At 71.4% G+C, this 344,102-nt stretch carries 266 protein-coding genes, 5 tRNA genes, 47 pseudogenes and 2 riboswitches (2 of these 320 only partly in view); of the genes and pseudogenes, 114 read left to right on the top strand and 204 right to left on the bottom strand.

The genetic code is table 11. The features are described from left to right. From ACEXOX_RS34550 to thyX, 3 genes and pseudogenes are all read right to left on the bottom strand, one after another. A pseudogene (locus tag ACEXOX_RS34550) lies at nucleotides 1-352 on the bottom strand (ribonuclease J) (it extends 1,332 nt beyond the left edge of the window). 113 nt (nucleotides 353-465) lie between these two features. Continuing rightward, on the bottom strand, nucleotides 466-1,365 hold the full coding sequence (gene dapA / locus ACEXOX_RS34545) for a 4-hydroxy-tetrahydrodipicolinate synthase (protein ID WP_406524833.1): 900 nt from the start codon (nucleotides 1,363-1,365) through the stop codon (nucleotides 466-468). 236 nt (nucleotides 1,366-1,601) lie between these two features. Beyond that, a complete protein-coding gene (gene thyX / locus ACEXOX_RS34540; protein WP_406524832.1) occupies nucleotides 1,602-2,360 on the bottom strand; it encodes an FAD-dependent thymidylate synthase in 759 nt (252 codons plus the stop codon). 234 nt (nucleotides 2,361-2,594) lie between these two features. On the opposite strand from thyX, the gene ACEXOX_RS34535 reads away from it, so the two are divergent. Together ACEXOX_RS34535 and ACEXOX_RS34530 are read left to right on the top strand one after the other, a co-directional pair. Continuing rightward, complete coding sequence (locus ACEXOX_RS34535) at nucleotides 2,595-2,834, top strand: hypothetical protein (protein ID WP_030023054.1); 240 nt, start codon at nucleotides 2,595-2,597, stop codon at nucleotides 2,832-2,834. 125 nt (nucleotides 2,835-2,959) lie between these two features. Then, complete coding sequence (locus ACEXOX_RS34530) at nucleotides 2,960-3,517, top strand: hypothetical protein (protein WP_406524831.1); 558 nt, start codon at nucleotides 2,960-2,962, stop codon at nucleotides 3,515-3,517. Nucleotides 3,518-3,658: 141 nt separating this feature from the next. Here ACEXOX_RS34530 and ACEXOX_RS34525 read toward each other — a convergent pair whose 3' ends face one another. The 6 genes and pseudogenes from ACEXOX_RS34525 to eccD all read right to left on the bottom strand — a co-directional run bounded on the left by ACEXOX_RS34525 (nucleotide 3,659) and on the right by eccD (nucleotide 10,822). Further along, entirely contained in the window at nucleotides 3,659-4,111 is a 453-nt protein-coding gene (locus ACEXOX_RS34525; protein ID WP_030023052.1) for a tetratricopeptide repeat protein, read from the bottom strand. A gap of 12 nt (nucleotides 4,112-4,123) precedes the next feature. Then, complete coding sequence (dapB, locus tag ACEXOX_RS34520; RefSeq protein ID WP_406524830.1) at nucleotides 4,124-4,876, bottom strand: 4-hydroxy-tetrahydrodipicolinate reductase; 753 nt, start codon at nucleotides 4,874-4,876, stop codon at nucleotides 4,124-4,126. Between the two features lie 69 nt (nucleotides 4,877-4,945). After that, nucleotides 4,946-6,324: pseudogene (locus tag ACEXOX_RS34515) on the bottom strand (M16 family metallopeptidase). Then, nucleotides 6,321-8,537, bottom strand: coding sequence for a polyribonucleotide nucleotidyltransferase (locus tag ACEXOX_RS34510; protein WP_406526562.1), 2,217 nt, complete (start codon nucleotides 8,535-8,537; stop codon nucleotides 6,321-6,323). Before ACEXOX_RS34510 ends, ACEXOX_RS34515 begins: the two are co-directional and overlap by 4 nt. Nucleotides 8,538-8,837: 300 nt before the next feature. Further along, nucleotides 8,838-9,124: pseudogene (rpsO, locus tag ACEXOX_RS34505) on the bottom strand (30S ribosomal protein S15). A gap of 223 nt (nucleotides 9,125-9,347) precedes the next feature. Continuing rightward, nucleotides 9,348-10,822: pseudogene (gene eccD / locus ACEXOX_RS34500) on the bottom strand (type VII secretion integral membrane protein EccD). Between the two features lie 281 nt (nucleotides 10,823-11,103). Here eccD and eccCa point away from each other — a divergent pair. Beyond that, nucleotides 11,104-15,059, top strand: a pseudogene (gene eccCa, locus ACEXOX_RS34495) (type VII secretion protein EccCa). Between the two features lie 202 nt (nucleotides 15,060-15,261). On the opposite strand, the gene ACEXOX_RS34490 reads toward eccCa, so the two are convergent. Next, the gene (locus ACEXOX_RS34490) at nucleotides 15,262-16,095 is read right to left on the bottom strand and encodes a WXG100 family type VII secretion target (RefSeq protein WP_406524829.1); all 834 of its coding nucleotides are present in this window, start codon (nucleotides 16,093-16,095) and stop codon (nucleotides 15,262-15,264) included. After that, nucleotides 16,092-16,400 (bottom strand): hypothetical protein, encoded by a 309-nt coding sequence (locus ACEXOX_RS34485; protein WP_406524828.1) that lies wholly within the window; start codon nucleotides 16,398-16,400, stop codon nucleotides 16,092-16,094. Before ACEXOX_RS34485 ends, ACEXOX_RS34490 begins: the two co-directional genes overlap by 4 nt. Nucleotides 16,401-16,671: 271 nt before the next feature. Between ACEXOX_RS34485 and ACEXOX_RS34480 the strand changes: the two genes are divergently transcribed. The 3 genes from ACEXOX_RS34480 to ACEXOX_RS34470 all read left to right on the top strand — a co-directional run bounded on the left by ACEXOX_RS34480 (nucleotide 16,672) and on the right by ACEXOX_RS34470 (nucleotide 22,574). Next, nucleotides 16,672-17,100 carry a hypothetical protein gene (locus ACEXOX_RS34480; RefSeq protein ID WP_030023044.1) on the top strand — a complete coding sequence of 143 codons (429 nt, stop codon included), beginning with the start codon at nucleotides 16,672-16,674 and terminating at the stop codon, nucleotides 17,098-17,100. Between the two features lie 2,073 nt (nucleotides 17,101-19,173). Then, nucleotides 19,174-21,192: an ATP-binding protein gene (locus ACEXOX_RS34475; protein WP_406524827.1), complete on the top strand. Its 2,019-nt coding sequence runs from the start codon at nucleotides 19,174-19,176 to the stop codon at nucleotides 21,190-21,192. Further along, the gene (locus ACEXOX_RS34470) at nucleotides 21,189-22,574 is read left to right on the top strand and encodes an SUKH-4 family immunity protein (protein ID WP_406524826.1); all 1,386 of its coding nucleotides are present in this window, start codon (nucleotides 21,189-21,191) and stop codon (nucleotides 22,572-22,574) included. Before ACEXOX_RS34475 ends, ACEXOX_RS34470 begins: the two co-directional genes overlap by 4 nt. Before the next feature lie 82 nt (nucleotides 22,575-22,656). On the opposite strand, the gene ACEXOX_RS34465 is transcribed toward ACEXOX_RS34470, so the two are convergent. The 4 genes from ACEXOX_RS34465 to ACEXOX_RS34450 all read right to left on the bottom strand — a co-directional run bounded on the left by ACEXOX_RS34465 (nucleotide 22,657) and on the right by ACEXOX_RS34450 (nucleotide 25,193). Continuing rightward, on the bottom strand, nucleotides 22,657-22,971 hold the full coding sequence (locus ACEXOX_RS34465; protein WP_030023036.1) for a hypothetical protein: 315 nt from the start codon (nucleotides 22,969-22,971) through the stop codon (nucleotides 22,657-22,659). A 122-nt stretch (nucleotides 22,972-23,093) separates the two neighbouring features. Continuing rightward, a complete protein-coding gene (locus ACEXOX_RS34460) occupies nucleotides 23,094-23,732 on the bottom strand; it encodes a hypothetical protein (protein ID WP_406524825.1) in 639 nt (212 codons plus the stop codon). A gap of 185 nt (nucleotides 23,733-23,917) precedes the next feature. Next, nucleotides 23,918-24,505, bottom strand: coding sequence for a hypothetical protein (locus ACEXOX_RS34455; protein ID WP_406524824.1), 588 nt, complete (start codon nucleotides 24,503-24,505; stop codon nucleotides 23,918-23,920). Between the two features lie 67 nt (nucleotides 24,506-24,572). Then, the gene (locus ACEXOX_RS34450) at nucleotides 24,573-25,193 is read right to left on the bottom strand and encodes a hypothetical protein (protein ID WP_406524823.1); all 621 of its coding nucleotides are present in this window, start codon (nucleotides 25,191-25,193) and stop codon (nucleotides 24,573-24,575) included. A gap of 425 nt (nucleotides 25,194-25,618) precedes the next feature. Between ACEXOX_RS34450 and ACEXOX_RS34445 the strand changes: the two genes are divergently transcribed. After that, nucleotides 25,619-25,963, top strand: a complete 345-nt coding sequence (locus ACEXOX_RS34445) for a WXG100 family type VII secretion target (RefSeq protein ID WP_406524822.1) — start codon at nucleotides 25,619-25,621, stop codon at nucleotides 25,961-25,963. A 129-nt stretch (nucleotides 25,964-26,092) separates the two neighbouring features. On the opposite strand, the gene ACEXOX_RS34440 is transcribed toward ACEXOX_RS34445, so the two are convergent. Beyond that, the gene (locus ACEXOX_RS34440) at nucleotides 26,093-26,611 is read right to left on the bottom strand and encodes a hypothetical protein (protein ID WP_406524821.1); all 519 of its coding nucleotides are present in this window, start codon (nucleotides 26,609-26,611) and stop codon (nucleotides 26,093-26,095) included. Between the two features lie 167 nt (nucleotides 26,612-26,778). Between ACEXOX_RS34440 and ACEXOX_RS34435 the strand changes: the two genes are divergently transcribed. Then, nucleotides 26,779-27,081, top strand: coding sequence for a hypothetical protein (locus ACEXOX_RS34435; protein ID WP_406524820.1), 303 nt, complete (start codon nucleotides 26,779-26,781; stop codon nucleotides 27,079-27,081). A 192-nt stretch (nucleotides 27,082-27,273) separates the two neighbouring features. Here the strand turns inward: ACEXOX_RS34435 and ACEXOX_RS34430 are convergent, their stop codons facing one another. The 5 genes from ACEXOX_RS34430 to ACEXOX_RS34410 form a co-directional block, all read right to left on the bottom strand. Then, a complete protein-coding gene (locus ACEXOX_RS34430; protein WP_406524819.1) occupies nucleotides 27,274-28,341 on the bottom strand; it encodes a PE-PGRS family protein in 1,068 nt (355 codons plus the stop codon). A gap of 30 nt (nucleotides 28,342-28,371) precedes the next feature. Further along, the gene (locus tag ACEXOX_RS34425) at nucleotides 28,372-28,713 is read right to left on the bottom strand and encodes a WXG100 family type VII secretion target (protein ID WP_406524818.1); all 342 of its coding nucleotides are present in this window, start codon (nucleotides 28,711-28,713) and stop codon (nucleotides 28,372-28,374) included. A gap of 473 nt (nucleotides 28,714-29,186) precedes the next feature. Next, entirely contained in the window at nucleotides 29,187-30,572 is a 1,386-nt protein-coding gene (locus ACEXOX_RS34420; protein ID WP_406524817.1) for a S8 family serine peptidase, read from the bottom strand. A gap of 107 nt (nucleotides 30,573-30,679) precedes the next feature. Further along, nucleotides 30,680-32,047: a type VII secretion-associated serine protease mycosin gene (mycP, locus tag ACEXOX_RS34415; protein ID WP_406524816.1), complete on the bottom strand. Its 1,368-nt coding sequence runs from the start codon at nucleotides 32,045-32,047 to the stop codon at nucleotides 30,680-30,682. Between the two features lie 90 nt (nucleotides 32,048-32,137). Next, the gene (locus ACEXOX_RS34410; RefSeq protein ID WP_406524815.1) at nucleotides 32,138-33,241 is read right to left on the bottom strand and encodes a hypothetical protein; all 1,104 of its coding nucleotides are present in this window, start codon (nucleotides 33,239-33,241) and stop codon (nucleotides 32,138-32,140) included. On the opposite strand from ACEXOX_RS34410, the gene ACEXOX_RS34405 reads away from it, so the two are divergent. Beyond that, a complete protein-coding gene (locus tag ACEXOX_RS34405) occupies nucleotides 33,240-33,662 on the top strand; it encodes a hypothetical protein (RefSeq protein ID WP_406524814.1) in 423 nt (140 codons plus the stop codon). The two genes, ACEXOX_RS34410 and ACEXOX_RS34405, sit on opposite strands and share 2 nt — an antisense overlap. Here the strand turns inward: ACEXOX_RS34405 and ACEXOX_RS34400 are convergent. From ACEXOX_RS34400 to ACEXOX_RS34375, 6 genes are all read right to left on the bottom strand, one after another. Next, a complete protein-coding gene (locus tag ACEXOX_RS34400; RefSeq protein ID WP_406524813.1) occupies nucleotides 33,632-33,961 on the bottom strand; it encodes a hypothetical protein in 330 nt (109 codons plus the stop codon). The two genes, ACEXOX_RS34405 and ACEXOX_RS34400, sit on opposite strands and share 31 nt — an antisense overlap. Then, nucleotides 33,961-35,100 carry a type VII secretion-associated serine protease mycosin gene (mycP, locus tag ACEXOX_RS34395; protein ID WP_406524812.1) on the bottom strand — a complete coding sequence of 380 codons (1,140 nt, stop codon included), beginning with the start codon at nucleotides 35,098-35,100 and terminating at the stop codon, nucleotides 33,961-33,963. Before mycP (ACEXOX_RS34395) ends, ACEXOX_RS34400 begins: the two co-directional genes overlap by 1 nt. A gap of 327 nt (nucleotides 35,101-35,427) precedes the next feature. Beyond that, nucleotides 35,428-35,721, bottom strand: a complete 294-nt coding sequence (locus tag ACEXOX_RS34390; protein ID WP_030024340.1) for a WXG100 family type VII secretion target — start codon at nucleotides 35,719-35,721, stop codon at nucleotides 35,428-35,430. Between the two features lie 130 nt (nucleotides 35,722-35,851). Further along, complete coding sequence (locus tag ACEXOX_RS34385; protein WP_406524811.1) at nucleotides 35,852-36,175, bottom strand: WXG100 family type VII secretion target; 324 nt, start codon at nucleotides 36,173-36,175, stop codon at nucleotides 35,852-35,854. 274 nt (nucleotides 36,176-36,449) lie between these two features. Beyond that, a complete protein-coding gene (locus tag ACEXOX_RS34380) occupies nucleotides 36,450-37,298 on the bottom strand; it encodes a type VII secretion protein EccB (RefSeq protein ID WP_406524810.1) in 849 nt (282 codons plus the stop codon). 11 nt (nucleotides 37,299-37,309) lie between these two features. Then, nucleotides 37,310-38,077: a type VII secretion protein EccB gene (locus tag ACEXOX_RS34375; RefSeq protein WP_406524809.1), complete on the bottom strand. Its 768-nt coding sequence runs from the start codon at nucleotides 38,075-38,077 to the stop codon at nucleotides 37,310-37,312. 374 nt (nucleotides 38,078-38,451) lie between these two features. Between ACEXOX_RS34375 and eccE the strand changes: the two genes are divergently transcribed. The 4 genes from eccE (at nucleotide 38,452) to ACEXOX_RS34355 (ending at nucleotide 43,972) form a co-directional block, all read left to right on the top strand. Beyond that, on the top strand, nucleotides 38,452-39,672 hold the full coding sequence (gene eccE, locus ACEXOX_RS34370; RefSeq protein ID WP_406524808.1) for a type VII secretion protein EccE: 1,221 nt from the start codon (nucleotides 38,452-38,454) through the stop codon (nucleotides 39,670-39,672). After that, complete coding sequence (locus tag ACEXOX_RS34365; protein WP_406524807.1) at nucleotides 39,620-40,519, top strand: hypothetical protein; 900 nt, start codon at nucleotides 39,620-39,622, stop codon at nucleotides 40,517-40,519. The genes eccE and ACEXOX_RS34365 overlap by 53 nt, the downstream gene beginning before the upstream one ends. 349 nt (nucleotides 40,520-40,868) lie before the next feature. Further along, the gene (locus tag ACEXOX_RS34360) at nucleotides 40,869-42,785 is read left to right on the top strand and encodes an SCO5717 family growth-regulating ATPase (protein ID WP_406524806.1); all 1,917 of its coding nucleotides are present in this window, start codon (nucleotides 40,869-40,871) and stop codon (nucleotides 42,783-42,785) included. Nucleotides 42,786-42,922: 137 nt separating this feature from the next. After that, nucleotides 42,923-43,972 carry a MinD/ParA family protein gene (locus tag ACEXOX_RS34355; RefSeq protein ID WP_406524805.1) on the top strand — a complete coding sequence of 350 codons (1,050 nt, stop codon included), beginning with the start codon at nucleotides 42,923-42,925 and terminating at the stop codon, nucleotides 43,970-43,972. Between the two features lie 112 nt (nucleotides 43,973-44,084). On the opposite strand, the gene ACEXOX_RS34350 is transcribed toward ACEXOX_RS34355, so the two are convergent. The 8 genes and pseudogenes from ACEXOX_RS34350 to rimP form a co-directional block, all read right to left on the bottom strand. Beyond that, nucleotides 44,085-45,047, bottom strand: a complete 963-nt coding sequence (locus ACEXOX_RS34350; RefSeq protein WP_406524804.1) for a bifunctional riboflavin kinase/FAD synthetase — start codon at nucleotides 45,045-45,047, stop codon at nucleotides 44,085-44,087. Between the two features lie 360 nt (nucleotides 45,048-45,407). Continuing rightward, nucleotides 45,408-46,321 (bottom strand): annotated as a pseudogene (gene truB / locus ACEXOX_RS34345) (tRNA pseudouridine(55) synthase TruB). Nucleotides 46,322-46,388: 67 nt separating this feature from the next. Next, nucleotides 46,389-46,835 (bottom strand): 30S ribosome-binding factor RbfA, encoded by a 447-nt coding sequence (gene rbfA / locus ACEXOX_RS34340; protein WP_406524803.1) that lies wholly within the window; start codon nucleotides 46,833-46,835, stop codon nucleotides 46,389-46,391. 55 nt (nucleotides 46,836-46,890) lie between these two features. Further along, entirely contained in the window at nucleotides 46,891-47,187 is a 297-nt protein-coding gene (locus ACEXOX_RS34335) for a DUF503 domain-containing protein (protein ID WP_406524802.1), read from the bottom strand. A gap of 130 nt (nucleotides 47,188-47,317) precedes the next feature. Beyond that, a complete protein-coding gene (gene infB / locus ACEXOX_RS34330) occupies nucleotides 47,318-50,422 on the bottom strand; it encodes a translation initiation factor IF-2 (RefSeq protein ID WP_406524801.1) in 3,105 nt (1,034 codons plus the stop codon). A 149-nt stretch (nucleotides 50,423-50,571) separates the two neighbouring features. After that, nucleotides 50,572-50,883, bottom strand: a complete 312-nt coding sequence (locus ACEXOX_RS34325) for a YlxR family protein (protein ID WP_406524800.1) — start codon at nucleotides 50,881-50,883, stop codon at nucleotides 50,572-50,574. Between the two features lie 168 nt (nucleotides 50,884-51,051). Beyond that, nucleotides 51,052-52,043 (bottom strand): annotated as a pseudogene (gene nusA, locus ACEXOX_RS34320) (transcription termination factor NusA). A gap of 2 nt (nucleotides 52,044-52,045) precedes the next feature. After that, a pseudogene (rimP, locus tag ACEXOX_RS34315) lies at nucleotides 52,046-52,578 on the bottom strand (ribosome maturation factor RimP). A gap of 118 nt (nucleotides 52,579-52,696) precedes the next feature. Between rimP and ACEXOX_RS34310 the strand changes: the two are divergent. From ACEXOX_RS34310 to ACEXOX_RS34300, 3 genes are all read left to right on the top strand, one after another. Next, nucleotides 52,697-53,203: a hypothetical protein gene (locus ACEXOX_RS34310; RefSeq protein ID WP_406524799.1), complete on the top strand. Its 507-nt coding sequence runs from the start codon at nucleotides 52,697-52,699 to the stop codon at nucleotides 53,201-53,203. A gap of 165 nt (nucleotides 53,204-53,368) precedes the next feature. Next, entirely contained in the window at nucleotides 53,369-53,926 is a 558-nt protein-coding gene (locus tag ACEXOX_RS34305; RefSeq protein ID WP_406524798.1) for a ferritin-like domain-containing protein, read from the top strand. Between the two features lie 54 nt (nucleotides 53,927-53,980). Next, nucleotides 53,981-54,898, top strand: a complete 918-nt coding sequence (locus tag ACEXOX_RS34300; RefSeq protein ID WP_406524797.1) for an aminoglycoside phosphotransferase family protein — start codon at nucleotides 53,981-53,983, stop codon at nucleotides 54,896-54,898. 78 nt (nucleotides 54,899-54,976) lie between these two features. On the opposite strand, the gene ACEXOX_RS34295 is transcribed toward ACEXOX_RS34300, so the two are convergent. From ACEXOX_RS34295 to dxr, 7 genes and pseudogenes are all read right to left on the bottom strand, one after another. Beyond that, nucleotides 54,977-56,677 carry a proline--tRNA ligase gene (locus tag ACEXOX_RS34295; RefSeq protein ID WP_406524796.1) on the bottom strand — a complete coding sequence of 567 codons (1,701 nt, stop codon included), beginning with the start codon at nucleotides 56,675-56,677 and terminating at the stop codon, nucleotides 54,977-54,979. A 97-nt stretch (nucleotides 56,678-56,774) separates the two neighbouring features. After that, nucleotides 56,775-57,308: a GNAT family N-acetyltransferase gene (locus tag ACEXOX_RS34290; protein ID WP_406524795.1), complete on the bottom strand. Its 534-nt coding sequence runs from the start codon at nucleotides 57,306-57,308 to the stop codon at nucleotides 56,775-56,777. A 121-nt stretch (nucleotides 57,309-57,429) separates the two neighbouring features. Continuing rightward, nucleotides 57,430-58,275 carry a GNAT family N-acetyltransferase gene (locus ACEXOX_RS34285; RefSeq protein ID WP_406524794.1) on the bottom strand — a complete coding sequence of 282 codons (846 nt, stop codon included), beginning with the start codon at nucleotides 58,273-58,275 and terminating at the stop codon, nucleotides 57,430-57,432. A 196-nt stretch (nucleotides 58,276-58,471) separates the two neighbouring features. Continuing rightward, nucleotides 58,472-59,629: a flavodoxin-dependent (E)-4-hydroxy-3-methylbut-2-enyl-diphosphate synthase gene (ispG, locus tag ACEXOX_RS34280; RefSeq protein WP_073760739.1), complete on the bottom strand. Its 1,158-nt coding sequence runs from the start codon at nucleotides 59,627-59,629 to the stop codon at nucleotides 58,472-58,474. Between the two features lie 178 nt (nucleotides 59,630-59,807). Beyond that, nucleotides 59,808-60,581: a site-2 protease family protein gene (locus ACEXOX_RS34275; RefSeq protein ID WP_406524793.1), complete on the bottom strand. Its 774-nt coding sequence runs from the start codon at nucleotides 60,579-60,581 to the stop codon at nucleotides 59,808-59,810. Between the two features lie 95 nt (nucleotides 60,582-60,676). Further along, nucleotides 60,677-61,096: pseudogene (locus ACEXOX_RS34270) on the bottom strand (site-2 protease family protein); the annotation flags it as partial. A gap of 8 nt (nucleotides 61,097-61,104) precedes the next feature. Beyond that, nucleotides 61,105-62,376, bottom strand: a complete 1,272-nt coding sequence (dxr, locus tag ACEXOX_RS34265) for a 1-deoxy-D-xylulose-5-phosphate reductoisomerase (protein ID WP_406524792.1) — start codon at nucleotides 62,374-62,376, stop codon at nucleotides 61,105-61,107. A gap of 75 nt (nucleotides 62,377-62,451) precedes the next feature. Here dxr and ACEXOX_RS34260 point away from each other — a divergent pair, with 75 nt between their 5' ends. Continuing rightward, nucleotides 62,452-63,285, top strand: coding sequence for a YwqG family protein (locus ACEXOX_RS34260; RefSeq protein WP_406524791.1), 834 nt, complete (start codon nucleotides 62,452-62,454; stop codon nucleotides 63,283-63,285). Nucleotides 63,286-63,319: 34 nt separating this feature from the next. Here the strand turns inward: ACEXOX_RS34260 and ACEXOX_RS34255 are convergent, their stop codons facing one another. The 5 genes from ACEXOX_RS34255 to ACEXOX_RS34235 all read right to left on the bottom strand — a co-directional run bounded on the left by ACEXOX_RS34255 (nucleotide 63,320) and on the right by ACEXOX_RS34235 (nucleotide 71,441). Next, nucleotides 63,320-65,239, bottom strand: coding sequence for an acyl-CoA dehydrogenase family protein (locus ACEXOX_RS34255; RefSeq protein WP_406524790.1), 1,920 nt, complete (start codon nucleotides 65,237-65,239; stop codon nucleotides 63,320-63,322). Between the two features lie 358 nt (nucleotides 65,240-65,597). Next, the gene (locus ACEXOX_RS34250) at nucleotides 65,598-66,284 is read right to left on the bottom strand and encodes a response regulator (protein ID WP_406524789.1); all 687 of its coding nucleotides are present in this window, start codon (nucleotides 66,282-66,284) and stop codon (nucleotides 65,598-65,600) included. Beyond that, nucleotides 66,259-67,698, bottom strand: a complete 1,440-nt coding sequence (locus ACEXOX_RS34245) for a sensor histidine kinase (RefSeq protein ID WP_406526561.1) — start codon at nucleotides 67,696-67,698, stop codon at nucleotides 66,259-66,261. The genes ACEXOX_RS34250 and ACEXOX_RS34245 overlap by 26 nt, the downstream gene beginning before the upstream one ends. 411 nt (nucleotides 67,699-68,109) lie before the next feature. After that, nucleotides 68,110-69,555 (bottom strand): aldehyde dehydrogenase family protein, encoded by a 1,446-nt coding sequence (locus ACEXOX_RS34240; RefSeq protein WP_406524788.1) that lies wholly within the window; start codon nucleotides 69,553-69,555, stop codon nucleotides 68,110-68,112. After that, complete coding sequence (locus ACEXOX_RS34235) at nucleotides 69,552-71,441, bottom strand: PucR family transcriptional regulator (protein ID WP_406524787.1); 1,890 nt, start codon at nucleotides 71,439-71,441, stop codon at nucleotides 69,552-69,554. The genes ACEXOX_RS34240 and ACEXOX_RS34235 overlap by 4 nt, the downstream gene beginning before the upstream one ends. Before the next feature lie 271 nt (nucleotides 71,442-71,712). Here ACEXOX_RS34235 and ACEXOX_RS34230 point away from each other — a divergent pair, with 271 nt between their 5' ends. Next, nucleotides 71,713-72,285, top strand: coding sequence for a RidA family protein (locus tag ACEXOX_RS34230; protein WP_406524786.1), 573 nt, complete (start codon nucleotides 71,713-71,715; stop codon nucleotides 72,283-72,285). Nucleotides 72,286-72,340: 55 nt separating this feature from the next. On the opposite strand, the pseudogene ACEXOX_RS34225 reads toward ACEXOX_RS34230, so the two are convergent. Beyond that, nucleotides 72,341-74,484 (bottom strand): annotated as a pseudogene (locus tag ACEXOX_RS34225) (ATP-binding protein). Nucleotides 74,485-74,738: 254 nt separating this feature from the next. Here ACEXOX_RS34225 and gabT point away from each other — a divergent pair. Together gabT and ACEXOX_RS34215 are read left to right on the top strand one after the other, a co-directional pair. Then, a complete protein-coding gene (gabT, locus tag ACEXOX_RS34220; protein WP_406524785.1) occupies nucleotides 74,739-76,088 on the top strand; it encodes a 4-aminobutyrate--2-oxoglutarate transaminase in 1,350 nt (449 codons plus the stop codon). A gap of 176 nt (nucleotides 76,089-76,264) precedes the next feature. Continuing rightward, nucleotides 76,265-77,104, top strand: a complete 840-nt coding sequence (locus tag ACEXOX_RS34215) for a phosphatase PAP2 family protein (protein WP_406524784.1) — start codon at nucleotides 76,265-76,267, stop codon at nucleotides 77,102-77,104. On the opposite strand, the gene ACEXOX_RS34210 is transcribed toward ACEXOX_RS34215, so the two are convergent. The 3 genes and pseudogenes from ACEXOX_RS34210 to ACEXOX_RS34200 form a co-directional block, all read right to left on the bottom strand. Next, nucleotides 77,068-77,856 (bottom strand): L-tyrosine/L-tryptophan isonitrile synthase family protein, encoded by a 789-nt coding sequence (locus tag ACEXOX_RS34210; RefSeq protein ID WP_406524783.1) that lies wholly within the window; start codon nucleotides 77,854-77,856, stop codon nucleotides 77,068-77,070. The genes ACEXOX_RS34215 and ACEXOX_RS34210 overlap by 37 nt on opposite strands. After that, nucleotides 77,847-78,860, bottom strand: a pseudogene (locus ACEXOX_RS34205) (TauD/TfdA family dioxygenase); the annotation flags it as partial. The pseudogene ACEXOX_RS34205 and the gene ACEXOX_RS34210, both read right to left, overlap by 10 nt. Nucleotides 78,861-78,878: 18 nt before the next feature. Next, a complete protein-coding gene (locus tag ACEXOX_RS34200) occupies nucleotides 78,879-79,061 on the bottom strand; it encodes a hypothetical protein (protein ID WP_406524782.1) in 183 nt (60 codons plus the stop codon). Here ACEXOX_RS34200 and ACEXOX_RS34195 point away from each other — a divergent pair. The 3 genes from ACEXOX_RS34195 (at nucleotide 79,041) to ACEXOX_RS34185 (ending at nucleotide 80,967) form a co-directional block, all read left to right on the top strand. Further along, on the top strand, nucleotides 79,041-79,577 hold the full coding sequence (locus ACEXOX_RS34195) for a hypothetical protein (RefSeq protein WP_406524781.1): 537 nt from the start codon (nucleotides 79,041-79,043) through the stop codon (nucleotides 79,575-79,577). The genes ACEXOX_RS34200 and ACEXOX_RS34195 overlap by 21 nt on opposite strands. A gap of 6 nt (nucleotides 79,578-79,583) precedes the next feature. Beyond that, nucleotides 79,584-80,000, top strand: coding sequence for a nucleotide disphospho-sugar-binding domain-containing protein (locus tag ACEXOX_RS34190; RefSeq protein WP_406526560.1), 417 nt, complete (start codon nucleotides 79,584-79,586; stop codon nucleotides 79,998-80,000). A gap of 217 nt (nucleotides 80,001-80,217) precedes the next feature. After that, a complete protein-coding gene (locus ACEXOX_RS34185; protein ID WP_406518867.1) occupies nucleotides 80,218-80,967 on the top strand; it encodes a transposase family protein in 750 nt (249 codons plus the stop codon). A 165-nt stretch (nucleotides 80,968-81,132) separates the two neighbouring features. Here ACEXOX_RS34185 and ACEXOX_RS34180 read toward each other — a convergent pair whose 3' ends face one another. The 11 genes and pseudogenes from ACEXOX_RS34180 to ACEXOX_RS34130 all read right to left on the bottom strand — a co-directional run bounded on the left by ACEXOX_RS34180 (nucleotide 81,133) and on the right by ACEXOX_RS34130 (nucleotide 91,636). Further along, entirely contained in the window at nucleotides 81,133-81,339 is a 207-nt protein-coding gene (locus ACEXOX_RS34180; RefSeq protein WP_406524780.1) for a hypothetical protein, read from the bottom strand. A gap of 182 nt (nucleotides 81,340-81,521) precedes the next feature. Further along, the gene (locus ACEXOX_RS34175) at nucleotides 81,522-81,680 is read right to left on the bottom strand and encodes a hypothetical protein (RefSeq protein ID WP_406526559.1); all 159 of its coding nucleotides are present in this window, start codon (nucleotides 81,678-81,680) and stop codon (nucleotides 81,522-81,524) included. 34 nt (nucleotides 81,681-81,714) lie between these two features. Next, nucleotides 81,715-82,334 (bottom strand): annotated as a pseudogene (locus ACEXOX_RS34170) (sugar phosphate nucleotidyltransferase); the annotation flags it as partial. 147 nt (nucleotides 82,335-82,481) lie between these two features. Beyond that, nucleotides 82,482-83,513: a helix-turn-helix domain-containing protein gene (locus tag ACEXOX_RS34165; protein ID WP_406524779.1), complete on the bottom strand. Its 1,032-nt coding sequence runs from the start codon at nucleotides 83,511-83,513 to the stop codon at nucleotides 82,482-82,484. A 179-nt stretch (nucleotides 83,514-83,692) separates the two neighbouring features. Then, on the bottom strand, nucleotides 83,693-84,145 hold the full coding sequence (locus tag ACEXOX_RS34160) for a hypothetical protein (protein ID WP_030017349.1): 453 nt from the start codon (nucleotides 84,143-84,145) through the stop codon (nucleotides 83,693-83,695). A gap of 244 nt (nucleotides 84,146-84,389) precedes the next feature. Continuing rightward, nucleotides 84,390-85,805, bottom strand: a complete 1,416-nt coding sequence (locus ACEXOX_RS34155) for an NAD(P)/FAD-dependent oxidoreductase (RefSeq protein ID WP_406524778.1) — start codon at nucleotides 85,803-85,805, stop codon at nucleotides 84,390-84,392. 5 nt (nucleotides 85,806-85,810) lie between these two features. Beyond that, nucleotides 85,811-86,605, bottom strand: coding sequence for an ABC transporter permease (locus tag ACEXOX_RS34150; RefSeq protein WP_406524777.1), 795 nt, complete (start codon nucleotides 86,603-86,605; stop codon nucleotides 85,811-85,813). Then, entirely contained in the window at nucleotides 86,605-87,534 is a 930-nt protein-coding gene (locus tag ACEXOX_RS34145) for an ABC transporter permease (RefSeq protein ID WP_406524776.1), read from the bottom strand. The genes ACEXOX_RS34150 and ACEXOX_RS34145 overlap by 1 nt, the downstream gene beginning before the upstream one ends. Then, on the bottom strand, nucleotides 87,531-88,679 hold the full coding sequence (locus ACEXOX_RS34140; RefSeq protein WP_406524775.1) for an ABC transporter ATP-binding protein: 1,149 nt from the start codon (nucleotides 88,677-88,679) through the stop codon (nucleotides 87,531-87,533). The genes ACEXOX_RS34145 and ACEXOX_RS34140 overlap by 4 nt, the downstream gene beginning before the upstream one ends. A 133-nt stretch (nucleotides 88,680-88,812) precedes the next feature. Further along, nucleotides 88,813-90,060, bottom strand: coding sequence for a spermidine/putrescine ABC transporter substrate-binding protein (locus ACEXOX_RS34135; protein WP_406524774.1), 1,248 nt, complete (start codon nucleotides 90,058-90,060; stop codon nucleotides 88,813-88,815). A gap of 58 nt (nucleotides 90,061-90,118) precedes the next feature. Then, nucleotides 90,119-91,636: a gamma-aminobutyraldehyde dehydrogenase gene (locus ACEXOX_RS34130; protein ID WP_406524773.1), complete on the bottom strand. Its 1,518-nt coding sequence runs from the start codon at nucleotides 91,634-91,636 to the stop codon at nucleotides 90,119-90,121. A gap of 231 nt (nucleotides 91,637-91,867) precedes the next feature. Here ACEXOX_RS34130 and ACEXOX_RS34125 point away from each other — a divergent pair, with 231 nt between their 5' ends. Next, nucleotides 91,868-92,596, top strand: coding sequence for an NADAR family protein (locus ACEXOX_RS34125; protein ID WP_406524772.1), 729 nt, complete (start codon nucleotides 91,868-91,870; stop codon nucleotides 92,594-92,596). On the opposite strand, the gene ACEXOX_RS34120 is transcribed toward ACEXOX_RS34125, so the two are convergent. Further along, complete coding sequence (locus tag ACEXOX_RS34120) at nucleotides 92,593-93,270, bottom strand: DUF4190 domain-containing protein (protein WP_406524771.1); 678 nt, start codon at nucleotides 93,268-93,270, stop codon at nucleotides 92,593-92,595. The genes ACEXOX_RS34125 and ACEXOX_RS34120 overlap by 4 nt on opposite strands. A 443-nt stretch (nucleotides 93,271-93,713) precedes the next feature. On the opposite strand from ACEXOX_RS34120, the gene ACEXOX_RS34115 reads away from it, so the two are divergent. Together ACEXOX_RS34115 and ACEXOX_RS34110 are read left to right on the top strand one after the other, a co-directional pair. Further along, complete coding sequence (locus ACEXOX_RS34115) at nucleotides 93,714-94,736, top strand: adenosine deaminase (protein WP_406524770.1); 1,023 nt, start codon at nucleotides 93,714-93,716, stop codon at nucleotides 94,734-94,736. Nucleotides 94,737-94,771: 35 nt separating this feature from the next. Further along, complete coding sequence (locus tag ACEXOX_RS34110) at nucleotides 94,772-95,485, top strand: glycerophosphodiester phosphodiesterase (protein WP_406526558.1); 714 nt, start codon at nucleotides 94,772-94,774, stop codon at nucleotides 95,483-95,485. A gap of 31 nt (nucleotides 95,486-95,516) precedes the next feature. Here the strand turns inward: ACEXOX_RS34110 and ACEXOX_RS34105 are convergent, their stop codons facing one another. After that, on the bottom strand, nucleotides 95,517-96,050 hold the full coding sequence (locus ACEXOX_RS34105) for an HXXEE domain-containing protein (protein WP_406524769.1): 534 nt from the start codon (nucleotides 96,048-96,050) through the stop codon (nucleotides 95,517-95,519). Nucleotides 96,051-96,177: 127 nt separating this feature from the next. Between ACEXOX_RS34105 and ACEXOX_RS34100 the strand changes: the two genes are divergently transcribed. Beyond that, a complete protein-coding gene (locus ACEXOX_RS34100) occupies nucleotides 96,178-97,128 on the top strand; it encodes a hypothetical protein (protein WP_406524768.1) in 951 nt (316 codons plus the stop codon). 64 nt (nucleotides 97,129-97,192) lie between these two features. On the opposite strand, the gene ACEXOX_RS34095 is transcribed toward ACEXOX_RS34100, so the two are convergent. The 4 genes from ACEXOX_RS34095 to ACEXOX_RS34080 all read right to left on the bottom strand — a co-directional run bounded on the left by ACEXOX_RS34095 (nucleotide 97,193) and on the right by ACEXOX_RS34080 (nucleotide 101,927). Then, nucleotides 97,193-98,287, bottom strand: a complete 1,095-nt coding sequence (locus ACEXOX_RS34095) for an ImmA/IrrE family metallo-endopeptidase (RefSeq protein WP_406524767.1) — start codon at nucleotides 98,285-98,287, stop codon at nucleotides 97,193-97,195. Between the two features lie 72 nt (nucleotides 98,288-98,359). Then, the gene (locus tag ACEXOX_RS34090; RefSeq protein ID WP_406524766.1) at nucleotides 98,360-99,019 is read right to left on the bottom strand and encodes a hypothetical protein; all 660 of its coding nucleotides are present in this window, start codon (nucleotides 99,017-99,019) and stop codon (nucleotides 98,360-98,362) included. A 149-nt stretch (nucleotides 99,020-99,168) separates the two neighbouring features. Continuing rightward, nucleotides 99,169-100,353: a spermidine/putrescine ABC transporter substrate-binding protein gene (locus tag ACEXOX_RS34085; RefSeq protein WP_406524765.1), complete on the bottom strand. Its 1,185-nt coding sequence runs from the start codon at nucleotides 100,351-100,353 to the stop codon at nucleotides 99,169-99,171. Nucleotides 100,354-100,472: 119 nt separating this feature from the next. Beyond that, the gene (locus ACEXOX_RS34080; protein WP_406524764.1) at nucleotides 100,473-101,927 is read right to left on the bottom strand and encodes a gamma-aminobutyraldehyde dehydrogenase; all 1,455 of its coding nucleotides are present in this window, start codon (nucleotides 101,925-101,927) and stop codon (nucleotides 100,473-100,475) included. 179 nt (nucleotides 101,928-102,106) lie between these two features. Between ACEXOX_RS34080 and ACEXOX_RS34075 the strand changes: the two genes are divergently transcribed. The 6 genes and pseudogenes from ACEXOX_RS34075 (at nucleotide 102,107) to ACEXOX_RS34050 (ending at nucleotide 108,751) form a co-directional block, all read left to right on the top strand. After that, nucleotides 102,107-102,580, top strand: a complete 474-nt coding sequence (locus ACEXOX_RS34075) for an Lrp/AsnC family transcriptional regulator (RefSeq protein ID WP_003980199.1) — start codon at nucleotides 102,107-102,109, stop codon at nucleotides 102,578-102,580. 2 nt (nucleotides 102,581-102,582) lie between these two features. After that, nucleotides 102,583-103,944: an aspartate aminotransferase family protein gene (locus tag ACEXOX_RS34070; protein WP_406524763.1), complete on the top strand. Its 1,362-nt coding sequence runs from the start codon at nucleotides 102,583-102,585 to the stop codon at nucleotides 103,942-103,944. A 476-nt stretch (nucleotides 103,945-104,420) separates the two neighbouring features. Then, nucleotides 104,421-105,151 (top strand): annotated as a pseudogene (locus ACEXOX_RS34065) (ABC transporter ATP-binding protein). Then, the gene (locus tag ACEXOX_RS34060) at nucleotides 105,133-106,344 is read left to right on the top strand and encodes a hypothetical protein (RefSeq protein WP_406524762.1); all 1,212 of its coding nucleotides are present in this window, start codon (nucleotides 105,133-105,135) and stop codon (nucleotides 106,342-106,344) included. The pseudogene ACEXOX_RS34065 and the gene ACEXOX_RS34060 overlap by 19 nt, the downstream one beginning before the upstream one ends. Nucleotides 106,345-106,464: 120 nt before the next feature. Next, nucleotides 106,465-107,700, top strand: coding sequence for an LOG family protein (locus ACEXOX_RS34055; RefSeq protein WP_406524761.1), 1,236 nt, complete (start codon nucleotides 106,465-106,467; stop codon nucleotides 107,698-107,700). A gap of 49 nt (nucleotides 107,701-107,749) precedes the next feature. Then, nucleotides 107,750-108,751, top strand: a complete 1,002-nt coding sequence (locus ACEXOX_RS34050) for a hypothetical protein (RefSeq protein ID WP_406524760.1) — start codon at nucleotides 107,750-107,752, stop codon at nucleotides 108,749-108,751. A gap of 57 nt (nucleotides 108,752-108,808) precedes the next feature. Here the strand turns inward: ACEXOX_RS34050 and ACEXOX_RS34045 are convergent, their stop codons facing one another. The 4 genes and pseudogenes from ACEXOX_RS34045 to rlmN all read right to left on the bottom strand — a co-directional run bounded on the left by ACEXOX_RS34045 (nucleotide 108,809) and on the right by rlmN (nucleotide 113,966). Next, nucleotides 108,809-109,867 carry an ABC transporter ATP-binding protein gene (locus ACEXOX_RS34045; RefSeq protein ID WP_406524759.1) on the bottom strand — a complete coding sequence of 353 codons (1,059 nt, stop codon included), beginning with the start codon at nucleotides 109,865-109,867 and terminating at the stop codon, nucleotides 108,809-108,811. Continuing rightward, a complete protein-coding gene (locus ACEXOX_RS34040; RefSeq protein ID WP_406524758.1) occupies nucleotides 109,868-111,481 on the bottom strand; it encodes an ABC transporter permease in 1,614 nt (537 codons plus the stop codon). Nucleotides 111,482-111,537: 56 nt separating this feature from the next. Beyond that, nucleotides 111,538-112,614: a thiamine ABC transporter substrate binding subunit gene (locus ACEXOX_RS34035; protein WP_406524757.1), complete on the bottom strand. Its 1,077-nt coding sequence runs from the start codon at nucleotides 112,612-112,614 to the stop codon at nucleotides 111,538-111,540. Between the two features lie 78 nt (nucleotides 112,615-112,692). Beyond that, nucleotides 112,693-112,827: riboswitch (TPP riboswitch) on the bottom strand. A 33-nt stretch (nucleotides 112,828-112,860) separates the two neighbouring features. Next, nucleotides 112,861-113,966 (bottom strand): annotated as a pseudogene (gene rlmN, locus ACEXOX_RS34030) (23S rRNA (adenine(2503)-C(2))-methyltransferase RlmN). Between the two features lie 29 nt (nucleotides 113,967-113,995). On the opposite strand from rlmN, the gene ACEXOX_RS34025 reads away from it, so the two are divergent. Together ACEXOX_RS34025 and ACEXOX_RS34020 are read left to right on the top strand one after the other, a co-directional pair. Next, entirely contained in the window at nucleotides 113,996-114,676 is a 681-nt protein-coding gene (locus ACEXOX_RS34025) for a GntR family transcriptional regulator (RefSeq protein WP_406524756.1), read from the top strand. A gap of 10 nt (nucleotides 114,677-114,686) precedes the next feature. Continuing rightward, complete coding sequence (locus ACEXOX_RS34020; protein WP_406524755.1) at nucleotides 114,687-115,256, top strand: HD domain-containing protein; 570 nt, start codon at nucleotides 114,687-114,689, stop codon at nucleotides 115,254-115,256. On the opposite strand, the gene ACEXOX_RS34015 is transcribed toward ACEXOX_RS34020, so the two are convergent. Both ACEXOX_RS34015 and ACEXOX_RS34010 read right to left on the bottom strand, forming a co-directional pair. Continuing rightward, nucleotides 115,244-115,717, bottom strand: coding sequence for an NUDIX hydrolase (locus tag ACEXOX_RS34015; RefSeq protein WP_406524754.1), 474 nt, complete (start codon nucleotides 115,715-115,717; stop codon nucleotides 115,244-115,246). The two genes, ACEXOX_RS34020 and ACEXOX_RS34015, sit on opposite strands and share 13 nt — an antisense overlap. After that, complete coding sequence (locus ACEXOX_RS34010) at nucleotides 115,717-116,481, bottom strand: helix-turn-helix domain-containing protein (RefSeq protein WP_406524753.1); 765 nt, start codon at nucleotides 116,479-116,481, stop codon at nucleotides 115,717-115,719. Before ACEXOX_RS34010 ends, ACEXOX_RS34015 begins: the two co-directional genes overlap by 1 nt. Before the next feature lie 903 nt (nucleotides 116,482-117,384). On the opposite strand from ACEXOX_RS34010, the gene ACEXOX_RS34005 reads away from it, so the two are divergent. From ACEXOX_RS34005 to ACEXOX_RS33895, 23 genes and pseudogenes are all read left to right on the top strand, one after another. Next, a complete protein-coding gene (locus ACEXOX_RS34005) occupies nucleotides 117,385-117,645 on the top strand; it encodes a DUF6284 family protein (protein ID WP_406524752.1) in 261 nt (86 codons plus the stop codon). Then, nucleotides 117,645-118,088, top strand: coding sequence for a DUF3307 domain-containing protein (locus ACEXOX_RS34000; protein ID WP_406524751.1), 444 nt, complete (start codon nucleotides 117,645-117,647; stop codon nucleotides 118,086-118,088). Before ACEXOX_RS34005 ends, ACEXOX_RS34000 begins: the two co-directional genes overlap by 1 nt. After that, entirely contained in the window at nucleotides 118,088-118,240 is a 153-nt protein-coding gene (locus ACEXOX_RS33995; protein WP_406524750.1) for a hypothetical protein, read from the top strand. Before ACEXOX_RS34000 ends, ACEXOX_RS33995 begins: the two co-directional genes overlap by 1 nt. Beyond that, on the top strand, nucleotides 118,237-118,944 hold the full coding sequence (locus ACEXOX_RS33990; RefSeq protein WP_406524749.1) for a GGDEF domain-containing protein: 708 nt from the start codon (nucleotides 118,237-118,239) through the stop codon (nucleotides 118,942-118,944). The genes ACEXOX_RS33995 and ACEXOX_RS33990 overlap by 4 nt, the downstream gene beginning before the upstream one ends. Further along, complete coding sequence (locus tag ACEXOX_RS33985; protein WP_406524748.1) at nucleotides 118,941-119,459, top strand: hypothetical protein; 519 nt, start codon at nucleotides 118,941-118,943, stop codon at nucleotides 119,457-119,459. Before ACEXOX_RS33990 ends, ACEXOX_RS33985 begins: the two co-directional genes overlap by 4 nt. Before the next feature lie 272 nt (nucleotides 119,460-119,731). Then, on the top strand, nucleotides 119,732-120,724 hold the full coding sequence (locus ACEXOX_RS33980; RefSeq protein ID WP_406524747.1) for a hypothetical protein: 993 nt from the start codon (nucleotides 119,732-119,734) through the stop codon (nucleotides 120,722-120,724). Beyond that, nucleotides 120,724-121,107 (top strand): RRQRL motif-containing zinc-binding protein, encoded by a 384-nt coding sequence (locus ACEXOX_RS33975; protein WP_406524746.1) that lies wholly within the window; start codon nucleotides 120,724-120,726, stop codon nucleotides 121,105-121,107. Before ACEXOX_RS33980 ends, ACEXOX_RS33975 begins: the two co-directional genes overlap by 1 nt. A gap of 33 nt (nucleotides 121,108-121,140) precedes the next feature. After that, nucleotides 121,141-121,473, top strand: coding sequence for a hypothetical protein (locus tag ACEXOX_RS33970; RefSeq protein WP_406524745.1), 333 nt, complete (start codon nucleotides 121,141-121,143; stop codon nucleotides 121,471-121,473). Nucleotides 121,474-121,556: 83 nt separating this feature from the next. Continuing rightward, nucleotides 121,557-121,790, top strand: coding sequence for a hypothetical protein (locus ACEXOX_RS33965; RefSeq protein ID WP_406524744.1), 234 nt, complete (start codon nucleotides 121,557-121,559; stop codon nucleotides 121,788-121,790). Continuing rightward, entirely contained in the window at nucleotides 121,787-122,083 is a 297-nt protein-coding gene (locus ACEXOX_RS33960) for a hypothetical protein (RefSeq protein WP_406524743.1), read from the top strand. Before ACEXOX_RS33965 ends, ACEXOX_RS33960 begins: the two co-directional genes overlap by 4 nt. Nucleotides 122,084-122,097: 14 nt before the next feature. Continuing rightward, entirely contained in the window at nucleotides 122,098-122,310 is a 213-nt protein-coding gene (locus tag ACEXOX_RS33955) for a hypothetical protein (RefSeq protein ID WP_406524742.1), read from the top strand. A gap of 74 nt (nucleotides 122,311-122,384) precedes the next feature. Continuing rightward, nucleotides 122,385-123,170 (top strand): hypothetical protein, encoded by a 786-nt coding sequence (locus ACEXOX_RS33950; protein WP_406524741.1) that lies wholly within the window; start codon nucleotides 122,385-122,387, stop codon nucleotides 123,168-123,170. A gap of 323 nt (nucleotides 123,171-123,493) precedes the next feature. Next, complete coding sequence (locus ACEXOX_RS33945) at nucleotides 123,494-127,045, top strand: hypothetical protein (protein ID WP_406524740.1); 3,552 nt, start codon at nucleotides 123,494-123,496, stop codon at nucleotides 127,043-127,045. A gap of 210 nt (nucleotides 127,046-127,255) precedes the next feature. Next, the gene (locus ACEXOX_RS33940; RefSeq protein WP_406524739.1) at nucleotides 127,256-127,450 is read left to right on the top strand and encodes a hypothetical protein; all 195 of its coding nucleotides are present in this window, start codon (nucleotides 127,256-127,258) and stop codon (nucleotides 127,448-127,450) included. A 33-nt stretch (nucleotides 127,451-127,483) separates the two neighbouring features. After that, nucleotides 127,484-127,951, top strand: a complete 468-nt coding sequence (locus ACEXOX_RS33935; RefSeq protein WP_406524738.1) for a hypothetical protein — start codon at nucleotides 127,484-127,486, stop codon at nucleotides 127,949-127,951. Nucleotides 127,952-127,959: 8 nt separating this feature from the next. Then, nucleotides 127,960-128,457, top strand: a complete 498-nt coding sequence (locus tag ACEXOX_RS33930; RefSeq protein WP_406524737.1) for a MazG-like family protein — start codon at nucleotides 127,960-127,962, stop codon at nucleotides 128,455-128,457. A gap of 19 nt (nucleotides 128,458-128,476) precedes the next feature. After that, the gene (gene ssb / locus ACEXOX_RS33925) at nucleotides 128,477-128,923 is read left to right on the top strand and encodes a single-stranded DNA-binding protein (protein WP_406524736.1); all 447 of its coding nucleotides are present in this window, start codon (nucleotides 128,477-128,479) and stop codon (nucleotides 128,921-128,923) included. An 88-nt stretch (nucleotides 128,924-129,011) separates the two neighbouring features. Beyond that, nucleotides 129,012-129,743: a DNA methylase gene (locus ACEXOX_RS33920; RefSeq protein ID WP_406524735.1), complete on the top strand. Its 732-nt coding sequence runs from the start codon at nucleotides 129,012-129,014 to the stop codon at nucleotides 129,741-129,743. Continuing rightward, a complete protein-coding gene (locus ACEXOX_RS33915; protein WP_406524734.1) occupies nucleotides 129,740-129,979 on the top strand; it encodes a hypothetical protein in 240 nt (79 codons plus the stop codon). The genes ACEXOX_RS33920 and ACEXOX_RS33915 overlap by 4 nt, the downstream gene beginning before the upstream one ends. After that, nucleotides 129,976-130,890, top strand: coding sequence for a bifunctional DNA primase/polymerase (locus ACEXOX_RS33910; protein ID WP_406524733.1), 915 nt, complete (start codon nucleotides 129,976-129,978; stop codon nucleotides 130,888-130,890). The genes ACEXOX_RS33915 and ACEXOX_RS33910 overlap by 4 nt, the downstream gene beginning before the upstream one ends. Before the next feature lie 172 nt (nucleotides 130,891-131,062). After that, nucleotides 131,063-132,309, top strand: a pseudogene (locus tag ACEXOX_RS33905) (DUF3631 domain-containing protein). A gap of 143 nt (nucleotides 132,310-132,452) precedes the next feature. Then, entirely contained in the window at nucleotides 132,453-132,677 is a 225-nt protein-coding gene (locus ACEXOX_RS33900; protein ID WP_406524732.1) for a helix-turn-helix domain-containing protein, read from the top strand. An 84-nt stretch (nucleotides 132,678-132,761) separates the two neighbouring features. Beyond that, nucleotides 132,762-134,024 carry a tyrosine-type recombinase/integrase gene (locus ACEXOX_RS33895; RefSeq protein WP_406524731.1) on the top strand — a complete coding sequence of 421 codons (1,263 nt, stop codon included), beginning with the start codon at nucleotides 132,762-132,764 and terminating at the stop codon, nucleotides 134,022-134,024. 217 nt (nucleotides 134,025-134,241) lie between these two features. Here ACEXOX_RS33895 and ACEXOX_RS33890 read toward each other — a convergent pair whose 3' ends face one another. From ACEXOX_RS33890 to rpsB, 6 genes and pseudogenes are all read right to left on the bottom strand, one after another. Beyond that, complete coding sequence (locus ACEXOX_RS33890) at nucleotides 134,242-134,568, bottom strand: hypothetical protein (protein WP_406524730.1); 327 nt, start codon at nucleotides 134,566-134,568, stop codon at nucleotides 134,242-134,244. A gap of 576 nt (nucleotides 134,569-135,144) precedes the next feature. Next, nucleotides 135,145-136,283: pseudogene (locus ACEXOX_RS33885) on the bottom strand (phosphatidate cytidylyltransferase). Continuing rightward, complete coding sequence (gene frr / locus ACEXOX_RS33880) at nucleotides 136,283-136,840, bottom strand: ribosome recycling factor (protein ID WP_398169469.1); 558 nt, start codon at nucleotides 136,838-136,840, stop codon at nucleotides 136,283-136,285. Before frr ends, ACEXOX_RS33885 begins: the two are co-directional and overlap by 1 nt. A 174-nt stretch (nucleotides 136,841-137,014) precedes the next feature. Continuing rightward, nucleotides 137,015-137,788, bottom strand: a complete 774-nt coding sequence (gene pyrH / locus ACEXOX_RS33875; RefSeq protein WP_030017377.1) for a UMP kinase — start codon at nucleotides 137,786-137,788, stop codon at nucleotides 137,015-137,017. A 176-nt stretch (nucleotides 137,789-137,964) separates the two neighbouring features. Continuing rightward, nucleotides 137,965-138,801: a translation elongation factor Ts gene (tsf, locus tag ACEXOX_RS33870; RefSeq protein WP_030017378.1), complete on the bottom strand. Its 837-nt coding sequence runs from the start codon at nucleotides 138,799-138,801 to the stop codon at nucleotides 137,965-137,967. A 109-nt stretch (nucleotides 138,802-138,910) separates the two neighbouring features. Continuing rightward, nucleotides 138,911-139,831 (bottom strand): 30S ribosomal protein S2, encoded by a 921-nt coding sequence (gene rpsB, locus ACEXOX_RS33865; protein WP_406524729.1) that lies wholly within the window; start codon nucleotides 139,829-139,831, stop codon nucleotides 138,911-138,913. A gap of 1,214 nt (nucleotides 139,832-141,045) precedes the next feature. Here rpsB and ACEXOX_RS33860 point away from each other — a divergent pair. Then, nucleotides 141,046-141,354, top strand: coding sequence for a M23 family metallopeptidase (locus tag ACEXOX_RS33860; RefSeq protein ID WP_406524728.1), 309 nt, complete (start codon nucleotides 141,046-141,048; stop codon nucleotides 141,352-141,354). A 261-nt stretch (nucleotides 141,355-141,615) separates the two neighbouring features. Here the strand turns inward: ACEXOX_RS33860 and ACEXOX_RS33855 are convergent, their stop codons facing one another. From ACEXOX_RS33855 to ACEXOX_RS33840, 4 genes and pseudogenes are all read right to left on the bottom strand, one after another. Beyond that, the gene (locus ACEXOX_RS33855) at nucleotides 141,616-142,155 is read right to left on the bottom strand and encodes a helix-turn-helix domain-containing protein (protein WP_361147302.1); all 540 of its coding nucleotides are present in this window, start codon (nucleotides 142,153-142,155) and stop codon (nucleotides 141,616-141,618) included. Nucleotides 142,156-143,316: 1,161 nt separating this feature from the next. Beyond that, nucleotides 143,317-144,152 (bottom strand): annotated as a pseudogene (whiG, locus tag ACEXOX_RS33850) (RNA polymerase sigma factor WhiG). Nucleotides 144,153-144,518: 366 nt separating this feature from the next. Next, the gene (gene dprA / locus ACEXOX_RS33845; protein ID WP_406524727.1) at nucleotides 144,519-145,682 is read right to left on the bottom strand and encodes a DNA-processing protein DprA; all 1,164 of its coding nucleotides are present in this window, start codon (nucleotides 145,680-145,682) and stop codon (nucleotides 144,519-144,521) included. Nucleotides 145,683-146,700: 1,018 nt separating this feature from the next. Beyond that, nucleotides 146,701-147,618: pseudogene (locus tag ACEXOX_RS33840) on the bottom strand (ATP-binding protein); the annotation flags it as partial. 167 nt (nucleotides 147,619-147,785) lie between these two features. Here ACEXOX_RS33840 and ACEXOX_RS33835 point away from each other — a divergent pair. The 5 genes from ACEXOX_RS33835 to ACEXOX_RS33815 are packed head-to-tail and all read left to right on the top strand — an operon-like array spanning nucleotide 147,786 to nucleotide 152,660. Further along, nucleotides 147,786-148,913 carry a tyrosine-type recombinase/integrase gene (locus ACEXOX_RS33835; RefSeq protein WP_406524726.1) on the top strand — a complete coding sequence of 376 codons (1,128 nt, stop codon included), beginning with the start codon at nucleotides 147,786-147,788 and terminating at the stop codon, nucleotides 148,911-148,913. Continuing rightward, complete coding sequence (locus tag ACEXOX_RS33830) at nucleotides 148,910-149,242, top strand: helix-turn-helix domain-containing protein (RefSeq protein WP_406524725.1); 333 nt, start codon at nucleotides 148,910-148,912, stop codon at nucleotides 149,240-149,242. The genes ACEXOX_RS33835 and ACEXOX_RS33830 overlap by 4 nt, the downstream gene beginning before the upstream one ends. Then, nucleotides 149,239-150,582 carry a hypothetical protein gene (locus ACEXOX_RS33825; RefSeq protein ID WP_406524724.1) on the top strand — a complete coding sequence of 448 codons (1,344 nt, stop codon included), beginning with the start codon at nucleotides 149,239-149,241 and terminating at the stop codon, nucleotides 150,580-150,582. The genes ACEXOX_RS33830 and ACEXOX_RS33825 overlap by 4 nt, the downstream gene beginning before the upstream one ends. Then, on the top strand, nucleotides 150,474-151,661 hold the full coding sequence (locus ACEXOX_RS33820; RefSeq protein WP_406524723.1) for a hypothetical protein: 1,188 nt from the start codon (nucleotides 150,474-150,476) through the stop codon (nucleotides 151,659-151,661). The genes ACEXOX_RS33825 and ACEXOX_RS33820 overlap by 109 nt, the downstream gene beginning before the upstream one ends. A gap of 48 nt (nucleotides 151,662-151,709) precedes the next feature. After that, nucleotides 151,710-152,660 (top strand): hypothetical protein, encoded by a 951-nt coding sequence (locus ACEXOX_RS33815; protein ID WP_406524722.1) that lies wholly within the window; start codon nucleotides 151,710-151,712, stop codon nucleotides 152,658-152,660. Nucleotides 152,661-152,702: 42 nt separating this feature from the next. Here ACEXOX_RS33815 and ACEXOX_RS33810 read toward each other — a convergent pair. The 15 genes and pseudogenes from ACEXOX_RS33810 to proS all read right to left on the bottom strand — a co-directional run. Further along, a pseudogene (locus tag ACEXOX_RS33810) lies at nucleotides 152,703-153,401 on the bottom strand (magnesium chelatase domain-containing protein); the annotation flags it as partial. A 1-nt stretch (nucleotide 153,402) separates the two neighbouring features. Further along, on the bottom strand, nucleotides 153,403-153,771 hold the full coding sequence (locus tag ACEXOX_RS33805; RefSeq protein WP_406526557.1) for a YraN family protein: 369 nt from the start codon (nucleotides 153,769-153,771) through the stop codon (nucleotides 153,403-153,405). 541 nt (nucleotides 153,772-154,312) lie between these two features. After that, nucleotides 154,313-154,621: a DUF2469 domain-containing protein gene (locus ACEXOX_RS33800; protein ID WP_003980220.1), complete on the bottom strand. Its 309-nt coding sequence runs from the start codon at nucleotides 154,619-154,621 to the stop codon at nucleotides 154,313-154,315. A gap of 38 nt (nucleotides 154,622-154,659) precedes the next feature. Continuing rightward, a pseudogene (locus ACEXOX_RS33795) lies at nucleotides 154,660-155,243 on the bottom strand (NUDIX hydrolase). Beyond that, nucleotides 155,236-155,964: a signal peptidase I gene (lepB, locus tag ACEXOX_RS33790; RefSeq protein WP_406524721.1), complete on the bottom strand. Its 729-nt coding sequence runs from the start codon at nucleotides 155,962-155,964 to the stop codon at nucleotides 155,236-155,238. Before lepB (ACEXOX_RS33790) ends, ACEXOX_RS33795 begins: the two are co-directional and overlap by 8 nt. Nucleotides 155,965-156,190: 226 nt before the next feature. After that, complete coding sequence (gene lepB, locus ACEXOX_RS33785) at nucleotides 156,191-157,195, bottom strand: signal peptidase I (RefSeq protein WP_406526556.1); 1,005 nt, start codon at nucleotides 157,193-157,195, stop codon at nucleotides 156,191-156,193. Beyond that, nucleotides 157,137-158,132 (bottom strand): annotated as a pseudogene (lepB, locus tag ACEXOX_RS33780) (signal peptidase I). Before lepB (ACEXOX_RS33780) ends, lepB (ACEXOX_RS33785) begins: the two are co-directional and overlap by 59 nt. Before the next feature lie 254 nt (nucleotides 158,133-158,386). Further along, nucleotides 158,387-159,172, bottom strand: coding sequence for a signal peptidase I (gene lepB / locus ACEXOX_RS33775; protein ID WP_406526555.1), 786 nt, complete (start codon nucleotides 159,170-159,172; stop codon nucleotides 158,387-158,389). 347 nt (nucleotides 159,173-159,519) lie between these two features. Further along, complete coding sequence (gene rplS / locus ACEXOX_RS33770) at nucleotides 159,520-159,867, bottom strand: 50S ribosomal protein L19 (protein ID WP_030018413.1); 348 nt, start codon at nucleotides 159,865-159,867, stop codon at nucleotides 159,520-159,522. A gap of 132 nt (nucleotides 159,868-159,999) precedes the next feature. Continuing rightward, nucleotides 160,000-160,809 carry a tRNA (guanosine(37)-N1)-methyltransferase TrmD gene (trmD, locus tag ACEXOX_RS33765; RefSeq protein ID WP_406524720.1) on the bottom strand — a complete coding sequence of 270 codons (810 nt, stop codon included), beginning with the start codon at nucleotides 160,807-160,809 and terminating at the stop codon, nucleotides 160,000-160,002. Continuing rightward, the gene (gene rimM, locus ACEXOX_RS33760) at nucleotides 160,809-161,417 is read right to left on the bottom strand and encodes a ribosome maturation factor RimM (RefSeq protein ID WP_406524719.1); all 609 of its coding nucleotides are present in this window, start codon (nucleotides 161,415-161,417) and stop codon (nucleotides 160,809-160,811) included. Before rimM ends, trmD begins: the two co-directional genes overlap by 1 nt. A gap of 197 nt (nucleotides 161,418-161,614) precedes the next feature. After that, nucleotides 161,615-161,854, bottom strand: coding sequence for an RNA-binding protein (locus ACEXOX_RS33755; RefSeq protein ID WP_003980229.1), 240 nt, complete (start codon nucleotides 161,852-161,854; stop codon nucleotides 161,615-161,617). A 2-nt stretch (nucleotides 161,855-161,856) separates the two neighbouring features. Beyond that, on the bottom strand, nucleotides 161,857-162,294 hold the full coding sequence (gene rpsP, locus ACEXOX_RS33750; RefSeq protein ID WP_030018410.1) for a 30S ribosomal protein S16: 438 nt from the start codon (nucleotides 162,292-162,294) through the stop codon (nucleotides 161,857-161,859). Nucleotides 162,295-162,450: 156 nt separating this feature from the next. Next, the gene (locus tag ACEXOX_RS33745; protein WP_030018409.1) at nucleotides 162,451-163,041 is read right to left on the bottom strand and encodes a hypothetical protein; all 591 of its coding nucleotides are present in this window, start codon (nucleotides 163,039-163,041) and stop codon (nucleotides 162,451-162,453) included. Nucleotides 163,042-163,289: 248 nt separating this feature from the next. Beyond that, entirely contained in the window at nucleotides 163,290-164,705 is a 1,416-nt protein-coding gene (proS, locus tag ACEXOX_RS33740; protein WP_406524718.1) for a proline--tRNA ligase, read from the bottom strand. A gap of 218 nt (nucleotides 164,706-164,923) precedes the next feature. Between proS and ACEXOX_RS33735 the strand changes: the two genes are divergently transcribed. The 9 genes and pseudogenes from ACEXOX_RS33735 to ACEXOX_RS33695 all read left to right on the top strand — a co-directional run bounded on the left by ACEXOX_RS33735 (nucleotide 164,924) and on the right by ACEXOX_RS33695 (nucleotide 174,289). Continuing rightward, entirely contained in the window at nucleotides 164,924-165,799 is an 876-nt protein-coding gene (locus tag ACEXOX_RS33735; protein WP_406524717.1) for a methyltransferase domain-containing protein, read from the top strand. Nucleotides 165,800-166,237: 438 nt separating this feature from the next. Then, on the top strand, nucleotides 166,238-167,185 hold the full coding sequence (yhfZ, locus tag ACEXOX_RS33730) for a GntR family transcriptional regulator YhfZ (protein ID WP_406524716.1): 948 nt from the start codon (nucleotides 166,238-166,240) through the stop codon (nucleotides 167,183-167,185). A 146-nt stretch (nucleotides 167,186-167,331) separates the two neighbouring features. Then, nucleotides 167,332-167,703: a PRD domain-containing protein gene (locus ACEXOX_RS33725; protein ID WP_406526554.1), complete on the top strand. Its 372-nt coding sequence runs from the start codon at nucleotides 167,332-167,334 to the stop codon at nucleotides 167,701-167,703. Further along, nucleotides 167,700-168,055 (top strand): annotated as a pseudogene (locus ACEXOX_RS33720) (DUF2620 family protein). Before ACEXOX_RS33725 ends, ACEXOX_RS33720 begins: the two are co-directional and overlap by 4 nt. A gap of 91 nt (nucleotides 168,056-168,146) precedes the next feature. After that, complete coding sequence (locus ACEXOX_RS33715) at nucleotides 168,147-169,529, top strand: YhfT family protein (protein WP_406524715.1); 1,383 nt, start codon at nucleotides 168,147-168,149, stop codon at nucleotides 169,527-169,529. A gap of 36 nt (nucleotides 169,530-169,565) precedes the next feature. Continuing rightward, a pseudogene (locus ACEXOX_RS33710) lies at nucleotides 169,566-170,486 on the top strand (phosphotriesterase); the annotation flags it as partial. A 220-nt stretch (nucleotides 170,487-170,706) separates the two neighbouring features. Further along, nucleotides 170,707-171,851, top strand: a pseudogene (locus ACEXOX_RS33705) (aminotransferase class V-fold PLP-dependent enzyme). A gap of 4 nt (nucleotides 171,852-171,855) precedes the next feature. Further along, a complete protein-coding gene (locus ACEXOX_RS33700; protein WP_406524714.1) occupies nucleotides 171,856-173,043 on the top strand; it encodes an alanine racemase in 1,188 nt (395 codons plus the stop codon). Then, nucleotides 173,040-174,289 (top strand): annotated as a pseudogene (locus ACEXOX_RS33695) (phosphopentomutase). The gene ACEXOX_RS33700 and the pseudogene ACEXOX_RS33695 overlap by 4 nt, the downstream one beginning before the upstream one ends. 110 nt (nucleotides 174,290-174,399) lie before the next feature. On the opposite strand, the gene ffh reads toward ACEXOX_RS33695, so the two are convergent. From ffh to ACEXOX_RS33670, 5 genes and pseudogenes are all read right to left on the bottom strand, one after another. Next, a complete protein-coding gene (ffh, locus tag ACEXOX_RS33690) occupies nucleotides 174,400-175,956 on the bottom strand; it encodes a signal recognition particle protein (protein ID WP_406524713.1) in 1,557 nt (518 codons plus the stop codon). Between the two features lie 327 nt (nucleotides 175,957-176,283). After that, nucleotides 176,284-178,957: pseudogene (locus ACEXOX_RS33685) on the bottom strand ([protein-PII] uridylyltransferase). Between the two features lie 338 nt (nucleotides 178,958-179,295). Beyond that, nucleotides 179,296-179,634, bottom strand: a complete 339-nt coding sequence (locus tag ACEXOX_RS33680; protein WP_030018395.1) for a P-II family nitrogen regulator — start codon at nucleotides 179,632-179,634, stop codon at nucleotides 179,296-179,298. A gap of 287 nt (nucleotides 179,635-179,921) precedes the next feature. Further along, nucleotides 179,922-181,223 (bottom strand): annotated as a pseudogene (locus ACEXOX_RS33675) (ammonium transporter); the annotation flags it as partial. A gap of 534 nt (nucleotides 181,224-181,757) precedes the next feature. Further along, a complete protein-coding gene (locus ACEXOX_RS33670) occupies nucleotides 181,758-183,233 on the bottom strand; it encodes a hypothetical protein (protein WP_406524712.1) in 1,476 nt (491 codons plus the stop codon). Nucleotides 183,234-184,411: 1,178 nt separating this feature from the next. Here ACEXOX_RS33670 and ACEXOX_RS33665 point away from each other — a divergent pair. Continuing rightward, the gene (locus ACEXOX_RS33665) at nucleotides 184,412-185,080 is read left to right on the top strand and encodes a bifunctional DNA primase/polymerase (protein ID WP_406524711.1); all 669 of its coding nucleotides are present in this window, start codon (nucleotides 184,412-184,414) and stop codon (nucleotides 185,078-185,080) included. Nucleotides 185,081-185,320: 240 nt separating this feature from the next. Here the strand turns inward: ACEXOX_RS33665 and ftsY are convergent. Further along, nucleotides 185,321-186,552: pseudogene (gene ftsY, locus ACEXOX_RS33660) on the bottom strand (signal recognition particle-docking protein FtsY). A 491-nt stretch (nucleotides 186,553-187,043) separates the two neighbouring features. On the opposite strand from ftsY, the gene ACEXOX_RS33655 reads away from it, so the two are divergent. Together ACEXOX_RS33655 and ACEXOX_RS33650 are read left to right on the top strand one after the other, a co-directional pair. Continuing rightward, nucleotides 187,044-188,525, top strand: a complete 1,482-nt coding sequence (locus tag ACEXOX_RS33655) for a purine-cytosine permease family protein (RefSeq protein WP_406524710.1) — start codon at nucleotides 187,044-187,046, stop codon at nucleotides 188,523-188,525. Nucleotides 188,526-188,617: 92 nt separating this feature from the next. Further along, a complete protein-coding gene (locus tag ACEXOX_RS33650; protein WP_406524709.1) occupies nucleotides 188,618-189,598 on the top strand; it encodes an LLM class flavin-dependent oxidoreductase in 981 nt (326 codons plus the stop codon). A 151-nt stretch (nucleotides 189,599-189,749) separates the two neighbouring features. Here ACEXOX_RS33650 and ACEXOX_RS33645 read toward each other — a convergent pair whose 3' ends face one another. The 4 genes from ACEXOX_RS33645 to ACEXOX_RS33630 form a co-directional block, all read right to left on the bottom strand. After that, a complete protein-coding gene (locus ACEXOX_RS33645; RefSeq protein ID WP_406524708.1) occupies nucleotides 189,750-191,168 on the bottom strand; it encodes a sugar porter family MFS transporter in 1,419 nt (472 codons plus the stop codon). A 245-nt stretch (nucleotides 191,169-191,413) separates the two neighbouring features. After that, the gene (gene smc, locus ACEXOX_RS33640; protein WP_406524707.1) at nucleotides 191,414-194,965 is read right to left on the bottom strand and encodes a chromosome segregation protein SMC; all 3,552 of its coding nucleotides are present in this window, start codon (nucleotides 194,963-194,965) and stop codon (nucleotides 191,414-191,416) included. A 295-nt stretch (nucleotides 194,966-195,260) separates the two neighbouring features. Then, nucleotides 195,261-195,467, bottom strand: a complete 207-nt coding sequence (locus tag ACEXOX_RS33635) for a hypothetical protein (protein WP_406524706.1) — start codon at nucleotides 195,465-195,467, stop codon at nucleotides 195,261-195,263. A gap of 381 nt (nucleotides 195,468-195,848) precedes the next feature. Then, on the bottom strand, nucleotides 195,849-196,130 hold the full coding sequence (locus ACEXOX_RS33630) for an acylphosphatase (RefSeq protein WP_031007255.1): 282 nt from the start codon (nucleotides 196,128-196,130) through the stop codon (nucleotides 195,849-195,851). Nucleotides 196,131-196,266: 136 nt separating this feature from the next. On the opposite strand from ACEXOX_RS33630, the gene ACEXOX_RS33625 reads away from it, so the two are divergent. Next, nucleotides 196,267-197,217, top strand: a complete 951-nt coding sequence (locus ACEXOX_RS33625) for a CAP domain-containing protein (protein ID WP_406524705.1) — start codon at nucleotides 196,267-196,269, stop codon at nucleotides 197,215-197,217. 22 nt (nucleotides 197,218-197,239) lie between these two features. On the opposite strand, the gene ACEXOX_RS33620 is transcribed toward ACEXOX_RS33625, so the two are convergent. The 10 genes and pseudogenes from ACEXOX_RS33620 to ACEXOX_RS33575 all read right to left on the bottom strand — a co-directional run bounded on the left by ACEXOX_RS33620 (nucleotide 197,240) and on the right by ACEXOX_RS33575 (nucleotide 207,102). Further along, nucleotides 197,240-197,476: a hypothetical protein gene (locus ACEXOX_RS33620; protein WP_406524704.1), complete on the bottom strand. Its 237-nt coding sequence runs from the start codon at nucleotides 197,474-197,476 to the stop codon at nucleotides 197,240-197,242. A 260-nt stretch (nucleotides 197,477-197,736) separates the two neighbouring features. Beyond that, nucleotides 197,737-198,597 carry a bifunctional DNA-formamidopyrimidine glycosylase/DNA-(apurinic or apyrimidinic site) lyase gene (mutM, locus tag ACEXOX_RS33615; RefSeq protein ID WP_406524703.1) on the bottom strand — a complete coding sequence of 287 codons (861 nt, stop codon included), beginning with the start codon at nucleotides 198,595-198,597 and terminating at the stop codon, nucleotides 197,737-197,739. A 165-nt stretch (nucleotides 198,598-198,762) separates the two neighbouring features. After that, entirely contained in the window at nucleotides 198,763-199,638 is an 876-nt protein-coding gene (rnc, locus tag ACEXOX_RS33610) for a ribonuclease III (protein ID WP_406524702.1), read from the bottom strand. Nucleotides 199,639-199,657: 19 nt separating this feature from the next. Beyond that, nucleotides 199,658-199,831: a 50S ribosomal protein L32 gene (gene rpmF / locus ACEXOX_RS33605; RefSeq protein WP_003951102.1), complete on the bottom strand. Its 174-nt coding sequence runs from the start codon at nucleotides 199,829-199,831 to the stop codon at nucleotides 199,658-199,660. Between the two features lie 2 nt (nucleotides 199,832-199,833). Beyond that, nucleotides 199,834-200,429, bottom strand: a pseudogene (locus ACEXOX_RS33600) (YceD family protein). Between the two features lie 161 nt (nucleotides 200,430-200,590). Next, nucleotides 200,591-201,709, bottom strand: coding sequence for a cell division initiation protein (locus tag ACEXOX_RS33595; RefSeq protein ID WP_406526553.1), 1,119 nt, complete (start codon nucleotides 201,707-201,709; stop codon nucleotides 200,591-200,593). 97 nt (nucleotides 201,710-201,806) lie between these two features. Next, on the bottom strand, nucleotides 201,807-202,286 hold the full coding sequence (gene coaD, locus ACEXOX_RS33590) for a pantetheine-phosphate adenylyltransferase (RefSeq protein ID WP_033037174.1): 480 nt from the start codon (nucleotides 202,284-202,286) through the stop codon (nucleotides 201,807-201,809). 26 nt (nucleotides 202,287-202,312) lie between these two features. Beyond that, nucleotides 202,313-202,896: pseudogene (gene rsmD, locus ACEXOX_RS33585) on the bottom strand (16S rRNA (guanine(966)-N(2))-methyltransferase RsmD). A gap of 108 nt (nucleotides 202,897-203,004) precedes the next feature. Further along, nucleotides 203,005-205,218: pseudogene (recG, locus tag ACEXOX_RS33580) on the bottom strand (ATP-dependent DNA helicase RecG). Nucleotides 205,219-205,323: 105 nt separating this feature from the next. Continuing rightward, nucleotides 205,324-207,102: a DAK2 domain-containing protein gene (locus ACEXOX_RS33575; RefSeq protein WP_406524701.1), complete on the bottom strand. Its 1,779-nt coding sequence runs from the start codon at nucleotides 207,100-207,102 to the stop codon at nucleotides 205,324-205,326. 262 nt (nucleotides 207,103-207,364) lie between these two features. Here ACEXOX_RS33575 and rpmB point away from each other — a divergent pair, with 262 nt between their 5' ends. Continuing rightward, on the top strand, nucleotides 207,365-207,550 hold the full coding sequence (gene rpmB, locus ACEXOX_RS33570) for a 50S ribosomal protein L28 (protein WP_003984695.1): 186 nt from the start codon (nucleotides 207,365-207,367) through the stop codon (nucleotides 207,548-207,550). 144 nt (nucleotides 207,551-207,694) lie between these two features. Here the strand turns inward: rpmB and thiD are convergent, their stop codons facing one another. Further along, on the bottom strand, nucleotides 207,695-208,486 hold the full coding sequence (thiD, locus tag ACEXOX_RS33565) for a bifunctional hydroxymethylpyrimidine kinase/phosphomethylpyrimidine kinase (RefSeq protein ID WP_406524700.1): 792 nt from the start codon (nucleotides 208,484-208,486) through the stop codon (nucleotides 207,695-207,697). Nucleotides 208,487-208,637: 151 nt separating this feature from the next. After that, on the bottom strand, nucleotides 208,638-209,618 hold the full coding sequence (locus ACEXOX_RS33560; protein WP_406524699.1) for a thiamine-phosphate kinase: 981 nt from the start codon (nucleotides 209,616-209,618) through the stop codon (nucleotides 208,638-208,640). Between the two features lie 209 nt (nucleotides 209,619-209,827). On the opposite strand from ACEXOX_RS33560, the gene ACEXOX_RS33555 reads away from it, so the two are divergent. Together ACEXOX_RS33555 and ACEXOX_RS33550 are read left to right on the top strand one after the other, a co-directional pair. Beyond that, entirely contained in the window at nucleotides 209,828-210,061 is a 234-nt protein-coding gene (locus ACEXOX_RS33555) for an Lrp/AsnC family transcriptional regulator (RefSeq protein WP_406524698.1), read from the top strand. A 9-nt stretch (nucleotides 210,062-210,070) separates the two neighbouring features. Next, on the top strand, nucleotides 210,071-210,562 hold the full coding sequence (locus tag ACEXOX_RS33550; protein ID WP_406524697.1) for a DUF3515 domain-containing protein: 492 nt from the start codon (nucleotides 210,071-210,073) through the stop codon (nucleotides 210,560-210,562). Nucleotides 210,563-210,589: 27 nt separating this feature from the next. On the opposite strand, the pseudogene ACEXOX_RS33545 reads toward ACEXOX_RS33550, so the two are convergent. The 3 genes and pseudogenes from ACEXOX_RS33545 to ACEXOX_RS33535 all read right to left on the bottom strand — a co-directional run bounded on the left by ACEXOX_RS33545 (nucleotide 210,590) and on the right by ACEXOX_RS33535 (nucleotide 213,677). Beyond that, nucleotides 210,590-211,725: pseudogene (locus ACEXOX_RS33545) on the bottom strand (D-alanine--D-alanine ligase family protein). A 123-nt stretch (nucleotides 211,726-211,848) separates the two neighbouring features. Then, nucleotides 211,849-212,850 carry an NAD(P)H-dependent glycerol-3-phosphate dehydrogenase gene (locus ACEXOX_RS33540; protein ID WP_406524696.1) on the bottom strand — a complete coding sequence of 334 codons (1,002 nt, stop codon included), beginning with the start codon at nucleotides 212,848-212,850 and terminating at the stop codon, nucleotides 211,849-211,851. Then, the gene (locus tag ACEXOX_RS33535; protein WP_406524695.1) at nucleotides 212,847-213,677 is read right to left on the bottom strand and encodes a lysophospholipid acyltransferase family protein; all 831 of its coding nucleotides are present in this window, start codon (nucleotides 213,675-213,677) and stop codon (nucleotides 212,847-212,849) included. Before ACEXOX_RS33535 ends, ACEXOX_RS33540 begins: the two co-directional genes overlap by 4 nt. A 131-nt stretch (nucleotides 213,678-213,808) precedes the next feature. Here ACEXOX_RS33535 and cofC point away from each other — a divergent pair. Continuing rightward, a pseudogene (gene cofC / locus ACEXOX_RS33530) lies at nucleotides 213,809-214,503 on the top strand (2-phospho-L-lactate guanylyltransferase). Here the strand turns inward: cofC and ACEXOX_RS33525 are convergent. The 5 genes from ACEXOX_RS33525 to leuC all read right to left on the bottom strand — a co-directional run bounded on the left by ACEXOX_RS33525 (nucleotide 214,484) and on the right by leuC (nucleotide 218,150). After that, entirely contained in the window at nucleotides 214,484-214,705 is a 222-nt protein-coding gene (locus ACEXOX_RS33525; RefSeq protein WP_406524694.1) for a hypothetical protein, read from the bottom strand. The pseudogene cofC and the gene ACEXOX_RS33525 sit on opposite strands and share 20 nt — an antisense overlap. A gap of 172 nt (nucleotides 214,706-214,877) precedes the next feature. Next, the gene (locus ACEXOX_RS33520) at nucleotides 214,878-215,606 is read right to left on the bottom strand and encodes an HU family DNA-binding protein (protein ID WP_406524693.1); all 729 of its coding nucleotides are present in this window, start codon (nucleotides 215,604-215,606) and stop codon (nucleotides 214,878-214,880) included. 125 nt (nucleotides 215,607-215,731) lie between these two features. After that, nucleotides 215,732-215,977 (bottom strand): hypothetical protein, encoded by a 246-nt coding sequence (locus ACEXOX_RS33515; protein ID WP_030018364.1) that lies wholly within the window; start codon nucleotides 215,975-215,977, stop codon nucleotides 215,732-215,734. A 135-nt stretch (nucleotides 215,978-216,112) separates the two neighbouring features. Next, the gene (gene leuD / locus ACEXOX_RS33510; RefSeq protein WP_406524692.1) at nucleotides 216,113-216,706 is read right to left on the bottom strand and encodes a 3-isopropylmalate dehydratase small subunit; all 594 of its coding nucleotides are present in this window, start codon (nucleotides 216,704-216,706) and stop codon (nucleotides 216,113-216,115) included. 7 nt (nucleotides 216,707-216,713) lie between these two features. After that, nucleotides 216,714-218,150: a 3-isopropylmalate dehydratase large subunit gene (gene leuC, locus ACEXOX_RS33505; RefSeq protein WP_406524691.1), complete on the bottom strand. Its 1,437-nt coding sequence runs from the start codon at nucleotides 218,148-218,150 to the stop codon at nucleotides 216,714-216,716. 172 nt (nucleotides 218,151-218,322) lie between these two features. Here leuC and ndgR point away from each other — a divergent pair, with 172 nt between their 5' ends. Then, complete coding sequence (gene ndgR / locus ACEXOX_RS33500) at nucleotides 218,323-219,039, top strand: IclR family transcriptional regulator NdgR (RefSeq protein WP_003984709.1); 717 nt, start codon at nucleotides 218,323-218,325, stop codon at nucleotides 219,037-219,039. 101 nt (nucleotides 219,040-219,140) lie between these two features. On the opposite strand, the gene ACEXOX_RS33495 is transcribed toward ndgR, so the two are convergent. Further along, nucleotides 219,141-219,623, bottom strand: coding sequence for a DUF4188 domain-containing protein (locus tag ACEXOX_RS33495; RefSeq protein WP_406524690.1), 483 nt, complete (start codon nucleotides 219,621-219,623; stop codon nucleotides 219,141-219,143). Between the two features lie 84 nt (nucleotides 219,624-219,707). On the opposite strand from ACEXOX_RS33495, the gene ACEXOX_RS33490 reads away from it, so the two are divergent. Next, on the top strand, nucleotides 219,708-220,358 hold the full coding sequence (locus ACEXOX_RS33490; protein ID WP_406524689.1) for a MerR family transcriptional regulator: 651 nt from the start codon (nucleotides 219,708-219,710) through the stop codon (nucleotides 220,356-220,358). A 69-nt stretch (nucleotides 220,359-220,427) separates the two neighbouring features. Here ACEXOX_RS33490 and ACEXOX_RS33485 read toward each other — a convergent pair. From ACEXOX_RS33485 to ACEXOX_RS33435, 11 genes are all read right to left on the bottom strand, one after another. Further along, a tRNA-Glu gene (locus ACEXOX_RS33485) sits at nucleotides 220,428-220,500 on the bottom strand. Nucleotides 220,501-220,537: 37 nt separating this feature from the next. Beyond that, nucleotides 220,538-220,609, bottom strand: a tRNA-Gln gene (locus ACEXOX_RS33480). Between the two features lie 16 nt (nucleotides 220,610-220,625). Next, a tRNA-Glu gene (locus ACEXOX_RS33475) sits at nucleotides 220,626-220,698 on the bottom strand. 63 nt (nucleotides 220,699-220,761) lie between these two features. Then, a tRNA-Glu gene (locus ACEXOX_RS33470) sits at nucleotides 220,762-220,834 on the bottom strand. Between the two features lie 39 nt (nucleotides 220,835-220,873). Continuing rightward, nucleotides 220,874-220,945: transfer RNA gene (locus ACEXOX_RS33465), tRNA-Gln, on the bottom strand. Nucleotides 220,946-221,033: 88 nt separating this feature from the next. After that, entirely contained in the window at nucleotides 221,034-221,774 is a 741-nt protein-coding gene (locus tag ACEXOX_RS33460; protein WP_406524688.1) for an HAD family hydrolase, read from the bottom strand. A gap of 700 nt (nucleotides 221,775-222,474) precedes the next feature. Continuing rightward, complete coding sequence (locus tag ACEXOX_RS33455; RefSeq protein WP_406524687.1) at nucleotides 222,475-223,287, bottom strand: hypothetical protein; 813 nt, start codon at nucleotides 223,285-223,287, stop codon at nucleotides 222,475-222,477. A 333-nt stretch (nucleotides 223,288-223,620) separates the two neighbouring features. Further along, nucleotides 223,621-224,022, bottom strand: coding sequence for a DUF397 domain-containing protein (locus tag ACEXOX_RS33450; protein ID WP_406524686.1), 402 nt, complete (start codon nucleotides 224,020-224,022; stop codon nucleotides 223,621-223,623). Further along, nucleotides 224,019-224,219, bottom strand: a complete 201-nt coding sequence (locus ACEXOX_RS33445; protein ID WP_406524685.1) for a DUF397 domain-containing protein — start codon at nucleotides 224,217-224,219, stop codon at nucleotides 224,019-224,021. Before ACEXOX_RS33445 ends, ACEXOX_RS33450 begins: the two co-directional genes overlap by 4 nt. Nucleotides 224,220-224,223: 4 nt before the next feature. Then, nucleotides 224,224-224,409, bottom strand: a complete 186-nt coding sequence (locus ACEXOX_RS33440; RefSeq protein ID WP_406524684.1) for a DUF397 domain-containing protein — start codon at nucleotides 224,407-224,409, stop codon at nucleotides 224,224-224,226. Between the two features lie 13 nt (nucleotides 224,410-224,422). Continuing rightward, entirely contained in the window at nucleotides 224,423-225,274 is an 852-nt protein-coding gene (locus ACEXOX_RS33435; RefSeq protein WP_406524683.1) for a helix-turn-helix domain-containing protein, read from the bottom strand. Nucleotides 225,275-225,401: 127 nt separating this feature from the next. Here ACEXOX_RS33435 and ACEXOX_RS33430 point away from each other — a divergent pair, with 127 nt between their 5' ends. Then, nucleotides 225,402-225,701, top strand: coding sequence for a hypothetical protein (locus ACEXOX_RS33430; protein WP_406524682.1), 300 nt, complete (start codon nucleotides 225,402-225,404; stop codon nucleotides 225,699-225,701). Nucleotides 225,702-226,110: 409 nt separating this feature from the next. Here the strand turns inward: ACEXOX_RS33430 and gltX are convergent. From gltX to ACEXOX_RS33415, 3 genes and pseudogenes are all read right to left on the bottom strand, one after another. After that, nucleotides 226,111-227,588 (bottom strand): annotated as a pseudogene (gltX, locus tag ACEXOX_RS33425) (glutamate--tRNA ligase). Beyond that, nucleotides 227,581-228,342, bottom strand: coding sequence for a fumarylacetoacetate hydrolase family protein (locus tag ACEXOX_RS33420; RefSeq protein ID WP_406524681.1), 762 nt, complete (start codon nucleotides 228,340-228,342; stop codon nucleotides 227,581-227,583). The pseudogene gltX and the gene ACEXOX_RS33420 overlap by 8 nt, the downstream one beginning before the upstream one ends. Nucleotides 228,343-228,428: 86 nt before the next feature. Continuing rightward, complete coding sequence (locus tag ACEXOX_RS33415) at nucleotides 228,429-228,668, bottom strand: hypothetical protein (protein ID WP_406524680.1); 240 nt, start codon at nucleotides 228,666-228,668, stop codon at nucleotides 228,429-228,431. A gap of 611 nt (nucleotides 228,669-229,279) precedes the next feature. On the opposite strand from ACEXOX_RS33415, the pseudogene ACEXOX_RS33410 reads away from it, so the two are divergent. The 8 genes and pseudogenes from ACEXOX_RS33410 to ACEXOX_RS33375 all read left to right on the top strand — a co-directional run bounded on the left by ACEXOX_RS33410 (nucleotide 229,280) and on the right by ACEXOX_RS33375 (nucleotide 240,055). Next, nucleotides 229,280-233,085: pseudogene (locus ACEXOX_RS33410) on the top strand (nitrate- and nitrite sensing domain-containing protein). Between the two features lie 9 nt (nucleotides 233,086-233,094). Then, nucleotides 233,095-233,508, top strand: coding sequence for a roadblock/LC7 domain-containing protein (locus tag ACEXOX_RS33405; protein ID WP_030018344.1), 414 nt, complete (start codon nucleotides 233,095-233,097; stop codon nucleotides 233,506-233,508). 96 nt (nucleotides 233,509-233,604) lie between these two features. After that, nucleotides 233,605-234,015, top strand: a complete 411-nt coding sequence (locus ACEXOX_RS33400; protein ID WP_030018343.1) for a DUF742 domain-containing protein — start codon at nucleotides 233,605-233,607, stop codon at nucleotides 234,013-234,015. Further along, nucleotides 233,996-234,592 carry a GTP-binding protein gene (locus tag ACEXOX_RS33395; RefSeq protein ID WP_406524679.1) on the top strand — a complete coding sequence of 199 codons (597 nt, stop codon included), beginning with the start codon at nucleotides 233,996-233,998 and terminating at the stop codon, nucleotides 234,590-234,592. Before ACEXOX_RS33400 ends, ACEXOX_RS33395 begins: the two co-directional genes overlap by 20 nt. Before the next feature lie 420 nt (nucleotides 234,593-235,012). Further along, nucleotides 235,013-238,352 (top strand): annotated as a pseudogene (locus ACEXOX_RS33390) (nitrate- and nitrite sensing domain-containing protein). A 10-nt stretch (nucleotides 238,353-238,362) separates the two neighbouring features. Continuing rightward, nucleotides 238,363-238,776 (top strand): roadblock/LC7 domain-containing protein, encoded by a 414-nt coding sequence (locus tag ACEXOX_RS33385; RefSeq protein WP_018087204.1) that lies wholly within the window; start codon nucleotides 238,363-238,365, stop codon nucleotides 238,774-238,776. 84 nt (nucleotides 238,777-238,860) lie between these two features. After that, a complete protein-coding gene (locus ACEXOX_RS33380) occupies nucleotides 238,861-239,496 on the top strand; it encodes a DUF742 domain-containing protein (RefSeq protein WP_406524678.1) in 636 nt (211 codons plus the stop codon). Continuing rightward, the gene (locus ACEXOX_RS33375) at nucleotides 239,477-240,055 is read left to right on the top strand and encodes an ATP/GTP-binding protein (RefSeq protein WP_361794393.1); all 579 of its coding nucleotides are present in this window, start codon (nucleotides 239,477-239,479) and stop codon (nucleotides 240,053-240,055) included. Before ACEXOX_RS33380 ends, ACEXOX_RS33375 begins: the two co-directional genes overlap by 20 nt. A 76-nt stretch (nucleotides 240,056-240,131) precedes the next feature. Here ACEXOX_RS33375 and ACEXOX_RS33370 read toward each other — a convergent pair whose 3' ends face one another. Both ACEXOX_RS33370 and ACEXOX_RS33365 read right to left on the bottom strand, forming a co-directional pair. Beyond that, complete coding sequence (locus ACEXOX_RS33370; protein ID WP_406526552.1) at nucleotides 240,132-240,545, bottom strand: DAK2 domain-containing protein; 414 nt, start codon at nucleotides 240,543-240,545, stop codon at nucleotides 240,132-240,134. A gap of 119 nt (nucleotides 240,546-240,664) precedes the next feature. Next, nucleotides 240,665-241,903: pseudogene (locus ACEXOX_RS33365) on the bottom strand (dihydroxyacetone kinase family protein); the annotation flags it as partial. 250 nt (nucleotides 241,904-242,153) lie between these two features. On the opposite strand from ACEXOX_RS33365, the gene ACEXOX_RS33360 reads away from it, so the two are divergent. Continuing rightward, on the top strand, nucleotides 242,154-243,515 hold the full coding sequence (locus ACEXOX_RS33360) for an MFS transporter (protein WP_406524677.1): 1,362 nt from the start codon (nucleotides 242,154-242,156) through the stop codon (nucleotides 243,513-243,515). Here the strand turns inward: ACEXOX_RS33360 and ACEXOX_RS33355 are convergent. The 4 genes from ACEXOX_RS33355 to ACEXOX_RS33340 all read right to left on the bottom strand — a co-directional run bounded on the left by ACEXOX_RS33355 (nucleotide 243,472) and on the right by ACEXOX_RS33340 (nucleotide 248,970). Beyond that, nucleotides 243,472-244,137, bottom strand: coding sequence for a DUF4360 domain-containing protein (locus tag ACEXOX_RS33355; protein WP_406524676.1), 666 nt, complete (start codon nucleotides 244,135-244,137; stop codon nucleotides 243,472-243,474). The two genes, ACEXOX_RS33360 and ACEXOX_RS33355, sit on opposite strands and share 44 nt — an antisense overlap. 232 nt (nucleotides 244,138-244,369) lie before the next feature. Further along, nucleotides 244,370-244,579 carry an acyl-CoA carboxylase epsilon subunit gene (locus ACEXOX_RS33350; RefSeq protein WP_365839548.1) on the bottom strand — a complete coding sequence of 70 codons (210 nt, stop codon included), beginning with the start codon at nucleotides 244,577-244,579 and terminating at the stop codon, nucleotides 244,370-244,372. 102 nt (nucleotides 244,580-244,681) lie between these two features. Beyond that, nucleotides 244,682-246,265 carry an acyl-CoA carboxylase subunit beta gene (locus tag ACEXOX_RS33345; RefSeq protein ID WP_406524675.1) on the bottom strand — a complete coding sequence of 528 codons (1,584 nt, stop codon included), beginning with the start codon at nucleotides 246,263-246,265 and terminating at the stop codon, nucleotides 244,682-244,684. Nucleotides 246,266-246,525: 260 nt separating this feature from the next. Then, nucleotides 246,526-248,970, bottom strand: a complete 2,445-nt coding sequence (locus ACEXOX_RS33340; RefSeq protein ID WP_406524674.1) for a polysaccharide lyase 8 family protein — start codon at nucleotides 248,968-248,970, stop codon at nucleotides 246,526-246,528. A 237-nt stretch (nucleotides 248,971-249,207) separates the two neighbouring features. On the opposite strand from ACEXOX_RS33340, the gene ACEXOX_RS33335 reads away from it, so the two are divergent. Beyond that, a complete protein-coding gene (locus tag ACEXOX_RS33335; RefSeq protein ID WP_406524673.1) occupies nucleotides 249,208-249,849 on the top strand; it encodes a YceI family protein in 642 nt (213 codons plus the stop codon). 86 nt (nucleotides 249,850-249,935) lie between these two features. Here the strand turns inward: ACEXOX_RS33335 and cimA are convergent, their stop codons facing one another. The 7 genes and pseudogenes from cimA to ACEXOX_RS33300 form a co-directional block, all read right to left on the bottom strand. Then, nucleotides 249,936-251,552, bottom strand: a complete 1,617-nt coding sequence (gene cimA, locus ACEXOX_RS33330; protein ID WP_406524672.1) for a citramalate synthase — start codon at nucleotides 251,550-251,552, stop codon at nucleotides 249,936-249,938. Between the two features lie 382 nt (nucleotides 251,553-251,934). Continuing rightward, nucleotides 251,935-253,272 (bottom strand): MFS transporter, encoded by a 1,338-nt coding sequence (locus ACEXOX_RS33325; RefSeq protein WP_406524671.1) that lies wholly within the window; start codon nucleotides 253,270-253,272, stop codon nucleotides 251,935-251,937. A gap of 141 nt (nucleotides 253,273-253,413) precedes the next feature. Further along, a complete protein-coding gene (locus ACEXOX_RS33320) occupies nucleotides 253,414-254,634 on the bottom strand; it encodes a hypothetical protein (protein WP_406524670.1) in 1,221 nt (406 codons plus the stop codon). A 170-nt stretch (nucleotides 254,635-254,804) separates the two neighbouring features. Beyond that, nucleotides 254,805-255,425, bottom strand: a complete 621-nt coding sequence (locus tag ACEXOX_RS33315; RefSeq protein ID WP_406524669.1) for a TetR/AcrR family transcriptional regulator — start codon at nucleotides 255,423-255,425, stop codon at nucleotides 254,805-254,807. A gap of 17 nt (nucleotides 255,426-255,442) precedes the next feature. Further along, nucleotides 255,443-256,492 (bottom strand): agmatine/peptidylarginine deiminase, encoded by a 1,050-nt coding sequence (locus ACEXOX_RS33310; RefSeq protein WP_406524668.1) that lies wholly within the window; start codon nucleotides 256,490-256,492, stop codon nucleotides 255,443-255,445. A 318-nt stretch (nucleotides 256,493-256,810) separates the two neighbouring features. Continuing rightward, nucleotides 256,811-257,896 carry a branched-chain amino acid aminotransferase gene (locus ACEXOX_RS33305; RefSeq protein WP_030018326.1) on the bottom strand — a complete coding sequence of 362 codons (1,086 nt, stop codon included), beginning with the start codon at nucleotides 257,894-257,896 and terminating at the stop codon, nucleotides 256,811-256,813. A 314-nt stretch (nucleotides 257,897-258,210) separates the two neighbouring features. Beyond that, nucleotides 258,211-259,249 (bottom strand): annotated as a pseudogene (locus ACEXOX_RS33300) (3-isopropylmalate dehydrogenase). A 129-nt stretch (nucleotides 259,250-259,378) separates the two neighbouring features. On the opposite strand from ACEXOX_RS33300, the pseudogene ACEXOX_RS33295 reads away from it, so the two are divergent. Further along, nucleotides 259,379-260,948: pseudogene (locus ACEXOX_RS33295) on the top strand (purple acid phosphatase family protein). A gap of 69 nt (nucleotides 260,949-261,017) precedes the next feature. Here ACEXOX_RS33295 and ACEXOX_RS33290 read toward each other — a convergent pair. Next, on the bottom strand, nucleotides 261,018-261,149 hold the full coding sequence (locus ACEXOX_RS33290) for a hypothetical protein (protein WP_274535863.1): 132 nt from the start codon (nucleotides 261,147-261,149) through the stop codon (nucleotides 261,018-261,020). 360 nt (nucleotides 261,150-261,509) lie between these two features. Between ACEXOX_RS33290 and ACEXOX_RS33285 the strand changes: the two genes are divergently transcribed. Next, the gene (locus tag ACEXOX_RS33285) at nucleotides 261,510-262,154 is read left to right on the top strand and encodes a Uma2 family endonuclease (RefSeq protein WP_406524667.1); all 645 of its coding nucleotides are present in this window, start codon (nucleotides 261,510-261,512) and stop codon (nucleotides 262,152-262,154) included. 67 nt (nucleotides 262,155-262,221) lie between these two features. On the opposite strand, the gene pruA is transcribed toward ACEXOX_RS33285, so the two are convergent. Both pruA and ACEXOX_RS33275 read right to left on the bottom strand, forming a co-directional pair. Further along, nucleotides 262,222-263,853, bottom strand: a complete 1,632-nt coding sequence (pruA, locus tag ACEXOX_RS33280) for an L-glutamate gamma-semialdehyde dehydrogenase (RefSeq protein WP_406524666.1) — start codon at nucleotides 263,851-263,853, stop codon at nucleotides 262,222-262,224. Nucleotides 263,854-263,963: 110 nt separating this feature from the next. Then, nucleotides 263,964-264,890: a proline dehydrogenase family protein gene (locus ACEXOX_RS33275; RefSeq protein ID WP_406524665.1), complete on the bottom strand. Its 927-nt coding sequence runs from the start codon at nucleotides 264,888-264,890 to the stop codon at nucleotides 263,964-263,966. Between the two features lie 264 nt (nucleotides 264,891-265,154). Here ACEXOX_RS33275 and ACEXOX_RS33270 point away from each other — a divergent pair. Then, a pseudogene (locus tag ACEXOX_RS33270) lies at nucleotides 265,155-266,467 on the top strand (PucR family transcriptional regulator). A 662-nt stretch (nucleotides 266,468-267,129) separates the two neighbouring features. Here the strand turns inward: ACEXOX_RS33270 and ACEXOX_RS33265 are convergent. From ACEXOX_RS33265 to ACEXOX_RS33230, 8 genes and pseudogenes are all read right to left on the bottom strand, one after another. Then, complete coding sequence (locus tag ACEXOX_RS33265) at nucleotides 267,130-267,771, bottom strand: TetR/AcrR family transcriptional regulator (protein ID WP_406524664.1); 642 nt, start codon at nucleotides 267,769-267,771, stop codon at nucleotides 267,130-267,132. 228 nt (nucleotides 267,772-267,999) lie between these two features. Further along, entirely contained in the window at nucleotides 268,000-268,965 is a 966-nt protein-coding gene (locus ACEXOX_RS33260) for a PRC and DUF2382 domain-containing protein (protein ID WP_406524663.1), read from the bottom strand. 250 nt (nucleotides 268,966-269,215) lie between these two features. Beyond that, nucleotides 269,216-270,808 carry a phosphoglycerate dehydrogenase gene (gene serA / locus ACEXOX_RS33255; protein WP_406524662.1) on the bottom strand — a complete coding sequence of 531 codons (1,593 nt, stop codon included), beginning with the start codon at nucleotides 270,806-270,808 and terminating at the stop codon, nucleotides 269,216-269,218. Nucleotides 270,809-271,107: 299 nt separating this feature from the next. Continuing rightward, nucleotides 271,108-272,106, bottom strand: coding sequence for a ketol-acid reductoisomerase (gene ilvC / locus ACEXOX_RS33250; protein ID WP_406524661.1), 999 nt, complete (start codon nucleotides 272,104-272,106; stop codon nucleotides 271,108-271,110). Nucleotides 272,107-272,221: 115 nt separating this feature from the next. After that, a complete protein-coding gene (gene ilvN / locus ACEXOX_RS33245) occupies nucleotides 272,222-272,746 on the bottom strand; it encodes an acetolactate synthase small subunit (RefSeq protein WP_030018315.1) in 525 nt (174 codons plus the stop codon). Between the two features lie 45 nt (nucleotides 272,747-272,791). Then, a pseudogene (locus tag ACEXOX_RS33240) lies at nucleotides 272,792-274,656 on the bottom strand (acetolactate synthase large subunit). 208 nt (nucleotides 274,657-274,864) lie between these two features. Then, nucleotides 274,865-277,887, bottom strand: a pseudogene (locus tag ACEXOX_RS33235) (putative bifunctional diguanylate cyclase/phosphodiesterase). 332 nt (nucleotides 277,888-278,219) lie between these two features. Next, complete coding sequence (locus tag ACEXOX_RS33230) at nucleotides 278,220-279,182, bottom strand: 2-hydroxyacid dehydrogenase (protein ID WP_406524660.1); 963 nt, start codon at nucleotides 279,180-279,182, stop codon at nucleotides 278,220-278,222. Nucleotides 279,183-279,269: 87 nt separating this feature from the next. On the opposite strand from ACEXOX_RS33230, the gene ACEXOX_RS33225 reads away from it, so the two are divergent. From ACEXOX_RS33225 to ACEXOX_RS33215, 3 genes are all read left to right on the top strand, one after another. Then, complete coding sequence (locus tag ACEXOX_RS33225) at nucleotides 279,270-280,262, top strand: aldo/keto reductase (protein WP_033037168.1); 993 nt, start codon at nucleotides 279,270-279,272, stop codon at nucleotides 280,260-280,262. A 291-nt stretch (nucleotides 280,263-280,553) separates the two neighbouring features. Beyond that, entirely contained in the window at nucleotides 280,554-281,729 is a 1,176-nt protein-coding gene (locus tag ACEXOX_RS33220; RefSeq protein WP_406524659.1) for a PQQ-dependent sugar dehydrogenase, read from the top strand. A gap of 147 nt (nucleotides 281,730-281,876) precedes the next feature. Continuing rightward, a complete protein-coding gene (locus ACEXOX_RS33215; RefSeq protein ID WP_406524658.1) occupies nucleotides 281,877-282,110 on the top strand; it encodes a DUF6191 domain-containing protein in 234 nt (77 codons plus the stop codon). A 60-nt stretch (nucleotides 282,111-282,170) separates the two neighbouring features. On the opposite strand, the gene ACEXOX_RS33210 is transcribed toward ACEXOX_RS33215, so the two are convergent. The 4 genes from ACEXOX_RS33210 to ACEXOX_RS33195 all read right to left on the bottom strand — a co-directional run bounded on the left by ACEXOX_RS33210 (nucleotide 282,171) and on the right by ACEXOX_RS33195 (nucleotide 288,982). Then, complete coding sequence (locus tag ACEXOX_RS33210) at nucleotides 282,171-282,788, bottom strand: hypothetical protein (protein WP_406524657.1); 618 nt, start codon at nucleotides 282,786-282,788, stop codon at nucleotides 282,171-282,173. A gap of 143 nt (nucleotides 282,789-282,931) precedes the next feature. Continuing rightward, the gene (locus ACEXOX_RS33205; protein WP_406524656.1) at nucleotides 282,932-285,205 is read right to left on the bottom strand and encodes an MMPL family transporter; all 2,274 of its coding nucleotides are present in this window, start codon (nucleotides 285,203-285,205) and stop codon (nucleotides 282,932-282,934) included. A gap of 254 nt (nucleotides 285,206-285,459) precedes the next feature. After that, complete coding sequence (locus ACEXOX_RS33200) at nucleotides 285,460-287,589, bottom strand: phosphocholine-specific phospholipase C (protein WP_406524655.1); 2,130 nt, start codon at nucleotides 287,587-287,589, stop codon at nucleotides 285,460-285,462. Nucleotides 287,590-287,779: 190 nt separating this feature from the next. Further along, entirely contained in the window at nucleotides 287,780-288,982 is a 1,203-nt protein-coding gene (locus ACEXOX_RS33195) for a helix-turn-helix transcriptional regulator (protein WP_406524654.1), read from the bottom strand. A gap of 241 nt (nucleotides 288,983-289,223) precedes the next feature. On the opposite strand from ACEXOX_RS33195, the gene ACEXOX_RS33190 reads away from it, so the two are divergent. Both ACEXOX_RS33190 and ACEXOX_RS33185 read left to right on the top strand, forming a co-directional pair. Then, the gene (locus tag ACEXOX_RS33190; RefSeq protein WP_406524653.1) at nucleotides 289,224-289,499 is read left to right on the top strand and encodes a hypothetical protein; all 276 of its coding nucleotides are present in this window, start codon (nucleotides 289,224-289,226) and stop codon (nucleotides 289,497-289,499) included. Nucleotides 289,500-289,522: 23 nt separating this feature from the next. Beyond that, nucleotides 289,523-289,771, top strand: coding sequence for a hypothetical protein (locus ACEXOX_RS33185; protein WP_406524652.1), 249 nt, complete (start codon nucleotides 289,523-289,525; stop codon nucleotides 289,769-289,771). Between the two features lie 95 nt (nucleotides 289,772-289,866). On the opposite strand, the gene ACEXOX_RS33180 is transcribed toward ACEXOX_RS33185, so the two are convergent. Beyond that, nucleotides 289,867-291,540, bottom strand: coding sequence for an FAD-binding protein (locus tag ACEXOX_RS33180; RefSeq protein ID WP_406524651.1), 1,674 nt, complete (start codon nucleotides 291,538-291,540; stop codon nucleotides 289,867-289,869). A gap of 413 nt (nucleotides 291,541-291,953) precedes the next feature. Between ACEXOX_RS33180 and ACEXOX_RS33175 the strand changes: the two genes are divergently transcribed. Continuing rightward, nucleotides 291,954-293,675, top strand: a complete 1,722-nt coding sequence (locus tag ACEXOX_RS33175; RefSeq protein WP_406526551.1) for a chitinase — start codon at nucleotides 291,954-291,956, stop codon at nucleotides 293,673-293,675. A gap of 100 nt (nucleotides 293,676-293,775) precedes the next feature. Here the strand turns inward: ACEXOX_RS33175 and gatB are convergent, their stop codons facing one another. The 10 genes and pseudogenes from gatB to gdhA form a co-directional block, all read right to left on the bottom strand. Further along, on the bottom strand, nucleotides 293,776-295,284 hold the full coding sequence (gatB, locus tag ACEXOX_RS33170) for an Asp-tRNA(Asn)/Glu-tRNA(Gln) amidotransferase subunit GatB (protein ID WP_406524650.1): 1,509 nt from the start codon (nucleotides 295,282-295,284) through the stop codon (nucleotides 293,776-293,778). A gap of 24 nt (nucleotides 295,285-295,308) precedes the next feature. Continuing rightward, nucleotides 295,309-295,551, bottom strand: coding sequence for a hypothetical protein (locus ACEXOX_RS33165; RefSeq protein WP_406524649.1), 243 nt, complete (start codon nucleotides 295,549-295,551; stop codon nucleotides 295,309-295,311). After that, on the bottom strand, nucleotides 295,548-297,041 hold the full coding sequence (gene gatA / locus ACEXOX_RS33160) for an Asp-tRNA(Asn)/Glu-tRNA(Gln) amidotransferase subunit GatA (RefSeq protein WP_406524648.1): 1,494 nt from the start codon (nucleotides 297,039-297,041) through the stop codon (nucleotides 295,548-295,550). Before gatA ends, ACEXOX_RS33165 begins: the two co-directional genes overlap by 4 nt. A gap of 5 nt (nucleotides 297,042-297,046) precedes the next feature. Continuing rightward, nucleotides 297,047-297,343, bottom strand: a complete 297-nt coding sequence (gene gatC / locus ACEXOX_RS33155) for an Asp-tRNA(Asn)/Glu-tRNA(Gln) amidotransferase subunit GatC (RefSeq protein ID WP_003984986.1) — start codon at nucleotides 297,341-297,343, stop codon at nucleotides 297,047-297,049. Nucleotides 297,344-297,632: 289 nt separating this feature from the next. Next, a pseudogene (locus tag ACEXOX_RS33150) lies at nucleotides 297,633-299,749 on the bottom strand (putative bifunctional diguanylate cyclase/phosphodiesterase). Between the two features lie 156 nt (nucleotides 299,750-299,905). Then, nucleotides 299,906-302,122 carry an NAD-dependent DNA ligase LigA gene (ligA, locus tag ACEXOX_RS33145; protein ID WP_406524647.1) on the bottom strand — a complete coding sequence of 739 codons (2,217 nt, stop codon included), beginning with the start codon at nucleotides 302,120-302,122 and terminating at the stop codon, nucleotides 299,906-299,908. A 31-nt stretch (nucleotides 302,123-302,153) separates the two neighbouring features. Then, nucleotides 302,154-303,116, bottom strand: a complete 963-nt coding sequence (locus tag ACEXOX_RS33140) for a methionine synthase (protein ID WP_406526550.1) — start codon at nucleotides 303,114-303,116, stop codon at nucleotides 302,154-302,156. 227 nt (nucleotides 303,117-303,343) lie between these two features. Further along, nucleotides 303,344-304,033, bottom strand: coding sequence for an SDR family oxidoreductase (locus ACEXOX_RS33135; protein ID WP_406524646.1), 690 nt, complete (start codon nucleotides 304,031-304,033; stop codon nucleotides 303,344-303,346). A gap of 102 nt (nucleotides 304,034-304,135) precedes the next feature. Then, nucleotides 304,136-304,678 (bottom strand): TIGR00730 family Rossman fold protein, encoded by a 543-nt coding sequence (locus ACEXOX_RS33130; protein ID WP_406524645.1) that lies wholly within the window; start codon nucleotides 304,676-304,678, stop codon nucleotides 304,136-304,138. A 127-nt stretch (nucleotides 304,679-304,805) separates the two neighbouring features. Further along, nucleotides 304,806-306,188 (bottom strand): NADP-specific glutamate dehydrogenase, encoded by a 1,383-nt coding sequence (gene gdhA, locus ACEXOX_RS33125; RefSeq protein WP_406524644.1) that lies wholly within the window; start codon nucleotides 306,186-306,188, stop codon nucleotides 304,806-304,808. 339 nt (nucleotides 306,189-306,527) lie between these two features. On the opposite strand from gdhA, the gene murJ reads away from it, so the two are divergent. Next, nucleotides 306,528-308,096, top strand: coding sequence for a murein biosynthesis integral membrane protein MurJ (gene murJ, locus ACEXOX_RS33120; RefSeq protein ID WP_406526549.1), 1,569 nt, complete (start codon nucleotides 306,528-306,530; stop codon nucleotides 308,094-308,096). Here the strand turns inward: murJ and ACEXOX_RS33115 are convergent. Together ACEXOX_RS33115 and ACEXOX_RS33110 are read right to left on the bottom strand one after the other, a co-directional pair. Next, nucleotides 308,062-308,403 (bottom strand): hypothetical protein, encoded by a 342-nt coding sequence (locus ACEXOX_RS33115; protein ID WP_406524643.1) that lies wholly within the window; start codon nucleotides 308,401-308,403, stop codon nucleotides 308,062-308,064. The genes murJ and ACEXOX_RS33115 overlap by 35 nt on opposite strands. Further along, nucleotides 308,355-308,843: a VC0807 family protein gene (locus tag ACEXOX_RS33110; RefSeq protein WP_406524642.1), complete on the bottom strand. Its 489-nt coding sequence runs from the start codon at nucleotides 308,841-308,843 to the stop codon at nucleotides 308,355-308,357. The genes ACEXOX_RS33115 and ACEXOX_RS33110 overlap by 49 nt, the downstream gene beginning before the upstream one ends. A gap of 204 nt (nucleotides 308,844-309,047) precedes the next feature. Here ACEXOX_RS33110 and ACEXOX_RS33105 point away from each other — a divergent pair, with 204 nt between their 5' ends. After that, on the top strand, nucleotides 309,048-310,106 hold the full coding sequence (locus ACEXOX_RS33105; protein ID WP_406524641.1) for an aldo/keto reductase: 1,059 nt from the start codon (nucleotides 309,048-309,050) through the stop codon (nucleotides 310,104-310,106). An 80-nt stretch (nucleotides 310,107-310,186) separates the two neighbouring features. On the opposite strand, the gene mnmA is transcribed toward ACEXOX_RS33105, so the two are convergent. Next, nucleotides 310,187-311,308: a tRNA 2-thiouridine(34) synthase MnmA gene (gene mnmA, locus ACEXOX_RS33100; protein WP_406524640.1), complete on the bottom strand. Its 1,122-nt coding sequence runs from the start codon at nucleotides 311,306-311,308 to the stop codon at nucleotides 310,187-310,189. Between the two features lie 54 nt (nucleotides 311,309-311,362). On the opposite strand from mnmA, the pseudogene ACEXOX_RS33095 reads away from it, so the two are divergent. Both ACEXOX_RS33095 and ACEXOX_RS33090 read left to right on the top strand, forming a co-directional pair. Then, nucleotides 311,363-312,037: pseudogene (locus tag ACEXOX_RS33095) on the top strand (N-acetylmuramoyl-L-alanine amidase); the annotation flags it as partial. A 335-nt stretch (nucleotides 312,038-312,372) separates the two neighbouring features. Next, entirely contained in the window at nucleotides 312,373-312,735 is a 363-nt protein-coding gene (locus ACEXOX_RS33090) for a hypothetical protein (protein ID WP_406524639.1), read from the top strand. Between the two features lie 81 nt (nucleotides 312,736-312,816). Here ACEXOX_RS33090 and ACEXOX_RS33085 read toward each other — a convergent pair whose 3' ends face one another. Then, nucleotides 312,817-313,986, bottom strand: coding sequence for a cysteine desulfurase family protein (locus tag ACEXOX_RS33085; RefSeq protein WP_406524638.1), 1,170 nt, complete (start codon nucleotides 313,984-313,986; stop codon nucleotides 312,817-312,819). Nucleotides 313,987-314,144: 158 nt separating this feature from the next. On the opposite strand from ACEXOX_RS33085, the gene ACEXOX_RS33080 reads away from it, so the two are divergent. Next, nucleotides 314,145-314,978: an alpha/beta fold hydrolase gene (locus tag ACEXOX_RS33080; RefSeq protein WP_406524637.1), complete on the top strand. Its 834-nt coding sequence runs from the start codon at nucleotides 314,145-314,147 to the stop codon at nucleotides 314,976-314,978. A gap of 35 nt (nucleotides 314,979-315,013) precedes the next feature. On the opposite strand, the gene ACEXOX_RS33075 is transcribed toward ACEXOX_RS33080, so the two are convergent. From ACEXOX_RS33075 to ACEXOX_RS33055, 5 genes are all read right to left on the bottom strand, one after another. Further along, entirely contained in the window at nucleotides 315,014-320,479 is a 5,466-nt protein-coding gene (locus ACEXOX_RS33075) for an SAV_2336 N-terminal domain-related protein (RefSeq protein WP_406524636.1), read from the bottom strand. Continuing rightward, on the bottom strand, nucleotides 320,476-321,495 hold the full coding sequence (locus ACEXOX_RS33070; protein ID WP_406524635.1) for an AAA family ATPase: 1,020 nt from the start codon (nucleotides 321,493-321,495) through the stop codon (nucleotides 320,476-320,478). The genes ACEXOX_RS33075 and ACEXOX_RS33070 overlap by 4 nt, the downstream gene beginning before the upstream one ends. A gap of 68 nt (nucleotides 321,496-321,563) precedes the next feature. Further along, complete coding sequence (locus tag ACEXOX_RS33065; RefSeq protein ID WP_406524634.1) at nucleotides 321,564-323,693, bottom strand: serine protease; 2,130 nt, start codon at nucleotides 323,691-323,693, stop codon at nucleotides 321,564-321,566. Nucleotides 323,694-323,948: 255 nt separating this feature from the next. Then, entirely contained in the window at nucleotides 323,949-324,389 is a 441-nt protein-coding gene (locus ACEXOX_RS33060; RefSeq protein ID WP_406524633.1) for a CU044_2847 family protein, read from the bottom strand. Nucleotides 324,390-324,452: 63 nt separating this feature from the next. Then, a complete protein-coding gene (locus tag ACEXOX_RS33055) occupies nucleotides 324,453-325,313 on the bottom strand; it encodes a thioesterase family protein (RefSeq protein WP_406524632.1) in 861 nt (286 codons plus the stop codon). A 138-nt stretch (nucleotides 325,314-325,451) separates the two neighbouring features. Between ACEXOX_RS33055 and ACEXOX_RS33050 the strand changes: the two genes are divergently transcribed. After that, entirely contained in the window at nucleotides 325,452-326,069 is a 618-nt protein-coding gene (locus ACEXOX_RS33050) for a trimeric intracellular cation channel family protein (RefSeq protein ID WP_398747555.1), read from the top strand. Here the strand turns inward: ACEXOX_RS33050 and ACEXOX_RS33045 are convergent. After that, the gene (locus tag ACEXOX_RS33045; protein ID WP_406524631.1) at nucleotides 326,066-326,440 is read right to left on the bottom strand and encodes a DUF6191 domain-containing protein; all 375 of its coding nucleotides are present in this window, start codon (nucleotides 326,438-326,440) and stop codon (nucleotides 326,066-326,068) included. The genes ACEXOX_RS33050 and ACEXOX_RS33045 overlap by 4 nt on opposite strands. A 165-nt stretch (nucleotides 326,441-326,605) precedes the next feature. Here ACEXOX_RS33045 and ACEXOX_RS33040 point away from each other — a divergent pair, with 165 nt between their 5' ends. Then, nucleotides 326,606-326,899, top strand: a complete 294-nt coding sequence (locus tag ACEXOX_RS33040; protein WP_406524630.1) for a hypothetical protein — start codon at nucleotides 326,606-326,608, stop codon at nucleotides 326,897-326,899. Nucleotides 326,900-326,906: 7 nt separating this feature from the next. Here the strand turns inward: ACEXOX_RS33040 and ACEXOX_RS33035 are convergent, their stop codons facing one another. The 10 genes and pseudogenes from ACEXOX_RS33035 to ACEXOX_RS32990 all read right to left on the bottom strand — a co-directional run bounded on the left by ACEXOX_RS33035 (nucleotide 326,907) and on the right by ACEXOX_RS32990 (nucleotide 339,685). Then, complete coding sequence (locus ACEXOX_RS33035; protein WP_406524629.1) at nucleotides 326,907-327,968, bottom strand: alpha/beta hydrolase; 1,062 nt, start codon at nucleotides 327,966-327,968, stop codon at nucleotides 326,907-326,909. A 114-nt stretch (nucleotides 327,969-328,082) separates the two neighbouring features. Next, complete coding sequence (locus ACEXOX_RS33030) at nucleotides 328,083-329,486, bottom strand: M1 family metallopeptidase (RefSeq protein WP_406524628.1); 1,404 nt, start codon at nucleotides 329,484-329,486, stop codon at nucleotides 328,083-328,085. Between the two features lie 121 nt (nucleotides 329,487-329,607). Continuing rightward, a complete protein-coding gene (locus ACEXOX_RS33025; RefSeq protein ID WP_406524627.1) occupies nucleotides 329,608-330,438 on the bottom strand; it encodes a class I SAM-dependent methyltransferase in 831 nt (276 codons plus the stop codon). A 165-nt stretch (nucleotides 330,439-330,603) separates the two neighbouring features. Beyond that, nucleotides 330,604-331,695, bottom strand: coding sequence for an ABC transporter ATP-binding protein (locus ACEXOX_RS33020; protein ID WP_406524626.1), 1,092 nt, complete (start codon nucleotides 331,693-331,695; stop codon nucleotides 330,604-330,606). After that, nucleotides 331,692-332,929, bottom strand: a pseudogene (locus ACEXOX_RS33015) (ABC transporter ATP-binding protein). The gene ACEXOX_RS33020 and the pseudogene ACEXOX_RS33015 overlap by 4 nt, the downstream one beginning before the upstream one ends. Next, nucleotides 332,926-333,935, bottom strand: a pseudogene (locus ACEXOX_RS33010) (ABC transporter permease). The pseudogenes ACEXOX_RS33015 and ACEXOX_RS33010 overlap by 4 nt, the downstream one beginning before the upstream one ends. 77 nt (nucleotides 333,936-334,012) lie before the next feature. Next, nucleotides 334,013-335,761 carry an ABC transporter substrate-binding protein gene (locus ACEXOX_RS33005; RefSeq protein ID WP_406524625.1) on the bottom strand — a complete coding sequence of 583 codons (1,749 nt, stop codon included), beginning with the start codon at nucleotides 335,759-335,761 and terminating at the stop codon, nucleotides 334,013-334,015. Nucleotides 335,762-335,831: 70 nt separating this feature from the next. Continuing rightward, complete coding sequence (locus tag ACEXOX_RS33000) at nucleotides 335,832-336,830, bottom strand: ABC transporter permease (protein WP_406524624.1); 999 nt, start codon at nucleotides 336,828-336,830, stop codon at nucleotides 335,832-335,834. A gap of 1,092 nt (nucleotides 336,831-337,922) precedes the next feature. Continuing rightward, complete coding sequence (locus ACEXOX_RS32995) at nucleotides 337,923-338,729, bottom strand: enhanced serine sensitivity protein SseB C-terminal domain-containing protein (RefSeq protein WP_406524623.1); 807 nt, start codon at nucleotides 338,727-338,729, stop codon at nucleotides 337,923-337,925. 158 nt (nucleotides 338,730-338,887) lie between these two features. Then, nucleotides 338,888-339,685 carry an enhanced serine sensitivity protein SseB gene (locus ACEXOX_RS32990; RefSeq protein WP_406524622.1) on the bottom strand — a complete coding sequence of 266 codons (798 nt, stop codon included), beginning with the start codon at nucleotides 339,683-339,685 and terminating at the stop codon, nucleotides 338,888-338,890. Nucleotides 339,686-339,881: 196 nt separating this feature from the next. Here ACEXOX_RS32990 and ACEXOX_RS32985 point away from each other — a divergent pair, with 196 nt between their 5' ends. Beyond that, entirely contained in the window at nucleotides 339,882-340,673 is a 792-nt protein-coding gene (locus tag ACEXOX_RS32985) for a hypothetical protein (RefSeq protein ID WP_406524621.1), read from the top strand. Nucleotides 340,674-340,950: 277 nt separating this feature from the next. Here ACEXOX_RS32985 and ACEXOX_RS32980 read toward each other — a convergent pair whose 3' ends face one another. Next, complete coding sequence (locus tag ACEXOX_RS32980) at nucleotides 340,951-341,664, bottom strand: AAA family ATPase (protein WP_406524620.1); 714 nt, start codon at nucleotides 341,662-341,664, stop codon at nucleotides 340,951-340,953. 293 nt (nucleotides 341,665-341,957) lie between these two features. Beyond that, nucleotides 341,958-342,053: riboswitch (glycine riboswitch) on the top strand. Nucleotides 342,054-342,193: 140 nt separating this feature from the next. Between ACEXOX_RS32980 and gcvT the strand changes: the two genes are divergently transcribed. The 3 genes and pseudogenes from gcvT to glyA all read left to right on the top strand — a co-directional run. Further along, nucleotides 342,194-343,321, top strand: coding sequence for a glycine cleavage system aminomethyltransferase GcvT (gene gcvT, locus ACEXOX_RS32975; protein ID WP_406524619.1), 1,128 nt, complete (start codon nucleotides 342,194-342,196; stop codon nucleotides 343,319-343,321). An 88-nt stretch (nucleotides 343,322-343,409) separates the two neighbouring features. Further along, nucleotides 343,410-343,783 (top strand): annotated as a pseudogene (gene gcvH, locus ACEXOX_RS32970) (glycine cleavage system protein GcvH). Between the two features lie 55 nt (nucleotides 343,784-343,838). Beyond that, nucleotides 343,839-344,102: the 5' portion of a serine hydroxymethyltransferase gene (gene glyA, locus ACEXOX_RS32965; protein ID WP_406524618.1), read on the top strand. 996 nt of this gene lie beyond the right edge of the window; 264 of the gene's 1,260 nt are visible here — the first part of the coding sequence; its start codon is at nucleotides 343,839-343,841; its stop codon lies off the right edge, out of view.

Raw genomic sequence — 344,102 nt, 5'->3', positions numbered from 1 at the left:
TTCGCCTCGATCAGGGCGAGGGTCAGCTTGGAGCCGATCAGCGGAATGTCCGGCTTCTCGCGCAGGAGGTAGGGGACACCGCCGATGTGGTCCTCGTGGCCGTGCGTGAGCACGATGCCGTCGATGTCGTCGAGGCGATCCCTGATGGACGAGAAGTCCGGCAGGATCAGGTCGATTCCGGGCTGCTCCTCCTCCGGGAAAAGCACTCCGCAGTCGACGATCAGGAGCCGGCCGCCGTATTCGAAGACCGTCATGTTGCGGCCGATCTCACCCAGGCCGCCGAGGGGGTGACGCGCAGGCCGCCCTTGGGGAGCTTCGGCGGCGCGCCGAGCTCGGGATGCGGATGACTCAAAAGACTCTCCTCACCACACACGCCACGTCGCCGTGAGGCACACGTGGCGCGCATGACATTCGTGCACTTGCGGTTTGGCGGTTGTTTTCCGTGTTCAGTTGTGAAGTCTGTGGTTACAGCTGTACCCCGCCGGCGGCGAGATCGCGCTTGAGCTGTTCGGTCTCGTCCGCGGACAGTTCCACCAGCGGCAGGCGCAGCGGCCCGGCGGGCAGGCCCTGGAGCCCGAGCGCGGCCTTGGTCGTGATGACGCCCTGGGTGCGGAACATGCCGGTGAAGACGGGCAGCAGCTTCTGGTGGATCTCGGTGGCCTTGGTGACGTCACCGTGCAGGTGGGCGTCGAGCAGGGCGCGCAGCTCGGGCGTGACGACATGGCCGACGACCGAGACGAAGCCGACGGCGCCGACGGACAGCAGCGGAAGGTTGAGCATGTCGTCGCCGCTGTACCACGCGAGGTTCGAGCGGGCGATGGCCCAGCTGGCGCGGCCGAGGTCGCCCTTGGCGTCCTTGTTGGCGACGATCCGCGGGTGCTCGGCGAGCCGCACCATGGTCTCGGTGTTGATCGGCACGCCGCTGCGGCCGGGAATGTCGTAGAGCATCACCGGCAGGTCGGTGGCGTCCGCGATGGCGGTGAAATGCCGGAAGAGACCTTCCTGCGGGGGCTTGCTGTAGTACGGCGTGACAGCGAGCAGGCCGTGGGCTCCGGCGTCGCGCGCGGCGCGGGCCAGCTGCAGGCTGTGGTCCGTGTCGTTGGTGCCGGCTCCGGCGACGACGAAGGCCCGGTCTCCGACCGCGCCCACCACGGCCCGGACCAGCTGGGCTTTCTCCGCATCGCTGGTGGTCGGTGACTCACCGGTGGTGCCGTTGACGATGAGACCGTCGTTGCCGGAGTCCACCAGGTGCGCGGCGAGCTGCTGCGCACCGTCGAGGTCGAGAGCGCCATCCGCCGTGAACGGCGTGACCATGGCGGTCAGCACCCGCCCGAAGGGGGTCTGCGGTGTGGAAGTCGGAGCCATGGGCACCACGCTACTCGTAGCTCACCTCGGGTCGCGCCCCTGGGGAGCCGGGATGTGGACTCCGGCACTGCTTGCTCGGGGGTTCAAGCAGTGCCGGGTCCGTTTCTTCAGCGTAGATGAACTTCTCAAAATGCCGCAATACGGACACCGGGCACGTCTGTGCGGTCCGGTACGGCCCCGGCGGGCGACGGCCGGTCCGCACAGCGGTCCGGCGGGTCGCCCGCGGGACGGGAGCCTTACGGGGCGATACGGCCGTTGGCGTTGAAGGCGGCGTGGGTGAGGGGCATCAGGCGGGCCCAGTGGGCCTCCATCTGCTCGCCGACCATCTCGATCTCGCGCTGCGGGAAGGACGGCACGGCCGCGAGCTCGTGCTGCGTGCGCAGGCCGAGGAAGTGCATCAGCGAACGGGCGTTGCAGGTCGCGTACATCGAGGAGAACAGGCCGACCGGCAGGACCGCGCGGGCCACCTCGCGGGCGACACCGGCGGCCAGCATCTCCTGGTACGCCTCGTACGCCTGCCGGTAGGAGTCCTCCATGACCTTGCCGGCGAGCGCGTGCTGCTCGGGGGTGCCCTCGACGAACTCGTACTTGCCGGGGCGGCCCTGCTGGACCAGCTTGCGGGACGCGCCGGGCACGTAGAAGACCGGTTCGAGCTGACGGTAGCGGCCGGACTCCTCGTTGTAGGACCAGCCGACGCGGTGCCGCATGAACTCGCGGAAGACGAAGATCGGCGCGCTGATGAAGAAGGTCATCGAGTTGTGCTCGAAGGGGCTGCCGTGGCGGTCCCGCATCAGGTAGTTGATCAGGCCCTTGGAGCGCTCCGGGTCCTTCTGCAGCTCCTCCAGCGACTGCTCGCCGGCGGTGGAGACACGGGCCGCCCACAGCACGTCACTGTCCGCGGCGCTGTGCTTGACCAGCTCGACCGTCACTTCGTTGCGGAAGCTGGGGGCTGTGCCTTCGGAGCTTTCGATGCTCTCGGCGGGGGTAGGGGACACCGACGGTTCCTTCCGTTCATTCCACGTGGCGCGCCCCAGCCTACGGCCCGCCACCGACAGTCCCGGAAATACGGCAGGAAGCCGCGTACCGTACAAAATCGGACTCTGTCCCGCCCGGCTCGTCCTGTGGTTGATATTTTTCACAGAACTTGCAGAAAACGGGCACCAAACGGGCGCGACAGACGTCTAACCCTGTGACAGTGCCCACTTCGAGGTTCCAAGGAGAGCCCGCTCATGTTCCGCCGGCGAGAGCCAGTGCCGTTCGCCTTCGTCGCCGAGGCCGACCGGTTCCGCAGCAATGTCGCGCCCCCGCCCCGAGAACGCGTCAGTCGTGCCCAGCTCGCGGGCCGGTCCCTGATCGGCCTGACGGTCGTCGGCGGTCTCGCCGGCGCCCTGCTGCTCGGCGTTCCGGCGCTCCAGCAGGAGACCGGCGGTGTCGGCACGCACCAGTCCGAGGCGGCGCACGGCCGCTGATCCGGCCGGGCGGTCCGCGCACAGTCGTCGCGCGTGCCGCCCGGCACGGAGTGGTTCCGGCACGTAAGTCTCGATAACCTCACCGGTCACAGCCTTCATCTGCGTGCCTGGAGTGAGGATCCGCCGTGCCCCTGACCTTCCTGACGGCCGACCGCGCTCTCGACGACCAGGCCGGTCAGGCGGTCGAAGCACCGCTGCCCCATGCGGGGCCGGACCGCTGGCGCCGTCCCTACCGTCCGGGTCCCGGGCGCGTGGGGGCGGCCGCCGTGCTTCTGCTCCTGGCCTCTTTCGTCCTGCTGTCCGCGGTGATCATCGTGGCCACGGGGACGCTGCCCGCCGCTGCCGTCTGCGCCGGTGTCGCGGTGCTGATCATCGCGCTCGCGTTGCGCTTCCTGCGGGTGGGGGTCTGGGTGAGCGCCCACGGCCTGCGGCAGGTGGAGCTGTTGCGGACGACGACGCTGCGCTGGAGCGAGGTCGCCGCCGTCCGCACGACCCAGCGGCCGGTGCGCTGGCTGGGTCTGCCGCGGACGGTCCAGGGCCAGGCGCTGGTCGTCGAACGGCAGGGCGGCGCCACGCTGCGGACGCTCGTCACGGACCACAACGGGGACTTCCTGGCGCGCCCCGAGGCGTTCGAGCTGGCCGCGGACGTGCTGGAGGCGTGGGCGGCGGAATACTGCCGGTAGCCACGGGCCGGGAAGTACCGCCGGTAGCAGCGGGCCGGGACCGGCTCCTGGTCGGAACCGGCCCCGGTGAACAACGGTGCCCGTACGGCTCAGGCCGTACGGGCACCGCGTCGTTCAGGCCCGTACGGGCACCCGCGTCGTTCAAACCCGTACGGGCTTGCCCTCGTGCAGGGCGATGGCCCGCTGCATCGCCTTACGGGCCCGCGGGGTGTCCCGGGCGTCGTGGTAGGCGACCGCCAGCCGGAACCAGGCCCGCCAGTCGTCCGGCGCCTGTTCGGTCTCGGCACGCCGCCGGTCGAAGACCTCGTCGGCGGAGTCCCGGTCGATACGGCCGCCCGGGGTGCGCTTCAGCTCGTCGACCGGCAGCCCGCCCTCGGCCTCCAGCTCGCGTGCGAGGCGGCCGGCCTTGCGGGCGAACTGGGTGGTGTGCCAGAGGAACCACAGTCCGATGAACGGCAGGATCAGGACGGCGACGCCGAACGCGACGGTCAGCACGGTGCCCTGCTCGATGAGCAGGAGGCCGCGGCTGCCGACGAGGACGAAGTAGACGACCAGGATCGCCGCGAGGACGCAGTAGGTGATCTTTGCACGCACGCGCGAACCCCGTCAGTCCAGGTCGAGGAAGTTCTCCAGGCCCATGGTCAGGCCGGGAGTGGCCACCACGCGGCGCGCGCCGAGCAGGATGCCCGGCATGAAGCTGCTGTGGTGGAGCGAGTCGTGGCGGATGGTGAGGGTCTCCCCCACTCCGCCGAGCAGCACCTCCTGGTGGGCCAGGAGGCCGCGCAGCCGTACGGAGTGGACGGGGATGCCGTCCACGTCCGCGCCGCGGGCGCCGTCCAGCGCGCTGCTCGTGGCGTCCGGCTGCGGCGGGCAGTCTGCCGCGGCGCGGGCCTCGGCGATCAGCTTGGCCGTGCGGGCCGCGGTGCCCGAGGGCGCGTCCGCCTTGTTCGGGTGGTGCAGCTCGATGACCTCGGCCGACTCGAAGAACCGGGCCGCCTGCTGCGCGAACCGCATGGTCAGCACCGCGCCGATGGAGAAGTTCGGGGCGATGAGCACGCCCGTACGGGGCGACGCGTCCAGCCAGGTGCGCAGCTGCGCGAGGCGCTCGTCGGTCCAGCCGGTGGTGCCGACGACGCCGTGGATGCCGTTGCGGACGCAGAACTCCAGGTTCGCCATGACGGCGTCGGGGTGCGTCAGCTCGACCGCGACCTGGGCGCCGGCCTCGGTCAGCGTCTCCAGCCCGTCGCCCCGGCCCAGGGCCGCGACCAGTTCCATGTCCTCGGCGGCCTCGACGGCCCGTACGGCCTCGGAGCCGATGCGGCCCTTGGCGCCGATGACCGCCACGCGCAGCTTGCTCATCGTTTCCCGCTCTCTCTTTCCCAGTACCCCTGGTACGCCTGGTACCTCTGGTACGCCTGATGTGGAAGGTCAGGCGACCGCGTCGTGCAGCCGGTCCACCTGCCGGTCCTTCAGCGGGCCGATGACGGACAGCGACGGGCTCTGTCCCAGTACATCGCGGGCCAGTTCCCGTACCTCGTCCGGGGTGACCGCCGCTATCCGGGCCAGCATGTCGTCGACCGACATCTGGGCGCCCCAGCACAGCTCGCTCTTACCGATGCGGTTCATCAGCGCGCCGGTGTCCTCCAGGCCGAGCACGGTCGAACCGCGCAGCTGCCCGATCGCGCGGCGGATCTCGTCGTCCGTCAGGCCCTCGGCGGCGACCTGGTCGAGCTGGTCGCGGCAGATCTTCAGGACGTCGTCGACCTGGTTGGGGCGGCAGCCCGCGTACACGCCGAACAGACCGCAGTCCGCGTAGCCGGAGGTGTACGAGTACACGCTGTAGGCCAGGCCGCGCTTCTCCCGTACCTCCTGGAAGAGGCGGGAGCTCATGCCACCGCCGAGGGCCGTGTTCAGGACCCCCATGGCCCAGCGGCGGTCGTCGGTCCGGGCCAGGCCCGGGACGCCGAGGATCACGTGGGCCTGCTCGGACCTGCGGTTGAGCAGTTCCACCTGGCCCGCCGTACGGATGGTGCGGGAGCCGTCGCGCGGGGCCATCGGCACGGCGTCCGTACGGTCGAGGGCTCCGGCCTTCTCGAAGGCGGCGCGGACCATCCGGACGACCTTGGCGTGGTCGACGTTGCCGGCGGCGGCGACGACCAGGCGGGTCGGGTCGTAGTGCTTCTTGTAGAAGCGGCGGATGCGCTCGGGGGTGAGGGCGTTGACCGTGTCGACGGAGCCCAGGACCGGGCGGCCGAGGGGGTGTCACCGAGCATGGTGTGCGCGAACAGGTCGTGCACGCAGTCGCCCGGGTCGTCCTCGGTCATCGCGATCTCTTCGAGGATCACGCCGCGCTCGGCGTCGACGTCGGCGGGCTCGATGAGCGAGCCGGTCAGCATGTCGCAGACCACGTCGATGGCGAGCGGCAGGTCGGTGTCCAGCACCCGCGCGTAGTAGCAGGTGTACTCCTTCGCCGTGAAGGCGTTCATCTCGCCGCCGACCTCGTCGATCGCGGCGGAGATGTCGAGCGCGCTGCGCTTCCTGGTGCCCTTGAAGAGCAGGTGCTCCAGGTAGTGGGTGGCGCCGTTCAGCGACGGGGTCTCGTCACGGGAGCCGACGTTGGCCCAGATCCCGAAGGTGACGGACCGGACGGAGGGCAGGGTCTCGGTGACCACGCGCAGGCCGCCGGGCAGGACCGTCTTGCGGACCGTGCCGGCGCCGTTGGTGCCCTTGAGAAGCGTTTGGGTACGGGCGACGGCCCGCCCCTCCGAAGAGGTGCGGGCCGTCGTCCGTGAGCTACGGGACGTCACTTGGCGGCGTCGTCCTTCGCCTCGTCGTTGTCTTCGCCCTCGATGACCGGGGCCAGCGACAGCTTGCCGCGCTGGTCGATCTCGGCGATCTCCACCTGGACCTTGCTGCCCACGGCGAGCACGTCCTCGACGTTCTCGACGCGCTTGCCGCCGGCCAGCTTGCGGATCTGCGAGATGTGCAGCAGACCGTCCTTGCCCGGGAGCAGGGAGACGAACGCGCCGAAGGTGGTGGTCTTGACGACCGTACCCAGGTAGCGCTCGCCGACCTCCGGCATGGTCGGGTTGGCGATGCCGTTGATCGTGGCGCGGGCGGCCTCGGCGGCCGGGCCGTCGGCGGCACCGATGTAGATGGTGCCGTCGTCCTCGATCGTGATGTCGGCGCCGGTGTCCTCCTGGATCTGGTTGATCATCTTGCCCTTGGGGCCGATGACCTCACCGATCTTGTCCACCGGGATCTTGACGGTGATGATGCGCGGCGCGTTCGGGGACATCTCGTCCGGAACGTCGATCGCCTCGTTCATCACGTCCAGGATGTGCAGACGGGCGTCGCGGGCCTGCTTGAGGGCCGCGGCCAGCACGGACGCCGGGATGCCGTCCAGCTTGGTGTCCAGCTGCAGGGCGGTGACGAACTGCTTCGTACCGGCGACCTTGAAGTCCATGTCGCCGAACGCGTCCTCCGCACCGAGGATGTCGGTGAGGGCGACGTAGTGCGTCTTGCCGTCGATCTCCTGGGAGATCAGGCCCATGGCGATGCCGGCGACCGGGGCCTTCAGGGGCACACCGGCGTTCAGCAGCGACATCGTGGAGGCGCAGACCGAGCCCATCGAGGTCGAGCCGTTGGAGCCCAGCGCCTCGGAGACCTGGCGGATCGCGTAGGGGAACTCCTCGCGCGTCGGCAGCACCGGCACGATGGCGCGCTCGGCGAGCGCGCCGTGGCCGATCTCGCGGCGCTTGGGCGAGCCCACGCGGCCGGTCTCGCCGACCGAGTACGGCGGGAAGTTGTAGTTGTGCATGTAGCGCTTGCGGGTCACCGGGGAGAGGGTGTCCAGCTGCTGCTCCATGCGGAGCATGTTCAGGGTGGTGACGCCCAGGATCTGGGTCTCGCCACGCTCGAACAGCGCCGAGCCGTGCACCCGCGGGATCGCCTCGACCTCGGCGGCGAGCGTACGGATGTCCGTGACGCCACGGCCGTCGATGCGGACCTTGTCCTTGATCACGCGCTCGCGCACGAGGGACTTGGTCAGCGCGCGGTAGGCGGCGGAGATCTCCTTCTCGCGGCCCTCGAACTGCGGCAGCAGCTTCTCGGCGGCCACGGCCTTGACGCGGTCCAGCTCGGCCTCGCGGTCCTGCTTGCCCGCGATGGTCAGCGCCTGGGACAGCTCGCTCTTGACGGCGGCGGTCAGCGCCTCCAGGACGTCGTCCTGGAAGTCGAGGAAGACCGGGAACTCGCCGACCGGCTTCGCGGCCTTGGCGGCCAGGTCCGACTGGGCCTTGCACAGCGCCTTGATGAAGGGCTTGGCGGCCTCCAGACCGGCGGCGACGACCTCCTCGGTGGGGGCCTCGGCGCCGTCCTTGACCAGCTGGATGGTCTTCTCGGTGGCCTCGGCCTCGACCATCATGATCGCGACGTCGCCGTCCGGGAGGACGCGGCCGGCCACGACCATGTCGAAGACCGCGTTCTCCAGCTCGGTGTGGGTCGGGAAGGCGACCCACTGGCCGTCGATCAGGGCGACACGGGTGCCGCCGATCGGGCCGGAGAAGGGCAGGCCGGCCAGCTGCGTGGAGCAGGAGGCGGCGTTGATCGCGACCACGTCGTAGAGGTGGTCGGGGTTGAGCGCCATGATCGTCTCGACGATCTGGATCTCGTTGCGCAGGCCCTTCTTGAAGGAGGGGCGCAGCGGCCGGTCGATCAGGCGGCAGGTGAGGACCGCGTCCTCGGAGGGCCGGCCCTCACGGCGGAAGAAGGAGCCGGGGATCTTGCCGGCGGCGTACATGCGCTCTTCGACGTCCACCGTCAGGGGGAAGAAGTCGAGCTGGTCCTTGGGCGTCTTGGACGCGCTGGTGGCCGACAGCACCATGGTGTCGTCGTCCAGGTACGCGACGGCGGAGCCGGCGGCCTGCTTGGCCAGGCGGCCCGTCTCGAAGCGGATGGTGCGGGTGCCGAAGGAGCCGTTGTCGATGACGGCTTCGGCGTAGTGGGTCTCGTTCTCCACCAGGGATATCTCCTCGTCTGCGTCCACCGCCCGTGTGGCGGTGGACCTTCGTCGGTGGAGCGCCGGAGTTGCGGGCCGGTCTTCGATCGAAGCACCCGGACACGGGGTCGCGCGGATCGTCCGCGCGCCGTCCGGGGGCCACTACCGAGGACCGGCGGCTGAAAGGCGCTCCACCTCTTCGCTATGGCGTTATGGGACCAGACTACAAAGCTCCGGTCCACCAGGCAGTGGACCGAACGTCCGGTACGTACGGCAAAGGGAGCGGCCCCCGGGTGTGGGAACCGCTCCCTTCACGTCGTCCTACTTGGCGCCCGCCGCACCGCGGCGGATGCCCAGGCGCTCGACCAGCGCACGGAAGCGCGTGATGTCCTTCTTCGCCAGGTACTGCAGCAGGCGGCGACGCTGGCCGACCAGGAGCAGCAGACCACGGCGCGAGTGGTGGTCGTGCTTGTGGACCTTGAGGTGCTCGGTCAGGTCCGAGATGCGGCGGGACAGCATCGCGACCTGGACCTCGGGGAGCCGGTGTCGCCCTCCTTGGTGGCGAACTCGGCCATGATCTGCTTCTTCGTGGCGGCGTCGAGCGACACGCGTACTCCTCTAGGAATCCATCGGGCCCGCGAGCGCCCCTGGATTTGCTTCACAGGGGATCTTGGATGACTCAGCGAAGGCCGTCACCCAGAGTACCAGCTGAAAGACGGCCCCCGACCGGGTGGTCGGGGGCCGTGCGGACGGGTGACCCATGTCGCGGGCGGGTCACCCGTACGAGGAGCTTTTCGTGGCCCCTGCTTCGTGGCCCCTGCCTCGTGGCCCCTACGAGGAACCGGTCAGGCCGCGTACGGTGCCGTACACGTCCAGTACCGCCAGGCACAGCGGCACCAGGGACAGCAGGACGACGCCGTCGAAGATGTCGAAGACGCGGCCCCAGAAGGGGTGACGCCCTTGCGCGGGACGACCAGGCCCACACCGACCAGGATGGCGGCGCCGGCCGCGATGCTGCTGGAGAACCAGACCGTACGGATGTTGAGCGGGCCGGAGTCGCCGAAGCGCACCAGGTCGGCGATGACGTCGACCGGCGGGTGCAGCGCGATGCCCAGGATGAGCAGGACGACCGTCAGGATGCCGGCGATCGTCAGGCAGGCGACCTGCGCGGTGTAGTCGAAGAGCCGGGCCCGCAGCATGATCGTGATGCCGGCGGCCAGCGCCAGCAGCTGCGCCCAGCTGTTGTCGGAGAAGCCGAGGACGACGCCGGCGGCGCCGACGACCAGCGCGGAGCAGCCGGCGACCAGGCCGAGCAGGAGCTCGTGGCCGCGCTTGGCCTGGTTGCCGATCTTGACGAAGTCGACGGACTCGGTCGCCGCGCCCGGCTCGCCGTCGTTGTGCGGACCGGCGGCGATCTGGTCGGGCGACTTGTAGCCGATGGGCAGCCGGGCGAAGCGCGAGGACAGGCCGGGCAGCCAGGCGACCACCGCGATGGCGACGACGGCGGTGACCGCGGCGACCTCGCGCGGCTCGGCCTCGGTGAGGATGGCGGCGAAGACCGCGAGGGTACCGATGGTGGCCAGGAAGGCGGCGGCCACGAAGGGCGCGTCGCCGCGCGGCAGCAGGACCACCAGCAGTACGGACGCGATCAGTACGGTCACGCAGCCGACCAGGAACTGCAGCCGGCCGGGGCCCTCGCCGTCGGCCACCGGCATGATCCCGGAACCGGCGATCAACAGGTGCGGCAGCGACGCCAGGCCCAGGGCGATGGACGAGGCGTGGTCGTCGTAGACCCGGGCCCGTACGCCGGACAGGGCGACCAGGACGACGCCGGTGACGCCGGCGATGATGCCGGGCAGGCGGTGCATGTCGCGGTCGGCCGGGTTCGAGAACCACAGGGCGAACGCCATCATGACGAGCAGGAGCACGCCGGCGGTGAGGCCGACGATGTTCATCAGGTCGTCGCTCCACCGGTTGCGGTTGCGCTTGACCGCGGAGGCGACGGCGTCCGAGACGTCGTCGAAGACCGGCAGCGGCAGCGATTCGGCGAACGGGCGCAGCAGGAGCAGGTCACCGTCGAGGATGCGCTGCTGGGCGAGGGACTGGCCGGCGTCCAGGACGGTGCCGTCCCGGCGCACCAGGTGGTATCCGGTGGGGGCGCCCTCCGCCTGGGACTGGCCGGAGAGTCGCAGGATCTCCGGATAAATATCGACGAGTGCGACATCCTCCGGCAGTGCCACGTCGATCCGTGCGTCCGGCGCGGCGACTGTGACCCGGCAGAAGCCGGTGCCTGTAGTCGTGCTCACCTGGCGGTTCCCCCTATCCGTTGGGCAGTTTGTCGCGTGCGTGCCTTATATATAGGGGCGCCGCCACCGTGCCTTATATATAGGGACGTCGTTACGGGGCCTTGGGCGCGCTCGCGAGGCGTCAGCGTACCCCCCAATTAGGCCGCCGCCCCACCCGCCCCGGCACTTGACCGTTAACAGTAGGATCAACGCCTGCGTCGGGCCATGGACTTGGTCCGGGGGACCGTCGAACCAACGGGGGCGGTCCGAGACTGCGAGATGCATGAAGGACTGATGCCTCGGTGAGCGTTGTCATCGTCAAGCGCCCGCCCCGCGCGCTTCCACCTGATATCACCGGTGAGGAGTTGACGCTCGAAGCTCCGCCGGAGCTGCCTCGCGAAGGCGAGGACAACATGCTGATGAACCTCATGCCGATGATGGGCATGGCGGGTTCGGCGGGTTTCCTGTTCATGGGCACCCAGCCGTTCATGAAGATCATGGGCGGCGTGATGGTGGTTTCCACCCTCGCGATGGCTATTGTCCAGATCGTCAAGGCCCGCCAAGGGCCTTCCGGGCAAATGCTCCAGGAGCGTCAGGATTACCTCAAATACCTGGCGCAGAAGCGAAAGGAAGTACGGCGCACCGCGCGCAAACAGCGTGACGCGCAGCTTTTCCTCCACCCCGATCCGGGGCAATTGTGGGCGGTCGTCGCCGAAGGCAAACGGGTGTGGGAACGCCGCCCGTCCGACCCCGACTTCGCGCAAGTACGGATGGGTCTGGGCCCGCAGCAGCTGGCCACTCCCTGAAGGCGCCGGAGACCGCGCCGGTCGACGAACTGGAACCGCTCACCGCGCACGCGATGAAGGAGTTCCTCGACAAGCACGGTCACCTGGACCAGCTGCCGCTCGCGGTCTCGCTGCGCGCCTTCTACCACCTGACGGTCTCGGGCGACCCCGACACCGTGTACGGGTCGGCGCGCGCCATCCTCGCGCAGCTGTGCACCCTGCACTCGCCGGAGGACCTGGTCGTCGCCGTGGTGGCGGCGCCGGGCGCGCAGGCCGAGTGGGAGTGGACCAAGTGGCTGCCGCACGTCCAGGACAAGACCACCGACGGCGCCGGCACCCGCCGGCTGGTCGTCGGTGACCTGGGCGAGATCGAGGAGCTGCTCGCCGAGGAGCTGGAGGGCCGCGGCCGCTTCAACCCGCAGGGCACGCCGGTCACCGACACCCCGCACGTGGTGGTCGTGCTGGACGCCGGCGAGGTGCCGATGGACTCGGTGATCGCCGGGGCCGAGGGCCTCCAGGGCGTGACGATCCTGGAGGTCGTCCCGGGCGACCTGGACGAGATCCGGGGCGGACTGGCCGTGCAGGTGTGGCCGGGCAAGCTGGTGCTGGAGTCGGCGGGCGGCGCGGTCTACAACGGCACTGTGGACACCCTGTCGGTCTCCGAGGCGGAGTCGCTGGCCCGTCTGCTGGCGCCGCTGCGGGCCGGTTCGGGCGCCGACGGCGAGGAGCCGCTGCTGTCCAACCTGGACTTCACGGACCTGATGAACATCGGCGACGCCGGTTCGGTGGACGTCTCGCGCACCTGGCGTCCGCGCACGCTGCACGAGCGGCTGCGCGTACCGATCGGTGTCGACAAAGACGGCCAGCCCGTCATGCTCGACATCAAGGAGGCCTCCCAGGAGGGCATGGGCCCGCACGGCCTGTGCGTCGGCGCGACCGGTTCCGGCAAGTCCGAGGTGCTGCGCACCCTGGTGCTCGCCCTCGCAGTCACCCACTCCTCGGAAACGCTCAACTTCATCCTCGCGGACTTCAAGGGCGGCGCCACCTTCACCGGCATGTCCGACATGCCGCACGTCGCCGCGGTCATCACCAACCTGGCCGACGACGTCAGCCTGATCGACCGCATGCGCGACTCGATCACCGGTGAGCTGCAGCGCCGTCAGGAGCTGCTGCGTTCGGCGGGCAACTACGCCAACATCACCGACTACGAGAAGGCACGGGCCGCCGGCGCCCCGCTGGACCCGCTGCCCTCGCTGGTGATGGTGCTCGACGAGTTCTCCGAGCTGCTGACCGCCAAGCCGGACTTCATCGACATGTTCATCCAGATCGGCCGGATCGGCCGTTCGATGGGTGTGCACATGCTGCTCGCCTCGCAGCGCCTCGAAGAGGGCAAGCTGCGCGGTCTGGACACCTTCCTGTCCTACCGGCTGGGTCTGCGGACGTTCTCCGCCGCCGAGTCCCGTACGGCGATCGGTGTGCCGGACGCGTACCACCTGCCCAACGTGCCGGGTTCCGGCATCCTGAAGTACGACACCGAGACGATGGTGCAGTTCAAGGCCGCGTACGTGTCGGGCCCGTACCGCGGTCCCGGCGCCGGCGCCGGCGGTGGTGGCAGCCGTACGAACAGGATGCCGGTGCCGTTCACGGCGTCGCCGGTGCTGGCGCCGATCGTCGAGGAGATCATCGCCGAGGAGCCGGCGCTCACCCAGCAGCAGGACGACGCACTGGCCGACACCGTCCTGGACGTGATCGTCCAGCGGATGCAGGGCCAGGGCCCGCCGGCGCACCAGGTGTGGCTGCCGCCGCTGGACGAGTCGCCCACCGTCAACCAGCTGCTCCCGGCGCTCGCGGTCACGCCCGAGCGGGGCGTGCACGCCCCGGAGTACACGGCGCTCGGCAAGCTGGTCGTGCCGGTCGCGCTCGTGGACAAGCCGTTCGAGCAGCGGCGCGACGTGATGTACCTGGACTTCTCCGCGGGCGCCGGCCACGGCCTGGTCGTCGGCGGTCCGCAGTCCGGCAAGTCGACGCTGATCCGCTCCGCCATGGCGGGCTTCGCGCTCACCCACACCCCGTCCGAGGTGCAGTTCTACTGCCTCGACTTCGGTGGCGGCGGCATGCTGGCCCTGGAGCAGCTGCCGCACGTCGGCGGCGTCGCCTCCCGGCTGGACGCGGAGAAGGTCCGCCGTACGGTCGCCGAGGTCGTCGGCATCCTCAACGAGCGCGAGGAGTTCTTCCGCTCCAACTCCATCGACTCCATGGGCACCTACCGCCAGCGGCGCGCCGCCGGCGCGTTCCCGGACCAGAAGTGGGGCGATGTCTTCCTCGTCATCGACGGCTGGGGCACGTTCAAGACCGACTACGAGCAGCTCGACCCGGTCATACTGGACATCGCCAGCCGCGGTCTCGGCTTCGGCGTCCACCTGATCCTCGGCGCCTCCCGCTACACCGAGGTGCGGCCCGCCCTGCGCGACCAGCTCCTGAACCGTGTCGAGCTGCGGCTCGGCGACCCGATGGAGTCGGAGTTCGACCGCAAACGCGCGGAGAACGTGCCGATGGGCCGCCCGGGCCGGGGCCTGTCCCCCGAGAAGCTGGACTACCTGGCGGCGCTGCCGCGGATCGACGGTGTCCAGGAGGCGGAGAGCCTCAGCGACGGCATGGCGCACCTGGTGGCCACCGTCAAGGAGCACTGGCAGGGCGAGCCCGCCCCGAAGGTGCGGATGCTGCCGACGCTGCTCCCGGCGAGCGACCTGCCCAAGGGCAGCGACTACCCGGAGCACGGCATCGCGATCGGTGTCGACGAGACCACGCTGTCGCCGGCGTTCATCGACTTCGAGACCGACCCGCTGCTGGTCATCTACGGCGAGAGCGAGTCCGGCAAGTCCTCGCTGCTGCGTCTGATCGCCAAGCAGATCGCGGAGCGCTACCCGTCGGACAAGGCCCTCATGGTCGTCTCCGACTACCGGCGCGCGCTGCTCGGCGAGATCCCCGAGAGCCACATGTACAAGTACTGTGCCGCGGGGCCGCAGTTGCAGGAGGTCATCACCGGGCTGGCGGGTTCGCTGGGCCGCCGGATGCCGGGCCCGGACGTCACGCCGGAGCAGCTGCGCAACCGCAGCTGGTACGACCTGCCGGACGCATTCGTGATCGTGGACGACTACGACCTGGTGGCGACCAGCAGCGGCAACCCGCTCCAGCCGCTGCTGGAGTACCTGCCGTTCGCCCGTGACCTGGGCCTGCGCCTGATCCTGGCGCGCAGCTCCTCGGGTGCCGGACGGTCCTCCTTCGAGCCCGTGATGCAGCGGACGAAGGAACTCGGCGCCCAGGGTCTGATCCTGTCGGGCGACCCGGGCGAGGGTCCGCTGATGGGCAACATCAAGGCGACCAGCCTGACGCCGGGACGTGCGCACTTCATCACGCGCAAGCGCGGTGCGCAGCTGGTGCAGACCGGGTGGCTGCCGGCGCACAGCGGCTGACGGGCGGTCCGGCGCCGCGGTGGCGCCGGACGGGCCGGATGAAAGCGGTGGGGCGCCTCTCCCTTGGGAGGGGCGCCTTGGCGCTTTTCTGGGGGGGGGTAACTGGGTGGGTGATCCGGGTGGGTGAGGGGGGTGAGGGGGGCCGGTCGGTCGGCCGATCGGCTGGTGGGCTGGTCGGCCGGTCGGTCGGCTGGGCTCGGGCTCAGCCGAAGGCGCCGTGGCGGCGGACGTCGGGGGGCGGGGGCTTGGGGTCTCCGGCCTCGGTGTCCTTGGGGTGACGGTCCTTCTTGGCCTTGGTGCCCTCGGGGGTTCTGACGGTCTCGGCGGTTTTGTTCTTGTTGCTCTTGTTGTCCTTATTATCCTTGTTTTCGGTGGCGTTGCTGGGCCGGTCCTGGGCGCCGGACGGCTTCTTGGCGTCCGGTGTCCCGGGGGTCGCCTCGGAGGCGTCTCCGGCGGCCCCTCCCGTACGTGCGCCCTTGGCCACGCCCGCGCCGCCCCCTGCGCCCTTCGGTCCGGCCTGCGGCGGCCCGAAGGGGTCGGGCCCCTGAGGCGCGCCGGACGTCTCCCACCGCGCGGTCAGCGGAGGCCGCTGCCTCCGGCCGCCGCCCTTGCCGCCCTTGCCGCGGAAGGCGCCGCCCAGCGACGTGGCGAGCTGGCCCAGGGCCATGAAGCCGTACGCGGTCTGCGTACCGGACGACTGGGAGCCGGACGACTGCGAACCGTCGTCCTGGGAGGCGTCCGGTGCGGTGTCGTGCGCGCCGGAGCCCGCGCCCGCGTGCGCCCCATTGTCCTGGGAGGCGGCGTTCTCCAGGTCGGCGGCGGCGAGTTCGAAGGCCGGCAGGGTCTCGTCGACGGACCGCTTGAGCTGGTGCCACTCCGCCGCGAACGCCTCACCCGCGGGGCCGTGCCAGTTGGCGGCAGCGGCCTTGCCCACCTGCCGGTCCAGGTCGCGCACCAGGCCGTCCAGGTGCCTTCCCATGTCCCGCCAGCCGGCCGCCGCCTCGTGCAGGGCGTGGGGGTTGCGCTGCTCGGTCACTGGACACCCCGGATCGCCTTGACGAGTTCTTCCTCGGCCGTGTCCGTCAACACCGCGGTCTCCCGGAGGCCGCCGGCGACCTCCGTCAGCCGCTCCCGCAGCTGCTCCAGGGCGCGCTCGGCCTGTTCGTACAGCTCCAGGTACGGTCCGGCCGCCTCGCGTGAGCCGAACCCGTCGCACAGCGCCGCGGCGTCACTGCGCCGTCTGAAAGCGGTCAGCTGACGGCCCAGGTCGTCCGCGGATATCTCGAACTTGGTACCGAGCTTGTGCAGCTCCTCGGTACTGATCCGGACCTCGTCCGACATCTTTTCTCCCCGAATTGATTGGCGCGGCGCGAATGACGCGGCCCGAAAGCGGCGACGGCCCGCTGGACAAGTCCCCAGGTCTAGCACACCCGTATAGGGCCCGACCCGCGCGTCCGAAGCGGCGGGACGGCAGAACGGGGAGGGAAAAGGGACCAATATCCCGCAATGCCAACAAGCCTCCTTGAGCACGCTTCCGATCCGTCATTAGACTCATGACGCCGGTGCAGCACACGCGGTTGCTGTACCACCGAGTTCACCGGGGGCAGAAGACATGAGCGGTACGTACGGCGCGGGCCATGAGCGACAGATCCAGGACGCGGACCTGATGGACGTCGCCCAGGATCCGGAACAGGCGCACCGGCTGCGCAAGGCCCTGCAGACACTGGCCACCAATCCCAAGGTGGGCGGAAAGCTCCAGGAGATGGCCCAGGAGGTGCTTTCCGGGCGGATCGGCATGAAGGACGCCATCCAGTCCGAGGAGTACATGGGTGCCATCGGCGACCGGATGAACGAGATGCGGCGGGCCGCGGAGAACCAGACGCAGGCCGAGCGGGAGGCGTCCCGCGAGCAGTTCGCGAAGTGGCAGGCGCAGCAGGAGGCGAAGGAGGACCAGGAGCGCGCCGAGCGGGACGGGCCTTCGGGGTCCATCGTCACCGGGCCGCGGCGGGGCGGCCGGGGCGGGTCGAGCCACCGGGACTGAGGACCGAGGCTGCGGATCGGGCCTGCGGGTCGGGGTGCTGACGGCCGGGCCCTGGGCACTGTTCGCCCTATGGGATTGGCCTTGGGCGTCTTCGGTGCCGTGCCTATCGGGGTCTGGCCCGGCCCCCTGTTATCTCGCTGGCCCGCTCTCCCGTCCGGCGTTTGATCGTATTCGCCGGTACGTGACCACCCTTTGACGGCGCATGCCCGTTCTTGTCTGTACTTGGCTGCGCTTGTCTGCGCTCGCCTGTACTTGCCTGCGCTTGATGGGAACTTGACCGGCATTACTATCGTGCGCGATCGCGTGCCGGAGAAGCGCACGCGGGAGAGAGCGGAGCAAAATGCCACATATTCGGGTGCTCAGTAAGGGCGCGCGGATCGCGGCAGGCGCCTTGTGCCTGCTTTTCCTCCTGCACACCCTGTACTGGCTCGGCCATGATCTCGTGTCCCTCGGGCCCGGCACGGTGTGGGATGTGTGGACGGGAGGCGCATCCGCCGTTTTCGGCGGCGCCCCGATGGCCGCCTTTCCGGTCACGACTCCGTACGAGCTGGGCCTGGCCCTGCTGCAAGGCGCCGCCGTGGGCACCGCGTTCGCCGGGAGGCGGCCGGCCGGCGGCCTGCTCGCGGTGGCGACGGCGCTGACGCTCTCCCTACGGGTGCAGGCCGTCGTCAGCACCGGCAGCCACACCTCGACCAACCGCTGGTTCCTCGGCGCGGGCGACATCGACGACTCCACCCTCACGGCGGTCCTCGTCTCCGCGGGCGCACTGGTGCCGCTGGCCCTCGTCGCCGCCGTCGTCCTGCCCGCCGGCATCCGGGCCTGGCCGCGCCCCGGCTCGGCGCCCGGCCTGCCTCCGGTACGCCCCGGCGGCCCCGCGGGCGCCGTGTCCGCGATCGTGCTGGGCGCGCTCACACTCCTTTGGGTGAGCTGGATCTGCTACGCGCTGGGGCAGTCCCTCGACAGCGGGCCCGGCGCGTCGCTGGAGATCCTGTTCACCGGCCGCGGCGTGCTGCGGGCCATGCTCGGCATGGCACCCGGCTGGGCCTGGCTCACTTTCCTGCCGCTGTACGCGGTCGGCGCGATCCTGGCCGCCACCCGCCGGGTCTCCGCCCGCGGCTTCGCCCTCGGGACGGCGCTGGTCCTGCTGCCGGTCGCCTTCCTGGCCCTGGTCGGCTCCCTCCGTACCGGAACGCTCTTCGAGCTGGGCGACGTCGCGCCGGGCGGCGCGCTGCTGGGCCGGGTGCAGATGCTGGTGGAGCTGGTCGGTTCGGTGTTGGTGCTGGTGCTGATGGGGCGGCCCGGGTTGCCGGTTCAGCCGGGGGTGCCGGGGATGCCGGGGATGCCGGTACCGGGATTTCCGGGGTGCCCGGGCCGGGGGTGCCGGGGTTCGCGGTTCCTGGGCCCGGGGCGCCGGGGTTCTACACGCCCGGGCCTGTGGGGGCACCTGCTTACGGGCCGGTTCCCGGTGCTCCGGGGTACCAGGCGCCTCCTGGGTATCAGGCGCCGGGCGGCTTCCCGGCACCCGGCGGATATCCGCCGCCGCAGGGCGGCTTCGGGCCGCCGCCCGCGGGCTGACCTTGCTGACCTGGGCTTCTTCGGGCAGCGGTACCGGTGTCAGTGCCGGATCGTAGGATCAGCCAGAAGTCGAGGAAGCCGGAAGGCAGAAGGCGGAGAGCGGAAGGCGCGGGGCGGCGAACGGAAGGCGGTAGGCGCGGGGCGGAGGACGAAGGGCGAAGGGCGGCAGGCGAGGAACGGAGTACGGGCAGCGCGGGAGTGCGGGCGGGCGGCGCTCACGGCGCGCGGGCATCGGGAACAGCACGGTCAGCAACGCGGTCCGGCCGGCACGCACACACGGCGATCCGCGACGGTGAAGGGCGAAGGGTCCATGGGGGACGAGGAATTCACGCGCACCTCGGGCGAGGAGCGCAGCGGTACGGGGGTTATACGCCGCATCCGTACATCGGCGGCCGCACCGCCGTCCTGCGCGCGCTCGCCGCATGGCGGATGCAGTGGCCCGGCGCACCCCGGGTCGTCGTACTCACCGGGAGCCCCGGCAGCGGGCGTTCGCACCTGGTGGCCGGCTTCCTCATGCTGTGCGACCCGGAGCACCGCAAGCGCCTGCCGCTGGACGACCTCGATCCGACGACCGTACCGCCCGACCTGCCCGCCCCCGCCGTACCCGCTCCCGAGGGCCGTACCGCCGGGCAGCTCCTGTGGACCCTCGCCGACCACTTCGGCCTGGCCGCCACCCGCAGCGCGGACATCGTCCCCGGACTCGCCGCGGCTGCCGGTCCGGTGACGGTCGTCGTGCCGGACGTCGACCGGGCGGGACCGGTGCGCGCCGCCGACGAGCCCGCGCGTCTCGTCCGGGACGTGCTGAAGCCGCTCGCGGAGACCGGCACGGTCCAGTTGCTCGCCGACGTGCCGCGGGCGCTGGCCGCCGAGGTGATCGCGGCGCTGCCGTCCGGCCATGGGCAGATCATCGACCTCGACGAGCCGCGCTGGGCCGACCCCGAGGGGCTGGTCCACCAGGTGGAGGCGGCGCTCTCCCCGGAGGCCGGCGCCCCGGTCCTGCCGTACACCGAAGACCCCGGGGCGCGCCGGGCGCTCGCCGAGGCCGTCGCGGAGCGCGCCGACGGCAGCCGGCTGACCGCGCAGCTCGCCGTGCGGTGTGTCCTGATGCGCCCGGAGGGCTTCGACCCGGCCGACGGGTCGCAGCTGCCGGCCAGCGTGGGTGAGGCGCTGGACCTGCACGCGCGGCGGCTGGGCGCCGACCCGCGGACGCTGCGGCTGATGCTGGCGCCGCTGGCGCTCGCCGAAGGGGACGGACTGCCGCTCGGGCTGTGGGGGCCGCTGGCGTCCGCCGTCGCCGGGCGCGACCTGACCCGGGAGATCGCGGACGGGATGCTGCTGGCGGGGCCGTTCGTCGAAGCGGCCGGGGATGCCGACGGCGGTGGCCGTAAGCTGCTGCGTCTCGTGCATCCCGGCGTCGCGGACGCGGTGCGCGCCGGACTGGCCGACCTTCGCGACGCGCAGACACGTATCGCCATGGCACTCCTGGACGCGGTGCCGCAGCAGGACTGGTCCCGCGCCGACCCGTATGTCCGCGACCATCTCGCAGCGCACACACTGGCCGCCGGCCTGCTCCCGCAACTGCTCACGGACCCGGGTCTGTTCGCCCATGCCGACCCGGTCGCGCTGCGTACGGCGATCGAGGCCGTGCCGTACGAGACCCTGGGCGCCCCCGCCCGTACGTACCTGCGGACGGCGCCGCTGCTCACCCGGTCCCAGGCGTCCGTCGTCATGCGTGCGGCGCTCCTGGAGACGGCCTTCGTCGAGGACGGCCTCGGCCCGTACGCGGACGCGGTGCACGCACTCGGCCTCGGCCTGCCGTGGCGCACGCTGTGGAGTGTGCCGCTGCCCGGGGTCACGGGCGTGACGGTCGGCAGTCTGCCGCGGTCTCCCGCCGCCGAGGGCGCGGCCGATACGGCACCGACCGGCACGGGCCCGTCACCGACCGGCACGGACCCGTCCCTCGCCCCGCTGCCGGTCGCCGCGATCGTAGTCCCCGAAGGCACCCCTGGCTCGCGTACCGCCCTCGCCGGGGCCGCGGCCGGGCCCCAATCCGGCCCCGCCCCCGGGACCGGTGCCTTGTCCGGGGCCGCCGAATCCGGGGCCGCATCAGGCCCCGAGGAAGCCGGCGGGCACGCCGTGCTCGTCCATCAGCTGCTGAGCCCTGGGCTCGTCGATGCCGATCCGGCGCAGGTCCTGCGCCCTTCGGAGGATGTACGGGCAGCGGCGCCGCTCACGCTCAGCCGGGGCGCGGACTACGTCCGGGTCTGGGACCGGCAGCGTACGGAGGTGGTGGCCGCCCTCGTCAGCGACGTCCCCTTCACGGGCGCCGACCTCTCGCCCGAGGGCGTCCTGGTCGTCGCCACGGAGCGCGGCGTCAAGGCGTTGCGGATACCGCTGCCCGCGCCCCGGCCCGCCTCCGTACCGGTCTCGGCGCCCCGCTCCGCCCCCGTACCCGCCCCTGCTCCCCCTGCCGACACCCCTGCCGGTCCGCACGGCCGCGAAGGAGACCGCACGTGATCACCCAGGCGCAGGCCCAGGCCACCGCCGACCGCTGGCTTAACCCCGAGGGGCACCAGGGCCCGCCGCGCCAGATCGGTATGGAGGAGTTCGACCTCGGCTGGGTGGTGTGGGCGGTTCCGCCGCCGCCCGAGGTGGATCCGGCCACCGGCCGCCGACGCCCGCCGGCGGAGGTGGGCAACGCCTGTGGCGTCGTCGACCGGGCCGACGGCGAGCTGACGGTCTGGCCTTCCGTGCCGGTCGAGGAGGTCGTCCGGATGTACCGGCGGAAGCACGGCGCGGACAGCGGTACGGGCGAGGGCGCGCACGCCGATGCGGGCAGCGGCACGGACAGCGGTACGTCCGCGGCGGCGTCCGGCGAGCCGCCGGTCACCGGCCCCGGCAACACCGCCGTCGCCACGTACGACGACCCGTCCAGCGGCACGGAGACGAACCTGGTGCGCGTGTCGCGCCCCGGTCTGCCGCCCGCCGAGTACCAGCTCTTCGACGAGCTGCGGCGCATCGGCGTCCGCGGCGAGGACGTACGCGCGGTCCACACCGACCTCCGCCCCGCGCTGTTCCCGGGCGGCTACACCGGCGACTTCGTCTTCCGCGCCTTCCCCAACGCCCGCTTCTCCTGCACCGAGGGGTACGGCGCGACGCCCGAGGAGCGCGCCGCGGGCGTCGCCGGTCTGCTGCGGCACGTCGAGATGATGCACCAGCTCTCGGGACAGCAGCCGCCGCCGCGACCCCACCGGCTGCCGGTCCCGTCGCCCGACAGCGTGCCGCCGGCCGAGCCGGTGCGGGACGTGGCGCTCGGCAAGCAGCTCGCCGAGGTGTTCGGTCCGCAAGGAGTGTTCCGCCCGGACGCGGACGACATCGCGGGCACCCAGCTGCCCGAGGCCGCCAAGAAGACGCTGACCTGGGCCGGACTGCCCGCGGAGGTCCCGTACTTCTTCACCGCCGACCAGGCGGGCCGGGCGCCGGCCGGCGGCCTGTTCACGGACGCGGCCACGCATCTGCGCGCGATCGGCACGGCGGCCTCCGAAGCGACGCTCGGCAACCTGGCGGGCCATGTCCGCATCGGGACGGACGGCGCCTACCTGGTCACCGTCCAGTGCACGGCGCCGGAGGAGAGCCGGGCGCTGATCGGCGCGGTGTGGGCGGTCCAGCCCTCCTCGGGCGGCGGCCGGTTCGTCAACGCCTCCCTCGCGGCGTTCCTGCGGTCCCTGGCCCTGCTGACGACCACCCGGCAGCGGATGCGGGGCATGGACCCGCGGGCGGCGGGGGCTGCGGTCGCCGCCTTCCAGGAGCAGCTGGTCGCGATCGACGCGTGGTCCCTGGACAGCGACAAGAACTGGTGGTCCCTGGTCGTCGAGCAGATGTGGCACGGGCTGTTCTGACGGGCTGAGCTCTACCGGGCGCGTGGGGGTGTTGGGGGGCGTGTGGAGGTGTTCGGGGGCGCGTGGGGCGTGGCGGGCCCCCTCAGGGGAGCAGCAGCCAGTCGGCGGCGAGGGCCGCCGCCAGGCCCAGCCCGAGCAGCCAGGTGCCCAGCCGCGTACGTCCGTTGCGGCTCAGCTCGATCACGACCCCGCACAGGATCAGCGCCGCCCCGTACACCCCTACGACCAGGACCGACGTACGACTCGCGAGGCGGATCACGAGTACGGCCGCCATCGCGGCCATCAGCACGGAGGCCAGAACGATCCGTACCTGCCGGGCCTGACGCGGCGTCAGGTTGACGCGGCGGGCGGGCAGGGGCTGTTCGTCGGCATCGGCGGCATCGGCGGGTGCGTCCATGAGCGGGAATGGTACGGGACGGCTGTTCGGGCCCGTACGGCTGCGTTCGCCTCCCCGGCCCTCGATTCCGGCTCGCCCGGCTCCCGGCTCCCGGCTCCCGGCTCCCGGCTCCCGGCTCCCGGCTAAGTGAAGAAGAGCACCGCGCCGGACAGCACCGCGCCGATCAGCCCCGCGGCCATCAGCCCGACCATCAGCGTCCGCAGCACGCCGGGACCGACCGAACGCCATGCGTCGTCGAAGGTCGGGGCGTTCCGGAAGCGGTAACCGGTCACCGTGCAGAGCACGCCCAGGACGAGGACGACCAGTCCGCCGCAGAGGCACAGCACGCCGTTGGCCAGCCGGTTCCAGCTGTGCTGGACGTAGCTGGAGCGGCCGACCTGGCGTACCTCGATCAGGTCGCCCTCCTTGAACCGGTGCCAGGAGTCGACGCTGGCGTTCAGGTCCTTGGTCCGGCCGTCGTCCGACCGGAACGTGCCGTAGCACTGGATGTCCCGCGTACGGTTCCCCGAGTGCTGCTTGTTCGCGTAGTGGTAGTCCGTGGCGCACGCCTCCACGGTGATCTTGCCGGGGCTGCCGTCCACCCACACCGAGTACGGGCCCACGTAGACGCCGATCGCGATCAGCAGCAGCGCGGCCAGGAGAACGCCCACCCCGATCAGCCGCCCCAGGCCGCGCTTCACCCCGTCCCCCACACCCGGCGCGTCGTCCGCACTGGAGGCATGGGACGCGCCTGACCTGGTGTGTTCCGACTGTGCTGCCATGGTCAGCGATCCTTTCCAGGGGCGTGCGAAGGTGCAGGACGAACGATGCACGCGTCGGTATGCCGGTCATGCCGCGCGTACGGGGTGTACGAGCTTCCACGACGTGCCGAGGTGTACGTGCTTCCGCGATGTGCCGAGCCTACGGCCCGCACGCACCCGCCCGGCCGGCCAGGCGGTCCGCAGCGTCACCCGTAATGCTGCAAAAAGAGAAAGACGGCTGCACCAAGGATGCCCACCCCGGTGGCGGACAGCAGCAGCGGGCGCAGCACCACCCCGCCGGGCAGTCCGTCCCAGCTGTCGCCGAACGGCCGTCCCCGGCGGGCGCCGAAGCCGGTGAGCAGGCAGAAAGTGCCCGCCGCGAGCATCGGCAGGGACACGGACACCCCGGTGGCCCGGCCCCACACCTGCTCCCGGCCGGCGGCCACGTACGTGCCGCCGTCACCGCTCTGTACGGGGACCCGGCTGCCCGGCGGATACACCGTGTCGGGGTGGAACGCCCCGAAGGGATTGACCGCGCGGGCACCGTCGACGTCCCCATCGGCCCGGAACGTGCCCGTACAGCTGATCGTCCGGCTGCCGTGCCGGCCGCTGCCGCCGGCCGTGTAGCGCTCCCGGCACTCCTCGACGGTGTACGTCCCGTGGGCGCCGGTGTATCCGGCGGCGAGGGCCGCCTCCCGGACCGAGATCACGCAGACCGTCACCCCCAGCGCCACCAGGACGAGGCCGACGGCCCGCCCGACCACGTAACGGGCGGCGTGACGGCGGCTGGTCACCGTCACCAGGGCCCGGCTGAGCGAGCGATAGACGCGAGGGGCGCACTGCGCGCTGTCGTCGGCGGCATCAGACGATGCCGCCGACGAGCAGTGCCGCACCCGCGCCGAGGGCGGCCAGACCGCCGGCCCCGGCCAGTACGGCGCGGACCACCGTCCCGCCGGGCACCCGGCGCCAGGCGTCCCGGAACCCCGGGCCACGCCGTACGCCGAAGCCGGTGAGCAGGCAGAACGCTCCGGCCACGAGCGCGCACGCCGAGACGCAGACGATGGCCGGGCTCTGCCAGATCCACTGCTCGTCGATCATGACGAACTTGTGGTCCGTCTTCTGGACCGCCAGCTGCTTGCCCGGCTCGAACTTGGCACCGGTCTCCACCGTCGCGACCGCGACCGTGGCACCGCCCCGGTCGTCGCGGAAGGTGCCGGTACAGGTGACGACGGGCCGCGCGTGCCGGTGGCGGGACGAGCCGACGCGGTCGAACTGCGTACGGCAGTCCTGGACGGTGAGCGTGCCCGCGTTCCCCTTGTGGCCGTTCGGGTAGCCCATGTCCTTGGCGGTCATCCCGCCGAAGAAGAGCCCGGCGAGGACCAGACCGGCGCCTACGACCCTGCCCGCCATGGACGGCAACCGGGTCGACGAGCGCGTGCGCGGGGACGACGAGCGCCTGCGGAAGAAGGGCTGCGTTGGCATGGAAGGACCGCGTTGCTGTGGAGGACAGTGCCGGCCTGCTCGGCAGCCGTACGGCACACGCACGCACGCCACCCGGGGCGCGCGGCCACTTGACCGGGCAGGTACCAAGACTTAACCATCTCTTTCCCCGTCCGCACCACTCCCCTCCCGTCTCACATTCCGGTCGTCGCCAACACCGCAGCACGGTCAATCCCCCCGAATTCGAGCCGCATTCGAGTGGATTCCACGCTCACATACGCTTCAACGAGCGCCCTACGGCGCCCTGTTGAAACCCTTTTCGCAGTCGCTGTCCCCTGTGGCGCGCAGGTCGCCTGCCAGGCACCCGCCCGCGCGGGACCGCCTTGACATGCCCGCGTTAAGAACACATAAAGTGGTCACGCCGGGCTTGTCGGTAGACAAACACGCCGGGCGCGAATGACAGGGCAATGACGGGGGTCGTGATGGCGGACCAGGCATTCGACGTGGATCCTGAGGTGCTGCGCACACAGGGTCATGCGTTCGTGAACATCGGCACGGAGTTCAGCAAGGCCGCCAAGAAACTCAAGGACGACCTGGAGGGCCTCGGAAAGCCCTGGGAGGACGCCGACTTCGGCGCGGCCTTCGATGTCGTCTACACCCCGATCCGCGACGGCATGTTCACCTCCATGGATTCGCTGGGCGAACGCATCGAGGACATCGGCGACAAACTCCAGGGCATGGCGCGTACCTACACGGCCTCCGACGAAGAGGGCGTCCACGTCGTCAGTTCGGTTCCCCGCCCCGCCGTCTGAAGAACACCGCGGACCGTGCGGCCATGAGCACGGCCGCACGCATGGCCGTACGCATGGCAGTGCCCACGGCCGTAAGCACGATCACTCCAGCCGCACACGGCTGTAACCGCACGGGGGACGATCACTGTGTCACTGACACTGCCGAGCGAGGTCGCCTGGGTCCTCGGACTCCTCGGGTACGACTGGCCGCAGGCCGACGAGGACGCGCTCTTCAAGTGCGCCGAGACCTGGCGCACCTTCGCCGCGCAAGTCGAACAGGCGGCCTCGAAGGGCTCGTCGGCGGCGAACGAGGTGTTCGGGGCGAACACGGGTGAAGCCGTCGACGGATTCACCGAGGAATGGGGCGCCTTCTCCGGCAGCGCCGGCTCCGACCACTATCTGCGGGACGCGCAGATCGCCGCCGAGACCATCGCCCTGGCTTTCGACGCGGCCGCCGTCGCCGTACTCACCGGCAAGATCGCCATCATCGCGCAGCTCGTCGTCCTCGCGGTCGAACTGATCGCCGCGCAGGCGACCGCTCCCTTCACCTTCGGATTGTCCGAAGCGGGTGCGGCGGGCGCCACACAAATCACCCGCGTCGCCGTCCGCGAGATTCTGAACAAGATCAAACAAGAAGTCGTCCAGGCCGTCACCAAGGCCATGGAACACGCGACGATGGACGCCATCAAGAAGCTGGCCAAGAAGGCGGTGTCCAAGGAATCCCGGCAGCTGGCCCTGGACTACGCCAAGAAGACGGTCAAGGACACGGTCAAGGAGACCGTCCAGGACAAGGTCGTCGAAGAAGGCAAGGGAAGGCCACCGAGGCCGCCACGGAAATGGGGCAGAACATCGCCCAGCAGGGAATCGAGAACCATTTCGGTGCCCGCAACGGCATGGACTGGGGCGAGACCGCCGACATCGGCAAGGAAAAGGCCGGCGCATACGTCGACGGGCTCAAGGAAGGCGCCCAGAGCCTGGCCGATCCCCAGACGTACGTGGACCACGCCCGGGCAGACCTCACCAACCGCGGCCTCGACGCGGCCCAGAAACACGTGGACAACCGCACGGGCGGCGCCGCGACCCGCCACCAGGGCGTCACCGACGGGGCGAGGGATTCGGTGCAGTCTGTGTTCGGGTGAGGGGGCAGGGCAGGCGGGGAGTGGGTGCGAGGGTTGGGGGTGGCGGGAGGGCGTGCGCGGCGTGGGCGCCGCATCGCCCATGAGCGCCGCTCGTCCTTTGCCTCCGCTCGCCCTTGCTCCCGTTCGCCCTTTGCGCCACTCGCCCTCTGGCACCACTCGCCCTTGTATTGAGCCCTCAGCCTTCAGGAAGCCTCAGCCGAAAACAGCGCGAATATCCTCCGCGGCAGCGGACCGCCCCTCACCACCATTCCCACCACCGCCCCCTCCTTCTGCTCCCTCATCTCCCCCAGCTCCCCTCCCCCGCTGAACAGCCTCCCTCGTCCTCGCCGCCACGGCGTTGGTCCCCGCTTCCGTAGCGCCGTCGAGCAGCCGGTCACGATGGGTCGCGGGGTCGAGGAGACCGGCCAAGCCGCCCTCCCTCTCCCCCGGGCCACTCGGCGTGCCGGCGACGTACTCACCGGCTTCGAACTCACCGTCCCGCACCGTGCCGAACTGCTTCGCGAACTCCTCCTTGGCACCATCCACCGTGTCGCCCAAATCGACGCCGGCGCGGGCGCCGAAATGGCTTTCGATCCCCTGCTGGGCGATGTTCTGCCCCGCCCCCGTCACGATGCCGACGGCCTTCTCCTTCGCGGGATCGACCACGATGTCCCGTACGGCCTTCCTCGCATAATCCGTCGCGAAGTCCTTGACCTGATGCTTCACGAAGTCGGATGCGATCTCCCTGACGCCCTTTTCCGCGGCGTCCGCCATCGCCTTGGTCACCGCTTCGACGACCTCCCGTTTCAGCGCGTCCAGGAGCCGGCGCACCACGAGACGGGTGGCCTGCGTCACCCCCAGCGCCCCGATCTCCGAAAGCCCGAAGGTGAAAGGCGCGGCGGCCTGCGCCGCGATGAGTTCGACGGCCAGCACCACGAGCTGCGCGACGACTTCGGCCTTCGCTGCGAATACCGCGGCCGCCGCCACCTCGAACGCGACACCGATCACCTGCGCCGCGATCCGCGCGTCGGTCAGGTACGAGCCCGGGCCGCCCGAGAAGTCCTCCCACTCGCCCATGAAGCGACGCACCGCCTCGCCCGAATTGCCGCCGGCGACCTCCCGTACGGCGCATCCGCCCTCCCCGTCGGCCCGCCCGACCTGCGCCGCGAACTCCAGCCAGGTCCGCCCGCACTCCATGAGCTTGTCCTCGTCCGCCTCGGGCCACTGGTACCCGAGCAGATCGAGCACCCATACGACCTCACCGGGCAGCGTCAGCGCCACGGCCGCCTCCTTCCCCGACGCCCGCCAACGTCACAGTCCCCGAGACGTCGGGTACGAGCACGACACCTGCCCGACGAGCTGCACGCCCTCCCTCTCAGCCGCCTCATACCTCCTCGCCATTTCCTGAAGGTTCTCCCCCATTCCCTCCATCCGCTTTCCGAGCGCATCCATGGACGCGAACATGCCGTCCCGGACCGGCTCGTACACCATGGCGAACGCCTCCGCGAACTCAGCGCCCCGCCACGGCGCCCCCAGCCCCTGCAACGTGTCCCGCAGCCGCTTCGAAGCGCTCCCGAACTCCGTCCCGATACGGACGAACTCTCGGCCCTGACACCTGATCCCGTCCGCAACGACATCGAATGCCCTGTCCATCACACAGCCCCCACTCGAACAATCAACCAGCGAAAGAGGCGGCGAAATCATTGCCCGCCCGATGAAGTGCCGTGAGCCTTCCACTCCACCGCAAGACCGGCAAACGACCGCCGGCGAACGCCTCTCCGCCCCGCCCCCTTCGCACGCCCGAGCCAATACCCCCCGCTCCCCCGCCACCCCACCGCCATGACAATCCGAAGAAACCTTTACCGCGCCACGGCCAAGCCCCTCCGGAGCGATGCCACGCCCCCACCCCTCAGCGCCACCCAGCCATCCCCGCACAGCCACCCGCAAAAATCGGCCAGGCCCAGCCCAACAACCGGCACAAACAGCGCACATCCACGTCAATATCAATCACCACTCATCCGGGCGAACAACGTGCACGCCGCTGACGGCCCGGCCACCGAGCCCTCCCCTACGCAAAGAGGAGCCCGCAACGAGCAGCGGGCCCCTCCTCCTCATACCCGACGCGGCTACTGCCCCGGCGGCTGGGCAGGCGGAACCGGCGGGTAGGAACCGTAAGGGCCGGGCTGCTGCCCGTACGGATTCGGCTGCTGTCCATACGAGCTGGGCTGCTGTCCATACGAACTTGGCTGCTGCTGATACGGCCCGGCCTGGTGCGGCGGAAAGCCGACATGACCGCCGGGCCCTCCGAAACCACCGGGACCACCAGGCGGCGGGCCGCCGTTGTTCTTCTTGCGCCGCACCACGACGATGACGACCACCAGAGCCGCCACGAACAGAACCAGCACCAGGCCGAGGATGACGATCGGAGGAATACCGATCCCACTGCTGCCGGACGCCTCCTGCACACCGGCGTCCCCGGCTGTGGCACCGCCCGTCTCCTCGGACCTCGATTCCTCGACTTCCGGAGCCTTGAGCGGTCCGTACTTGGATCCGGCCGGAATGTCCTGGGTCAGCGCACGGAACGGGCGGACGGTGCCGTAGCCGTACTTCGGGCTCGGCGTGCCGATGTCCGACTTGCCGTCGGGGGTGATCGCGGTCCTCGTCAGCCGATTGGCGACCTGACCGGCGGTGAGATCCGGAAACTTGGAACGGACGAGCGCGGCCGCGGCGGACACGTAGGCCGTGGCGTCGGAGGTTCCGTCCGCTTGACGGTACTTGGAACCGAGGCCAGCCGAATAGATGCCCTCGCCGGGGGCGAGGAGGCGGACGTGCGAGCCGTAACTCGAGTTCTTCCAGACATTCCCGTCTTTCGCCACAGCTCCGACCGCCAGAACTCCTGGAGCGGCAGCGGGGTATTGGGGCGTCGCGTCACCGTCGTTGCCCATACCGGCGACCAGCAGTACGTCCTTTCCCAGGGCGTAAGCGATCGCGGCCTTTTCCTCGCCATCGACACGCGCCTGCACGAAGGACATGTTCACGACCTTTGCCCCGTGATCGACCGCATACCGTAGCGGCGCCGCGAAGCCGTTGCCGTGGAAACTGTCGTCGTAATCCTTCGTACGGATCGGCAGAATCTTGGCGTCCGGGGCCAGCCCCATGATGCCGTCCGCGCGGCCGGGCCCGTGCCCATGGCCGGCAATCAGCGCGGCCATGGCGGTCCCGTGGTCCTCCACCGCCTCTTGGTTGGCAGGGCCGCCGTTGACCGCGAAGCTCTTTCCTGAGAGAACGTTTCCCTTGAGGTCGGGGTGGTTGCCGTTGACCCCTGAGTCGAGCACCGCAACAATTACATTCTTACCCGTGGAATGCTGGCGAATATCATCCGCGCCGAACGCACCCAGCGCCCACTGCCCGTCCCTGATGTAATCCGCCGAAGCGGCCGGCGCGGTGCCGAGTACCAGCGCCCCTGCCAAGACCGCGCCGCTCACCGCACGCAACGTCCGCGTGAAGCTCATGCCGTACACCTCTCCTGAAACAAGACGGGTCCCACAGCCCGAGGACTGTGGGACCCGTAGGGAAAGGCTCCCGCGAAGAAGTATCCGGCGACGGAGCCTGCCCAAGCTCACATGTCTTCTACTGGCCCGGAGGCTGGTTGGGCGGCGCCGGCGGCGGATAGCCGCCGGGAGCGCCGGACTGCTGATAGGGACCGGACTGCTGGTACGGGCCCTGCTGCTGATAGGGGCCGGGCTGCTGGTAGGGGCCAGGCTGCGGGGGTAGTAACCCGGACCGCCAGGGCCACCGTAACCGCCGCCGGGGGAGGGCCGTTACGCTTCTTCTTCCTCTTCTTCACCAGGACGACGATCGTGGTGATGATCGCCAAGACAATGAGCGAGAAGGCCGCAATACCGAAGGCTGCCTTGGTGTTGCTGTTGTCTTTTTCTTCTTCCCAGCGGCGGTCCTCTTCCGCATTGCTGTTGGAAGGCTGCTCCTGACCCTGGGCTGTGGGCGCCTTGAGGGGGCCGTTCTTCGGCCCGGCGGGGATGTCCTTGGTGAGAGCGTCATAGGGACGGATGATTCCGTACCCGTAGTACGCATCCGGAGCCGTTCCCGAAGCCGCAGACGGGAACTGCGCAGTCTTGGTGAGGCGATTCGCCACCTGTCCTGCGGTCAGGTCCGGGAACTTCGCCCGGATGAGCGCTGCGGCGCCGGACACGTAAGCAGTTGCGTCAGACGTTCCACGGGTGTACTGATACGGCTGACTGGCAGCTGCCGAACGAATTCCTTTACCTGGAGCACTCAGAAGAAGGTGCGGCCCGTAATTCGAGTTCTCCCATACCTTCCCTTCCTGATTCACCGCTCCGACAGCCAGCACGCCCGGCTCTGCAGCCGGGTAGTAGCTGTAGCTCGACCCGCTGTTACCCGAACCCGCAATCAGCAGAACATCCTTGGAGGCCGCGTAAGCGACTGCCTGCTTCTCGTCGTCCCGGAGCGACCCCACGCCGGCGAACGACATGTTCACCACTTTGGCGCCCTGGTCTACCGCATACCGCAACGGCTCAGCCATGCTGTTGGAAAGGGTATTGCCGTCCGAGTCCCAAGTCTTGATGGGCAGGATCTTCGCGTCGGGGGCCAGGCCCTTGACTCCTTGGCTGCCGCCACTCCCGTGCCCGTGGCCGGCGATGACTGAGGCCATACCCGTGCCGTGGTTGTTCCGGGTTTCGCGATCAGCCGGGTCCCCACTGGAAAAGTTCTTTCCAGGGAGCACGTTGCCTGTCAGATCCGGATGGCTCCCGTTCACGCCGTTGTCGATGACAGCGACGGTGACGCCTTTTCCTGTGGACTGTGACCACGCCTTGCTCGCACTCAGGTAGCCGAGTGCCCACTGATCGTCTCTGACCTGGTCTGCCGCAGCAACCGGCGCGGTACCGAAGAGCAGCGCTCCCACCACCGCCGCGCCGCTCACCGCACGCAGCGTTCGCGTGAAGCTCATGCCGTACACCTCTCCTATGCAGGACGGGGCCCACAGCCCAAGGACTGCGGGCCCCGTCTTGGTTCCGCCGGCTACTGGGCCAGATCGGCCCTACTCGATGACCTTGGGCGCCACATTACGCTCGGGCGTCCAGGTCTCCTCATCTTCCACGAGGTAATCGGGACGCTCGCCGTTCGGACCGTTCTCCTTGCCCTTGCCGCCGTGTGCGCCGGGCATACCACCGGCCATGCCCATCGGACGACGGCCGCCGCCGGTGCCGGACTGCGTACCGCCACGGCTGCGGTGCAGGCCCGAACCACCCTGTCCGCCGGCGCCGGTCTTGCCACCGGTACCGCCGACGACGCCGCCCTTCTGCCGGGCCAGCGCCCCTCCGCGTCCGGCTGCGGCGCCCTTGGCTCCGCCACCGGCGCCGCCAGCCGCGCCTCCCATGCCGGGTGCACCGGCACGTCCGCTGCGGGATCCGGCACCAGCGGCGCCACCGCCGCCCGTACCCGACCGGCCGGCCATCGTGCCACCGGGCATGCCGCCGCCCGGGATGCCCGTCGCTCCGGAGCCGCCACCGCTGATGTGACCGCCGCCTCCACCGACGCCGCTCAGGCCGCCACCACCGGTGAGGCCACCGCCACCCCCGCCGGTGAGTCCTCCACCGCCGGAGCCGCCGCCGGGGAGACTGTTGAGGCCGGTCCCCACATGCGGAAGAGTCGACGTCTTGGGCGGAGTCGTGGTGCCGACACCACCGGAGATTCCTCGCTGACGCGGAGCTTCCAGATCACCGGGTGAGGTGTATCCCGGCCCCTTCGGAGAGGGAACGGATCCCTTCGGGGCGGACGGCTTCGGGCGGTTGACGACTCCGTCGGGCAGCGGGACGAAGGGAGGCGGCGGAGGCGTGTCGTTCTGCCTCGGCACATCGTTCTCCCCGACACCACCGCGCTGGGGCTTCCCGATGGCCGCAGCGTTGGACCGGTACGCCGACCCCAGGTACTCCATCATGATGGCTGTCTGAAGCTGGCGTTCCTTGCCCTCCGACAGCTCTCCCGAGTTGCCGTTGAGGACGTCCGTGGTGTCCTTGCCCTGCTGGAGGTCGTGGATAGCCTTCGAGTCGTCGCGTCCGCCCCTCGAACCGAAGGTCACCACTTTGAGTGCGTAGTTGCCCGCGGCGTCGAGATTGCTGTCCGTACCGGAGGGCTTCTCCATGGCGTCGATCTTTTTTGTACTCGTCCAGCGTGTGTCCGACGCCATCCATGACGTTGTGCATGTTGGACGCGTACGGGGCCGAGTTGCCGATGTTCTGGCTGATCGTGTTCGCGCGCTGTCGGAATCCCTCGGCGGCCTGGCCGCCCCAGTGTTCGAGGACTTCCTTGACGGCGTCGTCGAACTCCTTCCTCAGACCGCCCCGCCCGTCTTCACCCACGAGAGTGTCGTGGATCCACTTCCAGTTGACGGCGATCTCTTTGACCTTGCCGGGATTGGCGTGCGCCACCATGGCCTTGAGCTCGTCCATGTTGCGCTCATAGAACTTGGTCTCGTGCTTGGCGTAGAAGCATCCCTTGTCGGTGGTGACGCCACCATTGCTTTCCGACATGGTCACTTACCCCCGGGGTTCAGCGCGTTGTGAACGTCGTACTCACGGTCGTGGTAGGCGTCCTTCGTCTTGGCTGTCTTCTGACTCAGGTCGTCGACGAGGTCGGCGAGCTTCTTCAAAATTTGGTCGTCCATGTACGACTTCATCTCGTCGTGCGCCCGCCGAAGCTCCTCCTCCTCCCGGAATCCGGTGCCCAGCGTCCCGGCCGGCAGGAAAGTGCTGTGTCCTGCCTTGCTCTTGGCCTCCGTCATGGCCCTGAGCACTCCGTTGAGCTTGCGCCCCACGGTGTCCAGCGCTTCGAGATCGACGTAGTACTCGTCGCTGCTGCCCATTAATGTCCTCCCCGTGTGTTCAAGGTGTTCTTGCGGCGCCAGTCGCGCAAGGCGATCGAGGTGCCGACGACCGTGGCGACGGCCAGAGCGCCGCCGCCGATGATGTAGATGGCGATGCGGGCCTGGCGTTCCTCGGCGGATTCGCCGATGGTCAGGGCGGCCGGCTGGATGTTGGCACCGTTGTCGGCGCCGCCGGAGTCGGTGTCCGGCTGGGGTTCGCCGGTCGGCTTGGTCTTGTCGTTGAGGGCCGCTACGGGGTCGACGACGCCCCAGCCGATGTTGTGGTCCCGGTCCTTGCGGACGCGTTCGGCGGTCTTCTCCAGATGCCAGATGACCTCGCGCGGCTTCCACTGCTGGTGCTCGGCCTTGTTGCGGCCGATCAGGAGGGCCGCGGCGCCGGCGGCGTAGGGGGCGGCGAAGCTGGTGCCCTGGTCGACGCAGTTGCCGCCGTTGGGGACGGTGGAGACCATGTCCACGCCGGGGGCGGCGATGTCGACGAAGGCGCCGGCCTGGGAGAAGGGGGCGCGCTCGTTGTTGCGGTCGGAGGCGGCGACGGCCAGCACGTTGGAGTTCTCGAAGGCGGCCGGGTACATGCTCTGCTCGGCGCCGCTCGCGCCGCCGTTGCCCGCCGAGGCGACGATCAGGACGTCCTTGGCCTCGGCCCGGGTGACCGCGGCCTGCAGGCCGCCGAGGAGGGCGCGGTTCGCGTTGGTGCCCTGGGAGATGTTGATGATGTCGGCGCCCGCGGCGACCGCGTCGTCTATCGCCTTGGCGAGACTGGCGGCCGTACCGCCCTTTTCCTTGTCCGTCTGCTGGAAAGGAATGATGGTCGCCTTGGGGGCGAGGCCGTAGAAGCCGGAGCCGGCCTTCGTGCGGGCCGCGATGATGCCCGCGACCTTGGTGCCGTGGCCGACCTGGTCCTCGGTGGGCTTGCCCTTCTCGACATAGCTCTTGCCGCCGCTGATCGCGCCGCGCAGCTGCTCGTTGCCGGAGTCGACGCCGGTGTCGATGACGGCGACCTTGACGCCCGTTCCTCCTCCGTAGGCCCACATCTGCCGGGTGAGCAGGCGCTGCAGCGACCACGGGGTCTCTTTGATGTCGTCGGTGCCGAACGTGCACTGGCCACTGTTCAGGGGCACGTTCGGGTCCGCGATCGCCGGCGCTGCCGTCGCGCAGGACAGGGCGACGGCCGAGGCCGCACCGGCCAGTGCTACCGCCGCGCGTCGGCGGTGGCCGGCTCGGTGACCATTGGCGCGAGATCCCACGAGGTGTCTGCTCTCCGTGTGTGGCGGATTCGGGAAGGTGAAGGTGAAGGGGAGGAACCGGGGAGGGCGGTGGGGGAGGGTGTGGACTGCGTGAGGGCGGGCGCACTGGTGCAGCGCGCCCGCCCTCATTCACCACTGTGCGAGCCTTCGTGGCTGCTCAGCCGTTGTGCCGTGTCCGTTCCGTCGGTGGACGGTGACGGGTCAGCCGCCCCAGATGCTGGCGTTCTTGGACTCGGTGCTCTGGTAGTTCTGAGCGGCCTGGTCCAGGGCCTTGGCGATGGCTTCCAGGGTCGAGTGCAGGGAAGCGGCGCGCTGGTCCCACTCGCGCTGGCGGGCCTGGTAGCCCTCCTGCGCGGCACCTTCCCAGCTGGCGGCGATCTTCTTGACACCCGACTCGAGGTCGTCAAGCTGGGTACGGATGTTGTTGGCCGTTCCGCGCACGTCGGAGGCGGCCTGGGAGATCGTCGCGAAATTGACGAGGATCTGGCCGGACATGAAGTCTCCTCGGGGAGTTGAGCTGAGATCGATTCACATGCCGCAGCAGGCCGGCCCACGGTCCGCCGGGGCGGTGGGCCGGTGCGTGCTGCGGCGAAGTGGGCGCGCCGCGGTGTGCGGCGCGGTCCCGTCATCCGAAGGGCGAAGCCTGCGCGGAGACGTGGGACATCTGCTGCTGCTGCTCTTCTTCCGAGGCCACGTAGTTCTTCGTGGTCGAGTCGATCGCTTCCTTGATCTCGTTCAGCAGCTGGTTCAGGCGCTTGGCGTCATCATTCACCTGGGTCTGCAGCTGGTGGTACGAGGTGGCGGCAGCGCCCTTCCACCCGGACGTGATGCCCTCGACGACCCCGTTCAGGCGAGTGATCTCACCCTGGATCGACTGGTTGACGGAGGAGATACGGCCGCTGAATGCGACCATCTCCTCCTCAGTGGTTGTGAACTGCTGACCAGCCATAAGTCAACGTCCCCCATGAGACTCGTACGTCGTGCCGGGGGACTGACGTGAAGTGAGCCCCCGGTCGGCATCGTCTGTTGACGCCTTCCGTCACTTTAACCACTCCATACCCCTGTTCCCAACAGCGGGTGGGCGGTTGTGACGGGATCACAACAATGGCAACTGGCCGATCGAGAATGCCAATTCGATGGAAACGGACAGATGCCTTTGTTTCGGTCAACCGGGCAGGTGAAGCGGCTCCTTCGGTTGTGAAGGAGTCGTGCGGGCGCGGCGGTCAGGAGCTCTGCGGCTTCTTGGCGCTATCGACATCCAGCTGCGGCCCTTCCGACAGCAGCTGCGACCACGCCTTGTCGACTGTCGGCGGGCGCACGCTCTCGTATCCGAGGTGGATCTGCGCCTGATCGCGCGCCTTCTCCGCATTGCCCGCCTTGGTGGCGCTGTCGTTGCTGCGCGGCACCGAATAGCGCAGACCGGTGTCGGTCACCAGGAAGAGCGTGCCCTCCTTGGCATTCGCCGTCACCTGCTGGTACAGCAGGCCGCTGCCGGGCGTCACGTAGGAGGCCGAGCCGGAGGCGATGGCGGCCGGGTAGTCCTTGCCGACCCAGGTGGTCATTTTTGGCACGGCGCCGTTGAAGCCGAGCGCCTTGCCCGCGCCGTTCGCGTACTCCGTGCTGGTGCCGTGGTAGACGCTGCAGGCCACGTCGGCGCCCTTGCCCGAGTCGCCGATGCCGGAGCTGCGCCGCGTCGCGGCGGCGTTCGCCATGGTGACGGCCTCGGAGGGCCACAGGGCCGTGCCGGGGAAGTTGCCCATGAACTGGACGACCTGGTCCTTGTCGTCACGCTTGGGGGTGATGCTGTCGGTGGACACCTTGATGACGTCCATCTTCTCGCCGCCCTTCTTGACGGCGGTGGCGTTCGGCCCCTCCAGCAGCAGCTTGGCCTGGAAGTTCGAGACCTTCTCCAGACCGTCGGCGGTCACCACGTACTTCTGGCTGTCACCGGCCTGGAGGACGTTGCCGATGACGCTGTAGTTGCTCGGTACACCTTCGATGTCCGCCCGGGTGCCCGCCTTCTCCACCCGGGGCATGGTGAGCGGCATCTGGCTCTTGATGAGGGTGTTCATCCATTCGGAGGTCACCTGCTGCGGCTGCGCGTCGCCGAAGATGACCTGGCGCAGCTTGTCGTCCTGTTGCTCCTTGACGGCCGGCGAGGGGCCTTGCCGCCGAGGGCGTCGAACGTGAAGGCCACGCCGTTCTCGTCGACCAGGTACTTCACGCCGTCCGGATCCTGGACGTACAGCGCCTGGTGCAGGTCCAGTTTGCCGTGGTCGAGCACCTTGGCCTTGTCCTTGCCGCCGAGGACGAACACGGCCTGCTGGGACTTGCTGTTCTCGCCGCTGCCGGGACGGTCGCACACCGCCCAGACCTTGGGGGTGCCGGCCTCCTTCTCGGTGGGCAGCCGGTCGGGGGCGTACGGGATTCCGATGGCCGGGCCGTGCGGAATCTTTCCGTCGAGTTCCTCTTCCTTCACCTTTACGACCTGAAACTTCTTCGGGTCGAGAAGGAGTTTGGCGGAGGCCAGGTTGAGGATCGGGTGGAGAAGTTTCTGATTGCTGCCGTTTTCGCCCTTGCTGTTCAGTACGACATACCGGGTGGTGGACTTGTCGCCGACGATGACGTTTTGCGCCGGCGTGTCCCAGCCCTTCGGGGCGACCGGCTTGAGGATGCCGCAGGCGCCGAAGCCCACGGTCACCACCAGGCCGAGCAGGATGCTCGGGAGCACCGCCTTGAGCGGCCGCGGCGCGCTCTCGATCGAGCCGTTCGGCAGCGGCTTCAGAAATGCCGCAGTCGTCCGCTTTCGAGCGAACGAATACGCATTCAGCTCGTCCCGACGTGATGCCATTGTTGCTTTCTCTCCCCGCCTGTCGGATCCACCGTGGACCGCCCCCGGCACTCGGGCCGCAGCGCCCTCTACTATGCCGTGTGTCGATCGACCCGTACGGTACGGGTGCCACCTTCCGGCGCACCAGTCTCGACGACGGTACTGAGGCCGGGAAGACATACCGCTCAGAGGCACAATGCTCGGAGCCACACCACCAGTAGAGGAGCAGGCCGGGGATGTCCAGCGCCACCAGGGCTCGACGCCGCAATGGGCGGCAGCAACAGCAACAGCCTTCCGTTGCGCCGCATTACGCGGGAAATGCGGGCCAAAACGGTATAGCTCCGGGCAATGGAGGAAATCAGGGTCGCGGAACCGCGGACCGGCCGGCCGGACCGGTGGCACCCTGGCTGCGCGCGCAGGCCGGCAGCATCGGCGGCGTCCGCGTCCAACAGCTCGCGATCATCGAAATCGCCGCGGCGCTGGTGCTGGTCGGGTGGGCGATCCACCCCGTGGCCCTGACCGTCGCGGCGGTCCTGGCGGCCGTACTCGTCGTCTTCGCCCTCGGCCGCCGCCGGCGCATCCCGCTGCCGGAGTGGATCACGACGGTGCGGGCGATGAAGCGCCGGGCCAAGCGGAGCGGTTCGGCCGCGGGCTCCGGCGGCGTCGACCCGGCCTTCGCGCCGCTGGTGGAGTGCGACCCGGCGCTGCGGACGTACGAGTACACCGACTCCGACCAGCGGGCGGTCGGCTTCGTCGGGGACGGCACGTTCCTGACCGCCGTCGTCCAGCTGGAGGGCCGCGACGAGCCGCTGCGCCCGGCGAGCGGCGGCCGTCCGCTGCCGATGGACGTGCTGCACACCGCGCTGGACGTGGAGGACATCCACCTCGAATCGGTGCAGTTCGTGCAGTACACCCAGCCGGCCCCGGCCCCGCACCTGCCCGAGCAGGCCGTCGCCGCCCGCTCCTACGCGCCGCTCCAGGCGCAGACCAAGACGCCCGCGCTCCAGCTCACCTGGATCGCGCTGAAGCTGGACCCGGAGCTGTGCGCGGAGGCCATCGAGGCACGCGGCGGCGGCCTCGACGGCGCCAAGCGGTCCCTGCTGCGCGCCGCCGACCAGCTCGTCAGCCGCCTCTCCGCGCACGGCGTACGGGCCAAGGTGCTCGCCGAGCGCGAGGTGGTGGCCGCGGTGGGCACCGCGGTGTGCGTCAGCCCGCGGGCCGCGAACGGCGCCATGGGCCGCGACGGCCGCGCCGCGCGCCGCACCCAGGAGACGGTCCGCGCGATGCGCTGCGACGACCGCTGGCACACCACGTACTGGATCGGCCGCTGGCCCCAGCTGGGCCAGGGCGGCACGCCGCTGGCGGGCATCGTCCAGCTGCTGAGCAGCACCCCGGCCATGGCCAGCACCTTCGCGCTGACCGCCTCGCACGGCGGCGGCCGGGCCCCCGCCATCTCCGGCTACGTCCGCCTCTCGACCCGCAGCGAGAACGAACTGAGCGCCGCGCAGGGCGAGTTGGAGCGCCGCTCCGGCTCGGTGAAGGTCGGCCTCGTACGGCTGGACCGTGAGCAGCTCCCCGGTCTCCTGGCCACGCTTCCCCTCGGAGGTACCCGCTGATGGCGACGCCCACCTACCAGCCCCGCGCCACCCCGAGCAGCGACGGCTGGCGCAATCCCCCATCGGCGGCGCCCCGACGGGCGGCGGGCGGCGGCTCTCGCACGAGCCCCGTCCCGACGAGCGGCAGGCGGCGGCCGGCGGACCGCGCCCGCAGCCGGGCTTCGGGCTGCGCGGCCCGCGGCGCAGCCCGCACGTCCTGCCGCCGGAGTCGCTCGGCTCGCTGACCCTGCCGGTCGCCGAGGACGGCGTCGTCATCGGCATCGACCCGCAGAACCAGCCCGCGGTACTGAGCCTGCTGCGGCCCAGCCCGCTCGAAGTGGTGCTGGTGGGCAGCATGTGGCTGGCGCAGGTGCTGTCGCTGCGTACGGTCGCCACCGGCGCGCGCGTCGCGGTCGAGACCGCCCGGCCGCCGGCCTGGGCACAGATGGCGCAGGCCGCGGGCGGCGGGCAGCAGTGCGTCTCGGTCCACGACGTACGGCAGATCGCCCCGCAGGGCGCTTCGGTCTCCAGCCCGGTCCTGGTCGTACGGGACATGGGCGCGCGGCCGCCGCGCAACCAGCTGGCGCCCGGGCCCTGGCAGTCCGTACTGACCGTGCTGCCCTTCCTGGGCCCGCGGTCGCCGCAGCTGCTGGCCCGCGCCGACCTGGTCTGCCTGCAGCGGCTGTCGCCCGAGGAGGCCGAGGTCGTGACGCGCATCATGCGGCTCCCGGCGCAGATCGGCGGCGTGCTGCCGACGCTCAGCGACAACGCGATGCTCTGGTGCACGCGGGACAGCCACCAGTTCGTGATGACGCAGCCGACCGACGCGGAGACGAATCTGCTCGGCGGCGCGCGGCGCATGGACTGACGGAGCGGTTCGTACGGCGCGTCACATGCGGCGCGTTCCGTACGGCGCGGGTCTTCGCGGGTACCTCTTGAGGGTGCCCGCGGGCCCGCGCGAGTGCGGCCGCGGGTACGCCCGTGGGTGCGCCCCCGGGTTGCCAAGACGAGATGCCGTCGACTGCCGTTCGTGGCCGACTGTTGATTAGGCTGTATTGGAGAGCCGCAGGAGCACACCGACGGCTGCCGATACGGGGATGGAGACAGTTAGTGTTGGCGCTGCCCGGGGTGGTGTGGTCCGACGTCCGCTACATCCGATCGATCCGCCTGTATCCGGTCCTGCCGTTCAGGTGCGTTTCAGTACACCAGGAGGCACAGTGAGGGAGCAGGAGGCTTTCCGTCCGGACGGGAACGATCCTGACGACGACCAGTCCGAGTTCGATCTGACGGGTGAATTCAAGATCGATTTCGCGGCTCCGGCCTGGTACGCCAGCAACGACACCAGCGGCGGCGGTACGGCCGCGGCCGCACCGGCCGCACCTCCCGCCGCCACGCCCTCCACGCCGCCCACCGGCGCGCCGCTGAGCGGGTCCGCGCAGCCGGGCCCCGGCCAGGCCGGTCCGCAGACCGCCCAGCAGCCCGGTCCGCAGGGCGGCCCGGCCCAAGATGCCCCGCAGGGCGCGCCGCAGGGCGATGCGACACCGCCCGCCGCCCCTCCCGGGTTTCCGACGCTGCGCCCCGACGCGGGCGCTCCCGACATCGCACCGGCACCCGCGTCCACCGCGCCGCCGGCCGCACCGGCTCCCGTCACTCCTGCGCCGACCGCCGTCACTCCCGCCCCGGCTCCCGTCACGCCCGCACCGGAGCCGACGGCTCCCGTGACGCCGCCCGCGCCCGTCGCCGAGGCCGTGCCGGAACCGCCCGCCGAGGCCGCGGAGTCCGACGCCGCGCCAGCGGCGGCCGCGTCCGGGACCGTACGGGCCGGCAGCGGTGTCGACCCGTCGGCGTCCCTGTGGGCCGACGATCCGGAGCCCGAACCGGCCCCCGTGCCCGCCCCGGTGGAGGCCGCGCCGGCCGCCGACGAGCAGCGGGCCGAAGAGGTGGACCGGTCCGGCGCTCCCGCCGCGGCCGAGGCACCGGCCCCGCCTCCCCTGGCGCAGCCCGCGCCGGAGGCCGAAGCACCCGTCGCCGCGCCGCAGGCGCCCGTACAGCAGCAGCCCGCTCCGGAGGCGCAGCAGCAGCCGGAGGCCGCCCAGCAGGAAGCTCCGCAGCAGGACGTGCCGCAGGAAGCTCCGCAGCAGGGCCTGCCCCAGGAACTGCCGCCTCAGGAACTGCCGCCCCAGCAGCAGGCAGTTCCGCAGCAGATGCAGCAGCAGGTGCCGCAGCAGCAGGGCACTCCCCCGCAGGGCGCGCCTTGGGGTGCCGCCGCCGGGCAGCAGGCAGGTGCGCCTGCGCACCTCCCGCCACTGCCTCCTGAGTACCAGCCTGCGGACCCGCGGGAAGCCCAGGCTCAAGCCCAAGCACAGGCCCAGCAGCCGTACCAGCAGCAGGCTCAGCCCCAACCGCAGCCCGAGCAGCAGCAGTACGCGCAACAGCCGCCGCAGCAGCAGCCGTACCAGCAGCCCGGCTACCCGCAGCAGTACCCCCAGCAGGCCCAGCAGCCCCACCCCCAGCAGCAGGCTCCCCAACAGGGCCAGCCGCAGGCCGCTTACGGCTACCCGCAGCCCGCCTACGGGTACCCGCACCAGCAGCCCCAGCAGGGCGTCCCCGCACCGCAGCAGCAGCCGGCCGACCCCAACGCCGCCGCGGCGCAGAGCGGTTACGGGTATCCGCAGCAGGCCCAGCCTCAGCAGCAGATGCCCCAGCAGGCGCAACAGGCGCAGCCTCAGCAGCAGGCACAGCAGCAGGCCGCGTACGGCTATCCGCAGCAGCAGGGCGCCTACGGCTACCCGCAGGCCGCCCAGGGCTACCCGCAGGCCGCGCCCGCGCAGCAGCAACAGCAGTACCCCGGGTACGGCCAGCACCAGGTCCCGCCGCAGGCCCAGCAGCCCCACGCCCAGCAGCCTCAGAGCCAGCACCCGCAGCACCCGCAGGCTCAACAGCCCCCGCAGGCGCAGCCGCAGGCCCCGCAGCAGCCGCAGGCCCCGCAGCAGCCGCAGGCCCCACCCCGGTCCAGGGCGCCGACCCGAACGCCGCCGCCAACTACGCGCAGTACTCGCAGCCGGGTCAGCAGCAGCAACAGCAGCGGGCCGCCCCCGGCGCGCCCCTGGGCTACAGCGCCGCCGTCGAGCTGACCTCCGACCGGCTGCTCCGCAACCAGCCCAAGAAGAAGAAGCCGGGCGCCAACGCGCAGCCCTCACGCTTCAAGCTGGGCGCGAAGAAGGAGGAGCAGGAGCGTCAGCGCAAGCTGGAGCTGATCCGTACGCCGGTGATGTCCTGCTACCGGATCGCGGTCATCAGCCTCAAGGGCGGTGTCGGCAAGACCACGACGACGACCGCGCTGGGTGCCACGCTCGCCTCCGAGCGGCAGGACAAGATCCTGGCGATCGACGCGAACCCGGACGCCGGCACGCTCGGCCGCCGGGTGCGCCGCGAGACCGGCGCGACCATCCGTGACCTGGTGCAGGCGATTCCGCAGCTGCACAGCTACATGGACATCCGCCGGTTCACCTCGCAGGCGCCGTCCGGTCTGGAGATCCTCGCCAACGACGTGGACCCGGCCGTCTCGACGACGTTCAACGACGACGACTACCGGCGCGCGATCGACGTGCTCGGCAAGCAGTATCCGATCATCCTCACCGACTCGGGTACGGGCCTGCTCTACAGCGCGATGCGCGGTGTGCTCGACCTCGCCGACCAGCTGATCATCATCTCCACGCCGTCGGTGGACGGTGCGTCCAGCGCCAGCACCACGCTGGACTGGCTGTCCGCGCACGGCTACGCCGACCTCGTGCAGCGGGGTATCACGGTGATCTCCGGGGTCCGCGAGACCGGCAAGATGATCAAGATCGACGACATCGTGTCGCACTTCGAGACGCGGTGCCGCGGTGTGGTCGTGGTCCCGTTCGACGAGCATCTGGCCGCCGGCGCCGAGGTCGACCTGGACATGATGCGGCCCAAGACCCGCGAGGCGTACTTCCACCTGTCCGCGCTGGTGGCCGAGGACTTCTCCCGGACCCAGCAGGCGCAGGGCGCTTGGCAGGACCCCGCCGCCCCGCAGCAGATGCAGCCGGGCGACCCGAACGCCCAGCAGCAGTACGGGCAGCAGCATTACGGCCAGCAGGCGTACCCGCAGCAGCCGGGCCAGGAGGCACCGGGTCAGCAGCCCGTCGGATACCCGCCGCAGCAGGGCGGCTGGACCCAGCAGCCCCAGCAGCAGGGGCAGCCGCCCCAGGGCTGGCAGCAGCCTCCGGACGCGCCGCAGGCGCCCGGACAGCCCGGCCTCCAGCCGGGGTGGACCCAGCAGCCCCCGCCGCAGTAGCACCACGGCGCGTGCAGTAGCACCACGGCACACGACTGGGCCCGGCACTCCTCCGAGTGCCGGGCCCAGTCACGTTGTCGCGGGGCCCGCAGTGCGGGCCCGTGAGCGGCCGTCAGCTACCGGCTTCGGCCTCGGCCGCCCCGATCAGCTCGCGGGTCTCCTTCACGTCGACCGCCATCCGCTCCAGCAGCCCGTCGAGCGTCTCGAACTTCTCCATGCCGCGCAGGTACGCGTAGAAGTCCACCGCGGCGTGCAGGCCGTACAGTTCCAGGCCGACGCGGTCGATGGCGTGTGCCTCGACGGTCCGCGCGGTGCCGTCGAACTGCGGGTTGGTGCCGACCGAGATGGCGGCCGGCATCTTCTCGCCGTCCGCGTGCAGCCAGCCCGCGTACACCCCGTCCGCCGGGATGGCGGTGTGCGGCAGCGTCTCCACGTTCGCCGTCGGGAAGCCCAGCTCCCGGCCGCGCTGGGCGCCGCGCACCACGACGCCCTCGACCCGGTGCGGCCGCCCCAGGACCTCCCGCGCGCCCGCGACGTCGCCCTCGGCGACCAGCCGCCGGGTCAGCGTGGAGGAGAACGGCTCGCCGCCGCCCGCCGTCCCGCGCTCGAAGAGGTCGACGACCTCGACCGCGTAGTCGTAGGTGCCGCCCAGCTCGGTGAGCGTCTCGACGGTGCCCGCCGCCTTGTGCCCGAAGCGGAAGTTCGGCCCCTCGACGACCAGCCGCGCGTGCAGCTTGTCGACCAGGACCTTGACCACGAAGTCGGCCGGGGCCAGCTTCGAGAAGTCGGTGGTGAACGGCAGGATCAGCACGGCGTCCACGCCGAGGCCCGCCATCAGTTCCGCGCGCCGCTCGTGCGGCGCCAGCAGCGGCGGGTGGGTGCCGGGCCGTACGACCTCGCTGGGGTGCGGGTCGAAGGTGACCACCACGGCCGGTACGCCCAGCTCCCGTGCGCGCGCCACCGTCTTCCCGATGATCAGCTGGTGCCCGCGGTGCACGCCGTCGTAGGAGCCGATGGTGACGACGCTGCGTCCCCAGCCCTCGGGGATGTCCTCCAAGCCACGCCAGCGCTGCACTGTGCCCGCTCCTCGCCAGAACTCTCGTCCGTCACTGCGCCGGGAAGAACCCGGTCGGATCCGGGCACCCTCGGCCTTACGCAGGTCTAAGACTGCCATGCCTCGCGCATCGCTTCGCGGGAAGGGTCACCTCGCTTCTGTGGAGTGCGGCACCCCCGGGCGCGCGTTCCGCCGTCCCGGCCCGCGCATGTCACCCGTACGCCGGAGCGCACCGCCACCGTCCGCGCCCCGACGGGCCGCCGGAGCCATGGAGGGTCACCGGGCGCGGCGGGTACGACGACGGGCGGCCCCGTCAGAAACGGCACCGCCCGTCGTCCTGCCCCGCGACCCCGAGCCGCAGCCCGGAGCAGCGGTCCTGCGTCACTCCGCGAAGACCGCCAGGCTCTTCGCCCGGCCGCCCTGGTTCTCCAGCAGCGCCAGGAACGTCCCGTCCGGCGCGAACGCCGCGGCGGGCCGCGCCGGGCCGTCGCCCTCCTCGTCGAACCGCGGCATCGGGATGCGCACACCGTTGGTGAGCAGCCGGGCCTGGTCGAGCGTGACATCCCAGCGCGGGAAGGCCGCGGCCGCCGCCTCGCCGATCGGCATGACCGGCAGGCCGCCGCCCGCCTCGTCGTCCACGGCCGTCTGGAGCTGTTCCAGCGTGCGGGCCCGGTCGAGCTTGTACGGGCCCACCCGGGTACGCCGCAGGGCGGTCAGGTGGCCGCCGACGCCGAGGGCCTCCCCAGGTCGCGGGCGAGCGCCCGGATGTACGTACCGGAGGAGCACTCCACCGAGACCAGCAGGTCGGTGACGGGCGTGCCGTCCTCCGCTTCGGCCTCCTCGACGGAGTGGACGACGAAGGAGGAGACGGTCACCGGGCGGGCCGGTATCTCCACGTCCTCGCCCTTGCGCACCCGTGCGTAGGACCGCTTGCCGTCGATCTTGATGGCGCTGACCTTGGACGGCACCTGCATGATCGCGCCGGACAGCTCCGCCACGCCCGCGTCGACGGCCGCCCGGTCCAGGCCGTGCGCGGCCTTGGACGCGGTGATCTCGCCCTCGGCGTCGTCGGTGACCGACGTCTGGCCCAGCCGGATCGTGCCGACGTACTCCTTCTCGGTCAGCGCGAGGTGGCCGAGCAGCTTGGTGGCGCGCTCGATGCCCAGCACGAGCACGCCCGTCGCCATCGGGTCGAGCGTGCCGGCGTGCCCGACGCGGCGGGTGCGGGCCATGCCGCGCATCTTGGCCACCACGTCGTGCGAGGTGAAGCCGGCCGGCTTGTCGACGATGACCAGGCCGTCCGGCGCCCCTGCTTGGCGCGGGTGCGCTCGACACGCTTCGCGCCGGTGTTCTCGCGCTTCATTACTGCGGGGTGTCCTCGTCCTCGTCGCCCGGCTTGCGGTACGGGTCGGCCTCGCCCGCGTACGCGGCGCCCGAGGACACCTCGCGCACCTTGGCGTCCGAGGCCCGTGCCTTGTCGAGCAGGTCCTCGATCGTCTTGGCGTTCTCCGGCAGCGCGTCCGCGACGAAGGTCAGGGTCGGCGTGAACTTCACGCCCGCCGCCTTGCCGACCTCGGAGCGCAGGATGCCCTTGGCACTCTCCAGCCCGGCGGCCGCGCCGGCCCGCTCCTCGTCGTCGCCGTAGACCGTGTAGAAGACCGTCGCCTCCCGCAGGTCGCCGGTGACCCGGGTGTCCGTGATGGTCACGTGGCTGCCGAGCCGCGGGTCCTTGATGCCGCGCTGCAGCTTCTGGGCGACCACCTCCCGGATGAGGTCCGCCAGCTTCTTCGCCCGCGCATTGTCGGCCACTGGTCCGTCTCCTTCTGTGTCTTTCACCATGGTGCGTGTGGCGCCGACGACCCGCTCAGTCGTCATGATCGCCGTGGATCCGCCGTCGTACCGACAGCAGCTCCACTTCGGGCCGTGCGGCGACCAGGCGCTCGCAGCGGTCCAGTACGTCTGTGAGGTGCCCCGTGTCCCCGGACACCACCGCGAGTCCGATGGTGGCTCTGCGGTGGAGATCCTGCTCGCCGACCTCCGCCACGCTGACCGCGTACGTGCGGTGCAGTTCGGCGACGATCGGGCGGACGACGGAGCGCTTCTCCTTCAGCGACCGTACGTCGCCGAGGAGGAGGTCGAAGGACAGCGTCCCTACGTACATGTGGTGCGGGTAAGGCCACCCGTGGGGCACTAGATGCAGATGTACGAACTGTTCGAACCGTACATGCAACGGCCGGAGCCGATCGACGGAATTTTTCTTCCGCCGACCGGCCCCGGAGGTGAGAGCGTGATCAGCCGCGCGGCTTCTCCCGCATCTCGTACGTCGCGATGACGTCGTCGACCTTGATGTCGTTGAAGTTGCCGAGGTTGATACCGCCCTCGAAGCCTTCGCGGATCTCGGTGACGTCGTCCTTGAAGCGGCGCAGACCCTCGATGTTGAGGTTCTCCGCGATGACCTTGCCGTCGCGGACCAGGCGGGCCTTGGTGTTGCGCTTGACCTCGCCGGAACGGATGAGAACACCCGCGATGTTGCCCAGCTTGGACGACTTGAAGACCTCGCGGATCTCCGCCGTGCCGAGCTCGACCTCTTCGTACTCCGGCTTGAGCATGCCCTTGAGGGCCGCCTCGATCTCCTCGATCGCCTGGTAGATGACCGAGTAGTAGCGCACGTCCACGCCCTCGCGCTCGGCCATCTGCGTCGCGCGGCCTTCGGCGCGGACGTTGAAGCCGATCACGATCGCGTCGGAGCCGGACGCCAGGTTGATGTCGGACTCCGTGACCGCACCGACGCCGCGGTGCAGGACCCGGATGTCGACCTCTTCGCCGACGTCGAGCTGGAGCAGCGAGGACTCCAGGGCCTCGACCGAACCGGACGCGTCGCCCTTGATGATGAGGTTGAGCTGCTGGACCTCGCCGGCCTTGAGCACCTTGTCCAAGTCCTCCAGCGACACCCGGCGGGTGCGCTTGGCGAACGCGGCGTTGCGCTCACGGGCGGCGCGCTTCTCGGCGATCTGGCGGGCCGTGCGGTCCTCGTCGACGACCAGGAAGTTGTCGCCGGCACCCGGGACGTTGGTCAGACCCAGCACCAGGACGGGGGTCGAGGGACCCGCTTCCTGCACGTTCTGGCCCTTGTCGTCGAGCATCGCCCGGACGCGGCCGTACGCGTCGCCGGCCACCATCGTGTCACCGACGCGCAGCGTGCCGCGCTGGACCAGGACGGTCGCCACGGCGCCGCGGCCGCGGTCGAGGTGGGCCTCGATCGCGATGCCCTGCGCGTCCTGCTCGGCGTTGGCCCGCAGGTCGAGCGAGGCGTCCGCGGTCAGGACCACGGCCTCCAGCAGCTCCTCGATGTTCAGGCCCTGGCGCGCGGAGATGTCGACGAACATCGTGTCGCCGCCGTACTCCTCTGCCACCAGGCCGTACTCGGTGAGCTGGCCGCGCACCTTGGTCGGGTCCGCGCCCTCGACGTCGATCTTGTTGACCGCGACCACGATCGGCACGTCGGCCGCCTTGGCGTGGTTAAGGGCCTCGATCGTCTGCGGCATCACACCGTCGTTGGCCGCCACCACGAGGATCGCGATGTCGGTCGACTTGGCACCACGGGCACGCATGGCGGTGAACGCCTCGTGACCCGGGGTGTCGATGAAGGTGATGCGACGCTCTTCGTCGTTGACCTCGGTCGCGACCTGGTAGGCACCGATGTGCTGGGTGATGCCGCCGGCCTCGCCCGCGATGACGTTCGTCTTGCGGATCGCGTCCAGCAGGCGCGTCTTGCCGTGGTCGACGTGACCCATGACGGTCACCACCGGCGGACGCGCGACGAGCATCTCCTCGCCGCCCTCGTTCTCGCCGAAGTCGATGTCGAACGACTCCAGGAGCTCGCGGTCCTCCTCCTCCGGGGAGACGATCTCTACGACGTAGTTCATCTCCTCACCGAGGAGGTTCAGCGTCTCGTCGGAGACGGACTGCGTCGCGGTGACCATCTCACCCAGGTTCAGCATGACCTGGACGAGCGACGCCGGGTTGGCGTTGATCTTCTCGGCGAAGTCCGTCAGCGAGGCACCGCGCGACAGGCGAACCGTCGCACCGTTGCCACGGGGCAGCATGACGCCGCCCACCGACGGGGCCTGCATGGCCTCGTACTCCTGACGCCTCTGCCGCTTCGACTTGCGGCCACGGCGCGCGGGACCGCCGGGACGGCCGAAGGCGCCCTGCGTGCCGCCACGGCCACCGGGACCACCCGGACGACCGGCGAAACCGGGACGACCGCCGAAGCCGCCGCCACCACCGGGACCGCCGCCACCGGGACGGCCGGCGAAACCGCCGCCGCCACCCGGACGACCGCCACCGCCGCCACCGGGACGGCCGGCGAAACCGCCGCCGCCACCGGGACGACCGCCGCCACCGGGGCGACCTGCGCCACCGGGACCGCGACCGCCGCCGCCACCGGGACCCGGACGCGGGCCGGCGGCCGGGCTCTTCGGCATCATGCCGGGGTTGGGACGGTTACCGCCGCCGGGACGCGGGCCACCCGGGCCGGCACCCTGCGGACGGGGCATGCCGCCCGGGGACGGACGGTTGCCGCCGGGAGCCTGCGGACGGGGACCGCCCTGGCCACCCTGGCCGCCGCCCTGCGGGCGCGGGCCGCCGGGGGCACCCTGACCGCCGGGGCGCGGCGCGCCACCGGGACGGGGGGCCTGCGGACGGGCCATGCCGGTGGAGCCACCGGACGTGAAGGGGTTGTTGCCCGGACGCGGGCCGGACGGACGGTTGCCGCCGGGACGCGGGGCGCCGCCCTGGCGGTCGCCGCCGGGACGGGGTGCGTTGCCGCGGCCCTGACCACCCTGGCCGCCCTGCTGCGGGCGGGCCGGACGCGGGCCGGGGGTGGCGGCCGGCTTGGGAGCCGGGGCCGACGGCGGAGCCTGGAACTCGGGCTGCGCGGGCGCGGCCGGAGCGGGCTTGGGCGCCGGGGCCTTGGGGCCCGGCGTGGGACGCGGACCCGGGGCCGGGGCCGACTTCGGGGCCTCGGCGGGAGCCGCCGGGGCCTGGGACTGGGGCGCCTCGGGGGCGGCCGGTGCCTCGGGGGCGGCCGGCGCCGGAGCCGCGGGGCCCGGCTTGGGGGCACCCGGCTTGGGGGCACCCGGACGTGCGCCCTGCGCCGGGGACGGCGCGGACGGCTTCGCAGGCGCGCTCTTGCGCGGCGCTGCGGGCTTGCCGGCGGCACGGCCGTTGCCGCTGCCAGCCTGGAAAGCGTCGGTCAGCTTTCGAACAACCGGCGCCTCGATGGTCGAGGACGCCGAACGGACGAATTCACCAAGTTCTTGGAGCTTGGCCATCACGGCCTTGCTCTCCACTCCGAACTCCTTGGCGAGTTCGTATACCCGGACCTTAGCCACTTCGCTCCTTCTAGGTCCGGGGTGTCCACCGGACCGTCGCTACTTCATGGGCGTACTCATCGCGTACTCATCGAGTGCTCATCGCAATCTCGACCTACTTCCGACTCGCGAGGTACCTGACCGCACGGTTTTCCGTGCGCTGTGCTTTCTTACGGTGTTGCCTGACCAACCGGTGCGGCTTGATCAACGTGCGTCCGTTCGACGAACCGGCGCAAGGCCGTCGCGTCGAACGGTCCCTGGCCCCGGAAGGCCCGGGGGAAGACCCGGCGGCGGACCGCCAGATCGAGACAGTCCCGGGTCGGGTGCAGGTAAGCACCCCGGCCGGGCAGCGTACCGCGAGGATCGGGGACACACTCACCCTCGATCGCCACGATCCGCAACAGATCGTCCTTGGCCGCTCGCTCCCGGCACCCCACACAGGTGCGCTCAGGGCATACGCGGGCATGCGTCCGGCCAGACACTGCTTAAGTCTACCTCCCCGCGCCGACCTCACCCCTACGGGGTAATGCCCGAACGGTCTCGCAAAATTCCGATGGGCCGCCACCGATTTTCCGGCTGCGGCCGCACCCCTGTCCAGACCGGACCGCCGCCGGGCGCGGGTCTGCCCCGCGCCCGGCGGCGGCTCGGGATCACTCCTGGTCCGCGCCCTGCTCGGTGTCCGGGCGGATGTCGATCCGCCAGCCGGTGAGCCGGGCGGCGAGCCGGGCGTTCTGCCCTTCCTTGCCGATGGCCAGCGACAGCTGGTAGTCGGGCACGGTCACCCGGGCGGAGCGGGCCGCGAGGTCGACGACCTCGACCTTGCTGACCCGGGCGGGCGACAGCGCGTGCGCCACCAGCTCGGCCGGGTCGTCCGACCAGTCGACGATGTCGATCTTCTCGCCGTGCAGCTCGGCCATGACCGCGCGCACCCGGCCGCCCATCGGGCCGATGCAGGCGCCCTTGGCGTTCAGTCCGGAGCGGGTGGACCGTACGGCGATCTTGGTGCGGTGACCCGCCTCACGGGCGATGGCGGAGATCTCCACCGAACCGTCGGCGATCTCCGGCACCTCCATGGCGAACAGCTTCTTCACCAGATTGGGGTGGGTGCGCGAGAGCGTCACGGACGGGCCGCGCACGCCCTTGACCACCCGGACGACGTACGAACGCAGCCGGGTGCCGTGCGCGTACTCCTCGCCGGGGACCTGCTCCTGCGCGGGCAGGATGGCCTCCAGCTTGCCGATGTCGACCAGGACGTTCTTCGGGTCCCGGCCCTGCTGGACGACGCCCATCACGACGTCGCCCTCCCGGCCGGCGTACTCGCCGAAGGTGATCTCCTCCTCGGCGTCCCGCAGCCGCTGGAGGATGACCTGCTTGGCGGTGGTCGCCGCGATCCGGCCGAAGCCCGACGGGGTGTCGTCGAACTCACGCGGCTCGGCGCCCTCTTCGAGGTCGGCCGGGTCCTCCTTGGCCCACACCGTCACATGGCCGGTGTTGCGGTCCAGCTCCACCCGCGCGTGGCGGCGGCTTCCTCGGTGCGGTGGTACGCGATGAGGAGGGCCGACTCGATGGCCGCGACCAGCAGGTCGAACGAAATCTCCTTCTCCCGCACCAAACCCCGCAGGGCACTCATGTCGATGTCCACGGCTACGCCTCCTCCTGGCTCTCGTCGTTCTGCTCGGCGCGGTCGTCGCGCCCCTTGTCCTGCTTACGGTTGAACTCGATCTCCACGCGCGCCTTGGCGATCTCGGCGAAGGCGACCCGGCGGGCGGTGGGCTTGCGCCCCTTCACACCCGGCACTTCGAGGTCCAGGCCCTCGTCGTCCATGGCGGTGATGCGCGCCACCAGTTCGCCGCCCTCGTGGAGTTGGGCCCGGACGAGGCGGCCGACGGCGCGGCGGTAGTGCCGCGGCTCGGTCAGCGGGCGGTCGGCTCCGGGGAGGTGACCTCCAGCGTGTACGGGGCGCCGCCCATCACGTCGGAGTCGTCGAGCGCCTGCGACGCCTCGCGGCTCAGCTCGGCGCACTCGTCCAGCTGCACGCCGTCGTCGGAGTCGACCACGATCCTCAGCACACGCCGCTTTCCGGCCGGTGTCACCTCGATCTCTTCCAGATCCAGGTCTCGCGCGGCGACGAGCGGTTCAAGCAGTCCGCGCAGCCTCTCGCTCTGGGTGGTGCTCATCCGGGTGACTCCTCGGCCGCGTGTGCTGTTGTGGGAAGGTCGCGTGTCGGGTCAAAGCCTAGCTGTTCCGGCGGGGTACTGACGATTCGGTGGCCGGTCACGGATACGCTCGCCTGCGGTGATCACCACGGCCGCCCCCACCGAAGACCCCGGGAAGTCATACGTGCACAACGTCGCGCTCACGCGCAGGAGGACCTTGCTGGCCGGCTCCGTGCTCGGCGGGACGGCACTGCTGCTCGCCGGCTGCTCGGAGGATTCCGGGCCGGGCGGCGGCCGCGAGGACGCGGACGCGGCGGCCGACGCGCGGCTGCGCTCGCAGGCCGCGCGGGACAGTTCCGCGCTGCTCGCCCGGTACGACGCGACGCTCGCCGCCCACCCCGGGCTCGGCGAACGGCTGCGGCCGCTGCGGGCCGAAGTGGCCCGGCACGCGGCGGCCTTCGGGGCCTCCCCGCGCCCGGCGGCCCGACCACCCACCCCGGTACGGGCGCCTCGGCCGCCACGCCCCCTCACCCCGGCTCCCCCGCCCCGTCCGCCCCCGCCGTCCCGCCCGACGAGAAGCAGGCGCGTACGGACCTCGCGGCGGCGGAACGCCGTACCGCGGACGCCCGCGCCACGGCCCTGGTGAGCGCGGCACCGGAGCTGGCCAGGCTGCTGGCGTCGGTCGCGGCCGCGGGCGCGGCGCACGCGTACCTGCTCACGGAGGACGGCGCGTGAGGCCCGCCGCGGCGGCGGCCGCACGTACGACGGGACAGCGGTTGGGCCGGGGCCCGGTCACGGAAGGGGCACAGGGATGCTGACATCCAGGGCGGCGCGTACGGACGCGGCGGAGGACGACGCGCGCGGCGCCGAGCTGCGGGCGCTCCAGGCCGCGCTGGCGGCCGAGCACGCGGCCGTCTACGGCTACGGCGTGGTCGGCGGCCGGATCGGCGACGACCGGCGCAAGGAAGCGCGCGAGGGGTACGACGCGCACCGCGCGCGCCGGGACGAGCTGCGGCGCGGCGTACGGGACCTGGGCGGCACCCCGCGGGCCGCCGCGGCCGCCTACGGGCTGCCGTTCCCGGTGCCGGACGCGGCCGCCGCCGCCCGGCTGGCCGCGGAGCTGGAGGACCGCGTGGCGGCCGTGTACGCGGATCTCGTGCGCGACGGCGCCGGGACGCGGCGCCGAGACGCGGCCGGGGCGCTGCGGGAGGCCGCGGTGCGTGCGGTGCGCTGGCGCGGCAGCGGCGTAGCCTTCCCTGGGCTCGCGGAACGGGCCGGGGACGCCGGCACCCCGACCGGCACCCCGACCGACAGCCCGTCGGGCCCCTCGTCCGGGACGGCGTCCGGCGCCGCCGCGGACCGGCACTGACGACCGCCCGCACCGGGAGGTCACCGAACGTCCACCGAAAGGGACAGCACAGGCATGGCTACGGCACCCATCGAACCGCCGCAACGGCTGGTGAGCGCGCTCGGCGGCGATCCGGACGGTCCGGCCGGTGCCTGGCTGGCGGCGCTGCCCGCCATGGTGCGACAGCGCCTGGACGCCTGGGAGTTGACGCCGGAGCGGGTGCACGAGCCGGGTGGCCGCAGCAGCCTGCTGGTGTACGTGCGGCAGGCCGACGGCACACCGGCCGCGCTGAAGTTCCCGGCCCCCGGCCGTGCGCCGGCGCACGAGGGCGCGGCGCTGGCGCAGTGGGAGGGCTGGGGCGCGGCACAGTTGCTGCGCGCCGACGCGGAGAGCGGTGCGCTGCTCCTGGAGCGTTTGCAGGGCGCGGTGTCCCTGCGCTCGCTGCCGGAGGCGAAGGCGCTGCTGGAGGCGGCGGGCACGGTACGGCGGCTGTGGGTGACGCCGGCCGACGGCCATCCCTTCGCGTCCCTGGCGGGCCGTGCGGAGGAGGCCGTCGACGAGCTGCGGACGCTCGGGGCGGCGACCCCGGCCGCGGGGCCGCTGCTGGAGGAGAGCCTGGAGCTGCGCCGCGCACTGCCCGCCGACGCCCCCGAGAGCGTCCTGCTGCACGGCGCGTTCCGGCAGGGCAAGGTGCTGGCCGGGGAACGGACGCCGTGGCTGGCGGTCGGCCCGTCGCCGGTGGTCGGCGAGCGGGCGTACGACCTGGCCTGGCTGGTGCTGGACCGCTTCGAGGACCTGGCGGCCGGCTCCGGGGCGGCCTCGGCGGCGCGACGCCGGGTGGCCAAGCTGGCGGAGTCCCTGGACGTGGACCGCGACCGGCTGCGCAGCTGGACGCTGTACCGGGCGGTGGACTCGGGAATCCGTGAGATGACGACGCCGGGCGGCGACGTGCAGCGCGGTGAGCTGCTGCTGGAGTTCGCCACCTGGCTGTAGGGACGCCCCTGCCGTGCAGACGGACAGGGGCTGGGCGGAACCGGTTCCCCGGTCCCGCCCAGCCCCTGGAAGCCGGTGTCAGGCGCTCAGCCGGGCCACGGCCTCCTCGACCGTCAGCTCCTCGCGCTCGCCCGTACGGCGGTCCTTCAGCTCGACGACGCCCTCGCCGGCGCGGCGGCCCGCGACCAGGATCTTCGGGATGCCCAGCAGCTCCGCGTCGGTGAACTTCACGCCCGGCGAGACGCCCGCCCGGTCGTCCACCAGGACGCGCAGGCCCGCGGCGCCCAGCTTGTCGCCGACCTCCAGGGCCAGCTCGGTCTGCTTGGCCTTGCCCGCGGCGACCACGTGCACGTCGGCCGGGGCGATCTCGCGCGGCCAGCACAGGCCGGACTCGTCGTGGGTCTGCTCGGCGAGGGCCGCGACGGCGCGCGAGACGCCGATGCCGTACGAGCCCATCGTGACGCGCGCGGGCTTGCCGTTCTGGCCGAGCACGTCCAGCTGGAAGGCGTCCGCGTACTTGCGGCCCAGCTGGAAGATGTGGCCGATCTCGATCGCGCGGTCGATGCGCAGGCCCGCGCCGCACTGGGGGCAGGGGTCGCCCGGCTCGACCACGACGACGTCCAGGTACTCGTCGACCTCGAAGTCACGGCCCGCGACGACGTTGCGCGCGTGCTTGCCGTCCTTGTTGGCGCCGGTGATCCAGGCGGTGCCGGGGGCGACCCGCGGGTCGGCGAGGTACTTGAAGGACTTGCCGGCCAGACCCTGCGGGCCGACGTAGCCGCGCACCAGGTCCTCGCGGCCGGTGAAGTCCTCGGCGGCGACCAGTTCGACCGTGGCCGGGGCCAGGTGCTCGCCGAGCTTGCCGAGGTCCACCTCGCGGTCGCCGGGCACGCCCACCGCGACGATCTCGCCGTCGACCTTGACCAGCAGGTTCTTCAGCGTGGCGGAGGCCGGCACGCCGAGGTGGTCGGCCAGCGTCTCGATGGTCGGGGTGTCGGGGGTGTCCAGCTCCTCGACGGGGCCGTGCCCGGTGCCGTCCACCGCCGGGACGGTGACCGTGACGGCCTCGGTGTTGGCCGCGTAGTCGCAGGCCGGGCAGTCCACGAAGGTGTCCTCACCGGCCGCCGCGGGGGCCAGGAACTCCTCGGAGGCGGAGCCGCCCATGGCGCCGGAGACGGCGGAGACGATGCGGTAGTCCAGGCCCAGCCGCTGGAAGATCTTCTGGTAGGCCTCGCGGTGCAAGCGGTACGACTCGGCCAGACCCTCGTCGGTGGTGTCGAAGCTGTACGAGTCCTTCATCTGGAACTCACGGCCGCGCAGCACGCCGGAGCGCGGGCGCGCCTCGTCGCGGTACTTGGTCTGGATCTGGTACAGCATCACCGGCAGGTCCTTGTAGGACGTGCACTGGTCCTTGACCATGAGGGTGAAGATCTCCTCATGGGTCGGCCCGAGGAGGTAGTCGGCGCCCTTGCGGTCCTTGAGCCGGAACAGCTGGTCGCCGTACTCCTCCCAGCGGCCGGTGGCCTCGTAGGGCTCCTTGGGCAGCAGGGCCGGCAGCAGCACCTCCTGCGCGCCGATCGCGTCCATCTCCTCGCGGATGACGCGCGACACGTTCTCCAGCACCTTCTTGCCCAGCGGCAGCCAGGTCCAGATGCCGGCGGAGGTGCGGCGGACGTAGCCGGCGCGCACGAGCAGCTTGTGGCTGGCGGTCTCGGCGTCGGCCGGGTCGTCGCGCAGCGTCTTGATCATCAACCGGGACATGCGCTGGACCTGGGCCATGGTGATTCTCCTGCGTAAGAAAGGTGACTTCCGCGAGGTTATCCGTAGGGACACGCCCCACGGAAATGGGATCCGCCCCTCGCCCGGTCGCCGCCGGTCAGCGTTTGAGGGGCAGGGAGGCGCCCATCACCGCGTACGGCAGCGGGGCGCTCGGGAACAGTACGCGGCGGGCCAGGTCCTGGTAGCCCAGGGAGCGGTACAGGCCGCGGGCGGGGCTGTCGGTGTCGATGGCGGACAGGATGCTGCGGGGTTCGGCCGCGGCGTCGGTGATGCGGGTGATCAGTTCGCGGCCGATGCGCCGGTTCTGGAAGGCGGGCAGCACGTGCAGCTCGGTGATCACGAAGGAGTCGTCGAGCCAGTGGTCCCGTTCCTGGTGGCGCAGGTACGGCTCGACGACCGTGGACCACCAGTGCGTACGACTGTTGGGCATCCCGTAGACGAAGCCGACCAGGCGCCCGGCGGGCGTGGTGGCGCCGAGGGCGCGGGCTCCGGGGCTGGTCAGGTGCCGCAGGACGATGTGGCGGCGGACGCCGATCTCGTCGTCGGTCAGTCCGAACGCCAGTGCCTGCACGGCGAGCGCGTCGTCCACACGGACGGCGAGATCCAGGGGGCCGACCGCGACGTCATCCATGGTCGGGAGCGTACAAGGCACCGGGCCGTAAGACGATCGGCCGGCGGACCTGTACGGGCGGCGGGCCGCCGGTGGCTCGGACCAGCACGCCCGGACCGGTGGCTCGGAACAGACCGGTGGCTCAGAACAGCACGCTCATGAAGGCGCCGGTCTCCTCGAAGCCCACCCGCCGGTACGCGGCCCGCGCCGCCGTGTTGAAGTCGTTCACGTACAGCGAGGCGATGGGCGCGACCTCGGTGAGCGCGTGGCGCAGCACGGCCGCCATGCCGGTCTCCGAGAGGCCCTTGCCGCGGAACTCGGGGGCGACCCAGACGCCCTGGATCTGGCAGGCCCGCTGGGTGGCGGCGCCGATCTCGGCCTTGAAGACCACCTTGCCGTCGTCGACGCGGGCGAAGGACCGCCCGGCGCCGACCAGCTCGGCGACGCGCGCCTGGTAGAGCAGTCCGCCGTCGCCGGCCAGCGGCGAGATGCCGACCTCCTCGGTGAACATCGCCACGCACGCGGGCATGATCAGGTCCATCTCGTGCTTGCCGACGCGCCGTACGTACGGGTCGGGCTCGACCTCGGTGGCGAAGGAGGACGTGGCCATCAGCGGCTGGTTGGCGCGGATCTCGCGGGCGGGGCCCCAGGCGGGCTCCAGGAGGGACCACAGCTCGGCGGTGGGCCCGGCCGGGCCGACGATGGAGGAGCAGCGGCGTCCCTGGCGGCGGGCCCGCTCGGCGAAGCCGCGTACCGCTTCGGGGGTGGCGCAGACGGGGACGAGGTTGGCGCCCGCGTAGCACAGCGACTCCAGGCGGCCGTCCGCGTACCAGCCCCACATCTCGCCGCCGAGCCGCCAGGGGTCGAGCCCGGCGACCTGGACGCGGGCGGCGACGAAGGCGTTGGCGACGGGGTCGCGGTCCAGGACGGCCAGTGCGGCGTCGAGCTCCCCGGGCTCCAGAACCTTGGTGGTCGTGGTCGTCAGCACGTGTCGGAAAGCCTCACCTTTACGGGCCTGGGAGGCCAGGCAACTGCAAGTCCTGGAACTTTACCTCCCCGGCGGCCGGGCAGCGGATCCGCTGCGGGTACCGCACCTGGCACGGTTCACGCACGAGCCCCGCCACCGGTGTGGTCCGGGGGCGGGGCTCGTGGGGCGCGCGGGGCGCCGGGGCTCTACGGGGGTGTCAGCCGGCGACGGCGATGGTGGGCTCGCCGGAGGCCACGCCGTCCTTCTCCATCTGCTCGGCGATCTTCATCGCCTCCTCGATGAGGGTTTCGACGATCTTCGACTCGGGCACCGTCTTGATGACCTCGCCCTTGACGAAGATCTGGCCCTTGCCGTTGCCGGAGGCGACCCCCAGGTCGGCCTCGCGGGCCTCGCCCGGGCCGTTGACGACGCAGCCCATGACCGCGACGCGCAGCGGCACCTCCATGCCCTCCAGGCCCGCGGTCACCTCGTCGGCGAGCTTGTAGACGTCCACCTGGGCACGGCCGCAGGACGGGCAGGAGACGATCTCCAGGCGGCGCGGGCGCAGGTTCAGCGACTCCAGGATCTGGAGGCCGACCTTGACCTCCTCGGCGGGCGGCGCGGACAGGGAGACGCGGATCGTGTCGCCGATGCCCTCGCTCAGCAGCGCCCCGAAGGCCACCGCCGACTTGATCGTGCCCTGGAACGCCGGACCGGCCTCGGTCACGCCCAGGTGCAGCGGGTAGTCGCTCTGGGCGGCGAGCTGGCGGTACGCGTTGACCATGACGACCGGGTCGTTGTGCTTGACCGAGATCTTGATGTCCCGGAAGCCGTGCTCCTCGAAGAGGGACGCCTCCCACAGGGCGGACTCGACCAGCGCCTCGGGCGTGGCCTTGCCGTACTTCTGGAGCAGACGGCGGTCGAGCGAACCGGCGTTCACGCCGATCCGGATCGGGGTGCCGGCGTCGTTCGCCGCCTTGGCGATCTCCTTGACCTTGTCGTCGAACTGCTTGATGTTGCCCGGGTTCACCCGCACCGCGGCGCAGCCGGCGTCGATCGCGGCGAACACGTACTTCGGCTGGAAGTGGATGTCGGCGATGACCGGGATCTGCGACTTGCGGGCGATGACCGGCAGCGCGTCGGCGTCGTCCTGGGTCGGGCAGGCGACCCGGACGATCTGGCAGCCGGAGGCGGTCAGCTCGGCGATCTGCTGGAGCGTGGCGCCGATGTCGGAGGTGCGCGTGGTCGTCATCGACTGCACCGAGACCGGTGCGTCCCCGCCCACGGCGACCGGTCCGACCTGGATCTTGCGGCTGACCCGGCGGTCGGCCAGCTTGGTCGGTACGTCCGGCATTCCCAGTGAAATGGCAGTCATCTGGCGAGCAACCCCAAGGTGTGGATCTAGGTCCCGAGATCGGCGGGCTCCGGTCTTCGAGATTACGGCACGACGGTTGCCGTGGGCACATCGATCCCCTCCTGCCCCCCGTCGGGGGGCGGAGGAGCACCCATGTGCGCGGTTTGCCCCGCGGGCATGCGGGGCAGCGCTCCGGTACCTACGTCAGCTTCACCGGATTCACCACGTCCGCCACCAGCACCAGCAGCGTGAAGCAGATGAAGATCCCGGCGACCACGTAGGCGACCGGCATGAGCTTGGCCACGTCGAAGGGGCCGGGGTCGGGGCGGCGGAAGACCCGCGCGAAGGCCCGGCGGACCGACTCCCACAGCGCGCCCGCGATGTGCCCGCCGTCCAGGGGAAGCAGCGGGAGCATGTTGAACAGGAAGAGCGACAGGTTGAAGCCGGCGACCAGGAAGAGCATGGTCGCCACCCGCTGCTCCGGCGGGATGTCCAGCGAGAACACCTCGCCGCCGACCCGGGCCGCGCCGACCACGCCCATCGGGGAGTCCTGCTTGCGCTCGCCGCCGTTGAAGGCGGCGTCCCACAGATCGGGGACCTTGGCGGGCAGGTGGACCAGCGACTGGATGCCCTGTTCGACCATGCTGCCCATGCGGTCCACGGACTGGCCGAAGGACTGCGGGACGATGCCGGTGGCCGGGGTGAAGCCGAGGAAGCCCGCGGTGACGTACTCGCCCGGCACGTACGCGCCGTTGCCGTCGGTCTTGGCGACCTTGTTCTCGATCAGGTTCGCGTGCAGCTGCTGCCGCCTGCCGTCCCGCTCGACAGTGATCGTCGCCGGGCCGGTGGTGTCCCGGATGCTCTGCTGGAGGGTGGCCCAGTCCGGTACGGGCTTGCCGTCGAAGTCCACGATCTTGTCACCGGCGCGCAGGCCCGCGGCCTTGGCCGGGGAGTCCTTGCGCCCTTCGTGCACTTGTCGGTCTGGGCGGAGGCCGCTATCACGCAGTCCGAGACCGAGCCGACCTGGGTGGTCTGGGTGTTGATGCCGAAGCCCATCAGCACGCTCATGAAGATCACGACCGCGAGGATCAGGTTCATGAACGGGCCGGCGAACATCACGATGACGCGCTTCCAGGGCTTGCGCGTGTAGAAGAGCCGCTTCTCGTCGCCCGGCTGGAGCTCCTCGAAGGCGGCCGACCGGGCGTCCTCGATCATGCCGCGCCAGGGCGAGGTGGACCGGGCGCTTATGGCACCGTCCTCCCCCGGCGGGAACATGCCGATCATGCGGATGTAGCCGCCGAGCGGTATGGCCTTGATGCCGTACTCGGTGTCGCCCTTGCGGCGCGAGAAGAGCGTCGGCCCGAAGCCCACCATGTACTGCGGCACCCGGATGCCGAACATCTTGGCCGTGGACAGGTGTCCGAGCTCGTGCCAGGCGATCGAGAAGAGCAGGCCGACGACGAAGACGACTATGCCCAGAACGGTCATCCATGTCGTCATGCGCGAGCCTCCGATGTCGTACGGGCCGCTCGGGCGGCCAGCTCACGGGCGCGGGCGCGCGCCCAGGTTTCCGCCTGCAAGACGTCCGCGACCGTCAGGGAGGTTCCCCGGGCCGGCGTACCGTGCTCCGCGACCACCTCGGCGACCGTATCGACAATTCCTGTGAACGGCAGCCCGCCCTTCAAGAAAGCGTCGACGCATTCCTCGTTGGCGGCATTGAAGACGGCCGGCGCGGTGCCGCCCAGGTCGCCGACGTGGCAGGCCAGCGGCACGGACGGGAACGCCTCGGTGTCCAGCGGCAGGAAGTCCCACCGGTGGGCCCTGGTCCAGTCGATGCCGGGGGCCGCGTCCGGGACGCGCTCCGGCCAGCCGATGCCCAGCGCGATGGCCATCCGCATGTCGGGCGGGCTGGCCTGGGCCAGGGTGGAGCCGTCCGTGAACTCCACCATCGAGTGGATGTAGGACTGCGGATGGACGACGACCTCGATGCGCTCGAACGGCACGTCGAACAGCAGATGCGCCTCGATGACCTCCAGGCCCTTGTTGACCAGGGTCGCCGAGTTGATCGTGACGACCGGGCCCATCGCCCAGGTGGGGTGGGCGAGCGCCTGCTCCGGCGTGACGGACACCAGTTCCCGCTTCGTACGGCCCCGGAACGGCCCGCCGGAGGCGGTGACGACGAGCTTGCGCACCTCCGTGCGGGGGCCGCCCAGCAGACCCTGGAAGAGGGCGGAGTGCTCGGAGTCGACGGGCACGATCTGGCCGGGGCGGGCCGCGGCCTTGACCAGCGGGCCGCCGACGATCAGCGACTCCTTGTTGGCGAGCGCCAGCACGCGGCCCGCCTTCAGGGCGGCGAGGGTGGGCGCGAGGCCGATGGAGCCCGTGATGCCGTTGAGGACGGTGTGGCAGTCGGACGCGGCCAGCTCGGTGGCCGCGTCGGGCCCGGCGAGGATCTCCGGCAGCGGCTCCCCCGCCCCGTAGCGGGCGGACAGCGCCTCGCGCAGCGCCGGCACCACGTCCTCGCGGGCCACCGCCACCGTACGGACCCGCAGCAGGTGCGCCTGCTCGGCCAGCAGCTCCACCCGGCCGCCGGCCGCGGACAGCGCGGTCACCCGGAAGCGGTCGGGGTTGCGCACCACCAGGTCGACGGCCTGGGTGCCGATGGAGCCGGTCGAGCCGAGGATCACGATGTCGCGCGGCCCGTCGCCGCCGCCGGTGAGCGGGGCGGGGGTGAAGCGCAGATGCGGGTCAGCGAGGGTGTCCGTCATGGGGACCATTGTTGCCGGTCCGGGCGGGGCGGTGAGCCGCAGGGGATTGTCAGTGGCGCGTGCGACCGTACGGACATGGAACGAACGATGTCCCCGCCGGAGCGTCTGGCCGCCGAGCACCTTCCGCCGGACGTGGCGGAGCGCTGGAGGGCGCTGCTCCGTCCGGCGGTGCGCCTGACGCGGCCGGACGACCGCCGCGCCCCGCTCGCCGGCCCGCCCGTCGGGTATCTGGGCGGCCGTCCGGAGCTGCCGGACGACGTGCCGTGGCCGGTGTGGGAGGGGAACGGGCCGTTGACGTTCGTCGCCTCGCTGTCACTGTCGGCGCTGGCCGGGCTGCCCGGCGCGGAGCTGGACATACCGCTGCCGAAGGACGGCACCCTGCTGTTCTTCGTGTCCTACGGCCCGGGGCAGGGCGACGGCGTGCCCGGCCTCGGCCCGGACGGGCAGCGGGGTGCCCGCGTCGTGTACGTGCCCGAGGGCACGCCCGTCGCCGAGCGCCGGGTTCCCGGCGGCCTCGAAGAGCCGTACCGCCGGGCCCGGCTGTCGGCGGAGCCGGAGACGACGTGGCCGGATCACGAGGACTTCTGGCGGGAGGATCTGGTGGGTGCGTCACCCGGCGACGACCTTCCGGAGTGGCTGGACGCCTTCGACGACGCCCTGGGCGACCTCGTGCCCAAGGTGTGGCACCGCATAGGCGGCCACCCCATATCCATCCAGGGCGGGGTGGACCTCGACGGCCTCGGCGAGGACGAGGACCTGGACGACTGGGTGCTGCTCGCCCAGATCGACACCGACCATCGGGCCGGGATGGACTGGGTCCATCAGGGCACCCTGTACTGGCTCGTCACCCGGGCGGACCTGGCCGCCCGGAACTTCGCGGCGGCGCGCTTCACCTGGCAGTTTCTCTAGAAGCCCTGGCGAAGCGCGCCGCGTGCGGGTCAGCTCAGCGGATCGGGCGGTGCACGTTTTCCTTCGTGGCCGGGCCGGGGGTCGCGTCGGCGATCCACGGGCCGTCGCCGCTCGGGTCCACGACGCCTTCCTCCAGCCAGGCGTAGGTGCCGGTCAGTACGCCGGAGACGACCTTGCGGTCCAGGTCGTCGGTGTTGGTCCACAGCCGGCCGAAGAGTTCGTCGACGCGGATGCGGGCCTGCCGGCAGAACGCGTCGGCGAGCTGGTGCGCCTCGCGGCCGTGGTCGTCGGTGACGCGCAGGTGCTCGGCCCGTACGACGGCCGCGCTCATGGCGAAGAGTTCGGCGCCGATGTCGACGATCCGGCCGAGGAAGCCCTGCTTGGTCTCCATCCGGCCCTGCCAGCGCGACATGGCGTAGAAGGTGGACCGGGCCAGCTTGCGGGCGGCGCGCTCCACGTACCGCAGGTGCCCGGCGAGGTCGCCGAACTCCGCGTACGTACGCGGCAGCTGGCCGGGGCCCGCGACCAGCTTGGGCAGCCACCGGGCGTAGAACGTGCCGGCCTTGGCGGCGGCCCGGCCCTTGTCGCCCAGGGACTTCTCGGGGTCGATGAGGTCACCGGCCACGGACAGGTGCGCGTCCACCGCCTCACGGGCGATCAGCAGGTGCATGATCTCGGTGGAGCCCTCGAAGATCCGGTTGATGCGCAGGTCGCGCAGGATCTGCTCGGCGGGCACGGCGCGCTCCCCGCGGGCGGCGAGCGAGGCGGCGGTCTCGAAGCCGCGGCCGCCGCGGATCTGAACGAGTTCGTCGGCCATCAGACAGCCCATCTCGGAGCCGTACAGCTTGGCCAGCGCGGCTTCGATGCGGATGTCGTTGCGGTCCTCGTCGGCCATCTGGGAGGCGAGGTCGACGACGGCCTCCAGGGCGAAGGTGGTGGCCGCGATGAAGGAGATCTTGGCGCCGACCGCCTCGTGCTTCGCGATCGGCTTGCCCCACTGCTCGCGGGCGGCCGACCACTCACGGGCGATCTTCAGACACCACTTGCCGGCGCCGACGCACATGGCGGGCAGCGAGAGGCGGCCGGTGTTGAGCGTGGTCAGCGCGATCTTCAGGCCGGCGCCCTCGGGCCCGATGCGGTTCGCGGCGGGCACCCGTACGCGGTGGAAGCGGGTGACGCCGTTCTCGATGCCGCGCAGGCCCATGAAGGCGTTGCGGTGCTCGACGGTGACGCCCTCGGCGGCGGCCTCGACGACGAAGGCGGTGATGCCGCCCTTGTGGCCCTCGCTCTTCGGGACGCGCGCCATGACGACCAGGAGGTCGGCGACGACGCCGTTGGTGGTCCACAGCTTCACGCCGTCGAGGACGTAGTCCTCGCCCTCCGGTACCGCGGTGGTCGCCAGCCGGGCCGGGTCGGAGCCCACGTCCGGCTCGGTGAGCAGGAACGCGGAGATGTCCGTACGGGCGCAGCGCGGCAGGAAGACGTCCTTCTGCTCCTGCGTGCCGAACTGTTTCAGCGGCTGCGGTACGCCGATCGACTGATGCGCGGAGAGCAGCGCGCCGATGGCCGGGTTGGCGGAGCCGGCGAGGGCGAGCGCCTTGTTGTAGTAGACCTGGGTGAGGCCCAGGCCGCCGTACTTCGTGTCGATCTTCATGCCGAGCGCGCCGATCTCCTTGAGACCGTCGATGGTCTCGTCCGGGATCTGCGCCTCGCGCTCGATCCGGGCGCCGTCGACCTTCGTCTCGCAGAAGTCGCGGAGCTTGGCGAGGAACTCCTCACCGCGTTGGGCGTCCTCGTCGGCGGGGGTGGGGTGCGGATGGATGAGGTCGAGCCGGAAGCGGCCCAGGAACAGTTCCTTGGCGAAGCTGGGCTTGCGCCAGTCCTGCTCCCGGGCGGCCTCGGCGACCTGCCGGGCCTCGCGCTCGGACACATTGCGGGTGGATGGAGCGGTCATGAGGGGCTCACCTCGCCGCGGAGTCGGGTCTCGGAGTGGGTCGGCGGTCCACCGGGGGCCGTGCGGCCGGCAGGCACGGAATCCGGTGTTCCGTACGGTGCCGTGCCACGCGGGCAGGCGTACGGCGTCCCGTCGCCGTCCGGCTACCGGTCAGTGCTACTTGTGAGTCTCTACCCGTTCCGTTCGACTTGCACCAGACTTCGCGGCACGGACGCGGGCGGACGGGTGAGCACCGCCGTCCGGATTCCGCCCGTCCGGAGGCGGGCGGGACGGTGGACGCCGGGTCCGGCCCGGCCGCCCGGAAGCGGGCGGAGCGGGTGACGGCCGGTGCCCGGTGCCGGGCGGGCCGTCCCGGCCCTCAGCGGGCGCCCGGCGTGACCAGTCCCGTCTCGTACGCCAGCACCACCGCCTGGGCCCGGCTGCACAGCCCCAGCTTGGCCATCGTCCGGTTCAGATGGGTCTTCACGGTGGCCTCGCTGATCACCAGGCGGGCCGCGATCTCCGGGTTGGACAGCCCCTTGGCGGTGTGCCGCAGCACCTCCCGTTCGCGGGCGGTGAGCGCCTGAAGGGTCTCCGGCCCGTCGGCGGCCTCCTGGGCGGGCTCGTCCAGCCGCTGGGCGTACGCCTCGACCAGCCGGCGGGTCACGCTCGGCGCGAAGAGCATGTCGCCGCCCGCGACGGTGGCGATGGCCGTGAGCAGCCGCTGCGGCGGCGTGTCCTTGAGGAGGAAGCCGCTGGCTCCGGCGCGCAGCGCGGCGTACACGTATTCGTCCAGGTCGAAGGTGGTGAGCACCACGACGTGCGGGGCGGGCTCGCCGGACCCGGCCGCGGCCCGCAGGATGCGTTCGGTGGCCGTGATGCCGCTGACCCCGGGCATCCGGATGTCCATGAGGATCACGTCGGGGCGGTGCTCGGCGGCCAGCCGGACCGCCTCCTCGCCGTCCGACGCCTCGCCGACCACCTCGACGTCGGGCGCGGCCCGCAGCAGGGCGGCCACACCGGCCCGGATGAGGACCTGGTCATCGGCCACCAGCACCCTGATCATGCTCTGTCGTCCCTTTCCGCGGCGGTGCCGGGCCCGCCGCGGGATGGACGGGCAGGGTGAGCAGCACCTGGAAGCCGCCGCCCGGAACCGGACCGGCGCGCAGGCTGCCGCCGTAAATCCTGGCCCGCTCGCGCATCCCTATCAACCCGTGTCCGGTGGAGAGTTGGCCGGATGTCGACGGTGCAGGCGGCGGGGCCGGGGCTCCGCGCGGCGGGATGCGCGGGGCGGGTGCGCCGGAAGCGCCGGGGGTTCCGGGTGCGCCGGAAGTATCAGGAGTTCCGGACGCGCCAGGAGTACTAGGAGTGCCGGAAGTGCCGGGGGCTTCGTGTGCGCCGCCGTCGTCGCGCACCTCGACCGTGAGGCGGTCGGCCCCGTGATCGATCCGCACCTCGACGCGGGCGGCCCCGGCGTGCTTGAGGGCGTTGGTCAGAGCCTCCTGGACGACACGGTAGGCACACTGTTCCAGCCCCGGCGGGTACGGCCGCGGCTCCCCCGTCGTCCGCAGGACGGCCGGCAGCCCGGCGGCCCGTACCCGTGCCACGACCGCGCCGATCCGGTCGAGGCCGGGCGCCGGTTCGTAGGCGTCGGCCGTCTCGCCCTCGCCCGTCCCCCGGCGGTCCGCGGCGGCCGGTCCGCCCGCCATCTCCCGCGGGTCCACCCGCAGTACGGCGAGCAGCCGCCGCATCTCCTCCAGGGCCTCGCCGCTCGTCCCGGCGATGGTGCCCAGGGCGCGGCGGGCGGTCTCCGGGTCGGAGGTGAAGACGTACCCGGCCAGCCCGGCCTGTACGGAGATCACGGACATGTGGTGGGCGACCACGTCGTGCAGTTCGCGGGCGATGCGCACCCGTTCCTCGGCGACGGCGCGCCGGGCGTTCTCCTCCTGCTCGCGGCGGAGCTGCCCGGCCATCTCGGCGAGCCGGACGTTGCGTTCGGCGGAGGTACGGGCGACGTTGCCGAACCAGCACAGGATCACCGGGTACAGCACGCTCTGGCCGAGCGTGGTGGCCCACGAGCTCTCCTCGCCCGTCAGGCCGGCGGAGTTCCAGATCACGGCCAGCAGTACGGAGCAGCCCGCGGCGACGCGCGGCGGGCGGTGGGCGGCGACGGTGTAGAGGGCCATCAGGCCGGCGAGGCTGTTGACGACGGGCCAGTAGTCCAGCGCGATGTAGCCGGACCACAGCAGGAAGACGGTCAGGCACACCGTGACGGGGGCCTGCCTGCGGGCCACGACCAGCAGGTTGATCAGGCAGGTCAGCGCGGAGCCGAGGCCGTCCAGGCGCTCCCAGCCGGCGGGCACGTTGTCGTGGCCGAGCAGCAGCGAGACGGTCGCGAAGCCGGCCGCGATGCCCGCGTCGAGGGTCAGCGGCGGGACCCTCCGCACCCGCCGTCGCACCTCCCCGGCCACCCCGCCCATGCGCACGCCCGCAGCGTAACGCGGCGCGTACGGCGGGTCGTCGGCCCGGAGGAGGCCGTGCGGGTACTGCGGAAGTCGTACGTCCGGGCCGCCGGTACCGCGGAAGTCACACCCGGTTTTCCACCTCTGACGGGACGCCCCGGCGCGCGGCGGGCGCGTACGGTCGCCGTACCACCACAAGAGTGCGGGGGCACGGGGGAAGAACAGCACCGCCGCACGGGGGAACGGGGAGGCAACGCGCTCCGGGACAGGGTGCCGGAGCGCGTTGCTCGTCGGTCCGGCCGGCACGTCCGTACCGGCGGCGGTCCGGTCCTACAGCTCCAGGCCGGTCACAGGTCCAGACCGGCCACGGGCCCGGACCGACTACAGGTCAGACCGGTTACAGGTCAGACCGGTTACAGGTCAGACCGGTTACAGGTCCAGACCGGTCAGCACGAGCACCCGCTCGTAGGTGTAGTCCTCCATCGCGAAGCGCACACCCTCGCGGCCCACACCGGACTGCTTGGCGCCGCCGTACGGCATCTGGTCAGCGCGGTAGGACGGCACGTCGCCGACGATCACGCCGCCGACCTCCAGCGCCCGGTGCGCCCGGAACGCGGTCTGCACATCGTGCGTGAACACGCCCGCCTGGAGGCCGTACTTGGAGTTGTTGACAGCGGCGAACGCCGCTTCCTCGCCGTCCACCTTCGTCAAGCTCAGGACCGGGCCGAAGACCTCCTCGCAGGCCAGGGTCGCGCCGGCGGGCACGTCCTCCAGCACGGTCGGCGCGTACGAGGCGCCGTCCCGCTTGCCGCCCGCGAGCAGCTTCGCGCCGGCGCCGACGGCCTCGTCCACCCACGCCTCGACACGCTGGGCGGCGTCCTCGCTGACCAGCGGACCGACCTCGGTCGCGTCGTCCGACGGGTCACCGGTGACCTGCGCGTTGACGGCCGCGACGATCTTCGGGACCAGCCGGTCGTAGACCGACGCGTCGGCGATCACCCGCTGCACGGAGATGCAGGACTGGCCGCCCTGGTAGTTGGAGAAGGTGGCGATGCGCTGCGCCGCCCAGTCCAGGTCGGACTCGGAGGCGTAGTCCGCCAGGACCACCGCCGCGCCGTTGCCGCCCAGTTCGAGGGTGCAGTGCTTGCGCGGCACCGAGTCCATGATCGCGTAACCGACCTTCTCGGACCCGGTGAAGGAGATCACCGGCAGCCGCTCGTCCTGCACCAGCGCCGGCATCCGGTCGTTGGTCACCGGCAGGATCGACCAGGAGCCGGCCGGCAGGTCGGTCTCGGCCAGCAGCTCGCCCAGGATCAGACCGGACAGCGGGGTGGCCGGGGCCGGCTTGAGGATGATCGGCACGCCCGCCGCGATCGCCGGGGCGATCTTGTGGGCGCAGAGGTTGAGCGGGAAGTTGAAGGGCGCGATGCCCAGCACCGTGCCGCGCGGGAAGCGGCGGGTCAGGGCGAGCCGGCCGGCGCCGCCCGCGTCGGTGTCCAGGCGCTGCGCCTCGCCGCCGTTGAAGCGGCGGGCCTCCTCGGCCGCGAACCGGAAGACGGAGACGGCACGGCCCAGTTCGCCACGGGCCCACTTCATGGGCTTGCCGTTCTCGGCGGAGATGAGCCGGGCGATCTCCTCGGTGCGCTCCACCAGACGCCGCTGCACATGGTCCAGCGCCGCGGCCCGCACATGGGCGGGGGTGGCGGCGAACGCTTCCTGCACGGCGACGGAGGCCGCGACGGCCTCCTCGGTCTGGGCCTCGGTGGGAACGCTCACCGTGCCGACGAGACGGCCGTCCCAGGGGGAGGTGACGTCGAAGGTGTCCTCGCCGGTGGCCTGGCGACCGGCGAGCCAAAAGGCGGTGGGAGAAGTCACAGGGGTCCCGGCCCTTCCGAAGTGGGGGTGGTACGGACGGCCCTCGCGGGCCTGGGACCACCGTAGGGGCGAGGTGCGTCCGCGGCGTTTGTCCGGCGCGGAGTAGTCGTACGGTGCGGCCCGCCGCATTGGCGTACGGGGGAGGCGCGGGACGCCCGCATCGGCGTACGGGACGTGGCACGGGCCACCACGACCGGCCCGTCTCCCCGTCCGGTCCGGGCCCTACGCCTGCGGCTCCCCGGGCCGCCCCCGTACGGCTCCGCGACCGCCGCCGTCGCCTTCAGCGCCAGCCACAGCTCCATCCGTACGTCCGGGTCGTCCAGCGAGCGGCCGAGGATCTCCTCCACCCGCCGCATCCGGTAGCGCAGGGTGTGCCGGTGCACGCCCAGGTCGGCGGCGGCCGCGTCCCACTGGCCGTGCCGGGACAGCCAGGCGCGCAGCGAGGCGACGAGGTCCCCGCGACCGGTGGCGTCGTGCTCGCGCAGGGCGCGCAGCAGGCCGTCGGCGAAGGCCCGTACGGCGTCGTCGGCCAGCAGCGGCAGCACCGAACCGGCCGCCACGTCCTCGTGCTCGACGAGCACCCGGCCGCGGCGGCGGGCGACCGACAGGGCCTGTTCGGCCTGGCGGTGGGCGTGCGCGGCGTCCCGCGGCCCGGACGGCGCGGACAGGCCGACGGCCAGCTGTGCGCCGGACCGCCCCGCCTCGGCCCGCGCCGCCCGTCCGCGCGGCAGCGGCTGCCCGCCGTACCGGGCCTCGGCCACGGCGGCGTGCTCGGCGCACGCCTCCACGGCGGCCCCGCCGTCGGCGGCCAGCACGACCAGCCGGGCGCCCTCCGGTACGGCCAGCACCGCCTCGCCGGTACGGGCCGCCGCCGACTCCATGGCGTCGGCGAGCGCGTCCAGGGAGGGCGGCGCCTCGCCGGGCTCCGCGCCGCCGGCGGCGACCGGCTCGGCGACCACGACCCGGAAGGGCGCGTCCAGGAGCCCGCCGTACAGCCGGCCGGCGACCGCCCGCGCGTGGTCCGGCTCACCGGCCAGCAGCATCCGCAGCACCGCGGCGCCGAGCCGCTGCTCGGCCTCCTGGAGGGCGCGGGAGCGCTCGGTGGTCAGGGTCAGGAGGGCGACGGCGGAGTGCACGGCGAAGCGTTCGGCGGTGCCCAGTGGCGCGCCCGTGCCGACCGCGAGGACGCCGCGGGCCCGGCGGCCGGTGCCGAGGGACTGGAGCTCGACCCGGTCGTCGCCCTCTGCGTCGCTGACGACGGAGCTGGCGGGGGCCGGGCGCTCGCGCAGCCGCCCGACGTCACCGCCGAGCCGGGCGGCGCGGCGGGCGGCCCAGTCGGGGGCCGCGGCGACCACCGTGCCGGACGCGTCGTACAGCGCGGCCCAGCCCTTGAGGTGTGCGGCGAGCCGGGCCAGCAGCTCGGCCGGGCCCTCGGTGCCGAGGGCGGCCCGGGTCAGCTCGCGCTGCGCCTCGAAGCCCTCGGTCACGGCGCGGTACTGGTCGGCGGCGACCGCGGCGGAGACGGCCTTGCTGATGGCGATGAACGGGGTGCTGCGGGGCACGCCCAGCAGCGGCAGCTCCGCCTCGGCGGCGGCGGTGACCAGCGCCTGCGGCACGTCCTCGTAGTTGACGCCGACCGCGAAGCCGAGTCCGACGACACCGGCGCCCGCGACGCGCCGCACGTACCGGCGGGCCGTCTCCGGGTCCTCGGCGTCCAGCTTGAGGGCGGTGATGAGCAGCAGCTCGCCGCCTTCCATGTACGGCACCGGGTCGATCAGCTCGCTGGCGTGCGCCCAGCGCACCGGGGTGTCCAGCCGGTCCCCGCCCGCGAGCACCGTCAGCTTGAGCGCGGAGTGGTGGGCCAGGGAGGCGAGGGTGTGCGGCATGGGACCTTCGGGGGCGTCGGCGGGCGGGCGTACGGTCGGCGGGCCGGCGCTGTGCCGTCCCGTATGAACGGTCGGTGCCGATTCTGCCTCAGTGGAGGGGTGCGGGGGTGGGATCGTCCGGGGATGCAGCCGTACGGGTGGGTGCCGTCCCTGCAGCGCGACGCCCGCGGCAGCCGGGAAATCGGGTGGACGCGCCGGGCCCGGCCGTGAGCTGATCGGCACCGACCGGTTCGGCAGCACGCCGGCATCCGCTCGCTTCGGAGGAGTTCTCATGGCCCGCTTCACGACCGTGCCCGGCCTGTTCCCGCCCCCGCGCTACTCGCACGCCGCCGTCGTCGAGGCGGGCGAACGCCTGGTCTTCTCCGCGGGCGCCGTCCCTCTGGACGCGGACGGCACCCTCGTCGGCCCGGACGACCGCCCGGCCCAGACCCGTCAGGTCCTCGCCAACCTCGCCGCCCAGCTGGAGGCGGCCGGCAGCGGCCTGGACCAGGTGATCGCCAGCACCGTGTACGTGGTCGGCAGTGCTCCGGAGGACCTCTCCGCGGTCTGGGACGAGATCCGCGCCTCGGCCCTGTCCACCGGCCCGCACACGTCCACGCTCGTGGGTGTGACCGTACTCGGCTACCCGGGGCAGCTGGTGGAGGTCACGGCGACGGGGGTGGTGCGGGACTTCCCGGCCGAAGTCGCTCCGGGCGAGGCCGATCGGCGAGCAGCCGCCCTGGCGCGGCTCGGCGAGACGGCCGACCGCGGCGACTTCGACGGGTCCACCGGCAACAAAGCCGCATATCACCCGCAAGCGGAACCCTCGGCGGGCCACAGCTCACCCGGCCCGGCCGTCGGCTGACCGCTGTCGGCCGGCCCGGCCGTCCCCGCCGGAAACCGGGCCTTCGGGGCCCTCCTCACCCCCGAAGATCCACCAAAACCGGCGGCGCATGCTCCCCCGCACCGACGTCACCGACAGCACCCCGTGCCCCGGGGGGACGGAGTTGGCCAGGTCGGAGGCGGACCAGCGTTCGCGTTCGACGGTGCGGACGGTGACGGCCTTGGCGGTGGCGGCCTTGCCGGTGACCAGGTGACGGAAGAGGTGGAACGCCTTCATCGCGGCGCCCTCGGCGATGATCTGGCGGTCGGTCACGTCCCGCGTCTCGACCCACTCCTTGCCCCAGACCTCCGCGAACCGCGCCCCGTCCCAGGTCGTCACACCCGCGAACGCCATCCGGCAGCCCACCGCGCCCAGCAGCGCGCTGCGCAGCGCCTCGGGGACGTCGTCGAGGGAGCGCAGGGTCATCAGGACGCCCGCGTTGGCGGCGCGCAGCCGTTGCAGGCCGCGCAGGGATTCGGCGGTGACGGTGTGCGCCGCGTCGTCCAGGACCAGGCAGGCGAAGAGCGAGCGGTCGCCGCGGGCGGCCGCGCACTCGGTGAACTGGGCGAGCACCAGCCGGGCCAGGATGCGCGACGCCTCCGCGTGGCCGCGTTCGGGCAGGTCGACGCGGACGCGCAGCGGGCGGTCGAGGGCACGCAGGGACAGCTGGTGGTCGCCGCCCTCGGGGCGGAAGTACGGTGCGAAGGCCGGGCGGTCGAGGAGGGCGACGCGGTCGGCGAGGAGGTCGCCGATGTCGCCGGGGCGGCCGGACTGTCGTGCGCGGGCGTCGAGTTCGCGCAGTTGCGGGTGCGACTCGGTGGTCTTCAGGGCGGTCCGCAACGCGGCGAGCGCCGTGTCCGAGCCGTCGAGGAGTTCGCGGAGTTCGGGTACGGACGGGAAGCGGCCGTGTGCGGCGCGGTACGGGCCGAGCAGCTGGCCGAGCGCGGTCGCGGCGCGCCGGCTGTCGCCCCCGGGCAGGGTGGCGGCGAGGTCGCCGACGAGCGCTTCGGCGAGGATGCCGGCCGCTTCGTCGGGGTCGGTGGTGCCGCCGTACAGGTCGAGGTCGCAGTCGGGTTCGGGGGCGCCGATCCGGACGATCACGTCGAAGGCCTCGTCCGGGCCGAGGGCGGAGCCGGCCGCGCCGACGGCGACCACCGCGCTCCGTCCGGCCAGCGCCTGGAGGCACATGGCCTCCACGACGGGCCGCACCACGCGGGTGGTCTTGCCGCAGCCGGGCGGGCCGACGGCCAGCAGGGAGGTGCCGAGCAGCGCCGGGTCGAGGGCGAAGCCCGTGCCGCGGTGCTGGTGGGGGTTGCGCGGGTGGTCGGTGGCGGTGCCGATGCGCACCTGGTGGGCGAGCAGGTCGTGGTGGGCCGTGCGGGCGGGCAGGTCGCGCCGGCCGGAGGGGTGGGGGCAGGCGGCGGCGCCGTGGCGCAGGACGGTGTCGGTGAAGGAGGCGAGGGAGTTCTTGCCGGAGCGCACCGAGTGCCAGGCGCGTTCGATGCGTGCCACGTCGACGTCGTTCATGCGTCCGGCGAGGCCCTCGGCGGCGAGCTTGTCGGCGGCGTCGGGCGCGCCGCCCGCGCGCAGGTCGGGCCACTGGGCGCGGTCCTCCCGCGGCTCCGGTACGGCGTCGGGGCGGCGTGCCCGGGCGCGGCGCAGTACGGGGCCGAGGCAGCGCCGTCCCAGTTCGGGCCAGCGGCCGAGGCGTCCGAAGACGACGGCGAGGAGGGCGAGGAAGAGCGCGTAGTAGAAGTACGTGAGCCAGACGAAGATCATCTTGTCGCCGCCGGCCGAGCGCCAGGAGTCGGGCGTCAGGAGCAGCAGCGGGTAGATCCAGTACGGGCCGAGGTAGCCGTTCCAGAGCAGTGACCACAGCAGCCAGCCGCACAGGAACGAGATCAGCGCGCCGGTGACGAGCTGCCGGATGGGCACCCGGTCGGGGCTCTCCGCGGGCCGGGGGACGTGTCCGTACGTCCAGATGCCGGGCGCGCCGGCCCGTCGGGGGGCACGCAGCCAGCGCAGGAACGTGCCGTCCTCGGGGGCGCCGGGCGGGGCCGGCGGCACCGGCGGGACTCTCGGGGCCGGTGGTGCGGACGGGACCGGCGGCGCCGTGGGGCGGGGTACGGGGTGGTCGGTGCGGGTGTGCGGTGCGTCGTGCTGCGTGCCCTCGGTGTCCATCCGGTGCCCCTCGTCCCCCTTGAGACGTCCGGGCGCGGGACGGAAACGGTTCCGCCCGCGCGCCCTGCTGTTCCCGCGCGTTGCCGCCGCTCAATCTACTGGCCGCGGCGCGCCGCTATGTCCGGTGCGGACAACGCAACACGCGCACTTCTCCCGAACGGAACATGCCGACGCCCCGTTCCTCCCCTAGCCTGCGAGCACAACCCCTTCAGTACGTCTTTCAGTACGTCCCGTTCCACCCCCAGGAGACTGCCATGACCGAACTGTCCGGAGGCCCCGCCCTCCCCCAGGAGCGTCGCGTCGTCACCGCGATCCCCGGCCCCAAGTCCCAGGAGCTGTGGGCCCGCAAGCAGGCCACGGTGGCCGGCGGTGTAGGGGCGGTGCTGCCCGTCTTCGCCAAGCGCGCGGGCGGCGGCATCCTGGAGGACGTCGACGGCAACTCCTTCATCGACTTCGGCTCCGGCATCGCCGTGACCTCGGTCGGCAACAGCGCGGAGGCCGTGGTGCGCCGCGCCACCGCGCAGCTCGCGGACTTCACCCACACCTGTGTGATGGTCACGCCGTACGAGCCGTACGTGGAGGTCTGCGAGCAGCTCGCCGAGCTGACGCCGGGCGACCACGCGAAGAAGTCCGCGCTGTTCAACTCCGGCGCCGAGGCCGTGGAGAACGCCGTCAAGATCGCCCGCGCCCACACCAAGCGCCAGGCGGTCGTCGTCTTCGACCACGGCTACCACGGCCGGACGAACCTGACGATGGCGCTGACCGCGAAGAACATGCCGTACAAGCACGGCTTCGGCCCGTTCGCGCCCGAGGTCTACCGGGTGCCGCTGGCCTACCCCTACCGCTGGCTGACCGGCCCGGAGAACTGCGCGAAGGAGGCCGCCGACCAGGCGATCTCGCAGATCACCAAGCAGATCGGCGCGGAGAACGTGGCCGCGATCATCATCGAGCCGGTGCTCGGCGAGGGCGGCTTCATCGAGCCGGCCAAGGGCTTCCTGCCCGCCATCGCCCAGTTCGCGAAGGAGAACGGCATCGTCTTCGTCGCGGACGAGATCCAGTCCGGCTTCTGCCGTACCGGCCAGTGGTTCGCGTGCGAGGACGAGAACATCGTCCCGGACCTGATCACGACCGCCAAGGGCATCGCGGGCGGCCTGCCGCTGGCCGCCGTCACCGGCCGCGCCGAGATGATGGACGCGGCGCACGCGGGCGGCCTTGGCGGCACCTACGGCGGCAACCCGGTGGCCTGCGCGGCGGCGCTCGGTTCCATCGAGACCATGCGTGAGCTGGACCTGAACGCCAAGGCCCGGCGGATCGGCGAGATCATGAAGCCGCGCCTGGCGGCGATGGCGGAGAAGCACGACATCATCGGCGAGGTCCGCGGCCGGGGCGCGATGATCGCCATCGAGCTGGTGGAGTCCGGTTCCAAGGAGCCGGACCCGAAGGCGACCGCGGCGCTGGCGGCCGCCTGCCACCAGCAGGGCCTGCTGGTGCTGACCACCGGCACGTACGGCAACGTGCTGCGCTTCCTGCCGCCGCTGGTCATCGGCGAGGACCTGCTGAACGAGGGCCTGGACATCATCGAGAGTGCGCTCGCGACGGTGTGACCTGAGGTAACCGGCGGCGGGTCGTGAAGAATGTGTGCGGGGCCCATGGCGGGCAGGTGATCTGGCTGTCCGGCCCCGGCTCCCTGCCGTACGGTTTCTGCAGATGAGAGAAACACCCCGCCCACTGGGGACTGTGGGCGACGCCCGGCCGACGCTTCCCCAGCTGCGGCCAGGCCGTGCCCTCGCGCACGGGTCCGGGGCCCAGCGCCCCGGGGATCCTCACCGATCGGACGGCCGCCCGCCCCAGACCCCCCGGGGCGCGCGGCGCTCCGGTCAGCGCGGCCGCCTCGGAACCACCCCCTGTTCCGAGGCGGCCGACCTTCTTCTTCCGGCCCCTCCTGTGGGTCGGCGTCCTGTGCGCCGCGCTCTTCGCGTTCCTCACCTGGCAGGTGGCCTTCGACGGTCCGCTGCGCGCGCTGGACGAACGATTCGGCCGCGCCGTCGCGCACAGCCCGGTACCCGACGCCCTGGCGGAGTTCTTCGCCGACCTCGGCAACACGGTCGTCGCGCTGCCGGTGCTGGCACTCGCGGCGCTGTACGCGGCCTGGCGCGGACGGCGGGCGGCCGCCGCGCGCTGGTGGCTCCCGCCGCTGGCCTCGCTGGTGACGATGGCCGTGGTGCCCGCGCTGGTGGTGCCGGTGAAGACGTGGCTGGCCCGGCCGGGTCCGCCGGAGATGGCGGGCGGCGCGCACGCCGGATTCTTCCCGTCCGGGCACGGGGCGACGGCGGCCGTCGCGTACGGGGCGGTGGCCCTGCTGCTCGCCGCCCCATGGGCCGCACGCCCCGGACGGACGCACGGCCCGGCACTCGCGGCCGCCGTCGGACTGCTCGACCTGGCGGTCGGCATCGGCCTGGTGCGCCGCGCCTATCACTGGCCGCTGGACGTGCTGGCCAGTTGGTGCCTGGCCGGGGTGCTGCTCGCGGTCTGCGCGGCGGTGTGCGGACGGTGGGCGGACCGCCCGCACTCCGGGCGCGACGGTCAGCCCGCCGCGCCGAGCAGTTCCGACGCGATGTAGTGGCTCGGGCGCCAGCTCGGGCCCGCCGGGATGCCCACCCGCTCCGCCTCGCGCCGCTTCATCAGCCGGAAGCGGTCGGTGCCGGTCCGCACGACGACGGCGTGCCAGGGCGTGAGCCAGTTGTCGGCCGCCTCCAGCAGCGCGATCCCGAACTTCGCCGAGCCGCAGGCCTGCGGGTGGGTGGAGAGCCGTACGGTCTGCCGGTAGGGGTGGGCCATCAGCTCGCCCCACGCCCGGATGCGCCGCAGGAGGCCGTACGCGCGGCCGCGGCATTCGCGCTGCAACTGGGCCTTGGATCCGGTCCACTCCGCGGTGTCCTCGACCAGGAAACGGATGGTGCCGCGGTAGTGGCTGAGCGCCGGTCCGCCCGCCCGCACCTCGGCCCGCAGCTCCTCCACGCTCTGCGCGTAGTCCTTCTCCAGCAGCACGCGCTTCTCGTCGTAGGTGTGGCCGTCGTAGACCTGGTCGAGGCCGAAGGTGTCGATGTGCCGCAGGCCGTTGGCGTCGATCATGTCGCGCAGCGCCTTGCCGTACGCGTCGATGTGCGCGTCCGGCACCCGTATGAGGTCGCCGAAGACATGGCCGTCCGAGCAGATCAGCAGCCGGGCGCCGGGCGGGTAGACCGCGTCGATCGCGGCGCACAGGTCGTCCAGGAAGCGCAGCGAGAGCAGTTCGCCGAGGTCGGGGAGGTGGCCGGCGACCTTGGCGGGGTCGGGCGACTTGCAGGGGAACGCCGGCAGGGTCAGCAGCACCGGTTCGCGGCGGGCGACGAAGCCGCGGATCTGGGCGAGCTGTTCGGCGAAGCACTGCCCGGGCCGGTGACTGTCGTGGCTGCGTCCCTCGGCTCCGTCGGCGCCATCGCCCCCGTCGTCCCGCGTGTCCGCCGGCGGGCCGGTGGTGTGGCAGCAGCAGGTCCAGGATCCGGGCGCAGTACTGCTCCGTGCGGGCCGCGTACGCGGCATCGCCCTTGTCCTCCGCCTGCTCCTCGGGCTCGGACTGCTGCTCGCAGGTCACGGTCATGCGGTCCCTCGCTGGGTGTCGGCCCCGGTCTCGGCCCCGGTGGCGCCTCGGCGGTCGTGGATGTGGCTGGGCAGCGGGGGTCGCCCAGGACGTGGACGCGGCGCAGGTGGCGCGGCAGTCCACGGCGGTAGGGCACGCGGGTGTGCAGCAGGGTGTAGTTGTCGGCGATGACGATGTCGTCCTGCTGCCAGGCGTGCACGTACACGTGCCGGGGGTCGTACGCGGCATCGCGGACGGCGGCCAGTTCGGCGGCGGCCGCCTCGCCCTCCAGCCCCTCGACGCTCACGTCCGGCTGGTTGATGATGTGCTCGCCGTCCGGCACCGGTTCGAGGAACCGCATGACCGGGAATCCGGCGTCGGGGTGCGGTTCGATCAGGGGCGAGACGACGAGGCCGCCGTAGTGGGAGACCTTGGCGTTGCGGTAGCGCAGGGTCAGTCCGCGCCAGCGCTCCAGGGTCTCGGGGTCCGCGTCGGCGAGGACGCGGGTGGTGTCGCGGAAGAGCGTGCCGCCGCCTTCGGCCGCACCGGGCGCCGCGACGCAGTGGAAGACCTGGAACTCGGGCACGAAGTCGACGTACATCCCGTCCCAGTGCAGCGGCATGAATCCGGTGTCGAAGACGTGGTCCTCGGGGTCCTGGTGGGCGCGTACGTCGAAGACCGCGCCGAACGGCCACTCCATCACCTCGCCCCAGGTGCACGCGTAGGCGTCGAGTGCCGTGGCGTCGGCCGGAGCGGTGAATCCCCGGAGCCCGACTTAGTGGTGACGCCGGGTCAGCTCGCGTAGCCACGGCACGGGGACGGCGGTGACCGGGGTGTCCGGCCCGGTCGCGGTGATCAGCACGCCGAAGGGGCCGGCTGCGGCCGTCGTCCAGGGCCGGGTGTCGTCAGGGGCGTCGTCGGTGGTCGGACCGGACGCGTGGACGGCTTGGGACGTCATGGTTCCTCTCCGGATGGCGGCGCGCCGGACCGGTCGGCCCGGGCGCGGCGACAGCGACCTTTCGCCCGGACCTCCGAGGCCACCGTGGACCGGACGGTCGAGGTAGCCCGGTCCTGGCGGCCCGGCCTCGTCCTGCACACCGAACTCCAGGGCGCCGGACCGCTGGTGGCCGCCGCGCTCGGGGTACCGGCGGTCGAGCACACCGTCAGCTGCCACCGCTTCCGGCAGATCAGCGACCGGTTCGGTCCGTGGCGGGCCGCCGCGTACCGGCGCCACGGCCTGGCGGGACGGCCCCCGATCGCCGCGACGGTCGACACCCGCCCGCCCAGCATCGCCACGTACGACCTGGGCGGCTGGCCCATGCGGACGCTCCCCTGCACCACCGGCGCGGTGCTGCCGCCCTGGCTGCTGGAACGCCCGCCCGCCCGCCCGCCCGTCGCGGTCACCCTCGGCACCCTGCGCCCGCAGCTGAACGGCGTCGGCGAGCTGCGGGCGGCGGGAGCGGTGGACGCCTAGTTCGTCCTGGCGCTCGGCGACGCCGACCCCGCCGCGCTGGGCGAACTGCCCGCCAACGTACGGGCCGAAGGCCGACTGCCGCTGACCGCGCTGCGGGAGGTCTGCACCGCGATGATCCACCACGGCGGCAACGGCACCACCCTGGCCGGGCTCGGCGCGGGCGTCCGCCACCTGGTGCTGCCGGGCGGCGCGGACGACTTCGAGGTGACGCGGATCCTGCGGGCGCGGGGCGCCGCCCTGGTCAGCACCCCGGACCCGGTGGACGCCGCGCTGCTGCGCCGCCTGCTCGCGGACGACAAGATGCTGGCCGTGGCAGCCGAGATCCGCGCCGAGACGGCGGCCCTGCCCTCCCCCGCCGCCCTCGTGCCGCGGCTTGAGAAGCTGGCAGAGCCGGGACGCGCCCCCACCCCGACCGCAAGATGACACTCGGACACTCGGCGAGTCCACTCCGAGTCTTGACGGTCGCCATTGTTCACGAAACAGCGATCAAAAATGCGTGAGCAAGGGGGACTTGCCACCATGACTGAGCCTTTTCAGTTTGCCCACTGATCGGGTGAGGGCGAGGAGGTGCGCAACGCACGAGGCACCTGTGCCGTGAGGGAGGTGTTCGACGTCTCGACTCAACAGCGCAGGTGCCTCGTTGGTTCCTTATCCTGCCGCACTCGACTTGCCGCACGCCGTGGTCGAGTGGGTCACGATGCTCATCGTCACCCGCGAAGGTGACCGCCGGTGCAAGCTCCCGCCGCACCAGCGTGCCCTGATCGGTCTGGTGTACCTGCGCCGCCACGACACGCTTGCCCAGCTCTCGGCCGGTTTCGGCATCTCCGTCGGGACCGCTCACGCCTACGTCGGCGCCGTCATCACTCTGCTCGCCGTCCGTGCGCCGGGCCTGCTCAAGGTCCTGCGGGAGAGCGATCCCGGCTTCGCCCTGCTCGACGGGACTCTTGTCGAGTGCGACCGCGTCGGCGACGGCCAGGCGGACTACTCGGCCAGGCACCGGCGTCACGGAGTGAACGTGCAGGTGGTCACGGATCCGGCGGGACGGCTGCTGTGGCTCTCGCCCGCTCTGCCGGGCCGAACCCATGACCTCACCGCCGCCCGCACCCACCGGATCATCAGGATCTGCGGACGCCAGGGCGTCCCACTCGTGGCCGACCTCGCCTACCAAGGAGCCGGCCCCTGGCTGACCACGGCGGTCAAACGACGACCCCGCCAAGAGCTCACCCTGACCCAGAAGACCGTCAATCACGCGCTCGCCCGCACAAGAGTCCCGGTCGAGCGTGGTGTCGCCCGGCTGAAGACCTGGAGGATCTTCCGTCACGCCCGCTGCAGCCCGAATCGAATGACGTCAATCGCCAGGGCTGTCCTCACCCTGGAGCGGCAACGCTGAAAAGGCTCACTGATCCGATAGCAGCCGCTCTGGCTGTGGCTTCTCAGGAAGACCTGGTCAACTGATTGGCACGACGAGCAGTTGCCTTCGTGCCGCCCCACCTGGCTCACGCGCTACACGTCGCAGGGGCCCCGTGCGCTATCGACAGCCCTTGCGCGCATTGCGTCACGGCCCGGAATTCTCCGGTTGCCGCTGTGCGCGCTCCGCGCCGCGCCCCATGCGAGCCGCCGCCACCAAAGCCATCACGACACCGGCACCGCAGGCGACGCCCCGCACGAACCCGGAGGGGAGCACGAAACTCAATACGAGCAGCACGAGACCGGCGGTCAGCAGACCGACCGAAGTGTTGAGTTTCGAAGATTCCCTGTACATGCCATCAGTGTAAAGGAGAGGAAAAGCGCCCTGGCCGACGGAGACTCGGGGCGCCTGGACGCCGGAAGCACTCCGTGCGGGCCCGCGGCCTCACACCACGCGCACCCCGGGGACGTACAGGTCCAGCGCCCGCCCGCCGCCCGGAACGCCCGCTCCCTGGCCATGATCTCCGCCGCGTGGTTCTACGCGAACAGCAGGGCGTAGTCCGGGCAGGCCGCATTGAAGGCGCCGGGCGGGCGGACCGGGATGCGGGCGCCGGGGGTCAGCCTGCCCTGTTTGGCCGGGTTGGAGTCGCAGACGTACGGGACCAGGCGCGGGCCGAGGCCGCAGTAGGTGGTCACCGTGCAGCTCTTGGCCGTGGCCGCGTAACTGGCGAGCGCCCGCGGTGATCAGCCGCTGCACGGCGTCGGTGATCTCCCGTTCGCCGCACGGCCCCGGCCCGGTCGCGGCCACCGCGCGGTGCACCGCGGCGGTGAAGAAGTAGACGCCGACCAGCGCGAGGTCGCTGCGCGGCCGCTGCGGCTTCTCCGTCAGCCGCACCACCGCGCCGTCCGCGCCGGTTCGGCGACGCCGGACCGGCGCGGATCGGGCACCGTCTGGACCGCCGGCTGCGCGGCCGGACGGCGGGCGGCGAATTTCGCGGCGAGCGTGCCGACCCCGTCGGGCAGCACGGTGTCGCCGAGGTACAGCACGACATCCTCCGCGCCGAGGAATTCCCGGCCGAGGGCCACGCAGTGCGCCAGCCCCAGGGGCTGTTCCTGGCGCAGATACGTGAGTCGTACGCCGAGATCCGCGCCGTCGCCGAAAGCCGCCGCGATGTGCCGGTCCCGGGCGCACAGGGCGATGCCGATGTCGGTGATCCCGCAGTCCCGGATGTTTTCCAGGACGTGCCGCAGAACCGGCTTGCCCGCAATCGGGATCAATTGCTTGGGCATCGAGTACGTGAATGGGCGGAGCCGGGTTCCCGTCCCGCCGGACAACACCAGAGCCTTCATGAGCGGGAGTGTCGGACCGGCCGTCGTACGGGAAAAGGGGCGGCCGGTGGACCGAACCGGCCGTGTCCCTTTCGGTCCACGGCCGGGCCCCGCGGCGACGGACAGGGAAAACCGGCCGGTGCGCTGCCACCGGCCGGCCTTTCCGCTTCACGCGGTGCGCCGCGCCTCGGGGGACGACGCCGGCAGATAGCCCAGCTGGGCGGCGAGCACCCCGGCCTGGAACCGGCTGCGCGCCTTCATCCCCGTCATGGCGTCGGTGGCGATCCGGCGTGCCGTCCGGGCCGAGACGCCCAGCCGCCGGGCGACCGTGGCGTCCGTGTGGCCCTCGGCGAGCAGTTGCAGCGCGGCGAGGTGCTGCCGGGTGAAGCCGTCCGCCGCGCGGCGGGACGGCGGTGGGCCCAGCCGTTCCGCCGCTGCCCACACGGCGTCGAACAGCGTGCTCAGCGCGGCCACGACGCCCGGCACCCGTACGGCGACGGCGGCCTCCGTGGCGCCCTCGCCGGCCGTGAAGACGAGCGCGGAACGGTGGTCGACGACGACCATGCGGGTGGGGAGTACGGCGGCGGTACGGACCTCGGCGCCGGCCGCCGCCAGCCGTTCGGCGTGGGCCACGGCGTCCGGATCGTTGCGTGCGCTGTCGAGGCAGACGGTGCGTATCCGGATGCCGCGCGCGAGCAGGTCCTCGTGCAGGCGCGGGGACGCGGCGGACGACGGGTACGGCTGCCCGGCGGCGAACACCTGCAATTCCTCCTCGGCGAGGGTGCCGATTTCCCGTACGTGGTCGCTGATCCGGTCGGCTCCCATCACGCGGAACACCCCGTGGTCGGCGACGGAATGCTGGTGCGTGGCGAATTCGGAGACGAGCCGGGCGGCGGCCGCCCGGCTTTCCTCCACGCGCTGCTGCTGCGCGGCGAGTTCGGCCTGCTGCCGGGCGAGCAGAATGTCCATGCCCAGGCGCGGGCTCACCGCGTAGAGCCGCCCGGGGCGTTCCGTGGAAGGGTGCGCCAGGGCGAGACCGGCCAGCCGGCCGAGGGCCCGCTCGGCCTCCTGCCCGGTCATTCCCGTACGGGCGGCCAATTCCGCCGCCGAGGCGTGCGGGTGGGCCAGCAGGGCGCGGTAGACCGATTCCGTCGCCGGTTCGACGCCCAGCCTTCCGAGAACGTACTCCGACGTGCGCATGATTCCCCCCTGAGATGCGGCACCTGACTACGACGGCGGGCGCCCCACGCGCCCGGCCCGCCGGGGAGCCCTGTCGGACGTCCCACCCGGGACCACGGATGCGGGGGCCGGACGACTCAACGCCGCGCCGGGGAAAGCGCGGCTGTGTCCTGTCTCACGGTGCTGCCGCGCCGGTTTTCTCACCGGTCACCGGCGAGCCGTGCGGCGGCCTCGTGCATCGCCAGTTCGAGCACGACCGGTTCGGTGAGCCGGCCGGTACCGTCCGGGACGACCAGCCAGCGCACCCCGCCGGTCGCCCGCCCCGGGTACGGCACCACGATCCAGCTGCCGTCGCCCGCGCCGCGCACGCCCGTGCCGAGCCAGCGCGCCGCGGTGCCCGGCGGCACGAAGAATCCCGTACGGGTGTCCCCGAAGTCCGCGAGGACCGGCCCCGGCAGCTCCAGTACGCGGGTCAGTACGTCCAGGGTCGGGCGCCCCAGGGCGCCGGGCACGATCAGCACGTCCCAGAGCCGGCCGGCCGGGAGCAGGGCGACCCCGAGGGGGTTGCGCTCCCATTCCCACCGGCAGGCGTCCGGGTCCGCTGCCGCCGTCACCAGCCACTCCACTGCGTTCTTCGCCCCCGCGGCGTCCATGTCTCCTCGCTTCCGCGGTCCCCTCGGACCGCTGTCCGCCCGGTGAGAGGCGGCGGAGGCGGCATCCTTACACGGGTTTGCCGGGGTTTTTCGCGGAAGACGGGAGCAGGCGGGGGCGCGGAGTGGTGTACCGGCGCGCAGGAGGGGCGGGCGGCGGGCCCCGGACGCCGGCCGGGTACGGAACGCGCCGGGGGCCCATGCGAACCCCATCCGGCCCCGGGACCTGCCAAGGCCCCCCGGCCCCTCAGCTGTCGAAGCCCAGCCCGGCCTTGTCCATCGCGCGCAGCCACAGGTTGCGCCGGCCGCCGTGGGTGTCGGCCCGCGTCATCGACCACTGCGTCAGCCCGATCCCGGCCCAGCGCAGCGGCTCCGGCGGGAACGGCAACGGCTTCCTGCGGACCATCTCCAGCTCGGTGCGTTCGGTCCGCTCCCCCGCCAGGAGGTCGAGCATCACCTCGGCCCCGAAGCGGGTGGCGCCCACGCCCAGGCCGGTGTACCCGGCGGCGTAGGCGACCCGCCCGGCGTGCGCGGTGCCGAAGAAGGCGGAGAAGCGCGAGCAGGTGTCGATGGCACCGCCCCAGGTGTGGGTGAAGCGCAGGCCCTCCAGCTGGGGGAAGCACTGGAAGAAGTGCCGGGCCAGCTTCTCGTACGTGGCGGGGCGGTGGTCGTATTCGGCCCGGACCGACGCGTTGAAGCGGTAGACGGCGTCGTAGCCGCCCCACAGGATGCGGTGGTCGGCGGTACGGCGGAAGTAGTGGAAGTGGTGGTTGCTGTCGGACAGGCCCTGGCGGCCCTGCCAGCCGATCGCCGCCTGCTGTTCGGCGGAGAGCGGCTCGGTCATCAGCACGTGGTCGTAGACGGGCACGACGTACGGGCGGACGCGGCGCACCAGGGACGGGAAGACGTTGGTGCCGAGGGCGATCCGGCGCGCGAAGACCCGGCCGTACGGGGTGCGGGCGGCCATGCCCACGCCGTCGGCGGCGAGGGCGGTGGCGGGCGTGTGCTCGTAGATCCGCACGCCGAGGTCCAGGCAGGCCTTCTTCAGCCCCCAGGCGAGGCGGGCCGGGTTGAGCATGGCGACGCCTGTACGGTTCCAGAGGCCGGCCAGGAACGTCGGCGAGACGACGTGCTCGCGCAGCGCCTCGCGGTCGAGGAATTCCACCCCGGGCAGGCCCAGTCGCGCGGCCTGTTCGGCGCCTTCCTTCAGCTCGGCGACCTGGTGGGGTTCGGTGGCGATGTCGATCTCGCCGGTGCGTTCGAAGGCGCAGTCGATGCCGTGGCGGGCGACGGTGCCCTCGATGGCGTCGAGGTTGCGGGCGCCCAGTTCCTCCAGCTTCGTCAGCTCGTCCGGCCAGCGGTCCAGGCCGTTGCCGAGGCCGTGGGTCAGGGAGGCGGCGCAGAAGCCTCCGTTGCGGCCGGACGCGGCCCAGCCGACCTCCTGGCCCTCCACGAGGACGACGTCGCGTCCGGGGTCGCGCTCCTTGGCGATCAGCGCGGTCCACAGTCCGGAGTAGCCGCCGCCGACGACGAGCAGGTCGGTGCGCTCGTCGCCGACGAGGGCGGGCAGGGCGGCGGGACGGTCCGCGTCGTCCAGCCAGAAGGAGACCGGTGCGGCGTCCGCGAGGGCATGGGCGGGGGTGGTCATGGCAGCTCGTGCCATGGTTCTCAGCTCCTCTTCCGGCGCCCGGAGAGCAGTTGCCCTCCCAGGACGCAGAGCACGGCGATGAGGAACATCGCCGTTCCGATGACGTTGATCTGAACGGGTGTGCCACGCTGCGCCGATCCCCAGACGAACATGGGGAACGTCACGGTGGAGCCGGCGTTGAAGTTGGTGATGATGAAGTCGTCGAAGGACAGCGCGAAGGAGAGCAGCGCGCCCGCCGCGATGCCGGGGGCGGCGATCGGCAGCGTCACGCGCAGGAACGTCTGAGCGGGGGACGCGTAGAGGTCCTGGGCCGCCTGTTCCAGGCGCGGGTCCATGCTCATGACGCGGGCCTTGACCGCCGTGACGACAAAACTCAGGCAGAACATGATGTGCGCGATCAGGATCGTCCAGAAACCGAAGCGGATGCCCATGTTGAGGAAGAGGGTGGCCAGCGAGGCGGCCATCACCACCTCGGGCATCGCCATCGGCAGGAAGATCAGGGTGTTGACGGCGGGCCGGGCCCGGAAGCGGTAGCGGGCCAGCGCGAAGGCGATCATGGTGCCCAGTACGGTCGCGCCGAGCGTCGCCCAGAGCGCGATCCGCAGGCTCAGGCCCAGCGACCCGCACAGGTCCGCGACGCCGCACGGATCGGCCCAGGCGTCCGCCGAGAAGCGCTGCCACGCGTAGTTGAAGCGGCCGTTGGGCTTGTTGAACGAGAAGACCAGGACGACGAGGTTGGGCAGGATCAGGTACCCGAGCGTGCCGAGGCCCGCGAGTACGACGAGGTGGCGGCGCAGCCACCGGAGCACGGCCATCAGACCAGGTCCTCCGTCCCGGACTTGCGGATGTAGAGCGTGACCATGGCGAGGATGGCCGCCATGAGGATGAAGGAGAGCGCGGCGGCGGTCGGGTAGTCCAGGACGCGCAGGAACTGCGACTGGATGACGTTGCCGATCATCTTCTGGTCGGTGGAACCGAGCAGTTCGGCGTTGATGTAGTCGCCCGCCGCGGGGATGAAGGTCAGCAGCGTGCCGGCCACCACCCCCGGCATGGACAGCGGGAACGTCACCCGGCGGAAGGTGGTGACCGGGCGCGCGTACAGGTCGCCGGCGGCCTCGTGCAGCCGGGGGTCGATGCGCTCCAGCGAGGTGTAGAGCGGCAGCACCATGAACGGCAGGAAGTTGTACGTCAGGCCGCAGACCACCGCCAGCGGCGTGGCCAGCACCCGCTGCCCCTCGGTCAGCCCGAGCCAGCTGGTCACGTCCAGGACGTGCAGCGAGTTCAGTACGCCGACCACCGGGCCGCCGTCCGCCAGGATCGTCTTCCAGGCCAGCGTGCGGATCAGGAAGCTGGTGAAGAACGGGGCGATGACCAGGACCATCACCACGTTGCGCCAGCGGCCCGCTTTGAAGGCGATGAGGTACGCGAGCGGGTAGCCCAGGACCAGGCAGAGCACGGTCGCGGTGGCCGCGTAGCCGACCGAGCGCAGGAACTGCGGCCAGTACGCGCCGAGCGCGTCCCAGTAGGCGGCGAAGTGCCAGGTGACCTCGAAGCCCTCTTCGAGGGAGCCGGTCTGCACCGACGTGGACGCCTGGTAGACGAGCGGGGCGGCGAAGAAGACGACCAGCCACAGGATGCCGGGGAGCAGCAGCCAGTACGGGACGAGCCGCTTGCGCGTGCCGCGTGCCCGGGCCTCGGGCGCGTCCGCGGAGGCGGGTGGTGGCGCCTCGGTGGTCGTCGTCATGCCGTCTCCTCGCCGGTGTCCGCGTCGGCCCCGATGTCCTGGGAGGCGTCCAGGCCGAAGGTGTGCGCGGGGTTCCAGTGGAGGACGACCTCGGCGCCGGGCGCCAGGCGCGCGTCGCGTTCCACGTTCTGCTCGTAGACGGCGAGGCGCCCGGCGCCCGGGGTCTCGACGACGTACTGCGTGCTGACGCCGAGGAACCCGGCGTGGGCGATGCGGCCGGTCAGCCGGTTACGGCCGTCGGCGATCGTGCCGGCGTCGTCGGCGTGCGCGAGGCTGATCTTCTCCGGCCGTACGCCCGCGAGGACCGTGCCGCCGGTACGGGCCGCGGTGCGACATCGTCCGGCGGGCAGCCGCAGCTTGCTGCCGCCCGCGGTGAGCAGCAGGTCGTCGCCGCCGGCCGTCACCACCTCGGCCTCGATGAGGTTGGAGGTGCCCAGGAAGTTGGCGACGAAGGTGGTGCCGGGGTTCTCGTACAGGTCGGCGGGGGCGCCGAGCTGCTCGACCCGGCCGCCGTTCATCACCGCGACCGTGTCGGCCATGGTCATGGCCTCCTCCTGGTCGTGGGTGACGTGCACGAAGGTGATGCCGACCTCGGTCTGGATGCGTTTGAGTTCGAGCTGCATCTGGCGGCGCAGCTTGAGGTCGAGGGCGCCGAGCGGCTCGTCCAGGAGGAGCACCTGCGGGTGGTTGATCAGAGCGCGGGCCACCGCGACGCGCTGCTGCTGGCCGCCGGAGAGCTGCTTGGGGCTACGGCGCGCCATCGGACCGAGTTCGACCAGGTCGAGCATCTCCTCGACCTGTTTCTTCACGGATTTGATGCCGCGGCGGCGCAGGCCGAACGCGATGTTCTCGAAGATGTCCAGGTGCGGGAAGAGCGCGTAGTTCTGGAAGACGGTGTTGACCGGGCGCTTGTACGGGGGCAGCGCGGTGATGTCCCGGCCGTCCAGCTCGACGGTGCCGGCGGACGGGTCCTCCAGGCCCGCGATCATGCGCAGGGTGGTGGTCTTGCCGCAGCCGGAGGCGCCCAGCAGCGCGAAGAAGGAGCCCGCCGGGACCGTCAGGTCGAGCGGGTGGACGGCGGTGAAGGAGCCGTACGTCTTGCTGATCCCGGAGAGGCGGACGTCGCCACCGGAGGTCTGTGTCATGGGTGGTCCCGTGGGTCGGAGGGCGGGGCTGGGGCGGTCCGGAGGCGGACCCGGGCGGGCCGGTCCGTCGCCTTTCCAGGCACCGGGGCGGTGCCGGGTCCTGTTCAGGAGGCGGGCCGGGCTCGGAGCCTTCTCAGGCACCCGTCAGATCGGCGAATTTCTGGGCGAATTCCTTGCTCTCCCCGGCATTCAGGGCCCGGAAGGAATGCGACCTGGCGGCCATCTCCCGGTCCGGGAGGATCAGCGGATTGTCCGCCAGGTCCCGGTCGATCTTCGCCAGTTCCTCGCGTACCCCGTCGACCGGGCACACGTAATTGATGTACGCCGCGATCCGCGCCGCCACCTTCGGCTCGTAGCAGTAGTCGATGAGACGCTCGGCGTTCTTCTTGTGCCGGGCCCGGTTCGGCACCATCAGATTGTCGGTCGACGTCATGTATCCGGCCTTCGGCACGGCGTACTTGATGTCCGGGTTGTCCTGCTGCAACTGGACGACGTCCCCGGCCCAGGCCACGCAGGCGGCGAGATCGCCCTTGCTGAGGTCGTTGATGTAGTCGTTGCCGGTGAAACGGCGGATCTGCTTGCCGTCCACGCCCTTCTGCAGCCGGGCGACGGCCGCGTCGAAATCGTCGGCCGTGCAGTCCTCGGGCCGCTTTCCCATGTCCAGGAGCGTCAGTCCGACGCTGTCCCGCATCTCCGAGAGGAATCCGACCCGCCCCTTGAGCTGAGGATCGTCGAGCAATTGGCTGACGGAATCGACCGTGCGCCCCTCGGTGGCCTTCGCGTTGTACGCGATGACCGCCGGAATGCCCGTCCAGGGATAGGAATGGGCCCGGCCGGGGTCCCAGTCCGGAGCGCGGAACTGCCGCGCGAGGCGGTCGGACGCGTGCGGAAGATTCCCCTGGTCCAACCGCTGGATCCAGCCCAGCGAGATCATCCGCGCGCACATCCAGTCCGTCAGCACGATCAGGTCCCGGCCGGTGTCCTGACCGGCGGCGAGCTGTGCCTGGACCTTGCCGAAGAACTCGTCGTTGTCGTTGATGTCCTCGGTGTACTTCACCGTGATCCCGGTACGGCGGGTGAAGGCGTCCAGGGTCGGCCGGCGGCTGCCGTCGTCGCCGACGTCCAGGTACTCCGTCCAGTTGGAGAAGACGACACGTTTCTCCTGCCCGGAGTGGTCCACGGACCGTCCGGCGTCCGTACGGCCCGCTGGCGGGATGCCGCAGGCCGACAGCGCGCCGAGACCGCCGAGCGCGAGCGCCCCCGCCCCGGACGCGCGCAGCAGCGACCGCCGGGTCATGGCCATCCGGCCGTCGGTGAGGCTGCGCCGTACGGCGGCGAGTTCGGGCGGCGACAGGCTCCCGGGCTGCTGACTGTCCTCCATGCGCGGTGCCCTTTCCTGATGAGCCCGGTGGTCAGCCGGTGACGATGGCCGTTCCGCGTCAGGCGCGGTCCCCGAAGACGGTCCGGTGCCAGTCCTTCCTCGCGGCCCCGGTGTTGTCGTACATGACGTGCTTGACCTGCGTGTAGTCCTCGAAGGAGTACGCGGACATGTCCTTGCCGAAGCCACTGGCCCGGTAGCCGCCGTGCGGCATCTCGCTGACGATCGGGATGTGGTCGTTGACCCAGACGCAGCCCGCCTTGATCTCGCGGGTGGCGCGGCCGGTGCGGTACACGTCCCGGCTCCAGGCGGAGGCCGCCAGGCCGTACGGGGTGTCGTTGGCGAGCGCGATGCCCTCGTCGTCGCTGTCGAAGGGCAGTACGACCAGCACCGGGCCGAAGATCTCCTGCTGTACGGCCTCGCTGTCCTGCGCGGCGCCCGTGAGGAGCGTGGGCCGGTAGTACGCGCCCTTGGCCAGGTCGCCCTGGGGCGCCTCGCCGCCGGTGACGACGGTGGCGTAGGACCGGGCGCGCTCGACGAGACCGGCGACCCGGTCGCGCTGGGTGTGCGAGACGAGCGGGCCGAGATCGGTGGCGGGGTCGAACGGGTCGCCGAGCCGTACGGTCGCCATCAGGTCGGCGACGCCGCCGACGAACGCGTCGTACAGCGGGCGCTGTACGTAGGCGCGGGTGGCGGCGGTGCAGTCCTGACCGGAGTTGATCAGGGCGCCGGCCACCGCGCCGTGCACCGCCGCCTCCAGGTCGGCGTCGTCGAAGACCACGAAGGGCGCCTTGCCGCCGAGTTCGAGGTGCAGCCGTTTGACGGTGCTCGTGGCGATCTCGGCGACCCGCTTGCCGACCGCCGTCGAGCCGGTGAAGGAGGTCATGGCGACGTCGGGGTGGGCGACCAGGTGCTCGCCGGCCTCCCGGCCAGCGCCGGAGACGATGTTGAGCACGCCGTCCGGGATGCCCGCCTCGGTGGCCGCCTGCGCGAACATCAGGGAGGTCAGCGGCGTGATCTCGGCGGGCTTCAGGACGATCGTGTTGCCCGCGGCGATGGCCGGCAGCACCTTCCAGGCCGCCATCTGGAGCGGGTAGTTCCACGGCGCGATCGAGCCGACGACGCCGATGGGCTCGCGGCGGACCACGGAGGTGTGGTCGGGGCTGTACTCCCCCGCCGACCTGCCCTCCAGGTGCCGCGCGGCGCCCGCGAAGAAAGCCGCGTTGTCGACCGAGCCCGGTACGTCGAACTCCTCGCTGAGCTTGACCGGCTTGCCGCACTGCAGCGACTCGGCGTACGCCAGCTCGCCGGCCCACTCGCCCAGGACGGCGGCGAAGCGGTGCAGGGCGTCCGAGCGCTCGCCCGGGGTCGCGCCCGCCCAGCCGGGGAAGGCGTCCGCCGCGGCCCGTACGGCCGTGTCCACGTCCGCCGTCGAGGCCAGCCGGTAGCTGAACACCTGCTCGCCGGTGGCCGGATCGACCACCTGCTGGCCGCGGCCGGAACTGCCGTCCCGGAGCTCGCCGGCGAAGTACTGCGCGCCCTCGGCGAAACGTTCGTGCACGTCGAATCGCTGAACCATGGTGCTCTCCTCCGCCGGGCGCCGGGGCCGCTCGGCGGCACACCCAGGCGTAGCTCTTTCCGGAATTGATGGCTGATCTTGACAGAGGGGCAGGGCCTCAACAAGTGATTCCGTTGTTGCCTTTTGGTTACGCGACGGATTCTGCGATTTCCATCGTGGGGCACCCCGACACGTTGTCAGTGCCCGCTGACAGAATCCCGGCATGATGCACGACGGCACGGGGGTACGGGGATGAACGAGGCAGTGGGACAGGGCGGGGCAGGCGCGGCGGAGACCGGGGCCGGCACCGTGGAGATCGGGGCGGGCCCGGTGGGGGCGGCCCCTGCCGGGGCCGACGGGCCGCGGTCGGTGGCGGAGTTGACCGCCGGGACGGCCGCGGGAAAGCGGCACACATACATCTTCTTCTGGGGCCACGCGCCACGCCGCGACGGGCAGCTCGGCGCGAGTTGCTTCAGCCAGTGGTGGCCCGCTCCGTTCACGGTCGACGGCGTGCGGTACGCCACCGCCGAGCACTGGATGATGGCCTGCAAGGCCCGGCTGTTCGGCGACCCCGAGGCGGAGCGGCGGGCGGTGTCCGCCACCCACCCGAAGCAGGCGAAGGACGCCGGCCGCTCGGTGCGCGGCTTCGACCCCGCGGAGTGGGAGCGGCACCGCTTCGGGTTCGTGGTCGAGGGCAACGTCCACAAGTTCGGCCAGGACCCCGCCCTGCGCGACTACCTGCTCGGCACCGGCTCCCGCGTCCTCGTCGAGGCCAGCCCGATGGACCGGATATGGGGCATCGGCCTGGCCGCCGACGACGAGCGCGCACCGGACCCGGCACGCTGGCGCGGCCTCAACCTGCTCGGCTTCGCCTTGATGGAGGCGCGCCAGCGGCTGGCCGCGGAAGCGGAGAAGGCGACGGTGACAGGAGCGGGGACAGGGACAGGGACGGGGACGGGGGTGGCGTCCGCGAAGGACTAGGCGGAGACGACGAGCCGGCCGCGGGGGTGCGCCGACAGGGCGGGGACCGCGGTCGGGTCGGCGGACACGGCCTCGAAGGTGCGCGGGCCGGGGGCGGGCGCGGCTTGGTACGTGTCCGGACCGTCGTCGTCGGCACCGGAGCCGCCGGAGGAGCCGCCGCCGGAGCCGCCGCCGGAGGTCGAGCCGCCGGAGCTGTCACCGTAGTAGCCGGGGTACCACGGGTCGTCGTCGCCCGGGTCGGTGGCGTACGCCATCACGACCCAGCAGAGCATGACCCCGCTCAGCAGCAGCGCCACACCGCCCAGCACCATCCCGGCCAGCGCGCTCCCGCCGTTGTCCGCCTCGCCCCTGGACACCTTCCCGCGTCCGAGAGCGCCGAAAATGATCGCGAGCACACCGAGGAGGACGCCGAACACGATCGTGAAGCAGAGGGTGGCACCGACGATCCCGAGGACGAGAGCGGCCGTGCCGTAACCGTTGCTCGGCCCGGCAGGCGCCCAGTACGGCTGGTAGCCGGACGGCAGGTGCTGCCCCGGGTTGCCGCCGGGGTACGGCGCAACGCCCGGGCCGGAGGGGCCGTAAGGGGGCTGGGCAGCGCCGTAGGGAAGCTGGGTGGTGCCGTCCGGGGCTTCGGGCTGCTGCCCGTCCGCCCCGGCGCCGGATATGGGCGGCACTCCGGAACCGGAGGGACCGGGAGGCGTGTCCGCACCCACCGTCCCCGGCGCGGGTGGCGGCGGCGGAACGTCGTACCGGCCGCCCGGAGCCACCGGCTTGCTCAGCACGTCGGAACCGTTCGGGCCCCCGGACGCAGCGGGCCCGTCCGCGGCGCCCGAAGCACTCGCCCCGCCCGCAGTGCCCGCCCCGCCCGCAGTACCCGAAGCGCTCACCGGCGGCGCGGGCCGCGGGCTCCGGTTCTCCGGCGGCGCCCACGGGTCGTGCGGCTCGGGCTGCTCACGGTCGGACATCGACATCCCCACATTCCCCCCACGGTCACGGTCCGCCCATGCTAAGACCTGCTCCGTTCCGCCAAGACCTGCGCCGTTCGGGCGGCCGGGGCCCGCATACGATGGCCACCGTCCGCAGCACGCCCAGCTCGCCCCTCGACCAGGAGGAACCGTTGTCCGATCTCGACGCCTTCATCGCCGGACTGCCCAAGGCGGAGCTGCACGTCCACCACGTCGGATCGGCGTCCCCCCGCATCGTCGCCGAGCTGGCCGCCCGCCACCCGGACTCCGCGGTCCCCACCGACCCCGAGGCGCTCACCGACTACTTCACCTTCCGCGACTTCGCCCACTTCATCCAGGTCTACCTCTCCGTCGTGGACCTCATCCGGGACGCCACGGACGTCCGGCTGCTGACGTACGAGGTCGCCCGTGACATGGCGCGGCAGAACATCCGCTACGCCGAGCTGACCGTCACCCCGTACAGCTCCACCCGTCGCGGCATCCCCGACGAGGCGTTCGTCGAGGCCATCGAGGACGCGCGGCGGGCGGCGGAGACCGAGCTGGGCGTGGTGCTGCGCTGGTGCTTCGACATCCCCGGCGAAGCCGGACTGGACGCGGCCGAGGAGACCACGCGGATCGCCTGCGACCTGCGGCCGGAGGGCCTGGTCTCGTTCGGGCTCGGCGGCCCGGAGATCGGCGTGCCGCGCCCGCAGTTCAAGCCGTACTTCGACCGCGCCATCGCCGCGGGCCTGCGCTCGGTCCCGCACGCCGGCGAGACCACCGGCCCGCAGACCGTCTGGGACGCGCTGACCGACCTGCGCGCCGAGCGGATCGGGCACGGCACCAGTTCCGTCCAGGACCCGAAGCTGCTGGCCCACCTCGCCGAGCACCGCATCCCGCTGGAGGTCTGCCCGACCTCGAACATCGCCACCCGCGCCGTGCGCACCCTCGACGAGCACCCGCTCAAGGAGATGGCCGACGCGGGGGTGCTGGTGACGATCAACAGCGACGACCCGCCGATGTTCGGCACCGATCTGTGCCTGGAGTACGGGGTCGCCGCGCGCCTGCTGGACCTCGACGCCGCCGGGGTCGCCGCCCTGGCCAAGAACGCCGTCGAGGCGTCGTTCATGGACGTCGCCGCCAAGGCGGCGCTGGCCGCGGAGATCGACGACTACACCGCGACGTGGCCGCGGTGAGGGCCGGACGCCACGCCCCGGCCTCGCCGCGGGCGCTGTCGGCCCGTCCGGCCGCACCGGCGTCCGCCACCGGGCGGCGGGTCGCGGTCATCGGTCACCGCGGCGCCCCGTACGACCACCGCGAGAACACCCTCGCCTCGCTCGGCGCCGCGCTCGCAGCGGGCGCCGACGCGGTCGAGATCGACGTACGGCTGACCGCCGACCGGGTGCCGGTCCTGCTGCACGACCCGACGCTGGAACGCCTGTGGGGCCACGACCGCCGGCTCTCCTCGCTGACGTACGCCCAGGTGGACGAGGTCACGGCGGGCGGTGTGCCCACACTGCGCGCCGCCCTCGCCCTCACCGCCGAGTACCCGTCCGCCCGCGCCCTGATCGACCTCCCGGACCCGGCGGCCGCGAAGTCCGCCGTCGGCGAGGTCCACGAGTCCGGCGCCGCCGACCGCGCGTACTACTGCGGCGGCGGCCTGTCCATGCTGGCCGTCCGCGCTGCCGATCCGGCCGCCGAACTGGCCCTGTCCTGGTCCCGTACGGCCCCGCCCCGCCCCGAACTGCTGGCCCGCGTCCGCCCCCGCTGGCTGAACTACCACTTCGGCCTCATCACCCCTGACCTGGTCGAACGGGCCCACGGCGACGGCTACCTGTGTGCCGCCTGGACCACCGACACGCCCCGCGCCGCGCGCCGCCTCCAGCGCGCGGGCGTCGACGCCGTCACGACCAACCGGGTGGCCGCCGTACGCGCCGCGCTCTGACGCGTACGGGTCCGGCCCCCGGCCCGTCGGCTCAGCGCTTCACCAGCCGCCGCGCCACGAAGTGGGACAGCGCCGTGGCCGCTCCGGCCAGGGCCAGCCCGCTCACCACTCCGCGCGCGTCCGTGGGCCGGAGGCGCCCCGCGCGCCGCAGCCTGCCGCGTGCCCACACGGCGTACGGGATGACGATCAGCGGTGAGGTGACCGAGCCGGGCGTGTAACCGCGTACGGCCACGGCCTGCGCGAGGTGGACCAGGCCGTGCAGCCCGAACCCGTCCACCGCACCCTGGAAGAAGGCCGACCGGCCGCCGGTGCGGTGCCCGCGCGCCGAGGCGGCGGCCACGATCACCGCCACGGCGCCCACCGCGACCGTGAACTCCCGCTGATCGACACCCTCCAGCACAGTCCAGAGCCGCTCCGGCGCCCCGGAAAACCGTTCCCGCAGCTCCGGCAGGTGCTCCCGTATCCACCGTGGCCCGAAGGCCACCTCCTCCGCGTCGTGCAGCGCCCAGGCAGCGAGCAGTCCGAACGTGACAGCGGGGCTCATGTCCTGCGTGATCTCCGACATGACCGCCGAGTCTGCCACGGCCCCAAATCCCGCCCCCACCCGGCCACATGCACACCCTCTTGACCTTCTCACGGTGTCAAGCAGTCCACTGAGGAACGCCCCCTCCCGCCCCTCACCGAGGACTGCCATGCTCACCTACATCGGCTCCGGCCCGTACTGCTACAGCAATTCCCTGGCGATGATGCTCGGCCCCGACGCCGCCCCGCCGACCGCCGTCATCGAAACCCTCACCGGCTCCCCGTTCGGCGTCCAGCTCATCGGCGGCACCATGCCCCTGTTCGACCCGTACGGCTGGGACCCGGAGCGCGGTCTGGACGCCGCCGTATCGGCGCTCGGCCTGCACTGCGTACGCGAGGCGGGCGGTACCGAGGACGAGGCACTGACCCGCCTGCGCGCCGCCTGCGCGGAAGGCCCCGTCCTGGCCGGCCCGCTGGAGATGGGTCTGCTCCGGTACCAGCACGGCTCCGGCACCGCGATCGGCGCCGACCACTACGTGGTCGTCCTCGCGGTCGAGAACAACACCGTCCTCCTCCACGACCCGCACGGCCACCCCTACGCGACCCTCCCCACCCCGGCGTTCGCCGCCGCCTGGCGCGCGGAGACGGTGCCGTACACCGACGACACCTACGTGATGCGCTCCGCCTTCGCCCAAGAGCGGACCGTAGACCCGGCGGACGCCCTCCGACAGTCCCTACCCGGCGCCGTACGGTGGCTGGCCGGCCGCGACGACCTGCCGGTCCCGCCGGGAACGCTGGGCGGAGCCGCCGCGCTCGAAGCCCTCGCAGACCAGGTCGCCGAGGGCGGCCTGCCCTCCGAAACCCGCGACCTGCTCGCTTCCTTCGCCGTCCAGGTCGGCGTCCGCCGCCTCCACGACGCAGCGGCATGCCTGAGCCCTCTGGGCCTGACCACCCCAGCCGCCCTACTGGCCGAACAGTCCCGCATCCTCGGCAGTTTGCAGTACCCCGCCGCCTCCGGCGACAACCAAGCGCTGGAAGCAGTCCTGCGACAACTCGCCCCCACGTACGAGCGACTGCGAGCGACCCTGGAGGAAGCGGTCGTGCAGGGCACATCCCGTTGAACGCACGTACGACAGGAGCCCTTGTCGTCGCTCCGGCACAGGGGCACGAACCGTGACGCCGTCTTCAACGCACGAGGCTCAGAGCGCTCTTGGCCCGGGGATCGCCAGCTCTTTCTCCCTCGCCCTCCACGGTCGCCACACTCAGCCCGAACAGCATTTCCGCCATCTCGTCCGCTCCGACTCCGAGCTGATCGGCCACATCGCCGAGGCGAATGCCCTTGGACCAGAGCCCTTGGAAGACCTTGGTCAGGATCTGCGACGTCTCCCGCTTCTTCAGACCTTGCGGTTCGTCGGTGCGATATCCACGTGCGCTCAGTTCCGCGCAGGTCGAGCGATACTGCCAGTCGGTGAGAAGCCCCAGGTCGCGCATACGGTACGTCAGCGCCATGGCCGAGACTTTCCAGATCCGCTTGCCCTCCAGGACCTGATCGACGCGGGCACCCGCCGGCATGTGACCGAGCACGCCGGCGGCCGGCATGAGGAATGCGCTGGCAAAGTCGTTCGCCTGCCGTTCAGCCCCTGGGCCGGTGCACAGGCGTTCACCGCTGCCGTGCATGACCAGATGTCCCAGCTCGTGGGCGGCGTCGAATCTGCCACGTTCGACGGTCTTCATCACGTTCAGGAAGACGAACGGAACTCTGCCCCGCCACACCGCGAACGCATCCACCTCCAACGAGTCCGGCGGCAGCGAGAAAACCCGGACACCGTGCGCCTCGAGCAGGTGCACCATGTTCGGCGCCGGAGCATTGCCCAGCTCCCAGCGGGTGCGCACCATCTCCGCGGCCGTCTCGGGGTCCGGCTTGCCGAGCGAGGGCAGATCAGGCTCGGGCAGACGAAAACGCTCGTCGATCCACTCGTACAGCTGTGCCGCGAGCGTGCCGGCGGCACGGGCGGAGTCCAGGACACGGGGCGGTGTCTTGGTACGGGCGCGCCAGGAGATGCCCTCCGCCGGCAGTTCGTCGATGTCCGGCCCGCTGAAGAACTGCTCGGGAAAATCGAGCGCGCCGGCGAGCCGCCGGACGGTGGACGGCCGGGGTGCCGTACGGCCTGTCTCATAGTTCGACAGGCTCTGCAGGGACACTCCGGCACGGACGGAGAGATCTGCGAGGGTCAGTCCCCGGCGCTTCCGGGCCAGCGTGATGCGTGATGGGGTCACCATGGTGGACTGCCTCGTAGGGTCGGTGGTGCAGGGTGCGGCACTGTGAGAACAGTGCCGCACCGGGACGGGCTCTCAGCGGAACGGCACCGGGATGTCGATCTCGCCACCCCCATCTTCGTGCGGCGGTTCGATTCCGTCCATTTCGAGGACCGGCAGAAGGATGCGCCGCTTCCACTCCGAGACGTAACCGTCGACGACCTCGCCGGGCAGTGACAGTTCGTTGTGGACGTGGACTTTGTCACCGACCGCGATGCGGCGCGACACGAGGAACCAGACCTGAAGGTGGTCGGCCTCCTCAGAACTCAGGACGACCTCGTTCCGACGGCACAGCGAGAACAGCTCCAGCTGCGCGGCGTTGTCCTCGGCGACCCGTTTCGTGGCCGCGCCACGACGGCGCACGTTCCGGGGCAGGCACGCCCGCTCACCCGTCGCCCCGTCACCGCTCATGACACCGAAGGCAACCGTCCTGTCAGGGTTGCAGACCAGTTCCAGATGGTCGTGCAGAAGCCGTTTCCATCCCTCGTGCTGGATGTGCATCTCACGAATGATCCGGACGTGTTCCTGATACGCCCTGGTGCCGGCGGTATTCGCCGGGTGGTTCCGCGTCGCGGACCGGCGGGCGATCTCTCCGGCCCGCAAGGCCGGATGCAGGTACTCCAGCTTGGTGCCGAGAGCAGCAAGCTGCGCGCGACAGCCATCAGGCTCGGGTACAGCGACAGGAAGGACAGCCATTCAGCCTCCGGGCTCGGTGGACTCCGACTCGATCTTATATAAACGCCACCGCAGAAGCGGCCTCGTTCTTATAAGCGTCGCATCGTACGGCCGCGTTACAGACGGGAACTGACGGGCTATCAGTGGTTCCGCACAACGCCCCCACCGCCTCAAAGCCCCACGATCCCATTCCACTCCTTCGCGAACGCCGGGCGTTCCTTGGAGGTGATGTCGCGGGCGATGGCCAGTCGCTTGCGCAGGGCGCCTTCCGGGAAGACCAGCGGGTCCTCGGCCAGTGCGGCGCGTTCCTCGTCCTTGGAGGAGGCGAGGACGTCCCGCGCGGCCGGCACCGGGCAGACGTAGTTGACCCAGACGGCCAGTTCGGCGGCGATCTCCGGCCGGTAGTAGAAGTCGATCAGCTGTTCCGCGTTGCGTTTGTGCTCGGCGCGGCCGGGGATCATCAGGCTCTCCGCCCACAGTTCGGCGCCCTCCTGCGGCACCACGAACTCGATGTCCGGGTTGTCCTGTTTGAGCTGTGCGACGTCGCCCGAGTACGCCTGCGCCGCGAGCACGTCCCCCGAGGCCAGGTCCTTGATGTAGTCGTTGCCGGTGAAGCGCCGGATGTGTTTCTTGTCCACGAGGCGGCGGATGCGTTCCGTCATCCGGTGGAAGTCGGTCTCCGTCCAGCGCGTGATGTCGACGCCGTCGCCCTGCATGAGCATCGCGAAGGACTCGTCCAGACCGGACAGCAGCGTCACCCGCCCGCGCAGGTCGTCCTTCCACAGGTCGGCGGTGTGCTGGATCTCCCGGCCGAGCTTCTTGCGGTTGTACGCGATGCCGGTGATGCCCGACTGCCAGGGGACGCTGTGCTTGCGCCCGGGGTCGAAGTGCGGGGTGCGCAGCAGCGGGTCGAGGTGGCGCGCGACGTTGGGCTGCCGGGAGCGGTCCATCTCCTGCACCCAGCCGAGGCGTACGAAGCGGCCGCACATCCAGTCGCTGATGACGATCAGGTCGCGGCCGGTCGGCCGGCGGTTCATCAGGGCGGGGCTGATCTTGCCGAAGAACTCGTCGTTGTCGTTGATCTCCTCGGTGTATGTCACCGAGACGCCGGTGTGCTGCTCGAACACCTCCAGCGTCGGCCGCCGCCGCTGGTCGCGCTCGTCCACGTCGATGTAGAGCGGCCAGTTGGCGAAGGTCAGGCGCCGGTCGCGGGCCGAGCGGTCGGGGGCCGCGCGGTCGCCGGGGGCGACGTACGCGGCGGGCACTCCGCACCCGGCCACCAGCGCGGCCAGCGCCCCGGCCGCTCCCGTACCGACCGTGCCCCGAAGCAGCGAACGCCGCGATAGTTCAGCCATGGCGAGCACTCTCACGCGCCGTGGGCGGCGGGGGCAAGCGACAGAACGTCGCCTGCCGGGGCGCTGCCCACGACGGAGTGACGGGCGGCACAGCGCGGTGTGCCGCCCGGCGGACGGACTCAGCCGTTCAGCGACGTCATCACGTGCTTGACGCGCGTGTAGTCCTCGAAGCCGTAGCCCGAGAGGTCCTTGCCGTAACCGGACTTCTTGAACCCGCCGTGCGGCATCTCGGCGACCAGCGGGATGTGGGTGTTGATCCACACGCAGCCGAAGTCCAGCTTCTTGGACATCCGCATGGCCCGCGCGTGGTCCTTGGTCCACACCGACGAGGCCAGCGCGTACTCCACACCGTTCGACCACTCGACGGCCTGGTCCTCGTCCCGGAAGGACTGGACGGTGATGACCGGGCCGAAGACCTCCTGCTGGACGATCTCATCGTCCTGCTTCAGGCCGGAGACGACGGTCGGGGCGTAGAAGTAGCCCTTCTCGCCGACCTGGTGGCCGCCCGCCTCGATCTTGGCGTGCGCGGGCAGGCCGTCGATGAAGCGCTTGACCTGCGCCAGCTGGTTGGCGTTGTTCAGCGGCCCGTAGAACACGTCCTCGTCGTCCACCGCGCCGGTCTTGGTGTCGGCGGCGGCCTTGGCGAGCGCGGTCACGAACTCGTCGTGGATGGACTCGTGGACGAGCACCCGGGTCGCGGCCGTGCAGTCCTGGCCCGCGTTGAAGTAGCCGGCCTCCGAGATGCCCGCGACCGCCTTGGCGATGTCGGTGTCCTCGAAGACCACGACCGGCGCCTTGCCGCCCAGCTCCAGGTGGACCCGCTTGAGGTCCTTGGCCGCGGACTCGGCGACCTGCATACCGGCCCGTACGGAACCGGTGATCGAGGCCATCGCCGGGGTCTTGTGCTCGACCATCAGACGGCCGGTGTCACGGTCGCCGCAGATGACGTTGAAGACGCCGCGGGAGTGGCCCAGCTCGTCCAGCACGCCGCCGATGATCTCGGCGATCAGCACGGTCGAGGCGGGCGTGGTGTCGGAGGGCTTGAGGACGACGGTGTTGCCCGCGGCCAGCGCCGGGGCGAACTTCCACACCGCCATCATCATGGGGTAGTTCCACGGCGCGACCTGCGCGCAGACGCCGACCGGCTCACGGCGGACGATGGACGTCAGACCGTCCATGTACTCGCCCGCGGCGCGGCCCTCCAGCATCCGGGCGGCGCCCGCGAAGAAGCGGATCTGGTCCACCATCGGAGGGATCTCCTCCGAGCGGACGAGCGCGACGGGCTTGCCGCAGTTCTCCGACTCGGCGGCGATCAGTTCCTCGGCCCGCTCCTCGAAGCGGTCGGCGATCTTGAGCAGGACCTTCTGGCGCTCGGCGGGCACCAGGTCGCGCCAGGCGGGGAACGCGGCCTCGGCGGCGGCCATCGCGGCGTCGACGTCCGCGGCGGCGGACAGCGGAGCGGTGGCGTACGCCTCACCCGTGGCCGGGTCGACCACCTCCGTGGTCCGCCCGTCGGCGGCGTCCCGGAACTCCCCGTCGATGTAGTTGCGCAGCCGACGCAGTTCGGTGGTCACGAGCGACCCCTCCTAGTCAGGTGTCCAGTGCTTGAGATGCCCACCCTAGCCAGGAAGTCAACGTTTTCGACATACCCGTCAAGGGTGAACGACGAAATCAGTGGCGTCGGGATCCACAGACAACTGATTTCATCGCATCGGGGTTGCGGGACTGACGAGGCTCGTGCAGAGTGAGGGATGTGGCCACTCGTGACAGAAACGGCACCCAGTCGATCGACTCCGTCTCCCTGGCGATCATCGAGCAGCTCCAGGAGGACGGCCGTCGTCCGTACGCCGCGATCGGCAAGGCCGTCGGCCTGTCCGAGGCGGCGGTGCGGCAACGCGTACAGAAACTGCTCGACCAAGGCGTGATGCAGATCGTCGCGGTCACCGACCCCCTCACGGTCGGCTTCCGGCGGCAGGCGATGGTCGGGATCAACGTCGAAGGCGACCTCGACCCGGTGGCCGACGCCCTGACGGCCATGGAAGAGGTCGAGTACGTCGTCATGACCGCGGGCTCCTTCGATCTCCTCATCGAGATCGTCTGCGAGGACGACGACCACCTGCTGGAAATGATCAACAAGCGGATCCGCACGCTGCCCGGCGTCCGGACGACCGAGAGCTTCGTCTACCTCAAGCTCCGTAAGCAGACCTACACCTGGGGAACCAGATAGCCATGACCGCTGACCTCTCGAAGACGGCCTACGACCACCTGTGGATGCACTTCACCCGCATGTCGTCGTACGAGAACGCCCCCGTGCCGACGATCGTGCGCGGCGAGGGCACGAACATCTACGACGACAAGGGCAAGCGCTACATCGACGGTCTGGCCGGCCTCTTCGTCGTCCAGGCCGGCCACGGCCGCGCCGAACTCGCCGAGACCGCGCTCAAGCAGGCCCAGGAACTGGCCTTCTTCCCCATCTGGTCGTACGCCCACCCCAAGGCCGTCGAGCTGGCCGAGCGGCTGGCCCACTACGCGCCCGGCGACCTGAACAAGGTCTTCTTCACCACCGGCGGCGGCGAGGCCGTCGAGACCGCGTGGAAGCTGGCCAAGCAGTACTTCAAGCTCACCGGCAAGCCCGCCAAGCACAAGGTCATATCGCGCGCGGTGGCCTACCACGGCACCCCGCAGGGCGCCCTGTCCATCACCGGACTGCCGGGCCTCAAGGCCCCGTTCGAGCCGCTGGTCCCCGGCGCGCACAAGGTCCCGAACACCAACATCTACCGGGCGCCGCTCTTCGGCGACGACCCGGAGGCGTTCGGCCGCTGGGCCGCCGACCAGATCGAGCAGCAGATCCTCTTCGAGGGCCCGGACACCGTCGCCGCCGTCTTCCTGGAACCGGTGCAGAACGCGGGCGGCTGCTTCCCGCCCCCGCCCGGCTACTTCCAGCGGGTCCGCGAGATCTGCGACCGGCACGACGTGCTGCTCGTCTCCGACGAGGTCATCTGCGCCTTCGGCCGCCTCGGCACGATGTTCGCCTGCGACAAGTTCGACTACGTACCGGACATGATCACCTGCGCCAAGGGCATGACCTCGGGCTACTCCCCCATCGGCGCCTGCATCATCTCCGACCGGCTGGCCGAACCGTTCTACAAGGGCGACAACACCTTCCTGCACGGCTACACCTTCGGCGGCCACCCGGTCTCCGCCGCCGTCGCCTGCGCCAACCTCGACATCTTCGAGCGCGAGGGCCTCAACCAGCACGTGCTGGACAAGGAGGACGCCTTCTTCTCGACCCTGAAGAGGCTCCACGACCTGCCCATCGTCGGTGACGTCCGCGGCAACGGGTTCTTCTACGGCATCGAACTCGTCAAGGACAAGACCACGAAGGAATCGTTCAACGACGAGGAGACCGAGCGCGTACTGTACGGCTTCCTCTCCAAGGCCCTCTTCGAGAACGGTCTGTACTGCCGTGCCGACGACCGCGGCGACCCGGTCGTCCAGCTCGCCCCGCCGCTCATCGCCGACCAGCCGGTCTTCGACGAGATCGAGCAGATCCTGCGCGGCACGCTGACGGAGGCGTGGGCGAAGCTCTGACACGTGCGGAACGGCGGGCGCGGGCCCGGGGCCGAGGAGCGTGCGAAGAAAGGCCGCAACCTCGCCCCGGGCCCGCGGTCCGGTCCGGGTCTCCGGGCTTGTCGCGTCCACCCGCCCACCTGCCGGTACGTGCGTGCCCGCTCAGCAGGCTCGCGCGCCCGCCCGCGATGCGCGCACGGCCCCGGACTCACGGTCCCGTACGCCCTCCGAGCAGGCGCGGCCCCCGGGCGAGCGCGGGCTCCGGGCGCCGGCCGCCCCTTCCCCCTGCGCACCCCGCATCTCCCGCGGCCCCTCCCCATTAGCCCTTCGCCCAGGTTCTTCATATAAGCGGCCATTTGAGTGAACCTGGGCCGTGGTGCGCGGCGAGCGCCGAATACCGAGGGTCGCCACTCCTTACCGTGCCAGTGACCGATACCCTCCATGGTCGTTCACCCGGTTGGGGGAACGATCGGACGCGACGAGCATGAGGTGCGCAGATGGTGGCCCCACCTGACAACGACGTTCTCTGGGCGCGCGGCCTGCACCACACATACGCCGGCTCCCCGCGCTCACCGGGGTTTCCCTCGGTGTCCGCGAGGGCGAGATCCTCGCCGTCACCGGTCCGCGCGGCTGCGGCAAGACGACTCTCCTGCGGTGCCTTTCCGGCCAACTTGCCCCGGACAGCGGCGAGATCTGGTTCAACAGTTCACCTGTGCACACGCTCTCCCCGCTCAGCCGTGAACGGCTGCGCCTGGACCGGTTCGGCTGGGTGGACACCGAACCGCACCTCGTCCCCGAACTGTCCGCCTGGGAGAACGCCGCCCTCCCCCTGCTGCTGCGCGGCGTCGGTCACCGCGAAGCCAAGCAGACCGCCGGCGAGTGGCTGGACCGCCTCGACGTGGGCCGCTGCGCCCGCCAACGCCCCGGCCGCCTCGACCAGTCCCAGCGCCAGCGCATCGCCGTCGCCCGCGCCCTGGCCTGCGCGCCGCGGGTCCTGTTCGCCGACGAGCCCACCGCGCCGCTGCACCGCGCCGACGCCGCCCAGGTCCTGCGCGCCATCACCACGGCTGCCCGCTCGCACGACATCACGGTCGTCCTCGCCACCCACGAGCCCGAGGCCGAGACCCTCGCCGACCGCACCGTGGCGCTCCTCGACGGCCGTCGCGTCGGCCCCAAGGCCCCCGCCCCCGAGAAGGAAAGCAGGGCAGAGTGCTCGCTCTCCGTCTGACCCTCGGGGCCCACCCCCTCGTCCTGCTGCGCCGCCTGCTCGTGGCCGCCGCCTCCGCGGGCACCGGCTTTCTCCTGCTGGCCGTCCTCGGTCATGCCGCCGCCCACCCGGCGTCGGCCGCGGACGCCTTCGTACGCCTGCTCTGGTGTGCCGTCCCGGTCGCGGCCACCACCCAGCTCGCCGTGTCCGCGGCCCGTACCGACCCCGCGACCCGGCCTCAACGGGGCATGTCCGCCGCCGGATTGGGGCCTGCCCGGCTGACCCTGATCGCCGCCACCTCCACCGCCGTCTCCTGTGTCCTGGGCAGCTTCTGCGCGCTGCTCGTGTTCCTGGCGCTCCGTGGCGATCTGGGCGGCGCGCCCGCCACCGATTCCGCCACCCGGCTCCTCGGCGCAGGCCACGCCCTCCCGCCGGCCGGCGCGTTGCTGCTGCTCGCCGTCGTCCCCCTGATCGCGTCGGGCACGACCGCGGTCGTCCTGCGCCCCCGCAAGGACGCCCGCGGCGGCCGGCGCGGCGCCCGGGCGGCCGCCGGAACCGGCGAGCCCCTCACGGCCATGGAGACCAACAGTTCGCGTTCCGCCATGCCCGCCGCGCTCCCGTGGGGGATCACCCTGACGGCGGCCGGCCTCGCCCTGGAGACCTACGTCAGCCGGGGCGCCGCCGACGCCGACGCGCTCCTCCCGTTGCCCGAACGCCTCGTCGGCAGCCCGCCGGGTGTCCTGGCGGGCTGGGCGCTGTCCACCCTCGGCCTGGTCCTGGCGGGCCCCGGTCTGACGCAGCTGTCCGGCCGGCTGCTCGCCGCCGGCCGCCCGGGCGCCGTCCGCCTCCTCGCGGGCCGGGTCCTCCAGGAGGAGTCCCGGCGCATCGGCCGTCCGCTCGGCGTGCTCTGCGCGGTCGCCTCCGGCACGTACGCGGCGGTGCGGGTGTACGAAGCCGCCCCCGCCCGGCCGCTCGGCCCCCTCACCGGGCTGGGCGCGGCCCTCGTCCTGGCCTGCGTCACCGCGAGCGCCCTCACGGCGGCCCTGGAAGCCCGCTGGGCCCGTACGCACACCACCGCCGCCCTGCGCCGCCTCGGTACGCCCCGCTCCCTCCTGCACCGCGCCGCCGCCCTCCGCGTCCTGGCCCTTCTTGCCGTCCTGGCCCCCTTGACCTGGGCCATCGCGGAACTCGCCGCTCTGCCCCTGCTTCCCTGACCGCTGACCTGCCACCGCGCCACCCGCCGTCCCGGCCCGCGCCGCCGGGCCCAAGCGCTCCCCACCGCGTCGCCCGCCGTCCCGGCCCTCACCGCCGGGCCCCGGCGCCGCCCGCCTACGATGTCGGGCGTGCAGCCGAACTCCGAGTCCCCCACGCCCCATCGCCCCGTCGAGCGGTCGCCGCACCGCCGCGACGACCGCGAGATCGAGACGCTCGCCGCATTCGACCGGGTGCTGGCCTCGGGCAGTCTGCGCGGCTACCGTGTCCAGTCCCTCGACCTGACCGGCCGCACGGCCGCCCTGCTCGGCACGCCGGCCTCGGACGCCGTCTTCCTCGGCTGCCGGATGGCACCGGAGGCTGCCGCGAGCGTGCGGGCGGACGGCGCTCTGGTCTTCCCGCCGATACCGAATCTGCCGTTCGACCCGTACCGCGGCAGCCTCTACTCGCCCGGCGAACTCTTCGAAGCCCTCGCCACCGACGCCGGCTACGCGGCGACCCCCGACGCCCTGGCCTACGACTGGTACCAGCGGACCATGTCGGACGGCGACATCTTCGCCTCGATGCTGCGCGGCATCCACGACGACGCCGTCTCGGACGCCCTGGACGAGCACCTCACCGGCGCCCGTGTCGTCGGCATCATGGGCGGGCACGCGCTGGAGCGCGGTTCCGACGCGTACGAAGGCGCGGCCCGGCTGGGGCGCCGGCTCGCCCGGACCGGTCTGACGGTCGCCACGGGCGGCGGTCCGGGCGCGATGGAGGCCGCGAACCTCGGCGCCTACGCTGCCCCCTTCGAGGACACCATGCTGGCCGAGAGCCTCGCTCTCCTCGCCAAGGTGCCGCGGTTCGGCCCCTCGGTGACGGACTGGGCGCGGGCCGCCTTCGAGGTACGGGACCGCTGGCCGGACGGCGGCGACTCGGTCGGCATCCCCACCTGGTTCTACGGGCACGAGCCGCCGAACGCCTTCGCGGCCCACATCGCCAAGTACTTCGTCAACGCGGTCCGCGAGGACGGCCTCCTGGCGCGCTCCAACGCCGGAGTGATCTTCCTGCCCGGCGCGGCGGGCACCGTGCAGGAGATCTTCGACAACGCGACCCCGAACTACTACGGGTCGCGGGGCGAACCGACCCCGATGGTGCTCGTCGACCGTGCCCACTGGACCGAGCGGCTGCCCGCCTGGCCCCTGTTGCAGGCGCTCGCCGCGGAACGCGCCATGTCCGACAAGATCGCTCTGGTCGACTCGGTGGAAGAGGCCACGGAAGCACTGGCCCGCCTCGGCGGAGCCCCCGGTCCCGGCCCAGCGGCATCTGCCCGACCGTCCGAGGCAACTCACGCCCCCGAAACCACGTCTCGCTAGTCAGGTAATGCACAGGTAAAACCAGGCAGTGCGCGAAACGGAGTTCTTGGTGCTCATCGGTCTTCTGACGGCGGTAGCGGCCTCGGCCTGCTACGGCACGGGGTCGGTCCTGCAAGCGGTGGGATCACGCAAGTCCGCGCGCCGGGAGGCGGCCGCCGCGTCCACCACCGGCGTCACCGCACACGGCGGGCCCAGTCTCTCCTCCACCGCCAAGGCGGCCGTGACCTGGGAGTTCATGGTCGGCACGGTGCTGGACTTCGTGGGCTTCGGCCTCGGCGCGCTGGCCGCCCGGCTGCTGCCGCTCTTCCTCTCGCAGACCGTCATCAGCGCCAACCTCGTGATCACCGCCGTCCTCAGCATCAAGCTGCTCGGCATCCGGCTGAACCGCCCCGAGTGGGCCTCCATCGCCGTGGTCTGCTCGGCGCTGGTCCTGCTGGCCACCGCTGCCGGGCCGGAGGGCGGCGGTGACGCGTCGACGACCACCCACTGGTGGCTGCTGATCGCCTCGGTCGCGCTGATCGGCGGTGGCACGCTGGTCGTCCGGCTGCTCGGCAGCCGCGCCGCGATCCTCGCCGGCCTGCTGTCCGGCCTGGGCTTCGGCGCGCTCGGTGTCGGGGTGCGCGTACTGAACGGCGTCGACCCGTTCCACCTGCCCACGCTCCTGGCGGACCCGGCGCTCTACGCCATTCTGGTCGCCGGTATCGGCGGTATGTATCTGCACACGGTGGCCCTCCAGATCGGTTCGGTCAACGGCGCCACGGCGGCGCTGGTGGTGGGTGAGACGGTGGTGCCGGGCATCCTCGGGGTGCTGTGGCTCGGTGACTCCTCCCGGCCCGGCTTCGCCTGGATGGCGGTGCTCGGCTTCGTCGTGGCGGTGGCCGGTGCCGTCGCGGTCGCCTGGTTCGGCGAACCGGAGGACGGCGGCGCGACCGGTACGGCTAGCGGACCGGCGGCCGTACCGGCCCCCGCGGAGGAAGCGAAGACGCTGGACGGGCCGTCGGCCGGGGGCGACGCACGGACCACGACGGGCAGCCGCACCAGCTCCTCGTAGCCCCGTAGCACTTCTCGTAGCGCGGGCACGGGCACGCGCCCCCACGGTGGGCGTCCCTCAGCGGTTCAGGACCACGACGTCCTCGGCCGCGAAGGTGACGCCCACCGACTCGCCGTCCTGCGGAGCGTCCCGCAGCGCGCAGGCCGCCTCCACCTGCGGTCCGGTGTCCGGCTGGAGGAGCAGGGCGACATGGGTACCGCGGAAGGTACGGGCCGCTACCATGCACGGCAGTCCGTCCGCGGCAGCCGTGATCCCCACCCCGGCCGGACGCACCAGCAGGCGGCACGGGCCGTCCGGCGTGCCGTCCGGTACGGGGACCTTGCCCCACGGGGTGTCGGCGGCCCCGCCCCGCACGGTCGCCTCCACGACGTTGTCGAAGCCCAGGAAGCGGGCGACGAACTCGGTGGCGGGACGCTGCCAGACCTCCAGCGGAGTACCGCTCTGCGCGATCCGCCCCTCCTGCATGACCACCACCCGGTCGGCCAGCGCGAAGGCCTCACCCTGGTCGTGCGTCACGGCCAGTACGGTCGTCCCCAGCTCGCCGAAGACTCTCCGCAGCTCGACGACCAGGCGCTCCCGCAGGCCGCGGTCGAGCTGGCCGAGCGGCTCGTCCAGCATCAGCAGCCGTGGCCGCGGCGCGAGGGCGCGGGCCAGCGCCACCCGCTGTTGTTCGCCACCGGACAGCGCCGCCACAGCGCGCCGCTGGGCCCCCGGCAGGCCGACCAGGTCCAGGAGTTCGGCCACCGTACGCTCCTGTTCGGCACGCGAGGCGCCGCGCATGCGCAGGCCGAAGGCCACGTTCCCGCCGACGTCGCGCTGCGGGAAGAGCTGGTGGTCCTGGAACATCAGCCCGACGCCACGGCGGTGTGTGGGCACGCCCGACTGGTCCCGTCCTTCCAGGAAGACGCGCCCCGCGTCGGCGGCTTGCAGTCCCGCCACGACCCGCAGCAGCGTGGACTTGCCGCTGCCGCTGGGCCCCAGTACGCACACGATCTCCTGCGCGGCGACGCTCAGACCGACCGCGTCCAGCGCCGGCGGCTGCCCGGTACGGAAGCGGACGGTGACGTCGTCCAGCCGCAGCAGTGCCTCGTCCGCCGTGTCCGCGTGTTCCGCCATCTAAAACTCTCCGGCCTGATCGGTACGGATGCGCTCCAGCGCCAGCAGCGCGCCCGCGCACACCACCATCAAGATCGTGGACAGCGCCATCGCCTGTCCGTAGTTGAGTTCTCCGGCGCGTCCCAGCAGCCGTGCGACGGCCACCGGCAGCGTCGGGTTGTCCGGCCGCGCGATGAAGACCGTCGCGCCGAACTCGCCCAGCGACACGGCGAAGGCGAAGCCCGCGGCGACCAGCAGGGCCCGTCGCACCAGCGGCAGGTCGACCTCGCGCCACACCCGCCAGGGCGAGGCTCCCAGCACCGCGGCCGCTTCCCGCAGCCGCTCGTCCACCGCGCGCAGCACGGGCAGCATGGTCCGTACGACGAAGGGCACTCCGACCAGCGCCTGCGCCAGTGGCACCAGCCACCACGAGGACCGCAGATCGAGCGGCGGCTCGTCGAGAGTGATCAGAAAGCCGAAGCCGACGGTCACGGCCGAAACCCCGAGGGGCAGCATCAGCAACGCATCGAACCCTCGCACCAACCGGCCGCCCCGCTTCGTCAGCGCGGCAGCGGCCAGCCCGCCCACCACCAGGGCGATCAGCGTGGCGGCGGCCCCGTAGGCGAGCGAGTTCCACAGGGCGTTCAAGGGGGCGACGGCAAAGGTGCTGTCCATGGAGGCAGCGGATTGCAACGCCCGGTAGAACGTGAACCCGTAGCCGTCCGGCCCGGCGAAGGACCGTTCGATCAGCACCGCCAGCGGCACCACCAGCAGCAGCGCGATCACGACGAGCGTCCCCCACAGGAGCGCCCACTGTCCGGCGCCACGCGGCCGCCGCACTGTCTGCGCCGGGTCGACGAGCGTGAGGGCGGCCTCCCGCCGCCGTACGGTCCAGGCGTGCAGGGCCAGCAGCGCCAGCACGGCGGCGAACTGGAGCAACGTGAGAACGGCAGCGGTCGGCAGGTCCAGGAAATCGGCGGTCTGCCGGTAGATCTCCACTTCCAGTGTGGAGAACGTCGGCCCGCCGAGGATCTGCACCACACCGAAGGAGGTGAAGGTGAAGAGGAAGACCATCAGTGCGGCGGCCGCGACGGCCGGCCCCAGGGCGGGCAGCGTCACCCGCCGCCAGGCGCCCCAGCGGGACGCCCCGAGCACCCGGGCCGCTTCTTCCTGCCGCGGGTCGAGCTGCCCCCAGAGGCCGGACACGGTCCGTACGACCACGGCGTAGTTGAAGAAGACGTGCGCCAGCAGGATCGCCCACACCGAGGTGTCCAGCCGTACGCCCCACAGGTCGTCCAGCACCCCGCCGCGCCCGACCAGCGCCAGGAACGCCGACCCGACGACCACCGTCGGCAGGACGAACGGCACCGCGACCACGGACCGCAGCAGCTTCTTTCCGGGGAATTCGAAGCGCGCGAAGACATACGCGCCGGGGAGCGCGATCAGCAGCGTGAGCCCGGTCGAGGCCGCTGCCTGCCAGGCGGTGAACCACAGGACGTGCAGGACGTCCGGGTCGGTGAGCACCTCCCCGGCACGGCCCAGCTGCCACTGTCCGCCGTCCTTCAGGCCGCGCCCGACGATCGCGGCGACCGGGTAGGCGAAGAACAGCGCGAAGAAGGCGAGCGGCAGCGCCATCAGGGCGAGCCGGGTGGCCGTTCCCCGCGCGCGGCGCGCCCGCCCCTGACGGCCGGTTACTTCAGAACGAGCGAGGACCACTGCTTGATCCACTGTTCGCGGTTCTTGGTGATCGTCTCCGGAGCCACCGTCTGCGGCTTGTCGATCTTCTCGCCGTACTTGGTGAACAGCTCCGGCACCTTCGCGTCCTCACGCGCCGGGTTGACGAACATCTGGAGCGGCACGTCCTCCTGGAACTGCTTGCTCAGCAGGAAGTCCAGCAGCGCCTTGCCGCCCTTCTCGTTCTTGGCGCCCTTGAGCAGGCCCGCGAACTCGATCTGCCGGAAGCAGGTGCCGGTCGCGACACCGGTGGGGGCCTCCTTGGGCTCCGGCTTCTTGCCCAGCACCTCCACCGGCGGGCTCGACGCGTACGACACCACCAGGGGCTTGTCCCCCTTGCCCTGGCCGGCCGCCGACCCCGAGAACCGCTCGTTGTACGCCTGCTCCCAGCCGTCCACGACCTCGACGCCGTTGGCCTTGAGCTTCTTCCAGTACTCCTGCCAGCCGGATTCGCCGTACTCGGCGATGGTGCCGAGCTGGAAGGCGAGCCCCGGCGAGGACGTGGCGGAGTTCTCGGTGACCAGCAGCCCCTTGTACTCGGGCTTGAGCAGGTCGTCGAAGGTCTTCGGCGGCGCGATCTTGTGCTCGGCGAAGTAGGCCCGGTCGTAGTTGACGCAGGTGTCGCCGTAGTCCACCGGCGTCACCCGGTGCTCCGCCTTGTCGAGCTGGAGCTCGTCGGACACGCTCTCCAGCCCCTTGGCCTGGTACGGAGTGAAGATCCCTTCCTTCAGCCCCCGCGACAGCAGCGTGTTGTCGATACCGAAGAAGACATCACCCTGAGGGTTCCCCTTCGACAGGATCGCCTGGTTGACGGCCTTGCCCGCGTCCCCGCCCTTGAGCACGTCGACCTTGTAGCCGGTCTGCTCGGTGAACTCCGCCAGCACGGATTTCGAGACGTTGAAGGAGTCATGGCTGACGAGTGTGACGCTCTTCGGGTCCTTGCTGCCGCTGCCGCCCGAGCCGCACGCGGCGAGCGCCGTCATGCCGGCCGCGACGGCCAGCGCCGTGACGGTGATCCTTCTGGTGGTGCTCACTGAATTCCTCCTGGCTGGCCAGGAAGAGACGCGGCCCCGCCCGGCGCTCCGCGAAGGAGGCCGGACGGGGCGCAACAGCATGAGTGACGACCGAACTTCCTACCCGGAATGACCCGGGCGAGGTTCAAGGGTCTGCGGCACCTCGGTGTCCGTGACGCTAGGTCCGTGACACTGCCGCACTCTCAGCGCTGTGGCGCTCCCCTGTCGGAATGTGCATTTGTTCGATCACACCGTACCAGCGGGCGGTCAGCGCTCCGAGGCGGCGAGCTGCCCGCAGGCGCCGTCGATCTCCTGCCCGCGCGTGTCGCGGACCGTCACCGGCACGCCGTGCGCGGCGATGGCCTCCACGAACGCCTTCTCGTCCTCGGGACGGGAGGCGGTCCACTTCGAACCGGGCGTCGGGTTCAACGGAATGAGATTGACATGAACCCGCTTGCCCTTGAGCAGCCGGCCCAGCAGGTCGCCCCGCCAAGCCTGGTCGTTGATGTCCCGGATCAGCGCGTACTCGATCGAAATCCGTCGACCGGACTTCTCCGCGTACTCCCACGCCGCGTCCAGCACCTCACGCACGTTCCAGCGCGTGTTGACCGGCACGAGCGTGTCGCGCAGCTCGTCGTCCGGCGCGTGCAGCGACACCGCGAGCCGGCACTTCAGCCCCTCGTCCGCGAAGCGCAGCATCGCCGGCACGAGACCGACCGTGGACACCGTGATGCCCCGCTGCGACAGCCCCACCCCGTCGGGCTCGGGGTCGGTCAGCCGCCGGATCGCGCCCACGACCCGGTTGTAGTTCGCCAGCGGCTCGCCCATGCCCATGAAGACGATGTTGGACAACCGGGCCGGCCCACCCGGCACCTCACCGTCCCGCAGTGCCCGCATACCGTCGACGATCTGATGAACGATCTCGGCGGTGGAGAGGTTCCGGTCCAGCCCGGCCTGCCCCGTGGCGCAGAACGGACAGTTCATACCGCACCCGGCCTGCGACGAGATGCACATCGTGACCCGGTCCGGGTAGCGCATCAGCACGGACTCCACGAGGGTCCCGTCGTGCAGCTTCCACAGGGTCTTGCGGGTGGTGTCGTCGTCACAGGAGATGTGCCGCACCACACTCATCAGCTCGGGCAGCAGCTCCGACGCCAGCTTCCCCGCGCCGCGGCCGGAATGTCGGTCCACTCCGCCGGGTCGTGCGCATACCGCGCGAAGTAGTGCTGCGACAGCTGCTTGGCACGAAACGGCTTCTCACCGACCGCGGCCACGGCTTCACGCCGCTCGGCGGGGGTGAGATCGGCAAGGTGCCGCGGGGGCTTCTTGGCTCCGCGCGGCGCGACGAAAGTGAGTTCTCCGGGCTTAGGCATGGTTCTTCCAGTGTCGCAGACGCGCCTCTGTGACCTGCCCCACGAGCGTGCCGTCGTGGTGGTTGGTGGGTGTCATTGGGGGTTGCTGGTTGTCCTTGCACGGCCCACAGACGGCCCGGATCGATCGCAGGAAGCCCAGGTCAGCGAGGCAGCAGCCCCCAGCGCAGGCGGGCGGGAGAGGCGCCATTTTCCCACCGCCCGCGCTCCCGGGCGTGCGAAGCTGGGAGGGGCGACCGCCATGCCGTCGGCGAAGGGAACGTCACGTGCCACAGACCTCTCCGCGAGGTACGTACCTGCAAATCACCGAGTCTCTGCGCCAGAAGATCAAAAAGGGCAAGATTACTGAGAGCTTGCCGTCTGAGGCAGAACTCATGCGCACGTACGGTGTAGGCCGAACTACCGTGGGTCGCGCCCTGAGCGTCTTGAGGAATGAAGGCGTGATTGAGTCCGTGCAGGGTGTCGGCTGGTATGTGGCGGGCACACGTGATCGTCGACCGCTGGTAGAGCGCATGACGGATCTTCTTCGCGCCGAAGATGTCACGCCAGGCGCCCCCTTCCCTTCGGAGAAGGAGCTGGGCGAGCAGTTCGGAATGTCCCGCACCGCCGTGCGGACCGCCATCGCACAGTTGGAGGGAGCGGGCCTCGTAGAGATGGGCCCGGGGCGCCGGCGGCGGGTGCGCGCCCTCCCTCCCAAAGAGGGGACCTCGTAGCTTGGACAGCATGGATCTCACAGAGCGGGCCTACGGCCTCGCTGAAGCGCTCCTGTCCGAACCTCTGCCCCGGCGCTGGCAGCACTCTCTCGGAGTTGCCGAGCGGGCGCGCTCGCTCCGCCTGATACTCGGAAGCGAGGCTCCCGTACTGGAAGCCGCAGCCGTACTGCACGATGTCGGTTACTCGCCTGAGATCGCGTTCACGGGATTTCATCCGCTCGATGGCGCCCGCTATCTGCGGGAGCACACAGACATGAGCGAGCGAGTTGTTCGCTTGGTCGCACACCACTCTTGCGCCTTGCTCGAAGCCGAGGAGAGAGGGCTACGCGAAGAGCTGGCAAGCGAGTTCGACTTGGAGCGCCCTCACCTCGTAGACGCCCTACTCTATTGCGACATGACGACCACTCCGGACGGACGCCCGACCACTTCTCAAGCGCGAGTCGCCGAGATTGTCGGTCGGTACGGGCCGGACACAATCGTTGGTCGCTTCATTCAACGCGCCGCCCCCAATATTCATGCCGCCGTTCGACGCGTTGAGGAGCGATTGAGCACCGAAGAAACGCCGAGTCACCCTATGTAAGGCACCTTGCGTGCGGCGTCCAGTCCATGAGAGATCCGCAGGCGCATCGACGGGTGAATAGTCAGAGTTTCGAGGTCCGTTGGCGAAACCCAACGGACCTCTTTGGATTCTTCACTGGTCCGGAGGGCGCCGCCAACCGGGCGGGCGCGGAAGCAAATAGAGAATTGCTGTCGAACCTCGCCATCATCGTACTTCATGACGTGTTGAGGATCGGTGTAGATCCCCACGATACTCAACACAACTACCTTTATGCCAGTCTCTTCTTCGACTTCTCGCACAACCGTCTGCGAAATACTTTCACCGGCGTCATGGCCACCACCCGGAAGTGCCCACAGGCCATTATCGGTCTTGTGGATGAGCAGCAGGTTCCCCTGCTCATCTCTGACCACGGCGGTCACGGAGGGAACCACCGAGTTGGCCTTCGGGGCGGCAGGGTCGCGGAAATAATCAATGCGACTCATCAGACACCTTCACATTCAGTAGGTGACGTTATGCGCCGGGCGCTTTCCCAGACGCGTTCTAGACTTTCTGCGTATGTACCGAACAGTTCCCCGCCGGGGACACGCTGCAAGTGCAGCACGGGAGCCATATAGGCACCTACTCCGTACACATGCCCGTTCGCTAGCAGTTCATCATCAGCGCGATAGATCGAATTGTAGAGCGTTGTGTCGTGAAGCCTAAACTCCACACCTGGAAGCCTGAATAACGGGGCATAATTCACCAGCGCATTGCGAATCTTTCCCGCCATCGCCGCCCCGATCCCTTCATCTTCACCGCGAATGGATACGGCCTGGCTAGCTGGGGCTCCGAGCATGAATCGAATCGGCACGCCGGCCGCTGACTTCTCGCGCACGAGCCGATGAAATCGGGAATCCTCCGTGAGCCAGAATCCTGAGTAAACCAACAGATCAAAATGCGTTTGCGCGTTGGAATACAGCTTTACCCATGCGTCTTGCGGGACGACAGATCGGTGAGGATAAAGCCTTACCAGCTCTGAACTACTCGACTCGGTAACTTCTTCGGAAGTGCGTTCATCCGGCCAGAGATATGAGACTTCGCACTGAACCATCGAAGCCAGGGCGTACTGGAAACGCCTGTACGGCTTACGTCTTGGTTCGGAGATCCAACGCTCAACAGTTTTCGGCGAGACCCCCAAGCGCTCGGCCACCTGCTCCAACTTGAGTCCACTCGCCACAATCGCCCCGCGGATCCGCTCGTTCGCCATACGACTTCTCCCGTCTGGGACGCCCTGGGACGACTTCGACCCTAGCGAGTCGGGGGCAGGTCGTACATGCACGGAGTCCAACGTCCCCGGCTTCGCGACCAAGCTGAGACATGTCGCCGAACGAGGGCGACGACCACCCATCAAGGCCTAGCTCCGGCCGGGCCCTTGACGGAGATGCGAGACAGGTATTACATGTATCGCATCGGCCTGAACGCCTCAGCTACGAAGAGGCAGAAGGGCGCTGCTCGACCTGCACGAACTCCGCCCGGAGGGCCCCGTGAGACGGGCCCAAAGGAAGCGGGTCTTCCTTGAGAACTCAACAGCGTGCTGTCCCCAGTCACCTGCACACGGGTGGTCGATGGGGACCGCCTCCGGCCCAGCAGTTGCGGGCGCGGGAGGCCGCCTCCGGCCCTGGCACGGCCCGGGAGGCCGCTCGGAGCGATCCGGGCAACAGGAGCCGTCCCCTGCACTTGGGCGGCCCGGGGCCACTTCCTCCCCGGGGTGAGAAAAGGAGCGCCGCCCACTGACCTCTCCGGGAGTGGGCGCGGGCCGTTACGCCCCGGCCTTCCAGCCGGCGGTGTCCGACGGTCACCGATCACCCGAGGTTCCTTCGAACAGAGGAGCCCTGATGAGCCACCGACGAACCATCTAGGCGCTGTCCGCGCCTGACCAGCGCTTTCAGCGATGCCCATCGCGTCACCACCGCGCACCACACATCTCCGCGCGGTCGAGCACCAGTGCTCGCGGTCCTCTCTGCCCGGCCGCCTTCGGGCGACGCCGGGCGGAGTGGTGCCGCGGTTGCTCGTGCTGAAGAACGGCCTGCACACAACCGATGTCCGCCCCGGCCCGCTTTCTCAGGGCCTGGCCGGGGCGCTGCCGTTTCCTTCGAGAGGAACGCCTGTCATGAAGATTCCCACCCCTGACCACGCCATGGCTGCGGACCTGGTCGCCCAGGAGCCGAGCGCCGCCGACCTGGCCGCGATCGAAACCGAGATGCCGGTGCTGGTGGCGGAGGTTGAGCTGCTGGACGCGCGGATCGCGGCGCTGGACACCCCGGTACCGGAGGTGACCATCCGCCGCATCCGGCGCGCCCGCCGCAAGCTGATCGCCGCCCGCCTGGCCCTGGCCAACCGGCCGGGCGAGCCCGTGCCGGAGGTGGCGTGATGGCCGCCGCCGAATTCGCCGCGGCCTACATCGCGCTGTTCACCGCGCACCACGCCGCCGACTACCTGACCCAAAGCGACCGCATGTCGGCCCGCAAGGCCGGCTGGACGGAACAGGGCGCCGACGGCAAGCCGGTCCGGCACACCGGGTGGGGCGCGAACCAGCTGCACGCCGCCACGCACAGCGTCGCCGAACTGCTGACGCTGGGCCTCCTGGCCACCGTGGTCCACCTGTCCCTCCCCGTGTGGAGCGTGACGGCCGCCGTGGTCTGGATTCACCTCACGCACTCGTTGATCGACCGCAGGTGGCCGGTGCGGGCCTGGATGTGCCGCACCGGGGCCGGCGGCTTCGTACGGCGCGGCGGGATGCCGCTGGTCGATCAGTCCATGCACCTGGTCTTCGGCCTGTTCCCGGCCGCTCTGCTTATCGCGGGAGGTGCCTGATGACGCGCCGACCGCGCGCCACGCTGCGCCACCGCCTGTGGCGGCGCCTTCACCCCCGCGCCTACCGCGCCGGGCAGCTTGCCGAACAGCGGCACGTCCTGGACACCGCCCTCGACTACACCCGCACCGACGTGATCGGGGGCGTGTCATGACGGTCTCGGCCCTGGAGAGGTTCCGGGAGCGCGCGCAGCACGACCCGGACGTGTCCTGGCTGCTGAACTTCGCCAGGAGCGCGGTGCAGGCCGGCCGCTACCAGTCGGCGCTGATCCGGCGGCTGTCCGCGGAGCTGGAGCAGGCCCGTCATGATCCGCTGACGGGCCTGCTGACGCGGGCCGGCTTCGAGCAGTGCGCCCCGCACGTCTTGAAGGCCGGGCCGTGCGCCGTCCTGCTGATCGACCTGGACGGGCTCAAGCGGCTCAACGACCAGTTCGGCCACGATGCGGGCGATGCGGCGATCCGGGCGACCGGCGCGAGCCTGATGGAGGTCCTGGAGTCGCACCCGGGCGCGTCGGCGGGCCGGTTGGGCGGAGACGAGTTCGCCGCCGTGGTGCCGCTGCCGGAGACCGTTGCGCTGCCGTGGCTGCTGCGCGGCCTGCACGGCTCCATCACCGCCCCGTTCCGCCACCGCGGCCGTGATGACCTGACGGTGGGCGCCTCGATCGGCGCTTGCCTCACCGCTGACCTGCCCGCCGTGGCCCTGCCGCTGGCGCTGCGGCTGGCGGATGAGGCCATGTACGAGGCCAAGCGCAGCGGCGGCGGCTGGCTCGCCGCCGCCGGTCCGGCCCCGGCTCACCGCACGGTCAACGGGCGCCGGGACGGCCGGCGCGGCACCGCCCTGGAAGGGACCGCATCGTGATCCGTATTGTGACGGCGGGCCGCCTGGCCGCGCTGCACGCCGAAGTCGATGACGCCTCTGACCTGGTCGCGCAGGCCCAAGAGGAAGCGGCCGCGCAGTGGGCGGCCCGGCTGGCCGCCAGCCGAGAGCTGATCGAAGAGCGCAAGGCCCTTATCGGCGTCGCGCACACGGCGATCGTGCAGGCCGAGGAAGTGCGCGGGCAAGCTGCGCAGCTACGACAGTTGTTCTCCACCGCGCTGCTGGTCATGGCCCGACAGCAGCGCCGCATCGGCGAGCTGGAGCAGCAGCTTGACGCCGTCCGCACGGCGCCGCCGTGGCTGTACCTGCTGCGCCGGTACGGCGAGCCGCACAGCCTGCACGCCACCCAGGAGTCGGCCGAACAGCACGCAGAGGCCGGCGGCGCAGCGCCCGCCGGCTGGTGCCCCGCATCGGACCGGCCAGCCGCCGAGGTCCCATGGCGGGTGGAAGCCGTGACCATGGTGCAGGCGTCGGAGCATGTGGTGGGGGCGGCATGAGGCCCTCGAAGATGACCAGCACGGCCGATGTTGAGGCGGCGGACCGGACGCTGACGATCGGGTCGTGGACCATCACCATCGGCGCGATCGTCTACAGCGTCTTGACGGTCACCCCGCTGATGGCCAGCCACACCGCGCCCGGCTGGGTGTGGACCGCGCCGATCCTGCCGCTGGTGGTGGATTCGGCGGTGGTCATCGTCGTACGCCTGGATGCCGCCCTGGCCCGCCTGCACGCGCAGGCCGCCCGGGACGGCTCCACCCCGCGTCGGTCCGTGTGGCCGTTCCTGCTGCGGTGGCTGACCGGGCTGTTGACCCTTGTGCTCAACGTCGGCGATGCCGCCCTGCGCGGCGATCTGGTCGGCGTCGGCGTGCACATCCCGGCGCCGCTGCTGCTGATCGTGAATGCCGAAGCCGCGTTGGCCTACCGGCGCGCCATCGCCGCGGCGATGGCGCGCATCGAGCGTGAACAGCGCGAGCGCCAGGAGCGTGAACAGACCGCGTGCCAGGAGCGTGAACGCTTGGCCCGCGAGGAGCGGGAGCGTGAACGCGAGCGCCGTGAACGCTTGGCACGTGAGGAGCGTGAACAGGCGGAGCGGCTGGAGCGTGAACGCCGTGAACACGAGGCCGCCGAACAGCGCGACGCCCGTGAACATGCCGCGCGGCAAGAGCGTGAACGTCTGGCCAGCCAGGAGCGCCAGGCCGAAGCCGACCGCCAGGAAGCGGCCCGCATCCGCGAGGAGGAACGCACGGAACGCCTGGCCCGTGAGCAGCGGGAACGGGAGGAACAGCGCCGCGAACAGGCGGCCCTCCAGGCCCGTGAACAGGCTCACGTCGAGCGTGAACAGCGTGAACGCCTTGAGCGGGAACGCCTCCTACGGGAGCGCTCGCACGCGGCCGATGCGCAGGCCGCAAAGATCACCATGAACACCGCGGCGGAGGCCGTGAACACGGCTGCTCCGGCGCCCGTGAACACCGCGGACCGGACGGCAGAGTCGGCCCGTGAACATCCGGCCGCCGCTGTTCACGCGGCGGCGCCGGCCGCGGCCACGCCGGTCGTGAACGGCGCCGTGAACACCGAGCTGAAGCCCGTGAACACAGACAAGCTCTCCGAGGACGCAGCGCTCAAAGCCGTCCGGCAGAGCCTGGCCGACGGGCTGACCGTCCGCGAAGCGGCTGACCGTACCGGCTGGTCGGTGGGCTGGGTCTCCGCCCGCTACCGCGAGCTGAAAGCCGCGCCGCAGCCGACCGTCGCCGGCGCCGCGTGATGTCCGCGGCGTTCGGCAAGTGCTGGGACCCGGCCGGCACCCGATGGGGCGTACCGACCTACCCCTGGCGCTACGCCCCGTCCGGGCTGGCTGCCCGCCGCCAACTGCGTGCTCGCGGGCTACGGCCCGGCGGGCAGCCGGTAGCGGCGCAGGTGATGCGCCAGTGCCGCTACGGCTCCGGCGTCTCGATCGCCTACCTCTACGAGATCAAGCGTGCCAAGCCGGTCCGGCCCATGACGCCGGGCCGCCATGCGGCGCTGGCCGCCGCGATGCGCGCGCGCCGCACCTGCCCGCAGTGCCGGCAGGACGCCGGCTACTGCATCCCCCGCTCCCTCGGCATGTGCGTGCCCTGCGCCTACCCGGACGACCGGCACGCCGCCTGACCTGCACTCTTCCTAAGTGATGGGAGTACCAACGTGACAGACCATCCTGGTCTGACCGTGGCCGCGTCAGCCCGCGCCATCCGTGCGCTGGCGGCGCTGGCCGACGCCTTCCCCGCCCTGCCCGCCGACCACTTCGCCGTGAGCACGGTGTGTGGGCCCGGCGGCATCGAAGTGGGCATCCACATCGACCTGCACACCTGCGCCGCGGACTTCGAAGCCTGGCGCGCCGTGCTGGACATCGACCCCGCCGGCATCGAGCACCACGAGCTGAACACCTTCCACTCCTTGCGCGCCTACACCGCGTTCGATGGCGTGCCCGTTCGGCTCTCTGGCTACCTGCCCTACCCCACCGTGGCCGCTGCCTGACGGCCGCCCGCGGTCCCGGACTCCATGCCGGGGCCGTCGGCGGCCGGACAGTCCGGCCCGCTGACGGGGAAGGAGGCGCCCTCTTGAGCTGCACGGAGGGAACCGGAACCCACTTCTTCATTCTGACGGTCGAAAGTCCTGGCTATGCCATGGCCACGCAGACCGGCACGTTCACCCCGCGGCCCGGATGCACGCGGGAGGAAGCCTTCAGCCGCATCTACGCCAAGGTCACTCACGACAGGCCGGAGCTGGCCCGCTGCAACGTGACCTTCTTCAGTCTCGACCGCAACGATCTGCACGACCTGGAGGGCTCATGAAGCGCCGACGCCTGGCTCTGCCCGTCGCGGTTGTCGTCGGCACGTTCTACGCCGTGGCGATCGGCTGGCGGCTGGCCTCCTACAACGTGCCTCTGACGATGCTCGTGGCCTGCGGAGGCGCCCTGTTCGTGACCGCGTTCACGCTGGTGCTGCGCATCGCCGATGCGCTCTCGACCACCGTGCACCGCTGCCGCAGGGAGGGCTGCTCCTTCACGGTGCAGGTCCGCCACGTGGACGCGGTGGAAAACCGGCGCTGGCAGGAGATCGCCGCCGACCACCCGCATCACCTCTGACCGGAAGGGCGCCCATGTCCGTGCTCAAGCAGATCTTTATGCCGCGGCCGTCGCTGCGGCAGATCCGCACCGCGCCCGATGACCTGGTGCTCGAAGCCGATGAGCACCTGCGCCAGGCCGTGAGCTGCGAAGACGCCGGGGACTACGCGGCGATGACCGCGTACGCCGCGGTGGCAACGGCCAAGGTCGTGCTGGCTGCGTACCTGCGCGACGCCGACCACAACTAAAACGGTCGCCCCCGGCCCGCTTTCTCAGGGCCTGGCCGGGGGCGTCCTACCCCTTCGAGAGGAGCCCTCTCAGCATGCCGGAAATCATCACGCCGGCCGAACCGGTCGAGGAAATCTCCACCCCCACGGGGCCGAATCCGCCCGCACCTGCCCCCGAACCGCGGCCGACGCTGGACCTGCCCGCCCCCGGCCCGGACGCCGAACCCGCCCCGGCCCCGGACCCGGCCGAGGAAGACACCGGCGAAGAGGACGAGGACGAGGCTGAGCTGCAGCCTGCGGGCCTGCCGGCTGTGCCGCTGCTGGCCAATGCGGTCAACCTGTCCACCGTCGGCGTGTGCAGCACCCTCCAAGCTGCGGGCCCGGTCGCCGCCATCGCGGCGGGCGCCGTGGCCGCGGCCGGTGTCGGCGCGCTGGGCCTGGCCGCGGTGCGCTCCGCCCGCACCGCCGAACAGCGCCGGGCGCAAGCGGCCACCACCACCCGCGCCGGCCGTACCGGTAGTGCGGGCGCTTCCGCCGGGGCTTCCCGCCGCGGCGAGGGCCGGGCCCGGCCCGGCACCGGCGGTGCCGGTGCGGCCGGCGGGGGAGCAGCCGGGGCAGCCGCGGCGGGCCCGCGGGTACCCGGCGTTCCGCCGGCGGTGGCGGAACAGCCGGTGGCGGGCCCGGCCGCCGGTCAGCAGGGGGCCGCTCCGGTGCGGGCGGTGGCGGCGGGCGCGGCTTCTTCGGCCGCAGGAAGTCTGCCGCCGACCAGACCGGCGGGCACACGCGCGGCGGGAGCCGTACGGGCTCCGGTGCAGCGGCCGGAGGCCTGGCACGTGGCTTGTGGGGGCGGCGCGGCACCGGCCGCGGAACCTCCGGCGTGAACACCGGCACGGGCACCGCAGGTTCGGGCGGCCGCGGGAAGGGCCGGTCAGGCCGCTTCGAGACCGCGGCCGGTCACCGTTCCTCCGGCGCGTCGCCGCTCAGCCTGGGCAAAGGCACTGGCCGCAGGGGCCGTTCCGGCTCCGGAGCTGGTGCCGGCGGCGGGGGTCGGGGCGCGGGCTGGGGTTCTGGGCTAGGCAAGGGACGCGGACGGTCCGGCGCCGGGGACCGCTTCGGAGGCGGCCGGGGCGCCGGGCGCCACGGCCCCGGCGCGTCCGGTAGGAGCAAGTACCGCGGCGGTCTGGGCTCCGGGCTGGCCTCCCGCTTGGCCGATCGCTGGTCACGGCGGGGGCGCAAGGACCGTACGGCGGGTAGCGGCCGCTGGCTCGGGTCAGGTCGGCAGACGCTCAAGGCCGCGCAGGGCCGCCTTTCGCGCGCCCGGCAGCGGGCCGGGGCGTGGCTGTGGCGCTGGGGTCAGCGTCTGCGAGACCGGCTGCGGCAGTGGCGCGGCCGGGCCGGGACCTGGGCCAAGACCAAGCTGACGCGCGCCTGGCAGGCCACACACATCTGGCGGCGCCGCAACCTGGCGAAGCTGCGGCATCTGCTGCGGCTGGCCGCTGCCGTGTTCTTCGCGACCGTGGCGGCGCTCGCGGTGATGCCCGCCGCGCTGTTCGTCGGCGCCGCCGCCAACATCCCCGCCGCGCTCAACAAGCGCTTCCGCTTCACCAACCACGGCATGACCTGGCCCGGCCGGGTCTTCCGCAAGGTCTGGAAGGGCATGGCGGACGCCTCCCGGCGCCGCCTGGACGCCCAGCTCTCCGACATGGCAGCGCCGATCACCGGCAACCGCGCGCACGTGGGCCACGTCTGCGACGACCCCAGCGCCGGTACCGGCGCGCCGGCTGCCACCGAAACCACAGTTGAAAGGGGTGGGCACGTGAGTGTCTTCGCCACCTCCGCCGAAGAAGTCGCCAACACCTACGCGGCCTACGATGCGCCCGCGATGGCGGCCGTGGCGGCCGAGTACAAGGGCCTGCCGGACGCCATCCGCAACATCAACGGCGCGGTCATGGCGCTGGCGGAGAACTCCGCCGTCTACTACCCGATGGACCCGGCCATGGCCGACGGCGTGGCGCAGGTCGCGCAGGTGCTGGAGGCCACCGCCGCCTACGCCGACGAACTCGAACCCACCTTCCGCCAGGTCCACGACCTGGACATCATGCGCCTGGAAAACCCCCGGGTGAACGAGCACTGGTGGAACGTCGGCGGCATCGACGGCGACGGCGCCCTGTGGGCCAAGCCGTCCGTGCTGGCCACCGCCGCCGAAGAGGTCAGCGGCGTCTACGAGCAGTGGTCGCCGGAAGCGTACGCGGACGCGGCCACCAACCCCGCCATGGTCGTCGGCGCGGAGTACGAGGGCGTGCCGGTCGGGCTGGAGCACCTGGCGCAGGCCGTGACCTACCTGGCCACCCGCTCCGCCGAGTGCTACCCGGTCGATCCGTGCATCGCCGAGATGGTCTCGGACGTGGTGCACGGACTGCGCAAGGCCGTCAGCGCCGCCATGGAACTTCAGCCGGCATTCCGGCGGCTGCACTGCGAGGAGATCGACCACACCGAGAACCCCCGCACCAACGAGCAGATGTGGAACACCCCGCGCGATGGAGGGGGCAGCGTGCCTGAGCTGGACTGGCAGGGCCGCCACACCCTGAACACCGCCACCGCCACGGCTGCTACATCCGCGCTCGCCGCAGCCTCCCTGACCTACGTCACCGGCGTCGATCCGCTGTGGGATGCGGGGATCGCGGCGGCCGGAGCGCTGGGCAGCGTGCTGGCCGGGGCCCGCAGCGGACACCTGCCCGCCACCCTCACCTACCGCGCCGGTCTGTGGGCCGGCGCGGGTACGTGGTCGTGGTGGGCCGCCGCGGGCGGCCCGCCCTGGTCCTGGCCGTGCCTGGCCGCGCTCGCCGGCGGCGCCGCCTTCGGCCGCCTGACCTGGAACGCCGTCGGCCGCCACGAGGGAGCGGAGAAGCTGCGCCGCCGCAAGGCCGCCTGGAACGCGCAGGAGGCCGCGCGCCAGGAGCGGCACGACGCGTGGGGCGAGCAGTGGAAGCAGCGCCTGGCCCGCATCGCCAAGCTGGAGGAGTGCCGCATCGTGGCGATCCAGCCGTGGGCGGCCAACACCGGCTACACCGTCGAAGCGGAGCTGCCCGGCGGCGCCACCTGGTCCCAGCTCAAGCGCTTCGAGGAGGCGCTGGGCTCGGACCTGCGGCTACCGGAGGGATGCGGGGTGGAGGTGGCCGGCGGGCGCCGCAAGGGCACCGCCATCCTCCGCGTGGCCACCGTCAACGTCATCGAGCAGAACATCCCCTTCCCCGCCGACCTGTCCTCGACCAGCATCGATACCCCTTTCGCCATTGGGCTGCACAAGGACGGCACCTATGCCCAGGGTTCGCTGGCCTTCCAGTGCGGGCTGGGCATCGGCGACACCGGGTCGGGCAAGACCAACACCCTCAACGGCGTCAACGCCCAACTGGTGCGCACCGTGGATGCGCTGGTGTGGCACATCGACACCACCGGCGCCGGTCTGTCGCTGCCGTGGCTCACTTCGTGGGCCATCGACGGCACCCACGAGCGGCCGGTCATCGACTGGACCGCGCCCACCCTGGACGAAGCGCGCGCGATGCTCACCATGGCCATCCAGGTCATCGAGATGCGCAAGCGCCGCTATCAGCAGGTGATGCGCCAGGCCAACGACACCAAGCTGCCTGCCCGCCCGGACATCCCCGCCGTCATCATCGTGGTGGACGAGACGGCCGATCTGCCCCGCGACGTCAAAGGCATGATCGAGACCGTCATGAACACCGGCCGGGCGGTGCGGGTGCGGGTGCTGGTCTCCTCGCTGCGGGCCACCACCGACTCCATTCCGGTGCCGGTCAAGAAGCGCGCGAAGTGGCGCTGGGGGATGTTCGTCACCGACCCGGAAGAGCTGTCGTATCTGTTCTCCGGATACCAGAGGGTGGACCCCAGCGACGCACCGTGGCCCGGCTGCGGCTTCAACGCCTACAACGACACCAAACCGCGGCCGTTCAAGGCGTTCGAACTCACCCCCGAAGCCATGGACCGCGTCGCCGCGGCCGTCAGCGCGCGCCGCCCCGTTCTGGACAAGATCTCATGCGAGGTGCCGCACGGCCGTTTCTACCCCTCGCGGTGGGCGCGGGTGCTGCCGCGCCTGTACGAGGGGGAGCGGCTGCACGCGGTCACCCGGCCCTACACCGGCGTGCCCGTCGTGCCCGTGCCCACCGCCGCACCGCAAGGCGGCCCGGCCCCGACGTCGGGAGCGGTGCCGGGCGGTCCGGGAGCGGGCATCCGGCCCGGCAGCCCGGAATGGAACCGGCTCTTCCCCCGCCGCGGCGACACGACCACACCCGCCGCACCGGAGAAGCAGCCGGACACCCCGGGCCCCCCGCCGGACGGACGGCTACGGCTGGTGGTCAACAACACCGACCGGCCGCAGGGCCCACCGACGCCGCCAGAGACTCCTCAGGAACCGCCCGCCCCGACGCACAGCGACCCGGCCCCGGCACCGCAGCCGGAACCGCCGCAGCCACCGGAGCAGGCGAAGCCGACAGCGGCAGGGCCGCAACCGTCCGCGCAGGATGTGGCAATGCGGCTGGTGCTGGACGCGGGCCCGGACGGTACCGGCCCCTCCCGCATGGAAGCCGACCTGAAGGCCATGGGCTACAGCACCCACCGCACCACCATCTCCGGATGGCTGCGCCTGTGGGCCGCCGCCGCAGAGGTCTTCCAGATGGGCAGCGGAACGCAGACGTACTACGTCCATCGCAGCTACGTCTCCGACCGTCCCCCCTCCGCCTGATGGTCACTCTTTGTGCTTGTTGTCGCTTGTAGCGACAACAAGCACACACCCCTCCTGCGCCTCCTGAGGGGCCTGTGACCCCCTCTTTCCTTGTTGTCGCTACAAGCGACAACAAGCGCAAACAAGCACGCACCGTAACCGCCGCGCGCTCCCCCGCCGGAGCCGTCCGGCGGGCGCCCGGCATCCGCCTTCGACCGTGACAGGAGCCTCATGGCCCTCACCGTCTCCGCCGCCGTGCTCTTCGCCATCCTCACCCTCGTGCTGCTGCGTGCCCGCTACGTCGGCCCCGGCGCCGCCATCGTGGTGTTCCTGTGCGGCTTCTTCGCCGCTGGCACCGGCGCGTACCGGCCCATCCACAACCTGTGCGAAACCGTCGCCGGCGCGCTCATGCAACTGGCCGGCTGACCGGCGCCCGCACCTCCCGTGAAGGAGGACCCCGTGCCCGACCCCTACCGGATCACCGCCGCGCCCGCGCCGTACGAGCCCGCCGTGCACCTGGCCTACCCGCCGCTGCCCGCAACCGAGATTCCGCCCGGCGTGGAGCTGGTCACCCTGCCCGGAGGTACCCGCGCCCTGGCCTACGTCCAGCCCGCCCCCGCATCGCCCGCCCCCTCCGCGGGCTCGGCGCAACCGGTGCCCACGTGGGCCAAAACGATTGCGCTGCTCGCGCCGACCACCGGTTTCGGCGTCGCCGCCGCCGGCGTCGGCATCTCCTACGCCGCACCGGGAGTCATCGCCGTGAGCCACGCCCTGTGGGCCGCCGTCGCCGTCATCGCCGCCGGCGGCATCGCCGCCTGCTCCCTCGTGCGCGCGATCCGCCGCCGCGCGGCGCCCGCCCACATCACCCAGAACATCACCGCCAACGGCCTCTTCGGCCGCGCCAACGGCACCATCAACACCCACTGAGGAGAACCGTGTTCGAGATCCGTCTGATCTGCGACAGCGCCGACACCGAGCAGATCGTCAACGCGCTGCCCGCCGCCTTCGACATCCGCACCCTGCGGCAGAAGCCGGCCGCCGACCCGGCCCGCACCCGCGTCTACCTCACCGCCGACCACCAGCCCGGCAGCGCCGACATGGCCGAACCGTGGGCGCACATCCGCGCGGTCAAGGCGTGGCTGGACGACTGCAACGGCCGCGGCCCGGAGGAGACCGCCCTGCGCCTGCTCAAGGTCACCGAGGAGGCCGGGGAAGCCGCGCAGGCGTACATCGGCGTATGCGGCCAGAACCCCCGCAAGGGCACCAGCCACAGCACCGGCGACGTGGCCGCCGAACTGTGCGACGTGATCCTGAGCGCCATGGTCGCCCTGCACGACTTCAGCGACCACCCCGCCCGCCTGCTCGCCGACACCGCCGCCCACCGCCACCAGCGGCTGACCGCCCTCACCACCGCGGCCTCTGCGCGCGCCTGAGCAACGAAGGAGCAAACTCATGTCGTTCGGAGAAACCCCGATCACCATCATCGGCAACCTGACCGCCGACCCGGAACTGAAGTACACGAACAGCGGCCAGGCCCTGGCCAAGTTCACCATCGCCTCCACCCCGCGCACCTTCGACCGTGAAGCCAACCAGTGGAAGGACGGCACGTCCACGTTCTTCCGCTGCGCCGCCTGGCGCGCCCTGGCCGAGCACGTGGCCGAGTCGCTGGGCAAGGGCTCTCATGTGGTGCTCTCCGGCCGCATCCGCCAGCACAACTGGCAGACCGAGCAGGGCGAAAACCGCTCCATGCTCGCCGTCGAAGTCGACGAAATCGGCGCCTCCCTGCGCTTCACCACCGTCACGATCGACAAAAAGCGCACCACCGGCACCGCCCCGGCCAGCGGCCCGTGGAACACCGCGGGCTCCCCCGCGGGGCCGGGCGACGAACCGGCGTTCTAGCTGTGCCCAGGGCGACCGCGTGTCTTTGGCGAGAAGTGCGGCCGCCCTGGTTTCCACAACCAATCCCTAAGGACTGGAGACCACCAGCATGACTCAACCTGCCCCCGTCCGGCGAGACGTTGCCCGGCCGTTGCGGCCGCGGCTGCTGGATGCGTACTGCTGCATCGGTGGCGCGGCCCACGGCTATCAGCGCGCCAGCTTCCACGTCACCGGCGTCGACATCGTCCCCCAACCCGACTATGCCGGCGACGCGTTCGTGCAGGGGGATGCGGTCGAGTACATCCGCGCGCACGGTGCGGAGTTCGACTTCATCCACGCCTCCCCGCCCTGTCAGGGCGAAGGAGCCCCGACCAAGGGCAGCAATGCCGCCCGCAATGCCGCCGGGGGCCGCGTCCACCCCCGGCTGATCGCCCCGACCCGGGCCGCGCTGGACGCAGTCGGTGTGCCGTACGCGATCGAGAACGTACCCGGGTCCTCGGTGCGCAAGGACGTGCGGCTGTGCGGCGAATCCTTCGGGCTCGCGGTCCTGATGCACCGCTACTTCGAGCTGGGCGGCTGGAGTGCCGAACAGCCGCCGCACCCCCGCCACCGCGGCAAAGTGCGCGGATGGCGGCACGGCCGGTACTTCGACGGCCCGTACGTGGCCGCGTACGGGTCCGGCGGCGGTAAGGCCACCGTGGACGAGATCCGCCGGGCCAAGGGCATTGACTGGTCCACCGACCACTTCCGTCTGCGCGAAGCCCTGCCCCCGGCCTACACCGAATGGGTCGGCCGCGCCTTCCTCGCCAGCGTCCACGCGGGACTGGCGGTGGCGGCATGAGCGAACGCCTTGATGTCCGCCGCATGCTGCTCGTCCGCGGCTGGACGGAGAAGCGGCACGGCCTGCTGGTGAAGGGCGGCGCCTCGTGGGCCGCCACGAACGACTGCGGTGACTCCTCCCTGTCCGGTCCGGCACGGGGGCGGGGCGACCGGTTCACCTTCGACTTCCCCGGCGACGTCCCGGCCCGCGTGATCGTGGCCGCCGGCGAAGCCGCAGCGGAGGTGAGGGCCGCATGAGCGCGCCCCTGACCATCGACCTCCCGCAGGTGGCGCTGCTCGCCGCGGCACTGGCCGCCGCCGATCGCGGCTGGCACGTTCACCCGCTACGGCCCGGCGCGAAGACTCCGGCGCTGCACGGGGAAGAGCGCTGCCCCCGTACCGGCGAATGCGCCAGCGGGCACCGCAAGTGGGAGCAGCGTGCCACCACCGACCCGGCCCGCATCGAGCGCGCGTGGGCCCACGCCCCGTACAACGTCGGCATCGCCACCGGCCCGGCCGGGCTGCTCGTGGTGGACCTGGACATGCCGAAGGACAAGGACGAGAAGGACGCGCCTGACGGCGCGAACTGCTTCTTGGCGCTCTGCGAGCGCGCCGGACAGCCCTGGCCGACCACCTACACGGTGCGGAGCGCACGCGGCGGGCAGCACCTGTACTTCGCCGCGCCGGACGGCGTACGGCTGCACAACACCGCTGGCAAGCTGGGCCCGCTCATCGACACCCGGGCCTGGGGTGGCTACGTGGTCGCCGCCGGGAGCACCACCGCGACCGGGGACTACCACGTCGTGGGCGATGCGCCCGTGGCCGACCTGCCCGCGTGGCTGCTCGAAGCGCTCACGCCCCCGCCCCGCGCCCGCGGCCCCGTCGCCCTGCCCTCCCCGGGCCGGGCGAGTGCGTACGCGCAGGCGGCGCTGCGCAACGAGACGGACAACGTTCGTCATGCCCCCGAGGGCACCCGCAACCGGACCCTGGTCCGCGCCGCGCGGGCCCTGGGGCGGCTGGTGGCCTCCGGCGACCTCCCCCGCGCCGCGGTGGAGGAGGCTCTTAATGGGGCAGGGGAGGCGGCCGGTTTGAATGAGCGCGAGTGCCGGCCCGCCGTCACCAATGCGCTGAACTGGTCGATCAGCCACAACGGCGGGACGGCCGCATGACCGCCCGCCCCCAGCCCCTTAAGAGCATCCTCCCGTACCCCGTCCGCCCGTACGCCGCTGGCCGCTGCACAGCTCCGGCGGTTGCCCGCGGCCCGAAGGGCGTCGGCCGTCAGGCCGTCCACGCAGCTCTTCGCCCAGCTCTGCGGCCGGACGCCGAGAACAGGACTGTCTCATGAACGATCCCGCACAGCACGCACCGAGCCCGATCGACGGTGCGGCACTCCTGGACGAAGTCGAGCGCTTCCACCGCCGCTTCAACATCTTCCCCAGGGAAGCCGCCTACGTGGCCGTGACCCTGTGGGACGCTCACGCCCACCTCGTCGACTGCGGCGACAACACCGCCCGCCTGGCGTTCCTCTCCCCCGAACCCGGCAGCGGCAAGAGTCGGGCCCTGGAGATCGTGGAAGCTTTGACTCCGCGCCCGCTGGCAACGGTCAACGCCTCCGCCAACGCTCTCTTCCGCGTGGTTACTGCTGAGGAGGGCCGCCCCACCATCCTCTTCGATGAGATCGACACCATCTTCAGTCCCAAAGCCGGGGGCAACGAGGAACTGCGCGGTTTCTTGAACTCCGGCTATCGCAGGGGCGCGAGTTCCCTGCGGTGCGTCGGTGAGGGCTCGAACCAGAGCGCCGCGCCCTTCCCGTCGTTCTGCGCGGTCGCCATGGCAGGGCTTGGGTCGCTGCCGGACACGATCCTGACCCGTTCCGTCATCATCCGGATGCGTAAGCGGGCACCCAACGAGCACGTCGAGCCCTACCGACAGCGGATCAACGGAAAAGAGGGTCACGCCCTGCGCGACCAGCTCGCCACATGGGCCGACCAAGTGCGCGCGCAAGTGACCGACGCCTGGCCAGAACTCCCCGAAGGTATCTCCGACCGGCCCGCGGACGTGTGGGAACCGCTGCTGGCCGTGGCTGAAGCCGCCGGTGGCGCCTGGCCGGCGCGCGCCCGTGCGGCCTGTGTGGAACTGGTCGCCGCGGCCAAGGACGGCGACCCGGCATCCTTGGGCGTCCAGCTTTTGATCGACCTGCGGGACAAGGTGTTCTGCGGAGCCGACCGGATGCCCACCGCCGCCATCCTCGAAATCCTCCACAGCTTGGAGGACTCGCCCTGGGGAGACATGGACGGCCGGCGCCTCACCCCCGCAGCTTGGCCAAGATGCTCAAGGAGTACGTGACCGGCGCCAACACGCCGATCCGGCCCCGGCCCATCCGCACTACCTCCGGCACCCCCAGGGGCTACTACGCGGAAGATCTCGCCGACGCCTGGATGCGGTACTGCCCCCCGCCCCCTGGGCTATCCGCTACATCCGCTACATCCGCTACACAGCACGTCAACGGCATGATCGATGTAGCGGATACGGCGCCTGTAGCGGATACAAACGCAACGCCCCCGCCGGTCCTCTCCCGCACCGCGTAGCGGGACCTATCCGCTACACGCCACCAATCCGCTACAAAAATCATGGCTTTGACCTGGGGTGTAGCGGATGTAGCGGACGTAGCGGACCTAACAAGAGAGAGAGAGGGCAGCGCTCCCACTTGCCCGCAAAGGAGAGAAGCCGCATGGCACCTCCGGCAGATGCGCTCCGGGGTGGGCTCCCGGACCGCTACCTCACCCCTGACGACGTGGCCGAACTGTTCTGCGTGCCCAAAGAAACCGTCTACGAGTGGCGCAAGAAGCGGTGCGGGCCACCCGGCTTCCGCGTCGGCAAGTACATCCGCTACGACCCGTCCGCCGTGCATCGCTGGGCTGAGCAGCAAATGCGCGCGGACGCCGACGCCGCCTGACGTAACGACAATCGAACAACGATCGAGCGCAGGGCGCGGCCATCAGGCCGCGCCCTGCTGCATCTCTGGAAGGGACCTCGCTATATGGCAGGCCACATCCAAGACCGCTGGTTCAAGACCGAGAAAGGGCCTGACGGCAAGCCCGTTCGGACCAAGACCGACCGTTACGGCGTAGGCCTCCGCTACCGTGCCCGGTACATCGGCCCCGACGGCACCGAAAAGTCGAAGAGCTTCCCCGACCGGCAGAAGCGCCTAGCGGAGCAGTGGCTCACCGACACCGCTTCCGACATGTCGCGCGGCCACTACATCGACCCTCGCGCAGCTCGAATCACCTTCAAGAGCTACGCCGAGAAGTGGCTCAGGACTCACACCGCCGACGTGTCCAGTCAGATCGTCGCCGAACAGCGGTTGCGCCTGCATGCCTTCCCAGTCCTTGGCTCGCGCCCGCTCGACTCGTTCCGTCCTGAGCACATTCGTGGACTGGTCAGCGCTCTGGAGGCAAACCCCGCCGTAAGTGGCGCGTACGCGCGGAACATCTACGGCGATGTTCGAGCTGTGCTGAGCGCTGCCGTGGATGACGGTCTGTTGCCGCGGAATCCGTGCTCTGCAAAGTCCGTCCGCCCGCCGGCGAGCGAGCGGCGGCGCGTTGTGCCGTGGCTGCCCACACAGGTTCACGCCGTCCGCGCGGCGCTTCCAAAGCGGTACCGGACGATGGTGGATACCGGAGCCGGGTGTGGGCTTCGGCAAGGCGAAGTCGTCGGGCTGGCTGAGGACGCACTCGACTTCGAGGGTGGTGTCCTGCGCGTGGTACGACAGGTAAAGCTCATCCGAGGAAAGGCCGTGTTCGCCCCGCCGAAGTGCGGCAAGGAGCGGGACGTGCCACTGCCGTCCTCGGTGGCTGAGGCGATACGCGTCCACATGGACGCCTTTAAGCCGGTGGAGATCACACTCCCATGGCGGAAGCCGGACGGTCCGCAGGTGACGGCCCGCCTCCTGTTCACGAACACCGCGGGCGGGGTCGTCTGGCGGAGCAACTTCAACATCCAGGAGTGGAAGCCCGCGCTTGCGGTGGCCGGCCTTATCCCGGACGCCGGAGAGAACGGCAAGTACGCATCGGCACGCGCGCACGGTATGCACGCGCTGCGGCACTTCTACGCCTCGCTGCTGTTGGAGGCTGGGGAGAGCATCAAGGCCGTCAGTCAGTACCTCGGGCACACTGACCCGGCTCTGACGCTGCGTGTGTACGCGCACCTCATGCCATCGAGTCAGGAGCGTACGAGGAAGGCTGTTGACCGGGCGTTCCAGCCCGATCAACGCGAGCCTGACGGCCCAGAGACGGCCCAGTAACCCGAAACCGGCCCCCTGCCGACGCCAAACGCGCAGGTAGGGGGGCCGGTTACTGCCGGATCACTGCCAGTTCTCCGGGCTTAGGCATGGTTCTTCCAGTGTCGCAGACGCGTTGCTGTGACCTGCTCCACGAGTGTGCCGTCGATCGTGGTGGTTGGTGACGGTCGCTGAGGGGTGCCGGCCTGATCGTGTGGAACCCACGGTCGCGGCGGCTTTCTCAGACAGCCCTCCGGGGCATCGCATCGCCACCGTCATCGCCACCGTCATCGCCATCGTCGCCCGCATCAGTCATGGCCGAGATGGCGGTGGCGAGCGCACCCAGAGCTTCCTCCGGACGGGTCTGAATTTCCGCATATCGCGAGAGAGCGTGCATCTCAAGCTGAGTCAGGCTTCTCACAACTATCACCTGATTTCCCTCACCCCCGTACTTCACCAGGAATACCGAGCCGATCTGGATACACGTGGGCTGCGCCTCACTCAGAACGGAAAGCAGACTGGATACTGCTTCAGTCTCCTTGACGTTTACCTCCGCCTTGGCGGACATCCAATTGAGCCAACTCGAATACTCGCTCGACCTTCATGAGACGGCTCTTCAACTCGTCCAGCCCAACTTGAGCAGCTGCACGGGATCTTCTGAAGATGGCCCCCCGCTCGATTTCCGGCTCCCCGGCCTCCATCGCCAACCACGGCGAAAACCAGAACCACGTCGCCCCGAACACCCAACGGCGCCAAACGCCCAGCTGCATACGGATGGACTGCGCGATCAATCAGCCGGAAGTTGAGCGACTTGAGAGCGTGCAGTTGTGCTTCTTAACCGGAGAGGCGACCTCGGATCCCTCCGAGCGAAGCCAATATCTCTTCCCTCATCGCGGATGGCAGCAGCCATTCCGTATCAAGAAGATCCCGTTTCAAGGTTTCAGCCAGTCGTTCTATCTCAAGCAGTGCGTGCAGCGAAGGCAGGCCCATGCCGGAGGGTACCTATCAGGTGACCCGGATCACACCGGTTGGGCAGTTCGCCGTCGGCACCCGACCGCCGACGCGCCTTGGGGGCACGCACCCGACGTGCGAGGGGCCCGCCACATGGTGTGGCGGGCCCCTCGCACGTACGGAAAACCGCTGGTCAACCAGATCCGACGAAGATCACGTACAGCAGCCAGACGATCGGGGCGGTCGGCAGGAGGGAGTCCAGGCGGTCCATGATGCCGCCGTGGCCGGGCAGCAGGGTGCCCATGTCCTTGATGCCGAGGTCCCGCTTGATCATGGACTCGCCGAGATCGCCGAGGGTCGCGCTGGCCGCGACGGCGATGCCCAGGAGCAGGCCCTGCCACCAGGCGCCGTCGGTGATGATCAGCTCCATGCTCAGCGCGCCCGCGACCATGGCGAACAGCACCGCGCCCAGCAGTCCCTCGCGGGTCTTGCCGGGGCTGATGCGCGGGGCGAGCTTGTTCTTGCCGAAGCGCCAGCCGACCGCGTACGCGCCCGTGTCGCTGACGACGGTCAGCAGCAGGAACGTCAGGACGCGCTGCGGTCCGTCGTCGGCGGCGAGCATCATCGCCACGAATGTCGCCAGGAACGGCACGTAGAACGCCGCGAAGACGCCGGCCGTGACGTCCCTGAGGTAGTTCTCGGGGGCCTCCGTCATACGCCACACGAGGGCGGCGAGCGCGGTGAGCGCCATCGCCACCCAGGCGCCCTCGGCGCCGCGTACGTAGCCGGCGACCACCATCGCCGTACCGCCGAGCGCGAGCGGCACCAGCGGGACCTTGACGTCCTTGCGCTCCGCCAGCCGCGAGGTCAGTTCCCACAGGCCCACGACCACCGCGATGACTATCACGCCCACGAACAGCGGCTTGTAGACGAAGAGCGAGAAGAGGATGACCGCGCCGAGGCCGACGCCGACCCCTATGGCGGCCCGGAGGTTGCGTCCCGCGCTCTTCTTCTGCGGCTTGGGGGTTGCGGTGAGCTGTCGGGCCCCGGCATGGAGGTGGGCATGGGCTCCTGCGGCTGTTCGTCGCGGAACAGGGGGCCGCTCGGCCGAGCGGCCCCCAGGTCGTCCCGGTGGTCCCGGTCGTCGTCCGAAGGATTCCGGTCGTCGTCCTGGTGTCCGCCTGTGTCGGGCACGATGGGCATGGGGCGAGTCTGCGCCGCCGCGCCCCAGTCGTGCGCGGGACCCGCCGTACCGACGGGTCCCTGGTCGGGTGGTCCCCATTGACCGGCTCGGCCGACGCCAGGCGGGGCCCCCCAGGATGACTCGTTCATCAGACCTCGAGGAGCTCGGATTCCTTGTGCTTGAGGAGCTCGTCCACCTGCGCGACGTACTTCGCGGTGGTGTCGTCGAGCTCCTTCTCCGCCCGGCGCACCTCGTCCTCGCCGGACTCCTTGTCCTTGACGAGCTTGTCGAGGGTTTCCTTGGCCTTGCGCCGAACGCTGCGGATCGAGATCTTCGAGTCCTCGGCCTTGTTCTTGGCGACCTTGATGAACTCCCGGCGGCGCTCCTCGGTGAGCTCCGGGAAGTTCACACGAATGATGTGGCCGTCATTGCTCGGGTTGACGCCCAGGTCGGAGTCCCGGATGGCCTGCTCGATGTTGCGCAGCGCGCTCTTGTCGAACGGGGTCACCACGGCCATCCGCGGTTCGGGCACCGAGAACGACGCCAGCTGGTTGATCGGCGTCATGGCACCGTAGTAGTCCGCCACGATCTTGTTGAACATCGCCGGGTGCGCACGCCCGGTGCGAATCGCGGCGAAGTCCTCCTTGGCGACCACGACGGCCTTCTCCATCTTCTCCTCGGCCTCGAGGAGGATCTCTTCGATCACCACTTGCTCCTGGTCTTTTCGGTAAGAAGCAGAGCCTCGCCCCTGCCGCGCGTCTTCTCCTGCACGGTGTCCGACCGGCAGGCCATTGTCCATCCCCGTGCCGAGGTCATCCACGGCCCGGGGTTGCCGCCCGTACGGAGCCCTGCCCGTACGGCACTACGGCAGTTGGGGCCGTCAGGCCCGGGTGCCCTGATCGCTGACGAGCGTGCCGATCTTCTCACCCTTCACCGCGCGCGCGATGTTGCCCTCGGCGAGCAGCTCGAAGACGAGGATCGGAAGCTTGTTGTCACGGCAGAGCGTGATGGCGGTGGCGTCGGCGACCTTGAGGTCGCGGGTGATGACCTCGCCATATTCCAGGGCGTCGAACTTCACCGCGTCCGGGAACTTCTTGGGGTCGGCGTCGTAGACCCCGTCCACCCCGTTCTTGCCCATCAGCATGGCCTCGGCGCCGACCTCCAGGGCGCGCTGCGCCGCGGTGGTGTCGGTGGAGAAGTACGGCATGCCCATGCCCGCTCCGAAGATGACCACGCGGCCCTTCTCCATGTGCCGGACGGCGCGCAGCGGAATGTACGGCTCCGCGACCTGTCCCATGGTGATGGCGGTCTGTACGCGGCAGTCGATGCCCTCCTTCTCCAGGAAGTCCTGGAGGGCCAGGCAGTTCATGACCGTACCGAGCATGCCCATGTAGTCCGAGCGGGCGCGGTCCATGCCGCGCTGCTGCAGCTCGGCGCCGCGGAAGAAGTTGCCGCCGCCGATCACGATGGCGATCTCGTAGCCGTCGCGGACCACTGCTGCGATCTCGCGGGCGATGGCGTGCACGACATCGGGGTCGACACCCAGTCCGCCGCCGCCGGCGAACGCTTCGCCCGACAGCTTCAGCAGGAAGCGTCCCTTCCCGTCACTGTCGGCTTTGTGGGCTGTGTCCGCGCCGTCGGCACCCTGATTCATCACGCTCTCCTCGTGCACATACGAAGAAGGCCATTGCCGGGGGTCTGGTTCAGATCCCTGTACGGCAATGGCCTCCTCGTCACATCTGCGGCCGGCCGGTATGCGGCCGACTGCGTACGACCCTAGCGGGGCCGCAGGTCATTCGCTGGCCTTGGCGACAAGGCCCACGGCTTGGCTCAGGCGCCGACGCGGATGCGCGCGAAGCGCTTCAGCGAGACACCGGCCTCGTTCAGGACCTTCTCGACGGACTTCTTGTTGTCCTTCGCGAAGGGCTGCGCGAGCAGCGTGTTCTCCTTGAAGAAGCCGTTGACGCGACCCTCGACGATCTTCGGGAGGGCGGCCTCGGGCTTGCCCTCCTCGCGCGAGGTGGCCTCGGCCACGCGACGCTCGTTCTCGACGACGTCGGCCGGGACGTCCTCACGGGTGAGGTACTTCGGCGCGAACGCGGCGATGTGCTGCGCGACGTCCTTGGCGGTCTCGGCGTTCTCCTTGTCCAGCTCGACCAGGACGCCGACCTGCGGCGGGAGGTCGGGCATGGTGCGGTGCATGTAAGCGGCCACGTAGCCGCCGGAGAACTGCGCGAAGCGGTCCAGGACGATCTTCTCGCCGAGCGTGGCGTTGGCCTCGTCGACGTACGCCTGGACGGTCTTGCCGGCCTCGATCTCGGAGGCGAGCAGCGCCTGGAGGTCGGCCGGGGAGGTGGCGGCGACGTGCGCGGCCAGCGCGTTGGCGACGGCCAGGAACTTCTCGCCCTTGGCGACGAAGTCCGTCTCGCACTTCAGCTCGAGCAGGACGCCGGAGGTCTTGTCCTCGGAGATGAGGGAGACGACGGCGCCGTTCTCGGCCGAACGGCTCTCGCGCTTGGCGACGCCCTTCTGGCCCTTGACGCGGAGGATCTCCACGGCCTTGTCGACGCTGCCCTCGGCCTCGTCCAGGGCCTTCTTGCAGTCCATCATGCCGGCGCCGGTCAGCTCGCGGAGCTTCTTGACGTCCGCGGCGGTGTAGTTCGCCATGGTCTGTGAATCTCTTCTCGAAATCTCGACAGTCGAAAGATCTACGGGTGGACGGCGGGGGGAGCGCTCGTGGCACTCTCCCCCGCCGTCGTCAACCGGTCGTGCGGCGTCAGGCCTGCTCGGCGGCCGGCTTCTCGGCCTCGGCGGCAGGCGCCTCGACGGCGGGGGCCTCGGCAGCCGGGGCCTCAGCAGCCGGGGCCTCGGCGGGCTCGTCCTCGGCCTTGGCCTCGTCGGCCTTGGCGTCGTCGGCCTTCTTCTCGCCCTCGAGCAGGTCGCGCTCCCACTCGGCGAGCGGCTCGCCGGCCTTCTCGCCCGGCTTCTGGTCGCCGGTGGCGACGCCGGAGCGGGCGATGAGGCCCTCGGCGACGGCGTCGGCGATCACGCGGGTGAGCAGGGTGACGGAGCGGATCGCGTCGTCGTTACCCGGGATCTTGTAGTCGACCTCGTCCGGGTCGCAGTTCGTGTCGAGGATCGCCACGACCGGGATGTTGAGCTTGCGCGCCTCGCCGACGGCGATGTGCTCCTTCTTGGTGTCCACGATCCAGACGGCGCTGGGCACCTTCTGCATCTCGCGGATACCGCCGAGGGTCTTCTCCAGCTTGGCCTTCTCGCGGGAGAGGACCAGCAGCTCCTTCTTGGTGAGGCCGGAGGCGGCCACATCCTCGAAGTCGATCTGCTCGAGCTCCTTCAGGCGCTGCAGGCGCTTGTAGACGGTCGAGAAGTTGGTCAGCATGCCGCCGAGCCAGCGCTGGTTCACGTAGGGCATGCCCACGCGGGTCGCCTGCTCGGCAATGGCCTCCTGGGCCTGCTTCTTGGTACCGACGAACATCACCGAGCCGCCGTGGGCGACGGTCTCCTTGACGAACTCGTAGGCGCGGTCGATGTACGACAGCGACTGGAGCAGGTCGATGATGTAGATGCCGTTGCGCTCCGTGAAGATGAAGCGCTTCATCTTCGGGTTCCAACGGCGGGTCTGGTGCCCGAAGTGGACGCCGCTCTCCAGCAGCTCCCGCATCGTGACGACGGCCATGGCCGTACTCCTCGTGTTACTCGGTTCCACTGCGGCCGGGCGGCCGCGGTGCCTGACGCCCCGGCGCGCTCTGCCGGGGAAGGAACCCTTGCGGGGCCTTCCGAGGACCGAGGGGCGCGTCCACCGTGCTGCCCGAATGGGAACTGTTGCGCTGGTGGCGGGGCGTGCGAAGTCGACCCGGTGACCCGGATCGCCACAAGAAGTGTACGGGACCGCCGAAGGGACGGGCGACACGCTCCTTTCGGCCAGGTTGGGGGTGGGTGTGGGGGTGAGGTGCGGAGGCCGGGGTGGGGTGAGGTGCGGGGGGGCGGGGCGAGGTGGGGGCTCGGGGAGCGTCCGCGGTGGGGAGTGGGCGCTCCGGGCGGGAACCGAGGTGCCGGACGAGGTATCGCACGGGTGATGCGGTTGTACACAACCCGCCGGTAGTCCACCGATCCAGCTCAAGATCCCCGAGCCACGGCCGATCGAGGCACCGTCGTGACATGCGACAACGAACCGTTTTCGAGACCGTACGCGCCGCAGTCGTCCGGCGGTCGGCGCGCGGCGTACGTGCTGTTCCCACTACCAGGACACGCCGTTCATGGGTAGGGCCTGGGTCTGGCCGTCCGGCGGGCTGGCCTGGGTCTGGCCGTCCGGCGGGCTCGGCTGTCACCGGGGGCGCCGGAGGTATCAGAAACTGCGGGGGTGACGGAGGCGACGGGGGTTCTGGGGACGCCGGAGATGACGGAAGTGCTGAGGGCGTCGGGGGTCCTCAGGGCGCCGAGAACAGCAGGAACGCTCGGGTCACCGGGGGCGCCGGAGTCAATGGGGGCACCGGGGTCACTGAGGGCACCGGGGTCGCTGGGGGCACCGGAAACGGGCGGGTGGCGCACGCCCGGCGCACCGCTCCCCCAGCCGCCCGCCTCCTGGCCCTCTGCGCGGCGGGCACCGCATCGGCCGTACTGTCGGCCGGAGTTGCCACGGTCGGTGTGGCGTTCGCCGGCGACGTTCCTCCCCGTCCCACAGAGCCTTCAGAACCTTCGAAGCCTTCGGAGCCTTCGGAGCGCCATCCGACACCGGCACCGGGCCGCTCGACCGGCCCGGATCCGAGCCGCCCCGCATCGCCGACCACCGGCGAACGAGCTTGGCCCGTCACTGGAGCAACCGGCGCGCGGCCCACTGTCGCGCGCGGCTGGGAGCCTCCACCCGCCCCCTGGGCGCCCGGCCATCGGGGGGTGGATCTCCTCGCGGCCGAGGACGCGACGGTACGAGCCGCCGCTCCTGGACGCGTGCTCTTCGCCGGCAAGGTGGCAGGCCGGGGCGTCCTGTCGATCGAGGTGGCTGAATCCGGCCACCCGCCACTACGCACCACCTACGAACCGGTCCACCCGACCGTCCGCAAAGGTGACCACGTCACCGCAGGTCAGGCAGTGGCCAAGCTCGGCCCAGGCCCGTTCCACTGCTCTGCCGCGTGCCTGCACTGGGGCCTGCTCCGCGACAAGACCTACTTGGACCCGCTGTCCCTACTCCCCCAGCCATGCTGAACCCCGGCCCTTCACGGCTCCTGCCGGTCATCAACGTGCCCGAGCCGAGGAGCGAACCAAGGCACCGTGATCCGCCGCGCCCGCGTCAACCTCGGCGCACGAGATCCCCTCATGCAGGCCGGATAAGCGGGATACGAAAGCGCGCCCCGCCACTCCACCGACCCGCCCATCGTGTTTTCAAGCTCCGCCCAATGCCAGCGCCGAACCCCCACGCCCCACGCCCCGCACCATCCACGACCTCGTGAAGGGAGGACCGACCGATCAGCCTCTGACCCCACCCAGGACCATGGCGACCGCGGCTTCTGTGATCTGCGTCGGCTCTTCCGCAGCCCCGAGCTCGATGCGACGGACAGCGGCGTCGACGATCCCTTGCAGCAGCATGGCGGCAAGACGCGGCTGCTCGTGACCGAGACCGGCCAAGGCCTCCACGATCATCGCGATCAGTCCGCCGTGCGCGGCACGGATCTTCTCCCGCGCTCCGGCGTCCAGCTCACCTGCCGAGATCGCGACGACGGCCCGGTGGCGACGGTCGCCGACCAGCGCGAGCTGTTGCCGCACGTACGCCTCGATCTTGGCCTCGGGTGTCTCGACCCGCTCCATCGCCGCCTCGACCTCAGCCGCCCATACGGGGAAGTCGACAGCGCAGAGCTCTTCGACGACAGCCGCGCGGGAACGGAAGTACTCGTAGACGGAGGAGCGTGCGAGCCCCGTTCGCTCAGCGAGGGCGGGGAAGGTCAACGCCTCGGTCCCGCCTTCGGACAGCAGGGTGCGGGCGGCGTCCAGAAGGGCGCCACGCTGCATCGTCCGGTGCTCGGCCACAGAGGCCGCTCGAATCCTGGGCACGTCACCACTCTACGGATGGCACGCCGGACACGGCACTCCGCATCACGATGTGTCCACACCGACACCCGGGAGAACGACACCGACCGAGACTGACGAAAGGGGAAACCGCGCAGGCCAACACACGGAGAACCACCGACAGCAGGCAAACCGTGGCGGGAGAAGACCAGGGGCAGGGCGGGGGCAGAGATTCAGCTAAGGAGGGAGATGAGCCAGGGCAGCCACCATGAGCCGACCTCACACACTCTGCCGAGCGGCGAGCAAGCGCGGAAGCGCGGGCCGACATGGGTCTGGGACTGGGCCGCGGGCGCTGGGATGCGCGCTGCTGCGCAGGGGACGCTGGTGGTCGTGGGCCGGTAGGGAGTGCGTCGGGGGAGCGGGCACTTGCCAGGGCTGGTTGTCTGCGGCGGGCCCTCGGCGGGGCAGGGCGCGCTGGCCGACCGCGGGGTCAGTGCCTGAGGGCTACTCCGGTTCGATCCCAGTCGATCCTGGGTCACCCCAGGCAGTCCATGGGTCGAGCGCGACAGCCAGGCGCGGGCACCGCCGACAGGCGCGGGCACCGTCAATGGCGAGGAGACGGCCGCGGGGGCGGCATGAGCCGTGCGCCTAGAGGTGAGCTCCAGGGCGGCCCTCCAAACACGAGCGCCGTCGAAGAGCAGGCTGCGCTGGGAGCAGCGGTGGAGTGGCCCGGCCGAGGGGGAGAGGAGCGGAGCGGAGCCGGAGGCGGGAGCGGAGCCCGAGGCAGGAGCCGAGCCGGAGGTGGAGTGGGGGGGGCAGGGGGGAGGGAGGGCGGGGGGAGGGAGGAGGGGCGAAGCGGAAAGTGAGCCAGAAGTTCGGAGACCCGGGCGCGCAACAGTGAAAGCGCAGGCGAAGGGCCCCGAGCGAAGGCCAAAACACAGAGCCGAGCGAAGGGAGACGCCGGCACAGCGGCTTCGCCATCCCGGCCCCGCTCGCACACGCATCGGTGCTTCCAGTGAAGCTCCGACTGCTTCTTGTTCCGACCAGCCCCGACCACCTTCTGTCCAGCTTCCGACAACGAGTTGCCCTCGCTCCCCTCCCGACACGACACGGTAGGACGCGACCCACTGGGCGGGGGCGCCGGCTCCCACGCTCCACCCCGGCTCACCGCCCCACATCAGCCAGTTTGGCGCGGAGCTGGAGTACGGACTTGGTGTGGATCTGGCTGACGCGGCTCTCGGTGACCCCGAGTACGTTGCCGATCTCGGCGAGCGTGAGGCCTTCGTAGTAGTAGAGCGTCACGACGGTCTTCTCCCGCTCGGGAAGCGTGTTGATGGCCCTTGCGAGCAGTCGCCGCAGCTCGCGGTCCTCGGCTACCTCGACGGGATTGTCGGCAGCCGTGTCCTCCAGGGTGTCCATCAGGCTCAGCCGATCACCACCCTCGCCGCCGACGTGCAGCAGCTCCTCCAGGGCGACGACATTGGCCAGGGACAGCTGGCTGAATACCCCGTGAAGTTCCTCCAAGGCGATGCCCATTTCCGAGGCCACCTCCGCTTCGGACGGGGAGCGCCGCAGCTGGGCCTCCAGCGTGGCGTACGCCCGCTCGACCGCCCTGGCTTTCTGCCGTACCGACCGCGGGATCCAGTCCAGTGCCCGCAGTTCGTCGATCATCGCCCCCCGGATACGGGTGATGGCGTACGTCTCGAACTTGATCGACCGCTCGGGGTCGAACTTCTCGATGGCGTCGATGAGCCCGAAGACTCCGGAAGAGACGAAGTCGGCCTGCTCGACGTTGGGCGGCAGGCCGACACTGACCCGGCCGGCGACATACTTCACCAGGGGCGAGTAGTGCAGGATCAGCTGCTCCCGCAGCCGTCCGTCGCCCGAGATCTTGTAGGCGCGCCACAGCTCCTCCAGCGAGGTGGGCGCGGCGGGGCGCACGCTACCGCGCGCGGCGGGGGCGCGGCCGCGCGGTCGGACCCGGAGGTGTGCTGGGGCATTCGTTGCCTTGAGCCGTTCTGCCGAAACACTGGGGAACACGTGCGTGAGGTTGAATTACTCGTGAGCGTAGCGTGACTGCAGTGTCGCGATGCGCGATGAAGGGTCGCCCGGGAGTGCGCAGATACGTTCCGCTGCCCGCACCCCCGGGTTACAGAGGGCGGCGCCAATTCCACTCGCAGGGGGATGGAAGTGTCGTTACGGGCGCCCGGCGCACGCTCCCCCGCACGCGGATTCACCACTGACCGCCGCGGCGACAACCGATGCGCTCGTCGCCGTCCAGCGACGACAGGACCCCCACCAGCAGAAAGACACCGAATCCACACCTTGCGGTCATTCTTCTCACCTTTTCACCCGTTCGCCACAGGTCAAGCGCCACCTCCCTGGGACCCTGCGGCAGCCCCTGAACTCCGCGCCAACTCCCAGACAGCTCCACACCTTTGAACGAATCCCAGCGACTGCAGCTCGAAGAGCTTGCCCTGCGCGACTTCCTCTGCCGTGCCCGAGTCCTGCGCCAGCCGCCGCGAGTCCGCTCCACCTCGTGCGGGAACCGCTTCAAGCACCCGGGAGGCCACCGGATCAAGAAGATCGTGCGCCAGGGTCGGCCCACGCTGCGCGGGAGCAAGGTCGCCGATGCTGCCGACCAGCTCGATGACTTCGGCGGCTTCGGTGACCACTACGGCTTCGCCCCGCAGCAGTTGGTGCACGCCCGCCGACAGCCCACTGGTGACCGGCCCCGGCATCCCCATGGTGAACCTGCCCAGCTCTGTCGCCCGCCGAGCAGTGACCAACGATCCGCTGCGCAGTTCGGCCTCTACGACAACGGTCCCCCGGGTGAGGGCCGCGATGACTCGGTTTCGCAGGATGAAGCGACTGCGCGTCGGATGATCTCCCGGTGGCAACTCGGCGATGACCAGTCCCTGTTCCGCAAGGCGCCGGATCAACTCGGTGTGCCCCCGCGGGTAGGCGTAGTCGACGCCGGAGGCCAATACCGCGACCGAGGCTCCCTGTGCCGCCAGGGCGCCTCGATGAGCCGCGCCGTCCACTCCGTATGCAGCTCCGGACACCACCGTCCAGCCGCGGTCGGCCAGGCCTGCGCTGAGGGTGGCCGCCAAGTGAGCACCGTACTCCGTACAGGCCCGAGCGCCGACGACCGCGACGGACCGTAAGGCCCAGAGTCGCAAGTTGGCGGACCCGCGTACCCACAGGCCGATGGGTCTGCCATCCCCCAAATCGTTCAACTGCTGCGGCCACTCGTCGTCTCCTGGGCAGACGAACCGGCCACCGAGCGCACTGATGGCCGCCAGATCTGCGGCAGCTCTGCCGGCATCCGTCCGAGCCGCTCGCAGTCGCATACCCTTGAACTTCTCTTTCGTCACCCCTGACGGCATGTCCCGCTCGCCCAACAGGGACTGCACCAGGTGTACCGGCGTCGTCTGCCGCAGCCACCGGCCCACCACTTCGTCACCGGGCTCAGCGATCCGCGTCAATGCCGCGCGTGCCGCCCTCTCCTCCTCCCCCACTTCACTCATGCGCCGGCTCCCTGGCGCTTGCTGTAGAACGATCCTCAGTCCCCCACATGTACCTCTCCCTTTCTCCTGCTCCGTTTCGTGCTTCCTCGGCAGCCGAGCAGCGCCGTGTAGCCGAAAGTGGCAACTGGGTCGCCACACCTCGGTCTGCCTGGCCGCCGACCGCGGCCAAGTCCCGCCGCCAGCTGCCTGCCGCCTGCCTTCATCCGTTCGGCCCTACGCTCAGGTCACGTGCGTTCTCACTCGCCCGAGGTATGGCTGGGGCCGAGATGTGGTTCGGTGCTTGGTCGGGGCCCGTTCGTAGGCGGCCGACCTGTGCTCGTACGTCTTGCTCCCCGTCCCCTCCCCCGCCCACCCGCCCCGCACCTCCTACCTGTCACGCTTCCGCTGCGAGCGTCCCCATCGCCTCGCCTCCCCCTCACGCCCACACACCACCGCCCACCCCCACACCAACGCACCGCCACGCCTGCCGCACCGCCGACGCCGCCGCACCACCCGCGCCACCGCGCCATGGCCATCACGCCTACGCACCGCACCGCCACGCTCCCGCCACCCGACCGCTGGCCGCCGCCCGCCGACTGCCCCGACTGCCGACTGCCGACTGCCGACTGCCAGTCATCGGCCGCCCCTGTCGTCGCGCCACCGCGCCCACCCTGTCGCGCGCAGCCCTTCCCTACGCACCGCCTCAGGGCCGAGCGGTGCGGTTGCGTCGGCGGCGCCGCACCGGTGCCACGGAACGCCTATCTCAGGGGCAGTCGGCCAGCCCATCAGCCCGGCCAAGGGGGCACGCCGCAAGCCCAGTCCTGCTGCGCCCTACTGGCCCCCGTGCCACAGCTCCAGCCAAGCCACGGTCCACCACCTCCTATGCGCCTTGCTCCGCCCCGGCCCGGGCCACCGGCATTCGCCCCCTATTCACAGACCCCGCGAACGCGTCAGGTCATGCCCCTGAGTCGAACCGTTCCTCTCCGCCTCAGGCCTGTCCCTCCCCCTCCGCGACAGCCCAGCCCTCTCCTCACCTCACTCACCTCACCCCCGCCGCCAACGGCACCCCCCGCCTGATGCCCGTACGCAGTTCCAGAGCCCAGTTGATGTCTTCGGCCGTCGGGCGGTCGTGACCGGCGAGGTCGGCCGAGGTCCAGGCGACCCGGAGTACGCGATCCATGCCGCGGGCCGTCAGGAGGCCGGTTTCGAGATCGTGTTCTGCCTGCGCCATCGCGCCCGGGGCGACTTGCCAGCGGGTACGCAATTCGTGGCCCGGGACCTCGCTGTTGGTGCTCCATGGCGTATCCGCGAGCCGGGCTGCGGCGCGGTCGCGGGCGGCTCGTACGCGTTCGGCCACTTCAGCGGTGGTTTCGGCGCTCTGGGTGAGCGAGAGCAATTCGGAACGTGCGACGGGCTCCACCGCCACCCGCAGGTCGATACGGTCCATCAGCGGCCCCGACAGCCGGGCGCGGTAGCGCTGGATGGTGGATGGGCGGCATTCGCAGCCGCCTCCGAGTGTGCCGTGGCGACCACAAGGGCAAGGATTGGCAGCCAGGGCCAGCAGGAACTTCGCCGGCATCCGCATCATCCCGGCAGCTCGCGCGACCACGACGTACCCCGACTCCAGCGGCTGCCGCAGCGCGTCCAGCACACGGGCGTTGCATTCAGCTGCTTCGTCGATGAACAGGACACCGTGGTGCGCAAGTGACACGGCTCCCGGCCGGGGCAGGCCACTGCCGCCGCCCACCAGCGAGGCCATCGTCGCACTGTGGTGAGGCGCGCAGTACGGTGGGCGATCCACCAGTGGCTGCCCCGGCGGCAGGGCACCGGCCACCGAATGCACCGCCGTCACCTCCAAGGACTCCTTGGGCGAAAGACGGGGAAGCAGCCCGGGCAGGCGTTCGGCCAGGAGGGTCTTGCCAGCTCCTGGAGGACCCAGGAAGAAGATGTGGTGACGTAACCGCGCGGTATTGCATCTGATGCACGATCCGGAGGGGCGGCAAGCCGCTGATCTCGGGGAACGCTCGATCGCCCCGCCACCGTACACCAAGCCTGTGACCTGCGGGTTTGCTAGAGACTTCCCGTTCAATGCAAGATTCGTGCACTCAACGGGAAGGTTTCAAGGTGTCGCACGACGTACGACGCCCCATCGAGGGGGCGGCCCGGCTGGAGCTGGTGGACGGGGTTGCTCTGCTGCATCCCGAGGACGCGGTCTTCGAGGCGATGCTGAGCGGGTTCGCCAAGCAGCAGCGGGGCGGTCGTCGTCTGGACGCGAAGACGGTCCGTGGCCGTGACGGGCAGCTGCGCCGGTTCGCGCTGTTCGCGGGCGAGTACCCGTGGAACTGGACGGCCGCGCACATGGACGAGTGGATGGTGTCCCTGATCAGCGAGAAGGGGCTGGCCCACTCGACGCTGCGGGGCTACCAGCTGACCGTGCGGCTGTTCTGCGACTTCCTGATCAGCCCGGCCTACGAGTGGGCGGCCGAGTGCGAGAAGCGGTTCGGCACGCATCCGGTGCAGATCTGCCACGAGTGGAACACCGTCCAGCACCTGACCGATTACGAGGGCCGGGGCGAAAGGCGCCCGTTCACCCGCGAGGAACTGCAGAAGTTCTTCGACTACTGCGACGACCGGATCGACGTCACGGCCCGCAGCCGCCGCAAGGGCGCCCTTGCCGCCTACCGCGACGCGACCTTGTTCAAGGTGCTCTACGGCTGGGGCCTGCGCCGCACCGAGGGCTGCCGGCTGGACCTGGCCGACTTTCACCGCAACGCCGCCGCGCCCGAGCTGGGCCGGTACGGGATATTGCAGGTCCGCTGGGGCAAGGCGACCAAGGGCTCGCCGCCGCGGCGGCGGAACGTCGCCAGCGTGATGCCCTGGGCGGTGGAGGCCGTCGAGGACTACGTCGTCAACATCCGGCCGCGGTTCGGCGTCCCGGAGCATCCGGCCCTGTGGCTGACCGAACGGCAGGGGCGTCTGCAGCCGCGCGAGGTCAACGACCGCTTCACCGCCTACCGGGATGCGATCGGCCTGCCGCCGGAGCTGACCCCGCACTCGCTGCGGCACAGCCACGTCACCCACCAGATCGAGGACGGTGTCGATCCGAAGTTCGTACAGGACCAGGTCGGACATCGCTATGCGAGCACGACCGCGATCTATACGGCGGTCAGCGGCGACTTCATGAACACAATGATGCGGAAGGCCCTGAACCACGCCTTCAAACGGGACGCGGACTTGGGAGGAACCGGATGACGGCCAAGCTGGACTACACCTGGCGGCTGCGCGAGATCATGGCCGAGCAGGGCATGTTCACTACCGCGGCCCTGCAGCCGCTGCTGGCCGAGCGCGGGGTCAAGCTGTCCACCAGCCAGGTCTACCGGCTGGTCACGGAGAAGCCGGAAAGGCTCAGCCTCAACGTGCTGATGGCCCTGCTCGACATCTTCGGCTGCCCCATGGACGACCTCATCCGGCCGACCGCCGCCGCCAAGGCCGCCCGTCCCAAGCGCACGGCCGACGGCACCGAAGCCGGCATCGGCACGTTCCGCCCGAAGCGGGCACGCATCACCGGTCTGGAGAAATGACCTCAGCACCCCTTGGCCCGCTGCCCGACCCGGACGACACCATCGTCGCCGTCATGGCCGGCGTCGAGCCGGACCTGGACGCAGAAACCGTACGCCAGGCGATCGCCGGTGCGGCTCCTTCCCAGGCCAAGCGCCGCCGCCTGGCCCGCGCGCTGACCGACGATGCGGACCTGCTGGTCTCCGGCCGCCCCGAAGGGGCGCCAGTGATCGGTGACTTCGTCCGGGCTCTGCTCGCGCACGGCTCCCGCCGAGCCGTCCTGCCCAAGTGCGCCGACTGCGGCAGCCAGAAGAAGCTGACCGGCCTGCGGACCGACGGCCAGCGCATCTGCAGCCCGTGCTCCAGCAACGCACGGGCGAAGTCGCTGAGCTGCGTCGAATGCTCCCGGCCCGCCCGCATCTACCGCCGCACCCGCACCGGCGAGGCGATCTGCGGCAACTGCTGGCGCATGCCGGAGGGCGATCCCATCGCCCTGACCTGCCAGGCCATCACCGCCATCGTCCCGGACGCCGAGCCCGCGGCCGTGCGCCGGGCCGTCGAGTCCGTCACCCCCGACGGCCAGCTCCACCTGATGTTCCGGCTGCTCTGGGAGATCGAGGACACCCCGGGCCTGCTAACCGGCGAGGGCGCCAAGGCATCCGCGCGGGCCGCCCGGCTGATCAGCTCGCTCACCGCCGCCGGGGTCGCCGTGTCCGCTCCGGCCTGCCACGGCTGCGGCGACGTCCGGCCGCTCACCCACGTGCTGGACGGCCTGCGCTGCTGCCTGCCCTGCTACCGCAAGGCGAGTTCAGAGACCTGCGGCCGCTGCGGTCATGACCGCATCGTCGCCCAGCGCCGCGAGGACGGGACGCCGTTGTGCTCGGGCTGCATGCGCTACGAGGCACATCACCTGATCACCTGCGTTCTCTGTGACCGCATCCGCCCGGTCGGCCGCCGCACCAAGGACGGGCCGCTCTGCAAGGCGTGTTACCGGCCGCGTCAGCACATCTGCGCGTTCTGCGGCAAGGGCCGCGCCGCTGCTACCGGGCCTCGACCGGGATGCCGCGCTGCGACGTCTGCTCACGCACCCGCCGCCGGTGCGCCGGCTGCGGCCAGGACAAGTACGCCGCGGCCCGCACCGAGGGCGGCCATCTGTGCGAATCCTGCTGGAAGACGAACCCGATCTCCTTCAACGCCTGCCGGCTCTGCGGGACGGTCGAACATCTGCACAGCTACGGCCGCTGCCACGCCTGCGTGCACGACCAGCACCTGCGCGACGCCCTCTCGCACGACGGCGCCCTGCGCCCCGGCCTCGAACCGGTCCACGCCGTCCTCGTCGCCGGCGAGGCGAAGGCAGGGCTGATCTGGCTCGCCCAGCCCAGTGCCCGCACGATCCTCACCGCACTCGCCGACGGCACCTGCCCGCTCACCCACGAGGGCCTGGACGCCCTCCTGCCCAACAAGTCCGTCGCCTTCCTGCGGGCCGCCCTGGTCACCGGCGGCGTCCTGCCCGCACGCGACGAACGGTTCGCCACCCTGGAACGCTGGATCACCCAGGCCACCGCAGTCCTCACCGACGAGACCGAACGCCAGCTCGTCCGACGCTTCGCGACCTGGCATCACCTGCGACGTCTGCGGCGCGAGGCCCGAAACCGCCCGGTCACCTCAACCCAGGCCCACGCGGTCCGGGCCAGCATCCGCGCCGCCGTCGCCCTGCTCGTCTGGCTCAGGGAGCACGGCACCGAACTGGGAACGTGCACCAGAAGTCACCTGGACGAGTGGATAGCCAGCGGGACCACGACCCGCTACAACGCCCGTGGCTTCGTCGAGTGGTGCCGCCGCAACCGGCACATCGGCAAAGGGCTTCACATCCCGTCCCGGGAAAAGCTGAGCCACGTCCGGCCGACGGCCGAGGACGAACGCTGGGCCCTCAGCCGGCGCCTCATGCACGACGACAGCATCGCCATCGAAGACCGGTTCGCCGGGCTCCTCGTCCTGCTCTATGCCCAGCCCCTCACCGTGGTCTCGCAACTGCCCATCACCTCGGTGACCGTCGAAGGCCCGCAGACCTCACTGATACTGGGCGACAAACCCCTGCTGCTTCCTGAACCACTGGACAAGCTCGCCCGGCAGCTCCTCGCCCGGCGTCGTGGGCACATCACCATCGGCGCCACGGCGGACTCGCCCTGGCTGTTCCCCGGCGCCTTCGCCGGCCAGCACCTCAGCAACTACCACCTGGGAACCCGGCTGAAGCGGCTGGGCATCTACTCACGGCCGGGCCGCGCCTCCGCCCTGATGGGGCTCTCCACTCAACTGCCGGCCGCAGTCCTCACGGAACTCCTGGGGATCAGCCCGGAGACGGCCACCGCCTGGACCCAGTCGGGCGGACAGTGGGCTCGCTACGCAGCAGAGGTCTCCGGTCGGTCGCACCTGCAGAGTTGAGCGAAAAACGAGGCCCTACCGGTGCCCTGCCCGTCCTAGGGTCCTCACATGGATGTCGAACAGCTTAAGAAATCGTCGAAAAAGTGGATGTCTGCGGCGCTCAGGGCATTCTCACAGGGCCCCAAATCGTACGATTTTGCAGTTCACCACGCCGGGATCGCCGCTGAGCACCTCCTAAAGGCATACCTCGCGAGCCTGCACCCGGCGCTCATAGTCGAGGCCAAGGACTTCGACTCGCTGCTCCACGCTACGGGCCATGGCAGGCATGCGTCCGTGCCCGTGAGCCGGGCGAAGACAATCGGCCTCGCCGAAGCTCATGACCGAGTGCGCAAGATCCTCGGCAACCGGATTCCGATAGACCAGCGGGCCCTCCGTCCGGTCGCAAACGCGCGCAATGGCGTCGCGCACAGTGGCATCCATGACGTCGCCGAGGTTCGGACTGTCTTCACCACCTGCCTCCGGCTAGTCGACGCGTTGCTCACAGAGCTGAAGATCGACCCGGCGCCCTATTGGTGGAGCTACAAGCCGCTGCACGACAGGCTGATCGAGGAGCGCGTCAAGGACGCACGCATCCAGTTGGAAAGCAAGCTGGTCAAGGCGCGGGGCGTCTTTGAACAGCGATACGGACACTTGAGGCCGTCGCAAAGCGAACTCGTGCTTGCCGCGATCACACGTCGGCCGCCTCGCTATGCGGAACACGCCGTTGAGCGGCCTTGCCCCGCCTGCCGCTCGACAGGCTGGCTCATGGGTGGCGCTCACATCGAGGAGACTGAGGACGAGCACATACTGGTCTTGGACGCGCACATGTTCGCATGCTCGGCATGCGGCCTCGATGTCGAAAACGAGGAGTTCTGGGAGTTGGGCGACCTCAGTTCCGAGATCGTCCTACTCGACGCATCGGACTGGGAACCGGATCCCGAATTCCTCCCCGACGACCCGGACGAACCCACCATCGATGCAGACTGGGAACCGGACGAAGACCTCTTTCGAGGTCGGTGAGTCATTGCTATTGGGCAGGTTCTGTTAGCCGCGGTTACCAATACCGGCTGCCGCCACCTCCAGAGCTCTACGTGCGCTGTATTGACCGGCGACATCCGACAGGTCGGGCAGTCGTTCGCCGCTCATACGCTCCGCACCGTACCCGGTACCGGGTACGGCCAGCCCCGCCAGCAGCGAATCCGGCCGCCCCTCGGCGGTCGCGTGGTCTTCCTCCTCTTCCGGCACCGGCTCGTCGGTGAGCACCGCGATCAGCTGCCTGAGGCTTCGTACGCCGAGGACGGAGACCCCCGGGACGAGCGACGCCTCGGCCACGGTCCTCTCCGGTACGACCACCTGGCGGTATCCGGCGTCCGCCGCCGCCAGCACGGCCGGAAGAATCCCGCGCACCGGTCGTACACGGCCGTCCAGCCCCAACTCACCGATCATGACGAGGTCGGCCAGTTCGCGTGGATCGATCCGTTCCGCCGCGCCGAGGACCGCGCAGGCCACGGCGAGGTCGAAACCGCTGCCGCCCTTGGGGACGGAAGCCGGGCTGAGGCCGACGGTGAGCTTCTTCTGCGGCCACTCACCGCCTGAGTTCACGACGGCGGCCCGTACTCTGTCCCGCGATTCGATCAGACTCTTGTCCGGCAGTCCGACGAGCGCGAAGGCCGCTACCCCCGGCTCCAGGTCCGCCTGGACCTCCACGACCACGCCTTCGACTCCGACCAGCGCGACCGAGCACGTACGGGCGAATCCCATGTCAGGTCACTCCCCGCACATGCTCCAGGAGCGGTGCGCCACGCGAAGGCAGCAGCACTCCCACCACGTCGATGCGCACTCCGCCGGGCGGTGGACCTCCGTGTTCCTCCAGCCAGCGTTCCGCCAGGCGCAGCAGGCGGGCGGCCTTCTCCGGCCGTACCGCTGCCATGGGATGTTCGTACGCGCCCGCACGGCGGGCCTTGACCTCGCAGAGCACCAGGGCGTCACCGTCGGCTGCCACGATGTCGACCTCGCCCTCCTGACAGCGCCAGTTTCGGTCCAGGATGCGCATGCCGACAGTGGTCAGGTGTCGTGCCGCCAGGTTTTCCCCATAGCGTCCGAGCGCCCGACGGGCGCTGGTCGCGGGCAGGTCATGGAGAGCGGCGGCCGACCCGATGGGATGTCGGGGACGGCGGGGGCGGGACCGTCGGGAGCCGGCCCGGGGGACGGTACGGGCACCGGGCGGGACGTCTCCGAAGCTTGTCGTCCTCCGGCTCCTTCGGACTCGCGGCCCACCATCGCACAGCTCCCGCGGTACGCCATCCAGCCCCTGCGGCGTGTCCTCAGGTGGCAACGGGCCGCCTGCATCCACCGCCGACTGAGCACGTTTCTCACGCGGATGTTGCGGAGAGCTTTTCTCGCTCGGGCGCCTCTGACGGTTTTCCTCGCAGGGTCGCTCCTGTGAGTTTCCCTCGCGCCGGTCAGGTCGGCGATTTCTCTCGTTCGTGGCGTTCACTCGGCACCACCTCCGGCACCGACTGTGACGCTTCAGCCACGAACTGTTGGATCTTGGTGGACTACCGAGCGGTTGTGGACAACTTCGTCACTCGGCCCAGTGACACTCCGGCATTCCCACACCCTGCGGGTAGGCACCAGGCCCAGCGCGCCCCAACCCGACCGGTCCGGCGGCCTCAGCTCCCCGGAAGATCCAGGTCGCTCTTGTTCAGCTCCTCGATGTTCACGTCCTTGAACGTCAACACGCGCACCTGCTTCACGAAACGAGCCGGCCGGTACATGTCCCAGACCCACGCATCAGCCATCGAAACCTCGAAGAAGACCTCGCCCTGCACGGAGTGCACCTGCATCTCGTAATCGTTCGTGAGGTAGAAGCGACGCTCGGTCTCGATCACGTACTTGAACAGCCCGACGACATCGCGGTACTCCCGGTAGAGCTTCAGCTCCATCTCGGTCTCGTACTTTTCGAGGTCCTCGGCGCTCATGGCAGATCCCCTTCAGCCGTGCGTCCCCCTATTGTGCGTCAGACGCTCTCGGTAGCCAGCAGCACCGGCGCGTCAGGGGTCCTTCGTCGAGCAGCCTGCCCAGCAGCTCGACGAATCCCGTCGGATACACCGTCTCATGCGACGCGGAAAGATCTTCCAAGGTCCACCACCTCAGTCCCGATACGCTGCGTCGCTCAAGATCCGTCTGCCCCGACATCTCGGTTGCAGTCCGGTCGGTACGAGCCAGGTAGTACCACTCGTCCTGCTCCCAGCGCCTGCCGTCGAAGGTGAAGGAGCAGCGCCGCTTCCACAGCAGGGGCCCCAGCTGTACGTCGGCGATGCCCGTCTCCTCGGCCAGCTCCCTGTGTGCGGCCTCCTCGCGGGTCTCCTCGCCCTCCAGGCCGCCACCCGGCGTGAACCACCAGGTGCGGGTCGGATCGCTCGGTTCGTAGCCATGCAGCAGAAGGACCCGGTCGTCCGGGGCGAGCAGCACCACCCGTGCGACCTGGCGCGCCTCCACCGGCAGCCCTCCGACCGCGTGAGGTGCCTCAGGCCCCTCAGGCACCCTGCCATTACTCGCCGCTTCGGCTTCCTCCGCGTCGACACCTGTCACGTCAGCCATTCCTGCGCCTCCCCCGCCGCGCCAGCGGCCCGTACGCCGCACCGCCCAGGATCATCACGGCCCCGACGACGACTGCGACGACGATGACGCGTACCGGCCCGGGCTGTGACGTGCCGCCGGGCATCGCCGCGAAACTTCCCGGCCGTTCCACCACACCCATGCTGCCGACCGGCCATGCTCTGGCGTCCACCCGCGCGTCCACGGCGGTGCGCGACACGGAGCCGTGGCCGGCGTCCTTGAGGTGCGTACGGGAGTCCAGGGAATCGTTGCGGTGATCACCGAGGAGGAAGAGCTGGCCCACCGGCACCTTGGAACTGAAGCCGGTCGGTGAGGCCGGGCCTGTGGCGTGCAGATACGGTTCGTCGACGGGCTTGCCATTAATCGTCAGCCGGCCGTCCTTGCTGCAGCAGGCGACCGTGTCGCCCCCCACCCCGACGACCCGCTTGATCATCGGCACATCGCCCCACACCGCGTCCCGGAAGACCACGACGTCCCCACGCCGCACCTCGGAGCCGTCCACCTGCTCGGCCAGCACCCGGTCCCCCACCCCGATCGTCGGGGCCATCGAGTCGGTCGGCACCGTGTAGGGGCGGTAGGTCAGTGCTCCCCAGACGAAGCCGCCCAGGAACAGCACACAGCCGACGGCCACCACCAGACCGGACAGCACACTGCCCGTCGTCCGGCCGCGGCCGTCGCCCGTACGTGCCTTGCTGCTGCTCATCCCAGCGCTCCCGCCCCGCGAACGACCCGCTTCGAAGATCTGGGACGGCACCCTACCCGGGGGTACGTTGCCCAGTCAGCACCATGAGCCGGGACAACCTCGGGACATACGCACCGGGCGCTCGCCAGGGCGCATCCGGGACGGCGTGGCCTCTCCCCCACCGGGACGCACAAGGGACGCACGCCCCGGGCCGCCCCCCGGCGCACGGCCCGGTGCGATCACCCGCTCAGTCGGACGCCTGCTCCACCGGCCGCGCCACCCGCGCGGCCCGCCTGCGCCGCCGCCACAGCACGATCGGCACCGCACCCGCGAGACCGAGCGCCGCCGGCGTCGCCGCCATGGCCTTGTTCAACGCGGGCTGGTCGAAGGTGTCCGGCACCGACAGCCACGACCAGCGGTTGATCGGCCAGGCGACCGTGAAGGCGCGCCCCACGACCTGCTTGACCTCGACCGTGCCGTTGCCCTTGAGGTTCGTGTGGTAGCGCGAGTCGAGGGAGTCCTGCCGGTGGTCACCCATGACCCAGATGCTGTCCTCCGGCACCTTGATCGGCCCGAACGGCTTGTCGCCGCACGGCGTGTTGCCCGGGTAGAGGTACGAGTCCTCCTTCAGGGCCGTGCCGTTGACCTTGACCGGTCCGGCACCCTGGCACTCCACGGTGTCACCCCCGACGGCGATGACCCGCTTGATCAGGTCCTTCTCCTCGGCCGACGGCATCAGGCCGATGAAGCTGAGGACCTGCTGGATCGCGTTGGGCTCGGGGGTGGGCACCTCGTTCAGCCAGCCGCCCGGGTCGTGGAAGACGACAACCTCGCCACGTTCCGGTTCGGAGCCGAACCACGGGGTGAGCTTGTCCACCAGCACCCGGTCCCCGCGCTGCAGGGTGTCCTGCATCGAGTCGGACGGAATGGAGAACGCCTGCACCAGGAACGTCTTGATGATCAGCGCGAGGATCAGCGCGATCCCGATGAGGATCGGCAGCTCTTTCCAGAAGGCACGCGGCTTCTTGCCCTTCTTCACGCTGCCGCTCTCCTCCTCGCCCACCGGCTGTTCCTTGTCCAACGGCACTCCGGGGCCCGTCGGCCGCCCGGGACCGGCCGGCTGCCCCGGATCCGTCGCCCGCGCCGGGTCCGCCGGTCCTCCCGGCACGCCGGACGCGGCGGGCTGTGAGGACTCACCGTTTCCCGCCGGTTCTTCGGGCTCTCCGGTTCCGGACCGCGCGCCGACCGCCAAGTCCCCCACATCCACTCCTTACTCCACGCCACTGCCTGCCCGATAGCCGGTGCAGGCCCACCACTCCCATAACGAGCGGGAGTTCCGCAGGGGTCGGGAGTTCGGACAAACCGTCGGAGGACACACTATGCGGAGCCCGCCCCGCCGTCGCCCTCGCGCCCGGCGCGTCGCGCACGGTCGCGTAGGTGTCAGGCTCCTCCAGACGGCGCCAGTGGCCCACCGGCCAGGCGATGACCACGGCCCGGCCGACCACGTTGTCCACCGAGATCGTCCCACGGTACGGCTCGTCCAGGTGGTACCGGGAGTCCGCCGAATTGGAGCGGTGGTCGCCCAGCACGAAGATCCGGCCGTCCGGAACCTTGACCTCGAATTTGAACTGCGAGGGCGCGTCGCCCGGGTGCAGGTACGGCTCGTTCAGGGGGTTCCGTTGACCGTGACATGCCCTTGCTTGTCACAGCACTTGACGGTGTCGCCCCCGACGCCCACCACTCGCTTGATCAGATCCTGTTCGTCGGCCGACGGAAGCAGACCGATGAAGGTCATGAACTCCTTGATCTGCTTGACCACGACCGGGTCGTCGGCGGAGGTGACCTGCTCGTCCTTCAGCCACCCCCGGGGTCCTTGAAGACGACCACGTCACCGCGTTCGGGTTCCGAGCCGAACCAGGGGTGAGCTTGTCGACCAGGACCCGGTCGCCGATCCGGATGGTCTCTTCCATGGAGCCGGAGGGGATCACGAAGGCCTGGACGAGAAAGGTCTTGAGCACCAGCGCGATGGCCAGGGCCACACCGATGAGGATCGGTATCTCTTTGAGGTAGGAGCGACGCCTGCGCCGTTTGATGCGGCGCGCCTGGCGCCGTCGTGCGGCCCGTCCTCCAGTGGCGGCTCTGGTCGTTCGCGTGCCGGCGCGCGCTGCCGCCGGTCGCGGTTCCTTCACCGTACGGTCCGTCCCCGCGCCCTGCGCTTTCGTACGGACTGCCGCTGCGCCCCGCGTACGAGTCGGCTCTGTGACCGGTCCCGAAGTCGGATCCGAAATCGGACCTGTAATCGGTTCCGTGCTCGGCGCCGTAATCGGTTCCGTGCTCGGCCCCGAATGAAGCCGACCCGCGCGAGCCGCCCCCGTAGCCCTCTTCCCCATCCGTCTCATCCGCGCCCGCGGCCCCCTGATGCCCGTGCCTGGGCCGCCCCCGGCTACCCATGGCTGCCTGCCGCACCTGATATGCCGTCGAAGGCGTGCGGGCGGTGCAGGGCCGTCCAGTGGCCCACCGGCCAGGCGATCCAGTCGGCGCGGCCGATCACCTTGCCGGCCGGGACGGTGCCACCTCCCGGTTCGCCCAGGTGGTCCCGTGAGTCACGTGATCTGCCGCGGTGGTCTCCCATGACCCACAGCTTTCCCTCCGGCACCACGATGTCGAACGCGTCGGAGGACGGCTCGTCCCCCGGGAACAGGTAGTCCTCGTCCACCGGCTCGCCGTTCACCTTGATCCGCCCCCGTTTGTCGCAGCAGGTCACCCGGTCCCCGCCGACGCCGATCACGCGCTTGATGTAGTCGGTGGCCGCGGGCTCGGCCAGCCCCAGCGCCGCGCCCGTCCCCCTGATCAGTCCCGTCACCGGGTTCTCGTCGGGTTCGCTCTGCAGAAACGACCCGGTGCCGTCGAAGACGATCACGTCGCCCCGGCGCGGTTCGCCGCCGAAGCGGTACGCCAGCTTGTTGACCAGCACCCGGTCGCCGATCCGCAGGGTGTTCTCCATGGAGGAGCTGGGGATCAGGAAGGGCTGTACGACGAAGGCGCTCAGCAGCAGGACAAAAGCCACACAGAGCGAGAGCAGCAGGACGGGCCGGTGCCACAGGGCGGACACACCCGCTCCCAGCCAGGACCCGAACCGCCGGATCCGGGACGGCCGCCGTGGCGATGCTCCCTCCAGGGGCAGCGCATCCTGGAGCGGCGCCTTCTGGAGCGGTACGTCCTGAGGCAGCGCGCTACGGTCCCGTGGGCCCGTACCCCGCCCTGACCGCCTCTCCGAGCCGACGCCCCCTCAGAGCGCCCTCGCGGGCCCCTGCCCCTCTCCGGCCGATCATCCGCGGCCGTAGCCCCCTCCGTACGTCCCGAGGGCCGTACGCCCCGCTCCGCCCGCTCCTCGGGCCCGGGGAGCGCGGCCCCCTTCTCCGTCACGGAGGAGGCGCGCGCGGAAAAACACGCGGAGCGCGACCCCTGCTCCGGCCCCGGTTCGGGGGCGGGAGAGCGGTCGCGCTCCGAAAACTGTGCGTCGGTGTCCATCGGACCCTGAGCCTATCCGGCCGGTCCAGGACGCCGGACGTCTGTTCAGTTGTCGCGCTTCTCCTTGATCTTCGCGGCCTTGCCGCGCAGCTCACGGAGGTAGTACAGCTTGGCGCGACGCACGTCACCGCGGGTCACCAGCTCGATCTTCTCGACGATCGGGGTGTGCACGGGGAAGGTGCGCTCGACGCCGACGGAGAAGCTGACCTTGCGGACCGTGAAGGTCTCGCGGACGCCCGCGCCCTGGCGGCGGATGACGACGCCCTTGAACTGCTGCACACGGGAGCGGTTGCCCTCGATGACGCGCACGTGGACGTTGACGGTGTCACCCGGACGGAAGGCCGGGACGTCGCTGCGCAGCGATGCGGAGTCGACGGAGTCGAGAAGGTTCATGACCCACTGCTTTCTTCGTTGATGCCACAGGTCATCAACGGAACTGGAGAATTGCGTTGAGGTTGCCGTTCCGTCGGGCGGGCGTCGTTCCCCCTGTGGCAGGGGCGCGCGCCGGACGCACACAGCAGCGGCCTATTCTTCCACGCCGTCGCTCGTACGCCCAAATCGACCGCTCGTTCCCTCGGCCCACCCGAGGATCGAGAGGGTCTCGCGGTCCTTCTTGTCGAAGGCGGCCGGGTCGGCGCGCTCGATGAGGTCGGGGCGGTTGCGGTCGGTACGGCGGAACGCTTCGTCCCGGCGCCAGCGGGCGATCTTGCCGTGGTGGCCGCTGAGCAGCACCTCCGGGATGCCGCGGCCGCGCCACTCGGGAGGCTTCGTGTAGACGGGGCCTTCCAGGAGGTCCGCCATGGCGCCGGGGGCGAAGGAGTCGTCCTGGTGGGAGGCCGAGTTGCCCAGTACGCCGGGCAGCAGCCGGGCGATGGCTTCGACCATCACCAGGACGGGGGCCTCGCCGCCGGCCAGGACGTAGTCGCCGATGGAGACCTCGCGGACGTCCACGCGGTCTCCGTACTCCTCGATGACGCGGCGGTCGATGCCCTCGTAGCGGGCCGGTGTGAACACCAGCCAGGGCTTCTCGGAGAGCTCCACGGCGAGCTGCTGGGTGAAGGGCTTGCCGCTCGGCGTGGGGACGACGATGACCGGGTCGCCGTCCTGGGAGTCGATGACCGAGTCCAGCGCCTCGCCCCACGGCTCGGGTTTCATGACCATGCCGGGGCCGCCGCCGTACGGCGTGTCGTCGACGGTGTTGTGCTTGTCGTGGGTCCATTCCCGCAGGTCGTGGATGCGGACGTCCAGCTGGCCGCGGGCGCGGGCCTTGCCGACCAGGGAGACGTTCAGCGGTTCCAGGTACTCGGGGAAGATCGTGACGACGTCGAGCCGCATCACACGTCCTCGCCGGCGTCACGGACCGAGTCGGCACCCGGAGCCTTCGGGGCCGCGGGCTCCTCGGACGCGTCGCGGGCCGAGGCCACCTCGGCCTGGCTGTCGTCGAGCAGGCCGGGCGGGGGGTCGACGACAGCCCTCTGCTCCGCCAGGTCGATCTCCGGAACGATCTCGGAGACGAACGGGATCATGATCTCGCTGCCGTCCGGGCGGCGGACGATCAGCAGGTCCTGGTAGGGCAGGTGGGAGATCTCGGCGATCCGGCCGACCTCGGTGCCGTCGCGGGTGACCACGTCGAGGTCGACGAGCTGGTGGTCGTAGAACTCCTCGGGGTCCTCGGGGACCTCTTCGGGGTCGATCTCCGCGATCAGCAGCGTGTTCCGCAGCGCCTCGGCGCCCGTACGGTCCCGTACGCCCTCGAAACGCAGCAGCAGGCGCCCGCTGTGCACCCGGCCGGTCTCGATGGTCAGCGGGCCGGTTGCGGGCGGGTCCGTGGCCAGTACGGCGCCGGGCGCGAGCCGCAGCTCCGGCTCGTCGGTACGCACCTCGACGGTGACCTCGCCCTTGATGCCGTGGGCGCGGCCGATCCGCGCGACTACCAGCTGCACAGTGCCCCTCTTCGCGGCCGGCCGCCCGCCGCTCGCCGCGGTGGCGGTCCTCGCCTCGTGAATTCGTCAATCGGTGGTAACGGTCATACGTGCATCGTCGCAGATGCCTACGACAACGGGCCGGGGTGAGCCGTAGCCCTCCCCGGCCCGTGCCGGTACTGCCTGGTCCGGGGAGTGCCCCGGTATCCCGGTTCTGCTCAGCGGACCTGGTCCACGTCGACGAGGTCGACCCGGATACCGCGGCCGCCGATGGCGCCTACGACCGTCCGCAGGGCACGCGCGGTGCGGCCGTTGCGGCCGATCACCTTTCCGAGGTCGTCCGGGTGGACCCGGACCTCCAGAACGCGCCCGCGGCGCAGGGTGCGCGAGGCGACCTGCACGTCGTCGGGGTTGTCGACGATGCCCTTGACGAGGTGCTCGAGGGCCTCCTCGAGCATGATCAGGACTCGGTCGACTCGGAGGTGGACTCGGCCTCGGCCTCGTCCGCCTTCTTGTCAGCCTTCTTCGCCTTCGGGGTGATCGCCTCACCCTTCGGCTCGTCGCCGTCCTTGGCCAGAGCCTCGAACAGGGCGCTCTTGTCAGCCTTCGGCTCCGCGACCTTCATCGGCGCCGGGGCGGGCAGGCCCTTGAACTTCTGCCAGTCGCCGGTGACCTTGAGGATGGCCATGACGGGCTCGGTCGGCTGCGCGCCGACACCCAGCCAGTACTGGACACGCTCGGAGTCGACCTCGATACGCGACGGGTTCTGCACCGGGTGGTACAGACCGATCTCCTCGATCGCCCGGCCGTCACGGCGGGTGCGGGAGTCGGCGATGATGATGCGGTAGTGAGGCGCGCGGATCTTGCCCAGACGCTTCAGCTTGATCTTGACTGCCACGGGAGTGGTGTCTCCTGGTCTTGACGTGGTTGGGCACAACGGGATGCCGCGTGGGGTTGCGGTACTCGTGTTGCCCGATGGACGCGCCAGCCGGAGGAGAGAGGGGTCCTGTGCGACTGTCGAGTACAGCTGACCATTGTGCCACACCACTCCAGGTCAGCCGACCGCAGCCACCTCGGGGATCCGGAAGGGCTTGCCGCAGCCGCCGCAGACGATGGGAGCCTGGGCCAGCACGGACGGGACGACCCGGACATTGCGCCCGCAGTCGCAGACGGCCTTGACGCGCACGCCGCCACCGGAGGAGCCGTGCCGGGCGGCCGGACCTCGGAAGCTGCGGGCGCTGTCGGCCGTGGTCGCGACGGAGTGCGCCTTGAGGGCTCTGGCGAGCCGCTCGATGGTGGGGCGGTAACGCCTTCTGGCCTCGGGGTTGAGCGTGACCAGCGAGAAGCCGCTGCTCGGGTGCGGCTCGTCGACGTGGTCGAGGCCCAACTCCTCGGCGATGGAGAGGAATCGGCGGTTGTGGTAGCGGCCGGCGCGTGAGGTGTCGCGGACGCCGCGGGCGGCGGCGATGCCGTGGACTGCCTCATGCAGCAGCCGTTCGAAGGAGAGCTCGGCCCCACAGGCGGACGAGGACTCTCCGATCAAGGACTCGGGCGCGGCCAGATCCGGCAGCTCGGGGTGGTGCCGTTGAATGTCGGCCCACGCGAGCGCCAGCTCGGCGGCGAGAACAGGCGGTGTCGTGCTCACGTCGTGACAACGAGCCGGGGCCATCCAGTGTTCCGATTACGGGGCATCTCAAATAATTTGCACGTACCGGTCAGTTTCTGGTCATGGGTTTCGAGGACGGCGTGTGCGCAGAACTGCGGAGAAGGCGCGCGTCGGGTGGCAAGCCGGGGCGTACCCGCGCGTACGCCCCGGCGCGTAAGAGATGGGTACGCGCCGGGGCAACCGTTGCCCGTGGGCCGCGACGTGCCACCGGTGGAGCCCGGTGGGGCTCAGTAGGCGCGCGCGACGACCGCGATCGTACCGGGGGCGTCGTCCGTGCCGGGCACCGCCCCGTCCTCGGCTACCAGACACCGTACGGTCACCGCCTGCTCGGCGAGCCGGGCCTCTCCCTCCGGACCGAGTGCCGCCCACGGGATGCGGGCCCAGCCGCCCGCGACCGCGGCCTCGACGGCCTCCTCGGCCGTCATCACATCCGAAGTGCGCGACTGCCGGCGCTCGCGGGACTGCCGCAGGAGCAGCGCCTGATCCTCCTCCAGGATCGCGGGGAGCAGGGAGGCGAGCGTGTCGAGCCGGACGGGCTCCTTGCCGCCGGGGATACGGCGGACGAGCACCGCGGTGCCGTTCTCCAGGTCACGCGGACCGACCTCGACCCGGACCGGCACGCCCTTCAGCTCCCAGTCCACCGCGCGGCGCCCGAAGGGGACGTCCGTACGGTCGTCGACCTGGACGCGTACCCCCGCCGCCCTCAGTGCGTCGCCGATCCGCCGGACCTCGGCCAGTACGGTGTCGTCCCCCTTGACCGCCAGGACCACGGCCTGGACCTGGGCCAGCCGGGGCGGGATACGCAGGCCGTGGTCGTCACCGTGCGACATGACCAGTGCGCCGATCATGCGGGTGGTGCTGCCCCAGGAGGTCTGCCAGACCAGTTCCCGCGTGCCTTCCTTGGAGAGGTACTGCGTGTGGAAGGCGCGCGCGAAGTTCTGGCCCAGTTCGTGGCTGGTGGCCATCTGGAGGGCCTTGCCGTCACCCATCATCGCTTCGAGGGTCAGGGTGTTGATGGCGCCGGCGAACCGTTCCGCCGCGGTCTTGCGCCCGGCCACCACGTCGATGGCGAGGACGTCGGCCATGAAGTCCGCGTAGACGTCCCGGTGGACACGGGCGGCGTAGTCGCGGGCTTCCTCATAGGTGGCGTGCGCGGTGTGCCCCTCCTGCCAGAGGAATTCCGTCGTACGGAGGAACACCCGCGGCCGCATCTCCCAGCGGACGACATTCGCCCACTGGTTGATGAGCAGGGGGAGATCGCGGTAGCTCTGCACCCACTTGGAGAAGTACTCGTTGACGATGGTCTCGGAGGTGGGCCTGACCACGGCCGGCTCCTCCAGCTCCTTGCCGCCGCCGTGGGTGACCACCGCCAGTTCCGGCGCGAAGCCCTCGACGTGCTCGGCCTCTCTGGTCAGGTACGACTGCGGGATCAGAAGCGGGAAGTAGGCGTTCTGGGCACCGGTCTCCTTGATGCGCGCGTCCACCTCCCGCTGCATCCGTTCCCAGAGCCCGTACCCGTACGGTCGGATGACCATGGTGCCGCGCACCGGCCCGTTGTCGGCCAGCTCGGCCTTGCTGATCAGATCCTGGTACCAGCGGGGAAAGTCGTCCGCCTGGGGTGTGAGAACGGGGGCCTTTGCCATGGCGCGCATGGTATGGGCGCGACACCTGGCGTCGGCAAACGAAATTGCACCCCGGCGCACCGAGGGGCGCGCGGGAGACAACCCCGGCGCAACCCTGGACTCCGAGCCGGATGGGGAGTTGTCTGGAATGCGGGGGCGCACGACGCGAACACAGGGGCGGGACACGGGGAGAACGACCACTGACAGCTTCGGGTTCTCGGCGGATTGGGGCGCTTTCGATGACACCCACGCTCGTACGGCATCACCTCCGGCAGTCCGGCTCTCCCGGTTCTCACGACCCGTCCGCACCGGCCGACTCCTGTGGACGCGCCCGTGACTGGGCCGAGATCCAGGAACGGATGCTGGTGCCGCTGTACGAGGCCGTCTACGACCGGGTGGGCGTCGGTCCCCACACCAGGCTGCTGGGCCTGGGGTGCGGTTCCGGGCTCGCGCTGCTGATCGCCGCGGCCCGCGGAGCGTGGGTCTGCGGCGTGGACGCGGACGAGGAACGGCTGGATCTGGCGCGCGAACGGCTGACTCCCGACTCCTCACGCGAAACCCGTGACGACACGGCGCGCGCCACGGTGCTGGCGTGCGGTGGTCCCGAGCGGGCGGCCGCTCCGGACGGCTCCACGTTCAATCTGGTGACGGCCTTCCACCCGGTGGGCTGTGTCCGCAGCGTCGAAGGGCTGACGGCTTCGCTGGTGACGGCCGCCGGACTCGCGGAGCGCGGCAGTCCGGTGGTGCTGGGCGGCTGGGGGCCGGTGGAGCGGTGCGCCACGGCGAGCGTGCTGCGGGTGGCCCAGCGGCTGGCGGACCCGCTGCGCACGGCGGGCGGCTGGCGGCCCAGCGGCCGGGACGACCTGGAGGACCTGGCCGACCGCGCGGGGCTGCGGCCCGACGGGTCGGGGCGGGTGGCCTGCCCGTTCGGTTACGGCAATCTGCCGAGCGCGGTGCGCGGGCTGTTGTCCACGGGGCTGTTCGACGCGGCGTTGGAGGTCACCGAGCAGGCGCAGGTGGAGAAGGAACTGAGCGAGGCGCTGCATCCGCACCAGCGCCCGGACGGCACGGTCTGGATGGCGAACGTGTTCCGTTATCTCATCGCCCGCACGTGACACTTCCTCCGCTGCGCTGTCTTCCGTCTTTCCGTTGCTTCGGTTCGTGTGTCTTCCGCTGCTCCGGCTCACCGTCCTAGCGTCCTTTCCGGATTCTCTGACCCTTCCGGCCCCTGCGGCACCTGCGGCCCTTCAGGTCCCTCCGGCCACTCCAGCCCTTCCGGTTCCATCGCCCCTTCCAGCCCTTCCGACCCTCCTGGCCCTTCCGGCCTGCCCGCCCCCTCCGCCTCTTCCGGCGGCTTGACCGCCGGAGCCGGCCGCCATTCCACCGGGCACCGCCGGCACCGGCACGCGGAAAGAGTGACTGTGGTCGGCTCGGCCGGGCCCGGTTACGCCCCTCCCCCGCCCGCGCCGGGAGCGCCCGTCAACACCGAGGCTCCAGGCATTCACCCGTGCGAGGTATACCCAATATCCAGAATTCTGTTTACTGTCATTTCCATGAACAGCATCGACGAACGGTTCCTCACCCGCAACGGGCACGCCGCCCGCCGGCTCTCCGCTCTACTGATCAACCGGCCGACCGAGGGCGACGCCGCGCGACTCCCCCGGGTCCGCGATCTCGCCGCGGAGCTCGGGGTCGGCAACGGGACGGTGCAGGCCGCACTCCAGCTGTTGGAGGAGTCGGGCGCGATAGAGACCGTGGCCCGCGGGCACCTGGGCACCTTCCTGGTGCGCGCGGACCGCGGCATACTGTGGCGCCTCGCCGGGCTGGGCACCGTCCTCGCCGCGATGCCGCTGCCCCACTCCCGCCGCCACGAAGGCCTGGCCACCGGACTGCGGACCGCCTTCGAGGAAGCCGGCGCACCCTTCGCCATCACCTTCATGCGCGGTGCCGCCTCACGGGTCTCCGCCCTGCTGGACGGCAAGGTCGACCTGGCGGTGCTGTCCCGCTTCGCCGCCGACCGGTTGATGGAACAGCATCCTGTCGATCTGATCGCTGATCTGGGCCCGGCCACCTACGTCGGGGCGCACGGGCTGCTGCTGCGGCGCGGTGTCCAGCTCGACACCGACGGCCTGCGGGTCGCTGTGGATCCCGCGTCGGAGGGTCAACGGGCGCTGGCCGAGCGGGCGTTCGCCGGCCGCGAGGACGTGACGTGGCTGGAGAGCTCGTTCATACGGCTCCACGACCTGTTCGCGCACGACCGGGCCGACGCCACCGTCTGGAGTCTCGACGAGGTGCAGGGGCAGCTGGGCGACAAGGTGGAGGTGCTGCCGCTCGGCGACGAAATCCCCGGCGATCTGTCGCTCCGCAATTCCAGCGCGGCGCTGATAGCCCGCAGTGAGGACAGTGAGGCGCTGGCGGCCGTGAGCGGAACACTCGACCTGGGAGCCGTCACCGGTCTCCAGGACGAGGTGCTGCGAGGGGAGCGCATTCCTTCCTACTGAGGCGGCCGTGACGGTCGGCCGGGGCGGTGAGCCGGCTCCGTCGGCCCGCACGATCCATCGGGATGCCTGCTCGCAGGTGGTCCCCCGCAGCTGCCGATCGATGCGCAAGACGCCGAAATCTCCTACTGATGACCAGGGGGACGGGCATGGAAGCCCTGCTCGCGCAACGGATCCGGATTTTCGTGGAGAGCGGTCAGGTGCGGTCCGACATCGCTGATTTCGTACGGGCCGAACTGGACGCGTTGTCCGCCGACGGGTGCGTGATCACCGAGGAGACCGCGGGGATGCTCACCAGTCATCTGCTGCTGGCGCTGACCCGGCTGCGGAACGGCGAACCGGTGGAGGAATTCCGCGCCGACGACATGGCGGCGGCGGAGCTGGCCGACCACCCCCAGGCCGTCCGGCGGGCCCACGCCGTCTCCGTACGGACCGAGAGGGCCTTCGGTTCTCCGCTCCCCGAGTCCGAGATCAACTTCCTGGCGATGCATTTCGCCCTCCTGCGAAGGGACACACCATGACGACCATCCTCACCGGCGGAGTCGGCAAGTCCGAGGTCGCGGACACCGTGGAGCGGCTGGCGCTGGCCGACGTCGAGGTCGTGGTCAGCAACGACATGGACGCGGCAGCACGCCTGCGGGCCGGCCGGGCCGACTACTTCCTGGGCACCTGCCAGACGGGGGCGGGGCGTCGCTCGGCGTGCTGGTCGGGCTGATGGGCTCCGCCGTCTGTCACACCTTCGGCCGCTCGGTCCCCTCGGCGGACGAGATCAATGCCTTGCTGGACCAGGGCAAGAAGGTGTTCGGCTTCGCCGTGGACCAGATCGACGCGGTCACACCCACGCTGGCCGGAGCCATCGCCGCCCGCACCTGACCGTGCCGGGCCTGCCTCCGGCGGCCCGGTGCCCCCGGCCTGCGAGGGCCGGACGACCCGATGACCTGCCAGGGCACAAAGGAGTGACCCCGTGAGCAGCACCGTCTCCGCCGCGAGCACCGGTCTCGACTTCTCGCTCGCTCAGCAACTGACCGTCGTGGCCCTGTGCGCGCTGACCGCATTCATCTCGCACCTGGCACTGGCCGTCTTCAACGACGGTGTCCGCCCGTTCATGCTCGACTTCGTCCAGGGCCGTACGACCCGGAGCGCCACCACGGCGGTGTCCTTCGGGCTCTCCGTCGGGTTCGTCTTCGGGCTGGGGGCGCCGATGGCGCTCTCCTCCGGGGTGCTCAACCCCTGGCTGCTGTTCCTGCCCACCGACGTGCTGGGCATCCTCGCGCCGAAGAAGTGGCTCGCGCCGTTGCTCGGCGGTGCGTGGGGCGCGGTGGTCGTGTTCGGGCTGGACGGGGCCAACGCTCTTGCGCACGATCTGCCGGTCGACTTCCTGACGGCCATGCAGCGGATGGCGACGCCGATCCTCTTTCTCTTCACGCTGTTCCCGGTGCTGGCGATCGCCAGACAGTTCGGGCGGCTGCGTGGGGCGGTGGCGGGTGGGGTGGAGCTGGCACTCGTGGTGTTGACGATGAAGGTGTGGCCCGGGGTGTTCGCGGGGGCGCCAGCCATGGCGGTCGGAGTGCTTCTCCTCATCGGGTTCGCGGTGGCCAAGGACGTACGTCGGCGCCGGGCGGAGCGTGTCGCAGCAGGCGCGGCGGCGTCCGCGCAGGGGCGGGCTCCGGGTGATCCGGTCGCCGGTGGGGGGTCGGGCGAGGTGGATCCGATGGTGTCGCTGTTCGGGTCCAGTGCGGCCCGGTTGCGCCGGCGCCTGCCGTTGTTCATGGTGCTGGGCGCCGGTGTCTGTCTGCTGGCGCAGTTGCACGTGTTCGGCGGTGGGGAGGCGACCAGTTTCCTGATCGCCAAGGGGCAGTACGCGGAAGCCGCGCAGGTCGACTTCTACCGGGCGCTGGGGTTCATTCCGCTGATCGCCACCACCGCGCTGGCTTCGGGCGCGTACGGCATCGTCGGTTTCACCCTCGCTTACCCGGTCGGGTATCTGCTGCCGAACCCCTGGCTGGCGATGGCCTGCGGGGCGTTGATCTTCGCCGGTGAGGTGCTGGCCCTCAGCTGGATCGGAAAGGTGCTGGGCGGGCTGCCTTCGGTGCGCGACTCCTCGGAGCACCTGCGTGCCGCCATCGGCGACACCCTGCAACTGGCCATCCTCTTCGGTTCTTTGCTGGCGGCCGAGGCCATGGGTGGCGGGCTGGGGATTCTGATAACCGGCGGGCTCTATCTGCTGAACGAGGCAGCGGGCCGGGTGATGGTCCGGATGGCCGCCGCTCCCGCGGCGGTCGTCGTCACCGGCATCGTCCTCAACCTCCTCCACTGGCTCCACCTCTTTACCCCGGTCAAGAGCTGAGCAGGCGTGCATGGAACGCCAGGAAGGCAGTGCGTGATGAACTCACTTGTGCGGACCGTCACCGGGCCGCTGCCCGTGAGTGCCGTGCAGGGTCCCGTGCTTGCCCACGAGCACCTGGCCCTCGATCTCACTCGGCCCACCGACCGCGCGGCCTTCCTGGGGACCCGCCACGCCGCGGCGGTGGCTCGTGAACTGGCCGATCTCAGGGAGCGGTTCGGGCTGGCACTGGTCATCGAGCTGACCTGCCGTGGCATGGGGCGGAACCTCGCGGCGCTGGCTCGCATCTCCCGGACGTCGGGGGTGCCGGTGGTCGCGGGTACCGGCTGGTACCACGAGCGGTTCCATCCGGCTGAGGTGGGAAGCGCGAGCGTCGAGGAACTGGCCGGCATCCTGGTCGAAGAGATCACGGGCGGCCTGGGCGGCGACGGCGTCCTTCCCGGCGTCATCGGGGAGGTCGGCAGCCATGGCCGTGCGCCGAGCGGTCCGGAGGTCCGTACGCTCACCGCGGCCGCCCGCGCCGCCGTCACGACGGGACTGTCGTTGGCGACCCACGCCCAGCTAGGGATCGGGGGCCCCGCCCAGCTGGAGGTGCTGACCGCGGCCGGCCTGGCGCCGCACCGGATCAGCATCGGGCATCAGGATCTGCTCGACGATCCCGTGGTCCATCGGGAGTTGGCGGCGGCGGGTGCGTACGTGGCCTTCGACACCATCGGCAAGGAGCACTACCAGAGCGATGCCACCCGGCTCCGGTCACTGCTCGCGCTGCTGGAGGCCGGGTACGCCGATCGCGCGCTGCTCAGCTGCGACATCTCCCGGCACAGCTATCTGGCCGGTGCGGGCGGCCAGGGGTACGGACACCTGTTCCGGTCGTTCCTGCCGCGGTTGCGGGCCGCCGGGGCCGACGAGGAGTTGATCGATCTGCTGACCCGTCGCAATCCCCTGCGTTTCCTGACAGGCGGAGACGGAGGCAGGGACGGAGCCGCCGAGCCCGGGACGGCTGCCCGGCCGGCCGGGCGACCGGTCGCCGTATCGGACCCTGGCACTGGAGCGACTTCTGGTGGCGGAGCGGCCTCCGGTACTGAGATGGCCACTGGTGCTGGGGCGGCTTCTGATCCTTGGGCGGCTTCCCGACCGGCTCCCTGTACCGGAAGTGCCGGGCAGGGTGGGCGGTGTTGACATGAGTGTGCGCCTGCCCAGGACGTTTCCGTTGCCGACGGTTTCGGTGGAGGACGCGGTGGTCAACCAGTTCCGGCTGGTGGAGTGCGCAGCCCGGCATTTCGAGGGCCGTCAGCTCTTCGAGGCGGACGCGGGGGTGGTGCCGGGGCTCGGCCGTCCGCGCACCACCGCGCGGGTCGAAGCCGTCCTCGCGGACTTCTTCGGGGCTCCCGCCGCTGCGCTGGTGCAGGGTGCGGGGACAGGCGCCATCCGGGCCGCGTTCGGCGCCGTGGTCGGCGCGGGTGATCGCCTGCTGGTGCACCGTGCGCCGGTCTACCGCACCACCGGTGTCACCTTGCGCGGGCTGGGGGTGCAAACCGTCGAGGTGGACTTCGAGGACCGTGCCGCGCTCGACCGGGCCCTGTCTTCCGGCCGGTTCCGGTGGGCCTTCGTGCAGCACACCCGGCAGCGGGTGGCGGACTCCCACGACCCCGGCACGGTGCTCGCCGCCTGCCGGGCCACCGGTGTGCGCACCATCGTGGACGACAACTACGCGGTCTTCCGCGTCCCAAGGTGCGGCGTGGAACTGGGCGCCGACGCCTCCTGCTTCTCGTTGTTCAAGCTGCACGGCCCGGAGGGGTGGGAGCGGTCGTCGGTGCGCGCGACGTGGTGGAGCGGGTGCACGACGACAACTACTCGGGCGGTGGCCAGGTGCAGGGGCACCAGGCACTCGATGCGTTGCGGGCTCTCAGCCACGTCCCGGTGATGTGGGCGGTGCAGTCGAGGACGGGTACGGAAGTCGCCGAGCGGCTGGCGGCCGGGGAAGTGCCCGGCGTCGCGGAGGTGCGGATCGCCAATGTCCAGGACCGTTGTGTGCTGCTGGGACTGGACCGGCCCGTGGCCCAGGCAGTGCCGGCGGTCGCGGCGCGTTACGGGGCCGCTTCGTACCCGGTCGGTGCCAACTCCCGGTACGAGATCGCTCCGCTGGTCTACCGGATGTCCACCTCAACCCTGGAGGACGCACCGGAGCTCGCCGACTGGACGGTACGGGTCAATCCGATGCGGGCAGGCGCGGACCTGGTCATCGACATCCTCCGCCGCGCGCTGCGCGACCTGGGGGCCGCCGGCGCCGCGCCCGGCGTTCCCGTACGCGGGGAAGGGGGCTGACACGATGTTCCTCGACACCGTCCTCGCACGTAATCCGCAGCTGGTCGACCACGCCGTCGAGCTGCACCGCACCGGAAGGGTGCAGCCGGACACCTATGTCATCGACCTGGACGCCGTCGAGGCCAATGCCGCGCTGCTGGCGGCGGAGGCGAGACGGTGGGGCCTCGGCCTCTGGCCCGTGGTCAAGCAGGTCGGCCGTAACCCCGAGCTGATCCGGGCCGTGGCCCGGCACCTGCCCCGCTTCGCCGCCATCGACGCGCCGGAGGCCCGCGCCCTGCGTGCGGCGGGTGCGCGGCTCGGGAACGTGGGTCATCTGGTGCAGATTCCACACCGCGCGCTGCCCGAGGTTCTCGCCTGGCGACCGGAGGCGGTGACCGTTTTCGATGGGGCCAACGCCCGAGCGGTCTCGGAGGCGGCCTTCCGGCTGGGCCGGGTGCAGGACATTCTCGTACGGATCGAGGGGGCGCCCGGACTGGTGCATCCGGGGCAGGAGGGCGGTGTACCGCTCGGTGGGCTGGCGGAGTTCGCGGCCGAGGTGGAGCAGTTGCCCGGGGTCCGCGTCGCCGGGGTCACCGGGTTCCCCTGCGTCGAGTGTGTTCCCGGGTCCGGGCAGCCGCGTCCCACCGCCACCTTCGCACGCGTCCGGGAGGCCCGGGCGGTGCTGGCCGCACGCGGGCACACGGACCTGAAGCTGAGTGCTCCGGGCGTGACCTGCGCGGCCACCCTGCCGCTGCTGGCCGAGCTGGGTGCCACGCACGGCGAGCCCGGCCATGCGCTCACCGGCACCACACCACTCCACGCCGTCGACCGGGGTCAGCCGGAACGGCCCGCCTACGTCTACGTCACCGAGGTCGTACATGTCCTCGCGGACGGCCGGCCCGCTCTGCACGGCGGCGGTTTCTACGCCAGGTCGGGGGGCGAAACGGCGCTGATTCCCCGTACCGGAGCCCGGCTCGCCGTCCAGCGGGCCCCGGCCGAGAACATCGACTACTACCGATTGCTGGCTCCCGGTGACGCCCGGCCCGGCGACACCGCCGTCCTCGCGTTCCGTACCCAGGTCTTCGTCACCCGCAGCACGGTCGCCGTCGTCGCCGACCTCGCCGCCGGCTCCCTGCGGCTGCTCGGCCGCCACGACGCGCTCGGCCGCCCGCTTCCGGAGGGCGCGGACGGGAAAGGCACGGGTGGGCCATGAGCAGGGTCGTCATCGTCGTCATCGACGGCTTCGGCATCGGGGCGATGCCCGACGCGGACGCCCAGCGCCCCGGCGACGCCGCCGCCGACACGCTCGGCCATCTCCTCGACCGGCACCGCGCGGCCACCGGCCGACGCCTTCCGCTGCCCACGCTGGCAGCTCTCGGTCTCGGCCTCGCCCACCCGCACCCGGGCCTGCCGCGGGAGCCGTCCCTGCCGGTGGCCGCGGGCCGCGCGGCCCTCGGTTATCCGGGGGCCGACACGTACGCCGGGCATCAGACCATGATGGGTGCCGACTGCAGCCGGGTGACGGTGGCCCGGCTCGCCGAGCATCTCGACGAGGTCGCTGCGGCCCTGCGGGCGGGCGGACACAGTGCGGACAGCCTTTGCGGGAGGCCCCTGCTGGTGGTGGACGGGCGGATCCTCGTCCACGACAACCTGGAGGCGGACCCGGGCGTCAACTGGAACGTCTCCGGCTGCTTGGCGGACGGCCCGTTCGCGGACGTTCTCCGCATCGCCCAGGTGGTGCGCTCGGTGGCGCCCGTCGCCCGGGTGATCGCCGTGGGCGGCCACACCGACGCTCCGCTGCACACCTTCGTACGGGAAGGCGCCCGCGGCACGGTCGGTCTGGACACCCCGGCGAGCGGCTTCTACCGGAACGGCGGGCTGGCGGTGCAGCACCTCGGCGCGCCGTTGGACCGGGCCCGCCGACTGCCGGAGCTGGTGGCGGACGCGGGTGTCCCCGTCACGCTCGTGGGCAAGGCCGCGGAGGTGCTGGCCTGCGACACGGCGGCGCGCCACCCTGCCGTGGGCACCACCGACGTCTTCGCGCTCACTCTCGACGCCCTCCGCCGGGCTCCGGACAAGGCGCTGATCGTCAGCAATGTCCAGGAGACCGATCTGGCGGGGCACCAGCAGGACGCGCCGCGGTACGCCTCCGTGCTCCGGCGGACGGATGCGGGGCTGAGCACGCTGCTGCCGCTGCTCTCCTCCCCGGCGACCGCCTGATCGTCACTGGTGATCATGGCAACGACCCGGTGATCGGACATGCCTGTCACACGCGGGAGTACGTCCCGGTGCTGATCCACCGCCCTGAAGCCACCCGGCCGGACCGGCTGCCGGTGGCCCGCACCTTGGCGGACGTGGGGGCCACGGCGGCCGTGGCGCTGGGACTGGGTGCCGCCGCCCTCGGCAGCGGCACTCCCCTGCTGAGGCCGTCAGCCGGATCGGCGGGTGTACCGACATGACCACACGGACGAGCCCCCGGCCGGGGCTCCGACCAGGGGCTCGATCACACATCTACGCGCCGCGCACGGCTTCTGAGGCGGCATGCGCCACCCGAAGGCCGGGGCGGGCGTCAGCCCATGAACTTCTTGAACTCGTCGGGCAGTTCAAAGTTCTTCGCGTCGTCGCCCTGCGGCAGACCCAGCGGGTTGCCGGACTGGGCGGCCTCGCGGCGGGCGGCAGCTGCCTCTTCCTCGGCCTTCCGCTTCATCGGGTTGCCGCTCTTGCGCTTGCCCTTGGCCTGCTTCTGCTGCTTCTTCTTCTTGGCGCCGCCACCCATGCCCGGCATCCCCGGCATACCAGGCATTCCCGGCATGCCACCGCCCTGGGCCATCTTCGACATCATCTTGCGGGCGTCGAAGAACCGCTCGACCAGGTTCTTGACCGCACTGACATCGACACCGGAACCCTTGGCGATACGGGCACGGCGCGAGCCGTTGATGATCGTCGGCTCCTGGCGCTCGGCCGGCGTCATCGACTTGATGATCGCGGCCGTACGGTCGACCTCGCGCTCGTCGAGGTTGTTGATCTGCTCCTTCATCTGCCCCATACCGGGCAGCATCCCGAGGAGCTTGGAGATGGAGCCCATCTTGCGGACCTGCTCCATCTGGGCCAGGAAGTCGTCGAGCGTGAAGTCCTTGCCCTTGCTGCTCGCCAGCTTCGAGGCCATCTTCTCGGCCTCTTGCTGGCTGAAGGTCTGCTCGGCCTTCTCGATCAGCGTGAGCATGTCGCCCATGCCCAGGATGCGGGACGCCATGCGGTCCGGGTGGAACGCGTCGAAGTCGTCCAGCTTCTCGCCGTTGGAGGCGAACATGATCTGCTTGCCGGTGACGTGCGCGATGGAGAGCGCGGCACCACCACGGGCGTCGCCGTCCAGCTTGGAGAGGACCACGCCGTCGAAGCCGACGCCGTCGCGGAACGCCTCGGCGGTGTTGACCGCGTCCTGGCCGATCATCGCGTCGACGACGAAGAGGACCTCGTCCGGCTTGACCGCGTCGCGGATGTCCGCGGCCTGCTGCATCAGCTCCTGGTCGATGCCGAGGCGGCCGGCGGTGTCGACGATGACCACGTCGTGCTGCTTGGAGCGAGCGAACTCGATCGAGTCCTGAGCGACCTTGACCGGGTCACCGACACCGTTGCCCGGCTCCGGCGCGAAGATGGCGACGTCGGCGCGCTCGGCGACGACCGAGAGCTGGTTGACGGCGTTCGGGCGCTGAAGGTCACAGGCGACCAGCAGCGGCGCGTGGCCCTGCTGCTTGAGCCAGTTGCCGAGCTTTCCGGCGAGGGTCGTCTTACCGGCACCCTGGAGACCGGCCAGCATGATGACGGTCGGCGGGTTCTTGGCGAAGCGCAGCCGGCGGGTCTCGCCGCCGAGGATGCCGACGAGCTCCTCGTTGACGATCTTGATGACCTGCTGGGCGGGGTTCAGCGCCTGGGAGACCTCGATGCCGGTCGCCCGCTCCTTGACCTGCTTGATGAAGGCCCGGACGACGGGCAGCGCGACATCGGCCTCCAGCAGGGCGATCCGGATCTCGCGCGCCGTGGCGTCGATGTCCGCCTCGCTCAAGCGGCCTTTGCCCCGGAGGTTTTTGAAAGTACTCGCCAAGCGGTCGGAAAGCGTATCGAACACGGCGGTCGTCGATCCTCGGGGTCGGGGGCAGGGTCAAGTCGGCTTCTAGGGTATCCGCACGGGCAAGCAACGTGTCCCTGCCCGCCGGGTAAGGGCTCCGGGGCATGGCCCCGTACGACTCCCGGCACGGTACGCAACCAGCGCAGGCGCCCCTCGCGCATCCCGCTTCCACCGTCTCACGGAGGCACGGCATCCGGGGAGCCCGTGCCGTCTAGGGAGACGGTGCGGCTTGCGGAGGCGTTCCGGCCGGCGGGGGCGTTTCGGTCTGCGGAGGGGTTCCGGACGACAGCGATGCCCTCCGTGTTGTTGATCAGGTGGCCGGTGCGGCTACTGCAAGGCGTGCTCCACCGCCCGTGCCACCTCGACGGCCGCCGCGTCCGCCAGGGGTTCTCCCTTCTCGTCCGTGACGTAGAACGCATCCACCGCGTTCGCTCCCAGCGTGCTCACATGGGCGCTGCGCACGGTGACCTGCGCTGTCTCCAGCGCGCGGCCGATCCGGTGCAGCAGTCCCTGGGCGTCCTGGGCCCGTACCTCGATCACGGTCGCCAGCTGCGAGGTCCCAGGGGCGACCGTCACCCGGGGCGGCGGGGCCTGCACCCCGCGCGAGCGACGCGCGTACGCCTGTTCACGCTCGGCCAGCCGGGCCGGCACGTCCAGCGAACCGTCCAGAGCCCGTACGAGGTCCGCCCGGAGCCGTACGGCCTGCGGGAGAGAGCCGTACTCGGCGGCCACCCGCCAGCGCAGCAGCAGCACCGGTCCCTCGCCGACGGGATCGACGCTGCACAGGTCCGCGGCGCGGACGGTCAGGCGGTGCATGGCGAGGACGCCCGCCGCGGCGGGCAGCACCCCGGGCTGTTCCGGTACGGCCATCAGCAGCTCGACGCCCACCGGTTCTGGTTCCGGCTCCGGAGCTGCCTGGGCGCCCAGGCCCGCGGCGGGACCGGCAGGTGGGTCCGTTTCGCCGTGGCCCTCCGCGCGGGTGTGCAGGGTGAGTACTGGGCCACCGGTACGCCACGCCTCGACGGCCAGGCGCTCCTGCTCTGCGGTCGGCTCGTCCGCCGGGCGCCCTTGCGGTGCGGCTTCCCCGCCAGCCGCGCCGTGACGCGTTTCACCAGATCGGCGACGAGCGATCCGCGCCACGCGCTCCAGGCCGCGGGGCCGGTCGCGAGCGCGTCGGCCTCGGTGAGGGCGTGCAGCAGTTCCAGCGTGCCGATACTGCCCACCGTGTCCGCGACCGCCTCGATCGTCGCCGGATCGCTCAGGTCCCGGCGGGTGGCCGTCTCGATGAGCAGCAGATGGTGCCGTACGAGCGTGGCGATCACCGTCACGTCCCGGGCGTCGAAGCCGATCCTGGCCGCCATGTCCCGGGCGATGGTCTCGCCGGCGACGGAGTGGTCACCGGGCCAGCCCTTGCCGATGTCGTGCAGCAGAGCCGCGACCAGCAGCAGATCGGGGCGGTGCACGCGGCGGGTGAGCGCCGCGGCGCGGACGGCCGTCTCGATCAGGTGCCGGTCGACGGTCCAGCGGTGCACGGCGTTGCGCTGTGGACGACAGCGCACCCGCTCCCAGTCGGGCAGCAGCCAGGTGACGATCCCTTCCGCTTCCAGCGCCTCCCATACGGGCACGGTCTGTGCGCCCGCGCCCAGCAACGTGACCAGTTGTTCGCGTGCCTCGGCCGGCCACGGCACGGGCAGGGGCCGGGTGGCGGTGCCCGTCCGCAGCCGGCGCACGGCGTGCAGGGACAGCGGCAGTCCGGCCTGCGCGGCGGCGGCAGCGGCACGCAGGGGAAGCACCGGGTCGCGGTCCGGCCGCGCCGTCCGCGCCAGGACGGCTTCACCGTCCAGTTCGACCACGCCCTCGGCGAGCGGAGACCGCTCTCCCCGCCCCGACCCGCCGCCGGCCGTACGGCCCCGCAGCAGCCCTCGGAGTACAGGGCGTACGGAACGGGACCGCAACACCCGCCCGACTTCACGCCAGGTGACATCGCTCGCGTACGAGATGGTGCGCGCGGCTTCGTAGACCTGCCGCAGCAGTACGTCCGCGTCCAGTACACCGAGTGCTTCGGCCACCTGGTCCTGCTCCTGCAGAGAGAGCCGGTCGGTGGTGCGGCCGGTCGTCAGGTGCAGTGCGTCGCGTACGTCCAGCAGGCGGGTACGGGCTGCCTCCAGCCCCTCGCGCGGTGCGTCGGCCAGCCAGGAGGCGGCGACCGCCCGCAGCGCGGTGGCGTCCCGCAGCCCGCCCCGGGCCTCCTTCAGGTCGGGCTCCAGGAGGTACTGCAACTCGCCCTGGCGTGCCGCACGTTCGCGGCCGATCTCATGCAGCTCCGGCAGGCGTTTGGGGGCCTGCTCGCGCCAGTCGGCCAGCGCGGTACCGCGCAGGGCGCCGGTCAGTTCCGGATCGCCGGCCAGGTGGCGGGCGTCCAGCAGGCCGAGCTGGACCTTGAGGTCGTCGCGAGCGGCTTTGCGTGCCTCGGCGGGTGTCCGTACCGAGTGGTCCAGGGCGAGGCCCAGGTCCCAGACCGGGTACCAGAGCCGGTCGGCGAGTTCGGCCACCGTACGGGCGCCGGCTTTGCCGTCATGGAGCAGGAGCAGGTCCAGGTCACTGCGGGGGAGAGTTCGCCGCGGCCGCAACCGCCGACGGCGACCAGCGCGACGCCGGAGCCGGTGTGGCCGGTCGCGCGTTCGAACAGACCGGTCAGCCAGTTGTCGGTGAGCCGGGCGAGGGCGGCCCTGCGCGCCGAGCCCTCCTGGCCCGTGTCCTGCAGAAGCCGCAGTCGGGCCGGGGCGTAGCTGTCTTCGCTGCCTTCGCTGCCTTCGCCCTCTTCGGCAGCGGAGGTCGGGTGCGGCTGCTGCGGGCTGTCCGGCGCTTCCGTAAGGGCGGTCGCGTCCGCTGCCCGGCTCGTGGCGGCACTCGCCCCGGCCCCGCCGGCACCGGCCGCACCGGCTCCGGCCGCACCGGCTCCGGCGTCACAATCGTCGCCGTCCTCCGCCGTCTTCCGCATGCTCTCGGTCAACGCAGGCGCTCCTTGGTCATGTCGGCCCCCAGGTACCGGATCTCGAAGGGCCCCGCCCTCGCGCTTCTCCACCGGTGGCGGGTACGGCTCTGCACGAACGGGGGCACGGACAGAGGCACGAACAGGGGCGAGAACGGGGGCAGGGACAGAGGTGAAGACGGGGGCAGGGCCAGGGACAGGCGCAAGAGTGGGAGCAAGGGCAGGAACGGGGGTGGGCGCGGTAGGTGGGGCCGGCAGTCAGTGTTCGGAGCCGACGGCCAGGACGTCCCGGCCCGGCCCGTTCCGCACCCGCGGCCCCGTACTCGCACCCGTACTCGCACCCGCACCTACAACGCGTCCGGGCCCCGTTCGCCTGTGCGGACGCGGACCGCCTCCTCGACCGGGAGGCTCCAGACCTTGCCGTCGCCGATCTTGCCGGTGCGGGCTGCCTTCACCACGATGTCGATCAGTTCGTCGGCGTCCGCGTCGTCCACCAGGACCTCGATCCGGACCTTCGGCACCAGGTCGACGGTGTACTCCGCGCCCCGGTACACCTCCGTGTGTCCGCGCTGCCTGCCGTATCCGCTGGCCTCGGTGACGGTCAGGCCGTGTACGCCGAACGACTGCAGAGCCTCTTTCACCTCGTCGAGCCGGTACGGCTTGATCACTGCCGTGATGAGCTTCACGCGTCCACCCTCTTCTCGCTACCGGAAGCCGGGGCCGGGCCCTGGCCCTTCCCCTCGCCCGCACCCTGTTCCTTGTCGGTGGCCTGGGCCTTGTCCGTGGCCCGGGCCTCTTCTGCCCTGTCTCCCGTATCCGTGCCCCGGTCCGTGGCCCGGCTCGCGCCTCGGGCCTTCCCGTGGGCCTCCCCTTGGCCCTTCCCCTGTCCCTTTCCCCGGGACGGGGACGGGGGCGGGCCGCCGCCGAGGGCCGGTCCGAAGGCTGAGGCTGCCCCCGCCCCCGCCCCTGTCCCCGCTCCCGCACGGGCCATCACGCCGCCGCCCGCACCGCCGAAGTCGTACGCCGTCTCCGCGTGCGCGGCCTGGTCGACGCCCGCGACCTCCTCGTCCTCGGAGACCCGGAAGCCCATCAGCACGTCGATGATCTTGGCGAGAAGGAAGGAGATCACCAAGGAGTACAGGAGCACCGAGACGACACCGACGGCCTGCTTTCCCAGTTGGTCGAGGCCGCCTCCGTAGAAGAGGCCCTTGGCGTCGCTCTGTACGCCGCCGGTGGCGAACAGGCCGACCAGCAGGGATCCGGCGATGCCGCCGACGAGGTGGACACCGACCACGTCGAGGGAGTCGTCGTATCCGAACCGGTACTTCAGGCCGACCGCCATCGCGCACAGCACTCCGGCGATGACGCCCACCCCGATCGCGCCCAGCGGGCTGACCGCGCCGCACGCCGGAGTGATCGCGACCAGCCCTGCCACGGCGCCGGAGGCCGCGCCCAGGGTGGTGAAGGAGCCGTGCCGGATCTTCTCGTACCCGAGCCAGCCGAGCATCGCGGCGGCCGTGGCGACCTGGGTGTTGACGAAGGCGACGGCGCCCACGCCGTCGTCGTTGTTCAGCCAGGAACCCGCGTTGAAACCGAACCAGCCGAACCACAGCAGTCCGGCGCCGAGCATCACCAGCGGCAGGTTGTGCGGCCGCATCGGGTCCTTCTTGAAGCCGATGCGACGGCCGACGACGAAGATCACGCCGAGGGCCGCGGCGCCCGCGTTGATGTGCACGGCCGTACCGCCCGCGAAGTCGATGACCCCCAGGTCGAAGAGCCAGCCGCCCTCGGCCCACACCCAGTGCGCGACGGGGAAGTAGACGACGGTGGCCCACAGGGCGATGAACAGCGCCCACGCCGTGAACTTCACCCGGTCCGCGAGAGCACCGCTGATCAGAGCGGGGGTGATCACCGCGAACATCAGCTGGAAGGCCGCGAAGACGTAGACCGGGATGGAGGTGGTGCCCCACAGCTCGGTCAGGCCGATGCCGCTGAGCCCGGCGAAGTCGCCGGGCCGGCCGAGGAAGCCGCCGCTGTCCTGGCCGAAGGCGATCCCGAAGCCGTACAGCACCCACAGGACGGTGACGATCCCCAGGCTGATGAAGCTCATCATCAGCATGTTGAGCACGCTCTTGACCCGGACCATGCCCCCGTAGAAGAAGGCGAGGGCGGGGGTCATGAGCATCACCAGGGCGGTGCAGATCAGCATGAAGCCGGTGTTGGCCGGACTCAGGGTGGCCGCGTCTGCCGCGAGCGTCATGATGCCTGGGGGCATCGGCGTCTCCTGTCGTCGATGCGGCCCGTGCGGGCGTGGTTCCGGGTGGGCCGACTTTCGCCACGAGGTTGTCGCAGCACCGTTTCGGCCATGACCCGTCGGTGTTTCCCCACGGTGACGAAGCCCTCGTCAGTGTTACGCCCCCATGAACTCCGGGATCGGCCCGCCACGCCCGGTACCGCCCGCAACCCACCGAAACGACCACGCCTGACCCGCCCCTGCGGCTCCGTACCCACAGCGTTCCCACGCGCCACACCCGCACCACGCCCACAGCGCACCTCGTGCCCCATCCGCTCGACGCCCCAGCCCGCAACGCCCCGGCCCCGTAACGCCCCGCCCCCACAAAGCCGACCGCGGCTGTCACCCGTTTGACCTGGCGTGGGGGAGCCGAGTCGAGCTGTACGGGGTGACGGGCCGCGGCCGGGGTCTGTGGCTGTGCCGTCGAAAGGTGCGGTCGGGATGTGTGGGGACGAAGAGTGCGGTCGAGCAGTGCAAGTGGAGAGCGCGGGCGGAGGGTGCGGTCCAGGAGTGTGGTCAGACGGCCTCCGCGCCGGTTTCCGGCAGTTGCTGGGCCAGTTCGTCGCTGAGCTGGATCACTTCGGCCACGCTCTCGAAATTCCGTGCCGCGGTGTCCACGGTCTTGCGCAGCCGGGTGTTGACCCGCTCCGAGCGGACCTTCTTCGCCAGCGGTATGGCCTGCTGAGCCAGCACGGCGCACTGCTCCGGCTCCTTCTGGAGCAGATGCACCGTCGCCATCCCGATCAGGTTGAGCGCATACGAACGCTGGTGCTCCTTGTCCTGCGAGAAGAGCTCGACCGCTCGCTGCATCACGGGGTTGGCGAGGGAGGCGTAGGTCGGGCTGCGCCCGGCCACGTAGGCGAGGTCGCGGTAGGAATGGGCGTTCTCCGCGTTCAGCTCGGCCTCCGAGAAGAAGCGGATCCAGTCCGGCTCGGAGTCACCGGGCGTCGCGTCGCCGAAGGTGTCCTCGGCCATCCGCACGGCGCGTTTGACCTTGCTCGGCTGGCCCATGCTCGCGTACGCCCGTGCCTCCATCGCATACAACATCGCCTGCGTACGGGGCGTGGCCGATTCACGGCTGCCGTACTGCGCGAGGTGGATGAGTTCCAGTGCGTCGTCCGGGCGGTCCAGGTGGATCATCTGGCGGCTCATGCTGGAGAGGATGTACGAGCCCAGCGGGCGGTCGCCGGCCTCCTTGGAGGCGTGCAGGGCGAGCACGAAGTACTTCTGCGCGGTGGGCTGCAGGCCGATGTCGTAGCTCATCCACCCGGCCAGCTCGGCCAGTTCGGCGGCGACCTTGAAGAGCCGCTTGGAGACCTCTTCGCTCTGTGGTTCCTGCAGCAGGTCGGTGACCTCGTGGAGCTGGCCGACCACCGCCTTGCGGCGCAGTCCGCCGCCGCACTGGGCGTCCCACTGGCGGAACATCACGGTCGTCGACTCCAGCAGGTCCAGTTCCGGGCTGGACAGCCGGTTGGAGCGCCGGGAACGTTCCTGGGAGGCCTGTTGCGCGGCGGACACCTGGCCCGGCGAGACCGGCACCAGCCAGCGCTGCATCGGCTCGATGAGGGCGGGCCCGGCGGCCAGCGCCAGGGAGGTGCCCAGGAAGCCGCGGCGCGCCAGCATCAGGTCGCTGCGCGAGAACTCGCTGATCAGCGAGACGGTCTGGGGGCCGGCCCAGGGCAGGTCGACGCCGGAGACGGACGGGGACTGGTGTGCCGAGCGCAGGCCGAGGTCCTCGATGCCGACCACACACCCGAACCGCTCCGAGAACAGCTCGGAGAGGATGCGCGGGATGGGCTCGCGCGGCTGCTCGCCGTCGAGCCAGCGCCGTACCCGCGAGGTGTCGGTGCTGATGTGGTGCGCGCCCATCTGGCGTGCGCGCCGGTTGACCTGTCGTGCCAGCTCGCCCTTCGACCAGCCGCTGCGCACGAACCATGAGCCCAACGGTTCGTTGGGGCGCTTGTCAGCGCCGGTGCCGCCACTGCCGCCCACTGGAACGCCCCCATTCCGATTGCTGCCTTGCTTCACTGCGCCGCGCCGTCGCTTCGCATCGCCGCTCTTCGCCGCTTCCGAGTTTCTTTTCCATATGTCCGCTAATACGGTCCGGACCGCTCCGGCGCCTCATCGCGCCGGCACGGTGTTCTTGCCGCGGCCGCCGTGCCGGTGGTCCGGTGCGGTACGTGGAGAGTGCCGCACCGCCGGTGCCCGGCCGCCCTGTGGCCGCTACGGCCGGTTGCCGCCGCGGCGTCCACGTCGTGGTGTTGCTGTCGTTCCGGTTCTGCTGTCGTTCCCGTGCTGCTGTCGTTCCGGTGATGCAGGCGTCTCGGTACCGCAGTCGTTCCAGTACCGCAGTCGTTCGGTTGTGCTGTCGTTCCGGTGCTGCCGCTCGTCCTACGGTCGTCCGCCGGTCCCGGAGGTCTGGTTGTCCCGGAGGTCTGGTCGGCCCGCGGGATCGCCGGCCCTACGGGTTGCGCCAGTACGCCCGTTTCCGCTGGTGTTCCGGTTTCGGCACTTCGCGTCGCTTCGCGTTACTTCCCGTTCTGCCGCTTCTCTGCCGCTTCCCTGCCGTGTCCGCCATATCCGCTGCGTCCACCGCGTCCGCCACGTCACTGCTTTCGTCGCCGTCGCGCCTCGGTACCGCGCCACCGCGCGTTTCGCGCACCGGGCCGCCGCACCGCTCCGCACGGCCGTCCTGCCGCTGTGCGTCGCGGCCGCGCCCTGCGAACCTCCCACAGGATGCCGTTGAACCTCCCACAGGATGCCGTCTGTTGCGGCGACCGGTACGGGATGGACCTACCCGACCACGGAATCCAGCCAACCCGATTCGGAAGGGTTCACCCGCCGGTGCGTTGCCTCCGGCATACCCACGCCCACGGCGCCCCGCCCCAGGTCGTGCACTGAAAGTAATCCTACGATCACGCCCCCGGCGAGGGCGATCCGCTAAACGCCACCATTCGCCACCCCTTTGAATGAACTCCCCGACCGGTCCTCGCGATTGACTTGACACAGGTCGAGAGGAGACGGACGGAAAGGAGTGCGCGCAGGCGCGCGTCGCGTGCCGCACCACCCACCGCACCACAACGCGCCACGGACACCGACCTCTCCTGACGGAGCGTCACAACTGGGCTCCGACACGTAACCACTGGCACGCACCACCCGTTGGAGGAGGCATGGGCTTCACGATCGGCGGCATCCGCGACATCCGGTCCGGTTCACGACGTCGCGCCCGCTCGACCGAGATCACGGCGGTGGCGGAGTACACGGGACTGTGGGGCTGGGACGTGGTGCCCGGCGCCCGCGCGGCCCGCGGTGGGAACGGACGTACGGTCTGCTCGTGCGGTGCGGACGACTGCGCCTCCCCCGGCGCGCACCCGCTGCCCCGCGCGGACGGACTGGCGGCCGGCGCGACGCTGGAGGAGGCCGCCGACGCCTGGGCGAGGACGCCCGGCGCGGCCGTTCTGATCCCGGTGGGCCGGCACTTCGACATCCTCGAGGTGCCGGAAGGGGCGGGGCGCAGCGCACTGGTACGGCTGGAACGGATGGGCCTGCCGCTCGGTCCGGTGGTCGCCACGCCGACGGGCCGCGCCCTGTTCTTCGTGGCGCCCGGCGCCGCCGCCGGGCTGCCCGGCCTGCTCTACCGGATGGGCTGGGACGACGCCGCCCTCGACCTGTGTCCGCGCGGCCCCGGCGACCATGTCACGGCCCCGCCGTCCGACCTCGGCGGGCTCGGCCCGATGCGGTGGCTGCGGCCGCCCACCCTGGACACGGCCGGCCGGCCGCCGCAGGCCCGGCTGCTGCTGGGCACCCTCGCGTACGTGTGCCACCGCTCGGCCGCGTGACCGTAGCACCGTAGGCACGGACGGACCCGCGCCACACCCGCACCCCGACGCGACCCGCCGCACCCGCCACGCCCCAACGCACCTCGCCGCACCCGCACCCCCCAACGCACCTCGCCACGCCCCCACCCCGCCACACCCCGACTCGCTCCCCTCCCCCACACCCCCACCAAAAGCCCCGCAGCGCATCATCCGCTGCGGGGCTCTTCGAACCGGCTGTGCCCATAAGGCCATAGGTGCGTCCTAGTCGCCGATCAGGGCGTCCACGAATGCCTCCGGCTCGAACGGCGCCAGGTCGTCCGCGCCCTCGCCGAGGCCGACGAGCTTGACCGGCACGCCCAGCTCACGCTGGACCGCGACGATGATGCCGCCCTTGGCCGTGCCGTCCAGCTTGGTCAGTACGACACCGGTGATGTCCACGACCTCCGCGAACACGCGGGCCTGCACCAGACCGTTCTGGCCGGTGGTGGCGTCCAGGACGAGGAGCACCTCGCCTACCGGACCGTGCTTCTCCACGACCCGCTTGACCTTGCCCAGCTCGTCCATCAGGCCGGTCTTGGTGTGCAGCCGGCCGGCGGTGTCGACGAGGACCACGTCGGCGCCCTCGGCGATACCTTCCTTCACCGCGTCGAAGGCGATCGAGGCAGGGTCGCCGCCCTCCGGACCGCGGACCGTACGGGCGCCGACCCGCTCGCCCCAGGTCTGGAGCTGGTCGGCGGCGGCGGCGCGGAAGGTGTCGGCGGCGCCCAGGACGACCGACTTGCCGTCGGCGACCAGGACACGGGCCAGCTTGCCGGTGGTGGTGGTCTTGCCGGTGCCGTTGACGCCGACGACCATGACGACGCCGGGGATCTCCTGGCCGTCCTTGCCCACCGCGTTGTCGGTGGCGACCGCGCGGTCCTGGTCCGTACCGATCAGCTTGAGCAGCTCTTCGCGCAGCAGCGCGCGCAGCTCCTCGGGGGTGCGGGTGCCGAGCACCTTCACGCGCTCGCGCAGCCGCTCGACCAGCTCCTGCGTGGGCGCGACGCCCACGTCGGCGGTGAGCAGCGTGTCCTCGATCTCCTCCCAGGTGTCCTCGTCGAGGTGTTCGCGGGAGAGCAGCGTGAGCAGGCCCTTGCCCAGCGAGTTCTGGGAGCGGGAGAGCCGGGCGCGCAGCCGCACGAGCCGGCCGGCGGTCGGCTCCGGGACCTCGACCTCGGGGGCGGCGGGGGCCGCCGGCTCTTCGACGGGCGCCTCGACGGGTGCCTCGGCCGGCGGCAGGACGACTTCTTCTATGGTGCGACGGGTTTCGTCGCGGGGGTCTCGGCGTCCTCGCCCACCTGCGGTTCCGCAGGGGGCGCGGTGACGGACGGAGTGGTCGGCGGGGCCGGCGGCAGCTGCTTCTTCCTGCGGCTGCTGATGACGAGCCCACTGGTCGCGCCGAGTACGACCACGGCGATGACAGCGATGACTACAACGAGGGTGACGATGTCCATAACCCACCCAGTATCGGTCACACCCCGCCGTGCGGGCCCGCACACGCCGAACCTGGACGTCGACTGTCCGGGTTCACCCCGCCGTGGGCCCGGTCACGGACCGGTGGAGGAAATGTCCGGACATCGCGTACCACCGTGAGAGATGAGATCCACCGGCTAACGCACGCCGCCCGACACCCCCCGACTGCCTCACACCCGCGCCCCCGCGCCACGCGTACCGCTCGGATCCGACGCGCCGGGCGGCCGCCGAAAGCGCCGGCCCCGGCCGCCGGACACACCGCCTGACCTGCGCCTGAGCCGACCGCGCGGGATGCCCCGACGAATTCGGGGGCCACGGGTGGTCGTCGTTGGACACAACAAGGCGTATGAACCGAAGTTGGATCAAAGTACGATAGCTCTCGGCTGCGCAACGCGCGTAGAGTCCTGGCAACCCCCTCCCCTTCGCCAGGCATCACAGCCGCTGCCTGAACCCGCACGGAGACACCTGCACCATGGGCACCACGTCCACGGACACCAAGTCCGCTCCTGAAACCGAAGGCGCCGTCGAGCAACGAGGCATCGAGCCCGTCCCCGACCACGAACGCCACGGCCGCGTCCGCGAACTCTTCCCGACCTGGGTCGCCGCCAACATCAGCGTGCTGCTGCTCACCATGGGTGCCTCCCTGGTGATCACCAACGGGCTGAACTTCTGGCAGGTCCTGATCGTGGCCGCCATCGCCTCCGTCATCTCCTTCGGCATGGTCGGCGTGCTGTCGGTCTCCGGCAAGTGGGGCGGTGCCCCCGGCGCGATGCTCTCCCGCGCCGCCTTCGGCGTGCGGGGCAACTACTTCCCGGGCGCGATCCTGTGGGTGGCCCGCTTCGGCTGGGAGACGATCAACGCGGTCAGCGGCGCGTACGCCGTGCTGACGGTCCTGAAGCTGCTGTTCGGCATCGAGGCCAACAACGTCCTCACCGTCGTCACGCTGCTGCTCTTCGTCGCCACCACGTTCGTGGTGAGCGGCCTGGGCCGCAAGGCGCTCAACCTCTGCAACAAGTACTCGACGTACCTGTTCAGCATCTTCAGCGTCATGGTGCTGGTCTATCTGATCGCCGAGATGCCGTGGGGGAAGATCTTCTCCCAGTCGGCCGGCAGCACCGCGCTGATGATCGCCGGCATCGGCACCATCGCGGCGGGCGGCATCAGCTGGGTGCCCACCGGTCCGGACTTCGCGCGCTACCTGCCGCACTCCGCCTCCGGCAAGAAGATCGTCGGCACCACCATCTCCGGCGCGGCCCTGGTGCTCGTACCGATGGTGCTGATGGGCGGCATCATGGCCGTCTCCAAGCCGGACCTGGCCAACCAGAACACCGACCCGATGTCCTTCCTCGGCGAGGTGCTGCCGACCTGGCTGGCGGTCCCGTACCTGATCACCGCGCTGGTCGGGATGCTCCTGATCAACAGCCTGTCGATGTACTCGGCCGGTTTCACCGCGCAGACCATGGGCGTCAAGCTGCCGCGCGCCCTGGCCGTGAGCATCAACGCGATCATCAGCCTGGTCGGCGGCGCGTTCATGATGCTGGTGGCCAAGGACTTCATCGGCCAGTTCATCACCTTCCTGACGCTGCTCGCGGTGTCCTTCTCCGCCTGGATCGGGGTGTACGCCGTCGACATGGCGCGCCGCCGGAACATGGCGGTCCGCTACGACGGCGACAGCCTGATGAACGTCAGCCGCACCAGCCGCTACTGGTACGCGGGCGGCTTCTGCTGGCAGGCGCTGACGGCCTGGGCCGCGGCGCTGGTGGTGGGCCTGTGCCTGACCAAGGTCACCTGGTTCACCGGGCCGCTGGCGGACACCTGGCCGGGCCAGCACGGCCTGGGCTGGGCGGCCACGATCGTGATCGCCGCGGTGGTCTTCGCGGTGCTGCCGAAGCCGAAGGAGACGGTGCCCGCGGGCGCCGCCGCCCCGGCCGAGGAGCCTGCGCCGGTCGGCTGATTCGGCGCCCGCGCCCTTCTCACCTGATGTGACGTCAGCTAGCGTCCCCTTCGCCATCCGGGCCCACCGCCTCGGTGAAGGGGACGTTCGTCATGCCCGTAACGGTCCTGCGCCTCAACCTCGCCGACCCCTCCCCCACCCCCGCCTCGCTCGGCGCGCGCTACCGGGCGGCCGTGGAGATGGCCGCCTTCGCCGACGACCGGGGCCTGACCACGGTCCAGACCGAGGAGCACCACGCCACGGACAACGGCTGGATGCCCGCGCCGCTGGCGTTCGCCGGCGCCGTCCTGGGCGCCACCCGGCGGATCACCGTCACCGTCTCCGCGCTGATCACGCCCCTGCACGATCCACTGCGGCTGGCCGAGGAGATCGCCGTACTGGACCTGCTGAGCGGCGGCCGGCTGGTCACCGTGGCGGGCATCGGCTACCGGCCCGAGGAGTACGCGGCGCACGGCCGGGACTGGCACTGGCGGGGCAAGCTCCAGGACGAGGTGCTGGAGACGCTGCTCGCCGCCTGGAAGGGTGAACCGTTCCGCTACCGGGGCCGCACCGTGCGGGTCACCCCGCGCCCGTACACCCAGCCGCATCCGCTCCTGCTCGTCGGCGGGAGTTCCCGGGCCGCCGCGCGCCGGGCCGCGCGGCTGGGGCTGCCCCTCTTCCCCAGCGCGTATCTGCCCGAGCTGGAGGCGTACTACCACGCGCGGCGCGCCGAGTACCGGACCGAGGGCTGGGTGCTGCAGCCCGATGCCCGTACGAGTCTGCTGCACGTGTCCGAGGATCCGGACCGGTCCTGGGCCGAGTACGGCGGGTGTCTGCTGCACGAGGCGCGTACGTACGCCTCGTGGCAGGCCCCCGGCGCGGAGTCGGCCGTGCGGTCCGCCGCCGACGACGTGGCGGCGCTGCGGCGGGAGGGGGTCTACCGGATCGTGACGCCCGAGGAGTGTGTGCGGCTGGCGGGGGAGGCGGGGTCGCTGATCCTGCATCCGCTGTGCGGCGGGATGCCGGTGGACGAAGGCTGGCGTTCCGTACACCTGTTCGCGGAGCGCGTGGTTCCGCACCTGAAGGGGAGCTGAGACTCCGGCCCGCTTCCTTGCTTCAACGGAAAACCATTCGCGAGGAAAAGAAGCGCCCGCGAGCCCGGGTCCGCGATAAAGGAGCTGCCCCGGTCCGACGGACGGACCGGGGCAGCTGCCCACAACTGAGGAGAAGGGCTGGCGGGGGGTGTTAGCCCATCTCCTCCAACGCCTTGCCCTTGGTCTCCTTCACGAATTTCAGCACGAAGGGGATCGAGAGCAGAGCGAAGATCATGTAGATCACATACGTACCCGAAAGATTCCAGTCGGAAAGGCTCGGGAAGCTGGCAGTGATGGCCCAGTTGGCGATCCACTGCGCACACGCCGCGACACCGAGCGCAGCGGCGCGGATCTTGTTCGGGAACATCTCACCGAGGAAGACCCAGACCACGACACCCCAGGACAGGGCGAAGAAGAGCACGAAGGCGTGGGCCGCGATCAGGGCGACCGTGCCCTGGGCGGTCGGCAGCGTGCCGTCCGCGGTCTTCGAGGCGAAGGCCCAGGCCTCCAGCGCGAGCGCCACGGCCATACCGGCGGAACCGATCAGCGCCAGCGGACGGCGGCCGATCCGGTCCACGAAGACCATCGCGATCACGGTGCCGAGGATGTTGATGATCGAGGTGGTGAAGCTGTAGAAGAACGAGCTGCTCGGGTTGATGCCGACGGACTGCCACAGCGTCGAGGAGTAGTAGAACGCCACGTTGATGCCGACGAGCTGCTGGAAGACCGACAGGCCGATGCCGATCCACACGATCGGCAGGAAGCCGAACCTACCGCCCAGCAGGTCCTTGAAGCTGGACTTGTGCTCCCGGCGCATCGCCTCCTTGATCTCCGAGACGCGGGTGTCCAGGTTGATGCCCCGGCCCTCGACCTCGGCCAGTACCTCCTTGGCCTTCTCGGTCTTGCCGACGGAGATCAGGAAGCGGGGCGACTCGGGGATCGCGAAGGAAAGCAGCCCGTAGAGCACGGCCGGTACGACCATCACACCGAGCATCCACTGCCAGGCCTCCAGGCCCGCCAGCTTGCCGCGCTGGTCGCCGCCGGCGAGGTTGAGGATGCCCCAGTTCACCAGCTGCGAGATCGCGATGCCGATGACGATCGCGGCCTGCTGGAAGGAGCCCAGGCGCCCCCGGTACGCGGGCGGCGCGACCTCGGCGATGTAGGCCGGGCCGATGACCGACGCCATACCGATCGCGATGCCGCCCAGGACGCGCCACATGGCCAGGTCCCACAGGGCGAACGGCAGCGCCGAGCCGACCGCGCTGACCGTGAAGAGCGCCGCGGCGATCTGCATGACGCGGATCCGGCCGATGCGGTCGGCGATCCGGCCGGCCGTGGCGGCGCCGATGGCGCAGCCGATCAGCGCGATGGCGATCACCTGGGCGAGCCCCGCGGAGCCCACTTCGTAGCGGCCGCGGATCGCCTCGACGGCACCGTTGATCACGGAACTGTCGTAGCCGAAGAGGAAGCCGCCCATCGCGGCAGCCGCGGTGATGAAGATGACGTGGCCGAGGTGGTCCGGCTGGGCCTTGCGGCCTTCCGGAGTCGTCGGCGGCGCGGTGCTGGTCAACGTGTACTCCAGTGCCCGGCTGCGCTGCCGGGCGTAGGGGGCTGGCCCTTCCAGTGGCGCATAGGTTGGGGGTACCCACCACTTGAAGGTAAAAGCAACGTTGCAGACCCTATGCCTTCAAGTTCCGAAGTCAATAGGTCGTGATGAATTTGTTTCGGCTGAGCTTCGCGTTCTTTGCGTTCAAGTTATGAACCGTTCGGGTGTCGTAGAACACATGTATGCCACACCGGGTACCCCGCGCGCGGTCACCGAAGCCGCTGGCTGATCACCTTCGAGACGCCGTCGCCCTGCATCGACACCCCGTACAGCGCGTCGGCGACCTCCATCGTCCGCTTCTGGTGCGTGATCACGATCAGCTGGGAGCTCTCCTGCAGCTCCTCCATGATCCCGATCAGCCGCTGCAGATTGGTGTCGTCCAGCGCCGCCTCGACCTCGTCCATCACGTAGAACGGGCTGGGGCGCGCCTTGAAGATCGAGACCAGCAGCGCCACCGCGGTCAGTGAACGCTCGCCTCCGGACAGCAGCGACAGCCGCTTGACCTTCTTGCCCGGCGGGCGGGCCTCCACGTCCAGGCCGGTGGTGAGCATGTGGTCCGGGTCGGTCAGCACCAGCCGCCCCTCACCACCCGGGAAGAGCCGCGCGAAGACGCCCTCGAACTCCCTGGCGGTGTCGTGGAAGGCCTCGGTGAAGACCTGCTCCACCCGCTCGTCGACCTCCTTGACCACCCGCAGCAGGTCGGCCCGGGTCTTCTTCAAGTCTTCAAGCTGCTCGCTGAGGAACTGGTGCCGCTCCTCCAGCGCGGCGAACTCCTCCAGCGCCAGCGGGTTCACCTTCCCGAGCTGCTGATACGCCCGCTCGGCGGCCTTGAGCCGCTGCTCCTGCTCGGCCCGTACGTAGGCCACCGGCCGGTTGCGCGGGTGCTCCGGGTCGGCCGGCAGCTCCTCGCCCAGCGCGGCCGGGGACGGCGGTACGGGCTGGTCGGGGCCGTACTCGGCCGCCAGCGCGGCGGGCTCGACGCCCAGCTCCTCCAGCGCCTTGGCCTCCAGCTGCTCGATCCGCATCCGCTTCTCGGCGCCCAGCACCTCTCCGCGGTGCACCGAGTCCGTCAGCTTGTCCAGCTCGCCCTTCAGCTCCCGGCTCGCGTTGCGCTCGGCCACCAGCGCCTGCTCGCGCTCCTGCTTGGCCAGCTCCGCCGTCAGCCGCTCCTCCTCGGCGCGTACGACCGAGACCTCGACGTGTGCCAGCAGCTGCCGCGCCCCGGAGGCCACCGCGGACGCCACCGCCGCCTCGTGCCGGGCCCGGGCGCGCCGCTGCTCGGCACGGGTCCGTGCCTCGCGTTCGGCCCGCGCCGCGCGGTCCAGACCGTCGGCCCGGCCCGCGAGGGCCTTGACCCGCTCCTCGTGCGTACGGGCCTGGAGGCGGGCCTCCATCTCCGTCTGCCGCGCGTTGGCACCGTCCGCGGCCAGCCGGTCCCGTACGGAGGTGTCCGGCTCCTCGTCGCCGGGCTCCTCCTCGGCCACCGCCAGCCGCGCGGCCAGCTCCTCGGCCTCTTCGGTCGCCCGTTCGAGTGCTTCTTCCGCCTTCGCGGCGGCCGCGACCGAGCGCTCCGCCTCGTCGGCGGCGCCGCGCGCCTGGCCGCCGAGGCGGCCCAGGTCACCCGCGACACGGGACTTCTCGCGGTCGGCGGCGCTCCGGCGCTCCCCCGCCTCCTCGGCCAGTCGCGCGCACGCGTCCCGCCGTTCCCGCGCCGCCTCGTGAGCGGCGGTCAGCTCCGCACACCGTTCGGCCAGTTCGGCGGCCTCGGCCGCGGCTTCGTCGACGGAGGCCTGCACTTCCAGCAGGCTCGGCGCGCCGGCCGACCCGCCCTGCGCGAAGTGCGCTCCGAGGACGTCACCTTCGGCGGTCACCGCCGTCAGCTCCGGCCGGGACGCCACCAGTTCCTCGGCGTCCTCCAGTGAGCCGACCACCACGACATCGCGCAGCAGCCACCGTACGGAGCGCAGCACGTCGTCCGGCCCGCCGACCAGTTCGGCCGCGAGCGGCAGGCCGCCGGAATCCACGTCCCGGCTCGTCCCCGGTCCCGCGCCCAGCACCATCGCGGCCCGTCCCGCGTCCTCCTTGCGCAGGAGGCGAATCGCTTCGGCAGCCGTGGAAGGGCCGGCCACGGCCACGGCGTCCGCCGCCGCGCCGAGTGCCGCCGCCACCGGCACCTCGTGGCCCGGCGCGACGGTCAGCAGTTCGGCGGCCGGGCCGAGCAGGCCGGTCAGCCGGTCGGCCGCGCCGAGCAGCGCGCCGGTCCCGTCCTTGCGGCGCAGCCCGAGGGCCAGCGCCTCGTGCCGGGCGGAGACCGCAGCGCGCTGCCGCTCGGCGGCCGTCTGTGCGTCGCGCGCGGCGCTCAGCGCGGCCTCCGCGTCGGCCAGGTCCTGCTTCGCTGCCTCGTGCTGCCGCGCCAGGTCGGCGTCGTCCGCGTCCAGCCCGTCCACCTCGGCCTTGAGCGTCTCGTACTGCTCCTGTGCGTGGGCCGCGCGCTGCCGCGCCTCGTCCCTGGCCGCGGCCAGCCGACCGATCTCGGCCTGCGCCGAAGCCGCCCGGCCGCGCGCGGCGGTGACCTGCCCGTGCAGCCTGGCCAGTCCCTCCCGCCGGTCCGCCATGGCGCGCGCGGCGTCCCGCAGCCGCCGCTCCTCGTCCGCCAACTGGCGCTCCAGTGCGGACCGGTGCTCGACGGTGTCCTCCAGCGCCCGGCTCGCCGCCTCCAGCGCGGCTTCCAGCTCGGCCTCCTGCTCGCGGACCCGGGCCGCCTCCCGTTCCAGGTCCTCCGGGTCGCGGCCGCGCCGTTCCTCCGGCGGGGCGGCCGTCGCGCTCTTGACGCGCGCGTCGGCCAGCGAGATCGTGCCGCGCACCCGCTCGGCGAGCTGCGACAGCTCGTAGTACGTCTGCTGGGCCCGCTGGAGGCGTGGCGTCAGCGTCCGTACCTCTTCCTCCAGGGCGGCCTCGCGCCGCGTCGCCTCCTTGAGCCGCTGCTCGGCGGTCTCCTTGCGCTGCTTGAGCGCCGCCTCGTCCGCGATCTCCGCGCGCAGCGCCGCGCGCAGCGCCACGAGGTCGTCGGCGAGCAGCCGCAGCCGGGCGTCGCGCAGGTCGGCCTGGATGACGGCGGCCCGGCGGGCGACGGCGGCCTGCCGGCCCAGTGGCTTGAGCTGTCGCCGCAGCTCGTCGGAGAGGTCCTGGACGCGTGCCAGGTTCGCCTTCATCGCCTCCAGCTTCCGCAGCGCCTTCTCCTTGCGCTTGCGGTGCTTGAGGACGCCGGCCGCCTCCTCGATGAAGGCGCGGCGCCCCATGGGGTCGGCGTGCAGGACGGAGTCGAGCTGGCCCTGGCCGACGATGACGTGCATCTCCCGGCCGATGCCGGAGTCGGAGAGCAGCTCCTGGATGTCCAGGAGGCGGCAGGTGTCCCCGTTGAGCTGGTACTCGCTGCCGCCGTTGCGGAACATCGTCCGCGTGATGGTGACCTCGGCGTAGTCGATGGGCAGGGCGCCGTCGGCGTTGTCGATGGTCAGCGAGACCTCGGCGCGGCCCAGCGGCGGCCGGCCGGTCGTCCCGGCGAAGATCACGTCTTCCATCTTGCCGCCGCGCAGCGATTTGGCGCCCTGCTCGCCCATGACCCAGGAGAGGGCGTCGACGACATTGGACTTGCCCGAGCCGTTGGGGCCCACGACACAGGTGATGCCGGGTTCGAAACGCAGTGTCGTGGCGGAGGCGAAGGATTTGAATCCTCGCAGTGTCAGGCTCTTGAGATGCACGCCGTTGGACTCTACCGTTCGGTCCCCGCGGGGAGCCGCCCCGGCACGGGGCCCCGGCGCGGCCGCCCGGATGCGGGGCGCGGAGCCGTCCCGCCGACGTCCGCGCTCCCCGTGGCGGTGTGATTTCGGTTTCGTTGCTGAAGGTGCAGGGCACATCAGACGGTGAGGGCCGACCGGGAGCCGAAGAGAAAAGCGACGGAAAACGACGAAGGGACGCCGAAGCGTCCCTTGAAGATCTTGCTAGCGGTGCCTCAAGCGGCTGGCGAAACAGCCCGCCGGCCCCGGGGGAACGGGGTCAGGTGAGCGCGGGCTCCGCCTGGGGTACGCCGATGCTGTCGAGCATCGAGTCGTCGTGACGTGCGGCAGCGGACAGCATGTCGTTTTCGGCCTGCATCCGGATGAGTTCGGATTCAAGGTCCTGGACGCGCTGCTGAAGCCGTCGCATCTCGGAGAGGACTCGGGGGTCGGAGCCGCCGACGTAACCGAGAAGCGCCTTTGCCATGATGGATGGTCCTCCACACTGAGTGACCGACCGAAGCGGTGTGGGTCGTGAGGGATTCGCACCCGCGGTGCTTGCCATTGTCCTGCGAACTCAATGCCAAACAGCTAAGGTGCGCGGGGCTTCCAGAGTCTCACCAAAAGGTTTGAGGGTCAACACGATCACGCCCCGTATCCTTGGGCGCCCGGGAGTTCGCGGCCACGGCATGGCCGGGCCGACTCCCCAGAAAAGCGCCTCGGGGGCGTGGAGATCATCCTTACAGCGGCAGCCTTCCACGGGTCGGCCGAGTTGGCAACCACCAGGTCATGACTGCACTGTGCATCTGACGGGGACACGTGGAACCGGCCCCGCGTCCGGTTCCCGGACACCGCCCGCCGCACCGGGTCAGCGGATCGCGAACCCGTCGTAACCGCCCCGCGGAGTGTCCCAGATCTCACCGACCCCCTCGACACGTCCGGGCGTGTCGCCGGTGCGCAGCCACTCCAGAAGCTCCTCGCACCGTTCGCGGGGCCCCTCGGCGACGACCTGGACCCTGCCGTCTTCGAGATTGAGGGCGAAACCCACGAGGCCGCCGATCCGCAGCGCGTTGGCCCGGGTGAACCACCGGAAGCCGACCCCTTGGACCCGGCCGCGCACCCAGGCGGTCAGGCGGACATCTTCGTTCATGTCTGCACGTTAACCGGCCAATTGCCCTGCGGGCACATCCGCCCCACACGTCATGGCGTACAGTCGCCCGGCAAACGAGACTCACCCTTACGAGTGAGGCACGTTGACGCTCGTGTGGACAGAAGGAAGGCAGTGGATGGGCCGCCATCGACGCTCCGCTCCCGCATCGCCCGAAGCCGCCGGAGCCACGGACCAGGCCGGAGCCCCGGCCTCCGCACCCGACGCGCACGCGGGCCCCGCGCACTCCGGCCGCCATCGCGGCCGGCGCCCCGCCCGCGAACGCCGTGGCGCCCCGGTCCGCACCGGCCTGCTCGGCGCTTCGGCCGCCGTGGCGATGGGCGCGGTCGCCGTCGCCTCGGGCCTGCTGCCCGGCGACGGCCAGTACGACTGGGGCGGCAGCGGCGGCTCCGGTGAACGGGTGCGCGCCGACACCCTGCCGCACTCGACGCCCCGCGACGCGGTATCCGTGCCGCCCACGGACCGGGGCGCCGGACAGGCCAGCCGCGGCGAGCCCCGGCCCGGCCTCCCGGACCGGGCGCGCCCCACGTCGTCCGCCGCCCCGTCGGCCACCCCGGTCCCCCGGCAGCCGTCCACGCCCGCGGCGGACACCGCCCCCGACCGGGACCGTACGCAGCGGCCGGACCGTACGGCGCCCACCCCCGCGCCCGCGAAGAGCACCCCGACCGCCTCCGCGGCCCCGGACACCTCGCCCTCCGCCGCCGAGTCGCAGGTGGTGGACCTGGTCAACCAGGAGCGCGCGAAGGCAGGCTGCTCACCGGTGACCGCCGACCGCGAACTGGGCACCCTGGCCCGTGACTTCAGCGAGGACATGGCGCGCCGCGGCTTCTTCGACCACACCGACCCGGACGGCCGCAGCCCGTGGGACCGGGCCAAGGACGCGGGCATGGAGAACCTCGGCGGCGAGAACATAGCGCGCGGCCAGACCGACGCCCGCGCGGTGATGAACACCTGGATGCACAGCACCGGACACCGCGCCAACATACTGAACTGCGAGTACAAGACCTTGGGAGTCGGAGCGCACTTCGGCCGGGGCGGGCCGTGGTGGACGCAGGACTTCGGTTTCTGAACCGGACGACGACGCCGTCGGCTCAAGCCTCGGCTTCCTCCGGAAGGCTGTCCCACTCCTCGCCCTCGCGGTAGAGCTCGTAGTCGTGCTCGGCGGCGATCTCCTCCGCGTGGGCGCGGCTGCGCACCGGGGTCTCGTGCCGTTCACTGACGACCTCGCCGTGTACGCCGCCTTCTTCGACCACCTCGATCGCGTGTGTCTCGTACACGACGCTGTCGGGCGCCGCCGAGCTCCAGACCAGATGCATACTCGTCGCCATCGGATCCCAACCTCCGAAGGTATGGCCCCCTGGCTACAGGGTCGCATCTCCATCCGCACGAAAGCACGCGTATGCGGGTGGGTCGGCGTGTACAGGTGCCCGCGTACGGGCGGCACGCCCGGGGCCCGGGCGCGCGAAGCGGAGCGCGCGGGCCGGGCGTGCGCCGTGCAGACCTGTGGCACCTGTGGTGCGGGCCTGCGGCGCCCGCGGTACGGACCTGCGGCGCGCGCCGTCCGGACCGCGATGCGCGGTCCGGGCTCCTACGGGCGCGGCGGCCGCTGGCAGCGCGGGCAGAAGTAGCTGGAGCGGTTCATCCAGGGGCGGCGGCGCATGGCCGTGCCGCAGCGCCGGCACGGCTCGTCCTCGCGCCCGTACGCGTCCAGCGACCGTTCGAAGTAGCCGGACTCGCCGTTGACGTTGACGTAGAGGCTGTCGAAGCTGGTGCCTCCGACGGCGAGCGCGGCGCTCATCACGTCGCGGATGTGGCCGAGGAGTTCGGTGGTGCGGGGGCGGGTGAGGGTGGCGGTCGGGCGGTCGTAGTGCAGGCGGGAGCGCCACAGCGCCTCGTCGGCGTAGATGTTGCCGACACCGCTGATCAGCGACTGGTCCAGCAGCGCGCGCTTGACGGTGGTACGGCGGCGGCGCAGCGCGTCGTGGAAGGCGGCGTCGTCGAAGGCCGGGTCGAGCGGGTCGCGGGCGATGTGCGCGATGACGTCGGGGAGCCCTTCGAGGTCGTCGGGCACCGCGTCGTGCAGCGACAGGCCGCCGAAGGTGCGCTGGTCGACGAAGCGCAGCTCGGTGCCGGCGTCGTCGTCGAAGGTGAAGCGGACGCGCAGGTGCTTCTCGTCGGGGGCGTCCTGCGGCTGGACCAGGAGCTGCCCGCTCATGCCCAGGTGGGCGAGGACGGACAGGCCGTCGGTGACCGGGAGCCAGAGGTACTTGCCGCGGCGCCGGGCCTCGCCGATGCGCTGCCCCCGCAGGCGCGTCGCGAAGTCGACGGCTCCGGCGGTGTGCCGGCGGACGGCCCGCGGGTGCAGGACCTCGACGGCGTCGACGGTACGGCCCCGTACCCACCGCTCCAGTCCGCGGCGTACGACCTCGACCTCGGGCAGCTCGGGCACGGCTCTCCTCGTCATGCGGCGCCCGCCGCGAGCGCGCGGGGACGCGGTACGGATGGTGCGCACTGCCCGCGGGGCGGGCCTCGCGCGGATGGTACGGCCCCGCAAAGCACTGCCCGGCCGCCCTCCCCGGTAGGGGCGGACGGCCGGGAGTGAGAGCTCTGCGGCTCAGCCGGAGACGGGCGGCTCCCCTGCCGGGGGAACCACAGGCTCCCCTGCCGGGGGAACCACAGGCTCCCCTGCCGGGGGAACCACGGGCTCCCCGGCAGGCGGCGCGTCCACGGCCTTCTCGGCCGCTTCGTCCGCCGCCGCGCGGATCGCCCGCCAGGCGGACTCGGCCGCCTGCTGCTCGGCTTCCTTCTTGCTGCGGCCGGTGCCGGTGCCGTACGAGACACCACCGACGCGGGCAGCAGCAGTGAAGGTCTTCTCGTGGTCCGGACCGGTCTCGCTGACCTGGTACTCCGGGACACCGAGACCTTCGGTCGCGGTCAGTTCCTGGAGGCTGGTCTTCCAGTCCAGGCCGGCACCGAGGCCGGCGGACTTCTCGATGAGCGGGTCGAAGAGCCGGTGCACCAGCTCGCCGGCCGCGTCGAGGCCCTGGTCGAGATAGACCGCGCCGATCACCGCTTCCAGGGTGTCGGCCAGGATGGAGGCCTTGTTCCGGCCTCCGGTGCCTTCTTCGCCCCGGCCGAGGCGGATGAAGGCGCCGAGGTCGAGGCCACGGCCCACCTCGGCGAGTGCGCGCGAGTTGACCACCGCGGCCCGCAGCTTGGCCAGCTGGCCTTCGGGCAGGTCGGGGTGGGTGCGGTACAGCGTGTCCGTGACCACCAGGCCGAGCACCGAGTCCCCGAGGAACTCCAGCCGCTCGTTGGTGGGCAGACCGCCGTTCTCGTACGCGTACGAGCGGTGCGTCAGCGCACGCACCAGAAGGGCGGACTCAAGGTGATACCCGAGCCGCCCTTCCAGAAGCGTGTGGGACGAGGCCGTGTCCGCCGGTGCCGTTTCAGCCCCGCGCTTGCGGGGAGACGTCTGGGCGTCTGACATAGAGCCTGTCACCAGCCGATCAGACCTCGAGGACCTGTCGCTTGTTGTAGGTGCCGCAGCTCGGGCACGCGATGTGCTGCTGCTTCGGCTCGTGGCAGCGCTCGCACGCCACCAGGGTGGGGACCGCAGCCTTCCACTGCGACCGGCGGTGGCGCGTGTTGCTGCGCGACATCTTCCGCTTCGGAACAGCCACGGCTACTTCTCCTGCTTCTCGTCGACGCCCGCTTCGGCGCCGCCCATGTTGTCCTTCTCGCCGGCCGGGTCGGTGGCGAGTCCCTGCAGTGCCGCCCAACGGATGTCGACGGCGTCGTGGTGGTGGTCCGGGTCGTCCGCGAGCCGCTCTCCGCACTGGGAGCACAGGCCCGGGCAGTCGTCCTGGCACACCGGCTGCATCGGCAGTGCGAGCACCACCGCATCCCGCAGCACGGGTTCGAGGTCGAACATGTCGTCCTCGAGGAAGAGAGTGTCCTCCTCTTCCTCGGCGTCGTCGCCGGGCTCCGCGGTGCGGGTCCTGGCGTCGGCGTCGGGGTAGGAGAACATCTCCTGGAAGTCCGCTACGAGCTCGCGCTCCAGCGGCTCCAGACACCTTACGCACTCCCCCTGGACCGATGCACGGCCGGTGCCTGTGACAAGCACCCCGTCCATGACGGACTCCAGGCGGAAGTCGAGTTCCACCGGCGCGCCCACGGGCACTCCGATGACCTCGTTGCCGAGGTCCCGGGGGCCTCGACGGTGCGGGAGAGCCGCTGCAGCGCGCCGGGACGGCGTCCCAGATCGCGCGTGTCGAACACGAGCGGGGAACGGTGGTCGAGGCGGGCGTTGATGGCTTCCTGCTTTCTACGCTGACGTACGAGCCACCCCGTCGCCGACAGGCAACCGGGCAGCAGAGATCGCGAACGTACACGCGACCGAAGAGCCAGGATACTGGAACGGTCCCGATAGGCCCAATCCGCTACTGGCGCCCCTCCTCGTACTGCCGCAGCCGGTCCAGATCGATCATGCTCGTGTCGAAGAGACTGGTCTCGTCGAGGGCGGCGGGCTGTACTGCCCTGCCCGCCGGGTCTTGCCCGGGCGGCTGGGGCTGCTGGAGGTAGGCCGCGTTCGGGTCGTAGGACTGCTGGTGCTCCTGGTGCTGGTGCTGCTGGGCCTGCGGATCCTGCCAGCCGTAGCCGTACGGGTCCTGCTGCGCGTACGAGGCCTGCTGATAGCCGTAGGCGTCATGCTGCTGGTAGCCCGCGGCGGCGTAGTCGGTGTGGTCGGTGTAGTAGTCCTGCTGCACTCCGAGCTGCGCCTGGGGCGGCACGCTGGGCTGCGGCGGGGCCTGCGGCTGCGGCGGTACGGGGCCGGCCAGCTCGGCGAGCCCGGCCAGGTACTCGGCGTCGCCGGTGTGGCCCGGGTGGAGGCCGTCGGACGCGGCGGCGAGACCGCCCAGCTCGTCCGTCGGACGGGCGCCCTGGAGCTTGAGCCGGCCGCGGCCGACGGCCTCCAGGGTCTTGGTCAGTACGGCCTCGAAGGCGCCGAACTTGGCGTCCACGTACCGGTCGGCCCGCTCCTTGAGCGTCTGCGGGTCGGCGCTGGGCTCGGGCGCCTGGACGCCGTCCTCGTCCTGGTGGCCGCCTTCGCCCGGCGCGCGGCCGAGCAGCTTCTCGCGGCCGCGGTCGACCGAGCCGATGGTCTTGGTGAGGACGACCTCGAAGTTGGCCAGCTTGCTGTCCACGTAGTCGTCGGCCTCGGCGCGGACCTCCTCGGCCTCCCGGCGGGCCTCGGCCAGGATGCGGTCGGCCTCGGCCTGGGACTGCCGGGCGACCTCGGTGTCGGAGATCAGCGAGCCGCGGTGGGCGTTGGCGGACTCGATGATCCGCTCCGCCTCGGCACGGGCCTCCTCGACCATCTGCGCACGGTCGCCGAGCACCTCCTGGGCCTGCGCGAGCGACCCGGGCAGCGCGGCCCGCACCTCCTCCAGCATGGCGAGCAGCTCGGCGCGGTTGACCACGCACGAGGCCGACATGGGCATGGACCGGGCGCTGCCGACGGTCCGGACGATCTCGTCGAGCTTTTTCTGCACGTCCACCTTGGACTCGCCACTCTCCGGGTCGGTACGACGGAACGGGGACGACTGTACGTCCACAGCGCCCCGCGCCGACACCTGCTGACGGAAGGTCAGGACGTCACTCGGTACCGAGCCGCTTGGTCAGCTCCTCCAGGACGAAGGGCGGCACGAGGTGGGAGACGTCGCCGCCCCAGGCCGCGACCTCCTTGACCAGGCTGGAGGAGAGGAAGCTGTAGGTGGGGCTGGTGGGGATGAAAAGGGTCTCGATGCCGGAGAGACCGTTGTTCATCTGGGCCATCTGCAGCTCGTAGTCGAAGTCGCTGACCGCCCGCAGCCCCTTGACGATGGCGGGGATGTCGCGCTGCTTGCAGAAGTCGACGAGCAGGCCGTGGAAGGACTCGACCTGGACGTTGCCGTACTCGGCGGTGGCCCGGCGGATCAGGTCGATCCGCTCGTCGACCGAGAACAGGCCCTTCTTGGCCTGATTGATCATCACGGTGACGTGCACGACGTCGTAGAGCCTGGAGGCCCGGGCAATGATGTCCAGATGCCCGTTGGTGATGGGGTCGAACGACCCCGGACAGACTGCGCGGCGCAACTGAGGTTCCTCGCTCTCCGGTCCGGTCATGACGCGTTGTCGCACGTCGAAGCGGCGCGACCGTACCAAAGCGTGCCCTCGCCGTAGCGCCGGGACCGGACGGCCCCGAACCCGGCAGGCCAGGGGAACGGACCGCCTCTGGTGCTCCGCTCCACGGTGACGAGTGCCTCCTCGGCGCACCAGCCCTGCCGGTGGAGTGTGAGCAGGATCTCCTCAAGATCGCTGTCGGTGACGGCGTACGGCGGGTCGAGGAAGAGCACGTCGTACGGCTCGTCCGGAGCCGGCCCGGCGATCACCTGCTCGGCCTTGCCGGCGCGCACCTCGGCGCCCGGCAGACCGACGGTGCGGACGTTGTCGCGGATGGTGCGGACGGCGCGGGCGTCGGCCTCGACCAGCAGGACGTGCGCGGCGCCGCGGGACAGCGCCTCCAGGCCCACGGCGCCGGAACCGCCGTACAGGTCGAGCACCCGGGCGCCGGTCAGCGGGCCGTCCAGCGACTCCCAGGTGGAGAACAGGCCCTCGCGCGCCCGGTCGGAGGTCGGGCGGGTGCCGTTGCCGGGGGCACGGCCAGGCGCCGGCCGCCGGCCGTGCCGGCGATCACGCGGGTCATGGTTCTCGGTCCTTCGCGCTGCGGGTGGGGCGGCCCGCCTGCGCGGACCGCTCCCCACGATATGGCGTCGGGCGGGACGGGGCCGCGCCACCCGGCCCCGCCGCCCGGTCACCCCTTGTCGAGATACTGCTCGCGCTCGGCGTCCAGCAGGGCCTGGAGGGCGATGCGCAGCTCCGGATAACCGGTCAGCTCCGGGTCGGCGGCGACCACCGAGGTGGCCTCCTCCCGGGCCGCCTCGATGACCTGCTCGTCCTCGATGACGGCGAGCATCCGCAGGGACGTACGGGCACCGGACTGGGCCTGTCCGAGGACGTCGCCCTCGCGGCGCTGCTCCAGGTCGATACGGGACAGCTCGAAGCCGTCCAGGGTGCCTGCCACCGCGGCGAGCCGGGCCCGCGCGGGGCTGGCCTCGGGCATCTCGCTGACCAGCAGGCACAGGCCGGGGGCCGCGCCGCGGCCGACCCGGCCGCGCAGCTGGTGCAGCTGGGAGACGCCGAACCGGTCCGCGTCCATGATCACCATGGCGGTGGCGTTGGGCACGTTCACCCCGACCTCGATGACGGTGGTCGCCACCAGTGCGTCCACCTCGCCGGCCGCGAACCGGCGCATCACCGCGTCCTTGTCGTCCGGATGCATCCGGCCGTGCAGCACCTCGGCGCGCAGCCCGGCGAGCGGGCCCTTCGCGAGCTGCGCGGCGACGTCCAGGACGGCCAGCGGGGGCCGCTTGTCCTCGCCCGCCGTCGTGTCCTCCCCTCCTTCTTCTTCGCGCCCTTGCCCTTCGGCGCCTCCTCCTCGTCACCGATGCGGGGGCAGACCACGTACGCCTGGTGGCCGGACTCGACCTCCTCGCGCACCCGCTCCCAGGCCCGCGCCAGGAAGTGCGGCTTGTCCTTGGCGGGCACGACATGGCTGGCGATCGGCGAGCGCCCGGCGGGGAGCTGGTCCAGTACGGAGGTCTCCAGGTCGCCGAAGACGGTCATCGCGACCGTACGGGGAATGGGAGTGGCCGTCATGACGAGCAGATGCGGCGGCTGCTTGCCCTTGCCGCGCAGCGCGTCCCGCTGCTCCACACCGAAGCGGTGCTGCTCGTCCACGACGACCAGGCCCAGGTCGTGGAACTGGACCTTGTCCTCGATCAGAGCATGGGTGCCGATGACGATGCCGGCCTCGCCCGTAACGAGGTCGAGCAGGGCCTGACGGCGAGCGGCGGCGCCCATCGACCCCGTCAGCAGCACCACCTTCGTGCCGTGCTCGGCGCCGCCGAGCATGCCCCTTCGGCCAGCTCCCCCATCATCTCGGTGATGGACCGGTGGTGCTGCTGGGCGAGCACTTCGGTGGGCGCGAGCATCGCCGCCTGCCCGCCGGTGTCCACGACGGCGAGCATGGCGCGCAGGGCCACCATGGTTTTCCCGGAACCCACTTCCCCTGAAGAAGCCGGTGCATCGGGTGGTCCGTCGCCAGGTCGTCGAAGATTTCGCGGCTGACCTTCTGCTGGCCTTCGGTGAGGGTGAAGGGGAGTTTCGCGTCGAAGGCGTCGAGCAGGCCGCCGGGGGTCAACGGGCGCGGGGTGGCGGGGAGTTGGGTCTCGGCCATGCGGCGGCGGGCGAGGGCGACCTGGAGGACGAAGGCCTCGTCCCACTTGAGCCGGGAGCGGGCGTCCTCGATGTCGGCCTTCGTGCGCGGGCGGTGGATCTTCTCCAGGGCGTCCGGGAGCGGCAGCAGGGCCCGGCCCGCGCGCAGCGCCTCCGGCAGCGGGTCGAGTGCCTCGCGGGCGCTGGGCAGCACCGCGTCGACGGCCTTGGTGATCTTCCAGGAGGCCATCTGCTGGCAGGCCGGGTAGATCGGCATGAGGCGGCCCGCGAAGGCGTCCACGGCCTCCTCGCCGGACTCGCCGCCCTCGCCTGCCAGCAGCGCGTACTCGGGGTGGGCCAGTTGCAGCTTGCGGTTGAAGACCGAGACCTTGCCCGCGAACATCGCGCGGCGGCCGGGCAGCAGGTCCTTGTGCGGTTTGTGGATGCCCTTGCCGAAGAAGACGAGCTGGAGGCGGCCGCTGCCGTCGGTGAGGGTCACCTCCAGGCGCTGGCCGCGGCCGTTGTTGAACTTCAGGACGCGGGCGTCCGCGACCCGCGCGACGACCGTGACGTGTTCGTCCAGCGGCAGGTCGGAGAGCCGGGTCAGCTCACCGCGCTCCGCGTACTTCCGCGGATAGTGGTGCAGCAGGTCGCCGACCGTGTGCAGACCGAGATGCTCGGCCATCACCTTGGCGGTGGTGCCACCGAGAATCTTCTTCAGGGGTTCGTCGAGCGCGGACACGATGACCATTGCACACCACGCCACTGACAACCGGCGGCAGGCCCCGGGAATCCGCCGGGATTCCGCCGAGCCCCCGTCGGGACGGTACGGATTTCCGCACCGCCTTCCGGGGCGCTATTCGACGCCGATGAGAAGGGGCGCGCCGCGCTGCCCGCCTTCGTAGACGACGGTGTCCACGGCCAGGTGGCGTTCGCGTACGTGCCTTTCCAGGTGCTCCGCGAGGGAATCGGGGAAATCCGCGCCCAGGACGAGCGTCACCATTTCCCCGCCCGCGGAGAGCATCCGGTCCAGTACGGTCACCGCGGTCGCGGCCAGGTCGGAGCCGATCACCACCACGTCGCCGTCGATCAGCCCGAGGACGTCCCCGGCCTGGCAGACGCCGGCCATCGTCCAGGACTGGCGTTCGGCGACGGCCAGCTCGGCGTAGCGGGTGGCGCCCGCGGCCGAGGTCATGGCCACCATGTCCTCGTCGAAGCTGCGGGCGGGCTCGTGCACGGCCAGCGCGGCGATGCCCTGGACGGCGGCGCGGGTGGGGATGAGGGCGACCCGTACGCCTTCGGTACGGGCCTGCTCGGCCGCTGCCGCCGCCGTGTGCCGCAGTTCGGGGTCGTTGGGCAGCAGCATCACCTCGCGGGCGTTCGCCTGCCGGATGGCCTGCACCAGCTCGCCGCTGGCGGGCGGCTCCCCGGGGCGTACGGTCACCGCCGTCGCGCCCGCCTCGGCGCACAGGCCGGCGAGCCCGTCGCCCGGCACCACGGCCACCACGGCGCGCGCCGCGGGCTCGGGCGCGCGGCGGCGGGCGCCCCGGCCGCCGCCGTCCGGCGTCCCGAAGTGGGTGATGCGGATGCGGTACGGGCGGCCCGCCTCGATGCCCGCCTCGACGGCGGCGCCCGCGTCGTCCACGTGGACGTGCACGTTCCACAGGCCGTCGCCGCCGACGACCACCAGGGAGTCGCCGAGGGCGTCCAGCCGTGTGCGCAGCCGGGCCACGGCGGGGTCGTCGGCCTCCAGGAGGTAGAGCACTTCGAAGGCGGGCCCGTCCGGGTCGGCGTCGTCGCCGTGGGGGCCGACCGGGGCCGTGCCCTCGCGGCACGTCTCCTCGGGGGCCGGTCCGTCCCCGTCCGCCGCCGGGCAGCCGCCGGCCACCGGCACGGGCGCGTCCGGCCGTACGGCGATCGCCGCCGTCGGCACCTCTCCGGACAGCGCCCCGGCCAGCGCGCCCAGCAGGGCGACCAGGCCGCAGCCGCCCGCGTCCACGACGCCCGCCCGGCCCAGTACCGCCAGCTGCCCCGGTGTCGCCTCCAGGGCGGCTCGCGCCCCTTCGTACGCGGCCCGGGCGACCGCCGCCGGGGTCCCGTCGGCCCGCTCCGCCGCCTGCGCGGCCATGGTGGCGACCGTGAGGACCGTGCCCTCGACGGGGTGCGCCACCGCCTCGTACGTCGATTCGGCCGCCCGCCGCAGGGCCCGCTTCAGCACGGCCGCCGGGCCGCCGGGCCCAGCCTCGCCCCCGGGCCCAGCCTCGCCCCCGGATCCGGCCTCGGCCCCGGACCCGGCCCCGGACCCGGACCCGGACCCCAGAATCTCTGCCATGCCCCGCAGCAGCTGCGCAAGGATCGTGCCGGAGTTGCCGCGGGCGCCGATCAGCGCCCCGTGCGCCATGGCGCCGACGGCGTCGGCCAGGCCCGGCGCGGTGCCCGAGGCGCCGTGCCCGTCGAAGGCGGCCTCGACCGCGCGGGCCGCGGACTCCACGGTCAGGTACAGGTTGGTGCCGGTGTCGCCGTCGGCCACGGGGTAGACGTTGATCGCGTCGATCCGCTCGCGTTCGCGGCCCAGGGCCTGGAGCGCGAGGGCGCACCAGGTACGTACCGCATCGGCGTCGAGCGGGTGCGGCACCGTTCGTCCTCCTCGGCCAGCGGCCCTCGGCGGGCTCGGCTCGGTCATGCGATCCACCGCACAGTAGTGGCGCGGGGACCCGGCGGCCGGGGCGGGGGCCGGGGCGCTCATGGTAGTTTCGTTCTACGGGAGCGGTCGTTGTATGCTGCTCCGGTTGCCCGATGCGAATCGGGCCATTCCTCTCCTGGCGAATCGGGTCGGTTCAATGCACTCCGCTCGTCGGGATTCACCGTAAGTGCATCTGAAGTCTTTGGAGTGACCCGTGGCTGCCAACTGCGACGTCTGCGGCAAGGGGCCGGGCTTCGGCAAGAGCGTTTCCCACTCGCACCGCCGTACCAACCGTCGTTGGAACCCCAACATCCAGACGGTGCGCGCGGTCATCGGGCGCACGCCGAAGCGGCTCAACGTCTGCACCTCGTGCATCAAGGCCGGCAAGGTCTCGCGCTGACGTCCTAGTCGAAGCGCAGCCCCGCCGGTTGCCTGAAAGCCGGTCCACCTCGGTGGGCCGGCTTTTGCCGTACCCGGAGCCCGGTACACCCTGGTGGCGGGCGCCGGGCGCGTCGCCTGTCACCAACGTCCCGGGACAACACACCTAGCCCCGCATCCGCCACCCATGGTCCACCGGCCCGATCCCCGCCCCCAGGCGGAAGCCGCCCGCGATGGCGCCGGTGACGTACTCCTTGGCCGCCGCCACGGCCTCCGGGACCGTGTCCCCCAGGGCGAGCCGGGCGGCGACGGCGCTGGCGAGGGTGCAGCCGGTGCCGTGGGTGTGCCGGTTGTCGTGCCGCGGGGCGCGCAGCCAGTGCTCCTCGGTGCCGTCGGTGAGCAGGTCGACGGCGTCGCCCGCCAGGTGGCCGCCCTTGATCAGCGCCCAGCGCGGCCCAAAACCGAGGACGGCGGCGGCGGCGCGCGGCAGATCCGCCTCGTCCCGTACCCGTACGCCTGTGAGCTGTGCCACTTCGTCGAGGTTGGGGGTGGCGAGGGTGGCCGTCGGCAGCAGCTTGGTGCGGACGGCGTCCAGCGCGGAGGCGGCCAGCAGCGCGTCGCCGTGCTTGGAGACGCCGACCGGGTCGACGACGACCGGCGCGGACACCCCGGCGAGCAGGGCGGCGACGGTCTCGACCAGTTCGGGTGAGGACAGCATCCCGGTCTTGACGGCCTGGACGCCGATGTCGTCGACGACGCTGCGGAACTGGGCCCGTACGGCTTCGGCGGGCAGTTCCCACGCGCCCTGCACACCGAGTGAGTTCTGCGCGGTGACGGCGGTCAGCACGCTCATGCCGTGCGTGCCGAGCGCCAGCATCGTCTTCAGGTCGGCCTGGATGCCCGCGCCGCCGCCGGAGTCGGACCCGGCGACGGTCAGGACGCATGGAGGTGTGCGCATACCGGCGAATCTACCGGGGCGCCGTGCGGGGCCTGGCCGCGGTCCCCGGGGCGCGGACGGGTCCCGCGGTTCCTTCCCGGGCGCGCGTCGGCCCTGTGGCCCCTCAGGCGCGAACCGGTCCCCCGGTTCCTCCCGGGCGCTCCGCGGTCCCTCAGGCCCCCGGCTGCTCGCCGTCCCCGTCCTCGCCGAAGTGGTCCCAGCCCGCGCTGGACCACGGTGCCCCGTCCACCGTCACCTGCGGCAGCGCCGACGGGTTCAGCACCTCGCCGATCACCTTCCAGCGGGCGGGCAGCTTCACGTCCGGCGGGAAGGTCGCCACGATGGCGTGGTCCTCGCCCCCGTTGAGCACCCACTGCATCGGGTCCACGCCGACCGCCGTACCGATGTCGGACATCTGCGAGGGGATGTCGATCTGGCCCGAGCGCAGGTCGATACGGACCTTGCTGGCCTCGGCGATGTGGCCCAGGTCGGCGACCAGGCCGTCGCTGACGTCCGTCATGGCGGTGGCGCCGAGACCGGCCGCGGCGGGACCCGCGTGGTACGGGGGCTCGGGGCGGCGGTGCGCCTCCACGAAGGCGCGCGGCGAGCGGAAGCCGCGGGTGAGGACCGCGTAGCCGGCCGCCGACCAGCCCAGCCAGCCGGTGACGGCGACGACGTCGCCCGGCTGGGCACCGGATCGGGTGACCGGTTCCTGGTTGCGCAGGTCACCCAGTGCGGTGATGGCGACGGTGATGGTGTCACCGCGTACGACGTCGCCGCCGACCACGGCGGCGCCCGCCACCTGACACTCGTCGCGCAGCCCGTCCATCAGCTCGGTCGCCCAGGTCGCGGGCAGTTCGGCGGGCACGACCAGGCCGAGCAGGATGGCGGTGGGCACCGCGCCCATGGCGGCGATGTCGGCCAGGTTCTGCGCGGCGGCCTTGCGGCCCACGTCGTAGGCGGTGGACCAGTCGCGGCGGAAGTGCCGCCCTTCGAGGAGTACGTCGGTGCTGGCCACGACCCTGCGGTCGGGCGCGGTGACCACCGCGGCGTCGTCGCCCGGACCGATCCGTACGGCCGGGGTGGCGGTGAGCCGGGAGGTCAGCTCCCTGATCAGCCCGAACTCTCCCAGCTCGCCCACGGTGCCCTTCATGCTGCTGCCCTTCCGATGCGTACGGACGATCCGTACTGCGCTGCCGATCCGTACTCCGTCACCGCGGGTCCGGTTCCCGCTCCCCCGGGGCGGCCGGTCCCCGCGCCGCGCGTCGCGTTCCCCGCCCGGGTCTCCCCGGCGCGCGCGCCGACGCGGTACCGTGGCGTCCCTTCTTCCCACATGATCCTCGAAGCCGCCCTGGAGGTCCCGTGGTACAGGCGTACATCCTGATCCAGACCGAGGTGGGCAAGGCGTCGGCCGTGGCGGAAGTGATCGCCAAGATCCCCGGCGTGCTGCAGGCCGAGGACGTCACCGGCCCGTACGACGTGATCGTGCGGGCCCAGGCCGACACGGTCGACGAACTCGGCCGCATGGTGGTCGCCAAGGTTCAGCAGGTGGACGGCATCACCCGCACCCTGACCTGCCCGGTGGTCCATCTCTAGCTCCCCCGTATGCTCGGCCGGGTGATCTCCTCGTCGCGCCGGCTGCTGGTTCCGGCCCTGCTCACCGTGGCCTTCGCCGCGGTGGGCTGCTCGTCCTCGGTCCCCGTCGCCGCCCCCGCGCCCGAGGGCGACTCCGCGCGGCAGTGCCGGGCGCTCCAGAAGGAGTTGCCGCGGACCGTGGACGGGCTGGAGCGGGGCACCGCCGACCCGGTCTCGGACTTCACCGCCGTCTGGGGCGATCCCGCCGTCCGGTTGCGCTGCGGGGTACGCAAGCCCGCCGTGCTGACGCCCGGGAGTGAACATTACAACCCCGGCGCGGACGCGGCGGAAGTCAACGGTGTCGACTGGCTCTTCGAGAAGCAGGACGACGGATACCGCTTCACGACCGTGCTGCGCAAGACGTACGTCGAGGTGCTCGTGCCGGGGAAGTACGCCCCGGAGGTCGATGTGCTCACCGACCTCTCGGCCGCCGTCCGTACGACGGTGCCGGCCGGGGTCTGAGGACACCGGCCGGGCACGGTCCGGGGGTCAGCGCAGGCCGGTGGAGCGCCGCAGTGCCGCCTGGATCAGCCGGTCGACCAGCTCCGGGTAGCCGACGCCGCTCTCCTGCCACATCCGCGGGTACATCGAGATGGGCGTGAAGCCGGGCAGCGTGTTGATCTCGTTGATCACGAACTCGCCGTTCTCCTGGAGGAAGAAGTCGGCGCGTACCAGTCCCTCGCAGGAGGCCGCCTCGAAGGCCGCCACGGCCAGCTCCCGGACGCGTGCGGTCTGCTCCGCGGTGAGCGGCGCGGGCACCAGGCCGGCGGCCGAGTCGATGTACTTGGCCTCGAAGTCGTAGAAGGAGTGGTCGGAGACCGGGGGATCTCGGCGGGGACGCTGGCGCGCGGGCCGTCCTCGAACTCCAGGACGCCGCACTCGATCTCCCGGCCGGTCAGCAGCGACTCCACGATGATCTTGGGGTCGTGGCGGCGGGCCTCCTCGACGGCCGCGTCGAGGCCGGAGACGTCGTCCACCTTGGTGATGCCCATGGAGGAGCCGGCGCGGGCGGGCTTCACGAACAGCGGCCAGCCGTGTTCCCCGGCGAAGTCCACGATCTTCTCGCGGGCCGCCGCGGGGTCCTGCTCCCACTCGCGGGGGCGGACGACCTCGTACGGGCCGACCGGCAGCCCGAAGGAGGTGAACACCCGCTTCATGTAGTCCTTGTCCTGGCCGACCGCCGAGGCGAGCACACCGGAGCCCACGTAGGGCACGCCGGACAGTTCCAGGAGGCCCTGGAGGGTGCCGTCCTCACCGTACGGGCCGTGCAGCACGGGGAAGACGACGTCGACCTCGCCGAGTGCCTTGGGCACCGTGCCGGGCTCGCTGTAGACGACCTCGCGGCTGGTCGGGTCCACCGGCAGGACGACGGCGCCCTCGGCCGATTCGCTCAGCTCCGCCACGTCCGGCAGCTTCCGGTCCGTGATGGCCATCCGCTCCGGGGCGTCGGCGGTCAGCACCCACCGTCCGTCGGTCGTGATGCCGATGGGCAGCACGTCGTACTTCTCGCGGTCGATGGCGGCCAGCACGGCGCCCGCGGTGACCACGGAGATGGCGTGCTCGGAGCTGCGCCCGCCGAACACGACGGCGACGCGGGGCTTCTGGGAAGGGGTCTCGCTGCTCATATCGCGTTGAGCGTACCTGCTGCCCCAGGAGGAGTCAGTGCCGCGGCCCCGGGAGTCGCCGCAGGTCCCGCGGGCGAGCGGGGACGGGACCGGGGCCGGTCCCGGGACAGCGCGCCCGGGGCCTCAGTGCCGCTCGGGCTTGGCGCTGCGCGACATCAGTTCCTTGAGGGCCACCAGCGGCGGTTTGCCCTCGTGGACGATGTCCACGACCGTCTCGGTGATCGGCATGTCGACGCCGTGCCGGCGGGCGAGATCCAGTACCGACTCGCAGGACTTGACGCCCTCCGCGGTCTGCTTGGTGACCGCGATGGTCTCCTCCAGCGTCATGCCGCGGCCGAGGTTGGCGCCGAAGGTGTTGTTGCGGGAGAGCGGCGAGGAGCAGGTGGCGACCAGGTCGCCCATGCCGGCGAGGCCGGCGAAGGTGTGCGCGTCGGCGCCCATCGCCAGGCCCAGCCGGGTGGTTTCGGCGAGGCCGCGGGTGATCAGCGACGCCTTGGCGTTGTCGCCCAGGCCCATGCCGCCGGCCATGCCGACCGCCAGCGCGATGACGTTCTTGACCGCGCCGCCCAGCTCGGCGCCGACCACGTCGGTGTTGGTGTACGGGCGGAAGTACGGGGTGTGGCAGGCGGCCTGGAGGCGCCGGGCCACGGCCTCGTCCGCGCAGGCGACGACCGCGGCGGCGGGCTGCCGGGCGGCGATCTCCTTGGCGAGGTTGGGGCCGGTCAGCACCGCGACCCGCTCGGCGGGGGCCTTGGCGACCTCTTCGACGACCTCGCTCATCCGCTTGGCGGTGCCCAGTTCGACGCCCTTCATCAGGGAGACCAGGACCGTGTCGGCGGGCAGCAGCGGCGCCCAGGCGGCGAGGTTCTCGCGCAGCGTCTGCGAGGGGATGGCCAGGACGGTGAAATCGGCGCCGTGCGCGGCTTCCGCGGGGTCGGTGGTGGCCCGTACGGTCTCCGGCAGCCGGACGTCCGGCAGGTAGTCGGGGTTGGTCCGGCCGGTGTTGACGGCGTCGACCAGGCCCGCTCTGCGGCCCCACATCGTCACCTCGCAGCCCGCGTCGCCGAGCACCATCGCGAATGCGGTGCCCCAGGACCCCGTGCCGTAGACGGCGCAGCGCGTCACTTGCCTTCATCCTCCTGTGTCTTCGGTGCCTGGTCGTCCAGTTTCACGCCCTGCTCGTCCAGTTTCCGCGCCCGCTCGGCGGCCTGCTGCTCCCGGCGGGCCCGGCTGCGCCGGACGGCGTCCTTGCGGTGGTCGTACGGTTCGGCCGGCGCCGGCTCGTCCCGTACCTCGGCGAGGATCGCGGTGACCGCGGCCATGACCTTGTCGGTCACCTCGCGCAGCACCTCGGCGGTCGGCTCCTTGCCGTAGAACTCGCTCAGGTCGACCGCCGGGCCCGCCTTGACCCGCAGGGTCTTGCGCGGGAAGAGCCGCAGCTTCTTCTCCCTGGCGTACGGCGGCATGACCTCGTTGGCGCCCCACTGCGCCACCGGGATGACCGGTGCCTTGGTGAGCAACGCCACCCGGGCGGCCCCGGTCTTGCCCTGCATGGGCCACATGTCGGGGTCGCGGGTGAGGGTGCCCTCGGGGTAGAAGGCGACGCATTCGCCCTTGTTGATGGCGGCCACGGCGGCGCGGAAGGCCACCGCGGCGTCGGCGGATTCCCGGTAGACGGGGATCTGGCCGGTGCCGCGCATCATGAGGCCGACGAAGCCGCCCTTGAAGAGCCCGGACTTGGCGAGGAATCGCGGGACCCGCCCGGTGTTGTACTGGTAGTGCGCATACGACAGCGGGTCCAGATACGAGTTGTGGTTGACCGCGGTGATGAATCCGCCGTCGGCGGGAATGTGCTCCATTCCCTGCCAGTCCCGCTTGAACAGAACCAGGAGCGGCGGTTTGCAGATGACCGCGGCCAAGCGGTACCAGAAGCCGATTCTGCGGCGGGACACTGGGACACCCTCCTTGTGGGATCTGCTGAGCTGCTGCGACCCGGCAGCCGCACAAGTGTCGCCCCAGGTACCCGCTATGTCGAGAACACCGTAACCCCGCCGCTCACGGATGGCGGTGACGCCGGGTGAGAATGAGGGCGATGCGAAGAGACGGAGCGGACGTGGGATGGAGCCTGGTCGTACCGCTGAAACCCCTGGTACGGGCGAAGAGCAGGCTGTCCCGGGCGGCGGGGGAGGAGCTCCGGCCCCAGTTGGCACTGGCGTTCGCGCTGGACACCGTGACGGCCGCGCTGGCCTGCGAAGACGTCGTGGATGTGGCGGTTGTCACGGACGATCCGGTGGCCGGGGAGCGGTTGGCGGCCCTCGGAGCGCGCGTCGTCGCCGACGTGCCGGGCCGCGGCCTGAACGCGGCACTCGCGTACGGAGCGGGCCTGGTGCGCCGGCGGCGCGCCGCCGCGGCCGTGGCGGCACTGAACGCGGATCTCCCGGCGTTGCGCCCCGCGGAACTGGGGCGGGTACTGTCGGCGGCCTCGGCATTTCCCCGGGCATTTCTCGCGGATGCGGCGGAAATCGGGACGACACTGCTGTGCGCGGCGCCGGGAGTGGAATTGGCACCCGCTTTCGGGGGCCGTCCCGGGCGCGTCACCGCGAATCGGGGGCGCGGGAGATCGTGCTGCCGGACACCGAATCCGTACGCCGGGACGTGGACACCGGGGAGGATCTGCGGGCCGCGCTGGAGCTGGGTGTGGGGCGGTACACCGCCCGCTGTGTGCCGCGGATACGGGCCCGTGCGGTGGCGGAAGGTCTCAGAACGTCTGGAGGGTGACGAGAACGATACGGCGCCCGTCCTTCTCCTTGCCGTCACCGGCCTCGCCCTCGACGTCGATACGGACCCGCTGACCGGGCCGCAGCAGCCGCAGGCCGCCCGCGTCGAAGGCCGCCGCGTCGAAGGGCAGCGGGGTGCCGTCGTCGAGCAGCACGCTGCCGGAGCGGGTCTGGGCGTCGTAGGTGTACGCGGTGGCCTGCATGGTGACCAGCCTAGACGGCACACGGCGTCCGGGCCGCGCCGCACACCGCGTCCGGGGCGGCACACGGCGTCAGGATCCGCGCCGCACACCGGGGGCGGGCGGTCCGGGACACACCGCGGGCCGGGCTCCCCGAGGGGAGTCCGGCCCGACGCGTGGCGTCGCCGCTGCTGAATTACCGCTTGCGGGCGGTGGTCTTCTTGGCGGTGGTCTTGCGGGCCGTGGTCTTCTTGGCCGGGGCCTTCTTGGCCGTCGCCTTGGTGGCGGGCGCGGTCTTCTTGGCCGTCGCCTTCTTGGCGGTGGTGGTGGCCTTCTTGGCCGGGGTGGCCTTCTTGGCGGCGGTGGCCGTGGTCTTCTTGGCCGCCGACTTCTTCGCCGTGGTGGCGGTGGCCTTCTTCGCCGCCGGGGTGGCCTTCTTGGCGGCGGTGGCCGTGGCCTTCTTCGCCGTGGCGGTGGTCTTCTTCGCCGGCGTGGCCTTCTTGGCGGCGGTGGCCGTGGTCTTCTTCGCCGTGGTCTTCTTGGCGGTGGCCTTCTTGGTGGCGGCCTTGGCCGTCGTACGGGTGGAAGAACCGCCCGAGAGGCTGCCCTTGGGTGCCTTCTTCACGGCCACGTCGTTCTTCGGGAGCTTCTTCGAGCCGCTGACCAGGTCCTTGAAGCCCTGACCGGCGCGGAAACGGGGCACCGAGGTCTTCTTGACCCGGACCCGCTCACCCGTCTGCGGGTTGCGGGCGTAGCGGGCCGGACGGTCCACCTTCTCGAACGAACCGAATCCGGTGACCGATACGCGGTCGCCGGAGACAACTGCACGGACGATTGCGTCCAGTACCGCGTCCACCGCGTCCGCGGCGTTCTGACGGCCGCCGAGCTTGTCGGCAATGGCTTCTACGAGCTGCGCCTTGTTCACGTCTTCCCCTTCGGAGACATTGCTGGAACGAAAGTGTTCAAGCCTTTTCGCACGTTAGGCAGATATATACCGCAAATCAAACACGAAACGGGCTAATCACCCTTGTGCCGCAACGAACTCGACCTTCACGGAGTTCCATCGGCGTGCACGTCTACGGGAAAGCGACCCTCGTCGAGGTCGTTCATGAACCACTCCAGACGCCTTGCCGCGTCCGCCAGATCGTGTTTCGCCGCCGCCGTGATGACGAGCAGCTTCCGGGTCAGCGCCATGCGTACGCCCTCCGGGACTTGCAGTGTCCGCACGCGTGTGTGTGCGTCCTTGAGTCGGTCGGCGACGAGACCGTAGAGCTCGAGTTGGTCGTCGCGTTCCATGCGCTAATTGTGCCATCTGCGGCGAGTTGTCGCTTCACGGGGCCTCAACGGCAGCCTTCACACGCCGATGCGCCCCCTGCCAACTAGCAAGGGGCGCATCGTACGCAATAAGGCTTTGAGCCAAAAAACCCGAGGTCAGACTACTACCGTACGCGGCTTGAACGACGGCCTGTTCGCCTCGTACCCGGCGATGGCCTCCTCCTCCCGAAGAGTGAGGCTGATGTCGTCCAGTCCCTCCAGCAGCCGCCAACGCGCGTTCTCGTCCAGCTCGAACCCTGCGGTGATGCCCGGCGCCCGGACCTGCCGGCCGACGAGGTCGACGGTGACCTCGGCCGCGGGGTCGGTCTCGGCGAGCTTCTGCAGCGCCTCGACGGTCTCCTGCGGGAGCACGACGGTCAGCAGTCCGTTCTTCAGCGAGTTGCCCCGGAAGATGTCGGCGAAACGCGAGGAGATGACGGCTTTGAAGCCGTAGTTCTGCAGGGCCCACACCGCGTGCTCACGCGAGGAGCCGGTGCCGAAGTCGGGCCCGGCGACCAGGACGGTCGCTCCCCGGTACGTCTCCTGGTTCAGCACGAACCCCGGATCCTTGCGCCAGGCCTCGAAGAGCCCGTCCTCGAAGCCGTCGCGGGTGACCTTCTTGAGCCAGTGGGCCGGGATGATCTGGTCGGTGTCGACGTTGCCGCGGCGCAGCGGTACGGCCCGGCCGGTGTGCGTGGTGAAAGCTTCCATGGTGGTTTCAGACTCCCGCGGGCGTGCGTGCGTCGGCGTCGGCGTCGGACAGGTCGGCCGGCGATGCCAGATGGCCGAGAACCGCCGTTGCGGCGGCGACCTGGGGTGAGACCAGGTGGGTGCGGCCGCCCTTGCCCTGCCGCCCCTCGAAGTTGCGGTTGGAGGTCGAGGCGGAACGCTCGCCGGGCGCCAGCTGGTCCGGGTTCATCCCGAGACACATCGAGCAGCCGGCGTGCCGCCACTCGGCACCGGCCTGGGTGAAGACCTTGTCGAGGCCCTCCGAGACCGCCTGGAGGGAGACCCGCACCGAGCCCGGTACGACGAGCATCCGTACGCCGTCGGCGACCCGGCGGCCCCGTACGACCTCGGCGGCGGAGCGCAGGTCCTCGATGCGTCCGTTGGTGCAGGAACCTACGAAGACGGTGTCCACACGGATGTCGCGCAGCGGCTGACCGGCCGTCAACCCCATGTATTCCAGGGCCTTTTCGGCGGCGAAGCGCTCCGATGCGTCTTCGTACGAAGCGGGGTCGGGGACGGCCGCCGAAAGGGGTGCGCCCTGGCCCGGGTTGGTGCCCCAGGTGACGAACGGGGCCAGCTCGGAGGCGTCCACGACGACCTCGTGGTCGAAGACCGCGTCGTCGTCGGTGCGCAGGGTCTTCCAGTACGCGACGGCGGCGTCCCAGTCGGCCCCCTGGGGCGCGTGGTCGCGGCCCTGGAGGTAGGCGAAGGTGGTCTCGTCGGGGGCGATCATGCCGGCCCGGGCGCCCGCCTCGATGGACATGTTGCAGATGGTCATCCGGGCCTCCATCGAGAGCTTCTCGATGGCCTCGCCGCGGTACTCGATGACGTACCCCTGGCCGCCGCCGGTGCCGATCCGGGCGATGACGGCGAGGATCAGGTCCTTGGCGGTGACGCCGTCGGGCAGTTCGCCCTCGACGGTGACGGCCATGGTCCTGAAGGGCGCCATCGGCAGCGTCTGGGTGGCCAGCACGTGTTCGACCTGGCTGGTGCCGATGCCGAAGGCCAGCGCGCCGAAGGCGCCGTGGGTCGAGGTGTGGCTGTCGCCGCAGACCACGGTGGTGCCCGGCTGGGTCAGTCCCAACTGCGGTCCCACTACGTGGACGACTCCCTGTTCGACGTCGCCGAGCGGGTGCAGCCTGACGCCGAACTCCGCGCAGTTCTTGCGCAGCGTCTCCAGCTGGGTGCGCGAGACGGGGTCGGCGATGGGCTTGTCGATGTCGAGGGTGGGGGTGTTGTGGTCCTCGGTGGCGATGGTGAGGTCGGTGCGCCGCACCGGCCGTCCGGCCTTGCGCAGGCCGTCGAACGCCTGCGGGCTGGTCACCTCGTGGAGCAGGTGCAGGTCGATGAAGAGGAGGTCGGGCTCGCCTTCGGCGCGCCGGACGACGTGGTCGTCCCAGACCTTCTCCGCGAGTGTCCGTGCCATCGCTTTCCCTCCGGCCGGCCGCATTGCCGGCCCAACTCGACTGTGTACGCGGCGCCTCTCCCCCGAATCCGGACGCCGTGCCGGGCCCTGGTCGGGGGCCGCGACTACAGATTGGCGGCTTCCCAGGAAAATTGAACTTGCGTTTCACACTGTGAGACGCGAGTATCGTTGCATGGACAACTCTAGCGGCGTCGGCGTTCTCGACAAGGCAGCTCTGGTACTGAGCGCTCTGGAGTCCGGTCCGGCCACCCTCGCCGGGCTGGTCACGGCGACCGGGCTCGCACGACCCACGGCACACCGGCTGGCCGTGGCACTGGAACACCACCGGATGGTGGCGAGGGACATGCAGGGCCGGTTCATCCTCGGCCCGCGGCTGTCGGAACTGGCCGCCGCGGCCGGCGAGGACCGCCTGCTGGCCACGGCCGGACCGGTGCTCACGCACCTGCGCGACGTGACGGGCGAGAGCGCGCAGCTCTACCGGCGCCAGGGCGACATGCGCATCTGCGTGGCCGCGGCGGAACGGCTGTCCGGACTGCGGGACACCGTCCCGGTCGGCTCCACGCTCCCCATGAAGGCCGGCTCGGCCGCCCAGATCCTGATGGCCTGGGAGGAGCCGGAGCGCCTGCACCGCGGCCTCCAGGGCGCCCGCTTCACGGCCACCGCGCTGTCCGGCGTACGGCGCCGGGGCTGGGCGCAGTCGATCGGCGAGCGGGAGCCCGGCGTCGCCTCGGTCTCCGCCCCCGTACGCGGCCCCTCGAACCGCGTGGTCGCCGCCGTCTCGGTCTCCGGACCGATCGAGCGGCTGACCCGCCACCCGGGCCGGATGCACGCCCAGGCGGTCATCGACGCGGCGGCCCGGCTCAGCGAGGCGCTGCGCCGCACGGGCTGACCCGCCGGGCCACTCCCCTGCCCCGTTGACCTGCTAGAACACCGACCGGCCGGTGCGGCCGCCGACGCCCGCACCGGCCGGTCAGCCACACCGAGGCGTGCCTACACGCCGCTCACGGGCGCACTGAGCGACCCGCGCCGGCCCGGCGCGGCGACACCGTATGCGGCACCGAGCCCGTTCAGCGGCATCGAACTGTAGATCGTGCTGTACGCGCCCGCCGGTACGACGTACGTCTCGTGCCAGATCCCCACCGCCCCTTCGCCGCTCCGCGCGCGGCGGTTGAACGCCGTCCACGCGGGGCGGTGCCGCATGTCCGGGTCGGAGGCGTAGGCGTACAACTTCTCGCGCGACTCCCAGTATTGGACGAAGGTGAAGACGCGCGGCCCGCCGTTCAGCATCCGGTAGCCGAGCATCCCGGCGCCCGGCTCGCGCACCAACTCCCTGACCATGCGCGGCATCGCGCGCAGCACGGGCAGCCAACTGCGCACGGCCCGGAGCTTGTTGATGCGCATACCGACCAGGAAGACGACCACCTCCCCGTCGGTGTCCGCCACCATGCGTCCCGATACGACCTTGTCCCCCATGACGGTCCCCCTGCCTCTCGACTCTTTGGATAGCGTCACTATCCATGCTTGGATAGTGACACTCCCCAAGGAAAGGCGCAAGCGGTGCGACTGTCGGAACTGAGCGAACGCAGCGGGGTCCCCACCGCCACGATCAAGTACTACCTGCGGGAGCGGCTACTCCCGCCCGGCGAGCGGATCACCGCCACCACCGCCGAGTACGGCGACGCCCACCTGCGCCGGCTGCGCCTGGTGCGGGCGCTGGTCCAGGTCGGGAAGATGCCGGTGGCCACCGCGCGCGAGGTGCTGGCCGCCGTCGAGGACGACTCGCTGGACCACCACATGCGCCTCGGCGCGGCCGTGTGGGCCCTCCCCCACCCTCCCGGCCCGGCGAAGGAGGCCCCGGAGACCACCGCGGCCCGCCGGACGGCCGACGAGCTGATGCGCCGCCTGGACTGGCAGTACGGGCTGGAGGTGGGGCCGGTCTCCCCCGCGTACGGGATGCTGGTGAACGCCCTGGCCGCGCTCGCCCGGCTCGGCTATCCGCACACCGCGGAGAACGTGCTGCCGTACGCCCGGATCGCGGGCCAACTGGCCGTCGCCGACCTGGATTTGGTGGAGGAGTACGAGACACCGGCCGAGCAGGTGGAGGCCGCGGTGGCGCTGACCGTCCTGCTCGAACCGGTCCTGCTGAGCCTGCGGCGGCTGGCGGAGGCGGAGGAGTCACACCGCCGCTTCAGGGGCGACGCCTCGTGACACCGGGCCCTGCGGGGGCCCACCATACAAAGAGGCCCTTCCCCAGCGGGGAAGGGCCTCTTCGTCGCGTACCCCCGACCGGATTCGAACCGGCGCTACCGCCTTGAGAGGGCGGCGTGCTAGGCCGCTACACAACGGGGGCTTGCACTGCATAACCGCAGTTGACCTGCGATTTCGCGCTGGGCTACCAGGACTCGAACCTAGACTAAATGAACCAGAATCACTCGTGCTGCCAATTACACCATAGCCCATGGTGGTTTAGACCAGTACCCCCGACCGGATTCGAACCGGCGCTACCGCCTTGAGAGGGCGGCGTGCTAGGCCGCTACACAACGGGGGCCCTAGCGATCCTTGCGTCGTCACATCCGGGAGCGACCCGAAGATGACGGTGAGAAAGGATCTGTACCCCCGACCGGATTCGAACCGGCGCTACCGCCTTGAGAGGGCGGCGTGCTAGGCCGCTACACAACGGGGGCCTGATACTGCATGATCAAGAGACCTCGGGAGGTCTCTTGCTGGGCTACCAGGACTCGAACCTAGACTAACTGAACCAGAATCAGTCGTGCTGCCAATTACACCATAGCCCACCGGAACGCAACCCCCGCCAGGGGTCTTGTTCGGCTTGCGCTTCCCGGTCCGGCTTTTTCGGCCCGCCCGGGCGGCGCAGAAAGAACATTACCCGAAGGTGGACGACGCTCCAAAACCGATAAGGCCGCGCACCAGCCCGGGCAGCTCGGCGAGCCCGCCGACCCGCGTCACCCCGTCCGGCACGTCCTCCTCCGGCACCTCCCCCGCCGCACCGGCCCGGTCCACCCACACGGCACCCAGCCCGGCGTCGCGCGCGCCGATCGCGTCCACGTCCAGCTTGTCCCCCACATAGACGACCCGCTCGGGCGCCAGCCCCAGAGCATCACAAGCCGCCCGGAACGCCTCGGCCGCCGGCTTCGCGTGCCCCACCTCGTCGGCGCACAGCACCACCTCGAAATGCTCACGTATGCCGAGCGCCCGCAGCTTCCGCTCCTGATTGCGGACGGACGAGTTCGACAGCACACCCTGCCGGGCCAGCGGCGCCAGGTCCGTCAGCGCCTGCACGGAGTCCGGAAACAGCGTCCAGGCCGCCTCGTACAGCGCGACGTACCGCCCGAACCAGGCATCGGCCTCGTCATCACTCAACGCCTCCCCGAGAAAGGCCCGAGCCCGCTCCCTACGGTGCTCCAGGAACCCGAGTTTCCCCGAGAGGAAGCGCGCGAAGGCAACCTCCATGCACTCCCGCCACCGCCCGAGCGCACACTCGGCGTCCGGGTACCCGCCGAGCAGCCCCTCGGCTTCGATGTGGCGCAATGCCCCCACCCGATCGGAGCCGGTGTAGTCGAAGAGGGTGTCGTCCACGTCCCAGAGGACGGCCTCGATGGTCATGGAACCGACGGTACCCGGGCAGGCCACGCGGGTGCCCGAGTTTTCGCCCTGCTCACGTCAAGGCCATGGCACGCTGTCACCCTGCTCCCGGTGGACGGAACAGACCTTCTTCACCTCCAAGGGCCTGGACTGGCTCGCCGACCGGCTCAGCACAGACGTGACCCCAGCAGCCTGACGCCTGCCGCGGGTTCCCGGCGCCGGGAACCCGCCGCGGCTACAGCCCCTCCGCCGCGAGCCGCCGCGCCACGTTCGCCGACCACGCGCGGGCCAGGGCCGCCGCCTCGTCGCCGCCCCGCCCGTAGTGCGCCAGCAGCGCCACCGCGGCCCGCGCCTCACCCGCCGTGATCAGCGGCAGGCGCGGGTCTTCGGTGTCCAGCAGCAGGTGCAGGGCGGCGGGGCTCGGGGGGGCAGCTCCGCCCCGCTATCTCTGCGGCCTGTCAGCAACGGGCACTGCCGGGCCGGCTCGCAAGACCGGGACCAAAGCCCCGGCTATCACGCCAATCGCTTGGGTCTTATCGATGAAATGCCCAGCCGTTCGGCTCACGAGGCCCGGGACCAAAGTCGTGATTCCCGGGGTAATCGCATTATGCAACCTGTTGCCCGGCCCTCGCATGTGCCAAGTTCAAAGGCGCCTACCCCTGGCATATGCAACCAACGGCGCCGGGGGCAGGCGTATATGCCTACGAAGGGTCTCCATGAATCACCGCCAGCGCATAGCCAGCACCTTCGCCGCCACCATCAGCGCGGCCGCACTCACACTCGGAGCCGCCTCCACCGCCTTCGCCGGTGACATCCCCTCCCCGGCCGAGCAGACCGCGGCCGTGGTCGAAAAGGCCACCGGTACCAACGACATCGCCCTGGCTCCGGCCCCGGGCACCAAGATCCCCCAGCGTTCCACCGGGATGCCGAGGCCGGCACCGCGACGGGTGACGCCGTATCCATCGCCCTTCCCGGCACCAACAACGTCACCGGCGCCAGGGCAGGCAAGAACACCACCGTCTACCCCGACGCAGCCTGGGCCACCGACCTTGCCGTCCAGCCTACGACCGACGGCGGCATCCGCGCCCTGGCCGTCCTCAAGGACGCCACCGCCCCGCGCGAACAGCGCTACGACATCGGCCTGCCCACCGGCGCCCGCCTCGTCGAGCTCGACAACGGCGCGGTCGTCGCCATCGCCGAGAACGGCACCTTCCTCGGCGGTTTCACCACTCCCTGGGCCAAGGACGCCAACGGCAACCCCGTACCCACCAGCTACTGCGTCGACGGCAACACCCTCGTCCAGTCGGTATGGACCACGGACTCCACAGCATTCCCCGTCGTCGTCGACCCCAAGTGGCTGGACGACGCCGCCTAGGGCACCGCCACGGGACTTGCCAGCGGGTGCGTGGGTGGCGCCGTCGCCGGAGGAGGAGCTGGATGCATGCCCGGGGCTGTCGCAGGAGGTCTGGGCGGAGCCGTCGCTGGAGTCGTCGGCGGCCTGTTCGACTGACAGGCGACGCTGTCGCCCTTCCAAGCGCCAACGACACGGCTTGTGAGGAGTACTGCCATGACAGATGACTTGAAGAATCGTCACACCGGCGCCGAGCGGACCGTCTCGCTTGCACTGTTGGCCGCCATGGGAGTCTTCCTCGGCCTCCAGGCGAGCCATCTCTCCTGGGCAGCTTGCATCTTGTGGGGGCTAGTCGGAGGGATCGCCGCGGCACCGGTAGTCATAGGCGCCAGACGAGTCGCCCGATACGTGGCCAAGCGGCGATCCACACGCTGACCCGGACCGGGCCGCACCTCACATCAGCCAAGGCGGATGCCAGGAGTGGACCGGTCTCGCTTGGTCAGCGACAAACCCTGGCTACAGCGTTCCTTCCCCACCGCTCCCCTTGAGCACCGCCAGCAACGCGGCCAGCCCACCACGGGTGGCCGACAGAATCACGTCCGGGTCATCGCTTTCCCGAAGGCGCACGGTGCCGTCGGGCGCGGCGGCGATGTTCACGCAATTCACCGCCGCGTTGCTGTACGAGGACTTCTGCCAGGCCAGACGGGACATGCTGGGCCTCACTTCGTCACGACTCGCGCCACCGCTCCCCTTGCTCACCGTCATGAATGCAGCCAGCCCATCGCGGGTGACCGTCAGGCTCACCTCCGGGGCGTCGCTCTCCCGGAGACGGACGGTGCCGTCAGGGGCGACGGCGATGTATATGCAGTTGGCGGCTTCTCCGCTGAAGGACGATTTCCGCCAGGTCAGACAGCTCATGTCGTACCTAGCCTCCCCTTCAGTGCCGCCACGAACCCGGCCAGCCCCTCGCGAGTGGTCGAGAGGGTCACCGCCGGGGCGTCGCTCTCTCGGAGATGGAGGATGCCGTCGGGCGCGGCGGCGATGTTCACGCAATTCACCGCCGCGTTGCTGTACGAGGACTTCTGCCAGGCCAGCCGAAACATGTCGGGCCTCACCCCCTCACAGTTCGCCCACGCCGCTCTCCTTGACCGCCGCGAGAAACGCGGCCAGCCCGTCGCGGGTGGCCGACAAGATCACTAGCGGGTCGTCACTCTCCCGGAGGCGCACGGTGCCGTCGGGGGCGGCGGCGATGTTGACACAGTTGACGGCGTCGGTACTGAACGATGACTTCTGCCATGCGTACATGTCTCTGCCCTTCTCAGATGTTCTTGGCGATTCGGCGAATGAAGTCGCGACTCTTCCCTTGCGGAAGCGCGACCTCTTCCATTCGGTCCAACACTGCGCGGTAGCGCTCAAGTTGCGCCTCCGCGGTGAGGTGTTCGCAGCCGTGGTCCGCATCCAGAGCGACCGTGCTGAGCTGCGGGATTGGGCCAGCCGCGTAGGTGATCGGCTGCCCGACGGCGGGGAAGTCGTTCGCGCCGAAGGGGATGACCAGGACGGACACATTGGGCCGCTCACTCATCTCGACCAGGTAGAGAAGTTGCTGTCGAGAGATGTCGGCACCGGCATACTCCAGTCTCAGTGCCGCCTCGTGGATCACAGCGGTGTACGGCTTCGGCGGATCGTCGTACAGAACCGCCTGTCGCTTCATGCGGAAGGTCGCCCGATGCTCTACTTCATGAGGGCGGAGCGTGGGTACACGGCGCCGGAACATGGCCCGCGCGTGCTCGGAAGTCTGTAGAAGCCCCGGCATCGACGCGACCACTGCCACACGGATCGCGGAAGCGTGGTGTTCGAACTCCGCCACTTCGACAACAGATGCGGGCAGTAGCTCCCGGTACTCGTCCCACCAGCCCCGCTCACGGCGCCCCGTCATGGACACCAAAGCCTCGACCAAATCACCGTCGTCGCAGGAGTAGCCACGCGCCATCGCACGCACACGGTCGGCGCTAACTCCATGCCGACCAGCCTCGATCATGCTCATGCGTGCTTGCTGGATACCGATCATTGCAGCGGCGTCCGTCGAACTCACGCCCGCTCGTTCACGCAGTCGACGCAGTTCGATCCCCAGCCGACGCTGTCGCAGCGTGGGCGGTCCAGTTGCAGCCACAGATCGCTCTCCTCTATCCCTCACACGAGTGAAATACGGATACCTTCCGCCGATTCCGCATAGACCTATGCGCTTTCAGATATAGCTATACCAGACGCCAACTCCGCTAACAGCTAGGAGACTTCACATGGCCACCGTATCCCCACCCCAGCCCCTCCCCGACCCACCCAACGGCTTCGCCCAAGAGGTCCAGGAGCTGGTCGACGCCACCGCGCCCCGCCTCTTCGCCGTCGTCGAGGAGTACGGCATCGGCGGGTTCCGGGACGCTCGGGTCGCCGCCTGGGGGCTCGCCTACGAGGACGGGCGGGCGGATGTCGCCGCCGTGGACAGCGGCTTCCGGATGTCGGTGGCGGCGCCGGAACGCGCGGCCCGGTTCGTGTCGATGCGGCCGGGGAGTCTCGGGAGCGTCGTATGGCCGGGGGCGTGAGGGCGTCGGCCATGGACAGAGAGACCGAAGTGGATCGGGACGCCTGCGAGCGGACTCCGGACGCGATCCGTACGGCGTTGCAGCGGCGCCCGGACTGGCTCCAGTGCTTCGAGCAGGACTGGCTCAGCGCGGCGGCGGAATTCGACCGTGCGGAGCTGGACCGGGTGGTCGACAAGTGGTTCCCCTTCGCTTGCGCGTGCGCGACGCCCGGCTACCTGGATCAGGTGGAGCAGATGGCCAAGCGCCTGGCGGAGGGGACACGGAAGGCATGGTCTTCCGGGACGCCGAGGGCAACGCGTACGACGCCGAGAACCGTCTCATCGAGGTCGGCAGCCACCCATGAAGCACGAAGGGGCGACCACCGTCACCCGGTGGCCGCCCCTTCGGCGTACGACATGAAACCTTCGCGTTACGCGCCCAGCTTCGCCAGTGCCGCGTCGATGCGCGCCAGCGTCCGCTCCTTGCCCAGGATTTCCAGGGACTCGAACAGGGGCAGGCCGACCGTGCGGCCCGTGACGGCCACGCGGACCGGGGCCTGGGCCTTGCCGAGCTTGAGGCCGTGGGCCTCGCCGGCGGCCAGGACGGCCTCCTTGAGGGAGTCGGGGCTGGACCAGTCGGCGCCGGTCAGCTTCTCGCGGGCCGTGGTGAGCAGGGCCACCGGGTCGCCCTTCATCGCCTTGGTCCAGGACGCCTCGTCCTCGACCGGCTCCTTGCGGAAGAGGAAGTCGACGTTGGCGGTGATGTCGGAGAGGACCGTGAGGCGGGTCTGCGCGTGCGGCGCGATGGCCTGCCAGGCCGCCTCGTCGAAGTCGGCCGGGTCCCAGTTGGCGTGGGGGGCCTGGAGCCAGGGGCGGCAGGCCTCGGCGAAGGCCTTCACGTCCAGGCGGCGGATGTGGTCGGCGTTGATCGCCTCGGCCTTCTTCAGGTCGAAGCGGGCCGGGTTGGCGTTGACGTCGGCGATGTCGAAGGCCGCGACCATCTCGTCGATGCTGAAGACGTCCTGGTCGGCGGAGAAGGACCAGCCGAGGAGGGAGAGGTAGTTCAGGAGGCCCTCGGGGAGGAAGCCTCGCTCGCGGTACAGGTTCAGGGATGCCTGCGGGTCGCGCTTGGAGAGCTTCTTGTTGCCCTCGCCCATGACGTAGGGGAGGTGACCGAAGTGGGGGACGTACTTGGCGACGCCCAGTTCGATCAGGGCCTTGTAGAGGGCCACCTGGCGGGGCGTGGAGGAGAGCAGGTCCTCGCCGCGCAGGACGTGGGTGATCTCCATCAGGGCGTCGTCGACGGGGTTGACGAGCGTGTAGAGGGGGCACCGTTGGCACGGAGGATGCCGTAGTCCGGGACGTTCTCCGGGGTGAAGGTCAGCTCGCCGCGGACCAGGTCCGTGAAGGTGATCGGCTCGTCCGGCATCCGGAAGCGGACGATCGGCTCGCGGCCCTCGGCCTCGTACGCGGTGATCTCGTCGGCCGTCAGGGCGCGGCACTTGCCGTCGTACCCGGAGGGCTTGCCGGCGGCGCGGGCGGCCTCGCGGCGGGCGTCCAGCTCCTCGGTGGAGCAGTAGCACTTGTACGCGTGGCCGGCGTCCAGCAGTTTCTGCGCGATCTCCTTGTAGAGGTCCATGCGCTGCGACTGCCGGTACGGCGCGTGGGGGCCGCCGGTCTCGGGGCCCTCGTCCCAGTCCAGGCCCAGCCAGCGCATCGAGTCGAGCAGCTGGTTGTAGGACTCCTCGGAGTCGCGGGCCGCGTCGGTGTCCTCGATGCGGAAGACCATGGTGCCCTGCGTGTGGCGGGCGTAGGCCCAGTTGAACAGGGCGGTGCGGACCAGGCCCACGTGGGGGTTGCCGGTCGGGGAGGGACAGAAACGGACGCGGACGGGGGTCGCGTTAGCCACGCTTGATCACCTTGTTGGTGAGAGTGCCGATGCCTTCGATGTGGACGGCGACCTCGTCGCCGTCCTGGAGGGGGCCGACCCCGGCCGGGGTGCCCGTGAGGACGACGTCGCCGGGGAGCAGCGTCATCGCCTCGGTGATGTGCACGATCAGGTCCTCGACGGAGCGGACCATCTCGCTGGTGCGGCCGAGCTGGCGCTGTTCGCCGTTGACGGTGCACATGATGGTCAGGTCGCCGGGGTCCAGCTCCGTCTCGACCCAGGGGCCGAGCGGGCAGGAGGTGTCGAAGCCCTTGGCCCGCGCCCACTGCGCCTCGCGCTTCTGCACGTCGCGCGCGGTGATGTCGTTGGCGCAGGTGTAGCCGAGGATCACGTCCTTGGCGCGCTCGCGGGGGACCTCGCGGCACATGCGGCCGATGACGACGGCGAGCTCCGCCTCGTGGTGCACCTCCTGGGAGAAGGAGGGGTACACGACGGGGTCGCCGGGGCCGACCACCGAGGTGGAGGGCTTGAAGAAGGTGACCGGCACGTCCGGGACCTCGTTGCCCAGCTCGCGCGCGTGTTCGGCGTAGTTGCGGCCGACCGCGACGACCTTGTTGGGCAGGACCGGGGGCAGCAGGCGGACCTTGTCGAGGGGGACCTTGTGACCCGAGCGCTCGAATTCCGCGAAGGGGTGTCCCTTGATGACGTCGATGTCGTCGCCGTCGAGGACGCCGAAGCCGACGTTGCCGTCGATGGAGAATCTGGCGATGCGCACGGGTTGCCGCTGCCCCTCATAGATCACTGGCCGGAGTTGACACTCCAGGCTATCGCGGGGGCGCGGCGGGCCCGCTTGCCCCGGGGTCAGACGGCCGTGTCCTGGGCGGGCACGGTCTGCGCGGCGGCGGCCTGCGCGGGGACGGTCTGCGGCGCGGGGGCGTCCATGAGGACGGTGCGGCGGGGGTTGGCGGTCTGGGTGGGCAGCTCGACGGCGTGCTCCGGGGCCTCGGCCGCGGCGCCCTGGAGGTCGTCGGCGTCCTTGAGGTGGGCGAGGGTGGTGCGCCGCGGGTTGGCTATGTTGCGGAACATCATCGTGGTCTTCACTGCTTCATGCCTCGCGTGGGGTCGGGGAGCAAGGCCGCCGCCCCGCGTCCGGAGGGTTGCGGCCTTGTCGTTTCGGGCAACTGTGTAAAGCGTCAGGCTATGCGCGCTATTCCCTGCGCGACTCCGGGAAAGTCGACACGCGGCCTGTGAGTTTGCTCACGAAGTGTGTGACAAATGCCGCATTTCTCATGATCAACATCCAGGGGCGAAACGGACATTGCTGGATTGAAGCCCATGTTCCGCTCCCGATCACCGCACCTGGGACAGGAGGTGCCCGCGAGCGACTCGCGGGCATTAGTCCGTTATCGACAGCGTCACTCTCTACGTGTTGTGACGTGTTCCGTACATTGCGTCACGCGTGTCACAGGGGACGGCACCGCCCTTGTTGGAGATCCGGCACTGTGCTGGAATTCCACGGACCGCCGCAGGTTTCAGCCGGACGGCGCGCAGGGGGCGCAGCAAAGCGCCGCGCGGTGGTGCCGCTCTCTCGGCCAGAGAGGGCAGCTCGCCGGTCACTCACGACCGCCACACGGGGGCCGCGGTCCCCTACGACTCGACAACCGTCCCGCCGTTCACGCGGAGGGACGCCTGGTCCAGAGGTTGCGACGCTAGTGCAGGGACGTTTCAAGAGGGACGGGTCTCCCCAGGCCCGCCAGGGCCAAGGGGAAGCTGCGGCGGACCCGGAGCTGCGCGGCGGAAGCGACCGCGCCGCCTCGCCCCAGCATGGCCAGGGCCCCGGCCCGGCGGCCGGGGTGACTCCGCCGACGGCGCCTCGCCCAAGCCGTCGAAGGGCGCCAAGGAGCCGAGCGGCACCGGCGCGCGAATAGCCATGCGCAACTGGCGCATCAGCACCCGTCTGGTCTCCCTGCTGGCGCTCCCCGTCATCGCCGCGACCACGCTGGGCGGCATGCGCATCAACACGTCGCTGGAGAACATCGACCAGCTCGACAAGATGCAGCTGCTCACCGAGATGACGCGGCAGGCCACCGAGCTGGCCGACGCCCTCCAGACGGAGCGGGACAAGTCGGCGGGTCCGATCGCCGGTACCGGCAACGTCAAGGACGACGCCAGCGTCGTCGCCCCGCGTGAGTCGACCGACCGGGCCAAGCAGGCGTTCAACAAGGCCACCGGTGACGTCCAGCGCGACGACCCGACGATGGCCGGCGTGCAGGCGACCCTGCTGGACATCGGGCGCCAGCTGAACACCCTCAACGAGATCCGCAACAACGCGTACAAGGACGGCGACAACGCCGCCCGTACGGTCAGCAGCTACAACCAGCTGATCACCTCGCTGCTCGCGCTGTCCCAGGACATGGCGCAGGCGACCAGCAACCCGGAGATGATCCGCAGCACCCGTGCGCTCGCGGCGTTCTCCTCCGCCAAGGAATACGCGTCGATGCAGCGCGCGCTGGTCAGTGCCGGCCTCGCGCACAAGGGCAGCCCGCAGCTGTCCTCCAACGACCGGCTGGCCGGCCGTACCGCCGAGGACAACGAGAAGGCGGCCCGCGACCGCTTCTCGCAGATCTACACCGGCGCCACCGACCTCACCAAGGGTCTGGACGGCAACAACGACGACATCAAGGCGGCCGTCGCCTTCGCGCACCGCGCCTTCGCCAGCGACGGCGGTATCCACAGCGAGGACTACAAGTACCTCGACTGGTACGACACGGACACCGTCAAGATCGACGAGATGGGCCGTATCGAGAGCTCGCTGCTCTCGCAGATGGAGCAGAAGTCCCGCGAGCTGCGCAACGAGGCGACCCAGGAGGCGATCCTCAGCGGTGCGCTGATCCTGCTGGTCCTCGGCATCTCGCTGGTCGGCGCGTTCGTCGTGTCCCGGTCCATGGTGCGCTCGCTGCGCCGTCTTCAGGACACCGCGCAGAAGGTCTCCCAGGAGCGCCTGCCCGAGCTGGTCAAGCAGCTGTCCGAGGCGGACCCGCAGGACGTGGACACCTCCGTGGAGTCCGTCGGCGTGCACAGCCGGGACGAGATCGGCAAGGTGGCCGCGGCCTTCGACGACGTGCACCGCGAAGCCGTCCGCCTGGCGTCCGAGCAGGCGCTGCTGCGGGGCAACGTCAACGCGATGTTCACCAACCTCTCGCGCCGCAGCCAGGGCCTCATCCAGCGCCAGCTCTCGCTCATCTCCGAACTGGAGTCCCGCGAGGCCGACCCGGACCAGCTGTCCTCGCTGTTCAAGCTGGACCACCTCGCGACCCGTATGCGCCGTAACGGTGAGAACCTCCTCGTCCTCGCGGGCGAGGAGCCGGGCCGCCGCTGGACGCGCCCGGTCCCGCTGGTCGACGTGCTGCGCGCCGCCGCGTCCGAGGTGGAGCAGTACGAGCGCATCGAACTGAGCGCCGTACCGCAGACCGAGGTCGCCGGCCGGGTCGTCAACGACCTCGTGCACCTGCTCGCCGAGCTGCTGGAGAACGCGACCTCGTTCTCCTCCCCGCAGACCAAGGTCAAGGTCACCGGTCACGCGCTGCCCGACGGCCGCGTGCTGGTCGAGATCCACGACACCGGTATCGGCCTGTCCCCCGAGGACCTGTCCGCGATCAACGAGCGGCTGGCCAGCCCGCCTACGGTGGACGTCTCGGTCTCCCGCCGCATGGGTCTGTTCGTGGTCGGCCGCCTGTCGCTGCGGCACGGCATCCGCATCCAGCTGCGGCCGTCCGACTCGGGCGGTACGACAGCACTGGTCATGCTGCCGGTCGACGTCGCCCAGGGCGGCAAGAAGCCGCAGCCGGGCGGCAAGGGCGGGCCGGGTGCCGGTGCCGTCGAAGGCGCCCCCGCGCCCCACACCCCGAACGCCTCCGCCAACCGCCTCGCCGGTCTCCAGCCGCGCGGCCAGGTCGGCGCGGGCGGCGTGCGTCCGGCGCTGCCGGGCCGCGGCGGTCCGGGCGGTCCGGGTGCCGGTGCGTTCGGCGCGCCGGCCGGCCGTACGGGCAACCCGTCCGCCGGGCCCTCCAGGAGCACCCCGAACACCGGTCAGCTGAGCGACGGGCGTCCGGCGCTGCCGACCCGTGGCGCGTCGGCCGGTGCGAACACGGGCGCCGGTGCCGGTGACACCTCGCAGATGCCGACGGTCGCTCCCCCGACGGGCGCGCCCCGCCGTGACGAGCGCGCGGAGCTGCCGCAGCGCGGCCCGGCCGGTGAGCTGACCGGCGGCGCGGACGCCACCGGCGGCCCGTCGCAGCCGAACACCACGAGCTGGGGTGCCCGCCGTGAGCGCGGCGCCTCGGACGACTGGCCGATGACGCCCCGCCAGGAGCAGGACCGCCCGCGCGGCCACGAGGAGCCGGAGACCACCGGCGGCTTCGCCCGCCCGGCGGCCGGCGGCCCCGGTGACACGGCGGAGTTCGCCCGTCCCGACTTCGACGCCCCGCCGCCCGGCGCGGACGGCGGCCGGACCGGCCGCGGCCCCGGCGACACCGGCGAGTTCGCCCGCCCGGACGCCTTCGGTTCGGGCGCGCCGCAGCGCGACGACCAGGCGACCGGTCAGTACGAGCTGCCCGCCGACCTGCGCGGCGAGTCGCCGCAGGGTCCCGGCGAGACCGGGCAGTTCGCCCGCCCGGACACCGGGCACGGCGGCTTCGGCGAGTACGGCGACACCGCGTACGGGGCCAACGGCCAGGACGCGGCCGCGGGCAGCGTCTTCGAGGGCGGCGGTGCCTTCGAGGGCGGCAATGCCTTCGGCGGCGCGTCGCAGCAGGGTGCCGGCACCACCGGCGAGTTCGCCCTCCCCGCCGACCTGCGGGACGGGTCGCAGCAGGGCACCGGCGAGTTCGCGGTGCCGCCGCAGGAGCGGCAGCGCCAGGACGGCGGCTCCGGTGACCTGCTCGGCGGCGGTTCGCCCGCCGGTCCCGGTGACGGCCGTACGCCGATCTTCGACACCATCGAGTCCAACTGGTTCAACCACCCGGCGTCCGGTGCGGCCTCGGTGCCGCAGCAGGCCACCGACGAGCCCACGGCCCCGTCGGCCGAGCACTCCGAGGCGCCGCCGCTGCCGCGCCGCGAGCCCGGCGCGGCGGCGGGCGGCGCGTCCGCCGGCGCGTCCGGCCCCGGCCTCCTGGGCGGCGCCTCCGACGACGACCGCGGGCCGGGCCAGCAGGGCCAGTGGCGTGCCTCGCCCAACGACGAGCGCTGGCGGCAGGCGGAGCAGATCCGCCAGCCCGCCGCGGGCGGCGTCACCACCTCCGGCCTGCCCCGCCGGGTGCCGCGCGCCAACCTGGTCGCCGGCACCGCGCAGCAGCAGTCCCACCAGACCGGTCCGCAGGTCTCGCGTGCGCCCGACGACGTGCGCGGCCGTCTGACCAATCTTCGTCGGGGTATCCAGCAAGGCCGTTACCGGGCCGAGGAGAACGCCTCCACCGGCAACCACGGCATTGTCGACCCCACTCACCAGCAGGAGCGTTAGTTGAGTCCGATGAGCCAGGCGGCGCAGAATCTGAACTGGTTGATCACCAACTTCGTGGACAACACCCCTGGTGTGTCCCACACGGTGGTGGTCTCCGCGGACGGACTGCTCCTCGCCATGTCCGACGGCTTTCCCCGCGACCGCGCCGACCAGTTGGCGGCGGTGGCCTCGGGGCTGACCTCGCTGACCTCCGGTGCGTCCCGCATCTTCGAGGGCGGCGTGGTCAACCAGACCGTGGTGGAGATGGAGCGCGGCTTCCTCTTCATCATGTCCGTCTCCGACGGATCGTCGCTGGCCGTACTGGCGCACCCGGAGTGCGACATCGGCCTCGTCGGTTACGAGATGGCCCTGCTGGTCGACCGCGCGGGCACCGTGCTGACGCCCGACCTGCGCGCCGAACTCCAGGGCAGCCTGCTGCACTGAGTCCCGCCGAACGTCACGACCCGACCCACCGACCACCGTGCCGCACCCCCACCGGCCCAACCCGACGACAGTCAGTTGTCCCGTCCGGAGGACCCCATGACCCCGCCACCTGCCTCGCCCGGCCCGTACGGCGCCTACAGCCAAGCGCCGTACGGGGGCGAAGGTGACCAGCCGCTGGTCCGCCCGTACGCCATGACCGGGGGACGGACCCGGCCGCGCTACCAGCTCGCCATCGAGGCACTGGTCAGCACGACCGCCGACCCGTCCCAGCTGCCCGGCCTGCTGCCGGAGCACCAGCGCATCTGCCATCTGACCCGCGAGGTGAAGTCGGTCGCCGAGATCTCGGCGCTGCTGCACATCCCGCTGGGCGTGGCCCGGATCCTGGTCGCGGACCTGGCGGAGGCCGGCATGGTGGCGATCCACCAGCCGGGCGGCAGTGGCGAGGCCGGCGGTACGCCCGACGTGACGCTGCTGGAAAGGGTGCTCAGTGGACTTCGCAAGCTCTGACGGCGCCGCGGCCGCCGCTCAGGGCGGCAGATCCACCACCTCGGCGAAGATCGTGGTGGCGGGCGGCTTCGGCGTGGGCAAGACCACGTTCGTCGGAGCCGTCTCGGAGATCAACCCGCTGCGTACGGAGGCCGTGATGACCTCCGCCTCGGCGGGGATCGACGACCTGAGCCACGTCCAGGACAAGACCACCACCACGGTGGCGATGGACTTCGGCCGCATCACCCTGGACCAGGACCTGATCCTGTACCTCTTCGGTACGCCCGGACAGGACCGCTTCTGGTTCATGTGGGACGACCTGGTCCGCGGCGCCATCGGCGCGGTCGTCCTGGTCGACACCCGGCGTCTCGCCGACTGCTTCGCCGCGGTCGACTACTTCGAGAACAGCGGCCTGCCCTTCGTCATCGCCCTCAACGGCTTCGACGGACACCAGCCGTACACGCCGGAAGAAGTCCGCGAGGCCCTCCAGATCGGACCCGACGCACCGATCATCACCACCGACGCCCGCCACCGCAGCGAAGCCAAGAGCGCCCTCATCACGCTGGTCGAGCACGCTCTCATGGCCCGCCTGAAGTGACGCCGGCAGGCCGCCCCGCCCGAAAGTAAGGTGTCCGGGGCGACGAGAGACCTTTCCGGTGCCGTGCGGCGCCGGAAAGGCACAGGCCGGCGGGGGTTCCCGTGCGGCGCCGGTGGATCTGTGTCCTTGGCCACGCCGCCGGCCGCGTTCATAACGTTTCGACAGAGAATTCCTCCGCCGCCGACACCCGGCGCGCACACGCGGCTCCGCTGCGCTCACATTTCTCCCGCCTTTTGCCGCCCCTCGCCCTTAACGCCCCTTTTATCTGACGCGCTCAGCGCGCTGCCACCCCTTTGCCCAGTGTTTGGAACGCACGGTCCTGACGTGCTGAAATTCGCTGAACTCCGGAGTAGTAACGCCCTGAAGAAAACGGCACAGCGCAAAAGGGTGCGGTGCCGGCGCCGAGAGGTTGTTGGTCGAGTGAGGCGAAGCAAGTCGGGCCCCGAGCCGCAGGAACCGCGGCGGGGCAACTTCACGCCACCGTCGCACAGCGCGGCACCGGCCGTCGGCACGTCCGAGAGCCCGGCCGCCACCGTCCCCGTGAGCGGCGGGCGTTTCTCGCCGCGCAACTGGCGGGTGGCCACCCGCCTCAACGCGATCCTGCTCATCCCCGTACTCGTCGCCCTGGTCTTCGGCGGCCTGCGCGTGAACAACTCCGTCGAGACCTGGCAGGAGGCCCAGGACGCCGAGGCCACCGCCAAGCTGGTACGCGCCGCGGCGGCCTACAGCCACGCCATCATCGACGAGCGCGACCGCACGGCCGAGCCGCTGCTGGCCGGCAAGCGGGACGATCCCGCGGTGAGCGAGGCCCGGGGGCCACCGACACCGCGGCCGACGCGTTCCACGCCGCGGTCGAGGAGATGCCCGCCAAGGAGGGCCTCAAGCGCCGCCTCGCCGCCTTCCAGAAGGTCGAGCCCGGCCTGACGAAGCTGCGCGAGGCCGCGTACACGCCGCAGCTGACCGGCGTACGCACCGAAGAGGGCTACGTCGCCATCCAGCACCCGCTGATGGAGTTCGCCAACGAGCTGGGCCTGGGCACCGGCAACATCACCTCCTACGGCCGTACGGTCTACGCCGTCTCGCTGGCCAAGGCCGCCGAGTCGCTCACCCGCTCCATCGGTACGCACCTGCTGGTCGACCCCGCGTCCCCGCAGGGCGGCAAGGACCACAAGAAGCAGCTGTCCGCGTTCGCCTCGTACAAGTACCTGGAGAACATCGCCATCGGCGAGTACACCTCCGGCGGTACCCCCGAGGACGTGCAGCGGCTCAAGAACGACGCCGCCGCGCTCAAGAAGAAGAGCGAGGAGGCGGCCGCCAAGGCGCGGCAGCAGGCGGAGACCGCCGGCCGGCAGTTCAAGGCGCCGCCGTCCTTCGACGCGATGGTCACCGCCATCGGCTCCGGCGCCTCGCCGCAGCAGCTCGCCGCGCAGGGCATCACCCCGGAGACCTGGTTCGCCGCGGCCACCGGCAGCTTCGACATGTACCGCGCCATCGAGAAGGACCTCGCGGACAAGGCCGTCGAGGAGGCCGCCCAGATCTCCTCCGACGCCCGGCAGTCCACCTTCACCGACTCCGCGATCGTGATCGCCGCGCTGGTCGTCGCCTTCCTGGTGGCCGGCATGATGGCCCGCCGGATGAGCCGCAACATGCGCCAGCTGCGCACCGCGGCCTTCAGCATCGCCGAGCAGCGGCTGCCCACCCTGGTCGACCAGCTCTCCCGTACGGACCCGGGCCGTGTCGACACCCGTGTGCAGCCCATCCCGATCCACACCACCGACGAGATCGGCGAGGTCGCCCGCGCCTTCGACCAGGTGCACCGCGAGGCCGTCCGGCTCGCCGCCGAACAGGCGCTGCTGCGCGGCAACGTCAACGCGATCTTCACCAACCTCTCGCAGCGCAACCAGGGCCTGATCGAACGTCAGCTCACCTTGATCACCGAGCTGGAGAACAACGAGGCCGACCCGGACCAGCTGGAGAGCCTCTTCCGGATGGACCACCTGGCCACCCGTATGCGGCGCAACGGCGAGAACCTCCTCATCCTCGCGGGCGAGGAGCCGGGCCGCCGCTGGAACCAGCCGGTGCCGCTGATCGACGTACTGCGCGCGGCGACGTCCGAGGTCGAGTCGTACGAGCGGATAGAACTGTCCGGCGTGCCGGACGGCGACATCCACGGCACCGCCGTGACCGACCTCGTGCACCTGCTCTCCGAGCTGCTGGAGAACGCCACCACGTTCTCCTCGCCGCAGACCAAGGTGCGGGTCGCCGCCACCCGGCTGCCGGACGGCCGCGTCATGATCGAGATCCACGACAAGGGCATCGGGCTCACCCCGAGGACTTCGCGGACATCAACCACAAGCTGGCCAACCCGCCGACCGTGGACGCCTCGGTCTCCCAGCGGATGGGCCTGTTCGTGGTCGGCCGGCTCGCCGACCGGCACGGCATCCGCGTCCAGCTGCGCCCCTCCGGCGAGCAGGCCGGCACCACCTCCCTCGTCATGCTCCCCGAGCCCATCACGCACGGCGGTGGCGGCGAGGAGGAGGGCGGTTACGACGACGACTTCACCGTCTCCCGCATCGTGCCCGAGCACCAGCAGGGCGCGTACGAGAGCGACGGCCGGTCCGCCGCCGAGCTGGGCTTCGACGAGCTGGGCCTGAGCCACGGGCAGCACGGCGGCGCCTCGCGGCTCGACCCGGTCAACCGCTCGCTGATGCGCGAGGAGCGCCGGGCGGCGCTGGAGGCGCAGGCCGGCGGCGCGGACGCACAGCCGCACCACCCGGCGCAGGACCCGCACCACCCCGCGCAGACGCCGGACCCGTACCAGGACCCGTCGGCGCCGCTGTTCCAGGACCCGGGGCAGTTCCAGGACCCGGCGCAGTTCCAGGACCCGGGGCAGTTCCAGGATCCGGGGCAGTTCCAGAACCCGGGTCCGTTCCAGAACCCGGGGCAGTTCCAGGACCCGGCCCAGTTCCAGGATCCGGCCCAGCAGTCCGGCGCGGGTTACGGGGACCACCCGGGCCAGGCATATGCGGAACCGGCGCAGGGCGCCTACGGCGACACGTCGCCGCAGGGCCAGGGACTTGCCGAAGTCGGTTACGGCGAGGGCGTCGGCCAGCAGTCGTACGCTCCGTTCGAGTCGCGGCCGCAGGACGGCGGGCCCGAAAACGGAGCGCACACCGGCTACTTCGGCGGGCAACCGGAATCCGACCGGAATCAGCGGCCCGCTCCCGCGGACGGTCCGGAACGCGTAGCATTCGACCGACCGGACCCCACTCCGGACGACACACCGCCGCTGACCGACGCCGGCCTTCCGCGCCGCGGAGCCGCCGGCAAGCCGCAGGCTCCGCAGCAGCAGTGGCAGCCGTTCGAGGAGGCGTCCTCCAGGCCCCGTGCCCAGGAGGAACCGGCGGCCGCCCCCCAGGGGAACGCGCCGGAGCCCGGTACGGACGACTCCGAGTGGCGCTCGGCCAACGACGAGCGCTGGCAGCGGGCGGAGCGGCTGCGTGAGCCGAAGGCGGGCGGAGTCACCTCCTCCGGTCTGCCCCGGCGGGTGCCCAAGGCCAACCTGGTCGAGGGCACCGCGGAGCAGAGCCCGCAGGGCGGCCCGCAGGTCTCCCGCGCTCCGGAGGACGTCCGGGGCCGGCTGAGCAACCTGCGGCGCGGGGTCCAGCAGGGACGCAACGTGGGCACGGACCACCCGGAGGTCCCCCAGAATGACCAACAGGGCTTCGGCCCCGGCAGCACCTACGATCAGGAGCGTTAGTGTGAGCCCGATGAGCCAGGCGGCGCAGAACCTGAACTGGTTGATCACCAACTTCGTGGACAACACCCCCGGTGTGTCCCACACGGTCGTGGTCTCCGCGGACGGTCTCCTCCTCGCCATGTCCGAGGGCTTCCCTCGGGACAGAGCCGATCAGTTGGCGGCGGTGGCCTCCGGCCTCACCTCGCTGACCTCCGGCGCCTCCCGCATCTTCGAAGGCGGGAGTGTCAATCAGACCGTGGTGGAGATGGAGCGCGGCTTCCTCTTCATCATGTCCGTCTCCGACGGATCGTCGCTGGCCGTACTGGCGCACCCGGAGTGCGACATCGGCCTCGTCGGTTACGAGATGGCCCTGCTGGTCGACCGCGCGGGCACCGTGCTGACGCCCGACCTGCGCGCGGAACTGCAGGGCAGCCTTCTCAACTAGCAGACAGGCAGTGCGTTTCCCGCCACCGCGCCATAGGGTGCGGTGGCGCGACCGGCGTCAGAATGGCAAGTTGAAGGAGGAGACGTGGCAACGCCCCCGAGCGGATACCCGTACGGTCCCGGACAGCAGTCCGGGCCCCAGGGCGAGCACCATCACAACCGCTTCAACTTTCCTTCCGCGCCCAGCCGCCGGCAGCAGCGGCCGTCCCAGCCGCCGCAGTCACGGCAGCCCTACCAGCAGCAGCCCTACCAGCAGCAGCCGTACGACTCCCGGCAGCCGTACGAGCCGTCGCCGTACGACCGGCCGCGGGCGCCCCGCGTCCAGCCGGCGCAGTCCCAGCGGCGCGCGCCCGGCCCGTCGGGTCCCACCGGGGGCGCGCACAACCCGCTCGTGCGCCCGTACGCGATGACCGGAGGCCGGACCCGGCCGCGCTACCAGCTCGCCATCGAGGCACTGGTCAGCACGACCGCCGACCCGGCCAGGCTGCAGGGCCAACTGCCGGAGCACCAGCGCATCTGCCACCTCTGCCGCGAGATCAAGTCAGTGGCCGAGATCTCGGCCCTTCTCTCCATCCCCCTCGGCGTCGCCCGAATCCTCGTCGCCGACCTGGCCGAGGCCGGACTCGTCGCCATCCATCAGCCCGGCGGGGACGAGACCGCCGGCGGACAGCCAGATGTGACACTGCTCGAAAGGGTGCTCAGTGGACTTCGCAAGCTCTAGCGGTGCAGCCCGCTCCACCACCTCCGCGAAGATCGTGGTGGCGGGCGGCTTCGGCGTGGGCAAGACCACGTTCGTCGGGGCCGTCTCAGAGATCAACCCGCTGCGCACCGAAGCCGTGATGACCTCGGCGTCGGCCGGCATCGACGACCTCACGCACGCGCCGGACAAGACCACGACGACCGTGGCGATGGACTTCGGCCGCATCACCCTGGACCAGGACCTGATCCTGTACCTCTTCGGTACGCCCGGACAGGACCGCTTCTGGTTCATGTGGGACGACCTGGTCCGCGGCGCCATCGGCGCGGTCGTCCTGGTCGACACCCGGCGTCTCGCCGACTGTTTCCCGGCGGTCGACTACTTCGAGAACAGCGGCCTGCCCTTCGTCATCGCCCTCAACGGCTTCGACGGACACCAGCCCTACACGCCGGAAGAGGTCCGCGAGGCCCTCCAGATCGGACCCGACGCACCGATCATCACCACCGACGCCCGCCACCGCAGCGAGGCCAAGAGCGCCCTGATCACCCTGGTCGAGCACGCTCTCATGGCCCGCCTGCGCTGACCGGCCCGGCCCACGGCGACCACGCGCGAAGCCCCCGTACCTCTCGGTGCGGGGGCTTCGCGCTGCGAGGGGCGGGCTACCGGTTCAGGTGGACGGCGGTGGCGGTGAGCAGCAGCGCCAGCGAGGTCGCTCCCGGGTCCGGGTGGCCGTGGCCCAGCGGCCCCATCCGGGCGGCGCGGCCGCGGGACGGGGTGAGGCCGGCGGTGGCGGCCGCGGCGCGGGTGGCGGACTGGGCGGCCGCCTTCCAGGCGCCGGGCAGGGGCTCGCCGACGCGGGCGTGGAGTTCGGCGCGGAACGGGTCCAGCGCGTCGAGCATGGTCTTGTCCCCGACCCGGGCGCCGCCCAGTTCCGACAGGGCCCGCTGGGCGGCGTCGGCGGCGTCCGCGAGCAGGGCGGTGGAGTAGCCGTCGGCGCGGGTGAGGACGGCGCCGGTCTCGGCGAGCAGCGTGCCGTACAGGGCGCCGGACGCGCCGCCCGAGGCGTCGGCCAGGGCGAGGCCGGCGGCGAGCAGCGCGGTGCCGGCCGAGCGGGGGCGGCGGGCGGCCCCGGTTCGGCCGCGCGGGCCGCGCCGACGGCGGCGCGCAGGCCCCGGACGATGCCGATGCCGTGGTCGCCGTCCCCGGCGACGGCGTCCAGGCGGCCCAGTTCGTCCTCGTGGGCGGCGATCAGGTCGAGGGCGGCCTGGAGGGCCGCGGTGGCGGGGAGGTCGGTGGCGGGGGTGCTGGTGGCGGCCGACGGTGTGGCGGCGGTGGTGGCCTGCGCGGGTACGGACGGGCGGAGGTCGGCGGCCTGCGGGTGCTCGCCCGGGAGGCTGCGGAAGGCGGGGGTGTCGCAGGGCGCGTCGTAGAGCGCGGCGAGTTCGTCGTCCAGGAGCATGACGGACAGAGAGACGCCCGCCATGTCGAAGGACGTGACGAACTCGCCGACCTCCGGGCGGTGCGGGCGCAGTCCGGCGGCGCGCAGGCGGCGGTTGACCTGCCGGTAGACGACGAACATCTCCTCGTACTTGGTGCGGCCCAGGCCGTTGAGGAGGACGGCGGCCCGGCCGTCACTCCCGGCGGGCGGCTCGGGAAGCTCCTGGAGGAGGTTGTCGACCAGCGCGTCGGCGAGTTCGGCGGCGGTGAGGTGGCGGGTGGTGCGCAGGCCGGGTTCGCCGTGTATGCCCATGCCGAGTTCGGTGGTGCCCGCGTCGACGGTGAACAGCGGTTCGCCGGCGCCCGGGAGCGTACAGCCGGCGAACGCGGCGCCGAAGGTGCGGGTCATCGCGTTGGCGTGCTCGGCCGCGCGGGCGACGGCCGCCAGGTCGTCGCCGCGTTCGGCGGCCGCGCCGGCCACCTTGAAGACGAAGAAGTCGCCGGCCACCCCGCGCCGGTCGCGGGACGGGTCGGCCTCCCGGCCCGCGACGGGCGGCGGCCCGCTGGCGACGTCGTCGGTGACCAGGACCGTACGGACGTCGACGCCTTCGGCGGCCAGACGGCGCGCGGCGAGGCCGAAGTGCATGACGTCCCCGGCGTAGTTGCCGTAGCTGAAGAGGACACCGGCGCCGCCGTCCGCGGCGCGTGCGGTGCGGTAGACCTGTTCGGCGCTGGGGCTGGCGAAGACGTCGCCGACGGCCGCCGCGTCGGCGAGGCCGGGGCCGACGAGTCCGGCGAAGGCGGGGTAGTGGCCGGAACCGCCGCCGATGACGACCGCGACCTTGCCGGGGCGCGGCGCGTGCCGTCCGACCACCCCGAACGTGTCCGGGACCCGGCGCACCGTGCGGGCGTAGGCGTCGGCCAGGCCCTCCAGCCAGTCCTCGCGGAAGGTTCCGGGGTCGTGGCCGGGGCCGGCTGCGGGGGTGGTGGTCATCGGGCTCACTCCTTTGTTTCGTCCCTGTTGGATTTAACACCCGGATCACATATCCGTCACCCCTTCTGGCGTAAATGACGGCCCAAGGTGCGCGAAAGACGCCTGAGGAAAGCCTGCATCACATCTTGCATGTGAAGTTCACAGGATTCATGCTGCTCGCATCACACCACACGCGCCGCCGGTGCGCCTCGCCGCACCGCCGCATCACACCCGCACCGCCGCATCGCACCACACCGCACGGAGGCAGGCCATGGCCCCACCGAAGCTCCCGCTCCCCGACCGGCTCGGCATCCCGGGCCCGCTGGTCCTCGGCTATCTCGGCGTGCTGCTGTTCATGGTGGGCGACGGCGTCGAGTCGGGTTTCATCGCCCCGTACATGGCGGACCACGGCGCGGGCACCGAGGTGCACGCCTCGTACGTCATCACCGCGTACGGCGTGACCGTCATGCTCGCGTCCTGGCTGTCCGGCGCCCTGTCCGACCTGTGGGGGCCGCGCCGGGTGATGCAGTTGGGGCTGGCCGTGTGGGTCGTCTTCGACGTGCTCTTCCTGGCCTTCGCGCTGGGCCCGCAGAACTATCCCCTGATGCTGGTCTTCTACGGTCTGCGCGGCTTCGGCTACCCGCTCTTCGCCTTCGGCTTCCTCGTGTGGATCACCGCGACCGCGCCGTCGGCCCGGATGGGCACCGCGGTGGGCTGGTTCTACGTCGCCTTCACCGGCGGCCTGCCCACCCTCGGCTCGCTCGTCGCGGGGGTCACCAACCCCTGGTTCGGCCAGTTCGGCACCCTGTGGGTGGCGCTCGGCATCATCCTCCTGGGCGGGGCCTGCTGTCTGCTCGGCGTCCGGGAGCGCACCGGGTACACCCGGCTGGCGCCGCCGGAGGTGCGTCCGGTGCAGTCGCTGCTGTCCAGCCTGTCCATCGCGTGGACGCACCCGAAGGTCGCCGTCGGCTGTGTCGTGCGGGTCATCAACACGGCGCCGGAGTTCGGCTTCCTGGTCTTCCTGCCGGCCTTCTTCGGCACTGAGCTGGGGTTCGGGCAGGGCCGCTGGCTGACCCTGCTGGCCGTCATCTACGGCACCAACGTGCTGTGCAACCTGCTCTTCGGCGCGATCGGCGACCGGATCGGCTGGCGGCGGACCATCGCCTCGTTCGGCGGCCTCGGCTGCGCGGTCACCACGCTGACCCTCTACTTCGTGCCGAAGGCCGTCGGCGGCAACTACCCGGTGGCGATCGTCATGGGCATGCTGTACGGCATCACGCTGGCCGGATTCGTACCCGTCTCGGCCCTGATCCCGGCCCTCGCGCCGGAGAACAAGGGCGGCGCGATGGCCCTGCTCAACCTCGGCGCGGGCGGCGCGGCCTTCGTCGGGCCCGCCGTCGTCAGCGTCTTCCTCGGCCCGCTCGGCCCGGCCGGGGTCGTGATCGTCTTCGCGGCGCTGTACGTCGTCTCCGCCGTCCTGACGCTGTATCTCAAGGTGCCGGAGCGGCCGGAGGACCCGGAGGTGCCGGAGGGTCCGCGCGCACCGGTGCACGCGGACCCCCTGGCCGTACCGGCCGCCGCCGATGCGGCTACCTGGGGCACTGCTTCCACGCGAAGTGGTACTTGGTGTTGATGCTGCCGTCGGTGGAGTCCATCGCCATGTAGCTGGTCAGCTTGGGGTCGGAGCCCTTGGCGTCCACCCGCAGCTCGGTGTTGATGTTGAAGTAACGCTTCTCGCCACAGGGGGCGTAGACCAGCGCGTCGATCCCGGTCTCGTCCGAGGACTGCCAGTTGGCGTCGTACGGGCCGGTGAAGCGGTGGCTCTTGCGGGCCGTCTCGGAGCTGCCCTGGAAGTAGTAGCCCGCCTGTTCCAGGCCGACGGCGCCGGGCGCGAGCTGGGCGTAGCCGCGGTAGTCGGCCTTGGCGATCGCGTAGGTGAAGCCCTGGGGGACGTGGACGTTCAGCGCGATCTGACAGTTCTTGCGGGAGTCCGTGGGTCTGGTGTCCTTGCCCGCCTGGGCGAGGTATTCGCTGTACGTCACGGTGAAGGCCGTGTTGTCGGGCGCGACGGCCACCGCGGCGCTGCCCGGCCGGCAGCCCGAGCCGTTGACGGTGGCGACCGTGATGGTGATCTGGCCGGTCGGCGGCGCCTCTTCGCCGTACCGGGGCGAGGCCTGTGCGGAGGCGGGGGACGCCGACCCGGCGAGGAGCAGCAGCGATGCCGCGGCGGCACCGACACCCAGTGTGCGGAACATGGGCTTTCCTTCCGGTCGTCCTGCGATCGGCTCCCGGGGCCCGGGGTGGACGCCGGGGAACGCAATGACGAGCGCATGTCAGCACGGGGATCACGGATTGGACAGCTCCCGGCCCCGGAGTCGGTGCGAACCTACGCCTTCTTCCGGCCGTCGCAGCAACGGCGTACGACCCGCGAAGAAAGCAGTCGGGCCCGGTACTCGGATCGAGTACCGGGCCCGGGTGACTTGCTGCTCAGCGCTGCCAGCTGCCGGCGCCGCGGAAGCCGTGCTGGCGCTCCAGCCGGCGCCAGCGCGCGGCGGTGGCGCGGCGGCGGCCCGGCACGGCGGCCTCCGGGCGGTGGGCGGCGCGGGCGAGCAGGACGGCGGTCAGCGCCGCCAGCTCCTCCTCGCTGGCCTCACCCTTCTCCACGCGGATGGGGCTGGTCTGAACGGGAGTGGTCACGTCGTTTCTCCGGTCTGCGAAAGGTCCGGTCGGGGGCCGGTCGGTGGCTGTCGTGCCGAGCCGGGCGGGCTTGCGCGCCTCGCGGAGGCGGGCTCGCGCGCCCTACTGGGGCGGGTTGCCGTGCTTGCGTGCGGGCAGGTCCGCGTGCTTGTTGCGGAGCATGTCCAGGGAGCGGATGAGCACCTCGCGGGTCTCGGCGGGGTCGATCACGTCGTCGACCAGGCCGCGCTCGGCCGCGTAGTACGGGTGCATCAGCTCGGACTTGTACTCCTTGACCATCCGCGCCCGCATCGCCTCGGGGTCGTCCGCCTCCGCGATCTGCTTGCGGAAGATGACGTTGGCGGCGCCCTCGGCGCCCATCACCGCGATCTCGTTGGTGGGCCAGGCGTAGGTCAGGTCCGCGCCGATGGACTGCGAGTCCATGACGATGTACGCGCCGCCGTACGCCTTGCGCAGCACCACCGAGATGCGCGGCACGGTGGCGTTGCAGTACGCGTACAGCAGCTTCGCGCCGTGCCGGATGATGCCGCCGTGCTCCTGGTCCACGCCGGGCAGGAAGCCGGGCACGTCCAGCAGCGTGACGATGGGGATGTTGAACGCGTCGCACATCTGCACGAAGCGGGCGGCCTTCTCGGACGCCTCGATGTCCAGCACACCGGCCAGCGACTGCGGCTGGTTGGCGACCAGGCCGACGACCTCGCCGCCCATCCGGGCCAGCGCCACGATGATGTTGGTGGCCCAGCGCTCGTGGACCTCCAGGAACTCGCCGTCGTCGACCAGCTCCTCGATCACCGCGCGCATGTCGTAGGGGCGGTTGCCGTCGGCGGGCACCAGGTCCAGCAGTGTGTCGCCGGAGCGGTCGGCGGGGTCCTCGCACGCCACCGACGGCGGGTTCTCCCGGTTGTTCGAGGGCAGCAGGGAGATGAGGTAACGGACCTCTTCGAGGCAGGTCTGCTCGTCGTCGTAGGCGAAGTGGCACACGCCCGAGGTCTCGGCGTGCACGTCGGCGCCGCCCAGGCCGTTCTGGGTGATCTCCTCGCCGGTGACCGCGCGCACCACGTCCGGGCCGGTGATGAACATCTGCGAGGTCTCGCGGACCATGAACACGAAGTCGGTCAGGGCGGGGCTGTAGGCCGCGCCGCCCGCGCACGGGCCGAGCATCACGCTGATCTGCGGGATGACGCCGGACGCCTTGGTGTTGCGCTGGAAGATGCCGCCGTACCCGGCCAGCGCCGAGACGCCCTCCTGGATACGGGCGCCGGCGCCGTCGTTCAGGGAGACCAGCGGGGCACCGGCCGCGATGGCCATGTCCATGATCTTGTGGATCTTCGTGGCGTGCGCCTCGCCCAGCGCGCCGCCGAAGATCCGGAAGTCGTGGGCGTAGACGAACACGGTCCGGCCGTGCACGGTGCCCCAGCCGGTGATCACACCGTCGGTGTAGGGCTTCTTGGCCTCCAGGCCGAACCCGGTGGCCCGGTGCCGCCGCAGCGGCTCCACCTCCCGGAAGGAACCCTCGTCCAGCAGCAGCTCGATCCGCTCACGCGCGGTGAGCTTGCCCTTGGCGTGCTGCGCCTCGGTCGCCCGCTCGCTGGGGCCGCGCCGGGCCTGCTCGCGGATGGCGTGCAGCTCGGCGACCCGCCCGCGGGCGTCGTTCGCCTCGGCGGGCACATCTTCGACAGTGGTCATGTATCGACGGTACGTGGCCGGACCCTCCGGAACCGATGTCGGTTTCGTACAACGTCGGAAGCGATTTGGTGGGCAGGCAGGACAGAAGCGTCCTGCACGCGGCCTGCCTCCGCCCCCGTACGCACGCCGGAGGGGCCCAGCGATATGTATGGGCCCGACAAAACGTGACCGCGCGGCGTTGTGGCAGTCCGCTGCTTGACCGGGCGCCGCGGCACCTCGATCGGCGCGCCGGCGGCGCCGTGGCCAGGCGGAACGGCCGGTCAGCGCGGGGCGACCGTACAGGTGTGGGTGGTGCAGGCGGTGCCTGGAGTGACGCGCAGCCGGAGCGCCGGAGCGGTCGCCAGGACCGTGACGGAGGGGTCGGCGGCGAGCACCGCGCGGACCGGACGGTCCCAGACCACCTCGAACGGCTTCCCGGTGCGCGGCGGCTCGGCCACGCACAGTGACGCCGTCCGGCCGCCGTGCCCCGCGTGCGCGGTCCGCGCCGGCCGCTCGCGCAGCAGCACGCTCGCGGGCGCCGAGACGGTCAGGCCGCCGGCCGACCCGGCCTGCCAGAAGGTGGCGGCGGTGAGCCCGAGCGCGGGGACGGCGACCGCCTGCCGTTCGCCGGTGTTGGCGAGGACGGTCAGCCAGTGGCGGTCGGCGGCCCGGGCGGCGAGGGCGCGCGGGCCCGCTCCGGGCATCAGCAGGTACGCGTACGTGGCGTCCGCCGGGTCGGTGCCGTGGTCGAGCCACAGGGTCAGATAGCGGCGGGTGAACGTTTCGGGCGAGCCGCCGGTGTTGATGTCGCTCCACGCGCCCGTCCGGGTGTCGCGCAGCGCGTGCGGGACCGTTTCCGCGCCGCCGGGGAGACGGGGGAAGACGTACCCGCCGTGCCCGGCCAGATGGATCCAGCGGGCGCGCGGGAAGGCGAGCGGGCGGCCGGGCGCGGCGGGCCGCCGTACACCGTCGACGGTCAGCACGGACGTCCCCGACGCGCCCAGGTTGCGGTTGTCCACGACCGTCTCGGCGGGCACCCCGTCGCGGGAGGTGATGCCCGCGCCCAGGCAGATCACGCAGTCCGCGGCGAAGAACCACGACTTCTTGGCGCGCAGGGTGGAGGACAGGCCGCGCACGTCCTGCCCGACCGCGGCGAACTCGCCGTCGGTGGTGCCGCCCACCCATCGCGCGGCGGGCTTGGGCAGGCCCCAGCCGCCGCCCTCGTTGTCGGCCAGCCGCTTGGCGGACACGGTGGTGCCGGGCAGGCGGTACGGATCGACGGTGGGCCAGAAGGCGTCCGTGTACTGGTCGTTCGCGAAGTCCCGGCCCCACCAGTAGAGCATTCCGGCGCCGGTGTGCCAGCCGCGCGGGTTCTCGCCGTTGCCGTTCTCGTAGTACGCGATGCGGTCCGAGGCCATGGCGAGGCCCGCGGCCCAGCCGGGGCGGCGGTGCACGGCCCGGTCCATGGCCGGGAAGAGCCGGTGGCCGACCGGCTCCGGCGCGACCGGGCCGCCGTCGTCCGCGAGCCCCTTGAGGCGGGCGAGGTCGGCGATCTCGTACTGCCGGTCGGCGAGCACCGGGTAGCTCGTGTCACGCCGGATCCAGCCCCGGGCCATCGCCTGCCAGTGTTCCCGTTCCCGCGCGGTCGCCGCCTCCGCCAGGAGGGCGACGGCGGCGACCAGGGCGTGCCCGTGGAAGTGGTCGCCGCGCATCACCCGGCGCTCGTCGGCCCGCAGGTAGCCGCGGCTGACGGCGCGCCCGTTGACGCTGTCCATCATCAGGCCGTTGTAGAGCAGGGGCGCGTAGGCGTGTTCCACGCTGTCGAAGATGATCTGGCGCTGCGGGTCGGTGACGGCCCAGTCGGTCCCGGCGAGCAGGGTGAAGAGGCGGCCGAGTCCGTCGAGGAGGACGAAGCCGTAGGTGCCGGAGTAGGCGACCCAGGTGTGCTGGACGAAGGAGCCGTCGGCGTACAGGCCGTCGCCCTTGGTGACGTACGGGAAGACCGGGGACAGCGCGTCGCGGGCCAGCGCGATCTTCGCCGGGGCCCGGCCGAGGATGCCGCGCAGCGCGACGACGCGGCACAGGTCGACGCGGTTGGCGCCGGTGCTGGTGCCGGTGTAGTCGCCGAGCATGCCGTCCGGGACGAAGTGGTCGACGGCGGCCAGGTACCGGGACCGCCGGTCCGCGCCGAGCTGCTCGTACAGCATCGCGATGGTGTCCAGGAGGAGGCGGGGACTGCCGATCTGCCACTCCCACCAGTTGCCGTAGCGCGTCGTGCCCGCGTGGTAGACCGTGTCGTGCACATGGTCCAGGCCCTTGAGGACGTCGGCGGCGAGGGCGGCGTCCCCGGTCAGGCCGGTGCCGGGCTGGGCGTGGGCGCGGGCCATGGTGGCGAGGCGGTTGTAGCTGCGGGTGATGCCGGCCGGCGGGTCGAAGTGGCTGTCGGGCCAGAGCGAGCCGGCGGCCGGGCGCATGGCCGCGCGGAAGCCGCGGGCCAGTTCGCCGGTCTCCTTCAGGCGGGCGGCGTACGGTTCGGCGGCGGGGTCGTAGCCGGTGCCGAGCTGGATGCGGAGCCAGCGGCGGCGCAGGGTCTCGTACGGATCGGGGTCGGCGGCGTGCGCGGCGGCGGCCGGGCCGGTGAGCGCGGGCGTCAGCGCCAGGCCGAGCGCGCCCGCTCCGGAGAAGCCGAGGAAGCCCCGGCGGGACCAGACGGGGGAAGGCGGCACGGTCCGTCCTCTCCGTGAACGTCGAGTGCGTACGGATGCGGTCTGGTGCAGCGGTGTCCGACGGTCTAGCACGGGCTCCGGCGCTCCGACAATGCCCATGACACGTCCGCCGTGCAGCGCATGCCCGCCGCGGCGCACCCGTAGCACTCCCCTGGGAATCAAATGTTGAAACTTGAACTAGGTCGCGCTACGCTCAATCTCGTTGAAGGTTTAACAACCCACTTCCGAGGAGGAGCCATGGCTCTGTTCACCCGCAAGCGCGCCACGGCCACGGCCGCGGACACCGGCCGCACCACCGCCCGGCGGCCCGCCGCCGTCCTCGACGCCGACCCCGCCCTCGCCGCCCTGACCGGCGACTACACCATCGACCCGGCGCACAGCCGGATCGGCTTCACCGTCCGGCACGCGATGGTCACCAACGTCCGCGGCGCCTTCGGCACCCACGAAGGCACCCTCCACCTGGACGGCGCCGACCCGGCCCGCTCGACCGCCGCCGTGGACGTCACGATCGCCTCCGTCGACACCGGCATCGCCGACCGCGACGCCCACCTGCGCGGCGCCGACTTCTTCGACGCCGACACCTTCCCGCTGATGACGTTCCGCTCCACCGCCGCCGAGCGCGTCGGCGGCGACACCTACCGGATCACCGGCGACCTGACGATCAAGGACGTCACCCGGCCGCTCACCATCGACCTGGAGTTCCAGGGCACGGCCACCGACGTGTACGGCGCCGAGCGCGTCGGCTTCGAGGGCAGCGCCGAGATCCTGCGCTCCGACTGGGGCCTGACCTGGAACGCGGCGCTGGAGACCGGCGGCGTCATGGTCAGCGACAAGGTCAAGCTCACCTTCGACATCTCCGCGGTGAAGGCCGCCGCCTGAGCCGAAGGCCCGGTGAACCCCGCGGCCCCGTACCGGACCTCCCCCAAGGACCGGTACGGGGCCGCGGTCACCCCGCGCGCCGCGGGCTACTCCTGCGGCTCGACCCCGGCCCGCATCAGCCCGTACGCGTACGCGTCGTCCAGTGCCTGCCACGACGCGGCGATGACGTTCTCGGCGACACCGACCGTGGACCACTCCCCCTGCCCGTCGCTGGTCGACACCAGCACCCGGGTGATCGAACCGGTGCCCACCCGGCCCTCCAGGATGCGGACCTTGTAGTCCACCAGCTCCAGCCCGGCCAGCTGCGGATAGATCCGCTCCAGTGCCACCCGAAGCGCCCGGTCCAGCGCGTGCACCGGACCGTTGCCCTCGGCGGTGGCCACCAGCCGCTCGCCCTTGGCCCACAGCTTCACCGTCGCCTCGTTGGCGTGCGTGCCGTCCGGCCGGTCCTCGACGATCGCCCGCCACGACTCCACCCGGAAGTACCGCAGTGGCCGCCCCTCCGCCTCCTCGCGCAGCAGCAGCTCGAAGGAGGCGTCGGCGGCCTCGTACGTGTACCCCGCCAGCTCGCGCTCCTTGACCCGCTCCACGACCCGGCCGACCAGCTCCCGGTCGCCGCTCAGGTCGAAGCCCAGCTCCTTGCCCTTGAGCTCGATGGAGGCGCGCCCCGCCATGTCGGAGACCAGCATCCGCATGCTGTTGCCGACCAGCGCCGGGTCGATGTGCTGGTACAGGTCCGGGTCGATCTTGATGGCGGAGGCGTGCAGCCCGGCCTTGTGCGCGAACGCGGAGACACCGACGTACGGCTGGTGCGTGGAGGGCGTGAGGTTGACGACCTCGGCGATGGCGTGCGAGATGCGGGTGGTCTCGGCCAGCTTCCCCTCGGGCAGCACCCGGCGCCCGTACTTCAGCTCCAGGGCGGCCACGACCGGGAAGAGGTTGGAGTTGCCGACGCGCTCGCCGTAGCCGTTCGCGGTGCACTGCACGTGTGTGGCGCCCGCGTCCACGGCGGCGAGGGTGTTGGCCACCGCGCAGCCGGTGTCGTCCTGGGCGTGGATGCCCAGGCGCGCCCCGGTGTCCGCCAGCACGGTCCGTACGACGGCCGCGACCTGCGCGGGGAGCATGCCGCCGTTGGTGTCGCAGAGGACCACCACGTCGGCGCCGGCCTCGCTCGCGGTCCGGACGACCTGCTTGGCGTAGGCCGGGTCGAGGGCGTACCCGTCGAAGAAGTGCTCGCAGTCCAGGAAGACCCTGCGGCCGTGCGCGCGCAGGTGGGCGACGGTGTCCCGCACCATCGCGAGGTTCTCCTCCGGCGTGGTGCGCAGCGCCAGCTCCACGTGCCGTACGTGCGACTTGGCGACCAGCGTCACGACCGGCGCCTGCGAGTCCAGCAGCGCCGCCACCTGCGGGTCGTCCTCCACCCGTACGCCCGCCTTGCGGGTGGCGCCGAAGGCGACCAGCTGGGCGTGCCGGAAGCCGATCTCCGTACGGGCCCGCTCGAAGAACTCGGTGTCCCGGGGGTTGGCGCCGGGCCAGCCGCCCTCGATGAAGCCCACGCCGAAGTCGTCCAGGTGCCGGGCGATGGTCAGCTTGTCCGTGACGGTCAGGTTGATGCCCTCGCGCTGTGCTCCGTCGCGCAGCGTCGTGTCGAAGACGTGGAAGGCGTCGGACAACGCCGGTTCGGGTTCGGGTGCGTCCGTCATGGCTGGTCTGGCTCCTGTCGGGGTCTCGGTATACCGGAATGACCGGTTCCACCGCCCCCTCATGGTCCCGCGCGCTCCGCCTCCGGCGGAAGGTGGGCCGGAAACGAAAAGACCTCTCGCGGATGCGAGAGGTCTGCGCGCGGGTCTGGGGCGACGGTGACCGCGCCGCACTCGGTGGGTACGGGCGGTCACTGCGGACCGGCGCGCCTGCTGCCAATAATCGTGGCGAACGGGAGCATGCTGGCATCCTGCCATAAGTTCCCGGGGGTGGCCGGGCGTCTCACAGTGCGGGCCCACTGGGGTGGCCGTCCCTGCTTGTCCTCAAACGCCGGACGGGCTTGGGTTTGGCTGCGGGTCGTCAGGGGTGACGGTTCCTGTGTCCTCAAACGCCGGACGGGCTTGAGTTGGCCGACCGCGCGGGAAGAGGTGCGTCCTCTCCATCCGCCCGCTTCACCCTGTTCAGGTCGATCGTCTTCGTCTCGCGCATGGTGATGTAGACGATCAACGAGACCGCCGCGCAGCCTGCCACGTACCAGTAGTAGCCCGATTCGATGCCGCCCTTCTTGAACCACAGGGCCACGTATTCGGCGGTGCCGCCGAAGAGGGCGTTGGCGATGGCGTACGGGAGGGCGACGCCGAGGGCGCGGATGCCGGTGGGGAAGAGTTCGGCCTTCACGCAGGCGTTGATCGAGGTGTAGCCGGTGACGACGAACAGGGCGAGCAGCGCCAGGCCGAGGGCGGGCCAGAAGCTGCCGGCGTGCTTGAGGAGCGTCATGATCGGCACGGTCAGGAAGGTGGAGCCGACCGCGAAGGTGATCAGCAGCGGGCGGCGGCCGATGCGGTCGGAGAGCCGGCCCGCCAGCGGCTGGACGCACATGAAGACGAACAGGGCGCAGAAGCTGACCAGGGAGGCGGTCGGCTTGTCCAGGCCGGCGCTGCCGGAGAGGTACTTGGTGAGGTAGGTCGTGTACGTGTAGTACGCGACGGTGCCGCCCATGGTGAGGGCGATGACCAGGAACGCCTCGCGCCGGTGCGCCCACAGCGCCTTGAGCGTGCCGCGCTCGGGGTCGTTCTGCGCGCTGTCGTCCTGCGCGTACACCTCCGTCTCCAGCATGTTGCGCCGCAGGTAGAAGACGATGGCCGCGCCGAGCGCGCCGATGATGAACGGGATGCGCCAGGCCCAGCTGTGCAGGGCGTCCTCGGACATGGTGCGCTGGAGGACGATCTGCAGGCCGAGTCCGAGGAGCTGGCCCGCGGTCATGGACACGTACTGGAAGCTGGAGGCGAAACCGCGCTGCCCGGGGGCGGACGCCTCGGTGAGGTAGGTGGCGCTGGCCGCGTACTCGCCGCCGACCGAGAGTCCTTGCAGCATGCGGGCGACGAGCAGCACGGCGACGCCGCCGTACCCGGCCACCGCGTAGGTCGGCGCGACGGCGATGAGGATGGCCGAGGCGGACATCAGCGTGACGGTGAGGGTCAGCGCGGCCTTGCGGCCCTTGCGGTCACCGACCCGGCCGAGCACCCAGCCGCCCACCGGCCGCATGAAGAAGCCGACCGCGAAGATCCCCATGGTGTTCATGAGGTTGGCGGTGTCGTTCCCCTTCGGGAAGAAGGAGTCGGCGAAGTACACCGCGAAACTGGCGTACACGAACCAGTCGAACCACTCGACCATGTTGCCGGCCGAGCCGACCCAGATCTTCTTCCACTGCTCTCGTCCCATGACGGATCACGGTCGCCGACACCGCCCGCCGCGGCAAGAGTTCAGCGGGCAACGATCACGCTTCGTTACCTGCGGGGTATGCGGGCGCACGGCGTACGAACACGTCTGCGCGCCCGGTTGCGTACGGCACGGCGCTGCCCCTCAGCGGATGTGCCGCAGGAACACGTCGGTCTCGTGGTTGGTGTCGCCGGCCACCAGGTCGTCGAGGTGCGACGCGAAGACGGCCTTGCGGCCGTCCGGTGTCATCCCGTCGGGTCCGGCGGTCGCCGCCCGGGGCTTGCCGTCGGTGCCGGGGCTGACCAGGGTGTCCTTGCCGGTCCGCAGGTCCTTGACGTACAGCCCGTACGCGGCGCCGGAGTAGTGCAGCAGCAGGCGCCGGCCGTCCGGGCCGATCGCGTCCGCGGTGGCGTACTGGTTGCCGTTGATGCCGTCCACGCGCCGGACCGCGCCGGTGCGGGTGTCGCGGAGGAAGACGTAGGAGCGGGCTTCGTCGGGCACCGGCACGATGTTCTTGGCCGACGAGTTGAAGGCGACGGTACGGCCGTCGGCGCTGATCAGCGGGTCGGTGGAGCCGGAGGTCGCGGGCCGGCCGTCGGCGGTGGTGTCGATCTGCCGCTGCTCGCCGGTGCGCAGGTCGGCGAGGTGGATGTCGGCCCAGTCGCGCTCGCCGCCGGGGCCGCCGCCGCGCCGGCTGCGCTCCCGGTAGGCCACCTTGGAGCCGTCCGCGCTGATACGCGGCGAGTCGTAGCCGCGTCCTTCCCTGGCGGGGACCCTGCTGGCGCGGCGGGTCGTGCCGGTCTTGCGGTCGCGTACGTAGATCCGGCCGAACTCCTCGTTCGGCGGCGGGTCGGTGGCCTGCCGGCCCAAGTAGGCGACGTAGCGGCCGTCGGCGCTGAGCGCGGGCGTCTCGCCGCCGGTGAAGCCCGCGTCCATGTCCAGATCGACGCGTTCCAGACGCCCGGTACGGATCTCGTAGACGTACACGTGGTACGTCCCGTTCGTTTCGGCGTTGAAGGCCACATGGCGGCCGTCCGCGCTGATCGTGGCGAAGTCGGCGTTGCCGGGGCCGAGCGGGGCGTTGAGGCGGCGGGTGGTGCCGGTGCGGCGGTCGCGCAGGAAGACGTCGTGCGCGAGGGTGCCGTCGTTGTCGTCGCCCGGCACGAGGTTGTCGGCCTCCGAGTCGAAGGCGACGTACCGGCCGTCGGGGCTGATCGCGGCGTTGAACGAACCGCCGCCGACCGCTTCCGAACCGTCCGGCGCGGTGTTCACCCGCTCGGTACGGGGCCCGTGGCCGCCCGCAGCCACCGGGGACGCGTAGGCACCGCTCAGCGCCACCGCCCCGATGAGGACGGAAGCCGCCACGGCTCCTGGTAACGCACGTCTGCCGCGGTTCGCCCGCTCGCCCATGTTTCCCCCGGAAACACCCGCCTCCGGCCCTGCGTCGGAGCGCCAGGGGATACAACCGCACCAGCGGCGACAGGGTCAATGCGCTCTTTTCCGTACAACCTGGGCCGGGTGTCAGCCGTCCGCGGTCACGGCTTGTCCGCGGGCCGCAGCGCTTCGTCCAGGAACTCCCCCACGTGCCGTAGCACCTGCTGCCGGTCCAGGCCCGGCAGCCCGACGACGAGGTGGGTGCTGAAGCCGTCCAGCAGCGCGCGCGTACGCGTGGCGAAGCGCTCCGCGTCCACGGCCCGCAGCTCACCCTTCGAGGCGCCTTCGACCAGCAGCGCCACCAGATCGCGGTGCCAGGCCAGTTCCAGGTCGAGCTGGCGCTCGCGGGTCGCGTCGTCCGCGCTCTGCGAGCGGTTCCACACCTCCAGCCACAGGGTCCAGCGCGGGTCCCGGTGCCCCTCGGGCAGGTACAGCTCCACCAGCGCATCAAGCCGCTCGCGCGCCGGAACACGCTGCGCCAGCGCGGCCCGCCGCCGTGCGCCGAGCTGCTCCTCGCTCCACTGGAGAGTCTGGAGCAGCAGCTCGTCCTTCGTACCGAAGTAGTAGAGGATGTGCCCGCTGCTCATCCCGACCTCGCGGCCCAGCCCGGCCATGGTCAGCCGGTCCAGGCCCGACTCGGCGATGGTGGCCATGGCGGCGGCGAGGACCTGCTCGCGCGGCTGGGTGAGCCGCCGCCGCGGCCGTCGGACCGGTCCGGGCACGGAAACCTCCGGGAACGTCACACTGTGCCCACCTTGGGCTGCTGCTGGGTGATGCAGTGGATGCCACCGCCCGCTGCGAAGATCGTACGGGCGTCGACCGGCGTCACCGTCCGCTCCGGGAACAGCCGCCGGAAGATCCCGGCGGCCTCCTCGTCGCGCGGGTCGCCGAAGGCGCACAGCACCACGCCGCCGTTGCACAGGTAGTGGTTGATGTACGAGTAGTCCACCAGCTCACCCTCCACCTCGACGACGGTCGGCGCGGGCACCTCGACCACCTCCAGCGGCCGGCCGCGCGCGTCCGTCGAGGAGCGCAGCAGCCCGACGGTCTCCTTGCACACCTCGTGGTCGGGGTGGGCCGGGTCGGGCTGGGTGTGCGCGACGACGACGCCGGGCCGGGCGAACGCGGCGACGATGTCCACGTGCCCGCGGGTGCCGAACTGCCCGTAATCGGCGGTCAGTCCACGCGGCAGCCAGACCGCCTTCGTGGTGCCGAGGCCGGCGTGCACCTCCGCCTCGACCTCCTCCTTCGTACTCCCTGGATTACGTCCGGGATCGAGCTGCACGGTCTCCGTCAGCAGCACCGTGCCCGCACCGTCCACATGCAGCCCGCCGCCCTCGTTGACCAGCGACGACCGGTACGTACGCGCCCCGGCCAGCCCGCCCACGTACCCGCCGACCCCGGCGTCCCGCTCCCAGCGGGCCCAGCCCTGACCGCCCCAGCCGTTGAAGATCCAGTCGATGGCGGCCAGCCGGCCCTCCCCGTCCGTCAGAAAGGTCGGCCCGATGTCCCGCATCCACGCGTCGTCCAACGGCCGCTCGACAACCTCGATGTCCGCTCCGAGCAACTGCCGCGCCCCGCCCGCCTGCCCGGCACCCGCCACCACCGTGACCGGCTCGAACCGGCGCACGGCCCGAGCCACCCCGGCCCAGGCCCGGCGGGCCCGCTCCAGCGTCTCGCCACCGTCCTCACCGAAGGTCGCGTTGGGCCCGGGCCAGGCCATCCAGGTCCGCTCGTGCGGAGCCCACTCGGCAGGCATACGGAAGCCGTCGGCGGCGGGGGTGGTCATGGTCGGGATCCTCCGGACTCGGGGCGGGACGGCGGGCCGGGGTGAAGCGGGACGGCCCCTGTCCGGGCCGCCCCGCGGTTCGTGCGCGGCGCGGTGTGGCGCCAGCTCGACGCGGCACGCTTTAGTGCGCCACTCTAACTATGTAGCCCTACCTTGCCAACGGCTTGGTGAATAACAAACACCAATTTTTTGAGCAGCACTCAAATACATACACTCATCACCCACGACCACTCCCCACCTGCCGAACAACCGGTCCCCGAACACCGAACGGCCGCCCGGCAAGATGCCGGGCGGCCGTTCGGTGATCACGTACCGGGATCAGCCCAGCGGATGCATCCAGCCGTGCGTGTCAGGCGTGGCGCCGGTCTGGAGGTCCAGGAGGGCCTTGCGGAGTTTCATGGTGACCTCGCCGGGCTTGCCGTCGCCGACGGTCCAGGAGGCGGCCTCGGACTTGACGGAGCCGACGGGGGTGATGACGGCGGCGGTGCCGCAGGCGAAGACCTCGGTCAGGGAGCCGTCCTCGGTGGCGGCCTTCCAGTCCTCGACGGAGATGCGGCCCTCGGTGGCCTCGTAGCCGAGGTCGGTGGCGATCTTCAGGAGGGAGTCGCGGGTGATGCCGGGGAGGAGGGAGCCGGACAGCTCCGGGGTGACGATCTTGTTCCCGTACACGAAGTACAGGTTCATGCCGCCCATCTCCTCGATCCAGCGGCGCTCCAGGGCGTCCAGCCAGACGACCTGGTCGCAGCCGTGCTGGGCGGCCTGGGCCTGGGCGACGAGGGAGGCGGCGTAGTTGCCGCCGGTCTTGGCGGCGCCGGTGCCCCCGCGCACGGCGCGCACGTACTCCTGGGAGAGCCAGACGGAGACCGGCTTGACGCCACCGGTGAAGTAGGCGCCGGCCGGCGAGGCGATCACGATGAACAGGTACTCGTTGGCGGGCCGGACGCCCAGCCCGACCTCGCTCGCGATCATGAAGGGGCGCAGGTAGAGCGATTCCTCGCCATTGGTCGGCACCCAGTTCTTGTCCTGCTTGACCAGGGCGTCGCAGGCCTCGACGAACGTCTCGACGGGCAGCTCGGGCATTCCGAGCCGGCGGGCGGACGCCTGGAAGCGCCGGGCGTTGGCGTCCGGGCGGAAGGTGGCGACGGTGCCGTCGGGCTGGCGGTAGGCCTTCAGACCCTCGAAGATCGTCTGCGCGTAGTGCAGCGTCATGTTGGCCGGGTCCATGGACAGCGGGGCGTACGGCACCAGCTGGGCGTCGTGCCAGCCGCGGCCTTCGGTCCACTTGATCGTCACCATGTGGTCGGTGAAGTAACGGCCGAAGCCGGGGCTGGCCAGGGCCCGCTCCCGTTCCGCGTCGGAGAGCGGGTGGGAGGAGGGCTTGAGCTCGATCGTGGGCGTCGTCATGAGTGCGTGTCCTTCACCGGTGAGGTTGTGGGGCCGCGCTCACGAAGTCCTTGTCGGTACAGGACGTCCGGTATTTCCCCTCGTACAGCGGCTCCACGTTCGATTATCGCTCCCGAGGTACCGGGGAAGGAAATGCCGTGGTGCGGCGAGGGTGGGACGCCGTGGTCCGAAGGCGGATCCGTGTGCGCCTGCCAGGGGTCGATGGTCGCACCCAACCCGGCGGTAGCACAGTCGCGGACCTACGCGACAGCGCCGGGCGCAGGTGCGGCCCGGCGCTGTCGGTCGGCGCGTGTTCGCGCGGCGAGCGGCGGGCCTCAGCCCGCTACTCGTGCGGCGAGGGCGTCGCCGGTCTCGTCGGTGGTGCGGGGGTCTCGCCCGCTCCGCGAGGTCGGCGGCGACGGCCTCCTCGATGCGGGCCGCCTCGGCGTCGTACCCGAGGTGCCGCAGGAGGAGGGCGGTGGACAGGACGGTGGCCGTGGGGTCGGCCTTGCCGGTGCCCGCGATGTCCGGTGCCGAGCCGTGCACCGGCTCGAACATGGACGGGAAGGCGCCCGTGGGGTTGATGTTCCCGGAGGCGGCCAGGCCGATGCCGCCGGTGACGGCCGCGGCGAGGTCGGTGAGGATGTCGCCGAAGAGGTTGTCGGTGACGATCACGTCGAACCGCTCGGGCTGGGTGACGAAGAAGATCGTCGCGGCGTCCACGTGCAGGTAGTCGGTGGTGACCTCGGGGTACTCCTCGCCCACCTTGTCGAAGATCTTCTTCCACATGTGGCCGGCGTGCACCAGGACGTTGTTCTTGTGGACCAGCGTCAGCTTCTTGCGCGGCCGTGCGTCGGCCCGCTCGTACGCGTCCCGGACCACCCGCTCCACGCCGTACGCGGTGTTCAGGCTGACCTCGGTGGCGACCTCGTGCGGGGTGCCGGTGCGCAGGCTGCCGCCGTTGCCCGTGTACGGGCCCTCGGTGCCCTCGCGGACGACGACGAAGTCGATGTCGGGGCGGCCGGCGAGCGGCGTCGCGGTGTTCGGGAAGAGCTTGGAGGGGCGCAGGTTGACGTAGTGGTCGAAGGCGAAGCGCAGCTTGAGCAGCAGGCCGCGCTCCAGGATTCCGGACGGTACGGACGGGTCGCCGATCGCGCCGAGCAGGATCGCGTCGTGCTCCTTGAGCGACTCCAGCTCCGCGTCCGGCAGGGTCTCGCCGGTGGCGTGCCATCGCCGGGCGCCGAGGTCGTACTCCTTGGTTTCCAGCTTGACGTCCTGCGGGAGGGCCGCGCCGAGGACCTTGAGCCCTTGGGCCACGACCTCCTGGCCGATACCGTCACCGGGGATCACTGCGAGGCGAATGCTGCGAGACATGGCTGGACCCTACTCTCTGTCCCAGTGGTTGACACGTGGCGTCCGGGATACGGACAGGTGGACGGCCGGACACCTGCCGTTCACCCGCAGGGCCCCGCCCGGTCGGACAGTGGTGCGACGTTGCGCTCCATGGACACACCACGCGTGGGCATCCCCGAACCGCTCGCCGGCCGGATGAGCATGCCCGAGCAGCACGAGTACCTCCGCACGAAGCTGACCCGCCGCGGTCTGCTGCGCACCTCCGCCGCGACCGCCGGCGCCGTCGCGGGCGGCGGGCTGCTGGCGGGGCCCGCCCGGGCCGCCGCCCCCTCCCCACCCTGCTCTCCTCCCCCGCCACCGGCGCCGTGCACGGTTCGCTGGTCGCGCCGTTCGGCCGGCACCTGGCCTTCGGCGCCGACCCCCGGCACCAGATGCGCGTCTCGTGGCAGGTGCCGTTCGCGGTCAAGCGCCCGTTCCTGCGCGTGGGGCTGCGCCCCTGGGACCTGAGCCGCAAGATCCACGCCGAGGTGAGGGACCTGCACACGCCCGCGCTGAGCAAGAAACTGCCCGCGGTGGACCAGTACTACCTGCACGCCGCGCTCGACGGCCTGCGGCCCGGCACCACCTACTACTACGGCGTCGGCCACGACGGCTTCGACCCCGCCGACTCCCGCCACTTCGGCACCCTCGGCACCTTCCGCACCGCCCCGGCCCGCGCCGAACGGTTCGTCTTCACCGCCTTCGGCGACCAGGGCGTCAGTTACCACGCCCTCGCCAACGACCAGCTCATCCTGGGCCAGAACCCGGCCTTCCACCTGCACGCCGGCGACATCTGCTACGCCGACCCGGACGGCAGCGGCACCGAGCACGACACCTACGACGCGCGCCAGTGGGACCAGTTCCTCGCGCAGACCGAGTCGGTGGCCAAGACCGTGCCGTGGATGGTGACCACCGGCAACCACGACATGGAGGCCTGGTACTCCCCCACGGGTACGGCGGCCAGCGCGCCCGCTGGAGCCTGCCGGACAACGGCCCGGACGCCGAGCGGGCGCCCGGCGTCTACTCCTTCACCTACGGCAACGTCGCCGTCGTCGCGCTCGACGCCAACGACGTCTCGTACGAGATCCCCGCCAACCTCGGCGTCACCGGCGGCAGGCAGACCAAATGGCTGGACCGGAAGCTGGGCGAGCTGCGCGCCGCCAAGGGCATCGACTTCATCGTCGTCTTCTTCCACCACTGCGCCTTCTCCACCACCAACTCGCACGCCTCCGAGGGCGGGGTGCGCGACGCCTGGCTGCCGCTCTTCGAGAGGCACCAGGTGGACCTGGTGGTCAACGGCCACAACCATGTCTACGAGCGGACCGACGCCATCAAGGGCGGCCGGGTCTCCAAGAAGATGCCCATCGGCGAGACGGTGGACTCCTCGCGCGAGGGCATCGTGTACGTCACGGCCGGCGGCGCGGGCAAGTCGCTGTACGACTTCCCGGTGCCGGACAGCTACGAGGGCCACGTGAAGGACCTCGACCACGTGGACACGTACCACTGGGCCGAGGGCAAGGTGAAGGTCAAGGAAGCCGTGCAGTGGTCGCGGGTGCGCTACACCGGCTACTCCTTCATCGCGGTCGAGGTGCTGCCGGGGCACCGGCCCCGGATGAAGGTGACGGCCCTCGCCGAGTCGGGCGAGAGCATCGACCGCTTCGAGGTCACGCGGCGCCGCTGAGCACGGGCACGGGCGGGTGTGCCCGCGCGCTCGGCGCGCCGCACCCCGCCCGCCCGGGCGGCCCCGGGCTCAGTGCCCGGTCGAGCCGCCGTTGTCCCGGCGGTCGAGCGCCCGCTGGAGCGCCGCGGCGGCGTTCTTGCGGTCGGCCTCGCCGGTCGCGCGGGCGGAGTGACGGATCCTGCGGACAGCGGTCTTGGTCATGATGCGCCTCCAATGCCAAAGCCCCGAGAAGATGAACGGAAGCGTCCTTCCGGAAACGGCCGACATACGCGGGGGCCGCGGTGTCGGCAGGGATCACCTGCGCACACGCACCGGGCCGCACCCGCCCCGCCGCTCGATGGAGCGGAACGTTCGGCTCCTACAAAGCTAAGCCAGCATCGCCGTGCTGTCTGCACAATTACTTGGCCTTCCTACTATCTGAGACGGGCGATGGCCTGAGGTGCTCGTTCGAGTGATCATCTGCTGATCGGTCCCGTCGAGGAGACACGGCTGCGTAGCGTGACGATGTCGCTTGTACCACGGGGCCGGGCGCGCCCACACTTGAGGAGGAGGTGCTACGCCATGACTGTTCTCGCCCGTGAGGCGCCCGAGACTGCATCGGAGGCCCAGATGTCCCTGCCTGTTCTGGACGAGGTCCTGTGGGAGGCATGGAAGGCCATGAAACTCCCCGAGGGCTTCCACGCAGAGATCGTTGAGGGGTTCATCGAGGTGTCGCCTACCGGCCGCTCCAGCCACGGCATGATCATCAATCAGCTACGGGAGCACCTCGTGGCATATCTAGCCGGCAGCGATCACGCTTCGTTCCAGGAAATGAACGTGATGCACGGCCTGACCGTGTGGATTCCCGATCTTTACATCGCGCCCAGGGACATCGCGTCATGCGTTACCCCTGACGGTCTCGGTGTAGAGGCGTCTGCCGTGGCTCTTGTCGCCGAAATGGTGTCACCCGGCCACCGGGACAGGACACGCGATCGTGTGCGCAAGCGCCGTGATTACGCGCGCGCCGGAATCCCGATCTACGTCATCATCGACGACTACGACGAGCTGGGCACCGTAACCATGCTCAGCGACCCCCGCCCCGACGAGGCCAGGTACGCCGCCGAGCACCGCGTGCCTTACGGAACCAGCCTCACCATTCCCGAAGGGCCCGCCAAGGACTTCGTCATCGGAGAATCGATCACCGGACCGCTGCGCACCCGAAGCTGACGTCACGCCGACGGCCCGGCACCCCACCAAGGGAGCGCCGGGCCATCGGCATGACAGGGCTACCAGGTCAGCCCATGTGCGGGTACCGGTAGTCCGTCGGCGCGACCATCGTCTCCTTGATGGCGCGCGGCGACATCCAGCGGAGCAGGTTGAACTTCGAGCCCGCCTTGTCGTTGGTGCCCGAGGCCCGGCTGCCGCCGAAGGGCTGCTGGCCGACGATGGAGCCGGTGGGGCGGTCGTTGAGGTAGAAGTTGCCGGCCGCGAAGCGGAGCTTCTCGGAGGCGGCGACCAGGACCTGCCGGTCCTTGGCGAGGACGGCGCCGGTCAGGGCGTACGCCGAGGCGGACTCCATCTGCTCCAGCATCGCGTCGAAGTCGGCGTCCTCGTAGACGTGGACGGCGATGATCGGGCCGAAGTACTCGGTCTTGAAGACCTCGTTCTCCGGGTCCGAGCAGGCGATCACGGTCGGGCGCACGAAGTAGCCGACCGAGTCGTCGTACGTGCCGCCCGCGACGATCTCGCAGGTCGGGTCCTGCTTGGCGCGGTCGATCGCGGCCTTGTTCTTGGCGAAGGAGCGGTCGTCGATGACGGCGCCGATGAAGTTCGACAGGTCGCTGACGTCACCCATGGTGAGGCCCTCGACCTCCGCCACCAGGTCGTCCTTGAAGCCGTTCTCCCAGGTGGAGCGGGCGATGTAGGCGCGGGAGGCGGCCGAACACTTCTGGCCCTGGTACTCGAACGCGCCACGGGTGATGGCCGTCTTCAGGATCGCCGGGTCCGCGGTCGGGTGCGCGACGATGAAGTCCTTGCCGCCGGTCTCGCCGACCAGACGCGGGTACGAGCGGTAGTTCGTGATGTTCTCGCCGACCGCCTTCCACAGGTACTGGAAGGTGGCGGTGGAGCCGGTGAAGTGGACGCCGGCCAGCTCCGGGTGCGGCAGCGCGACCTCGGAGACCTCCTTGCCGTCACCGGTCACCAGGTTGATGACGCCCTTGGGCAGGCCGGCCTCCTCCAGGAGCTGCATGAGCAGGATCGCGGAGTGGGTCTGCGTGGGCGACGGCTTCCAGACGACGACGTTGCCCATCAGGGCGGGCGCGGTCGGCAGGTTGCCGGCGATGGCGGTGAAGTTGAAGGGCGTGATCGCGTAGACGAAGCCCTCCAGCGGGCGGTGGTCCAGGCGGTTCCAGACGCCGTTCGGCTGGACCGGCGGCTGCTCCTGGAGCAGCTCGCGCGCGAAGTGGACGTTGAAGCGCCAGAAGTCCACCAGCTCGCAGGGCGCGTCGATCTCGGCCTGCTGGGCGGTCTTGGACTGGCCGAGCATCGTGGAGGCGGCGATGGTCTCGCGCCACGGCCCGGACAGCAGGTCGGCGGCCTTGAGCAGGATCGCGGCGCGGTCGTCGAAGGACATGGCGCGCCAGGCCGGGGCGGCGGCCAGGGCGGCGTCGATCGCGTCCTGGGCGTCCTGGCGGGTGGCGTTGGCGTACGTGCCGATGACGGCCTGGTGGTTGTGCGGCTGCACGACGTCGAAGCGCTCGCCGCCGCCCATCCGCTTCTCGCCGTTGATGGTCATCGGCAGGTCGATCGGGTTGCCGGCCAGCTCCTTGAGCTTGGCCTCCAGGCGGGCGCGCTCCGGGGAGCCGGGGGCGTAGCCGTGCACCGGCTCGTTGTACGGGGCGGGGACGTGGGTCACGGCGTCCATGTCGGCCGTCTCCTTCGGTCGGGGGTGTGCGGGTGCGTCGAGTTGTGGGGCGCCGGGCCGCGTGCGGCGGCCCGGCGCGTGCGGTCCGGCCGCGGGGCCGGCCGCCCGGCTCAGCTCTTGGTGGCGAGCGAGCGCAGGAAGAACGCGAGGTTGGCGGGGCGCTCGGCGAGGCGGCGCATGAAGTAGCCGTACCAGTCCGTGCCGTACGGGATGTAGACACGCATCCGGTGCCCCTCGGTGACCAGGCGTTCCTGCTCGGTCTCGCGGATGCCGTACAGCATCTGGAACTCGTAATCGGCGGGCTTGCGGCCGAAACGGCGGCCCAGTTCCTGGCCGATCGCCACCATGCGCGGGTCGTGCGACCCGACCATCGGGTAGCCCTCGCCGGCCATGAGGATCTTCAGGCAGCGTACGTACGCCTTGTCGACCTCCCGCTTGTCCTGGAACGCGACCGTCGCGGGTTCCTTGTAGGCGCCCTTGACCAGGCGCACGCGGGATCCTTCCCCGGCGAGCGCGCGGCAGTCGTCCTCGGTGCGGAAGAGGTAGGACTGCAGGACCGCGCCGGTCTGCGGGAAGCGGGCGCGCAGTTCGCCGAGGATCGCCAGGGTGGAGTCGACCGTGGTGTGGTCCTCCATGTCCAGGGTGACTGTCGTACCGGCCTCGGCGGCGGCCTCGACGACCGGCGTGACGTTCTTCAGGGCCAGCTCGTGGCCGCCGGGCAGCGCCTGTCCGAAGGCGGAGAGCTTGACCGACATCTCGGCGCGCCCGCCCAGGCCCAGGTCCTTGAGGGCGGCGGTCAGCTGGAGGTAGGCGTCGCGGTTGCGCAGCGCCTCGGCCGGGTCGGTGATGTCCTCACCGAGATGGTCGAGGGTGACCTCCATCCCGCGGTCCGCCAGGGACCGCACGACGGCCATCGACGCGTCCAGCCGCTCACCGGCCACGAACCGGTCGACGACCGGACGGGTGACCGGGGCCGCCGAGACGACTCGGCGGATGCTGTCGCTGCGGGCTGCTGCGAGAAGCACGGGACCCAGCACGGGGCACCTCCACGATTCAAGATGACAAGCCGGGCGGGCGCCTGGCAGGCGGGCGCGACGGCGAGATGAGCCACCTGAAACTTAAGGATCTCGCCAGTTCGCGGCCATCGACAGCTGTCTGGCCTTCGTGGCCGGGATCTCAGACAGATGTATGACAATGGAGGGGACCACAACGGCACCGGAGGGCCCACCCTCCCCGGTGGTCGCACGGACGGCAACGGCCGTACGGTTCGGGGGCGCCGTCGGAAAGGAGTCACGCGGCCTATGCGGGGCGATTACCAGCAGCTCGTGGACGAGATCTCGGCCGCCCTCGGCGCCCCGGCGACCCTGGAGGACCGCGACTTCGGCCTGATCGCCTTCGGCGCGCACGAGGGCGACGACGACCTGGTCATGGACCCCGTACGGACCCGTTCGATCCTCCAGCGCCGCTCGACGGCGGCGGTGCGGGCCTGGTTCGAGGCGTTCGGCATCGCCCGCGCGAAGACGGCGCTGCGCATCCCGCCCGACCCGGCGGCCGGGGTCTTCAAGGGCCGGATCTGCCTGCCCGTACGCCACCGCGGCATCGTGCAGGGGTACGTCTGGCTGCTGGACGACGGCCACTTGACCGATCTGGAGCTGGGCGGGGGCGGCGCGCCGCCGGACCCCGTATCGAGCAGGCGATGGAGTCGGCCTCCGGCATCGGCGCCCTGCTGGCGGCGGAGGCCCGCGCGGGCGCCGAACTGGGCGACCTGCTGCGCACGCTGCTGGTCTCGCGTCCCACGGAGCGCACCGCCGCGGCGGCCGCGCTGCGCGACGGGCTGCGGTCAGCGGCGGACGCGCCCCTGCTGGTGGTCGCGGTGACGCCGTGGGACGTGCCGGAGGCCGATCACGCACCGCTGCCGAACCTGCCGGGGCTGCTGGCCGCCTGCACGCTGCCCGCCGCGAACGGGGCGGCCGAGGAGGCGCCGGGCCCGGCGGCCCCGAGTGGCACGCCGGCCGCTTCCGGAGGGCGGCGCTCCGCTCCCGTTCCGCCGATGCGGGCGACCGCCGACGCTCCGTCGCTGGCGGCTCTCGTACGGCTGCGTTCGCCGTCGGCCCTCGCCGCGGCCCATACGGTGGCCGAGCACCTGCTGCGCTCGCCGCGCGCGGGCGGCGGGCCGGCGCCGGGCGGGGTGGATGCCCGTACGCTGCCCGGGGCCGCCGGACTCGGCACGCCCGTACGGGACTTGGCCGGTCTGCCGACCGCCTGGCACGAGGCACTGGCCGCGGCGCGGGCCGCGCGCGCCGAGCCCCGGCTGGGTCCGGTGGCCGAGTGGGACACCATCGGCGCGTACCGCCTGCTGACGGGTCTGCCGTCGGTCGAACCGGACCCGCCGGTACGGCCGCTGCTGGCCCCCGCGCACAGTGAACTCGCCCGTACCGCCGAGGTGTTCCTCGACTGCGCGGGGCAGGCGGGCCGCGCGGCCCAGGCGCTCGGCATCCACCGGCAGACGCTGTACTACCGGCTCGGCCGCGTCGAGAAGCTGACCGGCCTCGACCTGGACGAGGGCGGTGACCGCCTGCTGCTCCACATGGCGCTGAAGACGGCACGGCTGTGAGGCGTCCGCCACCTGCGGGTCCGTGGGGCGTCGGCGGCACTGCCGGGGCCTGCGCGGCGGGCGGACGGCCGCGCAGGGGCCGGGTGACGGGCCGCGCCGTTCCCGGGCGTCCGGGAACAGGGGTTTGTTGAGTACTGGACAGACGGCGGGTCCGGACGGACGATGAGACCCTGCGGCCGGTACCCGTCGCGAGAACGAGGTACCCGCGAGGGATGCGGCCGCCGCCGGGAGAAGAACCGGAACCGGCGGCGACCGACTGCCGGGTGACGGGGCTCCTCTTCCCCCTCGCCTGGCACTGTCCGCCCTTCCTGGCGGGCCGGGGGCGCGCGGGAGGACCCCTGGCTGAGAGGTACCGGGAAGGGCGGGGCCGGAGGCGCGTGTTCGCTGCGTGGCGCGGATCTCCGGCCGGTCTTGGGTGCGTACTGCTCGGCGACCTCTGGGTCTGGGAGATCCGGGCCCGGCGGCATCTGCTGCCTGGTCCGTACGGCGAGCGTAGAGCGCGGCGGCGCGACCGGACAAGTGCCGGTCGGTCAAATACCGAACGCTCTCGGCCGGTTGGCCGGTACGGGCCGTCATCGGCCGGGACCTTGGGCGGCCCGGGTGCGGTCGAAAAGCGGGCGGTCAGAGCTCGGCGAGCAGGCCCGCGGGCGGCTCGGGTACGGTCAGGGGGCGGGCGTTCCGCCGCCCGCGCGCTCCTCCCCCGGTCCGTGCGCCGTGGCCGGGAGCACCGTTCCGGAGAGCACCCGCCGCATCGCCTCCACGAGGTCGCCGCCCGAGGGCAGCGCCGCCGGAGAGACCAGGGACTGCACCATCAGGCCGGTGAGCAGCGCCTGGTAGAAGGAGCCGACGACGCGCGCCGACTCCGCGTCCACCTCGGTGTCCGGCACGTTCTCGAAGACCGCGACCAGCCCTTCGCCGCCCTCCGGCAGGACCGTGGCCAGCGCCGCGCGGAGTTCGGGGTCGCGGGGCAGCAGGCCGAGCACCTCGACCTGGGAGGCCACGAAGTCGCGCTGCTCCAGGAAGCTCCGCAGGATGCGGTCCCACACGGCCGCGAAGCGCTCCACGGGATCACCGGCCGGCTCCCCGCCGTCGGCCTCCTCCGGACCGGCGAGCCCGGCGCCCCACTCCTCGACGGACTCCACCAGCGCCTGGTGCATCAGGACGTCCTTGGAGCCGTAGTGGTAGCCGATGGACGCCAGGTTCGTGCCGGAGGCGGCCACGATGTCGCGGGCGGTGGTGCGCGCGTACCCCTTTTCCAGGAGGCAGCGCTTGGCCCCTTCCAGCAGGTCTTCACGGTGTCCCATGCGGTCAGCCTATGCCCGGCGGGCAGCGGTGCCGGACGGGGTGCACCGGGCAGGCGCATGGTGTACGGGCGGAGCCCGGCTCGCCGGCGGTGGTACGGAGCCCGGCGCGCTCGGAGCCCGGCCCGCCGAGGGCAGTACGGCACCCGGCCCGCCGCGCGGTGGCTGCGGCGGGCCGGGCCCGTGGAGCGGCGGACTGCCGAAAGCGGCGGCGCCCGGAGGGCCGGCGGTCTACCGGCCCCGGTCGGTGCCCGGGCCGCCGCGGCCCCGCTCGGGCCCCTGGCCACGGCCCCGGCGGTCGCGCCGTCCGGTGCCCTTGCCGTCGTCGAACTCCACCTCTTCCCGGTGGACCTCGGTGTTGACCTCCTGCTGTTCGGTGACCCGCTCGGTCTCCAGCCGGATCCGCTCGACCGGCACGTTCTCCTTGCGGACGACGACCTGCTCCTCGTAGAGCGTGACGTCCAGCTCACCGTCGCTCAGCTCGGGCTGCCGGCCCCGCCCCTTGCGGCGGTCCTCTTCGCTGATCTTCTCGCGCGTGATGCGGGCCTCGTCGTGGCTGACGGGTACGGAGCGGTGCACCTCGCCGGTCGTCACGTGCTTGCGCAGCCGGGCGTGGCCGCTCTCGTGCGCCTCGGTGCCGATCTCGACGTGCTCCTCGGAGATGAGCATCTCCGGGTTCTGCTCCTTGGACCGCGCGGCGTCGTCCCGGCCGCGGGACATGGCCATCGCCCCGGCCCCCGCGCCGGCCAGCGGCGCGGACTCGGTCCGCTCCCGGCGGCGCTCCTCGGGCGGGCGCATCCCGGCCGCGCCAGCGGTGCCCATTCCGGCGCCGGCGGCCGTGGTCCGGCCCGGGACCGTGCCGGTCGGTGCGGTGCCCGGCCGGGACATCCCGTAGTGCCGGTAGAGCCGTTCCTCCTCGGCCGGTTCCAGGTGCCCGTCCGCGTCGATCCGCGGGGCGTCCTTGATCTGCTCCTTCGTGTACGGAACCTGCAGTTCGTCGCCCACCCGCCGGCCTCCGGCGAGCGGTACGAAGGTCTCCTTCATGCCGAACAGGCCGGTGCGCACGGTGATCCACTCGGGCGCGTCGGTGGCGTCGTCCCGGTAGATCTGCTGGACCGAGCCCACCTTGGTGCCCTCCGGGTCGACCACGTTCTTGCCGGCCATGTCCTGAAGGTTCTCACCCAGGGGTGCGTTCATGGCGTCGCTCTCCTTCCGCACGCGCCGGCAGGGGGCACGTGCAGTTCCCATTGCGCGCCGCGGCGCGGCGCGCAGCGAGTCGGAAAACCCCGGAACACCGGCTCGGCGGCGAGTTTGCGGGGCGTCCGGCTTCGGTCCGCACTAGGCCGAACGGGTGATGGGCCGACTGCTCCCCCGCCCGCACGGCAGCGGGCCCGGGCTCCCGCCGCAGCGGGGCCCGGGCCCGGTGGGGTACGGGTACGGCCGTACCTCAGTCCGCGAGGTTGACCGCGCGCGCCGAGGTGGCGCCGATCTCGTCGGCGATCTCGGCGAGCACCGGCGCCGGGATCGTGTCGTCGACGGTCAGCGCGACCAGCGCCTCGCCGCCCGCGTCGGCCCGCGAGACCTGCATGCCCGCGATGTTGATGTCCGCCTCGCCGAGGATCCGGCCCAGCGTGCCGACGACGCCGGGGCGGTCGCCGTAGCGCAGGAAGGCCATGTGGTCGGCGAGCGCCAGGTCGATGGAGTGCTCACCGACCGCGACGATCTTCTGCTGGTTCTTGTTGCCCGCCAGGGTGCCGGAGATGGAGATCTCGTCGCCGCCGGACAGGGTGCCGCGCACCGTGACCACGTTGCGGTGCTCGGCCGACTCGCTGCTGGTGGTCAGGCGCACCTCGACACCGCGCTCCTGCGCGAACAGCGGGGCGTTGACGTACGAGACGGTCTCGGCCACCACGTCCTGGAACACGCCCTTGAGCGCGGACAGTTCCAGCACCTTGACGTCGTGCTGGGTGATCTCGCCGTACACCTCGACGTCCAGGCGGACCGCCACCTCGCCCGCCAGCGCGGTGAAGATCCGGCCCAGCCGCTCGGCCAGCGGCAGCCCCGGCTTGACGTCCTCGGCGATCACGCCGCCCTGGACGTTGACGGCGTCCGGCACCAGCTCGCCGGCCAGCGCCAGGCGCACCGACCTGGCGACCGCGATGCCCGCCTTCTCCTGCGCCTCGCCCGTCGAGGCGCCGAGGTGCGGGGTGGCGACGACCTGGTCGAACTCGAACAGCGGGGAGTCGGTACAGGGCTCGCTGGCGTAGACGTCCAGGCCCGCGCCGGCCACCCGGCCCTCCTTGAGGGCGCTGGCCAGCGCGGTCTCGTCCACGATGCCGCCGCGCGCGGCGTTGACGACGCGCACCGTCGGCTTGACCTTGTGCAGCGCCTCGTCGCCGATCAGGCCGAGGGTCTCGGGGGTTTTGGGGAGGTGGACGGTGATGAAGTCCGCGACCTCCAGCAGCTCGTCGAGGGTGACCAGCTTGACGCCCATCTGCGCGGCGCGGGCCGGCTGCACGTACGGGTCGTAGGCGACGATCTTCATGCCGAAGGCCGACATCCGCTGCGCGACCAGCACGCCGATCCGGCCGAGGCCGACCACGCCGAGGACCTTCTCGGACAGCTCGACGCCGGTGTACTTGCTGCGCTTCCACTCGCCGTTCTTCAGCGCGGTGTTCGCCTGCGGGATGTTGCGGGCCGTGGCGAGCAGCAGGCCGCAGGCCAGCTCGGCGGCGGTGACGATGTTGGAGGTCGGCGCGTTGACGACCATCACGCCGGCCTTGGTGGCGGCGGAGACGTCGACGTTGTCCAGGCCGACACCGGCCCGGGCGACGACCTTGAGCTTGCGGGCGGCGGCGATGGCCTCGGCGTCGACCTTGGTCGCGCTGCGCACGAGGATCGCGTCGACGTCGGCGATGGCGGGCAGCAGCTCGGCCCGGTCGGCGCCGTTGCAGTGCCGGATCTCGAAGTCCGGACCGAGGGCGTCGACGGTGGCGGGCGACAGTTCCTCGGCGATCAGTACGACAGGTTTCGAGCTCACGTGGTCTTCAGTCCTCACTAGTCCTGGGGGCCCCACCCGTGCCCCTGATGGCTACGGGGAGGACGGCCGTCCCGACGGCCGAAGGCGGTGAAGGGGGCAGCCGCGTGGAAGACGCACGACGCTGTGAGCCTGACGCGCTTGTGGTGTGCAGTGTAGTGCTGGCTTCCGGCCGTTCATCCGCCGTTTCGGAAGGATCACCCGGTCGTGGTGCGACGCGGTGGACAACACCATGGCGGGGGCCGGGCGCCGGACGCGGCGAACGGGGCCGCGGCGACTGCCGCGGCCCCGTGCCGTACGGCTCACTGCTCGTCGTCGACCCAGCTCATCAGCTTGCGGAGCTTCTTGCCGGTGGTCTCCAGCAGGTGGTCCTCGTCGGCCTTCTTGTACTCGTTGTACTTGGGCAGGCCGGCGTTGTACTCCGCCATCCAGTTGTTCGCGAAGGTGCCGTCCTGGATCTCGGCGAGCACCTTCTTCATCTCGGCCTTGGTGGCGTCGTTGACGATCCGCGGGCCGGTGACGTAGTCGCCCCACTCGGCGGTCTCGGAGATCGACCAGCGCATCTTCTCCAGGCCGCCCTCGTACATGAGGTCCACGATCAGCTTCAGCTCGTGCAGGCACTCGAAGTAGGCGATCTCCGGCTGGTAGCCGGCCTCGACCAGGGTCTCGAAGCCCGCCTTGACCAGCGCCGAGGCACCGCCGCAGAGCACCGCCTGCTCACCGAAGAGGTCGGTCTCGGTCTCCTCGGTGAAGGTGGTCTTGATGACGCCGGCGCGGGTGCCGCCGATGCCCTTGGCGTACGACAGGGCCAGCGCGAAGGCGTTGCCGGAGGCGTCCTGCTCGACGGCCGCGATGCACGGCACGCCGCGGCCCTCCTCGTACTGGCGGCGCACCAGGTGGCCCGGGCCCTTGGGGGCGACCATGCACACGTCGACGTTCTCCGGCGGCTTGATGAAGCCGTAGCGGATGTTCAGGCCGTGGCCGAAGAACAGCGCGTCGCCGTCCTTCAGGTTGTCCTTGACGGACTCCTCGTAGACCTTCGCCTGGATCGGGTCCGGCACCAGGATCATGATGACGTCGGCCTCCGCCGCCGCCTCGGCCGGGCTGACCACGCGCAGGCCCTGCTCCTCGGCCTTGGCCTTCGACTTCGAGCCCTCGTGCAGACCCACCCGGACGTCGACGCCCGAGTCGCGCAGGGAGAGGGCGTGGGCGTGGCCCTGGCTGCCGTAGCCGAGAACCGCGACCTTGCGGCCCTGGATGATGGACAGGTCGGCGTTGTCGTCGTAGAACAGCTCGGCCACTTCGGGTATCTCCTTGGATCTAGCTGGTTGCCCGACACATTACGTCGGGCTCGTGAGGAAAGGTTCGGGGGTCTCGCGATACGGTCCGGGCGGGCCCCGGGAGGGCGCGGACGGCTCAGGCGGAGCGGTCCAGGGCCCGCAGCGAGCGGTCCGTGATGGAGCGGGCGCCGCGCCCTATGGCGATGGTGCCGGACTGCACCAACTCCTTGATGCCGAACGGCTCCAGCATCTTGAGCATCGCTTCGAGCTTGTCGCTGCTGCCGGTCGCCTCGATGGTCACCGCGTCCGGGGAGACGTCGACGGTCTTGGCGCGGAAGAGCTGGACGATCTCCACGATCTGCGAGCGGGTCTCGTTGTCGGCGCGCACCTTGGCCAGCACCAGTTCCCGCTGGACCGCGGCGCCGGGCTCCAGCTCGACGATCTTCAGCACGTTGACGAGCTTGTTGAGCTGCTTGGTGACCTGCTCCAGCGGGAGCGACTCGACGCTCACCACGATGGTGATACGGGAGATGTCGGGGTGCTCGGTGACGCCCACGGCGAGCGAGTCGATGTTGAATCCGCGGCGGGAGAACAGGGCGGCGATCCGGGCCAGGATGCCGGGGGTGTTCTCCACCAGGACGGAGAGCGTGTGCTTGGACATGGTCGGTCTTCTCTCTTCTATCCGCGTGTCTCGCGTCCCGGCGTCTCAGTCGTCTTCGTTGTCGCCGAAGTCCGGGCGGACCCCGCGGGCCGCCATGACCTCGTCGTTGGAGGTGCCGGCCGCGACCATCGGCCAGACCTGGGCGTCCTCGTGCACGATGAAGTCCACGACCACCGGGCGGTCGTTGATCGCGTTTGCCTTGGCGATGACCGCGTCCAGCTCGGCCGGGTCCTCGCAGCGCATCGCGACGCAGCCCATCGCCTCGGCCAGCTTCACGAAGTCCGGGACGCGGGTGCCGCCGCCGGCCACCTCCGCGGTGGCGAGGCAGTCACTGGGGCCGCTGTGCAGGACGGTGTTGGAGTAGCGCTGGTTGTAGAACAGGGCCTGCCACTGGCGGACCATGCCGAGGGCGCCGTTGTTGATGATGGCGACCTTGATCGGGATGTTGTTCAGCGCGCAGGTGACCAGTTCCTGGTTGGTCATCTGGAAGCAGCCGTCGCCGTCGATCGCCCAGACCGTACGGTCCGGCCGCCCGGCCTTGGCGCCCATGGCGGCCGGCACGGCGTAGCCCATCGTCCCGGCGCCGCCGGAGTTCAGCCAGGTGGACGGAGTGTCGTAGTCGATGAAGTGGGCGGCCCACATCTGGTGCTGGCCGACGCCCGCCGCGTAGATCGTGCCCTCGGGGGCCAGCTCGCCCAGACGCTGGACGACCTGCTGCGGGGCCAGGCTGCCGTTGTCGGGGTGGCCGTAGCCCAGCGGGTACGTCTCGCGCCAGCGGTCGAGATCCTTCCACCAGGCGGTGTAGTCGCCGGTGCGGCCCGCCGCGTGCTCGGCCTGGAGGGCCACGACCAGGTCGGCGATGACCTCGCGGGCGTCGCCGACGATCGGCACGTCGGCCGCGCGGTTCTTGCCGATCTCGGCCGGGTCGATGTCGGCGTGCACGACCTTGGCGAACGGGGCGAAGGAGTCCAGCTTGCCGGTGACCCGGTCGTCGAAGCGGGCACCGAGCGCGACGATCAGGTCGGACTTCTGCAGGGCGGTGACGGCGGCGACCGTACCGTGCATCCCGGGCATGCCGACGTGCTGCGGATGGGTGTCGGGGAAGGAGCCCAGGGCCATCAGGGTGGTGGTGACGGGCGCACCGGTCAGTTCGGCCAGCACCTTCAGTTCGGCGGTGGCACCGGACTTCATCACGCCGCCGCCGACGTACAGGACCGGACGGCGGGCCTCGGTGATCAGCCGGGCGGCCTCGCGGATCTGCTTGGCGTGCGGCTTGGTGACCGGGCGGTAGCCGGGCAGGTCGGTGTGCGGCGGCCAGGTGAAGGTGGTCTGCGCCTGGAGGGCGTCCTTGGCGATGTCCACCAGGACCGGTCCCGGGCGGCCGGTGGAGGCGATGTGGAACGCCTCGGCAATGGTGCGGGGGATCTCGGCCGCGTCGGTGACCAGGAAGTTGTGCTTGGTGATCGGCATCGTGATGCCGCAGATGTCCGCCTCCTGGAAGGCGTCGGTGCCGATCGCCTTGGAGGCGACCTGACCGGTGATCGCGACCATCGGGACGGAGTCCATGTGGGCGTCGGCGATCGGGGTGACGAGGTTGGTGGCACCGGGTCCGGAGGTGGCCATGCAGACGCCGACCTTGCCAGTGGCCTGCGCGTAGCCGGTGGCTGCGTGGCCGGCGCCCTGCTCGTGGCGGACCAGGACGTGGCGGACCTTCGAGGAGTCCATCATCGGGTCGTACGCGGGGAGGATGGCGCCCCCGGAATGCCGAACACGGTGTCGGCCCCGACCTCTTCGAGCGAACGGATGAGGGACTGCGCGCCCGTGACGTGCTCCACGGCGGTCGCGGTCGCTCCGCCGGAGTTACGGGCCCGCGGCTGCGGATGGTGGGCCCCGGTGGCCTGCTCGGTCATCTGCGTCTCTTCTCGAAGCTGAGGGTTTTGGCGGGGTATGGGGGTAGTTATGCAACAAAAAACCCCTCGTGCCGTGAGGCAAGCGAGGGGAGCGCGCCGGTGCGGAGCGCTGGGTTTCTTGAGTGACCCAGCTTCAGCCGACGCGCTGTCCAAGTACGAGAATTCGGGTGCGCATGGAACTGACCCTCCCCCTGCTGCCAGGGGAGTGTCAAGTGGGTGGGACGGAGGTCTCACTATTTGGGCGCAGCGGAGGCCTGGCCAGCGCGGCCTCCGCCCCGTCCCGGCCGTCGCCCGGCCCGAATCGCCTGGGCAGTTCGCCCAGCACCCGTCCGGGTGACACCGGTTCGCGCCCCTTCTTGACGTGACGCACCGGCAGGCCCGTACCGCTGAGCACCACCGCCCGGCCCTCGCTCCCCGGGCCCGGCACCGGATAGCCGCCCTGCGTCAGCGCGCGGCGCAGCCGGTGCTCGTCCAGCGGCCCGGAGAAGGCCATGCCCTGGCCGTGCGTACAGCCCATGGAGCGCAGCGCGACGATCTGCTCGGGCAGGTCGACGCCGTCGGCGACGGACTGCATGCCGAGGTCGGAGGCGATCCGCAGCAGCCCCGAGGTGATCTTGTGCAGCCGGGCGGAGTCCACCACCCCGTCGACCAGGTCGCGGTCCAGCCGCAGCACGTCGACGGGCAGCCGCCGCAGCGCTCCGATGGCGGCCGCGCCGCTGCCGAAGCCGTCCAGGGCGATCCGTACCCCCAGGCGGCGCAGGGCGACCAGGCGGCGCTCCAGCTCCTCCAGCGGTATCCGCGGGTCGGTGTCGGACAGCTCCAGGACCAGCGACCCGGACGGCAGGCCGTGCCGGGACAGCAGGGCCTCGATGCTCTTGGGCGGCAGCGCCCGGTCGAGCAGCCGGTGGGCGGAGATCCGGACGGCCACCGGGACCGGGTGGCCCGCCCGGTGCCGGCCGGCGGCCTGCTGCACCGCCTCCTCCAGCTGCCAGCGGCCCAGCTCGGCGCTGCGGTCGCCGTCCTGCTTGAGCCGGCCGCGGTCGCCGACCCGCAGGAACTCGGCGGGGGTGAAGAGTATGCCCTGGGCGGAACGCCAGCGGGCCAGGGCGGCGACCGCCGTGATCCGGCCGCCGGCCAGTTCCACCACGGGCTGGTGGAGCAGCGCGAACTCGCCGTCGTGCAGGGCGGTGCGCAGCTTGGTGGCCAGCTCGGCGCGGTGCACCACGTCGGCCTGCATCTGTGGCGCGTACAGCTTGACGCAGCCCTTGCCGGCCTGTTTGGCGCGGTACATCGCCAGGTCGGCGTTGCGCATAAGGGGGCCGGGGGTGATGCCCGGCTCGGCGAAGGCGACGCCGATGCTGGCGGCGACCCGTACGTCCCGGCCGTCGATCTTGTACGGGTCGGAGAGCCGGATGCGCAGCCGGTCGGCGACCTCCAGGATGCGGTGCTCACGCGCCGCGTGGTCGCGGGAGCCGTCGCCCATGATCAGCGCGGCGAACTCGTCGCCGCCCAGCCGCGCGGCGGTGTCTCCGGCCCGTACGGATTCGGCCAGTCTGCGGGCGGCCTGGATCAGCAGCTCGTCGCCCGCCTGATGGCCGATGGTGTCGTTCACCTGCTTGAAGCCGTCCAGGTCGATGTAGAGCACGGCGGTGCCCGGATCGGTGGCGCGGCGGCCGGTCAGCGCCTGGCTGACCCGCTCGGTGAACAGGGCCCGGTTGGGCAGGTCGGTGAGCGCGTCGTGCGAGGCGTTGTGCTGCAACTGTGCCTGGAGGCGGACGCGTTCGGTGACGTCGCGGGAGTTGAAGATGAGGCCGCCGTGGTGGCGGTTGACGGTGGACTCGACGTTGAGCCACTTCTCGCCGCCCGCGCGGTGTTCGCCCGCGCGGAAGCGGCACTCGATGCGGGTGGTCGGTTCGTCCTCGGGCCGGGCGGCGAGGAATCTGCGCACCTCGTGCACCACCCGCCCCAGGTCCTCGGGATGGATGAGTGAGGCCAGCTCGGAGCCGATCAGCTCCTCCGCGTCCCGGCCGTAGACCCCCGTGGCGGCGGGGCTGACGTAGCGCAGTATCCCGGTGGGCGCGGCGATCATGATGACGTCGCTGGAGCCCTGCACCAGCGAGCGGAAGTGGTTCTCCTTCTGGGCCAGTTCCTGCGTGAGGGTGATGTTGTCGAGCAGCATGATGCCCTGGCGCACGACGAGGGCGAGGACGACCGTGCAGCCGGTGAAGAGCACCACGCGGTCGATGCGGCGGCCGTCCAGGACGTTGTACAGAATGCCCAGGGTGCAGACGGCGGCGGCCAGGTACGGGGTGAGGGCGGCCAGCGAGCCCGCGATGGGCCGGGTGGCCGCCGCGGTGGCCGCGGGGGTGCCCGTGGCCGGCGGGGTGCGGGGGCGGCGCGCTCGGGAGCCGCCGCCGCGGTGTCGCCGCCGGGCAGCCGCCGGGCCACCCAGGGCGCGTACGTGAGCAGCATCGAGCCGGCGAACCAGCCGGCGTCCAGGATCTGTCCGGAGCGGTAGTGCTCGCGCAGCAGCGGCGAGCTGAACAGCGCGTCGCACAGCACCGTCAGGGCCAGCGCCGCGATGGCGGTGTTGATGGCCGAGCGGTGCGCCGAGGAGCGCTTGAAGTGCAGGGCGAGCACCATGCTCACCAGCACGATGTCCAGCAGCGGGTACGCCAGCGCGAGCGCGCCCTGCGGCACGCTCTGGCCCTGGAAGTGCGCGGTGTGCGCGAGCGCCAGGCTCCAGGAGAGCGTCAGCAGCGAGCCGCCGATCAGCCAGGCGTCCAGCCCCAGGCACACCCAGCCGGCCTTGCTCACAGGCCTCTTGGCGAGCACGAGCAGGCCGACGATGGCAGGTGGCGCGAAGAGCAGGAAGCAGAAGTCCGCGAGCGACGGGCTCGGCACCGGCGCGCGCAGCACGACCTCGTACCAGCCCCAGACGCCGTTGCCGATCCCCGCCATCGTGGAGGAGGCGGCGAACAGCAGCCAGGCGGGTCGAAACCGGCCGTGGTGCGTGCGGGCGTACAGGAAACAGGAGACGGCCGCGGCGAAGGCGGCCACGCTGAGGCCGAAGTCGCCCATGAAGAGCGCCAGTTCGGGAGAGCCCCAGCCCAGGGCGGCGCCCACCGCGTAACCGCCGCAGACGACCGCGAGCACGACCTGCGGGACCACACCCGGTGCGCCGCCGGTCTGCACCGGCGGCCGGGCGAGGACCGCGCCCGTGGCGCTCACCGCCCTCTCCTCCCGCCCACCGCGCGGCATCGTCGTGGCCGGTGCGCGCACGGCGCCCGGCGCGCCCATGGACCCGGAGGTGTCCCCCGGGGGATTGCGGAGTGCCTGTCCCGTGCGTCGTCCATCGGCCGTACATCGCCCGTCGCCCCCCTCGGTTCCGGTCTTTCGCGCTGCGCCGCAGCACTGCCCGGCGCTGTCCCCGCTCGGACGATACACCAGTTTCGTCACTCAGGGACATAGCTTCTCTACGCAGCGTGACTGTCGGTGGGATGCGGATACCCAGTGCAGTCGTACGGCCCCGTAGAGCTACCCGCAAGAGGGCCGGGAAGGTTTCACCCGGCCGTAGCCACGACGTTGCACAAGGGATCACCGGAGGCGAAACGTGTCAGCTGATCCCTGATGAGGCGCTTCGCGCGGGGCAGGAAGGCAGAGCTGGGGCCTCCGACGTGGGGAGTGACGAGCACGCCGGGAGCGTGCCACAGCGGATGTCCCGCGGGCAGCGGTTCCGGATCGGTGACGTCCAGGGCCGCCCGCAATCGCCCCGATTCGAGTTCGGCCAGAAGCGCCTTCGTGTTGACGACGGCGCCGCGCGCCACGTTCACCAGCAGCGCACCGTCCTTCATTCGGGCCAGGAAATCGCTCCCGACCAGGCCGCGGGTGGCGTCGGTGAGCGGCGTGGCGATGATCACGACGTCCGCCGCGGGCAGCTCGGCGGGCAGGTCGGCGAGCGGAAGCACGGGCCCGCGCACGGTCTCACGTGCGGTGCGCGCAATGCGCGCCACCCGCGCGCACTCGAAGGGTGTGAGCCGGTCCTCGATCGCACTGCCTATCGATCCGTACCCCACGATGAGCACCGTCCTGTCGGCGAGGGCGGGCCGGAATCCGCCGAGCCACCGCTCCTCGTCCTGGCCCCGGACGAATTCCGGAATGCCGCGCAGCGAGGCGAGCGTCAGGGTGAGCGCCAGCTCGGCCGTGCTGGCGTCGTGCAGTCCGCGGGCGTTGCACAGGTGTGTCCCCGGCGGCAGCTGGGGCAGGGCGGGCAGCATGTGCTCGATGCCGGCGGTCAGGGTCTGCACGGCGCGCAGCCCGGTCATCTCCGTCAGCGGGCGTAGGCACACCTGCGGATCCTTCATGTACGGGACCACGTAGAAGGCGCAGCGGGCGGGGTCGGCGGGGAACTCCGGCCCGGCGTCCCAATGGACGTAGTCGAAGCCGTCCGGCAGTCCGCCGATCTCGGCGGCGGGGATCGGAAGCCATACGTCGTTCGCGGCGGTGCGCGGGTCTGCAGGTGCCATGGCCCGAGGCTATGCGATGCCCTCCGGCCTCAGACGTTAGTTTGGTCAGGCCCTTGATCGGGGGCGAGGGGATGGAGGCACGACCACGTGGAGCGCAGGACAATCGGGGCTACAGCGCTCGAAGTGGGTGCAATCGGACTCGGCTGTATGCCGATGAGCTGGGGATACACCGAGTCGCAGCGCAACGGCGAGACCTCGCTGCGCACCGTGCACACCGCGCTCGACCAGGGCTGCACCCTGCTCGACACCGCCGACATGTACGGGCCGTTCACCAACGAACTGCTGGTCGGGCGGGCCCTGAAGGAGCGCCGCGCGGAAGCCTTCGTCTCCACCAAGGTCGGACTCCTGGTGGGCGAGCAGCACATCGTCGCCAACGGGCGGCCCGGCTACGTGAGACGGGCGTGCGACGCCTCGCTGCGCCGCTTGCAGACCGACTGCATCGACCTGTACCAGCTGCACCGCACCGACCCCGAGGTACCGATCGAGGAGACCTGGGGCGCGATGGCGGGGCTGGTGGCCGCCGGGAAGGTGCGGTCGCTGGGGCTGTGCGCGGTAGGCGCGCGCGCCGGGCGCCGCCGGGGCACGCGGCTGTACGACGGGACGCTGCGGCAACTGGAACGCATCCAGCAGGTGTTCCCGGTCAGCAGCGTGCAGGCCGAGCTGTCGGTGTGGTCGAAGGAGGCACTGGAGACGCTGCTGCCGTGGTGCGTCACGCGCGGCGTGGGATTCCTCGCGGCCATGCCGCTGGGCAACGGCTTCCTCACCGGCACGCTGACCCCGGGGCAGGGCTTCGAACCGGAGGACATACGGGCCCGGCACCCGCGCTTCACGGCCGAGATGATGGCCGCCAACCAGCCGGTGGTGGCCGGACTGCGCCGGGTGGGCGCGCGGCACGGGGCCACGCCGGGGCAGGTGGCGCTGGCGTGGGTACTGGCGCAGGGGCCGCACGTCGTGCCCGTGCCGGGGACGAAGAAGGAACGCTGGGCCGCCGAGAACGCGGCGGCGGCCGGGCTGACACTGGACCGCCGGGACCTCGCGGAGATCGCGGCGCTGCCGCCGGCCCGGGGGTCGTGGGACTAGCGGCGGGGGCGGAGCTGCGAGGTTGGGGCGGTGGGGGCCGGGTGACGGGTCGGGGACGGGAGTGACGTTTCCGGGGGCGGGCGTGGCGCGGTGGCGGGTCCGGAACCGGGTGTGACGGGGTGGCGGTTCCGGGCCGGGCCGGGCGGGTCCGGGCCGGGCGTGATGGGGTGGCAGTCCGGGACGGCGGGGCCGGATCGACGGGTCCGGGGCGGCCGGGCCGGAGTGGGGGCCTGACGTGAGGAGTGCGGTGTGGTGTCGTAAGGCGGGTTCCGTCGACGAGAGGACTTCGCCGTGCAACGACGCTCCGTGACCTCCGTGTTGGCCGCTGCCTCGCTGCTGCTGGCGGCGGGGTGCTCCTCCGGGAGCGCCCCCGGTCCGGCCGGCTCCCGCGCCGCTTCGTCCGCCGCCCCGCCCGGCGCTTCGTCCCCGGACGGCGCCCCGGCCTCCCCGTCCGTCACGGCGCCGCCCGCCCAGGGCTCGGCGAAGGTCGTCAGCACCCTGACCACCGGCCTCACCTCACCCTGGGGAGTGGCCGCGCTGCCCGGAGGTGACCTGCTGGTGTCCTCGCGCGACACCGGGAAGATCTTCCGGGTGGCGGCGGACGGCGGCCGGAAGACCGAGCTGGGCACGGTGCCGGGGGTCGCGCCGGGCGGCGAGGGCGGGCTGCTGGGGATCGCGGTGGCGCCGTCGTTCGGCCGGTCCCCTCAGGTGTACGCGTACTTCACCACCGAGTCCGACAACCGTATCGCCCGGCTGAACTACGACGCGAAGAAGCAGCCCGGCAGTCAACTGGGCGCCCCCGACACGGTGCTGAAGGGCATCCCCAAGGGGCAGATCCACAACGGCGGCCGGATCGCGTTCGGCCCGGACAAGATGCTGTACGCGGGCACCGGCGAGACCGGCGACACCGGCCTCGCCCAGGACCGGAAGTCGCTGGGCGGCAAGATCCTGCGCATGACGCCGGACGGCGAGCCGGCGCACGGCAACCCGGACGCCGACTCGGTGGTGTACACCTACGGCCACCGCAATGTGCAGGGCTTGGCCTGGGACGCCGAGGGCCGCATGTGGGCCGCGGAGTTCGGCCAGAACACCTGGGACGAACTGAACCTGATCGAACCGGGCAAGAACTACGGCTGGCCCGAGGTCGAGGGCAAGGGCCGGGGCGACACCCGGTTCGTGGACCCGGTGGCGCAGTGGAAGACGGCGGACGCCTCGCCGAGCGGCATCGCGATCGCCGAGGGCTCGGTCTGGATGGCGGGGCTGCGCGGCGAACGGCTGTGGCGGATCCCGCTCGCCGGGCGGCAGGCCTCGGCGGAGCCGCAGGCGTTCCTCCAGGGCGAGCACGGGCGGCTGCGTACGGTCGTGACGGCCCAGGACGGCGGGCTGTGGCTGGTCACCAGCAACACCGACGGGCGCGGCGAGCCGAAGCAGGGCGACGACCGGATCCTGCGGCTGGACGTGAGCTGACGGGAGGAACCGGTGCGGGCAGGCACCGGTGCTCACAGGCAGGTACAGGCAGGCACCGGTACGTACAGGTACGGCCAGGCCCGCCCGTTTCGCTTCGTTGGTGCCTACACTCGGCGTACGGAGCCGTCCGCGTCGTCAGGGGGCAGGATGTTCAACCTGGTGGAGGAGCTGTTCGCGCCGGGGCGCAAGCACACCGACGAGGAACGGCGCCGGCTGACCCTGGTGGTCACCGACACCGGCGACAGCGACCCGGGCAAGGGGCCGATAGACCTGTCCTCGGGCAAGGTCACCGTCCGCCTGCCGGAGCAGGAGCCGCCGCGGGACGGGCCACACGACGGGCCCCGGACCGGCAGTTCCCCGGGCGGCCGCGTACGGCCATAGGTACTGCCGGGATCCGGGGCCCGCTCGCCGCGTACGCGGTCGGCCGCCTCGTGCGGAGCCTCAGGAACCGGGCGTTCCGGCGCCGGCCTTGGGGAGGGTGGGCATGCTCGCGAACAGGTCGAAGTACATGCCCGCGGAGACGATCAGGCCCAGTACGCCGAGGGCGAGGCCGCCCCAGGCCACGGCTCGCATCCAGGTCGGGCGGGGCCGCAGGAGGACCAGGCCCGCGACGACGACGGCGAGCAGCGCGAAGATCGCGTTGACGAGGGCGTGGGTGTGCCAGGGGGCGCCGTAGACGGTGGCGATCTGGTCGGTGGCCTTGCCCGTCTGCAGCTTGATCTGGCCGAGCAGCGTCTGGCGCTCGGCCAGCACCGTGCCGACCCAGGTGCCGGTGAGCGAGGCGAGACCCAGTCCCGCGGCGACGACGGAACCGGCGCCGGAGGCCACCGAACCGGTCGCGGCGGCGGGCGCCGCCTCGGTGTCGGCGGCCTCCTCCCCGTCCTCCTCGTCGGCGTCCGCGCCGAGCGGGGTGTCCGCGTCGACCTCGGCGCCGGACGGCTTCTTTCCGTCCGCCTCGGCGGCCTCGGACGTCCCGTCGGCCTCCGTCGTCCCGGTGGCCGCCTTGGCCTCGTCGGCCTTCGTGTCGTCGGTGCGCTCTTCGGTCTTGGTGGTGTCCATGGGCGCGACCGTAGGTGCCGCATCTGAGAGACGTATGAGAATCCCCGGGGCGCGGGGGAAACCGGCCGTGCCGGCGGACGGGAGAGCCGTGCGGGGCGTACGGAGGCGGGCTACGGGGCGTACGGAGGCGGCGCGCCCGGCCGCTACTTCCGTACCAGCCCCTCGTCTCCCCGCCGCGCCCCCGGAACAGCAAGCGGAACCGCAACCGGAACCGGCGGCACACCCTCCGCGCCCGAGCCCGCCGCCGGGCCCGCGCCCACGCGGGACTCCGCCTCCGCCGGCGGCTCGATGCTGATCCGCGGCAGCCACCGCTCCAGCCACCCCGGCAGCCACCAGTTCGCGCCGCCGAGCAGGTGCATCAGGGCGGGCACCAGCAGGGTGCGCAGCACGAAGGCGTCCAGGGCGACGGCGGCCGCCAGGCCGATGCCGAACATCGCGATGATGCGGTCGCCGCTGAGCACGAACGCCGCGAACACCGCGATCATGATGACGGCCGCCGAGTTGATGACCCGGCCGGTCTCGGCGAGTCCGACGCGGACCGCGCGGCGGTTGTCGCCGGTCAGCCGCCATTCCTCGTACATCCGGCTGACCAGGAAGACCTGGTAGTCCATGGACAGTCCGAAGAGCACCGAGACCATGATCACGGGGAGGAAGGGCTCGATCGGTCCCGCGCTGCCCAGTCCGAGCAGTTCGCTCCCCCACCCCCACTGGAAGATCGCGACCACGATCCCGAAGGAGGAGGCGACGGCCGCGATGTTCATCGCGGCGGCCTTCAGCGGTATGCCGATGCTGCGGAACGCGAGCAGCAGCAGGACGCAGCCCAGGCCGATGACGACGCCGACGAACAGCGGCAGCTTGCCGACGATGACGGAGGCGAAGTCGTCGTAGCTCGCCGTCACCCCGCCGACGTGGACCCGCATGCTGGTGCCCTCCCCGGCCTTCGGCAGGACGTCGGCGCGCAGCCGTTCCACCAGGTCGGAGGTCTGCCGGGACTGCGGGGAGCCGTCCGGTACGACGGTGATCACGCCCGTGCTGCCGCTGCCGTCGAACTCCGGCCCCTGCACCCGCGCCACGCCCGGTGTGCCGCGCAGCTCGTCCGGCAGCCGGTCGAAGGCGAGCCGGTCCTTGGCCCCGTCGAGGTCGCCGACCAGGGTCAGCGGCCCGTTGGAGCCCGGCCCGAAGCCCTCGCCGAGCAGGTCGTACGCCTGCCGGGTGGTGCTCGTCGCGGGGTTGTTGCCCTGGTCGGAGGTGCCCAGGTGCAGGGACAGGGTGGGCAGCGCGAGGATCAGCATGACGACGGCCGCGGCCGCCCCCAGCAGCTTCGGATGGCGCTCCACGAAGCCGGACCACCACGCCGCGAACCCGGCCGGCGGCTCCGGGCGGGGCCCGTCGGCGGCCAGCTGCCGCCGTTCGCGCCGGCTCAGCGCCCGCGGCCCGATGACGCCGAGCAGGGCCGGGAGCAGGGTGACGGAGGCCGCGACGGTCAGGACGACGGTCAGTGAGGCGGCGATGGCGACGCCGTTGAGGAAGCCCAGCCGCAGGACGAGCATGCCGAGCAGGGCGATGCAGACGGTGGCCCCGGCGAAGATCACCGCGCGCCCCGACACGCTGACCGCGCACTCGGCGGCCTGCTGGACGGTGAGGCCGGATCTCAGCCCTCTGCGGTGCCGGGTCACGATGAAGAGCGCGTAGTCGATGCCGACACCGAGGCCGATGAGCATGCCCAGCATCGGGGCGAAGTCGGCCACCGTCATCGCGTGGCCGAGCAGGGTGATGCCCGCGGCGGCGGCGCCGACGCCGACCACCGCCGTGACGAGCGGCAGGAGCGTGGCGGCGAGCGAGCCGAAGGCGAGGAAGAGGACGACGGCGGCGGCGCCGAGGCCGATCAGTTCGGCGAGCCGGGCGTCCGACGACTCGGTGACGGCGATGCCGGCGCCGCCCAGCTCCACCTGGAGTCCGTCGGCCGCGGCGGCCCTGGCGGTGTCCACGACGCGCTGGACCTGGGCCTTGTCCAGGTCCTCGGCGGGCGCGTCGAAGGCGAGGTCCGCGTAGGCGGTGTGCCCGTCCGGGCTGATCTGCCCGGCGCCCTGCGGCCCGTACGGGCTGTGTACGGACGCGACCCCGGGCAGCTTGGCGATCTTGTCGAGGGTCTGCTGGAGGTCCTTCTGCACGGCGCCCGCGCGTACGGTGCCGGTCTCCGTGTGCCACACGATCGTGTCGCGGTCCCCGGAACGGTCCGGGAAGGCCCGCTCCAGCAGGGCTCCGGCCTGCCCCGATTCCGTACCGGGGACGTCGTAGTGGTCGGAGTAGGCGGAGCCGGCGACTCCGGCGGCCGCCGTGGCTCCCGCGAAGGCGGCGAGCCAGAGCACGATCACGACGATGCGGCGCCGCAGGCACCACCGGGTCAGTGCGGTCATCAAGCTCTTCGTCTGCTTCCCGGGTCAGGCGCCGATGTCTCCCGGGATGTACCCGTGGTGCCGAACGCGCAATGGAGGGGAAGCACGGGACCACCGCCTGCCGACGAAGGGGCGGCGGGCCCGTACCTCTTGCAGAGTGACAGCAGGAAAAGATCCTTTGACCCTTTTGTGGAGTTCCCCACAAAGGGAACGGGAAGCGGAACCCGGCCGGAGCCGAAGGCGACCGGAAGACGGCCGGTTCCGCCCGCCTTGGCTCAGCCGGTGACCGACTCCTTCCCGTTCTCGATGTGGCCCATGAAGCGGCGGTGGAAGGAGGCGTCCTGCGCGACGGACAGGTCCAGGTCGTACCAGCCGTGCGCCGCCGCCGCGGAGTGCGCGACGGTACGGGTGCTGCCGGCCCGGACCCTGATCTCGCGCACCTTGGCGTCGCCGTACGCCAGCGGCTTCAGGGTGAAGGTGAGGTCGGCGCGTCCCTTGTTGACGAGCGTGAGGTGCAGTTCACGCCGGTGCGCGTCCAGGCGGGTGCCGATCCGGACCGCGGCGGCCGCGCCGGCGGCCGTGCCCGCGTGCTCGCGGCGGAACCCGTTGGGGCCCGTAAGGGTGAAACGGTAGGCGCCGTCCTTGACGGGCACCTCCCAGTCGGCCCGGCCCAGCACGTCGCGGTGCTGCGGCGTGCCGTACTCCCCCGCGTACGGGTACAGCGCGAAGTGCGCACTCGCCCGGCCGTCGTTGCGCACCGCCAGCCGGAAGCGCCCCGCCTGCGCGTCGTACGCGCCGTCCGCGTCGGGCTGGTACGGCAGCGGGCGCGCGGGCCGGGTGCCCGGCTCCTGGCGCGGCAGCCGCTGCTCGCGCGGCGGGCGCGGCGCCCAGCGCCCGCTGAACGGCGGGATCGCGCCGGGCCGCTCCACGGCGGGCTGCCTGCGCCCGCGCGAGAAGTCGAAGGCGGTGGTCAGATCACCGCAGACGGTACGCCGCCAGGCGCTGATGTTGGGCTCCCGCACGCCCGTCCAGCGCTCCAGGAAGCGGACGATCGAGGTGTGGTCGAAGACCTGCGAGCAGGCGTAGCCGCCCACCGACCAGGGCGAGATCACCAGCATCGGTACGCGCATCCCGAGCCCGGTCGGCTTGCCGTCCCAGAACTCGCCGTCCGTGCCCTGCGGGGGCACCGGCGGCGGTACGTGGTCGAAAAAACCGTCGTTCTCGTCGTACGTCAGGAACAGCGCGGTGTGCCGCCACACGTCCGGGTTCTTCCCGAGGGCGTCGAGCACCTTGTAGACGATGGTGGCGCTGGCGACCGGCGAGGACGAGCCAGGGTGCTCCGAGTCCGCCGCGGAGGGGACGATGTAGGACACCTCGGGCAGCGTGCCCGCGGCGACGTCGGCGGCGAAGGCGGTGGCTGTGGAGTCCGGCTCGCCGCGTCGCAGCGCGCGCTCGAAGAGACTGCGGTCGGCCGCGCTCAGCGCCCGTACCCCCTCGTCCAGCAGCCCCTGCAAGCGCTTGCGCTCGGCCTCGCCGGCCGCGGCGACCTTCCCGTAGAACGCGGTCATGTTCTGCACGCCGCCGACCTTGGCCAGCGCCTTCTTCATGACGGCCTTGAAGGTGGCGTAGAACTCCAGGTTGTTGTCGGTGAAGTTGTCCCACTCCTGGTAGACGCGCCAGCTGCGCCCGGCCTTCTCCAGGCGCTCGGCGTACGTGGGCCAGGTGTAGCCGGTGTGAGTGTCCTCCGCGTAGGCGTCGTTGCCCACCGCGCGCTTGCTGGAGCCCGGCTCGAAGCCGGTCCAGCCGCTGACCAGGTGGTTGCGGTTGGGGCTGGTGGAGGAGTGGATCGAGGAGTGGTACGCGTCGCAGACGGTGAAGGTGTCGGCCAGCTCGTAGTGCAGCGGTACGTCCTGGCGGTCGTAGTGGGCCATGGTGGCGGCCGTCTTCGCGGTCACCCAGTTGTCCATCCACCCGTCGCGCCACGCCTTGGCGCCGCCGGCCCACTCGTGGTTGAGCGCCCCGATGTACTGGAGGTCCTTCTTCTGGGCCGCCGCGGCCTCGCGTACGGAGAAGGGCAGGACGGTGCCGATGCCGAGCGCGCCCGGCTGCTCGAAGACGCTCCGGTCGCCGCCGGGCAGCTGGACGGCGTTGCGGTCGGCGTAGCCGCGTACGCCGCGCAGCATGCCGAAGTAATGATCGAAGGAACGATTCTCCTGCATCAGCACGACCACGTGCCTGATGCCTCCGAGGCCACCCCGGCCGTGCCCGTGCCCACGCCCGGCGGCGGCCGGTCCGGCGGCCAGCGCCTGCTGAAGGGACGGCGGCAGCAGGGACGCGGCAGCAGCCGCGCCTGCCGCTGCCGCGCCAAGTCCCATGACCCGTCTGCGAGATACCTCGGATGCCACGCTCGACCTCCCAGTCGACTGCCCGCGGTCGGGCAATAGTTCCCATACAGCCCATTGGCTGGTGCGAGCGGGACGGTAGTGGAGGGTGGTGGCGGGCGACAGGTGTAGGGGTGACAAGTTCGAGAACAGATGGTTCCGGTTCCGGTTGTGGGCTCGTGCGGTGGCGGGACGCGCCCCGCCCCTTCGGCACTCACGCGGCGCCGTCGAGTACCGCCCGCACTTCCGGCACGTCCCGGTAGCCCTCCAGCCGGCCCAGCACGACCCGCACCCGCGCAGCCGTACGGTCACTGGTCAAGGCCGCGCTCAGCGAGACCACCCGTTCCGCTGTCGCTGCCGCCTCCTCCGGTTCGTTCGCGTCGGCCAGAGCGACGGCCAGCCACGACAGGTACAGGGCGAGTTCCCGGGTGTGCGTCGAGTCGTACCGGTTGAGCACGTCCCGCAGCACCGGCACCGCACGCAAAGGCCGACGCAGCTCCGTGTAGACCCGGCTTTCCATGACCCGCAGTTCCCCGGCGTCCACCCAGTACAGGTACGCGGGTGACTCGGCTCCCGCACTGTCCGCCGCCAGTGCTTCACCGGCCTCCCCGAGTGCCCGCATGGCGGGCTGGGCCTCCCCTGCCCTGGTGTGGGCCCACGCCACCCGATCGAGGTACAGCGCGCGGGCTTTCGGGGGCGCCTCGGGCCCTGCTCCTTCGAGGGCCGCCCGTGCCAGCCCGACCCCTTCGGCCTCCCTGCCGGTGTTGCTCAGTTGGTAAGCGAGCGATCCAGCGAGGTTCCCGGCCAGCGTCCGGTCGTCCGCCTGCATCGCCGCGCTGATCCCGAGCCGGTACACGCGCTCCGCATCCGCGTGCTGTCCGGCGTCGCTGGCGATCCAGCCCGCGATCTGCGCCAACTCGCCGATCTGCCCGAGGAGAGCGCGTCCCACCTCTGCGGAGTGGGCGCCTTCCCTGTAGACCCGTACGGCGGCGCGGAGTTCCCGCAGAGCGGGACGGATCAGGTCGCCCCCGGCCAGCACGTCGTCCGCGAGCCGGAGCCCGTGCACGCGCTCTTGCAGGTCACCCACCTGCCCCAGACCGACACGCCGGCCCTCGCGGGCGCGGAGCGGCGCCAGGGGATCGCCGTCGGGCAGGAAGTCCGTCAGGGCCGGCAAGGGCGGCTCGTCGGTCTTCTGCGGCTCCTTGAGCGCGTCCACGGTCACTCCGAGGGCCGCGGCGATGAACGGCAGCCACTGTCGGGGCGTGCGCTTCCCCTGCTCCCAACGGCTGACCTCTTGGCGGCCGACCGGGTCACCCACGACCCCGGCACCTCGGCAGATCTCACGCGCCAAGCGTTCCTGACTCCACCCACAACGGTCCCGTTCACGCCGGATGTTGGCCCCGATGCCGCTTCGCATGAGGCCAGTCTGGCCGACACCTGGCCTACACGGGGCCGCTGGTGGCCACACCGTCCCGGCGCGAGGATTGCCTTACGAAGCACCGAGGGAACGGCGAGAAGACCATGGCACAGAACTGGGCCCCCACCACCGGGGCATACGCAGTGTGCGCGGCAGGCAGCCAGACCGGTGAAGCGCGCAGACCCACGGCCGAGGAACGCGCCCGAGCCCGCACATGGACGCGCCCGGTAGGGAGCCGGCCATGAGCCGCCCCTACCTCCCGCCGCACCGCAGCTACCCGGAACCGCCGGTCGTCCTCCCCCTGCGGGCCCCGTCACTCGAACCGACGCCGGTCGAGGGCTGCGCGGTGTGTGCCCTCGCCGCGGCCTGGCGACGGGCGTACCGGACGGGCAAGGGCACGGCCGACGGCCGTACGGACCATTCGGCGGCCGTGGACTGCTCACTGGAGATCCGTAATCACCCACACGAGCCGCGTGTGATGGGGCTGCCGATCAACATCCCGGCGGTACGCCCGTGAGTACCCGCAGCGTGATCCGAGCCGTGAAACACGCCATCGGCACACACCCACGTAGCGACGTCACCGTTTCGTCGTGCTGCCTGGCCGGCGGATGCCTCTGGACGCTGGCGGCGACCACCGACCTGGAGGCGGCCGACCTGGCGATGATGACGCACACGGGCCGTACTGGACACCCGGCGTTCGCCCGGACGTTCCAGGACGTGGCCCTCGTGCGCCGCCTGGAACTGAACGAGGGCCAAGCCGCCCACCCGCCGCTCCCGGCACCCCGATGAGCCCCCGCTCCGGCCGCCCTCACCCTGGACAGGTCGAGCGGCCGGAGCGGGTCAGCCCGAACACTCGCAGAAGGTTCGGGCGCGCGCGGCCCACGTCACGGCGCCGGCCGGATGGACAACGCGTGCCGGAACTCGTCGCGCGGGTCCCAGCGGGCCTTGACGCGCTGGAGCCGGGGGTAGTGGTGCTTGTAGTACAGGGTGTGCCACGGGACGCCGGAGGTGTTCAGTTTTGGGTCGGCCAGGTCCCGGTCCGGGTAGTTGATGAACGAGCCGTCGCTCACGGCGTTGGGGACCGGTACGCCGCCGGTGTCCGCGTACACGTCGCGGTAGAAGCCCTGGAGCCACGCCAAGGGTTTCGCCCCGGCCGCCTCCTCACCCTCCCAGCCGGTCATGTAGACCGCCTTGAGGATCGAGTCCCGCTGGGCGACCGCCGTCGCCTCCGGTGCGACGCTGTTGACCCGTCCGCCGTACGAGACCAGCCACAGCGCGCCGTTGACGCCCTCGGGCACCGCGTCCTCGCTGCCCGCCGGGTCCGCCAGGTGGCGGTGGAGCGCGGCGATCTGCCGGTCCGTGTACCGCTTGCGGAGGTAGGCGGACTTGACCTTGAACCGGGCCGGTTCGCTCTCCTGTACGAGGGCCACTGCCTCCAGCCACGGCCGGACGGAGTGCTGGAGCGTGGGCCGGGCGCCCGTGCCGCGCCCGACGGCGTCCACGTAGGCCCGCATCCGCCGCTCGGCGTCGGGTGTGGTGGCGTCCAGTTGTCCGACCAGGAGGATGGTGCCGCTGTTGCCGGCGTTGAGCATGAAGACGCTGAACAGATCGGTGTACGCGGAGTCCGGGCCGCTGTTGTGCTCGTACCAGGTGCCGTGGTTGCGCACCAGCCGGGTGAAGGCGCGCTCGTCGAGGTCCTTCCAGTTCCAGGTCGCGGCGAAGCTGAGCAGGGCCCCGGGGGCCTTGGGCAGGAGCCGGGCGGGGTCGTCGCCCTTGGCGTGCGGGTCGCGGAACCAGTAGCGGGTGACGATGCCGAAGTTGCCGCCGCCACCGCCGGTGTGCGCCCACCACAGGTCGTGGTTCGGGTCCTCGGGGTCGCGGGTGGCCACCACGGCGCGGGCCCTGCCGTCGCGGTCCACGACGACGACCTCGACGGCGTACAGGTGGTCCACGGACAGTCCGTACCGCCGCGAGAGCGTGCCGTATCCGCCGCCGAGGACGTGCCCGCCGACGCCGACCTCGGCGGTCGCGCCGGCCGGGATGGACACGCCCCAGCCGAGGAACAGTGCGCGGTAGACCTCACCGAGCAGCGCGCCGGGTTCGACGGCGAACGCCCGCCGGGCGGCGTCGAAGTAGACCGCGCGCATGGGTGAAATGTCGATCAGGGCGCGGACGGACGGGTCGTCGACGAAGTTCTCGAAGCAGTGGCCGCCACTGCGTACGGCGATGCGCTTGCCGTCCCGTACGGCCTGCTGCACGGCGGCGACGACCTGTTCGGTGGTGCTCACGACGTGGACGCGGTCGGGCTTGCCCACGAAGCGGCCGTTGCAGCCGCGGCGGGTCAGGGAGGCGTAGCGCGGGTCGTCGGGGCCGAGGGTGACGAGGCCGGTGCCGGGCGGGCGGCCGGCTGTGGCGGCGGTCGCGTCCGGTGTGCCGGACACGGCCGGTGCCGCCGGTGCGGTCGCCGCGGCCGCGAGGCCCGGTGCCGCCAGTCCCGCGGCCGTTCCTCCCAGCGCCACCGCTCCCGCGAGCAGGCTCCGGCGCTTCACTTCCCCCATGGTGATGCTCCCCCGTAACTCGATTGGTTCCTGTGGTGGTTGATGTTGTCGCACCTCTCCACCATTGGGCTCGCCGGGCGCTGGTTCATCGTCCACGGTGACCACCTGCCCCCTAGGGAGAAGGATGTACGTCGCGTGCCGCCTCCCTCCCTCAGGAGGGCACGCGGGCGGCGCGCATCGTCCCGGAGAACGGTTTGCGCCCTGCCGGCGACGCACCAACGCGCGCGGAAGTCTTCACGAACTCTTGACAACCGCATTGGTCTGGACCATTTTGTGCGCTACGCCTGCCCCGCCTCCGGGCCGGGCGGACGGCCCTTCCGGGCCCCGGACTTGGAGACCGCCATGCCGCACCCCCTCATGTCCCGCACCCCCGCTCCCGCCACAGACGGTGGCTCACCACCACCTTCACCGGGCTGGCCGCTGCCGCCCTGGCCGTCGCCGGCCCCCAGACCGGCGCCTCGGCGGCTCCCCACACCGCCGACCGCACCGCCTCTCCGGCCGCCGATCGGAGCGCCGCCCAGGCCACCACTCAGGCCGCCGACGTCAACAACGCCAAGAACCCCGGGTTCGAGTCCGGGCTCTCCGGGTGGACGTGTTCGGCGGGCGCCGGTTCCACCGTGACCTCCCCCGTGCACGGCGGCACCTCGGCCCTGAAGGCCACACCGGCCGGCTCCGACCAGGCCAGGTGCTCGCAGACCGTGGCCGTCAAGCCCGGTTCCACGTACACGCTGAGCGCGTACGTCCAGGGCTCGTACGTCTACCTCGGCGCCAGCGGCACCGGGACCACCGACGTGTCCACCTGGGCACCCGGCGCCACCACCTGGCAGCAGTTGAAGACCACCTTCACCACCGGCCCCTCCACCACCTCGGTCACCGTCTACACCCACGGCTGGTACGGGCAGTCCGCCTACTTCGCGGACGACATCAGCGTCTTCGGGCCGGACGGCGGCGGCAACGGCGACCCGGGCGACCCGGTTCCCGACGCGCCCGCCGGGCTGACCGCCGGTGCGGTCACCTCGTCCTCCGTGGCGCTCTCCTGGAGCCCGGCCAAGTACGCCACCGGGTACAGCGTCTACCGCGACGGCACCAAGGTCCAGGCGGTCACCGGCACGTCGGCCACCGTGACCGGCCTGAGCCCGTCCACCGCGTACCGCTTCCAGGTCGCCGCGACCAACGCGGCGGGCGAGTCCGCCAAGTCCACCGAGGTCACCGCCACCACGTCCCCGGACGGCGGCGGCCCCGGCCCCTCCGTGCCGAAGCACGCGGTCACCGGCTACTGGCAGAACTTCAACAACGGCGCGACCGTGCAGAAGATCAGCGACGTGCCGGACCACTACGACATCATCGCGGTCTCGTTCGCCGACGCCACCACCACGCCCGGCGCGATCACCTTCAACCTCGACTCGGCGGGCCTCGGCGGCTACACCGTCGCCCAGTTCAAGGCCGACATCAGGGCCAAGCAGGCGGCCGGCAAGAACGTCATCCTGTCCGTCGGCGGCGAGAAGGGCACCATCTCCGTCAACGACACCGCCTCGGCGAACAACTTCGCCAACAGTGCCTACGCGCTGATGCGGGAGTACGGCTTCAACGGGGTCGACATCGACCTTGAGAACGGCATCAACCCGACGTACATGTCGCAGGCCCTGCGCTCGCTGTCCCAGAAAGCGGGCAGCAAGCTGGTCATCACCATGGCCCCGCAGACCATCGACATGCAGTCCACCCAGGGCGGTTACTTCAAGACCGCGCTGAACATCAAGGACATCCTCACCGTCGTCAACATGCAGTACTACAACAGCGGTTCGATGCTCGGCTGTGACGGCAAGGTCTACTCGCAGGGCACGGTGGACTTCCTCACCGCGCTGGCCTGCATCCAGCTCGAAGGCGGCCTCGACCCGTCCCAGGTGGGGATCGGTGTTCCGGCCTCGACCCGGGCCGCCGGCGGCGGCTACGTGTCGCCCAGCGTCGTCAACAGCGCGCTGGACTGCCTCACCAAGGGCACCGGCTGCGGCTCCTTCAAGCCCGCCAAGACCTACCCGTCCCTGCGCGGCGCCATGACCTGGTCCACCAACTGGGACGCGGCGACCGGCAACGCCTGGTCGAACGCGGTGGGACCGCACGTGCACAACCTGCCGTAGCGCGGCATGCGGAAGGGCGGCACACCGGTGGTGTGCCGCCCCTCGCGTACCGGAACCGGGTGTCAGCCCTCGACGCCCAGCTTCTCCAGGCTGTGCTCAATTATTCTTTCACGGCAAGCCGCTCAAGAATGAGCTCGCGGACGCGGGCCGCGTCGGCCTGGCCGCGGGTGGCCTTCATGACCGCGCCGACCAGCGCGCCGGCCGCCGCGACCTTGCCGCCACGGATCTTGTCCGCGATGGCCGCGTTCGACTCGATGGCCTCGTCGACCGCCTTGCCCAGCGCCCCCTCGTCCGAGACGACCTTCAGGCCGCGCTTCTCGACGACGGTGTCCGGGTCGCCCTCGCCCGCGAGGACGCCCTCGATGGCCTGGCGGGCCAGCTTGTCGTTGAGCGAGCCCTCGGCGACCAGCGCCGCCACCCGCGCGACCTGCTCCGGGGTGATGGCCAGGGCGGCGAGGTCGACGCCGTCCTCGTTGGCGCGGCGGGCCAGCTCGCCCATCCACCACTTGCGGGCGGCGGCGGAGTCCGCGCCGGCCTCGGTGGTGGCGACGATCAGGTCCACGGCGCCGGCGTTGAGGATCGACTGCATGTCGTGCTCGGAGACGCCCCACTCCTCGCGCAGCCGGTTACGGCGTACGCGCGGCAGCTCGGGCAGGCCCTTGCGCAGCTCCTCGACCCACTCGCGGGACGGGGCCACCGGCACCAGGTCGGGCTCGGGGAAGTAGCGGTAGTCCTCCGCCTCCTCCTTGATCCGGCCGGGGGTGGTGGAGCCGTCCTCCTCGTGGAAGTGGCGGGTCTCCTGGACGATCGTGCCGCCGGAGGACAGCACGGCCGCGTGCCGCTGGATCTCGAAGCGGGCCGCGCGCTCGACCGACCGCAGCGAGTTGACGTTCTTCGTCTCCGAGCGGGTGCCGAACTTCTCGACGCCCTTCGGGCGCAGCGACAGGTTCACGTCGCAGCGCATCTGGCCCATCTCCATACGGGCCTCGGACACGCCCAGCGCCTTGATCAGCTCGCGCAGCTCGGCGACGTACGCCTTGGCGACCTCGGGGGCCCGCTCGCCCGCGCCCTGGATGGGCTTGGTGACGATCTCGATGAGCGGGATGCCGGCGCGGTTGTAGTCGAGGAGGGAGTGGGACGCGCCGTGGATACGGCCGGTGGCACCGCCGACGTGCGTCGACTTGCCGGTGTCCTCCTCCATGTGGGCGCGCTCGATCTCCACCCGGAAGATCTCGCCGTCCTCCAGCTGCACGTCCAGGTACCCGTCGAAGGCGATGGGCTCGTCGTACTGCGACGTCTGGAAGTTCTTCGGCATGTCCGGATAGAAGTAGTTCTTCCGGGCGAAACGGCACCACTCGGCGATCGAGCAGTTCAGGGCCAGGCCGATCTTGACGGCGGACTCCACGCCCACCGCGTTGACGACCGGGAGCGAGCCGGGCATGCCCAGGCAGGTGGGGCAGGTCTGCGAGTTGGCGTCGGCGCCCAGGGACGTCGAGCACCCGCAGAACATCTTGGTCTCGGTGCCGAGTTCGACGTGCACCTCAAGACCCATCACAGGGTCGTAGGTGGTCAGCGCGTCCTCGTACGACACCAGTTCAGTGACGGTCACGGAAAACTAACCTCTCAGTCCCGCTCAGCCCGCGAGCACGTCGTCGTCGCCGAGACGACGCAGATCGCGGATCAGCAGCGCGACTCCGGTGGCGATGGCGGCGGCGGAGACGACGGCGTCCAGGAGCTGGAGCCGGTCCTGCTCGCCCTTGGCCGCCTTCGCCTGCTTGACGATGCTCACCGCACCGAACAGCGTGGTGCCGATGGACAGATACGTACCGGCCTTGGACTTCTTGAAGCCCTTGGCCTTCGCAAGCTTTCCACTCACAGGGACGGTGCCTCCTCAAGCAGCGGGTGCCCCCAACGGGCGGTGAACGCGGCCTCGACCGCGGCACCGACCTTGTAGAGCCGGTCGTCGGCCATGGCAGGGGCGATGATCTGGAGCCCCACCGGCAGCCCGTCCTCGGGGGCCAGGCCGCAGGGCAGCGACATGGCCGCGTTGCCTGCCAGGTTCGTCGGGATCGTGCACAGGTCGGCGAGGTACATCGCCATCGGGTCGTCGGCGCGCTCGCCGATCGGGAAGGCCGTGGTGGGCGTGGTCGGCGAGATCAGCACGTCGACCTGCTCGAAGGCCTTCTCGAAGTCCTGGGTGATCAGGGTGCGGACCTTCTGCGCCGAGCCGTAGTACGCGTCGTAGTAGCCGGAGCTGAGCGCGTAGGTGCCGAGCATGACGCGGCGCTTGACCTCGGGACCGAAGCCGGCCTCGCGGGTCAGGGCCGTGACGTCCTCGGCCGACCGGGTGCCGTCGTCGCCGACCCGCAGGCCGTAGCGCATGGCGTCGAAGCGGGCCAGGTTCGAGGAGCACTCGGAGGGCGCGATCAGGTAGTACGCCGACAGCGCGAGGTCGAAGGACGGGCAGGAGATCTCGACGATCTCCGCGCCCAGCTCGCGCAGCAGCTCGACGGACTCGTTGAAGCGCTGCATGACGCCGGCCTGGTAGCCCTCGCCGGAGAACTCCTTGACGACGCCGACGCGCATGCCCTTGACGTCGCCGTTGCGGGCCGCCTCGACGACCGGCGGGACCGGCGCGTCGATGGAGGTGGAGTCCAGCTCGTCGTGGCCGGCGATGGCCTCGTGCAGCAGGGCCGCGTCCAGGACCGTACGGGCGCAGGGCCCGCCCTGGTCGAGGGACGAGGAGAACGCCACCATGCCGTAGCGGGAGACCGCGCCGTAGGTGGGCTTGACGCCGACCGTGCCGGTGACGGCGGCGGGCTGGCGGATCGAGCCGCCGGTGTCCGTGCCGATGGCGAGCGGGGCCTCGTAGGCGGCGAGCGCGGCGGAGGAGCCGCCGCCGGAGCCGCCGGGGATGCGGGTGAGGTCCCAGGGGTTGCCGGTCGGGCCGTAGGCGCTGTTCTCGGTGGAGGACCCCATGGCGAACTCGTCCATGTTGGTCTTGCCGAGGATGACGACGTCGGCCGCCTTCAGCCTCTTGGTCAGCGTCGCGTCGTACGGCGGGATCCAGCCTTCGAGGATCTTCGAACCGGCGGTGGTGGGAATGCCCTCCGTGGTGAAGATGTCCTTCAGGGCGAGCGGGACGCCGGCCAGCGGGCCCAGCTTCTCGCCGCGCTCGCGCTTGGCGTCCACCGCACGGGCCTGGGCGAGGGCGCCCTCGCGGTCCACGTGCAGGAAGGCGTGCACCTTCTCGTCGACGGCCTCGATGCGGGCCAGGTGCGCCTCGGTGACCTCGACGGCCGTGACCTCGCCGGCGGCGATCTTCGCCGCGGTCTCGGCGGCGGTGAGCTTGATCAGATCTGCCATGTCGGTCACTCCTCCCCCAGGATCTGCGGCACCTTGAAACGCTGCTGTTCCTGGGCCGGGGCGCCGGACAGCGCCTGCTCGGGCGTCAGCGACGGACGGACCACGTCCGGGCGCATGACATTGGTCAGGGGCAGCGGGTGGGAGGTCGGCGGTACGTCTTGGTCGGCGACCTCGGAGACGCGGGCGACCGCGCCGATGATGTCGTCGAGCTGTCCGGCGAAGTGATCGAGCTCTTCGTCCTTCAGCTCCAAGCGCGCCAGCCGGGCGAGGTGGGCAACCTCCTCGCGCGTGATGCCAGGCATGCAGCGATCCTCAGGGTGAGTGTCTTGGCTGTGTTGTCCGGGCCAATCCTATGGCGTAGCCGACAGGGGTTCGAAACGCATTCCCGGAGAGGCCGGCGGAGAGGCGCCCGGAAGGCGGAGGGGTCCGTGGGGCGGCGCGCCGCGACGGCGGTGGGGCCGTGGGGCGGCGCCCCGCGCGGGCGGCCCCGGGCCGGGTCGGGCGGCTCGGGCCGGGTCCGGGCTGCCGGGCCGGGTCCGGGCTGCCGGGCCGGGTCCGGGCTGCCGGGCCGGGTCCGGGCTGCCGGGCCGGTCAGACGACGCGCTGATCGGCTTCCTCGACCACCGTGGCGCGCTCGTGCCGGGGTTCGGCGGCGGGGCGCTCCGCCTCGCGCTGCCAGCCGCGCTCGCCGCGGGCCCGCAGCCAGGCGGTGGTCTCGTCCGGCGGCATCGCGGCGGCGACCAGCCAGCCCTGTACGGCGTCGCAGCCCAGGTCGCGCAGCCGCTCCCAGGTCTCGTCGTCCTCGACGCCCTCGGCGACCACCAGCAGGCCGAGCGAGTGGGCCAGGTCCAGGGTGCAGCGGACGATCTCGGCGTCCTCGTTGTCCACGGCGAGCCGGGCGACGAAGGAACGGTCGATCTTCAGCTCGCTGACCGGCAGACGGCGCAGGTGGACGAGGGACGAATAGCCGGTGCCGAAGTCGTCCAGGGACATCTTGACGCCGTGGCCGGTCAGCCCGGCCAGCGTGTCGGCGGCCCGCTGCGGGTCCTCCAGCAGGACGTGTTCCGTTATCTCCAACTGGAGCGAGCCCGGCGGCACCTGATGGCGGGCCAGCCGCGCGGCCACCGCGCCGGCGAAGCCGGGGTGTGCACGTCGCGCGGCGAGACGTTGACCGCGACCGGCACCTCCAGGCCGGACGCGCGCCACCGGGCCACCTGGGCGAGCGCGGTCTCCAGGACGTACTCCGTCAGGCGCGGCATCAGCCCGGACGACTCGGCGATGGCGATGAACTCGTCCGGCGGTACCCGGCCGCGCTCCGGATGGACCCACCGGACCAGCGCCTCCAGCCCGGCCACGTGCCCGTCGAAGCCGACCTTGGGCTGGTAGTGCAGCTCCACGTCGCCGGCGTCCAGCGCGCGGCGCAGATCACCCAGGAGGCCGAGCCGGTCGGGAGTGTTGCCGTCCCGCTTGGCCTCGTACACCTCGACGCCGCTGCGGTCCCGCTTGGCCTGGTACATGGCGACGTCGGCCCGGCGCAGCAGGCCCTCGGCGTCCAGGGCGTGGTCGGGGAAGACCGCGACCCCCGCGCTGGCTTCCAGTACGAGGGTGAGTCCGTCCAGGTCGAGCGGCGAGCCGAGGGCCGCGACCAGGTTGCGGGCCACCCGCTGGGCGCTGGTCAGGGAGTCCGCGGTGGGCAGCAGGACCGCGAACTCGTCGCCGCCGAGCCGGGCGACCTCGGCGCCGCGCGGCAGCGCGTGCCGCAGCCGGTCGGCTATCTGGAGCAGCAGCCGGTCGCCCGCGAGGTGCCCGAGCGTGTCGTTGACCGAGCGGAAACGGTCCAGGTCGATCAGGACGAGGGCGGAACGGGCGCCGATGCGCTCGGCGTCGTCCAGCGCGGTCCAGGTGCGCTCCAGCAGCCACTGGCGGTTGGGCAGGCCGGTGAGCGGGTCCCGCAGCTGCTCCTCGGCGCGGGCGCGGGCGATCCACAGGGTGGAGTCCAGGGCGATCAGCGGTACGGCGAACATCGGCAGCAGGAACGGCGCGTGCACGGCGGCCACCACGATCAGCGGCGAGATGCCGATCAGCGCGACGCCGACCAGGGCCTGGCGGGCCAGGGCCGTCCGGGCGACGGTGGGCAGGCTGCCGCTGCGCGAGGCCATCGTGCACCAGAGCAGGGCGCGGGTGACGACCAGGTAGGCGGCGGCCGCGACCAGGATGTCGGGCAGTACGGACAGGTCCCAGGCCGCGGGCTGCCACGGGTGTTCGACGGTCGGTACGACGTGGAAGGCGGCGAGGCCCAGCGCCGCGGCGCCGATCCCGAGGATGTCCACCGCGCCGTGCAGCAGGGCCTGACGCCAGCGGTGCCGTCGCGCGGCGCCGACCAGCAGCACGACGGCGACGCTCACCAGGGCGGCGGGCACCCAGCCGTAGAGCAGCAGGACGGCGAGGGCCAGCGCCGCGCCCGAGCCCGTGCCGCCCCACCAGCGGTCGCGGCCGAGGGCGACGAGGTGGCCCACGATGACACCGGTCAGGATCGCCAGGGCCCAGCCGACGGCGCCTTCCGGGAACAGGGCCCGGCCGGCGCCGAGCGTGCGGATCACTCCTGCCGCGAGCACGGTGCCCGCCACCAGCACGACGGCCGCGGGCAGCGCGGGCACGACGAGCCGGCGGAGCCGCGACGCCGGAGCGGCGCTGTCGGTCGGTTTCATTCCGATACCTCTCACAGCCGGCTGTGCCCGCGCCACGGCAGGCGCACACCTCAACAGTAGGCCGCAGAAGGCCGCCGCGGGCAGCGATCGGCAGCGGTTGCCCGAATGCGACCCGGCCATCCGGAACCATCTGCTATGCGCCGATGAGGTGACTCCTCACTCGCCCTCAGGCGGAGTGACAGCTACCGCTCGTGCTTCATCGGGACCCTGCTCCAGCAGCACCGCGAAGCCGTCATCGTCTAGCACAGGCACCTTCAACTGCATGGCCTTGTCGTACTTCGAACCAGGATTGTCTCCCACCACCACGAAACCGGTCTTCTTCGAAACGGAACCGGTCACCTTCGCTCCGAGACGCTGCAGGGCTTCTTTCGCGCCATCTCTGGTGTGTGACTGAAGTGTGCCCGTTACAACGACGGTGACGCCTTCAAGTGGACGCGGGCCTTCGTCTCCTGAGGATTCCTCTTCCATCCTGACCCCGGCGGCCCGCCACTTCTCCACGACCTCACGGTGCCAGTCCTCGGCGAACCACTGCTTGAGCGAGGCGGCGATGGTCGCGCCGACGCCCTCGACGGCGGCCAGCTCCTCCTCGCTCGCGTCCCTGATCCGGTCCAGCGAACGGAATTCCATGGCGAGCGCCTGGGCGGCCACCGGCCCCACATGACGGATCGACAGGCCGGTCAGGATCCGGGCCAGCGGACGCTCCTTGGCCGCCTGGATGTTCTCCAGCATCGCCAGGGCGTTCTTCTTCGGCTCACCCTTCTGGTTGGCGAAGAAGGTGACGACCTTCTCCTCGCCGGTCTTCGGGTCGCGCTTGGGCAGGCCGCTGTCCGGGTCGAGCACGTAGGACTTGATGGGCAGCAGTTGCTCGATGGACAGGCTGAAGAGGTCGCCCTCGTCCTTCAGCGGCGGCTCGGCCGGCTCCAGGGGCTGGCTGAGCGCCGTGGCCGCGACATAGCCGAAGTTCTCGATGTCCAGGGACTTGCGGCCGGCCAGGTAGAACAGCCGCTCACGGATCTGGGCGGGGCAGGAGCGGGCGTTGGGGCAGCGCAGGTCGACGTCGCCCTCCTTGGCGGGTTGCAGCGCCGTACCGCACTCGGGGCACTCGGCGGGCATCACGAACTCCCGCTCGCTGCCGTCCCGCAGGTCCACCACCGGGCCCAGGATCTCCGGGATCACGTCGCCCGCCTTGCGCAGCACGACGGTGTCGCCGATGTAGACGCCCTTGGCCTTGACCACGTCCTGGTTGTGCAGCGTGGCGAACTCGACCTCGGAGCCGGCCACCGTGACCGGCTCGACGACCGCGTACGGCGTCACACGGCCCGTACGGCCGACGCCGACGCGGATGTCCACCAGCTTGGTGTTGACCTCCTCCGGCGGGTACTTCCACGCGATCGCCCAGCGCGGCGCGCGCGAGGTCGAGCCGAGACGGCCCTGGAGGGCGATCTCGTCCAGCTTGACCACGGTGCCGTCGATCTCGTGGGCGACGGCCGTGCGCCGGGTCTCCGGGTCGCCGTAGCGCTTGATGAAGCCGCGCACGGCCTCCAGGGAGTCGACGACCTCGTTGTGGTCGGCGGTCGGCAGGCCCCATGCGCGCAGCAGGTCGTACGCGTGCGACTGGCAGTCGATGTCGAAGCCCTCGCGGGCGCCGATGCCGTGCACGACCATGTGCAGCGGGCGGGTGGCCGTGACCTTGGGGTCCTTCTGGCGCAGCGAACCGGCGGCGGCGTTGCGCGGGTTGGCGAACGGCGGCTTGCCGTCGGCCACCAGCCGCTCGTTCAGCTCCAGGAACTTCTCCATCGGGAAGTAGACCTCGCCGCGGACCTCCACCAGGTCCGGGACGCGGTCGCCCGTCAGGCGGTCCGGGATCTCGGTGATCGTGCGGACGTTGGGCGTGATGTCCTCGCCCGTACGGCCGTCGCCACGGGTCGCGGCACGGGTCAGCCGGCCCTTCTCGTACGTCAGGTTGACCGCGAGGCCGTCGACCTTCAGCTCGCACAGGAAGTGGTAGCCGGCGCTCTTCGGGTCGCCGCCCAGCTCCGTCGCCAGCCGCTCGGCCCAGGCCGCCAGCTCCTCGTCGTCGAAGGCGTTGTCCAGCGAGAGCATCCGCTCGCGGTGCGCGACCTCGGTGAACTCGGTCTCGTACTGTCCGGCGACCTTCTGCGTCGGCGAGTCCGGGGTGCGCAGCTCGGGATGCTTCTCCTCCAGCGCCTCCAGGGACCGCAGCAGCTTGTCGAACTCCGCGTCGCTGACGACGGGGGCGTCCCGCACGTAATAGCGGAAGCGGTGCTCCTCGATCTGCTCGGCCAGATGAGCGTGCTCTTCCCGCGCCTTCGCGGGCACCGCGTGCCCCGCCGTGTGCTGTTCGCCGGCCACCGTTACGTCCTCCCGTGGTCCTTGAGTGCCGTCACTCAGGGTTGTCTGCGAGCGATCTCGCGGCCCGGACGCAGTGGGTGAGCACCGAGCGGGCATATGCGGGCGAAGCGCCCGCCAGCCCGCACGACGGGGTGACCACCACGGACTCCGCGAGAGCCCCCGGCGCCAGCCCCAGCCTGCGCCACAGCGTCCTGACACCCATGACGCTACCGGCAGGGTCTGACAATGGGCCGTCCACGCCCGGCACCACGCCCGCCAGCAGTGTCGTACCGCCCTCGACCGCCTCGCCGATCGCTTCTTCCTCACGCTCGGTGAGCAGTCCGAAATCGAACGAGATGCCGCGCACGCCGGCGCGCCGCAGCAGGGCGAACGGGACGTCGGGGGCGCAGGAGTGCACGACCACCGGCGCGCCCGCCTCTTCGGCGACGGCGACCAGGTCGCGCAGCGCGCCCTCGATGACGGCCCGGTCCACGGCGCGGTGCGTGCGGTAGCCGCTCGCGGACTTGATCCGGCCCTGGAGGACGGCGGTCAGCGACGGCTCGTCCAGCTGGAGCACCGGACGTGCGCCGGGCACCCGCCGCCGTACGTCGGCGAGGTGCGCGCGCAGGCCCTCGGCCAGCGACGCCGTCAGGTCCCGGCAGGCGCCGGGGTCGCTGAGGGCCGCCTCGCCGTTGCGCAGCTCCAGCGCGGCGGCCAGCGTCCACGGGCCGACCGCCGAGACCTTCAGGTCACCCGCGTAGTCCTGGGTGAACTCCTCCAGCGCGTCCAGGTCCTCGCCCATCCAAGAACGGGCGCGCCGGGTGTCCCGGCCGGGCCGGTCGCTGATCCGCCAGCCGCTCGGCTCCACATGCGCGTACACCTCGACGAGGAGCCCGGCGGTCCGGCCGATCATGTCGGCGCCGGGCCCCCGGGCGGGCAGCTCCGGCAGATACGGCAAGGTCTCCAGCGAGCCGGTGACGGTCCGGGCGGCCTCGCGGGCGTCGCCGCCGGGCATCGAACCGATGCCGGTGGCCGTGCCGGTGCCGGCGTTGCCGGCGAGGCGGGTGGGGGCGTTGTTCTCGGTCACCGTCCGAGGGTAAGTGGTCTCGCCTTCGGCCACGGGCGGCCGGGTGGGTCGCCGGGCCCGGGGCCGCGGTGACGGTCGGACCATGGGCCCGTCACCGATGTCCGCAATCGCCGGACGGTCTGGAATGTCCGGACCCGGGCCCCGTCAGCAGCCGCTCAGCGCCCCGGCCGCACCGTCAGGTCGTTGATCTCCGCGTCACGCGGGAGGTCGAGCGCGGTCAGCAGGGTCGTGGCCACCGACTCCGGGTCGATCCACCGGGAGGCGTCGTACTCGCGGCCCTCCTGGCGGAAGACGTTCTCCTGCATGGGGGTGGCGGTGCGGCCCGGGTAGATGGAGGTCACCCGTACGCCGTTGCCGTGCTCCTCGGCGCGCAGCGAGTCGGCGAGCGCCTTCAGGCCGTGCTTGCTGGCGGCATAGGCGCCCCACTGGGCGTGGGCGTGCAGGCCGGCGCCGGAGTTGACGAAGACGACGTGGCCCTTGGCGGTCCGCAGCTGCGGGAGGAACTGGCGGGTCAGCTCGGCGGGCGAGACCAGGTTGGCGGCGAGGGTGCGCTGCCACGCCTTGGGGCCGAGGTCGCCGACGGCGCCCAGTTCGACGACGCCCGCGATGTGCAGCAGGGAGTCGAGGCGGTCCGGGAGCGGCTGCTTGCCGAAGGCCCAGTCCAGCTTCTCGGGGGTGGCGAGGTCGCCGACCACCGTGCGGGCGCCGGGGAACTGCGCGGCCAGTTCCTTGGCGCGGCCGGCGTCGCGCGCCAGCAGCCAGAGTTCCTCGCCGCGGTCGGCGAGCCGCCGCGCGACCGCCGCTCCGATGCCCGATCCTGCGCCCGTGATCAAGTGCGTACCCATGGGCCCGATCCTAACGAGGGGGACCGGGGCGGCGCGGGCGCGTCCGCGCGGAGCGGAATGATTCATTCCGCCCCGGCGCCGGTCCCCGTCGCCGCTCCGGTCTCAGCCCTGGACGCCCGCCTGCTCCTCCAGGTAGGCCAGCGCCCCGGCACCGTCCTCCGCGAAGAAGACCAGCTCCGTGAGCGGCAGCGGCAGGAAGCCTTCCTTCTCCATGCGCTGGAACTGTTCCTTGAGGCCGTCGTAGAAACCGGCGGTGTTCAGCAGCACCACGGGCTTGGTGTGCAGGCCGTGCTTCTTCAGCTCCAGGATCTCGGTGGCCTCGTCGAGCGTGCCGGTGCCGCCGACCATGACGACGATCGCGTCGGCGCGCGCCAGCAGCTCGGCCTTGCGCTCGGCGAGGTCCTTGGTGACCACCATGTCGTCGACCCCGGGCCGCACCTTGTGCGCGAGGAAGTCCACCGAGACGCCGACGAGCCGGCCGCCCGCCGCCTCTACGCCGTCCGCCATGACCTTCATCAGTCCGCTGTCCGAGCCGCCCCACACCATGGCGTGGCCGCCCTTGCCGATCAGCTCGGCGAACTCGCGGGCGGGTCCGGTGTAGCGGGCGTCGAGGTCGGCGGCGGAGCAGAAGACACAGATGTTCATACCGGCCACTGTACGAGCCGGTACTGACGGTGGGCCGGGGCCGGGCGCGGTACCAGGGCACCGGGGACCGGCCCCTCAGGCCGGCCCCGCACCGCGGCCCCTCAGATCAGCCCCTCAGATCAGCCCCTCAGATCAGCCCCTGCGCCAGCATCGCCTCCGCCACCCGCTCGAAGCCCGCGACGTTCGCGCCCGTCACGTAGTCGCCCGGCAGGCCGTGGCGTTCCGCGGTCTCGTAGCAGGTGTCGTGGATGCCCCGCATGATCGCCGCCAGCTCGCCCTCGGTGCGCTCGAAGTCCCAGGACTCGCGGCCGGAGTTCTGCCGCATCTCCAGGGCGCTGGTGGCCACGCCGCCCGCGTTGGCCGCCTTGCCCGGTCCGAAGGCCACGCCCGCCTCCTGGAAGAGGGCCACCGCGCCGGGGGTGGTCGGCATGTTGGCGCCTTCGGAGACGGCCTTGACGCCGTTGCGCACGAGGACGCGCGCGGCGTCGGCGTCCAGTTCGTTCTGGGTCGCGGAGGGCAGCGCGACGTCGCAGGCCACGTCCCAGACCCGGCCGCCCGGCACGTACCGGGCGGAGGCGCCGCGCCGGTCCGCGTAGTGCTCCACACGGCCTCGCTCGGCCTCCTTGACCTGCTTGAGCAGGTCGAGGTCGATCCCCTTCTCGTCGATCACGTAACCGCCGGAGTCCGAGCACGTCAGCACGTTCGCGCCGAGCGCCTGGGCCTTCTCGATGCTGTAGATGGCGACATTGCCCGAGCCGGAGACGACGACCTGCTGGCCGTCCAGGTCCTCGCCGCGCTGCCGCAGCATCTCGGCGGTGAAGAGCACATTGCCGTAGCCGGTGGCCTCCGTACGGACCGTGGAGCCGCCCCAGCCGAGGCCCTTGCCGGTCAGCACCCCGGCCTCCCAGCGGTTGGTGATCCGCCGGTACTGGCCGAAGAGGTAGCCGATCTCCCGGCCGCCGACGCCGATGTCGCCCGCCGGGACGTCGGTGTGCTCGCCCAGGTGGCGGTGGAGTTCGGTCATGAAGGACTGGCAGAACCGCATCACCTCGGCGTCCGAGCGGCCGCGCGGGTCGAAGTCGCTGCCGCCCTTGCCGCCGCCGATGTTCAGTCCGGTGAGGGCGTTCTTGAAGATCTGTTCGAAGCCGAGGAACTTGACGATGCCGAGGTTGACGGAGGGGTGGAAGCGCAGCCCGCCCTTGTAGGGCCCGAGGGCGCTGTTGAACTCCACCCGGAAGCCGCGGTTGACGTGGACGGCTCCGGAGTCGTCCTGCCACGGCACGCGGAAGAGGATCTGGCGCTCCGGTTCGCAGATCCGCTCCAGGATCCTGGCCTCGGCGTACTCGGGACGGGCCGCCAGCGCCGGGGCGAGGGTCTGCAGCACTTCGAGGGCGGCCTGGTGGAACTCCGGTTCCCCGGGGTTGCGCCGGATCAGCTCCTGGTGCAGCGCTTCCAGCGAGACCGCTGAGTTCCGTCCGGGCGTACCGACACCGGCATGAACTGTCGACATGTCTTCTCTTCCCTTCGTCGCCGACGAAGGACCACCGGTGGACCGGGACCACGCGCACAGCGTCGCACCCGGCCGGGCGGCCCCTGTGCGTCCCGTCGCTACCGCCGAGCCTAGGGGCCCGCGGACCGCCGGGGGCCACCGGGGCGGAAGTCGCGATGCGTGAAGCTTTGGGTTTAGGTTGCGGCCATGGTGGAGGAAACGCGTCCCGACGCGCAGGCAAGGACCGAGGCGGAATTAACAGCAGGGCCGGACGGTCACGGGCAAAGAGAGCACAGAGCGCACAGAGTGGCGCATGGTGACGGGCCCGCCTCCGGCAGCCTGCGCCGCTCATCCCTCCTGATGGCCGCGGGCACGGTCGTCTCCCGCGCGACCGGCCTGTTCCGGGGCGTCCTCCAAGCCGGCGCCCTCGGTACGGGACTGCTGGCCACCACGTACAACACCGCCAACCTCGTTCCGATGAGCCTGTACACGCTGCTGATCGGCGGCGCCCTGAACGCCGTGCTCGTGCCGCAGCTCGTGCGGGCCCGGGCGGAGCACCCGGACGGCGGGCGGGCGCACGAACAGCGGCTGGTCACGCTCGTGCTGTCCGTCCTCGGTGTCGGCACGCTGCTCGCCGTGTGGGCCGCGCCCGAGATCGTGAGCCTCTACACGACGGACACGCCTCAGAACCACGCCGCCTACGAACTGACCGTCGTCTTCGCCCGGTTCCTGCTGCCGCAGATCTTCTTCTACGGCGTGTTCGGCATCATGGGGCAGGTGCTCAACGCGCGCGGGAAGTTCGGCGCGATGATGTGGACGCCGGTGCTCAACAACGTCGTCCTGATCGCCATGTTCGGTGCGTACATCGGGCTGCTGACCGTGCCGGAGACGGTGGCGGACATCACCGACGCGCAGGTGCGGATGCTCGGCGTGGGCACCACGCTCGGCATCGCCCTCCAGGCCCTCGCGCTGATCCCCTACGCGCGTGAGGCGGGCTTCCGCTTCCGGCCGCGCTTCGACTGGCGCGGTACCGGGCTGCGCAAGAGCGCCAACGCTGCGCGCTGGACGCTGTTGTTCGTGCTGACCAACCTGGTCTCGATGACCATCGTGGCCCACTACGCGACCGCCGCCGACCAGGAACTGCCCAAGGATGGCGTCGGCCTCTCCTCGTACACGTATGCGCAGAACATCTGGGGCCTGCCGCAGTCCATCGTCACTGTCTCGCTGATCACCGTGCTACTGCCGCGGATGACCCGGGCGGTCGCCGAACGGCGCCTGGACGACCTGCGGGACGATCTCTCCCGCGCGCTGCGGATCAGTGGCACGGTCATCGTCCCGGCCGCCGTCTTCTTCGTGGCGTTCGGCCCGGAGGTGGCACAGTTGCTGTACGCGCACGGCGCCGCCAGTGCCGAATCCGCCGTGCCGCTGGGGCAGATGCTCCAGGCCCTCGGGCTGGGCCTGATCCCGTTCTCCGCCCAGTCGCTGCTGCTGCGCGGCTTCTACGCCTTCGAGGACACCCGTACACCGTTCCTGATGGCCGCCTGCATCTCCGGGGTGAACATCGCGCTCGCCACCGCCTGCCACCTGCTGCTGCCGGCCCGGTGGGCAGTCGTCGGCATGGCCGCCGCGTACACCGTTGCGTACGGCGTCGGGCTGCTGGCCAGCGCGTACCTGCTGCGCCGCCGCCTGGAAGGGCGGCTGGACGGGCACCGGCTGAGCCGTACGTACGGCAAGCTCACCGGTGCCGCGCTGGCCGCCGGGGCGGTGGGCTGGGCGGCGGCCCAGGCCTGTGCAGGGGCCACCGGGGACGCCTTCTGGTCCACGGCGCTGGCCCTGGCCGCCGGGGCGGCGACCATGACGCTGCTCTTCCTGCTGCTGGCGCGCGCGCTGCGGATCACCGAGCTGCGGTCCCTGCCGGGGCTGCGCTGACGGAGCGGGCCGGGGCGGTGGCCGTGTCCGCCGCCTCGGCTGCCAGCATCCGCGCCATCGTCTGGATGCCGACCATCCCGCTGACCACGGTGGCGACGACGATGGCCACGACCAGCATCACCGTGCCCAGCCACACCATGGTGTCCACCGGCAACGTGAACGCGCCGATCACCCGCGCCACGCACTCGCCCAGCAGGGCGGCGCCCCACACGGCGGAGTGCCGGCTCTGCACCCGCCGGAACCGCGCCGACCGGGCCGTCAGCCGGTCCCACGCGGCGCCCTTGGCCGCGTCCCCCGGGTCAGCCACGGCTTGAGCGTCGGCGCCAGCATCGGCCGTCCGATGAGCGCGGACACCAGCACCGCCAGACCGAAGGTGCTGCTGACGGCGCTGTCCTTGGCCATCATCAGCCGCTCGTCGCCCGCCATCAGGCTCAGCAGCAGACCGATGACGTTGGTCACCGTCATCACCGTCGCCATGGCGTTGAAGCGGCGCTCCCTGACCAGGCTCCACACGGAGCGCGCGGCGGGCAGGGCGCCGCTCCAGGCCAGCGCGGCGAGGGTGCTCAGACCGAAGGCCCCGGTCAGGACGTAGTACGACGCGATCGGGACACCGGCGTCCAGGAGCAGTGCCCGGGGGCCCTCCAGCTTCTTGCCGGACCCGGCGGCCTTGTCGGACCCGGTCGCCTCACCGGTCCCGGTCCCGGTGCCGGTCGCGGCCGTCGTGCCGTGCGGGGCCTGGCTGTTCATGGGTCCTCCGTGTCGCTGTGCGCCCGTCCGTCCTTGCGCTTCCAGCTTCGCCGCGCGCCCCCGCGCCCCGGCAGGCCCGGGTGTAACCACATCGCCGTGACATTTGTCAGGCCACGCGCAAGCGCCCGGCCCGGTGCTTGCGTTGAAGCGCCCTCCAGCTCTTAGCGTCTGACGTACGACCCGACCACCGAAGGGGATCTCTTCGTGCGTTACACACTGTTCGGCAGGACCGGTCTGCGGGTGAGCGAGCTGAGCCTCGGCACCATGACCATCGGCACGGACTGGGGCTGGGGCGCCCCCGAGGACACCAGCGCGCGGATCGTCGACGCGTACGACGACGCCGGCGGCAACTTCATCGACACCGCCAACAACTACACCGACGGCAGCTCCGAGAAGATCCTCGGCAAGCTCCTCGAAGGCCGCCGGGACCGCTTCGTGCTCGCCAGCAAGTACACCTGCGCGTTCCGTGCGGGCGACCCCAACGCGGCGGGCAGCCACCGCAAGAGCCTGGTGCGGTCGGTGGAGCAGAGCCTCGCCCGGCTGCGCACCGACCACCTCGACGTCCTCTGGGTGCACGCGCGGGACCACTTCACACCCGTCGAGGAGACCATGCGGGCGCTGGACGACGTCGTACGGTCGGGCAAGGTGCTGTACGTCGGGGTGTCCGACTGGCCGGCCTGGGAGATCGCGCAGGCGAACACCCTGGCCGAGCTGCGCGGCTGGACCGCGTTCGCGGGCTCGCAGCTGCGCTACAGCTTGCTGGAGCGCACTCCGGAGCGCGAGCTGCTGCCCCAGGCGCGCGCCTTCGACCTGGCCGTACTGGCGTGGGCCCCGCTGGCGGCGGGCAAGCTCACCGGCAAGTACCGGCGCGGCGAGCGCGGGCGGCTGGACGTGGTCGGCGACGACGGCCGCGCGGCGGACCACGAGGAGGCGACGGTCTCGGCGGTGCTGGAGATCGCCGAGCAGGGCGGCTGGAGCCCGGCGCAGGTGGCGCTGGCCTGGCTGCGGCAGCAGCCCGGGAACATCGTCCCGGTCATCGCCGCCACCAAGGAGAGCCAGCTCGCCGACAACCTCGCGAGCGTGGACGTCGAGCTGGACGCGGCGGCGCTGCGGCGGCTGGACGAGGTGAGCGCCGTACCGCTGGGCTTCCCGCACGACTTCCTGGCGGAGCCCGGGATCACCCAGAACGTCTACGGCGACCGCTGGAGCGCCATCGAGGAGCGGCGGTCCGGCTACCGGCGGTCGGTGCACGGCGTGCTCTGACCCGGCGCCCCGCGACGCTCACCGCGTGCCGCGTGCCGCGTGCCGCGTGCCGCGTAGCCGCGCGGTGAGCGTCCCGTCCGCTATGCGACCGCGCGCACCCGCTCCGTCGTCGCGATCGTCGCCGAGCCGACCACCCGGGTGCCGTCGTACAGCACGATGGCCTGGCCGGGGGCGACGCCGCGGACCGGCTCGGCGAAGGTGACGCGCAGTTCGCCGTCGACCAGGCCGGCGGTGACCTCGGTCTCGCCGCCATGGGCGCGCAGCTGCGCGGTGTACGTACCGGGGCCGGTCGGCGCGGCGCCGCACCAGCGGGGGCGGACGGCGGTGAGCGCGGTCACGTCCAGGGCCTCGGCCGGGCCGACGGTGACCGTGTTGTCCACCGGGGAGATGTCCAGGACGTAGCGCGGCTTGCCGTCCGGGGCGGGGGTGCCGATGCGCAGGCCCTTGCGCTGGCCGATGGTGAAGCCGTACGCGCCCTCGTGGGTGCCGAGCTTCGCGCCGGACTCGTCGACGATGTCGCCCTCGGCCGTGCCGAGGCGCTTGGCGAGGAAGGCCTGGGTGTCGCCGTCGGCGATGAAACAGATGTCGTGGCTGTCCGGCTTCTTGGCGACGAACAGACCGCGCCGGGCGGCCTCCTCGCGGATCTCCGCCTTGGTGGTGAGGGTGTCGCCGAGCGGGAACATGGCGTGCGCGAGCTGCTGGTCGTCGAGCACCCCGAGGACGTACGACTGGTCCTTGGCCATGTCGGAGGCGCGGTGCAGCTCACGGCTGCCGTCCGGGTGCTCCACGACCGTGGCGTAGTGGCCGGTGCAGACCGCGTCGAAGCCGAGGGCGAGCGCCTTGTCCAGCAGCGCGGCGAACTTGATCTTCTCGTTGCAGCGCAGGCAGGGGTTGGGGGTGCGGCCGGCCTCGTACTCGGCGAAGAAGTCCTCGACGACGTCCTCACGGAAGCGCTCGGCGAGGTCCCACACGTAGAACGGGATGCCGATGACGTCGGCGGCGCGGCGCGCGTCGTGCGAGTCCTCGATCGTGCAGCAGCCCCGGGCCCCGGTGCGGAAGGATTTCGGGTTCTCGGAGAGCGCGAGGTGCACGCCGGTCACGTCGTGGCCCGCCTCGGCGGCGCGGGCGGCGGCGACGGCGGAGTCGACACCGCCGGACATGGCGGCGAGCACGCGGAGGCGGCGGGGAGCGTCAGTCGTCATAACCCCTCCAGGGTAGACGGAACCACCGACAGCCTCCCAAGCGTTGTGCAGCGCATGGGAGACGCGGGGGAATCCGGGCGGACGGCGGGCCAGGGCTTCAGCAGACGGGCCCTGCTGCTCGGCGGCGCGGGCACGGTGCTGGCGGGCGGCGCCGCGTACGCGCTCCACGACGACCTGCTGCGCTGGTGGTGGCGGCTGCCGGGCCGCAGGAAACCCCGGACGGACGGCGCGGTGGACTACGGCGCCGCGCGCTGGGTCCCGGCCGCCCCGGCGAACTGGCGGCAGGCCGACCGCCCGGACGACTACTCCATAGACCGGGTCGTCGTCCACGTCGTCCAGGGCGGCTACACGGACGCGCTGCGGGTCTTCCAGAGCCCGCTGCACGGCGCGGCGGCGCACTACGTGGTGCGCAAGGACGGCCAGGTGGCGCAGACGGTCCGCGAGCTGGACGTGGCGTTCCACGCGGGCAACCGCGCGTACAACGAGCGCAGCATCGGCATCGAGCACGAGGGCTTCGTGGACCGCCCGGCGTCCTTCACCCCTGCCATGTACGCATCATCCGCGCGGCTGACCGCCGGGATCTGCCGCCGCTACGGCTTCCCCGCCGACCGGCAGCACATCGTGGGCCATGTGGAGGTACCGGGCACCGATCACACCGATCCCGGGGCACACTGGAACTGGAGGCTGTACCTGGACCTGGTGCGTGCCGAGCTGCGCCGCCGACTCCCCGCCGGAGGCGTGACGCGGGGCGTCCGGGCGCCGCGCGGTGCCCCTCGTGGAACGGACCACTCATGGCGTACGACAGAGCCCCGGCCACCGGGCCGGCGCACCGCAGCACCGGAACCGGCACCGGCACGGGAACCGGCGCCGGCGCCGACAATGGCCGTGGAACCAACCCTGGCGCCGGCACCACCAGCGGGCCCGGCCTCGCCGAGGACCGTGTCTTCGGGCGGGTCCTGCTGGACCTGGCCCCGAAAGCCGACACCGTCCTGCTCACGGTGCGGGGCGACCGGGTGGCGACGGCCGAGCTGCGCCGCTCGGCGGGCGCGCCCGCGGCCGCGCACGTGCCGGTCGGCACCCGCGACGGCGGGTACCTGCGGCTGACCGTCGACGGCCGGCCCGCGCACCTCGCCCCCGGCAAGGGGCGGCTGACCCGGCGCTCCCACCGGGTCCAGGTGATCTACGGCGGCGCCGTGTACCGGCTCCTGCCGGACTCGCCCAACGGGAGCCGGCTGGTCAAGGAGGGCCGCCGGATCGCGGACTTCTCCTCGGACGGCACCGGGCACGTCTGGGCCGACTGGCACCCGGACGTGACACCGCCGCTGCGGGAGGACGCCGCGATCGGCTACACCCTCGCCGCGGCCTTCGGCACCGGCGCCGAACCGACCTGGCGGCTGCTGCTCCAGGCCGCGCTCGACCTGGTCTGACGCACCTGGGCCCCTATCCGGCCTGCCCGGCCCCATCCCGCAGCCCGGCACCAGCCCCTCCACGAAGCTCAGGCCCGGCCCTCAGCTCAGCCCCGCGCTCCGCGCCCGTTCCACCACCGGACCGATCGCCTCCGCCACCGCCGCCACGTCCGCCTCGGTGGTGGTGTGGCCGAGGGAGAAGCGCAGCGTGCCGCGCGCGAGGTCGGCGTCCATGCCCGCGGCGAGCAGGACGTGACTGGGCTGGGCGACGCCCGCGGTGCAGGCGGAGCCGGTGGAGCAGGCGATGCCCTGGGCGTCCAGGAGGAGGAGCAGGGAGTCGCCCTCGCAGCCGGGGAAGGAGAAGTGCGCGTTGGCGGGCAGGCGGCCCGCCGGGTCGGGGTCGCCGCCGAGGACGGCGTCCGGTGCGGCGGCCCGTACCGCCTTGACGAGGTCGTCGCGCAGGGCGCCGATGTCGCGGGCGAACCCCTCGCGGTGCCCGACGGCGTACCGCGCGGCGGCGGCGAACGCGGCGATGCCGGGGGTGTCCAGCGTGCCGGAGCGCACCTGCCTCTCCTGACCGCCGCCGTGCAGGACGGGCACGGGCGCGTACTCGCGTCGCAGCAGCAGCGCGCCGACGCCGTACGGGCCGCCGATCTTGTGCGCGGAGACGGTCATCGCGGCCAGGCCGGAGGCCGCGAAGTCGACCTCCAGCTGCCCGAACGCCTGGACCGCGTCGGCGTGCAGCGGAATGCCGAACTCCGCCGCCACGTCGGCCAGTTCCCGGACCGGCATGATCGTGCCGATCTCGTTGTTGGCCCACATGACGGTGGCCAGGGCGACGTCGTCGGGGTTACGGGCGACGGCCGCGCGGAACGCGTCGGCGTGCACCCGTCCGTACCCGTCGACGGGCAGCCATTCGACCCGCGCGCCCTCGTGCTCGGCGAGCCATTCCACGGCGTCCAGGACGGCGTGGTGCTCGACGGGGCTGGCGAGGACGCGGGTACGGGCCGGTTCGGCGTCCCGGCGGGCCCAGTACAGGCCCTTGACCGCGAGGTTGTCGGCTTCGGTGCCGCCCGCGGTGAAGACCACCTCACTGGGGCGGGCGCCGAGCGCGGAGGCGAGGGATTCCCGCGCCTCCTCGACGGTGCGCCGGGCCCGCCGGCCGGCGGCGTGCAACGAGGACGCGTTGCCGGTGACGGTCAGCTGGGCGGTCATCGCCTGCACCGCCTCCGGGAGCATCGGGGTGGTGGCGGCGTGGTCGAGGTAAACCATGGTGCGAACGATTCTACGAGCAGGCGCGGGGGCGCATGCCGGGCGCGTGGGGGCTCGGCCGTACTCCCCGGTTTCCGGCCCGCCGTCACCCCGTCACTCCGTCCCGCGGACCTCCCGCCCCCTCGACACCCCCGTAAGGAGTGTCTACGCTTACGGTCATGACTCAGTGGTGTCTGGACCGTACGTACCGCAGTACCTCCGGTGAAGTGCGCTGGACCGCGCTCGGCGAGGACGGGGCGCCGCCCCTGGTCCTGCTGCACGGCACACCGTTCTCCTCGTACGTCTGGCGGGGTGTCGCACGGGCGCTGTCCGAGCGGTTCCAGGTGTACGTCTGGGACCTGCCGGGCTACGGCGCATCCGAGAAAGCCGCAGGCCAGGACGTGTGCCTGCCCCGGCAGGCGGAGGTGTTCACCGAACTGCTCGCGCACTGGGGGCTCACCGGCCGGGAACCCACCGTCGTCGCTCACGACTTCGGCGGCTACGTGGCCCTGCGGGCCCACCTCGTGCACGGCGCGCGCTACCGGCGCCTCGCGCTCGTCGGCCCGACCACCCTGCCCGGCTGGGGCTCCGCCACGTACCGCCTGCTCGGCGAGCACCCCGACGTCTTCACGCAGTTGCCTCCCGCCCTGCACCGGGCGCTGGTCACGGAGTACATCTCGTCCGCGAGCAGCCCCGGCATGCACCCGGCCGTCCTGGAACAGCTCGTCGAACCGTGGTGCACGGAGGAGGGGCAACCCGCCTTCTACCGACAGATCGAGCAGAACGGGCTGGACGCCACCGCCGACCTCACGGAGGAGGAGTACCGCAGGGTCTCGGTGCCGACGCTGGTGGCCTGGGGTGCGCAGGACGCGTGGAACCCCGTCACGCTGGCACCCGGCCTCGCGGCGATGATCCCCGGCGCCCGCCTGCATCTTGTCGACGGAGCCGGACACCTCGTGCAGGAGGACGCGCCCGCGGAACTCACGGCGCTGCTGGCGGCGTTCACGGCATAGGAACGCCCCCACCTGCCCCTGCACCCCACCCGGCCCTACGCCCCGCCCGGCTCCAGCGGCGGCCGCAGCCGCGGCCCGCCGGAGCCGGGCACGTCCAGCGTCTCGTACAGGGTGAGCGCCTCGCTCCAGCGCTCCTGCGCCCGGCCCGCCTGGCCCTGGGCCTCCAGCGCGTGCGCCAGCAGGCTCAGCCCGTCGGCCGCCCGCCGGCCGCCGTCCGCCACCGCGAACAGGCGTACCGCCTCCTCCGCCGCCCGTACGGCACCGTCCGCCCAGTTGGTGGCCAGACGCGACTCGGCAATCCGCAGCTGGGCCAGGCCCGTCCAGAGCCGCTGTCCGGCCTCCTGCAAGAGGGGCAGTGCCTCCTCCAGGGCGGCCAGCGCGTCCTCGTGGCGGCCCGCCTCGGCCTGGGCGACGGCGAGGAAGTACAGCCCCGTGCCGAGCCGCTGCCCCTGGCCCGCGGCCCGGTAGATGTCCACGCCCTGCCGGGCGAGCCCGACACCCCGCTCCGCCTCCCGGTCGCGGACGCACAGCCGGGAACGCTCCACCAGTACGGCGGCCTCGCCCAGCCGGTCGCCCTGCACCTGGCAGTGGCTCCTGGCCAGCGTGAAGTGCTGCTCGGCGTCGGGCCGGTGGAGCGCGACCGCGGTGACACCGCGCACCAGCGGTGCCCGGCCGCTGGTCACCGGGTCCCCCGTGTCGAGGCCCAGCCGGTACGCGCGGCGGGCCTCGTCCTCCGCGTCGGCGAACCGGTCGGCCGCGAGGCAGGCGCGGGCGCGGGCCAGCCGGGCGCGCGCCTCCGCGCGCTTCTGGTCGCGTCCGGTGACGGCGCGGGCGATCACGGCCACCGCGGCCTGTTCGTACCGGTCCGTGAAGAGTCCGGTGCCGAGCAGCGGTTCGAGGAGGAGGAGGGTGTCGGCGCACCGGGCGACGTACGCCCCGGACCGCAGGTCGGCCGTCTGCCGGACGACGGCCAGCGCTCCGGTCCCGTTCGCCGCCCACCAGTCCGACGCCGCACCGCGGTCCGCGAGCGGGAGGGCCGGAACCGGTTCCGCGGGCGGGACGCTCCGGTCGAGCAGCGCAGCGCCGGGCGCGTCGAGGCCGTAGGCCCGGTGGGCGGTGGCGAGGTACCAGTCGAGCAGCCGGGACAGCGCGGCGTCGCGGTCCTCCGGCGCGGTGTGGCGGGTCAGTTCCTCGTACGCGAACGAGGCGAGCGCCTCGCGGTGCCGGTAGCGGCCGGGGGCCGGGGACTTCAGCAGACCGGTGCGCACCAGGGTCTCCAGGTGCGCCTCGGTGGCGGCGGGTTCGGTGCCGGTCAGGGCGGCCACGGCGGCGGTCGGCAGGTCGGGGCCGTGCGGCAGCGCCAGCAGGCGGAAGGCGGCGAGCGCCGGCGGGTCGAGGTCGTGGGTGAGGCGCAGCGCGGTGCTGTTGATCATGGCTTCGGCCGCCGTACGGTCCGCCGGGCCGTCCAGCATCAGTTCCGCCGCCACCGCCTCGACCGCGGCCTCCGAACAGCCGCACGCTTCGAGCGCCGCGCGCGCCACCGCGCGGCGGGCCGCGACCCGCTCCTCGCCCACCCGCAGCGCGAGGACCTCCAGCGCGTCGCTGGTGCTCAGGGACTCCAGATGCAGGGAGAGGACGCCGGTCAGGCCGGCCGGCGGCCGGTCGCGGCCGACGAGCAGTGCGGCGCCCGTGACGTCCGGGAGCAGGGGCAGCAAGGGCCCGATCGCGCGTACCTCGTCCAGGACGACGATCAGGCGCAGCGCGCCGATCGCCGACCGGTAGAACGCCATCCGCTCCTCGGCGTCGGCGGGGATCTCCTCGTACCGGTAGCCGAGTTGGCGCAGCAGTACGGCGGCGAGGTGCGGTACCGCGGCTTCCGGATCGCCGTCCGCGGGCATGATCGCGTACAGCCGTCCGTCCGGGAAGCGGTCCTGCACGGCGTCGGCCACCCGCGCCGCCAGACTCGTCTTGCCGACGCCGGCGCCCCCGGAGATGACGCCGACGTTGCGTACGGTGGGCCGCTGCCGCGTCAGGTGATCCGCCAGCCGCCCCAGTTCAACCGCCCGGCCGCCGCCCGCGCGGTCCTGCCGGGGCCCGTACCGGCCGGCCCGCAGCAGGCTGCGCAGCCCCGGGGAGACCTGCTCGTCGTGGGCCAGCGCGCGCGCGAGGAGTTCACGGGTACGCTCGCGGGCCGGGTCCAGGTACAGCAGCCAGGTCAGCGCTTCTTCCGCCGCGGCGTGCCGGCCCAGGCGCAGTTCCAGTTCGGTGCGGTCCTCGACCAGAGTGCGCCGCCGGTCGGCCAGCCGCCGGGACTCCGCGCGCAGGTACGGCCCCGGCAGGCCCGCCAAGGGCTGGCCACCCCGCCACAGGGCGACGGCCGCGTCCAGCAGGTCCCTGGCGCTGTCCCAGTCCTGGGCCGCACGGGCGTCGCGGGCCACGGCGACCAGGTCGTCGGCCCGGCGCAGGTCCACGTCGAGGTCGGTCCTGGCGGTCCGGCGCAGCGCGTAGCCGCCGTCTTCCCCGACGAGGACTTCCGCGTCCGGCCCAAGGGCCTTGCGCAGCCGGGTGGCGTAGGTGCGCAGGGTGGCGTGCGCGGCGTTCGGCGGGTCGTCTCCCCACAAGGCGTCGATCAGGTCGTCCTCGGAGATGACGCGGCCTGCGCGCAGCACGAGTACGGCGAGCAGCGCGCGCTGCTGCGGTGAGCCGGTGGCCAGGTCCACGCCGCCGCGCAGCATCCGCACCGGGCCGAGCACGGTAATGCGCAGCGGTTCGCGCGGGGGCCGCAGGGCGGGGTCGCTCCGTCCCGTCCGGTCCTGGTCCCGTGCGAGCGCCAGCAGTTCGCGCAGGCGGGGGCGGGACGGGCTGCGGGCGAGCAGTTCGGACAGCTCGCTCACGGCCTCGTCGTACCGGCCGAGCCGCAGGTCGCACTCGATGCGGTCCTCGGCCAGGGTGTGCCGCCACTCGGTCAGCCGCAGCCGCTCGGTCTGCGCGTACGGGCCGGGGAGTCCGGCCAGCGGCTCGCCGCGCCACAGGGCGAGGGCCGCGGTCAGCAGCGTGCGGGCGCGGTCCCACTCCCCCGCGTCCCGGGCGGCGCGGGCGGCGCGTTCGTATCCCTCGGCGCGTTCCAGGTCCATGTCTATGTCGGTCCCGGCGTCGGCGCGCAGGGCGTAGCCGACACGCTCGCGGACCAGGACGTGCTCGTCCTCGCCGAGAGCCCTGCGCAGCCGCGCGATGCTGTGGTCCAGCACCGCGCGGGCGTTGCGCGGCGGGTCACCGCCCCAGAGCGCGTTGAGCAGTTCGGCCTCGGAGGCGACGCCTTCGTGGCGCAGCAGGAGGGCCGCGAGCAGGGCCCGGTCCAGGCGGGACGGGACGTCGATCCGCTGGTCGCCCCGCCACAGCCCGACCGGCCCGAGCACGGTGAAGCGCAGCGGCTCGCGCAGTTCCTCGGCGGGCAGGACGGGGACGGGCCGGGCGTCCGGCCGGTACGGGGCGGGCTCGGCGGCGGGGCCGTCCGGCGCGTACGGCTCCGTGACGACGGGCCCTCCGACGGGCTCCACGGAGGACTCTTCGACGGGCTCTTCGACGCGTTCTCCGGCGGTCCGGACGCCGGCGCCCTCGGCCGGAGCTTCCGCAGGGGCCGCCGTCCCGGCCGCCTCGACAGCCGCGTCCACGACGGACGGTGCGGCGGAGGCGCCCGGAACCCCGTCGTCCGCACCCGCCGGCTCCTCGGTCACGACAGACCCGCCAGCCCCGCCAAGCCTGCCGACCCCACTGGTCCCATCGGCCCAATTGGTCCCATCGGACACGACGGAATCGCCGAGCCCCCTTGCCCCGTCCGCCCCCACACCACCACCAGAAGCATCCGCCACCCCCGGCACCCTCCCGCCCAGCCGCTCCAGCACCGGACTGGCCAGCACCGCGAACGCCTGTGCCGACTCCTGGAGCCGCATCTCCCCGGTGTCGTCGGCGACCAGGGCGGGGAAGTCGGGCAGCCGGCCCATGTACGGCTCCAGGGCACGCCCGACCGCCTCCACGACGGCCAGGGACTGCTGGGTACCGAGGCCGCTGAAGAGCAGTTCGCGCACGCCGGGCCGGAAGTCGTAGACGGGCTGCCCGGAGCCGGTGCCCAGCGGCCCGTCGAAGCCGCCGAGGGACCGGGCCCCGCGCGGGGCGGCGACCCGTTCCAGCAGGCCGCCGAGGAGGATCTCGGCGACCTGGGTCGGTCCGGCGTCGCTCATCGCGGCGGCGCGCACCAGTTGCATGAGGGGGACGGTGAGCGGGTTGATGGCGGAGAGCCGTACGGCCAGGCGGTACGACTCGGGCGAGAACGCGCCGCGGAAGTGCGCGACCAGTTCCGCCGCGGAGCCCGCCGGCCGCGGCGGGTCCTGCTCCGGTTCCTCGCCCAGCAGCACCGTGTCGATCAGATGCGGGACGCCGGGACGGGTCAGCAGCGCGGCCCACTGCCCGAGCCCGCCGGGGGTCAGCGGGACGACGGGCAGGGCCACCGTGCCCGGCTCCTCGGCCTCGGGGTCCGGCTCGCCCGTCAGCGGGTCGAGCACCCGGGTCCGGTCGGGCCCGGCGAACTCCACCGGGGAGGTCAGCAGCCGGGGCTGGGCGTCCAGCGCGGTGCCCCGCCACAGCCGCCGCGGCAGCGGGTGCAGCACCGCCACCGGCCCGTAACAGCCCCAGCGGCGCACGGCACGCGCCGCGTCGGGGGTCCGCCACCCCGAGCTCGTGCCGTCGGTGAGGACGAAGGTCACGGTGGGGCCCGTGGTCCACGGCAGCCGGCCCAGGACGGCCATGTCCTGCGGGTCGAAGGCGCACACCCGCACGCTGCGGAAGATGCCGCCCCGGTCCAGCACCGACCGCAGCTCACCGGCCAGCTGGCTCCACACCTGCATCGAGGGCGCCTCGTCCACCAGCAGCACGGCGGACCAGCGGCGCTCCTGGTCGGGCCGCGAGACGACGTCGAACAGCGCGGTCTCGGCGGCGAGCCGGACGGTGGCTTCCACGTCGGTCACGCGGCGGTGGGGGTGCGGCTCGAACCGGCGCAGCGGGCGCAGGGCCCTGGACAGGTGCTGGGGCCTGGCGAGCGCGCGGCGTCCGGGCGCGCGGGCAGGCCGGGCGCGGCGGCTGAACGCGCTGCCGCCCTCGCTGCCCATCGCATACAGGGAACGCTGCGACGGAAGTACGGTCGCGGAGACGCCGCCGGGGAGGTCGCCGGCCGCACCGTCCTCGCACGGCCCGTCCGTACGGCCCGGGCCGTCCGCCTCCTCCGGTCCGCCGCCGGCCCCGTCCTCGGGCGCGTCCCGGGCGGCGGAGTCGGCGGGCGCGTCCTCGGCCGCGCCCGGTCCGGTGTCCCGTGCGGACTCCGGTCCGGGCGGCGTGGAGCGCAGCTGGCCCTCGCGCACCGCGCGGGCCAGCCACAGGACGTCCAGCAGTTCGCCCGCGCCGAGGTCGTAGCCCTGGCCCGCGAGGATCTGCCGCAGCCGGTCGATCATGGCGACATGGGTTCGTCCAGGCGGTGCATGACCGCGGAGAGCAGCTCGTCCTTGGTCAGGTCGGCACCGGTGATCCGCAGGTGGACGGCGGCCAGCAGCTGGTCGGTGGCGAGCGTCTCGGTCTTGGAGCGCTGGAGGAAGCCGTCGATGAGGTCCTCGGCCTCGGCGAGCGCCTGCGGCCCCAGGTTGTGGGCGATGATCTCGCGCAGCCGTTCGGGGGTCGGCTCGGGCAGGTCCAGGCGGACGCAGCGGCGCAGGAAGGCGGGCGGGAACTCCCGTTCGCCGTTGCTCGTCATCACCACGACCGGGAAGTGCGCGCAGGAGACGACGCCGCGGTGCACCCGTACCCGCTCCCGGCTGCCGTCGGTCAATACGTGCACGTCCTGGTGCTGCTCGGACAGCCGCGCCAGCTCCGGGATCTCGAACTCGCCCTCCTCCAGCACCACCAGCAGGTCGTTCGGCAGGTCGATGTCGGACTTGTCCAGCTCGTCGACGAGCAGCACCCGGGGCCGGTCGGCGGCGGCCAGCGCCGTACCGAGCGGGCCCAGGCGCAGGTAGTGGCCGATGTCGGTGGTGTAGGAGCCGCGGTGCTCCTTGAGCCGCCGCGGCGCCGTACGGACCGCCTCCCGCTCGCGGCGCAGCGACGCCTCGCGCAGCCGGCCCACCGCGTCGTAGCGGTAGAGCGCGTCGGCGAGGGTGGAGCGGGAGTTGACGGACCAGCGCAGGACGTCGCCGAGCCCCAGCTCGGCGGCGACGGCGCGGGCCAGCGAGCTCTTGCCGGTGCCGGGGCGGCCGGTGACCAGCAGGGGACGGTGCAGGTGCAGGGCGGCGTTGACGACCGACACCTCGTTGCGGTCCATCAGGTACGGCGCGGGCGCCTCGGCCCTCCTGCGGGCGGCGGCGAAGTAGCGCCACGGCGGCGCCGCCGGCAGCGGCGCGGGACCGCGGAACACCCACCAGCCCTCGGGCTCCGGCCCGGCTTCCGGGCCGTGGTCGGGTGTGCTCTGTGGGGCCACGGGTCGTTCTCCTTCGTCCTTGCTCACATGCTGCGTCATGCCTGGGCCGGCCCGGTGTCCTGGCTGGGTCACGGCTGGGTCAGCACCCAGGCGTCCGGGGCCAGTTGCGGTGGCCGGTGGTCGGGCGCGTCGTACATCAGGGAGAGCTGGCGTCCCCGGTGGCCGGTGGACGTGACCTCGGCGACCGCCTTGGCCCGCTCCAGCCGTACCGTCTCGGGGAGCTGGGTGTGGTGCCCGCCCTCGACCAGTTCGAGCAGGTCCGCCGCGACGCTCTCACCGTGCTCCTCGCGGTGCCACAGGACCGTGTGGACGCCCGCCTGGACGCACTGGCGCAGCAGCGCCCCGTGGTGCCGGGGCTCGCAGCAGACGATCACCGTGCCCACCTCGGGCTGCATCTCCAGGCGGGCACGGGCCACCTTGCGGTCGGTGCTGCCGTGGTCCAGGACGAGGCTGCGGGCGGTGTCCAGCGCCGCGGTGCGCCGCTTCCACCCGGCGTAGCTGGTCCGCGAACGCTGGGCGGTGCGGATCACCACCCGGCGGGTGAAGCCCAGTCCGAAGGGGCCGTCCTCGTCGCTGTCGAAGGACTCCCAGCGGTCCACCGGCAGCCCGAGCCAGGCGGCGGGCAGGAAGAACTCGACGAGGGCGGGCTCGGGGTCCTCGCGGATCTCCTCGACCAGCACCCGGTGGATGTCGTCCACGACCTGTTCGCTGGTCACCTCGGTGTCCCGGGCGAGGACGAGGTGGTGCGGGGCGTCGCCGCCGCTCCACGCCCAGACCTGGTACGTGTAGTGCCGTCCGGTGGCGGTGGGCAGCAGTTCCACCTGGACGCGCGGCACCTTCGACAGCCGCGCGCGGTCCTCGGTCCCGTGCCGGTACGGGCCGCTGCCGTTCGGCGAGGGGACGGAACCCACCGGCGGACTCACCGGTGCCGCGTCCACCGGTGCCGCGTCCACCGGTGCCGTGCCCATCGGCGCCACGCCCACCGCCGCGCTCCCGACGCCCGCCCAGCCGGCGGGCGGCCACGCGTCGCGGTGCGTCGCGTGACGGGCCGTGCGGTGATCCGGGGGACGGTCCATGGGGCGGGCCGCCTGGCGCACGGCGTGGTGTTCCGCCGCGGCCCGTGCCCGTTCCGCGCGGTAGCCCCGTACATCGGCGGCGTACTGGCGTACGGCGGCCACGTCGACGCCCAGCCGCAGAGCGGTCCGCTCCGTCCATGCCTCCAGCTCCTCGGCGGGGTACGCGCCCGCCTCGCTCTCGTCGACACCGATCCGCACCACGCCCTGCAACAGTGGCGGCATGGGCTGGGCGCCCTGGGCCTCGAAGCCCTCCAGGACGCCGACGGTGTCGGCCAGCCCGGTGACCGCGGGCAGTTCGATGGCGTGCGGCAGTACGTCGGCGAGCAGTTCGCGCGGGTCCGTACGGCCGCAGTGCGCCAGCAGGCCGTTCAGGTCGCGCTGCTGCTTGCGGGTCAGGGACTCGCCGGGGCTGACGGCGCGGGCCACCCTGCGCAGCCGCTCCCACTGCGCACCGCTGCCGGCCGGCATCGTCTCCCGTACGGCCTGGAGGAGTTCGGGCACGCCGCGCCGGACGCCCACGGCCAGACCGACCAGCCGGTCGAGGTCGGCGCCGGGACCCAGGGACTGCCGCAGCAGCCGGGAAGCGAGCAGCTCCTCGCAGCCGCGCACCGCGTCCGGGGTGGCCAGGATCGTCTCCAGGACGGCCAGCAGCTGCTGGACGCCGCGCCGGGCGGAGGGCACCACGGGCGGCGGCAGGTCGGGCAGCTCGGCCTCGATCGCCGGGACGCTGATCGCGTAGAGGGTGGCCGAGGCCTGGGGCTGCCGGGCGGCGGTCGGGGTCCGGAGGTCGGCCACCACGATTCCGACGACGGCCTGCCGGTCGCGGTCCCACAGCGGCCCGCCGCTGAAGCCTTCCCTGACCTCGGTGCCGCCGACCACGTCCAGCGCCACCCAGGGCGGCGCGGAGACCCGGGGCACCGCGCGCACGGTGGGCAGCGGGTGGCCGCTGGCCCACAGGGCGATGACCTCGTTGCCGTAGGCGTGCGGGAGGAAGGGGCGGGCTCGGCCCCGGCGGGCGCGGGGCCCGGCAGGCGGAGCACGGCCAGGTCGCCGTGGTGGAGGTGCGCGCCGGGCGGTACGGGTCCGCTGCCGGCCGCCGCCGTCGCGCGCGGCGGGCTCCACAGGGCGGGCTCCACCCGGGCGGTCAGGTCCCGGTCGGGCGCGACGTGCGGCAGGCGGACGCGGACGGTGTGGCCCGGGCCCGGCAGCGTCTGGTCGTAACGGTCCCGGCCGAGCGCGCTGTTGACGACGTGCGCGCAGGTGAGTACGAGGTCGTCGCCGAGCAGGACGCCGGCGCCCACGGCCCTTCCGGTGTCGCGTACCGAGACGAAGGAGCGGAACAGCGGCTGATCCACGCCGGACACCACCATGCCGTCCTCAGGTCGTGCCGGCGCTGCCGAGGTTCCAGGTGGCGGAGACCTTGAAGCTGGCCTCGCCCTGGCCGGAGAAGACACCCAGGCTCAAATCCGAGCCGAGGGTGACTCCGAACTCCACCGTGACCTCGTCCGGCCGGTGGTCACCGGCGGCGAGCGAACGGTGGATGCTGCCCAGCACGGCGCCCAGCGGCCGCAGGGCGCCCTCCAGCGTCTCGCCGCCGCGGGTCAGCGCCCGTGCGACCCGTCCGTCCACGCTGACCGGGCGGGAGTGGCCGAAGCCGTCCGGCAGCTCCAGTCCGGCGTCGTCCCCGTCCTCGGGCTTCTCGGGCCGCTCCGCGCCGTTCGCGCCCGGCGCACTGTGCGGACCGTGGGCGCCGGCCGGGGCCAAGTGCAGCCAGACGACCGCGTTTTCACCGGTTCCTTCGTCGATGCTCAGTGCCATGTCCCCCATGTGATCAGTCTGACACGTCACCGGGTGGCGCCGCGCCCCCTTTGGAAGAGCGATTCAGGCCATGGTGGAGGCGCTCCTCGGCGCGCGGGCCAGCTGGCGTGACTGGGCGACGAGGCGGTCCGCGCTGTCCCAGACCTCCGCGTCCTCCTCCAGGAAGCCGCCCGCCAGGTTGCGGGTGGTGATGGCGACGCGCAGCGGTCCGGGGGCCGGGCGGCGGCGGATGTGGGTGGTCAGCTCGACGGTGGGGACCCAGCCGGTCAGGCCGATCTCGAAGGCGGTGGGCGGCAGCGCGTCGACCGTCAGCAGCAGCGACAGCGGGTCGGGGTCGCGGCCGTCGGCGAGCCCGAACCAGCCGCGCATCTCGCCGTTGCCGGAGGGCGCGCCGACGGCCCAGCCGCAGGTGGCCGGATCCAGCCGGATGGTGAGGCGGTCGGCGATGGCGGTGCTGCCGGGGATGGTGGTCTGCCCTTCGGGCGCGCTGTCGGAGCCCAGGCAGTGTTCGTACGGCGGGATGGCGGGCGGCTTGGCGGTGGTCCGTACGTCGTCGGTGAGCGTGTCGAGGTCGCCGTACGCGGCGAGCACCCGCAGCCGCTCGACCTCGCTGCCGTCCTCCTCGAACTGGACGAGGGTGGCGGTGCCGGTGGACAGGGTGCGGCCGGTGCGGACGGCCTCCGTACGGATGACGGCGGGGCCGGGCACCGAGGCGGTCAGGTAGTGCGCGGTGACCGAGAAGGGGTCCGGGTGCGGCAGGGCGTCGCCGAGGGCGCGGCCCATCAGGGCGAGCAGATAGCCGCCGTTGACCGCGTGGATGATCGTCCAGCCCGCGGAGAGGTCCGCCTCGTAGTGGCCGGGGGCGCGGCGGACGACCGCCGTGTCGCGGTCGAATTCGCTGTTACCTATGGTCACCTGTGCCATGCGCGGCACGCTACACGGATTTGTTACTGACCGGTAGACCCTTTTTTCTTCAACCGCTCACGGGCCGCCCGTCAGGTGGCGGCCGGTGCGTCCCCGCGGCCCGCGCGCCGCACCCCGGCGGCCTGAGATCATGGGCCCATGCTTCACGTGCTCTACCTGGTCGGCATCTCGGCCTTCGCCGCGAGCGGGGTGCTGGCCGCGTACCGCGCCAACATGGACCCGTTCGGCGGCCTGGTGCTCGCCTTCGCCGCCGCCACCTCCGGCGGCACCCTGCGCAGCCTGATCCTGGACGACCATCCGCTGTACTGGACCCATGACTGGGTGCTGCTCACGCTGATCGTCTGCGTCAGCGTCGGCACCATCATCTACCTGCGGTACTGGCAGCTGCCCCGCAAGTCGCTGCTGGTCGTCGACGCGGTCGGGCTCTCCGTCGTCACCGTCATCGCCGCCCGCGCCGCCATCGCGGCGGGCGCGACACCGCTGGCGGTGATCATCCTGGCGGTGATGAGCGGGGTGGCGGGCGAGGTGATCCGCGACGTGCTGTGCGGCGAGTTCCCGCCGCTGCTGCTGCGGGAGGACGTGTACGCCATCGCGGCGCTCGCCGGCGCCGCCTCCTACCTGGGTCTACACCACCTCCAGGTGCGCGCCGACATCGCCGCCGTGGTGTGCGCCGGACTGGTCTTCGCCCTCCGGATGGCGGCGGTCTACTTCGGTTTCCACCTGCCGCGTCCGCAGCAGCTCAAGCCGCGGAGCTAGGGCGGGGCCGGCCCGGCCCGCCGGCCCCCGCGGGCATCGCCCCGGCCGGTGCGCGGGCCGGCCGCCGCCTCCGGCACCACGATGAACGCCGTGCCACCGGTCAGGTCGATACGGGAGCAGGGCGGCGCGCCGTCGCTCTCGTCGTCCCGCCGCAGCAACTCCACCCGCCGCTGCTCCAGCTCGGCCGTCTTGTTCCCGTTCACCACCGCCGTGAATTCGTCGAAGGCGATGCTCGACAACGAGGGGCCCGAGCGTCTGCGCAGCCACGGGATCAAGCCGAGTCCCGTGAGCCACCGCCATCCGCTCTCCACCAGGGCGAAGAGAGCCAGCAGACACGCGAAGGCCGGGAACGACATCAGCCAGACCGTCACGGGCGGCCCCCGTCGTCCGCACCGCAGCTGCACTCGTCCCGCTGATCGCCATGGGGACCACTGTTCCGGGTCAGCGGCGCGCGGGGATCCGACCGGAGGACGAGCCGCCTCCCCCGTGCGGCGGAGGCGCCGCACGCGCAGGATCAGCGAAGTAGGCTCCGGCCCATGGGTGCGTTCTTACCGTTCTCGGTCCTGCTCGCGATCCCCGCGGTGTTCCTGGCGGACCGTGTTCTGCCGGCGATGGAGGCACGGGGCTGGATCTACTGGCGCAGGACCAAGCGTCTGTCGTCCATCGGCGCCGACCTGATCCAGGAGTGCTCCCCCGGGGCGCAGGCCGTCAAGCGCGCCATGGAGCAGGAACGTGTACGCAAGAACGTCCGACCGGCGCAGGGCCCGCCCGTGCGGGTGGACCTGGACAACGGCACGGTGCGCATGCGCCGCACGGGCCGGCCCACCTGACCCGTACTCACGCCGCCGGCCGTGGCGCCTCCAGCTCCTGGCTCAGCCACCCGAAGGCCGCCGGGTACATCCGCGTCCACGTCCCGTAGTTGTGGCCGCCCGTCGGCAGCACCATCGTCCGTACCCGGGTCCTGGTGCCTTCGGCGGCCTTCTTGAGGCGCTCGATGTTGGCGGGCGGGCTGATCGGGTCCTGCGCCGAGGTCGCCAGGAACAGCCCCACGTCGGCCTTGGCGTGCCGGACCAGCCACTGCGGGCTGTTGCGCCGGCGCAGTGCCGGGTCGGTGAGCACGTCCGGGTCGCCGGTCAGCGGGTCGGGGTCGAAGGCCACGCCGGCGCCGAACGTCTTCGGGTACTGGAGCGGCAGCTTGGCCGCGCAGTAGCCGCCCGTGGAGAAGCCCAGCAGACCCCAGTTCTTCGGCCCCGGCGCGGTACGGAAGTGGTGGCTGATCAGGTCCGTGACGTCGGTCGCCATCCAGGTCGCGGTCTTGCGGTGCGGGGTGTCGGAGCAGTCGGTGTCCACGCTGCCCGGGTTGACGACGGGCATGGCGAGGATGAAGGGGTGCGACGCGTTCGCGTCGACGAGCTGCTGGAGGTCGCCGGGCATACCGCCCTGTTCGAGCCAGGACTGCGGTGAGCCGGGCACGCCGTGCAGCAGCATCACGACCGGGAACCTGGTCTTGCGGTACGCCGGGTCGTCGTACTGCGGCGGTGTCCAGACCATCACCTGGCCGGACAGCTGGGACTTCGCCCCGCGGAAGTACGTGTCCTTGATGCCGTTCGGGCCGTCGTTGAACTTGGCGCGGGCGACCGGCGGCCCCGGCATGGCGACCGCATCCTGCTCGGTGCCGAGCAGGTCGTCCCAGGAGGCGTAGAGGCCGTAGCTGTTGTTGATGGCGACCGCGACGACGCAGATGGCGGTGAGCTGGCACAGGCCGATCAGGAGGATTCTGGTCAGCCAGCGCAGGGGCCGCGGGCCCCGGGCTCTTCCCCACAGCAGCAGCGTGGCGAGGACGGCGAGGGCCGTCGCGATCACCAGCACCACGAAGAACGGGGTTCCGGTCAGACTCATCCGCCTCCCCTTTCACCACACGTACCACCCTCGACGGTACGTGACGGATCCGGCCGCACCCCGGGGGCGGGCCCGCGTGCCGGAAGGTTTCCGCCGCGCGGGCCCGCCGGTGCGTCAGGGCAGCGCCGGCCTGCCGGTGGTGTAGAGCCAGGTGTGGAAGAGGTCACCGAGCCGCTGTCCGGAGACCTTCTCCGCGAGCGCGATGAACTGCCCGATGTCCGCGTTGCCATAGCGGTGCTGCGTGGTCCACGCGGGCAGCAGCTTGAAGAACGCCCGGTCGCCGATCCGCTCGCGCAGCACCTGGAGCGTCATCGCGCCGCGCGTGTAGACCGCCTGCGCGAACATGGTGTCCCGCTGCGGGTCGCCGACCTTCACCTTCCAGAAGTCCGACTCGGCGGGCCGGGCCGCATAGGCCGCGCGGAAGGCGGCGGCCGCGGTGCGGGTGCCCTTGTGCTCGTCCCACAGCCACTGCGCGTACGAGGCGAAGCCCTCGTTGAGCCAGATGTTCCGCCAGTTCCGCGGCGTGACGGAGTCGCCGAACCACTGGTGGGCGACCTCGTGGGCGATGGTCGACTCGCTGCGGACGGCCGAGTAGACCGGCTTGGTCTGGGTCTCCAGGGAGAAGCCGGCCTGCGGCATGTCGTCGACGATCGCGCCGGTCTCCTCGAAGGGGTACGGGCCGAAGACCTGCGCGAAGTAGTCGGTGGCGGCGGCGGTGACGCCGTAGACGTCGACGGTCCCGGTCGGCAGCTTCGGGTCGGTGGCGACATAGATCGGTACGCCGCCGGGGGTGGTGCCCGTACGGACGTCGAACTTCCCGATCGTGGCGGTGGCCAGGTACGTCGCCATCGGCTTGCGCTCGCGCCAGTGGAAGTACGAGCGGCCGTCCTCGTCGTACCGGTCGACCAGCCGCCCGTTGGAGACGCCGGTCAGGCCCTCGGGCGCGTCGATGCGGATGTCGTACGTGGCCTTGTCGCCCGGGTGGTCGCTGGAGGGGAACCAGGTGGACGCGGCGTTCGGCTCGCAGGCCACGAAGACACCGTCGTCGGTCTTCATCCAGCCGTAGTCCGAGCCGAAGACGATGGGCCCGCTGAGCGGCAGCGGCACGCCTCCGTAGACGACCTCGACGGTGAATCGTTCATCCTCTTCCAGGGGCCGCTTGGGCGTGACGGTGATCTCGTCGCCGGAGCGGGTGAACTTCGCGCGTCTGCCGTCCACCTCGATCGAGGCGACCGCCAGCTTCTGGAGGTCGAGGTGGAAGGAGCTGAGGTCCTGGGTGGCGCGCGCGGTCAGTTCCGTACGGCCGTCGAGGCGTCCGGTGGCGGGGGCGTAGCTGACGCCGAGGTCGTAGTGCAGGGCGTCGAAGCCGCCGTTGCCGAGGTTCGGGAAGTACGGGTCGCCGACGCCCGGGGCGCCGGGCGAGGCGGCGGGGGCCGCCGCGATGGTGCAGGCGGCGGCCACCGCGGTGGCGAGGGGGAGCAGACGAGCGCGGCGACGTGCTGAACGGGAGAGTGCCATGAGCCGTCCCTTCGAACACACGAATGTCGTCTGGTGAACAACCGCGCCGACTCTGCACTCCGTTGTCGCTTTTCACCCGGCACTTTGCCAACTCGTCATGCCACTCGGGCCAGTTGACGCCTCAATCGGACTGCTTTCCCTGCTTTCCGGCCACATAGAGGATCTTGCGGCAGCCGTCCTCGTCCGGGACGTCGGTCAGCTTGCGGCCGTCGACCCCGTGCGCGGCGATCAGCCGCAGGCCGGCCGCGGCCAGCTCCCGGCGCACCGTGGCGTCGGAGTGATGGTGGTACAGGTGCCGGGAGGACACCCGGCACCAGGTGTCGTCACCCGTGTCCGCGCGCGCGAAGTAGTCGTGGGTGACGTCCACGACCCCGTCGGGCTCGACCGGTACGGGCCCGCCCCGCCACACGTCGAACCGGCCGTCCCGGTCCATGACCTTGGTCACCGCGTAGTCGCGCCGGAAACTGCCCAGCGTCGTCATGTCGAAGACGACGACGCCCCCGTCCGCGAGCTGCCGGCCCAGGCCCGCGAAGGCGGCGGCGAGCTGCCCGCCGGCCAGGTAGGCCAGCGGTTCGCCCATGCAGGTGACCACGTCGAAGGAGCCGAGGTCCGGCATGTCCCGCAGGTCGGCGACGACGAACGGGGTACCGGCCGCCTCCGGCTTGGCGCGGGCGGCCTCGATCATCTCCGGCGACAGGTCGCAGCCGGTCACCGTGTATCCGAGGCGGTCCCGCAGGGCGAGGGTGCCGCGTCCGGTGCCGCACCCCGCGTCCAGCAGCCGCTTGCCGTGCGGTCCGTACCGCTCGACGAGCTTGCCGTAGAAGGTGATCCAGCGCAGCAGGTACGGGTCCTCGACGATGGTGTCGTACTCCGCGGCGACCGCCGCGTAGGCGGTCAGCGCGGGGTCGGGGGCCGTGGCGTCGGCATCGTGGGCTTCCTGCTGCGCGGACAAGGCACTACCTCCAGGGGACCGGCCGACGGGCGCCGCCGGGGCGCCGCTGAATCTATGGTCGGCAAAACCGGCCGGTCAAGGGCGGTCGCGGACGCACCCGGGCCGGTACGGAGACGGCGTTCCCGCCCGCTCCGCACCGGCCCCGCACGCCTCGTGCCCGCCGGTTCAGCCGCCGCTCCCCGCGGCACCCGGGGTCCCCGCGCCGACGCTCTCCGGCGCGTTCTCCGGATGGTGGCAGGCCACCTTGTGGCCGCCGCGCAGCGCCACCAGCGGCGGTTCGGTGGTCGAACACACCTCGGTCGCCTTCCAGCAGCGGGTACGGAACCGGCAGCCCGAGGGCGGGTCGATCGGCGAGGGCACGTCGCCGGTGAGCAGGATGCGGTCGCGCTGGGTGCGCCGCTTGGGGTCGGGCACCGGGACGGCCGACAGCAGCGCCTTGGTGTACGGGTGCATCGGCGCCTCGTACAGCGACTTCCGGTCGGCCAGCTCCACGATCTTGCCGAGGTACATCACCGCGATCCGGTCCGAGACGTGCCGGATGACGGACAGGTCGTGCGCGATGATGACGTAGGTCAGGCCCAGTTCGTCCTGGAGGTCGTCCATCAGGTTGACGACCTGCGCCTGGATGGAGACGTCCAGCGCGGAGACCGGCTCGTCGGCCACGACCAGCTTGGGCTTGAGGGCCAGCGCCCGCGCGATGCCGATGCGCTGCCGCTGGCCGCCGGAGAACTCGTGCGGATAGCGGTTGTAGTGCTCCGGGCTCAGGCCCACCAGCTCCAGCAGCCGCTGCACCTCCTTCTTCACCCCGCCCTCGGGCTCGACGCCCTGGAGGCGGAAGGGGGTGCCGACGATGCCGCCGATGGTGTGCCGCGGGTTCAGCGAGCCGTACGGGTCCTGGAAGATCATCTGTACGTCGCGGCGCATCGGGCGCAGCCTGCCCTGCGACAGATGCGTGATGTCCCGGCCCTCGAACTCGATGCTGCCGCCGGTCGGCTCGTCCAGCCGCGTGATCAGCCGGCCCATCGTCGACTTGCCGCAGCCGGACTCGCCGACCACGCCCAGGGTCTCCCCCGGCCGTACGTCGAAGTCGATGCCGTCGACCGCCTGCACCGCGCCCACCTGCCGCTTGAGCAGGCCCTTGGTGATCGGGAAGTGCCGTACCAGGCCGCGTACCTTCAGCAGCGGCGCGGCGTCGGCGCTCGCGTCGGTCCCGTCCGTCGTGCCGGCGGCGACGCCGGTCTCTTCAGTCTCGGTCACAGCTTCGGCGCAATCTCTTCGGTCCAGATACGCTCCCGCTCCTCCTGCGCCAGGTGGCACGCGGCGACGTGTCCGCCGCCGCCGGCCTCGCGCAGTTCGGGGCGGACCGTGCGGGTGACGTTGTCCTTGGGGAGGTCCGCGTACGGGCAGCGGGGGTTGAAGGCACAGCCGCTGGGGACGTTGATCAGGCTGGGCGGCGATCCCTTGACCGGGATCAGGCGCTCGGTCTGCTCGCGGTCGATGCGCGGCATCGAGCCCAGCAGACCCCAGGTGTACGGGTGCTGCGGTTCGTAGAAGACCTTGTCCGCCGGGCCGCGCTCGATGCACCGGCCGCCGTACATCACCAGCAGCTGGTCCGCCAGTTCGGCGACCACCCCCAGGTCGTGGGTGATGATGACGACCGCCGAGCCGAACTCCTTCTGGAGGTCCCGGATCAGGTCGAGGATCTGCGCCTGGACCGTCACGTCCAAGGCGGTGGTCGGCTCGTCCGCGATCAGCAGTTCGGGGTTGTTGACCAGCGCCATGGCGATCATCGCGCGCTGGCGCATCCCGCCGGAGAACTGGTGCGGGTGGTCGTCCACCCGCTTGTCGGGCTGCGGGATGCCCACCCGGTCCAGCATCTCGACCGCCCGCTTGCGCGCGGTCTTCTTGTCCACGTCGTTGTGGACGCGGTACGCCTCCACGATCTGCTGGCCGACCGTGTAGTACGGATGCAGCGCGGACAGCGGGTCCTGGAAGATCATCGCCATCTCGCGGCCGCGCAGCCTGCGCACCTCGTCCGGGTCGGCGCCGACCAGTTCCTTGCCGTCCAGCCAGATCTCCCCCGACATGTCCACCTTGGCGCGCTGCTGCCGGGAGGCCCGGTGCAGGCCCATGACGGCGAGCGAGGTGACGGACTTGCCGGAGCCGGACTCGCCGACGATGCCGAGGGTGCGGCCTTTCTCCAGGGCGAAGGAGAGGCCGTCGACGGACTTCACGATGCCGTCGTCGGTGGAGAAGTGCACCTTCAGGTCGCGCACTTCGAGGAAGGCGGTGGGCGCCCCCGAGCCGGCCGGAGCCGGTTCGCCGACCGCGGCGCCCGTCTTCGTGAGGTCGGCCGCGGCGGGGGCGGCCCGGCCGGGGCGGTGCCCGGGGTGGTGGTGTCCGGGGCGGTGGCTCCGGTCCTGGAACCGGCGGTGGGGCCGGTGGCGGGGCCGGGGCCGGGGCCGGTGGTGAAGTCTGGGGAGTCGGTCACGAGAGCCTCACCCGCGGGTCGACGGCGGCGTACAGAACGTCCACCACCAGGTTGCATATGACGATGAAGAACGCGGCGAGCAAGGTGACGCCGAGGATGTTCGGCAGGTCGTTGGCGTTGATCGCCTCGACGGCGAACGCGCCGACCCCTTGAGGGAGAAGACCTGTTCGGTGATGAGCGCACCGCCGAGCAGCAGGCCCACGTCCATGCCGAACACCGTGATGATGGGAGTGAGCGCGGCACGCAGGCCGTGGCGCACCACGACCTTGCGCTCGCCCAGCCCCTTGGCGCGCGCGGTACGGATGTAGTCCTCGCTCAGCGTCTCCAACATGCCCGCTCTGGTCAGGCGTGCATAGAGGGCGGAGTAGAGGAAGGCCAGGGTGATCCAGGGGAGCACCAGCGTCTGGGCCCACATGAAGGGGTCCTCGAAGAGCGGTACGTAGTCGCTGCGCTCGATGATCGGCCACTGGTAGGTGAACAGGGCCAGCGCCAGGGCGCCGGTGAAGAACATGGGCAGCGACACACCGGCCAGCGCGATGCTCATCGCCACCCGGTCGAAGACCGAGCCGGGGCGCAGCGCGGAGAGCACGCCGGTGGCGACACCGGAGACCAGCCACACGACGGCCGCGCCGGCGGCCAGCGAGACGGTCACCGGGAGCCGGGTCTGGATCTCCGGCCAGACCTCCAGGTGGGTCTTGAAGGAGTAGCCGAAGCACGGCACGTTGCATGTGGCGGCTTCCGGGCCGAACTTGTAGTCGACTCCGACGAAGATGCCCTTGAGGAAGTCCCAGTACTGTACGAAGACCGGCTTGTCCAAGCCGAGGTTCTTCTTCACCGCGGCGAGGTCCGCGGCCGATGGGGCCTTTCCGATGTACTGCGCGGCCAACTGGTCAGCGGTCTGTCCGGCCAGTTTCGGCAGCACGAAGAAGATGCCGAAGGTGACCGCGCTGACGATCAGCAGCAGCATCACAGCGCTGATCAACCTGCGGATGATGTACGCGAACACGGGACTGCGGCGTCGGCGCCGCGGGCCGGACCGGCCGGCCCGCGGACACCAATGCCTTCACCTGCCTTCCGGGGCTGCTACTTCTTGACGCCGACGTTGAGGTAGTCGTACTCACCGCTGTAGGCGGAGGTGGACACCAGGTTGGTGGCCTTCGGCGAGCGGTACAGCAGGATCTTGAAGTAGGTCAGCGGGACGATGACCGCGTGCTCCATCGTCTTCTTGTCGATCTCCGCGTAGTCCTTCTCGCGCTGCGCCTGGTCGCTGGTGGCGATGGCCTCGTCGAGCAGCTTGTTGATGGCCGGGTCGTCCAGCTCGGAGAGGTTGGAGTTGCCGGACTTCTGGATCGCCTTGCCGTTGACGATCTGGTTCAGGTAGCCGAAGCCGGTCGGGTAGTCCGAGCCCCACTGCATCATCATCAGACCGATTTTGCTGCGCTTGGTGAACTCCGGGACGCCCGCGTAGTCGGAGAAGTACTTGCCGCTCGGGTACGTCTGGATCTTGGCGTCGATGCCGATCTTCTTCAGCGAGCCGACGATCGAGGTCGCCGCGTCCACCTCGTCCTGCCGGTCGCTGCGGGCGCTGATCGTGGTGCTCACGTTGCCGGCGCCGCACGCCTCCCACTGCTTCTTGGCCTCGGTCAGGTCGAGGTTGTCACCGTTGTACTTCTGCGGGTACTGGTCGAACTTCTGGTACCCGGCGAGGTCGGTGGGGAGCACGGTGGTGGCGATGTCACCGCGGATCGGCCCGCCCTGCGCGGTCTGCACGGCCTTCTTGTCGATGGCGTACTGCACGGCCTTGCGGCACTCGGCCTTGTCGAACGGCGCGACGTTGGGGTTGATCGCCACGTACGACAGACGCTGGCCGAGCGCGTTGTCGGTGTTGGCCTTCTCCTTGGTGCTCGTCAGGAGCTGGGCCTGGGTCTGGGCGTCCACCCCGCGGCCGGCCATGTCGATGTGCGTGTTGCCGGCCTTCAGGTCCTTGTCGATCGTCGACTGGGCGACCTTCATGTTCAGCACGATCTTGTCCGGCAGCTGCTTGCGCAGCGGGTCGGTCTTGGCGTCCCAGTTCGGGTTGCGGACCAGGACGACCTTCTTGCCCTCCTCGTAGGTGTCGAACTTGTAGCTGCCCGACGAGGCGATGTTCTTGGTGTAGTCCGCGCCCTTGTCCCTGGCCCGCGGCACCGGGGCCGTCTGCGGCGCGCTGACCAGGTAGTCGAACTCCGCGAACGGCTGCTTGAGGTGGAAGACGACGGTCTGGTCGTCCGGCGTCTCGATGGACTTCAGCCCCTCCGGGCTGGGGTCCTTGTACGGGCCCTTGTAGCCGCCCTCGTTGTCCTTGAGGTACGTCTGGAAGTAGTTCGGGCCGAGCGAGAGCACGTCACGCGCGAAGTTGCTGCGCTCGACCGCGTACTTGACGTCCTTCGAGGTGATCGGCTTGCCGTCGTCGTACTTGAGGCCCTTGCGGATCTTGTACGTCCAGGTCTTGTTGCCGTCGCTGGACTTGCCCATCGACTCCGCGAGGTCCGGCACCAGTTCGTTGCCCTTGAGGCCCGGCCCCGGCTTGAAGGTGGTGAGCGGACGCGCGTACAGACGGCTGAAGTTCCAGACGTAGGCGTAGTACGTGTTGCCCGGGTCGTAGGACTCCGGGGCGTCGCTCATCGCGTACGTGAGCGTGCCGCCCTTCTCGTCCGAGACGTTGACGATGCCCTTGGTGGCGGCGTTCGCCTCGGCCGAGCCGCTGCTCGAACTCTTGCCGCCGCAGCCGGACAGCAACAGGCCCGCACTGGTGAGGGCCGCGATCGTTGCGACCGGGACTGACCTTCGCATAATGGTCGGTTTCCCCTTCGTTGGTCGGAAACTTGGGTGGGGGACGCCGGGCGTACGGGCCCGGGCGGTGTCAGCGGCTGCGCGGGTCCAGCGCGTCCCTGAGGCCGTCGCCGAGGAGGTTGAACGCCAGCACGGTGACGAAGATCGCGAGGCCGGGGACGAGCATGTACTGCGGGTCCACCTCGTAGTACTTGACCGCCTGGTTGAGCATCCCGCCCCAGGACGCCTGGGGCGGCTGGATGCCGACGCCCAGGAAGCTCAGGGCCGCCTCGAAGAGGATGTTGGAGGGGATCAGCAGCGTCGAGTAGACGATGATCGGGCCCACCAGGTTGGGCAGCAGCTCCCTGAAGAGGATGAACGGGCCGCGGGCCCCCATGCCGCGCGCGGCGTCCACGAACTCCCGCTCGCGCAGCGAGAGCGTCTGGGCCCGCACGATCCGGCCCATGTACGGCCAGTTGAAGAAACCGATCACGAAGATCAGGACCGAGATGTGCAGCGGCAGCCCTTCGAGCCCGAAGGCGCCGCCCTGGAGCGAGGCCGAGATGGCGATGGCGAACAGCAGCAGCGGGAACGCCAGGAAGACGTCCATCAGCCGGCTGATCAGCGCGTCCACCCGGCCCCGGTAGAAGCCGGCCACCACGCCGAGCACGGTGCCGATGGCCACCGACAGCAGCGTCGCGCCGAACGCCACGATCAGCGAGACCCAGGAGCCCTCCAGCACCCGCGCGAGCAGGTCGCGGCCGAACTTCGGGTCCACGCCGAGCGGGTGGTCCAGGCTCATGCCGCCGAGGTCGCCCTTGGGCAACGTGGTGTTGGGATCGATGAGGTCCTGGTTCGGGCTGTTGGGGTCCAGGCCCAGCCAGGACTGGACCGGCCGGGACAGCGCCGCGATCAGGATGAGCAGGATGACAACGATGGCACCCGCTACCGCGACCTTGTCGCGCCGGAAGCGCAACCAGGCGATCTGGCCGAGCGAGCGTCCCTCGATCTTCTTGCTCTCGACGCCTTGCAGCACCGCTTCCGGCTGCGCTTCGGCAGCCGCCCCGGTGGTCTCGATCGGTGCGGTCACGGTGCCTTTGACCCCTCTCGGCGGCGCCGCCGGCCCATGCGCGCCGCGGTCAGCGGCCTGGTTCACATCACTGGTGCGAGTGGTGCTTCTGGTGTGGGTGGTGCGTCTCGTGCCAGTGATTCGTCTGGTGCGGGTCGTGCCCTGGTGCGGGACATGCCCTGGTGCGAGTGGTGCTGCTGGTGCAACGGGGAGAGTTCTGGAACAGCTGGAGCAACTGATGCTTGTACTGCTGGCGATGCGGGTACAGGTGTTGCGAGTACAGGTGTTGCAGGTCTTGCGGATGTTGCAGGCGAAGCAGAAGTCGCGGAACGTCACGCGACGACGAGCGGTGCATCTCGTACACAGGGCCGAAGCCCTCTGCTGCGGGAGTCTTCATCCGAGTTGCGATCACTCACCAGCCCTGGCCGGGAATGGATGCGCAACTGTGATGTAGCCCACGAGCTTCCGTTATGCGGACACACCCCCGACTGAGCGGTTCGCACGGAGTCGGGCAGGGCTCAACTTCCGGGCGGGGGAGCCCAATTCGATCCGGGGGCCTTGGGGCGGGGTAGGGCGAGGTGCCACGTTCCGACGGGTACGGCGCGGGGGCGGGCGAGACGCGGCGCGGGGCCGGGCGGGGCACCCGCGAGGCCGGAGGCATGGCGCGAGGCCGGGCGGGGCGGCATGACGCGAGGCCGGGCGGGGCTCGGTGCAAGGCCGGGCGGGGCACAAGGTGAGGCACGGCGTGAGGCGCGACACGGCGTGAGGCGCGGGGCAGCGTGAGGCGCGGGGCAGCGTGAGGCGCGCGCGGCACGGTTCCCGCTCACGCCCCTTGGGTAACCCCCTGTTGGGGGGACGTGGCCGTTCGATTCGCCCTCATAGGCGCGCGATCAGAACGCCGTCAGCCCACCGCCCCGGACCGGGAACCATGGAAGGGCCGAGGTCCACGGAAGAGTTGAGGCCCACGGAAGAGTTGAGGCCCACGGTAGAGCCGCCGGGCACCGCGGAAGATCCGAGGCCCGCGGAGGACAGGCGGGGCCTGGGCACCGCGGAAGAGCCCAAGCCCCCGGAAACAGGCAGGGCTGGGCGGCAGGCAGGAGCCGGACAGCGGGCTCAGTACGGCCGCGGGTAGCCGTACCCGTACGACGGGGCGGGGGCCGGGGCGGGCGCGGGTACCGGCCCCGCCGCATAGGCGTCGCGGTCGAAGAACGGCCGCGCGTTGGCCCGCATCCACATACCGACCGGGTCGTACTCGTCGTTCATCGCGACCGTCGAGACGGGCAGCCCCTCCGGCACCGCGCCGATGGACTGCTGGATCATCAACCGCACCGAGTCCACGGCCGGTTGTCCCGTGTCGTACAGATCCAGGCCGATGGCCAGGTACGGGGCGCCGAGGGCGGGCTGCACCCAGGCCCGGCGCAGGGAGCGCACCGCGGGCGTGCGGTGCGCGTTCTGCCCCAGCAGGGCGTAGAACTGGGGAATCTCGATGGCCGGTTCGTTGATCCGCAGCGGACCGGCGGGCAGCCGGTCCAGGCCGCCCGCGATGCGCCGCAGGTCCAGCCACGGGATGCCGACACCGCCGCCGGGAGCGTGCGGGTTGAGCCACAGGCCCCAGCGGTCGGGGAAGAGGGTGGCCGCGATGTCCCGTCCGTAGACGACCTCGTGGGCACGGTTCCAGCCGCTGGCGGCGAGTTCTGGGGCGGAGGTCACGCACGGCGCGTAGCCGAGCCCGTCGACCTCCATGTTGCCGTACTGCGCATCGGGCGAACCGGCCTGGCCGTGCCAGAGCAGCATCCAGACCTGACCGGCGGCGAGTGCTTGCAGCAACGCCTCGTAGGCGTCGTACCGGCCGGGCGAGACCTGCTGCAGCATCTGCTCGACCTGCCCGGCAGCCGCTCCCTGATGCGCACCCGCGCTCACGTGGTCCGTCCCTTCCTGTCGGCAGGCACGTGGGGTACGCCTGCCGGTTGCAACAACAGCTTAGAGCCTGCGTCCGGAGCCCGGCCGGATCAGCACACGCGGCTCGCGGTCACCGGAAGGAGCGCCCTGGGCGTTCCGGGGCGCGGGGGCGCGTACGCCTAGACGGTGTCGCGGGAGTAGAAGGGCCGGACCCGCTCCAGCATCCAGTCGGCGACCGGGTCGCCCTGCGCGAGGTCCAGCATGACCAGTTGGACGGGCCAGGCCAGCGGCGCCCCGCCGAGCGCCCGCCCGAGGGCGGCGGTCACCGCGTCCCGTACGGCGGGATCGTGCGGCGCGACGGCCGCGGCGTCCACCTGGACGCCGACGAACAGCGCGGGCGCGTCCCCCTCCACACTGGCCAGTGTGCGGCGCGCGGTCGCCACGAATCCCGCCGACGAGAACTCCAGCCCGGCCGCGGCCAGGAAGTCCACCGGCTCCTCCTGCCAGTCCGGCTCGAACAGCCGGACCCGCGCGCCGCTCGGCGCACCCGGCTGGTCCGGACGGCCGGTCCGGCACAGCTCGGCCACCGCCTCCGGCGGCAGCGGCACACCGACCGTGCCCTCCGGGTTGACGGCGATGCCGAGCAGCGGGGGCAGGCCGCGCGCGAACTCGGCGGCCGGCGCGACGGTGTAGGACATGTGCGGCCCGGCCACCCGCTGGAACTCCTGCTCGGAGCTGAAGACGGGGACGTACGCGGCCGGGCCGATCTCGACGGTGGGCAGGTCCAGGCCCGCCCGGCCCATCCCGGCGCTCTCCGGGCCGCCGCCCTTGGGCAGCGGCACCCATATCCGGCTGCGGCCGAGCACCTCGACGATGCGGGCGCCCGCTCCGGGGTGCCCCACCGAGGCGGCGAGCACCTCCTCCAGCTCGTTGGCGGGCCACTCCAGCCGCGGAATGCCCTGCTCCGGAAAGTCCATGTCCACCCACCCGCTCCGTACCGCTCGTACCGCGCTTTACCTGGTCGACGACCCTAACGCCAGCAGACGGCGGGGGGCCTGGTGCGTCCGGACGACCACCGAACGCGCGCGAGCGGTTGCGGACCGTACACACCCCTCTCAAGGTGGCTCCAGGGTGATCTTGCCCTGCCGTTCCTACAGAAAGGCACGTCTCCTGATGGCAACGCACCGGACCGCCTCCGCCCTCGTCTGCGCCACCACCGCCGGCGCCCTCGCCCTCGGCGCCATGGGCTCCGCGACCGCGGCGGAAGGCCCCGAGCCCCCGGTTCGCAACCACAGCATCGTCGTCGACGACATCAGCCGGCTGGCGGACGCCTCGACCGAACTGGCCGAGAAGTCGGCCGACAGCCGCGGACACTCCGTGGAGGTACGGGCCGCCCGTACCCGTCTGGACACGGTCCTCCAGGACGCGCAGCGGCTGGCGGACCAGCTGAACGAGGACTCCGACCGCACGGTGACGGCCGACAGCGCGCGGCTGCACCGGGCCGCACAGGACCTGCGCACACAGTTGGACGAGCTGTCCGGGCGCCGGGCCCCGGTACCGGGGGAGGACACCGAATCCGCGACCCTGACCGGCTCGGTCACCCGTTCCGTCACCGACATCTTCAAGATCCTGGGCCTGGACAGGCTTCTCGGCGGCCTCCAGCAGCAGCCGGCCGCCCAGCCAGCGGCCGCCGACCGTCCGGCCCGGCCCGCCGCGGAGCCGGCGGACGGCGCGGACGCGGCGGACGACCAGTCGGCCGCCCAGCCGAAGGCTCCCATCAGCGACCCGCGGCCGGGCGACGCCGCCCAGCCGGCCGCCGACCCGCAGCCGGCCGCCGACGCGGAGCAGCCCGCGGGCGCACCGCGCCAACAGCCCGCCGAGGCGCCGCAGCAGCAGGGCGTTCCCTCGCTGGTCAACTCGGTGCTCTCGCTGCCGACCGTGCTGCTCAAGGCCCTGGGCCTCTAGATCGGCCCGGAGCCGAGCGTCCGGAGGAGGCGCAGATGCGGGAGATATGTCTGGACTAGGACCGGTCATGACGGGTCGTACGGGATGTTCCGTACGGCCCGTCAGGTGTCCGGCATTCCGGACCGGAACTGACGGGTACGGACGCCCGCCCCTGGGAGGCGGGCCTCACTCGTTCCCGACGGCGGCCCTCAGCCGTACCGACAGCGACCCGCACGCGTACCCGACGGCCGCCCCCACTCGTACCCGACGGCCCCCGCACCCGTACCGTCGGCCGCCCTCATTCAAAGCCGATCTGCCGCAGCGCCCCCGCCGCCGGCCGGTCCAGCAGGACGGCCGAGGTGAAGCCCGCGGGGAGCCGGGCCGCCCGGGCGCGAGCGGCCAGTCGCCGGACCGCGCGCCGGTGCCGGGCGAAGGCGTAACCGGAGACACCGCGTCCACGCGAGCGCTGCCCGGACAGCGCGACCTCGGGCGGTACGTCCAACAACAACAGGTGCAGTCCGCGTCCGCCGCGCCGGGCCTCGCGTACGAGCCAGCGGCGTACCCACGTGAGCGTGCCGCAGTCGTGCACCACCACACTGCCGCCGGAGCGCAGCGCCCGCCGCAGCCCCAGATAGTGGGAGGCCCTGACCAGCGGCCGGTAGAGCGCGTACGGAATCCGGCGCAGCCGGCCGCGCTCCCAGCGCTCCCGTACGTCCTGCGAGTCGATGCGGTGCACGGCGGCGCCCCGCGCGTCGAGGGCGGGCACCACCCGGATCATGAGCGTGCTCTTGCCGCTGCCCGGCAGGCCGGAGACGACCACCACGTCGCCCGCCGCGAAGTGCAGTTCGGCAGCCTCGTGCGGGGCGTCGCGGTCCCTGAGGTCGACGACGTCCACCGCCGGCATGTCCGGCGCCGCGGTGCGTGCCCGGCCGGGCCTCACCACCCCGAGCGGCACCCGCCGGGGCCCCGGCACGGCGGCCGGAACCGGCTCCGGGACACAGCCCGGGGGCATGCCTCCCGGACTTGTCGCGAGTGCGGCCTGCCTGTGCACCGTGATCGCCCCTCCCGGACCGGTGGTTCCGTCCCCTACCCGCAGAGTGTCAAGAAAAGGTAATGCGCTTCAAGGAAATCCCACGATCCGTACAGTCCCAGGACACTGTCGTGACACCCCTGCGAACACCGGTACGACCAGGGCTCCTGTATCCGGCGATCCCGTGCGATGATGTGCGCGCCAAGTGCCGGGCACACACCACGGTGTGCGTCCTGGTACGGGTGCCACGCTCAGCCAACTCCATACCGGCCGCTTGAATCCGCGCGGGAGAGTCCCCGGCCGTCACGGCGGGGCGCCGAAGGAGCAAGTCCTCCCTTGAATCTCTCAGGCCCCGATACCGCGCGGGCGAGGCAGATCTGAAAAGCGGGCCGCCGTGGTGTGGCTCCACCCAAGGTGCAAGCCGGAACCGGTCACGGCCTTCCGGTGAACCTCTCAGGTTCCGATGACAGATGGGGAGACCGTCTTGTCACCCATGCCCGGGAGCCACACCATGACCGAAGCCCCCCGCCGCACCGCGCTGGACGCGACACATCGCGCCCTCGGCGCGACCATGACCGACTTCGCCGGCTGGGACATGCCGCTGCGCTACGGCAGCGAGCGTGACGAGCACGTCGCCGTCCGTACCCGCGCCGGCCTGTTCGACCTCTCGCACATGGGCGAGATCACCGTCACCGGCTCCGGCGCCGCCGGCCTGCTGGACTACGCGCTGGTCGGCAACATCGGCGGCGTCGCCGTCGGCCGCGCCCGCTACACCATGATCTGTGACGCCGAGGGCGGCATCCTGGACGACCTGATCGTCTACCGCCTCGGCGAGACGGAGTACATGGTCGTCGCCAACGCCTCCAACGCCCAGGTCGTGCTGGACGCGCTCACCGAGCGGGCGGACGGCTTCGCGGCCGAGGTGCGCGACGACCGGGACGCGTACGCGCTGCTCGCCGTGCAGGGCCCCGAGTCCGCCGGCATCCTCAAGGGACTGACCGACGCCGATCTGGACGGGCTGAAGTACTACGCCGGGCTGCCCGGGACCGTCGCCGGCGTACCCGCGCTGATCGCCCGTACCGGCTACACCGGCGAGGACGGCTTCGAGCTGTTCGTCCGCCCCTCGGACGCGGTCGCCCTCTGGGAGGCGCTGACCGCGGCGGGCAAGGACGCGGGCCTGGTCCCCTGCGGTCTGTCCTGCCGGGACACGCTGCGCCTGGAGGCAGGCATGCCGCTGTACGGGCACGAGCTGACCACCGGCACCACCCCGTTCGACGCGGGCCTGGGCCGGGTCGTGAAGTTCGAGAAGACGACGAACGGCGGCGACTTCGTGGGCCGCGCCGCCCTGGAGGCGGCCCGGGACCGCGCCGAGACGCAGCCGCCCCGCAAGCTGGTCGGCCTGATCGCCGAGGGCCGCCGGGTGCCGCGCGCCGGATACCCGGTGGTGGGCCCGGAGGGCGCCGTCATCGGCGAGGTCACCTCCGGTGCCCCCTCCCCCACTCTCGGCAAGCCCGTCGCCATGGCGTACGTGGACGCCGCGCACGCCGCGCCCGGCACCGCCGGTGTGGCGGTGGACATCCGCGGCACCCATGAGCCGTACGAGGTCGTGGCGCTCCCCTTCTACAAGCGCCGGAAGTGACGCCCGCGGCTCCGTCCCGGACGTATTCCCGTCTCACCTGTCAAGACCCCTGCACCGAGCACGCCACCGTATCCAGGAGAATCAAGACATGAACAACCCCCAGCAGCTGCGCTACAGCAAGGAGCACGAGTGGCTGTCGGCCGCCGAGGAGGGCGTCTCGGCGATCGGCATCACCGAGCACGCCGCCAACGCGCTCGGCGACGTCGTCTTCGTGCAGCTCCCCGCGGTCGGTGACACGGTCACGGCGGGCGAGACCTGCGGTGAGCTGGAGTCGACCAAGTCCGTCAGCGATCTCTACTCCCCGTCGACGGCGAGGTCACGGAGATCAACGAGGACGTGGTGAGCGACCCCTCGCTGGTGAACACCGCCCCGTTCGAGGGCGGCTGGCTGTTCAAGGTGAAGGTCAGCGGCGAGCCGGACGACCTGCTCACGGCCGACGAGTACACCGCCTTCACCGGCTGATAAGCCCACCCGCCGCCCGGCGGGGCCGTGCGTCCCGCGAACCCCAGGAAGAGTCATGTCGCTTCTGAACAGCTCCCTCCACGAGCTCGACCCCGACGTCGCCGCCGCCGTCGACGCCGAGCTCCACCGCCAGCAGTCCACCCTCGAAATGATCGCGTCGGAGAACTTCGCCCCGGCCGCCGTCATGGAGGCCCAGGGCTCGGTCCTCACCAACAAGTACGCCGAGGGCTACCCGGGCCGCCGCTACTACGGCGGCTGCGAGCACGTCGACGTGGTCGAGCGGATCGCCATCGACCGGATCAAGGCGCTGTTCGGCGCC

Origin of the sequence: Streptomyces sp. Ac-502 (genome assembly GCF_045222935.1) — a bacterium.
GTDB lineage: Bacteria > Actinomycetota > Actinomycetes > Streptomycetales > Streptomycetaceae > Streptomyces > Streptomyces monomycini.
The sequence above is the reverse complement of the archived record's forward strand: the minus strand, read 5'-3'. Positions and strand labels throughout refer to the sequence as shown.

What these genes read in the sequence shown, in the direction of transcription:
- ssb (WP_406524736.1), top strand. Translation starts at nt 128,477, where the DNA reads ATGTCGTTCGGAGAAACCCCGATCACCATCATCGGCAACCTGACCGCC.
- ACEXOX_RS34380 (WP_406524810.1), bottom strand. Translation starts at nt 37,298, where the DNA reads ATGAACACCCTCATCAAGAGCCAGATGCCGCTCACCATGCCCCGGGTG.
- dapA (WP_406524833.1), bottom strand. Translation starts at nt 1,365, where the DNA reads ATGGCTCCGACTTCCACACCGCAGACCCCCTTCGGGCGGGTGCTGACC.
- rplS (WP_030018413.1), bottom strand. Translation starts at nt 159,867, where the DNA reads ATGAACCTTCTCGACTCCGTCGACTCCGCATCGCTGCGCAGCGACGTC.
- ACEXOX_RS33950 (WP_406524741.1), top strand. Translation starts at nt 122,385, where the DNA reads ATGCCGGAAATCATCACGCCGGCCGAACCGGTCGAGGAAATCTCCACC.
- ACEXOX_RS33305 (WP_030018326.1), bottom strand. Translation starts at nt 257,896, where the DNA reads ATGACGACGCCCACGATCGAGCTCAAGCCCTCCTCCCACCCGCTCTCC.
- ACEXOX_RS34160 (WP_030017349.1), bottom strand. Translation starts at nt 84,145, where the DNA reads ATGGACGCCGCGGGGGCGAAGAACGCAGTGGAGTGGCTGGTGACGGCG.
- ndgR (WP_003984709.1), top strand. Translation starts at nt 218,323, where the DNA reads ATGGACAACTCTAGCGGCGTCGGCGTTCTCGACAAGGCAGCTCTGGTA.
- ACEXOX_RS34295 (WP_406524796.1), bottom strand. Translation starts at nt 56,677, where the DNA reads ATGGCCCAGGTCCAGCGCATGTCCCGGTTGATGATCAAGACGCTGCGC.
- ACEXOX_RS34305 (WP_406524798.1), top strand. Translation starts at nt 53,369, where the DNA reads ATGCTGACATCCAGGGCGGCGCGTACGGACGCGGCGGAGGACGACGCG.
- ACEXOX_RS33920 (WP_406524735.1), top strand. Translation starts at nt 129,012, where the DNA reads ATGACTCAACCTGCCCCCGTCCGGCGAGACGTTGCCCGGCCGTTGCGG.
- ACEXOX_RS33635 (WP_406524706.1), bottom strand. Translation starts at nt 195,467, where the DNA reads ATGGCAAAGGCGCTTCTCGGTTACGTCGGCGGCTCCGACCCCCGAGTC.
- ACEXOX_RS33940 (WP_406524739.1), top strand. Translation starts at nt 127,256, where the DNA reads ATGGCCCTCACCGTCTCCGCCGCCGTGCTCTTCGCCATCCTCACCCTC.
- ACEXOX_RS33055 (WP_406524632.1), bottom strand. Translation starts at nt 325,313, where the DNA reads ATGGCACAGGTGACCATAGGTAACAGCGAATTCGACCGCGACACGGCG.
- ACEXOX_RS33430 (WP_406524682.1), top strand. Translation starts at nt 225,402, where the DNA reads ATGGCCACCGTATCCCCACCCCAGCCCCTCCCCGACCCACCCAACGGC.
- ACEXOX_RS33035 (WP_406524629.1), bottom strand. Translation starts at nt 327,968, where the DNA reads ATGAGTCTGACCGGAACCCCGTTCTTCGTGGTGCTGGTGATCGCGACG.
- ACEXOX_RS34000 (WP_406524751.1), top strand. Translation starts at nt 117,645, where the DNA reads ATGGCCGCCGCCGAATTCGCCGCGGCCTACATCGCGCTGTTCACCGCG.
- ACEXOX_RS33800 (WP_003980220.1), bottom strand. Translation starts at nt 154,621, where the DNA reads ATGAGCGCCGAGGACCTCGAAAAGTACGAGACCGAGATGGAGCTGAAG.
- gcvT (WP_406524619.1), top strand. Translation starts at nt 342,194, where the DNA reads ATGACCGAAGCCCCCCGCCGCACCGCGCTGGACGCGACACATCGCGCC.
- ACEXOX_RS34260 (WP_406524791.1), top strand. Translation starts at nt 62,452, where the DNA reads ATGGAACGAACGATGTCCCCGCCGGAGCGTCTGGCCGCCGAGCACCTT.
- ACEXOX_RS33620 (WP_406524704.1), bottom strand. Translation starts at nt 197,476, where the DNA reads ATGGCGACGAGTATGCATCTGGTCTGGAGCTCGGCGGCGCCCGACAGC.
- ACEXOX_RS34150 (WP_406524777.1), bottom strand. Translation starts at nt 86,605, where the DNA reads ATGGCCGTGCTCCGGTGGCTGCGCCGCCACCTCGTCGTACTCGCGGGC.
- ACEXOX_RS34010 (WP_406524753.1), bottom strand. Translation starts at nt 116,481, where the DNA reads ATGGCGAACGAGCGGATCCGCGGGGCGATTGTGGCGAGTGGACTCAAG.
- ACEXOX_RS34200 (WP_406524782.1), bottom strand. Translation starts at nt 79,061, where the DNA reads ATGACGTCCCAAGCCGTCCACGCGTCCGGTCCGACCACCGACGACGCC.
- ACEXOX_RS33700 (WP_406524714.1), top strand. Translation starts at nt 171,856, where the DNA reads ATGTTCCTCGACACCGTCCTCGCACGTAATCCGCAGCTGGTCGACCAC.
- ACEXOX_RS33290 (WP_274535863.1), bottom strand. Translation starts at nt 261,149, where the DNA reads ATGACCAAGACCGCTGTCCGCAGGATCCGTCACTCCGCCCGCGCGACC.
- ACEXOX_RS33560 (WP_406524699.1), bottom strand. Translation starts at nt 209,618, where the DNA reads ATGAAGGGCACCGTGGGCGAGCTGGGAGAGTTCGGGCTGATCAGGGAG.
- ACEXOX_RS33830 (WP_406524725.1), top strand. Translation starts at nt 148,910, where the DNA reads ATGACGGCCAAGCTGGACTACACCTGGCGGCTGCGCGAGATCATGGCC.
- ACEXOX_RS33210 (WP_406524657.1), bottom strand. Translation starts at nt 282,788, where the DNA reads ATGGACACCACCAAGACCGAAGAGCGCACCGACGACACGAAGGCCGAC.
- ACEXOX_RS34385 (WP_406524811.1), bottom strand. Translation starts at nt 36,175, where the DNA reads ATGGCTGGTCAGCAGTTCACAACCACTGAGGAGGAGATGGTCGCATTC.
- ilvN (WP_030018315.1), bottom strand. Translation starts at nt 272,746, where the DNA reads ATGTCCAAGCACACGCTCTCCGTCCTGGTGGAGAACACCCCCGGCATC.
- ACEXOX_RS34250 (WP_406524789.1), bottom strand. Translation starts at nt 66,284, where the DNA reads ATGATCAGGGTGCTGGTGGCCGATGACCAGGTCCTCATCCGGGCCGGT.
- ACEXOX_RS33040 (WP_406524630.1), top strand. Translation starts at nt 326,606, where the DNA reads ATGGGTGCGTTCTTACCGTTCTCGGTCCTGCTCGCGATCCCCGCGGTG.
- ACEXOX_RS33990 (WP_406524749.1), top strand. Translation starts at nt 118,237, where the DNA reads ATGACGGTCTCGGCCCTGGAGAGGTTCCGGGAGCGCGCGCAGCACGAC.
- ACEXOX_RS33550 (WP_406524697.1), top strand. Translation starts at nt 210,071, where the DNA reads ATGCTCGGCCGGGTGATCTCCTCGTCGCGCCGGCTGCTGGTTCCGGCC.
- ACEXOX_RS33310 (WP_406524668.1), bottom strand. Translation starts at nt 256,492, where the DNA reads ATGACCACCCCCGCCGCCGACGGCTTCCGTATGCCTGCCGAGTGGGCT.
- ACEXOX_RS34040 (WP_406524758.1), bottom strand. Translation starts at nt 111,481, where the DNA reads ATGGCGCTGCCGCTCGCCTTCTTCGCGCTGTTCTTCGCCTACCCGGTC.
- ACEXOX_RS34425 (WP_406524818.1), bottom strand. Translation starts at nt 28,713, where the DNA reads ATGGACAGGGCATTCGATGTCGTTGCGGACGGGATCAGGTGTCAGGGC.
- cimA (WP_406524672.1), bottom strand. Translation starts at nt 251,552, where the DNA reads ATGACGGACGCACCCGAACCCGAACCGGCGTTGTCCGACGCCTTCCAC.
- ACEXOX_RS34445 (WP_406524822.1), top strand. Translation starts at nt 25,619, where the DNA reads ATGACGGGGGTCGTGATGGCGGACCAGGCATTCGACGTGGATCCTGAG.
- ACEXOX_RS34230 (WP_406524786.1), top strand. Translation starts at nt 71,713, where the DNA reads ATGGCCCGCTTCACGACCGTGCCCGGCCTGTTCCCGCCCCCGCGCTAC.
- ACEXOX_RS33890 (WP_406524730.1), bottom strand. Translation starts at nt 134,568, where the DNA reads ATGTCCGCCAAGGCGGAGGTAAACGTCAAGGAGACTGAAGCAGTATCC.
- ACEXOX_RS33335 (WP_406524673.1), top strand. Translation starts at nt 249,208, where the DNA reads ATGGCTCTGTTCACCCGCAAGCGCGCCACGGCCACGGCCGCGGACACC.
- lepB (WP_406524721.1), bottom strand. Translation starts at nt 155,964, where the DNA reads ATGAGCAGCAGCAAGGCACGTACGGGCGACGGCCGCGGCCGGACGACG.
- ACEXOX_RS33755 (WP_003980229.1), bottom strand. Translation starts at nt 161,854, where the DNA reads ATGCTCGAGGAGGCCCTCGAGCACCTCGTCAAGGGCATCGTCGACAAC.
- ACEXOX_RS33030 (WP_406524628.1), bottom strand. Translation starts at nt 329,486, where the DNA reads ATGGCACTCTCCCGTTCAGCACGTCGCCGCGCTCGTCTGCTCCCCCTC.
- ACEXOX_RS33060 (WP_406524633.1), bottom strand. Translation starts at nt 324,389, where the DNA reads ATGGCACTGAGCATCGACGAAGGAACCGGTGAAAACGCGGTCGTCTGG.
- ACEXOX_RS34055 (WP_406524761.1), top strand. Translation starts at nt 106,465, where the DNA reads ATGTCGGGCGTGCAGCCGAACTCCGAGTCCCCCACGCCCCATCGCCCC.
- murJ (WP_406526549.1), top strand. Translation starts at nt 306,528, where the DNA reads ATGGCCGCGGGCACGGTCGTCTCCCGCGCGACCGGCCTGTTCCGGGGC.
- ACEXOX_RS33815 (WP_406524722.1), top strand. Translation starts at nt 151,710, where the DNA reads ATGGATGTCGAACAGCTTAAGAAATCGTCGAAAAAGTGGATGTCTGCG.
- ACEXOX_RS34015 (WP_406524754.1), bottom strand. Translation starts at nt 115,717, where the DNA reads ATGAGTCGCATTGATTATTTCCGCGACCCTGCCGCCCCGAAGGCCAAC.
- ACEXOX_RS33440 (WP_406524684.1), bottom strand. Translation starts at nt 224,409, where the DNA reads ATGTACGCATGGCAGAAGTCATCGTTCAGTACCGACGCCGTCAACTGT.
- mycP (WP_406524816.1), bottom strand. Translation starts at nt 32,047, where the DNA reads ATGAGCTTCACGCGAACGCTGCGTGCGGTGAGCGGCGCGGCGGTGGTG.
- ACEXOX_RS33325 (WP_406524671.1), bottom strand. Translation starts at nt 253,272, where the DNA reads ATGGGACGAGAGCAGTGGAAGAAGATCTGGGTCGGCTCGGCCGGCAAC.
- ACEXOX_RS33665 (WP_406524711.1), top strand. Translation starts at nt 184,412, where the DNA reads ATGGGCTTCACGATCGGCGGCATCCGCGACATCCGGTCCGGTTCACGA.
- ACEXOX_RS33895 (WP_406524731.1), top strand. Translation starts at nt 132,762, where the DNA reads ATGGCAGGCCACATCCAAGACCGCTGGTTCAAGACCGAGAAAGGGCCT.
- ACEXOX_RS34155 (WP_406524778.1), bottom strand. Translation starts at nt 85,805, where the DNA reads ATGGCACGAGCTGCCATGACCACCCCCGCCCATGCCCTCGCGGACGCC.
- ACEXOX_RS34165 (WP_406524779.1), bottom strand. Translation starts at nt 83,513, where the DNA reads ATGCGCACGTCGGAGTACGTTCTCGGAAGGCTGGGCGTCGAACCGGCG.
- ACEXOX_RS33625 (WP_406524705.1), top strand. Translation starts at nt 196,267, where the DNA reads ATGGGCCGCCATCGACGCTCCGCTCCCGCATCGCCCGAAGCCGCCGGA.
- ACEXOX_RS34465 (WP_030023036.1), bottom strand. Translation starts at nt 22,971, where the DNA reads ATGGACGCACCCGCCGATGCCGCCGATGCCGACGAACAGCCCCTGCCC.
- ACEXOX_RS33345 (WP_406524675.1), bottom strand. Translation starts at nt 246,265, where the DNA reads ATGACCACTGTCGAAGATGTGCCCGCCGAGGCGAACGACGCCCGCGGG.
- ACEXOX_RS33650 (WP_406524709.1), top strand. Translation starts at nt 188,618, where the DNA reads ATGCCCGTAACGGTCCTGCGCCTCAACCTCGCCGACCCCTCCCCCACC.
- ACEXOX_RS33135 (WP_406524646.1), bottom strand. Translation starts at nt 304,033, where the DNA reads ATGGGTACGCACTTGATCACGGGCGCAGGATCGGGCATCGGAGCGGCG.
- mnmA (WP_406524640.1), bottom strand. Translation starts at nt 311,308, where the DNA reads ATGACGACTGACGCTCCCCGCCGCCTCCGCGTGCTCGCCGCCATGTCC.
- ACEXOX_RS33655 (WP_406524710.1), top strand. Translation starts at nt 187,044, where the DNA reads ATGGGCACCACGTCCACGGACACCAAGTCCGCTCCTGAAACCGAAGGC.
- ACEXOX_RS33005 (WP_406524625.1), bottom strand. Translation starts at nt 335,761, where the DNA reads ATGCGAAGGTCAGTCCCGGTCGCAACGATCGCGGCCCTCACCAGTGCG.
- ACEXOX_RS34485 (WP_406524828.1), bottom strand. Translation starts at nt 16,400, where the DNA reads ATGTCGGACGAGGTCCGGATCAGTACCGAGGAGCTGCACAAGCTCGGT.
- ACEXOX_RS34180 (WP_406524780.1), bottom strand. Translation starts at nt 81,339, where the DNA reads ATGTACAGGGAATCTTCGAAACTCAACACTTCGGTCGGTCTGCTGACC.
- ACEXOX_RS34420 (WP_406524817.1), bottom strand. Translation starts at nt 30,572, where the DNA reads ATGAGCTTCACGCGGACGTTGCGTGCGGTGAGCGGCGCGGTCTTGGCA.
- pyrH (WP_030017377.1), bottom strand. Translation starts at nt 137,788, where the DNA reads ATGAATCAGGGTGCCGACGGCGCGGACACAGCCCACAAAGCCGACAGT.
- tsf (WP_030017378.1), bottom strand. Translation starts at nt 138,801, where the DNA reads ATGGCGAACTACACCGCCGCGGACGTCAAGAAGCTCCGCGAGCTGACC.
- ACEXOX_RS33110 (WP_406524642.1), bottom strand. Translation starts at nt 308,843, where the DNA reads ATGAACAGCCAGGCCCCGCACGGCACGACGGCCGCGACCGGCACCGGG.
- ACEXOX_RS33975 (WP_406524746.1), top strand. Translation starts at nt 120,724, where the DNA reads ATGTCCGCGGCGTTCGGCAAGTGCTGGGACCCGGCCGGCACCCGATGG.
- pruA (WP_406524666.1), bottom strand. Translation starts at nt 263,853, where the DNA reads ATGGACGCCGTGACCCACGTCCCCGCCCCGTACAACGAGCCGGTGCAC.
- ACEXOX_RS34105 (WP_406524769.1), bottom strand. Translation starts at nt 96,050, where the DNA reads ATGTCGGAGATCACGCAGGACATGAGCCCCGCTGTCACGTTCGGACTG.
- gatA (WP_406524648.1), bottom strand. Translation starts at nt 297,041, where the DNA reads ATGGCAGATCTGATCAAGCTCACCGCCGCCGAGACCGCGGCGAAGATC.
- ACEXOX_RS34135 (WP_406524774.1), bottom strand. Translation starts at nt 90,060, where the DNA reads ATGGAGGACAGTCAGCAGCCCGGGAGCCTGTCGCCGCCCGAACTCGCC.
- ACEXOX_RS34130 (WP_406524773.1), bottom strand. Translation starts at nt 91,636, where the DNA reads ATGGTTCAGCGATTCGACGTGCACGAACGTTTCGCCGAGGGCGCGCAG.
- ACEXOX_RS34245 (WP_406526561.1), bottom strand. Translation starts at nt 67,698, where the DNA reads ATGGGCGGGGTGGCCGGGGAGGTGCGACGGCGGGTGCGGAGGGTCCCG.
- ACEXOX_RS32985 (WP_406524621.1), top strand. Translation starts at nt 339,882, where the DNA reads ATGGCAACGCACCGGACCGCCTCCGCCCTCGTCTGCGCCACCACCGCC.
- ACEXOX_RS33265 (WP_406524664.1), bottom strand. Translation starts at nt 267,771, where the DNA reads ATGGGACACCGTGAAGACCTGCTGGAAGGGGCCAAGCGCTGCCTCCTG.
- ACEXOX_RS34435 (WP_406524820.1), top strand. Translation starts at nt 26,779, where the DNA reads ATGGGGCAGAACATCGCCCAGCAGGGAATCGAGAACCATTTCGGTGCC.
- ACEXOX_RS34045 (WP_406524759.1), bottom strand. Translation starts at nt 109,867, where the DNA reads ATGGCGGAACACGCGGACACGGCGGACGAGGCACTGCTGCGGCTGGAC.
- ACEXOX_RS33215 (WP_406524658.1), top strand. Translation starts at nt 281,877, where the DNA reads ATGTTCAACCTGGTGGAGGAGCTGTTCGCGCCGGGGCGCAAGCACACC.
- trmD (WP_406524720.1), bottom strand. Translation starts at nt 160,809, where the DNA reads ATGCGGCTCGACGTCGTCACGATCTTCCCCGAGTACCTGGAACCGCTG.
- ACEXOX_RS33910 (WP_406524733.1), top strand. Translation starts at nt 129,976, where the DNA reads ATGAGCGCGCCCCTGACCATCGACCTCCCGCAGGTGGCGCTGCTCGCC.
- ACEXOX_RS33405 (WP_030018344.1), top strand. Translation starts at nt 233,095, where the DNA reads ATGAGCCAGGCGGCGCAGAATCTGAACTGGTTGATCACCAACTTCGTG.
- dprA (WP_406524727.1), bottom strand. Translation starts at nt 145,682, where the DNA reads ATGAGTGAAGTGGGGGAGGAGGAGAGGGCGGCACGCGCGGCATTGACG.
- rnc (WP_406524702.1), bottom strand. Translation starts at nt 199,638, where the DNA reads ATGTCAGACGCCCAGACGTCTCCCCGCAAGCGCGGGGCTGAAACGGCA.
- ACEXOX_RS34300 (WP_406524797.1), top strand. Translation starts at nt 53,981, where the DNA reads ATGGCTACGGCACCCATCGAACCGCCGCAACGGCTGGTGAGCGCGCTC.
- gatC (WP_003984986.1), bottom strand. Translation starts at nt 297,343, where the DNA reads ATGCCTGGCATCACGCGCGAGGAGGTTGCCCACCTCGCCCGGCTGGCG.
- ACEXOX_RS34145 (WP_406524776.1), bottom strand. Translation starts at nt 87,534, where the DNA reads ATGACGACGACCACCGAGGCGCCACCACCCGCCTCCGCGGACGCGCCC.
- ACEXOX_RS33630 (WP_031007255.1), bottom strand. Translation starts at nt 196,130, where the DNA reads ATGAACGAAGATGTCCGCCTGACCGCCTGGGTGCGCGGCCGGGTCCAA.
- ACEXOX_RS34390 (WP_030024340.1), bottom strand. Translation starts at nt 35,721, where the DNA reads ATGTCCGGCCAGATCCTCGTCAATTTCGCGACGATCTCCCAGGCCGCC.
- leuC (WP_406524691.1), bottom strand. Translation starts at nt 218,150, where the DNA reads ATGGCACGGACACTCGCGGAGAAGGTCTGGGACGACCACGTCGTCCGG.
- ACEXOX_RS33955 (WP_406524742.1), top strand. Translation starts at nt 122,098, where the DNA reads ATGTCCGTGCTCAAGCAGATCTTTATGCCGCGGCCGTCGCTGCGGCAG.
- ACEXOX_RS34095 (WP_406524767.1), bottom strand. Translation starts at nt 98,287, where the DNA reads ATGGTGACCCCATCACGCATCACGCTGGCCCGGAAGCGCCGGGGACTG.
- ACEXOX_RS34255 (WP_406524790.1), bottom strand. Translation starts at nt 65,239, where the DNA reads ATGACCGCTCCATCCACCCGCAATGTGTCCGAGCGCGAGGCCCGGCAG.
- ACEXOX_RS34090 (WP_406524766.1), bottom strand. Translation starts at nt 99,019, where the DNA reads ATGGCTGTCCTTCCTGTCGCTGTACCCGAGCCTGATGGCTGTCGCGCG.
- ACEXOX_RS33085 (WP_406524638.1), bottom strand. Translation starts at nt 313,986, where the DNA reads ATGGTTTACCTCGACCACGCCGCCACCACCCCGATGCTCCCGGAGGCG.
- ACEXOX_RS33515 (WP_030018364.1), bottom strand. Translation starts at nt 215,977, where the DNA reads ATGGAACGCGACGACCAACTCGAGCTCTACGGTCTCGTCGCCGACCGA.
- ACEXOX_RS34460 (WP_406524825.1), bottom strand. Translation starts at nt 23,732, where the DNA reads ATGGCAGCACAGTCGGAACACACCAGGTCAGGCGCGTCCCATGCCTCC.
- ACEXOX_RS33900 (WP_406524732.1), top strand. Translation starts at nt 132,453, where the DNA reads ATGGCACCTCCGGCAGATGCGCTCCGGGGTGGGCTCCCGGACCGCTAC.
- rpsB (WP_406524729.1), bottom strand. Translation starts at nt 139,831, where the DNA reads ATGGCCGTCGTCACGATGCGGGAGCTGCTGGAGAGCGGCGTCCACTTC.
- ACEXOX_RS33495 (WP_406524690.1), bottom strand. Translation starts at nt 219,623, where the DNA reads ATGGGGGACAAGGTCGTATCGGGACGCATGGTGGCGGACACCGACGGG.
- ACEXOX_RS33460 (WP_406524688.1), bottom strand. Translation starts at nt 221,774, where the DNA reads ATGACCATCGAGGCCGTCCTCTGGGACGTGGACGACACCCTCTTCGAC.
- ACEXOX_RS33825 (WP_406524724.1), top strand. Translation starts at nt 149,239, where the DNA reads ATGACCTCAGCACCCCTTGGCCCGCTGCCCGACCCGGACGACACCATC.
- ACEXOX_RS33075 (WP_406524636.1), bottom strand. Translation starts at nt 320,479, where the DNA reads ATGATCGACCGGCTGCGGCAGATCCTCGCGGGCCAGGGCTACGACCTC.
- ACEXOX_RS34405 (WP_406524814.1), top strand. Translation starts at nt 33,240, where the DNA reads ATGGCGTCGATCTTTTTTGTACTCGTCCAGCGTGTGTCCGACGCCATC.
- ACEXOX_RS34100 (WP_406524768.1), top strand. Translation starts at nt 96,178, where the DNA reads ATGCTCACCTACATCGGCTCCGGCCCGTACTGCTACAGCAATTCCCTG.
- ACEXOX_RS33385 (WP_018087204.1), top strand. Translation starts at nt 238,363, where the DNA reads ATGAGCCAGGCGGCGCAGAACCTGAACTGGTTGATCACCAACTTCGTG.
- ACEXOX_RS34140 (WP_406524775.1), bottom strand. Translation starts at nt 88,679, where the DNA reads ATGACACAGACCTCCGGTGGCGACGTCCGCCTCTCCGGGATCAGCAAG.
- yhfZ (WP_406524716.1), top strand. Translation starts at nt 166,238, where the DNA reads ATGAACAGCATCGACGAACGGTTCCTCACCCGCAACGGGCACGCCGCC.
- ACEXOX_RS33080 (WP_406524637.1), top strand. Translation starts at nt 314,145, where the DNA reads ATGACTCAGTGGTGTCTGGACCGTACGTACCGCAGTACCTCCGGTGAA.
- ACEXOX_RS32980 (WP_406524620.1), bottom strand. Translation starts at nt 341,664, where the DNA reads ATGCCCCCGGGCTGTGTCCCGGAGCCGGTTCCGGCCGCCGTGCCGGGG.
- ACEXOX_RS34335 (WP_406524802.1), bottom strand. Translation starts at nt 47,187, where the DNA reads ATGTACGTAGGGACGCTGTCCTTCGACCTCCTCCTCGGCGACGTACGG.
- ACEXOX_RS33130 (WP_406524645.1), bottom strand. Translation starts at nt 304,678, where the DNA reads ATGAACATCTGTGTCTTCTGCTCCGCCGCCGACCTCGACGCCCGCTAC.
- ACEXOX_RS34410 (WP_406524815.1), bottom strand. Translation starts at nt 33,241, where the DNA reads ATGGAGAAGCCCTCCGGTACGGACAGCAATCTCGACGCCGCGGGCAAC.
- ACEXOX_RS33195 (WP_406524654.1), bottom strand. Translation starts at nt 288,982, where the DNA reads ATGCGAAGCGGCATCGGGGCCAACATCCGGCGTGAACGGGACCGTTGT.
- ispG (WP_073760739.1), bottom strand. Translation starts at nt 59,629, where the DNA reads ATGACTGCCATTTCACTGGGAATGCCGGACGTACCGACCAAGCTGGCC.
- ACEXOX_RS33960 (WP_406524743.1), top strand. Translation starts at nt 121,787, where the DNA reads ATGAAGCGCCGACGCCTGGCTCTGCCCGTCGCGGTTGTCGTCGGCACG.
- ACEXOX_RS33995 (WP_406524750.1), top strand. Translation starts at nt 118,088, where the DNA reads ATGACGCGCCGACCGCGCGCCACGCTGCGCCACCGCCTGTGGCGGCGC.
- gabT (WP_406524785.1), top strand. Translation starts at nt 74,739, where the DNA reads ATGACCGAACTGTCCGGAGGCCCCGCCCTCCCCCAGGAGCGTCGCGTC.
- ACEXOX_RS34020 (WP_406524755.1), top strand. Translation starts at nt 114,687, where the DNA reads ATGGATCTCACAGAGCGGGCCTACGGCCTCGCTGAAGCGCTCCTGTCC.
- ACEXOX_RS33050 (WP_398747555.1), top strand. Translation starts at nt 325,452, where the DNA reads ATGCTTCACGTGCTCTACCTGGTCGGCATCTCGGCCTTCGCCGCGAGC.
- ACEXOX_RS34535 (WP_030023054.1), top strand. Translation starts at nt 2,595, where the DNA reads ATGTTCCGCCGGCGAGAGCCAGTGCCGTTCGCCTTCGTCGCCGAGGCC.
- ACEXOX_RS33355 (WP_406524676.1), bottom strand. Translation starts at nt 244,137, where the DNA reads ATGTTCCGCACACTGGGTGTCGGTGCCGCCGCGGCATCGCTGCTGCTC.
- ACEXOX_RS34480 (WP_030023044.1), top strand. Translation starts at nt 16,672, where the DNA reads ATGAGCGGTACGTACGGCGCGGGCCATGAGCGACAGATCCAGGACGCG.
- ACEXOX_RS34400 (WP_406524813.1), bottom strand. Translation starts at nt 33,961, where the DNA reads ATGGGCAGCAGCGACGAGTACTACGTCGATCTCGAAGCGCTGGACACC.
- ACEXOX_RS34450 (WP_406524823.1), bottom strand. Translation starts at nt 25,193, where the DNA reads ATGCCAACGCAGCCCTTCTTCCGCAGGCGCTCGTCGTCCCCGCGCACG.
- leuD (WP_406524692.1), bottom strand. Translation starts at nt 216,706, where the DNA reads ATGGAAGCTTTCACCACGCACACCGGCCGGGCCGTACCGCTGCGCCGC.
- ACEXOX_RS34005 (WP_406524752.1), top strand. Translation starts at nt 117,385, where the DNA reads ATGAAGATTCCCACCCCTGACCACGCCATGGCTGCGGACCTGGTCGCC.
- ACEXOX_RS33260 (WP_406524663.1), bottom strand. Translation starts at nt 268,965, where the DNA reads ATGAACGCACCCCTGGGTGAGAACCTTCAGGACATGGCCGGCAAGAAC.
- gdhA (WP_406524644.1), bottom strand. Translation starts at nt 306,188, where the DNA reads ATGTCGACAGTTCATGCCGGTGTCGGTACGCCCGGACGGAACTCAGCG.
- ACEXOX_RS33180 (WP_406524651.1), bottom strand. Translation starts at nt 291,540, where the DNA reads ATGGGGGAAGTGAAGCGCCGGAGCCTGCTCGCGGGAGCGGTGGCGCTG.
- ACEXOX_RS34125 (WP_406524772.1), top strand. Translation starts at nt 91,868, where the DNA reads ATGAACGAGGCAGTGGGACAGGGCGGGGCAGGCGCGGCGGAGACCGGG.
- ACEXOX_RS33285 (WP_406524667.1), top strand. Translation starts at nt 261,510, where the DNA reads ATGACTGTTCTCGCCCGTGAGGCGCCCGAGACTGCATCGGAGGCCCAG.
- ACEXOX_RS33230 (WP_406524660.1), bottom strand. Translation starts at nt 279,182, where the DNA reads ATGGCACCTGCAGACCCGCGCACCGCCGCGAACGACGTATGGCTTCCG.
- ACEXOX_RS33725 (WP_406526554.1), top strand. Translation starts at nt 167,332, where the DNA reads ATGGAAGCCCTGCTCGCGCAACGGATCCGGATTTTCGTGGAGAGCGGT.
- thiD (WP_406524700.1), bottom strand. Translation starts at nt 208,486, where the DNA reads ATGCGCACACCTCCATGCGTCCTGACCGTCGCCGGGTCCGACTCCGGC.
- dxr (WP_406524792.1), bottom strand. Translation starts at nt 62,376, where the DNA reads ATGACGGACACCCTCGCTGACCCGCATCTGCGCTTCACCCCCGCCCCG.
- ACEXOX_RS33190 (WP_406524653.1), top strand. Translation starts at nt 289,224, where the DNA reads ATGAGCCGCCCCTACCTCCCGCCGCACCGCAGCTACCCGGAACCGCCG.
- ACEXOX_RS33525 (WP_406524694.1), bottom strand. Translation starts at nt 214,705, where the DNA reads ATGCAGGCCACCGCGTACACCTACGACGCCCAGACCCGCTCCGGCAGC.
- ACEXOX_RS33140 (WP_406526550.1), bottom strand. Translation starts at nt 303,116, where the DNA reads ATGCCCGGCGGCGACGCCCGCGAGGCCGCCCGGACCGTCACCGGCTCG.
- ACEXOX_RS34070 (WP_406524763.1), top strand. Translation starts at nt 102,583, where the DNA reads ATGACCGCTGACCTCTCGAAGACGGCCTACGACCACCTGTGGATGCAC.
- ACEXOX_RS33205 (WP_406524656.1), bottom strand. Translation starts at nt 285,205, where the DNA reads ATGACCGCACTGACCCGGTGGTGCCTGCGGCGCCGCATCGTCGTGATC.
- ACEXOX_RS32990 (WP_406524622.1), bottom strand. Translation starts at nt 339,685, where the DNA reads ATGGACTTTCCGGAGCAGGGCATTCCGCGGCTGGAGTGGCCCGCCAAC.
- ACEXOX_RS33915 (WP_406524734.1), top strand. Translation starts at nt 129,740, where the DNA reads ATGAGCGAACGCCTTGATGTCCGCCGCATGCTGCTCGTCCGCGGCTGG.
- ACEXOX_RS34290 (WP_406524795.1), bottom strand. Translation starts at nt 57,308, where the DNA reads ATGGATGACGTCGCGGTCGGCCCCCTGGATCTCGCCGTCCGTGTGGAC.
- ACEXOX_RS34375 (WP_406524809.1), bottom strand. Translation starts at nt 38,077, where the DNA reads ATGGCATCACGTCGGGACGAGCTGAATGCGTATTCGTTCGCTCGAAAG.
- ACEXOX_RS34085 (WP_406524765.1), bottom strand. Translation starts at nt 100,353, where the DNA reads ATGGCTGAACTATCGCGGCGTTCGCTGCTTCGGGGCACGGTCGGTACG.
- ACEXOX_RS33855 (WP_361147302.1), bottom strand. Translation starts at nt 142,155, where the DNA reads ATGCAGCGTGGCGCCCTTCTGGACGCCGCCCGCACCCTGCTGTCCGAA.
- ACEXOX_RS33400 (WP_030018343.1), top strand. Translation starts at nt 233,605, where the DNA reads ATGACCCCGCCACCTGCCTCGCCCGGCCCGTACGGCGCCTACAGCCAA.
- ACEXOX_RS33735 (WP_406524717.1), top strand. Translation starts at nt 164,924, where the DNA reads ATGACACCCACGCTCGTACGGCATCACCTCCGGCAGTCCGGCTCTCCC.
- proS (WP_406524718.1), bottom strand. Translation starts at nt 164,705, where the DNA reads ATGGCAAAGGCCCCCGTTCTCACACCCCAGGCGGACGACTTTCCCCGC.
- ACEXOX_RS34235 (WP_406524787.1), bottom strand. Translation starts at nt 71,441, where the DNA reads ATGCCGCACACCCTCGCCTCCCTGGCCCACCACTCCGCGCTCAAGCTG.
- dapB (WP_406524830.1), bottom strand. Translation starts at nt 4,876, where the DNA reads ATGAGCAAGCTGCGCGTGGCGGTCATCGGCGCCAAGGGCCGCATCGGC.
- ACEXOX_RS34355 (WP_406524805.1), top strand. Translation starts at nt 42,923, where the DNA reads ATGTCCTGCTACCGGATCGCGGTCATCAGCCTCAAGGGCGGTGTCGGC.
- ACEXOX_RS33450 (WP_406524686.1), bottom strand. Translation starts at nt 224,022, where the DNA reads ATGAGCTGTCTGACCTGGCGGAAATCGTCCTTCAGCGGAGAAGCCGCC.
- ACEXOX_RS33360 (WP_406524677.1), top strand. Translation starts at nt 242,154, where the DNA reads ATGGCCCCACCGAAGCTCCCGCTCCCCGACCGGCTCGGCATCCCGGGC.